Raw genomic sequence first — 442196 nt, forward strand, 5'->3', positions numbered from 1 at the left:
CTCGTCGAGAACCTCGAAGACGGTCGGGCCGCCGGTCTGTCGAACGCTGACAACTTCGCCGTCAATCCGCGCCGCATCGCCGACGGCGTCGGTGAGGGTACCGATCTCGACGCGCTCGCGCTCGTCGTCGAGGTCGTCGTCCTCGGCGGATTCGTCAGCGCCGGATTCGTTCTCACCCTCGTCAGCGTCGGATTCGTCGCCCTCGTCGGTTTCGTCAGCGCCGCCTTCGTCGTCAGCTTCGTCAGCCTTAGCGACCTCGTCAGCCTCAGCGGAGACGTCCCCGTCGCCCTCGTCGGGCTCGGCAGCCTCATCGACATCGGCTGATTCGTCGTCGCTCGCGTCCGCTGTTTCATCGTCGGCCACGTCGAGTTCGTCCGGCTCCGCGTCGGCTTCCGCGTCTGACTCCTCGCCGCCCTCCTCAGGAAGGTGCTCGGTGTCGCCGTCCTGCACGAGCACGCCGCGGAACTCGCGGTCGGCCTGCCGGATCGACCACGCGAGGTCGATGTTCCCGTTGTCACGAACGCCTTTCACCTGCACGAACACCTCGTCGCCCGGCTCCCAGCCGAGGCTATCGAGCCGTCGGTCGAGCTCCGACCGGTGGAGGAGCCCGGTCACTCCCGGCGAGAGGTCGATGAACACGCCGAATTCGGCGTAGCCGTCGACGACGCCGCGGTAGAATCGGTTCGGAACGAGCTGCTTCGGGGAGTCGCCTCGGAAGTCGAACACAACGTCCTCTTGGTGTGGATCGCAGATGCGACCGCCACCGTCGATGTCGACGCCACAAATGATACAGGATCCCATTTGAGTACACCGAGAGTCTCGGGCTTAAAACGGTTGTCGAAAGCCTCGCGGGAGCAAACGGCCGACTACGGGTGCCCCGGCGGGCGCCTCCCGTGACCGCCCACAGCGTCACCCGATCAGGGTCCGAACCGCGGCGAAGACGCGGTAGCCGACGCCGTACCCGAGAAGAGCGGGCGGAACCCCGGCGACGAGCGTACGAAGCAGAGTCGTTCCGTGGACGATACGGAAGCCGATCAGCAGTAGTACCGCTGCGTAGGCGCCGCAGACGACCCGCAGTTCAGGGATCGGCGGTCCCGCCAGCGCCATCGGTGAACTGGCGTACGCGACCACCTGCACCGTCTCGCTCACGCCGCCCCGGTCGCGCAGCGCGATCCCGTCATCGAACTCGACGCTGGCGAGGATCACCGACAGTGTCGCGACCGCCGCGGTCAGGTGGAGCCCCACCGGCGCGACCAACACGACCACGAGGAGGAACAGAATCGCCGCAGAGACGGGAACGGACACGACGATTTCGGGGACGACCCCCGGCTCCGAGACGATCCAGCCGAGCGCGTAGGCGGCGGCGACGGCGACGGCGAACGTCAGCGCCGGGGCCTGATCGCCGGGCGCCACGCCGTTCGCGAAAAGGCGACGCGGCCGGACGAGCGCCTCGATCCACGCCCGAGCGAGCGCACGGGGCCCGCGCGCTCGCCCGCCTTCTGGATCCGCGATCCACGATGTCACGAGCGCCCTTCGGACGGGTGGGATAACGGGGTTCCGGTTCGTGTCGTCCCCCGGAACACACCCGGAGTAGCCCGCCGTTATCTCGTCTGATAGACGGCGCGTAAAGCCTTATACCGCCCCTCGCGGAGGGGAACGCGAATGTGCGCGTTCCGGAACGACGAACGGGGGTTCACCCCGATAGCCGGCTCGGGGATGCTCGTCGGCATCGTCGTGGTGCTGTTAGCGCTCGTCGGCGCCGCGGTCTTCGGGCTGATCGACGGCGTTGCGCCCCCGGACGCGGAGTTCGAGGTCGAGACGGAGGGGACAGACCTCGTGGTCGTCGCGGCCGGTCCCGAACCAGTTCCGGCCGAAGAGCTGTACGTCCGCGGCGAGGACCCGGACGAGGCGGTGCAGTTCGGCGCGTGGCCCGGCGACGGCGTCGTGCAGCCGGGCGATCGGGTGACCGTACCCAACGCCACCGGGAACGAGAATCTCGAGGTCGTCTGGGAACCCGTCGCGTTCGACACGTACGAGACGCTCGGTACGTACAACGGCGAAGACTCGGCGATTGAGGGTAGCTCCGGCCGGGACCCACTTGGCGCGACCGGCGTTTGAAACCGCTCGGCAGGCGCTACTCCACCGACACCCACTCCCCGCGCTCGTCGGCGCGTTCGACCGCGTCGAGGAGTTTTTGCACCTTGTACCCCTGTTCGAACGACGGCTCGAACTCGCCGCCCTCGGCGACCGCCGAGAGGAACTCGTAGTTCTCGTGGACGAACGTGTGCTCCCAGCCGATGACGTGACCCGGCGGCCACCAGTGGTCGACGTACGGGTCGGTCTCGTCGGTGACGAGCACTGTCTGGTACCCGCGGTCGTCCTCCCGGAGCACCTCCAGCTCGTTGAGCCGCTCCAAGGAGAACTTCAAGCTCCCCTTCGAGCCGTGGATTTCGATCGCGTGGTCGTTCTTGTGGCCCTCCGCGAATCGGGTCGCCTCGAAGCTCCCCATCGCGCCCGACTCGTAGGCGACCTGCGCGGTGTAGGCGTCGTCGACGGTCACGTCGCGATACTCCTCGACGTCGCCAGCCTCGTCGTAGACGGGCCGCTCGTCGACGAACGTCTGGAGGTGGCCCGAGACGCGATCGATCTCGCCGACCTCGTCGCCGACGAGGAAGTCCGCGAGGTCGAGCGTGTGCGCGCCGAGGTCGCCGAGCGCGCCGGAGCCCGCCGTGTCGGCGTCCATCCGCCACGCCCACGGCGCCTCGGGGTCGACCAGCCAGTCTTGGAGGTACCGCCCACGAACTTGTCGGATCTCGCCGAGTTCGCCGTCTTCGATCAGCCCCTTCGCGTACCGGATCGCGGGGATGAACCGATAGTTGAACGCGGTGCCGGCGGGCACGTCGGCGTCGGCCGCGGCGTCGCGCATCGCCGCGGCCTCGTCGAGGGTCGGCGCGAGGGGCTTCTCACAGAGAACCGGAACGCCCGCTTCGAGGGCCGCGATCGACGGCTCCGCGTGAACGTGGTTCGGGCCGAGGTTGTAGAACACGTCCACCTCGTCGAGCGAGTCCTCCCAGTCGGTCGCGGTGTGCGAGAATCCGAACCGCTCCGCGGCGTCCGCGAGCGCCTCCTCGTCGCGCCCGACGAGGGTGTGCCGCTCGATGTCGGGCGCGTCTGGGAAGAACATCGGGAGTCGCGCGAGCGCGTTCGCGTGCGCCTTGCCCATGAAGCGGTACCCCAGTACGCCGATTCGTAGTGGTTGCTGTGTCATTGGTTTATCCTCCGCTTACTCCGCCCAGTAGGCGTCGCCCGGTTGCGTCTCGAAGACGGCGCGGTCGAGCACGTCGACCGCCTTCTCTAACCCCTCCCGCGAGGAGGTCAGCGAGTCCTCGTGTTCGATCGACAGCGCGCCCTCGTACCCGACCATCCGGAGCGTCGAGACGACGTCCTTCCAGTGGCTCTCGTCGTGGCCGTAACCGATCGAACGGAACAGCCACGAGCGATCGCTCTCGTCGGTGTAGCTCGTCGTGTCGAGTACGCCCTTCACGCGCGCGTTCGCGTCGTACACCTTGGTGTCCTTCGCGTGGAAGTGGTGGATCGCGTCGTGGTCGCCCAAAAATCGGATCGCCTCGATCACGTCGATCCCCTGCCAGTAGAGGTGCGAGGGGTCGAAGTTGGCGCCGATCCGCTCGTTCGTGGCCTCCCGGAGCGCGAGCATGCCGGTCGGCTCGTACACGAGCATGTTCGGGTGCATCTCGATGGCGACATCCACCCCGTGGTGGTCTGCGTGTTTCGCCAGATCCGTCCAGTACGGGATCGCGACCTCGTCCCATTGATACTCGTGGGCGTCGGCGTGTTCGCTCGGCCACGGCGCCGTGATCCAGTTCGGCGTCGAGTCGCCCGGCGCGCCGGCAGGAAGGCCGGAGAAACAGGTGACCGTGCCCACGTCCAGCTGGTCGGCAAGCTCGATCGCCTCGCGGAGCTCTCGGTCGGCCGCCGCGGCGCGCTCCTCGTCGGGGTGGAGGGGGTTGTTGTGGGTCGCGAGCGCGGAGATCCGGAGGCCGTGTTCGTCGAGTAGCTCCCGAAGCTCCGCCTGCGCCGCGTCGTCGTCGAGTATCGCCTCGCGGTCGACGTGGTCCTCGCTGGGCCACCCGCCGACGCCGAGTTCGACGGCGTCGACGCCGATATCGTCGAGGTACGCGACCGCGTCGTCGATCGATTCGCCGCCTAAGGGGACGGTTAGCACACCGATGTCCATGGACGAACGTATTACAACAACCCGAATAAATATTCGGGAAATTCTATTTGAGCGGGCAGCGCGTCGGATCGTCGAGTTCGATGCGTCCGGTTCGAACTGGCCTCACCCGCGCAGGCGACCGTTTCGCCCGTCGTCGCGCCCGTCGAACCACATGAGGTTTTAACGGGTGGAGCGTGTATGGCGGGTATGGGAATCCTCTCGCGCGCCTCCTACGTCATCCGCTCGAAGCTGAACGCTCTCCTCAATCGGACCGAGGACCCGACGGAGTCACTCGACTACTCGTACGAACAGATGCGCGACGAGCTCCAGGACGTCAAGCAGGGGATCGCCGATCTCACGACCCAGAAGAAGCGACTGGAGATTCAAAAGCGCAAGCTCGACGAGAACGTCGAGAAGCACAACCGACAGGCCCGCGAGGCGGTCCAGCAGGACCGCGACGACCTCGCGCGGAAGGCCCTCGAGAAGAAGAAATCGAAGATGACGCAGATCGAGGAGCTCGAAGGACAGATCGCGAAGTTAAACGACACGCAAGAGCAGCTCGTCGAGAAGAAGAACAAGCTCCAGAACCGCATCGAGGAGTTCCGCACGAAGAAGGAGAGCATGAAGGCCCGCTACCAGGCCGCGGAGGCGTCCTCGCGCGTCTCGGAGGCGATGACCGGCGTCGGCGACGAGATGGAGGACGTGAGCCGCTCCATCGAGCGCGCCGAGGAACGCACCGAGGATATGGAGGCGCGCGCTGAGGCGATGGACGAGCTGGAGGACTCCGGCGCCTTCGAGGACGCGCTCTCGGACAAGGACAGCATCGACCGGGAGCTGGATAGCCTCTCGACGAACAGCGAGGTCGACGCCGAGCTGGAGACGCTGAAAGGCGAACTCGGCAAGGGCGAGCCCGCGAGCGACGACGCCGGGGAAAGCACCGACGAGGAGATCGACACCGAACTGGCGGACATCGAGTCGGAGATCGACAGTGACGATCTCGAGGCCGACCTCGATGGGGACGACGACGCCGACGAGGAGGTCGACGTGGAGTTAGAGGAGTCCGAGGTCGACGCCGACGAACAGCGGAACTGACGCGCTACTGCTCCGCGCTCGGGCGGGCGCCGGTCCCCGCCCGCTCCTGGTCCCCGAGCCGGATCTCGCCGCCTCCCATTTCGATCCCGTCGTACTGGTCCTCGGCGAGCAGCAGCGACCCGTCGAGGTCGGCGTAGTCGAGTAGGGGCGCGAGCTGCGCGGCCGCAGCGATCGAGGCGTTCGACTCGATCATGCAGCCGCACATCACTTCCAGCCCGTGAGCGCGCGCGGCGGCGATCATCCGTTTCGCCTCCAGCAGGCCGCCGGTCTTCATCAGCTTCAGGTTCGCGATGTCACACCGGTCGGCGATCGCGGGGATGTCGGAGAGCGTCACGCAGGACTCGTCGGCGGCGACGGGGAGCGCCGACCGCTCGTAGACGAACCGGAGCCCCTCCGGGTCCTCGGCGGGCACCGGTTGCTCGACGAATTCCACGTCGCGATCGGCGAGCCACTCGCACTTCCGGACCGCCTCGCGGGGCGTCCACGCCTCGTTCGCGTCGACCCGGAGCCGGGCGTCGGGCGCGGCCTCGCGGACCGCGTCGATCAGCTCGCGGTCTCGGTCGGTCCCGAGCTTGATCTTGAGGATCGGGTAGCCGGCATCGACCGCGGCCTCGGCCTTCTCACGGACGCGCTCCGTCTCGTCGAGTCCGATCGTGTAGGAGGTCGCGGGCGCGGCCGTGGGGTCGAGCCCCCAGAGACGGTGGAGGGGGACGCCGAGCCGCTTCGCGGCGAGGTCGTGGACCGCGATCGAGACGGCGGCGCGGGCGGCGGGGTTGCCGTTGACGACGGCCGCCAGTTCGGCCTCGATCTCGTGGAGCGCGTGGGGGTCGCCGACGCGCTCGACGGCGTCGAGCAGATCCGGGAGCACGGCCTCGACGGTGTCCGCGGTCTCGCCGTAGTGAGCCGAGGGAGCCGCGCCGCCGACGCCGGTCATTCCGGCCTCGTCCGCGATCTTCACGATCACGTTCTCGGCGTCCGTCTGGGTGCCCCTGAAGATCGTGAACGGGTTCTCCAAGGGAAGCGAGACCCGCTCGAACTCCGTTTCGAGGGTCATTCGTCGGCGACCCCTCCATCGGCGGCCGCGGTCCCCTCACCGAGCCCCGCCTCGACGATCCCGTCCACGATCCGGCCGGCGCCGTCCCGGACCGGGTCGGCGGCTGGGACGCCGGCCTCGTCGCCGAAGTCGGTGACTGCCTCCGCGGCGGCCGCGTCGTCGTCGACGTCTTTGGTGTTGAGCGCGCCGGCGACGATACTCGCCTCGTTGACGGGCGCCGCGAGCCCCTCGTAGAGGTCGACGTAGTCGGCCAGCGGCGGGAGCGAGAACGACTCGTAGCCGTGGACGGCCTCGCGGCCCGCGGCGTGACAGAGCACCAGCCCGTCAGCCATCGAGCCGTGGAGGATGCCGCAGGTGACCGCCGAGTAGGCGGGGTGGATGATGCTGCCCTGCCCCTCGACGACGAGGAGGTCGTGGTCGTCGCCGACCTCGACGAGCATGTCCTCAACCGCGCCGGCGGTGAAGTCGGAGACGACGCGGTCGATCGGGTTCCCCCACCCGGCGATCATGATCCCGGTCTGGCCGGTCGGGACGAACGCGGCGTCGATCCCGCGCTCGCGGGCGGCTGCGACGATCTCCAGCGAGGCGGTCATCTTCCCGACCGAGCAGTCGGTGCCGACAGTGAGCACCACGTCGGCGTCCACGTCGCCGGAGGCGCCCGTCGCGACCGTGAGATCGTCGTCGGGCTCGCGCACGTCGACGAGGTCGACGCCGTGTTCATCGGCCAGCGCGACGAGCTCCTCGTCCCCGTTTAAGAAGTAGTGGAGCCCGCTCACCACGTCGCAGCCGGCCTCGATCGCGGCCTCCACGTCGGACCGCCACGACTCGTCGAAGCCGCCGCCGATCGGCGCGATCCCGATATATAAGGCGTCCACGTCGCCGTCGGCGGCCGCGTACGCGTCCGCGAACGACTCGACGATCGGCGCGTCCGCCACGTCGGGGACGTGGTCGTGAACCCGGTCGCCGGCGCGGTCGCGGTCGAGCACGGCGCGAACGTCTTGGTCGCCGTAGCGCATCACACCGAGGGCAGTCTTCGCGCGGTCGGGGAACTTCTCGTGGGCAAGGATGACGATCCGGTCGTCGCTCATGGTGGGTCGCTCGCCCCGGAAAGGCTTAAAAGGGTCGAGCCGCGGTCGGATCGTCGATTCGTCGCGTCGGCGATAGCCTCGGCTCAGTCGAGGTCGAGCGCAACGTCTGACTGCAGCCCGGCCGCCTTCACCGTGTTGTACAGGAGCATCGCGCGCGTCATCGGGCCGACGCCGCCGGGGACGGGCGTGATCGCGCCAGCGGCCTCCTTCGCCGACTCGTACTCCACGTCGCCGACGAGCGCGTACCCCTTCTCGGTGTCCGCGTCGACCCGGTTAATCCCCACGTCTATCACGGTCGCGCCCTCCTTGAGCATCGAGCCGTCGATGAACTCCGGGACGCCGACCGCGGCGATCACGATGTCTGCGGTCGCCAGCTTCCCTTCCAAGTCCCTCGTCCGCGAGTGGCAGACGGTCGTGGTCGCGTTGCCGATCGGCCCCTTCTGGATCAGGAGGTTCGCCATCGGCTTCCCGACGATATCCGACCGGCCGACGACGACCGCGTCGGCGCCCTCGGTCTCCACGTCGTACGCCGCCAGCAGCTTCTGGACGCCGTGGGGCGTGCAGGGTTTAAACCGGGCGTCGCCGGCGACGAGCCGCCCGACGTTCTCCGGGTGGAAACCGTCCACGTCCTTCACGGGGGCGATCTGCCGGAGCACGCGCCGCTTGTCGACGTGGTCGGGAACCGGCAGTTGGACTAAAATCCCGTGCACGTCCTCGCGCTCGTTGAGGTCGTCGATGGTCTCGTACAGCTCCTCGGCCGGCGCGTCGGCGTCGATCTCGACGTGAACGCTCTCGATGCCCACCTCCTCGCAGTCGCGCTGTTTCATCGAGACGTACGTCTCGCTCGCGGGATCGTCGCTCATCAGCACGGTGGCGAGCCCCGGCGTCACGCCCTCCTCTTCAAGCGTCTCGACATGTGCGGCCACGTCGTCGCGCACGTCGGCGGCGACCGCCTCGCCGTCGATGATCCGCGTCCCGTCGGCGTCCCCGTCGCTGGTCTCGGTCATATCGAAACCGACGGAGAGTGGATATAAAAACGACGCGGGATCGTGCCTAGATCCGACTTAAATATGGTCGAGATGTGCGAGAGTGTGGATCGATTTACGGTCTCGTCGGCGGCGATCCGGGACAGAACGGTCCGCTACTCCGGAAACAGCTCCTCCTCGCGTTCGACGGCGTCGATGGCGGCGACCTCCTCGGGCGTTAACTCGATCTCGGCGGCCGCCAAGTTCGCGCGGAGGTGACCCTCGCTCGACGCCTTCGGGATCGTCACGACCGGTTCTTTCGCGGTCGCCCACGCGATCGCGACCGCCTCGGGCGTCGCGTCGTGGGCCTCTGCGACCTCGACCACGGCGTCGATCTCGCTCACTCGACCGCCCGCCAACGGCGAGTAGGCGACGACCGTGTACCCGTGCTCGCGGGCGTGCTCCAGAAGTTCCGGCCGGTAGAACAGGGGGTGTAGCTCCGTCTGGTGGGCCGCGAGCGGCGCGTCGAGGGTGTCGATCGCGCGGTCGAGCTGGTCGACCTCGAAGTTGGAGACGCCGACCTCGCGCACGACCTCCTCGTCGACGAGCCGGTCGAGCGCGGGGAGGGTCTCCACCGGGTCGTACGCTCCCCGTGGGCGGTGGACGTACAGGAGATCGAGCGTCTCCACGCCGAGCAGGTCGGCGCTCTCGCGGGCGGTCGGACCCACGTCGGCGGCGCCGAGGTCGTCGACCCACAGCTTCGTGGCGACCGTGACCTCGTCCCGGTCCACGTCGCTCGCGGCAAGCCCCTCGGCGAGCCCGTCACCGACGACCGCCTCGTTGCCGTAGATCCGGGCGGTGTCGAGGTGGCGGTAGCCGAGCGAGAGTGCGGTCGCGACCGGCTCCGGGTCGTCGATTCCCATCGTTCCGAGGCCGACGGACGGAAGGTGCATGCCGGCCTTTCGGACCGACCGACGCAAAAACCGATCGGCTCGACGATCGAGCGCCTCTGCCCGGTTCAGATTTTCTCGTCGGTGTCGACCGGCGTCCGCCCGCAGATGCTCACGAGGTCGTGGAGGTCGTCGATCTCATAGGTGGGCTGACAGGAGAGCTCGGTCGAGCGTCGGTGCGGACGCCGGACGAACGCGGAGTCGATCCCGGCGTTGTCGGCGGCGAGCACGTCCGACTCGTTGTCGCCGACGAAAATCGCGGTCTCGGCGCCGAGGTCTTCGAGGGCGCGCTCGATGTAGTACGGCGACGGCTTCTTCCGCGAGAGGCTGGCGATGGAGGGCTCACGGCCGTATGCGACCTCGAACCGCCCGGAGAGCCCGAAGTGGTCGAGGACCGCGTCGACGGTTGCCTGCTGGTTCGAGGAGACGACCCCGAGCGAGGCGTCGAGATGGCGGAGCGCGTCGACATCGTCGTAGGGGGTCTTCCGCCCCTTCCGAGCCGCGTCGACCTGCGCGGCCGCGGCGGTCTCGTCGCGAACCCGCCAGAACTCGACCGGGTCGAGCCCGTAGCGCTCGCAGATATCCGTCAGAGTAGCGGGGTCGACGCCGATGGCGATGTCGTCGACGTGGGCCAGATCCGGGTCCTCGATGCCGAGGCTCACGAAGGCGTCCCAGGCGGCCTCCCTGAGGGTGTCGAACGGAGTCCGACCGACGAGGACTCCGTCCTTATCGAGGACGACGGCGTCGTACACGCCCTCCTCTCCGTCGGTAACCGGCAAAAGCCTTTCACCGGCTGGCGGAGTCCCAGCGACCGCCACCGCCCCCGCACTTTCAATACCCGGCGCGTCCAACCTACAGATTGGACCATGAACATTGTTGATATTGCGGTGCCGGAGTACGTCGAGGTCGACGTCAGTGAGCGACTCGCTAAGGTCCGGTCCATCTTCGAGCGCGAGAACCCGAAGGGGATCATCGTCACCGAGGACGGCGAGTACGCGGGCGTAGTGGGAGAAAAACAGCTCATGCGCTCCCGGATGGAGGACGACACCAAGGTGTCGGCCGTGATGAAATCGGCCCCGTCGGTCGACCGCCACGAGGACCTCCGTGAGACCGCCCGGCTGCTCGTCGAGGGCGACGTGAAGATCGCACCGGTCTACGAGGGCGAGAAGCTCTACGGGATCGTCACCGTCGACCAGATCCTCGAGGCCGTCCTCGACAGCCTCGACGCGATCACCGTCGGCCAGATCGCAACCGAGGACGTGATCGGAATCAACGAGAAGGACACCGTCGGGAGCGCGATCAACCGCCTTCGCGAGAACGGGATCTCCCGGCTCCCCGCCCTCGACGAGGACGGCCACCTCGTCGGCGTCGTCACCACCAACGACATCGTCGAGTTCGTCGTTCGCGATCAGGAGCGACAGGGCAGCGGCGACCGCGCTGGCGACATCGACCGGATGCTCGATATCCCCGTTTACGACATCATGTCGAGCCCCGTCGTCACCGCGACCGCCGACGAGACCGCGGAGGCCGTCGTCGAACGCATGTTCGACAACAACGTCTCCGGGCTGGTGGTCACGCCGAAGGGAGCTGACACCATCGCGGGCATGGTGACGAAAACCGACGTGTTGCGCGCGCTCACGTTCACCGAGCAGGACTCGATGGACGTACAGATCACCAACGTCGCCCTGCTGGACACGACCTCTCGTGAGCACATCGTCGAATCCATCGAGCAGGTCGCGAGCAAGTACGCGGATATGCACGTCATCCACGCGCACGTCCGGCTCCACGCCCACAAGGAGAAACTCCGCGGCACCCCCCTGATCCAGTGTCAGATCCGCCTCCGCACCAACGAGGGACAGGTCGGCGGCTCCGGCGAGGGATACGGCGCCGAACACGCCTTCCACGTCGCGCTCGACAAGCTGGAGCGCAACGTTCTCGAAATCAAGGGCGTCAACGCCGACGAGGAGTACCGCGGCCAGCTCCTCCGCAAGCTCGGCGAGCTGTAAGCCGGTAGCCCGTCTGACGCGACGGGCGCTCGCATCGTTGCCTTCGACCGACTCTGGGCGTCTCGCCGCGGCGGTTTCCGCTTCCGTCTCCGCTTTTGCGCGCGTTTCGCCTCCGTTCTCGCCCTCTCGACGCGGCTCGATGTTCGACTATTACTCGCGACCGCCGCGTCCCCCGCGCCGCCCGACGAGGAACGCCGCCCCGAAAATCGCGAGGACGCCGATCGCGGGACCGAAGCCGGGCGTTCCGTCGGCCGACTCGTCTTCGTCGCTGGTGTCGTCGCCTCCGGACTCCCCGTCGGTCGCCACGCCAGATTCGGTATCGATCCCGTCGTCTTCCGCGTTGTTCTCATCATCGCCGTCCGCTAACTCACCGTCGACCGGATCGTCTTCGCCGTCTGTCGGGTCGTCGGTCGCGTTCGTCGGGTCGTCGGTCGCGTTCGTCGGGTCGTCGGTCTCGTTCGTTGGATCGTCGGTCGCGTTTTCGGGCTCGTCAGGGTCCTCCGTGCTCGGCGGTGGCGCGGGACCGGCGCCTGCTGTGCCGCCGCCACCGCCTGCTGTGCCGCCGCCGTCGGATTCGGCGTCATCGCTGCTGACTGCAACGAACGTGAGTGTCTTTTCGCTGTCGGGAGTCGTGGCGGTTACGGCGTATGTCCCGGTCGCTGCACTCGATCCGAGCGACACAGAGACCGATTCCGACTCGGTATCGCCGACCGCAACGTCGCCGATCACCACGGGATTGGGACTCACGGAGCCGCTCCGATTCAGCGTGACGTCCACGGACGCGTCGTCGGTAACGCGCCCGTCGTTTCGCACTGTGAGCCCGAAGCCGCCGCTCGATCCCTGTTCGATTTCGTCATCTCCCGAGAGTTGGGTGATAACGAACGCGCCACGAGGAGACAGCGAGACGTTCAGCTCTCGAGTGTCGTTCGCGGTGAACGTGAGCGTCTGACTCTTCTGTGCGTATCCGTCCGCGGAGACAGTTATCTCCCGCTCGCCGCGTTCGAGAGCGTCGAGCGCGTAGGTTCCGTTCGCGTCGGTCGTGGCCGTCCGTTCCCCGTCTACCGTGATCGTCGCGTCCGGGATCGCCTCGCTGTCGGTCGCGTTCGTCACCATCCCGGAGAGAGACCCTCGCTGTGGGATTAGTGCGAAGCTCTCGCTTGCCGTCGCGTTCGGCGAAACCGCGATGTCGGCTACCGTCTGGGTATCGAAGTCCGGCGCGTCCGCGGTGGCGTTGTAGGTGCCGGGACGGAGATCGACGGAATAGGTCCCGTCGCTGGCCGCGTCGACGGCCGCGACCGCTCCGCCCGTCTCGTCCGTGACCGTCACGGTCGCGTTCGACGGGAGATCGAGTCCGTCACTCGCGCCAACGACGCCGCTCAGCGTGCCGTTCCGGAGCGCGAGCGAGATGTTCGCGGTCGCGGTGTCCCCCGACCCGGCCAGGGCCACCGTCTGATCCGCCGGGGCGTACGTCGCGTTGCTCGCGATGACGGTGAGATCCGTAGCCGGAACGTCGATCGCGTAGGTGCCCTCAGATCCCGTTATCGTCGTTCCTACCACTTCTGTACCGTTCTTCACAACCACGTCGATCTCGGCGAGGGACGCGTTCGTCTCCGCGTCGGTGACGGTACCGCTGATCGTCCCGACGGCCTCCGCGATCCGGATCGACGCCGAGGCGTCGTCCTCGGGGGAGACGACCGTCACGGTCGTCTCGCCGGTCCCGAACCCGCTCGGCACGGTTCCGCTGAGCGAAACCGTCGTCGTGTTTCCGGGGCCGAGCGAGACGTTCTCCGCGCCGAGGGCGCTGGCGTTGCTCGCATTCCCGGGGTCGACGAGGCGGAGTTCGACGGTGCGGTTATCGCCGGCCACCTCGCCGTCGTTCGTCACGTTCACCGTGGTGGTAAGCGGTCCACCGCGTTCGACGGTTTCGGGCGTGGTGAGATCCGTAACCGTGTACGAGGGAGGTTCACGGACAGTAATTGTCGACGCTTGACTCGAATCCTCAGTGTAGACGCCGTGCGAGTATTCGTCCGGATCGGTCTCATGGGGGACGACGTAGGTGAACGAGACGGTCGTCGCTTCGCCGGGATCGAGAGAGACGGTTGTGTCGTTACCGACGGTTCCGTTAAATTGGTACTCGACAGTTCCGGTTCCCGGTCCGCCACCAGTGTTGGTGACCGTTGCGGAGGCTTCAACCGTCGCACCGGGGTCCGTTTCTTTGGGGCCATCAAACTCAGTCACCGTGAACTCGTCGCTCGTGACCGAAGAGACGGCTTCGAATCCGTCCACAATTCCGGCCCCGTAGCGGTCGTCGGGATCGGCCGCGTTCGACGGGTGGTTCGCGGTATTACGGAGCGTGTCGTAGAGCTTGTCGTCAGAAACATCGCCCGACGACGCCGACAGCATCAACGCCGCGACGCCGCTGACGTGCGGTGCGGCCATGGAGGTGCCGTCCTTTCGGATGTAGGTACCGCCCGGTTCCGCCGAGTATACGCTCACGCCTGGCGCCGACACGTCCGGAACCACGTACTCGTCGGGCCAGTCCGCGGGGGCATCACTTCCCCACGCGCTTGACGTGTTGATCGTCTCTCCGCTGGAGAAGTCGGCGACGCCGCGGCTGTCGTTGACCGCTCCGACCGCGAGCGAGTCGTAGACGTTCCCGGGAGAACTCGACGTTCCTTGACCGATGTTCCCGGCCGAAACGACCGCGATCTTCCCGGCACTGCGAGTGTTCCGAACCGGTTCGATGAAGTATGGTAAGTGCCCGTCCGCACCGAGGCTCATCTGAAGCACGTCGACGTCCGGATCCTGCGTCGCGTGTTCCATTCCCGCGACGACGCGGACGAACGTCGCGTTGGTCCCGTCGTCGTCGAACACCTTGATCCCGTGGAGCGACGCGTTCGGTGCGACGCCGATTGCGGTCCCACTCGCGTTTCCGCCCGCGACGGTTCCGGCGACGTGAGTTCCGTGCCCGTCTCCGTCCGACGCATCGGACACGTCGTCGCTCACCAGATTCCCGTCCGCGTCGTACTCCGCCCACCCGCTCACCGTTAGGTCAGGATGGTCCGGGTCAATTCCCGTGTCGATCACGGCGACGGTCGCGCCCTTCCCGCGGGTCCCGAACGTCTCCCAGACCTCCGGCGCGCGCACCATCTCGACGCCGTAGGTGGCGTCGGTGTCGGTCGAAGCGGTCGAGACGTCCTCGGGAGTAGGCGCGGGCGGTAGACCGGAGGTCCCGATCGCCTGCGAACCACCGTCGCCGGGAGTCGTCGTTGTTGCCGAGTCGAGTTCGACTTCGAAGTTCTCGTGGACGCCCTCGACGCCCGGCACATCAACGAGCCGATCCAGCGGGACGCGGTCGGTGTCGACCGTGACGAGCATCGCGTTCGCGAGCCAGAAGCTTCGTTCGACCGTGACCGCGGACCGTCCCTCAGCGAACGATTCGAAGTCGGCCTGCGCGCTCGCGGCGTTCGTTTTGAGGTCGTTCGTCGAGAGCGTCGACGACCCCTTCGAATACCCCACTTCGCCGTCATCGGTTCCGATCCGAGTGCCGCCCGCGAACCGCACCACGAGCTTGACGGTGCCGTTCGCCGAGCGCAGGTCGGAGGCGATCACATCGCCGTCGGCCGTCGAAACGGAACCGACCGCGGCGGGATCGGTTCTGCCGGAATCAACCGCCTCAGTGCTGCTCGTAACCAAACCGCCAGCGACCGCACCGGGTGCGACGGCGGCCACGATCAGACAGGCGACAAGAACGAGCGTGGCGGCAGTCGCGGTAGAAAAGGGAGACGAGGGGATCACTACCAATCACGTCGGCGCGACCCCCATAACTCTTCACGTCATGTGCGACGCTTCTCACATCACGCGCGACGCTTACGTCTCGGCGCTCTCAGCCAGCCCGTCGGCGACGATCTGAAAGGTGGCGGTGTCGCCCGCGGGCTTCGAGCGATGCTTCTCCAGCGTCACCCGTCGGTTCCCGCCGCGGAACCGGTCGACACGGACGATCGCGCCGGTCCAGTGGTTGAGAGTGTTACCGCCGAGCGCGCGGTCGCGATCGCTGTCGGGATCGGTGAACACTTGATTCGTGATGACGACGGCGATGTCGTGTCGCCGGGCCAGAGACAGGAGGTGCGTCACCTGCTTTGCGACCTTCCGGAGTGACTCTCCGCCCTCGGTGTCGCCGGCGCGCTCCAGTCGGTAAAAGCCGGTCGCGGAGTCCAACACGATCAGCTCGATCTCCTCAGCGAGCTCCTCGGCGTCGCGGACGGCCTCGCGTTGGTCATCGAAGTCGTACGCCTCGGAGATCACCAGCCGCGAGGCGATTTCTTCGACCGTCTCGTCGACGTCAGGGCGATTGGCCCGGCCCGCGGCCATCTGCTCGAATCGGTCGATGGAGAGCCCCTCGGTGTCGATGTAGAGGGCGCGGTCGCCGCCGGCCGCGACCTCGACGGCCGCCGCGAGCGCGAGGTTCGTCTTGCCGGCCGCTGGCGGGCCGTACACCTGCGTGACGACCCCGCGCTCGAACCCCCCGCCCAACAGGTCGTCGACCGGCCGACAGCCGGTCGGGATCGGATCGCTCACTGACGAGGGCTTCGCTCGCGCTCGTATTTAAACGGTCGATTGCGGCGGAGATGGGTCGATACCCGTCGCTCGTTAGAGGAACAGCCGTCGCTCGTCGGTGTATTATAAGTGTGAAAGAACGGAGATGGCGTCGATCACGTTGAACGACGCCGAGATCCGGTATTGCGTGCGGACGCGTTGTCCGCGATAGTATCGTTAGTTGCGCGTCAGGTTCGTCGCTCGGGGTCCCTTGGGGGACGACTCGATGTCGAATTCCACTTCCTGACCCTCCTCGAGGTCCGGGCCGCCGACGTCTTCCATGTGGAAGAACACGTCTTCGTCGTCGTCGAGGTCGCCGTCGTCAGTCGAGATGAAACCGTAGCCGCCAGTGTCGTTGAAGAAATCAACCTTACCGTTTGCCATTGCAAACAAACATACCGCCCGTTCGGGGATAACCCTTGCGAGGGTCACGGTACCACGACCTCCTTGAGACAGGCTCACGTCCGCACGAAAACACGCTCGCTCGCCTGTGTTCAGCGCGTGCGATCAGCCGCGGGGTTCATTTATGGGCAACCACGTACGTCAGGTAACGACATGGATCGCCGCCACTTCCTCCGCTCGTTCGCCGCCACCGGCGTCGCTGCCGGCACGACCGCTACGGCCGGCTGTGCCGGAGTTCTCGGCAACTCCGGTGCCGAAGGGACGGTCCTCGGCCCGCCGGAACAGACCCGGGGCGACCCCGTCCACCCGATCCACGGCGACGAGATGCCCGAGTTCACTGTGCCGGACCCGATCACGGGGGAAGAGATATCGACCGAACAGTTCGAGGGCGAACGCGCGTTCCTGTGGACTTCGTTTTACACCAACTGCCCCGACGGCGTCTGTCCAGCGCTGATCCTCCGACTCCGCCGGGCGCAGGAGTACGCTGCCGAAAAGGGATTCGGCGACGAGGCGGCGTTCCTCCCGCTCACCTTCGACCCAGAGCGCGACACGTCCCAAGTCCTCCACGAATACGCCGGTCAGCAGGGCGTCGATCTAGACGCCGGCAACTGGCACTTCCTCCGTCCCGAGAGCTACGAGGCGGGCAAGGAACTGATGATGGACAGCTTCGGCCTGAAGATCGAGAAGACCGACGGCGAACGGTACGAGAACTTGGAGTACGCGTTCCCGCACTACGGCCTGATCTTGCTCGTTAATAAGCAGGGGATCGTCGAGCGGTCGTACCCGCGAGGCCCGAGTACGGACATCGAAGCGCTCGTGGACGATTTCGAACGGGTGGTCACTGCGTGAGGCGTCGCGACCTCCTCGCCGGGCTCGCGAGCGTCGGCGCCCTCGGCGGAGCGGGCGCCGTCGCGACGGGGCGCGTTCCCGACGCGATCGGCGGAGACGAGCTCGGCGGCAGCGAGGCCGACGGTGACAGAGCGGAGCCGATCGAGCCGGTGACGCTCGACACAGTCGAGGCGCCCGGAAGTCGGGACGGAGAGGTGACGCTTCCGATGCCTGACCGCCCGACATTCGTCGACTTCTTCGGAACGTGGTGTCCCCCCTGCGAAGAGCAGATGCCGGCTCTCGCGGAGGCCCACGATCGGATCGGCGACGAGGTGCTGTTCGTCTCGGTGACGACAGAGGACGTCGGCGGCGCGGTTACCGAGGAGACGGTCGCCAACTGGTGGCGCGAGAACGACGGCGACTGGCTCGTCGCGGCCGATGTCACCGCCGAACTCGCGGCCCGTCTCAACGTTGGTGGCTACCCGAGCGCTCGCGCCATCGACGCGTCGGGACGCGTCCGGTGGGCCACCTCCGGGACGCACACCACCGAGGAGTTCGTCGACGGCATCGAGCGAGCCCTCGACCGATGACAAGACGAGGCGACCGATGACCGACATCTCGCTCGCGACCAACGTCCCGTTCGCCGTGACCGCGGGCGTCGCGACGTTCTTCTCGCCGTGCGCGTACCCGCTCTTGCCGGGGTACGTCGGGTTCTACGTGAACTCCGTCGACGCCGATTCTGCGTCGGTCCTTGGGGCGGGAGCCCGAGGGCTTGCGGCCGCGGTCGGTGTGCTGGCGACGTTCGCGCTGCTCGCTGGCGCCACCGTCCGGATCGGCTACTCGACGCTGGCAAACATCACCGTCTTCGAGACGCTCGTCGGCGGATTGCTCATCGTTTTCGGGCTACTCGTGGTCTTCGGGCGCACCCCGTCGATCTCGGTGCCGCTACCGAAGCGACGCACCGGCGTATTCGGATTCGGCCTATTCGGCGCGGGATACGCACTGGCCGGCGCCGGCTGCGTGGCGCCGGTGTTTCTCGGCGTCGTGGCCCGGGCAATTGCGCTCCCGTCCGAGACCGCAGTAATCCTATTGGCCGTCTATGCCGGTACTGTCGCGGTCCTCATGGCCGCGACGACCGTCGCGACGGGCGTGGGGCTCATCAGCAACGCCAACCGGGTGATGGCCCACGCCGGTACGCTGAAGCGGCTCGCGGGCGCAGTGATGATCGTCGCGGGCGTCGGACAGCTGTACCTCTCGCTCGTCGTCTACTGATCGCTCGCGGCCGGTGACGGTCGGTGCGGGGACCTCCGTGTCTTGCTGTCCTTCTTTCGCTCAGATCGCGAATGGCAGAGAAGGATATCCGTGTCGGCGTTCTGAGTAGGAGCATGTATTCCACACGGCGGCGGTATCTCCGCGGTATCGGCGGCGGGTCGGCGCTCCTCGTCGGCGGCGCCGGGTGTCTCGGTCGCGGCTCACCGAACGGCGACGATAACGGGACGCGTCCTTCGGGGACGGGCGGCCCCGGTATCACTGTCGTCTCGGTCGACGGCACCGACGACTCCCCTGTCGTTCCCTCCGTCGAGATCGTCCGCGAGGCCGCGACGGAGTCGTCGCCCCCGCGGCTCCGGACGACCCTCGAGAACACCGGCGATGAGCCCGTAACCGTCGGCGAAGGGCGAGCGGTCCACCTCGAGTACGTGACCGACGATTCAGGGGCGCTCGTGTTCCTCCCGAGCGACGGGGAGTTCCCGGCCGAGCCGGGCTGTTGGCGACTCACCGACGGCGTCGCCGTCACCGAGGAGTATCGCACGTTCGAGATCGACGCCGGCGCGTCGAGCCGCCGATCGGTCGACCTCTACGCGACTCCCGGCGAGGACGCCTGCCTCCCGGTCGGGGAGTACCGGTTCGAAACCCCCATCTCGATCGGCGAGCCGGGCTCGGAAACGGGCCCGTCTGACCGGTGGGGCCTGACAATCCTTCTGGAGTGAACGAGCTGCCGGCGTCGCGAGAGTACCTCGACGGCCGTCCGGCACCAAGATTCATATTCGATAGCGAGGAACAGGTCCGTAGCCGAACCTACGGGTTCGGTCCCCGCATATGAATCTCGATCAGTTCACCGCCGAGAACGCACCGACAGCGAGCGACGAGACGTTTCAACGCGAGAACAGCTACACCTTGGACGTCGACGTCGACGGCACCGTGATGGCGAAGGCCGGATCGATGGTCGCGTACACGGGCGACATTTCGTTCACCGGAAAGGCCTCGGCAGAGGGAGGAATTACGGGCTTCCTCAAGGAGGCCGCCACCGGCGAGGGAACGCCGATTATGAGCGTCGAGGGCGAGGGTCACGTCTACTTCGCAGACGACGGCAAGAAGGTACAGGTCGTCGAGCTCGGCGCTGGCGAGTCGATCACGGTCAACGGCGAGGACGTGCTCGCGTTCGAGGAGTCGCTCTCCTACGAGATCAGCACCATCGACAGCCTCGCTGGGGCGTTCGCGGGCGGCTTCAGCAACGTCTACCTCGAAGGGCCGGGCTACGTGGCGCTCACTACCCACGGCGATCCGATCGTCTTGGAGCCGCCGGTCGCGACCGACCCGAGCGCGACCGTCGCGTGGGGCGGTACCTCCCCGAACGTGGAAGTCAATCGGAGCCTCTCGGACATGATCGGTCAGGAGTCGGGCGAGCGCTACCAGATGCGCTTCGAGGGTCCCGACGGCTTCGTCGTGGTCCAGCCGCGCGAAGAGCACGTCTAACCAGCGACCGCCCCACGTTTCTTATTTCTTCTCGCGCCGCGCGTCACCGCACCGGTGAACCGCCGGCTATCTTTTTGGCTCGGCACTCCGAGCTTCCGATCGATGGACGAGCGCGCCGAGCACGACGGGCCGCCGGACGCGGCGGCCCCCCCCGGTACCCCAGACGATCGCAGACTCACCGACGCGACCGGGGTCATCTGGAAGACCGACACCGCGACCGTCACCGGTGCCGAGGCCCTTTGCACGGTCGAGACCGATCGACTCGCGGCAGCCGGCGTCGACGGGGATGATCAGCGACTACCCGACGGTCAAAACCGGTGAAACGGGAAAATCGATCTTTATCGCGCCGCCAGCCAGTCCGCGAAGTCGCCGGTGAGGAAGTCGACGTAGTCGACGATTCCGAGGTACAGCGAGACGAGCACGACGATCACGATCGGGATCCGGACCGCCCAGATCCACGCGTCGTCGAGGCCGCCGATGTCGGCGATGCCCTTCCGGAGCTCGTCGCGAGCGACGTCCGGGATAACCCAGCCGACGAACAGCGCGAGCAGCAGCGAACCGAGGACGAGCAGGATGCCGTCAGCGAGCAGGTCGTACAGGTTGAGGAACATCAGATCGATGGTGACCGGAACCCCGAGGAGGAAGACCGCGGTCCCGAGCGCGACCGATGCCGGTACCCGAGAGACGCCGAGCTCGTCGATCAGGTACGAGACGAGCATCTCCAAGATGCTGATCGCCGACGAGAGCGCGGCAATTCCGACCATCCCGAAGAAAACGACGCCGAGGATCCGACCACCAGGGATACCGGCGAACGCCGCGGTGAGGCTCACGAAAATCGCGCCGGGACCGCCCGTGCCCGGTTCGATCCCGACCGAAAAGAGGATGGGGAAGACGACGAAGCCGACGAGGACCGCGACGAGCGTGTCGAGCGCGGCGATGATACCGGCGTCGGCCGCCAGGTTCCGATCCTCACCGAGGTAGGAGGCGTAGGTGATCATTACGCCCATCCCGACCGAGAGGGTGAAGAACGCCTGCCCGGCGGCGGCCGGCAGGATCTCCGTCCAGTTCGCCGCGATCGTCCCGAAGTCGGGCGAGAGGTAGTAGCTGTACGCCGCGCTCGCGCCGTCGAGCGTGAACCCGTACGCGGCCAGCCCGAGAAGCAGCACCACGATCACGGGGACCATGACCTTCACGCTCAGCTCGATGCCGCGCCTGACGCCGGCGGCGATGATGCCGATGACGAGCAGCATGAACACGGCGTGGAACAGAAGCGTGTCGAGGCCGGTCGAGACCGTCCCGAACAGCGCGTTCGCCTCGGCCGGATCGGTGAGCGTGAATCCCTCGGTGATGCCGATGAGGGTGTACCGGAGGAACCAGCCCGCGACGACGCTGTAGTACGACAGGATGATGAAGCCGGTGACGACGAACAGCCAGCCGGCGTACGACCACGCCCCGCTACCCAGCTCCCGCAGCGCGCCCACGGGATTCCGGTCGGTCCGACGGCCGATGACGAACTCGACGAGGATCGCCGGGAACCCGATGAGCGCGACGAACGCCAGATAGGTGATCAGAAACGACGATCCGCCGTACTGGCCGGTGATGAAGGGGAACCGCCAGATGTTCCCCAGTCCGACTGCGCTGCCGACCGCGGCGAGGATGAACCCCGTCCGCGTTGCCCATGTCTCGCGTGCCATTTGTGTGCAGGATCGAAACCCCGGACCCCCTAAAAACGTGTCTCTCCGCCGCTCTTCCCACTAATCATCAAACATGATCAATCGGTCAACGGATGCGGCAGAAGGAGCGGTTCGGCGCGCGTGTCCCCTTTGAGGCAGGCGTGTCGACGCCGCATCGGGGACCGTGAATTTAATAGCCGGACGGCGACCTCACGGGATATGGAACGCGTAGACGTCGCGATCGTGGGTGGCGGTCCGGCCGGATCCGCCGCAGCGCACGCGGCCGCGACCGACGGCGCCGACGCGCTCGTGCTCGAAAAGGGGGTTCCCCGTGCCGACCGCGACCGGCTCGGTCCGGATTCGACCGATGCCGCTGGCATCCTCGACTACTGGGTCGACATCATGGGGATCCACCCCGACGAGTTCGACGACGGGATCGTCCAGCGCGAGCTGAACCGCGCGGAGTTCCGCGGTCCGGACGAGTCGGCGACGCTCACAAGCACCGGAATCGACTCCTCGTACGACAAGTTCGGCTACACCTTCCACCGCGCCCGCTTCGACGACTGGCTCCGCGACCGCGCTGAAGACGCCGGCGCCGAGTACCGCGCGGGCGTGTCGGTCCGCGGCGTCGACACCGACCCCGCTGTCTCGCCCGAAAGCGACGACCCCCGACACGTCGTCGAACTCGCCTCCGGCGACACGGTCGGCGCGGACTTCGTCGTACTCGCCGACGGCCCCCAGCGCACGGTGACGAACAAGGTTCTCGACGAGTACCTCCCCGCGGACGCGGCCGCCTCCGACCGGCTCGCCTCGCGGACGGCGAACCACATCGCGTATCAGGAGTACCGGCGCGTCCCCGAGGAGGTGTACGAGGAGGTGAACGACGCCATCGTCTTCTGGTGGGGCGTGATGCCCGGCGAGACCGCGTACCCGTGGATCTTCCCGAACGCCGACCGGGTCTGTCGGATCGGTCTGACGATGCCGATCGGGCTCGATATCGACGACTTCGACCGCGACGCGTACGCGCTGCTCGACGCCGACGACGAGTCGATCCCGCGGGGCAGCGAGTACGTTCGACGCCTCTTAGAGTGGCAGTACGGCGACGAGTACGATATCGAGGAGGACTTCCCCATCGTCGAGGACGCGGGCAAGCGGAACGGGACCGAGACGTACCCGATCTCCTCGACGCGCCCCATCGACTCGCCGACCGAGGTCGGGATCGCCGTCACTGGCGGCGCGATGGGAACCACCTCAGCCTTTCACGAGGGCGGCGACCACGTCGCGGTCCACACCGGCGCACTCGCGGGCGAACTCGCCGCCGCGGGCGACATGGCTCCCTACAACCGGCGATGGAAGGAGTCGATCGGGGACGAGATCGTCCGGAACGTGACGATGGCGGACATGGTCGCCGACTACGGCCCCGACGACTGGAACCGGATCATCGGCGCCGCCGACGCCATGCTGGCGGCCGATGCCGGTGACGGGCTCCTCGCGCAGCCGTACCGCTCCGGCTGGGAGTCGGTGAAGCTCTTGGCGGGCTACAAGTGGAACAAGCACCGCGTCAAGAAGGACTACGTCGGTATCGACGAGAGCGAGTACGTCTACTGAGGCGGTTCGTTTTCTGCGGTCGCCCGCGATGGTCGTCCGCGGCGGTCTACCGAATGACCGGTGCGGACAGCTCTCGCGGCTCCGTCGCGACTCCCTCGATGTCGACCGGTTCAACCTCGTGTGTCGGCCACTGCCCGGTCTTCGTCAGCGTCTCGGTCCGGTCGGGCGCCACGAGGTGGGTGTCCTCGCTTTTGGCTCCCTGTACGGTGGGGTTCCACGCGTAGCCCATGGGCCACCGAACCGGCTCGTTGCTCTCGGGTGTCGCGATCCACTCGCGGCCCGCAAAGCCCGCCGCGCCGCCCTGGTGGTGCTCGCGCCACTCTCCGGCGAAGCCGACGGCGTCGTACGCTGTTCGGATCGTATCGAACACGTCGCCGGCGGTGTCCGGGCCATCGGAGCCCGTTAGCTCTCCGGCCGCGGCGGCCTCGGTCGCGGCGAGCGCGGTTGCCTCGACGCGCGCGGCCGCGCGATGGCGCTCCTCTAGCCAGTCGGGGGCGTCGAACGCGACGGTTCGGGTGAGCGAGGCGTAGAGGCCGGCCCGCTCGGCGGTGACGGACACGAGCGCGTAGTCGCCGAGCGTCGCGTCACTCGGGGTGTAGTGGCGGTAGCGCTGGGCGCGCTCAGCGCCGCCGACGAGCACGACCGGGGTGTCGACGTCGCGGGACGCGAGCGAGATGTCGATGCCGGCGGCCACTTCGTACTCCGGGTCCTCAGGTTCGAGGTTGCGGCAGACGGTCTCGACGGCGGCGGCGGCCTCCCGACCGAGTTCGCGGTAGCGCTCGACATCATCGTCGGTGAGGGGCTGCCGAAGCCGGCTCCCGTCGACGCGCTCGAAGCCCGGTACGTCGAAGTCGGCGGCCGCTGGCGCGGGAGAGCGCTCAGTGACCGCCTCAGCCAGCGAGTTCGCGTGCCACGGGAACGACTCGACGGCGACGGCGTCGGGGAGCTCCTCGTCGGCGAGGCGGTCCGCCTCGATGTCGTCTGTGATCACCCGGAGATCGCCGTCGTAGCCGGCGGCCCCGACCCCGAAGTCGGCGTCGGCGTCGACGACGTTGTCGCCGCCGGTGAGCCACGCGAACCCGTTCGGCTTGGCGAACCAGACCGCTTCGAGCCCGCGCTCGTCGAGATACGCGTCGAGCCTCTCGGTGCGGGCGGCGAGATCGACCATACCCGATGATTCTCACCGAGCCAGTAAAACCGGTCGGAACCCGGCCGGCTCGTGAGGAAGTGGAGAGGAATCGGACCGATGAATCGACCGACCGTACCCCCGCGTCGGCGACCGAAACGAAAGGTTCAATTACGTCCCCCGGATACGAAGAAATGCGTCAGTAAGCCCCTGCGGGTTGGTAGTCTAGTCCGGTTATGACACCTCCTTGACATGGAGGAGGCCGGCAGTTCAAATCTGCCCCAACCCACTTGCGCTGCGCGCGTTTCTCAAGGAGACTGTCCCCGCGCCGTGCCGGGGTTTGTTCCTTCCAGCGTTCTCAATTGAACTGCGGAGCAACGCTTCACGTCTCACCACAGGGCCGTACAGCGATTCACTCTCAAGGAGACACGGAAGTGATAATAAACTGCCGGTAACTGCACATTGAGGGTGATTACAGACGATCTCCTCACAGCCAACTGACCACATTCAACAAGGCGTATCCGGAGTGTATTCTTTTATATACCAGATCATCTCTGTATTTCATAACCCCGCCGCCATACAGCGATTCTCGCAACATAACTTAGTGGCGCGGTTGTTGTTGTGTAGACGTGTGAAGAGTCGAGTCATACTGAGAGTAGAGGAGAAGGTGACGAAACGTGTGAATGCTAACCCCGATTCACTGATATTAAAACGGTAGACTGAGATGGCATAGCATGGAAGAACATTGGATGTGGTATCTTACCGGCATGGTTGATAGTGTCGGAGTTTTCAGCGGAAAAATCAAAAAAGACGACGAGTTCTCAATAGGATACAGATTCACTCCGACGCTCTCAATCTCTCGAAATGAAAAGAAAGAGGTAGTGTTGGGAATGGTTGACGAGTATTGTGAGGATCACGGAGTGATATACCGGACAGAAAATCGGACAAATGGAAGTTCGCAGATAATCATCTACCAACCCGAGTCGATAAAGCGGTTCATTGAGCCGATATTCTCTGGCCTAATTCAACAGCAAGATGAAGCTGAGATCATGCTCGATGAAATCCTCCCGATGGTAGAAGACGGAAAGCACACTACCAAACGGGGAATGTTCGAGATTGCTGGACACCTCGATACGCTACGAGAAAGTGTTTTCCGAGGTAAAAAGGGAAAGTACACTCAGGGATACTTCGGACACGAATGGCAAGAAGAGTTGTTCTAACTGCTCAGAAGACGACTCTCGACCAACTCAGCGGCTTCCCTGTGAGGGTCAGAGCCAAGTGTTCAGCAAGTTTGTGGACTTATCATTACGATGGGACGCGCTCTGTTGACGGATCGAGAGCGGGAACTCATTGAGGGGGAGAGTGAGTCGGATGACGACCTTCGGTATCAGGCTATCTCTCGCATTCGTCGCAAGATCGAGGGCGAGATGACGACCGACGTGGAGATTCTACGAGAGCATCATCCCGATCTCTACGAGGAACTTCGAGAGGTCGTGTGTGGTCCGGAGTGAACCAGCGCATTGAAGTGGAGAAGAGCTACCCGACTCAATGCAATAATATCCACCAGTTAGAACACTGACCGGCATACGCGATCGCACACTAAGTAGCTCCGTCTGCGGGTTTTCCGGCTGAGTGTCTGATTTTTCGCTTTTGTTTACGAACTATCGCTCAATTACAGTGTACCTGCCGAACGTAAGATTAACCTATACATTTCAGCAATTTCTTCACATTGAGTCGAAAGGTTATATTCACTCGAAATCATCCAGCACACCATCGAAGACCTCCGAAGCGAGGGCGACGAGAAGGCCGCTAACAAAGCCGAGAAGAAACTTCTTCCCTCATAGCCCCCATTCCTCTCGGAAGTAGTCGGCGTCGTATTTGGAGCTTTGACGTGGCTGTATCGGATACTCTGCTAATCCATCAACAACCTCCATTGCCTCAATGAATTTTTCCTCGGACTTAGGACTCCCATTTTCAAATAGCGGAAGCACTTGATCGAGGAAATACTCAGCTCGATCTCGTTGTTGAATGAAGCCGTCGACAATGGGATCGAGGAATTTTCGAATGTCTTCTCCGTTTTGAATTTCAAGTCGGTTTGATTTTTCGAACTCTTTTATCTGGTATGTTATTGTTGTATTTTCTAAGTATTCATCAATCATTCCGAAGACCGATTTCACGTCCGTCGGTCGGCTGAAATAGAATTTCGGAAGTAGAATATACCCAACGTTATTTCGATTGTCTTTCTGGACATTGATTGTCATTGTAGCTGACGTATCAACCGCTCCAGTAAGATACCATAACCAATGTTCTTCCACACTAACCAGCTTTTATTTAGATATATAAACACTGGTAATTCTCTGGTTCTAACTCTTAGATGCGATATTCGACAGGTGTAGAGTAACCTGAACCAGAGAGCATGGAGGGTCGTGAAAGCCACCAGCTTCCCTCTCACGCGATTCTATGACGTACCACCGAGCAATCATCGCGGAATGAATCTGCTACCTGAGTGGCTTGTTGCTCCTTCCAAGGAACAGTACATTGAGCCGGAGGAGTTCCTTCCCACTCAATGCGTTGGAATATCGAACGAGTAACCGAACGAATTGTCATACTACATTTCGGGAGTCTCTTGCGGGGACGAATCCCACCTCAAAGTATGGTTTTTCCAAAGCCTTCCTATACTACATTATACCCTGCCTTCGGAAACTACTCAGCAAATTCCACGTGTCCGTACTTCTGCGCTTCCTCCAAACGAACATTCGAGAAATGAAACGCACCACCACGGCCCGCAGTCCGTTTATCGAGATACCCCTGTTCGGCAAGTGTCTTGAGGTGTTTTCGGGTGGAGTTCTTGGAGATGGTCACACACTCAGCTACCTTTCCGACCTTCCACTCCAAAGCCTTCCAGTCATCGAAGTTTCGGATTGTCTCAATCACCTGCTTCATTCCGTTCTTATGGGTAATCCACGAGTCAACGGTAGCGAAACGCTTCTTGGCCTCTACCCACTCCGGAAGTGCCGACGTGTGGACGTACACAGTTGCCCCCTTTTCTCCGTGTTCCTCGGTACGTCCGAATCGCATAGCTGCTTGGAGAACCTTGTTCTGGATCTCTGCTTCCATCGCACGATTCCCGAAGGGCCCATAGTCGGTATTTTTGCCTTCAGTTCCTTCCTGTCGCTCTACGGAAATATTGGCCAGCGCGCCCCACTTCTCGATTACGTCGTCGCCCGGATGGGGATTTCCGAGAATAACGCCGACCCTTGTCGTCCCGAGGGTGTTGATACCCTTCAGACCGCCATAGTTCTCTGTCTGCGTGACCAATGAGTTCAGCCCATGATTTTCGTACTGATTGAGGCCCTTCTTAGAGGTGATAACCCCGGGGTTTCTGCCTTCAACTTCTGCGATCTTTTCCACAACGGGTATATCGACGGTGGGGGACACTCCCTCTCCACCCTGATAGGCGTTCCAGTTGTCTGTGGTCTGGACGAGATTAAGTCCGAGGACACTCTCAAGATATAGCTGCTTCTGGTCGTCATCGAGAAGAGGAATCCGCTCAATATCTGCTCCCATTACGAGTTCCCACAGTTCGATGACTGGCGTTCCATCGAGGACAACAACGCTCTCCGCTCCTTCGAAGTTCGGAGGCAAGAGGAACGACCATTGGTGATCGGTATTTCGAGCAGCTACTTTTCCACGCCCGAGGTCAGCAAATTGCCATCGGTTATCCAGACGCTCCTTCTCAAGATTCGCCCGTGTCATCAACGGGGCGAGAGCGTGTGCTGACGAGTTCGAATTTCGAAGAACGTGGGCAGCGTCATAGTCAGACCAAACGTCCTCTTTCCACGCTTCGACTTCGTCCTGAAACTCTGACTGCCGTTCAAGCAATTCAGCGTAGTCGTGAAACGGTAGGCGGTCTTCCTGTTGGAGATATGCCGTGACAGCTGGTGGGACGTGTCCTGTGAACTCCTGTACGAACGCGTCACCCGGGAACTCGTCGACCGCTACGTACCGTTCATCAGTCCAGTCGGTCTGGTAGGCATGGAGATAGTGGCCAAGGAGAACATCGTAAGCATCTGTATCGATATTGAGCTTCTGGATATAGGGACATTCCCCATCGTGCTGGCAAGCCAGATTACTACTGACCAACTTGCTTGCCTGCTGGTGAATCCTCTCTCCCCTGATCCCCTGCCGATACAATCCGAGAAGTTCCTTTGTGCGCTCATCCGCAGGTTCTCCATCGTCGTCAAGTGATACACTCTCACAGTCTCGGTGGAACGAAGGTAGGCGCTTTACTGAGAGATTCAGTTCGGCACACCAGTTCTCATACTCGTTCAAGAGGTCGTGGTGGGGAGCCAAAATCGTCATTTGATTATCCGTTTCTGCCCCCCATTGGAGAACTCCGTAACTCTTGCCCGAGGCAGGAAGTGCCTCAATGAGCGCAATCTCCGAGGTAGAGAATCCCTGCTGGATCACGTCGTCACGGTGGGATCGAACACGCTCTTTGGTCAGTTCTTCCGTCAGTTCAGCCGGTGTAGATGATTCTGTGGACATATCTGTTGAAAGGAAGTACGAAACGCGAGACAAACTCATATCCTCAATGTGTCAAGCACTCCGAAAGAAATCCGGGAGTTGCGACTCGTAAGTTGGGAGTCCCGCGAGAATCTGCCTTCACTTTATGGACAACGTCCAGTGGTAAATAAGTACCCAAATTCGTGTACTGCGTCGATGTAACCGGCAAACTGAGTGAAGAAATAGAGGGTGGTGTTGGGCGCTCGAACCCCCAGGGTTTGTGCCGAGGATGATGATTAAAAAACGGCTTCGCTACTCCATCCCGAACTCCTCGCGGCGAAGTTCCCGCTTTTCGCTTTCCGTCCGGGCATCGTAATGCTTCTCCAGCGTCTTCACGGAGACGTTCATCCTATCGGAGAGGAGTTCCTTTGTGTGGCCATCGTTGAGCCATGCTGTGATCGCGGACCGACGAATTGCGTGAGGAGGAACCGAACCAGGACACCGTGCGGCTGCGTCCCGTCGCTGCGCGGCTTCGCAACTATCTGGATCCCTATCGTGGGGGCACCTGCCCGCGTACACGCAGGGGCGCGTCATGGAGTTAATGTGGCCACGTATGTTCGACCGAACAGGACGACCTTGTTCCGTCGTGATTAGTGGTTCCCGTCCGTGGTCATCGGTTATGTCGTGCCTGTACATTTCGACGTAGTCGTCGATCACGTCACACACCCATTCATGGAGATTCACTTCACGTTCGGCTCCGTACTTGTTCTTGAGCGGTGTACCAGTCTCCGCACGGTGTTCCACCTCAATGAACTGTTTCTCTGAATGGTAATCTCCAAGATCGACCGCTCGGAGAGTTCCCACACGGAACCCGGTGTCCCACAGGAGCGAGAATACCGTGTGTTTCAACGTCCCATATTCGTACTTTTGGAGGTATTGGAGGATCTGTGCGGACGTCTCCGAGTCGATCATCGTGTCCCGAGAGTCATCTTCGGGAACCGGCATCAAGATGTTCTCCGCGAGGTCTTCAACCAGACTGCGTGATTCACACCACCGGAGGAAGACGCGAAGGACAGTCATCTGATTGTAGAGTGTGACTTTGTTGATACCATCCTCGTCCCGGCGATGGATTTTGAAGTCGGAGATGTGGAACCCGTCAAGTTCGTTGACGTAGTCCAGACCTTCGGCCTCACACCACTCAATGAACTGTGACAGCAGGGATGAGTGGTTGTAATAGGTGGACTCAGAAATGTCCGCCCGGCGTTCGTTTAGGTACCGTTCTACTGCGCGTTCGGGTTCGATTTGTCGGGTCATCAGTGTTTCCGAATCGCCCGACCCTGTGTGGTACGTGCGCGGCGTTATACCGCAGATCTTGAATCCGCGGGAGCGCCGAATCTGCCGCAGGCAGACGTGAGAGGCGCTGAGGAGGCCGGCGGTTCAAATCCGCCCCAACCCACTTCTACTTGCGCTTTAATCCACTAGAGGCCGGTATTCGTGACGGGAAATAGTACTACTGCCCAACTGATATTGCAACGACCCCAACGAAGTTGTCGCTCTGGGAGACGCCGACAGCACCGCGGAGTAGGCGGCAATTTCTCTCTACAGAGCGATTTGATGGGACCTACCACGTGCTCACTGACCGGTGAGAGGTGATACCACTAACTCTGAAGATTATCGGCTCAAGGCCGATCTATTCGGAATTCGCGTCACACGAATCGCAAGACGATGCTACTGCCGAGTAGGCTTGACCAACCGAAATAACGGGGATCGAGTCCGACCGAGACCGACGCAGTATGGTCGGAACAAGACCTGTTTCTCAGAGTGGCTGTCGGCTCCAATGGGGACAAACGACCGCTGGTACCACAGACGGAGGCGCTACGTCTGCTCCGCCGTGGTCCCTTTCGCTACTCCGTCAGGACGAGGTGTTGGTGTCGTCGTCGGGAGTGTCTGTGCCGTTGTCGGGAGTGTCTGTGCCGTTGTCGGGAGTGTCTGTGCCGTTGTCGGGAGTGTCTGTGCCGTTGTCGGGAGTGTCTGTGCCGTTGTCGGGAGTGTCAGTTCCGTTGTCAGGGGTGTCGGAACCGCTCTCCTCACCGCTGCTTTCCTCCTCACCGTTTTCTTCGTCCTCCTCGTCGTCAGGCGCTTCCATGCCAACGATGTACGGAGCAACGATTTCCTCGACTTCCGATCGGGAGCGCGGCGCGTCGATCACATTCGGGAAGTTCGTATCGCCGTTAAGCGTCCGCAGGTACGAGGCGTGGCGGGCCTCGACGCTGTGGATCCCGAGCGCCGGGACGAGGACGGCATCGTTCTCAATGTAGGGTGCGGCACCGGCGTACGCGGAGACACCGACATCCTCGATCTGTGCGGCCATTTCGAGGAACATCATTGGATCCTCTACCGTCTCCCCGAAGTCGAACTCCGGCTCCTCAACCGGCTCGCCGCCGAGTTCCTCGACCGCCGCCCCGAGGGCCTCGGCGTGGGCCTCCTCGTGAGCCTGTATCGTCTCGAGCTCTCCGAACATCCCATCGCGGAGCGGGTCGCCCTCGCTGAGGGTGTTCATGAAGGCCTCCTCACCGATGTTTTCCAGCCCTTGCGTGTAGAAGCTCGCTTCGAGGAGTTCGAGCGTTCGAGCGTAGTTGAGGATGTCGACGTCGTCCTCGAACTCGTTTTCGACCGGCTCTTCGACCGGCTCGCCGCCGTCTTCGCCGTTTCCGCCGTCTTCCTCATCGTCCATCTGGGCAGCTCCGGACCCAACGAACGCGCCTCCGAGTGCGAGACCGCCGAGCGCACCGGCCGATCCGGCCATGAACTGTCGCCGCGTGTTGATTCCCGCACTATCCGCCAATCGTTCGCCGTCGTCTTCGTTCGGATTCACCACACCCCACCGTAGGACGGGTCGGTCCTTTGTTATATATCTGGTATTATTGTTCCATCCGGCTTACAAACGCGAGCATGATACATTACTGAGTCGGACGAAATTTCGAGCGCACCTACGCAATCTCTCGGTATTCCGGACACGCTGGGAGTAATTCCGTCGTACGTGGCTTATCGGTCCGTATATGATTTATCATTTGATATTTTCGGTTCGGTGGAGCTAATTGACTCTCGCGCCGTCGAGAACGTGCGCGGTAGGCCGCCACGCATGAGTGCGACGGACGGCGTCGATACGCAACAGGTCCTGGCAGCGCTTCACCGCTCTCCCTACTGAAGCCCCCGACGTCGGAGTTCATCCGCGGAAGGTACAAGGCGCTCGTCGCCCAACAGTGTGGTATGTCATCACCGCTCGCAGACGAGCCAGTTGAGCCGGCCGACGAGGGAGCCGAACCGCTCACCGACGACGAGTACGCCGAGTATCTCGCCGAACTCGGTCCGGTGTGGGAGGTCGTCGACGACCACCACCTCGAAGCGACCTACGAGTTCGACGACTTCGCGGACGCGCTGGCGTTCACGAACGAGATTGGCGAACTCGCCGAGGCAGAGGGGCATCACCCCGATCTCCACCTCTCGTGGGGCGAGGTCGGCGTCGAGATGTGGAGCCACGACATCGGCGGGCTCCACGAGTCCGATTTCGTGATGGCCGCGCGGATGGATCGTATCTACGATGGGGACGGCGGCGACTGAGCCGGGATCGATCGGGATACGGTCGCCGAGTTGTTGCCGAGTAGTCGCCGAGTCGTTGCCGAGTAGTCGCCGAGTGGTCATCAAGCGACCGTCGATAGGCCGGGGCGGCAACGAACGGTTTTAAACCCCTCCCGGCGGAAGTGGGAGTAATGAGTGCGAACGTCTTCCTGGTCCCGATCGACCCGGAGAACTTCGATCGAACGGTTCAGTCTGCGGTCGACCTCACTGAGTACGACGACCGCCCGGACCCTCTCGCCGACCTCGACGAAGTCCGTCTGTGGGCCGTCGACGACGACAGCGGGAACGGCTCGACGTTCGAGCGGATGGAAGAAGGCGACCTCCTCCTCTTCTACCACGACGGTGAGTACCTCGCCACCGGTCGCGTCGGGACGGCCTTCGAGGACGAGGACCGCTGGGTCTCCAGCACGTTCTGGACCGCGTTCCCGACGACCCGCGTGTACACAATCACCGACTTCACGGCCGCTTCCGCCCCGAAGCGCGCGGTCAACACCATCTTCGACTACTCCGCGTCGTACACTCCCGGGTTCATGCGCGTCGCCGACAGTCGGGTGAACGCCGAACTCTCCTCGATCGAATCCGCGATCGAGCACTACACGAAGCGCAACGCCTGAGCGCGCCGCCACCACTTTTCCGAGTTCCGTCCGTTCTCCCGTTAGACCGCGTCGATCAGCATCTCGTAGGCGGGGCCGTAGCGCTCCGTGACGCGCTCCGGGTCGCCGCGTTCGTCGCCGGATAAGGCCGGTAGATCCACTGTCGCGAGCGGCTCGATCATCTCCGTTACGGTTCCGGTATGCTCCTCCATCGTCCCTTCGCGCGGGCTGCCGGACGCGACCGCGCGCGCCTTCGCGTATCGGTCGCCGGCATAGATTCGCGCGCGACCCGGATCGACGACCGCCACCGCGTCGGGCTTGACCGGTCCATCGCGCGGGAGCGGCCCGGCAATGTCCGCGTACGACTCGACGACGACGGGCACCGACGCCGCCGCGACCCGCGCTGCGAGGCGGTCGAACGCCGGGAGGTAGTCGGCCGCCATCACGTCGTTGAACGCCGCTACGTCGTCGACCCGAGTTGCCTCCGCGAGCGGGAATCGGTCGGCGAGACCGTCGGGAAGCAGTCCCGCGGCCTCGGCCGCCCCGTTGACGACGAACCGGGAGCCGCCCTCGGTCGTCACCCGGTCGCAGAGGAACGTCCGGTCCGTGTCACCCAGCATGCCGGTTCGGTCGGGTGTCGGCCGCCAGAGCCGGTGAACGGGATTTATCGACTCCGGAGTGATCGCCTCGGGACGGCTCCGCTCCCCAACGCTCGCCAGCGATCGCGTGCTCGCGGCCGCGAGGCGTCTCGCGTCTTTCCCGTAGAGCCGCCCCGAATCGCTTGCGATCCGGTAGTCGTCGTGGTCGTACCAGTAGTCGTTGCCGGCGCGGGGTTTGACGCCGACCGCGTCGCCGGCGCGGGCAGCGAGGTCTGCCACCAGCCCGGTCGAGAACGTCGTCTTGCCGGCGTCAACGCGAGCACCGCCGGCGACGAGGATCACTAAGGCGTCTGGTCGGTCCGGGCTCACGCTCCGTCTTGCAGGTCGGTGTCCCCTTCTCCTGCTCCCTTTTCACCGTCGATCGCGTGCGGCGCGACCCCGTAGTAGCCGGGACCGTCCTCCGCCAGCGGCTCCGCGATCACGAGGTCCTCGGCGTGAGTCATCACCCAGGGAATCGCCCAGTCGATCAGTACGGCCTCGGTGTCGGGGTCGATCTCGGCGTCCGGATCTAACTCCTGCAGCAGCCGGGCGATCTCCGGGATCGTGTACATCTGATCGGACTCGAACAGCTCTGCGGGTTCGTAGAAGTCACACGGGTACGTCGCGTCGAACGTCGACTTCGGCTCGGGCATGGGCGTGGCTACGGCGTCGCGTTCATAAACGCTGCCGATACGGGTGACAGAGAGCCATTCCTCGCACTGAGAGGTGGCACCAAAGCTCGGCGGTCGATCATCCGAAAAAATCTCGGGGTTCCGACGCGCGCGTCGCGGCGCGTCCGAGCGTGGAGCGTTACTCGAACAGCTCGACGGCCTGCTCGTAGCGGGTCGCGGGCTCGTTCCAGTCGACGACCTCGAAGAAGTTGTCGACGAACTCGCCACGAGCCGGGCCGTAGTCGTGGTAGTAGGAGTGCTCCCACACGTCCAGCGCCAGAATCGGGTGACCGCCCCAGATCGCGCCCTGGTCGTGCTTGTCGACCACGACGTTCCGCAGCTGGTTCGAGAATGTGTCGTACACTAAGAGCGCCCAGCCGGACGCGGCGGACGCCGCCGCCTCGAACTCGCCCTTCCAGGCGTCGTACGAGCCGAAGTCCTCCGCGATCCGGTCGGCCAGCGCGCCATCGGGCTCGTCGCCGCCCTCCGGGCTCATGTTCTGCCAGAACAGGTCGTGCAGGATGTGACCCGACGAGTTGTGGGTCACGTTCCGGATCGCCCCGCCCGACGACGAGAAGTCGTGCTCTTCGCGGTTCGCTTCGAGCGTCTCCTCGGCCGAGTTCCACCCGTTCACGTACCCTTGATGGTGCGTGTCGTGATGCCATTCCAGCACCTGCTCCGAAAGGTGCGGTTCCAACGCGTCGTAATCGTACGGCAGCGGATCAAGTTCGTAGCTCATCGTTGTATCACCTGTCACCAACATGTTCCGGAAACCTGTTAAAGATAATGCGCCACATGATATCACACGTCACCTGACACGACGGATCTCGAACGCCCGGATATCGAACGCTCGGCTCGCGGTTCACATCGGCGCGGGATCGGAGAGGTGAGCCGATCGGTCTCGGTGCCGTTCCGAGATGTGACTCAAAGGGGTTTCTCGGTGTGTGCGAGACGCACGCGGCGCCGAGTGCGCCGCGCGCTGACGGTGGGACTGGGATTCGAACCCAGGAAGCCGTGAGGCTACCGGTTTTCAAGACCGGCGCAATAGGCCGCTCTGCCATCCCACCGCACCCGGACCGTTGGGAGCGTCCGACTAAGTGGTGTCGGTGTCGGTCGGGCTTGTCGCGTCGGGCGCCCGAAGCCGGTAGTGGATCGCGAACACGACGAGCGCGGCCAAGACCGGCGGTACGACGCCCGCGACCTGCGGGAGCCCGTAGAGGGCGCCGACGACGACCGACTCGGTCGGATCGCGGAGTTCCGCCGGCGCGGAGATGACCATCCCGACGTACAGCGAGATGAGGAACAGGAACCCGCCGTACGCGAGCTTTCGGTCGTAGCCCGCCTTCACGGGGTCGCCGCGGCGGTGCCGACGAGCGACGAACAGCAGGGGAGCGAGCAGCGGCGCGACCGCAGCAAACCCGGCGATCACGTACAGCGACCGCGAGAACAGGAACGTCCCGCTCTGCACCTCCGCGGTCTCGGCCATCCAGACGACGAGCGCGAGAGTGACCACCGTCGCGATCAGCCCGGCCGCGAGCGCCCCGATCACGCCGTACACGCGCATCGTCCACGACTCCGTCTCGCGGATCGCATAAGGGATCGCGCCGAACACCCCGCGGTAGCTGTCTGCCATCGCCGGCGCTACGGCCGAGGGCGAATTAAACCCCTCGTCGCCGGTCGCGACCGCCCCAAGAACGTGGTCGACACCTACAACGTCAGCGGCCGCTGGTTTTTATACACCCCGCAGAGACCGACCAATGTGGGACTGTACGACACGTACCTCGCCGTCCGCCACCGGCTCCACGACGGCGACCCGCCCGAACACGTCGCGATCGTCATCACCGAACGCGACCTCCTCGCTAACGGCGCGTTCGACACCCTTTCGGCGGCGCTTGGGTGGGCCTTCGAGTACGGCGCAGAGCGCGTCACCGTCTCAGTATCTGTGCTCGACGCGGCCGTCGTCTCGACGCTCGTCCGCGAGCTCCGACGGATCGACGCCCCTCGACGGGTCGTCGTTCGAGGACCGGAGGACGAAGTGCTCGATGGCGGCGTGGTTGACGGCGGCGTAGTCGCCGGCAGCGTGGTCGACGGCGGCATTGTTGACGACGGCGTAGTTGACGACAGCGCGTCCGAGTCCGAAACCGCTCCCGGAGACGAGTCCGGAACCGACTCCGAACGGCGACGGCGCAACAGGAGATCGGACGCCGAGGGACAGCGCGACGGACGACTGGACGACGCACCGATCCGGATCACGGTCGGGCTCGGCGGGAAAGCCGAGTTCGCGGCCGCAGTCCGGGAGCTCGCAGTCGACGTGGACGCCGGCGACCTCGATCCGGAATCGATCGACCCCGCCGACGTCTCGGACCGGCTGGTGTTCCCCGAAGAGCCCGATCTCGTGATCAAAACCGGCGCCGAGCGGCTCTCGGACTTCGCCATCTGGCAGTCGGTGTACGCCGAACTCTACTTTACCGATGTGAACTGGCGGGACTTCAGAAAGCGGGACTACCTCCGGGCGGTGCTTGACTTTCAGGATCGACAGCGGCGGTTCGGTCGGTAGGCGGTCTCGATCTTGCGGCTTACCAGACGAACTGGAACAGGAGCGTGAACGTGACGAGCGCCCCGACCGTCGAGAGGAGCGGGACGACGTTCTGCATCAGCACGACGCGTGCGCTCGTGCCCGGGTTGAACAGATCCGACGCCGAGGGGATGTCCGACGGGTCGCCCTCGCCGATCGGTCCCGTCTCGTCGGCCTTCAGCGCGCCGACGGAGACTTTCGGCTCCTTCTCGCCGCTAATTCCCTGTTTGACCGTCACTGTTCGTGTCGCGCGCCCCCAGCCGAGGCCGACGATCGACATCGTCGCGATGATGACGAACGACGCCGGAATCCCCACCGCCGAGAGGCTGATGACGATTCCGGAGGAGACGCAGGCGACGACGATCGCCGCGGTCAGCGGGAGGTCGGTGATGTCGTTGCCGAGCGTGTCGAGCGTCCGGCGCGCGATCGTGAAGGCTCCGACAGCGACGGCGGCACTCCCGAGGAGGATCATCGGTGTCATCTCGACGTTGTCGAGCGCGACGAGCGGTGCGATCGCGTTCGCGATGTTCGATGTCCCCGAGGAGAAGGCCATCAGACAGCCGATCGCGATGACGACGAACCCGCCGACGAACTCGCGGCGCGTCGTGTTCGGTCCCGGGACCGGTTTGGGGATAATCCCAGACCGGTCGAACACGAACAGCGAGCCTTCGGTGCTTTCGATCGCCACCCAGCTGTCGATCGCGGGGTAGAAGTATCGGCCGACGACGCCGGAGACCCAGAACCCGATGATCGGCGCGACGATCCACCAGATAGCGATTTCGCCCATCACGGCCCGGTCAAGGGTACCCGTCGCCAGTCCAAGTCCGGCGATGGCGCCGACCGCCGTCATCGACGTCGATGCGGGCACGCCGGCGAAGTTGCCGACGAAGAGCGCGCCTCCGATAAAGAAGAGGACGACGATGCTCGTCTCCAGCGTGAACACGTTTCCGCCGGTGACGAGGTCCTCGCCGAGCGTCGTCACGACGCGCTGGCCCAACGTCCCCGCGCCGATGAAGAAGAACACCGACATCAGTGCAGCGGCCCCGGACTTGGAGAGCACATCTGCACCGACCGCCGGCCCGAACGCCGGCCCCGTCGTCGCACCACCGATGTTGTACCCGACAAACGCTGCGACCACGAACCCGACGAGAAGTAAGGCCTCAACCATATATCTGTTATAACAATACACGGCGGGTTAAGCGAACAGGTTTCCGCGCCCCGATAGGCGCACGGACGATCCGATCGATCGGCGGAGCCGGAAGAGCCGTTTAAAAGCTCGACACGGATCGCGTCGCCAGCGAGTCGGATCCGGGAGTATTTGTCTCGCGGTGGCCTCCGATCGGTCATGCGAACGCTCGTCTTCGACGGTCGGACCGGTGCCGCCGGCGACATGATTTGCGCCGCGCTGATTGCGGCCGGCGCCGACCCCGACGCCCTTGCGCCTGTGACCGATCGGCTCCCGGTCCGGTACGAGATCGGCGAGACGACCAAAAACGGGATCCGGGCGACGACCGTCGACGTGCTTCTCGACGGCGACGACGACGATCACGATCACACTCACGGTGACGGTCACAGCCACGGCCACAGCCACAACCACGGCGACGGTGACGGCCACGACCATGCTCATGAGCACGGTCATTCCCATGAGCATGATCACTCTCACGATCACTCTCACGATCACTCTCACGATCACACCCACGATCACACCCACGATCACGCCGAGTCCGAACACGCCGAGGGTGCCGGCGTCCACCGCACCTACCCCGAAGTCGTCGCGCTCGTCGAGTCGATGGATCTCCTCGAATCCGTCGAGTCGCTCGCGCTCGACGCTTTCGAGCGGCTCGGTCGCGCGGAGGCGTCGGTCCACGGCACCGAACTCGACGAGACCCACTTCCACGAGGTCGGCGCGGACGATGCCATCGCCGACGTGGTCGGCGCGGCGCTCCTCTTAGACGATCTCGACCCCGAGCGGGTCGTAACGACCCCAGTCGCGACGGGCGGCGGCGAGGTCGAGATGAGCCACGGCGTCTACCCGGTCCCCGCGCCGGCGACAACCGAGGTCGCGGCTGGCGCCGATTTCTCGGTAGTCGGCGGGCCGATCGACCGCGAACTCCTCACGCCCACGGGCGCCGCGATCCTCGCCGCGGTCGCCGAGGGCGCCGACGCGATCCCCGACCTCGACGTCGACGCCACTGGCTACGGGGCGGGCGACGCGACCTTCGAGAACCACCCGAACGTGCTCCGGGTGCTGGTCGGCGAGGGACGCGATCTGGAGGTAGGCGGGCGCGATCACGGCGACGCTCCCCACCACACAGACGACCACCAAACCGACGACCACCACACCCACGGCCTCGTCCACGACGACATCGCCGTCCTCGAAACAAACCTCGACGACGCCGATCCCGAGGTACTCGGCGGGCTCCAAGAGACACTCTCGCGCGCCGGCGCCCGCGACGTGACGATCGTTCCGACGACGATGAAGAAATCGCGGCCGGGCCACCTCGTGAAAGTGATCTGCAAGCCCGAAGACGCCGAGGCGATCGCGGAGCGGCTCGCCCGCGAGACGGGGACTCTCGGCGTCCGCCACTCCGGCGCGAGCCACCGGTGGATCGCCGAGCGCGACTTCGAGACGGTAACGCTCTCGATCGACGGCGGCGACCACGAGGTGACGGTGAAGGTCGCTTCGACCGCCGACGGTGACGTCTACGACGTGAGCGCCGAATACGACGACGCTGCCGAGGTCGCCGAGACGACTGGGCTCCCGATCCGGGACGTGCTCCGTCAGGCGGAGCGAGAGGTTCGCGATCGGCTCGACGAGGAGTAGACGCTGATCGGGACGACCCCGGTCACCCCGGCGGTTCGACTCGCTCGACGCACTCCGGCTCGACGCCGAATCCATCGGCCAGCCGGTCGGCAACGCAATCGGCGACGCGCTCGGCGGGTCGGTCCGCGTCCGGGACTGAGAGGGTCGCGACCGCCTCGACGATCGTGTCGTTGAGCCCGGGCTGGAGGCCGGCGATCGACAGGTCCTCGACGTCGACGCCGTCGACTCGCTCCAGTTGCGTGCGGACCCCGGCGACGAGGTCACCGGCGGCGGCCTGCGAGACGCGCACCGTTACGGTCGCTTCCACGGTCTGCGTGTGGATGGCTGCTGCCATAGCCCCTCGCCGCGAGTCGAACGCGGCGCGGACCGGTCCGCGGCCTCGAACGCGAGTCCGCCGTTGGCGGACCCGACGCTCGCGAGGGGCACGGTCACGCCCGGCGGTTGGCGGGCGACACAGCGACGGCTGGAGAAGTCGGGATGCGGTCCGTCCCGCGGGGAACTCCCCAGCCGACGCGCGTCACGCGGTCGGGCGGACGGACCGTGTCTCCGGAGTCCCGTAGCCGTTCCAGCCGAGGAGCGCGCCGCTGACGAGAGCGGCGGACGCCGAGTCGACGGAACGGAAGCGGGTCATGCGTGGACTCCGGCGGCGCGAAAACGCCGTTACCGTTCAATCTGTTGGGTAGTTATTAAATCTATGGCGACCATGTGAAACGATACCGAACATCTTACAGATGGGAGGCAACCGATCGAGCCGCGACCGCGAATCCCGCGTAGATGACCCATATCGCCCGGTTCCGGCGAGGGCGAGACGACAGGCCTATGACGAACGCCCGACCAGTTGCGCGTAAGCAGCCACCGTTATGATCGAGCGAATCCACACGTCGGACGTCGAACCGGACGCGGACGAGGTCGCCATCGCCGGCCACGTCCACGAGATCCGCGATCTGGGAGGCCTCGTCTTCCTCATCGTGCGCGACCGCGAGGGACTCATCCAGATCGTCTTCAAAGAGGAGCGCGAGCCGGAGCTGTTCGAGGCCGTTCAGGACGCCGGCGCCGAGGACGTCGTCCGCGTCGTCGGGAAGCCGCTGGAGAGCGACCAGGCGCCCGGCGGCGTCGAAATCGCGCCCACCGAATACGAAGTCATCGACGAGGCCGACTCCCCGCTCCCGCTCGAGATCTCGAAGGACATCGAGGTCGACCTCTCGACCCGGCTCGACAACCGTGCGCTCGACCTCCGGAAGCCGGAGACGCTCGCGGTGTTCACGCTTCGCTCGAAGCTGATGACGGCGATGGAGGAGTGGTTCGACGACGAGGGGTTCGTCGACATCAAGACCCCGCTCATCTCGAAGGGCGGCGCCGAGGGCGGCGCCGAGCTGTTCCCGATCCTCTACTACAATCAGGACGCGTTCCTGTCGCAGAGCCCCCAGCTGTACAAGCAGATGCTGATGGCGTCGGGCTACGAGGCCGTCTACGAGACGGGTACCGCGTTCCGCGCGGAGGACTTCGCGACCTCCCGACACGTCTCCGAGATCGCGATGTTCGACGTGGAGCTCGCGTACATCGACGACCACCACGACGTGATGGACGTACAAGAGAAGTCGCTGCGCCACGCGCTCCGCGCGGTCGCCGAGAACGCCGAGCGCGAGCTCGACCTGCTCGACGTCGACCTCGACGTGCCCGAGGACGACTTCCCCCGGATCACCTTCGACGAGGCGCTCGACCTCCTCGAAACCGAGTTCGGGCACTTCCCGGACGACCCGACCGACCTCGACACGAAAGGCGAGAAGCTGCTCGGCCAGCACTTCGAAGAGCAGGGCCACCCCGCGTTCTTCGTCGTCGGCTACCCCGACGAGAAGTTCTACTACATGCAGGACGTCGAGGGCGACGACATCGCCTCGCGGAAGTTCGACCTCATCTATAAGGGTCAGGAGCTCTCCTCGGGCGGACAGCGCGAGCACGACGCCGACCGCATGGTCGAGGTCATGGAGGAGGAGGGCGTCGAGACCGCCAACTTCGAGTTCTACATCGAGGCGCTCAGCTTCGGCACCCCGCCCCACGGCGGCTACGGACTCGGGATCGACCGACTCGTCCAGAAGGTCGCCGACCTCGACAACATCAAGGAAGCGATCATGTTCCCGCGCGACCCGAACCGGCTGGAGCCCTAACCGGACCAACAGCAGGCGAGCCGGTTCACCTCGCGAATCGGGTTCACCTCGTGAATCGGTCCGCCGCGTGCGCAGAATCTCTTTCCTGATGTGGTCTGCGGCCGACGACGCAGTCGCAGCCGTCCGATCTGTTCTTTTATAAGTAATTCTTGACATCGACGGAACGGCGCCGTCGAGCCGTCTACCGGCATTTAAACCGAGTAAAATCGGGTGCAACTCGGCTGAACGGCTTGGGGTATTAAAGGTTACAGCGGTCCGAGAGGGAACCGTCATGAACGCGATCCGAACGACACTGATCGTGGCGCTGGCCACGGTGGTACTGATCGGGACCGGCGCGGCCGCCGGTGCCGTCGCGGCGGCCCCCGGACCGGACGACGCTCCGGGAGACGCGGGACCGCCGAGCGACCTGCCGGATCAGGTTCCGGACTTCGTCGGCGATATTCTGAATAACGTGAACGACTTCCTCTCCGGCGGCGTCGACGACCTCGGCGAGACCGTGAGCGACATCGCCGGCGACGGCGCCGGTGCGGGCGACGAGGCCAGTGAGAACGACGGCTCCGGTGTGAGCGATGGGGAGGAAGCGTAACGTGACGGACCGCACGCCCGACTTCGACGCGCTTGACCGGCGAACCTACCTGCAAGCGACCGGCGCCGCCGCGCTTGGTGCGGCCGGGCTCGCCGGCTGCGTCGGCCGCGCGACCGGAACGCTCGCGACACAAGTCACCGACCAGCCCGCCGACATTGCCGACTTCGCGTCCCTCGTAGTTACGATCGAGGGGATCTGGCTCGGCCCCGAAGGCGCCGAGAGCGGTGCGGACGGGAACGTGACCGACGACGGGAACGCGACCGACGGTGACGACGCCGACGGCAACGAGACCGACGGCGGGAACCAGACCGACGGCAACGAGACAGACGGCGACGAGGACGACAGTACCGAACCCGCCGGCCGTGAGTACTACGAGTTCGACGAGCCACAGGAGGCCGACCTCGTCCAGCTACAGAACGGGGAGACGCAGCTGATCGACGAGCGCGAGCTTTCGGTCGGTACGTACCGGTTCCTCCAGTTGAACGTCTCGAACGTCGACGGCACGCTCGCCGAGGGCGGCGAGGCTGAGGTCGACCGCCCGGGGAACGCGCCGCTGACGTTCAACGCGGAGTTCGACGTTCGCGAGAACACTCGAACGGTGTTCACCGCCGACTTCGCTCCGGTCCGTCGCGGGAACGGACGGTACCTCCTGCGACCGGTTCCGAGCGGGATCGAGGTCGACTACGAAGAGACGGACGGCGACGGAAGCGACGATAGCGGCAACGAGACGGAGTAGCCGGCGACGCGTCGCGTTCCCCTCGGTCCCCCGTTGAAGCCGCGGTCCGGCTGTGGTCAACTGCGGTCCGACTGCAGTTCGACCGCGGCTTCGGGGTTAGGGCTGGGAGCAGTCCCGGGATTCGGGGACCAGGGGAATGCACGCTCGCATCGGTCTCCTGTCGGAGGCACACGACCCGTTCGATCGTCCCGCCGCGGTTCAACTCGGCGGGACGCTCGGGTTTCGTTCGGCGCAACGGCGTGAAACGGCGCCTGCCGCGCCGAAGCCGATCACGCGGTCGGCGACGCGCGATCTCTTATAAATGTCCGATACAACGGTCCGGCGAGCAGCAGCGTTCCGAGACCGGCCATCGCGACCAGCACGGTCGGATCGATCGAGGCAGTGCCGCCGTTCGCGAGTCGGTCGACGGAGACACCGATCGCGACGCCGACGATCGCCCACGGGAGTTCCCCGAGCGCCGTACCGAAAAGTAGCGACCGGAGCCGGATCCCGGACCCGCCGGCGGCGAGCGAGACGGCGTCCGAGGGGACCGGCAGCAGACGGGTCGCGGTGACGGCCCGAACGCCGCCGGTGGCGTCGGCCAGCCGCTCGCCCGCGCCGCAGAGCCGGTCGGCGATCTGCGAGCCATCGCGGGCCCGAACGCGCCCGGCGCGAGCGAGCCAGTACGGTGGAAGCGCGGTCGCGACCATCGCGGCGACGCCGATCGGAACCCCGGCCCACCCGTACCCGAAACCGGCGACGACGGCGAGTAGCGTCGTCGGCCACGCGAGGAGCGGCCTGATCGCCGTCAGCGCGATCAGCGCGGCGCCGAACCGGACCGGGTCGTCGGCGAGCCACGTCAGCGGCCCGAGAACGGCGTCGGGGGAGACGACCCACGCGACCGCCGAGAGCGCGGCCAGCGCGACGCCCGCGAGCACGTACCCGGCGACACCGGTTCGGCGATTCACGAGCGGTCGTGCTCCCTCGGGCAATAAACGCTTTGTGGAGCGCTCCGGCTATTTAAGTACCTTTGTCGCCCAGCGGTCTACGACAGTTTCTCGAGCGCCGCGAAGAAATCCGACGGTGGCCCCGCGATCCGCATCGGCGGGGTCGTTCGCTCGACGGTTACCTCGGTCGGGGCGGGAAGGGTCGTCACGTTTCGCCCGTCGCTGGCGACGACGACTTCGTCGACGCCCTCGACCGCCACGGTCACGGTCGCGTCGGCGTCGACCACGATCGGGGGCATCCCCTCCTCGGCGACCATCTCGTTGACGACGAGGCCGCTCACCGCGGGGTGGACGAGTGGCCCCCCCTCCGAGAGGTTGTACGCGGTCGAGCCGGTCGGCGTCGCGACGAGAACCCCGTCGGCGTGTCCGCCGGCGTACCGGCTCCCGTCGACGCGGACCTCGTAGTCGATTCCGGCGCCCGGGCCGCGTCGGGCGCCCTGGATCACGACCTCGTTGGCGGCGGGAACGGAGGTCCACTCGTCGGTCCGGGCGGCGAGCCGCGGCGCCTCTCGCACGTTCATCTCGCCGCGGTCGAACGCCTCGACCTCGGAGACGACGGCCTCCTCGGCAGCCTCTGGGGGGACGGCGTTGAGGAAGCCGACCTCTCCGAGGTTGACCCCGACGATCGGGGTGTCGCCGGCGTTGCGCGCGACGAAGAGGAACGTCCCGTCGCCGCCGACCGCGACTGCGAGGTCGCAGTCCGCGAGGGCGTCGACCTCGCGACCGGCCGCCGGCTCGCCGAGCGCATCGGCGGTCTCCGCGTCGAGCCAGACGGACGCCCCGGCGCCGGCGACCGCGTCGCGCAGCTCGTCGGCGACGGCGACCGCGCGCTCGCTTCCCTTCCGCGCCACGATTCCAACCTGCATGCGCCACCGATTCTCGTCGCCGGACAAAAGGATGCGGACATCGGGCCGCGGTTCCGGAAAGTTTCAAGCCGTCCCCCCGCCTTGCCAGAACTATGCCGACCCCTCACGGCCGACTGGAACCATGAGCGACGAGGACGACTGGTTCGAGCGCGCGTTGCGGGACAGCGACGCGGACAGCGATGCGGCCGAGGGCGACGAGGACGACGAGACCGGCGAAAGCAACGAGGACGACGAGACCGCCAACGGAGACGAACCTCCGGCCCGCGAAGCGTCCGATCCCGGGGGAGGCGACGACCGCGCGGACGAGCGCGGAAGCGACCCGTTCGGCGGAATCCGGAACGGCGAGCGGGATCCGTCGCGAGAGGCCGGGGACGACGTCGATGAGGACAACTTCGCCGGAGACGTATTCGGCAGTACCGAGTCTGAGAGTGACTCGCCGAAAAGCGACCTGCCGGAGGGAGACGATCCGTTCGGCGGCGAGTCGTTTGGCGGCGACGACCCGTTCGGTGGCGGATCGTTCGGCGAGGAGGACCCGTTTGGCGACGAGTCAGCGAATGACGGTACCCCCGATCCGACCGGTTCTGGAGGGGGATTCGGCGGCGGGTTGTTCGGGGACGACGATCCCTTTGACGGCGGGTCAGCGGGCAGCGGATCAGCGGGCGGCGGGTCAGCGGGCAGTAAGTCCACTGACAGCGGATCGGCAGACCCCTTCGGCGGGTATCGGGGGAACGCCGCAGGCGACTCCAGTGGGCCGAACGATGTCGGATTCGGTGAGTTCGACGGCGGAGAGGGTGGCGGTGCGTCGCCGGGGTTCGACGTCGATCCCGACGAGTTCGAGTCGTCGATCGAACGCACCGACATCGGAATCGAGGGGCTCGACGAGATGATCCTCGGCGGGGTCCCGCGTCGCTCGCTGTTGTCGGTCATCGGCGGTGCCGGGACCGGGAAGACGACGTTCGCGCTCCAATTCCTTAACGAGGCGCTCGAATCCGACCGGAAGGGAGTGTACATCACCCTCGAACAGACCCGCGAGTCGATCCTCTCGACGGCCGAGGAGAAGGGGTGGTCGTTCCGCGAGCACGCCGAGGCGGACCGGCTCGCGGTGGTCGCCATCGACCCGATCGAGATGGCGAACTCGCTGGCGTCGATCCGGAATGACCTCACGCGACTCATCGCCGAGTTCGACGCCGACCGGCTGGTGCTCGACTCCGTCTCGCTGCTGGAGATGATGTACGACCACCCGGCGAAGCGCCGCTCGGAGGTGTTCGGGTTCACCCGCTCGTTAAAAGAGGCCGGCGTCACCACCCTGCTTACCTCGGAGGCGAACGAGAAGAACCCCTACGCCTCCCGCCACGGGATCGTCGAGTACCTCACCGACGCGGTGTTCGTGCTCCAGTACATCCGCGGTACCGACTTCCGCGAGATGCGCCTCGCCGTCGAGATCCAGAAAATCCGCGACGCGAACCACTCTCGGCAGTCGAAGCCGTACGAGATCACCGACACCGGGATATCGGTGTACGGACAGGCGAACATCTTCTGACGAACGCTCTCAGGCAGGGCAGAGTGGATTCACACGACTGTGTTGAATCGCCATACGGCGTTCGAAATCACTGTTTCACGAACCGTTTGATGTTGTAGACTGCACACATCAGAGCGATCTCTCGGAACTCACAGAAATTGTGTCTGATGAACAGAATTCAACAGCGCCAGACTGGTTTGACATCCTCCCCGCGCTGAAGCGCGAGGATTCCCACGGCACCGCACCGCTGGGTTGGGATGGTTACGGTTTGTAGCTACCACATTGGGCGGCTACTGGCTGTGCCAATCAGCCGTTACTCCTATCCCGGCATGGGATTCGGAGATACTTTCGTTGACTGCACCCGATTCCGACACAGAAGGGGTGCCTTCTGCTTGGAACCGTCGAATCCCGATATTGTCCGATTGATTGGGCGGGCAGGCCGCCTCGGTTTATCGTTAAGACAACAAGCGGCTAATTAAATCCTTGCAATGTTGGATTCATCCCCGCGCTGAAGCGCGAGGCTTTCTCCTTGATTCTCCGTAACGCGGGTCTACCGGTCTCACGTTCCGGATATGGTCTTTATAACTATATTCACAAGAGAAATATACGCAAATGGAATGGAACGAGGTCACGTAACTGACGACGACGAGGGCAAAGCAGTAGTCGATTCTCACGGTGAAAAGATCGGTATGATAACGGAGGTCAAATCCGGGACCGCGTACGTGAATGCGGACCCCGGGCTCGCTGACACCATCCGCTCGAAACTCGGCTGGTCCGACGCCGACCAAGACGACTATCCGCTTGAGAAGGACCGCATACACACAGTAACCGACGACGAAGTTCGACTCAAAGACTAGTCTTAGGATAAACCTTCCAGCAGAGTACAGACTACTTTTTCAATTCTCTTGGCATACCTGTGGCTCGCGGTATTGCTCGCCACAGGTATGCACCGTCCGGGAGTCACGCGAGCGAAGCGAGCGTGACAACGGATGGTGCACGAACGAAGTGAGTGCACCGTCCGGGAATTGAACCGAAATCAGACGTGCTCGCTCACTGCGCTCGCTGCGCGCGACTGATAGGGTTCAATTCTCTTGGTATACCTGTGGCTCGCGGTATTGCTCGCCACAGGTATGCACCGTCCGGGAGTCACGCGAGCGAAGCGAGCGTGACAACGGACGGTGCACGAACGAAGTGAGTGCACCGTCCGGGAATTGAACCCGGGCTATTAGCTTGGGAAGCTAATGTCCTACCACTGGACCAACGGTGCTCACTCGAACATCTCTAACCGTCCCACTTCAACGTAGCGTTTCCGGTGCCGGGAGCCTCACACTTAACCCGTCGCCGGCGGAGTCGTCTCCATGCACTCGGAGCCGAACGAGACGAACGCGGCGGTCGATCCGGCTGCCGTCGAGCGCGTCCGCGAGCGACGCACCGAACTCGCACCGGCGCTCGGCCGGACGTGGACCGACGGTGACCCGTGGCGCTTCCTCACCGACCTCACCGCGATCGGGAGCCGGATGGCCGGTAGCGAGGGCGAGCGCCGGGCCGCCGAGATCGTCGCCGACGCGTTCGAGCGGGCGGGGCTCTCCGCGGTCGAGACGCGCCCGTTCGAGATGGCGGCGTGGGAGCGCGGGAGCGCGACGCTCCGCGTGACGGCGCCCGGACGCGACGGCGCGGCGGCGACCCGCGAGTTCGAGGCGCTCGCGCTGCCGTACTCGCCGGGCGGGAGTGTCACTGGGGAGCTCGTGGACGTGGGGTACGGCACTCCCGCCGAGATCGACGAGCGGGAGGTTGAGGGCCGGATCGCAGTCGCGTCGACGACGACCCCGGAGGGCGGTCGGTTCGTCCACCGGATGGAGAAGTTCGGGTACGCGCTCGACGCGGGCGCGGTCGGCTTCGTCTTCGTCAACCACCTCGACGGCCAGCTTCCCCCCACCGGATCCCTGACCTTCGGCGAGGAGGCCGAGGCCGTCGCCGTCGGCGTCTCGAAGGAGACCGGCGCGTGGCTCCGGGAGTACGCGGCCGGAGGGGACGGCGGGGTCGCCGCCGAATCGAGCCCCGCTGCGCAGGCCGAGCTGTCGGTGACGGCGACGACCGAGCCGGGCGAGAGCCGGAACGTAGTCGGTCACGCGGGACCGGACACCGACGAGCGGCTCCTCCTGCTCGCGCACTACGACGCCCACGACATCGCGGAGGGCGCGCTCGATAACGGTTGCGGGATCGCGACCGTCGCGACCGCCGCGGGAATCCTGACCGAGGCGGACCTCCCGCTCGGCGTCGACGTGGTCGCGGTCGGGGCGGAGGAGGTGGGGCTCCTCGGTTCGGAGCAGTTGGCAGAGCGGCTCGACCTCGACCGGGTGAAGGGAGTGATCAACGTCGACGGCGCGGGGCGGTTCCGCGACCTCGTGGCGCTGGCGCACGCCTCCGAGACGGCTGCGTCGGTCGCCGAGGCGGTGTCGACGGCGACGAACCAGCCGATCGCTGTGGACGCGGAGCCGCACCCGTTCTCCGACCAGTGGCCGTTCGTCCGGCGCGGGGTGCCGGCGATCCAGCTACACAGCGACTCCGGCGATCGGGGACGCGGCTGGGGACACACCCACGCCGACACCCGCGACAAGGTCGACGACCGAAATGTTCGGGAACACGCGATGCTCATCGCCCTGCTCGTCGCCGAGTTCGCAGCCCCCGAGCGCGACGCGCCCCGCCTCGACCGCGACGACCTGATCGCGGCGTTCCGGGACGCCGACTTCGAGACGGGCATGCGCGCGGCCGACCTCTGGCCGGCCGGCTGGGAGTAGCGCGGGAGCAGACCGCGTAGTTCACGATTGGTCCGTCCCCGCGATCCGGTCCCGGATCGCACCCGTCGCCGCGGCGGCGTGTCGGGCGTCGCGGTACCGTTCTCCGAAGGCGACCCGCGCGCTCTCGGCCGCCTCGGGGTCGACCTCGAACGCGACGCCCTCGTACGACACGTCCCAGAGCACCAGCGGTTCGGGCGGTGCGGGACCGATCCCAAACTCGCCGGAGATCGGTTCGGAAGCGAGCAGGCGGTCGATCAAGGAGGGGTCTGCCGTGCCGCGACCGACCGCGCGGACCGCGGCGACGAGCCGGCGCACGAGCGCCCGCGGGAACCCTCCGGCGGACACTTCGACGACAAGGATGTCTCCCTCCCGAGTCGCGGTCGTGGTCAGATCACGGACGGTTCCCGTCTCGTCGCTCGTCAGGTTGTGGAAGTCCTGTTCGCCCGAGAGCCGTGCGAGCGCGTCGCGGACGCGGCCGTCGTCGACGGCGTGGTCGTGATCGGTCTCTTCGACGCGAGCAGGCGCGTACAGGTGGTAGCGGTAGGTCCGTCTGACCGCGTCGTGGGTGGCGTGGAATCCGGCCGGTACGTCGGCGGCCGCCCATACCCGCACCGAGCCGGGGAGGTGCCCGTTGAACGCTCGCGGCGTGAGCCAGTCGGGTGCTTCGAACGCGACCGTCTGCGCGACCGCGGAGACGCCGGCATCCGTCCGCCCCGCGGCGGCGTATCCCGGCGGCGTCGCGTGCGTCGGCCCGTCGCCGCGGTCGAGGATCCCATGTTTGGCGAGCGCCCGAAGGAGGGTTCCTTCGACGGTCGTCGCGTGGGGCTGGCGCTGGAAGCCGGCGTACTCGCGGCCGTCGTACGCGACTCGGAACGCGCGCGTCGCCGCCGAGGCGTCGGTCACTCCGTGTCGGGATCGTCGCCCGCGTCCTCGGTATCACTCCCGTCCTCGGTATCACTCCCGTCCTCGGCGTCCTCCGCCTCCTCCTCCCGGTCGACCATCGGCACGGTGACAACGGGAACGGGGGAGACGCGCACAACCTTTTCGGTGACGCTGCCGAGCAGGACGCGCTGGAGACCGGTGCGGGTGTGGCTCGGCATCACGACGATATCGGCGCCCACGTCGCTGATCGCGTTCTCGATGACGTTGATGGGCTCGCCGCGGACGACGTTGCCGATCACGTCGACGCCGGCCGCCTCAAGCTCTGCCGTCACGGTCTCGACTCGTTTTTCGGCCGCGTCCTCAACGCGCTCGGCGAACGCGCCGACTCGGGGGCCGCGCAGCGTCTGCGCGACCGTGTCGATCGCGGAGACGACGTGGACGGTCGCGTCGTATCTCTCCGCGAGGCTCTTCGCGTGCGGGATCGCGTCGTTTCCTTTCCCGCCCGGCGCCACGGGGAGGAGGATGTCGTCGTACATACGGGACGGTCCGATCGCCGGGTGCAAAACGGTACCGACCGTCGTGGCGGGGGGGAAACGGTATCGGTCGTCGCGGTAAGAGGCGCCGGCCGCCGAGACGACGGCGCTACACTCCGAGCGCGTCAAGCAGGTCGAAGCCGACGCCGGCGTAGCCGACGAGCTTGAACCCCAGATAGATCCCGACGATCGCCACCACGCCCGGCAGTTCGGGCGGAGCGGGGATCGGAACGCGGAGGAAGGCGAACAGCGCGCCGACCGCGAGGCCGACGACGAGCGCCGCGATCGTCACCACGGGCGTGGAACTCATGTCGCCGATTCGGCGGCCTCGATTCATAAGGGCGACGTTCTGTGCCGGTTCAGACAACTGTCACCTCGCCGCCGCCGATCGACCGCCTAGAGCGCGGATGGGCAGGGTTTTCAGACGGGCGCTCCTCCGCAGAGACATGGCACGAGAGGTTTCCAATCCCGACAACCCGCAGGTGACGCTTCACACGAACCACGGCGACGTCGTCGTCGAGCTGTTCGCCGACCGCGCGCCGAAGACGGTCGAGAACTTCCTCGGACTGGCGCGTCACGACCCCGCCGCCGACGCGGATCCCGCCCGTGACACGAACACGTGGGAGGACCCCGAAAGCGGCGAGGTCCGAGGCGACTCGCTGTACGAGGGGAACGTCTTCCACCGCGTCATCGAGGACTTCATGATTCAGGGCGGCGACCCGCAAGAGAGCGGCCGCGGCGGCCCCGGCTACCAGTTCGACGACGAGTTCCACGACGATCTGACTCACGACGGTCCGGGAATCCTCTCCATGGCGAACTCCGGCCCGAACACGAACGGCTCGCAGTTCTTCATCACGCTGGACGCCACGCCGCACCTCGACGGCAAACACGCCGTCTTCGGGCAGGTCATCGACGGGATGGACGTGGTCGAGGAGATCGGTGCCGTTCCCACCGACCGCCGCGACGAGCCCCGCGACACCGTCGAGATCGAGCAGATCACGGTCGAGGAGTAAGTCTGCGTCAGCGGCACCATTTATAAGTAACCCGGACACGGGTCCGATTTTTCGACGGCACCGGACGATCGCGTAGTGGTCGCTGACGGCGGGCGGCGAACGACCCGGGAGGGCCGGCTACGCTTATAAGTGGTTGCTGGCAGATCGACGACGAACATCGCCAAAACCCCAGCCGCGCTTGGCTACCCCTTTGAGTCCTATCCCGCACAGCACCGCAACCGCACCTCACACCTCCCCAACCTCGTCGGTGATCCTCCGCTTCGCTCCGGACCACCGACTCCAGCGAGAATCGGAGATTCTCTGGCAGCCGGCGCTACGCGCCGGCGACCTCGCGCGGGCTGCTCGCGACCGTCGAGGGCGGCCGCTCGCAGGCACACGCCACCGCACGTCGTATTTATAAATCCTCTCAGTCTCACCACACCGGCGCGAGCAACAGCGCGACTGTGATCGAGATGAACAGGAGCTTCAGGGCGGTGTTGACGGCGATCACCTTCGTGCCGAATTCGGCGCCCCAGATCCCGTACTGGAAGGGGATCGAGCGACGGAACGTGGAGACGGCGAACGAGAGGATACCGCCGATGAGCAGGCTCGCGACCGCGGTCCGAAGGGTGAAGATCCCCTCGGCGGTGCCGGCCAGCGTCACGGCACCGGCGGTCGTATCGAGGGTGTAGACGGCGATCACGGGGACCGCGGCGCCCGGGAGTCCTAAGAGTCCGGTGATCGGCTCCGCGACGCTCGTCAGGGCCTCGACGTCGTAGTGGGTGACGAACGCGATCACGAGGGTGTAGACGACCGCGAGCCGCGGGACGGTCCGGCGGAGCGTCGACCACGACTTCGTCGCGGCCTCCCGAACGCGCTCCCGGCTCGTGCGCTCGTCGGCGTCGGGACCGGTCGCGTCGACCTCGGCGAGCGCGGAGCGGTCCACGTTGCGCTCGGACAGCAGAACGCCGCCCGCGAGGACGCCCGTGACGGTGATCGCCAGCGCGATCCCGGCGCGCGCGGAGACGTAGATAACTCCTGTCTCCACGCCCAGAATCGGGATCAACACCGGGATGTAGTAGGTAAACACGTGCTGGACGAACCCGAAGAACGTGTTGATGGTCACGGCGACGAGCGTCGCCCGGTCGTCGAGCAGGCCGGACTCGCGGTACTCGGCGAGCGTGGCGTACCCCGCCGTCGTCGACGCCGCAGTCGTGAGGATCGCGGTGCCGACCTCGTCGGGGAGGTTCGCGGGTCGGGTGAGCCACCCAGCGAGTCCGGCGACGTACCGGATCAGCCCGAACGCGACCGCGACGTTGGCGGCGAAGACGCCGACCGCGATGAACGCCGCGATGCGCGCGAGCCGCGGGGCCACCTCAGTGAGCAGGGCGACGAGTTCGGCGGCGACCGATTGCACTACCGCCCCTACTCGGTCGGCGACCTAATGCGCATCGGAAGGCGTGAACTGGCGGGCCGGCTCCCCGCCGCCGACGCGCCGCGCGGGGCTTATGGGACCCCCGGCCGAACGCCCGATAATGGCACCCGCCGAAGACGACATCTCGATCGAGGAGAAGCGCGTGTACGCCGGGACGGCGGGCCGCACCGACGCGTACGTCGCCACCGAGAGCGGCGTCGTCCGGGTGGCGCTGTCGGCCGACAAGATCGGCGCGTTCGACATGGTCGCCCGCGAGCCCGCCCGCGACGCGGCGGTCCTTCCGCGGCGAGACGCCCCGGACCTGCTCGGCGTCGCGACCCCGGACGGGCTCCAGGTCGCGCCCGTCGGCGACGACCTCGCGTTCGAGCCCGTCGACGTCGACCCGGTCGGCTCGAAATCGCTTGTCGCCGTCGGCGTCCACGACGACGCGTTCCTCGTCGCGGGCGAGGACGGCGAGATCAATGGGATCGAGTTCGGTGACGAAGAGTCAGATCCGACGGCGACCTCGATCGGGACCGTCTCCGACCCGCGCGCAGTCGACGGCCCCCTCGTCGCGGCCGCGGACGGGGTCTATCGAGTCTCAGGCGACGGTTCCGAACTCGTCTCGGTCGGCCTCGACGACGCCCGCGACGTGGCCGGATCCGGAATGCCCCTCGCGGCGACCGCCGCGGGCGTCTACTGGCTGGGCAACGGCTGGATGACGGCGCTGGAGGGCGACGCGACCGCAGTCGCCGCCGACGGTGACGGCCACGCGATGGCGGTCGTCGACGGCGACCTGTTCGTCCACGCGGACGACGACACCGAGTGGGACGCCGGGGCGTGGACCGCGGCGGACCTCCCGGTCGACGAGGTACCGGTCGCGCTCGGTTACGGTCCCGGCGTGTCGGTCGCGGTCACCGACGCTGGCACCCTCTGTGTCGACGCCGGTGACGGCTGGCGGCACCAGGTCGTTGGCGTGCGGGGGGTCGCGGGCGTCGCACTCGCGGTCGTGGAGTGACGAAATACGAAGTAGCGCCTCAGTTTGATTTATAAGTGGATAACGGCAGACCAGCGGTGAAAACCACCCAAACCCGGGCCGCTCAGCTGTACGCTGGCGGAGTCATTTATAAGCGGTCGATCGACACGAACACCACTAAAGCCCCAGCCGCGAGGTGGGCGCACGCTCGCTGCGGTCCTCACTCGGTCGCTCACTTCATTCGCTCCCTCGTTGCGGTCCTTGCTTCGCCTGCGCCCGCCTCGCGGCTGCCCCTTTGAGCCCCACCCCGCACCGCACAGCACCGCAGCCTCACACCTCCCCAGCCTCGTCGCTGGCACCCTCCGCTTCGCTCCGGGGGCCAGCGACTCCCTCGCGGCCTCCTCGCGGCCGCCCTCGGCGGCCGCTCGGAGGCGCGCCACCGCATTGTTCACTTATAAACAAACGACCCGCCTCCAGTCCGGGCGCCCGCTCTACGCGCTCGGGAGTTCGATCGCCTCGCCGTCGACGTAGACAGTCGGGTTTCGGAGGATTCCGTCGAGGTGGACGGGCGCGTCGGTCTCGCCACCGATCCCGGCGTTGTCGCCGATCGCGATGTGAACCGTGCCGCCCGCCTTCTCGTCTAAGAGGACGGAGCCGACCAGCTCGTCGACGCCGACGTTGGTCCCGATCCCCAGCTCTGCGAGGTTGTACGCGGCGTCCCCGACCGACTCCGCGGCGGTTTCGAGCTCTTCGCGGACCGCGTCGTCGCTGACGGACGTGACGAGCCCGTCCTCGACCTCGAACGTGAGAGTTTGGTCCTCGTCGAGCAGGCCGTAGGGCATCATCGTCCCGTCGACGACGTACGTGCCGGTCGCGGTCTCGGGCGAAATAAAGACCTCACCGGCCGGCAGATTCGAGAAGTCGCCCGGCTCGTGAACCATCCCGGTGTCGGCGAGCCACTCGCGGTCGCCGATCCCGAACGTGATGTCGGTGCCCGCGGGCGAGGTCACCCGGACCTCGTCGGCGTCGGCGACCTGCGCGAGCACGTCGTCGCAGGCGGCGTCGATCGCGGCGTAGTCGGCGTCGAGCCCGGTGGTGAACACGTCCTCCGTGATCCCGGGAAGGGTCGCGCCGCGCGCTCCGGCGTCGCATGCGGCCCCACGGGCGCGGGTGTGGCTCAGGCTCTTCGTCGTCGGCGCGAGGAAGGCGTCGCTCTCGGCCATCGCGGCCGCGACCGGCGCGGGCGGCTCGGTCCCGTGCTGGTCGGCCGGCGGATACCGGAGGATCGTCGCATCGTCAGTGATGGCGCTCACGGCCTCGTAGAGCGCCTCACCGATGGGCGCTCGCTTGTCGTCGGTGACGACGACGACGGATTCCCCTGGGGCGACGCGCAAGCACTGCTCGACGGCGGTCTCGGCCGCTTTCGCAAGATCGCTCGACATACCCGTCGATCCGCGACGCCGGGCGTTAGTCCTTCCCATCGCTGGCTAATTTACTCTATTTCGAAATCCAGTTCCATACTCAGCACGCGCGAATTAACCGACTGATTACTCTCGACGTAGTTAATTTCTCATTAAATCTCTCGAAAACATTATACTGCTCGCCGAGCGACTGGGATCCATGATACGCGTGGGCGTCAACGGGTACGGGACGATCGGGAAACGCGTCGCGGACGCGGTCGCGGCCCAACCGGATATGGAACTCGTCGGCGTAACGAAGACGAGTCCGGATTACGGCGCCGAGGTCGCGCTCCGGCGCGGATACGACCTGTACGCCGCGATCGACGACCGGGCCGCCGCGTTCGAGGACGCTGGGCTCGCGATCGCCGGGAGCCTCGGCGATCTGCTCGACGCCGTCGACGTGATCGTCGACTGCACGCCCGCCGGAATCGGGGAGCGCAATCGACCGATCTACGAGGCCCACGACACACCCGCGATCTATCAGGGCGGCGAGGACGCCGCGATCGCGGACGCCTCCTTCAACGCCCGCGCCAGCGGGGCGATCGGCGACGCCGGCTCGCTCCGCGTCGTCTCCTGTAACACGACCGGGCTCTCGCGGCTCCTCGCCCCGCTCGACGAGGCGTACGGCATCGAGAAGGCCCGCGTGACCCTCGTTCGGCGGGGCGGCGACCCGAGCGAGACCGATCGTGGTCCGATAAACGACGTAGTGCCGGACCCGGCGACGGTCCCCTCTCACCACGGTCCCGACGTGAACGCGATCCTCCCAGATGTCGACATCGACACGGCCGCGCTGAAGGCGCCGGTCACCGGCATGCACACTCACAGTGTCAACGTCACGCTCGAACGGGAGCCGACCACGGCGGAGGTGCGGGAACTGCTCCGCGAGGAGACGCGGCTGTTCCTGATCCCCGAGCGCGCCGGTATCGACGGCGCTGGGGCCCTGAAAGACTACGCGTCCGATCTCGGGCGGGACCGCGGCGACCTCTGGGAGAACTGCATCTGGGAGGAGTCGATAAGCGTCGAGGGGCGGGACCTATACCTGTTCCAGAACGTCCACCAGGAGGCGGACGTGGTGCCCGAGAACGTCGACGCGATCCGCGCGCTGGCGACCGATATCTCCCGAGAGGAGTCGGTGGCGCGGACGAACGAGGCACTCGGCGTCGGGCTCGACAGCCTGTTGTCCAAGGACGGAGCTACCCGCGATCAGGTCGCTGCAGACGACTGATCGAAGAGTTCGGTGTCTGTGTCCGCCTCACTCTGCGGGGGTCGTCACGAGGAACGTGCGCCCGCCGCGGCGTTCGAGGTGGACCTCGCTGTCCTGTACGCGGTTCAGCCGCGCACGATCGGCGATCCGGTTGGTCCGACATTCGGTGACATCGACGCGGGTCGGCGTCGCGTACCGCGGTCGGTCGTGGCTCGTCGCGCTCATACGTTCAGGGAGGACCGGAGCGCCGGTATAAGCGAGCCATCCGCGGAGTGAAAGTGAAAGTAAAGGTGTTACCGGTGTGAGCGGGGAGACGTACCCGAACGACGCGACCGACACTACGCGACGCGACCGTTCCCGAACGACGCTGCCTACCGCCGGAGTCCCGCCTCCTCGTCACCCTCGACGAACCGCACGGTGAAGTAGTCGTAGTCGCCGTAAGCAGCGTCGAGCGCGCCCAACCACCAGTTCCAGCGCTCGACCAGTGAGGAACCGTCCGGCGCGTCGCCGAGGTGATCGATCACCCCGGGCACTGTGAGGGCGTGTCCCCGATCTCGGGAGGGCTGCCCCGAGTCGGCGAGGTCGCGGGCCGCTCGGGCGACCGCCCGCCGTTCGGCCTCGGTCCCGCCGAACTCCGCCGCAAGAGCCTTCTCCAGACGCTGTCGGTCCATGGGCGAACCTACGAGACCTGAGTATATTAGTCGCGTGGTGGGGGGTGGCACGTCCGGTGTCGACGACGCGCCGGACCCTCGTCTTCGACCGGGATCAGAGCCGGGCCGCGAGTGCGAGAAAGAGGAGGCTGAACGGTGCCGTTAAGAGCGTCAACAGCACCCCGGCCGCACCCTCACCGGCTGCGAGGGCCATCGCGAGGCCGACGACGAGCGAGGATGAGCCCACGATCGCAAGGATGACGCGCTCCGGGACGCTGGCTCGGTCCGGCCCGTCGCTCCGCGCGAGCGTCGTATCCAGTCCCCGCTCGACGTCGTCGGCGAGGTGGGTTGGAACGAACAGCCACGGTGTCGAGCGGTACCACGCGTTCCCTCGGTACGCGAGCAGGAACACGGTCGTCCACGGGAGGTCGATCCGGCGCGTCCGGATCACGGACCCGAGGTCGTCCGAGCGCGTCCGGTCGTGGCTCCGGTAGGTCCGATCGATCGTCTCGGCGGCTGGGTCAAGCCGCAGGTCCGTCCCGCGCGATCTCGCGATCACCGGGAAGAGCGTGGCGAACCCGACGAGCAGCGGGGCGAACCCCGAGAACAGCGATAGCGCGGCCGAGAACGGACCGGGACCGATCGCCGCCGCGATGCCCGCGAGCACGGCTCCAGCCCCGGCGAGGGTCCAGCCGAGACGGAATTGCGAGGGGTCGAACGAGTAGTTGCCGAACTGCGACCGCAGCTCTCGGCGTCGCTCCGGGGAGGTCAGGTCGTACGCTACGAGCCAGTAGAGCAGCGACATCGGCCCGCCGACGAGGAGGATGACGAGTACCACCCACATCGACGCCGGCGGCCCGCCACCGCCGAGCAGCGAGAGGCCGACACCGGCAGCGACGAACAGCAGCGTCGCAAGGACGAGCACGCCCACGGTCACGCTCGCGCCGAACGCCAGCGACCGCAGGCGCTCGAACCGAACCGGTCCCCACTCGATGGGCTCCGTGTCGGGATCGGTGTCGGGGCCAAGGAGAGCGACGGAATCGACCTCGGAATCCGCGTCGCACTCTCGGTCGGCCGGCGACTGCGTCCCGTCGATCGAGGCGCTGGAGTCGGAGGGCATAGCCGGTCGTTTGACCGGTGACGGCTTAAATTTCGGTCGCCGCATCGGTCGGAAAACGGGTGTCAGCCGCTCCGATCGGGGTCGCGTCCGCGTATTTAAAATGAGAACAGACGCGGCGGCGAGTATTTACCCCGCGACCGGGAACAGAAGGGTATGACTGACTGGCGCGCCGTCGGCTACGGGTTCATCGTGATGTTGATCGCCGGGCTGCTCGCGACGTTCGCCCCAATCGTCGGCCACATCGGCGCGGGGCTAATCGGGGGGTTCGTCGCCGGCTACGTCGCCGGCGGCGGGCTGCTCTCGGGGACGTGGCACGGCCTGCTCGCGGGATCGGTGAGCGGGATCGTCGTCACCCTCATTCTGGCCGCGTTCGGCGGGCTCGTGGGACTTGCTGGCGGTCCCATCGGTAGCCTGCTGGGCGGCGCGGGCGTGCTGGTTGCCGGGCTGTTCCTGACGCTCCTGTTCGCGATCGACTCGGCGCTCGCGGGCGCGATCGGCGGCGTACTCGGCGACTGAGTCGCTTTCTTCGAGATCACTCGGGCCGGCGGAGTCGGTAGGTGTTGCCTGCTGTCGGCGCGCGCCTGTGAGCGAGCCGAAGGCTCGCGAACGGCACCGTGCGAGGGAGTCGGAGCGGCGCTTATAAGCGCCGCTCCGACGAGGCTGGGGGGGGGGGGCGTGAGGCTGCGGGGTGGTGTGGGGTGGGGTGGGATTCAAAGCCCCAGCCGGCGAGGACGAAGCTCGGCGCAGTAAGCACCGCAGCGAAGGAGTGTCAGCGACTGAGCGAGGCGCACAACAAGCCGCGCGAGTCGTCGCCGGCTGGAGATTTGGAGGTGTTCACCGCCGATCTGCTAACAGCCATTTATAAGCGAACTGCTAGAGCGCTGGAGGAGTTAACTCCCAGATCGAGGTCATCTATTTATAAAGAATATCGACCGAGTACGCTCTACGCGCTCTCGACCGCGTCGAGGACGGCGTCGTAGTCCGGCTCGTTCGTCGGGTCGTCGGAGACCCAGTCGTAGACGATCTCGCCGTCGTCGTCGATCACGAACACCGCCCGATTGGCGACTCCGTAGAGGCCGAGGTCGGCGATGTCTATCTCCAGCCCGTACGCTCGGATCGCGTCGCCGGCCGTGTCGCTCACGAGGTCGAACTCGATCCCGTGCTTCTCGCGGAACGCGCCCTGCGAGAACGGGGAATCGGCGCTGACGCCGAGCAGCGTCCCGCCGGCGTCCTCGAACTCGGCGACGCGCTCCTGAAACGCCACCATCTCGCTCGTGCAGGGGGGCGTGAACGCGCCCGGGAAGAACGCGAGCACGACCGGCCCGTCGCCGATGTGATCGTCGAGGTCGAACGATTCGTGGTCGCTCGTGCCGACCGTCGCGGTGAACGTGGGTGCGGCGTCGCCTGTGGATACCATCGTCATGTAATACGAGCGACTTGTCCAAAAGGCTTGTCGCGCTCACGTTCGGGACCGGGATCCGTTTTGGTCGTTGACCCCGCAGATCGCCCGGGAGCCGAGCTACTCCCGATCGAGGTACTCCTGTTGGATCGCGACGACCTCGGCGGAGTCCTCGCAGGCGGCGTACCGCCGGAGCGGTTCCTCGTTGAGTTCGAGGAACGTCTCGCCCCACGTGAACTTCGCCATAATCCGTTCGGCGTGGTCAAGCTCGCCGAGGATCGCGAGCGCGGCCGCGAACGCCTCGACGGTGGTGAGCTGCATCGGACGCCCGAAGTTCACGGGGTTGGCGGCGACGAGGTACGGGAGCGCGCGATGCTCGCCGGGGAGGCTGAACATCTTCTCGCCCGCTGACTCCCACGAGCAGTCGAGCGCGACGAGCGCGTTCTCGTTGGCGAGGTCGGCGTCGGCGGGTGACAGCGCGCGCTCGGCGTGGGGGTTGAGCACGATTCCGTAGGGCGTGTCGCGGTCGGAGCGGTGCAGTTCGGCGAGATCGAACCGCGCGAGCTTCCGGGCCGTACACTTGTCGGGGTCGTCGTCGCCCTCGTACCGAACGTGGAGGTCCACGAGTACGAGATTGGTGGGTTTGTTTATAAGCCGTGCGGAGCGTCAGGGGATGTCGGCAACGTTACGGGCGATCGGTGACACGTGATCGACGACTCCGCGGTGAACACTCACAAAGCCCCAGCCGCGCTCGGCTGCCCCTTTGAGTCCCACCCCGACCGCACAGCACCGCAACCTCACACCTCCCCAACCTCGCCGCTCGCTCGGGGCTCTCTTCGGTCGCCCACATCGCTCGCGGCGTCCCTCGCGCGGCGCTCTCTTCGGTCGCCCACATCGCTCGCGGCGTCCCTCGCGCGGCGCTCTCTTCGGTCGCCCACATCGCTCGCGGCGTCCCTCGCGCGGCGCTCTCTTCGGTCGCCCACATCGCTCGCGGCGTCCCTCGCGCGGCGCTCTCTTCGGTCGCCCACATCGCTCGCGGCGTCCCTCGCGCGGCGCTCCTCGTGGCCTGTCGGCCACTCGGAGGCGCGCGCCACCGCAGTTCGGTTTATAATCGATCGTCGCCACAACTCGTGCCGAACCCACTTCCCACCCCCAAAACCTGATACCGTCAAACCGGCCCGGTACCGGCGGGGTTTTTCCTCGTCGCCACCCACCGGTTCGTATGGAGCTGTTCGCCGTTCCGGGCCTCCCGGAGATCCGGGACGGAGACGATCTGGCGGCCATGATCGACGAGCGCGTCGACCTCCGCGAGGGCGACGTGGTCGTCGTCGCCAGCACGGTCGTCTCCAAGGCGGAGGGGCGGACCTTCGACCTCTCGGACTTCCCGGCGAGCGAGCGCGCGGAGGCGGTCGCCGACCGGCTCGCCGAAATCGCCGGCGAGGAGAAGGACCCGCGCTTCGCGCAGGCCGTCATCGAGGAGTCGACGGAGCTGATCATGGAGGCGCCGTTCCTCCTCACTGCGACCCGCTTCGGCCACATCGGCGTCAACGCCGGAATCGACCAGTCGAACGTCCCCGACGGCGACCTACTGCTGCTCCCGGAGCGCCCCTCCGAGAGCGCGGCGCGCATTCGCGAGGGGATCGCGGCCGACCGCGTCGTCGTCAGCGACACCTGCGGGCGCCCGTTCAGACACGGCCAGCGCGGGGTCGCGATCGGCTGGGCCGGGCTCCCGGCCAGCCGCGACTGGCGCGGCGAGCGCGACCGCGACGGCCGCGAGATGGGCGTCACCGTCCAGAACGTGATCGACGAACTCGCGTCGGCCGCCAACCTCGTCGCCGGCGAGGGCGACGGCGGCACCCCGGTCGTCGTCGTCCGCGACTGGGAATTCGGCGACCACGACGGCTCGGACAACCACTTCCGCGAGGTCGAGGGCGACTTCGTGCGGCAGGCCCTCCGGCAGTGGACATTCGACGACTAACCATGCTCGGTATCGAACTCACCCCCGAACACGACCTGCACCGCCTCGTCGACCTCGGCGTCCGCGCCGAGGCAGCCGGCTACGACGCCGTCTACTCGACGTGTCACTACAACAACCGCGACCCGTGGGCGTTCCTCTCGCAGCTGGCGACCGCCACGGACTCGGTCCGGCTTGGCCCGGGCGTCGCCAACCCCTACGAGACCCACCCGGTGACGCTCGCCTCGCGAGTCGCCACCCTCGACGAGCTGTCGGAGGGCCGCGCCGTCTTCGGGCTCGGCCCGGGCGACCCCTCGACGCTCCGGAACCTCGGGCTCGAAGACGAGCGCGGGCTCCGCCCCGTCTTAGAGGCGTTCAAGACCGCCCAGAAGCTCTGGGCCGGCGAGCGCGTCGACCACGAGGGCACCTTCGACGCCGCGGGCGCCGGACTCAACTACGAGCCCCCGCAGGGCGCCGACATTCCGGTCCACGTCGGCGGCGAGGGCCCGCACATGTGCCGGATGGCCGCGAAACACGCCGACGGGCTGCTGTTCAACGGCTCGCATCCGAAGGACCTCGCGTGGGCTCGCGAGCAGGCCGACGACGGGCTTGCCGATCGACCTGACCATCGCGGCGACTTCGATCTGATCGCCTACGCCGCGGTCTCGGTCGCCGAAGACGAGGCGGCGGCCCGCGAAGCCGCCCGCCCGCCGGTCGCGTTCATCGCCGGGGGCGCGGCGCCGCCCGTCTTGAAGCGTCACGGCATCGACCCGGCCGCCGCCAGCGAGGTCGGCGACCGCGTCTCGGCCGGCGAGTTCTCCGCGGCCTTCGAGCGCGTGACCCCCGAGATGATCGACGCGTTCTGCATGGCGGGCACCCCCGAGATCGTCCGCGAGCGCGCCGCCGCCGTCGCCGAGCACGCCGACGGCCTCGTGGTCGGGTCGCCGCTCGGCCCGGACCTGGAAGGCGCGGTCGACCTCGCGGCCGAGGCCGTCGACGGCCTCTTTTAAATCGCTCGCGAGGTTCTCGCGGATCGAGAATCGGGAATCGCCCCTGATAACTCCGGGGTGAGCTTCATAACCCGCTTGCGTCGAGTTCCGTGCATGTCGACGACACGACAGCGACGCCCGGGTCTCCGCGGGCGGTACGAAGACCTTCTGTGGGGCATGATGGACCGCCTCGGGATCTCCGAATCGATAGAGCGCAAGGTCGTCACGGCCGTCGGGATTCAGTTTCTCGTCACGGTCGGGATCTTCCTCGTGCCGTTTCTGGTCTCCGGGACGCTCTCGTACGTCCTCTCCGGTGCCCTGTTTCTCGGCGCCGTCCTCGCGATCTACAACACGCTGCTCATCGTGCGGCGCGACTTTGTCGCCCCGCTCCGACAGCTGGAGACTGGCGCCGACGCGATCGCTTCGGGCGAGGTTGACGCAGTCGACGCGGTCGGTGCGAAAGACGCCTCCGGCATCGCGCTGGCCGGCAGCGACCAGCCCGACGAGATCGGGAGCCTCGTGAACTCGTTCGCCGAGGTCGAGCGCTACCTCGGGACCGTCTCCGCGCAGGCGGAGTCGCTGGCGGCACAGGAGTTCGACGACCCCGCGCTCGACGAGGATGTACCGGGCGCGTTCGGCGATTCGCTCGACGAGATGGCCGCGAACCTCGAAGCGTACACGACGGAGCTCGAGTCGCTCGTCGACGCCTTCGGCGACGCGGCGGGACGCGCGCGTGACGGCGACCTGACCGCGACGATCGACGACGGAGCGCTGGCGACCGACGAGGATCGGTACGTCGAGCTTGTCGGGAACTACAACCGGCTCGTGACCACGCTCGGCGGGACGGTCGGGGAGGTCGCGTCGTTCACCGGCGACGTCGCGGACGCGAGCGGTGACGTGCGCGCGAGCATGGACGAGGTCGACGACGCCAGCGAGGAGGTCGCACGCTCGGTCCAGGAGATAAGCAACGGCGCCGCCGAACAGACCGAGGAGTTGGAGTCGGTCTCCGGCGAGATGAGCACGCTCTCGGCGACCGTCGAGGAGATCGCGGCGTCGGCCGACGACGCGGCCGCGACGGCCCGAAACGCGGCGGAGCGAGGGCAAGCCGGCCGCGAGGAAGCGGCCGAGGCGATCGAGGAACTGGAGGCGCTCGAAGCCAGCATCGCCGAGACGGCGACGGCGGTCGAAGACCTCGTCGACCGGGTCGGCGAGATCGACGAGATTGCCTCCGTGATCGACGGGATCGCCGAGGAGACGAACCTGCTCGCGTTAAACGCCTCCATCGAAGCGGCACGGGCCGAGGGCTCCGGCGACGGGTTCGCGGTCGTCGCCGACGAGGTGAAGGCGCTCGCCGAGGAGACCCGCGAGGAGGCCGCCGAAATCTCCGGGCGCATCGACGAGGTGCAGGCGGCGTCCGCGGAGACCGCCGCCGACGTGGACGAGATGGAGTCGCAGGTGTCGGACGGCGTCGACACGATCGAGTCCACGCTCCGGGAGTTTGAGGAAGTCGTCGAGGACGTGACGACCGTCGACGAGACGGTTCAGGAGATAAGCGAGGCGACCGACGACCAGGCGCGGACGACGCAGGAGGTCGTCGACATGGTCGACGACATCGCCTCGGTCAGCCGGCAGACAGCGACGGAGGCGGAGACCGCTGCCGCCGCGGCCGAGGAACAGACCGCAACGGTGTCCGAGGTCACTCGCCGGGTCCACGCGCTCTCGGACCAGTCGGACGAGCTGCTCGCGACGCTCGACGAGTTCGACGTTCCCGAGAGCGATGAGGACTACGCGTCCCCGTCCGGGGTGAAACATCCCGGAGCACCGGCTGCGGGCGCGGACGACGACTGAAGAACGGACCGATATCGTGAAGCGCTACTCCGTCGGACCGCGACCGCCGAGTGAGGGGAGCGTCACGCCGATCTCCTGTAAGAGGGCACCGACCACCGCGTAGCCGAATGCGGCCATCGCGCCCCCGAGCAGGATCTGCCCGACGACGACGAGGAGCGCCGAGATCGGATCGCCGGCACCGAGGATCAGGTCGTTCAAGAACAGGTCCACGAATCGTCCCACGTCCCCGACGAGCCGGGAGACGACATCGATGAGCGCCATCATGGCCGCGAGTTGGACCGGGGGGTACTTGGGTGTTGAGTTCGCGGCCGTCTCTCAAAACTGGTACAGCGGACTGCGACCGGCGGCCACCGATTTCGATAACCGAACGGCTTACACCCGACCGACACGGACCTGTTCGTCATGAACGCCCTGACGGACCTGTTCGCCGAGAACACGCTGTTGTGGGTCCTCACGGGGGTCCTCGCGTACTCCGCGGCCGCGATGTGGCTTCGGAACCGCGGGGCCCTCCCCGACTCTGTCCGCGTCTCCGGACCTGTATTGACCCTCCGCACCCTCCGTGGTCGAGCGTTCCTCGACCGGCTCGCCGCGCCGAAGCGTCTCTGGCGGGCCGTCGCGAACCTCGGACTCGGCGGTGCGCTCGTCGCGATGGTGGGATCGTTCATCCTCATCCTCTCATCGGCGCTCTCGGCGATTCGCACCGTCCAGCCCTCCGCGATCCAACAGCCGCAGAACTTCCTCATTATCCCCGGCGTGAACGACTTCCTCCCCCTGTCGGTCGCACCCGAGATCGTCGCCGGGCTCGCGGTCGCGATGGTCGTCCACGAGGGGGCACACGGCCTGCTGTGCCGCGTCGAGGGGATCGACATCGAGTCGATGGGGCTCGTCTTCTTCACGTTCCTCCCCGTCGGCGCCTTCGTCGAGCCGAACGAGGAGGCGACCCAGGAGGTCTCCCGCGGCGCCCGTGCCCGGATGTTCGCCGCCGGCGTCACCGCGAACACGGTCCTCACGGTCCTCGTCTTCGCGCTGCTTTTCGGTCCGGTCGTCGGCGCCATCGCGCCGGCGCCCGGCTACGCCGTTGGCGAGGTGACCCCCGAGTCGCCGGCCGCAGCGGCCGATATCGCGCACGGCGACCGGTTGGTCGCGGTCGCGGGGACGCCGGTCGACACCGCGGACGAGTTCGAGGCCGCGATCGCCGACGCCGGCGAGACGGTGAGCGTCACGGCCGACGACGGTGACGGAGAGCGGACCGTCGAGGTTGAGCGCCGGCTCCACGTGATCGGGTCCGCAGGTGGGAACCCGCTCGGCGTGACGATCGAGTCGGAGCCGGTGGCGATCACGTCCGTCAACGGCGAGTCCGTGGCGACCGAGCAACAGTTCCTCGACGCCGTCGGCGACGCCGAGCGCGCGACGGTGACCGTCGACGCCGACGGCGCGGCCAACGCCACGATCGATTCCGAGACGACCGAGATCCCGATCGGTGCGTACGCCCTCGGCGTGCAGGAGGACGGGCCGCTTCACGCCGAGGGTGCGCCCCTCGGTGAGCCGCTGACGATCGTCTCGATCGACGGGGAGCGCGTCCGGAATAACGACGAGCTCTCGGCAGTGCTCGGCGAGCGCGAGCCCGGAACGACCGCCGAGGTCGTCGCGTACGACGCCGACGACGAGCGCGTCAGCTACGACGTTGAGCTCGACTCGCACCCGAACCGCGACGGCGGGTTCATCGGCGTGGGCGTCTTCCCCGGCTCCAGCGGACTCGCGCTCGACGACTTCGGCGTCTCGGAGTACCCGGCCGGCGCGTACCTCGAACTGCTCGGCGGCGACGGCGGCGAGGGTGCGACCAACGGGCTCGCGCTCACCGGGCTCACGGACTCCCCGCTCGGGCTCGTGTTCGCCTCGCTCATCCTCCCGCTCGGCAGCCTGTTCGGGCTCCCGTTCAACTTCGCGGGATTCACCGGCGAGATGACCAACTTCTACGTGGTTGAGGGCGCGTTCGCCGCCTTCGGCGGCGGGACGTTCCTGCTCGCGAACCTCCTCTTCTGGACCGGGTGGATCAACATCCAGCTCGCGCTGTTCAACTGCCTGCCGGCGTTCCCGCTCGACGGGGGCCGCATCCTTCGGATGGTCGCCGAGGCGGTGGTCAGCCGGGTCCCGATCTCCGACCGGCATGCCGCGGTCCGAACGATCACAGTCTCCTCCGGGCTCGTGATGCTCGCCGGGCTGATCATGATGATCTTCGGCAACCAGATCCTCGGGGCGCTCGGGCTGCTCTAGTCCGGCGTCGAAGATCGAGTGAGCCCCTCGCGACCTTCGACGAATGGGAAACGCGTTTCTCTGTGGGGCGAAAGCGTAACCCATGAGCCACTCACGCACCGTCGAAATCGAGGGCCACATCATCGACAGCGGGACGATGCAGCGCTGTTTCGGCGCGGTGATGGATCTCGGCGGCTCCTTCGACGTCGAGCAGTTCGACGTGGGAAAACACGAAGATGTGGAGTCGTACTGCCGGATGGCGGTGTCGGCCGACGACCCGGAGACGCTCCAAGCGATCCTCCACGAGCTCCACCAGAACGGCGCGGTGCTGGAGAACCCGACCGACGTGGAACTCGTGGCGGCGCCCGCGGACAAAGTCGTCCCGCCGAACTTCTACTCCACCACAAACCACCCGACAGAGGTGCTGTACGACGGCGAGTGGATCGACGTCGAGCGGATCGAGATGGACTGCGCGCTGATCGTGGAACCCGACGGCGGTCCGGATGGGGATCCCCGAGCGTACACGAAGGTGCTCAACGCGGTCGAGGAGGATGATCTCGTCGCGACCGACCAGTCCGGAATCCGCGTGAACCCTCCCGAGCGCCCGCGCAGCGGGGGCGGCGCGTTCGGCTTCATGCAGGGCGGCGTCTCCTCTGAGCGCCCCTCGGAGTCGACGATCCGAGAGGTCGCCGAGGAGCTCCGCGAGGTGACCGAGGCCGGCGGGAACGTGATGGTCGTCGCCGGCCCCGCGGTGATCCACTCGGGAGCGGGCGACGCGCTCGCCGAGCTGGTCGAGGCAGGCTACGTCGACGCGCTCTCGGCGGGCAACGGCTTCGCCACCCACGACCTCGAGCGCTCGCTGTACGGCACCTCGCTCGGGATGGACGTGGAGACGCTCGAACACCCGCGGAAGGGCCACAAACACCACATCTGGACCATCTCGGAGATCATCCGCGCGGGCGGGATCGAAGCCGCCGTCGAGGACGGGATCATCGGCGAGGGCGTGATGTACCAGTGCGTGCAAAACGATGTCGACACCGTGCTTGCGGGCTCGATCCGCGACGACGGCCCGCTTCCGGACACGATCACCGACGCGGTCGAGGCGCAGAACGCGATCCGCGATCAGGCCCACGACGCCGACATCGTGTTGATGCTCGCGACGCTGCTCCACTCCGTCGCGGTCGGGAACTGCCTCCCGTCGACGACCAAGACCGTCTGCGTCGACATCAACCCCGCTACCGTCACCCAGCTGCTCGACCGCGGCTCGGCGCAGGCGGTCGGGATGGTCACCGACATCGGGACGTTCGTCCCCACGCTCGCGGAGTTCGTGCTGGAAGGGGAGGAGGCGGGAGCGAACGACGAGGCGGCGATCACCGAGGACTCAGACGCGTGACCGCCGCCCTCCGGCCGTACGATCCCGAAACCGACGCCGACGCGCTGTACGAGATGAAGACCGCCTTCGAGCGCGGGCTTGGCGAGTCGACCGGCGGGGACGAGAAGGCCGCCGCCTACGAGGGGAAGCTTACCGACGACTACCGCGAGTCGTGGCTCGCGTGGGTGGATCGGTGCGTCTCTGACGACGAGCGGTGCGTGACCGTCGCGGTCGAGGAGGAGGAGGGCAACGACCCGAACCTCGTCGGCTACGTCTTCGTGCTCCCCGAGCGCCTCGCGATGATCTGGGATGCAGCCGTGATCAACGAGCTCTACGTCGTGCCTGAGTCTCGCGGAACCGGCGTCGCCGACGAGCTGATGGGCGCCGCCGTCGCGCTCGCCGGCGATCAGGACCTCCCGCTCGACCGGATCGTGCTCGACGTCGACCCCGCGAACGAGCGGGCCCAGCGGTTCTACGACCGTCACGGCTTCGAGCAGTGGGGCGAGATGGTGGCGCGTTCGCTCGACGGCTGAGTCTTCTAAGCCGCCGATCGGCGCCCGAATCTTCTGAACCCGGGAACCCCGGACAGGAGTTATGTGGGTGCCGGTACCATCTCCACGTATGAGCTATCTTGTTGCAACCGACGGATCGACCGAGAGCGACAAAGCCATCCGGTACGCCGCGCGGCAGGCGGTCGCGTTCTACGAGACGCTGGTGATCGCCCACGTGTTAACGCCCGACTCGGAGCTCATCGATGGGACGCTCATCCTCCCGGGCGAGGAGGCCGCCGTCGAGGCTGGCGAGGATATTCTCTCGAACGCCCGACGGCTCGCCGACGAGGCGGTCGGCGACGAGTCGATCGACATCGAGACGCAGTTGCTCACCGGACGGCCAGCCGATGCAATCACCGGGTACGCCCGTGAACAGCCGGTCGACGCCATCTACGTCGGCCACCGCGGGCTGAGCGAGGAGCGCGAGCAGGTCGTCGGCAGCGTCGCGAAGAGCGTCGTCGACAAGGCCAACGTGCCCGTGACGGTGATCCGGTAGCGCCGACGAATTCCCGGTGCGTCCGAGACGACGGCAATGACCACCCATACCGTACCTTCAAAACCGGTTGGACGCGTAACACGAGTCGATGACGGATGATGTACTCGTCACGGCGGATTGGGTGGAATCGAACCTCGACGCGTTCCAGGACGACGACTCGGACCTCCGGCTCGTCGAGATCAACAACCCGACCGTCACCGACGAGTCGGAGTATACGCCCTACGAAGAGGGCCACATCCCGGGCGCGCTGAACTTCGAGTGGGACGAGGTCTTCACCGATGAGACGGAGCGCGACATCGTCTCGAAGGCGGACTTCGCCGAGCGAAACGGCGCGGCCGGCATCGACGCCGACACGACGGTCGTGGTGTACGGCGGCGGTCGCGTCCCGAACTGGTTCGCGCTGTTCGGCTACTGGATCTACACGTACTACGGCCACGACGACGTGCGCGTGATCGACGGCGGGAAGGGGTACTGGGTCGACAACGACTACCCGCTCTCCACCGAGGCGCCCGACTTCACGTCCCGCGAGTACGAGGCCCGCGGTCCCTTCGAGAGCGTCCGCGCGTACAAGGACGACATCGACAAGGCGATCGAGGAGGGGATTCCGATGGTCGACGTGCGCTCGCCCGAGGAGTTCTCCGGCGAGGTCATCGCCCCCGAGGGGCTCAACGAGACGGCCCAGCGCGGCGGCCACATCCCCGGCGCGAGCAACGTCCCGATCGGGACCACCCTGAACGAGGACGGCACGTTCAAGAGCGCCGACGAGCTCCGCGAGCTGTACGCGGACGCCGGCGTCGACGGCGACGAGTCGACGATCACCTACTGCCGCGTCGGCGAGCGCTCGTCGATCGAGTGGTTCCTGCTCCACGAGCTGCTCGGCTACGACGACGTTCGCAACTACGACGGCTCGTGGACCGAGTGGGGGAACCTCGTCGGAGCGCCGATCGAGACCGGCGAGTAAGCGGCGTTCGCGTCCGCGCCACCGCACCATCATTTATAAGAGATCATCTCGGCCGCTCGCAACTGTTTATATACCGTATCGTCGCCACCAGCGTGCGATACCCACTCCCGTCATCGATCGCTGCTGTTCCCGCAGTGACCGCGACCGGATCGGAATGTGTCCCTGCCGAGAATTTCGACAGCGCCACGGGTTCCGGTCGCAGGAAGTCAGCGCTCCGCTAGTCGTCCAGCGAGGCGACCGCGGTCCGCTCCGCGCCGATCCGGCGGTCGAGGAAGTCGTCGAGCAGTTCCAGCGACCGGATCTTCTGGTCGATGTCGCCGGAACCGTGGCCCTCCTCGCCGAGCTCCTCGTACTCGTAGTCGACGCCCTCCTCGAAGCCGGCGTCGTCGAGCGCGTCCCGAAGAATTCTGGCCTGCGAGACCGGCACCCGCGGATCGTTCACGCCGTGGACGATCAGGAGGGGCGCGTCGAGGTTCTCGACGTGGGTCACGGGACTGCGCTCGCGGTAGAGCGCCTCGTTCTCGTCTGGCTCGCCGAGGTTCTTCACCATCAGCTCCGTCCGGAAGTGCGGCATCGTGTTCTCGTACATGTCGAACAGATCGCTCACGCCGACCCACGCGATCCCAGCGGCGTACAGGTCGGGGTACTGGACCATCTGCCAGTTTGCCGAGTAGCCGCCGTAGGAGCCGCCGTAGACGGCGACGCGATCCTCGTCGAGCCAATCGTATTCGTTGAGGACGTGCTCGACGCCGGTCGCCACGTCGCCCTGCTCGGCGCCGCCCCAGTCGTCGTACAACTCCTCGACGAACTCGCGGCCGCGCCCGGTGGAGCCGCGGTAGTTCACTTGCAGCACCGAGTAGCCGCGCGCGAGCAGGAACTGCACCCGGTAGCTGAACTGCCGACTGTCGCGGTGTCGTGGGCCGCCGTGCGGATTCACGATAAGCGGCGAGGGGCGGCGGCCGGAGTCGAACAGCAGTCCCTCGATCTCGAACTCCTCGTAGGGGGCGTGATCGACTGCCCGCGCCGGGGTCTCCGGAACGCCGTCGGAGACGAACGAGACCGTCTCGGGCTCGACGAAGTCGTCGGGCGCGAACGGGCCGTACTCGGCGTCGAGAACCGTCTCCGTCGCGTCGCTCGCGAGGTCGTACGCGACCAGCTCCGGCCGCCGGCTCGACGTGGTCCGGTACGCCAGCAGGCGGTCGTCGGCCAGTCGACCCTCAGTCACGTTGGCGACGCCGGCCGGGAAGTCGAGCTCGCGCGCCTCACCCGTCTCGACGTCGTAGATTACGGGCACCGTCACGGCCCCGCGCGTCCGGCTCGCGACGAATTGGTCGCCGGCCTCCAGGAAGTGGCTCGGCGACTCCTCGAACTCGTCGCCGCCGAACCAGGTCACGTCGGCGGCGCCGGAGACGTCCCCACTCAGGTCGACGATCCCGCTGCGATTCAGATCCTCGGTGTTGTCGCTCACGAGGAGTCGGTCGCCGTCCGGCCCCCAGTCGATCGGGGCCGCCTCCGCGCCCACGTCGCCGATATCGAGGTTCCGTGGGTTCGACCCGTCGGCGTCGGCGACGTACACGTCGAGGTTCTCGTAGGCGTCGGTCTCGTTGGTCGCGTACGCGATCCGGTCGCCGTCGGGCGCCAGTTCGCCGGCGGCGACGGCGCGCTCGTAGTCGGTGAGTTTCGTCGTCTCGTCGCTCTGCAGATCGTGGCGATAGAGGTTCATCTGCCCGTCGCGACTGGAGCCGAGCAGGAGCGTCTCGCCGTCCTCGCTCACGCTGTGGAGACGGAGCTGGCCGTCCATCTCGACGATCGGCTCGCTCTCGCCGTCAAGCGACATCGCCCACACGTCGTGTTGTTCGTCGCCGTCCTCGTCCCGATGGTAAAAGAGCCGGTCGCCCGACGGATCCCACTCGAACCCGGCGCGGACCGAGCGCGGGACCTCGCCGTCGCTCAGCTGCTCTCGGTTCCCGTCGCGCGGATCGAGGAGGTGGAGCTCGTTTCGGCCGGTCACGTCGTAGTAGAGGGCTACCGTCTCGCCGTCGGGGGACACCCGCGGGCTCGCGATCGTCGGGAGAGAGGCGAGTTCGCGGAGCACGTCGGCGTCGTCAGTGTCAGACATCCGATCGCAAACGGCGAGCGTATCACCTTTAAGGTTTCCCGGCCGTGCAAACGTATTTACGGTTATGTGTTGTATTGTGGTGTGTGCAACAGAACGTCGGTGCGACGGACAAGCGCGTTAGAACCGCCCTCGGAGCGGTTTTCGGGATCGCCTCGATCGGGACCCTCAGCGGTGCTGTGTCGCTCCCCGAGATCGCCGCGCCCGTGCTCGGTGTCGCCTCCCTCCTCATGCTCGGCACCGCTGCGACCGGCGTCTGCGGGCTCTACGCGCTGCTCGGCGTCGACACGTGTCCGGTGTCGGCGGTCGATTCGCGGTAGGTCGGTCCAGTCGAGCGGTTATTTATAAGTGGCCGTGGCTGTCGTCGTCGGCTCTTTATAATTCGTCGTCGACTCGTTATCAATCGTCGTCCGACGCGGCGTACGTCTCCAGCGCGGTGAGACGCCCGTCCGCGACGGAAAAAACGTCCACGAACGCGAACACCTCGTCGCCGTCGGCGTCGAGCAGCCGGCCGTGGACGGCGACGCCGGGACCATCGGGGTACACCGCGTCGACGGCGTGGCTCGTGTCCGTCATCGGGCGCTCGTCGCGCATGAACGCGACGAAGCGGCCGCGGCCCTCGAAAGTGCGGTCCGGGCGTCGCTGGACGAACTCGGGGGCGAGCAACGTAGCGAGCCGGTCGTAGTCGCCGGTATCGAGCGCGTCGTAGTACGCGCGGACGAGCCGCGCGGGATCGTCGGTCGGAGGTGTCGTCACGCCGCGAGCGCCTCGAACTCCTCGGCCGAGGTGCGGGTCCCCTTCGAGAGGACAGCGTCGCCGGCCCGGAGGGTGGTGTCGATGTCGTGACCGACGAGCCACCCCTCGTCGGGCCGGCGGATCGCGATGACGCTCGTCGAGATATCAGTCGCGGGGATTCCGTTCTCGATCCGGGTGCCGTCGAGGTTGCTCCCCTCGACGATCACGGTCCGGGTGATGATCTCGTCGGACTCTTGGACCGCCATCTCCACGACGGGGTGGACGCCGATGTCGCGCATGACGCCCTCGGTAATCTCCAGGGCGGCGTCGGAGATCTCTTCGGTCGCGACACCGAGGTGTATCAGCCCGCGCAGCGACACGGGGTCGTCGGCCTCCTGGGCGGCCCGGAGGGTCCACGCTTCGAACCGCGACTGGAGCGCGTCGACCTCGATCTCCAGGTTCGACACCTCTTCGGCGAGCGCCTCGTTGTCGAAGAGGACAGAGCCGTACGCCAGATCGACCGCCAGCTCCGAGAGATTCTTCATCAACACGATGGAATCGACCGCGCGCTCTAAGTCGTTGATGGCGGGCTCCGGTGGCTCGTTCGGGTCGAACGGGTCGCCAGTCAGCGTCGGATGGACATCGACGACCCCCGTTTCGGGCCCGCGGAGGAGCGTCACGTCGCCGACCTCGATCTGGGTCTTCGGGCCGGGGTTGAAGATCCAGTCGTCCTCGCGCCGGATCGCGATGACGCGTACGCCCGTCTTCGACTCGAGGTCGATGTCCTTCAGCGTCCGCCCCGCATACGCGGAGTCGGCCGACACGGTGCCGCGGACAAGCGTCTCGACGCCCTCGGTGAGCGCGCCGCGCATCGCGTCGGGGAGGCCGATCTCCTCGGTGACGATCTTGGCGATGTCGCCGGCGGCGTCGGAGATCTTGTCGGCCGCGCCGACCACACCGAGTACCGGCGCCAGCGTCTCGGCCTCGTCCGGGCTCCGGGCCGCGAGCATGAGGCTCATGCGCGCGCGCATCTGGAGCACGTCCATTCGGTGTTCGAGTTCGACGACCTCGTGGGCGATCGTCGGGCTCCCGTGGAGGACCGCGGAGTACGACAGGTCGATCAGCAGCTCGGCGGTGTCTTTCATCTCCACGAGCAGGTCCTTCACGCTCGTCGGCTCGTACCGGACCCGCAGCGGTCCGTCCCGCCCGTCGAATCGTCCCATGCGATCACCGTCTCCGGCTCCGAGTAAAAGGCTTGTCACGGACCGGCTGTCGAACGCCGTAACACGGCGTTTCAGACCGCTTCGCCGGCGACGTAGGCGACCGAACTCGCTTCCGGAGCCTCGCTCTCACCCGCCTCACCCGCCTCGATCTCCTCGGCGAGGTCGACGAGCGCGAGCCACCGGAGGAGCCGATCGGCGCGCTCGCGCCACGTCGCCTCCCAGTTCGGGTCGCGGGCGCGGTCGTGCCGCGGGACCGACTCTCGGGTCGCCGCAAACAGTCCTTCGGGGGTAAGCGGGTCCGCGGGCGAGGCGTCTCTCAGGGCGGTAAGCGCCTCGGGAACGAGAAGCACACCGTCGCGGAGCCCCTCTCGGACGCGCTCCGGGGTCGGCTCGGCGTCGGTCCTGACGAATCCTCGGGATGTCTCCCGGGCCAGTCCGAGCGCGCGCAGGAACGCCAGCCAGTCGTTCGCGGTCTGGCGGTCGGAGAGCCCTCGGCGCTCGCGGAGCCGGGCACAGCAGTCGTCAGTGCTTCCCGGGACGAGCGGCACCGCCCGCTGGAACGCGCGGAGGTCATCGAGCGAGTCGGGGGGTTCGGGGACCGGCTTGAGACGCATCGTGGGGACCGCCTCAGCGGTAGCCGAACGACTCCGCGAGCAGCTCCTCGTCCGTCTCGCCGACCGTGTAGACGGGGCCGTCGACGACGTCGACGGTGACCTTCGCGGGCGCGAAGACGCGCTCGTCGACCTCGTAGAAGTCCCAGTCGGCGTCCTCGAACACCTCGACGAAGGGCGTCCCGTACTCCTCGCGGGCGGTCGAGACGATCTGGTCGAAGCGGTCGTCGTCTCGCGCGACCTGCAGGTGAACCTCCCCACCGTAGGCTAAGGCGTCGTTCGTCCGCCCCATCGCCAGATCCTCGTCGCGGGTGGCCGGGGCCATCGGTGCGGCGCCGGAGGCGTGGAGCACGTCGGTCGGCTCGTAGCCGAGCTCAAGCAGGCGGAAGACGGCGAGCTCCGCGGCGCGAGCCGCAGTCGCGACCGAGCCCGCGGTGGAGCCGGTCGCGTAGGCCGGCAGGAACACGCCCTCGGCCTCGACCTCGGCGAGGTCGGCGACGTGTTCGGCGACCTCCTCGGTCGGAAGCGTCGTCGACTCAACGGTGAGCGTCGCGAACTCGGAGGAGTCGTAGTAGCCGACGCGCTCGAACTCGGCCTCCTGTCCGACGAGCGCCCGGGCCGGCCCCGAGCCGAGTCCTTCGAAGCCGGAGTCGAAGGCGAGTTCCCAGCCGGCCTTCTGCGAGCAGAGCAGCGCGATCGCTGGGTGGTCGGTCGACAGCTCGACGTACTGACGCGGCGCCCCTGCGACCTCGCCCATGCGGGTGCGGAGATTCGCGAGCCCAGCGGTCTGGATCTCGGCGAGCAGCAGTCCCGCCTCGACGCCGCCCGCGGCGTCGATTCCGAAATCGACGACGGTGGCGCCGTTGTCCAGCTCGTAGCCGACGACGTCGAGCTCGCCGGCGAAGTCGAGCGCCTCGTCGACGAGCTCGATCGCGGTCCGGTTGATGCTTTCCATGCCCGACCGTTCTCGCTCCCGCAGTAAGTGGTTTGTCAGTCGTCGTCGTCAGCGTCTCAGTTACCGTCGCCGGCGGCGACCGGCTCGACGTGGAACACGTACCCCTCGTACGCGTCGTCCAGGTTCATCGGGGATTCGACGGCGGTGTGGTCCACACAGAGGAACGCCGTCGCCTCCACGGCGCCCGCCCCGGTTTCCTCCTGGTACCGCTCGGTGACAGAGAACGCCACGGGCTCGGAACAGCCCCGGCGGTGGCACTCGGTCGGCGGATCGGGGGTCGGCTCCAGTTCGTCGCCGCGTTCTCGGGCCTCCGAGATGTCTCGCTGTATCTGTCGGCGCTCCGCGTCGCGTGCCTGTTTGTCGCGCCCGGATTTGGTGTCCGCCATACGTCTCCCGTCGCGCTTCAGCCGCATAATGCTACGGCTGATTTTGACGAATGGCTCGGCTGACGCTCGCGGAAAGTTGGAGCCAATTCTCGCTTCCGATCCTACCAGAAGCCGCCGCCTGAGCCGCCTCCGCCCCCGTCAGGCCCCGGCGGACCACTCGGTCCGCGCGGCCCGCTCGGACGTGGATCGGGGTCGATCTCCACCAGTTCCGACTCGGCGCGCGGGTCGATCTCGCGGCCCTCCTCGTAGCGCACGAAGGAGAGGTAAAAGGGCTCGCCGCAGCTGGGGGCGTCGCGCGGTTCACCACTCGTTTCGCCCTCGTCACTCGTCTCGCTCACGTCCGGCCCGCGCACGCCGTCGTGCGGGTCCCAGTCGACCCCGTCACTCTCGCCGCAGACGAATCGGACGCCGTCGGCGTCGTCGCCCTCGAACGGCTCCGTCGGGTCGACGTACGTCCACCCTTCGAGGGGGTACGGCGTCACCGACTTGTCCGCGAGGTAGCCGTCGCGTTCCAGCTCGACGAGGGTCCCGCAGTGCGGACAGTAGTAGGTGACCGGATAGCTCATGTGGATCGTACGGTCGTTGTTTATAAAGGATCGTCGGCGGGTGAGGGAATGGAAGAGGTCCGGTCAGTGAAAGCCGCGGTCCACGTCGTCTTCGTCGATCAGGTCCTCCAGCTCGGACGAGAGAAGCTCCTCGGCCTCCTCGAAGGTGTCCGAGAGCTCGTCGAGCTCGTCCGGGCGGCCGTCGAACTCGTAGTCCATCGGGCCGAACGCCGGCGAGTCGATCGCCTCCATCACGTCCTCGAACAGGTGATCGGGGCTCGTAGGCGCCTCCGCGTGCACCTTCAGCGTCTCGCGGAGTCGGGTCGCGGCGTCCTCGGCCGCCGCCTCGTCCTCGGGCGGCGACCGCACCGCGAACCGTCCGGCCGACTCCTCGTTCGGGAGCAGGGGATCGAGCTCGTCGTCGACCCGGCGGGCGATCTTCGCGCCCACGCCGCGGAGGTCGCGGGGGTTCTTCGCGTACGTCTTCAGGTGGTAGACGCCGACGCTCGGGTGGCCGAAGTAGAGGTCCTCACCGAGCCCCTCGCGTCTGGAGCCAGCGACCGCGCGCCAGCCGTCGGGGTCGGTCGAGTCGCTTGCGACATCGGCGAGGATGTCGTCCCAGTCTCGCACGCGCATGTCGACGGATCCTTATAAGTGAGCGCGCTTGAGCGTGTCGGTGAGCGTCGATCGCCTCAGTCGTCGGCCGTGCGATACTCCGCGAAGAACAGCCACAGCGCGACCGCCAACAGTCCGACGCTGAAGATGCCGTTGACCGCGCCGAGGACGAGGAACGCGCGTCCGCCGAGGACCCAGACGACGCCGAGCGCGATGACGTGGACGACGCCGACGAGGTACACCGCCGGACTCCAGAACCGGGTGAAAAAGAGGCCGACACCGAAGACGAAGCTCCCGGCGACCGCGAGGAAGTGCGGCATCCCGGTCAGCGTCCAGACGTAGAGATTGATCCCGGCGATCCCGACCGAACACAACAGGCCGAGCCAGTAGAGCGCTCCCCACGATCCGACCTCGTCGACGCGGAACAGGGGCGCGGAACCGGTGTCGGTCATGGGGAATACACTCAGAGCATCGTCAAAACCGTTGTGCCGGGAGCGAGCCGACGCTGCCCCAGAACACGCGAGGTACAACAAGACCCGAAAACGGAACGTATCGAATCCCTCGCGGAACAGGCCCCACAGCATGAGACCGGCGACGTGGACGCTCACGGCGCTGTCTGCGAGCGCGACGATCCCCACCGACAGCGTTTTTCGAGGTCGCCGCCGATGACGGCCGTGAACGTTCGGGGGCCGATCCTCTCCGTCGGAGAGACACGCACGGTGTCGACGTCGTACGGCGATCGCGAGCTCCGGGAGCTCCGGATCCGGCCCGACCGCGGCGCCGGCGACGCGGTCGACGTGACGCTGTGGGGCAAGTGGACCGAGACCGCCGAGCACGCCGAACCGGGCATGGAACTGCTGGTCACCGACGCCGAGGAAGACGAGTTCGGCGGCGAGACGGGCTACGCGACCACGGGCGACTCGTGGGTCGTGCTCGAACCCGACTTCCTCGTCGACGTGACCGGGATCCGGTCGTGGGTGCAGTGCCCGCGGATGTACTATTTAAACAAGCTCTCCGGGATTCCGCTGAACTACCCGGTCGTCAAAGGGACCGTCGTCCACGAGGTGTTCGGCGACCTGCTGCGCGGGATGGAGTTAGAGGACTCCGTCGTCGACCGCGTTGAGGAGGCGGGCCTCGAACTCGGTCTGCTGGGCTACGAGCCCGAGGAGGTCGCCGACGAGGTGCGCCGGAACGCCGCCGCGATCGAGGGGTGGCTCTCGCAGGGCACGCTGACCGACGAGGACACGTGGCGGTCGGAGTTCACCCTCATCTCGCCGACGTTCGGCTTAAAAGGACGCGCCGACGCGCTCCGGCGCGGGACCCCCGTCGAGCTGAAGACCGGGAAAAACACCAAGCGGGAGCCGCGCTTCCACGACAAGATCCAGGCGGCCTGCTACGCGCTCATGCTTGAGGAGCGCGGCGTCGATCCCGATATCGGCACGTTGCTGTACACGAAGAATACCGCGCTCGATCGCAACGAGGAATCGGGCAATCTCGCGCCCGCCAAGGAGTTTTCCGTGGGTCAGGGCCTCTTGCAGTTCGTCGTCCGCGAGCGCAACGCCCTCGCGGCGATGGAGTGGCGCGCGCTCAACGACCGCGGCGAGCGCCCCACCGTCCCGACGGGGTACGAGGCCGACGCGAAGTGTCAGTACTGCTTCGAGCAGGACACCTGCATGGTCGTTTCCGGCCGGCTCGATCAGGAGTCGAAGGCGGGGTCGGTCGGCACGCCGGTCCCCAACGAGGAACGCGACTACTTCGACCGGTTTTACGTCGCCTTAGAGGAGGAGCGGCGTGAGACCCACGCCGAGTACCGGAAGCTGTGGGAGCAGACCCCAGAGGAGCGCGCCGCGGACGACCGCGCGCTGATCGATCTGGAACCGGTCTCACAGACCGAGATCGACGACGCTCGGTGGGAGCTCCGCGCTCGCAAGCCGGGCGACGCCGTCTCGAAGCTCCGCGAGGGCGACGTGGCACTTGCGAGCGACGGCGACCCCGTGACCGGCCACGGCGAACTCGGCCGCATCACCGCGCTGAGTGAGGACGAGGTCGTCGTCGAGACCGACGAGCCGGTCGAGCTCCGGCGGCTCGACGTGTACCCCTCCGAGATCTCCGTCGACCGCTCGCTCACCGCGCTCCACGACGCGATCTTAAAAGGGAGCGAGGCGCGCAAGGACGTGCTGTTCGGCCGGCGCGAGCCGGAGTTCCGGGATGCTGCTGACCGCCCCGCCGACGCCCCCGAGGCCTACATCGACAACAACGCATCCCAGAACGAGGCCGTCTCACTCGCCGTCGACGCCGAGGACGGCGCACTGATCCACGGGCCGCCGGGCACCGGGAAGACGTACACCATCGCTCGGACGATCCGCGCGCTCGTCGAAGAGGGGAACCGGGTGTTGCTCTCGGCGTTCACCAACCGGGCGGTCGACAACGCCTTGGAGGCCCTGCGCGATCAGGGCTTTGACGAGGTGCTCCGTGTCGGGAGCGAAACCGGCGTCCGCGACGACATGCAGGACGTGCGGCTCGTCCAGCGCGGCGACCCCAACGCGAAGGCCGCCGAACTGCGGGACGCACCGGTCGTCGCCGCCACCACCGCGGCCTGCGGCTCTCGCGTCCTCCGCGAGTGCGAGTTCGACGTGGCCCTCGTCGACGAGGCCTCACAGCTCACGGAGCCGGGCACCCACGCCGCGATCAACCGTGCGGACCGGTTCGTCCTCGTCGGCGACCACGAACAGCTCCCCCCGGTCGTGCGCGCGGAGAACGACCTCCAGACCTCTCTCTTCCAGCGGCTCATCGAGGAGTACCCCGACGCGAGCGTCATGCTCGACCGCCAGTACCGGATGAGCCAGCGCATCCAGGCGTTCGCCTCCGCGGAGTTCTACGACGGCGCGCTCCGCCCCGCGACCCCCGAAGTCGCGGGCCAGACCCTCCGCGACCTCGGCGTCGACCCCGCCGACCTCCCCGACGGGCTCGCGGGCGGCGTCGACTTCGACGACCCGGACGGGACCCGCGACGGGAACCGGAACGTTCGGGAGGCCGAGCGCGTCGCCGAGATCGTCGACGCCTACGTCGCCGCCGGCGTCGATCCGGACGACATCGGCGTCATCGCCCCGTTCCGAGCGCAGGTCGCCGAGATCGGTCGGCGGACCGCGGTCACCGTCGATACCGTCGATCGCTTCCAGGGCTCCTCGAAGGAGGTGATCGTCGTCTCGCTGGTCGCGACCGGCGATCTCGACGGCCCGATCTTCGAGGACCACCGCCGGATGAACGTCGCGCTCACGCGGGCGAAAAAGCAACTGACGCTGGTCGGCGACGACGATGCGCTCGCCTCGGAGCCGTTCTACGCGCGTATGCTGGAGTGGGCGCAGCGGTGAGGGGGCCGGTGGCTCGACCCCCTACTCCACGTCCGCGTCGGGGTCCGTATCGGTCACGATCCCCGGCTCCTTGCTCGCGATCACGACGATCCGATCGGTGAGGTCCTCGATCGTGTTCGCCAGTTCGTCCAACAGGATCGCGAGCTCTCGGTAGACGAGCGGCTGGTCGATGTCGGTGTCGGCGAAGGCGGTCTCGATGGCGTCGTTGCGGAGGTCGTCGCACTCGCTTTCCAGATCGCGGATCGCCTCGATGCCTTCGGTGAGCGTCTCGGTGGCGTCGCTCCGCGCAAGCCCGCGGACGAACCTTTCGACCACGTCGCCGAGGACCGCGGTCATCTTGGTGATCCGATCGGCCATCTCGCGCATGTCGCGGAAGGAGTCGGTGTCCGCGTCCGGCCGCATCATGGCCACCTCCTGAACGATCCGTTCGGTGTGGTTCGGGACCACGTCGAGCTCCTTATAAAAGTCGAGCAGCGCGGACTCGTTGAAGTTGATCCGGGTGTTCAACAGGCCAATGTCGTCCGGGCCGGCGTTGGTGATGACGCCCGTGATCTCCCTGACTTGGTCGTCGCACTCGCTTTCGAGGGCGGCAATTTCGTCGACCGTCTCGCGGTACGGGCCGCCGCTCGCGTACTCGTCGAAGGCCTGCGGGAGGAGGGCGACGCAGTCGTCGATCCGATCGAGGTACGTGGCGGTCTGGGCCTCGAGTCGTTCCCCGAAGTCGGCGTCGGTGGACATGTGCTGACCCACGCACGTTGGGGCTAAAGAGGTTCCCTCGCGTTTCGTCGATCGTGAGGGTTCGGGCGTTCTCTCCGGTGTCTGCAGTCGCATAGCTGCGCCCGGCTACAGCCCGTCGACCGTGTCGAGCGCCGCCTCGATATCGGGAACGTCGAACCACTCGCGATCGGTGTACGCGTTCGTCCCGGCCGCGTACAGCTCGGAGACCGCGTCAACGACCGCCTGCGGCAGCGGTTCGGGGTCGCGCTCGCAGAGTTCGCGCCAGTCGTCGATGTCGCGGTCGGCGACCGCCGTTTTTGCCTCTGTCACGGCCTCGACCCACGCGGGGTCGTTCGCCTTGTACCACTGGCGGACGACCTCCTTCGAGATCCCCCGTCCCCCGTAGGAAAAACGATTCTCGTCGAACGTGCCGACCACGTCGGCGACGCGGAGTTCGCCGTCCGTGTACAGGCACTCGATCTTTCCGTCCTCGTGGACGAAGCCGGCCGCCTCGGCGCGCTCGGTGACGACCCGGTTCACGTCGCGCGCGAGCGATTCGAGAGCGTCGATGTCGGCTCTGCCGGCGATCTGATCGGCCTCGGCGCGGGTCAGGTAGCGGTCCTGCTGTTCGTACTTCGTCGAGAACTCCACGACCGGCTCGGGGAGGTCGACCGGCCCGTCGGGCCACTCGTCGGCGTCGATATCGGGGTCCGCGTCGAGCCCGAAATCGGCGGGGTCGGCGCGCCGCCGCAGGCTGGACCCGACCGGGACCCGGTTCCGGAAGACGACCTCCAGCGGGACGAGGTAGTTCTCCCCGCCCGCGGCGTGGAAGGCGTCGTAGTCGTAGCCGGCCTCGGGGTCCTCGTAGGGAAGGTCGGGAACCTGCGTCAGGTCGATGGCCATCTCCGTCGGCGGGGCGGTCGCGTCGGCGAGCGGGACGATCCCGGTCTCACCCTCCTCGCCCGCGTCAACGTCCCGGCCGGGATCCGCGACGCCCCGGTAGTGGGTCGGGATGCCCTCGTCTTCCAGCAGTTCGAAGTTGAACGCGCCCATCGCACAGAGGCTCGCGCCCTTGCGCGGGATCGCGTCCGGCATCTGCCCCCAGTCGAACACCGAGTAGGCGTCGGTGAAGACGAACCGACCCCGGCCGAGCGAGTCGGCGGTCGCGGGCTCGTCGACGCGGAACTCCTTGACGCTCGTCATACTGCACCCGGCGACCGCCTCCCCCATGAATCTTTCACTTACGTGGTCACCTCTATCCGGTTTTGACGGGAACGATCCACGGTCGTGGCTATACTCGTCGGAAGGCCTGCCGTCGAGGAGGACGGCCCCGACTAGCCCGCATCGAAAGGACCACGCCGCTCGCGGGCGCACCGCCGGTATGCACGATGCGCGCGAGGTCGTCGTCCTCCGGTACGGCCACCGGCCGGGCCGCGACGACCGCATGACGACGCACGTTGGGCTCACGGCCCGAGCGCTCGGCGCCGACCGGGTGATCTTCCCAGACAACGCCGGGCAGTCGGCGGAGACGGTGCGAGACATCACCGACCGGTTCGGCGGCCCGTTCGCGGTCGAACTGCGCGACGACCAGAAGGCGATCGTCCGGAACTTCGAGGGCGTCGTCGTCCATCTCACGATGTACGGCGAGCGCGTCCAAGACGTGGAGGGAGACGTTCGCGAGTCGATCCAAGGGGGCGACGGCCTCCTGATCGTCGTCGGCGGCGAGAAGGTGCCGTGGGCGCTGTACGAGCGCGCCGACTTCAACGTGGGCGTGACGAACCAGCCGCACTCCGAGGTCGCCGGGCTCGCCGTGTTCCTCGACCGGCTGTTCGAGGGGACGGAGCTGGACCGCGAGTGGGAAGACGCCGACCGGCGGGTGATGCCGGAGGCGACCGGCAAGACGGTGATCGACGCCGACGAAGAGCGCAGCGACGGGGACTGATCCGGATCGGGGCGTACCATCCTCCGGTGGTACCGGCGTCGCACCGCTCGTCACCGTCGGCGAAACCGGTCGCTCAGCAGTCCTCGCTCTCGCGGTCGACACCGCGGCGCTGGCGCTCCCGGTCGTCGTCGACGACCTCGGGCGTGCCGCTCAGAATTCCTCGCATCCCCGACATCGGCTCGCCGACCTTGAGCCCGTGGCTGGTGATCTGGAACTCGCGGATGGTCCGCTCGAAGTCGCTCGTTCGCTTTTTCAACACGCCGATCGCCTTCCGCATCTCGCCGTGAACCTCCAGGTGGCGGAGGAAGACGATGTTGTCCGCGAGGTAGCTGATGTTCTCCATCGTCGCCTGAAACTCTCCCGTGACGTTCCGCGTCTCGTCGACGAAGATCGCCGTCACGCCCGCGTTCTTGAGATATCGGCCGAGCGCGTGCATCTGCTGGAGCATCATCCCCTCCTCGCCGCGCAGCGTCAGCCGGTACCCGGCGATCCCGTCGATCATGACGATGTCCGCGCCGCGCTCTTCGACCTCCTCGCGGACCATCCGCCCGAACTCCTGTGGGGACCGCTCTAACGCCTCCACCTCGTTCACCTGGAGGGTCCCTTTCTCCATCATCTCGTCCACCGGGATGTTTACCGCGCGCGACCGAGTGAGGAACGTCCCCTTGTTCTCCTCGAAGAGATAGATGACGGAGCGTTCCCCCCGACCCGCGGCCTCCTTCATGAACTGGGTGCTCAGGGTTGTCTTCCCCACGCCGGTCGGCCCGCTCACGACCGTGACGGTCCCCCGTTCGATCCCGCCGTGGAGCAGCTCGTCGAACTCCGGGATCCCCGAGGAGATCTGCTCGAACGTGGCGTCCTCGTCGCGCTTTCCGGGCTGGAGCGCGGGGTACACCTCGATGCCCGAGTCGGTGACCCGGTAGGCGTGCTCCCCGCTCTGGGTCGCCGATCCGCGGAACTTCGGGACGCGGACCGTCTTGCCGTACTCCGCCGCGTCCAGCCGGATCGTCCCGTCCGTGATGAACTCGAGATCGTCCGTCGGCAGCGATTCGGTGTTCTGGACGGTGAAGAGCACCGTCGCCTCCCGGTCTTTCAGGAAGCGCATGAACCCGACCACCTGCTTCCGGAACTGGTAGTCGTCGGACAACAGGAAGCGGAGCTGGGTCAGCGGGTCGACGACGACGCGGTCGGGGTCGACCGCGGTCACGCCCGCGACGATCTTGTCGGTCAGCGGCTCCCGCTCGACCTCGGCGGGCGCGAACACCTCGTACGAGTCGTCCTCGACGAACACGTCCGCGCTCGGGCTGAGATCGAGGAACTCGATGGCGTCGGTGTCGAAGCCGAGCGCCGCCGCGTTCGCCTTCAGGTCGCGGAGATCCTCCTCGAGGTTGATGAAGAGCACCGTCTCCCCCTCGTCGACGCCCTGCTGGAGGAAATGGAAGCTCAGGATCGTCTTTCCGCTGCCGGCCTGACCGCGGACCATGTAGCTCCGCTCCGGGACGAGCCCCCCCGACAGAACTTCGTCGAGTCCCCGGATGCCGGTCGAAGCGCGACCGGCAAGTGGTGTTGACATACGACTCACACCGCGTCCTAGATCATTATAAATGGGTAACTCTTAGTGGTCGCGCGGTCGTCTTACAGGAAGCATGGCCTCAGACTCCGAGGGGACCGACGACGACCTCCCTTCCGGAAGATCGTCCGACTCGGACGACGAGGCCCGCGTTCTGCTTTTCATGCGGTCGGGTCGCGATCGCGAGCTGGTGGCCGAAGCCATCGGCGACCGGTTCCGCGTCGAGGTGACGACGGACGCGGCTGCGCTCGAATCGACGTTCGACTGCTGCGTCTTCGGCACCGGCGAGTTCGACCGGGTCGCCGGAGCGATCGAGCCGCGGCGGGAGCGCGCGGCGCCCGCCTTCCTCCCGTTCGTGCTGCTCGCGGGCGACGACGCGTCGCCGGCGGCGGCGGAGGCCGCGTGGGACCACGCCGACGACGTCGTCGAACTCCCGGTGCGAAAGCGGGCGCTCCGCACCCGGATCGGGAACCTCGTCGAGCGGCGACACACCTCCCTCCGGCTCGCGGCTCGCGAACGGAAACTCGCCGACACGGTCGACGACCTCCGACTCAAAGAGCGCGCGATGAACGAGGCACCGGTCGGCATCACGATCGCGGAGTCCGGCGACGACGGGAACCCGATCGTGTACGCGAGGGGTTCGAGGCGCTCACCGGTTACGGCTCGGAGGTGTTAGGCCGGGACTGCCGGTTCCTGCAGGGCGAGGGGACGAACCCGGAGACCCGGGCGACGCTCCGCGAGGCCATCGACGACGAGCGGCCGGCGTCGGTCGACATCCTGAACTACCGGTGCAACGGCCAGCAGTTCTGGAACCGGCTCACGGTCGCCCCGATCAGCGACGCGGACGGGGAGGTCACTCACTACGTCGGCTTCCAGACGGACATCACGGACCGGAAAATCCGCGAGCGGCGGTTGGAGGTAATGAACCGCGTCCTCGATCACAACCTCCGGAACAAGATGAACCTCCTCGCCGGGTACGCGGACCTGTTGCGGAGCGACCTCGACGACCCGGACGCGCTCAAATCGGTCGAAGTGATCGCCGAGACGACCGACGACCTGATGCGGATCGCGACGGCGGCCCGGAAGATCGACCACACGCTCTCGGCCCCCTCGCCGGCGGCGACGAGCGCCGGGCTGCGCGGCGGGATCTCGCAACTCGCGAGCCGGATGCGCGATCGGTACCCCGCGGCGACGATCACCCTCTCACTCCCCGAGGACGACTCGCTCGACACGACGGTCGTCGGGCTGCCGACGGCGATCGAGGAGGGAGTGGAGAACGCGATCAAACACAACGACAGCCCGAACCCCGCCGTGGACGTTCGCGTCGAGCGACGATCGCCGGAGTGGCTCGCGGTCGAGATCACCGACAACGGTCCCGGCATTCCCGACCACGAGACCCGAGTCCTCGACCGCGGTGAGACGCCGTTAACTCACGCGGACCGACTGGGTATCTGGCTGATCTACTGGGTCGTGAGCAAGGCCGGCGGCGAGTTCTCGGTCGACACGTCCGCCGAGGGGACCACGCTCCGACTGGTCGTGCCCGCGAACCCCTGATCTCTCGGCGGCGACCGCCTCCGTGCTCACAGCGCCCGTTTCGACCGGATCCGTGCGAGCCGCGTTCGCGCCTCCTGCCGGCTCGTCCCTCGCACTCGACCAGTCTCGGCGTCCGCCATCGAGATGAGCGAAAGCCGGTCGAGGAGCGGCGGCCAGTCGGCGGCACCCGCGGCGTCGCTGGCGAACGCAACCGCGTTTCCGAGTCCCTCGCGCTCGGCGGTCCCGACCCGCGCGACCGTCCCGTCCGCGTCCCGACGCCCGCCCGCGACGTAGAGCCGGTCGCCGACGGTCGCCGGGACCCACGCCGGCAGAAGCAGTATCCAGAGCGCAACGCCGACAACCGCGTACGCCCACGACGGGATCCGGTCGCGCTCCGGCTCGTACCCGTGGATTCGATTGACGCGACGGTCCGCCGCCGTCCGGTCGCCGCGGTGCCCGACGAGCAGGGTCGCCAGAAGCGCCACCGTCTCGACCGCTGCGAGCGCCGGGAGCAGCGCGGTCGCGACGAGCGCTTCCCGAGTCCGGAGCCGGACGAGCGCGTGCCGGAGCGCCGCGTCCCGGTCGGCCTCCGGCAGCGAGAGGAGCCGCGTCGAGACGACGAGCCGCGAGCCGCGGTGGCCGTCGGCGACGGCAACGTTGGCGGCGTCGGCGCGGACGACCGTCACTTTGGGAGCGTCGACGCCGACCTCGTCCGCGAGCGTCGCCACGCGGTCGGCGACGAAGTCGGCGGGGCGGTTATCCAATTCGGCCTCGGGGAGCCGGGCGATCCGGCGGTCGACCACGATCGGACCGAGGAGCGCGGAGCCGCCGAGTCCGACGACGACGGCGGCGATAATCCCCCCGAGAACGCCCGGGCCGGCGACGCCGAGGCCGGCGGGTCCGAGGAGCGCGGCGGCGGGGACCAGCGGGACGGCGGCGAGCAGGACGGGGACGGCGAGAAGCGCAAGCACGCCGACGGCCCGGCGGACACGCGTTCCGCCCGTCGGAGATTCGGCTCCGTCGGACTCCTCCGAGCCGTCTCGCTGGTCGCCGCCGCCGGTCGATGCCATACGACCGTGTCGTGTCACAGGCGGGGTAAAGCTTTGCCGGAGGCAATCGACGGCGTTAGGTTACTGTTTTTCAGGCAGTGAGACGGTCAGTACGGGGACGTCTGCGACACGGACGATTTTCTCGGTGACGCTCCCGAGGAGGTACCGTTCTAGGCCGGTTCGGCCGTGCGTCCCCATCACGATGAGGTCGATATCGCGTTCTTCCGCGTAGTCCAAGATGGCTCGGGCAGGTGTCCCACTCAGAATCGATGCCTCCACAGATCGCAGACCCGCGTCTTCGGCTCGATGAATGACGTCGTCGACGGCTTGTTGCCCTGCTTCCTCTAATGCAGTTAGCACCTCAGCACTACCGAACTCTCCCGAGACGGCGGTGAGATCGACGACGTGAATGACATGCATCGCTGCATCGGTCGCCTCTGCGATAGTTATCCCGTGATTCGCAGCAACGTTCGCCGCGTCGCTGCCGTCCGTCGGAACGAGGACCGTCTCGAAGTCGGAATCGAGCGTGGTGTCCTCGTGGACGGTAAGGACGGGCACCGGCGAGGTGCGAAGCGTCCGCTCGGTTACGCTGCCGAGGACGAGACGATTCAACCCTGTTCGTCCGTGCGTCCCCATCACGATGAGATCTACGTCGTGGTCTCTCGCGTAGTCGATGATCGTCTGGTGGACCGGGTCAGCGGTTTCTATGACGTGAGTCGTCGCTGAAACGCCGACGTCAGCCGCCTGATTCCTGAGTGTCGCTAGCGTCTTCTCCCCGCGTTGAGTTCCTTCCTCAGCAACTTCCGATTCAACGTCAGCCGGAGGCTCGTCCAGTTCAACGACGGTAATCGCGTGGAGCGAGGCGTCGAAGCGTTGTGCGAGGTCAAGCGCTGTTTCAGTTGCTGTTCCCGCAGCAGCGCTCCCGTCTGTCGGAACCAAGATCTCGTTGTACATGCTTCGCTCTTCGGGTTGATACACTGTAAAGTCGATCTCGACCGTATCTACGGATCAATTGCGGTTGACGAAAAGATGCTCCGCCTTCACGGCCAGCAGTCCCGGCTGTACGGCGCAGTCGATCCGTATACGAACGAGGTCCTTCGCGTGAGCCTCTATCCGACCGCAACGAAACAGACGACACGATGGTTGCTGACCGAGCTACACCAGCGCTACCAGCTTGATGACGCGGAGTTTCTCGTCGATAACGCAGACAATCTTGGTCGCGTTCTCGCTGAAGATGGCTATCGATTCCAAGCGCTCGCGGTCGGGAGCGACAGCGGGACGCCGCGGCGCGGAAAAGGGGATCGGACTCGGCAAGGGCGGACAACCGCAACTGCGGTCAGCGGTGACCGTTTCTTCCGGAGCTTTTAACCCGGTTCTCTACCAGATCCACGTAATGGCTTTTGAGGATCTACTGAACGACCCCGTCATCCAGAAGTACCTCCACGAGCTGGTGGGGCCGACGGGGATGCCGGTCGCGGCCGCACCGCCCGACGGTGAGGTCACCGATGAAGAGCTGGCGGAGGAGCTCGGGTTGGAGCTCAACGACGTCCGACGCGCGCTGTTCATCCTGTACGAGAACGACCTCGCCACCTACCGTCGGGTGCGCGATGAGGACTCGGGGTGGCTCACGTACCTCTGGACGTTCCACTACGACAACATCCCGGAGAATCTCGAAGAGGAGATGTACCGCCTGCTCGACGCCTTAGAGGAGCGCGAGGAGTACGAGCGCACCCACGAGTTTTACCTCTGTGAGGTGTGTTCGATCCGCTTCGAGTTCGGCGAGGCAATGGACTTCGGCTTCGAGTGCCCCGAGTGCGGCTCTCCGGTCGAGGCGATGGACAACGACCGGCTCCGCGAGGCGATGGGGCAGCGCGTCGAGAAGCTCCGTAACGAGCTCAACGTGGACGTGACGGGCTAATGGTCGTTCTCGCAACCAAGTGCTACGTCGAGGGTGACGCCCGCGACCGCGCACTCGACGGCATGAACTCGCTGGTCGCCAACGACATCGGCGAGCTCGACGTCGACTGGCAGGTCGGCGTCCGCGACGACGACTTCGTGCAGGTGGACGTGAGCGGCGAGGACGCCGAAGTCGCTCGCAACGTCCTCGCGGAGACGTGGGGCGAGATCGTCGCCCACGACGACGGACTGGAGGCCGGCGAGGAGTACGTCGGTACCCTGGAGTCGTGGGACGACGACGGGTTCGTCCTCGACGCCGGCGTCGACGTGCAGATTCCGGCCGACGAGATCGGCCTCGGCAGAGGGTCGCCCGAGCAGGTCGTCGAGCGATTCGGACTGGTCCAGCACCTCTCCGTGCGGTTCGTCTACGGCGGCGACGTCGGCGACCCGGACGCCGAGCCGAGCCGGCTGTCGGACGCCGAGCGCGACCGCCTGTACGACTGGCAGCGCGGGGACGGTCGTCTCAACGTTAACTCGGCGACTCGCGGCGAGGTCCGCGCGACCGTGAACCGTGCGGGTCACGCGCAGGACATCATCACCGTCGAGCGACTCGGGCTCTTAGAACAGAGCGTCGTCTGTACCGAGGACACCGACCCGCCGGGGCTGTTGGCCTCGATCGGCTCGTATCTCCCGGCGGAGATGCGCTGCGTCGTGTAATCTGTGAACCGACGCTTCGCTCTCGCTCTCGCGGTCGTCGCGCTGCTCGTCGTCAGCGCCGGGTGTCTCACCTACATCAACGACGGCGGCGAGGTCGCGAACGAGACACTCGACGCCGAGCCGCCACAGGCGTACGACTTCGCGACCGACCGCGACACGGCGATCAACCTGTCGACTGGGACGCGGTACACCGCGGTGTACAACGTCTCCGGCGTCGACGAGATACGGTTCTACCGGCAGACCCCGTACACGGGCGATCAGCCCTTCGAGTTCGAGGCGTTCCGGTATCAGTACCCCGACGGCGAGGTGGTTAACGGGAGCGAGTTCCGCGCCCGCGGCGGCGAGATCGATCGCACCCCCGACGAGACGTGGGTCCGGTTCGACGACGAGATGGACGGCGGACGAATGGCCATCTCGGCGTCCGGGTCGCCCCGTCGATTCACCACGCTCACCTACATCGAGGGATCGTACGTGGTGACGCTCCCGCCCGGGTTCAGCACCGACATGCCGATCGTCGGGCACGTGTCGCCGCGCGGTTACGAGATCGAGACGATCGACGGCCGCGATCAGATCACGTGGGATTCCGTCACCAGCGGGTCGGTCGTGGTCCAATCGTACCGCGAGACCGATCTGCTCGTCTTCGGGGTGATCCTCGTGATCGCCGCGATCGCCGCCGTCATCGGGACGGTCTACTTCCGGCGACAGCTGGAGGAGCTTCGCGAGCGACGCCGGCAGATGGGTCTCGGCGTGTACGAAGACGACGAGGACGACGAATAGCTCCCCCTTCCGTCGGCAACTTTGCTTTCGGACTGGCGCCCTTTTTCAGTGCGCGACGCCTTGTGCGGGTATGGACGCCGCAATTGTCACCGTCGGGGACGAACTCCTCGTCGGTGATACCGAGAACACGAACGCGACGTGGCTTTGCGGCCGGCTCGCCGACCGCGGCGTGACGGTCCGCCGGGTAACGGTCGTCCCCGACGAGGTCGCCGAGATCGCGCGCGTCGTCAACGAATACTACGCCGAGTACGACGCCGTGCTCGTCACCGGCGGGCTCGGACCGACGCACGACGACGTGACGATGGAGGCGGTCGCGGCCGCGTTCGGGCGCGACCTCGTCGCCAACGATCAGGCCGCGGACTGGCTCGCGGAGCGTGGGTACAGCGCGGACGATCTGGTCGCCGAAACGACCCACCTCCCGGCCGACTGTCGACCGCTCGCCAATGAGGCGGGCGTCGCGCCCGGCGCCGTCGTCGAGTCAGTCTACGTTCTCCCCGGTGTTCCGGCGGAGATGGAGGCGATGTTCGAGTCGGTCGTCGAGGAGTTCGAAGGGACCCCAACCCACACCGTCGTCGTCGACGTCGACGAGCCGGAAAGCGAGTTGCTAGAGCGATTCACGGAGCTACAGGAGACGTTCGACGTGACTGTCGGATCGTACCCCGGTGAGAGCGTACGGGTGAAGATCACGGCGGCGGCCGCCGACGAGGCGGAGCGCGCCGCCGAGTGGGTTCGAGAGCGGTCGGAGCTGGTCGATTCGGAGAACTGAGGACTGAGACGCAGACTTACCGGTATAAGTACGCGAGCCACAGCGCGGTGATCACGAGGCTCGCGACGAGCACGGCGGTCGCGGTCGCGTCGATCGGGAGCGGCTCGACTGGGGCGGCTTCGAGGATCATGGTTCGCGCTTGTTCTGGGGGCGCCTTAATCTTGATCTTCCCGCGGCGAGACGCCTCCCGCTTAAGGGCTCGCCGCCGAAGGACCGGACATGCACGTCGGATTCGTGGTGAACCCGGTCGCCGGGATGGGCGGCCGCGTCGGGCTCAAGGGCACCGACGGGAAGGTGGCGGAGGCGGTCGCGCGCGGCGCCGAGCCGCGAGCGCCGGACCGGGCGCGGCGGGCGCTGGAGCGGCTCGCGGCGGTCGCGCCCGAGGCGCGTATCTCGACCGCCGCCGACCCCATGGGCGAGCGGCTGGTCCGCGAGGCCGGCTTCGAGCCGATCCGCGTGGTCGACCCGTTCGACGGCGCGACGCCCGACCCCACGGAGACGACGGCCGACCACACCGCGCGCGTCGTCGAGGCGTTCGTCGCCGGCGACGACCCGGTGGACCTCGTCCTGTTCGTCGGCGGCGACGGCACGGCGACGGACGTGGCGACGGTGTTGGAACGGACCGGAGCCGAGATCCCGATGCTCGGCGTCCCAGCCGGCGTGAAGGTGTACTCGTCCGTGTTCGCCGTCTCGCCCGAGGACGCCGCGGCGGTCGCGGCGACCTTCTCCCGCACCGAGCGCCGCGAGGTGATGGACATCGACGAGGACGCCTACCGCGAGGGGGAGGTTCACCCGGAACTCCGAGCCGTCGCGCGCGTCCCGGTCGCCGAGGACCTCCAGTCGTCGAAACAGACCGCGAGCGGGACCGTCGAGTCGCTCGCCGAGGGCGTCGCCGACGACATCCGCGAGCGGGAGGGCGAGGGCGTCACCTTCGTGCTCGGCCCGGGGTCGACGGTCGGCGCGATCAAGGAGGAGCTCGGGTTCGAGCCGTCGCCGATCGGCGTCGACGTGTGGCGCGACGGGGCGGTTATCGTCCGGGACGGCACCGAGTCGGAGATCCTCGACGCGCTCGGCGAGGAGAACGTGATCGTCGTCTCGCCGATCGGGGGACAGGGATTCGTCTTCGGCCGCGGAAACCCGCAGCTGTCGCCGGCGGTGATCCGGCGGTGCGACCTCCGGATCGTCGCCTCGCGGACGAAACTCGACGACGTGCGGGCGCTCCGGGTCGATACCGACGATCCCGACCTCGACGCGGAGCTCGCCGGGTGGGTGCGCGTCCGCGTCGGCAAGTTCGAGACGCGGATGATGAAAATCGCTTAAACCGGCCCGTCGCCGTCCGCGAAGAGGAAGTACACCTCGCCGAGTACGACCGCCGCGACCGCCGCGAGCGGGACGACGAGGACGCTCCCCGCGCCGAGCGCGTACAGCGCGCCGCCGAGAAGCACGCCGGCGACGAGGACGGCAAGCCGCGTGACGAGCATCCGCATCGGTTCGGAAAGGGAGTCGAGCACAGGTGATACTGGTGTCGAACGATGAAAAATCGACGGCCCGGTAAGCTCCGCAGAGACGGCGAAAACGCACCCATGCGACGGCGTTTTAAATACGGACGCCGTATCGTGCTATATGATGACACAGATCGCCGAATCTCCCGAGGTATGTGGAAGAATCGGCGGGACCGGCACGGGCAACAAGCTTATTCCCGAACCGGGTGCAGTTACTGACAACCCCCGCGAGGAATCATGAACGAAGTCCAACTCGAAGTGGCGAAAGCGTACCCGAACGACTCGGGTCGCGGCATCGCCCGACTCGACCCCGATACGCTGTTGCACCTCAAGCTCTCGCCCGGCGACATCATCGAGATCGAGGGCGCGGAGACGACCGCCGCCAAGGTCTGGCGCGCCGACCGCCAGGACTGGAACACGGACACGGTCCGCGTCGACGGCTTCACCCGTCAGAACGCCGACGTGGGCATCGGCGAGCGCGTGACGATCCGGAAGGCGGAGGCCGAAAAAGCCGAGAAGCTCGTCTTGGCTCCGCCCGAGGAGGCGTCCGTCCAGTTCGGCTCCGACGCCGCTGGCATGGTGAAACGCCAGATCCTCAAGCGGCCGGTCGTCGAGCGCGACATCGTTCCCGTGATGTCGTCGACGAACCACCCGTTCATGCGATCGCCCGGACAGGCGATCCCGCTAATCGCGGTCGACACCGAGCCCGACGGCGTCTGTCTGATCACCGAGGACACCGAAGTCGAACTGCGCGAGGAGCCGATCTCCGGGTTCGAGAAGACCGGCAGCGGTATCACCTACGAGGATATCGGCGGGCTCCAGTCGGAGATCCAGCGCGTCCGCGAGATGGTCGAGCTGCCGATGAAACACCCGCAGATCTTCTCGAAGCTCGGGATCGAGCCGCCGCAGGGCGTCCTCCTGCACGGCCCGCCGGGCACGGGGAAGACCCTGCTCGCGAAGGCGGTCGCCAACGAGACGAGCGCGTCGTTCTTCTCGATCGCCGGCCCGGAGATCATCTCGAAGTACTACGGCGAGTCCGAACAGCAGCTCCGAGAGATCTTCGAGGACGCGAAAGAGGAGAGCCCGAGCATCATCTTCATCGACGAGCTCGACTCGATCGCGCCGAAGCGCGAGGACGTGACCGGCGAGGTTGAGCGCCGCGTCGTCGCGCAGCTGTTGACGATGATGGACGGCCTCGAAACGCGCGGACAGGTGGTCGTCATCGGCGCGACGAACCGCGTCGACAGCGTCGATCCCGCACTCCGGCGCCCCGGGCGCTTCGACCGCGAGATAGAGATCGGCGTCCCCGACGAGGTGGGTCGCAAGGAGATCCTCCAGATCCACACCCGCGGGATGCCGCTCTCGGACGACGTCTCTCTCGATCACCTCGCCGACGAGACGCACGGGTTCGTCGGCGCCGACATCGAGAGCCTCACGAAGGAGGCCGCGATGAAGGCGCTTCGGCGGTACCTCCCCGAGATCGACTTAGACGACGAGGAGGTCCCGCCGAGCCTCATCGACCGGATGATCGTCAAGCGCGACGACTTCGGTGCCGCGTTAAATGAGGTGGAGCCCTCCGCGATGCGCGAGGTCCTCGTCGAGCTCCCGAAGATATCGTGGGACGACGTCGGTGGGCTCAGTGAGGCCCAACAGCAGGTTCAAGAATCCGTAGAGTGGCCGCTCAGCTCGCCGGAGAAGTTCGACCGGATGGGCGTCGACCCCCCGAAGGGCGTGCTGCTGTACGGCCCGCCCGGCACCGGGAAGACGCTGATGGCGAAGGCGGTCGCCAACGAGACGAACGCGAACTTCATCTCGGTCAGGGGGCCACAGCTGCTCTCGAAGTGGGTCGGCGAGTCGGAGAAGGCGATCCGGCAGACCTTCCGGAAGGCCCGGCAGGTGAGCCCGACCATCATCTTCTTCGACGAGCTGGACAGCCTCGCGCCTTCGCGCGGGCAGGAGATGGGGAACAACGTCTCCGAGCGCGTCGTCAACCAGCTGCTGACGGAGCTCGACGGGTTAGAGGAGATGGGCGACGTGATGGTGATCGGCGCCACCAACCGTCCCGACATGATCGACCCCGCGCTGCTGCGCTCCGGCCGGTTCGACCGGCTCGTCATGATCGGACAGCCCGACCAGGAGGGCCGCGAGCGGATCCTCGAGATCCACACGCAGGACACGCCGCTCGCACCCGACGTGACCCTCCGCGAGATCGCCGAAATCACCGACGGCTACGTCGGCTCCGATCTGGAGGGCATCGCCCGCGAGGCCGCCATCGAGGCGCTGCGCGACGACGACGACGCCGAGGAGGTCGAGATGAAGCACTTCCGGCGCGCGCTGGAGTCGGTGCGCCCCACGATCAACGACGACATCCTCGCGTACTACGAGGAGGTCGAAGAGCAGTTCAAGGGCGGCAGCGGCAACGCGATCCGCGACACCGGCGGCAAGATCGGGTTCCAATAACGCTCTCCGCGTCCTCACTGCGAATCACGTTCCGCGCCTTTTAACCCCAACATCGACCAATAACGGATATGTCCCAGCCGCGCGTCCCGGGCGACGACGAGAACACGCTAGAGCTGCCCTGCGGGCAGACGATGGTGGCCGGCGAGCTGGATCTGGGGATGCGTGAGTTCAAGTGCGATTGCGGCGAGACGCACGCGGTCGTGATGGACGTGCATCCCCCGGAGCGGTTCCTCCCGGACTTTCTGGTCGAGGTGCTCCGCGAGGCGATCGAGACCACGAGCGAGGAGATGCCGGAGTTCGACACGCCGCATCTGCTTGGGGTCGTCTTAGAGGAGTTTCCGGAGGCGGTCGTCGCGTACGACGCCAGCGAGAACGCCGACGTGGGGTACGCGATGGCGTGGGTGACTGAGTTCGACTCGCGCCGACTCCACGAGATCGTCGTCGAGCTCGTCGTCGAGCTGATGGAACACGCCGTGAGCCACGCCGACGACGACGAGGCGCTCTCGGCGTTCGAGCAAGAAATGGTCGAGTTCGACGTGGCGGAGTTCGTCGATCAGTATCGCGCTGAGCGCGACCTTGAGGCCGAAGACCCGTACGCCTGAGCGCGAGGCCGACCGCGATCTCGGGTTTGGGGGTCTCGGATCCTTTTAAAACGCCGTCCACGATCGGTGGATCAAACCCCGATAACGACCGCTACAGCTATTGTGTCAGACTATTGTCTGACTCCCGTCTCACTGAACCCTATATGTTCGGAGACCGTAGGCAAGACGTATGAGCGCCGCTGAATACGACCGGTACGACTGGATCCGCGGCGTGCTCGCCGCGGCCGACAAGCCGCTGACGGCGCGGGAGATCCTCGCACTCGCCGGGAAATGCGAGGAGATCGACAGCCCGCACCGCATCGCCACCGTGTTGGGGCGGTGGGCCGAGCGCGGCGAGGTCGAGGTCATTGCGGATCGGCCGTATCGATACCGGCTGGAGGCCTGAGCGGGAGGACCCACGATCAGTCCGGTCCGAACCGGAGCGCCTTCTCCTCCGGGTCGAGCGTCGCGACCGCGCCGAGCGGGAGCGGGAACGAGGGATCGGTGTGGCCGAAGTCGTAGCCGAAGCCAGCGACGGCGTCGGGCACGTATCGTCCAAGCTCCCGAGTGACGACGTTCTCTAGCTCGGCGGGGTACTCATCGGGGTCCGGATCCCACTCTAGCGGCGGTGCGTTGGTCCGCGGGCGACCGACGAGCACGCCGTCGAACCGCTCTAACAGCCCGCGCTCACCCATCGCGCGAAGCGTGTAGCCGACCTCGCGCGGCGGCGGTACGTCCTCCGAGGTCTCCAGCGCGAGGACGGCCCCGTCGAGTCGGTCGGGCGCCGGGAGGTAGCGGTCCGTCTGGAGGTGCCACTTCACGATCGCGAACGTCCCGCCCCACACCCGACCGCGGACCGGTTCGGCGGAGTCTCCCTCCGGCCCCACCCACATCGTCGGGCCGGGGGTATCGTCCCACTCGCGGGGCTCGCGAGCCTCGAAGTCGAACCAGTCGTCGGTCCACTCGTCGGCGGGCACGATCCGGCCGAGCGACTCCTCAAACAGCGCGCGACGGAGGTACCGCTCGGTGTAGGTGTGGAGATCGGCGTCGCAGACGAGGTCCGGGTGGACGCCGAGCCCGTAGCTGACGATCCCGCGGTTCCAGAGGAACAGCCGGAGGTTGTCGTTGTCGCTGTAGCCGAAAAAGCGGGTCGGGCTCGCCGCGAGCGCGTCCCCGTCGAGGTGTCGCAGGACCCGAATCTGGTCGTCGCCGCCGGTGTACGCCATCACGGCGCCGATTTCGGGATCCGCAAAGGCGTCCTCGATGTCGGCCGCGCGCGCCGCGGGCGACGCCGGCTCGTCGCGGTCGGGATCCGCCGTCGGGAACACCCGCGTCTCGACGCCGAGCCCGGCGAGTCGTTCGCGACCGATCTGGAGCTTCGTCGCGTCGGGGGGCCGAGAGGGAGCCACGATCGCGAGCGCTTGGTCGTCGCCGAGCGGCGGGGGCGTGGTGAACGCCATACTGACGGGCTGCGTCAGGCATCCTGATAAACCGTCGGCATGCTTGGTACCGACGCTCATGCGATATGGGACGACATACCTTGCGAAAATCGCAAACTTGCTGCGAGATTCGTATTCTATCGCCGACCTTATTACGATGAACGTATTCCGTCCGCGTAATGAGCGAGGACCGGACGATACTACTCATCGGCAGCGGACCGATCCAGATCGGACAGGCGGCCGAGTTCGACTACTCCGGGGCACAGGCGTGCCGCGCCCTTCAGGAGGAGGGCGCTCGCGTCGTCCTGGTGAACTCGAACCCGGCGACGATCATGACCGACCCCGAGACCGCAGACCGGGTGTACATCGAGCCGATCACGCCCGAGGCGATCTCGGAAGTCATCCGGATCGAGGAGCCCGACGGCGTCATCGCCGGACTCGGCGGCCAGACCGGGCTCAACGTCACCGCCGAACTCGCGGAGGAGGGAATTTTGGAGGAGTACGACGTCGAGGTGATGGGGACGCCGCTCGACACCATCTACGCGACGGAGGACCGCGACCTGTTCCGCCAGCGGATGGAGGGTCTGGGCCAGCCGGTTCCCGCCTCGACGACCATCTCGCTCGACGAGGGCGAGTCGGTCACCGACTTCGACGAGGAGGCCTTCCGCGGGCGCGTGCAGGCCGCCGTCGACGAGGTCGGCGGGCTCCCCGTTATCGCCCGGACGACGTACACCCTCGGCGGCTCCGGCTCCGGCGTCGTCGACGACTTCGAGGAACTGGTCGAACGCGTCCGCAAGGGGCTCCGCCTCTCGCGGAACAGCGAGGTGCTCATCACCGAGTCCATCGCTGGCTGGGTCGAACTGGAGTACGAAGTGATGCGGGACGCCGACGACTCCTGTATCATCATCTGCAACATGGAGAACATCGACCCGATGGGGATCCACACCGGGGAGTCGACGGTCGTCACCCCCTCGCAGGTGATTCCCGACGACGGGCATCAGGAGATGCGCGACGCCGCGCTTGAAGTAATTCGGGATCTGGGCATTCAGGGCGGGTGTAACATCCAGTTCGCGTGGCACGACGACGGGACGCCGGGCGGCGAGTACCGCGTGGTGGAAGTGAACCCGCGCGTCTCCCGCTCCTCCGCGCTCGCGTCGAAGGCGACCGGCTACCCGATCGCTCGCGTCACCGCGAAGGTCGCGCTGGGCAAGCGGCTCCCCGAGATCGACAACGAGATCACCGGCGAGACCACTGCCGCCTTCGAGCCCGCCATCGACTACGTAGTGACGAAGGTGCCACGCTGGCCCATCGACAAGTTCGACGACGTGGATTTCGAACTCGGCACCGCGATGAAGTCCACGGGCGAGGCGATGGCGATCGGCCGGAACTTCGAGGAGAGCCTGCTGAAGTCGCTCCGCTCCTCCGAGTACGACCCCGCCGTCGATTGGCCCGCGATCGACGACGAGACCCTTGAGACCGAGTACCTCGAACGCCCCACGCCGGACCGCCCGTACGCGATCTTCGAGGCGTTCGACCGCGGCTACACCGTCGCGGACGTCGAGGACCTGACCGGGATCAAGCCGTGGTACCTCGAGCGGTTCAAGCGCGTCAGCGACTCCGCGCAGGCCGCGCAGAACGGCGAGTTCGCACAGGCGGCCACCGCGGGCCACACCAACGCCGACATCGCGGCCCTCGACGGCGGCGTCGACGTCGAGACCGTGGAGGAGGACGTTCCCGGCCGGACGTACAAACAGGTCGACACCTGTGCCGGCGAGTTCGCCGCCGAGACCCCGTACTACTACTCCGCCCGTCAGTCCGAGTTCAACCGGGGACCGCTGAAGGGCGACGCCGCGGCCGGCGAGCTCGTCGTCGACAAGAGCGTCGACAGCGTGGTCGTCGTCGGCGGCGGGCCGATCCGGATCGGGCAGGGCGTCGAGTTCGACTACTGCTCGGTCCACGCGATTCAGGCGCTTCGCGAGCTCGGTATCGAGGCGCACGTCGTCAACAACAACCCCGAGACCGTCTCGACCGACTACGACACCTCCGACGGGTTGTTCTTCGACCCGATCACCGCCGAGGAGGTCGCCGACGTGGTCGAGGCGACCGGCGCCGACGGCGTGATGGTTCAGTTCGGCGGACAGACGTCGGTCAACATCGGCGAACCGCTCGAAGCGGAACTCCAGCGCCGCGGGCTTGACTGCGAGATAATGGGCACGAGCGTCGAGGCGATGGACTTAGCGGAGGACCGCGACCGGTTCAACGTCCTGATGGACGAGATGGGGATCGCCCAGCCGAAGGGCGGCACCGCGACGAGCGAGAGTGAGGCGCTCGAACTCGCTCACGATCTCGGGTACCCCGTCCTCGTGCGCCCCTCCTACGTGCTGGGCGGGCGTGCGATGCGGGTCGTCGAGGACGACGCGGAACTCGAAGAGTACATCGAGGAGGCGGTCCGGGTCTCACCCGACAAGCCGATCTTAGTCGACCAGTTCCTCGACGACGCGGTCGAACTGGACGTCGACGCCGTAGCGGACGGGGATGACGTGCTGCTCGGCGGCGTGATGGAGCACGTCGAGAGCGCGGGCGTCCACTCGGGCGACTCCGCCTGTATGATTCCGCCGCGCTCGCTGGGCGAGGAGACGCTGGCTCGGGTCCGCGAGGTCACCGAGGACATCGCCCGCGCGCTCGACACCGTCGGCCTGCTCAACGTCCAGCTCGCGGTAACGGGCGTCGGCGACGACGACGCCGAAAGCGAGGTGTACGTGCTGGAGGCGAACCCGCGCTCCTCGCGGACGGTCCCGTTCGTCTCGAAGTCGACGGGCGTCCCCATCGCGAAGCTGGCTGCGAAGGTGATGACCGACGACCTGACGCTCGCCGACCTCGACGTCGACGAGCAGATCCCCGAACACCGCAGCGTGAAGGAGGTCGTCCTCCCGTTCGACCGCCTGCCGGGATCGGACCCGCGGCTCGGCCCGGAGATGAAGTCGACCGGCGAAGTGATGGGGACGGCCCGCTCGTTCGGGAAGGCGTACGACAAGGCGCAGGACTCGACGAACAAGCCGATCCCCGAGTCCGGTACCGCCGTCGTCGACCTCTCGGCCGACGAGTTCCCGGACCCGGACACCGAGGCCGGCGAGTCCCTCGTCGCGGGGTACGCCGAGCACTTCGAGCTGAGCGAGGCGACGGACCTGATCGAGGCCGCGAAGCGCGGCGAGATCGACCTCATCGTCTCCCGGCAGCGCGAGCTGCTCGAAGTGGCGGTCGAAGAGGAGATCACCTACTTCTCGACGCACGCCTCCGCGAAGGCGGCGCTCGAAGCTATCGACCACAAGGGCGACGACCTCGACGTGATGGCCGTCTCCGACCGGCCGAAGCGCGTCGAGAACTGGGGCGCCGCAGAGTAGACGGCGGCTCGACCTCCGGGCTCTCGACCTCGGACACTGTTTATAAGCGCCCTCGGGATCGCGGCGATCGTTTATAAGCGATACGCGACCTGCGCTCGGCTATTTATAAGGCTTCTAGCGTTCCGCGGTCCACGTCCTCGGCGGCCATCGGCTCGCCGCCGTACTCCTCGACGAACGACTCCACGTCTTCTTCCTCGCCGAACGAGATCAACTCTGGCCCCATCGCACCGACAACCTCGCTGCGCGCGACGACGGTGAGATCGATCATCCGGGAGAACGCCTCGCGCTCGACGTGCGAGGAGAACATCGTGTCGGATCCCTCCTGAAACACCTCCTGATCGACGAGCGAGTAGTCGGTGAGGAACGCCGCCCGGACGGTTCGTCCCGCGTCCTCGGCGTCGAACCGGTAGGTGTACGTGCAGGTGCTGCTGCAGAACTGTCCCGGCCGCCCGCCCTCCGGCTCGTCGTCCTCGAAGTGGATCTGTCCGACCGGACCGGGGTGGTCCGCAATGATCATGCCGCACTGGTCGCAGGCCCGCTCGCCGTCGAGCGAGACGGGAGTGATCGACGCGCTCTCGTCGCCCAGACAGCCGGCGGCGGCGAGCGAGAGACCCGCGCCGACCCCGGCCAGCAGGCGTCGACGCGACACCGACAGTGGTTCGGTTTCGGTCATCAGCGGATATTCGAAGACGACCGTCTTAGGCCCTCGGGACCGATTCAGACGCCTGTTCGAGGAACGAACCAGATCCGCTAAACCCTCCGCGATCGAAGGTCCTCCGTGACGCGTTTCGATCCCTACGGCGACCTGCCTCGCGCGCTCCGAATCGCGCTCGTCGCGCTCCTCCTCGTTGCCGCCGTCGCGACGGCCGGGGCGTTCGCCGCCGACCCCGAGGCGACCGCGCCCTCGCCGGCCGCCTACGACGACGTGGTCGAACTCGGGCTCTCCTCGGAAACGGACGCGCTGATGGCGGGGTCGGCGAGGGTGCCGCGGACGCAGGTCTTCTACTCGCAGCTCCAGTACGTCGTCGGGTACAACGGCGTCGAATCGTTCGCGGCGACGCTGGACGACGGTCGAACCGAACGCCAGTTCGGCTACCCGATCGCCGCCTACGTCGAGACGTTCGACGGCGCCCGACCGGGGACGATCGAGACCGGGCTGTTCGCAGCCGAGTCCGCCGGCGAGTGGACGCCGGCGGCGGAGGCGACCTACGTCGTCGGGAGCGACGCCCGGAGCCCGGCGGGCGAGACGGTCGTCCCGTTCCGCGAACGGGGTGCCGCCGAGGCGTTCGCCGCCGACCACGGCGGACGAGCGGTCGACTGGGAGACGGTCCGAAGCCGGTCGTTCGATACGGACTCCGCGGCGACGGTGCGCGCGATGGCCCCCGAGCGCTGGGCCGGAGCAGACGGCCGGATCGCGGCCGCCGAGCGCCGCGCCGACAGACCGGTCTCGGTCGTCGTCGGGGAGGACGCGCCGACGATCGAGGCGGCGGTCGCGGCCGCGCCGGCGAACACGACCGTCGTCGTCCCGCCGGGGACCTACGAGGAGACTCTGACGGTGAACGAGTCGGTCACGATCGCCGGTGAAGACGCACAGATCAGCGGTGACGGCGACGGGTCGGTGATCACGGTGCGGGCGCCGGACGTGGCGCTCACCGGACTCGCGGTCGACGGGAGCGGAGGACAGACCCGCGATCCGGAGGCGGCGCGCGAGGGTCGCGCAGACGACGGTGGGGTCAACGGTTCGGACGACGGCGAGGTGTGGGACACCAACATCCAACTCGGCTACGGTCACGGCGATGCCGGGATCCGCGCGATCGGCGCACCGGGACTCGTCGTCGACGACGTGACGGTCGAGGCGAACGCGAGCGGGCTGCTCCTCCGGGAGGGCTCTCACGCGGTCGTCCGCGACCTCCGAGTCGACGGGGCGGATAGCTGGCAGGACGGCTTCATGGGAATCGCGGGGATGGGGTCGCGAGTGACGGTGACCGACAGCGCGTTCGAGGGCGGCCGCGACGGGATCTACCTCCACCGTGCCGACGGCTCGGTCGTCCGGAACTCCACGTTCACCGACAATCGGTACGGGACGCACCTCATGTACACGGGCGACGCGCTGATCGCCGACAACGCGTTCCGCAACGAGCTGTTCGGCGGGATCACGGTGATGACCCGTCCCTCGGGCAACGCGATCGTCGGCAACGACGTGCGGAACTCCAGCGCGGGGGTGCAGGCGTCTGGTACCCGGACGTACGTCGGGTACAACACGCTCGTCGGCAACGAACTCGGCTTCTCGACCAGCTCGCGCGGGTCGCTGTACGAGCGCAACGTGGCCGCGAACAACGAGCTGGGCGCACGAGCGACCACGGTCGTCCCGTCGAGCCGGATCGTCGCGAACGACTTCGTCGGCAACGCGGACCACGCGACCGCCGGGGCGGGCGCGCTCCGGGTCTGGGCCGACGGCGACCGCGGGAACTACTGGGAGGGGGCAAACGTCGGGGTCCACGAGCCCGGCGAGCGAGCGTACCGCCCGACCGCCCCGGTCGACGCTGCCCTCCACCGCGAGGTCGCCGCGGTCGCCGTGCGCGAGTCGCCCGCGGTCGCCCTCCTCGACCGACTCCGGGGGACCGTTCCCGGGGCGCGCTCGGGGAGCATCATCGATCCGGCGCCGGCGGCGGAGCCGTACTCGCCGGACCGGATCGACGCCGCGCTCGACCCGGACGCGGGACCGGTCCGTGCCGACTGGCGCGCCGAACTGGGCGACGGTAGCGGAGAGAGCGACGAGGACGCAGCAATGAACGCACACGATCGGAACGCGACGAGCGGGGGTATCGGGCCGAGACCGCAGCGATCTGACCGGACGACGGTGCCGACTGTCGAGGGAGCGACCGCCTCGATTCGGGGTGTCAGCGATGCCTGACGAGACCGTCGCCGCCCTGTCGGATGTCACCCGGACGTACGGCGGCGTGCCGGTACTCGACTCGGTGTCGCTTACGGTCGAACCGGGTCTCACCGCCGTGATCGGCCCGAACGGATCTGGAAAGTCGACCCTCCTCGGAGTGCTCGTCGGCGCGACGGCGCCGACAGCGGGTGAGGTCCGCCACCCCGGCGCGACCGGGCCGAAGCCGATCGGGTACCTCCCGCAGCGGGTGCCATTCCGCGAGGGGTTCACGGCCCGCGAGACGCTCGCGTTCTACGCGCGCCTCGTCGGCGACGACCCGGACGCGGCGCTCGACCGGGTCGGGCTCGGCGACGCCGGCGATCGGCGCGTCGAGGCGCTCTCGGGCGGCATGCGTCGCCTGCTCGGCATCGCGCAGGCGGTCCTCGGCGACCCCTCGCTCGTGGTCCTCGACGAGCCGGCGAGCGGTCTCGACCCGGGGATGCGCGAGCGCGCGTTCCGCGCGGCCGCCGATCAGGCCGACGGCGACACCGCGGTCGTGGTTTCCTCGCACGCGCTCGACCTCGTCGACGACCACGCCGACCGCGTCGTGGTCCTCCGTCGCGGGGAGGTCGCCGCCGAAGGACCCCTCGACCGGCTGCTCGACGAGCACGGCGTCGCCAACGCGAGTGAGCTGTACCGCGTCGTGATTGGGGAACTGGGTGCGCCGGCAGGAGATGAAGGCGAGGGGCCCGACGACGAGGACGAGAGCGACGGAGAGAGTGACGACGGTGACGATGAGGGCGAAAGCGACGGTGACGATGAGGGCGAAAGCGACGGCGACGATGAGGGCGAAAGCGACGGTGACGATGAGGGCGAAAGCGACGGTGACGATGAGGGCGAAAGCGACGGTGACGATGAGGGCGAAAGCGACGGTGACGATGAGGGCGAAAGCGACGGCGACGAACCGGAGCCGACGGTCCACGTCACGGGGGTGTCGGACCGATGAGCGGCCCCCTCACCGGCGTCGCGACCGTGTTCCGACGCGAACTCGCGACGGTGGTCCGAACTCCGGGCTACGGCGTGCTGGCGGTCGGACTGCTCGTCGCCGTCGGCGGCCTCCTCGCGGCGGGCGGCGGGGGCGCCACCGGGTTCGTGCCGGCGGTCGTCGACCTGCTCCTCCCGACCGAGGCACTCGTCCCGCTCGTCGGGGTGGTGTTGGGGTACCGCGCGCTGCTCTCCGACGGCGCGAGCGGGGAACTCGCGGTGATCCGGACGTACCCGGTTCGGGTCAGCGAGTACGTCGCCGGGGTGTTACTGGCGCGGACGGTTGCGCTCGTCGCCGTGGTGGGCGTTCCGTACGCGGTAGTCGGTGCCGGGGTCTGGCTGACCGTCGCGCCGGACACGGGGATCTTCGCGACTCACGCCGGGATCGACTCGCCGGTGTTGTACCTCCGGTTCCTCGCGTTCGTCCTCCTGTTGGGCGCGGCGTACGTGTCGCTCGCGGCCGCCGTCTCGGCGCTCGCCGCGAGTCGTCGGAGCGCGATCGCGCTCGGGGTCCTCGCGCTGGTCGCGGGCGTGCTCGGCGGTGACCTCCTTCTGCTCCGCTCGCTCGGCGGTGGGGCATCGCCAGCGACGATCTCCGGATCGCTCGCGCTGGCGCCGAACGGGGCGTTTCGCGGGCTCGTCTTCGAACACGTGATCGGCGTCGCCTTCGCGCCGGAGGGTGGGTTCGTCTCGACGAACCGCGCGGTCGGATCGCTGGTCGGCTGGGCGCTTCTCGGCGCTGGCCTCGCGGGCGCGGCGCTGGCGTACGGCCGCCGCGTCGACGCGCTTCTCGAACGCGTCCGGAGCAGAATCGCCGGCTGAGAGAGCCCGTGAATTGGATAGTCGTCGGTCAGTCCGAGGCCGCGTCGTCGCTCACCGTTCCCGGGGCGTAGGCGTACACCGCGTAGAGGACGACCGCGGCGATCAGGAAGTCGAGGCTGTGTTCGAGGAAGTGATGGACCGGCATGGGCACGACGCCGAGGACGGTGCCCGCGCCCACGATCGATCGGGTGAGGAGAGCGCCGACGGCGACGCTTATAAGGGCGTACTGCGCGCTCCGGCGGCGGCGGTACGCGACGACGCTCACGAGAAAGAGCAGTCCCGTGCCGACGCCGGCGACGAACACGGTGGCGAGCAGCGGTAGCGACCCCTCTACGCCCCACCCTCCGGCGGCTACGGTCGCGGGAATCGGAATCACGCTGTCGAGTCGTACTGCGGCGAGCGACAAGAATACACTCCCCGTCCGCTCCCGCGCTGAGGGAACGCCCGCGCCCCTTTTAAATGCCGATCCGGTAGGTCACGACGAACACCCATGCCGGACACCAGAGCCCGGATCCGCCGACACGTCCGCGAGACGCCGGGCGTCCACTTCAACCGGGTGGGCCGCGACCTCGACATCGCCACCGGACAGGCGCAGTACCACCTCCGTCGGCTCGTCCGCGACGGCGAGATCGCGGTCGAGCGGATCGGCGGACGCGCCCACTACTTCGACCCGGCCTTCGACCCGTGGGAGCGGCGGACCGTCGCCTTCCTCCGGCGGGAGACCGCCCGCGAGATCCTCGTTCGGCTCCACGCCGACGGCCCGACTCGGTCGACGACGCTCGCGGACGAGCTCGACCTCGCACGCAGCACCGTCTCCTGGCACGTCTCGAACCTGGTCGAGAGCGGGATCGTCGAGAAGTCCGACGAGCGACCCATGCACCTCTCGCTCGCGTTCCCCGAGCGGACCGCGACGCTCTTCGACGAGGTGTCGCCGTCGCTCCCGGACCGGATCGTCGACCGGTTCGTTCGGACCGTCGACAGCCTGTTCGAGTGAGGGAGTTGCCCCCGCTCGCGGACTCCTCCTCTCGCCGTCGCGTTCGTCGATCGCACCAGATCCGTTAGGGCCGCCCCCGGCCACCGATCGACCATGCGCGAACTCGGGGCCGGCGTCGACTCGCTGGCCCGTCAGACACTCGTCCCCGCGACGGCGACGTGTGAGCCAACCGGGACGATCCACTCCGCCGAACCGCTGAGTCTCGGCGTGTTCCTGCTCGTCGGGCTCCTCGGCGGCGCCCACTGTCTCGGAATGTGCGGGCCGCTGGTCTCGACGTACGCGGACCGGATGCGATCCGACGCCGCCGCCGACGGTAACGGCGGTAACGGCGGCCCAGAGAGGACCGCACGAGCCGGCGGAAGCGACGATCTCACCGTGCGACAGGTGCGCCAACACGCGCTGTTCAACCTCGGACGAACGGCGAGCTACGCCGCGATCGGCGGGCTGTTCGGCCTCGCGGGGAGCCTCGCGTTCGTCACCGGCCGGACGGTGACGACGGTCGCCGACGACGTCCACGCGCTCACGGGATTGGTCGTCGGTGCGGTCGTCATCGCGATCGGCGTGCGGTACGCCCTCCGACTGGAGCTCCAGCGTATTCCGGTTCCCGGGATCGAAGCCGCCTCGGGGGTCGTCACCGGCCGGATCGTCCCCCGAATTGATGCGTGGGTCGGCAACTGGCGGATCGTCGGGCTCGGCGCCGCGCACGGGCTCTTACCGTGTCCCTTGCTGTACCCGGCGTTCCTGTACGCGTTCGTGCAGGGCAGCGCGCTCGGCGGCGCGGCCGCGCTCGCCGCGCTCGGGCTCGGTACCGTGCCGGCGCTGTTCCTCTTCGGAACCGTGTTCGGGTCCGTGAGCGTCGACACGCGGATGCGACTCCACCGCGCGCTGGGTGTCGCCTTCGTCGCGCTCGGGTACATCCCGCTTCAGCACGGCCTCGCGACGCTCGGCGTCCCGCTGCCGCACCCGCCGATCCCGTACTACTCGCCGTTATAAGCATCCGGATACTCCGGTTGTGAGGAGCCGTTCGACGCCCGCACCAGACCGGTTATGCGCCCGCGGGCCGTCGTTTGTGGCATGAAACGCCGGGCGCTGCTCGGAGGGATCGGCACGGCGACGATCGGCGCAGCCGCCGGATGCACGTCCGCGCTCGGCGGTGGGCCGGAGGGCGTCGTGCTCGATCCGCAGGAGGACCAGATCGCGGACAGCGAGGACCTCGCGTATCCCGCGTACGGCCAGTCGCTGCCGCCGTTCGAACTGCGGGACCCGATCGCCGGGATCACCATCGACAGCGAGGCCATCAATCGGACCGCGATCGTGACCGGGATCTTCACCTTCTGTCCCGCGGAGTGCGGGATCCTCCTCCGACGGCTCGTCGGGGTGCAACGCCGCGTCGCCGACGCGGGACTGACCGACGAGACGCTGTTCCTCCCGATCACGTTCGACCCCGAGCGCGACGACGAGGCGGCGCTGCGCGACAACGCCGAGTCGATCGGCGCGGACCTCGAATCGGGCAACTGGCACTACCTCCGCCCGGAGAGCCCGGAGCGAGCGAAAGCCGTCGTGGAAGACCGGCTCGGAATCGGGTTTGAGCGGACGACAGAGAGCGATCGGGTGCGGGGGTACGACTTCACGCACGTCGTCGTCACCCTGCTCGTCAACCCCGACGGGGTCGTCGAGCGCGCCTACCGGGGCGAACGGATCGACCGCGACCGCGTCGCCGGCGACATCGAGGCGGTCGCCGAGGCGTTCGACGGCGAGTGAGTCGAGAAGGGAACGCACAGTTGCTGGGGGAACGCACAGCCACCGGGGGAACGCACATGACGACCGAGCGCGTACGTCCCCGACAGTGAACATCGACATTCTGCTGTACGACGGGTTCGACGAGTTGGACGGGATCGGACCGTACGAGGTGTTCGACTACGCGTTAGGCTACGCCGCGGAGAGGGCGAGCGACGGTGCGGACGACGGCGGGACCGACGTCACCGAGCGACCGGGCCGCGTCCGATACGTCACTCTCGACGAGCGCGAGTGGGTGACCGCAAGCCACGGGACGCGGGTCGGCGTCGACGGCGTCCTTCCGGGGCCGAACGCCGACGAGGCGTCCGACCTGCTCGTCGTCCCCGGCGGCGGCTGGACCGCGCGCGACGAGGACGCGAGCGCGTGGGCGGAGGCACAGAAGGGCGACGTGCCGCGCGCGCTCGGCGAGTACCACGCCGCCGGTGTTCGGACCGCGGCGGTCTGTACCGGTGCGATGCTGCTCGCGGAGGCCGGCGTCACCGACGGGCGGCGCGCGGTCACCCACGCTTCGGCGATCGACGAGCTCCGCGAGTCGGGCGCCGCGGTCGTGGACACGCGCGTCGTCGACGACGGCGACCTGCTCACCGCGGGTGGGGTGACCTCCGGGATCGACCTCGCGCTCTATCTCGTCGAACAGGAGTTCGGCGAGGAGATAGCCGACCGCGTCGCGACCGTCATCGAGTACGAGCGTCGGTACGAGGTCGCCGGTGGGGAGGTGCGCAGCGAGGAATGAGAGAGTCGGAGCAGAGCGCGGCGAGAGCGAGGTCGTCGGGACGAATCGCGGCGTTCAACCGGTCGAGACCGGTCAGTTGCCAGCGCCGTCTTCGGGTAGGGGCGCGGTGTCCTCGGCGCCCTCACCGGCCTCGTTGGTCGTGGTGTCGCCAACGCCGTTGACCGTGATCACGGTGCAGTCGAGCTCGTCGCGAAGGTACGTGTCGATGTCGGGGTCGGAGAGGAGCTTCTGGACCATACGTCGCCAGCGTCCGGCCTGCTTCGAGCCGATGACGACCACGTCGGCGCCCTCGGCGACGATCTCCTCCAAGATGGTCTCCTCGACGAGGAACCCCCGGCGGACGACGTACCGCGCGCGGTCCAGCCGGCCGATTCGCTGTTCGACGGCGCGTTTCAGGTCGCCTCGGGAGACGCCGCCGGAGTTCTGGTACAGATCAACGTGGAGGACCGTAAGATCGGCATCCCGATCCTCGGCGACTTTCGCCGCCTCTCGCAGCGTCGCCTCGGAGTGCGACGACGGCGGGAACCGGACTGGAACCACAACGAGAGTCATGTCTCTACTATTGCATGCGGGGGATAAATACGCTATCGGTGCGAATAATCGAGTTGAGAATTGGGGCCTCTTCTTCACGCGACGGGAGCACCTGCGATCGCTGCGAACTGCTCCGGATCGAACCGGATGCCACCGACGGTGTCGACCCACGGGAGCCGTCCCAGCCGCTGGGCGCGCCCGTGCGAAAGGCGAACAATGGCGAATCCCGACTGATGGTGGAGCACGAGCCGACCCGACGTCCCCACCAGTCCAAGCAGGCCGGTAACGAACGCGTCGTGGTCGACCGCGTCTCGCCGCTTCATGAAGAAGAACCCCTCCGTCTTGGGGTCCGGTCCGGCGACCTCGATGGACGCGCCGAACCGCTCCGCGATGGTCATCGGCCCGCCGCCATCTGCGTCGCCTGTTCGATCCACCTTTCGGCCCTGTTCGTCGACGCTTGCGTTATCTTGGCGACGGTGTCCGGATCGAGCGCCGCCAGTTGTGAGACGTTGCGAACGCCCTTTTCACGGAGTCGGCTCGCGTACGTCGGGCCGATTCCGGACACCGCTTCGAGCGCAATCGACTCGCCGTGGCCGCCGAGCCGTTTCTGGAGTGCGACGATCTGTTCGACCGGAAGCGACAGTTCAGCGGCGATCTTCTCGGGATCCAATTTAATCAGAGAGTCGAGATCGGTGACGCCGGCGCGGCGGAGCCGTTCGACGACCGCCGCGCCGTTCTCGGGGTCGACGTCGACGATTGCCCGCCTGAACGCTTCCATGCGGGCTCGCTCGTCGTCGGCCTCGGGCTTCTTCGACTGGCTGGTGTCGTCGGCTTCGGGATCCTCTGACTGTCCGGTGTCGTCACTCTCGCTTCCCGCGTCGGCGTCAGATTCTGGAACCGGTTCCGCGGTCGGCTCGTTCGGCGTGTCCGGCTCGTTCGGTGTGTCCGGCTCGCTTTCCGGCGCCTCGGAAAGCACAAGATCGACCGGCGATCCGGGCTCGGTGACGGCGTAGGGCTCGGGGAACTGCTCGATGACGGTCCCCGGTGCAGTCTCCGGGTCGGTAGCGCGCTCGACCGTTCCGACAGCGAGGTTGGCCGCGGCGAGCCGGCGCGCCGCGACCTCGTGCGGCTGGCCCCGAAGATCCGGTACGTCAGTGTACGTCGGCCCGGCGTCCTCCGTCTCACCGCGCGGTGCGCGTAGCCGGAACGAGACCTCGCTGAGGTTCGCGGACACCGACGACTCGTCCAGCGACGGCAGATGCATCCGAATCCCCTCGTCGGTCTGAATCACGTTCGTCTTGAGCGTGAAGTCGACGTCGTCGACGCGGTAGCGCTCGCTCGCCAGATCGTCGTCGGCCTCTTGGAGCGCCGCACCGAGGTTCGCGAAGACCTGCTTCGGCTCCAACGCCGGCCGCTGTGCTTCCAGCTCTCCGACACGCTCTCGAAGCTCCTCGCGCTGCGCTTCCACCTTCGAGAGCTGGCGTTCGAGGGCGTTCCGCTCGCTTCGAACGTCCAGCACGTCTGTCTGCAGGCGAACGATCGACTCCTGTTGATCGGTGATCACCCGTTCGACCGCCGCCCGCTCGACCGTCTCGAACTTGCCAACGTCGATCTGGGGGATCTCCTCTAGCTGAAACGTCTCGGCGTAGCGAGTCGTGTCGGCATCGAAGGCGTACCGATCGCTCATGGGTTGCGAGACTCCGGTGGGACGGGAGCGATGCGGAGTCGCACTTCGCTGGCGATCTCGGCGTCTATATCGTACTCGTTCGCGGCGCGGTGATTCAGCGGGACGGCGCTCACGACCGGCTTGTAGGCACGGACCTCGTTGGTCTCCGGATCGCGGATCTCCTGCCCCTCGATCGACAGCGTCATCTCTAGGTCCGCTTCGACGTCGGCGAACCGGAGCCACGACGCGTCGAGGTCGTACGCGAGGCTTCCGTCCTCGATATCGCGGTCGATCGCACGCTGGACCTCCATCGAGCGGCGGTCCAGCTCCTCTTGGCCCTCGGCGACCGAGAACGCGACCGTCCGGATGAACTCCTTGAGCGGTCGCGCGAGCCACTCGTCAGTTGGCATGCTCGCCTCCGTCGCTGGCGGGGCTCGTCTCGCTCGCGTCTTCCGGTCCGACCGCGGCCGGCATCGGGGTCGGTTCGAGCCGCGCCGCGAGCCGAGCGTTCGCGCCGGCCTCGCGGTCGAACGTTCGCCGGTCGATCACGGACTGCGTGCCCGCTCGGAGGTCGAACGCCCGATCCGCGTGCTTGTCCTCCGGTCGGTCGTGTTCGGACTGGTCGCGTTCCGCGACACTCACATCCACCTCGACCTCGATGGTCGCGTCGCTGAATCGGTATCGGGCGGGCGTGAGCCCGAGTTCGAGCAGGGATCGGCGCTCCGTCGCCGCGGTGTCCGTCGTGACTGTCCCGTCCGACTCGATGGTACGAGTCAGCGTCGGGACGACATCGATCTCGGTCTCCGCGAGCGACGTGAGCGTCTCCGCGGCGTGCGCGTCGAGCGCGGTCTGGGCGTCAGCGACGCCCGCGGCCAGCAGGTAGACGAGGTCGTCGAACGGGACAGCCGCGACCGGTTGGGTCGGTCGAGCGGGGGCGGTACTGCGCGGTGGTAGGTGATGTGCTCGTAGTGGCATGGGTCTCACTGTTGCCGCTCTCCGTCCGCCGTGTGGACGGGTGCGAAAACGCACGCGTGGAGTAGCGGCGGGGTCGATCACTCCTCGTTGTCTTCGGGCTGTCGCTGGTCGATCGTCTCGACTTCGGGGAAGAGGTAGGGCGGTTCCGGAACCGGGACCATCGTGGTCTTCAGTTTGCTCGTTCCGTGGACCTCCTTGCCGAACTTCCGGTTGTGGCTCACGTCGGTCTGGATGCTCCCGCCCCACAGTCCGAATCCGGCGTGCGCCTCGGCGCTCACGTCGATGTCGGTCTCTCGTTCCGTGGTCGTCTTGATGTCCATCTCGACCTCGATGACGGCCTCCGAGAACTGGTAGAAGGTCGGGAACAACCCGGCCTGCAGCAGCGAGACGTCGATCGGGGTCGCGGAGGAGTAGGTGACCTCGCCCTCCGAATCGATCGTCCGCGTGATCGCCGGGACGACCTCGATCTCCGTCTCGGCGAGGACCTTCGCGACCTCGACCGAGTTCATGTCCAACTGGTTCTGTGCGTCCGCGATACCCTGACCCATGCTCGCGATCATCTCAGGGAACGGTACGTCGAGTAGCTCTTGCCCTACGGACATTCTTAATTAATTAACGTAATAGATATTAAATACGTATGTCAGAAGTTGGAGAGCATGTTGCCGGTTTTGAGATGATCGGGTGTCCGCCAGCGATCGTCGAAAGCCCACCCTACTCGGTTACGAGAGGCTATCTGAGAATGTAATGGGACCTTACTTCGGTTCGGTGAGTCAAAAGCAACTAAATCTAATCTCATTCTGATCGACGTCTCTCCAACCCTCTGAATAGAGGAAAGATGTAAGCCTTCCGCGCAACATACACGCGGTGTATGTCCCTGCTCGAAGCGTATCGCGCGGATCTACGAGAGCTAGTCGCCGCCCTCGACGATCGCGGGATCTTCCGACCGGGCGAGCGTGAGGCGTGGGACGAGGGGATCGACGACGCCGACGACGTGAGCGAGCTGCTGATGACTGCGGAGGCGCTGCACAAAGCGATACTCGATCGCGAGGGCGTCGACGAGGTCGTTAGTGAGCATACGAAGGAGCGGACGCGGGCGTTTGTATGACTCCTCAGATCGCTTCTAAATTAGTTCGTGCTAGAGGTTTTTGATCTCTTTCTCCATATTTTATAACTACCATACAACCCGGCAAGAAGTAGGAGGATGAGCCAGTAAACACCGAGTCTGCTGAAGAATGGTTTGCGTACTTCCAACATCATCTCTTCAGTTTGACGATGTGTGGCCATCTCGTCATATTGAGAATTGAAAATTTGAGCTTCAGCATCAAACGTAACAGTTCGTGGATCCAATCCTGAATCTGCAATGAATCTCCCACCAAGTATCGATATCTCCGCCACTTTGGACTCTCCCGGTGCAAGATCAAAATGAATTTCTGACAACTCTCCATGAAGAACGTAATTCGTCCTTGCGTTAACTGTTAGATCCCCTCTGAGATCGTTCTCGCTCGGGTTGGTTATTTTCACCCTCAGATGCATATCGTCCCTCTGTGAAATGACACTGTCAGCCAATTCATATTCAATGTTAAGCGGCAAACCCGGGTTGTAATCGTAACTTACGTCGCCATTATCCGGATTTTCATTCATTGCCACATAATCAACAGAATATTCCTCAGTGACTGTTTGACCTGCGGGAAGAACTTGTCCGGCAGCTACGAAGGTGAAAACCAAAAAAATGGTACAAGCTGCCAAAACGACACCTATGAGCGCCTCAGCATCATCATCATATCCATTTGAACTCCCAGATGTAGAAGGACTTTTCCCGCCTACTCCATGACCGTGTATATTTTGATGACAGGACTTACAGACTGTCTTCAGATTACGGTATCTATGAGATCCCCCTTTTGAAATTGGTTTCTTATGATGAGCATGAAGCTCTGTGTTACCACGTTTGCCACCCAGCGAACCACACTTTTGGCATCGATAACTGTCGCGTTTATATACCTTTTTCCGGCGAGAATTCCAATCTGAGGGGTACCGATCTCCCATTCATAGTACCCAAAACATACTGTCTATTTAAGAACAGTGTCACCATACTTAGATGCAAAAACACCGTTATGACTGCTCTAAGGACCCAAAATATACAATATAAACATACTATATTTATTCTATAATCTTTATTGCTGAAAAGATATCTCCCTTCCACACCTGATCGAGCGGCGTCGGGAAGCCGGCCATATACTCGATCACGTCGTCGAGCGCGACCAGCAAGCCGATGAACGCGAAGCCGGCGCCGATCGCCGGGTAGTAGGGCCAGATCGACGCGAACCCGAACAGCGCCAGCGCCACGACGACGTAGAAGTGGTTCGGCGCAAGCGCGTCCCTCACGATCAACACCCGCTCGCTATCGCTCACGAGTATGAAGAACCAGTCCGCCTTCCCCGAATTGAACTCGCCGAGACAGTCGGGGCGTGCGGCTCGCTTCGCTCGCCGGTCCGGGCTGTGACTCGTCTGCTCAATTCGGGCCGGTTAGACGTTTGACTGCTCACGTTGTTCGCAGCAGAAGTCCGCCCTCCCCGAATTGAACGGGGGACAAGTCGATCTACAGTCGACTGCTCTACCAGGCTGAGCTAAGGGCGGTTACCGTATTCTACCCGCTGGATCCGACTTAAGGGTTCCCTTTCAAACGCGGTGTGATCCGCTGTACCGCGGACAGCTTGGGACCCCTCACCGCACCCACCGCGCGCGGTTTTTAAGTCGCTCGCGGCGGCAGCGCGGGGGTATGGCCGACGGCGACGATCGACAGGCGACGTTCGGGTCGGACGAAAGCTTGGAGATCGACACGACACCGAGGACTTGAATCGGGTGACGACCGCGCTCCGCAAGAACCCGATTCCGCTCTTGATCGCGGACCACCGTATCGCGGGCGGACCGTACGCAACGACTCAGGAGGTTCGGGGGGCCGTACGGCGCGTCGAGGGGATCTGAGGCGACTAATAAAAGCCACCATCGGGTGGCCCGGTCACTCGGACGTTCTCCCGTCAGTTACGGCCGCGGCGCGGGCCGTTCCACCGACCGAGGAACTCGCCGCCGATGTTCATCGACTCGATCGGCTGGGGCGCTCGGTCGTACTCGTAGATCAGGTAATCGACGTCGGCGGCCGCCCGCGCGACGTTGGCAACGGCTTTCATGTTGACGTCGCCCTCGTCGATCTCGACGAAGCCACCGTCCTCCATGTTCTTCATGTGGATGGAACTGATCTTGTCTTTGTACCGGCTGATGTACTCGGTGGGGTTCGCGCCGCCGGTCTCGACCCAGCCGACGTCGAGCTGCAGGTGCACGTGGTCTTCGACCGCCTCCGCGAAGACGTCGTAGCCGGTCTCGTCGGCGTCGTCGAGCTGCTGGAACTCGTGATTGTGGTTGTGATAACCGAACTCGAGTCCGTGATCGGCCATGTGGTCCGCGGCCGTGTTGACATCGTGGGCTAGGTCGAGGACGCTCGACTCGGTGCTCCACGTGTCGGGGCCGATGTACGGCTCGATGAGGGCGGGTTCGCCGTACTGGAGGTATCGTTCGGCGACGGCCTCAGGATCGTCGAGCGTCTCGTCGAGTCCCTGGTGGGCACTACTCATCCCCACGCCAGTCTCGTCGATCGCGTCGGTGATCGCGTCGACATCCGAGTCGTCGCTGATCGTGAACGGTTCGAAGTAGTCGTAGCCCGCTGCCTCCATCTCGTAGATCAGCTCCGCCGTCGAGAGGCCCGACTGGGTAAAGGAATAGAACTGAGCGGATGTCGGAACCGACTCCGCCGCGGATCCGGAATTGGCCTGATCCGGACGGGCCTGTACGCTCCCCATCCCGGCGGCACCGAGTCCGAGCGCACCGATCCCCCGGAGCACGTTCCGGCGCCCAGTCGAGAGTGTTTCATTTGCGAGACGATCTCCGTCTGTCGTTCGATTATCATGTGACATACCGTTTACCTCTTGCCGCACCATCTGCCCGGCCGTTCCGGATGGTGCAAGTTGTCATGTGCCAGTATTGATATATAAATCATTATATTTATATCATTATATTTATGTTAAGAGTCTCATACTCGATGACACACCGATCTGCAAAGGAGCGTCCGAACCCCACATATCGACCGCCTAAGCGGTTGTGGACGACCGGTGTGACCGGCAGACGCCGCGCGGGGTTTTTAAGTCGCTCGCGGCGGGAGCGGAGGTATGGCCGACGGCGACGATCGACAGGCGACGTTCGGGTCGGATGGGAGCTTGGAGACCGACACGACGCCGGACGCGACCGGCGACAACGACTTCGGCGAGGCGAAGGAGCCGAACGAGACCGACGGCGGGTACAGCCGGTACGTCGTCTCCAGCCTCCTCCAGAAGGCGGTGCGCCGCTCCGACGAGGAGATCGCCGCGTGGGCCGCGTGGGAGCTGGCCCGCTCCGGCTACGCCTGGAACCTCTGGGACCGCCTGAACCTCTACGTCGTCGAAGACCTCCGGGCTGGCAGCGACGTGGCCCTCACGATCGAGCGCTACGAGGAGCTGGCCACCGAGCGCTGGGAGCCCGCCGAGTGGAAGGGTCGACTCTGTGCGATCCACGCCGCGCTGGCGGCCGCCCGCGCGCGCTCGACCCGCGAGGCCTCGAACGCCGACGCGTACTTCTCCGCCGTCGCCGAGGTGCGCGCCGAGGCGCACGAGCGCGACGAGGAGCCTGCTCACGACTTCCCCGTCGGCGACCTCGAACCGGAAGGACAGTTCGACGCCATCTTCGACGGCCACACCGGTGAGGGCGCGCGGCGCGACCGCGGAACGCACTTCTTCAAGACCCACGGCGCCCGAGTCGGGCCGGAGGGTGAAGACGACCAGAGCGCCCGCTGGGAGCGCCTCGCATTGCTGTTAGACGACGAGACCGACTACTCGCCGGCCGACCTCGACCGCGCGCTCGAACCGGTGGACCCCGAAGACCCGTGGGGCGAGCCGGCGACGGAGTCCGGACGGGACTACACCGACGAGACGACTGGTGCGGACACCGACACCGAGACGACTGAGGGCGACGCGGACACAGCCCCCCACGACGACGACGATTCCGATCGGAGCGGTTCGCTCTCCGACTTCTCTGAGTAGCCTCGGGGCGCTCACCCCGGCGTCACCTCACTGCCTATCCGATCCTCGAACCGCCAGCAGCGCGGCCGCAACGAGCGCGACGAGCACGACGCGAGCGCCCTCGATCGTGGGCAGCCCCGACGCACGGGCGGCGGGGTGGAGAGCCGTCGTTCGTCGACGATGTGTCGATACCCGCTTTCGCTAGCCCTTATCAGCGTCCCTCCCGTAATGTTGCTCATGGTGAACGTAGCAATCGTCGGCGGCGGACCGGCCGGGCTCAGCGCGGGACTGTTCACGGGCAAAAATGGGCTCGACACGGTCTTGTTCGACACGGACGGGACGTGGATGCACAAGGCACACCTGTTCAACTACCCCGGAATCGGCTCGGTCGGCGGCAGTGAGTTCCTCGCGACCGCTCGTCAGCAGGCTGACGACTTCGGGGTCGACCGCTATCAGGGCGAGGAGGTCACCGCGGTCGAGGCGGCCGGCGACGGCTTCGTCGTGACCACCGAGGCGGACGAGTACGAGGCCGATTACGTCGTGCTGGCGACAGGCGCGAGCCGCGACCTCGCCGAGTCGCTCGGCTGTGAGTTCGACGGCGACCTCGTCGACGTCGGCGTCTCGATGGAAACGAGCGTCGAGGGCGCGTACGCGACGGGCGCGATGGTCCGCGCCGAGGAGTGGCAGGCGGTCATCTCGGCCGGCGACGGCGCCGCCGCGGCCCTCCACATCCTCTCGAACGAGAAGGGCGAGCACTACCACGACTTCGACGTGCCCGACACCGCGACCTCGGTGTTCGGCGGCCTGATCGACGACGAGTAAGCGCCTGACTGCGGCTTTTCTACCGCTTTCGCCGCCGGTTCACGACTCGTACTCGGCCCAGACGTACCGCGTCCCGTAGCTCCGGTAGGGTCGCCACGCGTCCCCGATATTGCGCATCTCCGCGCGGGTCAGCTCCGCGCCGTCGTTGTACACCTGCTCGATCCCCTTCCGCACCGCGAGGTCGCCAAGCGGGAGCACGTCCTCGCGGCCCAGCGCGAAGATGAGGTACATCCGGGCGGTCCACTCGCCGACGCCGCGTATCTCGGTGAGCGCGGCCACGACCGCCTCGTCGCTCGCGTCCCCGAACCCCTCGCGCGTGAGGTCGCGGTCGCCGTCGCGGAACGCCGCAGCGGCCTCGCGCAGGTACTCGACTTTGGTGCCGCTGAGGCCGGCCTCGCGCAGAGCCACCTCGTCGGCGGCGAGCACGTCGTCGGGTGTCGGAGCGCCGCCGAGCACGTCCACGAACCGCTCGTGGATGGCCGCGGCGGAGGCGGTCGAGAGCTGCTGGTTCACGATGGAGGTACAGAGGCGCGCGAACTCGTCGGCAGCGGGCTCGATCGTAAGCCGGCCGTGCCGGTCGATTAGCCGCGCCATGGTCGAGTCCTCGCGCAGGGTCGCCGCGACTCGCTCGTTCATCGGAGAGCGATTGGGACCGGAGACGGGAGTCAGTTTCTCCTGTGAGACGCACGTCGATAAACTTACGGCTCGTTTTTCGTTTGGAAGATGGAAACGTTCAACCATGACGGTTCCGACCCCTTTGGTATGCAGCTCGAAGACGTCCAGCGTGTAACGGTTCTCGGCGCCGGAAACATGGGCCACGGCATCGCGGAGGTGGCCGCGCTCGCCGGCTACGACGTGGCGCTGCGGGACATCGAAGAGGAGTTCGTACAGGGTGGCTACGACCAGATCGAGTGGTCGCTCGGCAAGCTCGCCGAGAAAGACCGGATTGGCGAAGATGAGGCAGACGCCGCGCTCGACCGCGTGGAGGCCTTCGTCGACCTCGAAGACTCGCTCGCCGACGCCGACGTGGTGGTCGAAGTCGTCCCTGAGAAGATGGCGATCAAAAAGGACGTGTACGACGAAGTCGTCGAGTACGCGCCCGAGGAGGCCGTCTTCGTCACCAACACCTCCAGCCTCTCGATCACTGAACTCTCCGAGGTCACTGACCGGCCCGAGCGCTTCTGCGGCATGCACTTTTTCAACCCGCCGGTGCGGATGGACTTGGTCGAGGTCATCTCCGGGAAACACACCTCCGAAGACACCCTCGAACTGATCGAGGGGCTTGCGGAGTCGATGGGAAAAACTCCGGTCCGCGTCCGGAAGGACAGCCCCGGGTTCATCGTCAACCGCATCCTCGTCCCCCTGATGAACGAGGCCGCGTGGATCGTCGAGTCCGGCGACGCGACGATCGAGACGGTCGACTCCACGACGAAGTTCGACATGGGGCTCCCGATGGGCTCGTTCGAGCTCGCGGACCAGGTCGGTATCGACGTGGGGTACCACGTCCTCGAATATATGCACGAGGTGCTCGGCGAGGCGTACCGACCCTGCCCACTGCTCGTCGAGAAGGTCGAAGCCGAAGAGCTGGGGAAGAAGACCGGCTCGGGGTTCTACGACTACGAGAACGGCGGCGCGGAGATCCCCACGGACGCGATCGACGCCGATGTCCGCAAACGCCTGCTCGCGGTGATGGCCAACGAGGTCGCCGGACTCGCCGGCAACGACGTGGCCGACGCGCCCGCGATCGATCGTGCCGTGATGCTCGGCGCCGGATTCCCGGACGGTCCCGCAAAGCTCGCCGATAGCGAGGGGCTCGCCGAACTCGTCGACGTCCTCGACGACCTTCACGAGGAGACGGGCGAGAAGCGCTACGAGGCGACCGACTTCCTCCGCGAGGCCGCCGAGGCGGGGAGCTTCCACGGTGACGAGAGCGCCGACACCGACGGAGAGACCGACGGCGACGCACTCGCCGCTTACGACACCCTCAACGTCGCCGTCGAGGACCGCATCGGCCACGTCGAGATCGACCGCCCGCATCGGATGAACACGATCAGCGGCGAGCTACTCGACGAGCTTTCCGACGCCATCGACCGCCTCGACGCCGACGACGATGTGCGGGCGATCCTGCTCTCCGGAGCCGGCGACCGCGCGTTCTCCGCGGGCGCCGACGTGCAGAGCATGGCGGCCGGCGGCGCAGACCCGATCACCGCGGTCGAACTCTCGCGGCAGGGCCAGCAGACGTTCGGCAAGCTCGAAGAGTCGGACAAGCCGGTCGTCGCCGCCATCGACGGTTACTGTCTCGGCGGCGGGATGGAGCTCGCGACCGCGACGGATCTCCGGGTCGCCTCCGAGCGCTCGGAGCTCGGCCAGCCGGAGCACAACCTCGGGCTGCTCCCGGGGTGGGGCGGCACCCAGCGGCTCGCCCGCATCGTCGGCGAGGGGCGCGCGAAGGAGATCATCTTCACCGCCGACCGCTACGAGGCGGAGACGCTGGCGGACTACGGCTTCATCAACGAAGTCGTCCCCGACGACGAGCTCGACGAGCGCGCGCGAGAGCTGGTCGAGTCGCTCGCCGCCGGCCCGCCGATCGCACAGAAGTACACGAAACGCGCGATGCACGCCGGTCGCACCGACGGCGAGGCCGGCCTCGAAGTGGAGGCGATGGGCTTCGGCCACGTGATGAACACCGACGACCTCATGGAGGGCGTCACGGCGTTCATGGGCGACGGCGAGCCCGAGTTCGAAGGGAAGTAAGGAAGTAAGGAAGTAAGGAAGTAAGGAAATAGCGGTCCCCGGCGATTTACTCCTCCAACCGCGCCGCGAAGAACGTCCAGTTCGCGTCGTCGCCCTCGGCGAGCGAGTCGTCGGTCCTCCATTCTCGTTCGACGGTAAATCCGGCGTTTCGGAGATGGTCTCGGGTCGCCTCGACGCCCGCGATGTGCCACTGCATCTCGACGCCCGTGTCGAGCCAGTCCGGGTTCGTCCCGCTCCACTCGTCCGGCCCCTCCGAGCAGAGCAGCCGCCCGCCGTCAGCGAGGACGCGAGCAAACTCGTCGACGGCTTCTTGATGTTGCTCGCGCGGGACGTGGATCAGCGAGTGGTACGCGGTCACCGCGTCGAAGGACCCGTTGCGGAAGGGGAGCCCCACCATGTCTCCTTGCGCGAGCGCCACGTCGGGGACGTTCTCGGCGGCCAGCTCCAGTTGCGAACGCGAGATGTCGGTCCCGACGGCGGTCGCCGCCGAGTCCAGATCTCGAAGCACCGGCGTCCCCTGTCCGCAACCGGCGTCGAGGACGCGCGCCGATTCGGAAACCCCGTCGAGAAACCGAGAGAGGACTTCTCGCCCGTGACCGTCTTCGTTCCGGTCCGCGGCGTACGCCTCCGCGAGTTCGTCGTAGCCGCGGCGCACGGCGTCCTTGTCGACCATGCGGAGAGATACCGGGGCTCCACTATTCAAACTGCGGGAAAGACGGGCACGGCCGCCGGAGCCGTCGTCTTAGACGTACCCTTCCTCGACGAGCAGCTCGCCGTTGAGCAGCGAGGCGCCCGCCGCGCCGCGGATCGTGTTGTGCGCGAGGCAGTTGTACTTCATGCCGGCGTTCGTCGCCTGCACGCCGCCGGCGACGATGCCCATCCCGCCCGCGTACGTGCGGTCGAGGCGGGGCTGGGGGCGCTCCGGCTCGTCCTCGCCGAACACCTTGATGAGCTGGTCGGGCGAGCTGGGGAGCGCGGCGGCGCCCTCGAACGAGCGCATTGCCTCGCGGAGGTCAGCGGGCGACGGGTCCTCGGCGAACTCGGCGAAGACGTTCTCAAGATGACCGTCGAGCGTCGGGATCCGGTTACAGGAGGCGGCCACGTCGGCGCCGTGGAGGTGGACCTCCGCGCCGTCGAATTCGCCGAGAAGCTTGCGCGACTCCGTCTCCATCTTCTCCTCCTCGCCGCCGATGTGCGGGATGGCGTTGTCGATGATCTCCATCGAGGTAACGCCGGAGTAGCCGGCGCCGGAGACCGCCTGCAGGGTCGAGACCCGGACGCTCTCCAAGCCGAACTCGTCGATCGCTGCGAGGGTGGGGACCATCGTGATCGTCGAGCAGTTCGGGTTCTTCACGAGGGCGCCGTCCCAGCCGCGCTCGTCGCGCTGGACCTCGATCAGGTCGAGGTGACCGGGGTTGATCTCGGGGATCGTCAGCGGCACGTCGGCCGCCATGCGATCGTTCGATGAGTTCGAGGAGACGACGTATCCCTCCTCCAAGAACGCGGGCTCGACCTCGCTCGCGACACCCGAGGGGAGCGACGAGAAGAGGAGGTCCACGTCGGCGTCCGCGATTCCCGCGGGCGTCGTCTCCGTGACCTCCATCTCGGCGACGTCGTCCGGGATGGGTGTGTCCACGCGCCACTTGGCGGCCTCGCGGTAGGTCTTGCCCGCGCTGTCCGCGCTGGCGGTGACCGCGGCGAGGTCAAAGGTCGGGTGGTCGTCGAGCAACTGGATGAACCGCTGTCCCACGGCGCCGGTGGCGCCAAGGATGCCGACTCGTACTGACATTGCGCGTGGGTCAGTCACAGGGACGTAAGTGCGTTCGGATACGCGCCGATTCCGCCGGTCGAAGGCGCGGTGTGAGGTGCTCACGTCCGGATATCGGACCGTTAGATCGTCGCCGATCGCGGGCTTCACGCAACGAACAGTCGGCGTCGGTCGAGCGCCCCAGCGATCGTGTCGGGATCGAGGCCGATCCCGGTAGATCGGTCAGTTCTCGGTCGTGGTGAGGTATTATATACTCCGGCGTGTCAATAAGTAGCAATGACCAACTTCGGAGTACTGTCCATCGCTCCGCCGCTGCTCGCTATCGCGCTGGCGATCGTCACCCGCAAGGCGATCCTCTCGCTGTTCCTCGGCATCTGGTCGGGGGCGGTGATCTACACGGGCGGGCTCGGAATCGTCCAGACGTTCGACTGGATCGTCGCGGCGATCGTCGCTGACGATGGGTTTCAGGCGACAATTCTCGTGTTCACGCTGCTGCTCGGCTCCGGCGTGGCGATGGTGTGGAACCTCGGCGGAACCTACGCCATCCGCGACTGGGCGATCGAACGCCTCGACACGCAGCGCAAGGCGGGACTGGCGGCATGGGTTCTCGGGGTGATCCTCTTTTTCGACGACTACGCCAACACCGCTATCGTCGGCTCGGCGATGAAGGACGTCTCCGACCAGCTCCGGATCTCCCGCGAGAAGCTCTCGTACATCGTTGACTCCACCGCCGCGCCCGTCGCCACGCTGGGTATCTCCTCGTGGGTCGCGTTCCAGCTGTCGCTGATCGAGGAGGGGTACTCGGAGGCAGGCGTCGCCGAGGCGAACAGGCCCAGCACCTTCGAGGTGTTCCTGTCTTCGATCCCGTTCAACATGTACGCGATCCTCGCGATCGCGATGGTCGCCATCGTGGTGCTGTGGGGTCGCGACTACGGGGAGATGCTGACGGCCGAACACCGGTCGTGGACGACCGGGAAGGTCACCCGTGACGAGGCGGCGCCGATGCAGGACGTAGCCGGCGAACTGGGCGAGCCGCCGGCGTCGACGCCGCGGCTGATCAACTTCTTCGCGCCGGTCGCCGTCCTGATCGCCGTCACGGTCGCGACCGCGTTCTGGTCGGGCGGCTTCGCGCCGACGGGCTTTCTGTCCGATCTCCTCGCGACCGAGTTCGGGAACGCGGGCGACCGCCTGTGGAGCGCGGTCATCGGGGCCGACTTCGCGACCGCGCTGATGATCGGTGCGTTCGGCATGGTGCTGTCCGGGTTCGTACTCGGGAAGGTCTACCGGATCTTCGGGTTCGGCGAGGCGACGGAGTACACGGTCGACGGGTTCGGGATCATGCTCACCGCGGTGTCAATCCTCGTGCTCGCGTGGGGGATCGGCGAGGTCATCTCCGCGCTGGGGACGGGCCAGTACGTTGCCGAGGCGACGGTCGGGACGGTCCCCGCAGCCGTCCTCCCAGCGCTCGTGATGGTCGTCGCCGGCTTCATCGCCTTCTCGACGGGGACCTCTTGGGGAACGATGGGAATCATGACGCCCATCGCGGTCCCCATCGCCTGGGAGATCACCGGGGGCGGCGCGGAGGGCCACACCCTCGTCGCGGTCATGGTCGGCGTTATCTTCTCGGGGGCGATCTTCGGGGACCACAGCTCTCCCATCTCCGACACGACGGTGCTGTCTGCGACGTTCACCGGCGCGGACCTCATCGACCACGTCCGCACCCAGATCTACTACGCAGCCACCGTCGGGCTGGTCTCGGTGGCGCTGCTGCTCGTGTGGGGATTCGTCGGAATTTCGCCGTTCGTGTTGCTCCCGATCGGCGTCCTGACGCTCGTCGCGCTCGTGTATCTCCTCTCCGAGTTCGACGCCCGCCGCCGCGGGATCGATCCCGTGTCGGTCTCGGAGCCGCAGGTAGACGACGGCGACGGCGTGATCGTGGGCGGGGTCGAGCAGGACGATTGAACGGCCTGCGACCCGTCTCATCGACACAGCGCGCGCAGCGGTCCTTTTAAACCCGGCGGGCGGCTATCTGCAGACGCGCGCCCTCAGTCCCCGCCCGAGTACTCCCCGATGGGAGCGATGACAGTGCGGAGAACCCAGGCGCGTCACATGTGGTCGCTGACGCGACCCGCCCGTCGCCGCGCAGGCGATCGCCCGCCACGAGGGTTTCCCGGTTGACGCGGCACGCCGCCGGAGATGAGACCGGTCGTTAGTGTCGCGGGCGACATTTCGAATACCACAGATACGTCTCTCGATCATCGCCGATACATACCCCGAGAATTCCGCACCTCCGGTACGAGAGCTACTCCCGTGAGTGTCAGCAATCGGCATGGGGTATTAGGCTTGGACCGGACGTAGAAACGAACAATGACAGCGAGAACTGAAACCGCGGCGGTCGTCGTCGTCGGCTGCGGTCCCGGTGGCGCAGTCCTCGCGTACCTCCTAGCCCGGAGCGGGATTGACGTCGCGCTCGTTGAGCGTGCCGCCACGTTCGAGCGTGAATACCGAGGATTTGGCTGGAATCCCGGTGTGGTTCGTCTGTTCGACGAGATGGACCTCCTTGACGATGTGCTTGCTCTGGCTCACGAGACGGTCACAGAGGGTTCGTTCTCGCTGTACGGCGAGGAGAGTACGGTTCTCGACTTCGATCTGCTCGATACCGACTATCCGTATGCGCTGCTGATGGAGCAGCCAGCGCTGCTCGACTGTCTCGTCGACCGCGCCAACTCCTCCGACAACTTCACGTTTCACCCTGCGACTACCGTCACGGACATCTGTACGAACACCGCAGATGGAATTCGGGGGGTAACAGCCCGAGACCGAGACGCCGACGAGGATGTCGAGTTCAAAACGCAGTGCGTTGTCGGAGCCGATGGTCGCTACTCGACAGTTCGCGCCAGCGCCGGCATCGATCCAGGGCTGTTCGAGTCGCCGATCGATCTCGTGTGGTTCAAGCTCCCTCGCGGCGCTATCAATGCGACGACGCAGGGTCGAATCGACCGCAACGGTGTCCTCCTATACTTCGGTCTGGGTGGCGGCGATCTCCAAATTGGATACCTCATCCGAAGCGGTGAGTGGCCCTCGATCAGGCAAGCGGGGTTCGACGCGTTCCGGGAGCGGGTCGCAGAGATCGACCCGCGAGTCGGCTCAACCATGGCTGTGCAGTTGGATGGGTTTCGTGATACCAGTCTCCTCGACGTTGCTCCGGGAATCGCGGACAGTTGGAGTCGGGACGGGCTTCTTCTCATCGGTGACGCCGCGCACACTGCAAGTCCCATCGGTGCACAGGGAAACCCGCTCGCCGTCGAGGACGCCGTCGTCGCGCACAGTCTTCTCGTCGAGAAACTCACTGGCACGGACGGAATTCTCGAACGCAAAACCCTCCACGAATTCGAGGTTCGACGACGTGCGCACGTCGAACAGGTTATTTCGCTCCAGCGGCGCGCCGCGACCAATCTCGCGTACTGGCTCGAGTACGGTCGCTATGTCCCTCCACGCCTCGTTCGTGGGATGACGAAGGCGGCCAGGGTGATTGTCCCTCGTTCGAGGTCGGTGCGGAACACGATCGAAACGTTCGCACTCGGTCAACGTTCGGTTTCGGTCGACCGATCTCACTTCATTGACTAACCCGTGTCGAACGGGCTGTTGTCTGAGGCCTCGGAGCAGTCAGGATCGTCGACGAACAGTTTCAGACGCCTCCGCGCAACTCACGAACGGCGTCGACGAATCGATATCTGGAGCGTCTTCGACGGCGAACTCCGCGAGCGCGTCGAGGGCGAGTGACTAACTGACTCGGCAACGAAAAGACCGTCACGAGCGATAACCCACTCAACAACCTCGACCGCCGCATTCTGCATCTGTTGCAGATAGACGCTCGCGGAGCCTCCGACACGAACATCGCGGAGGAGACGGACGTAACCGGGACGACCATCCACAACCGAATCGAGCAACTGGAGGAGAAGGGCATTATCACCGGCTACAATCCGGAAATCGACTACGAGCAGGCGGGGTATCCGATGCAAGTGTTGTTCATCTGCTCGACGGACCTCTCCCGCCGGTCGGAGATGGCGGAGAAAGCTCTCGAAGTTCGGGGTGTCGTCAACGTCCGGGAGATGCTGTCCGGCGAGGAGAACCTCCACATCGAGGTCGTCGCCGAATCGACATCCGAGATTGAGGAGAGTACCGACCAGTTAGACGAGCTCGGCCTGCGAATCGTGAGTAGCAACATTCTGGCAGAAGAACACATTCAGCCGTGGAACCACTTCCATCAGGAGTTCGCCGGCGAGGACGCCGATGCGCCCGAGGAGATCGGTTCGTCCGAAGAATAGCCGCTCGCCGAACTGACGGCAGTAGTTGGAGTATCGAACTCATCCCCGCGCTCTCCAGTTTCCTGACCTTCCCTTCTTGGAGAAGTCAAGCAAACGCCCGACTTCGCCCGATATTATCAATTGTGTAGAATTATATTAAAAAAGACATCAAGTCGGTTCGGCCCAAACGGCAGGTAATGGCGCAAACGCCCACAGCGAGTTTGGACGAGACATTCGACGCGTTGACACATTCTCATCGACGCTACGTGTTGTACTACCTGCGAACGCACTCCGGGGCAGCCACCATCGATACCCTCTCAGCGATGCTCGCCAACGAACTAGAAGGTCCATCCGCGACGCCTGGTACCGACACGACCGAACACATTGAGGTCGACCTCCATCACACGCACCTCCCGAAACTCGTCGATGCTGGCCTCATCACGTTCGCCCGAGATAGGCAATCGATTGAACTCGACGGCATAAATGGTCACGACCAGTTCATCGACCAAGCGGCACGTGTCGACGGCTATGTACCGCCCACCGCGGGCGATTAAGAACAGTGTCTCGATCACATCCATACCGTCCGCGACGCCGAACGAGAGCGATACTATGACCAAAACTCACGACGACGAAATCGTTCACCGGGAATTGAACACTGACAGAGAGGAGCCGGCTGTTGCGGTAGCGGAAATTGTGGCTGAGCTTGAAGGAAAGCACGCAGACGAATTGACAACGACGTACGCCTGCATCGACGGGATGATCTCGGAGTTGTATTCGAATCCGCCGTCACCAGAGGCAGATGACGGTCGAATTCACGTACAGCGGCTACCGCATTACCATCGAACAGAGCGGCACCGCGGAGTTCGTCAAAGTTACGTAACCGCTGTCGGCCGAATCCCAGACCACGGTAGTGTATCCACGCTCGATTGAACGAGGCCATCGGTCAACTCACACCTTCGGCGACCGGCTGTTTCATTCTCTGCTGTGTCTGAAGAACAGGATTTCAATAGGGCCTAGAGATTGTATCCGACGAATCGCATGACCGCACCGACCCCCTGTGATGAATCAGACCAAACTCTCTCGTAGAGCGGGTTCTTTATAAACAATCGTACGCCGTCTGTTGGATTCGGAGCGTGCAAGAGATCAGTGCACCAGTCGGCGTCGACGACGGCCGCCTACTCGCCGATATCATCGAACGACACGATATCCACCACAGAGAGCGACTCGGTACGAGAGAGCAACAACGACATAAACACGACCTGCGTACCGATCGATAAGCGATTGGCACTCTACCACCTGATCGCTTTGGAAAACAAACTGAGGGTGTACCACCATCTCTGTTCAGGCCAGTCTGATATCGGTCAGACAGAAGGACTCACCGCTACGAATACATGACTACTAACTGTTATTTATGTGGCCGAGAGGTTCAATCACCCACATTGGAGACTGTTGATGAACGGTCATTCTGTTCGAGCGGGTGCCACGATGTGTACACGACGCTCGGAGATGCCGATTCTCCCGGTGTAACCCGTACATCAACTGAGAACGAGGTCGACCAAGAGGAAGACGCGGCTCCTCCCGATCAGCATCGTTCTCGGACGTTCCTCCGGATCGACGGCATGTATTCCGCGACGTGCGAGGCGTATCTCGAATCGCTCGCCGAGGATCGAGAGGGGGTGCTCGATGCTGAGGCGAGTTACGTCACGGAGACGATCCGAGTTGAACACGACCCAGACACTGTTTCGAAGGAATCGCTGCGTGACGTGTTGAGCACGCTTGGGTACACGGCATACCTCCGTGAAGATGCCTCATCAGATGGGGCTGAGGCTGGTGGCACGACGCGCCGCGCACGGGAGATGGGCGGCATTCGCAAGCGTCGAGACGACCAGCTTTTGGGAATGCGATACTCGGTTGGGTTCCTCTTCGGTGCGTTTCTGCTCGTGCCGTACGTCGCAATTCTGTATCCCGCGCACCTCGCGTCGATATTCGACTGGCAAGCGCTCGAAATATTTGAGGGCGCGTTCCAGCTGGACAGTCAGGGAGCGTTCGTCTTCCTCCGGCTGTATTTCGTGATGACCGGGATCATTCTCGTCTTCACCGGTCTCCCGGTGCTGCGTGGCGCATATATTAGTCTCAAAATGCGGCGCCCGAATACCGACCTGTTGGTCGCGATCACCGCGGTTAGCGCGTACGCGTACAGTACGGCCGCCGTCGTCCTCGGGCAAAATGACATTTTCTACGATCTCGCAATCGTCGTCACGGCCGCGGTCACCGCGATGGTGTTCTACGAGTCGTCGATCAAACAGCGTGCACTTAATCGCCTGACCGAGCTCACGATATCACAGGTTGAGCACGCACGGACGTACGACTCCGACGGAAAGACGCAGGAGGTTCGCGTTGCGGATCTCACTTCGGGCGATATTGTACTCGTTCGACAGGGCGAACGAGTGCCGGTTGACGGAGAACTGGTCGAAGACAGCTGTACCGTCGACGAAGCGATCGTCACGGGCGAGTCGCTTCCGGTGCTAAAACGCGCCGGCGACGAGATCATTGGGGGATCGATCGTCACTGACGGCGCGGCCTTGGTTCGTGTCGGCCCGGACGTGACGAGTAGTATCGATCGGATAACGACCGCCGTCTGGGACCTTCAGAGCGCGACTCACGGTGTCCAACGCCACGCCGACCAACTCGCGTCGTACGCGGTGCTTCTCGTGGTCGGAGCCGCCGTTGCGATCGGCGGTGCTGGTGTGATCGCGTTCGGCATGGGCATCCCGGACGCGGTCCTCCTCGCGCTATTGATTCTCCTCGCCGGATCGCCGTGGGCTCTCGGACTCGCGACGCCGCTCTCGGTAGCGAAGAGCCTCGAAAGTGCGCTCCGTCGAGGGATCATTATCTTCGACGAGACAGTCTTCGAGCGTCTCAGAGACGTCGACATCGTCGTCTTCGACAAGACGGGGACCCTCACGACCGGAGAGATGGAGGTGATCGAAGCGGACGCGCCTGCGGACCTCCTTGACGCCGTCGCAGCGCTCGAACAACGGGCGTCACACCCCGCTGCAAACGCCATCACGACGGCTTTCGCTGACGAGAATGCGCCCCGCGGTCTCGACGATCAGTCGGACTCAGAGGGTAACGGCAACCACACGGAGAACACCCACCGGGTAACCAAGTTCACGAATCACCGGTCCGGTATCGAGGGGACGATCGACGGAACCTCGTATCTCGTCGGAAATCTCGATCTCTTCGCGGAACGAGGATGGACCGTGGACGACGATATCCGGTCCCGCGTCGCCGACGCTCGGGGCTTCGGTCAGCTCCCGGTGATCGTCGGTCGCGACGGGACAACAGAGGGACTGATCGTTGTGGGCGATGAGCCTCGGGACGGCTGGGACGACACGATCTCTCGGCTCGGTGCGCGAGACGCGGATATCGTTGTCCTGACTGGCGACGACGAGGAAGCGACGGACTTCTTCAAGCAGCACGAGGACGTGACGCACGTCTTCGCGACGGTCCCGCCGGAAGGAAAGACGGCGACGATCCGGCGACTCAAATCAGATGGTCAGGTCGCGATGGTCGGGGACGGCACCAACGACGCTCCGGCGCTCGCGGCCGCCGACCTCGGCATTTCGCTGGGCGGCGGCACGGCGTTAGCTGCCGACGCCGCCGATCTCGCGATCGTCGACAACGACATTCGCTCCGTCGAAACCGCCTTCGACCTTGCGGGTGCGGCTCGTCGTCGCGTGAAACAGAACAACCTCCTCGCGTTCTCCTACAACGGAATCGCGCTCTTGGCATTGGCCGTCGGGTTCTTCAATCCGCTGTCAGCAGCCATCGCAGTCATTGCCGGCGGCGGTCTCGTCGCTGTGAACGCTCGGCGGAAGTTGCTCCGGTAGTACGTCACGAGACCCAAACCGAGAACAGGGTTGAGTCGCTCTGGTGAAGTCCTCAAAAAGCGATCACTGCTCAAATTATGCTCGTCCTTGGTGAGACAGCAGCCACGCGGCTGGCTCGAAACATCGGCTGAAATTGTACGTGCCGTTGCCGAGCAAGCCTCGCTTATCGCGTCTCAGAATGGAGATCTATCTTTGACCGACTGGAACGCGAGTCGCCCAAGCAACTGGGCGGGACCACGCTTCGGCAGGTCGCGGGTGATGTTCAACGTACTCGGCGGCTCGCTCCCCCCAATTCCCAGTTCCCAGTCCGTCTCCAACTCGAAGCGGTCGATAGCGGTCTCGACGCGGTCGCGCACTGCGTCGGCGTCCATCGTCTTCACGTTGCCATCATGCATCAGCACGTCGCCGTCGACGATAACGACCCCCACGTCAGCGGGCGTCGCGTTATTAACGACCTGTGCCGGAATGTTGGTCAACGGCGTGAACTTGGGTTGTTCGACGTCGAGCAGGATAATGTCGGCTCGCTTGCCGGGTTCGAGACTGCCGATTTCGTCGCCGACGCCGACAGAGCCGGCGACGATCGCGCCAGCGACAAGCGGGGCGATCGCGTCAGCGTTCTGTGCGAAGCCGCGTTCGTGGGACAGGCCAGCGGCGGCGACGGCGGTCGCGCCGATGCCCTTCACGAAGGTGCGGCGCCCCACACGAGAGCCAGACCGAGCAGGAGCATCGTCAGCGCCCACGCGATCCCGAGCAGCAGGGCGGTCAGAGGCGTTACAGCTAGTCGGTGTGTCATGGTTTGAACTCATAAGATGAGGTTCGAGGGAGGGTTACCGAACAGCGACGCCCCAGGCGACGACTGTCGCGAGGAAGGCGACGATCGGGCCGAGGTTACTGCTCGTGTTGATCAGGTCGGCGAGCTGGGGAACATACTGGTAGCCGGCGATGATGATCGGGCCGAGGGCGATCGCGACCTGTTCCCACTGCTCGTACGATTCGAACTGTTTGGTCTCACTACTCGCGAAGGCGATCGCGTACGCGGCCAGCGAGATGAACGTGGCGTGTTCCGCGGTGAGCGTGTAGTCGATCCACGTCAGCATCACCTCGGAAATCCCCCCGAACTGGTAGAGTCCGGCGAGGATGAACACGACCGACAGCAGCGCGGGAAGCGTCCGCAGGTGGGTGTAGTCCGAGAGCGCGTCGCCCATCGAGTTCGAGTAGGACGACGCCATCAGTCACCACCCGGGAACGCGACCATCGTCGGGTTGTAGTCGTGCGTCGAGCCGTCGTCGCGTTCCAGCGTCACCTCATCGGTGTCCATCGCGACCCAGATCTGTTCACCGACCTCGATGCTGTCGGACGCAGCTGCGCGCTTCACCTCGTCTTTCGCGAAGTACCGCACGACTCCGCGACTTTCGTCCTTGATCTTCAGACGGTACCAGGGCCCGTACTCTCCTTCCCCTTCGGTGAGATCGAGAACGAGTCCCTCCAGCACGTCGCCGGGACCGAGTTCAACGGTCGGCACGTCGCTGTCGGGGTCTTCGCTTTCAAACTGTTCGTAACCGTCAGGCGGCGTCGGTCTTTCAGTCGACATCTCCAACTGTTAGTGGAAGAAGGAGTACCGTATAGTATCAGCCTAGGCTCGGTGAAAGTATTTGGACAGCAGCCACTATCCTAATTCATCAACCACTATCTTGTTTTATACAAAATAAAGAACTACAGATCGGGAAGGTAGGTTGAAGCAGAAATTAGATCACCTGAGGCAATAAATACACAAATCAATACATAATTCGAGGATCATTTCTGATTTCAACAATAATGAAGAGAGCAATGGTACTCAAATTCTTCAGAGTCTAAGTATTGAGTGAATACCCTATATTTTGCGTAAGTAAAAGTATGTGTAAGTGCTGAGGTGAGATCTTCGAGCTGATTGAGTGTATTAACGACCTCTTCAAAACTCATTTCTTTTTCTATACTAGGGTCTGAATCATTCCTGTCATAAATTACAACATTATTCTCATCAACGTCTATTTTCATACTAGAATGCGCATGACCGTGACGAATCTGAGGTTCGATTGCTAATCTTAGGAATGAACAATCTGTCCCAGATAATTTCTCTCTGATTTTACCCAAACTGGTTAACTCATTTCTATTTATTTCTGGGTCGATTGACACCAATAGATCCTTCAAAAGTGGTTTGATACTTTCTGATATAGAAGCATATTCACCTGCTATTTCTCTCATTCCCATTTCTGGACCCATCTCACCAAGGTGTGACTCACCGTCCAAACCCAGCAGCTCGATGGTCGGTCCATCTACATTAATATCATCCTCAGCTACTCTACGGGCCCTTTCGCGATGGTGCTTGATATTTGAGCCTACCTGTTCTCCGGAATGAATTAGATCGTTCTCACAGTAACGCAGCCACCGATTTATGCCTAAATCTGGTGGAGTCGACATATATCTTGAGTTGAATACTTTTAATATCGCCTTCACGTAGCTGCTATATCTCAAAGTATTATTGGCATTTTCTTTGTATTCCTCTGTCAATTCGCCAATTTGACTTGTTCGTTTGTTTGCGATAACTCTCGCTACATATGTGTTATTTACAATATAATCTGCGTGATTATTACTAAAATTACAATCGATTATACACTCTACGCCTTCTATTGGATCGAATCCCTCCGGCATTCCCGCAGACTCGTTATTCACCCGTTTTACAGCCTTCTCGTATGGATTATCATTGGTTGTCTCAAACAGTTCCAGATTCTTTGAAAACGACTCCTTATTCCCTACCGGATATTCTCTCACATCAACATATTTGTACTTTCCATTCTCATTTATTTCAACCATAAAATACAATATATCTAAAAATTCTTGATCACTACCGCCCACCTTCAGATCACCGTCGTCCGTGTTGAAAATACAATAGCCGCTTGTATCGTCAATATTGAGGTCAACAACCTCGTAGTCCTCTCCAAAATACAGATACTTGAACTGTTTATGCGGCGGTAGATCCCCGTTTGGATTACTAGACATTAATTCGTAAAGTACCAGTAGTCCAAGAGAATATCAAACTTAACTTGTTACTGAATCGGCTGGCATGAGTTTCAGAATCATGGTGGCACGATCATCTCTCACTCGGGTGAACCATACACCGGCGTCGCTCATCTCGCCCTGACGAGGGATTGGAGACTTGGTAGTCCTCAACAATCGTTACTTCCCGAACGAGTCGAGAGGGTGCTGCCTGAACGCCACAAAATAGTCACTTTCTGTATAATTTGACGGTCAGTCTCGGCTGCTCCCACGAAGTAGATCGAGGAAGTTCCAATTCACCGCTTTGGACAGACGATGTTACCCGGATTTCGACGGTATCTGCCGAAAGCTGTCGCTCACCGCCAACTGACAGGCCGTGGGCTGACCCCGGTCAGCCCGCGGCCGTTGCCTGTGATGCTGGCACTCCAACCCCGTTCGCTTTGATCTTCCACCGGCGGCGTAACTCCTCTTCCAGCTCATGACGAATCCAGTCACAGAACGTCTTGAACGTGAACTCCTCGGGCAGGTCGCGCCCGCCCCGCCGTGGGCGGGCGACGACCGCCCACCGTAGCACCAGCCACAGGTTCTCCAGCAATGCCGCGACCAACATGATGGCAAACCGCACGACGGGATCACGCGTCGTCGTGATCCCGCGTGCTTGCCGAAGTAAGCGATAGGTCGTTTCGATGCCTGAACGCTTCCTGTAGCGGTGTTCGACCTGCTTCGCTGAGCGATCAGTAACGCCACACGCCACGTAGCCACGAACGACCTCGCCGTGCTTGCCTCGATCTCCGTTCTGGTAGGAGACAGCGACCGCGAGCGGGAAGCGCAGTTCCCGCTCGCTGTCCTTGTACATGCGATAGGTCGTCATGTACGACTTGTGAGTTTCGAGTTTGTCCTTCATGCGCTCGCCCTTCTTGGGCACGTGAACGACCGTTGGGGCGATATCACGAGCGCGGCGGATGACGCGCTCGTTGTAGAATCCGCTGTCGGCAAGCAAGAGATCGATCTCGAAGGGATAGTTTTCGACGCGGGCGAGCACGCGCTCGACCGCGTCAGCCTCATCTTCGTCACTGCGGACGTAAGTCATCGCCAGCGTCACCGGCTTCCCGTTCGAGACGACGTACGCCGTGCAGTAGCGGTGGCAGGTCGTAGTCCCGTCCTTAGGAGCCATCGAACAGAGTTCGCCTTTCTCAGCATGGTGCTCGCCGTGGTAGGGATTGTCGATGAAGTCGATGGAGACGGTTCTCGACCGGTCAGGGTCGAAAATCGTCATGGCGAGCCGTGCGAGCAGAAGGTTGGCAACGACCTCAAGCCACTGACGGTTGAGTGTGTGGAGCCACCTCAAGACAGTGTCGTCACACGGCGTTCCCTCGGTATCGTTGCAGGTGTCCCAAATCGAGTTCTGGTTAGTGCAGGCTCAGTACTTCACAAAGCCGCTTAGTTAGAACGTCTGCTTGCTGAAGGTGTGTCTAAAACCAAACAAGCAGACGGTGAGATCCACGAGGACCAGCTTCTTAACTTTCTCGTCAACCGCCTTGACGAGGAAGTTTCGCTCTCGTTAGCCAATAACGCTGAAATCACTGCTGAAGACATCTATGAGGTCCTCGTCGGCGCTTGCGCCGACGGGACCTCTGTCTCTACGCTCTGTGCGTCGAGCCAGAACTCACCCGCTGGGAACACGGTCCTCTACCATCTTCGGACGAAGTTCGAGCCGGAACGGCTCGAACGAGTCGCTAACACGCTCCTGCGAAAGGATCTCGATGAATTGCTCCCCGAACAGGTGGAGGTCTGCGCAGACCTCCACCTGCGGCCCTACTACGGTGACGAAGACGACACAGACGGCCTCTATCACTCGGTAGCGAAGCGTGGAACCACTGCGTTCCACGCCTATGCCACACTCTACGCGCGTGTGAAGAACAAACGCTACACGCTGGCGGTACGCCGTCTCAAAGACGGCGATACCGCAAGTAGTGTCCTCGCTGAGTTCTTCGGTGTCCTCGACGGCCTTGACGCCGGGGTCAAGGCCGTCTACCTTGATCGCGGATTCTACGACAGTAAGTGTCTCACGCTGCTTCAGGCGCACAATTACGCGTACGTGATCCCGATCATCCGGTGGGGTGAGGCGATTCAGCAAGAGCTCTCGGAAGGATGGAGTCGCGTCATTCAGCATGATCTGACGGGGAAACTCGACGGTCACAGCTGGACCGTCGATTTTCCCGTCTACATCGACTGTACGTACCTAAATGGGAAGTATGACGAGAACGGTGTGGCGCGTCACGGCTACGCCGCTGACGCGCCGTTCATCGACTCACCACGGGACGCTCGATACCACTACTCGAAACGCTTCGGTATCGAGTCAAGCTATCGCTTGTTTGAGCAAGCGATAGCGACAACGACAACGCGAGATCCAACGGTACGGCTGCTGTACGTGGTGGTGAGTCTCCTCTTACAGAACGTCTGGCGGTACCTTCACTACGAGTATGTGGCGACGCCCCGCCGAGGCGGGCGTCGCCTCTGGTGGTGGCCGTACAAGGAGTTCGTCAATATGATTCGACGAGCTGCGTGGACGGCCCTCGCGGTGCGTCGGGCCGTCCCCGCGAATCGGCCACCTGACGACCGATTCCACCGCTAACCACCGACCGAGCAAGCCAGCGGAGTGAGTGGCGACGCTGTCGCGTCGGCGGCTGACCGCCGCCGACAGCGACAGCTCTCCGTCGATCCGTCCGTAATTCTCTCGTCGAGACCGTCAGTACAACCGCTTCGACACAGAACTCAGGCCGCAGAAACAGCTAGCCGAGGATGCTTTGTGAGGTACTGAGGCTAGGATGACGACGAGCCAGATGTCGCCGGGGTCGAGGGGGCTCCCCTCGACACCCGGCAACGGGAGTGGCGTAATGACCTCTTCCGCTACGTCTTTGACATCCGACGCCGAAAGGTACTCGTCTGGATCAGGTATGGTGAACACATCCAGATCCAGACACTTTCTTGTGGTTAATTTAGCGATTCAATTCAGCTGATTACGCTGCTTGGGAAGTACCGACAATAAGGAAACGTTCGACAACTCTAGGATCGGTTATACCATCCTCGACAAATCTGGCGGCGATCATTTTCTGGTTGTGACTCGCAACTTCAGTCCGAGCATCGCGGTATATCTCTCCCTCACTGAGGTCGTTTCCAAGCCGAGTGTTTTGGATAATGTTCTTAATCGGTGATTCTAGAGACACCATGTCGACACCACCACCTCCGGGCTGGTGTTCGTTGCCGTCGGCGTCGACGATCGCTTTCAGCTCGTAGCCGAACTGTGGTTCACGTCGGCGTCGATCGACGGACTCGAACTCGGGTTGTTCGGTTCCGTTCAGTATCTCGCCGACGAACTCCTTGTACGACGGGTCGATGTTCAGATGCGCCAGGAGTGAGGGGAGCGATACGTCTCGACCATGAACGTCGAGGTAGTCGAGAACACGCTCGCGGATGAGCGCTTTTCGAGGGGACTCACCATAAGACCACGCGCTATCGGCGCTCGGCCACCTGTCGGCAAGCGATCGACCCGGCTCAGTCTCCGGCGGCGAGGTCACCGCGTCAGCTGCCCATCGAAGATCGTCGTCGAGCGCGGTCTCTCGTTCAGGCGGCCCATCGAGACGGTCTTGTTCGATAGTCCAGGGCGACCCGCAGCACGAGCAAACCACGTCGGCACCGTGGCCGTCGTCCCATCGGACGCGCTCGCCGTGCGAGTCGACTTGTCCCGATTCTCAGTACCTCACAAAGCATCCTCGGCTAGCTGTTTCTGCGGCCTGAGTTCTGTGTCGAAGCGGTTGTACTGACGGTCTCGACGAGAGAATTACGGACGGATCGACGGAGAGCTGTCGCTGTCGGCGGCGGTCAGCCGCCGACGCGACAGCGTCGCCACTCACTCCGCTGGCTTGCTCGGTCGGTGGTTAGCGGTGGAATCGGTCGTCAGGTGGCCGATTCGCGGGGACGGCCCGACGCACCGCGAGGGCCGTCCACGCAGCTCGTCGAATCATATTGACGAACTCCTTGTACGGCCACCACCAGAGGCGACGCCCGCCTCGGCGGGGCGTCGCCACATACTCGTAGTGAAGGTACCGCCAGACGTTCTGTAAGAGGAGACTCACCACCACGTACAGCAGCCGTACCGTTGGATCTCGTGTTGTCGTTGTCGCTATCGCTTGCTCAAACAAGCGATAGCTTGACTCGATACCGAAGCGTTTCGAGTAGTGGTATCGAGCGTCCCGTGGTGAGTCGATGAACGGCGCGTCAGCGGCGTAGCCGTGACGCGCCACACCGTTCTCGTCATACTTCCCATTTAGGTACGTACAGTCGATGTAGACGGGAAAATCGACGGTCCAGCTGTGACCGTCGAGTTTCCCCGTCAGATCATGCTGAATGACGCGACTCCATCCTTCCGAGAGCTCTTGCTGAATCGCCTCACCCCACCGGATGATCGGGATCACGTACGCGTAATTGTGCGCCTGAAGCAGCGTGAGACACTTACTGTCGTAGAATCCGCGATCAAGGTAGACGGCCTTGACCCCGGCGTCAAGGCCGTCGAGGACACCGAAGAACTCAGCGAGGACACTACTTGCGGTATCGCCGTCTTTGAGACGGCGTACCGCCAGCGTGTAGCGTTTGTTCTTCACACGCGCGTAGAGTGTGGCATAGGCGTGGAACGCAGTGGTTCCACGCTTCGCTACCGAGTGATAGAGGCCGTCTGTGTCGTCTTCGTCACCGTAGTAGGGCCGCAGGTGGAGGTCTGCGCAGACCTCCACCTGTTCGGGGAGCAATTCATCGAGATCCTTTCGCAGGAGCGTGTTAGCGACTCGTTCGAGCCGTTCCGGCTCGAACTTCGTCCGAAGATGGTAGAGGACCGTGTTCCCAGCGGGTGAGTTCTGGCTCGACGCACAGAGCGTAGAGACAGAGGTCCCGTCGGCGCAAGCGCCGACGAGGACCTCATAGATGTCTTCAGCAGTGATTTCAGCGTTATTGGCTAACGAGAGCGAAACTTCCTCGTCAAGGCGGTTGACGAGAAAGTTAAGAAGCTGGTCCTCGTGGATCTCACCGTCTGCTTGTTTGGTTTTAGACACACCTTCAGCAAGCAGACGTTCTAACTAAGCGGCTTTGTGAAGTACTGATTCTTCGTTTTCCGCGCGCTGTTCGCACCGATCAGCGCGGATCGCCTGATTCACGGTTTGGGACCGAGAGGTTCGTCTCCGAGCTGCCGACCAGTAGACGGCACCCCATGCGATATACTCGATCGGCTTGTCGAGCAGGTCCTCGGTGTAGCCACCCATGTACGCCGCGAGGTAGGATCCAAGGTTCCCGACGTCTGCGTTCATCGAGATGCAGCCGTTGTCTTCGTGGAGATAGTCGTCGATCGCGTCGTAGTTGTGCGCCGACCAGCCGGCCGGGTCACACACTTCGAGGTGTTTGTCGATCACTCGCTCGAACTCGGAAGCGACGGGTCGGAGATCGTCGAAGCGACCGCCGTCGAAGTAGACGCCAACGTGAATATGAGTGTAACAGGCATTGAGGCCGGCGTCTTCGTCGGATTTCGAGGCGGCTCCCATTCCGTGCGGTTCCGCTTGGAGCCAGTAGCCCCACTGGTCGGGGTCGAGGTCGAGGTGATACTCCATCACGTTGCGGAGGGTATCGCGAACGCCGCCGTAGCTGAAGGCGTCGTGAATCGCGTCCATCTGGTCGCCCGGGGGTCACGAAGGGTATCCCCCATGCCGACGCTGGTGCTCCGTTACCCGGGGTGATCTGTGCAGGTTTGACCTTCTACCGGACCTGCCGTCGTCGATTCGGAGGCTGACCGTTTATATGGCCTCACAGTGCCGCCAAGGCGATCAGGTTCCCGGCGACGACCAGACCCAGTTGGATGGGCAACGGGATTTGGGTCCGCAGTGTTTCGCTGCAACGCGCAATGCCGACGAAGCTGACGGTAGCGAGGCCCACGAGCGCCCCGCTGAGTGGACTGAGCATGAGTGAGAGTAGGACTGTCAAATTAAACAGTATCGCCCCCAGCACGCAGTCCGGCGCCGATTCGTTGTCCAGGAGCGTCAAGAGCGGGATTCGTGCTGAATGTCTCCGGGCCGCTACCTACTTCGCACTCCGACGCGTATTGGCTCTTGCAAATCGACCGAAGGCGTCGGGTGAAAGCAGTTGCGTGTTCAACTCAATCGTCAGGATAGCGAGGGTATTTATAAGCATCCCTACGCCGTCTATTGGATTCGAAACGAGCCGCGAAGGAATGGGCGCTGCAGGATTTGAACCCGCGACAGCTTGGTCCGAAGCCAAGCACTCTATCCAGACTGAGCTAAGCGCCCGTACGCCTCGATACTTCGGTGAGGATGTTAAGTCCCGCGATTTGAAATCGGTTCGAACCGTATCGAGTCGACGGCAGCGATTCCCGCGCCACGGGCGATCAAAAAGAATATTATCGGGACCGGGCATGGTTTCCGTAGTAGATGTGTCCTGGTCGCACGGCGTCACAGCCGAACGAGTGGCGCGAGCCGGTCTCGTCGTCGCTGAGGTACGTCCATGTATGACCTGAGGCCACACTTCGACGAGGAGGTCGAACCCGGAACAAACCTCCTTCTCACTGGACCCCCGCTCACCGGCAAGCGGTCGCTCATGATGGACGTGTTGGCGGCCGGGACCGAGCGCGGCGACGGCGCGATCGTCGTCACCACGAAGGACGGCGCCGAGCGCGTCCTGAAAGACTACCAGAAGCGGACCGCCTACGAGGGGAAGCCGGTCGCCGTCGTCGACTGCGTCACTCGACAGCAGGGCGTCAACGACGTCCGCGAGTCCGACCGGATCAAGTACGCCTCCTCGCCCGTGGACATGACGGGCATCGGGATCAAGCTCTCGGAGTTCCTGCAGGCGTTCGGCGATCGGGGGATCGAGCAAAACCGCGTGATGGTCCATTCGCTGTCCACGCTGTTGATGTACTCGGATCTCCAGACCGTGTTCCGATTCCTCCACGTGTTCACGGGACGGATCCAGAGCGTGAACGGCCTCGGGCTGTTCAGTATCGACTCGACCTCTCACGACGAGCAGGCGATGAACACGCTCAAACAACTCTTCGACGGCGTCATCACGGTTCCCGAGGACGAGGAGCCGAAAATTCGGCTGGCTTGAGATCGCCGGCTGGCCTGAGCCGTCGGGCGTTTTAATCCGCGTGACCGCGTACGCACGGCTATGCCTATCACCGACGACGAGGGACTCGACCGACTGCTCGACGCCGACACCGTCGCCGTGATCGGCTGTTCGACGACGCCCGGGAAGGCCGCCCACGACGTGCCGGCGTACCTCCAGCGACACGGGTACCGCGTGATTCCGGTGAACCCCTTCGCCGACGAGGTGCTCGGCGAGCCGGCGTACGACGAACTCGCCGACGTGGAGGCCGACGTGGACCTCGTGAACGTGTTCCGCCCGAGCGAGGAGATCCCGGAGATCCTCGGCGCGGTTCGCGAGCGACACGCGGAGCGCGGTGACGCGGGCGCGGCGTGGATCCAACTGGGGATCAGCCACGACGAGGCGGCCGCGGACGCGGAGTCAGACGGGATCGAGGTCGTTCAGGACCGCTGTATGAAGGTCGAACACAAGCGGCTACGCGGGTAGTCGGCCTCGGTTATCCCGCCTCTCCGACCTCTGCCTCTTCTCGCCTCTCCCGCGGGACCTACCCTACCCTTCCCACTCCTCGAAGGACCGGTACACGCCCTTCGAGAGGTACCGCTCCGAGGAGTCCGGAAACGCGGTGGCGACCGTGTCGTACGGGGCGTCTATCTCGCCGTCGCGAATCGCCCGAGCGACTCGCTTGGCCGCGATCGCGTTCGCGGCCGCGGAGGAGGCGACGAGCTGTCCCTCCTCGGCCGCGAGCCGCCCCATCTCCTCGTGGACCTCACGGTCGGGGACGGCCTGGATGTCGTCGACGAGGGCCGGGTCGAACAGCTCGTTGGTGTCGATGTCGTGGGTGCCGATCCCCTCCGTCTTGTACTCCTCGTGGGCGACCTCCTCGCCGAGGAACTCGCGGTACGCGGAGCCGGCGGGCTCCACGGCGACGACGTAGGTATCGGGGTCGCGCTCGCGGAAGTAGCGAGCCATCCCCATCAGCGTCCCGCCGGTGCCGCAGCCGGCGACCACGGCGCCCACCTCCCCGTCGAGCGCCTCGTCGATCTCGGGGGCGGTCGTCTCGTAGTGGGCCTCGGCGTTGAGCGGGTTCGAGAACTGCTGGGGGACGACCGCGTCGTCGAGCTCGTCGGCGATCTCGTGGGCACGGTCGATGGCGAACCCCATTCCGTCCTCGCTCGGGGTGTTGACCACCTCCGCGCCGAGCGCGCGCATGAGCTGCTGTTTCTCCACCGAGAATCGCTCTGGAACGACGAACACCGCGTTCAGCCCTAACTGCTTGGCCGCGACCGCGAGCCCGATCCCGGTGTTGCCCGCGGTCGGCTCGACGACGGTGCCACCCTCCCCCACGTCGCCGCGTTCGAGCATGCGTTCGAGCATGTACTTCCCGATGCGGTCCTTGATGCTCGCACCGGGGTTGAACGACTCCAACTTCGCGTACACCGGCACCGCGTCCGGGGAGTCGTGTACCCGAACGAGCGGCGTCTCCCCGATCGTCTCCAACACCGACGACAGGGGCTCCCGATGGGTCGTCATGTTGCCGCAATCGTTGCCGGCTCCTTTGTGTGTTTCCATGGCTGCGTCGGCCTCCCCTTGTCGCCGTTTGCGGTGATTATTGCCGGGACTCTCGACGCGTCGTTTCCGAATTCGTCGTCGGGTGCCGGGGATCGAACAAACTTATGCCCCTCGTCCGGTTCCGAAGAGGTATGAGCGAGACCGATGCGCAGGCCGACGTGACGGTCGTCCTTCCGGACGGAGCAGAGCTCGACGTGCCGGCGGGGGCGACAGTCGAAGACGTTGCCTTCGAGATCGGCCCCGGGCTCGGTCGCGACACGGTCGCGGGGAAGATCGACGGCGAACTCGTCGAAAAGTACGCGACGGTCCACGACGGCGCACGGATCGAGATCGTCACGGATCAGTCCGACGAGTACCTCACGGTGTTGCGCCACTCCGCCGCCCACGTGTTCGCGCAGGCCCTCCAGCGGCTCCATCCCGAAGCGACGCTCACGATCGGCCCCCCGACCGACGAGGGGTTCTACTACGACGTGACCGACGTCGACCTCGACGAGGACGACCTCGACGCCATCGAGGAGGAGATGGACGAGATCATCGCGGCCGACTACGACATTGAGCGCGAGGTCCGGTCCCGTGAGGAGGCCAAAGAGATCTACGCCGACAACGAGTACAAACTGCAGATACTCGACGAGGAAGCCGACGACGAGGAGGTCACCTTCTACGTGCAGGACGACTGGCAGGACCTCTGTCAGGGCCCCCACGTCGAGTCGACGGGCGAGATCGGGGCGACGACCCTCTTGGAGGTCTCGGCGGCCTACTGGCGCGGTGACGAGGACAACGACACGCTGACGCGCGTGTACGGGACGGCGTTCGCCTCTGAATCGGATCTGAAAGAGCATCTCGAACTGCGCGAGGAGGCGTTAGAGCGCGACCACCGGAAGATCGGACAGGAGATGAACCTCTTCTCGATCCCGACGGTGACCGGTCCCGGCCTCCCGCTGTACCACCCGCCGGGCAAGACCGTGCTCCGTGAACTCTCGAACTTCGCGAACGAGCTCAACCGCGAGAACGGCTACGAGGAGGTCGAGACCCCGCACGTGTTCCGGACGGAGCTGTGGAAGAAGTCCGGCCACTACGAGAACTACAAAGACGACATGTTCCTCCTCGACGTCAACGACGAGGAGTACGGGCTCAAGCCGATGAACTGTCCGGGCCACGCGACCATCTTCGACCAGCAGTCGTGGTCGTACCGCGACCTGCCGCAGCGCTACTTCGAGAACGGGAAGGTGTACCGGAAAGAGCAGCGCGGCGAGCTCTCCGGGCTCTCGCGCGTCTGGTCGTTCACCATCGACGACGGGCACCTGTTCGTCCGGCCCGACCAGATCCGTCAGGAGATCGAGTCGGTCATCGAGATGATCTTCGAGGTCGTCGAGACGCTGGATCTGGACGTCGAGGTCGCGCTGGCGACCCGCCCCGACAAATCCGTCGGCGGCGACGAGATCTGGGAGTCCGCGGAAGAGCAGCTCCGCGACGTGCTCGAATCGGGCGGCTACGAGTACGACGTCGAGCCCGGCGACGGCGCCTTCTACGGCCCGAAGATCGACTTCGGCTTTGAGGACGCGCTGGGTCGCGTCTGGGACGGCCCCACCGTCCAGCTCGACTTCAACATGCCCGACCGGTTCGACCTGACCTACACGGGCGAGGACAACGAAGACCACCAGCCGGTGATGATCCACCGCGCGCTGTACGGGAGCTACGAGCGCTTCTTCATGGTGCTCATCGAGCACTTCGACGGCGACTTCCCGCTGTGGCTCGCGCCCGAACAGGTCCGCATCCTCCCCGTCTCCGACGAGACGCTCGGCTACGCCCACCGCGTGAAAAACGAACTGGAGGACGCCGGCTTCCGCGTCGAGGTCGAGGACCGCGACTGGACGGTCGGTCGCAAGATCCGCGCCGGTCACGACGACCGGCTCCCGTACATGGTCATCGTCGGCGAGGACGAGCAGGAGGCGGGCACCGTCTCGGTCCGTGACCGCTTCGAGAACCAACGCGGCGATGTCGACCTCGACGCGTTCGTCGACCACCTCGTCGCCGAGCGCGACGAGAAGCGTACTGAGCCGGAGTTCGTCGACGCGGAGTGAGCGCCCGGGAGGCCAGACTCTCCGTTCCGGCGCTCGTTTTTCGTCGTATTTTTGACGCTGCTCTGGGTAGGTTGTCATATGAGCGACGCATCTGCGCTGACCAAGCAAGAGGACGACGCACCAGACGTAGGGGAGCTGACGCCACCGGACCGGACGCTGATGGGACCGGGGCCGAGCGACGTCCATCCCCGCGTGCTCAAGGGAATGAGCACGCCGCTCGTCGGCCACCTCGACCCCTCGTTCGTCGAGATCATGGACGAGGTTCAGGAGCTGCTGCGCTACACGTTCCGGACGGACAACCAGTGGACGATTCCGGTCTCGGGAACGGGATCGGCGTCGATGGAAGCGGCCATCGGCAACCTCGTCGAGCCGGGCGACACGATGTTAGTCCCGACGAACGGCTACTTCGGCGGGCGGATGAAGTCGATGGCCGAGCGCGCGGGCGGCGAGGTTGTCGAGGTATCGGCGCCGTGGGGCGAACCCCTCGACCCGGTCGATGTTGAGCGCGCGTTCGACGAACACCAGCCGGACGTGTTCGGGTTCGTTCACGCGGAGACCTCGACCGGGGTCCTCCAGCCGAACGTCCCCGAACTGACCGACATCGCGCACGACCACGACGCGCTCGTGATCGCCGACTCCGTCACCTCGCTGGGCGGCGTCGAGCTGCGCGTCGACGAGTGGGACATCGACGTGGCCTACTCCGGCCCGCAGAAGTGCCTCTCGTGTCCGCCCGGTGCGAGCCCGCTCACGCTCAACGACCGCGCGATGGACAAGGTGCTCGGCCGCGAGGAGCGGCCCCGCTCGTGGTACCTCGACCTCTCGCTTTTGGAGGGGTACTGGGGCGACGACCGCTCGTACCATCACACTGCGCCGATCTCCAACGTGTACGCGCTTCGCGAGGCGCTCCGCCTCGTCGCCGAGGAGGGGATCGAAGCGCGCTGGGCGCGCCATCGCGCCGTCGCCGGCGATCTGAAGGCGGGTCTTCAGGATCTGGGCCTCGAGATGAACGCCCCCGACGAGTACTGGCTCCCGAGCCTGAACGCGGTGCGAGTCCCTGACGGGATCGACGACGGCGCCGTCATCGACCACCTCCTCGAGGAGTACGATCTGGAGATCGCGTCCGGACTGGGCGATCTGGAGGGCGATATCTGGCGGATCGGCTGTATGGGCTACTCGGCCCGCCCGAAAAACGTCGAGTACGTCCTCGCGGCGCTGGAGGACGCGCTGGGCCAGCAGGGGTTCTAAGGGGTCGGGAACGACCCAAGCGCGATCGCTGGCCGACCGCCGAGAGATTTTTGTGTGTGCATCTCTCCCCTCGGTAGGGGTATGAACGATCTACGAACCGGATTGAGCTACGGGGACGTGCTGCTCGTCCCGCAGCGATCGCCGGTCGACAGTCGGAGCGATGTGGATCTCTCGACGCGGCTCACGCCGAGCGTCGAACTAGCGTCGCCGCTCGTCTCGGCGGCGATGGACACCGTCACGGAGGCGGAACTGGCGATCGAACTCGCGCGCGCCGGCGGGATGGGTGTGCTTCACCGCTTCCTCACTGTCGACGAGCAGGCGACGCAGGTTGAACAGGTAGCCGCGACCGGCTCGCCGGTCGCCGCCGCGGTGGGAATCAACGAGGACTACATTGCTCGGAGCGCCGCACTAGCCGCGGCCGGCGTGGACGCGCTCGTCGTCGACGTCGCGCACGGACACCTCGAACGGACTATCACGGCGGTCGAGACCATCGCCGACGAGTTCCCGGACGTCGATATCGTCGCGGGCAACGTCGCGACGCCCGCGGGCGTCGAAGATCTTGCGGCCGCCGGCGCCGACTGCGTGAAGGTCGGCATCGGCCCGGGCTCGCACTGTACCACGCGGAAGGTCGCCGGGGCGGGCGTCCCGCAGCTCACCGCCGTCGACGACTGCGCGACCGCGGCCGAGGAACTGGACGTGACGATCTGTGCCGACGGCGGGATCCGCACCTCCGGCGATGCGGTGAAGGCGCTGATGGCGGGTGCCGACACCGTGATGCTCGGGAGCCTCTTTGCCGGCACCGAAGAGGCGCCCGGCGCGGTCGTCAAGGTCGACGGGACGCAGTACAAGCGGTCGCGCGGGATGGCGACGACCGCCGCCGCCGAGGACCGCGACGACAAGGGGGCAGATGTGGGCGCCGACGAGGGCGTCGAGGCGTTGACGCCGTATAAGGGGCCGGTGGCGATCGTCGCCGAGGAGTTCTGTCAGGGGATTCGCTCGGGGCTGTCGTACTGTGGCGGCCACACGATCGAACGCGCTCGCGACCGGGCAGAATTCATCCGCGTCGCACCCGGCGCGAAGGAGCGCGAGGGGTTCCACACCGACGACGACTGGGAGGGGATCAGCGTGGACAGCGAGACGAAGCGAGTCTCCGACTCGGACGGCGAAACGGCGGCCGAAAGCGGCGACTGACTACAGAGCGGGAGCCGAAAGGCGGATTCGCCTCGACGACAGGCCCGCGGCTGCGAGCGTGTGACTGTGTGTCGATCCCACGGGGCGCTTTTGACGCCGTCAGGACACCCTCTGCGCATGCCTGACGCCTTCGGACGCGCGATCCGCGATCATCACCGTGGTGACCGGACTACCCCTCTCCGACAGGGCGACGGCGAGGAGACGCGTGAACACCCGATCGGGGCGTTCTACTTCGACGCGTTCGACGCCGAGAGCAACGCGGGTTCGTGGCTCACATCGCGGCTTTCGGGCCCGCTCGTCGACCTCGGAGCGGGGGCGGGCCGGCACGCGCTGCGGTTTCAAGGGCGGTTCGAGACAGTTGCGGTCGAGACCAGCCCAGCACTCGTCGAGGCGATGCGCGACCGCGGCGTCGTGGATGTCCGCGAGGGCGACATGTTCGCCCTCCGAGACGCGTTCGAGCGGGATCGGTTCGCGTCGGCGCTCGCGATCGGCACGCAGATCGGACTGGCGGGCTCGATGCGAGGGCTCTCGGCATTTCTCGGCGACCTCGCGTTCGTGACGACGCCCGGCGCGACGGCCGTGATCGATTCTTACGACCCGGATCACCCCGGAGCCGCTGACCTCCTCGGGTACCGCGAGGACCCGACGCCGGGGCTCGCGCATCGCGTCATGTGGTTCGCGTACGACGGGGAGACGGACCCGACGCTCCATTTCAGGCTGTTCGCCCCCGACCGGCTCCGCGAAGCGGCGATCGGGACGGGATGGGAGGTCGAGGCGGTGGACCGCGAGGGGACCGGAGACGGGCCCCACTACCGGGCCGCGCTCCGGAAGCGGTAGGGGTGCGGAGCGGGCTCCGGATCGAGGGATCGCCCGCCCTACCACGCCGTCAGCGCCGCGCGGCCGTGGTCGTGCGCGAGGATCGCGAGGAACGCGAGGACGCCGGTGATCGCGAACGCGCCGCCGACGTAGAAGACGGACGCCATGTTCACCTCGATCATCAGCCAGCCGGCGATGAGCGGTCCCGCCACCGAGCCCGGCCGCCAGACGAGTTCGCGGATGCCGAAGCTGGAGGCGACCCCGCCGTCGTCGGTCCCCTCGTCCGCGAACAGCGCCATACTGGCCGGCTCACGGAAGGAGTCGGCGATACCGAGCAGTCCCGAGAAGGCGACGAGCGGCAGGTACGCGGCCGGCAGTTCGCCCAGAATCGGGAGCGTCACCCCGGCTCCGAGCGCGGTTCCGATGACGGCCGAGAACGGGATCGCCATCGCGATCAGCCCGTAGGCGCCGCCGCCGGCGAAGACGAACAGGGACCGACCGTAGTCGTCCGAGAGACGACCGGTGAACAGCTGGCCGACCATGTTGGTCGCCTTCTCGGCGGTGACGGTGACCCCGATGGCGATGCCGGTGACGCCGAGGCCGCCCGCGGCCATCTCCGTGCTGACGTAGATCGGGACCCACGTCCGCACCATCGTCACGGCGAAGGCGTACTGGGCGCGGAAGCTCGTCATCGTGAGGATCCGCCGGTTCACAGCGAGATCCGAGAAGGGGAAGCCCTCGACGCGAGTGTCGTCGTCGTCGAGGACGAGCCACGTGATGACCCACGCGGCGACCATCAGCAACGCGATGATCATGAAGATGGGATCGAAGCCGACCGCGTCGTATATCGCTCCGGCCGACAGCGACCCGACGATGGACGCTGCGAAGGAGGCGGCGTTGGCCTTGCCAATCTTGTCGGCGCGCGTCCCGACATCCGCGATCTGTCCGACCAGCGACAGCGTCATCAGCCCCGCACCGGTGACCACGAGTCCCTGCAGGGCGCGGACGAGGATGAACGAGGCGGAGGAGTCGACGAGCGGGAACAGCGCGTAGACGCCGGCACCGATCGCGAGTACGCCCAGCAGGACGGTTCGCTTGTCGAACCGGTCGCCGGCCCACGCCAGCGGCACCACGGCAACCGTCTGCGCGAGGGTGAATCCCGTGGTGTACATCCCGATGATGAGTCCGGCCGAGATAGACACGCCGAGGACCGTCGTCGCCTGCGGGTCGAGCGTGTTGATGTACGTCCCCAACAGGGTGATGAGCGTGATGAAGCCGAACCCCTCAGCGAAGCGCGTGAGATAGAGCGCCCAGAACTGCGATCGCTTTGCCCCGTTGCCTGCGTCCGCGTTGCTCACACCGGATCGGTGCGCACCGGTTCAAAAGGGGTTTCGGTTCGAAGTGTGCGCCGGATCGGATCGAGTTGGAGCCGCCGTCGGACTTATGAATCATCCGGGCGGACACATGGGCATGGGCGATCAAGCCTGCGACCGCCGGTTCTGTCCGGAGTGTGACCTCGCGGTGTCGTGTGCCGATGAGGTCTGTCCGGAGTGCGGTGCGCGGATCGAAGGCGTCGACGTCTGAGTACAGGGTGCGGATCGGGAACGTCCCGTCGAGCATCGTCTACTCATATAGCTGCGCGAGTTGCTTCGCTCGTCACGAAGTGCTCCTCGCAGAGGCAGTTCGAGGGCAATTGTAAACTACAAGAAGACGATTCTTCGCTCCGCTCGCGCTGTAACGTCTCTCCTTCAACAGAGTTCGTCGGCGCTGAGCGCATCTGCTCGCGGTCGTCGCTCCGCATCCCTCGATTTGACATCCTCCCCGCGCTGAAGCGCGAGGATTCCCACGGCACCGCACCGCTGGGTTGGGATGGTTACGGTTTGTAGCGACCACATTGGGCGGCTACTGGCTGTGCCAATCAGCCGTTACTCCTATCCCGGCATGGGATTCGGAGATACTTTTGTTGACTGCACCCGATTCCGACACAGAAGGGGTGCCTTCTGCTTGGAACCGTCGAATCCCGATATTGTCCGATTGATTGGGCGGGCAGGCCGCCTCGGTTTATCGTTAAGACAACAAGCGGCTAATTAAATCCTTGCAATGTCGGATTCATCCCCGCGCTGAAGCGCGAGGCTTTCTCCTTGATTCTCCGTAAGGCTATCTTAATCTCCCTTGAGTGTACATTACAATGACTTTCGGTCGGCTTGAGTGCCCATGTCCAGCCGCAAGGGTACCGTCATCTGGGTCTGTACTGTGGTGATCCTTGTCGTGCTAACCCTCTCAGGTATCGGTATCGGAGCCTCAACTGCTGCGGACAGCGCCGAGTTTCAGGTAGTGGATGCCGCTCTCGAGGAGGGAGACGATGTCATCGATACCAGGGACGTTGAGGCTGGACCAAACGAGATAAAAATCATCGAGTCGATCGAACCGTTCGCGGCGGGAACTCACGATTTCAGCGTTACCAACGTGTCGATAGCAACACTCATCGGCCTGGATCCTGGCTCTCCCGGTCAGGTGTCAGACTCGGATGAGGACGATGAGGAGGACGAGGAAGAGGACAATGAGGAGGACGAGGATGAGGACGAGGAAGAGGACAATGAGGAGGACGAGGATGAGGACGAGGAAGAGGACAATGAGGAGGACGAGGATGAGGACGAGGAAGAGGACAATGAGGAGGACGAGGATGAGGACGAGGAAGAGGACAATGAGGAGGACGAGGAAGAGGACAATGAGGAGGACGAGGAAGAGGACAATGAGGAGGACGAGGAAGAGGACAATGAGGAGGACGAGGAAGAGGACAATGAGGAGGACGAGGATGAGACCGACTCGGATGAAGCGGAGCTCGACCCTCCCGGTCAGCAACCCAATCCTCCCGGTCAGCAACCCAATCCTCCCGGTCAGCAACCCAATCCTCCCGGTCAGCAACCCAATCCTCCCGGTCAGCAACCCAATCCTCCCGGTCAGCAACCCAATCCTCCCGGTCAGCAACCCAATCCTCCCGGTCAGCAACCCAATCCTCCCGGTCAGCAACCCAATCCTCCCGGTCAGCAACCCAATCCTCCCGGTCAAGATCTTGATTCGGATGAGCCAGACTCTGAGGAGACCGAATCTGAGGAGGAGGAGGATGATGAGGAAGAGGACGAGGAGGAGGAGGATGATGAGGAGGAGGATGATGAGGAGGAGGATGATGAGGAGGAGGATGATGAGGAGGAGGATGAGGACGAGGAGGATGAGGACGAGGAGGACGAGGATGAGGAAGAGGACGAGGAGACTGACTCTGAGGAGACGGAGTCCGACTCTAGTACAGAGACGGGCTCTCCAGAGACGGAGACCGACTCCAGCGATACGGAAACAGACACTACCGAGACTGAGACAAACTCTTCCAGCACTGAGCCTGAATCGAGTCCGGAGACCGACTCTCCCGGGACAGATCCCGACTCGAACGGAAACACCAACTCCGATGGCGGAGGCGGGCCGTCCGGATCTTCTGGATCCTCGGGGTCCACTGATTCGTCAGGCTCATCCCGCTCGTCAGGCTCGGCCACGGCGGGCGACGAGGAGCCGACCGTGGTTCGGTCGGAGTCGAACGAGTCGATCACCGTCGAGATCGACGGCGCAACCGGCGAGCGCTACGATATCGCAGTGAACCTCGCTGGCCCGTCGAACTCGGATCCCGCCGTGTCGGTGACCTCGGTCGCGGTGGATCCGGCCGGTGACCGAGCGGCGTTCGAAACGACGATCGGGCGGCCGACGGCCGAGCCGAGCGGTCGCGATCCCGTCCCCCACGGAGTAGCGTTAGGGCACATTGAGTTCGATTCGACGCTCGATGCGGACGGCACGAGCGCGGCGACGCTCCAATTCGACATCGACGAGGAGACGATTCCGGGTGGGCTGGGGCCAGAGAACGTTGCAGTGCTTCGGTACGCCGACGGCGCGTGGACGACGGAGAACGTCGGCCACGACGTTGAGGGGGACACCCACACGGTGACACTCTCGTACGCGACGCCCGTGGCCGTCGTCGCGCTCGAACCCGGACGCGTCGAGGTCGTCGAGAGTGTCGTGCCGGCGGATCAGGTTCGGGTGGGCCACGAGACGGCGCTCCGGGCAACGGTCGAGAACCCCGGTGACCGCCCGACAACCCGAAACCTCACTGTCAGTATGAATGGCGAGTCCGTTGCCGAACGGGAGGTGGCACTCGACCCCGGTGAGAATGCGACCGTCCAGATCAGGTTCCGACCACGCGAGAGCGGAACGGTGTCGCTCGAGGGGAACGAGGTCGGCGCGATCACGCTGTTCGATGACGACGATGGCGCGACGTCGACTGACGCCGAAACAAACGAGGACATTCCCGGATTTGGCGTGATCGTCGCGGTGCTCGCGCTCCTCGTGACAGCGTTCGGTGCCCGGGTTCGACGGTCGTGACTACCGCTGCGGCTCTGTTGAACCCATCAGCAACTGAAGAGTTTGAAGACAGGTGACTGAGAGAAGGGTACGCGAGAGCGACTGTTGGTTCCGCTATCTGTCCGAATTTCGTCGAAACAAGACCGCGAGAGAGATTGTTACCCCCGGAAACGTAATTGCCCACAAGGCGGCGATCCAAATCAACGGGTGGTAGTAGATTTGAAGTGCGAGGAACGGGAGGAGGAGGCCATTTGCAATCATGAACCATCGAACGGTTCGTTCGATACCCTTGCCGGTGAACGCAAACGCTGCAAACAGCGTAGCGAGACTCATGAAACTGTAGCCGAGGATGTCAACGGAATACAGGAACGAATCGAAGGGAACGAACAGGAACGGCTGGAGTGAGATACTATCCACATCTCCCTGAAGCAGGCGGGGCACGACGAACGTGAGTTGGACGTAGTAGTTGATGCTGATCAACACGGCATAGATGGTTGCAAATACGAGACCGATGTGGCTCCAAATCTTTCGTTCCTCGGACGTGTTGTAGTGGACGCTGACCATCAGGATCGCGAACGCTGTTCCGAGGAACAACGACGGGGTGAGCAGTACGATGAGACCGAACGGGGTGCTGGAACTCTCCGGGCCGCCAGCCGACCCTAAGAGTCCAAGCCATTCGCCGACCTGTGCTACGATGTAGGTGACGCTGAACAGGGTAGCGAAGATCGCTGCCCAAAAACCAATCCTACGGACTGTTCTTGAACTTGAGTCGATATTCTCCATAACAGTCGATGAGATGCGGTATATCTGAATATAGTTGGCTGGTGATTGTCGATTCTGTGGAGTCACAGTTGCTAGCTACGCGCCCTGTATGCAGCACGGATCCGAATCCGATGATGTATGAGGTGACTGAGATCGACTACTGGCCCTAATGCGTAGGTAGAGGTAGTTCAGCCGCTAACAGTCTGACTTGGTATCCGTCCTTCAAAAAGCGGGCCGGGCGCGATTTGAACACGCGACCGACGGATTAAGAGTCCGTCGCTCTCCCTAACTGAGCTACCGGCCCTCATCCAATCGTATCCGTGTCGACGTAAAAGGCCTTTTCATTCGACGGCGAGCGACTCGTGTTGCTCGACCGAAAAATCGGTGGAAGGAACCGTGGAACCCGTGATCGTGGCGGCAGTCCCCGTGGGAAACCATTATCTCGAGGCGATCGACAACCGACGCTCGCTCACGGGGGTTGCGCTCGTCGCTGCCGCAGTGTGCTGTCGGTGCCCGGAATGGTGCTGCTCCCGGTCAGCGCCGGGTTCGGGATCGCGGGCGTCGACATCGCGCTCTACTCGGTCACGAACGAGCTCGTTGCTCGCGTCGTCGGCGCAGCGATGCTCGTCGTCGGTCTCGTCCGGAACCGGCGGCGCGCGGACGGCGGGACGGCTGACCCGACGACTGCAGAGGAGTCGCCCGACGCCGTGACGCAGTAAGGTCGCGCTCACCGTCCGCCCCGATCGGCGTTCGTCTCTCCCGATTCACTTCTCGCTCGGTTCCCTTCTCCCGTCCCGCGAGGAGAGCGCACTCGTTAAGTGTCGTCCCGCGGAAATCACGGGCAATGAGTAGTGGGGTATCCGGATCGGCGAGAACGCGATACGCGATCCTCGGTTGCGGGAGCGTCGGGCACGCCGTCGCGGAGGACCTGACCGGCCGCGGCAAGGACGTGCTCATCCTCGATCGCGACGAGAGCCGGGTCGAGGCGCTCCGCGACCAAGACCTCAACGCCCGCGTGCAGGATATCGCCGACCCGGACGTGGTCGAGGCGATCGACGACCGGGACATCGTGTTGATCTTGGCGAGTGACGTCGAGGCGAACAAGGCGGCCGTCTCGGCGGTGCGCGACACCGGTGGCGACCACTACGTCGTCGTCCGCGCCTCGGACCCCGTCAGCGAAGACGAACTGCGCGAGCGCGGCGCCGACGTGGTGATAAACCCCTCGACGGTGATCGCCGACAGCGCGCTCCAGTCACTGGAGACCGGCGAGCTGGAGTACATGGCGCGTCAGCTCGCGGAGATTATCGAGGACGGGGATGGGCGGATGGCGATCTTGACCCACGACAACCCGGAGCCGGACTCAATCGCGTCGGCGACCGCGCTGCAGGCCATCGCCGGCGCGTTCGGCGTCGAGGCGGACATCCTCTACACCGGAGACGTCGGCCACCAGGAGAACCGCGCGTTCGTCAACCTCCTTGGGATCGACCTAGTGGCCCGCTCGGAGGCACCCGACCTCTCGGAGTACGGGACGGTCGCTGCAGTCGACCTCGCAAAGTCGGCCGAGGACAGCTTCGACTTCGAGACCGATATCGACATTTATCTCGATCACCTCGAAGCCGACGTCCCCTTCGACGCCCGGTTCGTCGACGTACGGACCAACGTCTCCTCGACCTCGACGATCCTCACGAAGTACCTCCAAGAGTTCGACCAGTCGCCGACGGAGGCGGTTGCGACCGCCCTCCTCTACGGGATCCGCGCCGAGACGCTCGACTTCAAGCGGGACACGACACCCGCGGACCTGACCGCCGCCGCGTATCTCCACCCGTTCGCGAACCACGACACGCTCGAACAGGTGGAGTCGCCGTCGATGAGCCCCGAGACGCTGGACGTACTCGCGGAGGCGATCCAGAACCGCGAGGTACAGGGGAGCCACCTGTTCTCGACGGCCGGGTTCATCCGCGATCGTGAGGCGCTCGCGCAGGCGGCCCAACATCTCCTCAACTTAGAGGGGATCACGACGACCGCCGTCTTGGGAATCGCTGACGACACGATCTACCTCGCGGCTCGCTCGAAGGATATCCGGCTGAATATCGGTAACGTCCTCGACGAGGCATTTTCCGAGATGGGCGACGCCGCCGGTCACTCAACACAGGGCTCGTTAGAGATTCCGCTCGGCATCTTTACCGGGATCGAGTCGAGCGGCGACAACCGAGACACCCTGCTCAACCTCACCGAGGAGGCCGTCCGCCGAAAGCTGTTCGACGCGCTCGGCGTCGAGGGCGGGAGCGAGAGCGGGAACACCTCGTGAGACCGCCAGAGCGATTTTCTTCTTCCGGTCCGTAACGGGAGCCGACTGCGGTTCCCACTATGTACGTCCCCGAGGACCCGCCCGAAACCTGTCCCGCCTGTGGCGATCCGTACGCGTCGGTGTCGCGACACGATGGTGGGTTCGTCGTCAACCTCCTCGACAACGAGCGGTATCGACGAGTGTGCTTCTATCCGGTCAACGCGGACGCCAATGCGAACGCCGACGCGGACATCGACGCTGACGCCGCATTCGACTGTTTCCACCACACGCATCGGCAGACCGGTAGCTCTGCGGGGGAGTAGCGGACGAGAAAACCGGCGCCGATCCTGCGAGCGACGACCGGGCTTAGAAGTCGTCGCCTTCGGTGATCGAGGTGTGCGAGCCGATCAGCGCGCCGGACAGGTCCACTCCCTCCAGCGTGGCGCCCTCGTCGATCACGGAGTTGCGGATCTCCGAGTCAGTGATCGTTACGTTCGGGAAGACGACGGCGCGTTCGAGCGTCGAGTCGGTGACGGTGGCGCCCGACATGACGTGGACCACGTCGCCGAGATCGGAGTTCTCGACGATCGCGTCGTCGGCAACGAGCGTTCCACCGTCGAGCGCGTACTCCACCGCGTCGAGGTAGCTGTCGGCGGTGCCGATGTCGAACCACGCGCCGTCGAAGGTGTACGCGTGGACCGCGCCGCGCTTCTGGAGCCACTGGAGGAACCACCCCGGCTCGTCGGGGTTGTTGCCGTCTTCAAGGTACGTCGAGAGGTCGGGCAGCGTCTCCGCGGGGAACGCGTAACACGCGATGGAGACGAGCGTCGTCTTCGGGTCGTCGGGCTTCTCCTGGAAGTCGATGACCTCGTCGCCGTCGAGATCGACGAGCCCGTAGGACTTGGCGCGCTCGCGGTCCCCCACGTCGTAGGCGGCCAGCGTCGGCGTTCCCTTACTCTCGAAGAAGTCGGCGAAGTCGCTCAGATCGAAGCTGATCATGTTGTCGCCGGCGACGACGATGAGATCGTCGTCGACGTTCTCGCGCTCGACCAGCTGGGCGAGCGCCCCGACGACGCCGAACTTCTCGTCTTCCTCGACGGTCTCCTCGACCGAGAGGGTGGGCTTCTTGAACGGGCTATCGGTGAGATAGTCGGCGAACGCGTCGGCGAAGCGCTCGTTCGTCGAGACGAACACCTCGTCGATGCGGTCATCAGCCTCGAAATCCTCGAAGATCTCGTCGATGACGGTGTTCTCGCCGACCGGGAGGAACATCTTCGGTCGGGTCTCGGTGATCGGCCAGAGTCTCGTCGCGTAACCCCCAGCGAGTACGACAGCTTTCATATCCCGCCCGTCTCACCCCGGTGGCATACTTCTTTTGCTCTTGTCAACAGTCAAAAATCCGGGCGGGAGGGCGGTCGCGGTGATCTCGGATGGCGGATGCGGTCCTACTCGCTCAGTCGGTCGGTGTCGATGGTGACGCCGGGCGGCGTGACGACGAGGAAGCCGCGGAAATGCATCAGCTCGCCGCCCATATCCTTGACCTCGCGTGCGAACCCCGCGGCGAGTTCGTTGAGGTCGCCGTCGACGGACAACACGAGGGTGTTGCCGTAGTCGATGCTGCGGACCCACTCGTCGGGGTCGGTCGTCCCGTCGAGGACGCCGAGGACGACATCGCCGGCGGCCGCGAACGCCTCGTCCATCTGCTCTTCGGCGTCGCGCAGGTCGAGGTCCCAGTCGCTCATACCACAGGGTTGCGAGGCGGCGGCAAAAACGTTCGGACGCGAGAGTTCGCTGCCAGTCGCGGAGCCATTAAGTGCGCGCCGACCCCAGCAGGCGTCATGGAACGCACGCGGCGGTCCCTGCTCGCAGGTACGATGTCGATCGGCGTCGTCGGCGCGGCGGGGTGTCTCGGCGGTGGAAGCGATGGGAACGACGGGGGAAATGACGGCGGGAACGACGGCTCCGACAGCAGCGGTGTCGACCTCGATCTTGGCCAGTACGATTGCGATCTGACCGAACCGGAGAACCCGGACCTCGACTACCGGCCGGTCATCGTCGACCCGGAGGCCGACGTCGTCGTGCAGGCGTTCGAGGACTTCACCTGCGGTCACTGCGCCACCTACAAGCTGGAGCACTTCCCGACGATCCGCGAGGAGTACATCGATCCCGGCGAGGTGCGCTACGAACACTGGGACTTCCCGATCCCCGTCAACGAGACGTGGGCAGTCCCCGTCGCCAGCGCGGCTCGCGGGGTCGGCGCGCGGCAGGGCGCCGAGGCGTTCTTCTCGTTCGCCTCGACGGCCTACGAGTCACAAGGGAACTACAGCGGGGAGGCGATCGGTGCCGCCGCGGAGGCCGCTGGCGCGGATCCCTGCGCCGCCATCGCCGACGCGCAGTTCTCGGCCTACGAGGAGGCGTCGATGAGCGACCGGAGCGAAGGCGAGTCGATGGGCCTCGCGGGGACGCCGACAATCTTCGTGAACGGCGAGGCGGTCGCCGATTACCAGGCGGAGACGATCGCGGCGGCGATCGACGAGGCGCTGTAGCACGGTTGCGCCGCCTCGTGTTTCGACACTCCCGAGCGTCGGTCTTTTGAGCGTTCGGCACGTTTTATAAGTAGATGACGGAGGACGACCATGGCGAGCGGCGACGGCTGGGCGCCGTCGTGCTCGCCGTGTTGATCTCGCAGGTACTCTTGTACCCCGGGGTTCCGAACCTGGTGGTCGCGCTCGGGGCGCCCGCGGGTATCGACGCCGGGATGTGGTTCCTCGTCGCGGAGTTCGGTGCGTTCGTTACTTTCGCGGTCGTCTGGGGCGCCGCGAGCGACGCGCTCGGTCGACGGGCACCGCTGATCGTCGCCGGCGCGCTCGGAGGCGCGGCCTCGTACATCGCGCTCGCCGCAGTCCCCGAGTTCGAATTCGGCTTCCGGGCGGCGCTCGCGGTCCGGGTCGTCGGCGGCGCGCTCACCATCGGCGCCTTCTCGCTGGCGATCACTTCGCTGATGGACCTCCGCGGCGGCAACGGGCGCAACATGGGAACCGCCGGGGTCGCTATCGGGCTTGGCGCGGCGGTCGGCTCGGTCGTCGGCGGTGCGCTCGCCGACCTGAACGCCTTTTACCCCGTCTATGCCGGCGCCGCGGTGCTCGCGGGGGCAGGGCTACTCGCGGCTACCGTCGACGACAAGGTCGTCACCGATCGGCCGGCCGACGCGAGCGGCGCCCAGAACGACGTGGGCTTCCGCGACGTGCTCGCTCAGGCGCGGACGACCCACGGGCTCTTCGTCCCACTCGCGTTCGGTTTCGTCGACCGACTCACGGCCGGGTTCTTCGCGCTCGTCGGAGTTTACTACTTCCAGGACCCCGAGACGTTCGGCCTCTCGGCGGGGGCGGCGGGAGCGACGCTCGCGCTCTTCTTCGTCCCCTTCGCGGTGCTGCAGGCCCCGTTCGGCTCGCTTTCGGACCGAGTGGGGCGCTTCCTCCCCGTCGTGCTCGGGTCGATCGCGTACGGGATCGTCACTATCGGCGTCGGTGTGGCGCCGGTCTACCCCGTCGCCGCCGCACTCATGGTGCTTGTCGGTGTCTGCGGCGCGCTGATGGCGCCGGCGACGATGGCGCTCGTCACGGATCTGGTCGAGCCCGAGGCCCGCGGCGCGGCGATGGGACTGTTCAACGTGTTCGGCTCGCTCGGGTTCCTCGCCGGCTTCCTCATCGGCGGGAGCGCCACCGATCTGTTCGGCTACACGCCCGCGTTCCTCGCGGTCGGCGGGCTCGAACTCGCCATCGCGCTGGCGCTGTTCCCGGCCGTGAGATCGATCGCGCCGGGCGACGGTCTCCTCGGACTCGGCGGCGGGACTGGGCGGTCGCCCTCGGAGTGACTCTCCCTCCACCCGACATGAGATGGTGCGGCCGCCCGAGTCGAGCCCTTTTAAGGCGCCCGTCCCTTCCGTACGGACGACAGATGGACATCCTCGTGGTGGGCGCGGGCGAGATCGGCCGCTGGATCGCCGACACCGTGTTGGCCGACGAGTCGCCGATCGACGCGACCGTGGCGTTCACGGACCGCGATCCCGCAGTCGCTGACGACGCGGCCGCCGGACGTGACGCAGAGGCGATCCCGGTCGATAGCGACACCACCCACGACGCGGTGTGTCTCGCGGTGCCGATGTCGGCGGTCCCAGCCGCCGTCGAGGCATACGCGTCCCGCGCAGAGCGGGCGATCCTCGACGTCTCCGGAGAGATGACCGACGCGATCGCGGCGATGCGCGAACACGCGCCGGACCGCGAGCGCGCGAGCTACCACCCGCTGTTCGCGCCGCCGCGCGTCCCCGGCAACGTCGCCGCGGTCGTCGACGAGGGCGGCCCGGTCGTCGAGGAGATTACCGCCGCGATCGAGGCCGGCGGCAACGAGGTGTTCGAGACGACGCCCGCTGAACACGACGAGGCGATGGAGACGGTGCAGGCCGGCGCACACGCGGCCGTGCTCGCGTGGCGGCTCGCGGGCGACGACGTGCGCGAGGAGTTCCACACTCCCGTCTCGGCCGCGCTCGACGAGGTCGCCGACACCGTTACCGAGGGGTCGCCCGAGGTGTACGCCGAGATCCAGCGCGCCTTCGACGGTGCCGACGACGTGGCCGCGGCGGCCCGCGAGATCGCCGATTCCGACTCGGAGGCGTTCGCGGCCCTCTACGAGCGCGCCCGCGGCGACCGCGAGGGACGGGAGCGACACGAGTGACGCGACCGCAACCGACGACGCCACGACTGCGACCGACGACACCACGACCGCAACCGACGACGCCGCGACTGAGACGAGAACCAACATGATAGACAGAGAGGCCGTCCGGAACAACGCCAACTACCTGCGCAACGTCAGACCGATCGACCCCGAGGAGATCGCGGAGTACATCGAGGGAAGCCCCCACCCGGCGGTCGTCCGCGAGACCCTCCGCGAGGAGGCGTTCGACCTCCGGCTCCGCGAGCGCGAGGACGGCGCTTTCGAGCCCGTTTCCGAGGAGCCCGTCCCGGCGCCCGGCTGGGCGCCGACGGCACTGCCCGAGAACTACTCGTTCGCCTTAGAAGACCTGCTCGTCCGCGAGTTCGGCGCGAACTGGCACCGCGAGGAGTCGGGAGACAAACTGCGCGAGGCGGTGCGTCGGCTGAAGGACGACTACCTCTACGGCAACGACGTGGCGTACGACCGGGTCGCGGCGCTCGGCTACGCGATCTACCACCTGCCCGCCTACTACGCGACGATCGGCTACGTCCTCGACGACCTCACCGAGAACGGGCTGCTCGACCGGACCCTCCGCGTCCTCGACGTGGGTGCGGGTGTCGGCGGTCCCGCGCTCGGACTCCACGACTACCTCCCCGATGACGCCGTCGTCGACTACCACGCCGTCGAGCCGAGCGCAGCCGCCGACGTGCTCGACCGGATGCTCGACGAGACGGGGCGGAACTTCCGGCCGACGATCCACGAGGAGACGGCGGAGTCCTTCTTTGGGATCGACGGCGGGGCAAAAAGCGGTGACAACGACCCCGACGAGTTCGATCTGGTCGTGTTCGGGAACGTCCTCTCGGAGCTGGACGACCCGGTCGCAGTCGTCGAGGCGGCGCTCGGGCGGCTCGCGGACGACGGGAGCGTCGTCGCGTTCGCGCCCGCCGACCGCAACACCGCCATGGGACTCCGAGAGGTGGAGCGCGCGGTCGCGACCCCCGAGACCGGCGTCGAGACGTACTCGCCCACGCTCCGGCTCTGGCCGGACGCGACCCCCTCGGACGGTGGGTGGTCATTCGACGTGGCCGACGACCTCGATATCCCGCCGTTCCAGCGCCGGCTCGACGAGACCGCCGAGCGCGGCTCGACTGACGAGCCGGGCGAGTTCGTCAACGTCGACGTCCAGTTTGCGTACGCGATTCTCCGCCCGGACGGAAAACGACGGGTGGACGTGCAGGCGAACGACGGTCGCTGTGCGCGCATGGCCGACTCGGAGGAGCACGTCACCGACCGTGTGAACTACCTCGCCGTGAAGCTGAGTCACGACCTCAGCGACGGCGACAACGCCCTCTACCGCGTCGGTGACGGCTCGCAGACGGTGGATCACTACCTCGTCTGCACACGCGAGACCGTCCTCAACGACGACCTTCGAACCGCCGACTACGGCTCGGTCGTCTTCGTCGAGAACGGGCTCGTGCTCTGGAACGACGACGAGGGCGCGTACAACGTGGTCGTCGACGACGAGACGGTCGTCGATCTGGTTGCGCCCTGAGGGGGCCGCGAACATCACCGGGACGGCCACACTGCAACGAGGAAGCGGACGACGAGCAGTGCTGGACCGCCGGGAAGGTCGACTTGGAGGACAGAGGGCATTTAAATCCTGTTCAGACAACAGGAACAAAAAGATTGCTTCGAACGCGCACGTTGTGGTCTCACCTCTACTGCTAATTCGGGCTGTACCAATGTGCATACTTATAAGCACTATATCATTCAAAGGCAAGCAATGACGCTTGAGCTTACGGAGATGTTTATCCAAGTCGTCGGGACATCCCCGGTGATACAGGCACTCGCTGGGGGTATCATCATTGCCCTAATGAATCTCTTCGGTGCGTCGCTCATTCTCGTCTGGCGAGATCCGTCTGAACGGGCCCTCAATGGTCTGCTTGGATTCGCGGCCGGTGTAATGCTCGCAGCAGCCTTTACCAGCCTCATAATCCCTGGTATCGAAGAGTATTCTGGAGGGAACCCGGTTCCGACGCTTATCGGTGTGGGGATCGGCGCACTATTTCTCGATCGGGCGGACGCACTGGTTCCCCACGCACACTATCTTCTGACTGGCGCTCGTCGAACGGACGCAGCGAAACCGAAGGAGACGCTCCCAGTCACTGACCAGCGGTTGGCCGGCGTCGTCCTGTTCATTTTAGCCATCACGCTGCATAACATCCCTGAAGGGTTAGCCGTTGGTGTCGGGTTCGGCGCAGCCGGGGGAAATCCGGCACAGCTCGGAAGCGCGCTGTCGTTGATGGTTGCGATCGGTCTCCAAAATATTCCTGAGGGATTGGCTGTGTCTGTGGCAGCGGTAAACGCCGGCCTCGACCGTCGGCTGTACGCTGCAATCGCCGGTATCCGGGCCGGAGCCGTCGAGATCCCATTAGCGGTGCTGGGGGCTGTCGCCGTGGCGACAATCGAGCCGCTATTGCCATACGCAATGGGGTTCGCCGCTGGGGCGATGTTGTTCGTCATCTCTGACGAAATCATCCCTGAGACCCACAGGAGTGGGTACGAACGCACAGCGACGCTCGGACTCATGGCGGGCGTCATCATTATGCTGTACTTGGATATCGCGTTAGCTAGTTGATCGCTCCTTCTGGGGCTGCTTGTGCTGAACTCTACCTTGTGTCGGAGACGCCAACTGTGTCAGATAGCGGGTGTTTCAGCCGACCGGTTCGATCAGCTCCGGCGCGTCGACGGCGGGAGAGTTCACCCGCGTCGACACCGGGTGCGCGGTTAGCTCGTCGGCCGGATACGGGTCCAGTAGCGCGGCGGCCTCGTCGGGGGCACCGCGGAGCCACGTCGCCTCCTCGTCCGGTTCCAAGATCACCGCCATCCGGTGGTGGAGGTCGGCGACGAGATCGTTCGGCTCGGTCGTCACGATTGTGAACGTCTCTATGGGTCCGCCGCCGTCGTCTGAATCGTCGTCCTCGCCCGCCCCGCCGCCGAACGCTCCGAGTCCCGTCTGCGTCGTCTCCGGTTCGGGCGGCTCCCACCGCTCGTAGAGCCCCGCCATCGCGAACAGTCGATCGTCCTCGAAGGCGACGCGGTAGGGGGTTGTTCCGCCGCCGCCGCGGTTCACGTCACTGTCGGGACCGCCCCCATCGACCCACTCGTAGAACCCGTCCGCGGGGACGAGACACCGCCGCCGCTCGAAGGCGTCGGCGAAACTCCGCTTCTCGCTGACCGTCTCCGCGCGGGCGTTGATCAGGTCGAACGACTCGTCGGCCCACGAGGGGGTCAGTCCCCATTCCATCCGCGTCGCGACGGTCGGGTCCTCGTCAGCGATCACCGGGAGGTCCTGCCCGGGCGCGCAGTTGTACCTCGGCTCGACGCCCGCGAAGTCGGCGTCGAATCGGGCTTCGAGGTCGGTAGCGGGAGTAAAGAGGGTGTAGCGGCCGCACATGGATACGGTCGGTTGGGGCCAGTGATACTTAAACGCCGCTCGGGCGGAATTGGCCGCGGGACACGCCGCCGCCTCCCGTCGGGTTTTTGCCCGCGCGTCGCCGCGGTCAGGTATGCGCATCGAGAACAGCTTCATCCCGGTCGAAGGGGTCGGCGAGACGACGGAGCGTCGGATCTGGCGCGAGGGCGTCACCACGTGGGAGTCGTTCGACCCCGCCGTCGACGTCGCGGGCGTCGGCTCGACCACTGCCGACCGGATCGAGTCGTTCATCGCCGAGGCGCTGACGCACCTCGACGACGGCGACTCCGCTTACTTCGACCGCACCTTCCCCAGCGGGGAGCGCTGGCGGCTCTACGAGAACTTCCGCGAGGAGACCTGCTTTTTCGACATCGAGACGACCGGCCTCGACGAACACCGCGATCGGGTGACGACGGTGAGCTTCCACCGGGACGGGGAGACGACCACGCTCGTCGCCGGCGAGGATCTCACCGCGGAGCGGCTCCGCGAGCAGTTCGCCGACGCCAGCCTGCTCGCGACGTTCAACGGCGCCCGGTTCGATGTTCCCTTCCTCGAGACCGCCTTCGACATCGAGATCGACACGCCCCACCTCGATCTCATGTACCCCTGCAAGCGGATCGGACTCTCTGGAGGGCTGAAGCCGATCGAGAAGGAAATCGGGATCGAGCGCGACCGCCCGGACCTCTCGGGCCGGGACGCCGTCCGGCTCTGGCGCGAGTACGAACGCGGCGACGACGACGCGCTCGATACCTTGGTCTCGTACAACCGCGAGGACACGAAGAACCTCCGGACCCTCGCAGACACCGTCACCGAGACGCTCCACGAGGACGTGTTCGTCGGCGAAACTGTTGAGCGGTAGTCTCGGTCGGCATCCACTTATAAATATCCGCTTATAAACGTCTCCGGCTACGTCGCTTCCGCGTCCACGTCTGGTTCCTCGGTGTCGGGGCTCTCGACATCTGACCCTCCGGAGTCTGATTCTTCGACGCCGGACTCGTCGGAGTCCGACTCCTCGCCGTCCGCGGAGTCGTCGCCGTCGGACGTCCCGTCCTCGTCGGATAGTTCGTCGGCGTCTGTCTCGCCGATCTCGTCGGCATCGCCCTCGTCTTCGCCGGCATCATCGCTCTCAGTCTCGCCCTCACCTTCGTCGCCATCGCCGGTTTCTTGAACGAGTTTCATCTCGCCGCGAGCGCGGAGGGTGCCGTCGATCTCGGCGCCGTCGTGAACGACGAGATCGCCGGCGGAGACGTCGCCGAGCACGCGGGCGCCGGCTTCGACCGTGACGGTTCCGCCGCGAGTAGTGACGTCGCCGTGGATCGTCGTGTCCGCGCCGACTGTGATCCCCTCTCGGGCGCGCAGGGAGCCGAACACCTCGTTGCGCTCGCCGACGCGGATCGACTCCGCGCGGAGGTTGCCGTGGAGCCGACAGTCGTCGCCGACGCTCGCGGGCGTCGAAACGCGCCACGCGTCGTCGGAAATCTCGGCGCTACGCGGGACCAGCAGGGGGTCACGCACGTCTTCGCCGTCGGCGAGCGCCTCCGCCAGGTTGTCGGCCGCGTCGGTCTCGCCGAGCCGCAGGAGCTGAGAGAGGACGATGAAGTAGAAGACGAGGGTGGGGACGGGGTTGCGGATGACGATCCACCCGTTCGCCTCGAACCCCTCCTCGATCGTCACGTCGTCGCCGATGTCGAGGTCGCCGGAGACCATCAGTCGACCGGTGACGGTCACCCGCTCGCCGAGGTACGCGTCCTCGCCGACGAGGACGTTGCCGTCGACGGAACACCACGTGTCGAGCCGGCAGTCGCCCTCGGCCTCGATGTCGTTTTCGACGCTCACACGCTCGCCGAGCGCGACGTTGCGCCCGCGGAGCCCGAACTCCACGGTCGACTGGCTGCCGACGAGCACGTCGCCGTCGGTGACGAGGTCGTGCTCCTCGACGGTCGTCCCGGATGGGACGGCGAGCTCCTCTATCGGACCGCCTCCCCTCAGCGACACACCGAGAGAACTCTCTCCGTCCGTATAAACCGTGTGGGGTCGTCCGACGCTCGTCGGACGGACGCGAGCGCTTCGTTGTCGTCGCGCTCGTACCGCCAGCGCCATCGAGTGTGCGACCCGTTGCCGAACCGTCGCGGTGTCACTACCCTTTTGAGGCCGGCGCTGAAGGGTTATACATGGGATTTGGATCGTACGACGAGAGCGAGCAGAAAGACCAGGACGTAGACACCGATGACGACAACGCCGTGAATGTCCACGAAAACGACCACGACGGCGAGGTCACCATCGAGGGCGGCGCGTCGACCGACGACCTCGTCGGGCGCCTCTCGGAGATGAAAGACGACGAAGACGACGAGTAAGTCATCTGTCGTTGAACGCGGAAGCGCAGTTTTTCCGGTAGATCGCCGCCGTGTCACGCCCCTTTTACCCGGTCGCGGCCTACCCAGCCCCATGAGTACCGATCTGACGTTCACCGACGACGGCGTCGACGTCGTCTACGAGGGCACCGAGTTCGAACTTGAAAAAGACCTGATCGAGGAGGCGACGGGCAAGGGGTACCGCGACGTCACCGACCACGAAGTGTTACAGATCGTGGCCAAAGAGCCCGCCCTCGACGGCGAGCCGGTGCGGATCGGCGACGTGCTGTAGGTCGCCGTGTCCGAGCCGCGGGATCTGTGACGGATCCGAGGGGAGTGCGACCGACTCGGTGTCGATACGGTACGATTTTACGAGTCCGTAGGGTTGAGCAAGTATGAATCCGAGAGACGCCGTCTCAGCGCTCGTCGGCTCGAAGATCAGGGTCGCGCTCCTCGCGGTGCTCGTCCTCGGTGGGGCCATCGGCGGGGGCTTCGCCGCCGGGGCACTCGGCGTGCCGAGCGTCGCCGCCATCGACAACACCTTCGGCGACGTGACCAACGAGACCACGGCGATCGAAACGGATCTGGTCGTTTCGAACCCGAACCCCGCGGGATCGGGCTCGACGACGTCTCGGTGAACTACACGGTCTCGATGAACGATATCCAGATGGCGCAGGGCGGCCGGGAGGGTGTGCGCGTCGGCACCGGGAACTCCACGCTGGGACTCGAAACGCAGCTGCGGAACGAGGAGATTCCGCCGTGGTGGGTGAGCCACGTCCGCAACGGCGAGCGCACGACTCTCGACATCGATGCGACCGCGACCTCGGGCCGGCTCGGACGGAGCGTGGACTTCTCGCGGAGCCGCGAGATCCAGACGGATCTGCTCGGCGCCTTCAACTCCGACGAGACGCGACCGGTGAACGCCGACAGCCCGCTGACGAGCGATCCCGTCCTCTACGTCAACGAAACGCGGGGCGAGTGGGGGAGCGTCAGCGAGTCGGAGACGCCGATCGAGATGGCGTTTACGGTGTACAACCCGAACATCGAGCCCTACGTGGTGACGGAGATCGGCTACGACATCACGATGAACGGGGTGGAGATGGGGTCGGGCCAGACCGATGAGGGATACAGCATCCCCTCGTACAGCACCGAGACGGTCGAGTTCACGACGGCGCTCCAGAACCGACACCTCGACGACTGGTGGGTCACCCACCTCGACGAAGAGGTCCGCGGGCACCAGGTGACCGGACTCCGGATCGAGTTTTACGCCGTGATCGAGTTCCCGACCGGCGAGGAGGCCACCATTCCGCTGGATGCGCTCACCTACGAGGAGACGATCGAGACGGAAATCTTCGACGAGGGTAACGACGTGCGAAACGCCAGCGAGTCGTCGGAGGACGGGTCAGACGACGGCGGTGACGGAGACGACGGCGGCGAGACTTCGGACGGAACAACCAACGGCGGCAACACGACCGACGGCGGAAACGAAACGGACGACGGCAACACCACCGAAAACGGAACCGATGACGGGACGGAGAACGGAACCGACGACGGCGACGACGGGGTTTTGCCGTTATAATACGTCGCCCAGTGCGTCCATCGCCTCGTCGACCCGACTGATCCGTGCGTTGTGTCCCATGTGACCGATCCGCAGGATGTCGTCCGCCAGCTCTCCGAGCCCGGTCGCGACGAGCACGTCGCGCTCCTCGCGGAGCCGACGCTGCAGCTCCTCGGCCCGTCCGGGCACGTGAAACGCGGTCACCGTCGGCGAGCTTCGCTCCGGGGCCGGGTACGGCTCCAGCCCCAGTTCCGCGCCGCGCTCGCGACACCGCGTCGCGGCCGCCCGGTGTCGCTCCCGAACCGCATCGAGTCCCTCCTCTACGAGCAGCCCGAGCGCCGCGTCGAGCGCCACGACCTCGGTCGTAAGGTGGGTGTACGGGAACCCCTCTGCAGTGTCTCGCCACGGGAGGAAATTTGTGTACAGCGAATGCGGGTCCCGCTCCTCCATCGCCGCCCACGCGCGGTCGCTGATCGCGGCGGTAGTGAGCCCCGGCGGCGCGCTGAAGCACTTCTGAGAGGCGCCGAGACAGACGTCGATCCGTCCTGTCGGCACCCGGACGCCGCCGAGCGACGAGACGGCGTCGACGACGGTGAGGATCTCCTCGTCGGCCTCATCGAGGAGGTCGAGCGCGGGCCCGAGGTCGTTGAGCGTCCCTGTCGGCGTTTCGCAGTGAACCATCGTCGCGAGGTCGAACTCGCGGTCGTCGTCCGCGAGGACCGACTCCAACTCCGCGAGCGGGAGGGAGTCGTCGTAGTCTGCCGAAACCAACGTCGCCTCGCCGCCGTAGTCCGCGACGAAGTCGGCGAAACCGTCGCCGTAGAGGCCATTCGAGAGACACAGCACCTCGGTCCCGGGCTCGACCAGCGAGGCGATCGCGGCCTCGAGTCCCAGGATTCCCTCGCCGCCGGGGACGACGATGTCGCGTGTCGACGCCGCGGAATCACCCCCAGTGTCACCGTCCGAATCGACTCCGTACACCGTCGCCAGCCGGTCGGTCAATCGGTTGTAGATCCCGTGGAATGCGGGGTCCACGTCGGGGTTTATGAGTTCGCGGCTCATCGTGTCGCGGACAGAGGCGGGGACCGCGGTGGGTCCCGGCGTCATGAGCATACGCCGTCACCGGGTTCCACCGGTATAAGCGCGCCGTCGTCGATCGCTCCTGTCGACCTCCCGTCGTGGTCACGAGTAGCGTGCTTCGAACTGCCACCCTGCCGATACGTTAATAGGGTTCTGTCGCTTCGGTTGGGCCATAATGATGCTCCCAACCCACGTGCTCGGCGGGATGCTGCTCGCCGCGCCGCTGGTGCGCGTGGCCCCGGAACTAGCTCCGATCGGATTCGTTGCCGGGTTCCTCGGCGGGCTCTTCCCGGATCTGGATATGTACGTCGGCCACCGCAAGACCCTCCACTTCCCTGTGTACTACAGCGCGTTCGCGGCGCTCGCTCTCTTCGCGGCCCTGGCGGTACCGTCGGCGGCGACCGTCGGCGCCGCCCTGTTCCTTCTCGGCGCGGCCGTCCACAGCGTCGCCGACATGTACGGCGGCGGACTGGAGCTGCGGCCGTGGGAGGGGAACTCCGACCGCGCCGTGTACGACCACTACCGCGGGACCTGGATCGCCCCGCGACAGCTCGTGCGGTACGACGGCGCAGTCGAGGACCTCGCGCTGTCGATCGGGCTGTCGCTTCCCCTCCTCTACCTGCTCAACGGCCTGTTTCAGCAGGTCGTGCTCGGCACGCTCGTCGTCGCCGCCGTGTACACGATGACCCGGCGCCATCTCGCGGAGCTTGCGGCCTGGATCACCCCCTACGCTCCGGACGCCCTGTTGCCGTTCCTCCCGGACCGGTACCACGACGACGATCCGAAGCAGTAGCGACGACAACAACCAGACGCAGTAGAATAGTCAATGTTCCTCACAACCACTTGGCCGATCGCCAGCGACGGCGATCTCGGATCAATCGATCCTCGCTGGCTCACACCATGTCTGTGGTTCGTTTACACTGATCTACCTTCATCATCTGGTGGTTTGTTACTCACCGGCGGGGTCCAGCCACAGAACAAGATAACCTATACAGAAGTTATAGGTAGTGCCGCGTTCCTCATGCAGATATAGTATTGTGTACTACGCCCAAAGCTGTTATATCCCACCGACTGCTACGGACAGGTATATGACCGAAATCGGACTGCGGGAGTCGTCGAGCGCGAGCCCGTCGAGCACGGAGGGGAAGCGATGACCGGGACAGAGCTTCTGCCCGGTGCGTCGCCCACGGTGGCAGCGCTCGCCGTGCTCGGCCTGGTAGTCCTCGAAGCCGGGCTGTTGTATGCGGGATACGGGGTCCTCGAAGACCGGCTCGGTCCGGTCATCTTCAGACAGATCGCCCGGAGATAGATGTTCGGGCTACTCGGACTGACTCCTGGTCTCTTCGCGCTCTTCGTCGTCTTCGGCTTCATGGTCGGGGTGTTCTTCGGGTTCTTCGGGATGGGCGGATCGTTCCTCGTGACCCCCGCGCTGCTCATCCTCGGATACCCTGCCCCGGTCGCGATCGGGAGTTCGATGACGTTCGTGTTCGGGACCGCCGTGATTGCGACGCTGAAACACCACGACACCGGGCAGGTAGACTACCGGCTCGGCGCGCTGATGTTCGTCGGGATCGCTCTCGGGATCGAGGGCGGCAGCCGGCTGGTGTTCGGGCTGGAGGCGCTCGGTATCGCGGAGGCGGTCGTCGGGATCGCGTACATCTTCGTGCTCGCGGCCATCGGCCTCCTCTTCACGCGGAGCGCGTTGAACGGCGACGATGAGGGCGACGACGAAGCCGGCGACGGCGACGCAAGCGATGAGAGCGGAGGGTCGAACGGAGACGACGATATCCCCGCGATCGCCCAGAAAGTCCAGTCGTACAACATCCCGCCGATGATGACGCTGGCGGACGGACAGAAAGCCTCGTTGTGGACAATCTCCGGCGTCAGCGCCGGCGTGGGAGTGATTTCCGGGTTCCTCGGCGTCGGCGGCGGGTTCGTCCGGATGCCCGCGATCTATTACGTGATCGGCACCTCGCTCGCGGCCGCGGTCGGGACGAGCCTGTTCACCGGGCTACTCTCCGGGGGCGTCGGGGCGTTCACTTACGGGCGTGCCGGCGTAATCGATCTGGGGATCGTCACTGCGCTGTTGCTGGGGAGCGCGCTCGGTGCCCGGATCGGCTCCGGGGCGACTGCATATGTGAACGAGGACGATGTGACCATCTACTTCGGGATCATGCTGCTCATCGCGAGCATCGCCGTCGCGCTCGGCGAAGCGGCAGCGTGGCTCTCGATGCCCGTGCTCGACCAGATCAGCTTCGTCCTGCTCGTCGGCTCCGCGCTGTTCGTCTGCGCGACCATCCTCTACCACGGCGCCCTCGCGGTGCGGCGCGAGCGCGGCACGCCGCCGTCTGCGTGAGCGTCGCTTCCGATTCCTCGCAGTGAAGTCGTCCCCTCAGTCGAGTCCCTCGATCGCGCGCGCCGCGTCGAGCACTTCGTCGTGGAGATTCCCGTTCGAGACGACGAGCCCGGTTGAGTCGTGTCGCCAGCGGTTCCCCTCGATATCCGTCGCTTTCCCCCCGGCCTGCCGAACCATGAACACGCCGGCGACGGAGTCCCACGGGTTCGCCCGCAGGTTCGAGATGGTCCCCTCCAGTCCGCCCGCGGCGACCGTCGGCAACACGATCTGTGCGGCGCCGAACCGGCGCAGGTCGCTGAATCGCCGAACGATCGCCTCGCAGGCGGCGGCGTACTCGTCACGGGAGTCGAAGTCCCACCACAGCGTCGGGTCCACCGTGGCCCGCCGTGGATTAGACACGTCACTGACGCACATCGACTCTCCGTTGCGGTACGCGCCGTCCGTGTCGGCGGTGTACACGTCGCCCAACGCGGGCGCGACGGTGGCCGCGGCGACCGGTTCGCCGTCGACGACGGCCGCGACCGCGGTCCCCCAGACGCGGATGTCTCGGACGTAGTTGCTGGTGCCGTCGATCGGGTCGATCACCCACGCGGCGCCCGTCTCGGGGACCGTCTTGCGCTCGTCCTCCTCTTCGCCCACGATCGCGTCGTCCGGGAACGTCTCGCGGATCGACTCGATCACGGTGCGCTGGGCCGCACGGTCCGCCTCCGTCACCACGTCGTCCTCGCCTTTGGTCTCGACGTCGATGTCGCTCCGGAAGCGATCGTTCGCAACCCGCGCGCCGGCCCGCGCCGCGCGCTCGGCGACGGCGGCGCGCTCGTCTGTGTCAGCCATAGGCACGCTCCGAACGCCGAACGCGTATAAACGTCGATCCCGAGAGCGCCGGGGTCCGAATAATTAACTCAATTCCGAATCCGAGTACATTTAAGTGGGATCGCGACAGATGAGCGTGTATGCACCCAGAGGAAGCGGTCCGCCAGCTTGAATACGCTATCGACGCCTCGCTCGACGAGACCGGACAGCGCACGGCCGCCGGCTACCGCCCCACCTTCGAGCGCGTCGCCGACCACGCCGACGGGAGTGCCGTATACGCGCTCGCCGGCAAACTGGCCGACGAGGTCGTCGGGGGTGACCGGCCGACGCCGGCTGAGGCGAACGAGACCGCGGAGCGCGTGCTCGACGACCGGGCGTACACCGACGGCGGAGCGTAGGGCCGATCCCCGCCTGTTCGGCGGACGCCGTCGATCCTTTTCCTCTTAAATCCGATCGCTCGCCCAACGGCCGATCTGCCACAGGCGGACTCCCCAGTACCCAACGGGGAGGCGATCGCGACCCGCAAAATCGATGACCCGATCCCGCTCCGCCGGCTGCCGACCGAGACCGTTGATCTCGCGTGTGATGCGGTCGTCTGACGCAGTCTACAGCTCCACCCGCTCTCCCAGTTCGGGCGCGCTCGCGTCGAACCCGTCCCCGCGTAAGTCCGCCGCGAACGCCTCACAGCGATCACCGTGATTCACGAGCACCCGCGACCCCCGGTAGGACTCCAAGAACGCCTCCAACCCCCCGCGGTCGGCGTGCGCTGAGAAGTCGAACGACTCCACTCGAGCGCTGACGGGACGCACCGTCCCGTTTATCGCCAGCCGGCCGCGCTCCTGCAGCTCTCGGCCGGGCGTCCCCTCGACCTGATACCCTGTCAGCGTCACCGTGTTCGTCGGATTCGACCGAATCTCCGGGAGGTACGAGTGGACCGGACCGCCGGCGAGCATTCCGGAGGTAGTGATTATCAGCGCGTTGTCGCCGGCGATCCGTTTGCGCTGGCCGTCGCGACCGGTCACGAAGCGCGCGGCGCCCGTCGCCCGGCGGAGCGCCTCCGGATCGCGCAGGAACTCGGGATGCCGGCGGACCAGCCGCGTCACCTCGACGCCCATTCCGTCGACGTAGGGGGTCAGGTCGTTGGCCTCGGCGACGAGCATGAGCTCCTGGGTCCGCCCGATCGCGAACGCGGGCGCGACCACGGTGCCGCCCTCCCAGAGCGTCGTCCGCACGCGCTCGACCCATCGGTCCTCGACGACGCGGCGGTCCTCGTGGGTCACGTCAGCGTAGGTCGACTCGCAGATCACCACGTCCGCGTCGGGCCGATCGGTCGTGCCCGACACCAGTCGCTGGTCGTCGGTGTGGAAGTCGCCGGTGTAGAGGAGACGGGTATTACCGTCATCCACGAGTACGTGCGCCGATCCGGGGATGTGGCCGGCGTTGAACAGCGTGACCTCGTACGCGGTCCCGCCCGCCTCGACGACGAACGGCTCCGCGTAGGTGTGGCGCTCCTCGACCTCGCCGAGTCGCGCGACGTGCTCCTCCGAGAAGGGGCAGAGAGGGCTGTTGCCGTGGAGCTTCAGGGTGTCGCGCGCCAGCACTCGCGCGATCGCTGCGGTCGGCGGCGTCCAGTGGATTGTGGGGCGTCGGTCCCCTTTTAAGAGAGCCGGCACCGCGCCGACGTGGTCAAGGTGGCCGTGCGAGACCACCACCGCGTCGGGTTCGGGGTCGCGGAGGGGGTACTGCGGCGGGTCCGCGGTCAGCAGGCCGTAGTCGATGAGGAGCGCGTCGTCGACGAGGACTGCGCTCCGACCCACCTCACGGGCACCGCCGAGAAACTCGACCTCCATCGCTGGGAGCTACTTGCCCGCGGCGTTAGTGTTCGTCGGTCCCGATGTCGGCAATACGCGCCGGCGAACGCGTCGCACGCGCCGTCAGCGCCGGCGAGCTTCGGGAGACGGGCTCAGTCGAGCCGTTCCGCGGCGTCCCGCTGAACCAGCGGGTCCGCGTTCTCGGCGGGAAGGGTCACGACATCCTCGTTTGCGAGGTCGTACTCCCGCTCGTCGACTCCGAATATCGCCCCCACGTCGCGGGTGATCCTGACCGTGGCGCGGTCGGAGGAGTCGGCGGCGTCTGCAGTGTCTGCGGTCGCTTCGTCGTCGCTCTCGGCTGGGTCGTCGCTCGCGTCCGTGCCCGGTGTTCCCGGCGGGGCGGGCTCCGGCGGAACCGGTGTCGGACCGTCGCCAGCGGACGCGTCGTCAGCGGTTGCGTTACCGTCTGCTGGCGAACCGTCGGTCGCCCGTGACTCGCCGTCAGTCGTGACATCGGTCGTGGCGTCGAGGGCGTCGGCCACCTCGTCGTCCGAACTGCCCATGGCGCCCGCGAGCGCGTCGGCGCTCTCCCCGGTCCCGGGGGCTTCGTCGTCTTCGCCAGACGGCGTTTCGGCCGGGGGCTCGGGATCCGGCGCGGGCGGGGCCGAGTCTGCGGTGGCGCTCTCGTCCGTCGACGGGGGCGCGTTCGTCGCATCTCCCAGCGGTGTCGCGTCGTCCGTCGGTACGGCGTCAGTCGACGCCGGAGGTGCCTCGCCGGCGAGCACGTCGAGCACGCGGGACTTGTTCTCGCTGATCCGGTCGACGAGGTCGTCGAACAGCTGTCGTTCCTCCGTGGTCATGCCGTCGGCGTCGACCGGCATGTCCGCCGCCGCGAACGACGCGAGCTTGACGACCTTGCCGACGCGACGCTCGTACAGCGCCTCCGCAACCTCCTCGGCGGTCTCGACCTCGTCCGACATCCGCCGCACGTCGTCGTCGGAGAACGGCTTTGCGACCTGCTCGGCGCGGCGGTCGCGGGCCGCGCGCAGGTCGGCGACGTAGGCGGCCACGTCGTCGTAAAAGGAGTCCCGCAGGTGCTGGAGGCTGTCCTTGCGGCGTTCCTTCGCTTGGGCCGATCTGAGCTCGTCGAGTTTCATCGTTCGGGGGCTTTCCGCGCCTCGCCGCGGGCCATCAGGAAGACCCCCGCGAACTCGGGCACGGTGTTTCTACCGGGTTCAACTCTAACGCGCTCACCGTTTAATTCTACCGTCCGATCGACATCGGTCTCGATCCGGATCTCGCGGCCGACGAACCGGTCGGGAACGGCGTCCCGGAGCGGATCGAAGGCGTCCAGATCGTCGCGATCGATCGGCGTGACGACGAGTCCAGATCCGCCGTGAAGCGTCCTTGGAAGTCGGATGAGCCGCCGCGTGTCGGTGGTGACTGGCTCGTCGATCGGTGCGGTGTCGGTCGCGGTCACGCGCGCAGCGAGCGCGGAGACGAGGCGGCGAACGCCGGGGCCCCCGGCCTCTACGTTGCCCTCGCGGACCGCGGTGGGGTTGCGGTCGAAGGCCCCGAGGATCGTCTCCGCACGTCCCTCGCCGATCCCGTCGAGTTCCATCAGTCGCTCGCGGGCGTCCTCGGCGTCCATCTCGCGGAGGTCGTCGGCGTACTCGATCAGGGCCTCGTGGACTCGCGCGCCCCAGCCGCCCTCGGTGCGGAGGACGCGCTTGGTCGTGCCGCGCTCGGAGACCGTCCGGATCAGGCCCTCTGTGTCGAGGTCGATCGCGCGGACGTAGTCGACGACCTCGCGGCGCGCCTCGCTGTCCAGCTCTCGCACGCTCTCGTCGCGAACGTGGACGTGGTACCCGCGTCCGCCGGAGAAGACGACGGTGAGGTCGTCGAACGAGAAGTCATCTTCGAGGAAGTCGAGGAGTCGCAGGAGCGCCTGCTTGCACTCGGCGAGCATCTCGGGGTAGGAGGTTGCGTCCGGGTCGACGCCAGGGAGGTGGTCGGCGTCGAGGTCGAAGACGAGGTCGGCGGAGCGCCACCCCTTCTGCGACATCGTCGACGCGCCGGGATCGTCGTAGCGGGCGGCCGAGAAGTACGCGTGACGGGGCGCGTTGTCCGCGAAGAACGTGTCCACGTCGCCCAGATCGTACAGCGACTGATGCCGGAGCATCGTCGTGCCCGACCCGGGGGTCCACGGGATGTGGCCCCACTCGCGGAGGTTCGCGTCCGGCGGGAGCGCCGGCGAGGCCCGGCGGTAGTAGTCGCCGAACCGACCCTTGAGGTACTCGCGCGTCCGGTCGTCCATCGTCTCATCGAGTACCGGCGGTCGACGTATCAACGTATCGTTCGCCGGCGAGCGCGCGGACCGAGCAATCGACCCGTCAGTCCGGATCGCTTTTATTGTCGCCTTCCGAGAAGCGTGATCGTATGACCTCGGGAACGGCGATCGTTCAGGTCGGGGTCGTCGTCATCGCCGTCCTCGGGCTGTGGATCGGCGCTCGCGCGCTCGTCGACGCGACCGTTCGAGTGGCGCGGCGGTTCGGCGTCGGCGAGCTCACGATCGGACTGACGATCGTCGCGATGGGGACCTCGACGCCCGAGCTCGTCGTGACGGTCGACGCGGCGCTTGCGGGGCTCGGCGAGATCGGCGTCGGCAACATCATCGGCTCTAACGCCTACAACCTCGCGTTCATCCTCGGCGCGGTGTCGCTGCTGCGGGTCATTCCCGTCGAGCGGTCGCTGGTCCACCGCGACGGCGCCGCGCTGGTGCTCTCGACGCTCGTCGGTGCCGCCGCTCTCTTCGATCGGACGGTGACCGGCGTCGAGGGCGCCCTCCTCGCGGGGCTGTTCGTCGCGTACACCGCCTACCTCGTCCGCGATGAGCGCACGGCGCGCTCGATCGACACCGAGTACGCGGACTCGCGGGTCACGGGAGCGATTCCGGACGGTCTCTCGGAGCGCGGCCGCGACGCGCTGCTGCTCGTCGGAGGGCTGGCCCTCGTCTTGGTCAGCGGGCACTTCATGGTCGAGGCGGCGTCAACGCTCGCGCGATCGGCCGGGGTCTCGGACTGGGCGATCGGCGGGACGATCGTCGCGGCGGGGACGTCGACGCCGGAACTCGCCGTGTCTCTCGTCGCGATGCGACGGGGTCACGTCGGGATGTCCGTGGGAAACGTCGTCGGGAGCAACGTGTTCAACGTGCTCGGAATTATGGGGATCGCGGCCTTCCTCCGGCCGCTCGCGGTCGGCGGCGCGGCAATCGAGACGGTCCTCTGGCTGACAGTCGTCACGGTCGTCATGGTCGTCGCGCTGTGGTCCGGACGGCGGCTCTCCCGCACTGAGGGCGCCCTCTTCGTCTGCTCCGAGGTGAGTCGGTGGACGCTGGGACTGTTGCGCATCTTCGGCTGAGCCGGGCCGCGGCGGGTGCGATCGGCGCCCTCGCGACCCCAGCCGTCGGAGAGACATCCGAACCGTTATCGGTTGTGGCGTGGACGGTATAGCCGTTGTACGATGGATACCGTCTTTCTCGCGCACGTTTCCGTCTTCGCGCTCTCGGCGCTCGCATGCTTCGCGGCCGTCCCTCGTGCTATGGACGTCGGACACCCCGAAACCCGCGAAGGGCTGGTTGGCCTCCTCCTCACGGTCGCCGTCTGGTCGAGTGGGTACGTCGGGTACCTCGTCGCGCCGGGCGAGTCGCTCAAACTGGCGTTTTACATCGTCGGATTCGTCTTCGCGCTGCTCGCGGTCGGCGCGTGGCTCTACTTCTGTGCCGCTTACACCGGCCGCTCCCCGCGTCACGCACCCTACAGGTGGCTTGTCGTCGGCGTGTTCGCGGCGATAAGTCTGCTGAAGGTCACCAACCCGCTCCACGAGCTCTACTTCACGACGGCGTGGGTCACCGAGCCGTTTCCGCACCTCGCGATCCGGCACGAGCTGCTCTACTGGGCGGTCCTCGGGCTCTCGTACGCCATCATCGCGGTCGGCTTCTTCATGTTGATCGAACAGTTCTACTACGCCGGCGCCGACAGTCGACCGCTCGTCGCGCTGATCTCCATCACGGCGATTCCGACGGTCGCGACCGTCTTCGGCGGAGAGCTGTCGTGGCTCCTCCCGTTGATGTACGAGCCGCCCGGTGTGTCGCTTTTCGCCGTCGGTACGCTGTTCGTCTACCTCCGGCGATTCGAGGCGATCCGGTTCGCGGCCGAGAGCAACGACGCGACGATTTTCCTCGATAAGTCCAGGCGAATCCGCGATTACAACCGGGCCGCGCGCCTGCTGTTCCCGTCGCTCCACGGAGCGATCGGCGAGCCCCTCGACGCCGTGCTCCCGCGACTCGCCGTCGGCAGTGATGCAGACGGAGTTATCGCGGTGGAGGGTGTGACGCTGGACGAGGACGACGCGTCGATCCAGACGCAGGAGCCGACCCGGAGCCCCCGGTTCTTCCACATCTCCCGAAACGAATTCACCACCGGCGGCGTGACATTTGGCGAGCTGCTCACGATCGATGACGTCACCGATCGGGAGCGGTACCGGATCCAGCTAGAGGAGCGGACCGAACAGCTGGAGGCGCTGAACCGGGTGGTCCGCCACGACATCCGCAACGACATGGCCGTGATCCACGGCTGGAGCGAGACCCTCCGCGACCACGTCGACAAGGAGGGACAGGATGCGCTCGACCGCGTGCTCCGGAAGTCCACGCACGTCATCGAGCTCACCGAGACGGCCCGTGACTTCGTCGATTCGCTCACCGGAGACGCTGTGCTCGAAGCGAAGCCGACCGATCTGGGGGACGTGTTGACGACCGAGATACAGGCCGCGCGGGACTCCTTCCCGAATGCGACGTTCCGCGTGCCCGCGGACCCGCCCCGGGATACCGTGCTCGCGAACGAGATGCTCGCGTCGGTGTTCCGGAACCTCCTGAACAACGCTGTCCAGCACAACGACACCGACGCCCCGGAGGTGACGGTCACCTGCGAGGAGACCGACGATCGGATCCGCGTCCGGGTCGCCGATAACGGGCCCGGCGTTCCCGACGCGGAGAAAGACGAGATATTCGGCAAAGGCGAGAAGGGTCTCGACAGCGCCGGCTCCGGGATCGGACTCTACCTCGTGTCCGTCCTGACCCGGCAGTTCGGAGGCGACGTGTGGGTCGAGGACAACGAGCCGCGCGGCGCCGTCTTCGTCGTCGAGCTCTTGAGAGCCGAGGGCAACGCGGCCGACGACCAGCCAGCGGAGTCCGTCGAATCGACGGGTTCGGCCGCGCCGCCGGATCGATGACGCTGACCGGGACAACCGTAGTCTGACGTATGAGGATGGTGGCGCCGGTTTCGGCGCAAGTCACAACCTCCTGCTCGGTGAACGAGACTGTATGTCCACGAACGCCGACGCCAGTCTCACCCTCGTCCGCAACGCCACGGTCCTCGCGACCGTGGGCGAGACGACTTTCCTCGTCGATCCGCTGTTCGCGCCGCAGGGCGCGTTGCCGCCGATCGATGACACACCGAACGACCGCGCGAACCCCCTCGTGCCGATGCCAGACGTCGACAGGTCGCACGACGCGGTGATCGTTACCCACCGCCACCCCGATCACTTCGACGACGCGGCGAAGGCGGAGTTGGATCCGGACGTCCCGCTGTTTTGCCAGCCCACCGAGGCCGACGCGTTCGTCGACGAGGGGTTCACCGACGTGCGGCCCGTCGAGGACGCGGCGTCGTTCGCGGGGGTCACCCTCCACCGGACGCCCGGCCGTCACGGCCACGGGGAACGGGCCGAGCGGATGGGACCGGTCTCCGGGTTCGTCCTCGAAGGCGACGAGACGCTGTACCTCGCCGGCGACACGGTCTGGTACGAGCCGGTCGCGGAGACACTGGCCCGGTTCGAGCCCGACGCGGTCGTCCTCAACGGCGGCGCGGCGCGGTTCAACGAGGGGGAGCCGATCACCATGGGCGTCGACGACGTCGCCGCCGTCCGCGAGGCCACCGACGCCGCGATCGCCGTGGTCCACATGGAGGCGATCAACCACTGTCTGCTCTCGCGCGAGGAGTTACGGTCGGAGACAGAGGACGTGCTGGTCCCGGAAGACGGGGAAGAGATCGAACTGTAGTCGTGCTACTGCGCCAAAAGCGTCGTTCTCGCGCCGCTCTTTGGTCGTCGGTCGTCGCGGAAAAGGTCCGGGTGCGAGAATCGAACCCGCGTCTCAGCCTCCACAAGGCTGAAGGATAGTCCACTACCCTAACCCGGACACGCGTCGATATCTATCTCGCTTTGATAAATAACCGTTACGACTCCCGGACGGGCGTGTGGTGTGGTGTCGTCTGGTAGCCGAGATCGCTAACCGACGCGTCGACCGCCCCGACGACCACGCCGCTTTTACTCCCAGCCGGCGTATCTGCGGGCAACCGTGGCGTTCACCGACAAGATCTACGTGAAGAACCACCGGCAACTCGCCTCCCAACTGGAGACGAACATCCCGAAAGGGGCCTTCGCCGGCGCGACCCTCGACATGCTGTTTACCGGCGACGGGCTCTCGAAGCTCGACTCGACGACGCAGGACCGAATCTTGGACTTCGCGGAGGACTTCCTCGACTGCGACTGTCAGGCGAACCCCTACTGCGGCTGCGCGGAGGAGAAGTTCATGCGATACGTGTTGGAGCTTCGGGCTGAGGGACTCGGCCCGCAGGCGATCGTGGACGTGATGAGCGACGACTACATGGTGTACGCGTACACCGGCGACGTGCTCTCGTTCCTCGACAACTCGGTGCGGCAGCTGGAGGCGGTCGAGACCCTCTCCGACGTCGAGGGCAACGAGGAAATGTCGGAGCGAGCGAGGCGAGCGAAGCGGGAACTGTCGGGGTGAGGAGCGTTCGTCGTCGCTGTTTGTGATGTGTGCGACGTTTTCGGAGCGTCGATCGTCCATTTATAAGTAATCGTCGCCGTCGGCGGGTCGGTGACGAGCGTCGTTGGTGTTCCGGTCGATCATTTATAACTAGTTGATCGTGGACCGACAGTGAATTCTTCCAAAGCCCCAGCCGCTCGCTTATAAGTGGTTGACAGCGGATCAGTGACGAACACTTCCAAAGCCCCAGCCGCGAGGACGGCGCACGCTCGCTGCGGCCCTCAGTCGCTCACTGCGTTCGCTCCTTGCGGTCCTTACGTCACCTGCGCCGTCCTCGCGGCTGCCCCTTTGGGTCCCACCCCCACCGCAACCACACCTCACACCTCCCCAGCCTCGTCGGTCGCCCGTCGCTTCGCTCGGGCGACCGACTCCCTCGCGCGTGCGGCTCGCGGGTCGATGGCCCGCTCGCCGGCACGCGCCACCCCACGTCTGTTTATAAGTGTCGCCGCCGAGAGCCGAGTGACTGACTTCCCACCCGCGTGGAGCGGTCGAACGGTCTAAGTGCGCTCGCACCCGAACTCGGCCAATGAGTCTTCGGCCCGCGTGGCTGACCTTCAGGCGATACGCGGCGACGACGACCGGGATGACGCTGGTGTTGTTCGCGCTCGGCGTCTACACCGCGGCGACCGGCTCGGGACTGGCGTGTCAGGCCCAGTGGCCGCTCTGCTCCGACCAGTTCATCCCCGAGATGACGATCAACCCGGACTTCATCGAGTGGTTCCACCGCGTGTGGGCGATGGTCACCGGGTTCCTCATCATCGGCGTCGCCGGCTGGACGTGGTTCGGGGATCGAGATCGCCGAACCCGTCTGGCAGCGACGCTCGCGGTCGCGATCCTTCCGCTGCAGATCACGGTCGGCGCGCTCACCGTCACCCTCGGCGGGCTCGTTCCCGGCGGGTACACGGTCTCGACGCACGCCGCCCACCTGATCGTCGCGCTGGCGATCTTCACGCTGCTCGGGTTAGCGACGATCTGGGGCGGCGGCCGCGGCTCCCCGCGACTGCTCCGGGCCGCGATCGGGGTCGCCGCGGTCGGGATCGTCGCTAGCGCGGTGTTCTCCCGGGCGGTTCCCTTCGTCACCTACTCACCGGGCGCGCAGGCGGGCTTCTACGTGACCGGACTCGCCGGCCACCTCGGGCTCGTGGCGGCCATCGCGTACGCCACGGAGGCCGTCCGAACCGGCTACGCGGGACTCGACCGCTCGACCGCGAAGACCGTTCGCCTGCTCGCCGCCGGGTCGATGGCCGCGCTGGTCGGAACCCTGCTGTTGGGCCGCGATCTGGTGTTGTACACCGCGTTCTGGCAGCGGCTCAACCTCGTCGCGCTCGGCGTCGCCGCCACGCTCGCGATCGGTGCCGCGTGGACCGTCAGAGGCCTCGGCTCGGAGGGGACGACGGCGGACCCCGTCCGCGGCGACTGACCGCGTCGACTCCGCACCGACCCACTGGCTCACCCGCTCAGCGGATCACTCGGGTGAGAACCAGCCGGAGACGGGCACGACGCCCCGTCCGACTGCGACCCCCGCACGAGGAGGAAAGGTTGAAATCAGTTCCCGTTCACCCACAGGTATGTCATACCGCACGGAGACGGACATAAGCCGTCGGACGTACCTGAAGCTGACCGGCGGGGCCAGCGCCGTCGGGCTGACCGGCGTCGCCGGCTGTCTCGGCGACGGGGGGGACAGTACCACGATCACTCCGGGCACCGCACCCGGCTTCCCGCCGTTCGAGATGCAAGAAGACGGCGAGCTGGTCGGCTTCGACATCGATCTGCTGGAGGCCGTCGTGGACGAGACTGAGTACGAACTGGGCGAGTGGGCCACCTTCGAGTTCGACTCGCTCATCCCCGCGCTCACGCAGAACGAGGAGATCGACGTGATCGCCGCCGCGATGACGATCACCGAGGACCGCCAGGAGACGATCGCCTTCTCTGACCCCTACTGGGAGTCGGATCAGGCGATCCTCGTGCGCGAAGGCGGCGACTTCCAGCCGTCGGCGTGGGAGGACTTCGAGGGCGTCAGTGTCGGCGCGCAGTCCGGGACGACCGGCGCCGATCAGGTCCAGTCGAACCTCGTCGATCCCGGGCTCGTCGCCGAGGACGACTACCGCACGTACGGAAGCTACGTCCTCGCGGTCGAGGACCTCGAAAACGAGAACATCGACGCCGTCGTCATCGACCTCCCGGTCGCGGAGACGTTCGCGGCCAACCGCGACGTAGAAATCGCGTTTATCGAAGAGACCGGCGAGCAGTTCGGGTTCGGCCTCCGGCAGGGCGAGTCGGAGTTCCAGTCGGCGCTGAACGACGGGCTCGCGACCGTCCGCGACGACGGGACGTACAGCGAGATCACGAACACCTGGTTCGGACAGGAGTAGGATGTCGGACCCGGCGACGCTCGCGCTCGCGGCGGTCGACAGCCTCGGCGCCGCGGGAGCGCCGTCGGCCGCGCCGGGCCAGCCGCTCATCGACTTCGTCTCGCGGCTCGTCGGCGAGGCCGCGGACTGGGAGTTCGTCTTCAGCAACGCCGACTACCTCGGCGTCGGCGCCCTGTTGACGATTGGGCTCACGGCCGCATCGATACTCCTCGGGTTCGTCGTTGGCTTTCCGGCCGGCGCGGTCGAGGTGTACGGCGACGGCCCCCTCAAACGGGTCGTCAGCGCGGCCGGGATCGTGCTCCGCGGGACACCGATCGTCGTGATCCTCATCGTGATGTACTTCGTCGTCGGCGTCCCGCAGATCAACCTCGGTGTCGCCTCGATCTCCTCGGCGATGACGGCCGGAATCTTGGGGCTCGGCCTACGCAGCGCCGCGTACCAGTCGCAGATCTTCCGGGCGACCTTATCGAGCGTCGACGACGGCCAGCTTGAGGCCGGGCGCTCGATCGGGCTCTCGCGATTCGAGGCGGTTCGATACGTCGTCGTTCCGCAGGCTCTGCGCCGGTCGATCCCGGGCTTTCAAAACGAGTTTACGATCGTGTTGAAAGATACGAGCATCGTATTCGCAATCGGGCTCGCGGAGCTGCTGACTCGGGGATACGACCTGTTCTCGGAGCAGACGACCGCAGTGCTCGAAGTCATCTTGTTCATCAGTGCAATCTACTTCGTCCTCACGTTCACGACGAACCGCGCGCTTGACCGCCTCGGCGACTACTACGCAATTCCGGAGGGGGAGTCGGCGTGAGTGATGACAACTTCCTTCGCGTGGCGGACGTCTCGAAGTGGTACGGCGAAGAGCAGGTGCTCCGCGATGTTTCCTTCGAGATGGACCGGGGCGATGTGACTGTCCTGATCGGTCCCTCTGGCTCCGGGAAGTCGACCATGCTGCGCTGTGTCAACCGACTTGCGGAGGCGCAGGAGGGGTCGATCCTGCTGGACGGCGAGGAGGTACTCTCACCGGATCTCGACGTCAACGATCTCCGCCGCGAGGTCGGGATGGTGTTCCAGGGGTTCAACCTGTTCGCGCACCTCACCGCGGTCGGCAACGTCGCGCTCGGCCCGCGCCGCGTGCTCGGGCTCTCGGAGACGGAGGCCCGCGACCGCGCTGAGGCCCAACTCGAACGCGTCGGGCTCGGCGAGCAGCTCGACTCCTACCCCGCGGAGCTGTCCGGGGGCCAACAGCAGCGCGTCGGCATCGCCCGCGCGCTGGCCATGGAGCCGAAGCTGATGTTATTCGACGAGCCGACGAGCGCGCTCGACCCGGAGCTCATCGGCGAGGTGTTAGAGGTGATGCACGGGCTCGTCGACGAAGGGATGACGATGCTCGTGGTCACCCACGAGATGAGCTTCGCCCGGGAAGTCGCCGACGAGATCGTGTTCCTGGACGACGGCCACGTGGTTGAACGCGGGCCGCCCGAACAGCTGTTCGATCACCCCGAGGAGGAGCGGACCGGCCGGTTCCTCGAACGGATCGCGAGTCACGACTGATGGCGAGCGCGACGAGACCCGCGACGGTCCGGGAACGCGTGGCCGACTCCGACCGCTCGGTCGGCCGACTCCTCCTCGTCACGGCCGGCGCGCTGTTCTGGGGCTGGCTCGTCGTGAGCTGGGTCAATCGGTGGCTCGGCGGAGTCATTGTGCCGATCGGCCAACCACTCGTTCCGCCGGGGGCCGTCGAGACGGCTCTCGGATCGATTCCGGGGATCGCCGCGTACGCGGCCGACGCCGCCTTCGTCGTCGAGATGACCCCCGCTCTGTCGCGCGGGACGTGGCTCACGGTCGTGATCACCGCGATGAGCCTTGTTCTCGGATTCTTCATCGCGGTTCCGCTGGCGGTAACCCGTGTGTACGGTCGGTTCTCGGCGTGGCTCTCGCTGGCGTACACGGAGCTGTTACGCGGCACTCCACTCTTGGCGCAGCTGTTCGTGCTCTACTACGGGCTCAACCTTGCGAGCTACGTGCCCGGTTCAGTCTCCGGCGTGTTCGCGCGGGACGTGGTCTGGGTGGCGATCCTCGGGTTCACGCTCAACGGGGCCGCCTATCAGGCCGAGTACATCCGAGGCGCCTTAGAGAGCGTCGAGGAGGGGCAGATCACCGCCGGCCGTGCGATCGGGCTGTCGAAGGTGGAGACGATATACTACGTCGTGCTCCCGCAGGGACTCCGGTACGCGATCCCATCGTGGACCAACGAGTTCGTCTACCTGATCAAGTACTCGTCGCTTGCGGCCTTCATCACGGTCCCCGAGCTGTACTACCGGGCCGACCAGATCGCTTCCGAGACGTTCCGCTACACGCTCATCTTCGTTGTGACTGGACTGACGTACCTCGCGTTGGTTCTCACCGCCTCGAAGCTGATGGAGCGCGTCGAGGAGAGGGTGGCAATTCCGGGGCTCGGCACCGAGAGCCAGGAGTGAGCGGCGTTATCTCCCAAAGTCCGTAACGACCTCGACGCCCCGCGCATCGTACTCGCCCATCGCGGCGAGCCGTTCTGAGACCTCCGAGAGCGCCAGCTCCTCGCTCACCAGCGCGGCGGGGTCCACGTCGGTCGCCTCGACGAGCGCGAACAGGTCGTCGTAGCTGGTCGGGGGCATCCCGCGCGAGCCGACGAACGACACCTCCCAGCGAGTCATCCAGTCGGTCGGCAGCGACACCTCACCGCGCTCCGCCTCCGTGGTCAGTCCCACCTGCACGTGGGTCCCGCGGGGGCGAACGGACCGGACCGAGTTGCGGCACGTCTCGGCGATACCGAGCGCGTCCACAGAAACGTCCGCCCCGCCGTCGGTGAGGTTTCGAACCCGGTCCGGAACCGTCTCCTCGTCGAGGTCGTTCGGATTCACAGTCTCGTCGGCCCCCAAATCGCGAGCGAGCGAGAGGGCGTCGTCGTCGACATCGACCGCGACGATCCGTGCCCCGAGCGCGTCGCCCAGTTGGACTGCCGAGAGCCCGACGCCGCCGCAACCGTGGACGGCCAGCCACTCGCCGCCGTCGAGTCCAGCCCGCTCCGCGAGGGCGTGATACGCGGTCATGTACCGGCAGCCGAGCGCGGCCGCGGCGGTCGCGTCGAGCCACGGCGGGCGCTCGACGAGGTTGTAGTCGGCGTCCGGGACGGCGACGCGCTCGGCGAACGCGCCGGGCGCCTCGGGCTCGAAGCCGAGCGCTCGCCCGTCGTCACAGACGTTCCCGTGTCCCTGCCGACAGCGCGGACAGGTGCCGTCGCCGAGCGAGAACGGAACGACGACGCGGTCGCCCGGCGCGAACCGGTCGACGGAGTCGCCGACGGTAACCACTTCGCCGGCGGGCTCGTGGCCGAGCACCTGTCCGCGGGGGACGCGATCGTCGGCCCACTCGCCGTGGCCCGCCCACGCGTGCCAGTCGCTCCGGCAGACGCCACAGGCCGTCACGCGGACCACGGCGCCGTCCGGGCCGGGTTCCGGGTCGGGAACCTCGTGGATGTCCAGCGGTTCGCCGTACTCGCGGAGGATCGCCGCGCGCATACCACCACCACGATCCGACGTCGATTAAAACTGCGTTCCGCTCTCGGCCGGCATCTGCGTTACTTGGATCCGCCGCCTTGCAGTGTCTGAGGCGCGACCCAAACACATATTGTATGTGGCATATCTGTGGAGAAAATTTGCCGGCCAACTTTGTTTTCAGCCACACACTGCTCTTTTAACGGGTTTAGAACGCATATTATGTCTCTGAATTAACTAGAATATTGGTAATAGGATTGATTTTTGAGAAAGATTTATTATTCTACAGTAAGGTGTGGCAGGTGTGACGCAGCCGATGGACCGTCGGCCGGGAGTCGCGTATCGACGACCGGACGGCGACCCGACCCAATTTACCGTCGAGGCCGCGGGTGAGTCGCGTCTCAACACCGACGCGCTGCCGCAGACTGACTGGCTCCGAGTCGTCGAACCAGACGACAGAGACCGGCTTCGCGACGCGCTCGACGGGGACGCGGTCGACGTGACGTATCGGCTCACGGTCGACGGCGAGTCCGCGTGGGTCCACGAGCGCGGCGCGCGCGACGAGAGCGGTGATATCGTCGGCTACCTCTTCTCTGCCGACGATCGGGTCGAGCGTCGTAAACAGCTCGAACAGCAGCGAGAGCGGCTAGAAGAGTTCGCTAGCGTGGTCTCTCACGACCTGCGGAATCCGCTCTCCGTCGCCGTCGGAAACATCGAACTGGCCCGGGAGTTCGACGGCGAGGAGGTCGACGAGCGGTTGGACCGCGCGCACGACGCGCTCGACTGGATGGACGACCTCATCTCGGATGTCCTCGCGCTCGCCCGCGAGGGCCGATCGGTCGAGGAGACTGCAACCACCGATCTCCGGAGTGTCGTGGATCAGGCCTGGCGGACGGTCGGCGCCCCCGAAGGCGTCGTCCTCGCCGTCGACGAGCCCCTGCCGCCCGTCGAGTGCGATCGGAGCCGGCTCCGACAGGCGTTAGAGAACCTCTTTCGGAACGCGATCGAACACGGGACGCCGGAAACGCTCTCCGTCGATCCCGTCGAACAGAACGCCGGTAGATCGACCGACAACATCGATCCCGAGACGTTCGGCGGAGGTATCTCCGAATCCGGGATCGTCGATTTCGAGAGTGCGGCCGACTCCGACCCGTTGCTCCGGGTCTTCGTGGGGCGGCTACCGAACGGATTCTACGTCGCCGACGACGGCACGGGGATCGACCCGTCAGAGCGCGACGCCGTGTTCGATCCGGGCCACTCGACCGAGAGGGACGGGACGGGATTCGGGCTCTCCATCGTCGAACGCATTGCGGAGGCCCACGGCTGGGAAGTTTCGGTCACCGAGAGCCGTACGGGCGGCGCTCGTTTCGAGTTCACCGGCGTCGACCTCGTTGACGCCGAGGAAACCGACACCGTTGGCACCGTGCCAAGCGAGTGATATTTATACCGTAACGAGCGCTGCGCCGCAGTGACTACCAGATAGTCCGTCCGTCGCTCCCGTTCACACGAAATCGCTCAGTCCTGCCTGCCCGTCGTCATCGTCGTCGTTCCCGTCGTTAGCATCGCTTCCGTCGCCGTCGGTTGTCCCGTCCGCGTCCCCGTCGTCGCCGGAACTGCTCGCTGTACCGCTCGCATTCGTCGTCTCGCCGTCCGACGCTCCGAGGTCGTCCGCTGCGTGGCGGCCGCCGGCGAAGGCGCCCTCGGCGTGGTCCTCCATCCGCTCCTCGCGGAGCGCCTGCGCGTCTTCGGCGATCGACGCCACCTTGTTCGTCGATTCGCCGGAGCCGGTGACGAAGGCGATTCCCGCCTCGTCGAGGTCGTAGGCGGCCGCCATCGCGACCGTCAGCTCGCGGGGCTTGCAGTGGTGGGTGACCGCCTCCAGAAACGGGAGCACCTCGCGACGCGCGGTTGCGACGCTGCACCCGCTCTTGGCAGCGATCTGCCCGACCACCTCGTCCGCGGTCGCGTCGGAAGGGCTCCAGAACTGCGGGCGGCCGTAGCGCGTCCACCCGCCCTTGGTCCCGTCGCGGGCGGCGGCGACGCCCGCGGCCGCGTTGTCGGTGGCGTAGCGCCAGTACGAGTAGTTCTGGGTGGCCCGGACGCGCCCCAGCCACACGTCGGCGTTCGCGAGGAAGTCGTACGCGCGCACCACCTCGCTCGGGTCGTACACGTCCAAGACGTTGTTCTCGATCCACTTCGTCAGGTCGTCGGGCGTCTCGTCGACGGCGTACGCCGACTGAAGCGCCTCCTCCGCCGATTCCTCTTTGAGGACCGCATCGAGGTACGGGAACAGCCCGAGCGCCTTGTCGCGGTCGCCGGTGACCACGTCCTCGACCGCGATCGAATCGCGCCCCTCCGTGGCGGCCTGCAGGTCGTTGATCGCGCCACGGAGGTCGCCACGGTTTCGCTCCGCGATCCGTTCGAGCGCGTCCGACTCGAACTCGATCCCCTCCTTGCGACAGATGTCGCGGAGGACGGGGACGATGGAGCGCGCGGAGACATCGCGGAACTCGATCTCCTGTGTGGCGTTCCGGAGCCCGCGCGCCATGTCGTAGTAGTCGTTGGCGATGAGGACGATGGGCTGACCCGACTCCTTGACCAGCTCCGTGATTGCGCTCGCGCCCCCGCGGTCGTAGTTGCCGTGGATGTTGTCGGCCTCATCCAGAATCACGAGCTGGCGGGAGGCCGTGTCGCCGCCGGCCGCGCCGCCGCCCGCCGCGCTCCCGCCGAGGGTGGCGTTGCGCGCGGCCCGCCCCGCGAAGCGCTCGATGACGTCGGCGGTGCGCTGATCGGAGGCGTTCAGCTCGACCGTCTCCCACCCCATGTCGTTCGCGAGCGCGTGGGCCGCGCTCGTCTTCCCGACGCCCGGGCTCCCGTGGAGGACGACGGCCTCGTGGTGATCGTCCCACGAGCGCGCCCAGTCCGCGAACGCGTCGCGGGCCTTGTCGTTGCCGCGGACCTCCGAGAGCGTGCTCGGGCGGTACTTTTCCGTCCAATCGGCCATTACCGGAGCAAGGAGCGAGCCGCGTTTAGTGATTGCGGAGCAGCGTCCGTCGCGGCCACTCGGCGATCCGGCCGTGCGCGCCTGCGACTCGGTCGTCGAGGCGCCCCGACCTGTCACCACCTTCGACCTCAGTCGGCCGCGATGACCGCCTCGTCGTCGTCAAGCGCGGGACGACCGACCAAGCGGTCGAACGAGAGCGGGCCGGACCCGAGCGTGAAGACGGCCGACGCCATTCCGAACAGCGCGACGTGGGCGAGGACGGGGTCGTCCGGGAGCCCGAACAACGTCGCCGTGAACAGCACGAACGAGAGCGCGGCCGCGCCGCGGGTGAAGAACCCGGCGATCAGCGCCAGCCCCACCGCTATTTCGGTCACACCGGCGCCGACGACCCACAGCCCCGGGTCGACGGGGACGACCGACGTGAGATCGTACTTCTCGACGACGAGCAACGCCCGGCCGGGGTCCGCGAGCTTCTCTATGAGCCCGAGGTACACGAACGTGATTCCCATTCCGACTCGGAGAATCGTCGGGACATACCGGCGTAGTGGGGCCGTTGGCGCGTCGAAAAACGACTTCAGGTGGTGGACGGGATCGATCCGACCGTAGTACGACCCCGGCGTACTCGCGACCGCCAGCAGCATGTCGTCGGCGCTCGGCCGACCGCTGCCGAGGATCACGAGCGCGACTAACACCGGGACGTACTCCATCGCGATGACGACGGCGGGGTCGGCCGCGAGGAGGACCCACGCGTACATTATTAGTCCAACTGTCGCGGCGATCCGCGTCGCGAGCCCGAAGAGGATGAAGAAACCGATCCCGATGAACAGTACTCGGAGGACCGGGCTCGATCCGGTGTCGAACGCGAGCGTCGGCGCGAAGAGGTATCCCTGAAACCCGGCGCCGACGAGGGGAAGCCCGATGGCGAGTCGCAGCATCCACGGGACGAGGTCCCCGTAGCCGACGAGCTTCTCGCGGAGGATGACCACGTCGGTGATCGTCGGTCGTACCCAGAGATACGCGGCGAGCCCGGCGATCGCGACGAGGCCGCTCCCCGCGAACACCGCGGCGTTCAGCGGCTCCGACAGCACCTCGACGGTGAACGTCACCGCGTCGATCGGGTCTCCCGTGTCTTCGGTGACGTAATCGACGTGAGCCGCGACCGGTCGCGCGACGAGCGTCGCGAACAGGGCGAGCGCGGCAACGGCGACCGGTCGGGAACGAACGGACATACTCCTTCTACGAGCCGAACGTACCTAACGGTGTTTCCTCATGGACGTTCGGGAGCGACCCTGAAACGGTCGATCCCTCCATCTGTGTATGACTGGCAGATTAGCTAGGCAGGTCTCCGCATATCAGATCGCCGTAAGGCAGCTACGCTGCCCGGTGTCACACTGTTTCCGTAAAATTCGTATGGGACCGCTGAGAGTCGAACTCAGGTCATACGGACCCCATCCGCATAGGATACCACTACCCCACGGTCCCTGTCTGCATCCGAAAAGATGAGAGTCCGGTAATTAAGGACTTCGTTTCATTCGTCGGCCACCGACCGCGACGACCTCAGACGAGGACGCGCTCCAGCGACACGACGACTCCCGACTCGGCGTCGGGGTCGCCGACCAGTCGCCCGAGACAGACCGCGGCGCCGTCAGGGGTGTGGCAGGCGACGAGCGGGGGGTCGCGATCGGTGTCGTCCCCGTCGTCTCCCTCCCCGCCTTCCGACACCGAGTCCACGTCGATGACGCCGGGGGCGTAGACGGGCGCGCCGGTGGCCACATTGCGCGCGGCGGAGGGAGCGATCGTCACCGACGGGAGATGGACCAGCGCGTCCTCGGCGGGGCGGACGACCTCGCGGAGGAACGCGTCGTCGCCCTCCTCGGCCCACGTGAGCCCGTCGACGAGGTCCTGTAAGGGGTGCAGGTCGCGGTCGTCGAACGGGTCGGTGGCGGTGCGGCGGAGATGGCCCATGTGCGCGCCGACGCCCGTCGCGAGGCCGATGTCGTGACACAGCTTCCGGATGTACGTCCCGGACTCACACCGGATCCGGAGGAGCGCCTGTCGGTCGTCGACCTCCAGCACGTCGAGATCGTAGATCGTACGGGTTCGGAGCCGGCGGGTCACCGCGCTCTTGCGCGGCGGCTTCTGGTAGATCTCCGCCTCGAATTCGGCGACCACGTCGCGGAAGTCCGCGGGAGGCGACCCGTGAAGCTCCAGCACCGAGACGTACTCCTTGCTTCCCTCCAAGAAGACCTGTGCGGCCCGGGTCGCGTCGCCGGTCAGCGTCGGGAGACAGCCGGTGACCTTGGGGTCGAGCGTCCCCGCGTGCGCGACCCCGTGGATCGGGGACCCGTCCGGATCCAGCGTCGCCAGCGTCTCGTTGATCGCGTCGCGCACCCACGCGGAGAGCTGGTGGGAGGAGGGACCGGCGGGCTTGTCGACGTTGACGACGCCGAACCGGAGCAGTTCCGGGACGGAGCGCTGGTCCGGCGGGGATCTGAGGGGGTCGACGGCGTCACCGTCGGCATCCGCGTCGGCGTCCCGCCCGGTGTCCGCCCCCGTGTTCGCATCGGTATCGTCTGAGTGTCGGGTCATGCGGGTATGGTTGGTTCGGCGGTCAGAAGTCGTAGCTCACGCCCTCGATCGGCGCCTTCCCCTCGTCGGTCGCGGGGTCGTACGCGTCGATGGTCGCGACGAGGACGTCGATGAACCGCTCCGGTCCCCATCGGGCGGTGTTGTACGCGGCGTCGTAGATCGAGAGGTCGCCGATGTCGATGTCGTAGTACTCGCGGTACCGCTTCTTCTCGGAGGCCTCGCGGCGCTCGGTCTCCGCTTTCGCGCGGTCGACGGGCTTCTCCTCTCGTTCGGCGATGCGCTCGGCGCGGGTCGACACGGGAGCGTCGAACCAGAACCGGAAGTCGGCATGGTCCGCGGAGAGCCACCCGGCGAGCCGCGACTCCAACACGAGGTCGTCGCGGGTCGTGGCGATCTCGTGGAGTCGACGGTCCAAATCTCGGTCGATCTGGGGGTCCTCCTCCGCGAACTCGTTGAACTCGACGGGCGTCATGTCGCGTTCGGCGGCCATCTCGCGGAAGATATCGCCGCCGGACACGTGATCGAGGCCAAGTCGATCGGCGAGTCCTGCAGCGTTCGTGCTCTTCCCGCTTCCCGGCGGGCCGGAGACGGTGATCAACATATCGCTACTGCGCGGGTGTCGTTCAAAACGGTTGTCGTTCGGCGCGCGGGCAGTGAAGAGCATCAGCAAGACGCCGCCGAACACGGAGCAATCTTACTGATCTCGGGTCGCCGCAGTCATCGACCAGACTGCGACTGCGCCGAGCAGAACAGCCGGGATGAGCGGTAAAGCGAGGTACGTCGCGAAAAACGAGAACCCGAGCGCCCCCGCCGCGTACGGGTATACGTAGATAATCCCGGGAATAACGAGGACGCACGTGAAAAGCACCGCCGTCAGCGCCCATCCCTTTCGCCCGAAGCCGTCGGCCTCGGGTTCGGACACCGAAACGGCCGGATCAGCGCCGTCACTCCCGCCGCCCTCGCTCGGCACGTGGACGTAGCCGCCGTCCGTGCTCTCTCTGGCGTCGCCGTCGGCTTCAGAGCTCACTATCGGGCTTTACGACCACTTTGCCAAAGCCCTCACGGTTCTCGATCATCTCGTGTGCACGCGCGGCCTCGCTCATCGGAAGTGTGTCGCGGATGTGCGGCTCGAAGGTACCGTCCCAGACGAGCTCCAGCACGTCGTCGACCTCGCCGGGGGTCGCCATCGTCGACCCGATTACGGACAGCTGGTTCCAGAAGATCCGGTTGAGCCCGGCGTCGGGATTCGGACCGGTGGTCGCGCCGCAGGTGACGAGCCGACCGCCCTTCGCCATCGACTTCAGCGAGTCGGGGTAGGTGGCTTCGCCGATGTGGTCGACGACGACATCGACGCCGCGCCGACCGGTCAGCTCGGCGATCTCGTCGGCGAAGTCGTTCGTCTCGTAGTCGATGACGTGGTCGGCGCCGCACTCCTCGGCGTGCGAGAGCTTCTCCTCGGTGGAGGCGGTCGCGAACACCTCACAGCCCGCGTGGTCGGCGATCTGCACCGCGGCGTGGCCGACGCCGCCGGAGGCACCCAAGACGAGGACCTTCTCGCCGGCCTCGATGTCGGCGCGGGTCTGGAGCATCCGCCACGCGGTCTGGAAGACGAGGGAGGCGGAGCCGGCAACCTCCCAGTCAACGTTCGAGGGGACCGGGACGAGGTTCTCGGCGGGGACGGCCGCGAGTTCGGAGTGGACGCCTCGAACGTGCTCCCCAATAATGTGGAACGACGGGCAGAGCGATTCTTCACCATGTCGACAGAACTCACACTCGCCACAGGAGACGCCGGCGCTCACGGCGACGTGGTCGCCGGGCTCAAACCGCGTCACGCCCTCGCCGACTGCCTCGACGACGCCGGCCGCGTCACTGCCGGGAATGTGGGGCATCTCCAAGTCGATTCCGGGCATCCCGCGACGCGTCCAGATGTCGAGGTGGTTCAGCGCGCCCGCCTTAACGTCGACAAGGACTTCGCCGCGGTCGGGCTCGGGATCCGGGAAATCGCCGTACTCGATCACGTCGCGGTCGCCGTGGGCGTCGAACTGGACGGCCTTCATGCCCGGACCCATCCGCGGCACCCACTAAACAGTACGCCAAACGGCTCTCCCTGCTCGTTTCTGGTTGGGCCGTCGTTTCCGATCGGTGAGAACCGACGAGGCCTGCGCTCCGAGGCGTGTGACGCCTCCACAGTCTCCGGTGCTTTCGTGATGTTTAAGTACTGAAGGCGGGACCATACGGATGCACGAACTGCAGGGGCGCCGGGTCCCGAGTCCACGAGGGCGATGATACGACGCGAGTTGCGGTAGCCAAGCCTGGCCCAAGGCGCAGGGTTGCTAACTCTGTGGCGTCACTGCCTCCGGGGTTCGAATCCCCGCCGCAACGCTCGAACGGACCGAGTACCGCCGGATTCGCGCCGGTAGGACTCACCACAACCAACACATGAGCACGGAAGAATCACAGGACGACTCACCGGAGGAGGAGGAAGACCTCCAGTACTTCGTCCGGATCGGGGGCGCTGACCTCGACGGGACGAAGACGGTCGAGCGAAGCCTGTCCGAACTCGACGGCATCGGCACGCGCACGGCGCGGCTGGTCGCCGAGAAGGCCGACGTGGACCGAAACGCCACGTTCGGGCTCCTCGACGAGGATGACCTCGACGCGGTGGTTGACATCGCCGAGAACCTCGAAGACCACGTCCCGTCGTGGATGACGAACAGACAGAACGACTTCTACTCCGGAGAGACGACGCACCTCGTCGGCACCGACGTCAGCGAGAAGCGTCGCCACGACATCAACCGGATGAAGATCATCGAATCGTATAAAGGCGTTCGCCACAAGCGCGGCCAGAAGGTACGCGGCCAGCGCACGAAGTCCACGGGACGGTCCGAGGGCACCATTGGCGTCAACGTCGAGGAGATCCGCGAGGAGATGGCGGAAGAAGAAGCAGCGGGTGACGAGGAATGAGCACCGGGAAAAACACCAAGGGCTACGAGACGCCGAACCACCCGTACCAGGGCGAGCGCATCGCCGAGGAGTCCGATCTCCTCTCACGGTACGGTCTGAAGAACAAAGAGGAGTTCTGGCGCGCTCAGTCCGAGCTGCGTAGCATGCGCCGCGAGGCGCGTCGCCTGCTCGGCGAGGCCCAGGGTGACGTCGACGTCGCTCAGGAGGCCGGCGCAGAGTTCGTCGCACGGCTCCGCCGGATCGGTATCCTCGGCGACAACGACGATATCTCCGCGGTCCTCTCACTGGACGTGACCGACCTGCTCGAGCGCCGTCTCCAGACGGTCGCCTACCGACAGGGGTTCGCGTCCTCGACTCAGCAGGCCCGACAGTTCATCGTTCACGGCCACATCACCGTCGACGGCGCCCGCGTCACGCGCCCGTCGGTGAAGGTCGACGTGGACGACGAAGGCGCAATCGCCTTCGACGAGAACAGCCCGCTCGCGGACGATCTCCACCCCGAGCGCGCGGAGTCACAGGAGTAACCCACCATGAGTGAATCCGAGGACGGAAAGTGGGGCATCGCCCACGTGTACGCGTCGTTCAACAACACGCTCATCACGGTCACCGACGAGACGGGCGCCGAGACGATCGCCAAATCGTCCGGCGGCACCGTGGTGAAGCAGAACCGCGACGAGGCGTCGCCGTACGCCGCCATGCAGATGGCGGAAGTCGTCGCCGAGCGCGTCAAGGACGCCGGCTTAGAGGGCGTGCACGTTCGCGTGCGCGGTCCCGGCGGCAACCTCAACAAGTCCACCGGTCCCGGTGCGCAGGCGACGATCCGCGCGCTCTCGCGTGCGGGCGTCGAGATCGGTCGGATCGAAGACGTCACGCCCATCCCGCACGACGGGACGAAGGCGCCAAAGAACAAGCGAGTCTGACATGACGGAAGACGACTTCGACGTCCAGTACGTCGAACGGGACGATCGCAGCGCGCGGGTGCTGATCCGCGGGCTCACCCCGGCGTTCGCGAACGGCATCCGCCGCGCGATGATCGCCGACGTCCCGACGTTCTCGATAGACACCGTCAGGTTCGTCGAGAACTCCTCCGTCATGTTCGACGAGATGATCGGGCTTCGACTGGGGCTCATTCCCCTGAAGACGCCGCTCGACGACTTCGAGGTCGGCGACGAGGTCACTCTCGCGCTCGACGTCGAGGGTCCGGCGACGGCGTACTCCGGCGACATCGAGAGCGCGGACCCGCTCGTCGAGGTCGCCGACGACAATATCCCGATCATCGAGCTGAAGGAGGGACAGCGACTGGAGTTCGAGGCCGACGCAGTGCTCGACACCGGTAAGGAGCACGCCAAACATCAGGGCGGCGTCTCCGTCGGCTACCGCCACCTCCAGCGCGTCTCGGTCGAGGGCGACCTCGGCGAGTTCGACGACGACGAGCCGCGGATCCTCCGCGGGGTTATCGAGACACCCGACGGGGAAATCGAACTTACCGACGAGTTCGACAACGATCTCTCGGAGCGGTTCCCCGGGAAAGAAGTCAGCGTCGAGGATGTCCCCGGCGCGTTCGTGTTCCACATCGAGACGGACGGTTCGTTCAGCGTCGAGGAACTGCTGCTCCGCGCCATCGACTCCATCGAGGAGCGCGCGGACGAACTACAGACGAAAGTCGCGGTCTAACGTAATGACGGACCTTCAAACCACACACACGGCGCTCGCCCCTGCACGAAGCTGCGGCGCCGCATTCCGATCCGACGTGGCGTCGGATCGGCCCGGATCCGAGTCGGGTCGTCCCGACGACGGGACCGAAAGTGGTTTGAAGGGAGCCGGATTACGCAGGAGTGCACGCAGGGATAGCCAAGTCAGGCCAACGGCGCAGCGTTCAGGGCGCTGTCCTGTAGAGGTCCGCAGGTTCAAATCCTGCTCCCTGCACTCCGTTTTCACTAACTCTCCACTTCAGGAGGGACAGCTATGAGTAGCAAGACGAATCCGAAACTACAGAACCTCATCGCCGATCTGAAGTCGGTCTCGCGCGATTCCGGTGCCAACGTATGGCAGGACATCGCCGCCCGACTGGAGAAGCCACGGCGCACGCACGCTGAGGTCAACCTGGGCCGCATCGAACGGTACGCTCAGGAAGACGAGACGGTCGTCGTCCCCGGCAAGGTGCTGGGCAGCGGTGTGCTCGAAAAGAACGTCACCGTCGCCGCCGTCGACTTCTCGGGCACTGCCCGCACGAAGATCGACCAGGCCGGCGAAGCGGTGTCGCTTGAACAGTTCGTTGAACAAAATCCCGAAGAGAGCAACGTCCGGGTGATTCGATGAGTCTCGCAAAGATCGACGCGGACGTCGTCGTCGACGCCCGGGACTGCATCCTCGGTCGCGTCTCGTCGAAGGTCGCCCAGCGCGTCCTTGACGGCGAGACGGTCGCCGTCGTCAACGCCGAGCGCGCGGTCATCACCGGTAACGAGGAGGCGACGATGGAGACGTACCACACTCGCGCGGAGCTCGGCTCCGACAGCGGGCCGTACTACCCCAAGCGCCCCGACCGAATCTTCAAGCGTGCCATCCGCGGCATGCTACCGTACAAGACGGAGGACGGCCGCGAGGCACTCTCGAACGTCCGCGTCTACGTGGGCAACCCCTACGAGCGCGACGAGGACGCCGAGACCGTCGTTCTCGACGGCACCTCGCTCGACCGCCTCTCGAACATCAAATTCACGACGCTCGGGGACATCTCCGAGTCTCTGGGAGCCAACGTCACATGGTAACTAACACCTCAGGCAAGAAGAAGACGGCCGTCGCCCGCGCCACCGTGCGCGACGGCGAGGGCCGCGTTCGCATCAACTCCCAGCCAGTCGAGCTGGTCGAACCGGAGCAGGCGCGACTCAAGATGCTGGAGCCGTTCCGCATCGCGGGCGAAGAGCTCCGCGCAGACGTCGACATCGAGGTCAACGTCGAGGGCGGCGGCTTCAGCGGCCAGGCCGACGCGACGCGGACCGCCATCGCGCGCGGTCTCGTCCAGCACCTCAGCGACGCCGAGCTGCGCGACGCGTACATGAACTTCGACCGCACCCTGCTGGTCAACGACGTCCGCCAGTCCGAACCCAAGAAGTGGGGCGGACCCGGCGCGCGTGCCCGCTACCAGAAGTCCTACCGCTGAGGTGATTCAGTCATGATGATTCCCGTCCGGTGTTTCACGTGCGGCAACGTCGTGGGTGAACACTGGGAGGAGTTCAAAGAGCGCGCCCGCGAGGGCGACGAGGACCCCGGCAAGGTGCTCGACGAGCTCGGCGTTGACCGGCACTGCTGTCGCCGGATGATGGTCAGCCACCGTGACCTCGTCGACGTCGTTTCGCCGTACCAGTAATCCATGTCAGAACAGCGATACAATCGATACGAGAAGGCACGAATCCTCGGCGCGCGAGCGCTGCAGGTGTCCTACGGGGCGCCCGTGCTGATCGACACGGATCAAACGGAGCCTATCCTCGTCGCCGCCGAGGAGTACGACGCGGGGGCGCTCCCCTTCACCGTCCGGAGGGAGTCCAACTGATGACCCGAATTACCGGCATTTCGCTGCGTCGCGTGCTCGACTCGCGCGGCAACCCCACCGTCGAGGCCGACGTGCTCACCGAGTCCGGCGGCTTCGGCCGCGGGGCAGCGCCCAGCGGGGCCTCGACCGGCGAGTACGAAGCGATCGAACTCCCGGCCAACGAATCCATCGCGAAGGCCCGCGAGCACGCGGTTCCACGCCTCGAAGGCGTCTATGCGGGCGACCAGCGCGCCGTCGACAACGCACTGCGCGCCGCCGACGGGACGGATGACTTCTCCGCGATCGGCGCCAACAGCGCGGTCGCGATCTCGATGGCGGCCGCGAAGGCCGCCGCCGACGTGCTCGGTGCGCCGCTGTACCAGCACCTCGGGGGCGCGTTCCGCGGTGAGAATTTTCCGATTCCGCTCGGCAACGTCGTCGGCGGCGGAGAGCACGCCAAGGAGGCGACTCACATCCAGGAGTTCCTCGCGGCACCCGTCGGCGCACCGAGCGTCTCGGAGGCCGTCTTCGCGAACGCCGCGGTCCACGCGGCAGTCGCGGACGTGCTCGACGAGCGCGGCGTGCCGGCTGCGAAGGGCGACGAGGGCGCGTGGGCGCCCCCGATCTCGGACGCGGACGCGTTCGAGGTCGTCGACGAGGCGGTCGACCGCGTCGAGGAGGACGTGGGCTTCGAGATCCGCTTCGGCCTCGATATGGCCGCCGCCGAGCTGTACGACGACGACCAGGAGGCGTACGTCTACGGCGAGGAGACGAAGTCGACCGACGAGCAGATCGACTACGTCGCCGACCTCGTCGACGAGTACGACCTCGCGTACGTCGAGGACCCGCTCGACGAGAACGACTACGAGGCGTTCGCGGAGCTGACCGACCGGGTCGGCGACCGGACGATGATCTGCGGCGACGACCTGTTCGTCACCAACGTCGAGCGGCTCCAGGAAGGGATCGACACGGGCGCGGCCAACAGCATCCTGATCAAGCCGAACCAGATCGGGACGCTGTCGGACACGTTCGACGCTATCGAACTCGCCGCTCGCAACGGGTACGAGACGATCATTTCCCACCGCTCGGGCGAGACGGAGGACACGACCATCGCACACCTCGCCGTGGCGACCGATGCCGGGTTCATCAAGACCGGCACGGTCGGCGGCGAGCGCACCGCCAAGCTGAACGAACTGGTCCGCATCGCGGACGACGCGGTATGACGGGCTCACACCACGCATGACGGAAGACAACGACGCGGTCGAACTCGACGACGACGCGGAGACCGAGGCGGTCGACGCGGCGGTCGAGGAGGAGGCCGACACGACCGAGGAACCGACCGCCGACGCGGCTGCCGAGGAGGCACCCGCCGACGCCGAACCCGACGCGACGGAAGACGCGGGCGACGACGCCGACGAGGAGGAAGACGCCTCCCCGTTCGACGACGACGTCATGCCCGATGACGACGTCGACCTGCTGATCCCGGTCGAGGACTACCTCTCTGCCGGTGTCCACATCGGGACCCAGCAGAAGACGAAGGATATGGAGCGGTTTATCCACCGCGTCCGCGACGATGGCCTGTACGTACTCGACGTGAGTACGACGGACCAGCGGATCCGCACAGCCGCGGACTTCCTCAAGAACTACAACCCTGAGCAAATCCTCGTCACGTCCTCGCGGCAGTACGGTCGGTTCCCGGCCGAGAAGTTCGCGGACGCCATCGGCGCCCGCGCCCGCACGGGACGCTTTATCCCCGGCACGCTGACGAACCCCGACTACGCCGGCTACATCGAGCCGGATGTCGTCGTGGTCACGGACCCGATCGGGGACGCACAGGCCGTCAAGGAGGCCATCACTGTCGGCATCCCGGTCATCGCGATGTGCGACTCCAACAACCAGCTATCGAACGTCGATCTGGTTATCCCGACGAACAACAAGGGTCGACGCGCGCTGTCGGTCGTCTACTGGCTGCTCGCCAACGAGACGCTCGACCGCCGCGGCGCCGACACTGTGTTCGCCCTCGACGACTTCGAGGACGAACTGTAAGTCGGTTTTCGACGTCGAGTTCGACTTTTTGTGAACGCTCCGAGTTGTGCCCGAGCGGCGGCGCTCGTACGACCCCCAGAGCAAAAAGAGCGATCGTGGCCGCCGTTTACAGGAGATCGATCGTGAGCGGGTAGCTCCAGACCTCGCCCTCGGCCGCCTTCACCGCGGCAATGACGATGAACACCATATTGAGGAGTCCGAGCAGGGGGAGCAGCAAGATCCCGATCCCGACGATGATCAGAACACCAGCGACGATCGAGTAGATCGTAAACCAGATCTGCCAGTTTATCGCCGCGCGCGCGTTCGCCTTCACGAACTCGTCGTCGGTGACGAGAAAGACCACGAGCGGGCCGATCAGCCACGTGAACAGCGCGAGGATGTGCGTTATCGCCGCCAGGGTGGTGTTGTCATCGGATCCGCCGGCACCGACGCTTGTTGTTGTGGATGCCATGGGTACGGGATCTCGAGCCGGATATTTAGGTGTTGTCGCGGTCGGTGCTCTCCGCCTCTCTCGTCGCCGATTTCCCGTCTTCCGCCGCGGGAACGTCATGGGTCCACCGCGGCTCGATCTCCCGGTTCGCGAGCACAACCCGATCACCGGTGTCTGTGTCGATCCGGGTCTTTCGGAGTTCGATCGCAGCGACTGTCCCGGTCACGCCCTTCGCTTCGACGCGGTACCCCGGGTTGAAGTCGGGGTCGCGGAGGAGGTACACGCCCGCCACGGTATCTTCGATCATCTCGGAGAGTGCGTACGAGATACCTAACGCGATGAAGCCGACAGCGGTGCCCAGACTCGCCGCGATGTCGCCCATGCCGACGACCTTCAGGAACGTCAGTGCAACGCCGAACCAGAGGAAGATCGCCGCGAGCGTGGCGATGAGATCGCCCACGAGCTCTCGGTCACCGACGTATATCCGATCGATCGAAGACCGGACGAGCGTGAGGACGATTCGCACCGTCGCGTACGCCAACGCGAGGAAGACTAGCCCCGAGAGCAGTCGCGGTATCGCGACCGCCAGGCTCTCGATAAAGTTCGTGAGCGACCGTGTCAAAAGCGACGGGAGCGTCGTCATAGCGCGCACGACAGCGGCCGGCGGTGAAAAGGTGACGGGGTCGGAGGGCCTTGCCGTTCCACAACGACCCTCGTCCACGACGGCCCGGCAAGCGCAACGCCTGTAAGCACGCGGAGAGAGTGGATTCGTATGACCGTCTGTGAAGCGCCGGGGAAGGTGTACCTCTTCGGCGAACACGCCGTCGTCTACGGCGAACCCGCCGTGCCGGCGGCGATCGAGCGACGCGCCACGGTGACCGCCGAGCCCCGCTCAGACGACCACGTCCGCGTCGAGGCCGAGGACCTCTCGCTCAACGGGTTCACCGTCGAGTACGCCGGCGGTACCGGCGACCGGCCCGACGTGGACGTGCCGGCCCCGCTGGTCGAGGCCGCGATGGGTTACGTCGACGCCGCGGTCCGGCAGGCCCGGGACGCGGCTGACGCGCCCGACGCCGGCTTCGACATCACCGTCGAGAGCGACATCCCGCTCGGCGCCGGACTCGGATCGTCGGCCGCCGTCGTGGTCGCGGGGATCGATGCCGCGACGCGCGCGCTCGGCGAACCGCTGGACCGCCGCGAGCTGGCCGACCGCGCGTACCACGCGGAGTACGAGGTGCAGGACGGACAGGCCTCTCGGGCCGACACGTTCTGCTCGACGATGGGCGGGGCGGTCCGCATCGAGGGCGACGACTGCGAGCCGATAGAGGCGCCGAACCTTCCGTTCGTCGTCGGTTTCGACGGCGGCGCCGGCGACACCGGCGAACTCGTCGCCGGCGTCGGCGAACTCCGCGAGGAGTACGGATTCGCCGCCGACACCGTCGAGTCGATCGGCGACGTGGTGCGGACCGGCGAGAAGCTGCTCGCCGACGCCGTTTCGGAGGCCGATCCGTCGCCGGAGCTGCTCGCTGAGCTCGGGGAGCTCATGGACTTCAATCACGGGCTGCTCTCCGCGCTGGGCGTCTCCGCGCGTTCGCTCGACGCGATGGTGTGGGCCGCCCGCGATGCTGGCGCCCACGGCGCGAAGCTCACCGGCGCGGGCGGCGGCGGCTGCATCGTTGCGCTCGACGCGAGCGACGCGAGCGAGACCGCGCTCTCCTTCACGCACGGGTGCGAGGAGGCGTTCCGCGCGGAGCTCGCGACCGAGGGTGTCCGGGTGGTGGAGCCGTGAGCGCGGATCGCGGGGCGTCTGGGACGGAGCGGACAGATGACGCCTCGGCACCCCCGGTCGTGCTCAAGCTCGGCGGGAGCCTGATCACGGACAAGAACCGCCCGGAGACGCTCGACGACGCGGCGCTCGCCGCGGCCTGCGACGCGGTTGCGAGTGCGCTCGCTGACGGCGCGGTCGATCGGCTCGTCGTCGTCCACGGCGGCGGGAGCTTCGGTCACCACCACGCCAGCGAACACGGCGTCTCGACGACGGCGGGGACCGCCGACGCCGGCGCAGTGATGGACATCCACAGCGCGATGACGGAGCTGAACCGCGCCGTCCTCAACCGGCTCCACGAGCGGGACGTGCCCGCGGTGCCGGTTCACCCACTGTCGCTTTCGGCTCGCCTCGAAGGCCCCGACGGCGACCTCGACCTGCCGCTCTCCTCGACGGCGACGCTGCTCGGCGAGGGGTTCGTTCCCGTGCTCCACGGCGACGGCGTCGCGACCGCGGGGGCCGGCGTCACCGTCGTCTCCGGAGACGAGCTTGTCGTCGAGCTTGCGGTCGGGCTCGGCGCTCGACGAGTCGGGGTCTGCTCCACGGTGCCGGGCGTTCTCGACAGTGATGGCGAGGTGATCCCGTCCATCGATTCGTTCGAGGCGGTCGCCGACGCGCTCGGCGCGAGCGACGCGACCGATGTCTCGGGCGGAATGGCCGCGAAAGTGCGGGAACTATTGGCGCTTGACGCGCCGGCGCACGTGTTCGGCGCCGCGGGACTGGAGCCGTTCCTGCGCGGCGAGGATGCCGGAACGCGGATCGACTGACCGGGAAGCCGGCGGATCAGGGTCGTTCGAGGCCCGTACAGAACCCTTATTCGACCCACGACCCTCCCTCCGGACATGAACGAAGCGGACGTACGGGAGCGGCTCGTGGACGTGCGGGACCCCGACCTCGGCGACGACATCGTCTCGCTCGGGCTGGTGAACGACGTCGAGGTGGACGACGATGAGATCCGCATCTCGCTCGCGCTCGGTGCCCCGTTTTCGCCGCACGAATCGGCGATCGCCGACGATGTCCGAGCGGCGCTTGCCGACACCGGGCTCGACGTGGAGCTGTCGGCGTCGATCCCGGACGATCTGGAGCCGGACGAGCAGGTGCTCCCCGGGGTGAAGAACGTAATCGCGGTCGCCTCAGGGAAGGGCGGCGTCGGCAAGTCGACGATGGCCGTCAACATTGCGGCCGGGCTCTCGGCGCTTGGCGCGCGCGTCGGGTTGTTCGACGCCGACGTGTACGGGCCGAACGTCCCGCGGATGGTGTCGGCGGAGGAGCGCCCGCAGACCGACGGCGAGACGATCGTCCCGCCCGAGCGCTTCGGCGTGAAACTGATGAGTATGGACTTTCTCACCGGCGAGGACGACCCCGTCATCTGGCGGGGACCGATGGTCCACAAGATAATCACCCAGCTCGTCGAGGACGTGGAGTGGGGCGAGCTCGACTACCTCGTAATGGACCTGCCGCCGGGGACCGGCGACACCCAGCTCACGATCCTCCAGACGCTCCCGCTGACGGGCGCCGTGATCGTCACCACGCCGCAGGAGGTTGCGCTCGACGACGCGGTGAAGGGCCTCCGGATGTTCGGTAAACACGACACGAACGTGCTCGGGATCGCCGAGAACATGGCGGGCTTCCGGTGTCCGGACTGCGGCGGCTTCCACGAGATATTTGGCTCCGGCGGCGGGAAAGCGTTGGCGCAGGAACACGATCTTCCCTTCTTGGGCGGTGTCCCGCTCGACCCCGCGGTCCGGACCGGCGGCGACGACGGCGAGCCGGTCGTCTTAGAGGAGGGTGAGACCGCGGACGCGTTCCGGGTGATCGTGGAGAACGTCGCGAACAACGCCGGAGTCGTGCGCCGTCGCGGGGTGAGCGAGGGGCGATGAGCGGGGAGCGAAGCGAGTCGGACGGCGGGGAGGGAGCGGGTAGTGAAGGCGACGAGCCTGACGCCCTCGACGCCGCCGGCATCGATCCAGTCGTACCCGAGTCGGCCGCTGACGCGGCGGACGAGGCGTTCGCCGAGGATGACGAGGTCCGCGCGTTCCTCCGCGAGATAGCCGGGGACGTGTGGGGTGACAGCTCCGAGAGCAAGCAGCTCTCGGCGATCCTCTACCGCGTGTCGGACCTCTACGACCCCGACGAGCAGACCTCTCCCGAGGAGATCTATCTGAACGTCCGGCACATCATGCGGATCAAAGCGCAGGGCGGGATCGAGCGGTAATACGGGATCGTTTCTGCCAGCAGTGTGGCGAACCACTCCAAAGCCCCACCCCGACCGCACCGCAGCCTCACACTCCCCAACCTCGCGGTTCGCGCTCTTCGAGCGCTCACCGCGTCCAGCGAGAATCGAAGATTCTCTGGCAGCCGGCGCGTAGCGCCGGCGACCTCGCACGCGTTCCTCGTGGCCGCCGATGGCGGCCACTCGGAGGCGCGCGCCACCGCAGTTTGTTTATAAACCGGTGAGTCTGATTTCGGTGTCGATCGGTGAGTCACACCGCCTCTTCTAACACTGTCTCGTCGCCGTGGCGGACTTCGACGCGTTCCGGAACGGCCGCCTCCGTGAATTCGACGGCGATATCGTAGGGATGCGTTTGGCCGATATCGGAGCACGGGCCGCCGTCCCAGTCGGGATCGTCCTGGGTGGTCAGCCGGAGCAGTAGGCGGTCGGCGTCGAGGTCGGCCTCGATCAGGTCGACGCGGTAACAGTCCCGCGAGCCGTCGAGCAGCCGTCCCCTGACGGTGACGCGCGGCGGAGGGTTACCTCGGCGCCGTCGACGGTTTCGGGAATCTCGCCCCACAGCGGGGTCGGACAGCCGGCGAGCGAAGCGGTCGAGACGGCGCCGCGGTCGCGAGGAGGGCTCTGCGGCGCATGGTGGAGAGCCGCCCGGCGGCCGAGTAAACTTTGTGACGGGTGGTATCTCACCGATCGATCGTTTCATACTGATAGCACGTCTCACGGTAACACACATGAGTGACGACCGGATTCCCGTGACCGTTCTCAGCGGGTACCTCGGCGCCGGGAAGACGACGATGGTGAACCACCTGCTCGCGAACCCCGGCGACAGGCGGATCGCCGTCATCCTGAACGACATGGGCGAGGTGAACGTCGACGCCGAGCTGGTCGCGCGAGAGAACGATGAGGAGGGGATCGTCGACCTCTCGAACGGCTGCATCTGCTGTCGGCTGCAGGACGACCTGCTGAGCGAGGCCGCGACGCTCGCGGAGTCCCGCGAGTTCGACTACCTCCTCGTGGAGTCGTCGGGCATCTCCGAGCCGATCCCGATCGCGCGGGCGTTCACGGAGGGGACCGAGGACTCCGATATCGACCCGACCGAGCGCTTCCGGCTCGACACGATGGTCACCGTCCTCGACACCTACGGCTTCTGGAAGGAGTTCGACGCCGGTGAGAACCTGCCGGGCGACGGGGAGTCGACCGAGGACCGCCCCCTCGCGGACGTGCTCGTCGAGGGGATCGAGTTCTGCGACGTGCTCGTGATGAACAAGACGGATATGGTTCCCGACGACGTGCTCGATGAGATCGAGTCGGTCGCCGAGCGGCTCGGCCCGCGGGCGAAGCGGATCCGGACGAGCTACTCCGAGGTCAACCCTGACGAGGTGCTCGACACCGGACGGTTCGACTTCGAGACGGCCACGCGGTCGCCGGGGTGGAAGCGCGAGATTGCGGAAAGCGAGGGCGAACACGGTCACGAGCCAGCAGCCGGCCAGCACGAACACGATCACGCCGAGGGCGCCGCCGCGGCCCACGGCGTCGACTCGTTCGTCTACCGCTCGGCCGACGCCCTCGATCCCGAGTCGTTCGCGAACTGGCTCCACGACTGGGACGGCGCGATTGTGCGGGCGAAGGGTGTCGCCAACGTCGCGGGGACGGACGAGGTCATCGGCGTGAGTCAGGCCGGTCCCTCGGTGCAGGCGGGACCGATCGGCGAGTGGGGGCCCGACGACGACCGCCGCACGCGACTCGTGTTCATCGGCAGCGAGATGGACGAAGCGCGGATCCGCGGAGAGCTCGACGAACTGGCGGCGTCGAACCCTGAATCGGTCGAGAACGCGGACGCGTTCCCGCTCTGAATCGGCTCGGTCGACCGGTCCGAGTCAGATTCCCAGTTCCGCCTGCAGGTCGTCCCAGTCCTCGTGGAATCCGTGGGTGGACTCCGTCTCGGCGCCGACCGCCGACTGGTAGATGTCGTCGTACTTCAGCAGCTCACCCCAGCCGTCGTGGAACGCCCAGTTGCAGTACTTACACATACGGGCTGCAACGCGCGGGACGGACATACCGGTTTCGGCGGTACAGGCGCGAGTGGGCGTCTCGAGGTCGTCGACGGGTCCGATCCTCCGCGGGCGCCGACAGAGTGAACTCCGCTCGTGACGTACGAGACCCATCAACCGCGGATCGGTCGTGGCGAGACACTCATGGTTACATACAGGCGCGGCGGACACGTTCAGAGCGGCGACGATGCGGTCGAGCGGGGCTGCGACCACTGCGGCTGGCACTGTGTCGCCGATGGGTATCCCGAGCTGATCGGGCGGTACCAGTCTCACCTCCGAGACGAACACCCGAAGGCGTGGCTCCGGACCTGACCGTCGGAGCGGGTCGAAAAAGTCGGAACAGCGAGGATGAAGGCGTAACGCGGCCACTCAGGGTTCGAGCAGGACCTTCGTGACGCCCTCCTCGCGGGCGTCGAACGCCTCGTACATCTCCGGCGCCTCGTCGAGGTTGACGCGGTGGGAGACGACCCAACTCGGGTCGGCGCGCCCCTCGATGATCATGTCGCGGAGGTAGCGGTTGTACGACTTGACGTTACACTGGCCCGTACCGCACTTGAGTCCCTTCTCGAAGAACTTCCCGAAGTCGATTCCGAGTCGCCCCTGCGCGGCCATGTCGTCCGGTGCGCCCGGGTCCTCCGGCACGTACAGGCCGGGGATACCGAGCTCGCCGGTCGGACGGACCACGCGAATGAGGCTGTTGATCACGACCGCCGGATTCTCCTTGGCTGGGTCGTACGAGTAGTCCTCGGATTCGGTGTCGACGTCCTCGGGGTCGGTCGCCTGATACCCGACCGCGTCGACGCCCTTGTCGACCATCCCGCCGTGTTCCTCGATGATCTGGTCGACCGGGTCGCCCTCGGAGAAGTCGATGGCGGTGGCGTCGCAGTTCTCCTCGGCCAGTTCCAGCCGGCTCGGGACCTGGTCGACGACGTATATCTCTGCCGCGCCCTTGATCTTCGCGCTGTACGCCGCCATCAGTCCGACCGGGCCGGCCCCGAAGATGGCCACCGACTCGCCCGGCTGGAGGTTCGCCAGTTCCGTGCCGTGCCAGCCGGTCGGGAAGATGTCCGCGAGCAGTGAGAACGCGTCCTCGTGCTCGTCGCCCTCCGGGAGTTTCAGGGCGTTGTGGTCGGCGTACGGCACGCGAAGCTTCTCCGCCTGTCCGCCCGGATACGGCCCCATGGCGACGTAGCCGTAGGCGCCGCCCGCGAAGCCGGGGTTGACGTTGGTACAGAAACCGGTGTATCCCTCTTCGCAGTTCTGACAGAACCCACAGGAGACGTTAAACGGCATCACAACCCGGTCACCTTCCTCTAGCGTCGAGACGGCCTCACCGACTTCGCTCACGATCCCCATATTCTCGTGGCCGAACACGATTCCCTCCTCGGCCGCGGTTCGCCCCTCGTACATGTGGAGGTCGGAGCCACAGATACACGACGTCGTGATGTCGATCACGACGTCGTTCGGGTGTTCGATCTCCGGGTCATCTACCTCTTCGATAGCCACGTCGTACGGGCCTTGGTATACAACAGCTCTCATGGTTCGATCCATGTAAATGATGGACGCCCAGTATTCTAAACGTTTTTACATTATATTATACTGTTAATAAATTGAGTTACAATTCAATCACACGTCTCTCGTCAGGGACGCCTCGTCGATAACGAGAACGGAGCAGACGGAATCGCCGGCTGAGTCGTCGTCCAACGCGACCGATCCGTCGAGGGCATCGACGTCACTGGAGGTGTCGACGCCGTCGCGGGTCGAGACGGAGGCGGTCCGACTTTCCGTAATGACTATCCCCGGTCCCGATGAATCGGGAGGTATGGACTGGCCACACGACCCCGATGGCGAACAGGGGAGCGAGGGCAGGCGGCAGTACGGGCACGCGGTGCTCGCGAAGAAGATCAACGAGGAGGAGGACTTCCCGCTGTCGGCCGCCGACTACGTCGAGCAGTACGGCGACCACCCGATCCGGATCGACTACGAGACGGTCGTCTCCGTCGAGGAGATCTTCGGGGGCGTCGAGAAAGAGGAATTCGGGGACTTCGTCGAGTTCCACCAGGAACTCGGGCGCGCGATGCGCGAGAACGGCTACTGGTTCTACGAGGGTGCTGAGCAGTTCGTCGACGGTAGCGCGTAAGCGGGTTCTGTTCTCTCACCGCGCGGCTTCGACTGACCTCACTCACCGGCTCTCGCCGGTTATCTCTTCTCGATTCTGGATCTCGATCCGGCCTTCGATCCGGGGGTCGATCCCGTGTTCACGGGCGTAATCTGCGAGCACCTCGTACTGGATGTCGGCCTCGTCGACCCGGTGGCGCTGCGCGAGCGTCGGGAACTCGTGGTCGGAGTGGAGCAGGTACTCCGAGACGGCGACGGTGTAGTGTGCCTCGGGGTCGATCGGCTCGCCGCCGACAGTGGCCTCCAGAAGTCGCTCGCCGTCGGCGTCCCAGACGACCCGCGCGTTCGAGACGTGGCCGTGCCACCAGTCATCCTTTCCGAAGTCCACGTCCGGCGCAGCCATCTCGCGGAGCACGTCGCGCAGCTCCGCGCCGGTGACGGACGCGAGCGCCACGGGCTCCTCGAACGGAATGAGGCTGATCAGATCGGCCTTCGTCACGTCGCCGACCCACGGGTCGCCCTGTCGGAGGCCGCCCGCGTTCGACAGCCCCACGTCGGCGTCGAGTGCCCAGCAGAACGCGTCCGCGGCGAAGTTTCCGACGCGGCACTCTCCACCGTGGACGACCTCACCGGTCCGCTCGATCGGCTCGTCGACGCGATCGACGACCTCGTCGAGGTCGGCGGCAGCCATCCGCTCTTCGAGGGCAGCTTCGAGCCCGGCGATCGGCTCGACGCCGTCAGGCTCGTGGAGGGTCGCGGTGGGGACGGCGTCCTCGCCGTCGTCCCTCTCCCCGGCGTCCCCCGCCCCGCCGAGGTCGACCTCGACGACGGTCTCGCCGTTGACTCCGGGGCGGACCAGCAGGGTGTCGGCCACGCACTCGTTGCGCGGGCTGTGGATGTGACCGCCGAGGATCACATCCACGTCCAGTTCGCGGGCGAGGTCGTCGTCGCCCGCGCCGAGGTGCGAGAGGACGACGGCGTGATCGAGGCCGTCGCCGTTCTCGGCGACCTCGGCGCGCATCTCGGCGAGCGCGTCACTCGCGGCGGCGACGGGGTCGTCGAACGTGAGGTCGGCGGCCATCGGGTTTAGAGAGTCGGTCGCGGGGTCGGTGACGCCGACGAACCCGATAGTCGTTACTTCCCGAACGAGTCGAGAGGGTGCTGCCTGAACGCCACAAAATAGTCACTTTCTGTATAATTTGACGGTCAGTCTCGGCTGCTCCCACGAAGTAGATCGAGGAAGTTCCAATTCACCGCTTTGGACAGACGATGTTACCCGGATTTCGACGGTATCTGCCGAAAGCTGTCGCTCACCGCCAACTGACAGGCCGTGGGCTGACCCCGGTCAGCCCGCGGCCGTTGCCTGTGATGCTGGCACTCCAACCCCGTTCGCTTTGATCTTCCACCGGCGGCGTAACTCCTCTTCCAGCTCATGACGAATCCAGTCACAGAACGTCTTGAACGTGAACTCCTCGGGCAGGTCGCGCCCGCCCCGCCGTGGGCGGGCGACGACCGCCCACCGTAGCACCAGCCACAGGTTCTCCAGCAATGCCGCGACCAACATGATGGCAAACCGCACGACGGGATCACGCGTCGTCGTGATCCCGCGTGCTTGCCGAAGTAAGCGATAGGTCGTTTCGATGCCTGAACGCTTCCTGTAGCGGTGTTCGACCTGCTTCGCTGAGCGATCAGTAACGCCACACGCCACGTAGCCACGAACGACCTCGCCGTGCTTGCCTCGATCTCCGTTCTGGTAGGAGACAGCGACCGCGAGCGGGAAGCGCAGTTCCCGCTCGCTGTCCTTGTACATGCGATAGGTCGTCATGTACGACTTGTGAGTTTCGAGTTTGTCCTTCATGCGCTCGCCCTTCTTGGGCACGTGAACGACCGTTGGGGCGATATCACGAGCGCGGCGGATGACGCGCTCGTTGTAGAATCCGCTGTCGGCAAGCAAGAGATCGATCTCGAAGGGATAGTTTTCGACGCGGGCGAGCACGCGCTCGACCGCGTCAGCCTCATCTTCGTCACTGCGGACGTAAGTCATCGCCAGCGTCACCGGCTTCCCGTTCGAGACGACGTACGCCGTGCAGTAGCGGTGGCAGGTCGTAGTCCCGTCCTTAGGAGCCATCGAACAGAGTTCGCCTTTCTCAGCATGGTGCTCGCCGTGGTAGGGATTGTCGATGAAGTCGATGGAGACGGTTCTCGACCGGTCAGGGTCGAAAATCGTCATGGCGAGCCGTGCGAGCAGAAGGTTGGCAACGACCTCAAGCCACTGACGGTTGAGTGTGTGGAGCCACCTCAAGACAGTGTCGTCACACGGCGTTCCCTCGGTATCGTTGCAGGTGTCCCAAATCGAGTTCTGGTTAGTGCAGGCTAGGATGACGACGAGCCAGATGTCGCCGGGGTCGAGGGGGCTCCCCTCGACACCCGGCAACGGGAGTGGCGTAATGACCTCTTCCGCTACGTCTTTGACATCCGACGCCGAAAGGTACTCGTCTGGATCAGGTATGGTGAACACATCCAGATCCAGACACTTTCTTGTGGTTAATTTAGCGATTCAATTCAGCTGATTACGCTGCTTGGGAAGTACCGATAGTTGCGCCGTCGATCCGGCGAACCGTCCACGGGACGACACCCTCGTCGCGGCCGAACGGGTCGCCGTTCTCGTCGCGGACGTTCGCGGAGACGAACGTCGCGGTCGCGTCGTCGACGAGCTCGCGAAGGGGATCCGGTCCGTAGTCGAACTCGTGGTTGCCGAACGTGTCGAGGAGGGTGTCGGTCGCGGCGTAGAAGTCGAGGACCTGCCGGCCGGTCGCGACCAGCGAGAGGACGCCCGGGGCGGTGGTGTCGCCGGTGGCGACGACGGCAGCGTCGGGGCCCGACAGCTCTCGGATCCGGCCGGCGAGGCGGGCCGCTCGCTCGGGGGCGTCGAAGACGTTCTCGATATCGGAGTAGTGAACGAGACGGACCATTCGATATGAGTGAGGAAGAGCGAGCGACGCTTAAAAAGCGCGGAGTTCGGGCAGTACTCTGGCGTCGAGACGCTGCGCAGCCGCTCGGGAGAACCGCTGCGAACGCCGTGGCTAAAGCGGGTCCTTCCCCGTGAGCCCCGCTCGCACACGCGCAGGTCATTGAAAGCGCTTTTATGGATGTCCGGACTAGGTCGCTTCACAGCCTCTGTGGGGTTGATGATGTGCCGTTCCGATAGGGACCGACCACGGGACGGACACGCGAGCCCGCACGGAGGATAGGTGAACAACATATGCCCGTTTACGTAGACTACGAAACCCCAGCCGACCTCGCCGAGCGATCGCTTGAGGCGCTCGAGGTCGCCCGAGACACCGGTACCGTGAAGAAAGGAACCAACGAGACCACGAAGGCCGTCGAGCGCGGCAACGCCGACCTCGTCATCGTCGCCGAGGACGTCTCTCCCGAAGAGATCGTGATGCACCTCCCCGAGCTTGCCGAGGAGAAGGGCATCCCGGTCGTCTTCGTCGACACGCAGGATGAAGTCGGCCACGCCGCCGGCCTCGAAGTCGGCTCGGCCGCCGCCGCCGTCATCGACGCCGGTGACGCCGACGACGACGTCGAGGATATCGGCGAGAAGGTCGCGGAGCTCCGATAACCACCCATGAGCGCAGAAGAGGGCACCGGCGACTCGACGACCGCGGAGGTCATCGAGGTCGTCGGCAAGACCGGGATGCACGGCGAGGCCATGCAGGTCAAGTGCCGCATCCAGGAAGGATCGAACCAGGGCCGGATCATCACCCGGAACGTCCTGGGCCCCGTCCGCATGGGCGACGTGCTCCAGCTCCGGGAGACCCAGCGCGATGCCGACTCCATCGGAGGGCGATAACGAATGGTTGAGACACGCACCTGCGACTACACCGGCGAAGAAATCGAGCCCGGCACGGGCACGATGTACGTGAAGACGAACGGACAGATCCTCCACTTCGTCGACTCGAAGGCGGAGAAGAACTACTTCCTCGGCCGCGAGGCGCGCGACCTCGAGTGGACCGAGGAAGGGCGCAATCAGGGTGGCGAGTAGATGAGCCACCACGACGAGCGCACTTTCGTGATGGTCAAGCCCGACGGCGTGCAGCGCGGCCTCATCGGCGAGATCGTCTCCCGCTTCGAGGAGCGCGGGCTGAAGCTCGTCGGCGGCAAGTTCATGCAGATCGACGAGGACCTCGCTCACCAGCATTACGGTGAACACGAGGGCAAGCCGTTCTTCGACGGCCTCGTCGACTTCATCACCTCCGCCCCCGTCTTCGCGATGGTGTGGGAGGGCGCAGACGCGACCCGACAGGTCCGATCGATGGTCGGCGAGACCGACCCCGCCGAGTCCGCCCCGGGCACGATCCGCGGCGACTTCGGCTTAGACCTCGGCCAGAACGTGATCCACGCGTCGGACCACGAGGACGAGGGCGCCAACGAGCGCGAGATCGACCTGTTCTTCGACGAGGAGGAACTCGTCGACTACGGCCTCGACACCGCGGCGTGGGTGTACGAGGACGAGCAGCACTGAACGGCGACGGCGCTTTTCACTTTGTTCGATGCCGCTTTTCCGTGAGCGGTAGCTATTCCGACACACCTCGTTTCCGGTGAAATCACATCTGAAATTCGGCGACTGCAGCGGGAAGCCAGCGTATTCCGAGTGATAAACCCGCCTGCAATGAGCCTCGACGCCTCAGTCGGACAGCGCAACGATCCGCCCGTCCTCGGCGACGATGAGTACCTCGGCGCTTCCGTCGCCGGTCACGTCCGCGAACAGCGGCCCCCCGTACACGACGGCGGTACCGATATTGCCGCGGGCGATCGCCTCGCCCTTCTGGTTCAGTGCGAGCACGCCTCCATCCCGATTCACCACGACCGGGCCCGGAGAGCCGTCGCCGGTCACGTCCGCGACACCGGGAGCGTTTACCCGCGTATCGCCGCCGTACTGCTGTTTCCAGACGACTTCTCCGTCGAGCAGGTCGACCGCCCAGATGCTGCCGCTCCCGCCGACGTGGACGCGACCGGGGTCTGCGTCGCCGACGGCGACGGGTAGATCCTGTAGCCCGACCTCGTAACGGGTTCCGCCGTCGGAAACGTCGATCGTCTCTAGGTTGCCGTTCGCGCCGCCGAGCGCGAGCACCGGGCCGCTGCGCGTGTCGGCCGCGCTCCAGCTCAGGGGCGTGACCGACGGGGTCGTCGTCCACCGGGCCTCGCCGGTCGCGTCGAGCAGGCTGATCGAGCGATCGCCGTCGGCCGCGGTCGCGACCGCGAGCCCGCGGGCGGTGTCGGCTCCGTCGTCCGCGCTGCCGTTAGCGTCACCGCCGAAGTCGACGGCCAGCGGCCGACGATTCACCGGCGCGTCGAGGTCTGTCTCGAACACCGTCTCGCCGGCGGCGTCGACGGCTCGGACTCGTCCGTCGGTCGTGACCGCGGCGATCTCGGCGTCGCCATCGCCGTCGAGGTCACCGATCGCTGGCCGGAGCCCGCCCGGTCCGCCGAGGTCGACGGCGAGCCGCTCGGTTCCGTCAGCCGGGTTGAGGACGATGAGCGATCCCGATTCGGTCGTGAACGCAACCACCTCGTCGCCGCCGAGTTGGCCGGCGACTAGCCCGCTCGTCGCGGGGGGATCGGTGCCGTCGTCGGCAGTATCGCTCCCGCCGACAGCCGTCTTCCACTCCACGCCGCCGCCCACGGCGGTGGCGCGTATCGTTCGATTCCCGTCCTCGACCGTCGACTGGATGACGAGCGAGTCCCCGTCCATGGTGGCGACGACCGCACCGCTGCCGTCGTCGCCGGCGACGGGCTCGGATTCCCAGACGACCTCGGCGTCGATCGTGGCGTCATCGACGCCGACGAACGCGAAGAGCGCGACGCCGACGCCGGTCGCGCCGCCGGCCAACAGGATCAGACTCGCGAACAGAACGCGGCGGTCCATTACCGATCGGTTCGGTCGGCGGCGTGATACCCCTGTCGGATGCGACGGTGGGGACCTACAGCGTGACGGCGGGAGAGACTACAGCAACGTCGCGACGCGATTTGCGTGCTCCGAGCCGACCCGATCACGGAGGGTGTCAAGGTCGCGCTCGCCGTCGACGTTCACGAGGTAGACCGCGCCGTCCGGCCCCCCGTACGCGCCGTGGAAGTCGTAGACGAAGCCGTACACCTCGGCGTCGGCCGCCTCCTCGGTCTCTCGGGCGATCGCCACCTGCTCGTGGACGTTGTACTCGACGAGGCGGTTCCGGACGCTGGGGCCGTCCTCGCCGTCCCCTTCGTCGGCGGTTTCGTCGCTGTCGCCGTCCCCGTCGAGCGCGTCGAGGCCCGCCTCGACGATCGGAACGAGGTCCTCAACGTCGGCCCTGATGCCGGGTTCTGCGGGGAGTTCGCCGGTCCGAGCTGCCGAGAGGGCGGCGCCAACCGCGCCGCACCCGGTGTGTCCGACGACTACGAGCACGTCCGTGTTGGTGTGAGCGAGCGGGTACGCGACGCTGCCGTCGAGCACGCGCTCGCCGTCGACGCGGTCGCTCACGCGGTTCCCGATGTTGCCGGCGGTAAAGAGGTACCCCGGGCGATCGACCGCCCACATGCCTTCCTGGGACACGCGGGAGTCCGAACAGCAGACCGAGACGACTGGGGGCTGCTGGCCGTCGCGCTGGGCGTCGAGGTCAGCAGCGGCGGCGGAAGCGACGTGCTCGTCGTTGCGATCGAGGAGTTCGATCAGGAGGTCTCGGCTCATACGCATCGACTCGTGCCCGAGTTTGAAAAGTGAGACGGACGGGGCGAGAATCGGAGCCGAGGCGAGGACCGGAGTCAGGGCAAGAACCGGAGCGAGGGGAGGAGAAACGGACCGTTCGAGGCCGTTCAGGCAACCAGTCCGACGATCTGTACCAGGAATCCGACGACGAAGACGGCGAGGAGGACGATCGTCGCCACCACCACCGCGGGCGAGAGCATCTCGTCGTCCTGATCGAGCACGAGCGACTCCATGTCTTTCATGCGAAACCCGTCGTCGCGACGGGGTTTGAACGCTTCGCTCGGCGGAGCGCCCGATCCGAACGGGGCGCCGATGGAGGGCGAAATCGCCGAACCGCCGCGCTCGGTGGGGCGGCTCCCGGCGGCGAGTGAGTGAGGCAACTGAGCGCTGACGACGGCCGTCGGGTCATGCGATCCTGAGCCGCCTCCGACTCGTGCCAACGTCCAACACACGAGACACGCGCACACGTATCTCCCATCACTTATACGCGTGACCGTCATACTGACTGTATGAGCGAAGAATCCGGGCGTCGGAACCTCCGAATGCCCAACGACGACGAAGTGTTCGCCGTGGTGACGGAACACCTCGGCGGAAACCACGTGCGGCTGCGCTGCGTTGACGGCAAGACGCGAATGGGCCGGATCCCCGGCCGCATGAAGTACCGGACGTGGATCAGCGAGGGCGACGTGGTCCTCGCGGAGCCGTGGGCCTGGCAAGACGAGAAGGCGAACGTCGAGTGGCGGTACGACGACGACGACGCGGACCAGCTCCGACGCGAAGGCCACATTCAGTAACGCCGCGACGCGACGCCGCAGACCGGCTCGGCGGTGTAGCGCACAAGATATTTAAAACAGAGCGAGCGACTGCGTTGGCTATTTATAAACAGCAGCGGCGATCGTGAGTCGGCTCGGTCCCCGTTCGGCCGGATCATTCTGTCGGTCCGATCGTTGTGCCGGCCGACCCGTTCCATCGACCCGATCGCTGAGTCCCGCTCTGTTATCGACTGAACTCGATCGCTGCGCCCTGTCCGAAGCCGACACAGAGGGTCGCAAGGCCGCGGTCGGCGTCGCGCTTCTGCATCTCGTGGATCAGGGTGACGGGGAGTCGCGCGCCGGAGGCGCCGAGCGGGTGGCCGATGGCGATGGCGCCGCCGTTGACGTTGTACTGCTCCTCGTCGATTCCGAGTTCGCGGCGGGAGTACTCACACTGGGAGGCGAACGCCTCGTTGAGCTCGACGAGGTCGTAGTCGTCGATGGTCCGACCGGCGCGGTCAAGCAGGCCGCGCGTCGCGGGCACCGGGCCGATCCCCATCACGGTGGGGTCGACGCCGGCGACGTTGTTCGTGCCGACCTCCGCGAGCACGTCGAGCCCGTGGTCTTCTGCGAACGCCTTGCTCGTGACGAGCGTCAGCGACGCGCCGTCCGAGATCTGCGAGGAGTTCCCCGCGGTCACCGTGCCGTCCCCCGTGAACGCCGGCGAGAGGCCGGAGAGCTTCTCGGCGGTCGTGTCCGGGCGGATCCCTTCGTCTTCGTCGATCAGGCCGTCGTCGGTCTCCACGGGGACGATCTCGTCGTCGAAGCGTCCCGACTCCGTCGCCTCGGCGGCACGCTGGTGGCTCCGGGCGGCGTACTCGTCTTGGGCCTCGCGGCTCACCTCGTACTCCTCGGCGACCTTCTCGGCGGTCATTCCCATCTGGAGCTGAAAGACGTTGTACTGCTCCGACAACTCGGGGTGGAGGTGTTCGTAGGAGTCGCCGTCCATCGGGACGCGACTCATATTCTCGACGCCGCCGGCGATGATGCAGTCGCGGTTCCCGGCCGCGATGGCGTCCGCTGCCGAGATGATCGCCTGCATCGAGGAGGCGCACCAGCGGTTGATCGAGGTCGCCGGTACCGATTCACCGAGGTCAGAGAGGAGCGCGATGACGCGGGCGACGTTGTTGTCCTGTTCGGTCCGCTGCTGGGCGACCCCCCACATCAGGTCGTCGACGTGGTCGCCGGTCAGCCCGGTCTCCGCGAGCGTGTGGTCGATGAGGCGCGTCGAAAGATCCTCGCTGCGGACGTCCGCGTAGACGCCCCCGTCGCGTCCCTGCGGCGTTCGGTAGGCTGCGGCGATAACCGGAGTGGTCTCGTCTGTCATGAACGATCACTGGCCGGTCGGGCACTTAAAACGGCGTGGAACCCGGGTGAATCTGACCGAAGTTTATCATTTATTCCGCGAGGAGGCTCTCGCCGGTCATCTCTGTGGGTCGATCGAGGCCGATCAGGTCCACGAGTGTCGGGGCGATGTCACACAGCGACCCCCCGTTTCGGATCTCGCACCCGCCGTCGTCGCTGTCGGGGGTCAAGTAGACGAACGGAACCGGGTTGAAGGTGTGAGCGGTGTGGGGGTTTTCGAGAGTCCCCATATCGTCAGCGTTGCCGTGGTCGGCCGTCACGACCGCGTGGCCGCCCGCGTCGGCGACCGCGTCGAGGAGGCGATGGAGCTGTGCGTCGACCGCCTCGACCGCCTCGACCGCGGCGTCGAAGTCGCCGGTGTGACCCACCATGTCGGGGTTGGCGTAGTTGAGGACCATCAGGTCTGGGTCCTCTTCAGTGATGATCCCGACCGCCTCGTCCGTAAGCTCCGGCGCGGACATCTCCGGCTGGAGGTCGTACGTCGGCACGTCCGGACTTTCGACGATCTCGCGCCGCTCGCCGGGGAACTCCACCTCGCGGCCGCCGTTGAGGAAGTACGTCACGTGCGGGTACTTCTCCGACTCGGCGATCCGGAGTTGGGTGAGTCCCGCCTCGGAGACGACCTCGCCGATGGTGTTCGCGGGCATCTGGGGCGGGAACGCCACCGGGAACGCGAACGTCTCGTCGTACTCGGTCATCGTGGTCATCCGGATCCCCGGCTGGTCGAGGTCGAACGTCCAGTCGGGACGCGTGTCGGTGAGCATCCGGACCAGTTGCCGGGCGCGATCGGCCCTGAAGTTGAAGAAGACGACCGCGTCGCCGTCGGCGAGGGCGGGGGCGCCGGCGACCAGCGTCGGCTCGATGAACTCGTCCGTCTCGCCGCGAGCGTGGGCCTCGGTCGCGGCCTCGACCGCCGTCTCGGCCTCGTGGAGCGCCTCGCGCTCGACGATGGCGTCGTACGCCTTCTTCGTCCGCTCCCAGTTCTCGTCGCGGTCCATCGCGTGATAGCGTCCCGTCACGGTCGCGACGTGACCGGTCCCGCGCTCGTCGGCCTTCGCCGTCACGTCCGCGAGGAATCGGTCGGCGATCTCCGGGGCGGTATCGCGGCCGTCGGTGAACGCGTGGCTCGTCGCTGGCACCCCGGCGTCGGCGGCGGCGTCGATCAGCGCGAGCAGGTGCTCGACGTCCGAGTGGACGCCGCCGTCGGAGACGAGCCCCATGAAGTGGACCCGCCCCCCGGTCGAGGCGGCGTGATCGAGCGCGCCCGCGATGGCGTCGTTATCAGACAGCGATCCCTCCGCGAGCGCGTCGGAGATCCGGGTGTACGCCTGCTTGACGACCCGTCCCGCGCCGATGTTCAGGTGGCCGACCTCGGAGTTTCCCATCTGGCCCTCCGGAAGCCCCACGCGCCGGCCGTGGACGACGAGTCGACCGTTCGCGCCGCGCTCGGTCGCGGTGTCGAACGTCGGCGTGTCGGCCGCCGCGACCGCGTCGCGTCCCGCCGGCCGACCTGAGGGGTCGACCGTCTCGCCGTCCTCACCGTCGCCCGCTCCACCGCCGAGACCCCATCCGTCGAGAATGATGAGCGCCGTTTCCATACCACTTGTTCCCGGCGGCGGGGTAACTACCCTTCGCTCCGGTCGACCATCCAGGGGCGAGAGACGAAGAAGCGGAGAGAACGACCGCCCGCGGGAGGGCGATTGGTCCGTCACAGGTGAGTCAGCCTTTTCCGTCTCCGACGCTAACCATACGTTAATGGACTCCGCGGTACTGCTTGATCTCCTTGGGAACGAGAACCGGCGACGCATCCTCCGGCTGCTCGCCACCAAGCCCTGTTACGTCACGGAGATCTCGGAGTACCTCGACGTGAGCCCGAAAGCGGTGATCGACCACCTGCGAAAGTTGGACGAGGCCGGTCTCGTCGAGTCGACCACCGACGACCAGCGCCGCAAGTACTTCCGTATCGCTCAGAGCCTCCGACTGGAGGTAAGTGTCTCTCCGTACGGCTTCGGCGCGAAGAGCGCCTATCCCGCGAAGAACAGCTTCGACATGGCGTCACGGTGTCAGCATCTTTCGATAGAGATCCCCGACGACTCCGGGTCGTCGAGCGATTTGGCCGACCTCGCCGGCGAGTACGGCCGGCTCCAGGACCTCGACCGCGAACTCTCGCTGGCCCAGCGGTGGGTACAAGGGCGCGTCGAGGACACCCTGGCGGAGATCGACGAACGTCTCGGCACCGAGTCGGACAGCCGCTTTTTCGCGGCGGTGCTCGACGCGCTGGTCGAGACCGACGGCACACCCGCGGCGGTCGCCAACGAGGTCGGCGCCCGCGAGGAGACGGTGGCGGACGCCCTCCACCAGCTCGCCGACGTGGGGGTCGTCGCCCGCGACGGCTCCGCTGACGTGGATCACTACCGCATTCGGTAGCAGTCGGCGATTGTCTCCGGAGGAGAACTGTTCCCCGGATGAACATGGATTCCCGCACGACCGGCCGCTTTCGGAACCTTTTGGCGCGCTCCCGGGAGAGGTCGGTGCGTGAGCCGAACACGGAACCTCTCGCTATTCCTTATCCTCGCCGCGGTGTGGGGATCGGCGTTCATGGCGATCAAAGCCGGGCTGACGTACTTTCCGCCGGTGTTGTTCGCCGCGCTCAGGTACGACGTTGCCGGCGTCGTCATGCTCGCGTACGCGGCGTACGTCGTCGACGATCCGATCCCGCGGGGACGCGACGAGTGGACCACCGTCGCCGTCGGCGCGACGCTGATCATCGCTGCCTACCACGCGTTCCTCTTCATCGGCGAGAGCGACCCGGCTGTGACAAGCGCGGTCGCGGCCGTGATCGTGAGCCTCTCGCCCGTTCTGACGACCGTCTTCGCGCGTGCCTTCCTCCCCTCGGAGCGGCTGACGCTGGTCGGCGTGGTGGGACTCCTCGTCGGGCTCGCGGGCGCGGTCGTGCTGGCCGCGCCGGACCCGAGCAATCTCACCGGCGGCGGCACGGTCGCGAAGCTGCTCGTCCTGCTGGCGGCCGCGTCGTTCGCGCTCGGCTCGGTGCTCACGCGGGCGTCCGACGACGACCTCCCGATCGAGACGATGGAGGCGTGGTCGATGCTGCTGGGTGCCCTCCTGATGCATCTACTGTCGCTTGCGCTCGGCGAGTCGGTCGCCGACGTGACGTGGAGCACGGAGGCAATGCTCGCGCTCGGATACCTCTCGATCGTTGCCAGCGGGCTCGGATTCCTCATCTACTTCGATCTCCTCGACCGGCTCGGTCCGATCGAGATCAACCTCGTCTCGTACGTCGCGCCGGTGTTCGCCGCGGTCTCCGGGTGGCTATTCTTGAACGAGGCGATCACATCGAACACCGTCGCCGGCTTCCTGATCATCTGCGTCGGCTTCGCGCTGGTAAAGCGGGCGGCGTTCAGAGACGCGCTCCGCGAGTACGGCGTCGTCGGGTGAGAACGCAGAGACATACGAGAGACGATAACGCGACGCACGCTCGGCGTGGTTTTTATACGCACCCGCGAGACGAGCGGGTATGTTCCCCGAGACGATCGAGACGGACCGGCTACGATTAGAACCCCGATGGCCCGAGAACGTCGATCTCGACGACTGCTACCGGATCTGCGCGTCGGATCCCGGCATCGACGAGGTCACCGAGTACGTGACGTGGGACCCCCACGAGACCAAAAAGGAGACGCTGGAGTTCCTCGAACGCGGCCGCGAACGGTGGGAGGATAACGAGGCGGCGAGCTACGTCATCCGCCCCCGTGAGGGCGAGGACGGCGCCGGCGAGATCGCCGGCTTCGGCGGCTTCAGTGTCGACTGGGAGAAACGGACCGCAGTCCTCGGCACGTGGCTCCGAAAGCGGTTCTGGGGCCGCGGCTACTCCGGTGAGCGCGCCGCGGCGCTCGTTGAAGTCGCCTTTGAGAACCTCGATCTCGATCTCGTCGCCGTTAGCCACCTCCCCGAAAACGCGCAGTCACAGCGGGCGATCGAGAAGTACGTCGACCGACTCGGCGGCCGCCGAGAGGGGTTGTTACGGAATCACATCACCGATCTCGACGGCAGCGTCCACGACGAGGTCCGGTACTCGATCTCGCAGGCGGAGTGGCGCGAGGCGACTCAGTAGTCGGAAAACAGGTGAGAACGACCGAGATGGCGATCGGGTAGCCGAACGGGTTCAGTGCTTGAGCTCACCGACCCAACAAACACTTACGACCGCCGAAACGACTCCGGGCACATGTCTGTCCCCGACCAATCGAACCGAACGCGCGGAATTGTCGGCGGTGCGGCGGCTGGCGCCGTCGCGTACGTTCTCGGCTATCTGGTCGTGTACGTGACACAGGGCGACCGGATCGCGGAGGGGCTGTCGGGAGTCAACTTCTTCACCGAGCTGTTCGGCGGCGACCCGATCTCGACGTGGCAGGCCGCCGGCTGGCTGTTCTATAACGCACACTTCGTCGACACCATGTCGCCCGGGGTGTTCGGCGGTGCGCAGTCGACGAACCTCATCATGGAGGCGGACGGCGGTTCGCTACTCTTCATCCTCCCGCCGCTCCTGCTCCTCGTCGCCGGTGTCGTCGCCGGGCGGGCTGCCGGCGCGTCCGACCCGGCCGAGGGGGCGCAGGCCGGCGCGTTCGTCCTCACCGGGTACCTCCCGCTCGCGGTGATCGGGGCGTTCCTGTTCCGGTACACCGTGGGCGACGGGAGCGTGGCGCCCGACCTCATCACCGCCGTGCTGCTCGCCGGCGCCGTCTATCCGGCCGTTTTCGGCGCGATCGGTGGAGCCGCCTCGTCGCTGCTGAGCGACTGAGTCGGCGAACGGCCACCCCGTCCCGATGGCGCGCCTCGGAGAATTCTCAGTAGTCGATGTCCTCGGGGTCGACTCGGTCGCCGTACTCCCGCACGGGATCGACGGGGCGCCCCTCGTCCGTCTCGGGCGCGACGTAGTCGATGAACGCCTCGACATCCGGCTCTCGGATGCGGACCTCGACGTTGACCTCGCCGAGCTCGTCCGGCTCACCGACCGCGAAGTTGACGACGCCCTCGAACGCCGCCTGCTTTTTCAGCGAGAAGTCGAACCCCTCGTCGGTGCTGTTCTGCAGGAACACCCGCCGGGCCGTGTCGAGGATCTCCTGTTCGTGGAGCACGTCGGAGAAGGCGTCGAGGGTGTGTCCCTCAGCGACCAGTCGGCCGTCCTCGTGGATCGGCTCCGCGTCCGGGAACACGTTCCTGATCGCGTCGGCGACCCGGTCGGTCACCTCGGTGTCGCGGACGGGGGCCTCGATGCGCACGTCGATGCTGTAGATCACGAGCCGTCACCTCCGGCGTTCGGGGTCGCGGGATCTGCGTCGGCTACCTCGTCGGCGTTCCCCTCGCCTTCCGCGACGCCGAGCACCTCCCGGACGCGTCCCCGGAACGCCGCCAGCGTCCCGGTGTTGTCGATCTCGACATCGGCCCGTTCGAGCGTTTCGCCGAGGCCGAGTTCGATCTCGCGGGCGTCGCGCTCGCGGAGGGCCTCCAGATCGGAGTCGGACTCGTCGCGGCCGCGGTCGTCGAGCCGCTCGGCGCGGATCTCGAAGGGAGCGCGGACCGCCACGAGCGTGAAGTCGTCGCCGAACGCCTCCCGGAAGCGCTCCAGTTCGACGGTCGAGCGGAGCCCGTCGACGAGCACGGTGTCGCGCTCGCCGTCGGCCGCCGCCTCCCGGATCAGCGGGAGCGTCCGGGTGGCGATCGCGTCGTCGCCCTCCTCCTCGCGGAGGGTGCCGGCCATTCGCCCGTGGTGTTCGGCCGGGTCGAGCCCGCGGCGGCGGCACTCGGCGCGGATCACGTCGCCCATGACGACGACCGGGATCCCCACCTCTTCGGCCACGTTCGCCGCCTCCCCCTTCCCGCTGCCGGGGAGGCCGACGGTTCCGATAACGTTCATTAGCGGCGAGTAGTCCCGTGTCGGACTTAGGTCTGCTGTTGGGGCGTGGGTGTCGACGTCGGCGCGAACCGTCGGCGTTTTTTATACGAGGCGGTTGAGATTGGAGTGAGGGCACATAGCTCAGCCCGGATAGAGCGTCGGACTTCTAATCCGACGGTCGTGGGTTCGAATCCCACTGTGCCCGTATCAGCGAGGAGCGCAGCGGCGAGCGAACCGGCACAGTGGGATTCGAACCCAATCAGTTGCGCGCAGCGAGCGAAGCGAGCGAGCACGTCTGATTCTGGTTCGAATCCCGTCGTGCACGTTCTTTCCTGTGGTCACTCACGGGCACGACTGTCAAGCGGGGGGGAAGGGAAAGGTCGACATTTTTAAAGACTCCAGAAAATCTGTTTCATTACCGACTGGCCGGTCGACGCGGACAAGCGAATGAATCAGCTGTTCGGCCGGACCTATTCGTGTTCGACCTCGACTGGCCCGAGCTGCTGGAGGAACTTCGCGATCGTGGTTCGGGTAGCTCCGATCATTCAAATTACTTCTAGAACAAAAACAATTGTAGTCAAAAAAGACAGTGTATATCCGATAAAAGCTACAAGGCCAGAGATGATGTACAGAATGCCATGAAAACCATATTTCTGTGTGAATGGAGGCCCAATAATGATGAAATGGTATAGTCTCTCTTTTCCCAATTCAAGATTTTTCCACGAAGTATGGACTAATTTGTTAACTATATATATGCTTCCTGCTAACACATAAAATGAGCAAAACGATATTATCCAAAATGGATCTTGCGTGAGATCTGCGAAAACAAGTAACATGGACGGCACTAGTAGAGCGAGCGCTAACAACAGTCTCTCATAGGATTTTGACATATAAAGCCCCATCTTACCTAACAAGTTTGAATTGAACTTCAGATCAGATCGAACTTTGTCGTTATACGTGGTGTTCACACCGTATTGAACATCCTCTATATCATCTCTACTAACAAGCGGAAGTCTGGTGGAATAGGACTTTTCAGCCCCAAGTAACGAATTTAATCTAGGCATTGTTAGAACATCAATTGCCCATGCAATAGAATCAAGAAGAAAAATAGCCGATAACATAATAACGAACAAACTCAACGGGGTTCCGAGATCTGCTAAATTTGCAATGTTATCTCCTAAATAAATTGGGCTCTGATTCTCAACAGATTGCAGATAATTAGTTACTCTATTGAATACGCCTTCTGAAGTGAACGTTATTATAATAGCAGATGCAGCGATCAGCAGTTGGATCAATCTTTCTGCGCGTCTTTGTGTATGAAAGTATGTTTCGATCTGTCTATCTAAGTATGAATTTAGATGATCGCCATCAATATCTTCTGTTTGAACTTGATCTTTACTCATGGGTTATATATCTGGATTGTTCGGTAACTTCTCTGCATACAGGTCACCACGCAAATACGCTAGCCTCAACGAGTATCTCATACATATTTCTATTTTTATTGTAGGAAAAACTAACGCATATTTAGCTAGCTTCCGGCAATACTGTTCAATATATTTTGTACCGGAATCTAACTGCTGGAGCTCCGACTCTGTTGCCGTCGTTGATGGAGATCCACAGAATTCTTTAGTAAGATGTTTTGGGATGCGATCGTCGAAGGTGCTGTTCGATCGAGAACTACCAAGATCCAAGGAGGCGGGAGGAAACTCGACTTCGCTGCGCCCTTCAATCCGCCGTACTCGGCGTCCCCAGATACTTCTCGTTGAGCTCGTACTCGCCGTCGTCGTTCTCGATCAGGTACTCGCCGTAGTAGGGGACGCGATTAGCCACCACTGCCTCGAACGTCTCGGCGATCTCGTCGCGGGTCATCTCCCCCATCGACCGGAGGTCATCGTTGCGGTTGAGACAGCCCTTTAAGTATCCCTCGTGGGTGACGCGGACGCGGCCGCAGTTGGCACAGAAGTTCTCGTTCTCGACGGGATCGACGATTTCGACCATGCCGCCGGTGTCGTCGTCGCTGTCCTCGCCCACGAAGTACCGCTTCCGGTCGTGCATCTCGCGACGCTCGACGCGGTCCGCCTTCTCGGCGAGCCAGTCGTGAACGCGCTCGATGTCGACGTTCCACTCCGGCTTCCCGGTCAGCTCCGGCATGTACTGGATGAGCTGGAGCTGGAGCCCCTCGTTGTCGGCGACGTGCTCGACCATCTCCTCGACGTAGCCCGCGGTGTGCGTGAACACGACCATGTTGAGCTTCACGGGGTCGAGCCCGGCGTCGACGGCGGCTTTGACCCCCTCCAGCACGCGCTCGTAGGCGCCGGATTTGGTGACCTCCGCGAAGTCGTCCGGGTCGAGCGCGTCCTGCGAGACGTTCACGCGATCGAGCCCGGCCGCCTTCAGGTCCTCGGCGCGCCCGGGGAGGAAGGTCCCGTTCGTCGTCAGCGACACCTCCATCGAGTCGGGCGTGCGCTCGACGATCTCTTCGAGGTCCTGTCGGAGCATGGGCTCGCCGCCCGTGAACTTCACCGAGTCGACGCCGTACCCCTCGACGACTTCCAGAAAGCGGACCACGTCGTCGGCGGTCATCTCGTCGTCGCTCGGCTCCATCGGCCCCCGCGTGTCGCCTAACCCCTCGTTGTGACAGTAGACGCAGTCGAAGTTACACCGGTCGGTAAGCGAGATTCGCACCCCTGTCACCTCCCGTCCGAAGTCGTCCGCGAGTGGGCCGGTCATGTCCGAACGAAGCCACCGCGTTCGCTTAAATATCCGGGTAGATCGTGAGTCCGCGTAACGTGGAGCGGTTACGTCCCGTCCGCCTCGGCCGCCTCGTCCGCCTCATCCGTCTCGTCCGCCTCGTCCGCCTCGTCCGCCTCGTTCGCCTCGCCCGCACCGGCAGCCGAACCGTCACCCGCGGACCCGGATCGCTCGGCGATCGCGACCCGGAGCCCGTCGCTGGCGACCTCGACGTCGCCGTCGAACCCCGCGTCCCGGACGCTTTGTGCCATCTCGCGCTCGCGACCCCCGGTGTGCGGGTACAGGTGCGAGAGCAGCAGCGTGTCGATATCGGTGCCCGCGAGCGACTCCCCCAGTTGCGTGGGGTTCGGGTGGTTCGACACGTCGGTCCCGTCCGGGAACGAGCAGTCGTGGACCAGCAGGTCGCTCCCGTCGGCGAACGACGCCATGCCCGCGAACGCCTCCGTGTCCCCCGAGAGCGTGAGCGGCCCGTTCGCGGGGTCGAAATCGGCGCTCGGCGGCGAGAACCGGTAGGCGAACCCGTCCATCGAGTGGCGCGTCTCGCGGGCGGTCACGTCGAACCCGGCCGCCGCGAAGGGCCGGGCCGCCGACACCTCGCGGACCGCCAGATCGATCCGCCCGTCGAGGTACTCGTGAACGTCGAGCAGCCCGTCGAGCAGCGATTTGGTTCCGGCCGGGCCGACGACCTCCAGATGCTCCTCGCCGGCGAGCCATCGGGCCTTCATCAGTGGGAGCAGCGCCGCGACGTGGTCGAGGTGGTGATGCGTCAAGAGAACGGTCGAGACTCCCTCGTAGCCGGTCTCGGTGCCGGCCAGCCGCTGGAGGACGCCGCTGCCACAGTCGACGAGGAGGGAACGGTCGCCGTCGTCGAGGAGGTAGCCCGCCTGCACGCGGTCCGGGACCGGCATCGCGCTGCCGGATCCGAGGACGGTGAGTTCCATGCCGAGTGTCCGTGCGCCCAGCCACCTAACTCGGTCGGACCACGGGGCGCGTCTCGTCCGGGCGCCGCGCGTCCGGATCGACGCCCCCGCCGCCCCCGCCGCGACTAACGCGTCGCAGTCCCCGAGATTCCCGACCTGATAATCGGGGAAGAGGGTTCATAAATCGGATCCGGATATCGCGGGCGTGAGCAGTCAGGGAACCCACCGCGACGACGAACTCGGCATCGACGACGACACGCGTGCGACCGTCGACGGCGAGGAACTGCTGAACAACCTCGAAATCAACGCCGCAGAGATCGAACGACGGAAGCGGCACAGCCGGTTTGACGAGCGGGACGCCGCGCGGCTCTCGTCGATCGCGGACGACGTCGACGCGGTCGCGGACGACATCGTCGACGAGTTCTACGACCACATCGACTCCGATCCGGAGGTCCGGGCGGTACTCGACCGGTCGTCGCTCCCCATGTCGGCGCTCGTCGCCGGCCAGCGACGGTATCTCACCGGGGTAGTGGGCGGCGACTACGGCCGAGACTACTTCGCCGACCGAGCGCGAGTGGGGCGACTCCACGACCTGCTCGGGCTCGAACCCGACGCCTACCTCGGGCAGTACGCGGTGTACTACGAGCGGCTCTTCGATGTGCTGGCGGAGCGGGCCGTCGACGGGAACGGTGAGAACAGAAACAGCGAGGGCGGAGCGACCGATGACACCGCCGAGGCGGTCGAACAGTTCCGAGATGAAGCGCTGTCGGTGCTCAAGGCGTTCCTCCTCGACCAACAGCTCGCGATCGACACGTACGTCGACTCGTACGTCACGGAGGCGGAACGCGAGGCCCGTCGCCAGCGGGAGCTCTCGCGGCGCGTCGCCGAACAGATCGGCGAGCCGGCGGCGGCGCTCCGCGAAACCACCGCGGAAGTCGCCGAGGAGAGCGACCGGATCGACGAGCTCGCCGGCCGACAGTCGGACCGGATGGACGACCTCTCGCGAGAGGCCAACGAGATGACCGCGACCGTTGAGGAGGTCGCCGCCACTGCCGACGAGGTGGCCGCGACCAGCGACGACGCCGCCGGTCTAGCTGCCGAGGGCGTCGATGCCGCCAGCGACGCGACGGAGACGATGGAAGAGGTCCGCGAGGCCACCGAGGCCGTCCGCGAGGAGATGGCCGATCTCCAGGAGCAGGTCGACGAGATCCGGGGCGTCACCGACGTGATCGGCGACGTGGCGGACCAGACGAACCTGCTCGCGCTGAACGCCTCTATCGAGGCTGCCCGTGCGGGTGAGGCCGGCTCCGGCTTCGCGGTCGTCGCCGACGAGGTGAAGTCGCTCGCGCAGGACGCCAGCGACCACGCCGCAGACATTGAGGATACGGTCGAAGAGGTGGCCGACAGCGGCGAGGCGACGCTCGACGAGCTCGAACGCGTCGCGGACCGAGTCGCGGACGGAACCGAGCAGGTCGACGAAACGGTAACGCGGTTAGAAGCGATCGAGAGCGCGGTCGTCGACGCCTCCGATGGGATCGCCGAGGTGTCGGACGCGATGGACTCACAGGCGACCTCCGTCGAGGAGGTGGCGGCCATGGTCGACGACTCGACCGAGTCGGCGGAGACGGTCGCTAACAGTGCGAGCGAGATCGCCGCCACGACGGATCGACAGCGCGAGCGCGTCGACGAGATCGCCGACTCGGCGGCGGAGCTCACGGAGTAGACCGTCAAATCAGGGCCGCGGCCCGACCACCGAACGCCTACTTGATCAGGAACACCGGCACGCTCGCGTCGTCGGCCACGCGGTCGGAGACGCTGCCGAGCGACCGGATCCGCTCGCGCGGCGACTTCCCCTCGGGGCTCATCACGATCACGTCGATCCCGTGCTCGTCGGCGTAGTCAACGATCTCGGTGTCCGGCGTTCCCTCTATCACGTGAGTCTCGACGTCGACGCCCGCCTCGGCGGCGCGATCGGCGACCGCGGCGACTGCATCCTCGCCCTGCGACTCGAGGTCGGCGACGACCTCGTCGTGAAGCTCGCCGGAACTCGCGGTGGCGATACGTCGGTCGACGACGTACAGCGCGTGGATCGTCGCGTCGTGGTCGGTCGCCAGTCGGATGGCGTGATCGAGCGCGCGGTTGACCGCCTCGCTTCCGTCGGTCGGCACCAGCAGGTCGTCGTACATGGGCGACTGTTCGATCCGGTGGCAAATAACGGTACGCCCGCTCGGTCGCTCGGTGGGAACGCGGCCGGGTGATCTAGCACCCGTGTTCGGCGGCGTGGCAACTCCTCTCGCGCAAGCGAACGGTTTTTGCATCGACCGACTGGAGGGGACGTATGGACGAGGACACCCCCCGCACGGACGGCGGGACCGAGCGCGCGGAACCGACCGAAGACGTCGCGCTCGACCCGTGGGGGTCGGCGTCGGTCGGCGACTACGCGGACCTGTTCGAGGAGTTCGGCATCGAGGCGTTCGACGACGTCGCCGAGAGCGTGGCGGACCCGCACTACCTGATGCGTCGCGGCGTCATCTTCGGGCACCGCGAGTACGACGCGGTCGCCGAGGCGATGGCCAACGACGAGCCGTTCGCCGCGCTCTCCGGGTTTATGCCCACCGGCGACCCCCACATCGGCCACAAGCTCGTGTTCGACGAGATCATCTGGCACCAACAGCAGGGCGGCGACGCGTTCGGGCTGATCGCCGATCTGGAGGCTCACTCCGCCCGCGGAATGTCGTGGGACGAGATCGACGAGCACGCGCGCAACTACCTCCTGAGTCTCCTCGCGCTCGGCTTCGACGCCGAGGAGGGAGAGCTGTACCGCCAGTCCGACAACCGCGAGGTACAGGATCTGGGGTTCGAACTCGGGTCGAAGGCGAACTTCTCGGAGTTCGAGGCGATCTACGGCTTCGACGGCGAGACCAACATCTCGCACATGCAGAGCGTGATCACCCAGACCGCGGACATCCTCTACCCGCAGCTCGTCGACGAGCCGAAACCCACCGTGATCCCGGTCGGGCCGGACCAGGACCCGCACGTCCGACTGACCCGCGACCTGGCGACCCGCGTGCGTTACTTCAAGGTGACCGAGGCGTTCGCCTCCTTCGAGCTGAACGACGACGAGCGACAGCTCGTGCGGGCCGCCTACGACGCGCTCGCGGCCGGCGACGAGAGCGACGGGGACGCCGAGGTCGACGTGCGCTGCGGGGACGCCGCCGAGTGGCTCGCCGACTACGAGCCGCCGGAAACCGACTCGGAGGCTACTGACCTCGTCGCCGCCAAGTCGACCGCCCTCGACAAGCTCCGGGCGGGCGGCAAGGAGCCGCTCCGCCCCCGCGTGCGCTTCTTCGACCGCAACGCCACCGAGGAGGCGTTCGAGGCGCTGATCGAGGCCGTCGACGGCGAGAAGCGCGTCTTCGAGGGCCACGTCGACGCGTTCGATCTCACCCGTGAGGAGGCCGAGGCGCTGGCGCGCGACGTCGAGATCGACCACGACGGATTCGGCTTCCGCCAGCCCTCCTCGATCTACCACCGATTCATGACCGGGCTCACCGGCGGGAAGATGTCCTCGTCGGTCCCGGCGAGCCACATTTCGCTTTTGGACGACCCCGAGGACGGCTACGACAAGGTCCGGGCGGCGACGACCGGGGGCCGCGACACCGCCGCCGAGCAGCGCGAACTGGGCGGCGAGGCCGACGAGTGTCCCGTTTACGAGCTGTACGCCTACCTGCTCGCGGGCGACGACGACGAGCTGACGAAGACCGTCTACTCCGAGTGCGTCAACGGCGAGCGCCTCTGTGGCGGCTGCAAGGAACAGGCCGCCGAGCTAATGTCGGAGTTCCTCGAAGACCATCAGGAGAAGCGCGCGGAGGCCGAGGAGCTCCTCGACGACCTCGACATCGACCTCGACTCCGACCGGCGCGGGACGGGCGGCGAGCACTGAAGCGGCGATCGAGCGCGACAACCGAGCGCGAGTCCCTCACAGCTCGCTTTTTAAGTACGCGCCGAGCATCCCGCCGACCGCGCTCAGCGCGACGGTGTACCCGACCGCGAGCGCCACGATCACGGCCACGAAGAGGAAGCCGCCGACCGCGATCCCGAGGTCCCCCGTAAACGGGAGGAACAGGAGTGCAATCGCTAAGAACGCGGCAACCGGGAGGGAGGCGATTCCGCCCGAGAGCGCGCCGACCCGAAGCCCGTTTTCGGTGTCGCCGCCGTCGAGGTAAGCCGCGAGTGCGCCGCCGAGGACCGGCGAGATACCGGTAAACGAGAGCCCGATCGTCGCGACTGCGCCGATAACCGCGTTGAGGAGGGTGTTGTCGGTGTTCATGCTTGGGCATCTCCCGCAGTCGAGATACATCTTGTGGGCGTCATGCACCTCGCTACGCCGCGCTCCCGCCGACGGCGACCGCCCGAGCCGATAGTTTATGACGCGGGCGGTGTCTCTCATAAGTATGACCGAGCAGGAGGCGATCCACGTCGCAGACGTCAGTGAGGGGATCGGCGGCGACGCGACGGCGGAGCCGGGCTCGCCGGTAGAGCTTCCGGTCGTCGACGTGCTCACCGGCCGATCGTTTATTACGGGAAAAAGCGGATCCGGCAAGAGCAACACGGCGTCCGTCGTCATCGAGAACCTCCTCGATAACGGCTTCCCCGTGATGATCGTGGACACGGACGGGGAGTATTACGGCCTTAAGGAAGAGTACGAAATTCTGCACGCCGGCGCCGACGACGAGTGCGACATCGTCGTCTCACCCGAACACGCCGAGAAGCTCGCCAATCTCGCCTTAGAGCAGAACGTTCCGATCATCCTCGACGTCTCGGGCTACCTCGAAGAAGACACCGCCAACGAGCTCCTCTTGGAGGTCGTTAAACAGCTGTTCGCGAAGGAGAAGCGCCTCAAGAAGCCGTTCCTGCTCGTCGTCGAGGAGTGTCACGAGTACATCCCGGAGGGCGGCGGGATGGACGAGACGGGGAAGATGCTGATCAAGGTGGGCAAGCGCGGCCGGAAACACGGCCTCGGCATCGTCGGGATCAGCCAGCGCCCGGCCGACGTCAAAAAGGACTTCATCACCCAGTGCGACTGGCTCTGCTGGCACCGGCTCACCTGGGACAACGACACGAAGGTCGTGGGACGCATCCTCGGCTCGAAGTACGCGAGCGCCGTCGAGGATCTGGGCGACGGCGAGGCCTTCCTGATGACCGACTGGGACGAGTCGATCCGCCGGATCCAGTTCCACCGCAAGCAGACGTTCGACGCGGGCGCGACGCCCGGGCTCGACGACTTCGAGCGCCCGGAGCTCAAGTCGGTCTCCAGCGATCTCGTCGGGGAGCTCCAGTCCATCTCCGACGAGGAGGAGCGTCGCGAGTCCGAGATCGCCGACCTCAAACAGGATCTCGACAAACGGGACCAGCGCATCCAGGAGCTCGAACGCGAGCTAGAGGACGCCCGCGACCTGAGCAACATGGCCGACCAGTTCGCGCAGGCGCTTCTCGGGAAGGCCGAAGCGCCGTACCGCGGCGGAAACGGCCCGTCCGTGGCCGCCGGCGGAGAGGGAACGACTGGCGACGACGGCGACCAGTCCGTGCTCAAGTCGTACGACGAGGCGGTCGCCGCGACCGAGAGAAGCGAGGACGCCGACGGAGACGCCGATGTCGACACAGACACCACCGCGGGCAACCGCGACACAGCCCCGAACGACACCGACTCCGACGCCCCGGCCGACGACTCCCCGACCGGCGAGACCCCAACCGACGACTCGAGCGACGGCGCCCCCGTCGATGACGTCGATCCGGTCACGCGCGCCGACGTGGCCGAGAGCGCGCTCCGGTTCGACGACGCGGTCGAGCTCGGCACCCGCGAGGCCGTTATCGAGGAGCTTCGGAGTCGGATCGAGGCACTTCCGGAGCTCTCACAGGGGATGCTCCGACACTACCGACGCGAGGGCGTCAGCGACCCCGTCGCCGCCCACATCGACGCCGGCGGCGACGGCGACTCCGGCCACGCGTACAGCCGTCACCGCCCCATCCGACGGGCGGGGGTCATTCGTCACGCCGGTCGAGGCCACTACGCCTACGCCGTCCCCGACCTGATCCGCGAGGCGTACGCCGACCGACTCGACGAGGAGAGCGTCCGTGAGATCGTCCGCGCGGTCGAGACCGCCTTCGTCCCGCCGGCCGAGCGGAGCTACCCGCCGGACGCCGATCCGGCCGAGGTCGGCGTCGGAAACGGGTCGGCAGAGACCGATTTGGACGGTGAGGTCGTTTCGCCCGGCGAAGGTGACGACAGCGACGGAAGCGCGTCGGAAACCGAGGCGAGTGCGGATCAGCCGACGAGCCACCTGAGCGACGCCGCACGGAAGATCGCGGAGCGCGGGCACACCGTCGACGAGTAATCGGTCGGGAAGAGAAACCGGTCGGGAAGAGAAACCGGTCGGGAAGAGAAACCGATCGCAGGAGAGACCGATCAGTACGGAACCGACAGATACTCGCTCGGCACCGCGTTCCGCGCGGTCACCTGCGGGTCGACCACTTGACTTATTTCGAGGCCGCCGACGAGACTGGAGAACAGGTACGCCTCCGTCCGGGAGAAGCCGTGTTCGTGTGCCAGTAGCCGGACGACATCGCGATTCGCGAGTTCGACGGCTTCCTCCATCGTCTCGGCGCTCGCGATCGTTTTGACTGCGTCGCCGGTGTCGACAAGAGGGCGATCGAGCGAGATCTCCGGATCCTCGATCACCGAGAGGGTCACGTCGATCTCGGTGCCGATCTCGGCGCCCGTGCCGCACATCTCGCCGTCGGCCATCGCGGCCTTCGAGTCGCCCATCGCGAGCATCGCGCCCTCCTGGAACACCGGGAAGTACGCGGTCGTCCCAGTCGTCATGTCGGTCGTGTCGAGGTTGCCGCCGTGGTCGTCCGGGGTGAGCGTCGAGACCGATCCCTCCGCGGTGGCGACCCCGATCGTCCCGATCACGGGCTCGATCGGCACGTCGATCCCCTCGAAGTCGATCTGCTCACTCGCTCCCTCGGCGTCCACTTCGGTGATCCGCGTCGCCGGGTGTTCGATCTCGGGATCGTCCTGCAGAAGGCCGAACCCGGGGGCGGTGAGAACGCGCCCTCGGTCTTCGGTGACGCGCACGTCCTCGATCTCGACCGCGAGCACGTCGCCCGGGCTCGCCCCCTCGACCGCGATCGGCCCGGTCGCGGCGTTCACCTCCTCGGGGATGGCGTCGAGGCGGTCGTCGTCGGTCTGGATCGCTCCATTCAGGCTGTCGATCGTCTCGATCGTGAGCGACTCGCCGTCGGCCGCCTCGTAGACGGGCTCCATCGTCGGCGCGAACTCGTAGACGTGACCGTCGCGAGAGGATGTCAGTGCTCGTGACATATCGACTCCAACTCGGAATCACGGAGACAAAAATCCCCCACAGGCCCTCTATCTGAGGAACACAGCGGAGTGTGCCATCTCTGTTACTGTCACTGATCTACGTACTAAATATGTTTCACGTTAGATCAACTTTACAAGTCAACATCACCCATGAGTAATAATGATTCATTCTCGGAAGCTATCCCATGTGCTTCTTCTCGTGGGTGTCGTCGTTCTCGCCGGCTGCGCGGGTGCATCTCTCGGTGACCCGATATCCGCCGATGCAACACCGAATAGCGGGTCGGATATCACAGCGGCCAACGGCTCTCTCGAAGTTCACTACATCAACGTCGGGCAATCCGTGAGTACGCTCGTTATCGAACCCGACGGCGAGACGATGCTCGTCGACACGGGCCACTACAACGACGACGGGAAATACGTACTCGAGTATCTCCGACGACACGACATCACACGGATCGACCACCTCGTGAGCTCGCACAACGACGCGGATCACATCGGTGGGAATGCGGCGATCATCGACTATTACGAGACAGAGGCTGGCGGGATCGGTGCCGTCTACGATCCGGGGCTCGCGGCGAGTACACTGACGTACGGTGAGTATCTTGATGCCGTCGAGGCACACGAGGTGACGCTGTACGAAACGCGAGAGGGCGATTCCGTCTCCTTCGGTAAGACCACCGTCGACGTGCTCGGTCCCCCGGAGCCGTATCTCGAGAACGAAGCTCGCAACGAGAACAGTATCGTTCTCAAACTCACGCACGGCGAGACGAGTTTCATGCTGTCCGGTGACGCCGAGGACGACCAAGAGGCGTATCTCGTCGACACGTACGGTGCGCGGCTCCAGTCGACGGTGCTGAAAGCGGGTCACCACGGGTCGAGCAGTTCCTCGAGCGGAGCGTTTCTCGATGCGGTTGGCCCGCGCGTTGCGGTCATCTCGAGCGCCTACGATTCGCAGTACGGGCACCCACACGAGGAGGTCCTCCAGCGTTTCACCGACCGGTCAGTGTCGACGTATTGGACGGCGACACACGGTGATATCGTCTTCGTCAGCGATGGCACGAATATCTCGGTACGAACACAGCGGGATGCGCCGACGGAACCGCAGTCGCTCCGCGACGGCGATCCAATCGAGCCCGGGACGCCTGGCGATGTCGTGGAACGGGCCCAGATCGGTAGTGGTGGAGCCGTCGCTGTTACCGACGGCGGAGACACCACGGATGACTCAGCCGGTAGCGATGACGAGACGGCCACCGATTCGAACGGGACGCTCGCGATCGCGACGATCAACGCGGACGCGGCGGGTGACGACCGCGAGACCCTCAACGACGAGTACATAGTCTTCGAGAACGAGGGGACGGAGACGCTCGATCTGTCGGGGTGGACCGTCGAGGACGAGGTCGGGAAACGCTACGCGATGCCGGACGGCGTGACACTCGCTCCCGACGAGACGCTGACACTCAGAACGGGGAGTGGAACCGACACGGAACGGGAACTCTACTGGGGCTCCGACTCGCCGATTTGGAACAACGCCGGCGACACCGTGATCGTCACAAACACTACCGGGGACCGCGTTCTTGAGGAGTCGTACGAATGACTGAGATCGATCTCGCTGACGGTGCGTACACGGCGGTTGTGGACACGGTCGAAGACGGGCTTGCGACCGTCTTCTTCGAGCGTGACGGCGATGACGTGGGCAACGCCGTCCTCGACGCCGATCGACTCCCGAGTGAGGGGCGGCATGCGGATGCGATCTTGGACGTACGGATCGAGGACGGATCGATCGCGGCCGCGACCTACGATCCCGAACGGACTTCGACCCGGGCCGACGCCGCCCAAGACCGGTTCGACCGGCTGTCTAAACGGCCGCCAAAAGACGACCCGGAGTAATCCGCCACTTCACGGGAGCCGCGTCTGATGACGTGGAGTTCACAGCTGGAGCCGAGCTCGCAAAAAGCGTGAACTGAGCATCGGCACCAATCAGCGAGGCTCCCGCTGCTCCACCTTGTTCAGGTAGCTGAAATCCACCATGGATTCTTGTGGAAAATAGGGATATTATGGATTCAAGGGAGCCGTTATCAGTCGTTACAGACTTTGAAACGCAACTGTATATAAAGAAACGACGATAGTGAATATGAGGCCCTTGTTGAATCCATCAATTGGTGATGGGTTTCAACAGCCGTGCTGCATACGCTGCGTATATCTTGGACAGTGTCAGATCAATACAATCGGCTCTCTCACAGGACGGATGACAGAACAAACATTGGAGATGGGTGCTAACTCGCGTTCGTCGCATAGAATAGCGGCCAGCCGAAGTCCCATTCGAGGGTACCTCAGTTAGTAGTCGTCGCAGACCACTGCAAGCATTTGCATATACCATGCCATTCGCAGTAGTGTGTCCCGGTGGGAATCCGATCGTCGTCTCAATTCGAGATATCGGCCCGACGCAGGAGCTGGGCGTTGACCGCGACGACTATCGTGCTCGCGGACATCAAAACAGCCCCGACGGCGGGCGAAAGCAGGACACCGATGGGTGCGAGTAGGCCAGCGGCGAGCGGGAGTGCGATGACGTTGTACCCGGCTGCCCAGACGATGTTCTCCTGCATCTTCCGGTAGCTCTTCCGACTGAGGCGGACGAGGCTGGCCACGTCCCGCGGGTCGTTCTCCACGAGGACAACGTCAGCCGACTCAACAGCCACGTCGGTACCCGACCCGATGGCAATGCCGACGTCCGCACGGGTTAACGCGGGCGCGTCGTTCACGCCGTCCCCGACCATCGCGACGAGGGTTCCGCCCTCCTGTAACTCAACAATCTTCTCGTCCTTATCCGCGGGCAACACCTCGGCGAAGTACGTGTCGATGCCGAGTTCTTCCGAGACGGCCCGGGCGACGTCTTCGGAGTCACCGGTTAACATCGCCACCTCGACACCCATCTGATGGAGTGCCTCGATAGCCTCAAAGCTCTCCTCTCGAACCACGTCCGCGAGTGCCACCGCAGCTACCGCCTCCTCTTCGCGGAGGAGGTAGACGACACCCTGTCCCCGAGAGCCAGCGCGCTCCGCGAACGCGTCGATTTCTCCCGGTATCTCGACGCCCAGGTGCCGGATCAGGTTCGGGCCACCGACGTGAACCGACTCTCGTTTGGTCTCACCCGTTCCCGAGGTGACGGCGGTCGTGTCGACTGTCGCCCGGACGCCACGGCCCTCAAGCGCCTCGAACCCAGTTGCGTCCGGGACGGTGAGGCCACGTTCTTCGACCTCGGACAGAATCGCCTCGCCAATCATATGCTCGGAGTCGGTCTCGACGGCGGCCATCAGCGTCAGCGCCTCGTTCTCGGTCAGCGTCCCGGTCGTAGTTACATCGACGATCCCCTGCTCGCCCTTCGTCAGCGTCCCGGTCTTGTCGAAGACGACCACGTCGAGGTTACGGGCCTCCTCCATCGCTATGCGATCGCGGATAAGCATCCCGTTGCTGGCCGCCATCGATGTGTTGATGGCGACGACGAGCGGCACAGCGAGTCCGAGCGCGTGCGGACAGGCGATAACCAGCACTGTCACGACGCGTTCAACCACCGGGAATCCGAACCCGACCGCAGCCGTCCACGCGACGGCGGTGACAGTCGCCACCGTGAGCGCCGCGTAGAACAGCCAGCCGGCGGCCCGATCGGCGAGCACCTGCGTCCGGGACTTACTCCGCTGGGCCTCATCGACCAGCCGCATGATGCCCGAGAGAGCAGTCGCGTCGCCGGTTGCGGTCACCCGGACGCGAAGGCTTCCGTCTCGGTTTGTCGTCCCGCCGATGACCTCGTCACCGGGCTCCTTCGAGACGGGTTTGGACTCGCCGGTGAGCATCGACTCGTTGACGTTCGACTCCCCTTCCTCGACGACGCCGTCGGCTGGCACGTTCGCCCCGGGGCGAACAAGTACGAGGTCATCCTGCTGAAGTTCGGCGACCGGAACCGTCTCCGGCTCACCACCGTCTGTGAGCCGTTCGGCGGTGTCTGGCATCAGGTCGGCGAGGTGGTCGAGTGCTCCCGATGCACGGCGGACGCTCCGCATCTCGACCCAGTGGCCGAGCAGGAAGATGACGATGAGTGTGACGAGTTCCCAGAAGAACGGCTCGCCGACCCCGAACGCCACGGCCCCGATGCTGTAGACGAACGCGACAGTAATCGCCAGCGAGATCAGTAGCATCATCCCTGGCTCCCGGTTGTGAGCCTCGACGGCCCCCATCCGGAGGAACGGTACGCCCCCGTACCCGAATACGAGGAGCCCGAAGGCGGGCGCGATGAATTCGCTCCCAGTGAAGCCTATTGCGGCGAAGCCGAGCCACGACTGTAACGTAGTGCTGTAGTAGAGGACGGGCACTGCAAGGGCGAGACACACGAAGAACCGTCGTCTGAACATCGCCTCGTGCCCCGAGTGGTCGACCATTGAACCGTGGTCGTGGTCTGCGCTGCCGTGGTCGTTCTGACTGTGGCCGGCGTGATGGTTGTAATCGGGGGATTCGGCGCGATCATCGGTTTCGTCCGTCGCGCGGCGGTCGCTTTCGGTCTCGTAGCACGCGCAGACCCGACACCCAGGGCACGCTCGATCGGTGGGGCGCTCGGCGGGGGCGTGCTGATGATGCGCCGCGTGGTCGTCGTCCATCGGCCTCACTCCGAACGATCGAGGCGTTCTCGCCGTTGTTCGAATTCCTCCTCGGAGAGGTCTCCCCGTGCATAGGTGAGGCGCAGTTCTTCGAGTGCGGCGTCCGTATCATTGCTATTGGGAGGGTTAAACACTCTATACAGGAGGTATCCTCCACCAAGAAATATCACAAGCGGAACGATCCACATCACAAGCCACATCCACGATGCGCCTGCCCCATTCCACATCCCGCCGTCCCACATGTGTCCACTACCCCACATCGTCATCATCGGCCATGCGAACACCATCATCAAAACTGGAAGGAGTATCACGATGGCGACAACGAGCACGAGGAGTCGGTCAAATCCGTCACTCTGGGCCATGCATAGCGTTGGCGGACTGGAGTGATAAGTCCAGCACATGATGGCAGTGAATTGGGAAGTGTACGCTCTGTATTCAGCAAACCTCGTCTGACAGAAAGTAAGTAGTTCTCAGAGGCTGTACTGAATACAGGGCGCGAATACAGCACGGATGGTTCTCCGAATCGGGCTAACTCAGTTCGGTGGTTACAGGGTATGAGGAACTATGGTGGTGTAGTGAGGTTTGATCGGGTCGTCTTAAGCTGTTGTGCCATAAATTCACTAACAATTAACAGTCAGTTCCCTCAGCACCCAACTGCTGTAGATGATAAATACGGAATAAACGCAGGCTGTCTCTAGTTACTCATTTTTTTGTGTTTCATTCCCGTGGCCACTGATATCACGGAAAGCGGAGAAATATAAACTACTATACCATTCCCGCTGTCTCGAAAAATGGTGCCGTCTTCGGATTAGTGTCCGTGGCCGAGCGCTTCGTTACACATCGTGTTGAGTTCCGAGATCTTCTTCGTGACGCTCTCGGGCTTGTCCTGTGGCGGCTCCTCGAGCGCAGGTTGGCCGTGAGCGTCCGGTTCTCCGACGATGATGCTACCAATCATTCCGACCGTTTCGTGGGGCGTGCAGTAGTAGTGGTAGACCCCTTCAGTCTCGAAGGTGTGTTCGAACGTTGCGCCTGCCTCCGAGAGGAGGCTGCTGTCCCACGACGCGGCTCCGTCGGGGACGAGCTGTGGTTGATCGTTGTCTGGGTGGTAGGCCGTGGCAGAGTGGCTCCCACTTTCGTTGTGGAAGGTCACCGTGCCGCCGACCTCGACTCGGGCCACGTGAGGGTCGAAGTGGTACGTCCCGTCCGTCGTGATCATGTTCACCTGTGCTGTTTCCGTCGGGGCACCAATCTCCTCATCATGATGGCTGTCTTCGCCGTGACCCTCTTCTTCGTCGTCGTGGCTCTCTTCTTCCTCGCTGTGTTCGTCCTCGGAGTCGTCGTGGCTCTCCGTCTCGTTGTGACCATCCGAGTCAGAGTGTTCTTCCGTCGATTCTGACCCGCCATCACTCTCTGCCTGGCCACCCGAACAGCCAGCGAGACCAATGGCCGCCGCGGTACCAGATAGGCTGAGCATCCGTCGCCGGGTGTACAGAGATTCGTTTGTCATGGGATCAGTCACCTTGCACTTGAGGATACGCTTGCTGGGATAATGGGCGGGTCGCTGTTTTGCGCGCGACGCAAAACGATTCCCTCTTTAAGTATCTTGGAGTATTCATGAACTATTGCGAGGAACATCCGTGTCCACACAGGAACGCTCTGACGAACTCTTGGAGCTCCTCGGCCAAGAACGAGTCCGGCAGATTCTGGCCGCGACGAGTCAGGAATCTAGGTCTGCGAAGGAACTCAGCACAGAGTGTGATGTCGCGCTCTCAACCATCTATCGCCGAGTTGAGGACATGATTACCAACGACTTGCTCGTCGAGCAGACACGGATCGAATCAGATGGGAGCCACCACAGCGTCTACGAGGCGAAGGTCGACCATCTCGACGTCGATATCGACGATGGAACCATCGACGTGAGCGTCCATGTGCGGGAGAACGCTTCCGAGCGGTTCTCGCGCATCTGGAGCGAAATCAGGGAGAGTTGACATAACCATGCACATCGAACTCGTCATCGCGAAACTCATCACGGTTGGACTGGGGCTGTTGATAACGTACAAGGCCTACAAGGGGTATCGAACGTACGGCAGCGAGCCGATGCTGTACGTCGCTATCGGGTTCCTCTTTATTAGTATCGGCTCTGTCATTGAGGGTGTCCTGTTCGATGTGGTGGGCTTGTCGATATTCCTCTCTGGAACCATCCAGACTGCTATCGTCGCATTCGGGATGCTCGTCATTCTGTACTCGCTGTACGGTCAACTGCCACAACAAGCGAACGAAGGGGAGTCTCCATGACTGGCCACTGGGAACTTGCATTGATCGCTGTTCGCGTCCTGCTCCTTGGCGTCGGTCTCGCGACCACCGCAATCAGTTTCCGGGCCTACAGGCAGCAACAGACCCGATACCTCCGCGACGCAACGCTCGGGTTTGGGTTTATTACACTCGGCGTACTCATCGAGGGATTCCTCTACCAGTTCACTGGGTTGACGCTCACTCAAGTCCACGTCGCCGAATCCGTGTGTCTCGTCTTCGGTCTCGGTATCCTTCTTCGATCGTTCCTCGATTAACTAGACAAGCGGCGGTTACGATGGGCAGGTACCGTTGATGCCAACGCACGATGAATGATTCCAACGTACTAACTACAGCTTTCGAATGAAGCACGCGATTCGTGTTCTCTACTGGACTACTGAACGCCGATCATCGATAGGCATCGATCGAGTATCAAATTCCAGCAGTACACTGCCTTGTGGACGAAATAATCGAGGATGCCCCACTCGTCGGACGGTTCCGTTTGAATTAGTGTTCGTGGCACCGACGCGTCTATACTCTCGTTCACCGATCCGGGAACGAAAGAGCAACTGCCGGAAGAAGATTTTGTAATTCGAACCGCAGTAGAGGCCCTGAAACGCCCGAATTCGGCTACCGGCTCTCTCGTTGTTCAACTTTGTTCAACTCGATCAACAGCCGGAAGATCGCTTTCACGAGGTTGGCGTCGACGTCGAACCGCTCGGCGTTTGCGCCGGCGCGCTCCATTACCTGTTCCTCCTGCCCCTCGTCGGTCGTCGGGAGGTCGCGCTCCTCCTTCACGGCCGCCACCGTGTCGGCGACGTAGGTCCGTCGGGCGATCAGTTCCACGATCTCGCGGTCGATGTCTTCGATCTCGCGTCGCAGTTCGTCGAGGCTTCGGTCCTCGGAGTTCGGTGTGTCACTCATTGGTAGGTTTGGGGTCAGTCGATAGTGTGCTCACTCGACGGCCGCACCGTCGTTTCTGGTGGTCGTTCGCCGCAGGGTTCCGGGACGGTTGCTCCACGCGTCGGCGACCGCGTCGAGGTCGGTCTCGGGGTCGTCGGGGTCCGCGACGGCGACGACGCTCGGACCGGTCCCCGACAGCGACACTCCGGTGGCGTGGGGCATCGCCTCGACCGCGGGGTCGGCGTCGAAGCCGAGCGCGGCGGAGAACGCGAGTCCGTTAACGGTCATCGCCTCGGCGTACCGGCCGTCGAGCGCGAGGTCGGCGACGAGATCCGCCATCGGCGCGACGGCCTCACAGCGGGTCACATCCGCGTCCGCGCTGTAGGCGCGCTCGGGAGGCGTCCACACGAGAACGTCCCAGTCGACGGTCTCGCGCGACCGTAGCTCGTCGGCGTCGTTGTCGGTAACGGTGACGCCGCCGAGCATCGAAGCGGTCGCGTCGTCGAACGCGCCCGTGACCGTGACGCCCGCCTCGCGGGCCGCTCGGACCCCGAGTCGGCAGGCGTCGAGGCGGGTGACGTCGACGGACGGGTCCGCATCGTCGTCTCCAACCGCCAGCCCGAGCGCGTCACAGGTCGCGAGCACGGTCGCATTGGCGGCCGCGCTGGAGCTTTTGAGTCCCGCTGCGAGGGGCACGTCGCTGTCGGTCCGGACGGTGCCGCCCTCGCCGTCGCCCCAGCGCTCGGTCGCGAGCGCGACGCAGTGCTCGATCAGGGCGGTGTCACCGTCGGGGTCCTCGGCGATCGTCCCGCGCACGCCGTCGGCGTCCGGGTTGAGCGTCACCGTCGCGCGGGTCTCGACGTCGATGCCGAAGGCGGCGCCGGTGCCCGTCGCGAGCGCGTTCAACACGGTGCCGGCGCCGAGCGCCGCTGCCCGTCCCTCCATGTACTCACGGCTCGCGAGCGCGGACAAAGAGGTAGCGATCACGGCGAGTCTCTCGGGGCGGTCGGGGGCGGCGCGGCGTGGACCGCCGGATCGGCCTCTCCCTCAGACCGGCTCCGCGCGCCGGAGCGCGGCGTCAACCTCGTACCAGTCCGGATCCGGTCGTGCGCGAGTCTCCCGACTTCGGAACGTGATCGAGGCGTCGAAGCGTCGGGTCCCGCCGGCGAATCGATCGTCGGACGAGAACCGTTCGGTGACGTAGTCGTAGCCGACCGCCTCGCGCTCGATGGAGTTCGGGCGCGTCGCGTACGCGTCGACGCGGAGTTCGACCGTACCGTACGTGAACCGTCCGGCGTTCTCGACGGTGAGCTGCGCCTCCACCGTCGTCTCATAGCCGTCGTCGGTCACGCTGAGCACGTCGACGTTCGTAACCACGAGACCGGAGCCGTCGGGGCCGACCTCATCCGGGGAGTCCCCATCGTCCGCCTGCTCGGCGGCGGACTTTTCGTCCTCCGAGAGGGATTCGCGTTCGCCGTCATCTCCGTTTTCGCTCTCGGAGTCGCTCGCGTCGTCGCTCGCAGAGGTCTCCGTCCCGTCTCCGGAGCCGCCGGCGTCCTCGCTCGACTCCACGAGACAGCCGGCGAGCAGTCCGGGAACCGCAGCGGCCAACAGTCGTCGACGGCGGAGCGAGGGCGTCATGGTCACTCCGTCACCAATCCAAGGACGCCGGTCACCGCGCCGACGACGGCAGCGACGACCGCGGTCGTGAGTATCGATCCGAACGCGTCCGCGATCCCGTGAGCCTGCGTCGCCGCCTCGCCTTGCGACGCGACGACGAGGACGACGACGACCAGCCCGTACGCCAACGCGCCGAGCCCGCCTCCGATCCCGCAGGTCGCGGCTGCCTCTCTCGCGTCGTACGCCCGCGACCCGACGAGGAGGCCGAGGACGCCTGCGAGCAGAGGCGCAATGACCAAGGCGGCGGCGGTGATGGCGAGGTACGACTGCGCGACGAACACCGGGCCGAACCGCGCGGTCTCGCCGGTGGCCGCCGCGGCGAGCGCGGTCTCCGCCCACCCGGTGGTCGCGGCGGCGACGAGCCCGACGCCGGCGCCGACGACCGCGAACACCGCCGCCGTGAGACCGACTCCGTTTCCGTTCATCAGACGACCGCCCACCCGTTCGCCAGTTGTCCCTGCCAGCCGGTGCGTTCCTCCCACGCGTCACCCGAGAACCCGGCCGCGACCACGAACTCGCCGGCCTGCACGACGTAGCCGTACTGGACGCCGGCGTGCTCGCCGAACCCGTACCGCTCCCCCTCCGCTTCGTGGTGGTAGAGGCGGTGCCAACGGGTCGGGCCCTGATATATCGGTGCTTGGTCCTCGCCGTCTTCTCCGTCACCCTCGTCGCTTCCGCTCTCCCCGCCGCCCTCGCTTCCTCCCTCCCCCGTCGCGTCCCCGGAGAAATCGGATCCGGCCGCGGTGGCGTCGGGGTCGATCGGCGCGCGCCCTTCAGTCGAGGCGGCAGCGACCGCCTCGTCGAGCCGATCGTTCGCGGTCGACGCGTCCGGATACCGCTGCACGTACAGGGGGACGCCCTCAAGTTCGTGTGCCCACCCCTCGAACGTCCGACTCGGTCGGTTGCCGGCGGCGGGGCGGGTCGCAAACGCGACGAACAGCTCCTCGGTCCGGTCCTCGGAGCGCGGTATCGGTCCGAGGCGCGCGCGCAGTTCCTCGCGGCGGGCCGCCTCGAACGCGTTCCCGTATATCCGCGGGATCTGGTTCCGATCATGCTCCTCGTCGTCGTACGGCTCGTGCGCAAACGCCGAGAATCCACGACTCGCGAGGCCGAGTTCCACGAACGCCTCGCCGCGGACACGCCGTCGCTCGGCGTCGTCGTCCGGGAGCGGGTACAACAGGCGGTTCAAAAGCCGATTGTGGATCGGCTCGCGGGAGAACGCCTCGTCGACGTAGGTGGCGGTGCCGACGGCGGCGAAGCCGCGGCGCATCCGCGAGAGCTCCTCTAAGAAGCGGTCGACATCGCCGCGGGGGGCGAACGTCCGGAGCTTCTCGACGTGCCGCTCCGTGCGCGAGACGATCCGGAATCGGGGGTGGAACTGCGGCTCTAGCGCGTCGGCGGCGGTGTCGGCGGCCGTGCGCCCGGCTTCGTCGAGTCGGTCAGCCATCTCGACCGTCACCGCGTCGTTCTCGTCGACCGCGTCCCGCACATCGTCGATCTCGGCGACGACCTCCCGGATCGCGTCCCGATACGTCGCGACCGCCGACGGGTACTCGGTCGCGAACCACACCGCGTCGTCGACCACGTTCCGGGTCGCCGTCGCGAGCGCCTCGTTCGCGACCGGTTCGGGGTCGTCGCCGTCGACCTGCTCGTCGCCGGCGGTCTCGCCATCGCCGCCACCGTCGTCGCCGCCGTCCGCGTTCGGAGGGTCTTCCGCGGCCGCGTCGGGGTACTCGACGCCCTCGACGCCGAGACACCCGGAGAGCCCGACGACTGCGGCGGCGCCGACGCCCAACAGGCCCCGTCGCGTCCGTTGCATGAACTACCCTCCCGGCGGAGGGGCCTTAAAGGTGCCATCCCCGATTCTCGCGACTGAGGCCGGACGGCGGCGGGGGCTGTGGCGAGGGCGCCGACGGCGACCACGACGCCTCCGCCGACCACCGAGCGCGCCCCTTTTGAGGCGCGCGCACCGAACGACGTGTATGTCTGCACCTTCACGCAGCGACGTTCCCCCCACGTCGATCGGGATCGACCTCCGCGAGGAGGGCGTCGTCATCGAGTACCTCGACGGGCGAACCACCCTCTACCGCGGCGTTCCCGACGCCGTCGAGGGCTCGGTGACGGCCGGCCCGGGCAAGGAGACGCACGTGCTCGTCACCGACCCGACGGAGACGGAGGGCGTGATGACGTACGTCAACGACTACAACACCGACGACGAGATTTTGGAGGACTCCGGCGTCGGTCGCGTCATCGTCGAGGACGGCGAGCGCGACGAGGTGTTCCCCGGCGTGATCGTCGGGCGGACCGGCCAGCGCAACGAGGTGATCGCCGATCCCGAGATCGCCGGCGGTCGCGTGTTCGTCTTCGTCGAGGACGGCTGGACGGAGGGGAGCTACGAGATCGTCGAGGCGCCGGAAGACGGGCTCGACGCGCACCGGTGACCGCGATGCGGACGCTGACCCCGACGACGATGCCGATGTCGGCAGATCCACCCCGATGAGCCTCGCGAAACCTTGGCGCGACCTCGACCGCTCGACGGTCCGGAGCGCGCCGAGCCGCTACGCGCTGTACGAGCTGGGCGACGCGGAGGGGGACACGGTCGGGTTCGGGACGGGGGTCCTCCGTGACGAGTTGAAGGAGGCCCTGGCGTACCGAGACGCTGACAAGGTGCGGTGGGAGGTCGCCGACTCGACCGAGCACGCGGAGCGACTGCTCGCGGAGCACGTCGAGGAGTAGTCGGGAGGCCGCTCGGATTGCCGAGACGAGCCGCACTCACCGAGAGCGACCGACAGACGAAAGTCCCGCGGTCGCCGAGGGATCCGTATGAGCGACGAGGCGGACGCCGACGACGAGGTGCTGCGCGCGAGCGACATCGGCGGCGAGGGACCCCCGATCGAGGAGAAGCCGTACAAGATCGTCTTCGAGGCGAACAAGTGCTTCGGGGCGGGCAAGTGCGCCGAGGTCGGCGACAACTGGGTGATGGACGTGCAAAGCGGGATGGCGAAGCCGCGGTCGTACTACATCGGCGAGGACGAACTGGACGAGAACATTCGAGCCGCCGAGGTGTGTCCCGCGAAGAAGGAGCGCGGCGTGATCCACGTCGTCGACCGCCGGACCGACGAGGAGATCGCGCCGGACCCGCACGGCGACGGGACGCTCTCGGTGGACTGGTAGGGGGCAGGGCGCTCGGGGAACCCGAGCCGCGCTGGGCGCCGCCGCGGCATCCGAAAGGGGTTTGACCCCGCCGCCGGTATCCGAATCCGCGCGGGGGTGGCTGAGCCTGGCCAAAAGCGGCGGACTTAAGATCCGCTCCTGTAGAGGTTCGAGGGTTCGAATCCCTTCCCCCGCATTCCTGTCGCAGTTCGCACAGTAACACGGTTTGGCTGTCCAATACACCCTGAATCGCGTAATTCAGGATTCTCACCTAGCCGTAGGAGAACTACATATACATCGAGTACATTCCGAATGAGATATGGAACGAATCGAACGATACAAGCGAACAGTCTGGGAGCGGCATTCGAACCCAAAAAGCGGATGGAGTCGCGTACTCGTGCTCCCTGTACTCCTCTATGCGGTGTCTGATCGAAATTGGAAACTCGGAATGGCTGCCGTTGCGTTCACGCTCGTCAATCCGGTATTGTTCTCGCCTCCGGAGGATACCGATGCGTGGATGACTCGGGTCGTACTTGCCGAAGAGTGGTGGGTCGAAGAGCAAGAGCAGCGCGTCTTGGGACTCACGTATCCGAACCTTCTCAACCTTCTCAACATCCCTTTGACGGGATACGCGTTCGCTTCCGTCTACCGGAAAAAACCGGTTCGAGCGGCGCTTAGCGGGATGGGTTCAATGATACTGAAGTTCTGGTACGTTGGATCTCTCGTTCGCAGATACGATGCAGAGCAATCAGCGTGACCGTCCGAGTTCAGCACGCACCCTCACCGACAAACTGTTTCGGCGGCTTCGCCGACGCCACTACCTCGTTCTTTATAAGTGATTGTCGCGGTCGCTCACGGCTATTTAAATAGCGTATCGCCGTCGACGCTGACCCGACCGCCCTTAACAGGAGCAGTAGTAGTCGCGGTCGACGAACTCCGTCTCGAACAACTTCGCGGCCGGCGCGGGGTCGGACGGGCGGTAGATCCCCGTCGTTAGGTTCCCCTCGCGCTCGAAGTCGCCGGCGACGAGCCGCCGCCAGTCGGCGGTCGACAGCTGGTCCCAGAACACGTCGTCGCCCGCGAGCAGCGCGAGGTAGTCGCGGAGGTACACCCACCGCGTCGGCTCGACGCCCGACGACTCGTACTCGGCGTCGGTGACGGCGGCGTACGCCGCCATCGGGAGGTTCGCGCCCGCGGCGACCGGCATCCCGATCCACTTCCACGGTCGGGTGTTGACGTCGAGCAGGAGGAACTCCTCGCGCTCGTCGTCGTACACGAACTCCGCCTCGCTGATCCCGTGGTAGCCGGCGTCGTCGAGCACCGCCAGCGCGCGCGCCTCGATCGCCGGCTCGTCGGCCGTCTCCACCAGACAGGAGGTACCGAACTGCTGCGGGAATCGCACCGCGGCGTTGCCGACGACCGCGAGCGCGTCCCCGACGCCCGAGGGCGGGACGTACGACGCGAGCGAGTGGTCTCGACCGGTGGCGATGTCGACGCGTTTCTGCGCCATCACGGCGATCTCCTCCTCGCGGGCGGCCGCGACCGCGTCCGCGAACTCCTTGCGGTCGGCGACCTCCAGTACGTTGGTGCCGAACGCCTCCTCGAAGTCGCGTTTGAGCTCCGGTTTCACCACGAGCGGGAACCCGAGCGCCTCGGCGGCCTCGTCGAGGGTGGCGTCGGCGTCCGGCGTGCCCGTCGCCGCCTCCGCCGTCTCCGTGAGCCGGTACGTCTCCGGGTACGGAACGCCGAGCGTCTCGCAGGTCGCGTACAGCTCGGACTTGTTCAACACGTCGTCGAGCGTGTCGATCCCGGCGAAGGGGAGCCGGACACCCTCGGGATCCGCCCGCGCGTACGCCAGCGCCCACTCGTCCATGCAGCCGAACGCGACCGCCTCGCGGCCGATCGCGTCGACGATCGCCTCCACGTCCTCGCGGAACCCGTCGAGGTCGTCGAGCGGGTACGTCACCGCGCCCGCGAAGTCGACCGCATCCGAGGGTGGTGCGAGCCCGTCGTGGCGGAGCGCGTCGTCGTCTCCGGGGCGGTCGAGCGCGATCACGGGCACGTCGTGGGCGTCGAGCGCGCGGGCGACGCCGAGTCCGGTCACGTGTGCGTTGCTGACGAGGGCCGGCGGTCGGTCGAAGGAGGCGTCCGCGAGCGCATCGATCAGCGCCTCTGTCGAGCGAAACTGCGCTGCCATACCCGTCATGGTCGGTCCGGGTACAAAGGCGCACCAGTACCGGCCCGGCGTGCCACTACCGGTGACGCGGGCGGCCACCACTACCGATGATACGGTCTCCGACACAATCGGGACGGACCGACGAACCGCCGACTTCCCCGACGCAACGCGCTTTTACTCGTGTGTCGCCTCCGATCCGGTATGAGCGAGCGCGAGAGCAAATCCGAAGACGGAGGCGAGATCGGCGGTGACGGCGAGGGCGAGGGAGTGACCGGTGACGGCGAGGGAGTGACCGGTGACGGCGAGGGAGTGACCGGTGACGGCGAGGGAGCGATCGGCGGCGGCGGCGACCTCCCCGACCGCGTCCGCCGCGCGTTCGCGGACCACGGCTCCTTCGAGCCCGTGGACGAGGGCGTTTGGGTTGCGGAGACGACCCCCTTCGACGCCGAGGTGCGCGCCGAGCCCGCCGCGGACGGCCGGATCCACTTTGTAGTGACCGTCCGGGTGCCGACCCTCTCCGCGACGGCGGCCGACGAGGTCGCCGACGTGGTCGAGGAGGGGTGGATCGAGACGTTCGAACTCCGCGTCGTCGACGTGGGCGGAGTCACTCGCGGTGACCACGAGTTCGACCCCACTGTCGCGGTCGCCGCCGACGAGATTACGGTCGATTTCGAGCTGACTGAGATCAACGAGCGGCGCGGCGTCGACGACGCCGGGGCGCTGATCAACTTCGTCGAGGGGACCTACGTGCAGGGGGTCATCCCCGGCTACGAGTACACCGAGCCGCTCGACGGGCTGCTCTCCGCGGCGCGCCAACAGGGCAACAGCGGCGGCGGGTTCTAGGCCGATAGGGGCAAATGCCGCGAGCCCCTTGGTCAAATATGCTCGCGCTGTTCGGGTTCGTCAGCCTTCTCGCCCTCGTGGCCTTTCACACGCTGATCGCCGGGGTGGCGACCCGCTTTTTCCGGCTCCGGCTGAACACCTCGTGGGGGGCGATCGTGTACACGCTCGTGTTGACTCCGATGTTGCTCCTGATCTCGATGCTGGTGTTCACCGGCGTCCTCAACGTCGGCACTGGCATCAATCTCGGCAGCCCGACGCTCGTCGTCGGGCTGCTCGTCGCACTTCCCGTCGTGCTCGGGGCGGCGATCGACTATCTCTACGTTCCGCCTCCGGACGACGTCGAACTGCCGGACACGAACTGACGACGGCATCGAAGACGGCGACGCTGCGACCGCTTCACCTCTGCGCTCGTCGACGGACTACTCGCCCAGCAACTCCGACAGAACCTCCTCGACCCGCGCGATGACCGCCTCCGGCGACTGCGAGGCGTCGATGCGGACGAACCGGTCCGGCTCGGCGTCGATCAGTCGCTCGTAGTTTTTCCGGACCGCAGCGAGGTAGCCGTCCTGCTCGAATTTGTTCGTCCGGCCTGCGCGCTCGGCTGCCTCGCGGGCGTCCAGATCGAGGTAGATCGTCGCATCCGGCGGCCGCGAGAAGGCGGCGTGGATTCCCTTTATATACTCTAGTGGGCGGTCGATGTCGACATCGCTGGCGGCGAGCGTCGCCGCCTGATAGGCGAACCGGGAGTCGGAGTAGCGGTCGGAGATCACGAGGTCGCCGTCGGCGAGGGCGGGCTCGATCGTTCCCGAGAGGTGGTCCGCGTGGTCGGCCGTCAACAGGAATAGCTCCGCGAGCGGGTCGGCGTCGTCGGCCGCGATCGACCGGTCGACCGCCTCGCCATACCAGCTGTCGGTGGGCTCGCGGGTGAACGTCGCGTCGGGGTAGACGTCGTGGAGCGCCTCCCAGACGGTGGTCTTTCCGCTGCCGTCGAGCCCCTCCAGCGTGATCAGCATGGTCGCGCTCCGGCGCGGCAAGGAATAAACGGCGCGGGTTCCGACGAGACCCTTTTTAGTGGCTCCGCGTCGAACCGCCGGCATGGTCGACGATATCCATCACACCAGTCACATCCGTCACACCCGCCACGCCCGCGGACCGCGGAGGCACCGATGATAGATATCGCGATCTCCGCCACTCGGGTCGTCGCGGCGCTCGTGTTGGTCGTGTTGAACGGCTTCTTCGTCGCCTCCGAGTTCGCCTTCGTCCGCGTCCGCTCCACCTCGGTCGAGCAGCTGGTCGAGGAGGGGCGCCCCGGCTCGGGAGCGCTGCAGGACGTGATGGGGAGCCTCGACGACTACCTCGCGGCGACGCAGCTCGGGATCACGCTCGCCTCGCTCGGGCTCGGGTGGGTCGGCGAGCCCGCGATTGTGGCGCTGATCGAGCCGGCGCTCGGACCGCTGCTCCCCCCGAACCTCGTCCACATCGTCGCGTTCGCGATCGGGTTCAGCATCATCACGTTCCTCCACGTCGTGTTCGGTGAGCTGGCGCCGAAGACGATCGCCATCGCGCAGGCCGAGCGGGTCGCGATGATGTTGGCGCCCCCGATGAAGCTCTCCTACTACCTGTTCTCGCCCGGCATCGTCGTGTTCAACGGGGCGGCTAACGCCTTCACGCGCATGCTCGGCGTCCCGCCGGCCTCGGAGACGGACGAGACGATGAAGGAGCGCGAGATCCGCCGCGTGCTCGCGCGCTCCGGCGAGGCCGGTCACGTCGCAGACGTCGAAGTCGAGATGATCGACGCCGTCTTCGAACTCGACGACACCGTGGTCCGGGAGGCGATGGTCCCCCGACCGGACGTGACGAGCATCCCGGCCGGCGCGGACCTCGCCGCGATCCGCACGACCGTACTCGACGCGGGTCACACCCGGTACCCGGTAGTAGCGGCTGACGACGCAGACCGCGTGGTCGGCTTCGTTGACGCGAAAGACGTGTTGCGCGCGGGTGAAGCGGGTGACGAGTCGGTCACGGCTGCCGATCTCGCACGCGACCTCGTGATCGTTCCGGAGACCACGTCGCTGAGCGATCTGCTCGTGCAGTTCCGCGATGAACGCCGTCAGATGGCCGCCGTCGTCGACGAGTGGGGCGCCTTCGAGGGGATAGTCACCGTCGAAGACACGGTCGAGACGCTCGTCGGCGACCTCCGCGACGGCTTCGACGCCGCGGGCGGCGACCACGCGGTTCGGAAGACCGGGGCGGGGGCCTACGAGGCCGACGGGTCGGTCTCGCTATCCGTCGTCAACGACGCGCTCGGCACCGACTTCGACGGCGACGGGTTCGAGACGCTCGGCGGACTCGTGCTCGATCGACTCGGTCGCACCTCGGAAACCGGGGATACGATCGCGGCCGGCGACTACCTCTTCGAGGTCACGGCGGTCGACGGCGCCCGCATCTCGACAGTCCGGATCGAGGAGGTCGACGAAGGCGACGAAGTCGACGGCGAGGACGAGGTCGACGGAGCCGGTGACGGGGCCGATGACGAATCCGGCGGGGCGGACGGCGCCTGACGCCGGCCGATTATCCTGGCCTGTTCCCCGCGAGGGCGAACCGCCGCGGACCTTTTTACCGCACGCCGCGACCATAGGAGCATGTTCGATCGCATCCTGTTCCCGACCGACGGCAGCGACGGGGCGAGCGCCGCGTTCGATCACGTCCTCGATATCGCGGCCGATCACGGCGCGACCGTCCACGTTCTCAACGTCGCCGACACGACCCACGACAGCGTCACACGGATCGACGGCGAGATTGTCGACGTACTCGAACGCGAGGGCGAGGAGATCGTCGAGGCGGTCGCGGACCGCGCTGCCGACCGGGGAATCGAGACGGTGACCAAGGTGCTTCAGGGCGGCGTCGCCGAGACAATCGCCACGTACGCCGGGGAGCACGAGATGGACCTCGTCGCCATGCCGACTCGCGGTCGAACGGGATTCGACCGCCTGCTCCTCGGGAGCACCACCGAGCGCGTCGTCCGAGAATCGACGGTGCCGGTGCTCAGTATCCGACCGGACGGAGAGACGGCGCGGTACCCCTACCGGAACGTTCTCGTGCCCACCGACGGGAGCGAGCGCGCCGCCGACGCCCTCGACCGGGCGCTGACGCTCGCCAAGCGCGCGGACGCGACGGTCCACGTCCTCACCGTCGTCGACGTCGCGACCGTCGGGGGCGAGGGGTACTCGGGCGTGGACGCGCTGGTGGAGGGTGCCGAGGAGACGGTCATGGAAGCGGCGGCGACCGCCGAGGAAGCGGGTGTCGATTCGGTCGAGGCAGTCGAGGTCGGGTCGTCTGCAACGCGCGGGATCCAGTCGTACATCGACGAGAACGACATTGATCTGGTCGTCATGGGGACGCAGGGACGAACCGGAGTCAAGCGGTACCTCCTCGGGAGCGTCGCCGAGCGCACCGTCCGCACGTCTCCGGTACCGGTGTTGACGGTTTCCGACCCGGGCGACGAGGCGGGTGACGAAACGGGCGACGAAGACTGACTCGGGCATCGATCTCCCGCTTCGCGGCTCCGCCGATTCCCACTCCTCGTCATCGCGGCGTCTGACGCCGCGGTAGGTTTACGGGCGTTCCGTCCGACGTATCGTGTATGAAAGTGTTGGTAGCCGGCGGAACCGGGTTCATCGGGTCGTACCTCTGCCGCGCGCTCGCAGACGGGGGTCACGAGGTGACTGCCCTCTCCAGGTCGCCGAGCGATACCCCCGAGGGGGTCGCGTCCGCGACGGGCGACGTTACCGACTACGACTCGATCGCCAGCGCGGTCGAGGGGCAAGACGCGGTGGTGAACCTGGTCGCGCTCTCGCCGCTGTTCGAGCCGAAGGGCGGGAACGTCATGCACGACCGGATCCACCGCAAAGGCACAGAGAACCTCGTTCGGGCCGCCGAGGAGGGCGGCGCCGAGCGGTTCCTCCAGTTAAGCGCGCTCGGCGCCGACCCCGACGGCGACACCGCCTACATCCGCGCGAAGGGACAAGCCGAGGAGATCGTCCGCGAGAGCGGCCTCGGCTGGACGATCTTCCGCCCCTCCGTCGTCTTCGGCGAGGGCGGCGAGTTCGTCTCCTTTACCAAGCGGCTGAAGGGGATGTTCGCGCCGGGTCTGCCTCTGTACCCGCTTCCCGGCGGCGGGAAGACCCGCTTCCAGCCGATCCACGTCGAGGACCTCGTCTCGATGCTGGTCGCGGCGCTGGAAGAGGACGAGCACGTCGGCGAGACCTACGAGATCGGCGGTCCAGAGACGTTGACGCTCAGGCAGGTGACCGACCTCGTGTACGAGGCCGAAAAGAAGGGAGTCACGATCATTCCCCTGCCGATGCCGCTCGCCCGGATCGGGCTCACAGTCCTTGGCGCCGTCCCGGGGTTCCCGATGGGCGCTGACCAGTACCGGTCGTTGAAGTTCGACAACACGACCGCACACAACGACGTCGAGGCGTTCGGCGTCGACCCTGCCGAGCTGACCACGCTCGGAGAACACCTCGGGGTGGTGTGATGGCGGCGACGATCGAGGTGTCGCGGGCCCGATCCGGGGGACGTCGACGCCCCGCGACCTCCGACTCGACCGCTGATCAGAGCGCCAACCGGTCGATCGTGTCAACGAGCCGAATATCACGGGTAATAACAGCAACCGAAGGTTTAAATACGCGATCACGTTCTGTTCATTTCAAACGCGGAGGGAGCACACGATGAAACTTGCAATGATCGGATTCGGACAGGCGGGGGGAAAAGTCGTCGACAAATTCCTGGAGTACGACAAGCGGACGGGCTCGGAGATCGTCCGCGCGGCCGCGGCCGTCAACACGGCCAAAGCCGATCTCATGGGCCTCGAGCACATCGCTGAGAACCAGCGCGTGCTCATCGGTCAGTCCCGGGTGAAGGGCCACGGGGTCGGCGCTGACAACGAACTCGGCGCGGAGATCGCCGAGGAGGACATCGACGAGGTACAGGGCGCCATCGACTCGATCCCGGTCCACGAGGTCGACGCGTTCCTCGTCGTCTCCGGGCTCGGCGGCGGCACCGGCTCCGGGGGCGCGCCTGTGCTCGCGAAACACCTCAAGCGGATCTACACCGAGCCGGTCTACGGGCTCGGTATCCTGCCGGGTAGCGACGAGGGGGGCATTTACACCCTGAACGCGGCCCGCTCGTTCCAGACGTTCGTCCGCGAGGTGGACAACCTGATGGTGTTCGACAACGACGCCTGGCGGAAGACCGGCGAGTCCGTCCAGGGCGGCTACGAGGAGATCAACGAGGAGATCGTTCGACGGTTCGGCATCCTGTTCGGCGCCGGCGAGATCCAGCAGGGCCAGGAGGTCGCCGAGAGCGTCGTCGACTCCTCGGAGATCATCAACACGCTCTCCGGCGGCGGCGTCTCCACGGTCGGCTACGCCGAGGAGGAGGTCGAAGAGCGCACCTCGGGCGGGCTGCTCTCCCGGCTTCGCAACGACGACGGGGAAGACCAACTCGACAGCGCACACACCACGAACCGGATCACCAGCCTCGTCCGGAAGGCGGCGCTGGGCCGGCTCACGCTCCCCTGTGAGATCGAGGGAGCCGAGCGCGCCCTGCTCGTGCTTGCGGGGCCGCCGGAGTACCTCAACCGGAAAGGTATCGAGCGCGGGCGGAAGTGGCTCGAAGAGCAGACCGGCTCGATGGAGGTCCGCGGGGGGGACTACCCGTACCGCGGCGCCGGCTTCGTCGCGACCGTGATCCTGCTCGCGGGCGTCACCAACGTCCCGCGGATCAAGGAGCTCCAGCAGGTCGCCATCGAGGCGCAGGACAACCTCGACGAGATCCGCGACGAGAGCGAGGAGAACCTCGACGAACTCGTCAGCGACGACAGCGACGAACTCGAATCGCTGTTCTGAGGAGACCCTCCTGATGGAGGTCATTGTTCCGTTTTCGACAGAGCGCCCCAAGTCGCGACTCTCCGCCGTCCTCACACCCGACGAGCGCGCCGCGTTCGCGCGGACGATGCTGCAAGACGTACTCGCCGCGATCGACGCGGCCGACGGCGAGCCGCGAATATTGGCGACCGGCGCGGTCGGTATCGATCTCCCCTCCCCGGTGGAAATCGACGACCGCCCCCTGACCGACGCGGTCAACGCGGCGATCGACGCCCGTCTCGGAAACGACGGCGCAGAGCGCGTCGCGGTCGTCATGGCCGACCTCGCGCTCGCGACGCCGAACGCCCTGCGGGAGCTGTTCGCGGCCGGACGCGAGGCCGAGGTCGCGATCGCCCCCGGCCGCGGCGGCGGAACGAACGCGTTCGTCGCCGGCCACCCGGCGTTCCGGGTCGACTACCACGGTGCTTCCTACCTCGATCACCGGCGTATCGCCGACGAGATCGGCGCGGGCGTGCGGGTCGTCGACTCCCACCGGCTCGCGACCGACGTGGACGAGCCGGCCGACCTCGCGGAGCTGCTGATCCACGCCGAGGCGGACGGCGACGGCGGGAGGGCGGCGCGGTGGCTCCGCGACGCCGGCTTCGCGCTCGACACGACGGACGGGCGGGTCGGCGTCAGGCGGGAGTGAGGCCGGTTTCCCGCGGGGTCGACCTCCCGGCGACGCCCTCGGATCCGCGACCGCGATCCTTTTTGAGTCGCGACCGAGAGAGACGAACGTGTTCGCAGCCGCCGAGGAGTACGGGATCGAGATCGAGCCCGACCCCGAACGGGTCGAGCGACTGCTCTCGATCACCCCCGCCGACGTCGAGCCCGCCGACCGGCTCACCTTCGCGCGGAACGTCTTCGTCCCGCTGACGACCGCCTGCCGGTACACCTGCACGTACTGCACCTACTACGACGTGCCCGGCGAGGCGTCGTTGCTGTCTCCCGAGGAGGTCCGGCAGCGGTGTCGCGTCGGGGCCGACGCCGGCTGCACGGAGGCGCTGTTCACCTTCGGCGACGAGCCCGACGACCGGTACACAGCGGTCCACGATCAGCTCGACGAGTGGGGATACGACTCGATTCTGGAGTACCTCTACCGTGCCTGCGAGATCGCGTTAGAGGAGGGACTGCTCCCGCATTCGAACCCCGGTGATCTCACGGAGGCGGCGTTTGCGGACCTCCGCGAGGTGAACGCCTCGATGGGCGTCATGCTGGAGACGACCGCCGACGTCGACGCCCACAGCGGCGGTCGCCGGAAGACCCCGGGCCAGCGGCTCAACACGATCCGCGCCGCGGGCCGGCAGGGTGTGCCCTTCACCACCGGCATCCTCCTCGGTATCGGCGAGGACTGGCGCGACCGCGCGGAGAGCCTGCTCGCGATCCGGGAGATCCACGAGCGACACGGCCACGTCCAAGAGGTGATCGTGCAGAACGTCGTCCCGAACGAGCGATCGGACTTCGAAAAGCCCGATCTGGCGACGATGCGCCGGGTCGTCGCGATGGCGCGGGCCGCGCTCCCCCCCGAAGTGTCGGTCCAAGTGCCGCCGAACCTCTCGCCCGCGGCCGACCTCGTCGACTGCGGGATCGACGACCTCGGCGGCGTCTCCCCCGTCACCGACGACTACGTCAACCCGGACTACGCGTGGCCCGACCTCGACGGCCTCCGGACGGTCGCCGACGCGGGCGGGATGCCGCTTCGCGAGCGCCTCCCGACCTACGCCCGATTCCTCCCCGACGGGCTCAGGCCCTCGGACACGGAGCCTGCCGCGCCTCCGGCCGGCCGCGACGCGTGGATCCCGCCGGCGGTCCGCGACCGGATGCGCGCGGACGACCCGCACGGGCGACGGCTCCGTGGCGTCGCGCGTGGCGACGGCCCGCTCGCGGTCCGTGGGGATTGAGTGTGAGAGAGCACGGATAAACAACTGCGCTGCCAGTAGCTTCTTTAAATACTAATCCAAATGAGAGAGTGATGCTATCACTACAGTTCGGCGGTGTCGGGTTGAGCGCGGCCCTGACGGGGATCCTGTTCTCCGTGGCGCTGTTCCTCGTCGGATTCGTCGGCGTGCTGCTGCTGGGGAAGTTCGTGTTCGTACCGGCGGTCATGCGGGTATTGGGGTCGCGCGGGTTCGACGAGGCCGTTCGCAGTCTCGGCTCGAGCGTGGCGAACGCCGTCGTGTGGGTGGCGGCGATCGCCATCGGATTCACGATGGCCGGCTACAGCGCGTTCCTCTCGGCGTTCGCCGTCTTCGGCGGCGCCATCGCGCTCGCCGTCGGCTTCGCCGCACAGGACCTGCTCGGGAACTTCGTCGCCGGGATCTTTATCCTGAAGGACAAGCCGTTCGAGGTCGGCGACTGGATCGAGTGGGACGGGAACGCGGGCCGCGTCGAGGACATCGACCTGCGGGTCTCTCGCGTCCGAACCTTCGATAACGAGCGGATCACGGTGCCGAACGGCGACCTCGCGAACAACGCGGTCACGAATCCGGTCGCCTACGAGACGCTTCGCCAGAAGTTCGTGTTCGGCATCGGCTACGAGGACGACATCGCCGAAGCCACCGACATCATCGTCGAGAAGGCCGAGGCGCACGCGGAGATCCTCGACGACCCCGCGCCCTCGGTTCGGGTGGTCGAACTGGGCGACTCCGCCGTAGGCCTGCAGTCGCGCTGGTGGATCGGCGAGCCCGGCCGGGGGGACTTCGTCCGCGTGCGCTCCGAGTACGTCACCGACGTGAAGGAGGCGTTCGACGAGGCCGGCATCGACATGCCGTACGTCCACCGGCAGCTCACCGGTAGCGTCGAAGTCATCGAGTCGGTCGCCGACGACGAGTAACGCGAGCGTTGGTCGCGTTTTACTTTTAAACCCCAGCGGTGACGGCGAGGTCACTTATAAATGACACCCGATCTCCCGCCTACCGCGTCGCCGCCTTCCACTCCCGGAGCCCGAGCCGCTCGCCGTTCAGGTCCTCGGCGGGCGCCTCGGTGGCGGCCCAGACGAACAGCGGCGCGACGCTCTCGGGGTCGCGGGCGCGCTCCTTCCCGGTGAGGTCGGTCGCGACGAGCCCGGGGTCGACGACGCCGACGGTCGCCGAGAGGTCGGCCGCGAACCCGCGCGCGACCGCCTCGGCGGCCGCCTTCGAGACGGCGTACGCGCCCATCCCCGACCGCGACTCGTGGGCGACGCCGCCCGACGGGACGACGACTCGCGCGTCGTCGGCGAGGTGCGGGACCGCCTCCGCGATCGTCGCGAAGACGCCGCGGGCGTTGGTCCGCATCGTGTCGTCGTAGTCGGCGTAGCTCGTCTCGTCGGTCGGGCTCTCGCCCGGCCCGCCGTGGAAGACGGCCGCGTTCGCGAACACCACGTCTATCGGGCCGGCCTCTCGGGCGACCTTCTCGAAGAACCGCTCCAAGTCGAATTCGTCGCGCACGTCGACGCGGGCGCCCCACGCGGTGCCGGCGTCCTCGCTCCCGCTCTCTCCTTCGCCTTCGTCTCTGCCCCCGTCCTCGTCTCCGCTCTCGTTCAGCGCCGCGACTGTCTGATCAACCGCGTCGCCGTCGCGTCCGGAGACGGCGACGAACGCCCCCTCGTCGACGAACGCCTCGGCGACCGCCCGCCCGATCCCGCTCGTTGCGCCGGTGATCGCGACCGTGGGCTCCATATGGCGATCGGTTGGGTCGTCGCCAACTTAGGCGTACCCACTCGGGGCGCTTCTCGACCGATACGTCTCGGTCGGCACTTCCCGTCTCCACCGGCGCCGTCTCCGCAATTCCCGCCAATATCTTCTCAACCGTCTGGCCGGTATTTATACCGTCGCCGACCCTACGACCGAGCATGGACGTGGCCCCGGACATCGACGCCGTGGCCGGCGAGTCCGTCGTCGTGATCGGCGGCGGATTCGGCGGCCTCTCGACCGCCTGTTACCTCGCTGACGCCGGCGCGGATGTGACCCTCTTGGAGAAGAACGAACAGCTCGGCGGGCGCGCGAGCCGGCTGGAGGCCGACGGCTTCCGGTTCGACATGGGGCCGTCGTGGTACCTCATGCCCGACGTGTTCGAACGGTTCTTCGGCCACTTCGGACGCGAACCGTCGGAGTTCTACGAACTGGAGCGACTCGATCCCCACTACCGGGTGTTCTGGAAGGACGGCGACAAGGTCGACGTGCTCCCCGACCGCGAGGCGAACAAGGCCCTCTTCGAGGAGTACGAGCCCGGTGCGGGCGAGGCGTTCGAAGCGTATCTGGAGGAGTCCGAACGCACCTACGAGATCGGGATGGAACACTTCGTGTACGAGGACCGTCCGCGGCTCCGCGACTACGTCGACAAGGACGTGCTCCGGTACTCGTGGGGGCTCTCGCTTCTCGGCAAGATGCAGGGACACGTCGAGGACTACTTCGACCACCCGAAGCTCCAGCAGCTGATGCAGTACACCCTCGTCTTCCTCGGTGGCTCCCCGACGAACACCCCCGCGCTGTACAACCTGATGAGCCACGTCGACTACAACATGGGCGTCTACTACCCCGAAGGCGGGATCGGCGCCGTCGTCGACGGCATCGTCGAACTCGGCGAGGACCTCGGCGTCGAGTTCGTCACCGACGCCGAGGTGACGGCCATCGAGGGACGCCGCGGGGGCTTCGCGCTCGACACCGCCGACGGCGAGCGCTACCTCACGGATCTGGTCGTCTCCGACGCCGACTACGCCCACACCGAACAGGAGCTGCTCCCGAAACACAAGCGCCAGTACAGCGACGAGTACTGGGAGTCGCGGACGTACGCGCCCTCCGCGTTCCTGCTGTACCTCGGCGTCGAGGGCGACGTGCCGAACCTCGAACACCACACGCTGGTGTTGCCGACGGGGTGGAACCACCACTTCGAGCAGATATTCGACGACCCAGCGTGGCCCGATGACCCCGCTTACTACCTCTGTGCGCCCTCCGAGACCGACGACACGGTCGCGCCAGAGGGACACAGCAACCTGTTCGCCTTGGTCCCCATCGCGCCCGGGCTGGAGGACACTCCCGAACTGCGCGAAGAGTACCGCGACCTCGTGTTGGACGACATCGCCGAGAACACCGACACGGAGCTGCGCGACCGGATCGTCTTCGAGGAGACGTTCTGCGTCGACGACTTCGCGGACCGGTACAACAGCTACCAGGGAAGCGCGCTCGGGCTGGCACACACCCTGCGACAGACTTCGCTGCTTCGCCCGCCCCACCGGTCCGACGCGCTCGACGGGCTCTACTTCACGGGGTCGACGACGACCCCCGGTATCGGTGTCCCGATGTGTCTCATCAGCGGACAGCTGACCGCCGAGGAGCTGTCGAAGACGGCGTGATCGGAGCCGTGAGCGACACCGTAACCGGCCCCGATCAACGCTCGATCCCCGACCTCCTCCAGTACCTGCTAGTGCTGTCGCGGCCGCGGTTCTGGCTGTATCTCGCCGGTCCCGTCGCCGTCGGCGTCACCTACGGAATTGCCGACGTGAGCGAGCTGTTCACGCCGGTCACTGTCGGGCTTGCGGCGTACTTCCTCGTGCCGGCGAACGTCTTCCTCTACGGCGTCAACGACGCCTTCGACGCCGATATCGACGAGCTGAACCCGAAGAAAGAGGGTCGCGAGGCGCGCTGGCGGGGCGACCGACTCGTCGCACTCGCGGTGGTCGTCTCCGGCGCGCTCGGGGTCGCCGTATTCGCGATCACACCGCGAGTCGCATGGCCGTACCTCGCCGGCTTCCTGCTTCTCGGTGCCGGCTACAGCGCCCCGCCAGTGCGGTTCAAGACGACGCCGTTCCTCGACTCCGTCTCGAACGGATTGTACATCTTACCGGGTGCGGCCGCGTACGCTGCCGTGTCCGGGACGCACCCACCGATCGCGGCGCTCGCGGGCGCATGGCTCTGGGCGATGGGGATGCACACCTTCTCTGCGATCCCCGACATCGAGCCGGACCGCGCCGCCGGGATCCGGACGACGGCGACGCTTCTGGGTGAGGGGCGGACCTACGCGTACTGCGTCGCCTGTTGGGTCGCCGCCGCGGTCGCGTTCGCCGCGGTCGACATCCGGCTCGGCGTGCTGCTCGGCGTGTACCCCGTCTTCGCGGCGTGGGTCGCCCGGTCGTCGATCGCAGTCGACCGCGCGTACTGGTGGTTCCCGGCGCTGAACACCGCCGTCGGCACCCTGCTGGCGATGGGGGGACTCTGGCGCGTCTACCCCGTCACGGAGGCCCTCGCGTGAGCGACCCCGCCGAATCCGCCGCAACGTCGGGACGACTCGGCGCGCTCCGCGCCCGACTTCCCGACACGCGCCGCGAGGCGGAGCGTCTGCTCGACAGAATCGTCCGCGAGAACCGGTTTACGATTGCCGTGCTGTTCCCCCTCGTCGGTGCGATCGCACTCGTCGGCAGCGCGGAGGGGTGGGTGCCCGAGCCGCTCGCGTTTAACCCGTGGTTCGTGCTGTTCGGTGTGCTGGTGATGCGGTCGCCGCTCGTCGTCGGGGTGTTGCCCGCGCTCGACCGCCGCGCGGTCGGGTGGCTCGGGGTGCTCGTCGCGTACACCTACGCGATCGAGCTGTTCGGCGTCGCCACCGGGTGGCCCTACGGCACCTTCGAGTACACCGTGAGCCTCGGGCCGATGCTCGGCGGGGTGCCGCTGGCGCTCCCCGTCTTTTTCATTCCGCTCGTGGTGAACGCCTACCTGCTCTGTCTGCTGCTTCTCGGCCCGCGGGCGTCGAACGGGTGGCTCCGGCTCGCGACCGTGATCGCCGCGGTGGTCGCGATGGATGTGGTGCTCGACCCCGGCGCCGTCGCGCTCGGCTTTTGGAGCTTCGGCGGCGGCGCCTTCTTCGGTGTTCCCCTCTCGAACTACGCCGGCTGGGTGTTGTCGGCGACGGTCGCGGTGGTCACGCTCGACCGCGCGTTCGAACTTGGGGCGCTCGGCGATCGACTGCGCGACTGCGAATTCATGCTCGACGACATGGTGAGCTTCGTGATCCTCTGGGGCGGAATCAACCTCTGGTACGGGAATCTACTCCCCGCCGCCGTCGCGGTCGCATTCGGCGTCGGGCTCGTCCGCGCCGACCGATTCGATGCGACCCTGTTCACGCAGTGGCGGTGAGGTCGACCGACTCGCGACTCCTTATATACGCCCCACCATTCCGGTACGTATGAGCGTTTGCGTCACGGACCATCGAGCGGAGGAGACCGAATGAGCGGGCTCGCGATCGAGTACGGCACCCATGATCGGGTCCGGGAGATCGTCGATCGGCTGACCTACTGCGCCGAACACGTCAGCGTCGCGTTCGACGGCTGGGACGAGCCGCACGTCAAGGGGCCGGGGCTCTACTTCGCGGTCGTCGCCGACCGCGGCTACGGCGCGTACGCCGACCCAATGGGCGACAACCGGTGGCCCCGAAAGAGCTGTACCACGGTGTTCGACGAGGACGCGTTCGTCGACGCCGTCGAGACGGTGAGCGTCAAGCGGGACGGCGGGATCGTCGTCGCGGTCGACGGCGAGATAGAGGCACAGATGGTGCGGTTCCGCGACCTTGGCACCCGGAGCGGCGAGTCCACCCTCGTCGACGACGTGAGCTACGAGCCGTGGATGGGGTCGCGGCATATGAGCGCGATCGAGACCTCAGTCCGGCCGGAGGTCGTAGCGACCGTGACGCTGAGCGAGGAGACCGGCCGGGTGAGCGTGTTCCGCAACGGCGACGCGGAGTCGATGGAGCGCAACGAGCTCGGCGGGGTGTGGCGCGTAGAGTAGCCGGTTCGGTCTCTTTCGACGTAGTCTGTCCGTGTCGGCAGAACAGCCGGGACAAGTGTTTCGCACCGGTGGAAAAATGTAGGTGTGACAACGTAGGTAGAGGAGTGAACCTTCGCCACCCGCTCGTGGCCGTCGCTCTGACGCTCGTCTTGACGGTCCCGTGGGTCGGACTGTTCATTTCGTACGGGGGATACGGAACAGTCCACCCGGGAGAGAACGTGACGCCGCTGGCGGCGGTCGTCGTGGCAGGGGTCGCGATTCTCGGAGCAGCGTTTCTGCTCGCGTGGGCGGCCGAGACCGCGGAGAAAGACGTTCCGCAGGGATTCGCCATCGCGGTTCTCGCCGTGCTTGCGGTCGCCCCGGAGTACGCGGTCGACGCGCTGTACGCGTGGCAGGCGGGCGCCGGATCGGCCGCGGCCGGAAATCTCGCGATCGCGAACATGACCGGTGCGAACCGTATCCTCATCGGGCTCGGGTGGTCTGGTATCGCGCTGTTTACGATCTATCGCGCCAAGACCACGCGTGATTCCGCAGTCGAACGCCGCCCAGGGTTCCTCACCGACGCGGTCACGCTCAACCGCGACCTCGCGACGGAGATCACGTTCCTCCTCGCCGCCACGGCGTACGCGTTTCTGATCCCGCTGCGAGGCGGGATCGGCCCGATCGACTCCATCGTGCTGGTCGGGCTGTTCGTGCTGTACATTGCCATCGTCATCCGAGGAGACGTCGAGGAGTCAGACCGACACGTCGGCGTTCCCGCCTACTTTCAAGCGTACCCGAAAGTGCCGCGGATCGCCGTCATTCTGTTCGGCTTCCTCTTCTCGGGCGCGATCATCTTCACCGCGGTTCACCCCTTCGCAGAGGGGCTCGAACAGTTGGGGCTCCAGTACGGCATCCCGGAGTTCTTCATGATCCAGTGGCTCGCGCCGCTGGCCTCGGAGAGCCCGGAGTTGATCGTCGTCGCGTACCTCGTGAACAAAGCTCGCTCGACGGCCGGGTTCAACACGCTCATCTCCTCAAAGCTCAACCAGTGGACCCTGCTCATCGGAACGCTCGCGATCGTGTACTCGATCTCGGCCGGCGCCGTCGGCACCCTCTCGTTCGACGCCAAGCAGGCCGCGGAGATCTGGATCACCGCGGCACAGAGCTTCTTCGCCATCGCGATCATCGTGAACTTCGAGATCAACGTGCGCGAGGCGGTCGTCCTGCTCGTGCTGTTCAGTTCGCAGGTCCTCACGGAGTTCTACGTCATCCGAACGTACGCTGAGCCGGCCGCGACCGAGGTGAGCATGACGGTGTTGTACGCGTACACCGCGGTCTACGCCGTCATCGGTGTCGCGCTGTTCGTCAAGCGTCGGAAGAGCGCCAGCAAACTCGTTCGGCGTGCGATTTCGACGGCGCGGACCGCGTTGTGACGGCGCCGGTGGTATTCCTTCGGAGGGCCGATCGCCTCAGTCGTCGTCGTTGAGAACTCCCTCGGCGACGGCCATGTCGTCGACGCTCGGGTCGTCAGCGGAACGCCGCAGGACGAACCGCTTGCGAATCAGGTCCGCGAAGTAGATCACGGTTCCCAAGATGAGCAGGCTGTCGCCCGGGAGCCGCGCCCAGAACAGCGTCTGGACGAGCGGCCCCTCGTAGAACGCGAGGCTGCGCGCCGCGGCGTAGCCCTCCGTGAACGCGACCTCCAGTTGGAGGAACCCGACGGGGAGCACCGAGACGAACACCATCAGTGCGAGCCCGACGTTCCAACACCAGAACGACGCTCGGAGCCACGAGCCGTCCCAGCGCTCGGGGTCGATCGACAGCTGGAGCATGTACGCCACCATCCCGAGCGCGAGGAAGCCGAACGCGCCGAACATCGCGGCGTGGGCGTGCCCCACAGTGAGGTAGGTGCCGTGCTCGTAGTAGTTGATCAGCGGGAGGTTGATGAAGAAGCCGAGCACCCCGGCGCCGACGAAGTTCCACACCCCGCTGGCGACGATGAACATGAAGGGGAGTGTGTAGGGGAACCCGCCGGATTCGGTCATCGCTCGGTACTGCCCGATCGCCTCGTAGAGGATGAAGATCAGCGGGAGCAGCTCCAGCGTCGAGAAGATGCTCCCGATCGGGACCCAGTAGTCGGGCATCCCGATCCACCAGTAGTGGTGCGAGACGCCGATGACACCGGTCCCCATCACGAGCAGGGCCTGCAGCATCACGGCCTTCTCGGCGCTGCGCCGCGACAGGAGGTTCATCGAGACGAGCGTGAGTCCGATGATCGCGACGATGAAGAACTCGAAGGCGCCCTCGACCCACATGTGGACGACCCACCACCGCCAGAATTCCGTGACGGCCATGTTCGTCGACGGCGTGAACATGAAACCGGCGACGAACAGCAAGGTGATCGAGCCGCCCGCGTAGAGGATCATGTGCGCGAGCCCGTACACCGGCTCGCGGTCGAGCAGCGGCTTGAGCCCGCGGATCGCGAGGATCGCCCAGAGCACGAAGCCGACGAGTAGGCCGCCCTGCCACACTTTCCCGACTTCGAGGTACTCTAACCCCTCGTTACCGAGGAGCCACCACAGCTGGCCATCGAAGTAGCCGTTCGCGCCGAGCCAGATGCCGCCCATCCCGCCGACGACGACGGTCACCAGCGCGCCGAGCAGGACGTTGACGTACCGCGCCTGATTCCTCGGCTCATGGCCGGTGAGAAGCGGCGGGAGGAACAGCCCGGCGCCGAGCCACGTCGACGCGATCCAGAGTATTCCGAGATCGATGTGCCACGTCTTCGCGATCGAGAAGGGGAGCACCTGCAGGATGTGGATCCCGAAGAGTTCCTCGATCCCGAAGAATCCGGCCCGTTCGATGTAGAAGTGCGCCAGTAACCCTCCCAACAGCACCTGCGCTACGAACAGCCCGGCGGCGATCGGGATGAACCGGAGCGCCGCGCGCTGGCTCGGGAAGATGCTCACGTCGCCCGGCTCCGGCACGGCGATCCCCTCCGCCGACGGCTCCGGAAGCTTCACCGACTTGTACAGGAGGATCCCCGCCCCCGCCGCGGCGACGAGCAGCACCATGGCGATCACGCTCCACGTCATCGCAGCGCCGGTGGCGTCGTTGCCGGCGGCCGGCGAGTAAGGCCACTCGTTCGTGTAGGAGTTGCCGCCGTCGGGCCGATCGGTGTGAGAGAACCACGCCGTCCACAGTGCGAAGTCGGCGAAGTCCTCGGCCTCCTCCGTCGACTCGATCATCCCGACCGGAACGCCCCGATCGCGGTCGCCCTCGTGGTAGCGCTCGACGTACGTCTCGCGCACCTGCTCGTGGGCGTACGCTTCCGCGGCGGAGTACTGGACGGTGTCGCTCCCGTCGTGCGCGCCGTCGAGGTCGTCGCGGACCGTCTGGTCGACCGCCGCGCGCTCGGAGGAGCTGAGCGAGTCGTAGCCGGCGCCGTACTCCTCCTGCGCGTAGTACTCGCGCATGTGCTCGGTCTTCAGATCGAGCGTTTCGGCGGTGTAGTCCTCGCCGTAGTACGCGCCGTTACCGAGTATCGACCCGTGGTTCATCAGCCCGTACTGCTGGAACGCCGCCTTCCCGTCTTGCACCGTCTCCCCGGTGGCGATCGTCTCGCCGTCGGGACCGACGACCTCCTCGGGAATCGGCGGCGCCTCCTGGTACGCGAACCACGCCCCGGCGCCCATTACGACCAGATTCAACAGGAACGCCGCGACGATGACCTTCGCGATCGTCTTGCGTGTGAGTTCCATCGGGTGGTCGTACCCTCCACACGGACTATCAGTTTGGCGGCAACATGTTCGGACGGCGTTCCCAGCAACTGACAGCGCAAGTCACCGTCGCGGGCGCTACGGCCCGATGTCGACGGTGCGAACCGACGGCACGAACATGTTCGTACGGTGGCTTACCGGGAAACACCGCATACGAATGGGTATGCCAACGACCCGCGAGGCGACGACGTCAGAGTCCGCGAGCGCGTCCGAAACGACGACCGAAACCACCGTCACGGTGCGTTGCACCGGTCACGTCCGGACGGAGCTCGGGAAGTACGAGTTCGAGTACACGTTCGAGGGAGACACCCTCAGGGAGTTCCTCGACGAGCTGTTCGTAGAGTACCCGGAGCTCCAGGAGATGCTGATCGCGGAAAGCGAGGAAGAGTCGACCCACAGCGGCTGGGCGCCGACGCCGGAGGAGCTACCGGGGACGTGGACGAAGAACCCGGTCGGCGAGCAGACGATCGCGTACGCCCGGATCCTCGTGAACGGTCACTTCAACGAGAACGAGAAGGGGTTCGACACCGAGCTGGAGGAGGGCGACCGGGTCGCGCTGGTGTACCCGTTCATGTTCTGCTGTTAGCCGGGGGTGTCGGGGAGTTCGGCTCCGCTGCCGCCGTCGCTCGTTCACCGGAGGCCGACCTGCGAGAGGCCGACCTGCGAGAGACCGACCTGCGAGAGACCGACCTGCGAGAGACCGACCTGCAAGAGACCGACCTGCGAGAGACCGACTAGGCTTCGTAGCCCGCCATCTCCATCACGGAGGCGAACTGCTCTGAGTCCATCGCGCTCTCGTACACCATCCCGCCGATCATGCCGCCGGGGTAGCTGTCGCCGTTCATCGCGTGGTTCACCTTGTGACAGTGGAGCGCGTAGACACCCGGGTCGGCGTCGGCGGTGAACTCGATCGTCTTCCGCTCGGCGGGTGCGATGGGGATCACGTCCTCACGGTGCCTGGCGGCCTCGGGGATGACGCCGCCATCCTTCTCGACCACGGTGAAGCCGTGGTTGTGGTTGTGCATCGCGTGTGACTCGTAGCCGGCGTTGACGAAGTGGATCCGCACCTGATCGCCCTCCTCGACGATCAAGGGGGAGCCCTGTTCGGGGTGGAATGTGTACGGCGCGGAACGACCGTTCACGGTGAAGGCGTCGGGGTTGCGGTCGCGGTGGCTGAAGTCCACGTCGCCGCCAGCCGTCGAGGCGGACAGGCGAGTGTCCCAGTCTTTGATCGTCATGAACGCCTCCTTGTCGGGGGCTTCGTACCCCTCCGGGTCGACGCGAAGGATCCCGTACATCCCCATATCGAGATGGTTCTGCGTCTGGTAGTGGCAGTGGTAAAAGTGGGTGCCCGGCTGGTTCGCGTCAATCTCGTAGGTATACTCCTCGCCGGGCGCGACCTGCTGGCCCGTCGTCGTCGGGACGCCGTCGTCCATCCAGTCCTTGCTGAGCCCGTGGACGTGGAAGGTGTGCGGGCGGTTGTGCGCCGAGTTGTCGTAGGTGATCTCCAGTTGGGTTCCCTCGGTTACCCGGAGCAACGGGCCGGGGACGCTCGGATCCGTGTCCGGCGTCTGCCACGCCCAGACCTCGGGGAGCTCCCACGGACCGCCCTGCGTGTCCTCGCCGAGCAGCTGGTGGCGACACGGGGTCGTGGACACCGTGATCTGCCCGTCCCGCTCGTCGAGGTCGATCGTCGTTCGCGGGGACGTGTACGGGTGATCCGTCTCCACGCCCGTAGAGTCGCTTCCTGACCACTCCTCGACCTGCTGTTGGACCGTCTCGTCGGTGACCGCGTTCTCCGCGCCCTCCCCGGCATCCGCTCGCGGAGCGCCACACCCCGCGAGCCCGACGGTGCCGAGTGCGGCGGCCGCCGAGAGGAAGCCGCGTCTGGAAGCGATGCGTCGCCCGGTGTCGTCGCCGTCTCTCGTCATACCCGAACATGGACGGGACTGACATATAAGCGAGGTAGCGGATACACAAACCCTGAGAACGCCGTCGATTGACGTGAGATTTATATATCCGAAAGGCATTGCGAACGCCTCACATTCCCGCGGTCCAGATCGACGAGGCGTGTGTCTCAGGGGCGATCGGTAACTACTCTTGCGTCTCCGACTGTCCGGCTTGGGTCGGGCTGCGCCGAATCCCCCAGAGGTACCGGTAGATCGGGTACACGTACTCCTCGATCGGGCCCTGTACCCCGCGCGGACTCGAGTATACGAGCACCGGAACTCCGCTTCCCTGCGCGAGTTTGATCACGTTGTCGGGAGTGCTCCCGAAGACGCGGCGTCGGAGGCGGCGGGTCCGGGTAGCTCCGATGATGAGGATACCGCCGTTTTCGCGGGCCCGATCGACCAGCCCGTCGGCGATCGTCTGAGCGGTAGTGTTGTGGATCTGGACCGACGACGCGTTCGGGAGCCCGGAGACCGTCGCCTCCGTGTTCTCGGGGCGGCCCTCGCCGCCTTCCGGGGTGATGTTGATCACGTGGATCTCCGCGTCTCGCTCGCCCATCCGGTCGATGAGCGAGAGCAGGTCCATGTGGTGGGGTCCGCCGCCGGCCCCGATGTTGACCACGTCAAGGGCGTCCGGATCCAGCACGCCGCTCGCGAACAGCACGCCGCACGGGGCCTTGTACTCGACGTGTTCAGCGATCTCGGTGTGCTCCTCGGGGTAGCCCATCAACACGAGGTTCGACTCCTTATCCCGGGCCGTCTGGACGATGTCGAACCCGACGTCCCGACAGGTGTGTCCTTCGACCGCGTACGACACGTCGAGGTCCTCGGCCGCCAGCAGCTCCTGAATGCGCGTGATCCGGCCGCGGGTGATCTCCTCGACCGCCTCGTACGGCGTCTGTTCGGGGATCTGAGTGACCGTCAACACGTCGACGAACGGCTCGCCCTCCTGATACTCGGCCATCGCAGCCGCCAGCCGCGCGTACCGGACGGCCCGATCCGGCCGCGCAACCGGAACGAGAATACGGAACGAATCCTCGCCCGGCGTCTCGGCGGTGCCGCCGGACGCGTCGGCAGTGACGTCGGTCTCCGCGACGTCGGCTACGGTGGTGTCGGCCTCCGCGACCGCTCTTTCTGCCTCAACCTGGCTGGCCGACGTGGTGGACGGTACGACCTCCTCGTACAGCTCGTCCATGTCCGGTTTGCCGCCCCAGATCAAGTACGCCGCGAGCATCCCGACGATGAGGCAGACACCGACGACGACGCCCTTGACCGGGAGGTTGGTGATGAGCGCGACGTTCGCGATCACCCCGATGATCGGGACCAGCGGGACGCCCGGCACCCGGAACCCGCGCTCGATGTCCGGGTACCGGCGCCGGGAGTAGATGAGCGCGATGTTCACCACGGAGAGCGGCAACAGCAGGTTCAGCGTCGCGAATCCGGTGAGCGTCGTCAGCCCCAGATTCGTGAAGGTGATCGGCCCGAGCGCCGGCAGCGCCACCGTGAGATCGAACGGGATCACGCCGCCTTCCGCCGGGAAGAGTCCGATGAACACGACGATGAGGGCGACGATCACCCCCGTCGCGGAGGCCACGCTCCAGAACGGGGTGCCGTACTGCCGGTGGATCCGCGAGAACGGCCGCGGCGCCTGCCCCTGCCGGCCCATCAGCGACCCGATCCCGCTGGCCGCGAGGATGCTCGCGTTCGAGGCGCTCACCATGCTGAATATCGCGCCGGCGACGATAAGCGATCGTCCCGCGGGGCCGAGGAAGCCGGCGGCGACGCGACCCATAGCGGTCTCGCCCTCCTCGGCGATGACTTCGGCCGGGACCGGTGAGTTCACCATCGACACGATGACGAACGCGTAGAGGATCGTCACCGTGAGGATGCTCGCGGCGATCGCGAGCGGCACCGTCCGGCGGGGCTCGATGATCTCTCCGGCGCTCGCGGCGATCGCGGAGAAGCCGAAGAAGGTGATGAACGCCAGCGCGGCGATCGAGACGATCCCGACCGGGTCGCCGGTAAAGCCGGCGGCGAAATTACCGGCGGCGACGGCCGGTCCACGGAACGCGACGGCGCCGCCGATGAACGCCAGGAGGACGGCCACCTTCGCGCCCGTCACGAACAGCTGGAAGGTCCCGCTCTCCTCGGTCCCTCTGGCGTTGAGGACCCCGAGCAGCAGGGCCGCGAGCACGCCGGAGCTCCCGTGAGGGAGGACGTGGAGCGACTCCGGGAGGATGAACCGGACGACCCACTCGTCCATCGTCGCGAGGTAGAAGGCGGTCGTTCCGGTGTACCCCAAGAACAGCATCGCGCCGACGACGTACACCAGCGTGTCGTGCTCGAAAGTGCGCGAGGAGAACAGATAGCCGCCGCCGTTCTCGGAGTAGATCGACGCGAACTCGGAGTACGACGCCGCGGTCAGGCTCGCAACGATCGCCGCGAGGACGAAGGCGATCACGGCGCTGCTCCCGATCTCGGCGACCGCCGTGCCCGACAGCGAGAAGATCCCCGCCGCGATCATCGTCCCCAACCCGATCGCGAAGGCGATTTTGAAGTCGAGCGTCCGGGTGTGCTCTACCATTGTAACCCGATCCGAAATGAGACCACCAAAAACTGTTGGTCGGTTACCTGTTGCCGGGGATTTCTGTTGAATCCGAACGTGCGCGAGATTTATTGGTCTCCCCTGCGACCCCGAGGCCATGCGCATCGGTATCGTCTCCGACACCCACGACGACCTCGCCGCCGTCGAGGCGGCCGTCACGCTGTTCGAACGCGAGGGCGTCGACGCCGTCGTCCACTGCGGCGACTTCGTCGCGCCCTTCTCCGTGACCCCGTTCGACGTCGGGGGCGATTCCGACGCCGGCTTCGACTTCTACGCCGCCCGCGGCAACAACGACGGAGAGTGGGCGGTCCAGTCGACCGTCGAGTCGTTCGGCACGTACCTCGGCGAGGCGGGGACGCTCTCGTTCGGGGACGAGGAGAACGCCGTCGACATCGCCGTCACCCACGGCACGAGCGCGGTCGTCGTCGACGCCCTCGTCGACTGCGGCGACTACGACTACGTGTTCCACGGTCACACCCACGCGCACGACGCCGAGGAGCGCGACGGGACGGTGCGGGTGAATCCCGGCGGACTCCCCATCCCCGTCGACGGCGCGGACGACGCCTTCCGCGTCGCGGTCCTCGACATTGGAGCGGACGCCGGCGGGGCGAGCGGGGCCAACGCGGTGATGCACCACGTCCTCGACGCCTGACCGCTCTCGCGGCGGTGGGCGTTGATCCCGCATCCCGAGTGTTATCGCCGTCCGTGGGTCCGTACGCGCATGCGACACGTCCATGGATCCCTCCTCACGATCGACTTGACGGACCGGACGGCGTCGACGACCCCCATCGACGACTGGCTCGATCTGGGCGCTCGGATCGTCGAGTTAGAGCGTGTGTTCAACAACGCCCGCGGCTTCGATCGGTGCGACCTCGGTGGCGACGAAGGCGGCAGCAGCGGAGGGGACGGAAACGGTGCCGGCGGTTCGAGAAGCGAAAATGCGTCCGCAGACGACTAATCGCGGCAGAAGGGAGCCGACGCCTCAGTTGTCCGTGTTGGAGTCGGAGTCGCCGAGATCGGGACTCTCTGCGCCCACTTCCGAGTCGGCGTCGACGGTCTCGACTCCGCGGAACTCGAACCGCGCACCGCCCCCCTCGGCGTCGACGAGGGCGACGGTCCACCCGTGCGCGTCGGCCACCTCGGCGACGATCTTGAGGCCGAACCCCGTCCCCTCCGGGTCGGTCGAGACGCCGGCGTTGAACACCCCGTCGCGGCGGTCCCCGGAGATTCCGGGGCCATCGTCTTCGACGTAGAAGCCGTCACCGTCGGCGAGGGAGCCGACCTTGACGTGGACCGATTCGCCGGCGTGAGCGACCGCGTTGGCGAACAGGTTCTCCAGAGCCTGCCGCAGCCGACTCCGGTCGGCGCGGAGCCGGAGGTCGTCGCCGACAACGAGGTCGGCGGCAGCGGTGTCGACGCTGTCCCAGCACTCCTCCGCCAGCGTGGCGAGCGACACCGCTTCGGTCTCGTCGATGGCGGACCCCTGTCGCGCGAGGGTGAGCATATCCTCCACGAGCGCCTCCATCCGATCGAGCGAGCGGGCGACAGTGTCGATCTCGGCTAAGTCCTCGTGCTGTTCTCGAAAACGCTCGCGGATCAGGTCGAGGTTCCCCGTCGCGACGTTGAGCGGGCTCCGGAGGTCATGGGAGACGAGGCTGGCAAACTCTTCCAGCCGATCGCGCTCGCGGGCGATCTCTTGTTCCCGGACCCGGAGCTGGCGCTCCCGCTCGATCCGAACGAACACCATCGTAACGGTGGCGGCCCAGAGGCGCGCGACGGCGAGGTCGGACTCGTCGAACGCGTCCGGATCCGTGTCTCCGACGTTGATGAGTCCGTATCGGCCAAGCGGGAGGATCAGCTCGCTGCGGATCGTCGAATCCGGGTTGTGCCGCTCCGTGTCGGCGTGCGTGTCTGACACGTACACCGGATCGCCGGACTCGAACGCCTCCCACGAGATGCTCGATGCGTCGGGGCCGAACGTCGGGTGGTCGCCGACCAGATCGTCGGCCGCGTCGGTCCAGACGATCGGATCGAGGATGTCACGATCCTCGTCGTACAGCCAAATCGCCGCGATCGGGTGGCCGAGCACCTCTTCGACGTACTCGACCGCTGCCTCCGCGGCGAACTCCCGGTCGGTCGTCTTCAGCAGATCCTGTGTCGCCTCGTGGAGCGCCTCCAGCGTCCGCGTCCGGCGGTGGAGCTCGGCCTGCTCTGCGCGCTCCTCCCTGACATCGACGATCGTTGCGACCAGGTACGTCTCGCCGTCGTGTTCGAACGGGCCGAGGCTGAGCGTCACGGGCACTTCGGTCCCGTCCGCGCGTCGTGCGCACAGGTCCAGGCTCGCCGCCATCGAGCGGGGTTCGGGGTCGACGACGTAGCGGTGGAGCTCCTCGCCGGCCGCATCTCCGTGGGGATCGTACAGCAGCGTCTCGAAATGGGTCCCCTCCACCTCCATGGGCGTGTATCCGAGGATCTCCTCGACCCGCTCGTTGCCGGCCCGGACGACGCCGTCGCTGTCAACGATCACGACCGCGTCTGGAATGCCGTCGAGGGCCTCCGGGAATCGTTCCATCGCTACTCCTCGGCCGGCTCGTGGACGTGCCCGCACTCGGGACACCGGACTTCCTCGCCTCGAAGGTCCGCGGAGGAGGCGCGCACCTCGCGCATCACCTCGCTGATCCGATCTTCCGCTTCGAGCTCGTCGGCGACCGCGAGATCGACCCCCTCGACCTCCAAGAGGAACTTCGCGACCTCCGTCACCTCGTACATCATCTCGTCTAAGTCCTCGGCGGTGAAGAAGCCGGACATCGCCCCGTAGAGGAACGTCGCGCCCGCCTTCGTCACCTTCTCCTCGAAGGAGTACCGCGCCTGATTGACCGCCTGCGGCGTGTACGTGTCGGTCATAAACGGGACCAGCTCAGGGAGGTTCTCGCCGATCTTCGTCATCTCGACGCCCGTTTCGGTGCGGAAGTCAGCACAGAGCCGCGCGATCGCCCACTCCCGGGCCGTGATGTACGTCCGGTCGCGGAGGAACTCGTTGACGCGCTCGTAGCGGGCGCCGTCCATCTTCTTGAACCGCTCGTACTTGCGGACCTCGGGCGGGACCTGTTCGGCGTTCCCGTCGCCGTTGCTCGCGGCGTCCCCGGTATCGCCGTCGCTCACAGCGCTCTCGTCGCCGTCGAGGGCACCGCTCTCGTCGGCGCCCGACCGGGACTCGTTGGCCGGCTCCGACGGCTCCGACGGCTCCGCCGTAGTGTCTGTAGTCCCGTCGGCGGCGTCCGATCCCTTGTCCGACGCGGGATCGGTTGATTCGTTCATGTTGTGGGTAACCTAACCGCTGAATAAAAGGGTTGTCGGTGGGCGTCGAGACCGGGGAGGGCCGGAATCAGTCCAATATCGGAGATCCATTTTTGTACCGGGGTGCGGACGTGAGACGTATGAAGGTGCTTTGCGGAATCGGCGGCAGCGACGACTCGTTTCGCGCGCTTGACCGGACCGTCGAGCGGGCGGCGGTCGCGAACGACGACCTCACCGTCGCGGTGGTCGACAACGAGGATTCGTCGGTCGCTCCGGATGACGTGATGGAACGCGCTCAGGAGGCGGTCGATGACGCCGGGATCGATGCCGATGTCAGGCGGGTCGGGGGTGACCCCGGAAGCCGGCTCGTGGAGATCGCCGAGACAGAGGGATTTGAGGAGATCGTTCTCGGTGGAGGTCACACGAGCCCGATGGGGAAGATCACGATTGGGTCGATCGCCGAGTTTGTCCTGTTGAACGCCAAGACCTCCGTCACGCTGGTCAGATGAGCGACCGAGGATACCCCGAGGCGGTGGCCAACGAGTTCTCCACTCCCCCCACAGCGTTCACGGACCGAGAAGGACGCACCATCGAGGTCCGTCCCTACGAGAACACCGACGAGGGGTACGAGGCGCTCGTCGAGATGTACGACGCCTTCGATCCCGCCGACCGGGCACAGGGGATCCCGCCGGGCGGCGAAAAGCGCATCCGCGAGTGGCTGGACGCGATCCTCGGCGACGACTGCCTCAACGTGATCGCGTGGTGCGGCGACGAGATCGCCGGCCATGCGACGCTGGTGCCCGACGACGAGGCCTACGAGCTGGCGATCTTCGTCCATCAGGAGTACCAGCGCGCCGGTATCGGCACACACCTGATCCGCGGGCTGCTCGGCTACGGGCAGGCAGAGGGCATTCAGAAGGTGTGGCTCACCGTCGAGCGCTGGAACCGTGCGGCCGTCTCGCTGTACAAGAAGATCGGTTTCGAGACCTCCAACGCCGAGAGCTTCGAACTGGAGATGGGGCTCCGGCTGAACCCGGACGGGGACGGAGACGGAAACGCAGGTGGAGACGGAGACGAGGACGAGGACGACCAGTAGCGTCGGTGGAGATCACCTGCAGCGCCACAGAGGGTGGTCTGGGTCGTTCCGGAGAACCGTGTAGTGTTGGCCGGGATCTTCAAGCCTTTACGTGCGGCGGGCGAGCGCTCCGGTATGAGTCATCGAATCCTTCTGCTGGGGGCGCCGGGCGCCGGAAAGGGAACGCAGAGCGCGAAGCTCGCCGACGAGTACGACGTCGAGCACGTCACCACGGGCGACGCGCTCCGCGCGAACAAGGACATGGAGACCGAGTACGGGACGCCCCGATCGTTCATGGAGGCGGGGGAGCTCGTCCCGGACCCGGTCGTCAACGAGATCGTCAAGGCCGCGCTGGCGGACGCCGACGGGTTCGTGCTCGACGGCTACCCGCGCAACCTCGACCAGGCGGAGTACCTCTCGGAGATCACGGATCTCGACGCCGTGATCTTCCTCGACGTCGACGAGGAAGTGCTCGTCGACCGACTCACCGGTCGCCGTGTCTGCGACGACTGCGGCGCGAACTTTCACGTCGACTTCCAGCCGCCCGAGGAGGCGGGCGTCTGTGACGAGTGCGGCGGCGAGCTGATCCAGCGCGACGACGACACCGAGGAGACCGCCCGCGAGCGACTCGAAGTGTTCTACGAGAACACCGAACCCGTGATCGATCACTTCCGTGACGAGGGCGACCTCGTCGAGGTCGACGGCGAGGCGACGCCCGACGAGGTCTTCGAGCGCATCCGGGACGTTCTCGACGAGTAACGGTCGGGCTGTCGATCGGTCTCGCGGCGACCGCCGGACTGTCGATCAGTATTGCGGCGACCGCCGCGTCGCCAGCGATCCTGCAAGGTTCTTAACCGTCGACCGACAACCGAGCGGTAATGAGCAAGGTCGAACGGAGAGTCCGCTCGCTGGTCCGCGAGGACGGCGAGATGCGAGACGCCGTCGAGGTCATCCTCGACAGCGCCACTGACGGCGAGGTCCAGTGGATCGACGTCCGCGACGAGATCACGAGCGGCCAGTGGGGCCGGCTCATCGAAAAGGAGATCCTCGTCGACGGCGACACCGGCTTCGCGCTGGCGGACCGCGACGCCATCGCGGCGGGACTAGAGGACGACGATGACGGCGATCTGACCAGCAGCGACGTCGACACCCCCGAGACGACCACGTGGTCCAAATGGGACAAGATCGCCGGCATCGCGACGCTGGGTGCCTTCGTCGGGTACGCGGTCAACCCGGTGCGCAACGCGATTGCGGGCGCCTTCGACCTCGTGTTGGGGCCGCTCCTCAACGTCGTTCCCTTCTACGTCGTGGTCATGGTGATCGCGCTTGCGACGGGGCTGTACTCGACGCTGCTGCGCGCGGGCCTCATGGATATGGACAAGATGAGCGCGTACCAAGACCGGATGAAGGACATCCAGGACCGCCGTAAAGATGCCAAGGAGCGCGACGATCAGGAGGCACTCGACGCCATTCAAGAGGAGCAGATGGAGGCGATGGGCGACCAGCTCGGAATGTTCAAAGAGCAGTTCCGCCCGATGGTGTGGATCATGTTCCTCACGATCCCGGCGTTCCTCTGGATGTTCTGGGTAATCGGCTACCGCGGCTCCACCGCCGCGTACCCCGACGTCGCCGCTCAGGAACTTATCGTTCCGCTCGCCGGTACCGTCACGTGGGACACGGGAATCGTCGGCCCGATCCAGATGTGGATCGTCTGGTACTTCCTGTGTTCGATGGCGTTCACCCAGCTCGTCCAGAAGAGCCTCAACATCGAGATGTCGCCGTCGTCGTCGTAGCTCGCTCGCTTCGACGTTTTTCGGCTGCGCCGTCCTATTCTTCCGTGCCAACGGCTCTGTTAAATCCTCACCGAGAGAGATATTCTGAGTCCGGAGTAGTCAGTACAGACACAGCGGCGATCGATAGCGGGAGCGGGTGAATCAGATCGGTTGTTCGGTTGTTTATAAGTGAGAAGCGGTGTCGCTGTCGGCTGTTTATAAGCGATCGACATCCTCCGCGGCAGAGACCTCCAAAGTCCCAGTCGCCGACGGCGAAGCCGCCGGCTGCCCCTTTAAGCCCCACCCAGCCGCACCGCAACCACAGCCCCTCACCTCCCCAGCCTCGCGGTTCGCGCTCTCCGAGCGCTCACCGCGTCCAGCGAGAATCGAAGATTCTCTGGCAGCCGGCGCGTAGTGCCGGCGACCTCGCACGCGCTCCTTGTGGCCTGTCGGCCACTCGGAGGCGCGCGCCACCGCCCGTTTTTATAGCGACCGTCGCCGCTATTCACGTGCATTTAAATATTGTATCGCTACCGACGAACTGCAACACCTACTCCCGTAGCCGATCAAGATTCTCACCGACCCCGGGCGTACGCCTCGAACTCCTCGCCGAAGACGAGGAAGTAGCCGGTCCCGGCGACGCCGATCACGGCGGCGACGGTGAAGGCGACCTCCGGACTGACGAAGTCCCAGAGGTAGCCGCCGATCGCGGCGCTCGGGATGACGATCGTGTTTCGCAGCAGGTAGTAGGTCCCGGTGACCCGGCCGCCGGCGCCCTGTTCGGCGGGACCGACGATGAGCGCCTTATGCGAAGGGAGGCCGGCGAACCGGAGCCCGGAGAACGCGAAGACGAGGACCAGCGCCCACTGGATCGAGACGAACGGCGAGAGGAGGTCGGGACCGAAGACGAGGACGAGAGGGAACACGCCGTACACGAAAAAGCCGAGCGCGACGATCGGCTTGAGCCCGACCCGCTCGGCCAGCTTCGCCGCGGGGACCATCGTGATCAGCGCGACGACCATCTCGACGCCCAGCAGGTAGCCGAAAAAGGCCTGCGGCGAGAGGTCCACGGCGTAGGAAATCCCGCCGACCGCGACCGTCCTCTCTAGTCCCACCGAGAAGATCCGCGTGACGACGAGCACGAAGAAGACGTACACCATCCCGTTCGCGAAGCGGACGAGAGTGTCGCCGATCAGCAGCGGCCGGAGCGGGTCGGGCATCTCGCGGAGGTCCGTCCGGATCCGGGAGACGCCCTCGAACCGCCCGCCACCGACGGCGTCCCCGCTCGCGTCGTACAGGACGTGTTGCACGAGCGTCCCGACGACGCCGAAGACGACCGCCACCGCGAGCACGTACCGAAAGCTCACGGTGAACGCCGGATGGAGGTCGATGAGAATCGCCGCGAGGACGGGACCGATCAGGAGCGCGGTGCGTCGGAACGTCTCCGTGCTCGCGAACCCGGCCGCCAGCCGGGACGGGTCCGTCGCCTGCTTGACCACGGCGAAGGTCGCGCCGAGGCCGAACGACTTCCACGCCTGCGCGAGCACGAGCCCGACGAAGATCCAGATCCACGGTTCGATCGTCACGCCCGCGACCGTGACCGCCCCGACGTTCGGGGCGATCAGCCAGACGACGAAGCCGACGGTCGAAACGAGTCCGAAGGCCGTCAGCGCGTACCGCGACCCGATGCGGTCGGATATCGCGCCGCCCGGATACGGGTACACCGCGGAGATGACGTTGCCGAAGGTCCCGAACAACCCGACGACGAACCCGGACGCCCCGAGCGCCACCATGTACTCCGGGAGGAACCGGCTCGTCATCTGGAACCCGAGGCTGAACGCGAACATCGACAGCGAGACCACCAGCACGTCACGCTCTAAGGCGAAGAACTGACGGAACGTCTCTAGCGGGCCCGTTTCCTCCGGGTCGGCGATCGCTTGGTCCTTGCTCATCGTGAGGGGATCGACGCCGCGACCTTCGTGTCCGTGTGTTCCTCACGCCGGCAAATAAGTTCTCACCCGATCGCCGCCCCAAGGTTTACTCTCGGCTCGTCACAGGTACGAGCATGCACGCCGACGAGATCGATCCGCAGGCGAAGGCGGCGATCGAGCGCCAAGAGCGGTTCCCGCTGCCGCACAGCCCGTGGGGGCTGAAGCTCGCGCGGCTGCTCACGGGGCCGGCGATGTGGATTCAGAACCGCAACCCGCCCGCAGTCGGGAAGACCGTGGACGGGGCGGTCCCCGGGCCAGCGGGAGACCTCGATGTCCGGCTGTATCTACCGGACGACGACGGCCCGTTTCCCACGGTCGTGTTTTTCCACGGCGGCGGGTTCGTGCTGGGGAGCATCGAGACCCACGACTGGCTCTGCCGCCATCTCACGCGGGACAGCGGCTGTGCCGTCCTCTCGGTCGACTACCGGCTCGCGCCCGAACATCCCTTCCCCGCGGCAGTCGCGGACGCATACGCGGCGGTGGAGTGGGCGGCCGCCAACCCGGACACGATCGACGGGACCGGGAGAGTCGCGGTCGCCGGCGACTCAGCGGGCGGCGCGCTCGCCGCCGTCGCCGCGCTCATGGCTGCCGAGCGCGACGGCCCCGAGATCGCGTATCAGGCGCTGTTGTACCCCGGCGTCGGCGTCGAGGCCGATCAGCCATCTATCGAGGAGCACGCCGGTATCGTCCTCGACGAGGCGGACTTGGAGTGGTTCACGGAGTGTTACTACGACCACGAGATCCACGAGCGTAACCCGTACGCCGACCCGACGAACGCGGGCGACGTGTCCGGCGTCGCTCCCGCCACGGTCGTCACCGCCGGGTTCGACCCGCTGCGCGACGGCGGGAGAGCGTACGCCGAACAGCTGGTTCGAGACGGGGTGGCCACGCGCTACGAGAACTACGCGGACCAGGTGCACGGGTTCATGACGCTCCGCGACGTGGATCGGGCGACGGAGGCCATCGCTGACGTGGCCGACGATCTCGCCGACGCGCTCCGGGCGGATTGATGGGACAGTAACGGAGACGGCCGACCGTCTCCGGGGCGAGTGTACTTCGATTCTATTTATAAACCGCCGGCCGCGACGAACTCGCGGATCACCGCTGCCTCGGCCTTCCGCACCAGTTCGCCGGCCGTGCTCGTCGAGCAGTCGAGGGCCGCGGCGACGTCTTCGACGGCCCCGTCGCGGGGTATCTCGTAATACCCCGCCGCGACTGCCGCCTCCAACGCGTCTCGCTGCCGATCGGTGAGCCGCGACGGCGACGCCGTCCGCTCGAACTCGTGGACCTGCTCGATGGCAACGTCGCCGAGGTCGGTGAGCGCCTCGTGGAACGCGCCGAGCGCCGCCGCTTCTCCGACCGCCTCGAACCGCACGTCGCCCGTGTCCAGAAAGACGACCGGCGGGAGAAAGACCACGTGTGCGGCCGCGATCGCGTCAAGCACCGCCGGCGCGAACTCGTAGCCGTCCTGTCGGAGGAACGCGTACGTCCCGTCCCCGTCTTCGACGAGTTCCTTCTCCACGAGCGAGTCGACGACCCGAACGACCGACGCCGTCGCGTCTGCGTCCGCGTCACACCAGAACAGCGTCGTCGCGTCCGCAGTGGGACTCCACGTCAACAGCTCGGCACGGGTCACCGGCCCGGGCTCGATGACCCGACGGTGAAGCGGATGCACGAGCCGCTCCGGGTACGCCGCCGCGAACTGGACGCGTTTCATTCTCTCGCCGCGGATTTCGGGCGTCGACGATTTAAATGCCGGTTTCGGTCGCCGTCTTCCGTCGCGCAGGTGACGAGGAGTCGTTCAGAATCTCGGGGACGGAGCGAAGCAGCGTCTGGAGATGGTCTGCACCGTCGAGCACCGCTAGCCGGGCGGTCGGTAGCTCCGCCTCGAACCGTCGAACGGCAGCGATCGGGACGTTCGCGTCGTCGCCGCCGTGCCAGAACCGAACCGCCGCGTCGATCGCTTCGAAGTCGACGTTCCAATCGGCCGCGATCTGTCGGAACTCGGTGACTGCGCCGCTGCGGTTGCGGGCAAGCGCTTCGAGGAAGTCCGCCCGGACGATCTCCGCCGCGTGGTCGGACACGGCGTCGGTCGGATCGCCGGTAGTGTACTGGGCGACGACGAACGAGGGGTCGCGGCGCTGTGCCACCCACCGCTGGGCGCGGAACAGCGCGGCGAGCACCGAGGGCGCCGTCGATCCGATCCAGTTCAACACTCGCTGTGTCGTGGGACGCTCGCGAGCGTACTCCGGCGGGGTCGCGCCGGCGACCACGTCCAGTCGATCGATCCGACTCGGCAGCGCCGCCGCGGCCGCGAACGCGTACGGGGCGCCGCCCGAGAACGCGACGAGACGCGCAGTGTCGATCCCGGCGTGGTCGAGTACGGTGCGGACGACTCGCCCGCCGTCCCGTATCGATCGGTCGGACCAGGGGTCGGATCGACCGTATCCGGGACGGTCCGGTGCGAGTATACGGACATCAGTGTCCCGCGCCGTCGACTCGAACAGCTCCGCGAGCCGGCGCGAACCCGGCGTCCCGTGGAGAAACACCATCGGAGAGCCGTTTTCCGCCCCGTACTCCGCGTACGCGAGCCGTCGGTCGCCCGTTTCCTCGACCGTCGCGAACTGTACGTCGTCTCTCGTCGACGGTCGGTCCGGCGCGGGAGCGGTCTGTGTCATCATTGTGTCGAAAGACGGGGCCTCGCCGTGAGGAACTGGTGCCGGATCCATCCGGCAGTTTTTGAATAAACGAATCGATCGGTGCCACGACATCTCGCAGAACCCCAACGCTTTCGTTCAGACTCGCTGTCAGGTACGGCATGCGACGCCGTCGATTCCTCGCGAGCGGAACCGCCTTCCTCTCCGTCGCCCTCGCCGGCTGCGGCCACCCCTCCGTCATCCTCGATCTGAACGAGGCGACCGCAGACGACATCGCCGACGAGGTGTCGATGACGGCCGATCCCGGCTCGGAAGAGTACGAGCTCGTCACGTCGGCGCTCGAAAACGGGTCGGCCACCCGTCGCGGACGGTACGAGCTGTTCGAACCCACCGACACCGTTCGGGTCGACGAGGCCGTCTACGAGGTCACGGAGACGCGGATCGCGAGCAGCGAGGTGACGGTGTACGAGGTGCTCATCGATTTCGATCCGGCGGACACGACACCGGAACTGGGCGAAATCGCGTTCGACGATCTCCCGGAGGTGGACCGCGAGCGCCTCGAACCGATCGTCTCCGAGACGGACCCGCCCCAGCAGGACGGCTACGACCTCGGCGTTGGCTACGGAAGTGCCGCGGAGGTCGGCAACGAATCGGTGTTCGTGCCGGAGCGGCGGTACGACGTGCTCGTTCACGACGGAGATCGGTACCGGGTCGCAGTCGATTCGCACACCGCGTCGGAGGCCGAGTACCGGTACGAGGCGACCGAGGTGGCGCCCGACGTGGAAACGTTCGCCGACCACGTCCGAGAGCGGTACCTGTTCGTGCTCGCTGGGCTCTCGGACGCCGAGCGCGAGGTCGTCGAGGAGTCGATCGACGGCGCGTACTTCGAGGACGACGACGCCTTCCGATCGGTGATCGATCGGATCCGAGCGCACGACGGGATCCGGGTGGACGACTTCTACGGGACGTGGCTGCTGGAGTACGAGGGCGCGGAGTACCTCGCCTACGTCGAGTGGTAGCTCGTCGTGAACGACGCTCGGAACGCACCGACTTTACCCGGTGGCGGATCAATCGGAGGCCGATGAACGAGACGACGCGCGAGGCGGTTCGAACGCAAGCGCGATCGCACCGGGCACGGCTGCTTTCGGTCCTGCGCGTGCAGTACCCCGACGCGCTCGCCGACCGCGGGTATCGCCTCATTCACCCGACGACCGGAGATCCCTACGCCGGAGACCGGCGGCACCTCATCGCGACCTGCCGATCGGTCGCCAACTTCGCGGTCGGCGCGCTCGCCGACGGCCCCGACTGGTGTCTCGACGCCGCCGAGCACGGCCTGCAATTCCTCCGGGAGGCGCACCGCGCCGACGACGGGGGGTATCACCTCGTCGTCGACGCGGAGGGCGAGCCGGTGGATCGGACGCGGTCGGCGTACGGCCACGCGTTCGTTCTACTGGCGTACGCCCGCGCGGTCGACGCCGGGATCGAGGGCGCCGAGCGCGACCTCGACGCGACCCGAGAGCTGATCGACGACCGGTTCCGCGACGACCGGGGACTCCTCCGGAGCGACTGCGACGCCGACTGGACCGAGCGAGAGCCGTACCGCGGCCAGAACGCGAACATGCACGCCTGCGAGGCGTTCCTCGCCGCCTACGAGGCGACGGACGAGGCGAGATACCTCGACCGCGCGCGTCACATCGCCGAGGCGATCACGGTCGACCTCGCCGCCGAGACCGACGGTCTGCTGTGGGAGCACTACACCGCCGACTGGGAGCACGACTTCGCGTACAACGTGGACGAGCCGCGCCACCAGTTCCGGCCGCCGGGGTACCAGCCGGGCCACCACGCGGAGTGGGCGAAGCTCCTCGCGCTGCTCGACCGGTACGAGGGCGAGGAGGGTGAGGATGGAGAGAGTGAGGATCCAGCCGCGACCATCGACTGGTACACCCGCGCCCGCGAACTGTTCGACGCCGCAGTCGACCGCGGCTGGTCGGAGAACGGATTCGTGTACACCCACGCGGCCGACGGGTCGCCGATCGTCGCCGATCGATACGGGTGGGCGCTCGCGGAGGCGATCGGCGCGTCCGCGGCACTGGCCGAGCGTGCGGCGGCTCGCGGCGACGCCGACGAGGCCGATCGGCTCCGGAACTGGCATCGGCGGTTCCTCGTTCGGACCGACCTGTTCCGCGGCCCGGCGGGCGTCTGGTACGAGAAGCGCCTGCCCGCGGACGCCGACGGCGACCTCGTCGCACAGGACCCGCCCGGCGTCGAACCCGACTACCACCCGGCCGGCGCGTTCTTCGAGGGGTGGCGCTCCGCGCGGGGAGAGCTGTCTGACGGGTGAGGCGGCGCTTCCCCGCTGTGAGCTAGCGAACGTTCACGGCCAGTCGGGGTCGATCCCGACGAGGTCGGCGCTGACGCTCCAGAGCCGCTCGCGCGTCTCGGAGTCGACCGTGTCGTCCGCGGGCGTCATTTCTTCCTCGCCGACGTAGCGACCGGTTCGCTCGGCGTACTCCGGTGACGCGACGAGTCGTACGAGGCGGTCGGCCGCGGCTCGGCGCGTCGTCCCGACGCCGGGCAGGAGCCCCGCGATGCGGACCGCGAGCCGGGTTCGGAGCGCGGCGTCGCGGAACAGGTTCGTCGAGGGGACGAACCCCGGATGGAGGCAGTTCGCCGTGACTCCCGCTGCCTCCGGGATCCGATCGGCGAGTTCGAGCGTGAACGCGACGTTCGCGAGCTTCGATCGGGCGTACGCCTCCAAGGGGTCGTAGCCGTCGGCGAACTGGAGGTCGTCGAAGTCGAGCGTCGCACGCCGATGGAGGTCGGAGGCGGTGACGACGACCCGGGCGGGCGCCGAGCCGGCGAGCTGGTCGAACAGCTCGCGGGTGAGGAGGTACGGCGCGAGGTGGTTCACGGCCAGCGTGAGTTCGATCCCGTCTGCGGTCTCCGTCCGCGACCTCACCGAGAGCCCGGCGTTGTGCGCGAGAACGTCGAGCCGATCGTACGATTCGCGGAGTTCGGCGGCCAGATCGCGAACCGCCGACTGGGTCGCCAGATCGGCGCGGTGAAACCGGATCGTCCCGGCCGCCGCGTCGCTCTCGGCGGCGAGCGCCTCGCCACGCTCCCGATTCCGCCCGACTGCGGCGACGGTGGCTCCGCGTTCGGCCAGCGTCACGGCCGCACGACGGCCGATACCGCTGGTCGCGCCCGTGAGGGCGATCACGCGGTCGGAAAGGTCGTTCGATGACACGGGTTGTTCGGTGATCGCGTGCGAACGGGTTAGCGGTGTCGACGTTCAACACGCCGCGGCGAGTCGACCCTTAAAGCGTCGTCGCGATGTGGCGGTCGATCCGATCGACGAGTTTCGGGCGGAACGTCCAGAACCCGTCCCACACGTTCGGCTCGTCTTCGAGGGCGACGAGCGCGACGGAGCGGGCGGCGTCCGCTCCCGGCGGCGGGTTGAAGACGACGAACCACGATCGCCGGTACGGGGACGACCGGCCTTCGTGTACCGTCACCGGGAGCGACACCCCGGGGTCCGCGTCGCCGACTCCGTAGACGTGGACGTCGACGCCGCTGTTACCGAGGGTCTCGTACACCTCGCGGGTTCCGCGTTCGTCCTGCAGTCGGGAGAGGCGCTGGAAGGACGCACGGAGCGTCCCGCCGCCCGCCTCGGCCGCGATCCGCTCGATGACGCGGGAGACGACGATCAACAGCAGCTTCTCCTTGTTCGAGTGAGGGTAGCCGCGGAGCCGGAAGGGCACCTCGTCGAGACCGGAAAGCACGTCGGGGAGCGTGACCTCGTTGAGGTCGATCGCGCCGGTCTTGTACAGGTCGGAGTTGATGAGCAGCACCGATTCGAGCAGCTCGTCGAGCGTTGACCGAGCGATCACCTCTCCGTCCTCGACGAGGAGGACGATGTCCGTGTCGGCGTCCGGGAGGTCGCGCTCGCGGATCGCGACCGACTGGTCCTCAAGCAGGGAGTCGAGCAGGTTCCGAACCGGCTCCGGCTCGGACCGGTTGACGACCACGAGCGACCGACTTGGGGCGTCGATCTCGTCGAAGAACCCGCGAAACGACTCGGTCATCGGCGGACACCCGGCGCGGATCGCCGATCCGGCGAGACGCGATGCTCTGACGAGACGCGACGCTCTGACGAGACGCGACGCTCCGATGATACGTTCGTCGTCGCCATCGCCGTGCTCCCCATCTCTGCTCTCTTTCCGGCGGTGTGCGTCGTCGACATCGTGGATCCGTGAGTGGTTCGCGTGAAGGTGGTGGCGCCGAGTGAAATAACTCCCGCACCGGGGTCGGCCGTCACTCGCTGCCCCAGTCGCGTCGCACCGGCGTCTCACTGGCGTCGACGTTCGCCAGCAGCCACGCCGCCGCCTCGTCGAGCGCGTCTTCGTCGGTCGCAGTCACCTTCAGTCGGTTGTGCTCCGCCTCGCGGTCGGGGTAACAGCCGATGGCGACATCGAACTGTTCGCCTGCCGCCTCCAGCGCGGGGACGATGTCCGACTCCGGCTCGACGGTGTAGAGGAACCGCGACCGGCGATCGCCAGCGAACTCGTCGGCGACGGACGCGAACATCGCCTTCAGCTCCTCGGGGATCCCAGGCATGACGTAGACGCCCTCGACGACGCAGCCCGGCGCGAGTCCGGAGTCATTTAAAAGTGGGCGGCTTCCTTCCGGGACCGCGGCCTCTGCTTCGACATCCACGTTGACGTCGCTGTCGGGGAGCCGCTCGCGGATCTCGGCCAGCCGCCGCTCGACCGCCTCGCGCGTCAGGTCGGTCGGAACCAGTTCGCGATCGAATGCGTCGGCGACCGCCTCCAGCGTCACGTCGTCCGGGGTCCCACCGAGCCCGCCCGTGACGATCACGGCGTCAAATGCGTCGGCGTACGCCCGGACGCATTCCGCGATGACGGCGCGGTCGTCCGGCACGGAGAGGATCCGTTTCACGGCGACGCCGCGGTCGCTCAGCTCCGCGGCGAGCCAGTTGGCGTTCGTGTTCACCGTGTCGCCCGCGAGCAGTTCGTCGCCGACCGTGATCAGCGCGACCTCCATCGCCCGATCGTAGGGGCGGCGCACGGATGTGCGTTTCCCGTCGGACACGACGCGCGACTCGTCTCCGGAGTCCTATTGAGTGCTCCACACCGGTCTTGCGCGACTCGTATCGCTATTATAAGCGTTTACGTGAGCGATAAGCGACCGATGCGGTATGGCAACGACGACCGAGCCGGCGGACGGGAGCCCGGACCTGCTGGACGACGCGCGGGAGGCGCTCCGGACCGAGCACCGGCGCGTCGGCGACGAATACGGGGCGTTCCGCGCCTTCCTCGGGCGCGTCGCGTCCGTCCCGTCGGAGCCGATTCGGACCGACGGCGGCGCGGGACCGATCGCGGGCAGTGGCGGTTCAATCGGAGTCGCCAGGGGAGCCAGCGCGGTCGGAACCGCCGGCTCCTCCAGCGCGGGGCCGCCGGCGGGGTCGGGACTCGTCGCGGTCAGGGACGCGTACCAGGAGACAGTGATGTCCGTCCCGCACTACGAGATCGAGTACGACGACACCTACCAGCGGAGCGTCGCCGAGGAGTGCGGCCCCGAACTGGCGTACGCGCTCACTCGCGGGTCGCGGTTCCACGCCGAGTGTAAGCGATCCCTGATCGACAGAGTCGAGACCGCTATCGAGGAACGCGAGCGATTCGTCGAGACGATCCGATCGGAGACGGAGTCGGTCGAGCGGGCCGCCTCCCGACTCGCCCCGATCCAGAGTGAGGTCGCGTCGACCGCCCGGACGGATTTCACCGAGGACGGATTCGGGACGCTTGACGCCTATCGCGCCCGGGCCGAGGCGCTGATCGGCGACTGCGATCGGATCGCCACGCGCCGCCAGCGAGAACTCGCGTGCTACGAGCGCGACCTCGCGATCGACGGTGATCTCGACGTTCCCACGTACCTGTATCAGGACCTCGACGCGACGTACCCCGTCTTGGCGACGGTCGGAACCGTCGGCGACCGGCTCGACGACCTGAAGCGCCGGATCGAGCGAGCGATGGCCCACGCGAGCTGATCGGGTAGGCGAGCTAGTCGGCCGCAGCCGTCGCGTCCGCCTCAAGCCCCGACCCGCTCGGCGGTCGGAGCAGGAGCGCCGCCAGCCCCGCGGCGATCGCCAGCCCGCCCCCGAGCGCGAACGTCGGGATCCAGCCGGCCGTCGCGACGAGGTAGCCGGTCACGGTGCCGGCGAAGACCCCGCCGCCGACCTTCGCGGTGTAGAGGACCGCGTAGTTGCCGGAGGAGTTTTGCGAGCCGTAGTAGTCGGCGATCACCGACGGGAAGTAGACGAACAGCGGCGAGGAGAAGAACATCGCCGCCATCACCAGCGCGACGAACGCGACCCCGGCCTCCGCTCGCCCGGCGCCGATAAGCGCGAGCCGGAACACACCGGCGAGCACGAACGAGGCGGCCATCACCTTCTTGCGGTCGAAGCGGTCGGACGCCTCCCCGAGAATCATCCGCGAGACGCCGGCAGCGACGGGTAAGAGGGTCGCCGACGCGGTCGCGACGACCGCCGCCAGCCCGAACTGCTCGGCGAAGCGCACGACGTTGGCGATGACGATCAGGTCGGCCCCGGCCATCGCGACGAACATCGCGTACAGCAGCCAGAACTGCCACGTCGAGAGCATCTCGCGGGTCGTGTACGCGCGACCGCGGAGCGACGCCGCGAGGTTGTCGCTTCGGTCTCCGCCTTCCGCTCCGTCTCCGTCCTCCTCCAGCCCTAGCCAGTCGTCCGGCGGGTCCCGGAGGAGGTACGCGCCGACGAGCGTCACGACGAGGATGGCGACCCCGACGTTCCGCAGTACGTCGCCGTAGGCGGCGGCGGTGGCGTTCGCGCGGACGTACGGGACCACGAGCGCGCTCCCGCCCGCGAACGCCATCGTTCCGACGCCGGTGGTGAGTCCCGTCCGGTCCGGGAACCACTTGACCGCGGTGTTGACCGCGACCGTGTACACGATCCCCACGCCGATCGCGCCGAGCGAGTACAGCAGGTACAGCTGCCAGAGCGTCGTCGCGTACGCGAGTCCGACGTACCCGCCGCCGGCGAGCAGGGCGGCGAGGAACGTGAGCGCGCCCGGACCGCGGCTGTCGCGCCACTTCCCGGCGGGGAACTGCGAGAGCGACTGGAAGACGACGTAAAAGGAAAACACCGCGCCGAGCGCCGGCAGGGCGAGGTCGAGGCTCTCGGCCAGCGGCTGTTCGATCGACGACCAGACGTACTGGTAGGGGCTCACCGCCGCCATCATCCCCGCGGCGGCGACGATCTGCCACCAGCGCGAGAAGCCGAGGATCTCGGCGGCTCGCCCGGCGTAGTCGACGCCGTCGTCGGCGCCGTCGTCGACTCCGGAGTCGTCCGACTCCGAGGCGTCGTCGGGGTCAGTCGCTCCGTCACCGTCGTCAGCCATCGTCACCGTCCGTCCCGCGTCCGGTCGTGTCGTGGGTCATGGGAGTGTGGGAGACCGGTCCGTCCCGCCCACCGGACCGGCTGTTCGTGTTCGCACGCTGTCGGCACGCGGAAATAAAACGCCCCGTCGGGGAGGTTCTTGCCCCCTCGTCGGCGGGAGTTCGGCGTTCGCGTTTCCGCGTTCGCGGTCTCGGGTCGATGCCGGAGTCGCTCACCGGTTGCTGGCAGAGTTGCCCCCTCGACTAAAGTGACCCCGAGCAACCGATTAAGTGACTGCGTCCCCTCCACGTGACCGTGACACACATCGGCATCGTCGGCGCGGGAGCGGGGGCGGCGGCGGCGGCGTTCACCGTCGACGGCGCGGTCCCGGACGCGGACGTGACGGTCTTCGAGAAGTCCGGCGGGCTCTGTGGCCGCGCGGCGACCCGCCGGCACGGCGAGTTGACGTACGACTACGGCGCGAACTACCTGAAGGCCGACGACGACCGCGTGGTCGAGCTGATCACGGAGACGCTCGACAGCGAGGGGCTCGTCGATATCGCGGAACCGATCTACGTCTTCGACGCCGACGGCGAGGTCTCACCGGGCCGCGACGCGGACGAGCACAAGTGGAGCTACCGGCAGGGGCTCACGCAGATCGCGAAGCGGCTGTTCGCCCGAACCGACGCGACGGTGCACCGCCGGACGCGGATCGAGACGGTCCGCCGGGTCGGCGATCGGTGGGAGGTCGACGACGCGAGCGGCGTGACGCGGGGACCGTTCGACGCCCTCCTGTTGAATCCGCCGGCGCCACAGACCGCCGACCTCCTCCGAAGTGCGGAGTGGGACTCTCCCGTCCGCGAGGCGCTCGTCGACGCGGTCGGCGACGTGGCGTACCGCACCGTCTGGACCGCGGTCCTGCACTACCCGTTCCCGCTCGACGTGCCCTACTACGGGCTCGTCAACACCGACAAGGCGCACGCGGTCGGGTGGCTCTCCCGCGACGAGTGCAAGTCCGGCCACGTCCCCGACGGTGAGACGCTACTCATCGTGCAGGCGAACCACGAGTGGTCGGTCGAGCACTACGACGCAGACCCGGCCGAAAACGTCGCGATGCTGGCGGAACACGCCGCCGATATCGTCGGCGACGACCGACTGGCGGACCCAGCGTGGACGGATTACCAGGGGTGGCGGTACGCGCAGCCGGAGACGGGCGTCGATCGCGGCCCGCTCGACTCCGCCTGTCAAGAGGGGCTGTACCTCCTCGGCGACTGGGTCGCCGGGGAGGCCAGAGTCCACGCCGCGCTCGCGAACGGCCTCGACGTCGGCGAGCGGGTCGCAGACGGGGTCTGAATCGCGGTCGGGTGCAGAAGAGAGAAAGCGAGGTTTGTCGGGCGACAATCGGTTCGACGGGTAGTTCGACTGGTCGCGTTGTCAGCCCCGGATAAAGCGGTACTCGACGGTGCCCAGCCCGGGGAAGCTGACGCGGCCGACCGCGTCACGGTCGACGCGGCGAACGAGCGAGCGCGCCAGAATCGCGAGGGCGACGACGCCGGTCAGGACGACGAGCGAGACGACCGGGTACGAGGCCGCGAGAACGCCGAAGGCGATCAGCGCGAGGAACGCGAACGAAGCACAGATGCTGCCGTCGGGCGCGACGTTGGGTCCCGGCGAGCGACCGGCGGCTGGGGGTCCGTATTTCATTGATTGCATGGATACGCGTACATCCCCCGCCGATAAAAACCTTTCATATTGCAAATATGTTCTGAGAATAGGTGACACACCACACATAGCTAAACGGTCTAAAACGGTTGTCAATGCGGAGTAACTGTTGGCATGGTAGTCGTTCGTACACTCGTAATAGATCTATCAAATATCGCTTCACTCGGCGGGAGAGGGGACACCAGAAGCCACCGAAACACGGTGTTCAGATCGGCGATGAATCGACGGAGACCGGCGATCGGAGGATTTCTCTCGTTCGCTCGCTTCCGTCCGATCATGACCCGCACACCGGCGTCCGCCGGACGAGGGAACGCCCCCTTCTGGGCGACAGTCGCCGTCGCCGCGCTGTACCTGCCGGCATCGATCGCCGCTCGCGCGCTGGTCGATCCGGTGTACGCCGCCGGACGGCGGGGCGTGCCCCCGGCGGTCGCCGACGCGGCGGGCACCCTGCCCGCGACGCTCGTCGCCGGAGCGCTGTGGCTTCTGGTCGCCGGCGGGTTCCTGTACGCCTTCGCCGCGGAGCTCGACGCGATGCGGACCCGGACCGCGTGGTCGCCGCCGGCTAAGGGGTACCTGATCCTCGCGGCCGGCTCCCTGTTGGCGCACCCGGTCACGGGGACCCCCCTTCTGTTCCTGCTCGTCCCCGGATACACGCTTCATCGCGGACTGCGAGTCCGTTAGCGGGGCGGGATCAGCGCCCACGGCCCGTACTTTTATTCCGACGCGATTCGTGATGTAGATACGAACAGGCACTGTCAATGGCACACGAGACCCCTTCTGAACGAACGGAGACGGTCGCAACGCCGGAGCGCCGCCGAGTCATCGCCGGACTCGCGGACGGAACGGTCGAGACGGTCGCGGACCTGCAGGTCCGTGGGCGGGCGGACGAGATCGCTGCCAAACTCCGCGAGACCCACCTCCCCGCTCTGGAGGAGGCCGGGTACATCGAGTGGAACCGAGAGGAAGGGACGATCAACCCCGGGCCGAACTTCGAGGAGGCGGGCGACCACGTCGCCGACCTCCCGGATCCGGACGGCGAACCGGCCGACGACTGAGTCCGCCGGCGGGCGGTTGTCTCGCCCGGAGGGCCGTCGTGGCCGGCGAGGGCGCCGTCCTGGGTCGATTGCTCGCCCGTGACGTTTATAAACCGCGGCGGGCGAGCCCAGACATCCTATGGCCGAGCCGATTCTGAAGTGGGCCGGCGGGAAGCGGCAGCTCCTCGACGAGCTGTACGCCCGGTTCCCCGCGACGTACGGCCGTTACCACGAGCCGTTTGTCGGCGGCGGTGCGGTGTTCTTTGACCTCGAACCGACTGACGCGACGGTCAACGACGCGAATCCGCGGCTGGTGAACTTCTACGAGCGGGTGCGCGATGAGCCCGAAGCGCTGATCGAGCGGCTGGAATCGTTCGACGACCCCGACGCCGACCCGGGCCCCGCCCTCCCGTACGCCGAGGAGACCGCCCGCGATCGCGACGTGGAGAGCTACTACTACCAGCAGCGTGCGCGGTTCAACAGGCGCCCGTACGAGGGCGAATTCGATTCACTGGAGGAGGCCGCACTCCTGTTGTACCTCAATCGAACCTGCTACAACGGGCTCTACCGCGAGAACGCCGACGGCGGGTTCAACGTTCCCGTGGGCCGGTACGCGAACCCCGACTGGGTCCAGCGTGACCGGATCCGGCGAGCGAGCGACGCGCTCACGGACGCGACGATCCGGAACGACGACTTCGCGTACGTCCTCGACGCCGCGGAGCCGGGCGATCTGGTCTATTTCGATCCCCCCTACGAGCCGATGAGCGCGACCGCGAGCTTCAACGAGTACAGCGCCGAGGGGTTCGACCGCGACGACCAGCGCCGGCTGCTCGACGTGGCGGCCGAGCTCGACGAGGCCGGCGTGCGGGTCGTCCTCTCGAACAGCGGCGTGATGTACGAGCCGTACGCGGAGGCGGGCTTCTCCGTCGATATCGAGGGCGCGACCCGGGCGATCAACAGCGACGCGGGGAACCGCGACGAGGTCGACGAGATCGTCGCGACCAACGTCCCCCCGTCCGAGCGCCGCGCCGACGGACAGCGCGACCTCGCGGAGTTCTGAAGGGCGGCGTCCTCGACTGCCTGTCCGGGCGCCAGCCCGATTCGCTCGGCGGCGACCACAGAGGGCTGGCTTTTTGCCCTCCCCCGCCGACGACTCGCGTATGACCGATCTCGACATCGACCTCGTCCTCGTGTCCGTGGACGGCAGCGAGGAGTCCCACGAGGCGGTCGACTACGCGATCGCCGTCGCCGCCGAGTACGACGCGAGCGTCCACGCCTTATACGTGCTCGACGAGGACGTGGTCCGCGCGATCGACCACGGCGTGGTCGACGAGGGCGACGTGGCCGACGACACCGAGGCGTTCACCGACTCCGTGGTGCGGCGCGCCGAGGCGGCCGGCATCGCCCACAGCAACTCCATCGCCTACGGGTTCTCCACGAAGGTGAAGACGGTTCACCCCGGCAGCGTCGTCCTCGACACCGCCGAGGAGCTGGAGTCGGACTTCATCGTCGTCCCGCGCGAGCCCGTCTCCGGCGACCCCGGCGAGGTGCTCGGGAAGGCCGCCGAGTACGTCCTCCTGTACGCCAGCCAGCCCGTGCTGTCCGTGTGATGGTCGGCGATCTTCCCTTCCTTCCGGCGGGAACTACCCTCCCGCCCGCGCCGTACCTCCTCGTCGTCCTGCTCGCGACCGGCGGGGTCGTCGCCGCGCTCCGCCGGCGACGACCGCGGGTCACCGGTCGCCGCGTGCTCGCGCTCGCTCCGTGGATGGCGCTCGGCTCGGCGGCCCACGTCCTCTACGTCGTCGACGCGCTCCCGCCCCTCCTCTCACCCTTCGCCGGCTCGCCGACCGTCTATCTCACGGTGGGGTCGCTGGCGGGCGCGGCGTGGCTCGTCGCCGACGCCACCCGCCCGGACCGGGTGCCGGCGGTCCTCGCGGTCGCCGGCACGCTCCTCCTCGCCCCGGTCGTCGCGGTCGCGGTCTCGACCGGGCTCTCGCCGGAGGGCGCGCGCTGGTCAACGATCGCACTCGTGCTTACGATCCCGATCGCCGGCGCCGTCTGGGTCGGTCTGACGCGACTTCGACCCGAAACTGCGATCACCGGCGGTGTCGGCGCCCTCGCCGTGTTCGCGCACGCGCTCGACGGCGTTTCGACCGCGGTCGGGACGACCCACCTCGGATTCGGCGAACGCACGCCGGTCTCGCGGATCCTGCTTGAGATCGGCGGGCTCCCGTCGCTGCCGGTGGTCGGCGAGGGGTGGCTGTTCCTGCTCGTGAAGCTCGCGGTCGCGAGCGCCGTCGTCTGGCTCTTCGCGGGGTACATCCGGGAGACGCCCGGCGAGGGCTACCTCCTGCTCGGCTTCGTGGCCGCCGTCGGGCTCGGCCCCGCGGCTCACAACCTGCTGCTGTTCGCCGTGGCGGCGTAACGGACCGGAACCCACGGACACCGTTTCTCCCCGGCGTCACAAGACGGAGATCGCAAACGCGACGGCGACACCAGCCAATATGACTGCCTGTACGAACGGGCCGGCGAAGACACCGATCACCGCGTAGACTGACTGTCGGACGGCGACACGCGGCTCGGCGCCGTTCTCATAGAGGCTACCGAGAAACACGGTTCCACCCACTCCGACGACGAGACCGATCGGGCCCATCACGAACAGCAACACGATGCCAACCAGCGTGCCGACGGCGACGGTCCGCGTCGATGCGCCACCGAGCTTTCCGGAGAGCATTCCTGACAACAGTTCCACCGCGGAGGCCAGAAGCGAGACGAGAACGAGTGCGAGCAGGACGGTGAGGCTCGGCTCGGTGAAGCCGGTGGTGTACGTGTAGCCGATAACGGTCAGTGCTGCGAGGACGCCGCTTGGCACGAACGGGACGAACGAACTGGCGGTCCACACGACGAGCAGCACGATCGCTATTTCAGCCGCGGAGAAAACCATACAGCAGTATCGTCACGCGAGTTCAAAACGGTTCATCTCGAACGAGCTTTTCAGCGGTCGTCGCAGACGCTCGATAGCCCGACAGCTCGTCGGAAGTGATCGAAACGGGAGAGTACGAAATCGAATCGACCGTCGCGCTCAGCCTTCTTCTTCGACGACTTCCGGGTCCTCGATGGCCGACTGCAGCGAGTCGAGCCCGTTGACCCATTCGGAGACGAGCCCGTACTCCAGCTCCTCGACGAGGTCGATGTCGAGAGCCTCGCCGTCGATAATTCGAGTCCCGGCCTGCACGACGTAGCCGAGCGCGGCGTCGAGGTCGTCGTTGGCCTCGGCGTCGGCGGCCGCGTGCACGAACTCGCTCACGTCGCCCTCGACGACGCCGCCGACGACGTACTCCTCGGCCGCGTAGAAGACGGGAACGAGCGAGGTCTGGACGCCGTCGATCAGCATGACCTTGTCCTCGTCGTCGAACTCCACGTCGGCGAGCACGATGTCGCGGACGGTCCGGATCTCCTCGACGGCGCGGTCCTCGTCGATGCGCTCGTCGTCGAGCGCCGCGAGCACCTTCACGACCGCGATCGCGGCGTCGTCTTGGAGGTTCAACAGGAGCCGCGCGGAGTCCTCGTTTTCGGGGTCTAAATCCTCCTCTTCGAGCCTGTCGAGCCAGTTCTGCCAGCGTTCGTCGGTATAGAACGTTTCAACGGCGTCGTCGTCGGTCATGTACCCTACGTCGCCCGGACTACTCAAATGCCTTTCCTATCGATCGCCGAGCGAGAGGGCGTCTCACCCGCCCGATGCCGGGATTCAGGTATCACGATTGAGCGTCGACTCGGTGTCGATCTCGTACACGGCGCGGGGTGTCTCGACATGAGCGCGCCGGACCGCGTCGTCGTATCCCGCTTCCAGCAGCCAGCGGACACGGCGCGGGACTGTCTTCGGACCGAGCACCATCCCCGGCTTTTCGGGGTCGTCGACGTAGTCGGTCTCCATCAGGAAGGGCTCGCCCGACTCGGCGGCGCGTTCGAGCCGGTCCTTCTCGCTCATCACGCTCGGGGTGAGTCCCGCGAGTCGCCCCTCGGCGTAATGTTTTACCACGCGCGTGGGATCGAGTCCCACCTCCTCAGCGGCGGCGGCCAGATCGGTGAGGTCCTCGCTGGCCTCGGTGTGGAGCTGGACGGCGCAGTCGAGGGCGGCACCGAGCTCGAACGCGCGCCGCGTCACGGCGTTCGACGCCGCCCAGACCGCGTCGCTCACGTCGTAATGCGGGCGCCCCGACTTCAGCGCCAGTGCATCGCCGTCGGCGACGAACTCGCTTGCGACCTCGATCCCGCCCTGCATCAGGTCGCGGGCGTCCTCGGGCGAGAACCCCCGATCGTCGACGAGCCGACTTATCAGGCCGGGATGAACGCCGAGGACGGGCCACGCGCGCCCCGGAAGCACCTCGTTTGCGGCCGCGACCGCGTCGAGCGTCTCCTCGAAGACGGGCCGGAAGTCGGTCGGCTCGTCGGGCTCGACGCCGAGGTGCCACGACGGCTTGTTTACTACGAGCAGATGGGTCCCGCCGAGCCGGACGAAGTCCTTGACGGCGTCGACCCCGCGACCGTGACGCGGATCGAGGTGGAGATGATTGTCGAGCACCGGCGTGTCGAGGTCGTCGGTCATGTACAGAGAAGGGGCCGGACGACGCTTATAAACAACGGCCGCGGGTCTCAGAGAGCGATTCGAAAGGGATTACCCGGACCTCATAGTCACGGGGATACCGGGAACCGTGAGGATCCGCTCGTCACTCGATTTCGATCTCGGTTCGCTCACCCGAGGACCGAGTCGAGCGGTCGTAATCCGTCGTGAGATCTTCCAACACCAGTTTGAAATTGCGCTTGTTGGCCTTCCAGACGATATCAAAGGCATCACCGACGATTGGGATTGTTCCCACGGCCACATCCAAGGAGATATTCGCGATCATTCTGAGCAGCGTTGTGTAGGACACACCGAGACGGGCCGACTCAACCACGATGTACAGCGAGACTCCGCCGCTGAGTACGTCTCCTGCCCCTGGGAGAATACCGAGCACTGGATCGATACCGATACGATAGCCGATTCCCGGAACGCGGATGCCCTCATCGAGAACGTACGCCACGAGTTGTATACGCTTGACCGCTGCCCGGTCAACCGACTTCGGTAGGTGCTCTATCCGTTCGTTGAACTCGGTCAGAAACTCGCTTTTCTGTCCTCCCGTCATAGATTACGTATAGTTTCCTGCCAGATAACCTTGATGTCCCCAATAGCGGCTACGTTCCGGAGCCGTCCCCATCACCGTCGCGGCCGGTAACTTTCCGAATGCACGAGGAGCCGAAGGGGCCGAGTTCGCCGGCGTCCAGCTTCACGAAGTGGCCGGTCGTGATCGTCGTCCCGCAGCGACGGCACTCGAACTCCCCTTCGCGCTGGACCACCTGACGCTCGTAGTTCACGTACGTCCCGCCGCGCTGGACCCGAAGGCGGGCGTTCTCGCGCTCGATGACGCCGCGCTTCTCGGCGGCGTCGAGGATATCGCGGGTGAGCGAGGGGCTCGTCGTCACCGTCTCGATCCGGTCGATCGCGTCCGGCAGCGCCAGCTCCTCGTGTTCGAGATGAGCCAGCAGCTCGACGCCGAGCTCCAGCTTTTCCTCGCGCGAGGGCGGATCGCTCACGCCCGGCGAAACGACGCGGACCGTCTTAAGTCGGCCGGGAGGGAGCCGGAACAGCACCCAGAATCGGCGAGTGCGCCCCGCGATGTAGTAAGACAGTTACCACGGGGGACGCTGGAGACCGTATGGACGTACTCGAGGTCGCGGCGCGGGCGACCGGGACGGGGCCGGTGTGCGACGCGTGTCTCGGCCGGCTCGTCGCCGACCGGAGCTTCGGGCTGTCGAACGCCGAGCGCGGGTCGGCGCTGCGGACCAGTCTTGCGCTCCGCGACGACGAGGACTACGAGCCGGTCGAGACGGCAGACTGCTGGGTGTGTGAGGGGCGCTGCACCGAGTTCGACGAATGGGCCGAGCGGGCCGCCGAGGCGGTTGAGGACGTGGAGTTCGCCACCTACAACGTCGGCACCCGTCCCCCGCCGCTGATCGAGGAGAACGAGGCGCTGCTCCGCGAGGAAGCCGGGCTCGACGACGACGCGGGCGAGCCGTTCAAGTCGGAGTTCAACCGCGAAGTCGGGAAGCGGTTCGGCCGGCTCACGGAGACGGAGGTGTCGTTCGACCGCCCGGACGTGCAGTTCACGATCGACCTCGCCGAAGACGAGATCGACGCGAAGGTGAACTCCACGTTTGTGTACGGCCGGTATCGAAAACTGGAACGGGACATCCCGCAGACCGAGTGGCCCTGCCGCGAGTGCAAGGGCTCGGGGCGACAGGGCGCGGACCCCTGTGATCACTGTGGCGGCTCCGGCTACCTCTACGACGACAGCGTCGAGGAGTACACCGCGCCCGTCGTCGAGGACGTGATGGACGGCACCGAGGCGACGTTCCACGGCGCGGGCCGGGAGGACGTGGACGCCTTGATGCTCGGAACCGGGCGCCCGTTCGTGATCGAAGTCGAGGAGCCGCGCCGCCGCCGGGTCGACACCGATCGCCTGCAGGCCGACATCAACGCCTTCGCCGACGGCGCCGTGGAGGTCGAGGGGCTCCGGCTCGCGACCTACGACATGGTCGAACGCGTGAAGGAACACGACGCTGCGAAGCGCTACCGCGCCGAGGTAGCCTTCGACGCCGACGTGGACGCCGACGCCCTCGCGGCCGCGGTCGAAGAGCTTGAGGGGACGACTGTCGAGCAGTACACCCCGAACCGGGTCGACCACCGCCGGGCGAGCATCACCCGCGAGCGCGACGTGTACGAGGCGACCGCCGAACTCGACGACGCCCGCCACGCGATCGTGGAGATTCACGGCGAAGGTGGGCTCTACATCAAAGAGCTGATCTCCGGCGACGAGGGCCGGACGGAGCCGAGCCTCGCAGGCCTGCTCGGCGTCGGCGCCGAGGTCACCGCGCTCGACGTGGTCGCCGTCGAGGGCGAAGACGAGCCGTTCGAGCGCGAGGAGTTCTTCCGGGAGTGACGGTCCGGGAGTGACGGCGCCGACCTCGGGCGCGGGACCAACGGGATTTATCAGACGTACGTCTGACGATAGGGCATGAACGGGAGCGACGCCGACAACGGAGGCGGCGGAGCGACGGACTCGGGCACCGACGGGGAACCGAGTTCTGGAGAGGGGGGTACTGAAACACCGCTATCCGACGGTTCGGGCGTCGACACCGCTGGCGAGGAGCCCCCACACGTCGGCGAACCCATCATCGAACCGGCCGTGGCGGAGGCGGCCGCGGCGGCGTCGACTGCGGCCGATGCGACGCTCGAAGGGGCCGACCGCGCGACGCGCCCGGACCGCGTCTCCTCGGTCCTCGTCGCTGTCGGCCCCGGACCGCACTCGGGGGCGACCGTCGACGTGGCGCGGGAGATTGCGGACGCGACCGACGCGTGGCTCGAACTCTTCCACGTCGTCCCCTCGGACGCCGCGCTTGCGGACGGGTCGGCGGGGGCGGACAGAAGCGACGCCGAGAACGATATCGAGACCACAGAGTCCGGAGACGGCGAGCGTGACGACTACGCCACAGCCGGTGAGCGACTGCTCGACGCTGCTCGCGACCGCCTCGGTGGGTTCGACCGAGTCGATCGCTGGCTCGTCGAGGACCGGTCGGCCGCGGGTGCGATCGTCGAACAGTCCCCCTACTACGACCTCGTGGTCGTCGGCGCCCCCACGACCGGCACCGTCGGCCGATTCGTGTTCGGCTCCACGACCGACACCGTGGTCGACGACGCCGAGGTTCCCGTGGTCGTCGTCGAGGCGGACGGCTCAACTGCACTCAACGCGGAGTAGGACGTTCAGTCGGTCGGCTCCCGTTTTCTCCCCCTGTTCTCGCTGCATGCTACCAATTCTTGATCCGGCGACAGCGTTATACCGATGTACATACTTGTACATTACAACGCGAAACACTACATCGGTGTACACAATGAATATCAACGACACGGTCGAACGCGTGACGGACGGGGCGGACCTGACGGTCGACGAGGCGCGCGAGGCCGCGCGGCTCGTCTTCGAGGAGGCAACTGAGGCGCAGATCGGCGCCTTGCTCGCCGCGCTCCGCGCGAAGGGGGAGACCGAGGCGGAGATCGCGGGGTTCGCACAGGGGATGCGCGACGCCGCCCGGACGATCGAGCCCGACCGGGAGCCGCTCGTCGACACTTGCGGGACCGGCGGCGACGACTACGACACAATCAACGTCTCGACGACCGCCGCGATCGTCGCGGCGGGCGCGGGCGTCCCGATCGCCAAGCACGGCAACTACTCGGTGTCCTCCTCGTCGGGAAGCGCCGACGTGCTGGAGGTCGCGGGCGCCGACGTGGAGGCCGAGCCGCCGGCGGTCGAGGAAGCGATCGAGACCGACGGGATCGGGTTCATGCTCGCGCCCGTCTTCCACCCGGCGATGAAGGCCGTCATCGGCCCGCGCAAGGAACTCGGGATGCGGACGATCTTCAACGTGCTCGGCCCGCTTACCAACCCCGCCGGCGCCGACGCGCAGGTACTCGGCGTGTACGACCCCGACCTCGTCGGGACGATCGCGCGGTCGCTCGCGCACATGCCCGTCGAACACGCCTTGGTCGTCCACGGCGCGGGGATGGACGAGATCGGGATCCACGACGAGACGGTCGCCGCCGAGGTCGACGGCGACGAGGTGCGGGAGTTCACGATCGCACCCGAGGATCTGGGCCTCGATCGCGCCCCGATCGAGGCGGTTTCTGGCGGGACGCCAGAGGAGAACGCGGCCGACCTCCGCGGGATCGTCGACGGCTCCGTCACCGGTCCCAAGCGCGACCTCATTCTGGCGAACGCGGGCGCGGCAATCTACGTCGCCGGCGAGACCGACACGCTCGCGGCGGGCGTCGAGCGCGCGGCCGAGGCGATCGACTCCGGCGCGGCCGCGACGAAGTTCGCTGCGCTTTGTGGTGACGACGAGGCAGTCGAGGGCGACGGCGAGGCGGCCTCTACCGACTCCGCGGCCGCCTCGACGACCGCCGGCCCGGAGGACGACGACTGATGGCGCGGGTGAAGATCTGCGGGCTGACGCGGGGAGCCGACCTCCGCGCCGCGATCGACGCCGGCGCCGACGCGGTGGGCGTCATCTCCGAGGTCCCGGTCGACTCCCCCCGCGAGGTCGACCCGGCGACGGCGGCGGAGCTACTCGCGGATGTACCGCCGTTCGTCACCGCGACGCTCGTCACGATGCCCGACTCCGCCGAGCGCGCGGTCGAGCTCCTACGGACGATCTGTCCGGACGCCATCCAGCTTCACGGCGAGTGGACGCCCGACGAGATCCGGTTCATCCGCGCGGAGACGGAGCGGAAGGTGTTACTCGCGGTCGACGCCGACGACCCGGCGCGGGCCGAGGAGTTCGATCGGGTCGCCGACGCGCTCGTGATCGACTCGACCGACGACTCCGGCGCGGGCGGCACCGGCGAGACCCACGACTGGGAACGAGCCGGCGACCTCGCCGACCGACTCACCTCGCCGGTGGTCCTCGCCGGCGGACTCACGGCCGACAACGTCGCCGAAGCGGTTCGCGCCGCCGATCCGTTCGCGGTCGACGTGGCCTCGGGCGTCGAACTCACCGACGGGCGAAAGGACCACAACGCGGTGGCCCGCTTCGTGGCGAACGCGGGGCGGGAGATGGAGTTGGCATGACCGAGTCGGCGACTCCGATCGATCGCTCGAAGGCCGAGTTCGTCGACCTCGCGGCCGACGCCGAGAAGCCGGCCGTGGTCCGCGCGTCCGCGTCGCTCGACGCCGACGTGACCCCGCTGGCGGCGTACGCGACGCTGGTCGGCGAGGGTCCGTACGGGTTCCTCTTGGAGTCCGGCGAGAAGGTCGCCTCCAGCGACCCCGACGGCGCGTTCACCGCCGACGGCGACGTCGACAAACACGCCCGGTACTCGTTCGTCGGCTACGACCCCGAGGCGATCGTCTCGGTCCACCCGGACCGGACGGACGTGACTCGGCTCGGCCCGGCGGCGGAGTTCGTCGGAGACGAGTCTGACGGCGATCTGGGTCCCGACGCCGGCGACGCGATCGATCGAATCCGGGCGGCGTTCCCGGACGTGAGCCTGCGCGGCTTCCCGGATACCGACCGACAGATCCTCTCGGGCGGCTTCGTCGGCTTCCTCGCGTACGAGGCCGTCTACGACCTCTGGTTGGAGGAGGTCGGCGTCAAGCGCCCCGAGACCGAGTTCCCGGACGCCGAGTTCGCGCTGACGACCCGGACCGTCGTTTTCGACGATAAGGAGGGGACCGTCGAACTCGTTTTCACCCCGATCGTCGGCGTCGACGACGACCCCGCGACCGTCTACGACGACCTCGTCGCTGAGGCGGAGCGGGTCGGCGCCGAGCTCCGGGACGCGTCCCCGCCGACGCCCGACGGGATCCGCGTGACCGACGAGTCCGCCGACCCCCGAGAGGCGTACGAGGAGGCGGTGCGGACCGCCAAACGGCACGTCCTTGACGGCGATATTTATCAGGGCGTGATCTCGCGGAGCCGCGAGCTCCGCGGCGAGGTCGACTCGCTCGGGCTGTACGCGGCACTGCGCGAGGTGAACCCCTCGCCGTACATGTACGTGCTGCGCCACGACGACCGCAGTATCGTCGGCGCGAGCCCCGAGACGCTGGTGTCGGTGCAAGGCGACCGTATCGTCTCGAACCCGATCGCGGGCACCTGTCCCCGGGGGGAGAGCCCGGTCGAGGACCGTCGGCTCGCCGGCGAGATGCTTGCGGACGGGAAGGAGCGCGCTGAACACACGATGCTCGTCGACCTCGCGCGCAACGACGTGCGGCGCGTCTCGGAGCCGGGCTCGATCCGCGTCGAGGAGTTCATGAACGTGTTGAAGTACAGTCACGTCCAGCACATCGAGTCGACCGTGACGGGGACGCTGGCGGGCGACGCCGACGCCTTCGACGCGACGCGCGCGACGTTCCCCGCGGGCACGCTCACCGGTGCGCCGAAAGTGCGCGCGATGGAGATCATCGAGGAGTTGGAGACGACCCCGCGGGAGGCGTACGGCGGCGGCGTCGGCTACTACGCGTGGACCGGCGACGCCGACTTCGCCATCGTGATCCGGACGGCGACGCTCGACGAGTCGCCGCCGGACGCGAGCGGTCCGGACGAGACCGCGGTGACCGTCCGCGCCGGTGCCGGGCTCGTCGCCGACTCCGACCCGGCCGCCGAGTACGAGGAGACCGAACAGAAGATGGACGGCGTGTTGACCGCGATCGACCGGATCCGGGAGGGCGGTGATGGCGACTCCCTCTCCTCCGACGACACCCTCCCCGCCGGCACGGAGGTCGACGAATGAAGGTCGTCGTCGTCGACAACTTCGACTCGTTCACGTACAACCTCGTCGAGTACATCTCTGACCAGCCGCTCGACGGCGAAGAGATTGCTGTCGAGGTGTTCAAGAACACGGCGTCGCTGGTGGAGATCCGGGACGCCGATCCGGACGCGATTCTCATCAGCCCCGGTCCCGGCCACCCGAAGAACGAGCGCGACGTGGGCGTGACGATGCCGGTGTTGCGCGACCTGTCTCCAGAGATTCCCACGCTCGGCGTCTGTCTCGGTCTCGAAGCCGCCGTCTACGAGTATGGGGGGACGGTCGGCCACGCGCCAGAGCCCATCCACGGGAAGGCGTTCCCCGTCGATCACGACGGTGAGGGCGTGTTCGTCGGGCTCGATCAGGGGTTCCGCGCCGGGCGCTACCACTCGCTGGCCGCCACCGAGGTCTCCGACGACTTCTCGGTGACCGCCACCACCGACCACGAGGGCGAGGAGATCGTGATGGGGATCCGCCACCGCGACCACCCGATCGAAGCGGTGCAGTTCCACCCCGAAAGCGTGTTGACCGCGGTCGGCCACGATCTGATCCGGAACTTCCTCGCCTCCGTTTAAAAGGGGCTTCGAGGGTCAGGCCGCTGTTACTCCGCGTCGTCGGTTTCTGTGTCGTCGGTCTCCACGTCGTCTCCCTCCTTCGTCCCGTTACCTCCTATCTCTCCCTCGACGTCGTCTCCGGCCTCCTCCGCGTCCTCCACGCCCCGTCCCGCGAGCCCGACGAGGTGGCCGATCTCGGGGAGGATCACCTCGTCGACGCCGATCCGGACCGCGTTCTCAGAGCCGGGCAGACAGAAGACGGGCGTGGCGGAGACGACCCCCGCGATCGCTCGCGAGCCGATCGTACGAGTCCCGATCTCCTCGTAGGAGAGCCGGCGGAACAGCTCGCCGAAGCCGGGGAGCGTCTTGGCGAACAGCCCTTTCACGGCCTCGGGAGTCACGTCGTCGGGCGTCACCCCCGTTCCGCCGGTGGTCACGACCGCGTCCGTGTCCTTCCGGCGCGCGAGCCGGTCGACGGTCCCCTGCACGCTGTCGTACTCGTCGGGGATCAGTTCGCGGACGACGGTCTCGTGGTCGGCGTCCTCGAACGCGGCGACGACGTGGTCGCCGGAGGGGTCCTCGTCGAGTGACCGCGAGGACGATACCGTGACGACCGCGATCGCGACCGAATCGGCGTCGTGGTCGTGGTGGTCGTGGTCGTCGTGAGTGGCGTCATGCTGGCCGTCGTGAGTGGCGTCATGCTGGCCGTTGTGATCGGACTCGTCGTGATGGTCGTGATCGTGACCGTCGCCGGCGTCGCTCATAGCCGATCGTTCGACGGGGACGGTCAAAACATCCGGCGGTATCGGCGGTCAGCGGAAGGCCGTGCGGTCAGCGATCCGGTTGCCTACGGCCAGTCGTCGCGCGACGACTTCTCGGGCGCCTCCTCCTCGTCCGGCTTGTCCGTCGCGAGGATCCACCCCGCGGCGTCGGCCGCGTCCTCGACGTGGAGGAACTCCCAGCCGGTTGCCTCGGCGAGCGCCTCGTCTTCCTCGTCGACGCCGACGAACACGTGTCGATCCGTGTCGAACTGCTGGGCGATGTTCTCTAAGCTCTCCTCGACGCCGCGCGGCCCCGAGAAGAAATCTTGGCGCACGCGGTGCTTACGGGTGAAGTTCGTGACGACGTAGGTCGGCTTCTCGCTGACGACGCCGACGTACTCCGTCCACTGCCGGGCGTTGTTGAACACGTCGTTGGGGTCCGCGAGGGCCTTCAACGCCTTCAGCTCGAACGCCAGCGTCATGTCGGTAGATCCGCCACTGTCCATGGATCGATGTTCTCGCGGCGGGCGAAAACAACTTCGCTTCTGGGCCATTCTCACCGTCTGCAAAGCGAGTGTCGGCGGTCAAGCGATCGTTGGCGGTCAACTCAGCGCGCGCGAACCTTGTAGTAATCGGTGAACTTCACCACGTCGCCGTCGTCGAGGTCCTCGGTCTCCGGTGCTGTTCGCGGCCGCCCGGCGATTTCGCTGACGGCCACCTGCGTCTCCTCGTCGAGCTCGTCGTAGTGGCGGACTCGCGCGTCCGCCGGGATCGTACCGGTGCGGCGGAGCCGCATGCGCCTGTTCGTCTCCCGAAGTGACATACGTTACCGTATAACACGGTAGATCGTGATAAATCTGTCGCCGACGCGGTGCGGACCGCAGCGAGACGCGCGATCTACCCCACGATCCATTCCGCCCGTCACCGATCCGATCGGGGGAGCGTGACCGTCACGACCGTCCCGCGGGGCGTCGCGTCGCGGACCGCCGCGTCGCCGCCCGACTGCTGGACCACCCAGTAGACGAGCCAGAGGCCGAGCCCGCTGCCGTGGTACAGGGCGTCGACGGCCTCGCCGGTCTCTAACACGTCTCGGTTCATCCCGGTTAGCCCCGGTCCGTCGTCCGTGATGGTGACCGTGACCGTATCCTCAGCCGCGGTGACCGTGATCTCGACGGTCGGCGACTCGCGGTCGTGGTGGACGATCGCGTTCCGGACCAGTTCGTCTATCGCCCAGTCGATCCATGTTGTCGCCGACGCGTGGACTGTCCCGTCCGGAGTCGACACGGTCACCGATGCCTCGGGGAACGCGTCGGCGATCTCGGCCGCGACCGCCTCGACCGCTCGTGCGACGTCGACCGGCTCGGTCTCCGGTGGATCGCTCAACACCTCGGTGATCTGGTGGACCTTCTCGCTCGTCGACAGCAGTGCCTCGGCCCGCGCGGCGATGTCGGCGGCGCCCGCTGCGACCGAGTCGACGTCTCCGGCTGCCGCACCCTCGTCCGCGGCTGCCTCACGCTCTCCCGCTGTGTCGGCTATCTGCTGCGCCCGGCCGCGGACGACGGTCATCGCGTTCCGGAGGTTGTGCTGGAGGACGCGGTCTACGACCCGAAGCTGGTGCGCGCGATTCTCGCTGTCCGTCACGTCGCGGAGGACTCCGACGACGCCGACGACGCGGTTGTCTTCCTTATCCGGCCCTTCCAGCGGGTAGTACAGCACGTCGAACATTCGTGTCCCGCGGACGGGATGCCTCCGCATCGCGCGGTACTCCACTGACTGCCCTGCGAGTGCTCGAGTCATCTGCCGCCGCACGTCCGGATAGCTGTCGTCACCGACGGCATCGGCCAGTGTGAGCCCGGTGATGTCCGCGTCGCCGATCCCGTGGTACGTCCGGTACTGCTCGTTCGCGAACAGAAACCGCTCGTCGCGGTCGACCGCGGCGATCAGATCCGTCGCGCCGTCGACTGCGCGCTCGTATAGCTCCAGGTCGGCCTCCCGTTCCTTGATCTCGGTGACGTCCCGACAGATCGCAAACGTCCCCGCGAGCGCCTCGGCGCCGTCGTAGTACGGGTACCGCCGGGTGCTGAACGTCGCGTCGCGACCGCTCCGCTCGAACGACGGCGACACCTCGTACTCGACCGGCTCCTCCGTCCGGAGCACCTCCTGTCGTCGCTCGTCGATCTCCGCGGCCGTTTCGGTGTCCATGAACGCGGTCTCGTCGTCGTCGTACAGTTCCTCGCGGGAGGTACCGGCGAACTCGCTCACCGCCTCGTTGAGCAGTTCGAACTCGCCGTCGCGGTTCTGCAACATGATGGGGTCGTCGAGCCGCTCGACGATGTCGCGGTACTGTTTCAGCTTCCCCTCGGCCGCCTTCCGCTCCGTCACGTCGGTCTGGATGGCGACGAACCGGGACACCGTCCCGGCGTCGTCGAATACGGGCGCGATCGTCTGGTGAGCGTGGTAGTGAGTCCCGTCTTTCCGGCGGTCGACGATCTCCTCTTCCCACACCTCGCCGGCGCAGAGCGTCTCCCACAGTGACACGAAGTACTCGTCGGACATCTCACCGGAGTTGAGCACCGCCGGCGTCTCCCCGATCACCTGCTCGGGCTCGTAGCCGGTGTGGCGAGTAAACGCCGGGTTGACGTACTCGATCGTCCCGTCGGTGTCGGTGACGTAGATCGCGTGTCCCGCGTGTTCGACGAGATTCCGAAACGTCCGGAACTCGCGGTCACGGTCACCGCTGCTTCGCTCGCGGAACACGCCGGTGTACACGGGTTTGCCGTCGACATCGTGTGCATGGAACCGCACCGAGAAAGTGCGCGTCTCCCCGTCGGCCGCCGCCAGCGGCACCGAAACGTCGCCCGCGTCGTCGAGCCGCGCCGGCTCGACGAGCCGATCGCGGAGCGAGGCCGCTCGTCGGTTGGTGGTCGCATCCGGGATCAGCTCCGCGAGCCGACGGTCCGCGAGAGACGCTGCGTCGCGGCCGAGGGCGTCCTCGGCGGCGGGGTTGGCGTAGACGATCGCGCCGGCATCGTCGATCGAGACGATCGGATCCCTGCTCTCCTCGACGACAGACGAGAAGAACCCGCCGTCCGGCGGCGAGGGCTCGTCGTCGTTTCCGCGAGACATATAAAAACGGGTACAGCGTCGAGGGGGAAAAACCTACTGACCGGCGCGTCGGTCGGAAGCCGGCTACTGCTGTTCGGTCGCGGCCGCGAGGTCGTCGACGGAGAAGCCGGGCTCCATCAGGAGGTCCCGCTGGTCGCTCACGTCGCGGCCCTCGCGCATGAGCTGTTTGAACGCCGACTGCGGCGAGAGGTCGCCGATGAGCACGCCGCCGACGACTTTCCCGTCTTTGAGAGCCACGCGGCGCCACTCGCCCTCGGCGGTGGTCGCCTCGATAGAGTCGTCGCCGAGCGTCGGATGGCCGAAGGAGAGGAACGGGAAGTCGAAGTGAGTGATCGAGTACGAGGAGACCCACTCGAACTCCTCGCTGCCGTACTCGAGCATGTTGCGAGCGGCGATCGTTCCCTGTTGCTTGGCCGACCCCCACGAGCCGTTCTTCGCCTGCTCGCCGAGGACCAGGTCGTTGAACGTGGTGATGTCGCCGGCCGCGAACACGTTGTCGACGTTGGTGCGCATGAACTCGTCGACGACGATGCCGTTCTCCGTCTCCAGCGACGTGTCCTCGACCAGTTCGGTGTTGAAGTTCAGGCCGATGGCGACGCCGGCGAAGTCGCACTCGTAGCGATCGCCGTTCGGGTCGACCGCGGCCTCGACGTGACCGTCTTCGTCGACCTCGAAGTGGTCGACGCCGGAGCCGAAGACGGGCTCGACGCCGCGTTCGCGCATCGCGTCGTGCATGATCTCCGCGCCTTCCTCGGAGAGCGCGTAGCGCCACCAGGAGTCGCCGCGCATCAGGTACTTCGCCTCGACGTCCTGCGCGCCGCAGATGGCCGCAAAGTCGATGCCTAAGAGTCCCGCGCCGACGATGACCGCTCGGTCCGCGTCCTCGACGCTCTGTTTGATCTTGCGGGCGTCCTGGAACGTCCAGAAGTGGTGGATTCCGTCGGCGTCGGCGTTGCCGACCGGGAGCTGCTGGGGGGTGCCGCCGACCGCGAGCAGGAGGGTGTCGTACTCGAACGTGTCTCCCTCGTGGGTGTGGATCGCGTCGTTCTCGATGTCGATGTCGACGACGACCGTGTTGAGCCGGAGGTCGACATCGTGATCGTCGTACCACGATTCCTGATGGATCGAGATCGGGGCCTCGGGGAGCTTCCCCTTCGCGTACTCTTTGATCAGGATCCGGTTGTAGAGGGACTCACCCTCGTCCGTGAGAACCGTGATCTCGGCGTCGGGCGCTTCCTCGCGGAGCGTCTCGGCCGCGGACGCACCCGCGATACCATCACCGATGATCACGTACGAATCGCTCATACGCGAGGGTTCGGATTCATGGTTAATGTGGGTTGTCATCCACGCCCGGATCCGTGCGAATACCCCGCAAAGCCGGCTCGACGGGCTGATCGACGGCTCCCGGACAGCGAGTCTCTCGGCACGAACCACTCGACGCGGAGCCAGACCTCGTCAATGGTCGGCACCCGCGGGCTCGGCGGGGAACTTCTTCTCGCCCGCTTCGATCGCCACATCCAGCCAGTTTTCCATCGGGATGAGCGGGCACTCGTACGCGTGGTTGTACGCGCACGTCGGGTTGTACGCGACGTTACAGTCTACCACCCACTCGCCGTCGACGCGGTCACGGTCGGGCTCCAAATCGAGGTACCGCCCCGCGCCGTACGTCGTCTCGCCGCTCGTCTCGTCGCGGAAGGGCACCCAGAAGCGGTCGGCGCCGTCGGTGGGGCGATACGCCTGCAGCGTTACGGTCTCGCCGTCGATTTCGAGCCGAAACTCCCCCCAGCGACGGTACGTCTGCTCGCCGTCGGCGGTCGTCTCAACGGTCACGGTCTCCTTCTCGTCGTGTTCGTGAAGCGGGACGACGAACCGGTACGCCGGGTCCGGGTCGAAGTACGCCAGTCCGGGGAAGGCGTCGCCTCGCATCGACGCCGGGAGCGGGGACCGCGCGGAGTCGCGAAAGTGCTCGTGTTTCGCCCGCCGCTGTGCCTCGATCTGTGCGGCCCAGTCGTCATCGGGGGTCGTCTCGGTCATACGTTTATATTGGGCGTTTTGTGCAATAACGATTTCGTCGGGAGAGATCGGTGCCACTGGAACACCGAGAAGCGATCGCCTCGCCACAGATTCAAGGCCGTCGCCTCCCAACGAAGCCCATGAAGATCCGGCAGAACATCCGTCACTGGGCGGCCAAAAAGGCGTTGACGACGCCGGTCGTCGGCGACGTGGCGAACGACAAGCTCGTCGACCTCCACACGAGCATCTTCCTCAACAAGGCCGACGAGGACCGGCGCGAGGAGCGACGCGCCCACCTCGACAGCTTCTTCGACGCGACGATGGATACCTACGTCGCTGCCCTAGAGGCCGGTTTCCCGGAGGCGGAGGCCCGCGAGATCACCCACGTGCAGGCCAACTTCGACTTCTTCAACCACGGGTGGACGGAGATGATGGAGATCCCGGGCGACGAGCTGGAGCCGCACTACCGCCGGTACGAGTCCTTCTTCGGCGACCACGGGATCACGATCGACGACCCGCTCGGCGAGTTCCGGCCCGCGGAGGGCATCGTCGAGGCCACCGAGACCCCCGAGAAACTTGAGACGCCGGAGTACGAGAACGCGCTGGCCGGCTTCGCCGACGACGTGTACGTCGAGACCGACGACGGGGAGACAGTCGTCGGCGGCGAGACTGAGGAGCCAGAAGAGGTCGACCCGTCCGCTGCGCCCGGACTCGACGAGGACGAGGCGAGCGCCTAACGGGATCGGGGGCAGGGAGCCGAGAGTATCCGAAACCGCCGCCCACGTTTATACGTCGGCAGCGTGATTCGCCGACATGAACCGCGGGCAATCGTTTCTCCTTCTCCTCATCGGATCGGTCGCGCTCCTCACGCTTTTCGTCATCAGACCGTTTATCGAGTACGTCATCGCCTCCGCGATCCTCGCGTACGTTCTCTTCCCGTTCCACGTGCGGCTCTCGCGGGGGCTTCAAGAGGGACTCTCCAACCGATTCCGCGAGTCGCTTGCGCGTCAGTTGGGGTACATGCTGTCCGCGCTCTTCTTGATCGTCTCGTCGATCGTCGCCGTCATCCTGCCGCTCGCGTACATCTCTTGGGTGTTCGTCCGCGACCTCACGGAGATCGCCCGGGGGAACTCCGATATCGACGTCGAGGCCATCGAGACGGAGCTTGCGGCGCTCACAGGCGAACAGATTGAAGTCGGCGAGGTTCTCACAACCGTCGGACAGGTGCTCGCCAACACGCTGTTCGGCGGACTGGGCGGGATCGTCACCACCGCGCTCCGCGCGTCGGTCGGACTCTCGCTGGCGCTATTTCTGGTTTACTACACCCTGCTCGACGGGCCGGCGTTCGTTCGGTGGCTCCGTCAGACGAGCCCGCTTCCGGCGGATGTCACGTCCGACCTCGTCGATCGGGTCGACGCGATGACCCGCGGGGTCGTGATCGGTCACATCGTCGTGGCGCTGTTGCAGGCGCTGGTCGCGGGACTCGGCCTCTGGGCGGCGGGGATCCCGAACGTCGTCTTCTGGACGTTCGTGATGGCGGTGTTGGCGCTGGTGCCGCTAGTCGGAGCGTTCTTCGTCTGGGGGCCCGCAGCGGCGTACCTCGTCGCGATCGACCAGGTGACGGCCGGAGTGTTCCTCGCGATATACGGGGTCCTCGTCATCGCGATGGTGGACAACTACGCGCGCCCGATCGTTATCGACCAGCAGGCGCACCTGAATCCGGCGGTGATCCTCCTCGGGGTGTTCGGCGGGATCTACTCCATCGGATTCACCGGACTGTTCGTCGGTCCCATCGTCATCGGGGTACTCGCGGCCACGCTGGAGACGTTCCGGGAGGATTACGACCTTATCTAACGGTGTGCGGGTCGTATCGCACATATTCGAGCGACGCGCGGAGGTCGTTTTAAATCGCTTGCGCTCGTATCTCGTTTCATGTCCACCTCCGTCGGCGCGCGTCTCCCGGACTGGCGCGACGCCCTGCTCGTCGTCGCCGCCGCGGTCGCGGTCAACCTGATCGGCGCGGTCGGCGTCCCCTTCACCGCCACCGAGAGCGCGTGGTTCGCCGGCCTCGACCTGCCCGCCTACTACCCGCCGAGTTGGGCGTTCGGCGTCGTCTGGCCGATTCTGTACGCGCTGATCGGCGCCGCAGCCGCACTCGTCTACCTCGGCGGCCGCGAGGGGCGCGAGGGACGCGCTGACGGGTCAACACGGATCGCCCGCGACGCCCGAATCGCGCTCGGGCTGTTCGGCGCCCAGCTCGCCGTCAACGTCGCGTGGTCGCCCGTCTTCTGGGGGCTCGAACGCGCGGACCTCGGGCTCGTCGTCCTCGGACTCCTGCTCCCGCTCGTCGTCGCGACGATCGTCGCGTTCGACCGGGTCGACCGCCGGGCGGCCCTCCTGCTCGTCCCGTACCTCGCGTGGGTCTGCTTCGCGACCGCGCTCAACTACGGGATCTGGGCGCTAAACTAGCGGACCGGCTACTCCTTGCGCTCTCCGCTCTCTCCGCTCTCTCCGCGCTCCCCCAGTCGCGCTGCGATGAACTCCCGTTCCGCCGGATCGAGGTCACGGTCGCCGTCGCGGAAGGCGCGCAGTCCCGCCCGGTACCGGCCTCCGCTCGCGTCGTCCCCTGCGGCCGGCTCGCCCGCCGACCGCTCCAGTACCAGCTCGGCGATCCCGGTGTTCTCGCCCGTGTACGCGAAGCCGCATTTATAAAGCGCCGCGTAGGCGAACGAATTGTTGACCGCGATCTTCACCCGGTCGTACCCGTCGGCCGCGAGTCGAGCGACCGTGCGATCGATGAGTCGCGGGCCGAGCCCCTCAGCGCGGCGCGCGACGTGGACGGTGACGTATCGGAGGCGACAGCAGTCGGGGTCGGTTCGGTCCGACGAGAAGGAGATCGCCGCGACAACGTCGTCGTCGAACTCGCTCGCCTCGACGGTCGGGGGCAGAGGCTCGTCCGGTTCCCACTCCGGGACCGCCGGCGAGCCGTCCGAGGTCCGCAACACCGCCTTGCCCGGCGCGCCGACGACGAACTTCCCGGCGTAGGCGAACGCCCGGTAGTCGAGCCGCAGCGTCGTCCCCGAGTCCGGGCCGCCGACGAGCGCGTACTCCATGGCGACCGCTACGGCTCGTCCGTATAAATGAACGGGGGCTCGCCGCGAACGCCTTTTAAGTGTCTCCGCCGCCGATCGCCACCATGTACGGCCTCGGCGACGTTCGCTTCTTCGACCGGATCGCCCCGCTGTACGACCGCGTCATGCCGCCGGCCGACGGCGAGACGCTGGCCGCGGGACTCGACCACGCGACGCGACCGATCGACCGACTGCTCGACATCGGCGGCGGCTCCGGGCGCGCGGCGGCCGCGCTGACCGGTCCCGATATCACCGTCGTCGACGCCTCGCTCGGGATGCTGGCGCGCGCTCGGGAGCACCGCGGGCTCTCGGGCGTCGCCGGCGACGCGGGGCGGCTTCCGTTCCGCGACGGATCGGTCGACGCCGCAATGGTCGTCGACGCGTTTCACCACCTGCCCGATCAGGCGGCCGCGATCGGGGAAGCTGCGCGTGTGATCGCCCCTGGCGGCGCGCTCGTGATCCGGGAGTTCGACCCGACGAACCCGCTCGGCAGAGTCCTCGTCGCGAGCGAGCACGCGATCGGGATGGAGTCGCGGTTCCGTTCCCCAGACGATCTCGCCGCCGCGCTCGCCGACGCCGGGTTCGATCCGCGGGTCGTCGACCGCGGCTTCGGCTACACGGTCGTGGGCGTGCGGGAGTGAGGGTGAGAGTCGGTGAGAAATCCGGCCTCGCAAGTCTGGCCGGTGACGGGGACGTCGACGGGGTTGTCGTCGGAGCCGACGGTAACACGAACCTCCACTAACAGGGTTATCGTGGTCCCGCCGCAACCCGCGATCGAATGGACGACAGACCCACGCGGACCTCCAGACGATCGGTATTGGCCTCGGCAGGCGCGGCGCTCGCGGCGACGGCCGGCTGTCTCGGCTCGACCGACAGCGACGACGAACAGCCGTCGGCGTACACGACGCCCGCGGCCGCCGAGTTCGACGGCGTCGTCGACAGCCAGTGGCTCGAATCGAACCTCGACGACGTGCACCTGCTCGACGCCCGCGACGAGGAGGCGTTCAGCGAGGGGCGGATCCCCGGCGCGTACCACTTCCCGGATTCCGAGATGCTGGACAGCTACGCCGAGGAGACCTCCGACGGGTTCGAGGTCTCCCCCGAGGCGATCGCGTGGACGCTCTCGGAAGCGGGGATCGAGCCCGACGACGACGTGGTGGTGTACGGCGCGGAGTCGAACCTCTGGGAGACGTACGCCATCTACACGCTCAACGCGCTCGGCCACGAGGGGCAGGTCAGCCTGCTCGACGGCGGGTTCACCGTCTGGGACGCAGCCGGCGGCGAGACCGTCTCTGAGGCCCCCGAGGCGCAGGAAGCCACCTACGAGCCCGAACTGGACACCGGCGTGGTGGCGACGCGGGAGTTCGTCGCCGACAACGTCGACGAGGACGGCGCCGCGATCCCGATCCTCGACATGCGCTCGCCCGAGGAGTACTGGGGCGTCGACGAGCGCGGCGACCTCAGCCGGTTCGGCCACGTCACCGGCGCGACCAACCTCAACTTCGTCCAGAGCATCGACGACGAGGCCGGTCGGCTCCGCTCTCCCGAGGAGTTGGAGACGCTGTGGATCGACGACGCCGGTATCTCGCCCGACGAGACGGCGGTCGCCTACTGTCAGACCGCGATCCGGGCGTCGGTCGGCTGGTTCGTCCTCGATCAGCTCGGCTGGGAGGACGTGCGCAACTACGAGGGGAGCTGGGCCGACTGGGGAACGCTCTCGGAGGATAACGGCTACTACTACACCAGCGGCGAGGACACCGGGACAGTCGTCGACACGTTCGCGTAAATGGTCTTCGTCGGCGCTGTTGGAGTCCTACCCTTCAGGTATACTGTGGAATGAGACAGGGTAACTACCCCCGATGTTTTCCTAGTCGGAATTCCAATAGTAGGGCGGATGGCTGCCTACGAAATCGGGCTACTGATCATTGGCTTTGCGATCTTGGGGGCAGCCATTCTGCCACGGTTGCTCGAACACCGCCCGCTGTCGTTTCCGATTATATACGTCACATTCGGGCTCCTCCTGTTCACGGTTATTCCTGGCACTCCATCTCTGAACCCGGTCGAGAGCTCCTACGTGACCGAGCGGCTCACCGAACTCGTCGTGATCATCTCACTTATGGGAGCCGGGTTAAAGATCGACCGCCCGTTTTCCCTCAAGACGTGGTCCGCGGCGTGGCGGCTGATTCTCATTGCACTCCCGATCACTGCTGGGGTAATGGCAGTCCTCGCGTGGGGGATCATCGGTCTGTTGCCAGCCACGGCCATCTTACTCGGGGCCGTGATCGCGCCGACCGATCCGGTGCTCGCATCAGGCGTCGGGTCGGGCGCACCGCTGACGGAACTCGAAGAAGAACAGGACCCGAGACAGCGGTGGGGGACGGTTCGATTTTCACTCACTGCGGAGGCCGGCTTCAACGACGGGTTAGCCTTTCCGCTTACGAATCTGGCTATTGCGGCAGCCGGGGCGGCGCTTGTAGAGGGAGCGTCCTGGTCATGGCTGGTTGACTGGGTTCTCGTTGATGTCCTCTATAAGATCGCGGCGGGGGTTGTCCTCGGCTATGTGATCGGAAATCTCATGGGCCGGTTTCTGTTTCGGTTACCCACGACTGAGAGTGTCGCCGAGATAATGGGGGGCGGTCAGGAGGTAATGGCAGGGATCGAAGCGCTGGCCACAACGCTGATCGCGTACAGCGTGACCGAACTCCTGGGCGGGTATGGTTTCATTGCTGTCTTCGTGGGTGCACTGACACTCAGACACTTCGAGTGGGAACACGACTACTACGTGGAGCTTCATGATTTCGCCGTCGTCGTCGAACGGCTTCTCATGGCGACGGTTCTCGTACTGTTCGGAGGGGCTATCGCCGGGGGATTGTTAGGAGCCTTAACGTGGACTGAAGCACTGATTGGGATGATCCTCCTCCTGGTAGTTCGGCCAGTGGCCGGGATTCTCAGCTTTATCGGAACGGCTGCTTCCTGGCCGGAGCGGGCCGTGATCGGGTTTTTCGGTATTCGAGGCATCGGCTCGTTCTATTACCTCTCCCACGCCTTGGCGGAGTCGTCGTTTCAGGAGATAGAGCTCCTCATCGCGGCAGAACAGCTCTGGGCTTTCGTCGGATTCGTCGTCCTAATGTCGATCATCCTGCACGGGATGAGTGCAAACCCGGTCATGAACGCCCTCAATCGACGGCAGCAGCGTCAGGAGAATTAGGAGGGGTCCGATCGATGACGGGAGTGGATGAATCGGTGCAGTTGATCGATTGCTTATAAGTGAGAGTGAGTTGTTGCTGGCGGCTGTTCATAAGTCTCTGACAGAACGGTGAACATCTCCAAAGCCCCAGCCGCGAGGAGGTCGCACGCTCGCTGTCGTTCGAAAGGCGCAAAGCGACTTTCGCGATGTCGTCAGAATCCGCCGGATTCTGACTGCTAGCCGGAAATTGAAAATTTCCGGCGACGACGAGAGCATCCGGCGTCTCGAACCACGCGCCTCACTCGGTCGCTACCACTCTCCTCGTTGCGGTGTCGCCGGCGCCCTCCTCGCGAGCCTACGGCCAGCTCGCAGGCACGCCGAGCGAGAGCAAAGCTCTCGCTTGCAGCCGGCGGCAAAGCCGCCGGCGACGCCACCGCCGTGCTATTTCTAAGCGATCGTCGCAGTCGCTCACGACCATTTAAATGCCATCCCGCTGCGGACACGAACTGTTTTGATGTCTCTCCGCGTACGTCCACTATTGAGGTGTGTTAACGTGAAACAATATGATGTGGAGTCGCCGATCGTCGACATCGCGTATCTCGCGCGGTCCGAACATCGTATCTCAACGCTCGTCGCACTGACGGAGCGCCCCCGGAGCCGCTCCGAGCTCTGCGAGTTGACCGGGGTTTCGTCTTCCACGATGCGCCGGACACTGGACGAATTCAACGACCGGCTCTGGATCCGCAAAGACGGGTATCAGTACGCGGCGACGCGACTGGGGGAGGCGATCGCATCCGGAATGGAAGACCTGATCGAGCGGGTTGAAACCGAGCGAGAGCTGCGTTCTGTCTGGCAATGGCTCCCCGACGCGATCAGCGAGTTTCCGTTCGAGACGTGGTCGGAACTGACCGTAACCGTCGCCGAACCCGATGCGCCGTATCGTCCGGTGGGACGATTCGAGTCGCTCCTCCGGGAGACGACCACCGTACGGTTCCTTCGTCCGGAAGTCGCGCTGATGGATCTGTGCTTCGACCTGCTCTACCAACTGATCGGCGAGGGCGTGGACGTGACGTTGATCGACCGTCCGGAGTGTCACCGATACTTTCTGTCGACGTATCCGGATCGTAGCTCCGAGATGATTCAACAGGACAATTTCACGGTATTAGAGCACAACGACCTGCCTTCGTACGGAACCGGGCTGCTCGATGAACGCATTACGATCAGTTGTTACGAGCGGGATAGCGGAACGGTGCACGCATTGATCGATACCGACGCGCCGGCGGTCCGCGAGTGGGCGGAGTCTCTCTACGAAAGCCACAGGGCAGATGCACGTCACGTCGAACCACAAAAGAGCGCCGAGTGAGGGTTGTAGCGACGTACGTAACGTGGTCAGACTCGATGAGCACCGAATTGCAGTTGTTGATTCGTTTGCAGTGGCTGCAAGAACGTCACGAATTGCCGAATTTTCACAAAATAGCTACAATACACGCGGCTTCGTAACTCTACTTAGCCGGGAAGAGATACAATCGCTTCTCTGACCGGGGAAGGAGACCAGACCATGACTGCCGAACGACAACTATCGCACGGTATCGACCTCGAAACACTCGACGGGTTCGCCGCACACGCCGCAGAGAATCCCCAAGCCGTCCGGCTTGGCCTCGGGGCGTCTGCGACCTACGAGGGGACAGCCGCGCACAGCCTGGCGAAAGTCGATAGCTACGAGCTTGGGGATGAGACGATCGCCCGCGAAACGCGTGAATACACGATTCCCTACGGCGCCTGGAAGGAAGTACTGGATGCGGGTGGGTGGGTCGGTGGGATCGACCGGCTCGAACCGGTAGAAGCCGCGCTGTCGGCACTGGCTGCCTGTATCAACGTCGGAATCAGCATCAACGCCGCCGCCAACGGCGTGGATATCGACCATCTCCAGACGCGTGTCCGGACCGATTTCGATCCAGCGGTTCTCTTCGGTCTCGAGGAACTCAAGGAGGCCGACTCGGTCTTCGAGAACCTCACCGCCGAGATCGAGATAGACGGCGACAATCTCGATCAGGATCTGATCGACGAATGGGCACGGCGAGCACCCGTCTACACGTTCGTCTCCCTCGCTCAGGACGTCGATATGAGCGTCAACACGCCTGCGGAGATGGTGAGCGACGACTGACTAGGAGAGTGACAAATAAGAGAACCCAATCACCCGGCCCGCCCAGCTGGTGGATCTCGCCGATTGATCCGCCGAACGAACCTTTTTTGACCGAAACCGTGAGAAAACGTATCTCCCTACGGAGGGGATTTGCAGAGCTGCTTAGTCGTGCGAGTGGCTGTGCGCGCCGTGGTCGTGGGCGGTGTCGTCGCCCTCGTCGTCGTGGGTGTGGTCCTGCCCGTCGGGGTCCGTCTCGCCGAGCACCTCCGCGCCCTCGCCGTCGATCATGTCCATATTCTTGAGGTTGTCACGCTCCTCGAAGTCCTCGACGGCCTCCATCACGTCCTGCTGCGTGATCGTCATCCGGTCTTCCGTGAGCGCACCGAGGACCGCCTCGCGCAGCACCATCCGGAGGTCCGAGCCCGTGAGCCCGGTCGTTCGGTCGGCGACCTCCTCGGGGTCGAAGTCGGCGATCTGCATCTCGCGGGTGACGACCCGGAGGATGTCCGCGCGCATGTCACGGTCCGGCTTGGGGAAGTTGACGATCTCGTCGAAGCGGCGCCACGCGGCCGCGTCGAGTTGGTCCGGGTGGTTGGTCGCGCCGATCAAGAGGACCTCGTCGCGCACGAGCGACACCTCGTCGATCGACTTGAGGAGGGTGTTGACCGCGCGCTTCAGGGCGGCGTGCTCGTCGGAGCGCCGGGTCTTCGCCACCGAGTCGAACTCGTCGATGAAGAGGATACACGGCGAGAGCCGCTTTGCGACCTCGAAGGTCTTCTCGACGTTCTTGGCCGTCTCGCCGAGGTACTGGCTCGTGATCATCGACATTTTCACCTCGACGAGCGGGATACCGAGCTCGTGCGCGAGCGCCCGCGAGACGGTTGTCTTCCCGGTCCCCGGCGGACCGACGAACAGCAGCTTCCCGATCTCGCGAAGCCCGATGCTCGCGAGGTACTCGCGGTGTTCGATCGCTTTCACGATCTTCTGTATCTCGCCCTCTTGATCGCCCGTGAGCACGAGGTCAGCGAGCGTCGTCTCGATCTCCTCGGGCGCGCGGACGTTGACGAGGTCGAGCATCTCCCCGTCCTCGTCCTCGTCGAAGTACTCCTCCAGGAGGGCGTCGATCCAGACGCGATCGGCTTGGATCGGTCGGACGCTGTCGCGCGCCTCCTCGTGGGTCACGGGCGCGTCGAGGTCGTCAGACGCCTCCAGCGCGGCGACGACCGTCGGATTGGCGGCGATTCGCTCGTCGTCGGCGTGGTCGCGATACCACTCCAGCGCCATCGCCGGCTGGGTCAGGGATATCTCGCCGGAGAATTCCGTCCGCTGGGTAAAGAGCAGGTCGGAAACGGCGTCCCACGGGTGCTCAACGCCCGTTGCGGTGCGGGTTGTCTCGCTCGTCGCCTTGAGCGGCCGCTCGACGCCGCCCGGGGCGTCGTCGGCGGCGTCATCCGACCAGAACACCTGTCGGAAGCGCGGCGGCAGGTCGTTCTCGTCGAGGTCGCGGTTCTCGGTGTAGAGGTGCGTCGTCAACACGAACTCGACGACGTCGAGCGCCGGGTCACTCATCCGCGCGAAGTAGCCGCGGGACGCGGTTAAGCGCGTCGAACCGCGGGCGCGAACGGTGGCGGCGAAGGGAGCCGACATACCGATTCACACCGATCACACGGGCGCCGTATCGAACGCTTATTAGCCCTGGTGATCGACCTATCTCGCATGAGCTCCGAGGACGCGGCCGCCACCGGTGATTCCGCCGGTCAGGCCGACGCGGACCACGAGAACGCGCTCCAGGACGTGATCGCCGTCGACCCCGAGGACGTCGAACAGGGGACGGTGAACCGGCTCGACGCCCACACCGGCGACGGGATCCGCCACCGGGCGTTCACCTGTCTCGTGTACGACACCGAGGGCCGGATCCTGCTGGCCCAGCGCGCGCCCACCAAGCGACTCTGGGACGCTCACTGGGACGGAACGGTCGCCTCCCATCCGGTCGAGGGGCAGTCGCAGAAGGACGCGACCGAACAGCGCCTTGAAGAGGAGCTGGGGATCACCCCTGAGCAGTACGACGACCTTCGGGTGACGGACAAGTTCGAGTACAAGCGCTACTACCCCAACGAGGGCGTCGAGTGGGAGGTCTGCTCGGTGCTGAAGGTGACCTTGGACGACACCTCGCTCGACCCCGACGAGGAGGAGATCGGCGGTATGCTGTGGGCCGACTACGAGCACCTCCACGAGAACCCGTCGCTGTACAGGCAGCTCCGCCTGTGCCCGTGGTTCGAGATCGCGATGCGGCGCGACTTCTCCTGAGCGAGCGGATCGACCCTCCTGAGACTGCAACCGAAGCGGCGACTTGAAGGCGCGCGGGCGACTTCCTCCGATATGACTGTCGTCGCCGTGCTTGCGAAGCCGCCCCGCGAGGGGCTCGTCGCGACCGGGCTCGCGGAGTCGACGCCGCTGTCGGCCGCCGAAGCCGCCGACCTGTACGAGGCGCTGTTCCGCGACGCCGTCCTCGCGGTCGACCGCTCCGGCGGTGAACTCCTCGTCAACTACCCGGTCAACGACGACCTCCCCGCCGAGTACCGCACCGACGCCGCTCCCGAGGCCGAGCTTCGAACCCTCGTCGCCGACACCCTCGGCGGCACCGAGGAGGTCCGGTTCGAGCGGCAGGTCGGATCGTCGTTCGGCGCGCGCGCTGGGAACACCGTTACCCACCTGCTCCGCGAGGAGAACGCCGACTCGGTCGCGATCGTCACCCCGCAGGCGCCGATGCTCTCGCGGACCGTGATCGACTCGGCCGCGATGAAGCTCCGGACGAACGAGGTCGTGCTCGGCCCATCCACCCGCGGACGCACCTACTACGCCGGGTTCACCGCGCCGATCGACTTCGACGGCGCCTTCGAGGCCCCGAACCTCCCGACGCTCGCGGCGCGCGGCCGCGACGCCGACCTCGACGTGGAGTTCCTGGAGTCGTCGCCGTCGATGGTCGACGGCGACGACCTCCTCGACGCCGTTCCCCTGCTTCGCGCCCGGTTCGCCGCCCAGCGCGTCGTTCCCGACTACACCGCCGCGTTCGTCCACGAGCACGGCCTCGATGTGGTCGTCGAGGACGGGGACGCGCGGATCGTCCGAGACTGACGCGGCTCGAAACCCCGATCAGCGCGCCTCGAAACCCGGAAAAGGCTCGGTCACCTACAACTGACAATGACCGATGAGAAGGAGAGCACGTTCCTCGTCACGCACGTCGAGAGCGACTCCGCGGTGCTGAAAGACGTCCACGACGGGCAGGTGCACACGCTGAGCTCGAACCCCGGGCTCACGGTCGACGATGCCTTGGAGGCGACTGTCGCACCCGATCCGCCGATGGAGGTCACGTATCAGATTGTCGAGATTATGGAGCAGCGAGCTCTCTCGATAGCGGAAAGCGAAGAGCCCCCGACGGTCCACGAGCGCGAGCTCGCGACCGAGACGGAGACCGGCGAGCTCGCCCGCGAGGAACGCGCGGGCGTCGGCGAGATCCACGTGTTGACGCCGCCCGAAGAAGACACCGCGGACGCGGTTTCGGACGTGATCGACGACCGCGAGGCGACGCTCTCGCGGGCGGCTCGGCTCGGCGTGAACCGCGTCGAGGTCCGGTCGGAGCCGGGCGTGGTCAGCGTGCGGTATATGCCCTAAGCGCGTCCCGAGACGGAAAGAGCGGTTATTCTCGGTCGCCGGTTACACACGACGGTCCCGCCGCGCTCTGGACGCGCCAGCCGCCGTCGACGTCGCCGGACCGTGTCTCGTAGTCGACCGCGGTCGCGTCGGTCACGACTGCCGTGTCGACCGCGTCACCGTCGACCTCGATCCGCTCAGCGCGGAACGGTACGTCGAGGCTGTCACCGCAACAGCCGACGTCGACGAACTCCTCGCGGGTATCCCCGACGGCGACGCGATCAAGGACCCGAGCGAAGTAGCCGCGGTAGCGGTCCGTCTCGACCTGATCGCGTCCCCAGTCGCTGAGCCCCTCCGGGTACGAGAGAACGACGCGGGTGGCGTTCGACTCCATACGCTTCGGTACGGCGTCCGGGAGCTAATCGGTTGCGGCGCGACGCGTCGCCTCGCACCTGACCGATGGTGAGAGCGGTCGTGCGTGGGAGATCCGACGGAGACGAAGTCGTAGATGAGTAAGAAGGCTTATTCGCGCCCGCGAAGGAAGCGGTATTTATGGTAGCGATCGAGGTACCGGAGGTCAACTATACCGAGTACTCGAACCGGCAGCTCGTGGCGATTCCGCTCGCGGTCCTCGTTCTCGCACTCGCGATCATCGGCGGGTGGTACCTGGTCACGGGAGCGCCGGCGAATCTCGGGTTGGAGTTCACGGGCGGCGTGGAGCTCCGGATCGCCGACGACGGCGGCGACGTAGAACAGCAGATCGAGACCGCGTTCGAGCGGCAACCCGACTCGGTCCGGTCGATCCCCGCGGACGACGTGTACGTGGTGACGTTCCGGGCGGCCGACGAGGATCCCGGCGGCCTGGCCGACGACCTGTCCGCACAGGCCGACGAGGCGGGGCTGTCCACGAGCGCGATCGATCAAGTGTCCCCCAGCTTCGCGTCCGACACGGCCCGAACCGCGGTGTTCGGCGTTGCGCTCGCCTTCCTCGGAATGAGCGTGCTCGTGTTCGCGCTGTTCCGGACGTTCGTCCCGTCGCTCGCGGTCGTCGCGTCTGCGTTCTCCGACCTGATGGTCCCCATCGCGGTGATGAATCTCCTCGGGATCCAGATGACGCTCGGAACGATCGCGGCGCTCCTGATGATCATCGGTTACAGCGTCGACTCCGACATTCTGTTGAACAACTCCGTACTGCGCCGGACCGGCGACTTCTACGAGTCGGTGAACCGTGCGATGCGGACCGGAGTGACGATGACGCTCACGTCGATGGCGGCGATGATCGTCATGGCTGTCGTCGCGGCGCTGTTCGGGGTCGATCTCCTCCGGAACATCGGAATCATCCTCTCTGTCGGGCTTTGTGCTGACCTAATGAACACGTATCTGCTGAACGTCTCGCTGCTTCGCTGGTACAAATTCGAGGGGGTGAAACAGTAATGCTCGAACCCATCAAGAACAACTGGCAAATATTGCTCTTGGTCGTCGTCGTACTCGGCGCGACGGTAGCGCTTTTCGCGCCGCAGTTCGGTCCCCAGACCGCCCCGGGCGAGAACGTCTCCGAGGCCCAACAGGGCATCACGAACCTCCAGTACGGACTCGATCTGGCGGGCGGGACGCGAGTCCGCGCACCACTCGTCGGCTACACCGCCACCGAGGTCGACTTCGGCGGTGATCAACCGGATGACGTCGCTCGCGCAATCGCAGACGAACTTGAGAACGCCTCGGCAAGCGATATCACTGCGGTGCCTGCGGAGAGCGCGGTCGATGTCACAGAGACATCAGTCACCGAAGCGCAGTTCCGGGCGGCGATGGACGCCTCGGGATACGCCTACGAGGACGTTCGCTCCGGCGTGACTCAGGAGACTCGCGATGTCGCACAGCGGGTCATCGAGGACAAGATCGACGAGACCGGGCTCTCTGGCGGAACGGTCCAGCAGGTCCAGTCGCTCACCGGCGAGTACTTCATCCTCGTCGAGGTGCCCGGAGAGAACCGAAGCAGCGTAACCAGCCTGCTCGAAGAACGCGGGACCGTCCAGATCGACATCGCGTACCCGACCGAAAACGGGACCGCTGTCGAAGAGGAGGTGCTGACGCAAGACGACTTCGCGGAGCTTGGATCGGCTGCCCAGAACGATCGGGGCACCGGCGCCTACGTGCCGGTGACGGTCCGGAACACCGCCCCGGAGGGCGAGCAGTCGCCCGCCCATAGCTTCCAGCAGGCGGTCGCGGACCGCGGGTTCGCCGCGGCGTACAACTCCAACCAGGACCGGTGCGACTACAGCGAGAACCCGGACGACGTGAGCAATCCGTGCCTCCTGCTCACCGTCGACGGCGAGGTCGTCAACTCCTTCGGGATGGACCCGGACCTCGCGGACAGCATGGCGAGCGGCTCGTGGGCCACCGATGGCGGCTTCCGGCTCACAACGGGTGAGTTCAGCGAGGCCGAGCGAATCGCCATCAATCTGCGTGCCGGCGCGCTCCCGGCCGACCTCGACATCAGCGGACAGGGGACCTCGCGGTCCATCTCGGCGGCACAGGGGGAGAACTACAAGAACTACTCGCTGGTGACCGGAATTCTCGCGGTGTTCGCGGTTGCCGGCATGGTGTTCCTCCGCTACCGCGAGCCCGCGGTGGCGCTGCCGATGATCGTCACGGCGCTCGCTGAGGTGTACGCGCTGCTCGGCTTCGCCGCGCTGTTGAGCTACCCCGTCGAGTTGGCTGTGATCGCCGGCTTCATCGCTGTCGTCGGGACGGGAGTCGACGACCTCGTGATCATCGCCGACGAGGTGATGAGCGAGGGCGAGGTCAACTCCCGAAAGGTGTTCGACTCCCGGTTCCGCCGCGCCTTCTGGGTGATCGGCGCGGCCGCGGCGACCACGATCATCGCGATGTCACCCCTGATGGTGCTGTCACTCGGGGACCTGTCCGGGTTCGCGATCTTTACCATCCTCGGGGTCCTGATCGGCGTGTTGATCACCCGCCCCGCGTACGGTGACATCTTGCGTCGCCTGCTGACGGTCCGGTGAAGATCGAAGCGTCCAGATCCAAGTAACGACCTTCCGCGCTCGTCTCGCCGAACGCGGAAGCGGTTACCCACCGCGAGCAACTTGAATACGTGATTCACGACGCACCGCACGCAATGGCTCCGGCGCGCGCCGCTCCGGAGCCACGGTCGTCGCGGGCGCGGAACCATGAGGAGGAACGGGTGTGACCGCCTACGCCGAGATCGTCGTCGTCGCGTTCGTCGCCCAGCTCGCGGTGCTGCCGGGCGAGAAGGTGCAGTTCATGATCGCCGCGCTGTCGACGCGGTACGACCCGAAAGTCGTCGTCGCCGCCGCGGGCTCGGCGTTCGCCGGCTGGACGGCGATCGAGATCGCCTTCGGCCAAGCCCTGCAGTCGGCGCTTCCCGGCGTCGTGCTCGACGCCGTGACCGCGGTGCTGTTCTTCGTCTTCGCGTACCTGCTGTACCGGTCGATGCCGAACCGGGAGTCGGGACAGATCGCCTCGGACGGTGACGGCGACCCGGAGGCGGTCGATTCGGACCCGGAGCCCAGCGACGCGACCCTCGCCGCGCTGGAGTCGGTGACGCTTCCCGGACCGCTCGACCGCTACGCCGGATCGTTCGGCGGCTTCCTGCCGATATTCGTGCTCACCGCCACCGGCGAGTTCGGCGACAAGACCCAGCTGGTGACGATCGGACTGGCCGTCCAGTACGGCGCGACCTCCGCCATCTGGCTGGGCGAGATGCTGGCGATCATCCCGATCAGCCTCGCGAACGCGTACTTCTTCCACACCTTCGCCCACCGGTTCGACATGCGGCGGGCGCACCTCGGGTCCGCGGTGCTGTTCGCCTTCTTCGGTGCCGACACCGTGCTCTCCATCGCCGCCGGATTCTCCGTCTGGGAGACGTTCATGGAGACCGTGAGCGCGGCGGCGTCTGGGCTGTTCTAGGACTTCCCGGGTTCCATTAAAACTCGTCCAACCCGGACTGCTCGGCGGCCGCCAACACGTCGTCGCAGGTCGCCCACGAGCGCCGCGCGCAGCCGGGCACGTTCCCGTGGTCGTTGACGTACGCCCGGAGGAAGTTTCGCGTCGCCGGATCGCTCGGATAGCCGCTTCCGAGCCCGTCGTACGCGGGGTAATCGGCGTCGATATCCGCCATCCGCTCGTCGCGAGCCACCTTCGCGACGACGCTCGCGGCGCCGACCATCGGGTCGTCTTCGTCGGCGCCGTGGGCGGCCGACACGTCGACTTCAGGATGTTCGGTATCGGTGGTATCGGAGTCTGGATCGGCCACGGACTCGCCGAGCCGACGGGCGAATCGCGCCTCGCTGGTGTCGCCGGCGTCGGCGACGACACGGATCGGCTCGTCGAGGTCGACGGCGACAACCCCATGCAGCGCGGCCCGAACCGCCCGTGCTTGTCCGCGCACCGTGAGCGTGTTCATGTCGGTGTCTGGACGGTCGATCTCGGCGGGTTCGACGAACGCGACGCCGACAGCGACGGCGTCGGTTGCGCGGATCTCGGCATCGATCGACTCGCGGCGCGAGGGGGCGATTCGCTTCGAGTCGTCCACATCGGCCGGGAGAGCTACCGGGTCGGCGAGCACCGCCGCGGCGACCATTGGTCCGAGTACGGGGCCCTTGCCGGCCTCGTCGACGCCGAGGTACACGCGTCGCTCCTCGTCTCGAACGGGTAAATAGGTTCAGAAAGCGGTCGGCCGCGTGTCGAACGGGACCGTTCAGTCGATGAGGACCGCGTTGACCTGTCCGGTCTGGCCGGGTCGAGAGGAGACGCGAGCGCGGCCCGCGGACGTCTCGATAATGGCGCCCTTGGTGATGATGTTTCGGCGGGCGTAGTTGACGTTCGAGGGGTTGTCGACGACGTTCTCGATCTCGGCTTCGCTGACGGCGTCGCCGTCGGCGACCTGCGCGACGTTCGTCGAGAGCGCGCGGACCTTCTTCTCGTTGCCGCGAGAGTCGATGTACTGGACTCGCGTCTCACCGACGGTCGTCTCGGCCGGCTCGCGGCCGAGCTGGTGGCGCTTCTTGTTCGAGGCGTGCTTGAGTCGGCCGCCGGTCCGCTTGCGCGTGGAGCGTCCCTGGTCTTTCATACAGGTACGAACAGCCAGCGAATACTTGAAGCGTTCGACTCGTGCCGGCGTCGAGGCCGCCGAGACCGGCGACAAGGCGGCCCGGACGCCCCGACGCGCCGCCACGCGATCGGTCAGGTGAATCGGCCTTCGAACGCCCGAATCCCCTCGTCGGTGCCGACGACGACGAGCTCGTCGTCCGGCTCGATCCGCGTGTCGGGGCCGATTTCGGTCACGGTCTCGTCGTCTCGCTCGATCGCGATGACGGTACAGCCGGTCGCCTCGCGGACGTTCGCCCGGCCGATCGTCCGTCCGGTAAGCCGCGGTACGCGGCTTCTGACGACCTCAATCTGCTGGTTGAGCGAGAGCACGTCGCGACCCTCGATGACGGTCGAGGCGGACATCCGTCCGGTGACGGTCGCAAGGGAGAGCACGTAGTCGGCGCCTGCCCGGTGCATCTTCCGGACGCTCGCGGCTTCCTCGACGCGGGCGAGCACCTGCGTGTTCGGCGCCAGATCGCGAACCACGAGTGTCGTAAACTCCGTCGTGGTGTCGTCCGGTAGCGCGAGTACGACCGTCTGTGCCGCCTCGACGCCGGCGGCGCGCAGCGTCTCCGGATCGGTCGCGTCGCCGACTACGTCGACGCCCTCGGCGTCCTCTCGGTCGACGACCGTGACGGGCAGGTCGGCGTCTGCGACCGCCTCGGCAACGGTTCGGCCGACCTGTCCGTACCCGATGACCACGGTCTCGCCCGCGCCGAACCGTCGCGTGGCGGAGTTCGTCAGCTCGACGAGCCGCTCCAGCTGATCCGACCGACCGGAGACGAGCAGGACTGTCCCGGCCGACAGCGTCGCGTTCGGCGGCGGCGCCGCGTCAAACTCGCCGTTAAACCACGCGCCGATCACGTTGACGCCGGCGCGTTCGCCGATCCTGCTCTCGGCCAGCGTCGAGCCGGCGAGCGAGCTCCCGTGCGGGACCGACACCTCCGCGAGTTGGAGGGAGTCGCCGATCGCGACCGCCTCGCCGAGGTCTGTCTGCAGCGCGGTCGTCACCTTCGCGGCGAGGCTCTCGCCGAGTAGCGACCGCGGCGAGAGGACCTCGTCAGCGCCGGCGAGCCGGTGGTACCGCTCGCGTTCCGGGTCCTCGACGACGCTGATAACGCGCACCTCCGGCGACAGCTCTTTGGCGGCGAGCACGATACTCGCGTCGACCTGGTCGGAGACATCCGTCACCAGCGCCCGCGCGTCGGGCAGGTTCGCGGCCGCCAACCCCTCCGTCGACTCCGGATCCGCGCGGATCACTGTCCGGCCCGCCTCGTAGAGACGCACCGCCCGGTCGGCGTCCGGTTCGACGATCGCGTAGGGGATCTCGTGGGAGTCGAACTCCTCGATGAGCGCCGCCGACCGCGAGGTGTCCGAACAGACGACGACGTGGCCGGACAGGTCCTCATCCAGCGACCGGGGGACGGTCGTCGAGAAGGCTTCCTCTAGGAGGGGCGTCACCACGACCGGCAGCGCGCCGATCAGAAGCACCATGCCGACGAGGTCCATCACCGCGATGAACGCGTTTAGCTGCTGGCTCTCCCACGGCGAATCTCCGCCGAATCCGGTGGTCGTGAACATCTCGATCGAGAAGCGCAGCGCCTCGATCATCGTGCGCGGATCCCCCTCGTACACCCGCATCCCGTAGCGATAGACGACCGCGGTGAAAATCAGCACGAAGAGGACGAAGGCGGAGTACCCCCCGACCCGCCGCTTCCACGAGTCCATTTCCTCCGGATACGACACCCGCACACAAAAACCGGGCGCGTTTCGCGGTGTCGCAAGCGGAAGTTTGATGCTTTAAGGTCCGCCGGTCGAACGATGACGTATGGCGCGGGACCTGTCGCGCGAGGAAGATCCACCGTCGGTCGACGACGTGCTGGACGCCCTGGCAGACGCCGATGCACGGCGGATCGTGTCTGCGCTCTCCGAGCCGAAGACGGCCAGCGACATCTCGGAGGAGTGTGACATCCCCCTGTCGACGACGTACCGGAAGCTGGAACTGCTCACCGAGGCCTCCCTGCTGTCGGAGTCGACGGACATTCGCCGCGACGGGCAACACACGACCCGTTACTCGATCTCGTTTGAGACGGTTACCGTCTCGCTCGACGAGGAGAACGACGAGGAGAACGACCGCGAGTTTGAGATCGAGTTCACGCGCCCGGATCGCACCCGGGACGAACGGCTGGCCGACCTGTGGTCGGAACTTCGGGAAGAAACATGACTACCCACATCAATCTGCTCATCATCGTCGCAAAGACCGCCATCCTGGTGCTCGGTGGCAGCATCACCTACTACGCGCTCCGGGCGTACGGTCGGACCGGCGACCCCTCGCTGCGCGCGCTCGGTATCGGCTTCGGCGTCGTCACTATCGGGGCGCTGATCGGCGGCGTCTCCCACCAGATTATCGGATCGAGTCTGGCCGTCGGGATCGCGATCGACAGCCTGCTGACGGCGGTCGGGTTCGGCGTCATCGTCTACTCGCTGACGGTCGAGTGAGGTGGGCGAGGCGACCGCGTTCCCGTCGCGCTTCCGATCCGCTATCGACGTTCGACGAAACCCGATTTCGGTAGTCTTTTGCGGCGCTCTGCCTTCGGATCGCGTCATGAGCGACGCACGCGAGGAGCTCTCCCGCCGGATCGCCGGCGAGATAACGCTCAGCGACGACCCCGGAGCGACTCTCCGAAAGTGGCGGACTGACTTCGACGTCTCCCAGACGGAGCTGGCCGACCAGCTCGATGTCTCCTCGTCGGTCGTCTCGGACTACGAGAGCGGACGCCGCGAGAGCCCGGGTATCGGCGTCGTCCGGCGGACGGTCGATGGGCTCTTGGACATCGACGAGCGACGCGGCGGCGGGCGGCTCCGACAGTACGCGCGCGTCCTCTCTGCCGGGTTCGAGAGCGACATCGTCCACGACCTCCGCGAGTACTCGACGGCAGTCCCCCTCGAAGAGTTCTACGAGGCGATGGGCGCGACGGAGATCGTGCGCGGCGAGCAGGACCACGTCAACGGCCACACCGTCATCAACTCGATCGAGGCGATCACCCGTCTCTCGAGCGAGGAGTTCTACCGGTTGTACGGCCAGTCGACGAATCGCGCGCTCGTGTTCACCAACGTCACCCGCGGCGAGTCGCCGCTGGTCGCGCTGCGGGTCGTGAGTCCGACGCCGAACGCGGTCGTGCTCCACGGGATCGAGGACGGCGACCTGTGGGACCACGCCGCCGACCTCGCCCGTGTCGACGGGTTCTCGCTGGCGATCTCGACCCGCGATCTCGACGACTGTCTGGCCGACCTGCAGGCGCTGTGAGGCGGTCGCCGCGGCTTTGAGGCAGTCGTCGCGGGCGAGTCGCCTTCGCCGGGCGATCGCACCCGGACCGCGACCCTGAAACCCCCGGCGACCCTCGCTGCGGACATGAGCGACGACTACGCCGAGCGGCTCCGCGCGAACCGCCGCGAGAAGGACGAGTTCTTCGCCGAGCACCCGCAGTCGCCGATCCCACCCGAACACCGCGAGGGGTTCGCCGGGCTCGATTACTTCGAGCCAAACCCCGACTATCGGGTCGAAGCGACGGTCACCGTTCACGACGACCCCGAACCCGTCGAGATGGAGACCACCGCGAGCAACCCGGTGCGGTACCTCCGGATCGTCACCTTCGCGTTCGAAGTTGGTGGCGACGAGCACACCCTCGCGGGCTACCGACAGGAGGGCGACGACGGCGCCATTTTCGTCCCCTTCCGCGACAAGACAACCGGTCAGCAGACGTACCACAACGGGCGGTACATGGAGTTGGAGCCGGACGGCGAACTCGCCGACGGCGACGCGGTGACGATCGACTTTAACCTCGCGTACTGCCCCTTCTGCGCGTACAGCGAGACGTTCTCCTGCCCGCTCCCGCCCGAAGAGAACTGGCTTGAGATCGTCGTCCCCGCGGGCGAGAAGACGCCCGACATCGAGTAACTGGTGGCCAGTGAGTGGCCGGCGACGGCGCCCAGACAATCACGGCCCCGCACGACACCGAATCGGTCGATCGACCGACCTCACTCCGCTGCGTTCGGCTGTCCGACGGGCTCCGGGGCGTCACCGGCTTCGATCGCTCGCCGAGTCGATTCATCGATCTCGACGAGGTGACACAGCGGATTCCCGGGGTAAACGACCGGGTTCTCTAGGAGGCCGATCAGCAGGCCGGTGAAGGGTGCTTCGACCACGACCTCGTCTTTCTTGAACGGGTTGGTGATCGTCGCGATCCGCTGGCCCTCGTGAACGAGTGAGCCGCTCTCGAAGTGGGTGTCGACGATCCCGCCGGAGTCTGCCCGGAGCCACGTCTTCTCGCCCGTACCGGCGACGATCGTCCGCCAGCCGGGCCAACGCACCGTATCGGTATCTAAGAGGCTGTACTCGGCGAAGACGGAGCGTACCCCCGCGAGCGCGTCGTCGATAAGCGGGCGCTGGAACCGGTGCGCCTCGCCCATCTCGATCGTGATCGTGGGAATCCCGTCGGCGGTCGCCTCGCCGCGGAGGGTGCCGCTCGGTCCGTCGCTGTCGATGACCACCTTCGAGCCGAAGGCCAACGCGAGGCGGTGAACGCCGTCGTCGGTCATGTCGCCGCGGACGTGGAGCATGTTCGTTCGACCGCGGGTGGAAGTGTGGAAGTCGAGCCCGAAATCACAGGGCGCGATGAAGTTCGAGTAGATCTGATTCGCCATCCGCTTCGAGCTGGTCGAGCCGGCCTTCCCGGGGAACGACCGATTCAGGTCGCGGTCGTAGACGGGGAGGTAGCGCTGTTGGGCGAGGAACCCCGGAACGTTGAGCACTGGGAGACAGACGAGGGTGCCAGCGAGCTTCGAGAGGTCCCACTCGTGGGCGACCTCGCGGACGACCTCGATACCGTTGAGCTCGTCGCCGTGGGCGGCCGCCATGAGGAACGCTGTCGGCCCGTCGCGCTCGCCGTTGACGATCGTCACGGGGATCCGAACCGGGTCGCCGAGGTACGTCTCGCTGATGCCGTAGCGGATGTTCTGCGTCTCGCCCGGCGGTACCGCGCCGCCGTTGTACGTGAACACCCGTTCGTCGCTCATGTCAGACTGGAGCACGGCGGAGAGTATATATATGGCGACCCGGCGGCCGCCGGTGGTGATCGGTCGACCTTTTACGGACGACTGCGCAGGGGGATCCATGAGTTCGGACCCGGTACGGGTGGGAGTACTGTCGCTGCACAACAGCAAGGAGACGAAGGCGATCTGCAACGCCGTCGAGGATCTGGGCCACGAGCCGGTGTGGCTCCGCGAGGAGAACGCGGCGATAAGCGTGGAAGACGGCGACGTGTCGGTGGAGCCCGCCGTCGACATCATCGCGAACCGGCTGCTGTTGTCGAACACGGATCAGCCCGCGGAGCTGCTCGGGCTGGCGACGACGTTCGAGCGCATCAGGCCGATGTTGAACGAGCCGAACGCCGTGCTCGCGTCAATCCACAAGTTCGCCACGGCGGCGACGCTCGCCGACTGGAACATCCGCGTGCCGGACGCGCTGCTCGCGCTGTCGAACGACCGGCTCAACGAGGGGCGCGAGCGCTTCGGCGAGGTCGGAGTTTATAAGACGGCGATCGGCACGCACGGCGGCGGAACGTGGAAGGTCGACCTCACCGAGCGCGTGAACCCGAAGGTGGGGAACCGGCAGGCGTTCCTCCAGAAGCTCATCGACCGCGATGACGAGGAACACCGCGACCTGCGCGTGTACATCGTCGGCGACGAGATCATCGGCTCGATGTACCGCTACGCGCCCGAGGGCGACTGGCGGACCAACGTCGCGCTCGGCGGCGCCGTCGAGGACGCGACCGACGACATGCCCGACGAAGCGGCGGAGACAGCGCTGTACTCGGCCGACGTGATGGACCTCGACTACGCCGGCGTCGACCTCGTCGAGGGGTACGACGGCTGGTACGTCCTCGAAGTGAACCCGACGGCCGGGTTTAAAGGGCTGTTCGAGGCGACCGGCACGAGCCCCGCCCCGTACATCGCGAAGCTCGCGATCGAGGCGGTCGACGGCGAGGTCGACGACGACGATGTCGAGCGCATCGCGGCGACGCTCGACGACTCGCGACCCGCCTGTGCCCCGCTCCCGAAAACGAACAGCTCCGAGCAGCCCGACATCGGGTATATCGAGGAGGTCGTCGTCACCGGCACCTCCGGGTCGACGCAGGCGCTCGCGAAGTCGGACACGGGCGCGACCCGAACCAGCATCGACACACAGCTCGCCGCCGAGATCGGCGCCGGGCCGATCAAGAGCATGACGCGCGTAAAATCCGGCAGCATGAAGGGCGGGAAGGCCCGCCCCGTCGTCGACCTCGTGATCGGTATCGGCGGGAACCAGCACACCGTCACCGCCAGCGTCGAGGACCGCGGCCACATGGACTATCTTTAATCAGCGAGAGAATCCCGCCGTTCACGGCGGGCGTGAATCGCGTCCGTTCCGTGACGCAACCGCCGCCAGTGGCACGGCCGGAACCCCCACCGAAACCGCTAAGTCGTCCGCAAACGTGTGTTTCGATAGGGTTACGCCACATCCCATTGCGAACGAGCGCGGGATGTGGGCCGCACTCCACCCATGTTTGCGGCGCGCGGGAAGCCCGGTTGATGGCCTTTGGCCGACAAGGTGTGAACCGTGCCGACACAGAACCGCGAGGTTCGACCGATTGGGTGAGAGCGGTCGGTTGAAAATCGACCGCGATGACACGCTTTCGGATGGGAGCGCCCGTGACAGCGCCACAAGACGCTCCCGGCCGAGGGTCGAAACCCGCCCCATCGACGCCGGGAGAGCCAGTCTTGAAACCGAACCGGACGACCGGGTTCCCCGCTGTGGAAGGGAAGCCCCGCCGTTTACGGCGGGCGAGGATGTCACCCGCTTCTCCTCGGCCGCGACATCCTCACCGACTACCGCGTCGACGTCCGCCGTCGTGCCGACACCGACGAGGCGGAGCGCGACGAGGCGGGCGAAATCTTGGAAGAAGAGTAGCGAGACGTCGTCGCCCGTCGAATGGCGGGCTCAGGCGGACGAGACGATGACGAGCCCCACGAACAGCAGCTCGACGCCAACAGCCGACCCGTCGATGGGGGTGTCTTCGGCTGGCAGCGCTCCGAGTCAGCCGAAGACGCCGCTTCTCGGCCGCCTCGGGAGGATCGGTCGGACATTCGGATCGCCCTTGTCGGCGCCGCACAGTAAGCGCGCGGCCCATGGAGCGGCGAAAGGGGAAGGCGAGCCCGGGCGAACACCGACGGATCGCGCCGAAGCCCGAGCGAGCGTCGGCGGTCACAGCCGGTCCAAGACACAGCGGTAGCGTCGGATCCCGAATAACGCTTTTGTACTTCCGGGTCGGACCGACGCGTATGAACAAGGGAACGGTGTCCGTGCCGGACGAGCAGTACGAGCGGCTCGCGGCGCTCGCGGCCGCCCGCGGCGTGAGCCCCGAGACGCAGCTGGCCCGACTCATCGACGACGCCTACGAGGGCCTCGATGGCGACGCGGATCCGGCCGGAACCCTCCCGCTCGGCGTCTGCGCCGATAACGAGGAAGCGGACGACGGCAGTGAGTAGCGGGCGCTCTCTGCCGATCACTTCCACTCCTGCTCACTTCCACTCCTCGGAGCGGTCGGTCGACTGCAGTTCTCCCTTCGCCTGCCGCGGACGCGTTCGGAGGGAGAGCCCGAGCACGACGATATAAAAACAGGCGACGCCAGCCAGAATGATCAGTCCCGGAATCGCGCCGACGGACGCGGTGGCAACGACGCCGCTCTCCGGCGGTGTGAACACCGTGAGGCGGACAATCCACGCCGCGATGAGGACGGTGAAGAGCGGGGTGTACACCCGTCGGAGCCGACGAGAGACCGCCTCGACGGCCGGCGTCTTGATCGTCGGCTTGCGGAGGTCGGTGCTCAGGAGCCCCCGCCAGTTCGACTGCTCGACGCCCTCGGGGTCGAGCGCGTTCGCGAACACGTTCTCCTCCAAGATCCGAACACGGGACCGCCACACGTCGTATATTCGGTACCGCCGGGCCTCGATGCTGAGGAAGACGGTGAGCATTACGAGCCCGATGAGCAGCACGTAGTGCGGGCGCGATTCGTTCGAGAACGTCCACGTGAGCAGCGACGCCGTCAGCACCACCGCCCAGTTCGTGGTTCGGTCGATGCGCGTGCGCCACGAGGCTGCCCGTCCGAGCTCCCCGCGGTAGGTGTGGGCCATAAGCGAGAGTAGCTCTGACCGGTCCCCTGCGGCTTCCGCGGCGACCTCGCGCTCCTCGCGCGATTCGGGATCGAAGTCCGCGGACGGGTCCGACATACGCTCCGTACCGCCTCCGAAGTAGTAAAACCCAGCATGGAACCGGTGCGATCCCAATAGAAGCGTCGGAGTCGGCGAAGAGTCGCGCGCTTAGGCCGGGTCTTCCTTCGTTACTTCAACCTCGACGCCGCTTGGGTCGACGCCAATTCTGGCGAACTGGGTTCGGACGTGTTCTTTCGCCGCAGACAGAGCCTGATCGCGGGTGTCGAACCCGCGCGGCATCGGTTCCTCGAACGCGACTCGGATCTCCTCGCCGTCGACAAGCAGGGCGGACCCGCCGCTTTCGACCTCGTAGAAAGAGTCGCACACCCAGACGTACGGGGCGTCCTCGTCGGGGGCGCCCTTGTAGGCGGGGGGTTCCTCACCGCGCTCGAACACCGTCCCGGTGAGCTCCGTCCCGCCGCCGCTGCCGCGAACGAGTATCATATCGCCGATACGGTCCGGAGACTCAAAAGGGGCCCGCGAGGCACCTTCGAGCTTCAAAAAGTCGGAGAGGACGCATCCCCGCTGGACGACGAGGGGGAAACGCTTTCGGGGTGGGAGGCGGTGGGTCTGCCATGACGCTGGAGGATTTCACCGAGTTCGGCGACGACGAGGGCGATGGCGGGGGAGACGCCGCCGCCGATCCTGCGACCGCTGGACGCGGCGGAACCGAGCGCGACGGCGAGGACGCAACCGACGGCGCCGACAAGAATTCGATCGACGGTGATGGCGAGGACGCAACCGACGGCGGGTTCGCCGCGTACGACGTGGAGCCGACCGGCGAGGACGTCGGGCTCGGCGTCGTCTCCGTCTCGCAGGGGCTCCGGGTCGCGGAGGACGCGGACGAGACGACGCTGAAAGCGTTCGTCACGGCGGGGAACCGCGAGGCGGTCCGGCTCGGAAAGTACCTCCTGGTCCCGTACCCGGACGGCGAGCGGCTGTTCTGCCGGATCACCGGGTTGGAGTACGCACAGGAGTTCCGGTCGGACGACGCCACCGAGATCCACGCTCGCCGGCAGATGCGTCGCGACGACTTCGCCGAGCGCGACTACAAGTTCATGGCCGAGCTGGAGCCGATGTCGGTCGTCTACGGGACCGGCGACGACATGAAACGCCGGATGACCGACCGGGTGCCGAAGCCGGGCGCAATCGTCGAGGAGGCCTCCGACGACGCCGAGATCAAGACCGGACTGAAGATTCCCGAGGACGGCGTCTTCCTCGGACACCTCTCCGTCGGCGGCGAGAAGGTGCGGACGGCGGCCGAGCCGCCCACCGTCGACTACCGCGTGAAGGACGACTACGCCGACGGCGACCCGCTCGCGTTCCGGCACACCCTCGTCGCCGGCGGGACCGGGTCGGGGAAGACCCACGCCTCCAAGAACGTCCTCCGGCAGTACCTCGATGCGGACCGCACCTACCCGACCGGCGACGGGAGGGAGTCGCGGATGGCGGTCGTCCAGTTCGATCCGCAAGACGAGTACGCGCAGATGCACGACGACAACCCGGACCTCGACGCCGATTTCGCCCGCCGGCTGGATCGGGAGGGGATCGCGTACGGCGGCCACGACGACACCGTCGCACTGGTGCCACGGGCCGCGAACGCGACGTATCCCGGCGAAGGCCACCGCGCCGAGCGCGTGGAGTTCACGATCCCCTTCTCGCTGGCGCAGGACATGCCGTGGCTCGTCGCCGGCTCCGGGCTCAACGAGAACCAGTACCCCGCCCTGTTGACCCTGCTGAACCGCTTCTTCCGCGATTACGGCGACTCGGGGACCTACAGCCAGTTCCTCTCGTACCTCGACGACCCGGCGCTGAAAGAGGAGCTCGACGAGAGCGGTCGGATCCACGAGGCGACGTTCGACGCCGTCAAGCGGCGGGTCCGCGGCGTCCCCGGCGGCGTCTTCGATCAGGACGCGAAGCCGATCACGGAGTTAGACCACACCCTCGTCCGACCGGGTGGTCTCTCCGTAGTTCCCACGTATCACCTCCCGACCTCCCGACAGAAGGAAATCGTCGTACTCGCGGTCGCGGGGCTGCTCGTCGACGACAAGCTCTCGAACGATCCGGACAGCGACCGGATCGAGGAGACCCCCCTCCTCATCGGAATGGACGAGGCGCACAACTTCCTTGCCGACGCCGACACCGTGCAGGCCCAGAAGGTCGTCCAGAAGTTTACGGAGGCGGCCAAGCAGGGACGCAAGGAGCGGCTCGGACTCTTCCTGATCACGCAGGACCCGCAAGACGTGGCCGAGTCCGTCTTCAAACAGATCAACACCAAGGTCGTCTTGAACCTCGGCGACGAGGACGCGATCTCAAGCGTCAACATCCCCTCGAACCTCGCCGGCAAGGTCCCGTACATGGAGAAGGGACAGATGGTGGTCTACTCGCCGGACAACTCTGAGCCCGTCGAGCTGATCGGGCTCTCGAAGTGCGTGACACGGCACGGGGATTGAGCGACGCATCCGGACCGGAATCGGATTGCGGTCGCGTCGGAGTCGCCGCCGCCCTTTTTACGCCGAGCGAGCGAAGCGCGCACATGGCCAAACGGATCCTCGTTGCGGTCGACGGATCGACGGAGGCACGGGACGCGCTGGCGTTCGCGGCGTCGGAATGGCCCGACGCCGAACTGACGGCGCTGCACGTTATCAACCCCGCCGACTCGGCGACGGGCGCGGATGGCGGGTTCCCGGGTGCCGCCGACCAGTGGTACGACAGCGCCAAACAGCGCGGCGAGCGGATCCTGACCGAGGCGACCGCGGCGGTCGACCGCGACATCGAGACGAGATTGGAGGTCGGTCGGCCGACAGCGACGATACTCGGCGTGGCGGGCGGCGAGAAGCGGGTCGGCGACGACGACGACCCGGGCGAGCCGTTCGACCACGTCGTGTTAGCGAGTCAGGGTCGGACCGGACTCTCCCGAGTCCTACTCGGAAGCGTCGCCGAGGGCGTGGTCCGTCGCTCCGAGGTGCCCGTCACCGTCGTTCGGTGAGGCCGCCCGAGTCGATCACTCTTCCGCGGACTCCGCCTCGGTCACCTCGCCGACGATCGTCCACCCCTCCTCGTCGGGGCCCGACCGCCCGAGTAGCACGGACTCGTAGTCGTCCGAGGTGATGAGCCGGAACTCGGCGTCGCCGTCGGCGTCGGTGCGGATCCCCTCGCCGCGGAACTCCCGCTGGAAGAACTCGGTCGAGGAGAACTCGAAGACGCCGGCGTCGTCGCCGTCGATCGCGAGCCGAACGGGCCGGGGTTGGATGTTGTGGATGCGCTTGGCGATCGGATTGAGGTCGGGCATATGGGAACGTCCACGGGATTCGGAAATAAAAGCGCCGTCCGAGCTGTCCGCATCGTTCGTGTCATTCACGCTGTCCGCATCGTTCGAGCGGAATCGACAACTGCGTCTCCCGGGTGAAACGACCGTACGAGGTTAATACGTCTTAGCGCGTTGTTACGTGGGATCATCCATGATATCTGAATCGCTCAACTACCTCCGCGACGGCGACGACGCCATCGTGACAGTGGCAATCGGCGGAGTACTGCTGCTCGCGAGCCCGCTCCTGATCCCCTCGTTCCTCGTACTCGGATACCTCATGCGCGTCATCCGGCAGACGGCCGACGGCGACGACGAGCCGCCGGTCTTCGAAGCGTGGAGTGATCTCCTCGTCGAGGGGCTGAAGGCGTTCGTCGTCACGTTCGTCTATTCGTTGCTGCCGCTCGCGATCCTCGCGGTCGCCGCCGTGTTCGGTATCGGCGCGGTCGTCGTCGGGTCCGGTGACGGCACCGGCGGCGTCCTCGGCGGCCTGATCGGCGGACTGTTGGCGCTGCTGCTCGTCGTCGTCGCACTCGCCGTCTCGCTCGCCGGCGTCTACGTGACTCCGGCCGCGCTGGCCGCGGTCGCCGATTCGGGACGCGTCGGCGACGGCTTCGCGGTCGGCACGCTCTGGGGCGTCGTCACGAAGCGGGCGTACGCTGTCGGCTGGCTCACTGCCGTCGCGGTGGTGTTCGCCGGCTCGTTAGCGATCGGCGTGTTCTCTATCGTCCCGATTCTCGGAACGATCGCCGGGGTCTTCGTCCAGTTCTACGCGATCGTCGCCGCGGCAGCCATCATCGGCTGGACGTGGACCGACGTGCGGCCGGTCGCGACGGACGTTGCGGAGCCCGACCCCGTGAATCGGCCCGCCGTGTGAGTCGTCGGGTTGGTGAGACTCATCGATATTCGGCGGCGACGAAACAGATAGCGTGAAAAAGCCGCGACTGCGAGCGGGAGCGGAAGTTACTCGTCGAGAACGTCGTCGTAGTCGCCGGCGTCGACGCGGTCGTCGAACGTCCGGGCGTCCTCGCCCTCGATGGTGACGCCGAGGGAGGCGCAGGTACCGCCGACCTCCTTGGCGGCGTTTTTCACGTCGTACGCGAGCAGGTCGGTCGACTTCTGCTCGGCGACCTTCTTCACCTGTTCGATCGACATGTCCGCGACGAAGTCCACCTGGGGCTCGCCGGAGCCGGTCTCGAAGCCGGCCTCGTCTTTGATCAGTTCGGCCGTCGGCGGGACGCCGACCTCGATCGTGAAGGAGCCGTCGTCGTCGTACTCGACGGTGACGGGCACTTCCATGCCGTCGAACGCGGCGGTCTCGTCGTTGATCTGCGCCACAACGTCCTGAACGTCTACCGGCGTCGGCCCGAGCTCGGGACCGAGCGGCGGGCCAGGGGTGGCCTGCCCGCCGGGGACGAGCGCTTCGATAGTTCCAGCCATATCCGTATGAACCCGGTGGCGACTTTTAACGGTTGTTCTTTCGGGCAGGGGGAGCCAGCGGTTCGCACACTTCCGATATCGACCGCGGTGCGGGGATCGGTTCGTGTGTCTGGACGAGTCGGCTTGAAGCGCGTTTATAAATGCACCCAGTGATGATCGCTTTGACTTATAAATCGCAGTGGCGGACGGTCGGTGACTAACCGTTGACTACGGCTCCGTGGGGGGCGACCCCTCGCCCGGGTCCGTCTCGCCCGCGGTGCGTCCGGGAAGGAACGTCCCGGTCTCTCGGCGGACGCCAACGAGGAGCGCTGCGCCCGCGGCGAGCGGGAGGATCGCGCAGGCGGCGTAGATGGGCGCGAAGCCGACCGACTCGATCAGCGGGAGCGACACCATCGGGCCGAGGCCGCCGCCGACGTCGCCGAGGACGTTGTTCGTCCCCGAGGCCCGACCCATCCGCTCGTCGGGGGTCAGGTCCGCGAGCAGGGCCATCATCGGGCCGCTCGTCCCGCCCTGTCCGGCGCCGATGAAGATGCAGGCGAGTCCGAGTGAGACCACCGATTCGGCCCGGGCGAGCAGCAGGAACCCGACGAACGAGACCACGAGGAACGTCAGCAGTATCGGCGTCCGGGAGTCACGAGTGTCCGAGATCCGCCCGCCGACGAGCATGAAGAACGCGGCCGAGAGGACCGTACCGGCCATGAACAGCCCGGAGGTCCCCTGCGGGGCGAGCCCCAACAGGGAGATGTCGTTTGCGCCGAGGAACAACACGAGCGTGGAGAACAGCGCGCCGATGTACGCGAACATCAGCCCGAAGTTGACCAGCCCGACGGTCACGGCGGGGACGGCGGTGTCGATATCCCACGGCTTGATCGAATCCCCGGAGCGATCGCCCGTGACGTGCGTCTCCGGGACGTAGCGGTATGCGACGACGCTGGCGGTGAGCGCGAACGCGGCGGCGACGGAGAAGGCGGCGATGTTGCCCGCGATCGCGGAGACGACGCCGCCAAGCACGAGCCCCGCTGGGAACCCCATCGTGATCCCGCCGCGGACGACGCCCATATTCGTCCCCCGCGAGCCGCTGTCGGAGAGGTCGGCGGCGATGGTGTAGGCCGTCGCGAACACCGCCGCGGAGCCGAACCCCCAGAGAATGCGCGCGAGCAGGAACCACGTCTCGGGCGCGACGACGATCGCGATCGGGGTGAACCACTGCTCCGCGCCGACGACCAGCGGACCGGCCGCAAACGTCGGTAGCGACGCCGCGATCGGGCGGAGCGACTCGGCGGGCGGCATCGCGAGCGCAACGACGTATCCGAGGGTGGCGACGCCCTCGACGAACAGCCCGGCGACGAACGGTTTACGCGTTCCGTACCGGTCGACTAAGGCGCCGGCGGGCGCGTTCGCGACGAGGCGCACCCACCGGTTCGCGGAGAGGATCACGCCGACCATGAACGCCGAGATGCCGAGCACCGCGCCGAGGTTCGGGAGGATTGGGAAGACGACACCGCCGCCAAAGCCGACGAAAAAGGTGCTGGCGATCACCGCGAGCAACACGGTCGGCGGCCGGTCGATCCCGAGCAGTCCCACTTCAGTCACCTCCTCTCGTCGCGACAGCGGTGGGAAGAATCATCGCCCGGCACCTCGGGCCGCCCGTCATTCGTTTTCATCCTCGTCGACCGGCGTCATTGCCGCGATTCCCGCTTCGAGCGATGGTCGCTCCACGCCCTCGGCGAGCAGCGGTTCGACGATCCGACGGAGGGTCGCCTCCGCGACGGCCCGCGTGTACGTCGGCTCGGGACGGTCGACGGCGTCGAGGGTTCCGGTTCCGGACGCGTCGCCGCCGGATGTGCCTCCGGACGCGCTACCGCCGGTCCCGTTCCGACCGGAATCGTCCGTATCCGACCGGTCACCGTTCATACCGGGACTCCCCGCTGCGTTCGCGCCCCGGCTCAGCGTGATCTGTCGCGTCCGCGCCCCGTCGAGGGTCGCGACCAGCAGCGCCGCGGTCTCCTCGACGTCGACGTCGCGGAAGACGCCCTCTTCGATGCCCGATTCGAGGATGTCGACGACGGTGCCGCGGAGCAGCCGATCACTCCGGACGAGCTGTTCGCGGATCGGCTGGTTGAACGGCCCCTGCGTGCGGAGTTCGAGGAGAGCGATGTGGAACGCCTCGCGGTCGATCGCCTCGGGCTCGAAAACGAACCACCCGATAAATCCCGAGAGCCGCTCTACCGGGGGGTCGTCCGCGTGGGCCGCGATCCGCCGCTCCGAGTCACTGATGACGTGATCGAGGAAGGCGACGAGCAGATCCTCTTTCGTGTCGTAGTGGTAATGGAGCAAGGACTTGCTCTTCGAGCACTCGTCGGCGATATCCTGCATCGTCACGTCGGCGTAGCCGTGGGCGCGGAGCGCGCGATAGACCCCGTCCATGATCTCGTCGGCCGCGCCCGGCTGCTCACTCATTGACTGACCGGTCAGTCAGCCACCAGTAAATCCCTATCGGTCGGAGAACAATCGGCCGCTACGCCGGATAACGCAGTCGCTCGGAGGCGTAGAACAGTCGAAAAGCCGATACAACCTGAACGTCGTCGCCGGAGTTACAGGCGAGTGACGTTCGTCGCGCGCGGACCCTTCTCGGCCTCCTCGATGTCGAACTCGACTTCCTGACCCTCCTCGAGGTCCGGGCCGCCGACGTCCTCCATGTGGAAGAACACGTCCTCGTCCGCGTCGTCACTCTCAATAAACCCGTAGCCGCCAGTGTCGTTGAAGAAGTCAACCTTCCCTTTCGCCATTGCACCTGTATAGTGGAACGGATCGCATAAAAGGCTTCCGCGAGGGCACAACCGTGCGAACTACCCGCACGAACGAGCCTTACAGGACATCTTATACGCACGTTACAAGAGTCCTAATCGGCTCTTCGTTCGAGTCGGAAACTGGTGACAAAAATTTAAGATGTCACCGACGGCTCCGGGTGGTGAGTCCCCGAAGACTCCGCCACGTTAGTAACTACTATACGACCCCGGTGCGGAACCGTTAGGTATGAGTCAGTCGTACAATCGAGGCCTCATCGAGGACTTCAGCCGCTGGCGGGAGTTCCAAGCGGGGATGTGGGCCTGGATCTTTCATAAGTTCACGGGGTGGGTGCTCATCGGCTACTTGTTCACTCACATCGCCGTGTTGAGTACCGCGATCCCGGCAGCCGACGGCGCGACGATGCTTTTCCAGGGATCGGAGACGGACGTGTTCACGGGGACAATCGTCAGTCTCGAAGGGCTGCTGCTGGTGCGCATCCTGGAGGTCGGCCTGCTCGCGGTCGCCGTCTTCCACATGCTCAACGGCACTCGGCTCCTCCTCGTCGACCTCGGCGTCGGGCTGGAGGCACAAGACAAGAGCTTCTACGCGTCGCTAATCCTGACCGGAGCGATCACTGTCGCGTCGATTCCGACGTTCATCGCGGGGGCGTTCTAAGATGGCAGAGCGTTACTCCTCGTTCAACTCCGGCGGTCGGATGTGGCTGCTCCAGCGCGTCACGGCGGCGTTCCTACTGATCGTGCTGGCGTTCCACTTCTTCCTGCTCCACTTCGTCCACCACGCGGACGAGGTCACGCTCGCGGCCAGCTCGGCGCGGATGGAGCAGCTGAGCTACTACTCGCTAATGGTGCTGTTCCTCGTAACGGCGACGTTCCACGGGGTCAACGGCGTATACAACGCCCTCATCAACCAGGGGCTGACCGGCACCAAACGCACGGTCGTCAAGTGGACGCTCGTAGCCGCGAGCGTCGTGCTGCTGTTCCAGGGGATTCGGACGGCGAACGCGTGGGCGGGCGGCTTCCCACTGCTCTGAACTATGAGTACGCAGACACCGACACAGACTGAGGAATCGACCGAAACCGACGCCGAGACCGAGGTGCCCTCGAAGGGCGACGAGCGTCGAGAAGAAAAGCGACGACGCGCCGCCGAGGAGCGCACGCGTCGGCAGGCCGAGGAGGCCGAGAAGGCCGCCGCCGATGAGGAGACGGTCGAGCTGAAGGTGTTCCGGTACGACCCCGAGATCGAGGGGAAACAGGAGCCCCGGTTCGACACGTTCCACGTCCCGTTCACGAAGGGGATGACCGTCCTCGACGCGCTGATGTACTCGCGGGACACGTACGACTCGTCGCTTACGTTCCGGCACTCCTGCCGGCAGGCCGTCTGCGGCTCGGACGCGATGTTCGTCAACGGCGGGCAGAAGCTGGCGTGTAAGACCCAGATAGCCGATCTCGAACAGCCGATCCGCGTCGAGCCGCTCCCGCACGCCGAGGTCGAGAAGGATCTCGTCGTCGACTTGGAGCACTTCTACGACCAGATGGAGGCCGTCGAGCCGTACTTCCAGACGAACGAGTACCCCGACGGGGAACTGGAAGAACAGCGCCAGACGCGGGAGAACCGCGAGAAGATCAAGATGTCGACCCGGTGTATCTGGTGTAGCGCGTGTATGTCTTCGTGTAACATCGCCGCCGGCGACAACGAGTACCTCGGCCCCGCCGCGATCAACAAGGCATACCGGTTCGCGATGGACGAACGCGAGGGCGAGGAGATCAAACAGAAGCGGCTGGAGATCATCGAACAGGAGCACGGCGTCTGGCGGTGCCAGACCCAGTTCTCCTGTACGGAGGTGTGTCCGAAGGACATCCCCCTCACCGAGCACATCCAGGAGCTGAAACGCGAGGCCGTCAAGAACAACCTGAAGTTCTGGTGAGCGTGGTGGACACGCTCAAGGGACTCCAAATCTAACGAGATACCATACAACAATGCACGAACACGACGTTATCGTTGTCGGCGCCGGGGGGGCGGGACTCCGGGCGGCGATCGCGGCACAGGAAGCGGGGGCCGACGTGGCCATCGTCTCGAAGCTCCACCCGGTCAGATCGCACACGGGCGCGGCCGAGGGCGGCATCAACGCGGCACTGCGCGACGCCGACTCATGGGAGGACCACGCATACGACACGATGAAGGGGTCCGACTACCTCGGTGACGCGCCGGCGGTCGAGGCCCTCTGTCGGGAGAGTCCGGAAGAGGTCATCCGGCTCGAACACTGGGGAATGCCCTTCTCCCGCGAGGACGACGGACGCGTCTCCCAGCGACCGTTCGGCGGGCTCTCCTTCCCCCGGACCACGTACGCCGGCGCGGAGACCGGCCACCAGATGCTCCACACGATGTACGAGCAGGTGGTCAAACGCGGGATCACGGTATACGACGAGTGGCACGTGATGGAACTCGCCGTCACCGACGAGGACGACCCGGCCGACCGGACCTGCCACGGCGTCGTCGCCTACGACATTCAGAGCGGCGAGATCAGCGGCTTTAGCGCCAAGAACGGTGTCATTCTCGCGACCGGCGGGATGGGACAGGTGTTCGATCACACCACGAACGCGGTCGCAAACACCGGCGACGGCGTCGCGATGGCGTACCGCGCGGGCGTCCCGATGGAAGACATGGAGTTCATCCAGTTCCATCCGACGACGCTCCCGTCGACGGGCGTCCTCATCTCCGAGGGTGTCCGCGGTGAGGGCGGTATCCTCTACAACAGTGAGGGCGAGCGCTTCATGTTCGAGCACGGCTACGCGAACAACGACGGCGAGCTCGCTTCCCGTGACGTGGTCTCCCGCGCCGAGCTGACCGAGGTCAACGAGGGGCGCGGGATCGAAGACGAGTACGTCCACCTCGACATGCGGCACTTGGGCGAGGAGCGCATTCTCGACCGGCTGGAGAACATCCTCCACCTCGCGGAAGACTTCGAGGGCGCAGACGGGCTCACGGAGCCGATGCCGGTCAAGCCCGGTCAGCACTACGCGATGGGCGGCATCGAGACGAACGAGTTCGGCGAGACCGTCATCGGCGGCCTTTACGCCGCCGGTGAGTGCGCCTGCGCGTCGGTCCACGGCGCGAACCGTCTCGGCGGCAACGCCCTGCCTGAGCTCATCGTCTTCGGGAAGCGCGCCGGGCGTCACGCGGCCGGCGAGGAGATGGGCGAGGCCGAGGTCACGACCGGCAAGGACGGCGAGTGGGAGCCCGCCGACTACGAGTTCGAGGTCGAGGTCGGCGAGACCGGCGGGCAGGATCCCGCCGCGGCCGACGGCGGCGCGGTGGCGACGGACCCCGATGGCGTGCTCGAAGCGGAAGTTGAGAGCGCCAAAGACCGCGTTGAGGAACTGCTCTCGCGGAAGGGTCGCAACCACGCCGAGACCCGCTCGAAGGTCCAGCAGACGATGACCGCGAACGTCAACGTGTTCCGCGAGGAGGGTCGGCTCGAGGAGACGCTTAGCGACCTCCACGAGGCGCGAGAGACGTACAAAGATGTCGCCGTCTCGGACCCGTCCCGGACGTTCAACACCGACCTCATCCACACGATGGAGACCCGGAACATCCTCGACATTGCCGAGGCGCTGACGATGGGCGCGCTCGCGCGACGGGAGTTCCGCGGCGCTCACTGGCGCAAAGAGCGCCAGGAGCGCGACGACGAGAACTGGCTGAAACACACGCTCGTCTCGTGGAACGACGGCGAGCCGGAGCTGTGGTACAAGCCGACGATCCTCGAAGGAGAGAACAAGACGTACGAACCGAAGACCCGCTCGTACTGAACCGCGATTCAGACACGATCAATCCGGATCGTTCACGGTCTCCTATCCGTCGTCGGTCGAAAGCCGACAACGGTACCGCGAGCGTGACGACGACAACGCCACCGACATCGATCGCGTTCTAACGCATTTTCGGCGCGTTTGGCCTTCTATCTCCCGCTTGCTGACTTTCGACGATCGTTGAATAGGGGGTTTATTATCGTCGAAGTCAATGGATCGAACAAGATGTTAGAGACAGAGACCGCACCCACCGCGGCGCCGGCCCTGCCGCCGGAGCTGCAGTCTCCCCGCGCGAAGCTCGTGTACCTGTATCTGACGACGAACGGCGACGCGACCGTCTCGGAGATGGGCGATTCGCTGGGCATGAAGAAGCTCTCGCTGTACAGCATTCTGAAAACCCTCCGGAAGGAGGGCATGGTCGACTGCGACGGTACCACCTACGCGCTGAACTAACGGTCCGTCTCGTTCGTTCTCGTTCGTTCTCGTTCGTTCTCGTCCGTCCCCGATCCCGCCAGCGGAGCGTTTACCAGCCCGCGGGACGCAGTGCATCCGTGGACGCGAACCAGAAAGAGCTCCGGAACCCGTTCGGGATGGACACTGACTGTGAGAACTGTCCCGAGCTGTGCGGCCCCCGCGACCGGGTCGTTCACGGTTACGGCGACGTGGGTGGTGAGTTTCTCGTCGTCGGTACGCGGCCGAGTGCGACCGCCGAGGCCAACGGTATCCCCTTCACCGGTGCGGGCGCCGGGGAGCGAGTGCAGTCGATCTTCGCCGACCTCGGGTTCGTCCGGTCGGCGCCGGACGCGACGGAGCCCGACGTGCAGAACATCTTCTTTACGAACCTAACGCGGTGTCGCCACCCCAAGCGCGAGCCGACCGACCGAGAGGTCGAGACCTGCGAGCCGTTCCTCAACGCGGAGATTCGGATGATTAATCCGCAGATCATCGTCCCCGTGGGCGAGCGACCGCTCCGCGAGCTCGCGGTCGCGTACACCACCCGGCGTCCGGACTCCTTCGATATCGACGCCGAACACGCGACGACGATCCGGGGCCGCGGCTTCGAGCTGGTGCCGATGAAGGAGCCGTCAGAGATGACCGACACCGAGGCCGACGCGTTCCGGGAACACATGCGCGAGAACGTGTTGAGTCGGGATTACCGGCAGACGAAGGGACGACAGAGTCGCTGAGCGCACCCGTCTCGCGGCCGGAGAGGTAGGGAGTCAGCGCGTCAAGCGGACGAGTCGTCGAGTTCTTCTACGTCGTCAATCGAATCGCCGAGGAGGTCGGTCGTCGCGTCCTCACTGTCCGCGCCGAACGCGCAGTCAATGAGAATGTGGCCGCCCAGCGTCGCGGGCGAGATTACCTGGTCCGCGCCGGCCCGGCGGAGCTTGTTGACGTTCTCTCGCTGGGTTACCGCAGCGACGATCCGCACGTCGGGGTTGAGTTGTCTGGCGGTGAGGATCGCGAGCGCATCCCGCGCATCGTCGTTCGTTGCGACGACGACCGCCCGGGCGCCCTGAATATTCACCCGTTCGAGCGGGTCGACGTCGCTCGGGTCCGCGGTGAATACGGGCACGTCGCGTTCGCTCAGTCGCCTCGCAGCGGTCTCGTCGGTGGTCACGACCGCGTACTTGGTCCCGTCGCGGGCGTCGAGTTCTTCGAGGATCGGTTCGGTCAGGTCCCCGTAGCCGAGCACGAGGACATGGTCGTCGAGGAGGTCGATCTGTTTATCGGTCATTTTTCCAAGCGCCTTGGAGAGCTGCGCCTCGATAGCCGGGGTGAGAATAACCCCGAGCGCCACCGCGAACGCGGCGACGTTCATCACGAGCGAGGAGAGCACGAACAACTGCGCGATGTCGGCGGCCGCGCCGGCCACCGGAGTCACGTCTCCGTAGCCGACCGTGGAGGCGGTGACGACGGTGAAGTAGAACGCGTCGACGATGGTCTCGACCCCGTTGAACTGGTCGCGGAGCGCGTACGTGCCGATCGTCCCGTACGAGATTGCGGTCACGAGCGCCGCGCCCGCAGCGAGTTGGGTCGGCGACGGCGAGAACGGCCTGTCGAATCGACCGCGATTGTACGCGAGTGCGGGCATCGACACGATCGACAACGCCACCAGCGGGAACGACAGCACCGACGCCTGCATCAGCCCCTGAATCGCGGTCAGCGGGAGTAGGACCGCCGTGGAGTACCAACCGACGCGGTAGCCGTTCCGCAGCGCGAAGCTGCTCCCGAGCATCGAGAAACCGGTTATCGTCCCAGTGAACCCGACGGTCTGGCGGACGACCGCGGGCACGTACAGGGACAGCGGACCGTCGACGCCGAGCCCCCCGATCTGGGCGAGACCGGCGAGGATCGACAGTATCGCGACCGCGAACGTCAGGAGGATCGACGCCCGCACGGTCACCCAATCACGGGTCAGCTCCATGGGATTCCGTCGCCGACGGCGGACTTAAACCCCGCGAGCGAGCGACGGAACTGGCGGCGTTTCCGTCGTCGACGGCGTCACCGGCGTCGGTACTCGCGACGCCCTCTCCGTCGACACACGTTTAACTGCGCCGCCGGTTGGAGGGCGTATGTCGCTACCCGTCGAGATCGTCTTCGGGATCTACCTCGGCATCATCACCGGGATCGTTCCCGCGCTGGTGGCCGGGGTACTCGGGTTCGTCTTTAAGTACGTGACCGACGTGACCATCCCCGGGCTCGGGGTGGTCGTCCTCGCGCTCGCGATCGCCGGTATCAACGGGGGGCTGCTCGCCCTCAATGACGAAACGATCCGGTCGTCGGAGCGTGCACCGGCGATCCTCACGGCGATCATCGTTGTGTTGATGATCTCTCTGTACGCCCACGCGCAGGGGGACCGACTCGGCGCCAGCGTCCCGAAGCGGATCTCGCTCAAACAGCTCCGGAACCGAACCCTCTCGACCGACGTGATCGAGCTTGTCGGCGGCCGAGGACGAGTCTCCGTCGAGGTGACTGGCGAGGTGAACGACATGGAGGGATACCCGCCGCTGCCGACCGAGACGCGCCGGTCGATCCTCGATGGCGACTGGACGTTCCCGGCTGACCTCCCGCTCGCGGAGCTCGAAGAGCGGTTCGCGGAGCGGTTACAGACCGAACTCGATCTGGCCGACGTGACGGTCCGGATCGACGAGCAGGCGCGTGCGACGGTGGCCGCCGCGCCGCCGACGGGAGCGCTCTCGAAGCGGGTTCCGGTCGGGAAGCGTGCGGTGTCGGTATCGGCACTCGTGCCGACCGGGATCGCCCGCGGCGACGTCGTCCGCGTGGTGACACCAGACCTCGACATTGAGGGAGCCGTGCTCGCCGCCCGATCGAGCGGAAAGCCGGAAGCGGGGGCCGCCGTGGCGCCTGCTCCCGCGTCTGCTGCCAGCGACGAGCCGGAGCCCGACGACGACCTCCGGACCGACGGCGGAGAGGAGACCGTCGCCTCCCTCCCGGCGGCGACCGCACCCACGACGACCGGCGGAGAGGGGCGGGTGACGGTTGCCGTCGACCGCTCGGAGGCGACGGCGCTCCTGCGCGCCGACCGGGGGCGCGTGCTGGTGCTGTCGCGGGGAACTCGCCGCGAGTACGAGCTCACGGCGCTGTTACGGCGGACCGGCAAGCGGTTCCGGAAGGTCTCGGTCGTCGCCGGTGGGCCGTTGGACGGGCACACTATCGGCGAGGCCGAGATCCGCGAGGCGTACGACGTGGCTGTCCTCGCGGCGCGCCACGAATCGTGGACGATCGCGCCCGGCGGGTCGCAGTCGCTGTCGGCGGGCGACGATCTGTTCGTCGTCGGGAGTCGCGACGCGCTCGACCGCTTCGTGGAGGTGGCCGCGTGATTCACGCCCTCGCCGAAACGGTTGGTGCAGACGCGGCCGTGGGCGTTGTCCGCCCTGTCACCGCCGTCGTCGCCGTCGGCTTTGCGCGGCCGCGGCAGGCGGTGGTCACCCTCGCCACGTTCGCCGTCCTCGCCGTCCTCGTCGCGGGGAGTGCGGCGCTGGCCTACCGCTGGTACTTTCGCGCGGAGATCCCCGAAGGGGTGACCGGTCTGCTGGGCGTCGCCGTCGTCGCGCTGTACCTCAACACGACCTCGTTGGGATCGATTGCGGCCGGCGACAGCCCGACACTTCTGGCGCCCGAGACCGTGTTCTTCAACGTGGTATCGCTGGGCGTCGCAGTGGTGATGGCGCCCGTCGGGAGATACGTTGGCGACCGACTTGCAGTCGATGTGTTCGCACTCTCCGGAGCCAAACAGCTCGAAGGCGAGTTGAGTGGCGTCGTGCGCGCGGTGGGACGGTTCACGGCGGTGACGCTCCCGTCGGTCGGCGAGATCGGCGACATGGACACGTACGACCCCGTCTCGCCGGAGAAGAAGGCGGAACTCGCCGAGACGACCCTCCTCTTCCCGCGGAAGCTCTCGGTGGAGGACCTCCGCGAGCGGCTCGTCGCCCGGCTCAAAGAGGAGTACGGCGTGGGCTACGTCGACATCGACCTCGGCACCGACGGGACGGTCGAGTACTTCGCGGTCGGCTCCCGCGCTGCCGGACTTGGCCCGACGCTCGCCCCGGGATCGGCGGCGATCGCGGTGGCTGCGGATCCGCCGAACAACGCCACCGCCGGCGACACGGTCCAGCTGTGGCGGGACGATCCCGAGCCGAAACACGTCGCAACCGGGGAACTACGCGGGGTCGCCGCCGACGCCGTCACCGTCGCGCTCGACGAGTCGGACGCCGAACGCCTGACCGACGAGGGCGGATACCGGATCGTGACGCTCCCAGCGGAGCCGCAGGCGGACCGCGAGTTCGCCTCCCTGCTGCGGAACGCGGACGAGACGATGGCATCGGTGGCCGTCGGGGCGGGGAGCGACCTCGACGGGAGCACCGTCGGCGACGTCGACACCGTCGTCGCCGCGGTCCGGCCGGCCGAGGGTTCCGTCCAGCCGATCCCGCCGCGCGCGTACACGTTCGGTGCCGGCGACCTCGTGTACCTCGTCGGTCGCCCGGACGCGATCCGCCGGTTCGAGGCGGCTGCCGCGGGAGGAGTCCGGACGGCGTCTGCGGACGGGGGAGATAGCGGGAGCGTCGACAGCGAGATCGGTGATAGCGACACCGACAACACTGACGAGACCGACAACACCGACGAGACCGACAACACCGACAAGACCGAGGCCCCCGAAAATTCGGACCGGGCGCAACGCTCTTGAGTCGCCCGCGCGGGGATCTGCGTATGGAGTGGAAGCTGTTCGCCGACCTCGCAGAGATCGCCGGCGGGCGCGAAATCGACGTGGCGGCAGAGCCGGGCGACACGGTCGGCGACGCGCTCGACGCGCTGTTGGAGGCTCACCCGGACCTTCGCGATCGGGTGCTCGACGACGGCGAGGTCGCGAACCACATTAACGTTCTCCGGAACGGTCAGAACGTCCGCCAGAACGGCGGGATGGACACGACGCTCGAAGCCGGCGACGAGCTGGCGCTGTTCCCGCCCGTGAGCGGGGGCGCCGTCGGGCGGTAGATCGGTCGACAGATCGGTCGTTTCAAACGGTCGCGCGCCGCACCTCTCGCTATGAGCGACAGCGACGACGGGGGCGACCCGCCGCACGAGGAGTTCCACGAGGACCCGGTCGGACACACCCGCGCGACGGCCGGGATGACCGTCGGGGAGCTGGTCGAGGGGTACGGCGACGCGGGGATCGGCGCAGCGTCGGTCAACGAGGCGGGCGACGTGCTCGCAGAGATGTTCGCGAACGACGACTGCACCGTGTTCCTCTCGCTGGCGGGCGCGATGGTGCCCGCGGGGATGCGCCGGATCGTCTCCGATCTCATCCGAGACGGCTACGTCGACGCGCTGGTGACGACGGGCGCGAACCTCACCCACGACGCCATCGAGGCCATCGGCGGGAAACACCACCACGGTCGGACCCACGACCCCGAGAAGAGTCTCCGCGAGCACGACGAGGGGCTCCGCGACGAGGGCGTCGACCGCATCTACAACGTCTACCTCCCGCAGGAGCATTTCGCGGCCTTCGAGGGTCACCTGCGCGAGGAGGTGTTCCCGGCGCTCGAAGCCGATCCGGACGACGACGGAAACGGCGCCGTCGGCATCGCAGATCTCACACGCGAGCTCGGACGCGCCAACGCCGCGGTTAACGAACGCGACGACGTGGCCGAGGACGCCGGCGTCGCCGCCGCGGCCTACGAGTGCGATGTGCCCGTCTACTGTCCCGCCGTGCAGGATTCCGTGCTCGGGTTACAGGCGTGGATGTACGCCCAGACTGCCGACTTCACGCTCGACGCCTTAGACGACATGACGGAACTGACCGACCTCGCGTTCGACGCCGACGACGCCGGCTGCCTGCTTGTCGGCGGCGGCGTCCCGAAGAACTTCACGCTCCAGACGATGCTCGTCACGCCCCGCGCCTACGACTACGCCGTTCAGATCACGATGGACCCGGAGGCGACCGGCGGGCTCTCCGGTGCCACCTTAGAGGAGGCTCGGTCGTGGGGGAAACTGGAGAAGGACGCGCGCAACGCCTCCGTCTACGGCGACGCGACCGTTATGCTGCCGATGCTTATTGCTGCCGCCCGCGAGCGCGTGGAGTAGCACTCCGAAAGCGACGAATCCGTGACGGCGACGTTTACTTATAAATGCGATTCACGTTCATTCCCCTTCGACGCGCAGTCAGGGGAGCTAAACCGCTCGGGGCCGTACCGTGGCGTATATGCAGTTCTGTGACGACTGCGGCTCGATGATGGTCTCTCGCGACGGGGAGATGGTGTGTCAGAACGACGACTGCGGCGCCACCACCGAGCGCGACGAGGCGCTCGCCGCCGAGTTCGAGTCGACGACCGAGCAGACCGGCGACGAGGTGATCGAGACGGAGGAAGGCGCGAACTTCGAGGGGAAGCCGACCGCTAAGGACATCGTCTGTGACAAGTGCGGCCACGGCGAGGCGTGGTACACGATCAAACAGACCGGCGCCGCCGACGAGCCCCCGACGCGCTTTTTCAAGTGCAAGGAGTGCGGCCACCGCTGGCGCGGGTACAACTGACCGGCCCTGTTGGACTCCTGTTTTCAGTGCATTTTTGCCGGAAACAGCCGGCCGCTAAAAATCGCGTACTGACCGCTGGGAGTTCTATCACTTCAAGCCGGTCAGTGATAGACACTGTCCGAAGGGAGATTTTCGTCTCACTTGGACTCATGGGGGGGAATGTTTAACCACTGTCTCTGTCGAACTGATTGACATGGCTCGAACCCCCATCAGTGGAGGACCTTGAGCGTGGCGGGAGCTGTCTTCTGGGCGCTCGTTGCGCTGGCGACACTCACCAGCCTCGCCACGGCGTGGGCGCTCGGTGCCAACAGCAACTCGCCGCCGTTTGCCCCGGCGATCGGTGCCAACGCCATCTCCACGATGCGAGCGGCCTTCCTCATCGGCATCCTCGCTGCGCTCGGCGCGCTCACTCAGGGCGGAGCGATTTCCGAGACGGTTGGGGCGGGACTCATCAACGGCGTCCAAATAACGTCGCTGGCGGCGACGGCGGGACTGCTGACCGCGACCGGATTCATGGCCTTCGGCGTCTACACCGGCTATCCCGTCCCGGCCGCGTTTGCGACGACGGGGGCGATGGTCGGCGTCGGGCTCTCGCTCGGCGGCGACCCCGCCATCGACACCTACCGCCGCATCGCGCTCTTTTGGGCGCTCGTCCCCCCCGTTTCGGGCGGGCTCGCCTATCTCACTGCCACTATCCTCCGACGCGACGACATCCCGGAGACGATCGGCGTCCCGTTGCTTGCGGCAGTCGTCGGCGGTATCATCGCCAACGTCCAACTGGGCGTTATCCCCTCGCCGCCCGAGGCGAGCCAAAGTTCCATCGCAGAGTTCATTGCGCGACAGGTCGAGTTGCCGACGGTCGCCGATGTCGATCCCGTAGTGGTTCTCGTCACGCTCGCGGCCGCCGCGGCGTGGTTTCTGCTGATTCGCCGGCGGACCAATGCCTCGGTCGAGGGGGGCATCCGGACGTTCCTCATCGTCCTCGGGAGCGTCGTCGCCTTCTCCAGCGGCGGCAGTCAGGTCGGGTTGGCGACCGGCCCGCTTGAGAACCTCTACGGGGCCGAACTCGGACTACCCAGTATCGTCCTGCTCGCGCTCGGCGCAACCGGCATTCTCGCGGGTGCGTGGATGGGGGCGCCCAAACTGCTCCAAGCGACTTCCCGTGAGTACGCACAGTTGGGTGTCAGGCGCTCTATCGCCGCGCTGGTTCCCGGGTTCATCATCGCACAACTGGCCATCGCGCTCGGGATTCCGATCTCGTTCAACAACATCATCATCTCCGGCGTCATCGGCGGTGGGCTCGCTGGCGGCTCAGCGGGCGTGTCTCGTCGGAAGATCGGCGTTACCCTCGTATTCTGGCTCATCACGCTCGGTGCCTCTATCGGGATCGGATTCGGACTCTACAAGGTCTTTGCCGCGGTGCTCGGCGGGTGAGGTGATCTGGATCAGCGGACGACAGTCACGGTTGCTGGATGTCAACGAGGATGGCACGTCCCTTTCAGAAACCGTCTCGAAAACGACCGTCTGAGCGATGAGCAACGCGAGTGCATTGAGAACGGTAACGAGGCCGCCGAAGTCTATGGATGGTATGCCGACGAGTGTCTCGGCGAATCTGAGATGGAGGACCTCACCAGAACCGACTGACCGCCGTTTATAAACTGTCCTCTAGTCGCGGCCCGAAAAACGCCCCCACTTCCTCCCCCACATCACCTGCCCGCCCGACGAAGAAGTGGTCGGACTCGAATCCGATCGTCTCGATTCCCAACTCCTTGGCCCGCTCCACCACGGGCTCCCAGTCGGCCGTCGAGTCGCGGGTCGCGTACAGGATCCGCGTTGGCACGCTGAGATCGATAAGATCGTCGAGGACCGCAACTGCGTCCACGTCGGGGTTCAGTCGCGCGGTCGGCGCGAGCGCGCAGACCCCGGCGAGTCCGGGGCGGGACGCCGCCGTGACGAGCGCGACCGTCCCCCCGAACGAGAAGCCGAACAGCCCGACGCGCTCGTACCGCTCGACCGCCCAGCCGACCGTGTTGTCGGCGTCAGTGCTCTCGCCGTATCCTTCGTCCCAGTCACCGTAGTCGAACCGAAGGCAGTCGATCCCCCGATCGGTCAGCGCGTTGCTGACGGCGGTCAGGCGCTCGTCGCCGCGGTGGCCGCGCTGTTGGGGGTGCGGCGGGCAGGCGACGACGACCGCGTCGGCCCGGGACCCGTTCCCGGTGGCGTCGCCACCGCCGTCGCTCGCGGCGGTGTCGAGGGTGGCGCGCACGTCGCGGCCGCCGGGAATGAGAACGGTTTCGCTCACGAGTTACAAGGGGGTCGCCGCGTCAGGGAACCTGCGTCACGCGATCGACGTTGTCGAGTTCGGCGAGGTCGTCCGCGAGCGCCTCCTGATCGACGTTCGCCTCGTAGTAGAAGACGAGGTCGAAGGTGCCGTCGCGGAGGAGCTGCTGGCACTCCCAGACGAACGCCTCGTCGTCGAGGGTCAGTCCTTGGAACTGGTTCGACGAGAAGTTCGTGTCGTCGTTGCCGGCCTCGATGTACGACTCGCCCTTCCCGGCGTGATCGGCGATGACCTCGTTGATCGCGACCGTGAGCTCGTGCATCTCCAAGTCCTCCTGCCCGCCGAGCGTCGTGTGGACGATACAGCCGGCGAGTTCGATGTCGCCCGGCTCCAGTAAGGCCTTCGTCCGCGTGTAGAGGTCGGCGTCGACGGTCTCGCTCATGGCCACTCATTCCCGCTCCCGCGATAAACGGGTAACGGTTCCCAATCGCTTTCTCACGCTCTGGAACTCACCGCCGCAGAGAGACGACGACCTCGCTCGCTCCGTCGTCCGCCGAACGCCCTTCGTCCGCCCCTGCGCGCTCTTCGATCGCCACGAGCCCGTCGTCCGCGAGGTCGTCGACGAGCCCGCGCAGCCACTCTCGGCCGTGCTCGCCGTCGGGCGAATAGTCGACTCGGACGCGGGGGCCGAGATCGTCGAGCGCCAGCTCGTCGTACTCGCCGAGGAGTCGGACGATCCGACCTCGGAACTGCCGACGACTTCCCTCGAAGCTCGGCTGCTCGGGCACGTCGGGCGCGGTGAAGTCGCCGGTTTCGTAGGCGTGACACCATCTCCGCCACGGACAGCCGGCCTCGTCACACCGCGGGGTCGTCCCGCAGGCGACGCCACCGAGCTCCATGATCGCGTTGTTCCAGATACGGGACTCGCCGTCGGGCATCACGTCCGATGCGACCTGCGCGAACGCCGCGTCGTCGTCCGGGACCGCGAACGCGCGGTGGAGCACCCGCTTCACGTTGGTGTCGACGACGGCGTCGCCGTTGTCGAACGCGAACGACGCCACCGCGTTCGCGGTGTACGGGCCGACGCCCATCAGCTCCTGTAGTTCCTCGGGCGTCTCCGGGAACGTCCCGCCGTACTCCCCTTCTACCTGTCCGGCGGCCTCGTGGAGGTACTTCGCGCGGTTGTTGTAGCCGAGCGAGTGGTCGGACCAGAACGCGACCACGCCGCCGCGGTCGGCCTCGGCCAACTCCTCGGTCGTCGGCCACTCCTCGACGAAGTCCTCCCACGCGGGGACGACTCGGTCGAGCTGTGTCTGCTGGCTCATCACCTCGCTGACGAGGATCTCGTAGGGGTCCTCTGTGCGTCGCCACGGGAACTCGCGGTGGTCCGCCTCGTACCAGTCGACGAGTGCATCGCGGACCGCATCGAGATCGGCCGGCAGCTCGGGGGCGTCGCCGTCGACGCCGGCCCCCGCTACGGCGGTCGCGTCCGAGTCGGTCATTACCCTCGGTCCGGTCGGCGGCGGTTTATCGATGCTGGTCCTCGCCGGGGTGCCGGTCCGTGCCGATATCGACCGGTTCCATCGAGCGCGGGTCGCGGTCGGGACCCGGGTACTCCCCCCCGACGGCCTCCGGATACAGCCTCGCTGGCGAGAACACGGTCGCGAACGCGCGCGGCTCCCGAACGCTCACCGGCATCCGATTTCGGAGTCCGGCCGCGGCCTGCGGACCCGTAAGCGACGGATCGAGGCTCACGACCTGCATCGCTCCGCCGCGGTACGCCGACGCCAGCGCCGGGTGGTCGGCCGCGGGTTGCGCCACTGGCTCGCGCCACGCCTCGACTGCTCCGCGCCAGTCGGCCGCCAGCCCGTCGTCCGCGAGCGAGGCGACCACGGCCTCGGCGTCGTCGAGGAGCGGGTCGCTGGCGACCAAAGTCGTCCACGCGTGCGAGCGTAGCGCGTCGAGCGCCTCGCGAGCCGGCCCGCCGACGAGGAGGTCGGCTGCGAGCACATCTGCGTCGGCGACGACACGGGCCGGACTCGGATCTCGGTCGACGGGGGGAAGGTCGTCGGTGTCGGAGACGTCGGAAGCGACCTCGGTAGTGGTGCCGGAGTCGTCCCCAGACGCCGATCGACGCTCGACGAGCGCCGCGTTCACCGCCTCGGCGCTCACGTCGTACTCAGCCGCCCGCTCGAAGAGATCGGCAAACGTCGTGGTCATACAGAGGGTGTCGGCAGCCACGGGTATCGGGTTTGCGGCCGGCGGTCCTCTTGGTGAATACACACTCTGCGTTGCGACGCGGCGGCGGATCCGAGATACGCATCCAACTCGAACGGGCGTCTCTGCCCGTCGAATACGACGCCGCCTCTCGAATCACACCGTGTACTTATCTCACTGGGTACGGTATCATACTACATGAACGTCGGTGGAATCGGCCGAGAAGCGGTTATCGAAGCGTAATGACCGAGAGAACGAGCGGGACGGCGTCCGAAGAGGCGAACGAGGGCGAGAAAGCGGAGGGAGGCGAAGATACCGACGACGGCGACACGGCCGACACGATGCGCGTTCGCGCCGGTGATAGCCGGGTGAAGCTCTGGCTGCTGTTGCGTGCGAACCGGCTCGTCGTCGCGGGAGTCTTAACACTCGTCGTCTTCGTCGCGTTCGTCACCGTGGCGGCCGCGTTCTCCCCGTCTCTCGCTGAGAAGATCGGGTCGGGCGATCCGATCGATACGCTGTTCTCGACGATGATCGCGGCGATCGTCACCGGAACGACGCTCGTCGTCACAATCGGTCAGGTCGTGCTCACGCAGGAGAACGGCCCGCTCGGAGACCAGCAGGAGCGCATGAACGACACGCTCACCGTTCGAGACTCTATCGCGGAACTGACCGGCTCCCCGGTGCCCACGGACCCCGCCGCGTTCCTCGATGCGATCCTCGTCGCCGCGTCGGAGCGCAGCCGGGCCCTCCGCGAGTCGGTTCGGGAGCGCGACGGCGACCGGTCGGACCGGATCGCCATCCGAGAGGACGTCGACGACCTCGCCGCGAATATCATCGAAAACGCCGACGGCGTGCGCGACAGTCTGGACGGTGCGGAGTTCGGCTCCTTCGACGTGGTGTTCGCGGCCATCGACTTCGACTACAGCCCGAAGATCGGCCAGATCGAGCGCGTCGACGACGACCACGACGACGCGTTCACCGACGACGAGCGCGCTCTGCTCAAGGAGCTGAAGGAGTCGCTGTCGCTGTTCGGTCCCGCCCGCGAACACATCAAGACGCTGTACTTCCAGTGGACGCTGATCGACCTCTCGCGGCAGATCCTCTACGCCGCGGTGCCCGCGTTGGTCGTCGCGGGGCTCATGCTCGCGGTCGTCGACGCCGGGACGTTCCCCGGGAGCACCCGCGGGGTCGACCACGTGACGCTCGTCGTCGGGGCTGCGTTCGCGGTCACGCTCCTCCCTTTCTTGCTTTTCGTCTCCTACGTGCTCCGCGTACTCACCCTCGCGAAGCGCACGCTCGCCATCGGGCCGTTGGTGCTGCGGGACTCGAAATGAATCAGCGCTCCTGTCGACGGCTCCGTCGCCCTCCTCTCGCGGTTCCGCCTCCGGAACGCCCTTGCGTTCACCCCGATCAGTAGGACGTGAACATGAACCACCGAACGCTCGGGAACGTCGGCGAGGTCAGCGAGGTCGGCTACGGCGCGTGGCAGATCGGGAGCGACTGGGGCGACGTGACCGAGTCCGAGGCGGTCGCAGCGGTCGAGGCCGCCCGCGACGCCGGAATCGATTTCTTCGACACCGCAGATGTGTACGGCGACGGGCGCTCGGAGCGCATCCTCGGCGACGTGCTCGAAGACGACATCGACGCCGAGGAGGTGACGGTCGCCACGAAGGCCGGTCGCCGGCTCAACCCCCACGTCCCCGACGAGTATAACGAGACGAACCTCCGGCGGTTCGTGAACCGATCGCGCGAGAACCTCGGGATGGAGACGCTGGATCTGGTCCAGCTTCACTGCCCGCCGACGGATGTGTACTACCAGCCGGAGACGTTCGACGCGCTCGCGGCCCTCGCCGACGAGGGAAAGATCGCGAACTACGGCGTCAGCGTTGAACGCGTCGAGGAGGGACTGAAAGCGATCGAGTACCCTGGCGTCGAGACGGTCCAGATCATCTTCAACCCCTTCCGCCAGCGTCCCGCGAAGCTGTTCCTCGACGAGGCCGCCGCCCGCGACGTGGGCGTGATCTGTCGGGTGCCGCTCGCCTCCGGCCTCCTGACCGGCGCGCTCTCGCGGGACACCGACTTCGCCGAGGACGACCACCGCAACTACAACCGCGAGGGCGACGCGTTCGACGTGGGCGAGACGTTCGCCGGCGTCCCCTACGAGGTCGGCCTCGACGCCGCCGACGCGCTCGCCGAGCGGGTCGACGCCGTCGCCGACGACCCGACCGACGCGACCGGCAACGACCTCTCGCTCCCGCAGCTCTCGCTGCGCTGGCTCCTCGACCACGACGCCGTCTCGGCGGTCATTCCGGGGTCGACAACGCCGGAGCACATTCGGTCGAACGCGGCCGCGAGCGACCTCGTGCCGCTCGGCGAGGCCGACCGCGAGGCCGTCGCTGACGTGTACGACGAGTTCGTCCGCGAGCACGTCCACCAGCGCTGGTAGCGGCTCAGACCGGCGGCGGAACGAGTCGCTTTTCTCCCGACCCGAGTCATGTCGAGTCGATACGTGAACGACGGACTCGGTGCCGGTGGCGACGGCGAGCGCGAGGCGGCGAGCGACGACGACAGCGTCCCCGACGCCGAGCGCGAGGCGCTCCTGACGATCGCGGGCGGAGCCGTGATCACCGCCGGCGGTGTCTCCGGCCAGCGCGCGCTCACGGCCGTGACGGAGTTCGCGCTCGCTCGCGGACTCGGCCCGGCCGCCTACGGCGTGTACGCACTGGCGTGGCGGATCGCCCAGTTGCTCTCGCGGCTCGTCACGTTCGGGAGCGTGCCGGCGCTCCAGCGCTACCTCCCCGAGTACGCGGACGACCCCGACCGACAGGGGGTCGTCGCCGGGCTCGCGTACGCCACGACGCTCGGATTCGGTGCCGCCATCGCCGCCGGAATCTGGGTGGCAGCACCGCGGATCAACGCGCTCACCGTCGAGGCCCCCGCGTTCCCGCCGACGATGCGCGCGTTCGGCTTCCTCGTCGGATCGCTCGGCGTCGTGATGGTCGCGTCGGCGATCTTCCGCGCGGTCGGGTCCGCGCGCGGCGAGATCGCCTTCAACAAACTCCTCCGCCCGGGCGTCCGGCTCGTGGGCGCGCTTACGGCGCTGGCGCTCGGCTACTCGGTCGTCGGCGTCGCCGGCGGCATCGTCGTCGCGACCGCGCTGCTCGCGGCCGTCGCCGCGCCCCTCTCCGCGCGGGTGACCGGGATCGTCCCGTCGCTGCGGGGAGTCCGTGGGGAGGCGGGGCGGTTCTACAACCACGCGGCGCCGGTCGCGATGAGCAGCCTCGGGAAGGTGTTCCAGAACCGCGTTGACGTGTTGCTCGTCGGAGCGCTGTTGACGGCGACCGCCGCGGGCGTGTACAACGTCGTCCTCGTGTTGATCGCGATCGCGTGGATCCCCCTCATCGCGTTCAACCAACTGCTGCCGCCGGTCGCCTCGGATCTGTACGCCGACGATCGGATCGAAACGCTCAACGCGGTGTACACGTCGGTGACCCGTCAGATCGTCACGAGCGTGATCCCGATCCTCGCCGTGCTCGTGGTGTACGGCCGGGAGCTACTCGGGCTGTTCGGCGAGCCGTACGTCGCAGGGTACGCCCCCCTCGTCGTCTACCTCGGCGGGGTGTTCGTCGGCAGCGCGGTGGGCGCGACCGGCTGGCTCCTGATGATGACCGACCACCAGTACGCCCGGATGGCGCTCGACTGGCTGCTCGCCGTCCTCAACGTCGCCTTAACGTACGCATTCGTGGTCCGGTATGGGCTCGTCGGCGCCGCGCTCGGCACCTCGCTCGCGATCGCGGTGCAAAACGCGATTCAGGTCATCCTGTTGCGCCGCTTCGAGGGGCTGTGGCCGTTCGACCGCACCTACCTCACCCCGCTGGTGGCCGGCGGCGTGACGTTCCTCGCGATGCGAGCAATTCGGGAGGTTGCCCCCGGGCGAGCCGCGGTCGTCGTCGGGGCCGCGGGCGGGCTCGTGGTCTACGCGGGCACGCTACACGTCCTCGGCGTTGATCCCCGAGACCGGCTCGTCGCACGAGAGCTTGCGGGGCGGTACCGTGGGGCCCTCGCCGAGTGGCTCGGTCGGTAAGCTGCGCGCCAATCGGTGGTCGGCGACCGGCTACGCCTCGGAGTCGGCGAGAAGCCGATCGAGATAGCCGTCGAGCGCAGCCCGCGTCTCCGCGACCGGGAACCGCTCGTACGTTGAGAGCCGGAGGGTCCGAACGCCGGTCAGAAGCGAGACGAGGACCTCTGCTTCGGTGTCGGGATTCACGTCGGTGGCGAACGCGCCCGACTCGATACCGCGCCGGAGCACGTCGGCGATGTCAGACTTGAGGGCGTCGTCGACCACCGCGTACTGCTGCCGGAACCGCTCGTTGTGGGGCGTCTCGCTGCGAAGTTCCAACAGCGCCACCTGCACGCGGTACTCGCCCTCGTCGAGCGACTCGGGGACGAGCTGGTCGACGAGCGCACGGAGCTGCGCCTCCGGGTCGTCGATCTCGACTTCGATCTCACGTCGGAATCGATCGGTAGCGAACCCGAGGAAAGACGCGATCAGGTCGTCTTTTCCGTCGTAGTGGTAGTAGAGTAGGGACTTGCTTTTGGGGAACTCGTCGGCGATCCCCTGTATCGTGAGGTCGCTGTACCCCTGCTCGATCAGCGCTCGGTAGGTTGCGCGCATGATCTCCGCTTTGAGGGGGTCGTCCGTCTCGGTGTCAGCGTCTCCGGTGGCTCCGCTTCCGGCGACGACGACCCCGCCGTTCCCGGCGTCATCGGCGTCGACCACGTTACAGACTCACCTTGCAACACGCGTTGAGGGGGTGCATTTATCCGGTCTGGTCGCTCCCCCGTCGTTAAGACTGCGGATCGCGTCCCGGCGTCTCACCGAACTGCGTTCCGGTGTCTCCCTCCCGGAACGGCGACACTTTATGCGGACCGCATAAAGTGAGCGTATGGAAACGATCGACCGCGGGTCAGCGAGCTCGGCCCGCGTCGCGATCGTCGGCGGGATCCACGGCGACGAACCCGCCGGCGAGCGAATTGTCAGGCGACTCGCCGACGAACTCGACGAGGAGGGGAAAGGGTCAGGCGACGAGGAGGGCGGCGACGGCATCATTCGACTGATCGTCGCTAACGAGCCGGCGCTAGCAGCGGGGACGCGGTACACCGACACGGATCTGAACCGCGCGTTCCCGGGAGATACCGACAGCGACGAGTACGAGCGCGCGCTCGCGCCGCGGCTCGCAGCCGAACTGGAGGGGATGGACGCGGTACTCGCGCTCCACACCTCTCACAGCGCGCCGCCGCCCTTTGCGATCTACAGCGATCTCACACCGTCGACGCGCCGGAGCGTGACGGCGATGCCCGTCGACTACGTCGTCGATGCAAGCGGGCTCCGCGGGACGACGCTGGACTCCACCATCCCGCACACCGTCTCGATCGAGGTCGGTCGACAGGGCAGCGAGGAGGCGGTCGCGTTCGGCTACGAGGCGTGTCTGGCGTTCCTCCGGGCGCACGGCGCGATCGACGACGAACCGCCGACGTTCACCGAGAAGACGGTCGTCGCGGGCGACGAGGAGGTGCCGAAGGGAGGCGGCGAGCCCACGGTCCACTTCGCCAACTTCGAGGAGATTCCCGCAGGCTCGGTGTTCGCCGAGGACGACGTGTACATCCACCGCGTCGAGGAGGAGGGTGTGGTCCCGATTCTCGCGAGCGAAGAGGGGTACGAGGAAATATTCGGGATCTACGGCCGGGTGACAGGGACGCTGGAGCCGCCGGAGTCAGTGAGAGCGGCAGACGATTCGGAAGGAGAGGTCAGCGAAACGAAGACGGAGTAGCCCGAGTTCACTTCGCGGTCGGCGTCACGTCGCCGACAGCGTCCATCACCTGCATCGCAGCGCTCGCGGCCAGTCCGCGGGCGACCTCGTCGGTGTCGGCGTCGGCGATGCCGGCCTCCAGCTCGTCGGGGTCCGGCGTGAACCCGGCCGAGACGGGGTGACCGGCCGGTGGGTTGACGGCGACGGTCGCCTGCGGCCCGTTCGTGCCGACCGACAGCTCGGAGCCGACCGCGTAGCTGTTCGGGAGATACGATTCGGTTCGCGAGACGATTCCGGCGACCGCGCGCCGGAGGCGTCGTTCTTGATCCGGAGAGAGGTCGACGGCCGCGGGCTCGCCCGCGTTCGTCACACCCGGTGCCCCGGCATACGGGTTATTGCCGTTCATCGAAGACACGTTTGATACACGGAGCCCACTCAAAAAGGCGTCGGCGGGGGCGATCCGGGAGGGATCGATCGGAGTCTCCCCCTACAGGATCGGCTCGGACTCGCCGTACGCGGCGATGACGACTGCCGTCGTGAACCGGTCGGGGGTCGCGGCCGCCGTCTCGACGTGGACCTCACGATCCGGCAGCTCCCAGTCGCGGAGGTCGCTTCCCGCGTCGAGTCCCGCCTCGATCCGCTCGCGTACGTCGTCGGGGTCCTCGCCGGTGACCTCGTAGAAGAGGCCGGGACCCGGGCCGGTGGCCCAGCCGAGTCCGGCGGCCACGTCCGGGCGGCGGCGCGGCGCCCGCTTCGACTCGGCGTCCTCCGCGCCGGCGCGGCCGCCCTCCCGGAAGTCGACCGCGTCGTCGGGGCCGACCGTTCGGCGCGCCTCGACGACCGTGAGTTGGTTGCCGGCGGGACCGAGATCCGGCGCCGCTTCGACTGCCTCGACCGTCGCCTCCGCGGGGACGACTGAGGAGACCGCGACGAGGTTGTAGTTGTGGAGGTTCGCGTCCGCGAGCGCGGCGTCGTAGGAGGCCATCGCCGTGTCGGCGACGCCGACGCCGCCGGCGACGTGGATGGTGTTCATCGGCTGAGAGTCGACGGCGCGGGAGGTAAGGGGTTACGAACTGGGGCGCTGCCGACGACGGCACAAAAGCTGAATATAAAAGGGAGTGGTGGCGCGCGCCTCGCGGCTGGTGCTTTGGAAGCGTACCCCGTTGATCTACCGTCAGAAACCCTGCAGAACTCAAAACCGCCCGCCGATCGGAACGTCTAGTACTGGTAGTTGATGACCTGCTCTTCGGTCTTCTCGGCGTCCTGCAACTTCTCGCGCGCCTGCTCGAAGTCCGCTTGCGTGACCTCGGTGCGACCGTCGCGGATCGCGAACATCCCGGCCTCGGTCGCCAGCGAGGCGATGTCGGCGCCGCTGTATCCCTCTAGGTCGGCCGCGACCTCGCTCACGTCCGTCCCTTCGGCGACGTTCATGTCCTGCGTGTGGATCTCCAAAATGCGCGCGCGACCCTCGGCGTTCGGCTCCGGCACCTCGATGAGGCGGTCAAAGCGCCCCGGACGCAAGATCGCCTCGTCGAGCATGTCGAAGCGGTTCGTGGCGGCCATGATCCGGACCTCGCCGCGGTCGTCAAAGCCGTCCATCTCGGAGAGCAACTGCATCATCGTGCGCTGAACCTCGGCGTCGCCCGACGTCTTCGAGTCCGTCCGCTTGGCGGCGACGGCGTCAATCTCGTCGATGAAGATGACAGCGGGCTCGCGTTCGCCAGCGAGCTCGAACAGGTCACGGACGAGTCGGGCGCCCTCGCCGATGAACTTCCTGACCAGTTCGGAGCCGGCCATCTTGATGAAGGTGGCGTCGGACTCGTTGGCGACCGCCTTCGCCAGCATCGTCTTCCCAGTCCCCGGCGGGCCGTGCAGGAGGACACCGCTCGGCGGATCGACGCCGACCGCCTCGAACTGCTCGGGGTCTTCGAGCGGGTCCTCGACGGCCTCGCGGACCTCGCGGATCTGGTCGTCGATGCCGCCGATGTCGTCGTAGGTGACGTCCGGGGACTCGGTGACCTCCATCGCCTGCGCCCGGGAGTCGGTCTCGTCGTCGAGCACCTGCTGGACCGCGAAGGAATCGTTGTTCGCGACGCGGTCGCCGGGCCGGAGGTCGGACTCAAGCGTCGTGGACGCCTGCGTCAGCACCTCCTGGTTGTTGCCGTGCTGTTTGATGACTACTCCGTCATCGGTGATCTCCTCGACGGAGGCGATGTACAGCGAGGTGGTCTTCAGCACCTCGTTTTCGCGTTTCAGCCCGTCCACGTCCGACTTGAGTTCGCCGCGCCGGTCCTGCGCGTCATCAAGTCGGTCCTCGAGCTCATCGTTCACCTGCAGTATCCGCCGGTAGTGCTGGCGGATCGCCTCGAGCCGCTCCGTCTCGCTCATCTCCGGATCGAGTTCCAGACGAGGACGGTCGGGCAGTGAGGGGCTATGAGACATTCGTTGGTGCCGATTAGGAAGCGCGCGTAAATGTGCCTTTGGGTCACGGCGGTCTCCCAATTCGATCGTGCGACCGATCCGGCCGTGTGAGGCGGTCCCTCCGAGCGAACGGGAGCCGGATCGATCGTCTCGGGAGGTAGATATCACTCACGATAACTATGGGTCAACGTTTTAACCGATCACGCGTGTAACTCGCGTCATGAGCGCACGAACAGCAATCGGTCACGCCGGTCCGCGACTCCGAGCGGGTGATCGGCAGACCGCAGTCCTCCGATCATGAGTGACGCCGAGGCGCAGCCCACGGTCCTTGCGGTCGACGACGAGCCCGACCTCGCCGAGCTGTACCGGGTGTACCTCGACGCGACCTACGACGTGCGGATCGCCACCGGCGGCGAGGAAGCCCTCTCGATGATGGACGAGTCGGTCGACGTGGTCCTCTTAGATCGACGGATGCCCGAGATGTCGGGCCACGAGGTGCTCGAGGCGATCCGCGGGGAAGGGTACGACGCGCGGATCGCGATGCTGACCGCGGTCGAGCCGGATGTCGATATCGTCGACATGCCGTTCGACGACTACAAGACGAAGCCCGTTTCGAAGGAGGACCTGCTCGCGCTCGTGGAGGTACTGCTCCACCGTGCGGAGTTCGACGAGCACAGCCAGGAGTTCTTCGCGCTGGCGTCGAAGAAGGCTGCGCTGGAGGCCGCCGATACGACGAACACCGACGAGTACGAGGAGCTCATCGACCGGATGGAGGCGGTTCGGGACCGCGTCGACGACACCCTCGACCACCTCTCCGCGCGGGACGCCTTCGCCGAGATTCCCGGCGGAATTCCGTAGCGGCCTTCGAACGCACCTACTCGATCGCTAACTCCCCGTCGCCCTCCCCGCCGTCGCCACCGTCATCGTCACCGTCACCCTCCTCGTCCCACTCCAATTCGAACTCGACGCTGAGCTCGCCCGGTCCGTTGTCCGGCCCCTCGCGCTCGGCTTTCACCTCGAACGTCGGCCGTGCGGGCGGGTCCATCGTCACCGACTGCTCGCCTTTCTGCAGGGTGATCGCGTTGTCGGACTCCAGCGAGTCCGCGACGGTCCGGAGATACGCGGCGATCTCGGCGCGGCTCCGGCGGCTCTCCGACTCGAAGAGGACTTCTTCAGGCATGACCGTGAGTACGCGCGGTGAGAACATAAAATCCCCCACAGAACGAGATTGTCGGCCCGATCAGACGACAAAATCCGCCATCGCCGCCGAAGCAGTTAGAACCCGTCCTCGAAGACGAACGTCCCGTTGCGCTGGACAACCTCGCCGTCGACTTCGATGACGGAGTCCTCGCTCATGTCGACGATCATGTCGACGTGCTCGGCGGACTCGTTGACCTCGTTGCCTTCGCCGACCGTCTCCGGGTACGCGGAACCGACCGCCATGTGGACGGTGTCGCCCATCTTCTCGTCGAACAGCATGTTGTAGGTGAACCGGTCGATCTGGCGGTTCATCCCGATGCCGAGTTCCCCGAGATGCCGAGATCCCTCGTCGGTGTCGAGGATCCCCGTCAGCAGGTCCTCGTTGCGTTCGGCGGAGTGGGAGACGACCTCTCCGTCCTCGAACCGGAGCCGGACCCCCTCGATCTCGCGGCCGTAGCGATAGAGTGGTAGATCGAAGTGAACCTCGCCGTCGACGCCGTCGCGCACGGGCGCGGTGAACACTTCACCGCCGGGAAGGTTGGCCTCGCCGTAGTCGTTAAGCGTGGAGTTACCCGACAGGTCCATCGTCAGGTCGGTCTCCTCACCGGATGTGATCCGGACCTCGTCGGCGGTATCGAGGATCTCGACCATGTTCGACTGGAACTCGCGCTGTTCGTCCCAGTCGAGCGAGACGGCGTCCCACACGAAGTTCTCGTACGCCTCGGTGCTCATTCCGGCGAGCTGGGCGTGGCTCGCGGTCGGGTACTGCGTGAGACACCACGTCTTCGAGAGCCGCGTCCGCTTGACGTCCTCCATCGCCCGGTTGTAGGCCGCGTTGGTCTCCGGGTCGATGTCGGCGTCCTCGGTGGCGTTCGAGCCGCCGCGCGCGATGATGAACACGTCGGCCTCCTCGTAGAGCGCGCGTCGGTGGCTCGGCTCGGTGAAGTCGTCCGATGAGCGCTTGAAGGCGCGCTGGGCGCGCTTCGAGTAGTTGAGGTAGACGGGGTTGGCACCGCGATCCCCGCAGATCTCGTGGAGGGCGACCGCGAGGTCCTCGGCCTCCTTCGGCATCTGGATGACCACGTCGTCGCCCGACTGGATGTCGGTGGAGTGGTCGGCGATGATCTCCGCGTGTTCGCGAACGCGTGCGTCCATGTGCAGGCGTTTCGCGGCCGAGGAATTACGGCTTTTCCTTCCGGCGGCACGCGTGGGGGAGCCGGCTGTTCCGCAGTCGTGGGGGAGCCGACGACACAACGGGTTTGACGCCCCGCCTCGTACAGTCGGACATGTCCCGGCTCGCGTTCCGCGCGGCCGCAGCCGTCGTCGGCGTCGCGCTGCTCGCGGTGTATCTGGCCGCGGCCGCGTTCGTCGCCGACGCGCTGCTGTTTCTCTGGGCCACACGCCCCGACCTCCCCGTTCTCCTCGCGCTGCTCGCCGTCGTCGCGGTCGGCTCGGCGTACCTCAGCTACTGGATCGGGACCGCACAGGTCCTCGCGAGTCTGGAGGGCGACCGACTGCCCCGCGAGCGCGCGCCCGACCTCCACCATCGGATCGACGCACTCGCGGCTCGGATGGCTGTCGACCGCCCGGCGCTGTACGTCACCGACGCCCGGGCGCCGAACGCGTTCGCGGTCGGCGGCGGATCGGGCGGCGGGGCCCTCGTGATGGACCGGTCGCTGTTCCGGATCCTCTCGGCGCGCGAGGTGGAGGCAATCGTCGCGCACGAACTGGCGCACCTCGAAACGAACGACGGGCTCGCGCTCGCGATGGCCGACGGGATCGGGCGTGCAGTCGTCGGGTTCACCACGGTGCTTGCGCTGCCGGCACTCCTTGCACTCTCTGGGCTCGCCGCCGCCTCGGCGTGGATCCGGGGGCGCCCCGGTGACCGGTCAGGTCCCTTCGCGTGGCTCCACCGCGCGCTCACGAACGGACTGTTCGCCGGCTTCGTACTCGCGACTCTCCTCGCCCGGTCGCGGTCGCGCAAGCGGGAGTTTGCGGCCGACGACCGTGCGGCTGAGGTGACCGGAGACCCCATCGCGCTTGCACGGGCGCTCCGGCGGATCGAGCGAGCCGCGGAGCCGTCGTGGCCCTTCACACCGCTGTCCACGTACAAACGGACCGAGAACCCGGCTGAGCGCTGGCTGTCGACGCACCCCTCGATCGAGGAGCGCGTCGAGCGCCTACGGCGGCGGGCGGCGGCACAGGAGTCGACCCGCCGAATCCCTATTGGGCCGTCGAGAGGGGGTCGACGCCGGTGAGTTGGTGATTGAGGGGACTACGTGCAGGAGGCCTACAGCCCGTACTGCTCCCGTGTCGCGTCGCCGAGCCCCCGCTCGTCGAGCAGGTCCAGCGGCGCCAGCATATCGAGCTGGACGACGCCGGGGAGTCGACCGATCTGGACGCCGCCGGTGAAGGTACACCGAGCGCGGATCTCGCCCTCGCTCATGTCGAGGAGTTTCCCGGCGCGGTCGAAGGCGTTCTGCGTGGCGTCGTTGACGGTGGCGCCGGAGCCGACGACCTGAATCGGGGCCATGTCGTCCTCGACGTCGACGCCGTGTTCTGCGCCGAGGTTCTGGCCGGACTCGCGCTCCGCGTCAGTGTAGGGCTTGCTGATGAAGGGCAGATCCTCCTCGTTCGGGAGCAGCACGGGACCATCGATATCGAGGCCCTCGATCACCTCTACGTCCATCGTGACGGTGCCGCTCACGTCGGTCGTGTGGAGGGAGAGCTCGCCGTCGCCCTGGTTCGCGTGGAGGTCGCCGACGTACACCCCGCCGCCGTCGATCTCGACGGGGCAGATCAGCGTGGCACCCGCACGGACCTCGGAGATGTCCATGTGGCCGTCGGTGCGCTTTTCGAGATCTGCCTCGGTCTCGACGCCGTAGTCGTGGTCGGCGCCGATGAGACTCTGGCCGAAGTCGCCCGCGTTGTGCGAATCGGGCATCGTCACCGACGGCGTCGTTCCGATGTTCCCGATGAAGGGTCGGAGGCGACCGAGCGTGCCGGGCATCCCGTCCGGCTCGTACAGCAGGATCGGGTGTTGCCGGGCGTTCTCGGGGATGTCCATCACGCGCTCGGCGTCGAGCGCGAGCTCGTGAGCGCCCTCCTTGTCGAGGGTGACGCCGACCGCGTTCTCGTGGTCGAACGCGACGGTGTACCCGTACTCGAAGCCGAACGAGGAGGCGTTAGCGCCGCACTCGGCACAGCGGATCGCGTCTTCGCCCGTGCCCTCGACGATGGAGTCGGGCCACGTCGTCCCGCACTCGGGACAGCGGTGGTCGACGAAGGGATCGTCGCCGAACGCACCCTCGCGCTCGGCCATCGAGCCCGTGCTGGTGGCCATGCTTGTCACCTCGACGTCGCGGATGTGGATCGCGATCGCGTCGCCGACCTCGGCGCCCTCGACGCGGATCGGGCGGGTCACCTCGTGGCCGCCGCGGAACGACGGCGTGACCATCGGCCCCCAGCACCCCGGCGGCGTGTACGTCTCCACCCTTCCGCCGTCAGCGACTGTGCCGGCCCACTCCTGATCGGGACCGACCAGCCCGAGCGTGTACTGGTCGACGTACAGCTCCTCTTGAACGCCTTGTTGTGACATACCACGTCGTGATTGGTGGGTCGCGGGAATAACGCTACTGCTCGCGGAAGCGTTCGATCGGTGTGGCGAGGTAGCGGGGTGGTGGGGTGTCGGGGTGACGGGGTGGCAGGGTGGCGGGTGGCGGAGTGGTGTGAGGACAGGATGACGGGCGGCAGGTGTCGGACGGCGGGCTCCCGCGATCGCTTGCGTCCGTTTATAAGCGCGTCCCGCCAAACGCTCACCCATGCAGACCCACATCGTGCCGGTCGGCTTCGATTACGACCGCATGATCGCCCCGCTCATCCGGGACCAGTTCGACGTCGACCGGGTGATCCTCTTGGAGGGGACGGTCGGCAGCGAGGCCAACGTCGAGTACTCGCGCAACATCGCGCGCAAGCTCGAACAGGACTTTCGGAACCTGCTCGGCGCCGAGACCGTTCGGGAGCAACTGGACGACGTGTACGACTACGACGCCGCCTTCGAGCGCGCCTTCGATCTGATAAATGCGGAACTCGATCGGGACGAGGGAGTCGATGATTCCGACGAGCGCGAAGTGTGGGTGAACCTCTGTTCGATGCCGCGGCCCGTCTCCTTCGCGTTCGCGACCGCGGCCCACTCGATCATGGTCGAGCGGCAGGACGACCGCGACCGCATCCACACCTACTACACCGCCCCGGAGAAGTACTTAGAGACCGAACTCGCCGAGGAGCTCCGGGCGAACCGCGACCTCCTGCGGGAGTTGGTCGAGGACGACGCGGTAGCCGACGATCGCGTCGGCGACGACCGCATCGCCGAACAGCTTGCCACCACCACCGACCTGCTCGCGGAGTTCGACGAGCGCGGCACCACCATCGGCGCGAAGCGCATCGGGGACAGCCACGTGATCGAGCTTCCGGTCGCCTCCTTCCAGAACGTCAAGCCGTTCGAGGAGCTCGTGTTGTTCACCCTCGGCGAGCACGGCGAGTTCGAGTCGGTCTCCGAACTGGCCGAGACGCTCGCCGCCGACCTCAACGAGCAGTACACCGACTCGTTCCGCTCGAAGGTGATATACAACGTCGATCGGCTCGGCCCCGGGGGCAAGGGGTACATCGAGCGCGAAGAACACGGGAAGTCCTACCGAACCACTCTCTCGCGGATCGGCGAACTGTGGGTCCGGGCGCACGCCGGCGAGGATCGGGAGTTGGCGTAGGACGTGTCGGATCTCGGAAGGGCGGTTAGCTGTTTATAAGTGGCTTCTGGCAGTGGATCGACGGCGAAGGCCTCCAAAGCCCCAACCGCTCGGCGATACGTGATCGACGACTCCGCGGTGAACAGCTTCAAAGCCCCAGCCGCGAGGACGAAGGCGGCCCCTTTGAGTCCCACCCGACCGCACAGCACCGCGGCCTCACGCCTCCCCAGCCTCGTCGCTCGCTTCGCTCGCGACTCCCTCGCGCGTGCTCCTCGGCCGCGAGGCAGCCTCGGCGGCACGCGCCACCGCGACTGATTTATCAGTGCCGTGACCGGCCCGTTTTTATTCGTGGGACGGGGAGACACACGCGATGAATCCGGCGCGGGACCCCGACGCGACAGACCGCGACGCCGCCGACCTCGACGACGACTTCGGCTTCGCCGAGCCGGCGACCGACCAGTCGTTCGAGAACGCGCTCGCGAAGGCCCGCGACGGCGACCGCCTCTCAATCGACGACGCGACCGAACTGCTCGCGACCGGCACGGACACCGAGGGGGTCGACCCCGTCCGCAAAGAGCGGGTCCTCGAACTCGCCGACCGCCGGCGCCATGAGGAGGTCGGCGACGAGATCACGTTCGTCGCCAACCTCAACAACAACGTCACGACCGCCTGCAACACGGGCTGTCTGTTCTGCAACTTCAAGGACTCGGCGCACGCCTTCGAGGCCGACAGCGACGCCGACCACGTTGGCTTCACGAAGACGCCCGCCGAGTCCCGCGCGATCGTCGAAGACGCCCTCGACATGGGCGTCTACGAGGTGTGCTCGGTGTCCGGGCTCCACCCCGCGCTCGCGCTGAACGAGGAGCACCACGAGATCCTTCAATCCTACGACGACCCGGAAAGCGAGGTGAACTACAAACCGCCCGAGGAGTACGCCACGGATCCGGGCACCTACGTCGAGCAGATCGAGGCGATGTCGGTCGGCGGGATCCACCTGCACTCGATGACGCCCGAGGAGGCGTACCACGCCGCCCGCGGCACCGACTGGGACTACGAGACGGTCTACCGCGAACTCGCTGCGGCCGGACTCGACTCCGCTCCCGGCACCGCCGCGGAGATCCTCGTCGACGAGGTCCGCGACGTGATCTGCCCCGGGAAGATCCGCACCGACGACTGGGTCGCGGCCATGGAGGGCGCGATGGCGGCCGGCCTCGATGTCACCTCAACGATGATGTACGGTCACGTCGAGACGGTCGAACACCGCGCGAAACACCTCGGAGTGATCCGCGATCTACAGGACCGCACCGGCCGGATTACGGAGTTCGTCCCCCTCTCCTTTATCCACCAGAACACGCCCCTCTACCGCCACGGCGTTGTCGACTCCGGCCCCTCTCACGACGAGGACGAACTCGTGGTGGCGGTCGCGCGCCTCTTCTTGGACAACGTCGATCACGTGCAGGCCTCGTGGGTGAAGTCGGGCGACGCGCACGGACTGAAACTGCTCAACTGCGGCGCCGACGACTTCATGGGCACCATCCTCTCCGAGGAGATCACCAAACGCGCCGGCGGCGAGTACGGGGAGTTCCGCTCGTTCGACGACTACGTCGACATGATCACGGCGATCGGCCGCACGCCGGTCGAGCGCTCGACCGACTACCGCACCCGCCGGCGGATCGATCCCGACGACAATCCTCACGGACCGCGGCTCGGTCCTCGCGCCGACGGCACGCCGATGCTCTCGGACTCGTCGTCCGGCGGGTCCGGTAAGTCTGGCGCGTCTGGCGCGTCCGACGGGGAGTCGTCGGGCGCCGACGACTGAGCGCGGAACCGCGAGAAGAAGCGACGCCTACCGCCCGAGGTCCGCGTGCGCGGAGGAGAGGTGTCTGGAGCCGAGCGCCGCGAGCAGCGAGAGCTCGCCGGCGAGCGCGCCCACCGCGATCGCCTCCGCGAGCGCGTCGCCGTTGCTCCCGGCGGGGTCGCCGCCGCCGCGGACGCCGAGGATGTCCAGCCCTGCCGCCTGCGTCGGGAGCCCCGTCCCGCCGCCGACGGTCCCGACCTCGAGGCTCGCGAGCGACACGGAGAGGTACAGGTCGCCCTCGGGCGTCGTCTCCGCGGTCGTGATCGCGTTCGCCCCCTCGACGACCTGGGCCTCGTCCTGCCCGGTCGCGAGGAACATCGCCGCGACCGCGTTGGCGACGTGGGCGTTGAAGCCGAGCCCGCCCGCCTTCGCGGAGCCGACGAGGTTCTTCCGGGTGTTGATCTCCGCGATCGACTCCGGCGTCGTGTGGAGCCGCTCCTCGACGACCTCGCGGGGAACCTCCACGTCGGCGGCCACGGAGCGTCCGCGCCCCTCGACCGCGTTGATCGCGGCCGGCTTCTTGTCCGAACAGAGGTTCCCCGAGAGCGCGACGAGCGAGGCGTCCGTTTCGGCCTCGATCTCGTCGCAGGCCTCGCGGGTCGCGATGGTGACCATGTTCATCCCCATCGCGTCTTTCGTGTCGTAGCGGAACCGCAGGTAGACGTTGTTACCGACGACGTAGGGCGTCACGTCGAGCAGCTCGCCGTGGCTCGTCGTCGACTCGGCCGCCTCTCGAAGAACCCCCTCGTTGTCGCGGACCCACGAGACGAGCGCCTCCGCCTCGGCCACGTCGGCCACGCGGAAGATCGGCGCTCGGGTCATCCCGCTCTTCGTCACGCGCGCGGTCGCCCCGCCGGCGTCGTTGACGACAGAGCAGCCGCGGTTGATGGATGCGACGAGCGCGCCCTCCGTGGTCGCCATCGGGAGGTAGCGCTCGCCCGAGAGCGCGCCGCCGTCGACCGCGACGGGGCCGGCGACGCCCATCGGCACCTGCACCGCGCCGACCATGTTCTCGATGTTCGACCCGTGGGCGTCGGCCGCGTCGAACGCGTACTCGCCGAGCGCGTCGACGTCGGCGTCAGCAGTCTCGCTAACGAGGCGACGCCGGGCGGCCGCAGCGGTGTTGGCGTCGGCGTGCGCTTCGAGTTCGTGGAAGCGAATCTCGCCCTCGCTGACGCGGTCGGCGAGCGACGCGGGTGTGGGTTCGGTCATGGCCGGGGTTCCTCGCGGCGCGCGCTAATGACTATCGGTTTTGCAGGCGCTTCGGGGGCCGCGGGCTATCCTCAGAACTTCCCGACTACCGCCCGACGATCCCGGAGAGCCGCTCGCGGAGCGACTCGCCGCCGAGCTTGAGGTAGTAGGCGTCGCCACCGTCCTCGTAGTAGTCGTCGATCCGGCGGACGACCTCGAAGCCGAGGTGTTCGTAGAAGCCGAGCGCCCCGGTGTTGGTCGTGCGGGCGTGGCAGGTGACTGATCGGTGTTCCTGGGCCACGTCGGCGATGAGGCGCTCGGCGTGACCGCGCCCCCGGTGATCGGGGTGGACAGCCAGAAAGAGGATGTAGCCGTCGCGGCGCACGGAGGCGAACGCGACGATCTCGTCGTTCTCGACCAGTAGGTGCGTCGTGGACCGACGGTAGGCGTCGACGAAGAACCCCCGCCGCTGTCGGAGGACGCCCTCCTCGGATCGGATCCGCTCTTTGAGCTCCCACGCCTCGGCGACGTGGTCGGTCTCGCCGGGCGGTTCCGTCCGCTTCTCCACGTTGACGCTCACTGCACGTGGCTAACACGCCAGCGGGATATAACTCCACCGCCACCGGGGACGGTTGCGCTCGGCGGGCGAGGGGACGCAAGTCGAGCGAACGGTCCCGAGTGCTGCGACCCAACGACGGAAAGGTTTTGTTGCGCTCGGTCGTGGGTGTGCGGTAATGGACCCGCCGCCAACGGGCCGGAAGCGGCTCCGTCACGCGTTCCTCGCTGGCGTCTCCGTCACCGCCCCCTCTGCCATCACTCTCGCGGCGCTCGGCGTGGTGTTTAACGCGGTTTATGACCACCTGCACGCATTCTCGTCGGAGATCCTCCCGGTGTTGCAACCGGTGACGCTCCCGGTCGGCCGCGAGATCGCCACCGAGATCGATATCCCTCCGAGCGATAGAGGTGACGACTGATGAGCTACACCCTCCGCGAGCACACGGCCGACATCGCGGTCGAGGCGACCGCGCCCACCCTCGCGGCGCTGTTCGAGTCGGTCGGCGACGGCCTCACCGCCGCGAGCTGCGAGACGATCGCCGAGGGCGGGGATCGGTTCGAGTTCACCGTGACCGCCGAAAGCCGCGAGGCGCTCCTCTTCGACTACCTCGACCAGCTGATCTACGAACGCGACGTGCGGCTCGTCCTCCCCGCCGATCACCGGTGTACGATCGCGGAATCTGATGATCCCGAATCTGATGACTCCGAATCGAACGACGAAGCGATGTGGACGGTCGAGGTAACGGCCCGCGGCGTCCCCCTCGACGCCGTCGCCGCCCGGGAGATCAAGGCTGTCACCTACTCCGAGATGGTCCTCGATCGTCGGGGCGGCGAGTGGTACGCGTACGTCGTTTTCGACGTGTGACGAGCGTACACGTCCGAAAAACGAATGCTCGTGGAAACCATTATCACCGAAGAGACCCTTGTTGGCACATGTCACAGTCTGGTTGGGACGACACAGATGCGGGAGCCGAAACGGGTGCGGACGGTCCTGCGGAACGGGAACCGAGCGGGACAGAAGAGCGGCAACCGGAGGCGACTGCAAGGGGGAGCCCCGAGGCGGTCGGCCGACACTGGCTTGCGGGCGCCGTAAGTGGGCTGATCGCCGGCGTGGCCATGGGTATCGTGTTGCACGGAGCGTTGGGGCTCATGCCGACGATCGGCGCCCTGATCGGCATCGAAACGGTCATCGCCGGCTGGGCGGTCCACCTGTTCAACAGCGCGGCGTTCGGGACGCTGTTCGTCGCCATCTTCGATCGCGCGTTCTTCGACGACCTGCGCACGGACGTCGGGGGCTATCTCTCGCTCGGCGTCATCCACTCGGCGCTGCTCGGCATGATCACCGGCGGACTGCTGTTGCCGGTCGCACTCGCGATCGAGGGCGCGACCTCGCTGCCGGTGCCGACGCTCCCGGTACCGGGGCTCACGGCGACCCTCGAGTTCGGCGCGGTCATCGCCGTCGCACACCTGCTGTACGGGCTCGTACTCGGGCGGATCTTCGCCGCGTTCACGCTCGTCGACGCCGAGATCGGATGGCTGCCGATCGACCCGGTCGACCGGTAGCGGTCGCGGGGATACCCGCCCGAACCTGCGCTCGCTGACGCAACGCCCTTGCCCCCCCGCGACGAACGCCGGGTATGACCACGCGCGAGTTCGACGGGATCCGACTGGAGAAAGTGCGGGAGCACGTCTGGGAGATCCCCCGCGAGGGCGACATGAACGTCCCCGCGCGGGTGCTCGCCAGCGAGAGCCTGCTAGCGGAGATCGGCGAGGACAAAACCCTCCAACAGCTAAAAAACGCCACGCACCTGCCCGGAATGGTCGAGCCCGCCCTCTGTATGCCCGACGGCCATCAGGGGTACGGGTTCCCGGTCGGCGGCGTCGGCGCGATCGACGCCCGAACCGGCTGTATCTCGCCCGGAGCGGTCGGCTATGACATAAATTGCGGCGTCAGAATGGTGAAAACTAATCTTACCTACGACGACGTGCGCGGCCGCGAGCCGGAACTCGTCAACGCGCTTTTCGAGGCGATCCCCTCCGGGCTCGGCGGCGGCGGCGTCATCGAGGGCGACGCCGACGCGATCGAGGGCGCCCTAGAACGGGGCGTCGAGTGGGCCGTCGAAGAGGGGTACGGAATCGAAAGCGACCTCGCGCGCTGTGAGGACGAGGGGCGACGGCCCGACGCCCGCCCCGAGTACGTCTCCCAGAAGGCGATGGACCGAGGACGCAACCAGATGGGGTCGCTCGGCTCGGGGAACCACTTCCTCGAGGTGCAGCGCGTCACGGACGTGTTCCGCGAGGAGGTCGCCGACGAGTACGGGCTCGAAGAAGACGGAATCGTCGTGTTGATCCACTGCGGGAGCCGCGGACTCGGCCACCAGACTTGCAACGACTACCTCCGGCAGATCGAGAAGAAACACGGCGACCTGCTCGCCGAGCTGCCCGACAAAGAGCTCGCGGCCGCGCCCGCCGGCTCCGAGCTGGCAGACGAGTACTACGGTGCGATGGGCGCGTGCATCAACTTCGCATGGGTGAACCGCCAGCTGATCACCCACCAAGCCCGCAAAACGTTCGGCGAGGTGTTCGACGCCGACCCGATCGAGGACCTCGAGATGGAACTGCTGTACGACGTGGCACACAACATCGCCAAGAAGGAGACCCACGAGGTCGGCGTCGACGCCGACGGACTGCCCGCGGTCGGCGACGAGGCGGTCGACCGTGCGGATCGGGAGCTGTACGTCCACCGCAAGGGCGCGACCCGCGCGTTCCCGGCCGGCCACGAGGACGTACCCGAAGTCTACCGCGACGTGGGCCAGCCCGTGATCATCCCCGGCAGCATGGGCGCCGGGTCGTACGTGCTCCGCGGCGGCGACGAGTCGATGGGCGTCTCCTTCGGCTCCACCGCCCACGGCGCCGGCCGGCTGATGAGCCGGACGCAGGCGAAACAGGAGTTCTGGGGCGAGGACGTGCAAGACGACCTCGAAGACGGCCAGCAGATCTACGTGAAAGCGCGGTCCGGCGCTACCATCGCCGAGGAGGCGCCGGGCGTGTACAAGGACATCGACGAGGTGATCCGCGTCAGCGACGAACTCGGCATCGGCGACAAGGTCGCGCGGACGTTCCCCGTCTGTAACATCAAGGGGTGACGGGCCGCCGACGACGATTTCCTCCGTCTCCCACTCCTTATCACCCATACCGCGCCCACTCCGCGTCGAGATGTCGAGCCACTCGCGGGACGCCGACGGGCAACGGGAGCTAACCAGACGGTCGGTCCTCGGCGGGGTCGCCGCCGCCGCGGGCGCAGCGATCACCGGAGCCGGAACGCTCGTCGCATCCAGCCGGCCAGCGGCCGCGATCGACGGTGACCCCGCGGCCTTCGAGGCGGGCGACGCTCCGACGGTCACCAGCAACGACGGACGGATCGAGTCCGTCTACCTCTCACCGACACTGAACGTGTCGTGGACCGACTTCTCCGAGCGCGTCGAGCGCGTGACGCTCACGCTCGCCGTGGGGAGCGATGCCGGCGTCGACAAGGTGTACCGGGAGACCCTCACGGCGGCCGATCCCGGGGCGACGCCCGGCGATGTCGCGTCGGTCGGCGGCTCCGATGGCGCACAGTCTGAAGCGCCGCCCGATTTCGACACGATCGACGGCAGCCTCACCGTGCGGTTCGAGCGCGCTGACGCAACTGCCCGGGGCGACGCGGTGACGAGCGAGACGCTCTCCGCGACTGATCTATCCGGCGGCGAGACGGACACGACGACGCTGGACGTAGTATTCCGCGCGGATGTCGCCGGCGGCGGCGACGAAGCGACCGTCGTGCGCACGACGACCGTCGACCTGACCGTCGAAAATCCAGCGGGCGATGCGACGGCAGGTGGATCGGTCGGGGTCGACGCCGCCTGAGAAGCGACGCCGCCTGAGAAGTGGCACCACCTGACGGAACGACGCCGACTCCCCCGCCCGGTCAGCGCTCCCGCTTCGCCTCCCGACCGAGGTGTTCTTCGACGGCCTCGACCTTCCGCGCGGCGGTCGTGTCCTCGGTCCGCTTGTCGTCGATTTTTAAGACCGTGGAGACGCGGTCGCCGTCGACGGCGTCGTGAGCGGCCGCGGCCGCCGCGAACAGCGTCTCGGCGTCGTCGGCCTCGATCACGGTTCCCATCGGGTTCGTCTCGTAGCTCACGTCGAAGTCGTCGAGCGCGGCGACGGCCTTCGCGACCTCGCCGGACATACTCCCCTCGATCACCGGTGCGACACTCAACAGCGCGATGGCGGTCATACCTGTGTGTCCGGCCTGCGAACACTTAAAAACGGAGCGCGGCGCGGCGGCCTCGTCGCTTGTCGCCGCCCGCCCCTCAGTCGAGCGCGTCCCGCAAGAAGGAAAGCTGATGACCAACTGCCGGCTCGAAGTCCTCGCCGAACGGGGAGAAGTGGTCCGCGGGCATGGTGACGACGGTCCCGCGCGACAGCGTCTCGCCCGCGTCGACGACCGCCTCGCTGTCGACGATGGCGTCGTGGGTGCCGGCCAGAAGCAGTGTCGGCGCTCGGATCTCGTCGAGCTGTTCGACCGGGCGATAGCTCGCCACCCGCAGCAGGGACCGCGCGGGCGTCTCGTTGCGCCACGTCGACTCCCGGTCGACCAGATCGAGGTACTTCCGCTTCGTCCCCGGCTCCGTGATCGCGGCCAACTCCTCGGTGGTACCAACGATCGGGACGGTCCGCCCGCGACCGACCCGGTGGCCGAGCAGGTCGCGGACGCCCGCGACCCCGGAGCGCGCGAGGTACTTCACGCCTCGGCGCCGGGCGATCGCTCGCCCGTCGAGCATCGGGACCGCGCCGATCACGGCGTCGACGTCGCGCCGCTCCGCCGCGAGCGTGAGGACGTGTGCAGCCGACAGCGACGCGCCCCAGAGGACCAGCTCGCGACCGATCGCGTCGACTCGTTGGACGCGGTCGATCGCGGCCGCGTAATCCGCGCGCTGGCCGGCGGGATCGACGACCTGCGAGTCGCCGTCTGAGGCCCCGAACTCGCGGTAATCGAAGAGGAACGCCGCGTAGCCGGCGTCGGCAAACCGCTCCGCCACCGCCGGGTAGCCGAAGCTCCGCTCCGCGCCGAGCCCCGGTGCCATCACGACGACTGGCGAGTCCTCATCGTCGCCGCCGGGGAGATACAGCGTGCCGCGACAGGTGTCGCCGTCGGCGTCGAACGCGAGCTCGCGGGTGGCGAACCGCTCGCGCGGCGGCCGGTCGAGCCGCCGCTGGGCACGGTTCACCGGGTCTCTGCGGGTCACGCTTCGTCTCCGAGTTGGGGCGGTTCATCCGTGTGTGTCAGCGTCTCCAGCACGCGCGTCGAGAACTCGGTCTCGCTGATCTCGTACGCGATCAGCTCCTCAAACCACGCCGCCTCCGCGTGCCACGTCCCGAGCACGTCTCCCGGGGAGCGGACCACGGTCCCCTCGACCCGAACGGGATCCCACGCGTCGGCCTTGGCACGGTCGATAAGCGCGTTGAGCGCGCGTCCGATCTCGCCGCGGTGCACCTCGCGGCCGGGAAACGCCGTCATGTACGTGAGCTCCAGCGGGTCGTGGCCCTCAACGGCCTCGACGCTGATCCCGTAGCTGCGGAGCGTCGGCTCCACCTCGGTCGTTCGTTCGTCGCCGGTCATACGCGATCCACGTCCGGGCGAGATAAATCGGTACCGGCGTCCGGGCGGCGGGGTCGCTCAATACGTGAGTAACGAGTCGTTCCGAAAGCCGCGGACGGGGGGAAAGGCCGCCACGATAGACGGCCGGGATCGGTTCTGTCAGAGGCACACGATTGTCCCGCGCGGCCGGCCAGTAGTACTCTGTGAAATTATATGAATTTATGGGACGGTTTCCGAACGGTGATCGGCCAAGCCGAAAACGGCTCGCTGCTCCCGATCGGCTCGTCGGATCCGGGCACCCTTTATCAGTGTCGCGTGACAGGATCCGGTATGCTCCGGGGGACGGTAACCGCATTAACGCGCTCGGCCGACGCAGCCGGCGTCCTCGTCGTCGGCGGCCTCCTGACGCTGCTGACATGGGTCGTCACCCCGATCTGGGTCGGTGGCGCGCTGCTTTTTCCCCCGCTCGTCCTGCTCGCGCCGCTGGCGCTCGCCCCCGCGTTCGTTGCTCGCGGCTACTTCGTTCGCGTCCTCACTGCCGGGATCGCAACCGGGAACGCCGACGGCGCACCACCCTTCGTCGCGTGGAACGAGCTCTACCGAAACGGCCTCAAGTCCGCGCTTTTGAGTGCCGTCCTCCTCGCGCCGCTCGTGCTTGGGGCCGCGCTCGCAGCGCTCGCGATCGGCGCTCTCGGGAACGGGCTCGTCGATCTCGCGTCCGTCGCCGAGCCGGTCCGAGCGGCCCTCGGAGGCGGGGGCGTGGCGGCCGTCGGCGCGGTCGCGGGCGGGCTCGTCGGGACGGTCGCCGCGGCGTATCTCCTCGCGTTCGCGTACGTCAGGCCGGCGGCGCTCGCGGCGTTCGCCGCGTCCGGACGCCTCCGCGACGGCCTTCACCCGCGCCGCGTCGGCCGTGTCGCTGGCTCCGGCACGTACGCCACCGCGTGGCTGGTGGCGGCCGCAACGCTGGGCGCTGGCTACACGCTGGCTGGCCCGTTCGTCCCGCTCGTAGTCGGCGTCGCGCTCGTCTTCGTCGTCCACGTCGCCGCGCACGGTCTGTACGGGCGGGGTGCGGCGACGGCGCTGGAAGTGGTCGATGCGGGCGACGAAGACGGAGTGACCGATCCGACCGCGGCGGAAGCGGTCCGCGTCGATCGATCGGACGGCCCCGAACGCCCCCCGACTCCCGAGGTGCCGCCGATGGTGCAGACGGGGCGGTCAGTTCCGCTCGGGAGGACAGGGGTCCGTGAGACAGGAGCCGGTGGGACGAGGGCTGGCAGGGCGCGCGTCGACGACTCGGTGCCCGACGGGCCCGGTGGCGCCGTTGGGGCCGACGGTGGATTCGACTGGAACGCGCCCGACGGGAAGTCGGTCGATCGGGATGGAGTCAGCCCTGACGACACCGCCAGCGGTGAGTTCGAGTGGGATGTCGACGTCGACGACCGAGAAGACAAGAATTGATACGCGGCCGGGGCGACGTTCGGGCATGCGCATCAGCGACCGGGGCTACGGCGAGGAGGGCCGGGAACGGCTCACCCTCGTCCCCGAGAACGTCGACGACCTCTGGCACCTCGCGCACGTCCTCGAACCCGGGGACCTCGTCGAGGGCGACACCACCCGCCGGATCCAGCGAAACGACGACCAGATGCGGGACACCGGCGGCCAGCGCGAACACCTCTTCGTGACGCTACAGGTCGACGAGGTGGAGTTCGCCCGGTTCGCCAACCGGCTGCGCGTGTCGGGCGTCATCGTCGGCTGCTCGCGTGAGGACCAGCTCAACGCCCACCACACGATCAACGTCGAGGAGCACGACGAGATAACGGTGGAAAAGCACTTCAAGCCGGACCAGACCGAGCGGCTGGAGGAGGCGACCGAGGCCGCCGAGAATCCCGACGTGGCCATCGCGACCGTCGAGGAGGGGGCCGCCTACGTCCACACGGTCCAGCAGTACGGCACCGAGGAGTACGCCTCGTTCACGAAGCCGACCGGGAAGGGCGACTACTCTCGGCCGCGCGAGGAGCTGTTCGCCGAACTGGGCGAGGCGCTCGCGCATCTCGACGCCGACGCGGTGATCCTCGCTGGTCCGGGGTTCACGAAGCAGGACGCGCTCGACTACATCACCGAGGAGTACCGCGATCTGGCCGATCGGATCACCACCGTCGACACCTCCGCCGCGGGCGATCGGGGCGTCCACGAGGTGCTCAAGCGCGGCGCGGTCGACGAGGTGCAGAAGGAGACCCGGATCTCCAAGGAGGCGACGCTCATCGACGACCTCACCGCCGAGATCGCGCAGGGCGCGAAGGCGACCTACGGCCCCGAGGATGTGGCCGAGGCCGCCGAGTTCGGCGCGATCGAGACCCTGCTCGTCGTCGACGACCGCCTCCGCACCGAGCGACAGGGCGAGGGCGACTGGTCGATCGACGTCAACGAGGTGATCGAGTCTGTCGAACAGCAGGGCGGCGACGTGGTCGTCTTCTCCTCGGAGTTCGCCCCCGGCGAACAGCTCTCGAACCTCGGTGGGATCGCCGCGATCTTGCGCTATCGACTGCAGTAGGGAGTACAGTTCCAGACGCCGCTTCGTCTGAAACGGCTGGTCGCTGAGAGGCTCGAAGTGATCACACGACTTCGAGAACTCAGCGTGAACACCACAGTTCAGAAATCGATGTTATCCTGCTGTTCCTGCACAAGTCGTTGACAGCCGACAACTAATGAGTCGGGGATACTGGCTGCCATCGAGTGGAGTGCGTCGAGAACCACTGCTACTTCATCGAACTGTGGGCCACGAGAGGCGACCAGCGGATCTGTCTCCCACGTAATGAAACCCATCTCCGCTAACATCGGCAGATGGGCGTGGTAGAGTTCGACACATAGCACATCTGGATCAGGCGGACAGTTAGGCATCGCGGCGCTTTCGGGTAAGGGAACCGGCTGATCCGGCGGAGCGTCCAAAAGAGAGACAAGAAGCTGACGGCGTGGTTCGGCCGAGAGCGATTTGAACACCGTATCCCAGTTCTCACTGACCTGTCCACCGTTTTCATAATTTTTCATTGTCATTTCATTGCCAGTAGTTCCTCCGTAGAGACATATAAATGTTAACGGAGTAACAACTGGGTAAACGTATTATTGGGGAGATCATGCGAATGAGTGACTATGCGCCGGCGACAGGGCGAGAGCGAAGCTCCCGCTTGCAACCGGCGCGCAGAGCCGGTGACGAGGCTTTGGCGGTGTTCGTCGTCGATCCGGCGTCAACCACTTATAAACGATCGACCAACACGGATACGAGTCTCCCGAAGCGACCCTGCCGCCAGTTCACTTCCCAGTAGTTCACTTCCCAGTAAGCGCCTCGCTCGCGGGCGCGAAGTCGATCGTCTGTCCCCGCCCGTCCTCGCTTGCTCGCTTATAAAGCATGTGCGCGGCCGCGACCGTCTCGATACCGGTCCCGCCCGAGTCGAAGACGGTCACCTCGTCGTCGCTCGTCCGGCCCGGATGCTCGCCGGCGACGACCTCGCCCAGATCGGCGGCGACGTGGTCCTCGTCGATCAGCCCCGCCTCGATCGCCGCGAGGAACGACCCGGCGTCCTGCGCCGCCCGCGCCCGGATATCGGGGACGTACGTCGCCCGCGCGATCAGCTCGGGCGGCAGCTCGTTCTTCTTCGGGTGATACTGCCCCATTGCCGTTACGTGGGTACCGGGCTCGACATCGGCGTCGTCGATCACGGGCTCGCTCGCGGTCGTCGCGGTGATCACCACGTCGGCGCCGTCAAGGGCCTCGCTCGCGCTCGCGACCGCCGACACGTCGGCGTCGAGCCGGTCGTCGAACTCCTCGGCGAACGCCTCGCGGTTCTCCGCGGTCGGGGAGAACACCCGAACGGCCTCGAAGTCGCGCACGGTCGCGGTCGTCGCGAGCTGGCCGCGGGCCTGCGCGCCGCTCCCGATCACGGCGATCTCGGTCGCGTCAGCGCGAGCGAGCGCGTCCACCGCGACCGCGCCCGCAGCACCCGTTTTAAACGGGTTCATCGACGCGCCGTCGAGTAGCGCGAGCGGCTCGCCCGACTCGGCGTCGAACAACGGCGTCATGAACCACGCGTCGCCCGCGCCGAAGCCGGCGGAGTAGGTGTACCCGCCCATCGCGCCGGTCTCCGGAAGCACCGCGGCGTAGGTGGTGAGCATTCCCGGCGGCTCGCGGTTGAGCAGTTTCGTCCGCGGCTCCGCGGGCGCGCCTTCGCCGATCTGGCGGTAGGCGTCGCGAACGACCGCGACGTAGTCGGCCGGTTCGGCGAGGTCGTCGACATCGGCGCTTGTCAGGAACAGGGTGTCGGTCATACCGACCCGGTCGGGCGCGAGGGACTAAACCGTACAGGGAATCGGGCGCGAACGAGGGGAGGAAAACGATGAGACGCAGAGACCGACGGCCTACCGGAACCGGAAGTACAGCGCGCGCCAGCCGCCGAGCACGACCGATCCGAGGACGAGCATGACCGCCGCGAACGTCAGGGCGGCGCTGCCGCGGAAGACGAAGTGGCGGAGCGCCAGCCCGACGACCGCGGCCGGGATCCACGACCGGATGGCCAGCGGAACCGACGACTTCGCGGTCTCGACCGCGCCGGCCGAGTACGCGCCGATCAGGGGCGCGACGAGGATCCACCCGATCAGGAACGGCGCGTACACTTCGAGCAGGTACAGGGGGTTCGCGGACAGGAACTCGACGGTGCTGTGGTTGAGTGCGCCGATCGTCAACAGCACGATCAGTGCGATCAGGTCGCCGATCGCGAGGGGTACGGCGTCGCGGTCGAGGCGTGTTGCGAGGAACGACGAGTCAGCCATATCAACTCGTCAGAGTCCCCCCCACTTTGTACGTACGGATTCGGTCCGTTGGCCGAAATCGGCCGGCGGCGACGAAGCCGTCAACTCCGCCGACCGCAGCAAACTCACTCGTACAGCGGGTGCTCGTCGCACAGCTCGACGACGCGCTCGCCGACCTCGTAGATCACGTCGTCGCTGTCTACGTTGTCGACGACGCGGTGGATGAGGTCGCCGACCTCCTCCATTACGTCCGCGTCGAAGCCGCGAGTGGTGACTCCGGCGGTCCCGACGCGAATCCCCGAGGGATTGAACGGCGAGCGGGTCTCGCCGGGGACCGTGTTCCCGTTAAGAACGATGTTCGCGGCCGCGAGCGCATCCGCGGCGTCGCCGCCGGGCAGGTCCGGGTGCGAGTCCCGGAGGTCGACTAACACGAGGTGGTTGTCGGTGCCGCCGGAGACGAGGGAGAACCCGTGGTCCTGCAGCGTCTCGGCGAGTACCTCGGCGTTGTCGACCACGTTCTGCGCGTACTCGTCGAACGAGGGATCGAGCGCCTCCTTGAACCCCACCGCCTTGCCGGCGATGTTGTGCATGAGCGGCCCGCCCTGCCCGCCGGGGAACACCGCCTTGTCGATGTCGTCCGCGAACTCCTCGTCGCACATCACGATCCCGCCGCGACCGGCCCGGATCGTCTTGTGCGTCGAGCCGGTGACGAAGTCGGCGACGCCGACCGGCGAGGGGTGGACGCCCGCGGCGACGAGCCCGGTGATGTGGGCGATGTCGGCGAGGTGGTAGGCGTCGACGGCGTCGGCGGCCGCCTGAATCTCCTCCCAGTCGACCGTGCGCGGATACGCGGAGTAGCCGGAGACGACGATGTCCGGCTCGAACTCCTCGGCGGCCTCGCGGAGCCCCTCGTAGTCGATGTAGCCGGTGTCGGCGTCGACCTCGTACTGCTCGACCTCGTAGATCTGCCCGGTGAAGTTCGCGGGGTGGCCGTGCGAGAGGTGGCCGCCGTGGTTCAGATCGAGCGAGAGGATCTTGTCGCCGGGATCGAGTACGGCGTAGTAGACCGCCTGGTTCGCCTGCGTTCCGGAGTGCGGCTGGACGTTGACGTGGTCGGCGCCCCACAGCTCTTTCGCGCGATCGATCGCGAGCGTCTCGACCTCGTCGGCGTACTCGCAGCCGGCGTAGTAGCGCTCGCCCGGATACCCCTCCGCGTACTTGTTCGTGAGGACGCTCCCCTGCGCCTCCAGTACCGCCTCACTGACGTGGTTCTCGCTGGCGATCATCGCGAGCGTCTGCTCCTGCCTGTCTCGCTCCCCGGCCAGCGCGTCGGCGACCTCGGGATCGACCTCCCGGACGTGCTCGTGGTCCATGTAGGAACCCCCGTTCGATCGCACATTAATCCTTGCGTCACGTCGGTGGTCCCGTATCTCACTTCGGCGACGATCGGTGCAAAGATCGAATCCGCCATTTTCGAGGGTTTCGACGGCTAAAGACACGTTGTTCACTCTCCGAATCCCGTTAATATTAAATACGCAACTGGCTTTTATCCGGAGAGATAAATGGTGTCGAATTTACTGGAGGCAGACGTCGAAAATGTCCTCGACGCGGCGTTCGCGGGGGACGATCAAGAGCTGTTCGTCGTCGACCCCTCTGCGGAGACGATAGTGTCGCTGGTCGAGGCGGCAATCGATCGCGACGACCTACCGGAGATGTCGATGCTCGTCGACGAACGGACGCTGAAGGATGTGATGGAGGACTTCCTCGTCGCGTCGAAGGCGGCCGACCTCGTCGCTGACGGTGTACTCGACCTCCGGCTGCTCGGCGAGACAGTCGACAACGCGCTGTTCGTCTCCCCGTCGCGAGTCGTCGTGCTCGTGAGCACCGACGACCGCGTCGCCGCGCTTGCCTCGGACGACGACGAGTTCGTCGCCGAGGTGTTCGAGACCCACAGCGACGCCTTCGCGGACGCCGAGACGTACGGTCTCCGAACCCCCGCGATCAGTCGCGTCCGGGAGACGATGGCAGCCGAGATCGGCGAGGCGACCCGCGAGGACTTCGACGCCGTGCTCGCCGCGATGGACTCCGCCCGTGGCGCCGACGGCGAGGTCGACGAAGTGACCGTCGCACTGCTCGTCGCCGCGAAGAACGACGTGCTCCTGTACGACATCTCGAAGTGGGGCGAGGACGTGGGGATCGCCTCGAAGGCGACGTTCTCCCGCACGAAGACCCGCCTCGAAGACCTCGGGATCATCGACACGGAGAAGGTCCCGATCGACGTCGGCCGCCCCCGCCTCCGGCTCAAGCTCGGCGACGAGCGCCTCAACGGCCTCGACGCCGCCGAGCTCGCCGCCGAAGTTGCGGAGATGATGGCCTAACCGGCCGAAGATCCGAAACCCGTTCTCGTCCGTCCCGCCCCGTTCTGTCCCGATACCGTCACCCGCGGCTTTTTTTCGGTCCTTCGCCTCGGAAGTGACATGGATATCGGACTTGTCGGTGACGGCCCCGCGGTCGAGGCCGTCTCGGCCGCGCTCGGCGACGTCGACGTGAACGTGATGCCCGTCGAAGTGGGGCTGCTCGACGGGTTCGACCTCGCGGTCGTGGTCGACACCGCCGGATCGGAGACGTTCGCCGCCGCCAACGAGCACCTGGACCGCTGGGTCGCAATCGAGGTCGGCGGACTCGGCGGCGTCCCCCTGGAGCCTGTCGACGCCGCGGTGACCGCCTTCGACGAGACCTGCTACGACTGCCTCCGGCGACGCGTCGCCAGCGGCGGAGCCGAGCCCGCCGACGCGCCGGCCGGCCGCCGGTCGGCCGTGCGCTACGCCGGCGCGCTGGCCGGGCGCCGCGTCATCCAACTGCTCGCCGGCGACCCGGTCGCCGACACGGTCGTCGAGGTACCGGGTGCCGAGCGCACCCTCCTCCCGGTTCCCGGCTGTGACTGCGGCGCCGACCCGGGCGACGCGCTGCCCCGCGAGCATCAGGAGCGATCGCTATCGGACGCGATCGACCGCGCGGAGCGGGCGGTCGATCCCCGAATTGGTCTGCTCTCGGAGGTGGGCGAACAGGAGTCGTTCCCCGTGCCGTACTACGTCGCGCGGGTCGCCGACACGACGCCCTTCTCCGACGCGCGGGCGGCCGAGTTCGGCGGCGGCGTCGACGCCGGGTGGGACGCCGCGTTCATGAAGGCGCTCGGCGAGGGGTTAGAGCGGTACGCCGCCGGAGTCTACCGCGGGGCGTCGTTCACGCGCGCGCCGGCCGCGAACGTCCCGAATCCCGTGGCGCCCGACGCGTTCGTCCGTCCCGAGAGCGCGGAGCCGTACGCCCGCGACGACCGACTTCCGTGGGTGACCGGCGAGCATCTCGGAACCGGGGAGGTCGCGAGTCTGCCGGCGGAGTTCGTCCACTTCCCGCCGCCGGAGAACCGGTATCGGCCCGCGATCACGACCGGGCTCGGCCTCGGAAACTCCGGACCGCACGCGGCGCTGTCGGGACTCTACGAGGCGATCGAGCGCGACGCGACGATGACAAGTTGGTACTCGACGGCCGACCCGCTCGGAATCGAGGTCGACGACGAGGGGTTCGCGGAACTGGAGAAACGCGCCCGCACCGAGTCGCTGTCGGTGACCCCGCTCCTCGTCACGACCGACATCGACGTGCCCGTCGTCGCGGTCGGCGTGCATCGCGAGGGCGACTGGCCCCGCTTCGCGGCGGGGTCGGGCGCCGACCTCGATCCCGCCGCCGCGGCCCGGAGCGCGCTCGCGGAGGCGCTCCAGAACTGGACCGAACTCCGGTCGATGGGTCCCGACGCGGCCGCAAAGCAGGGTGCGGCGATCGGTCGCCACGCCGACTTCCCGGCGGAGACGCGGGCGTTCTTCGACGCGGACGCGACGGTCCCCGCCGAATCGCTCGGCGAGCCGGAGCTGTCGGGAGGCGACGAGCTAGCCGCCGTCGTCGACCGCGCCGAGGCGGTCGGACTGGAGCCGTACGTCGCGCGGACGACGACCCGAGACCTCGCCGCGCTCGGCTTCGAGGCGGTCCGCGTGCTCGTTCCCGGCGCGCAGCCGCTGTTCACCGGCGACCCGTTCTTCGGCGACCGCGCCCGCGACGTGCCCCGATCGATGGGGTTCGAGCCCGACTTGGAGAAGGCGTACCACCCGTTCCCCTGAGACGGTCCAGCACGCTCCCGCGTTTGCCCCATCCCCCCGGTTTAAGCCGCTCCCAACCCCTCACTCGCCCATGGACGTACTCCCAGACGCGGACGTCGAGGCGGTGGAGGCGGTCGACGGCGTGTTCCTCACGCAGGGCGCCGCCGGCGACGAGACGAGCATCCAGCGGTTCGTCATCGACCCGGGCGCCGAAGTCCCCGAGCACGACCACCCCCACGAGCAGGTCGGCGTGATCACCGAGGGGACAATCACCTTCGTCGTCGACGGCGAGGACCGCGTGGTTGAAGCCGGAGACACGTATGTGATTCCGGGCAGCGAGCCGCACGCGGCGCGCAACGACGGCGACGAGGAAGTCGTCGGCTACGACATCTTCTCGCCGCCGCGGGCGAACCCGGACTGGCAGGAGTGAGTCGGGGGCGCGTCGTCGACGATGGATCGATGAGCGGGCGTCGGCGTAATTATTTATAAATAGATATGCGGTGGCGCGTGCCTCCGAGCGCCCTATGGGCGCGAGTAGGGAGAGACCGAAGGTCTCTCTGACAGCCGGCGGCGAAGCCGCCAGCGAGAGCACGCGCGAGGCTGGGGAGGGGTGAGGCTGCGGTTGCGGTGCGGGGCAGGGCTGGGACTCAAAGGGGTAGTCGCGAGTCGTCGCAGCTGGAGCTTTGGAAGCGGTCACCGACGATCCGTCGTTAACCGCTTATAAGCGATCGGCTGGGGATTTGAAGGCGTTCACCGTCGATCTGTAGCCAGCCATTTATAAACGATCACGCCGATCGCAACACGCCAATCCACGATCTGCATTCGGGGGCAATGCCCGCCACAGTCACGCACCCTTTATCAGTCCGTCCCGAACCACGACGCAACCATGGCACGCGTGAGCGCCGGGGCGCGGCTCCACTTCGGCTTCTGTAACCTCAGCCTCTCGCACGAGCGGCTGTACGGCGCCCTCGGGCTCGGGCTCGCGGAACCTCGCGTCGTCGTCGACGCGGAGCCAGATTCGGAGATAACCGTCGCTGTCGAGACGCCCACAACTGATTCAGCCACCCGCAACGACATCCGCGAGTACGCCACCACCGCCACCGACCTGCTCGGCGTCGATGGCGCCCAAATCACGGTCCACGAGACGCTCCCGCGCCACGCCGGACTCGGGAGCGGCACCCAGCTGGCCGCGGCGACGCTCGCAGCGGTCGCGGCCGCCCACGGGAAGGACCCCCGCGTCCGCGAGCGCGCCCCGGCGCTCGGCCGCGGCGGGCGCTCGGGCGTCGGCGTCGCGACCTTCGAGGCGGGCGGGTTCGTGCTCGACGCGGGCCACCCCACCGCACGGTTCACCACCGACCGCCCCGCCGACGGCGAGTGGACCGTGCCGCCGGTGGCCGCCCGCCACGCCGTCCCCGACGACTGGCGGTTCCTGCTCGTGCGCCCCGACGCCGACCCAGGCCGGAGCGGTGACGCCGAGGACGACGCGATGCGGACCGCGGTCGAGCGGGCGGAACCCGGGCTCGCAGACCGGATCGGCGGGATCGTCACCCGGCGCGTGCTCCCCGCGATCGCGACCGGGAACGCCGAGCGCTTCGGCGCCGCAGTCGCGGAGATCGGCCGGCTCAACGGTGCGTGGTACGCCGACGAACAGGGCGGGGTCTACCGCCCGCCGGTCGGCGACGTGGTCGCATCGCTGTCGGACGCCGCGGCCGTGTTCGGCGCCGGGCAGTCGTCGTGGGGGCCGACCGTATACGGAATCACGGACGCCGCGAACGCGACTGCGGCCGCGAGCGCGGGCGAGCGCGCCCTCGACGAGGCGGGCGTTGACGGGTCGGTCTCGGTCGTCGAGGCGGCCAACGGCGGGGCGCGGGTGACGGGGCGGGAGTGAGGCGAGCGGGGACCGCGAACGAGCAACAACACTAAGGGGAGCGGCGTTCCCATACGGGACATGCCGAGTCTTCCGTTCGGCGTCGCCCGGCTCGACTCGATCCTCGAGGGCGGGGCGCCGCCGGGGAACGTCGTGTTGCTCGCGGGCGAGTCCGGCGCCGGCGCGCGCGAGTTCCTGTACACCAGCGCGGCGATGAACGCCCTCGGACACGCCGACGCGGAGCTGTTCGACCTTTACTACGGCGACCTCCCCGCCGACGCGGCACTCCCGGATGAGGTTCACTACCTCTCTTTTACCGCCGACACGGGCGCACTCACCCGCGAGATGGGATACACGATGGCCGACGAGATCGTCGACGCCGCGATCGACGGGATCGAGTTCCGGGACCTCTCGCCGGAGTATTTCCAGCTCAGCCCGATCCCGCGCGACTGGTACGAAGACGAGACGGCGTCGATCACGGAGCTGGGCGACCGCGGCGAGTACGAGGACGTGCTCACCGCGTTCGGCGACTACCTGTCGGCACACGCCGACGACAGCCTCGTCTGTATCGACTCCGTGACCGATCTCGTCTCGATGGTCGACGACGACACCGAGTGGAGCGACGTGGCGATGGTGATGAAGGGGCTCAAGAAGGCGGCCTACGAGTGGGGCGGGCTCACCCTCGTGTTGGTGAACACCGACTCGATCACCGACCGCGAGTTCGGCGCGCTGATGGACGCGGCGGGCGGCACCCTCCAGTTCACGTGGGAGAGCGGCGGCTCGCAGCGCGCCAGAACAATGTTCGTCCGCGAGTTCCGCGGCGTGCTCTCCCGGCTGGAGTCCGAGAACATCGTCCGCTTCGAGACCGAGATCCACGAGGGCGGCTTCGACATCAGCGACGTGCGCAAGATCCGGTGAGCGGCCCCCGAGTATCGATCCGGAGAATGACGCGACAGATTACTTAAGTCTGCTCCCTAAACGGAGCGTAGATGACGAGGGACCCTCGATGAGTGACCTCGATCCGACCGACGCGGGCGACAGCGCCGCGGCGGCCGCCGAGGCTACCGACGCCGAGGTTGCGGAGGCCGCGGAAGCCGCGGTCGAGGCCGCCGCCGGTGAGGCCGACGTCGACCGCGAGGAACTCCTCAAACGCGCCATCGTCGCGCTCGCGGACTCTGAGGGGATCGACGTCCCGGACGCCGAAGAGGTGGCGGCGATCGAGTCGCGGCTCGACGACCTCGACGCCGAAGTCGACGAGAAGGTCGAGGACCTCCGAGAGCGCTTCGTGGAGCTGTACCGCGATCTGGAGTCGAAGGCGCCCGCCGACCACGCCCACGAGGAGACGGCCGAGCGGCTGGACGCGATCGCGGCCGACCTCGACGCAGTCGCCGATCGTCTCGACGAACTGGAGGCCGAGGCGGCCGCGACGGCGACCGTCGGCGAGGCGGTCGAGGAGACGATCGACGCCCTCGACAATCGGATCGCTCGCGTCGAGTCCCGGACCGACGATATCGACGAGCTGGACGCCCGGACCGAGGGGCTCGACGACCTCGAAGCCCGAGTGAACGATCTGGAGGCGCTCGACGCCCGCGTCGACGACCTCGACGAGATCGAAGAGAAGCTCTCGCGGGTCGCGAGCGCGGTCGTCAGAGTTCGCCGGCGGCTGGAGGCGGCTGAGCGCGACCGCTCCGACCGCGAACGCCTCGACGCCCTGACCGCCGCCGCGAACCGCGAGGGGATCCGAAAGGCCAACTGCACTGACTGCCGCGAAACCGTCGACATCGGGCTGTTAACGACGCCGGAGTGCCCCCACTGCGGCCGCCGGTTCGCGAAGCTAGAGCCGAACCCCGGCTTCCTCGGTACCTCGCGGCTGGTCGTCGAAGACCGCCCGGTGCTCGACGGCGACGTGAGCGAGACCCCACCCGGCGCCGCGAGCAGTGCGGGCGACGGATCGGGAGCCGAGGACGGAAGCAGCGTGAGCACCCGTGACGCCGATGGAGGCGGTCGACTGTGACCGAGGACGAGGCGGACGCGGTCGAAGACCAGACGGACACGGTCGAAGACGAGGCGGACGTGCTGTTCGACGACGAGTCGGTCGACGATACCGACGTGGTCGACGATATCGACGATCCGTTCGCCCAGTTGGACGAGGACGCGCCCGACTCTCGTTCCGCCGCGGATGCGAGTCGGGCGGGAGCAAACGACCCCTTCGATGAACTCGGCCCGGCAACGGGCGAGACCGACGCGGCCCTCGACGAGGCATTCGAGCGGATGGACGTCGGCGACCTTACGGAGGAGGACATCTGGAAATCGCTCGACGAGGACGCAGAGGGTGGGTTCGGCTCGGTCGGCGAGTTCGGCGGCGCGGTTTCGGAGACGAACACGACAGGGTCCGATCCCGGAGGGAGGGTCGGCGCCGGAGAAAGATTCGCCGACGCCGGCGTCGAGCGCGTAATCTCGAAGCGGACGTACTGCCAGCAGTGTCCACACTTCTCGGCACCGCCGGCAGTCGCTTGTGGTCACGAGGGAACGACTATCGTCGAGTCGGTCGGGTTCGACGAGTTCCGGGTTCGGAACTGTCCGATGGTCGACGACGACGACCCGACATTCGACGCGACTCGCGGAGAATAAGAACAGTACGACAATCTGACAAGAGGAGCGTCGAATTCGGACCGGGAGCGCTCACCACGAACCTCGGGGTCGCGTTCCTCCTCGGGATCACCGCGTACCTCGCGTGGGAGCGAGTCCGAGCGCGCAGCGAGGGAGTCGATCGCTTATAAACACCGATCGCGCCGTCACGGACGAGGAGACACACCGCTCCCGAACCGCGCTGCCGAGAGAGATAATTATATGCAATTAGTTTTTTCAGACCGGAGCGAGTGATCCGAATCAATGAGCGAGTACACGACGGTTTCGCTGCGCAAGGAGTTCGTCGCGGACGTCGAGGAGTACATCGAGGATGAGCCGTTTGGATCGGTCAAGGAGTTCGTGAAACACTTGGTCGTCCAAGAGATGGAGTCGGACGACGAGATCAGCGAGGGGGAGGCTCGTCGGATCGGTCAGAAACTCCGAGATCTGGGGTATATGGAGTGAGCGGGATGGCCGGGGAACGTGCCGTCGGTCTGCCCGATCGGCTCTCGCGGGCGGACCTGATCCTCGCGTGCATGCCGCTTTTGTTCGCAGCCGGCTACATCCTCGGAGCGGCGGCGTTCGACGCGTGGCCGGCCGCCACCGCGATCGCAGCGATCGCGGGCTGTCTGCCGATGATCGACGGGCTGTTCCGAAATCCGCCGTGACCGAATGAGCGGGATACGACGCGGGAGAGACGCCGGCGCGACCGTCACCGATCGATATCTACCAACCCGTCGCCCTCCGACCCGACGCCCTCCAGCCCGACAGCCTCCGCGAGCAGCGCGTGCGACGCCAGCGAATCCTCGTGATCGGGGACCGTGTGCTGAATCATCACCTCGTCGGCGCCGATCCGGTCAGCGAGCTGTTCGAGCAGTCCCTCGATCGTCTCCGGGCTCCCGGAGATCGCTCGCGGCCATTCGTCGGGATCGAGCGTCGCGGGCGTCGGCTCGGGAACGCCGCCGAGTTCCGCGATCGACTCCTCGACGGAGGGAATTGTCCCCACCACGCCGCGCTGCATCCGCTTGAAGGTCGCTTCCGCTGGCGCGCGGCGCCGCGCCGCGGCCGCGTCCGTCTCACCGGCGACCGCGTTGACCGCGACCATCCCGTACGGCTCATCGGGACCGTCTCCGAGTTCGGCGGGCTCGAACTGCTCGCGGTAGGCCGCGAAGGCGCGCTCGGCGAACCCGGGTCGGATGAACGCAGCGAAACAGAACCGGGCGCCGAGCTTGCCGGCGATCGCCGCGCTCGCCGGGCTGGAGCCGAGCACCCACGGGACCGGCGGGGCCGCACCGGAGCGCGGGACCGTCAGGTCGGCGTACGGGTGATCATCGGGGAAGGCGTCGTACAGATGGTTCACGACCGCACGGATACGTTCCTCGTGGTCCTCGTCCGGGTTCTCGACGCGTCGGTCCGTGCCGAGCGCCCGGTCTGACGCGGGCGAGCCGTTGGCCCGACCGAGGCCGGCGTCGATCCGTCCCGGCGCGAGCCCGTCGAGCGTGCCGAACGCCTCCGCGACCTTGTACGGGCTGTAGTGGTTGAGCAGGACGGCACCGGTGCCGAGCCGGATCGAGTCTGTCGCGCCCGCGAGACGACCGAGCAGGACCTCGGGAGTCGTCCCGGCCAGGTGATCGCCCATGCCGTGATGCTCGGCGACCCAGAACCGCGAGTAGCCGAGCCGCTCGGCCTGCTCCGCGGCTGTCACCGTGTTCGCGTACGCGTCGGCGGCGGTCCCGCCCGCCGGGACCGGCGAGAGATCGACGATCGAGAGATCCATACTCGCCGTCGGCGATCCCGGGCGTTAACGGTTGGGCTCCCGGCGGTCGCGTCGGGGGACCAAAGAAGCCAGAAAGTGTCAGAAAGAGGCCGGAGGGAACCCGCAAGAAACGCCGACGCGAGAGCTAGGGAAACGAGAACCGAAAGCGCCGAAAGAGAGAGCGCGCGGTCGTCAGTTGTCGCCGGACTTCGACTGCCAGGCGTAGCCGCGGCGGGAGGCCGAGTCGCCGAAGCCGCACGAGGAGCAGCGCTCCTTCTTGACGTGGTAGGATTTCTCGCCGCAGCGGCGGCACTTCACGTGAACCGTCTTGTTCTTTTTCCCTTGAGAGGGCGTTCCGGAGCCGGTCATGCTTTGATGGTGACGACGTTATCGCCGCGTATAATCGTTGTGTCTTCGATTGCGACGGCGAACTCGCCGTCGAGATCGTCGTCGACGCGATCGTCTACGTCGGTCTCGGGCTCGATGACGATGTTCATGTGCTGGTCGTAGCCGGCGAGGATGCCGTAGTAGGTCGTCCCGTCCTTCAGGTGAACCGTCACCGGCTCCTCGAGCGACGCTTCGAGCACGTCGAGGGGTCGTCCACTCATTGTCCATATCGCCGCCCGTCGCACTAATAAAAATATCGGGACGCTGAGGGAGATCGACGGTGAGCCACGGTCGGATCACGGCGCGGTTCATCGCGCCGAGTGCGCGTGGCAACAATAATTGCGTTGACAGCGCGTGACGATTCCACCGCGAGATGCATCCGCACGAGCCGTACCGGACGATCGCGGGAGACGCACTCGAACCCGGGTGTTTTTAAGACGCGCTGCTGTACTTCCGATCACCACACTCCCGCGGGACACGGTGAGCCGACGACGGCTCGGCCGTAGCGGGGCCTCAACGACGCGCGGACAAACGTAGCGCTGACGGCTCCTTGCGGGGTTTCAGTGATGGACGCCCACCACGGCGTTCGACACCACAAATCATGGAAATCGAAATTGCGACACTCGGCGGTTACGAAGAGGTCGGTCGGCAGATGACGGCGGTCCGAGCGGGCGAGGACATCGTCATCTTCGACATGGGCCTGAACCTCAGTAAGGTCCTCATCCACGACAACGTGGAGACCGAGAGCATGCACAGCCTCGACCTGATCGACATGGGCGCGATCCCGGACGACCGCGTCATGAGCGAGCTGGAGGGCGACGTCCAGGCGATCGTCCCCACCCACGGTCACCTCGACCACATCGCGGGCATCCCGAAGCTCGCGCACCGGTACGACGCACCCATCGTCGGCTCCCCGTACACGATCGAGCTGGTCAAACAGCAGATCGCCGACGAGGGGAAGTTCCAGGTCGACAACGACCTCGTGAAGATGAAGGCGGGCGGCACGATGGCCATCGGCGACTCCGAGCAGGTCGAGATGGAGTTCGTCAACGTCACTCACTCGATCATCGACGCGATCAACCCGGTCCTCCACACGCCCGAAGGCGCCGTCGTTTACGGGCTCGACAAGCGACTGGACCACACGCCCGTCATCGGCGACCCGATCGACATGGACCGGTTCCGCGAGATCGGTCGGCAGGATGAGGGCGTCCTCTGTTACATCGAGGACTGTACGAACGCCGGCAGAAAAGGCCGGACGCCCTCCGAGTCGTACGCGAAAAAACACGTCGAGGACACGCTCACCTCGATGGAGGACTACTCGGGCGGGATCGTCGCCACGACGTTCTCCTCCCACATCGCCCGCGTGAAGACCCTCGTCGAGTACGCCCGCGAGATCGGCCGCCAGCCGGTCCTACTCGGGCGCTCGATGGAGAAGTACTCCGGGACGGCCGAACGACTCGACTTCGTCGACTTCCAGGGCGATGTCGGCATGTACGGCCACCGGAAGTCGGTCGACCGCGCGTTCAAGCGCATCATGAAGGAGGGGAAGGGGAACTTCCTCCCCATCGTGACGGGCCACCAGGGCGAGCCGCGCGCAATGCTCACCCGTATGGGTCGCGGCGAGACCCCGTACGAAATCGAGAACGGCGACAAGGTCGTCTTCAGCGCGAGCATCATTCCGGAGCCGACCAACGAGGGGCAGCGCTACCAGAGCGAACAGCTTCTCCGGATGCAGGGCGCGCGCCTCTACGACGACATCCACGTCTCCGGGCATCTCCGCGAGGAGGGTCACTACGAGATGCTGGACGCGCTCCAGCCCCAGCACCTCATTCCGGCCCACCAGACGCTGAAGGGCCGTTCGCCGTACGTCGACCTCGCGACCTCGCAGGGGTACAAGCTCGGACGTGACGTGCACGTCACGCAGAACGGGAGCGTTATCCAACTCGCCGAATGACGAGCGAGACGAAGGAGGCGCGGGTGCTGGAGGCCATCCGCGAGCGGCGTGAGCTCGTCAACGCCGCTATCGACGAGGAGTTGCCGGTACAGCACCCGGAGCGGCTCTACGAGGCGACGCGGTACATCCTCGAAGCCGGCGGAAAGCGGCTCCGTCCGACGGTGACGACGCTGGCCGCGGAGGCGGTGACCGGCACCGACCCGCTGAGCGCGGACTTCCGCGAGTTCGCGGCCCTCGACGGCAACACCGTCGACGTGATGCGCGCCGCAGTCGCGATCGAGGTGATCCAGTCGTTCACGCTGATCCACGACGACATCATGGACGAGGACGACCTCCGACGGGGCGTCCCGGCCGTCCACGAGCAGTACGACATCTCGACCGCCATTCTCGCCGGCGACACGCTCTACTCGAAGGCGTTCGAGTTCATGACGGAGACCGGCTCGGACCCCGCCAACGGACTGGAGGCGATGCGGATGCTCGCGACCACCTGCACGGAGATCTGCGAGGGACAGTCGCTCGACGTCTCCTTCGAGTCGCGCGACGACATCCTTCCGGAGGAGTACCTAGAGATGGTCGAGCTGAAGACCGCCGTCCTCTACGGGGCGTCAGCCGCGACGCCCGCCGTCCTGCTCGGCGCGGACGACGAGGTCGTCGACGCCCTCTACCAGTACGGGATCGACTCGGGGCGCGCGTTCCAGATCCAAGACGACGTACTCGATCTGACGGTCGCCTCCGAAGAGCTGGGCAAACAGCGCGGCTCCGACCTCGTCGAGGGGAAGGAGACGCTGATCACCCTCCACGCCCGCCAACAGGGCGTCGACGTCGACGGGCTGGTCGACGCCGACACTCCCGCGGAGGTGACGGAAGAGGCCATCGAGGACGCGGTGGCTGCCTTAGAGGAGGTTGGCTCGATCGCGTACGCCCGCGAGACAGCCGAGGACCTGACGAGACGGTCGAAAGAACACCTCGAGATTCTCCCCGAGAGCGGGTCCCGCGAGCTGTTGGCGGATCTGGCAGACTACCTGATCGTCCGCGGCTACTGAGCGGAAACGAACACCGCTATACTTTCGGAACCACTCTCTCTGTTCGTGTCCAGGCACCGAAATATCGTTCTGTTCTTCACGCTCGCGCTGCTTTGGGGCGCCTCCTTCGTCGCCATCGAGGTCGGGCTCGACTACTACCCGCCCGTGCTGTACGCCGCCTATCGGTTCGATCTGGCGGCGCTGATTCTCGTGTCGTACGTCCTTGTGACGGAGGCCGATTCGCTCCCGCGGACCCGCGGTGATCTGGCCGCGATCGGGTTCAGCGGCGGACTCTCTGTCGCCGCTAACAACTCCCTGCTGTTCGTCGGTCAGCAGTACACGACGAGCGGGATCGCCTCGATCACCTACAGCCTCGTTCCCATCGCGACCGCGGCAGTCGCGGCCGCCTGGATCGGCGGCTCCGATCTCGACGCGCGCGGTGGGCTCGGCGTAGTGTTGGCTTTCATCGGCGTCGGGCTCGTCGCCCAGCCGGACCCCGCGAACCTCGCCGGTGGCGTCACGATCGGCGTCGGACTCATCTCGATCGGGGTAATCGCGGTCGCGGTCGGCAGCGTCGGGCTCCGCACCGTGGAGACGACCTTCTCCAACGTTGCGCTCACCGGGTGGGCGATGCTGTTCGGCGCGCTGCTGATCCACGGATTCAGCCTCGGGCTCGGCGAGCCCCAGCGGCTCCCGTCGACCGCGCTCCCGGCGCTCGGCGCGCTGCTGTTCCTCGGCGTGCTGGCCTCGGCGGTCGCGTACGTCATCTACTTCACGCTACTCGACCGTCTGGGCCCCTTCGAGATCAACCTCGTCTCGTACGTCGTCCCCGTAGTAGCGACGGTGACGGGCGCAGTCCTGCTCGCCGAACCCGTGACGGCGCTGACGATCGCCGGCTTCGCCGTCATCGTCGTGGGGTTCGGTCTCCTCAAGCGGCACGCGATCGCCGACGAGGTACCGCGGCTTCTCTCCCGGATCGGCGGGCTGTTCTAGAAACGTAGTCGAGGCGAGCGGCGTATCAGCCGTCCAGTACGTCGATGTCGTCGAGGATCTCGACCGCGTGGTTCTCGGGGGAAACGCCCTCGTAGGCGAGCGCGATCGTCCCGTCTGCGTCGATCACGTACGTGTTCCGGAACACACCGTCGAAAGTGTTACCGAACATCTGTTTTTCGCCGTACGAGTCGTAGGCGCTCGCGACCTCGCCGTCGGGGTCGGAAAGCAGCGTGAACGGCAGGTCGTACTCCTCGGCGAACGGTTCGAGGTCGCCGACGGAGTCGTCGCTGATCCCGACGACCGCGACGTCGGCGCCCTCAAAGGCGTCCCACTCGTCGCGGAAGCTACAGGCCTCGGTCGTACATCCCGGCGTGTCGGCGCGGGGGTAGAAGTAGACGACCGTGTAGCGCGCCGCGGCGGGGTCGACAGTGACGGCGTCGCCGTGCTGGTCGGACAGTGCGATCGCGGGTGCGGGATCGCCCGGTTCGAGCATACGTTCCGTGGTTTCGCCGCGGTATTAGGACATTCGGTCCGGTTCCTTTTTACCCGGCACAGTCATGCACCCGGTATCGATGGTGTGGCAACCGACGCCGTACACGGTTCCGCTGCTCGTGGCAGCGCTCGCGTCGTTCTCTTTCGCCGTGTACGCTGTCCGGAACCGGTCGCGGGGAGAGATACCGCTCGTACGGAGCTTCGTTGGTGTCACGGTCAGTAGCGGGGTCTGGTCGCTGGCGTACGCGGCGCAGCTGTCGGCGACGACGCTCGAAGCGACCCTGCTGTGGAACCGCCTCGTCTGGGTCGGAGTCGCAGCGCTCACCGTCGCCTGGCCCGTGTTCGTGTTCGTCTACGTCGACTGGACGGCGTGGATTCGACCGCGCCGCATCGCCCTGCTGTGTCTCGTCCCCGCGACCGCCGTCGGCGGCATCTTCGTCGTCGGCGCCGACCCGATTTTTTACACGTCTCCGTCGCTGTCCGATACGAACGGGTTCCTCGTGATGGAGTACCTGCCGACGCCCGCGCTCTTGGGGTTCATGACGTACGCTTACGCCGTGAACCTGTTTACCTTCGCCGTGCTCGGCTACGCCGCGCTCGCCCGCGACGGCGTGTTCCGTCGGCAGGCCGCGCTGCTGCTCGCCGCCGGTGTCGCACCGATGACCGTCGGCGTCATCGGGATCTGGGGGCTGATCGGCCCCCGGTTCGTCGACCTCACGCCGGTCACGTTCGCGGCCACCTCCGGTCTGCTCGGCTGGGTCGTATTCCGCTACCGGCTCCTCGACCTCTCGCCCATCGCTCGCGACGCGGTGTTCGCAAACCTTTCCGATGGTATCGTAGTCGTCGACGACGCCGGTCGCGTCGTCGACCTGAACCGGCCGGCTCGTCGACTGTTCCCGTCCGCGGCGATCGGCTGCGGCGTCGACGAGGCGTTCGAGCGCGCCCCGGCGGTCACGGATCTCGTGTCGCGCGACGGGACTGTCGACGGGGCCGGGTCGCGTGGCACCCCCGGAGCGGACCCGGACGACGATCTCCGGGTGACCGTCGACGGTGGGTCAGATCCCCGCTTTCTGACGGTCGCCGCCCACTCGATCGCCGGGGGCGGGTCCGGGGCCGGGGTCGAATCCGAGTTCGAGAGCCCGCCCGAATTCGGGTCCACCTCCGCGGCGGGCGGAACCGTCCTCCTGTTTCGCGATGTCACCGAGCGCGAGACGCTCCAGCGCCGTTACCGGGCGCTCATCGAGAAGTCACCGAACATCATCGCCGTCTGCGGAACCGACGGCCTGCTCCGGTACGTGAGCCCGTCGATAGAGCGTCTGCTTGGCCACTCGCCTGCGGAGATCGAGGGGCGGCCCGTGATCGACTTGGTCCACCCCGACGACCGTCGGGAGGCGCAACGCGCGTTCGAGTGCGCGTTCGAGACCGGCGAGCCGCAGGCGATCGACCACCGGATAGCCCACGCAGACGGAAACTGGCGCCAGTTCGACACGAGGGTCGAGCGCCTGTTCGAGGACACCGAAGAGGTGGTGATAACCGCCACCGATGTGACCGAGATCCGACGGTCCGAACAGCGGCTACAGGTCCTCAATCGGGTTCTCAGACACGATCTGAAGAACGACACGAACGTTATCGGCGGATACGCGAACCTCCTCCGAAACCATGTCGACGAGGAGGGCGACGACTACCTCGACATCATCGATCGGAAGGTCGAGACGCTGACACACCTCAGCGACCAAGCCCGCGAGATCGACGTCGCGCTCCACAGGGACGGCGCGCGGGCGGAGATCGACCTGTCGGAACTGGTCACGCGACTCTGCGAGTCGCTCGAGTCGTCGTTCCCGCGGGCGACGGTGACGGTGTCGACGCCCGGCGCGGCCGTGGTGTGTGCCGACGAGCTGTTGGAGTCCGCGGTCCGGAACGTGTTGGAGAACGCGGTCGTCCACAACGACGGGGACCAACCGATCGTCGAGGTGGCCGTCGATCCGGACGGCGAGGGGTACCGCATCGCCGTCGCGGACAACGGCCCCGGGATCCCCGCGGTCGAGCGGAGCGTGTTCTCGGAGGCCCGCGAGACGGCGCTCGAACACGCGAGCGGGCTGGGGCTCTGGCTCGTCCACTGGATCGTCACCGAGTCCGGCGGCGAACTGGAGATCCACACGCGAGAGCCGACGGGAACGCTGATCACGATGTGGCTTCCGACGGCAAACGGAGAGGCGGCGAAGGCTAGGGAGGCGGTGGCCAATGGCGAGGCAGCGGCCGACGCCGAGGCGGCGTCGGCGAGCAGCGATCCGAGCCCCGACCCCGCGCCGTGACTCCGTGCCCTGACGCTGTGAGGGTCCGCGGCGCCCCTCCGCAACCTCTTTGCGGTCGGTCGCCGAACCCGGAGACATGAGCCACGGATCCCTAGACGACGACGCGGTCGAGAGCTACCGGGAGGCGGGTGCGGTGTTGGTCGAGGCGATGAACGAGGCCCGCGAGATGGTCGAGCCGGGGCGGACACACCTCGAGGTCGCGGAGTGGACGGAGGACTTCATCCGCGAGCAGGACGCGGGGCTCGCGTTCCCCGTCAACATCAGCGTCGATCCCGAGGCCTCTCACGCCACCCCGAGTCGCGACGACGACACCGAGTTCGGCGAGGAGATGGTGTGTCTCGACGTCGGCGTCCACGTCGACGGCTACATCGCCGACGCCGCGGTCACGGTGGACCACACGGGGACCCCCGAGCTGGTCGAGGCCGCCGAGATGGCGCTCGAGGCCGCGGTCGACGAGGCCGGGCCGGGTGTCGAGGTCGGCGTCGTCGGGCAGGCGATCGAGGACGTGATCCGCGGGTACGGCTACACGCCCGTCCTGAATCTCTCCGGACACGGCGTCGAGCGCTACGACGCGCACACGGGGCCGACGGTCCCGAACCGCGGCGTCGATCGGTCGGTCGAACTGGAGCCCGGACAGGCGGTTGCGATCGAGCCGTTCGCCACCGACGGCCGCGGGAAGGTCGGCGAGGGGACCGAGGAGGAGATTTTCGAGCGACAGGGGTCGGGGAGCGTCCGCGACCGCCGCGCGCGACAGGCCCTCGACGAGATCGAGGCGTTCGACGACCTCCCGTTCGCGGCGCGGTGGCTGGAAGGCGACCGCGTAGAGATGGCACTGCGCCGGCTGAAGCAGGCGAACGCGGTGAAGGGATACCCCGTCCTGAAGGAGGCCGACGACGCGCTCGTCAGTCAGGCGGAACACACCCTGCTCGTCACCGACGACGGCGTCGAGATCACGACCGCCGGCATCCACGACTTCGACGGCTGATGGACCGGATCTACGCGCCGTGGCGGATCGAGTGGGTCGAGCGCGACGCGGACCCCATCGAGGGCTGTCCGTTCTGCGTCCTGCCGGAGCGCGAGGACGCCCGCGACGCGCGCGTTGTCGCCCGCAGCGAGCGCAACTACGTCCTGTTGAACAACGCGCCGTACAATCCGGGGCACGCGATGGTGATCCCCCGCGAACACCGCGAGGACCCCACCGACCTCGACGACGCGACCCTGCTCGATCACGCGAAACTGAAGGCGGCGACGCTCGCAGCGATGCGCCGCGACGTGGACCCCGACGGAGTCAACACCGGGCAGAACCTCGGCGCCTCGGCGGCCGGCGGCTCGATCGACCACCTCCACACCCACGTGGTCCCGCGGTGGAACGGCGACACGAACTTCATGCCGGTGACGGGCGACACGAAGGTGATCGTGGAGGCGATCGATCGCACCTACGAACACCTCCACGCCGGGTTCGCCGCCGGCGACGACGTGGTCGATCCGGGCGACGTTGAGGCCGGTGATGCGGTCAAACTCGACTTCGACGTCTGAAGCGACGGCTCTGTTGAATCATCTGCGGGTGATAGCTTTGCACCTTCTATCGCTCAGTACAGGAGAACGATGTAACACGACAGACTGTACTCTGTCGCTCTCTGATAGAGACGGGGTGTGAGAGACAGAGCAGTAGTCCACCATCCATTCCGAAAACGGACTCATCTAACCGATTGGTCCTTGCTCAGCGATCGGTCGAAATCTTCTCAAGAGCACTACCCCATTGCTCACTGATTCCACCGATAAAGGACTCCGATAATTGACCTTGGAGACGGATCGACGTTACCTCGCTGATAGCTCACTCCCGCACGTAAACAGAAAGCGTAGTGATCGCCGATTTGTCCGCGTTAAATTCATAGACGTCGCAGAACTGGACGTCGACCGATTCCCCCTCCACGGTTCCGACTTTTCGTCCTTGGACCACGGACGCCTCCGGAACGTGGATGCGGCGGCTCACTTTGTGTTCGGACTCCTGGGGTGGCTGCTCGTCGACTTTAAATGCCAGAAAACCTTCGATTCCTTTCACGTTGCGGACGGGGTGTTCGTGTACAATATCCGGCGCGAAGGCGTCTCGTAGCAACTCTTTGTCCTCGTGATCCATACCATTCAAGTAGGAGTCGATTAGCTGGTCACGGTTGCTCTCATTCATACGATAGCAACCTCTGGAGGTGAACGGATAGCTCCTATGATCTGTCACATCAATTAGGGGTGGTCTCTTCGTCAATATTCACTGTATTTACCAAAATGATTCAGAAATAAACCGTGATTAACAGATAGTTAGCAGTCAGTACGCACCTTTCAGCGACCAGTTGTTTCAGGCAATAATGTATCTGACAAAGAGGATTTCTACAGAGCCCCTCGTTTGAAACGATTTGTCGCCGAAGCGTGCTTCTCGATCGATGTCGGGAGTGGTGAAGTCGATCGGTGGCAGCAATACCGTATGTAAACAGTCGTGAGCGACAGCGACGATCGCTTATAAACAACCGGCGCGGTGGCGTCGCCGGCGCTACGCGCCGGCTGCCAGAGAATCTTCGATTCTCGCTGGACGTGGTGAGCGCTCGAAGAGCGCGAACCGCGAGGCTGGAGAGGTGTGAGGCTGCGGTTGTGCGGCTTTGACGGTGTTCACCGCGGAGTCGTCGATCACTTATAAATAGCTCGCCGGATTCCGGCCGATTCCCCGTCTCTCCTCGGTGTGCGTCAGTACACAAGCTCGCCCGAGATGAACTTCCGGGTGCGCTCGTCGGACGGGTTCTCGAAGATCCGCTCCGTCGGGCCGACCTCCGTGATCCCGTCGTCGAGCAGGACGGCGACGCGGTCCGCGACGCGCTCCGCCTGATGCATGTCGTGGGTCGCCACGACGACGCCGATGCCCCGGGTTTGGGCCTCGTCGATCGCCTCCTCGATGACGGCCGTGTTCCGCGGGTCGAGGTCGGAGGTGGGCTCGTCCAACAGGAGCACGTCCGGGTCGTACGCCAGCGCGCGAGCGAACGACACGCGCTGGGCCTCTCCGCCCGACAGCGAGTCGGCGTGTTGAGTCGTCTTGTCGGTCAGCCCGACGACATCGAGCGACTCGCGAACCGCGTCGGGAGTCTCGGCGAGCCCCAGCGTCGCGGCGATCCGGTCGGCCCACGGGCTCCGAACCCGGAGCCCGTATTCGACGTTGCGGCCCACCGAGGCGTCGAAGAGGCTCGCCTCCTGAAAGACCATTCCGACCCGCCGCCGCAGGGCGAGTCGGTCCGACTCCTCGACGGTCCACGCGTCCGTGCCGCCGAGGTCGACGGTCCCCGCGTCGGGTTCGAGCGAGAGCGCGAGCGTCCGAAGCAGCGTCGTTTTGCCGACGCCGGAAGGACCGATGACGCCGAGGACCTCGCCGGCGTCGATCTCGATGGAGAGGTCGTCGAACACCCGCTCGCCGCCGAACGACTGCGAGACGCCGGTCGCCCGGAGCATCAGCGGTTCACCCCCCCGTCGCCGAAGTGAATGACCACGGCGTTGACGGTCAACACGAGCGCGACGAGGACCGCGCCGAGGATCATCGCCGTCTCGTACTGGCCTTGACGCGCCTCCAGTTGGATGGCAGTGGTCAGCGTCCGGGTCTTCGAAATCCCGTCCGCGCTCGTGATGTTGCCGCCGACGATGAGCACGGAGCCGACCTCGCTGACGGCCCGACCGAAGCCGGCCAAGATTGCGGTGGCGATCCCGTACCGCGCCTCCTTCAGGACGACGAGGGCCGCGTCGAGGCGCGTGCCGCCGAGCGCGCGCGCGGCGTCGCGGACGCCGTCGTCAACCCCGGAGACGGCCGCGAGGCTGATCGCCGTGATCGGCGGCGTCGCGAGTACGAACTGCGACATGATCATCGCCTCTCTGGTGAAGACGAGCTCAAGCGACCCGAGCGGTCCCTGATTCGAGACCGCGAACAGGACCAAGAGGCCGACGACCACGCTGGGAAACCCCATTCCCGTGTTGACGACGGACTTCACGACCCGCTTGCCCGGGAACTCGGAGAACCCGACTACGACGGCGACGGGAACGCTGAACAGTGTGCTCAGCGCCACGGCGGTGACGCTCACGTACAGCGAGACGTAGATGATGCTCCAGACGTAGCCGTCCCTGAACGGGAGATCGAGGAGGGGAGAGAGCAGCTGTGCGACTGGTTCGATCGGCACGCTCACTCGTCAGACGAGTCGCTACTCCAACCTTCCGGAACGTACTGCTGGAAGTCGGGATTCTCCGAGATCGCCTCGGGGAAGAACAGCTGTTCGCCGTTCATCTGGTACTCGGAGATCGCGTCTTGGGTGCTGGGGCTGGTGATCCACCCGATGTACGCCATCGCGAGGTCGTAGTTGACGTTGTCGTGGACACCGGGGTTGACCGCCATGACTCCGTAGGGATTCGCGAGGATCTCCGGGCCGTTCTCGATGGGACCCTGCACCAGAACGACGAGGTCGATCTCCGAGCGCTGCGAGATGAACGTTCCGCGGTCCGAGAGCGTGTAGGCGCCCTGCTGGGTGGCGATGTTCAGCGCTTCGCCCATCCCGCTGCCGGTCTCCTGGTACCAGTCGCCGCCGGGCTCGGTGCCGGCCGCCTCCCAGAGGTTGCGCTCCTTGGTGTGGGTGCCGGAGTTGTCCCCGCGGGAGACGAACGACGCCTCCCTATCGGCGATCGTCGTGAGCGCCTCCGTCGCCGAGCCCATCCCCTGAATCCCTGCCGGGTCGCTTTCCGGGCCGACGATGACGAAGTCGTTGAACATGAGGTCGCGGCGGTTCACGCCGTACCCGTTGCGCATGAATTCGTCTTCGAGCCCTCGGGCGTGGACCATCACCACGTCGGCGTCGCCGTCGCGAGCCGACTGTAGGGCCGCGCCCGTTCCCTGCGCGACCGCGTCGACGCTTACGCCGTACAGCTTCTCGAAGTCGGCGTGGATCGCGTCGAGCAGGCCCGTGTCGTAGGTGCTCGTCGTCGTCGTGAGCGTCAGGGTCTCCCCGGCGACGGCGGGCCGGTCGTCGTCCTCGTCGCTACTCCCCTCGCTGCCGCCGGCCCCCCCGCAGCCGGCGGTGCTCGCGACTGCGCCCGTACCGAGTGCGGCGACGAATCGCCGTCGATGTATCGTCATAGATACACCGATGGACCGATACCAAATATAGCTTCTGCACGCGAATAACCGCGATCGGTTACTGTCCCCCACGGAGCGGAATCCGGGCAGTCGCTCACCCCGGGATCGGCGTCCGATCGCGTCCGGAACGAGGAGCGTGGCTACCCGTGACCGGTTACGTCGCCGTCGCAGTCGCCGAGTTCGGTCGGGGAGGGAAAACGCCAACACCCCCCGAGCCGACGCCTTCGGTATGGACGAACGCGCGGACGGAAGCGCCGCGGACGGGAGCACAGCGGCCGGGACGGGCCGCGGCCGAGCCGCGCTCATCGAGGGCGACGCCGAGTTCGACGGTCGCGACGCCGCGCTCCTCCGAGCGGTCCACGAGGCCGGATCGGTTGCGGGTGCGGCCTCCGAGCTGGGGCGCTCACGGGCTCGCGCGCTCTTGCGGATCGAGGCGCTCGAAGGTGCCTTCGGTACCCTCGTCGAGCGACGGCGCGGGGGGTCCGGCGGAGGCGGTAGTCGGCTGACGGGGGCCGGCCGCGACCTCCTCGACCGGTACGACCGCCTGCAAGCGGTGCTGGCCGCGACAGCCAACGTCCCCGAGACGGTGCTAGACGGGACAGTCGCGCGCGTCGACGGCGAACTGGCAGAGGTGGACACCGCGGTCGGCACAGTTCGCGGGCTCCACGACGACGCCGCAGTCGGCGACGCCGTGCAGGTGCGGATCGGCGCAGACGCGGTGACGATTTATAAGGAAAGCCAGCGAGTCGATCCGGATTCGACGAGCGCCCGGAACCGCTTGCGCGGCGAGGTCGTCGAGATCGTGGCGGGCAAAACGGTGTCGACGGTTCGGGTTGAGGTGGGCGAGGTGGTCTTCCGGGTGTTGATCACGGCGGAGAGCTCGGCACGGTTGGACTTGGACGCGGGCGACGACGTGGCGATCCGGTGGAAAGCGACCGCGACGCGGGTCGTCAGCCAGTCTGCGGCGTCGGGACGCGAGTAGGAAGATCGCGGCGGAGGCGTTCGTGTCAGCGCAAGTGATTTAACTACAGAACGCCATTATAAATTATGAACGAAGCATCCGAAGCGGCAACGAACCGGACCTCGGCCGGGATGAACCTCGGCGACCTCGGACCCGCCGCGCTGGCGTCCATGGGCTCCGTCGCCCTCGCGCTGTACTTCTACTACGTTCGCGGCGACAAGCAGCGCGGCCAGTTCATCGGCCTGTGGCCGAGTACCATACTCGCCCTCGCCACCTATCTTCAACTAGAGCAGATCAAGCAAACGCTCGCGGACCACGACGACTGAGATTAGCAACGAACTGCGGCATCTTTTCGCCCGAGTACGCCGATAATCCTCGATTCACTTCCCCCAGAAGGGGTCCCGCTTCCGCTTGGTCTCCAAGTACGCCGCGAGCGCCTCGCGCTCGTCGGCCGTGATCTCCTCTTTTAACTCCTGTTCGAGGATCTTCGCGTGTTTTTCGGGGATTTCGGTCCAGAGAGTGTCGCCCTCCTCGATGTCGCGCCCGACGGTCGGGCCGTCGATGGCGATACTCACGCGCTCGCCGGCGCGCGCCTCGTCGACGTCGTCGCCCTGCTTTTGAATGCCGGAGAGCTGGCCGACGCGCTCGAACTCGTTACCCTCGAAGTATCCGACGTTGCGGTTGTTCTGAACCGTGCCGGAGATGACCTCGACGCCGACGACCGCGGGGTCGTTCTGGCGGAACGTGTGGTCGGGGAGGATGCGGAACCGCGAGGGGCGGACGACCTTGTCCAGCACCGTCTCCTGCTGGGCGCGCTGTTTCTCCTCGACGTACGTTTCGTAGTCTTCGATCAGCTGGTAGATGACCTCGTCGGTGAACAGCTTCACGTCGGCGTTCTCAAGCTCCGTCTCGGCGTTCGCGAGCAGATCGACGTTGAACCCGAGGATGGCCTTGTGCTCGTCTTGGTTCGCGGTCTCGGCCACGGCGATGTCGCGGGGCGCGATGTCGCCGACCTCAGCGCGCAGGATGGGGACCTCCGCCTCGCGGAGCGCGTTCGCCATCGCCTCTAAGGATCCGAGCGTGTCCGCCTTGACGACGACGCCGTTCTCGGCGGTTTCCACCTCGATCTCCGCGAGCTCGGCTTTCACCTCCTCGACGACCTCCTCGACCGGGCGGTCGCGGACGACCCGAACCGGCGCGCCCGCCATCGCCCGATCGAGGTCGGGCGCAGCGATCTTTACCCCGGCAGCGGCGCCGACCTCCGCCACCTTCTCGAACTTCTTCTCCGTGCGGATCTCTTCGAGGGGACGCGGCTGCAGCAGCGCCCGGATCTCGGTGACGATCGGCTCGTCTTGCCCGCCGACGACGATCTGGTCGCCGTTGCGCACCACGCCGTCGTACACGACCGTGTCGATGGTGGCGCCGAAGCCGCGCTCGTCTTTTACCTCTAGGACCGTCCCCTCGCCGGGACCTTGCACGTCGATCGCCATCTCCTCTTTCATGAACCGCTGTGAGAGACCCATCAGGACCGTGAGCAGGTCGGGGACGCCCTCGCCCGTGATCGCCGAGAGGGGGACGACGCCGATGTTCTTCTGGAAGTCCTGCACGCGCCAGTACAAGTCGGCGGAGAAGCCGGCGTCCGAGAGCTGGCCGATGATCTCGTAGAGGTTCTCGTTGAGCATCGACTCGGCGCGCTCCGACTGCGCCTCCAGGCTCCGCTGTATCGGCTGGCCGTCTTGCGGGTTCCATCCCGGCGTCGTGTCCACCTTGTTGGCGGCGACGACGAAGGGTGTCCCGGTGCGTCTGAGGATGTCGATCGCCTCCTCCGTCTGCGGCTGGAACCCGTCGTTAACGTCGACAACGAGCACCGCGATGTCGGCGAGCGCACCGCCGCGGGCGCGCAGCGTCGAGAAAGAGTGGTGGCCGGGCGTGTCGATAAAGAGAAGCCCCGGCAGGTCGAAGTCGGTCGGATCGATGAGTTCGCCCGCCATCTCGGAGATGGTGTCGAGCGGGATGTCAGTCGCCCCGATGTGCTGCGTGATCGCGCCGGCTTCGCCCTCGCTGACGGCGGAGCCGCGGATCGTGTCGAGCAGGCTGGTCTTGCCGTGATCGACGTGGCCCAGCACGGCGACGATCGGCGTCCGAAGAGTGTCCGCGTTTGTGTGGTCGGTCATCAGTGATCGCCCCGAAAAGGTCGGTTATCTTCCGTTCGACCCGGACGTCAGTTAAGCCTTTCAAAACGCGCCCGACCGGGGTCCGGGGGCAGCGGCGGCGGCGGTCTCTGAGAGAACCGATCCGGGGACCGTTGCGTCCGTCGCCCGTCCGACGCCCCCGTGGAGTTTAAGACCGTTGCCCGGGACCGTGCGAACATGGTCGATATCCTCGCGGAGAACCTCTCCGGGAAGGCGGTGATGAGCGCGGACGGAACGGAGCTTGGGGACCTATACAACATCACGATGGACCTCAAGTCGGGCGAGCTGTCCGACCTGCTTGTGAGCCCCCACGAGCACCTCAGCCCGGAGCGATCGGGCTTCGACGTCGACGAAATGGGCCATCTGAAGGTGCCAGTCGCGAACGTACAGGCGGTGAAAGACTACATCGTCGTCGCCCGCTAATGGAAGTTCTCGACACCTCGGCGTTTATTCACGAGTACACCACCGACGACACTGTCGTCTCGGTGCCCGAAGTGCACGAAGAGCTCACCGGCGAGGGAGCGCTCCGCTTCGACGCGATGGAGGGCTCCGGCATGACGATCCACGTCCCGGCCCCCGAAGTCCTCGACAACGTGCGGCGCGCTGCGCGCGGGTCCGGCGACGCCGCGGAGCTGTCCGACACCGACACCCGGCTGATCGCGACCGCGCTTGAGCTGAGCGCGACGCTCGTCACCGACGACTACGCGATGCAAAACGTCGCCGAGCGACTCGACATCTCCGTCGAAGCGATTGCACGCGACGGGATCACGGAGGAGCGCGAATGGCGGTTCCAGTGCGTCGGCTGCAACCGGACCTTCGACGAGAACAAAGAGCGGTGTCCGATCTGCGGAAGCGACCTGACGCGGAAGAACCCGGCGTAACGCGGGACTGTCCGCTTTTCTCGCCGTTCTTTGCGACTCCTTAGTCCGCCGACTCCGGCTCTGCGTCGCGTTCTCCGGTCGGAGTTTGGCCCGCGTTCTCGGTTGCGGTTTCGGGCGGGGATCCGTCTTCAGACCTATCCTCGACCGCGTCCTCGTCGTCGCCCGGGAGTGCGGCAGCGAGCGCGTCGGCGTCGAGCGGGAGCCGGTCGCGGAGTCGCCCCGCCACCGCGTGCGCCTCGGCGATTTCCACCTCGGCGACCGCCCGAACGAGCGCGACCGCCCGCTCCGCCCGGGCCTGCCGCCACGACTCCTCGCGCGACTGGTACGTGCGGATGGCACGGAGAAACTCCACCTCCGAGAACTCCGGCCAGTACGGCGCACAGAAGTAGACGGCCGCCTCGTTGCCGTTGGCGTGCCACGGGAGGAAGTTCGAGGTGCGCTCGTCGCCGCCGGTCCGGACGATCAGGTCGACGTCGCGGACCGGTCGATCGTACAGCCGCTCCTCGACGGTTTCGACGTCGACATCGGTCGGGTCGAGGTCGCCCGCATCGACGTCGCGTGCGATCGCCGTCGCCGCGTCGAGCAGTTCGGTGCGGCCACCGTACGCCAGCGCGACGTTCAGCGTGAACCGGTCGTTGTCGGCGGTGCGGCGCTCTGCGTAGTCCACCGCGTCGCGCACGCGCTCCGGGAGGCGGTCGACATCGCCGATTGCGCGAACGCGGACTCCCTGCTCATGGACGCGGTCGGCGTCGGCGAAGTCGCGGAGCTTGGTCTCCAACAGGTCGAACAGCGGCTCCAACTCCTCGTCCGGGCGCTCGAAGTTCTCGGTCGAGAAGGCGTACAGCGTCAGCTCTGCGACGCCCAAATCCGCGCACCAGTCGAGGACGCGCTCGGTGGTAGCGGCGCCGGCCCGGTGGCCGTCGGGCGCGTTGTCGCCGCGCTCCCGGGCGTACCGCCGATTTCCGTCCTGGATGATCGCGACGTGTGTCGGTACGTCCTCGATCTCTCGATGGAGGTGCCGGCGGTACGCGCGCTCGGTAAGCACGCGGAGACGATTCAACATACATGCGGACCGACACGACCGAGGGGTATGTACTTTTATGCTCTGACGGATCGAGATGTCCCCGATGAACGCCGCCTACGTCTTCCGCGTCGAGTTCCGTCTCGATCCCGAGGGCGCTACCATCGCTCCGGATCGGTTCGAGACGACGATGGAACTGCCCGCCAACGAGCCCGGTACCGACGGCTGGCTCTTCTTCCGCGACCGGCTCTGGCGCGGCGAGATCGGCGACGAACCGTCGTTCCGGCGGCTGGCGAGCGACCGTCTCGGTGTCGAGGTCGTCGCCGCCAACTTCCGAGAACTCCGTACCGACGAGGCGTTCCTCGACGCGCTGCAGTCGGCGATCGCGGCCGACCTCGACCGGTTCAACGCCGATTCGGTCGACGAGGTCCTGCACAAATACCTCGGCTCGTCGGTCCACGTGCGGGAGGAGTGACGTTCCGCATGCTACAGTCTCCCTCGCGACCCCACAACGCACTTACCAGTCGGCCGCCTACTGACGGCCCCATGGCCGTCGCCGACTACGATTTCCACCTGTTCGACCTTGACGGGACCCTCGTCGACGCGGAGTGGTCGTACACCCGGGGCGTCTTCGACCGCGTCAGCGACCGGCTCGGCCGCCCCTTTTCCGACCGGGAGGCGTACGTCCTCTGGCACGGGCTCGGGGGCGCCCGCGGCGACACCCTCCGCGATCTCGGAATCGACCCCGACGCGTTCTGGCCCGCGTTCCACGCCGAGGAGGATCCCGACGCCCGCGCGGAGGCGACGTACCTCCACGACGACGCAGCCCGACTGCTCGACCGCGTCGACGACACCGGCGGCCCGACCGGGCTCGTCACCCACTGCCAGCGGTTCCTCGCCGAGCCCGTGCTCGACCGACTTGACCTCAGCGACCGGTTCGACGCGGTGGTCTGCTGTACCGACGAGACGGGCTGGAAACCCGATCCGGACCCCATCGAACTGGCGATGACGGACCTCGACGTCAACCCACAGAGCGACCGCGGCTACTACGTCGGCGACGGCGAAAGCGACGTGAGCGCCGCGTGGAACGCGGGGCTCGACGCGGTCCACGTCGAGCGCGTGGGCCACGAGGACCGCGGGCGATGCGTGCTCGGCGACCGGCGCGTCAGCCGGCTCGACGAGCTCTTGGCCGGCGGCTGAATCCGCGAGCGCCGGAGCGGGGCGACCGGCGCGCGCAACCGGCTCGCCGCCCGCGACCGAAACGGTCGTGAGGCACCGGGCGGAACCGGGCGTATGACGAAGTGGCTCCACAGCGGCCGCCGCCGCGACCTCTGCGCGCTGCTGTACGACGCCGGCGAGCTGCGGGCGCAGTCGCTGAAGAGCCGGCTCGAATCACACTACGACGAGCGGATCGATCCCCGGTCGTTCTACGCTACGCTCACCTCGCTCGTGGAATCGGGATTCCTCGACCGGCGGACCGAGGGGCTCGCCGACGTGTACGCGCTTACCGACGCTGGCGAGCGCGCCCTCCTCGACCACTACGCGTGGCTCTCGGATCGGATCGATGGTGGGTCACCCGACGATCTACCGGTCGACGGCGACGACGGCGACGACGGCGACGCCGGCGACGACAGCGACGACAGCGACGGTGGCCGTCCAAACCTCAAGGATTAACAAGATTGCGGCGTTCAGTTAATATATGACCGTTGTCAGCGTCTCGATGCCGGAGGAGCTGTTGGAGCGGATCGACAAATTCTCGGACGAACACGGCTACACCGGGCGCAGCGAGGTGGTCCGCGAGGCCTCCCGGAACCTCCTCGGCGAGTTCGAGGACGCGAAACTGGAGGACAGAGACCTGATGGCGGTGGTGACGGTGCTTTTCGACTACGAGACCACGAGCGTCGAAGAGCGGATGATGCGGCTCCGCCACGAACACGAGGGGCTCGTGGCCTCCAACTTCCATAGCCACGTCGGCTCGCGGTACTGCATGGAGCTATTCGTGCTCGAAGGGCGGTTGGAAGATATCTCGACGTTCGTGGGGAAGATTCGCGCGACGAAGGACACGCTCACGGTCGACTACAGCGTGACGCCGGTCGACGAGTTCGGCGCCGACAGCGACCTCGCGGCGACGGGAAGCGACGGGACCGGAGACGGAGAGGCTAACCGCGCGGGCGGCCACGCCCACGACGACTGAGGAGAACTGTCGCCGTTTCTTTTCAACTGCCTCCGCGACCGGCGGTTCCGTCTGCGAGCACACCGAGGAACGGCACCGTGAACCCCACGACGTAGCCGGCGAGATGTGCGAACACGTTGCTGCCGAACGGGACGAGCACCAGCGATCCGATCACGCCGGCGGCCGCGACGCTCGCGCCGGTGACGTACAGGAGTTCGCGTTCCGGCCCCAGATCGAGTCCCGCCACTTGCGGGCGCCCGACCGCGGTGTACAGCCCGGCCGCGGCGAGGACCGCTCCGACCGCGAACAGCGACCCCACGGCGGGCAGCGGCGGGAAGTAACCGGCGCCGCTCGGCGCGAGGTACGCGAGCGCGAGCGACGCGAAGGCGACGACGACCGACCAGCGCGGGTCGACGCCGGCGGGCGTCTCGCTTCGAACCCGATCGCATTCCGCCGCGAGCGCGGCGAACCAGACGGCGACGAGGTAGCCGAGGAGCGCGCTGTTCACGTCGGAGAAGCCGGCGGTCAGCGCGTCGGTCACGCCGCCGAGCGTGACGATGGTCGCCCACGCGGAGACCAGCGGGACGACCGCGAGGTAGACCACAACCGATCTGAGGAGCCGTCGACGCCAGCCGGCGACGATCGAGAGGGGGTACGCGACCGCGACGAGCAGCCAGTAGTTGACGACGTTGTCGACGAGGTGGACCGGGTCCGTATGAACGAAGCTCGACGCGAATGCGGTCCACAGCGCCCACCGGCTCTCAAACACCCCTTCAGTCGCCAGCGAGAGCTGCCACGCGTCGGTCCCCGGCATGAGGCTCACGGCGACGAGCAGCGTCGGTAGCGGGACGGTGATCAGGAAGAGATCCCTTGGAGGGGTCGACCGGACGGCCGCGCGGACGCTGGCGAGGAGCCCGCGGAGCGTTGGCGAATTTCCCTCGCGATCCCCCGCTGCGCTCATCGGTTACGGCGTCGCCGGGCGGACGGTTTCCAGCGCCGCCGCGAAGTCGTCAGCGGTGATCCCGACCTCGTCGGCGTGATCGTTGGCGGCCTCACCGTGCTCGTCCGCGACGCGCTCGATGGCGATCAGGGCGGCCTCCCGGCACAGCGAGGCGATCTCAGCGCCGGAGTACCCCTCGGTCTCGTCGGCGAGGTGCTCTAAGTCGACGCCCTCGACGAGGGGCTTCGTGCGGGTGTGTACGTCGAGGATCTTCCGGCGCGCCTCGCGGTCGGGCTCGGGCACCTCGATGTGCGTCTCTAACCGTCCGGGCCGGAGCAGCGCTGGATCGAGTGCGTTCCGCCGGTTCGTCGCCGCGAGCACGACGAGGTTCGGGTTGTCGCTCGCGCGGTCGAGTTCCGTGAGCAGCTGGGAGACCACCCGCTCGCCGACGCCCGAACTGTCCCCGCCAGCGGCGTCGCGATCGGCGGCGATCGCGTCGATCTCGTCGAAGAAAATGATCACAGGCGCCGCCTGCCGCGCGCGATCGAACAGGTCACGGACCGCCTTCTCGGACTCGCCGACGTACCGGTCGAGCAGCTCCGGGCCGGCCACCTGAATGAAGTTCACGCCGCTCTCGCCCGCGATCCCCCGAGCGAGGAGAGTCTTTCCCGTTCCGGGCGGTCCGTGGAGCAGGATCCCCGTCGGCGGGTCGGCGTCGGCGGCCTCGAAGAGGGGGCCGTACGTCAACGGCCACGTGACGGCTCGTTCTAGCTTCTCCTTCGCTTCCGGGAGCCCGCCGACATCCGTAAAGTCGGTGGTCGGCTGCTCGGCGACGTACTCGCGCATCGCACTCGGTTCGACGGCGGCGTGGGCGGCCTCGAAGTCCGCCTTCCCGACCGTCACGTCGTCGAGTGCCGCAGCGTCCGATTCGCGGGCGCGCCGCAGGGCGGTCATCGCCGCCTCCTGCGTGAGCCCCTCGATGTCGGCCCCGACGAACCCGTGGGTCCGGGCCGCGATGCGGTCCAAGTCCACGTCGTCCGCGAGGGGCATCCGACGCGTGTGGACGTCGAGGATCTGGCGACGGCCGGCCTCACCGGGAACCCCGATCTCGATCTCGCGGTCGAACCGACCGCCCCGTCTGAGGGCGGGGTCGAGGGTGTCGACGCGATTGGTCGCGCCGATGACGATCACGTCGCCGCGGGCGTCGAGCCCGTCCATCAGCGAGAGCAACTGGCCGACGACGCGGTTCTCCACGTCGCCGCCGTCGTCGCGCTTGCCCGCGATCGAGTCGATCTCGTCGAAGAAGATGATCGCGGGGGCCTCCTCGCTGGCCCGCTCGAACACGTCCCGTAAGCGCTCCTCCGACTCGCCTTTGTACTTCGACATGATCTCCGGGCCGTCGACGGTGATGAACGTCGCGTCGACCTCGTTGGCGACGGCGCGGGCGATCAACGTCTTCCCGGTCCCCGGCGGGCCGTGGAGCAGGACGCCCTTCGGCGGGTCGATCCCGAGCCGGGTGAACACGCCGGGCTCCGAGAGCGGGAGCTCGATCGTCTCGCGGACTAACTCCAGTTCCTCGTCGAGCCCGCCGATGTCCTCGTAGGTCGCGCCCGCGGTGTGTTCCGCCGGGGGTTCGGTGCCGCCGGGCGGGCGGGCGTCGGTTCCGGAGGTGTCGGTGCCGGCGGTGTCGGTGCTGGCGGTGTCGGTGCCGATGGATCTGTCGGACGAGGGACCGCTCCCCGTCGAAGATCCGGAGGCAGTCCGGCGATCCCGCCCCGCGCCCGCGTCGGAGCGCGACGCGTCCTCGTCCCCGTATCTCACCGACACGTCGGTCCGGCTCGTGACGCGCACCGTGCCCGCCGGGTCCGTCTCGGCGACGACGAATCGAATCCCGCCGAGCCGCTCAACGTGGACCGCCTCGCCCTCGGTGACGGGACGGTCGCGGAGGTCGCGGGCGAGCGCGCGCTCGACCACCTCGCGGCTCACGTCCACGTCGGCGAGCTCCGCGGGCGCGGCGAGCACGATGCGGTCGGCGTCCTCGACGTCGACGGCGGCGACGGTGACGGCGTCGCCGACCTTCACGCCGGCGTTCGCGCGAGTGTCCGCGTCGATGAGGACGGATCCTTCTGGGGCGTCCGCGCCGCCGGGCCACACCTTCGCGACCGCGGTGCGCTCACCGCGGATCTCGACGGTGTCGCCGCTGAGGAGGCCGAGCCGCTTTCGGGAGGATTCGGGGAGCCGGGCGATGCCCCGGCCCGCGTCCCGCTTCTCGGCGGCACGCACCGTGAGCCGGAGGCCGGCGGTGTCGTTCATACGCTCCGTTCCGGCCACTCGCCCTTTACCCTTACCCGCCATCGGGGGCGCTCGCGCTGCCGCAGAGCCCGCGATCCGTCCGCCGCCGACCGCAACCCCCTTACCCCGGCCGAACCCGTCGATGGATATGCAACCGACAGGGCACCTGCGCGGCGACGCGGTCCACGTCGCCGGCGACGCCCGCCAGCGGTTCCACGACTCCAACGGCTACGGCCGTCCGCTCGGCGGCAACGAGATCGCGCTCTCGCGGGTCGAGACCGCTCACCTGCTGTTCCGGGGCGACCTCTCGGGAGTCTCCCTCACCCCCGACGCCGACCCCGTCGGCTTCGAGCGCTTCTTCGTCGAGTCCGCGGCCGCCGCCGACCGCTTCGCGGTACGCTACCTCGTTTACGCCGACCTGCGCGACCGCGGCTTCTACCTCTCGCCCGCCCGCGAGCCGTGGCCCGGCGGCGACGTCGACGCGCCCGACGCGGTCGACTTCGTCGCCTACGAGCGCGGTTCGACGCCCGACACGGGGGACGTGAAGTACCCCGTACAGGTCGTCGGCGAGCGCGAGTCGCTGCCGGCGGCCGGGCTCGCGGGACGCACCCTCGCCGTCGTCGACGAGGAGTCCGACATCACGTACTTCGCGGCGACGCGCGGGGAGATCGCGGGTGCGACCGACTACGAGCCCCCGGACCAGCTCGACGGCGTCCTGCTCTCCGACCGCGTCGTCGTCTGGGACGCCCCCGAAGGGCTCTACGAGCGCGGCTTCTACGGCCAGCCGCTCACCGGCCGCGCCGCGGCGGTCGAGGGCGCGGTCCAGCTATCCTTAGTCGAGGCCGCGTCGCTCGCCGCCGACGGCGTCCTCTCGCTGTCGACGTCGGTGGGGACGGCGGGCGAATCCCCCAGCGAGGGCGCCGCAGAGACGGACGGTCCCGTCGCCGCAGTCGTCGCCCGCGGCCGCGACGTGGAGGGCGAGCGGTTCGACCGCCGGCTCGCCGTTTATAAGCGCCTCCGCGCGGCCGACGCCGTGCCGAAGACCGGCTTCAAGTTCGGCGCAGACTTCCGGACGTACCTCGACGTGGAGACGGTCGAGGACCTGCCGCACTCCGAGCACCTCGTGCGCGTCGTCGAGGGCGACCACCGATTCTCCCCGCGCGAGCTCTCGCTCGACGTGCGGCTCGCGGGCGGCGTCCGCAAGGAGATGGTGTTCGCGCTGACGATGGTGGAGGGTGACGGTAGCGGCGCCGGTGGCGACGGCGGCGACGACGAGACCGCCGAGAACGGCGCGGTCCGCGACGCCGACGTGGAGTGGCTCTCGATCGGGCGACTGACGCCCTGAGCGGGCGCCGGATCGACCAGCCGGTACCGCCGTCTCGGGACGAACGGAAGGATTTTTTCCGAACGTGACCCTCTCGACACCTATGAGCCAGCCCTCCGGGTTCGAATCGGAGTCGAGCGCGTACGACATCTCCACGGTCAACCTCGACGACGATCGCTACGAGGTGACACAGTCGGTGGTCCGGAACAAGTATGCCGTCCGCGACAGCGCCGGCAACGTCGTCTTGCGCGGGAAACAGAAGATGTTCAAGCTGAAAGAGGAGTTCCCGTTCGTCACCGGCGACGACGACGACGCGTTCTCGGTGAAGGCGGGCGGGATCATGGACATCGCCGGGAACTACGCCATCACCGACGCGGGCACCGGCGAGGAGGTCGTCGTTCTCGATGAGGACTACTCGTTGCTCGCGGAAAACTGGACGATCCGCGACCCAGACACGGGGGAGGCGCTGGCGACCATTCGCTCGAAGAATAAACTGTTCTCTGCGCTCCGCCACCTCGTCTCCGTTGCGAACCTCGTTCCGAACAAGTACGAGATATTCGACGCCGACGGCGACCACGTCGGCGACATCGAGGGGAAGTTCTCGCTGCGCGACGCCTACACGGTCACTATCGACGACGCGAGCGACGTGCCGAAGGAGGCGGTAATCGCCTCCGCGTGCGTCCTCGACGCCTTAGAGAACCAGTAGCGACGCGTGTGGTTTTCGTCGGGAACGGCGACACGATTTTTAGTCCAAGTGGTGTATACACGAATGCGAAGTGCGTCGCCGTTCCGTTCCCCGAGGATCTAGCGGAACCAGTCGAGGGGGTCGCAGATGAGGCACAAAAAATCGCTTCGGCGATATTTAAACGAGATGAGAACAGGGAACCCCTTACACGAGACGGTCGTCGATCTGTATCTCGACGGTACTGTCGCGTTCGACACGCTCGTTGAAATCGTCGGCCATCAGGATGCGGAGGTCGTTCGCGCCTCGAAGAAACTCCTCGACGACGGAGAGACTCTCGCCGATGAACTTGCGGACTTGTAGATTGGTTTTCACGGCCGAAAGCAGGAGTGTTCATCCAGTCGGTCTGTCAACGACACAATCTCGATCTGCCTGACCTCGGAGGATTCACACCCCTCATCCGCCCGAAGGCGACTCCGACCCGTCTACTCCCCGCCGAGCTTCGTCTCGCCGACCGCGTCGTGACCCTCGATCACCTCTGTGCCGCCCATGTACGGGCGCAGCGCCTCGGGGACGGTGACGGTGCCGTCGTCGTTCTGGTAGTACTCCAAGATCGCGACGACGATCCGCGGGACGGCGAGCCCCGAACCGTTCAGGGTGTGGAGGAACTCCGCGGACTCGTGGTGCTCCTCGCGGTACCGGATCCCGGCACGGCGCGCCTGGAATTCCTCGAAGTTCGAGACGGAGGAGACCTCCAGCCAGCGGCCGCCCTCTGCGGGGCCCTCGTCCATGTCGTCGGCCGGCGCCCAGACTTCAAGGTCGTACTTCTTCGCCTGCGTGAACCCCAGATCGCCGGTACACATCTCCAGGATGCGGTAGGGAAGTTCGAGGCGGCGAAGCACCTCCTCGGCCTCATCGACGAGGCCCTCGAAGCGCTCGTGGCTCTCCTCGGGCCGGACGAAGTTCACCATCTCCACCTTGTTGAACTGGTGGACGCGGACGATCCCGCGCGTTTCGGTGCCGTGCTCACCCGCCTCCTGCCGGAAGTTCGGCGTGTACGCCTGGTACTTGAGCGGGAGGTCCTCGCCGAGCAGGATCTCGTCGCGGTGGAGGTTCGTGACGGGCACCTCCGCGGTCGGGAGCAGCCAGAGGTCGTCGTCGTCGTACGCGTCCTCGTTGGTCCCCTCGATCCGGTAGGCGTCCTCGGTGAACTTCGGGAGCTGGCCGGTGCCGCGCATCGACGTGGAGTTGACCGCGATCGGCGGGAACACGTCACGGTAATCCTGCTCGCGATGCACGTCGAGCATGAACTGGATCAGCGCATGCTCCAGCCGGGCGCCGTCGCCCTTCGCGACGTAGAAGCCGCCGCCGGCGACTTTCGCGCCGCGCTCGAAGTCGAGGATCTCCAGCTCCTCGCCCAGATCGTAGTGGGGCTCCACGTTGTCGGGAACCTCGCGCAGGTCGTCGAACCCCTCGCGGCGTCGCTCGACGTTCTCCGACTCGTCGGCCCCGACCGGCACCGACTCGTGGGGGATCTGGGGGAGTTCGAGCAGGGACTCCTCCAGTTCGGCCTCCAGCTCGTCGGCGCGCTCTTCGATCTCCTGCAGCTCCGACTTGACCTCCTGTGAGCGCTCGATCGCCTCTTGGGCCGCCTCCTCCTCGCCGGCCTGTTTCAGCTCGCCGATCGTCGAGGAGACCTCGTTGCGCTCGTGGCGCAAATCGTCGCCACGGCTCTTCAGCTCCCGCCACTCCTCGTCAACGTCGAGTATCCGGTCGAGGTCCACGTCGACGCCCTTGTTGTCGAGCGCCTCGCGAACGACCTCGGGGTTCTCCCGGACGAACTGTCGAGACAGCATTTATCAACAATTCCGCGGGACGGCCCAAAACCGTATCGGAGCGTTGGCAGCGTCTCATCCGAACTATCCGGGTGATCCATCGGTATTTGACGCCATTCCCACATTCGGTCAGCGAGCAGTCGCTAGCGGTCCGCTGTTCCATCCGATGTCGCGTCTGAAAAAGTATCAACGGGATCTACAGCGGTTGTGGTGGTCGGTCGGGAGCTTAAAGGATGAACGTGACGACGGCGAGCACGACGAAGATGATGACGAGCCACTTCGCGATACTCATACTGATTCCGGCGACGCCGCTGGCGCCGAGGACCGCCGCGACTAACGCGAGGACGAGGAAGAGAACCGCCAGTCCGATCAGGTCCCCACCGAACTGTAGGGGCGTAGCCATGACTTCGCTTTGAATCGCCTGTGTTAGGCTCATACTCACCAATCGATCCCTACCCACTTAGTTAAGAGAGCCGTATCGGCCGATGGTGAGCGTTAACGCGTTAGATCGGTGATTGTCGGCCGTGCGGTTCGTCGATGTCGGTCAGGGGAGTATCGCGAAGCTCGCGAACAGCATGAGCAGCGCGAGGCCGGCGACGACGACCCCCATCACGCGCATCATCAGGAGCCGCGTCCCGCTCGGTTCGATCCGTCGTGTCGCGCCGTCGGGACCACGCATCTGCCACTGGGTCATCCGACGCGGGAACGCCGCCATCGCCAGCGCGCCGGCGGCGACGAGGAGGGGGACGGCGACGAAAAACAGCCGGAGGGGTGCGGGAAACATATCCGGCCGTACGTCGCGCGGATTAACAAAACCTTACGGTGCTGAGCGTCCCCGCCGAACCCCGCGACGGTCCCGAGCGAACGTCGCCGTCAGTACCCGCCGGGCAGCGCCATACCGATCGCGAGTGCGACGAGGGGCACGGCGGCGACGAGCGCGTACGCCAGTCCGGCGGCGAGGAGGCTCCCCCACGTCCCGGGGCCGTACCCCGTCGGGTCCCAGTCGGTCCCGAGCCGCGGGAGGCCGATCACGGCGACCGCCGGAGCGACGAGTCCGACACCGATCCCGCCGAACAGCGCCGTGACGAGGAACCCCTCGCTCCAAGCGGGGCCTGCCTCGCCGGCGAGCGTGACGGTGAGGACGACGCCGGTGAGGTACGGGACCGAGAGCGCGATCGAGACGCCGACGTACGAGGTCAGGAGCCGCCCGTTCGGGGGGAGCGCGCGGAACAGTTCCCGGAGGCGCTCGGCGGCGAGAAACGGGGCGCACAGTCCCGCGGCGACGAGGCCGGGAAAGAGGAACAGCGCGAGCGTCCACAGCCAGCCGACGACCGAGTCCACGACGGCCGGGGCGGACGCGATAGTGGAGAGCGAGGGGAAGGGGAGGGCCATACTCGAACGGATTTCGCGCCCGACAAACGCTTTGTGGTCGTCCGGGCGTCGCCCGCGCCACGCTTCGACGGCTCCCCGCGGTGACCGCGTCGCACGAACCACCACGGTTTAAGCGGCGCACCGCGAGCGCGTACCCATGCTCATCACGGGTGCGGAGCTGGCCGACGGGCGGGTCCGCGACGTTCGGATCCGAGACGGGACCATCGACGCGGTCGAACCGACGAACGCGGGACTCGACGCCGACACCGGCGAGCGCGTCGTCGACGCGCGGGGACGCCACCTTCTCCCCGGCGCCGTCGACGTCCACGTCCACTTCCGCGAGCCGGGCGCGAGCCACAAGGAGACGTGGACCTCGGGCTCGCGGGGCGCGGCCGCGGGCGGCGTGACGACGGTCGTCGACCAGCCGAACACCTCACCCCCGACCGTCGACGGCGACGCCTTCGACGAGAAGGCCGCCCTCGCCGCCGACTCGCTCGTCGACTACGGGATCAACGGCGGCGTCACCGCCGACTGGGACCCCGAGAGCCTCTTCGAGCGCCCCCTGTTCGCGCTCGGCGAGGTGTTCCTCGCGGATTCGACCGGCGACATGGGGATCGCACTGGACCTGTTCGAGGAGGCGCTCGCCGAGGCCGCCGCCCGCGACGTTCCGGTCACGGTCCACGCGGAGGACGAGACCCTGTTCGATGAGAGTGCGCTCGACGGCGACCTCGGGGGGGTCGGCACCGCCGCGAACGCCGACGCGTGGTCGGCCTACCGAACCGCCGAAGCGGAGACTGCGGCGATCGAGCGCGCCCTCGACGCCGGCGCAGAGAGCGACGCGCAGGTGCATATCGCGCACACGTCGACGCCCGAGGGGATCGACGCCGTGAGCGATACCGACGCAACCTGTGAGGTGACGCCGCACCACCTCTTCCTGTCGCGCGAGGACGCGGGGCGGCTCGGCACCTTCGGGCGCATGAACCCGCCGCTCCGCTCGGAGGAGCGGCGCGCGGCCGTCTTCGAGCGGCTCCGCGACGGCGACGTCGACGTGGTCGCCACCGACCACGCGCCCCACACGGTCGCGGAGAAGCGACAGAGGCTCGTCGACGCGCCCAGCGGCGTTCCGGGCGTAGAGACCCTCTATCCGCTTCTCTTGGAGTCCGTCCGCAAGGGGAACCTCTCGTTGGAGCGCGTTCGCGACGTGGTCGCCGCCAACCCGGCGTCGATCTTCGAGATCGAGGGGAAAGGGCGGATCGAACCCGGCGCCGACGCCGATCTCGTCGTGGTCGATCTGACGAACCCCCGCGAGATCGAGGCCGGCGCGCTCCACGGCGCGTCCGGCTGGACGCCCTTTGAGGGGTTACAGGGCGTCTTCCCGGAGCTGACGACGGTCCGTGGCAAGATCGCCTACGAGCGCGATCCGGTCACCGGCGCGGAGTCGTTCGGCGAGACAGTCGGTCGAAACGTGCGAGAGTCGTAAGGAGTCCCTGGAATCGCGTGCCACGATGCGAATCAGGGTCGCGATCGTGGCCGCACTCGGCGTGCACGGCGGCCGCACTCCCGACACTATTTAATACGGGCATCTTGTAGTTCGGGCCGTAATGTCGGAAGTCTGCTCGACGTGCGGACTGCCCCAGGAACTCTGCGTCTGCGAGGACGTCGCGAAAGAGTCCCAGCAGATCAGCATCCGCATCGACGAGCGCAGGTACGGTAAGGAGGTAACGGTCATCGAAGGATTCGACCCGAAAGACGTGGACATGAGCTCCCTCTCGTCGGATCTCAAGTCGAAGTTCGCCTGCGGCGGCACCGTCGAGGACGGCGCCATCGAGCTGCAGGGGAACCACTCGGGTCGCGTGGAGGATTTCCTCCGCGATAAGGGCTTCAACGTCGCGTGACCGTCACCTAACCGTCCGCCGTCGAGCGGTTCGCGGTTTTCGTTTTGCGGATTTTTAAGCGGCCTCGTTCGGTGAGCGACCGCGTCGTCGACGACGACGATATCGTCGACCGCCTTTTTAAATGAGCAGCGCAGCGCGACCGACGACGAAGGCGACGGCCGCGAGGAACGTGCCGTACTTGAACCGCTGTTGTGCCGCCGTCGGGTCGGTAAACGCCTCGTAGCAGGCGTACAGCATGACCGCGTCGGCGACCGCGACGAGGAGGAGGTAGGCGCCGCCGAACGTCCCGGAGAGGTACGGAAACGGACTGGCGGCGACGGCGACGACGAGCGAGCCGGTCGCGACCCACAGCGACCGGCGCTCGCCGATCGCGACCGGGAGAGTGTGAAGCCCCTCCTCCCGGTCGCCGACCACGTCCTCGACGTCTTTGATCACCTCGCGGGCGAACGTCGAGAGGCCCGCGAGCAGCGCGAGCACGACGACCGCCTCGGGGCGGCCGACGGCAGCGCCGCCGAACAGGAACGTCGATCCCACGAGGTACGAGACGAGAGCGTTGCCGAGCCCCGGCGTCCCCTTAAAAATCGTCGTGTAGGTGACGAGGGCGGCGAGGTTGACACCGGCGATGGCGAGCGCCAGCCGCGGGAGCGCCAGCGCGAGCGCGACGGCGGCCGCGAACCAAACGCCGGAGATTCCGAGCGCACGCCGCGGCGAGACCGCGCCGCGTGGGATCGGGCGGTCGGGCTGGTTGATCGCGTCGATCTCCCGGTCGAAGTAGTCGTTGATGGCGTTGCCGGCGGCGACCGCGAACGCGGTGGTGACCGCGGCGATCGCCGCCGGAGCGAGCGCGTCGCTGGCGCCGGCGACGAACGCGCCGGTTCCGGTGAGCACCGCGGCGGCGATGCAGTTACCCGGGCGTGCCAGTTCGAAGACTCCGCGTGCTGTCTCGCGCACGTCGTCTCGGTCCACCGCGGCGTGGCACATAAACGGCGCGGGATCCGACGACGGCGCCGCGGAAGCAGCTCCGCCCCTTCGCGCCGGAGCCGCCACCTGTCGCGCGCGTTCTCGGACACTGGGGATCCGGCGAGCGCTGAAGCCGCCGGCCGACCAAGCGGCTCCATGGCCGAAGCCGCAGAGGACGGGCGCCGACTCCGCGTCGACCTCGACATCGATCCGAGCGACGACTGGGAGTGTCCCATCGTCTCCGAGACTCCCGACGCGAGCGCCGTGGCCGTCAACGCGGTGGGTCACGAGTGCACCGTCGACGTGCAGCCGACCGGCGACGACGGGCTCGTGCGCGCTCGCGGCGAGGTCTCCGACGACTGCCTCTGTCGGATCTTCCAAGGGTTCGGCTGCGTCCCGCACGTCCGGCGGGTCGAAGACGGGACGATGCTCGTGACCACCTACGTCGACGACCGAGAGACGGTCCGCGACGTGGTCGGTGCGCTCAGGGAGGCCCTCGATCACGTCAGACTGGTCCGACTCGCGGTCGTCGAGGGGCCGGAGGCGACCGAGCAGGTGACCTTCGACCTCTCCGCGCTCACCCCGAAACAGCGGGAGGGGCTCGAACTCGCGGTGGTCCGCGGCTACTTCGACAACGACCGAAACGTGGAGCTCGGCGATCTGGCCGCCGAGATAGAGATTAGCAAGTCCGCGCTCTCACAGCGGCTCCGGGCCGCTCAAGCGAAGCTCGTCACCGACGTGTTCGACGAGGTCGAGTGAGAAGTACGGCACTGCGGGAGAATCGTCCGACGAGCGCGATTGGGCGCCGACGGCGACCAGCCCGACCGGTAGCTCATAGGGATCATCGTAGCCAACCGGATGTTTCGTGGCATTCGAGGTCCCGCATCTATCGATCAGCTATTGTGAATCTATGGGCTACTACGATGATCCCTATCAGTCCGCGTCGGCGGCCGGCCCGCCTCGAATCCGACTCATTGCGGCCTCCCCGTCGCGTTCGGCCTCGGTGAGGTAGCACTTCGGGTCGGGCGCGAACGGGTCGTCGTGGGCCGCCAGCGCGCGCAGCCGCGAGCCGCCGCGGCAGACGCTCTGGTACGCGCAGTCGGCGCACTTCCCCGAGAGGTGATCTTCGCGCTCGCGGAGCGCCCCGAGAAGCGGGTTCGACTTGTCCGACCAGATCGCGCCGAACGATCGGTCTCTGACGTTCCCGGGCGAGTATCCCTGCCAGAACTGCGTAAGGTGAACGTTACCGACGGGGTCCACGTCGGCGACGCGCTCGCCGGTCGGGTCGCCGCCGTTGCGTTCGAGGTACCGGTAGATTCGTTGTGCGCGATCGGTCCCCATCTCGCGGTCGGCGTACTCGACGAGGTGGCCCGCGTCGGCGTAGTTGCCGACGAGCAGCGTCTCGATCTCCTCGCCCGACTCGTGGTACTCGCGGGTGAGGTCACACAGGTCGGTGACCGCTTTCCGGGTCGCCTCGGGGCTCAGATCCACGTCGGAGATGTCGGCGCCGCGCCCGCCGTAGTCGAGGTGGTAGAAGCAGAACCGGTCGACGCCCACGTCGACGAGCAGGTCGACGACGCCCGCGAGGTCCTCGACATTGTGCTCGGTGATCGTGTACCGGAGCCCGGTCTTGAGCCCCACGTCGAGACACGCCTCGATCCCCCGGACCGCGGCGTCGAACGCGCCCTCTTCGCCCCGAATGCGGTCGTTGCGCTCGGGGAGACCGTCGACCGAGACGCCCGCGTACTTGAGCCCCGCCTGCTTCAACTCGCGGGCACGGTCGCGAGTCAGGAGGGTCCCGTTCGTCGAGAGCACGGGACGGACGCCGCTGTCGGCGGCGTGTGCAATCAGTTCCAGGAGGTCCTCGCGGACGAGCGGCTCCCCGCCGGAGAACAGGAGCACCGGCACCCCGAACTCGGCGAGGTCGTCGATGAGCGCCTTCCCCTCCGCGGTCGACAGCTCGTTCGGCGCTTCCTCCTGATCGGCCGCGGCGTAGCAGTGCTCGCAGTAGAGGTTACACCGCTTCGTGGTGTTCCAGACGACGACCGGGCGTTGCTGTTTGTCGTCCGTGATCTGGGGTTTTTTCGACCCGTCGGCCGCGTCGTATCGGAGCCCGTCGCTTTCGGCGTCGAGCCCACAGAGGAGCTTGCTGACGGAGATCATCGCGACCCCTCCGTGTCGTCGACGGGCGCCCCGCCACACGAGACGGTCGGCGTCCCCTCCGTCTCCTCGTAGACGCGCGGCTCGTCGGCGTCGGGATTCTCGTCACCGGCTGCCTCGCCGCTCTCCTCGTCCGCGAGCGACCCGGCAGAGTACCGGTGCGTCTCGTCGGCGGGACACACCCATACGTCGCGGGCGTACCACGCGAAGAGCTTGCTCGCCTCCCCGTGGGCGGCGTCGGGCGTCGGCGCGGTGACGGTGCCGACGTGGCGGAGCGGGTCCGCTTCCCTCTCGCGGACGAACACCTCGAAGCGACGACCGTCTGCGGAGCGCATTCCATCCGATCCGCCGGTTCGGTCCGTCTTCTCGACCATACCCGGCGTACACATGCCCCACCGAACCCGGTTTCGAGGGTTCTCACGGCCGCGAAACGCGCCCGAACACGTTCGGACGCCGCACGGATAAATCGCGTTTCGGTATATCAAATCGAATACGCGTGGTGGAGTCGGGCCGAACGGCGCGCATAGATCCGGCGGCGGGTCGGGCCGCGCGTTAATATCCGCCGGGCGCCTATCGCCCGGTATGCGCGAACTCGTCTTCGCTCTGGAGTACGAGCCGGGGCGCAACAGGGTGGCCGACGCGTTGGCCGACCACCCCGGCTCCCGGGTCCGATCACTGTCGGTACACGCCACCGACGACCACCTTTGGCGCGTCGACCACGCCACCGGCACCCCGGCCGCGCTCGACGACATCGAGGCCGCGTTCCTCGACGGTGACTACTACGCCGACTGCCTCGCGACCGAGCACTGCGGCGCGACCCAGACCACCCGCGTCCTCGATCACACCGACGACACGCTGGTGTTGTACACCGACTGGGAGCCCACGCCCGTCTGCGCGTCCGTGCCACACATCGCGCGCGACCACCTCGGGGAGAGCGTGCTGTTCGAGACACGCCACGAAGGGCGCCACTACACCTGGCGGCTCATTCACTCCGGCGAAGGAGACGTGGGCGAGTTCTTCGACGCACTCCGGGCCGCCGTCGGCGACGCCGCCCGCACCGAACTGCTCAAGACGGCGAGTGCGTCGGGCGCAGCCGGTGGGTCGGGAACGAGCGGGGACGAAGTGGGGCTCTCTCCCGAGCAGGAGGCCGCGATCAGGGCCGCCGTCGAACACGGCTACTACGAGTCCCCGCGCGAGGTCGACGTCGGCGAACTCGCCGACCACCTCGACGTGCCGCGATCGACGCTCACCTACCGACTCCGCCGGGCCGAGGAGCGTCTCGCGAAGGCGCACGTGGTCGACGAGCGGGTTGTCGACGCCTCGCCGGCCTCGAAATGAGGCGGCGGGGATCGGCGTTGCCGGGGGCGTCCCAATCTGCAGGTGTTGGAATATTCCAACGAAGGCTTATCGAGATACGACCCCTTTCTCCGCGTAATGAGAGACGGCTCGAACGGCAGCGAAGAGACGGCCGGCAGCGAGACGACCGGCGGGGCGGCCGGCGCAGACGGGAGGCGACGAGAGCTGACCGTCAGCCTCGCGGTCCCCGAGATGGACTGCCCCTCTTGTGCCGGCAAGGTCGACAACGCGATTGGGCGTCTCGACGGCGTGACCAACGCCGCGCTCAATCCGACCGCCGGGACGGCGACGGTGACCTACGACCCCGATGTCATCGATGAAGACGACGTGGTCGCAGCCATCGAGGGCGCCGGCTACGAGGTCACGGGCGGGCGGTCGGGCAGCGACGAGAGCGGCGACGACACCGAGGGAGGCACCGACGCCGACACGGAATCCGGCGGGGTCGCCGTCGCGCCCCCCGCCGAGGTCTGGACGACGGCGCGCGCGAAGAAGACGTGGCTTGGCGCGGGACTCGTAACGCTCGGACTTCTGTTCGAGTTCATTCTGACCGCACAGAACCCCGAAGTAGCGAGTGTGCTCGGCGTCCCGTTCACGCTCGCCGACGCTCTGTTCCTCGGCGCGGTCGCGGCGAGCGGGCTCCCCGTCATCCGCGGGGGGTACTACTCGGCGCGGAACCGGAGCCTCGACATCGACCTGCTGATGGGAACGGCGATCATCGCGGCGACGGGGATCGGCTACTTCGTCGAGGCCGCCACGCTGGCGGTGCTTTTCAGCATCGCCGAGCTGTTGGAAGATTACGCGATGGACCGGGCTCGCGACTCCCTGCGCGAGCTAATGGAGCTGTCGCCGGACGAGGCCACCGTGAAACGCGAGAATGCGGAGACGACGATCCCGGCCGATGACGTAGCGGTCGGCGAGACCGTGATCGTCCGTCCGGGCGAGAAGGTCCCGCTCGACGGAACGGTTATCGAGGGTGAGAGCGCGGTCGACGAGTCGCCGATAACCGGCGAGAGCGTGCCCGTCGACAAGGTTTCCGGAGACGAAGTGTTCGCGGGCGCGATCAACGAGGAGGGGTATTTGGAGATCGAAGTAACCTCGACTGCAGGCGACTCGACGCTCGCGCGCGTCATCGAGATGGTGCAGGGTGCACAGGCCAAGAAGACCGATACCGAGCGGTTCGTCGACCGATTCGCTGGGTACTACACGCCGGTTGTGGTCGTGCTAGCGGTCCTGACGGCCGCGATCCCGCCGCTGGTCATCGCGGAGCCGATCGCCGTCGAGGTCGCCGGCTACGGGATCACGTTCGCCGCGGACTGGGGGACGTGGTTCGTCCGCGGGCTCACGCTGCTGGTGATCGCGTGTCCCTGCGCGTTCGTCATCTCGACGCCCGTCTCGGTCGTCTCCGGGATCACGAGCGCGGCGAAAAACGGCGTCCTGATCAAGGGCGGGAACCACCTCGAAGCGATGGGTGAGGTCGACGCCGTCGCGCTCGACAAGACCGGCACGCTCACCAAGGGCAAACTCACGGTCACCGACCTCGTACCGCTCGGCGACGCCGACGAGGCGACGCTGCTACGGCGGGCCGCGGCGCTGGAGCGGCGGAGCGAGCACCCGATCGCGAGTGCGATCCTCGACCGCGCCGACCGGACAGGCGTGACCGACCACCCCGAGCCGGCGGCGTTCGAGAGCCTGACGGGGAAGGGGATCCGCGCCGAGATAGACGGCGAGACGTACTACGCCGGGAAGCCCGCGCTGTTCGAGGACCTCGGGTTCGACCTGTCGCGGGCACGGGCGGAGACCGACGGCGGGGTCGTCACCGAGGGCGACGACGCCGACCCGCCGGCGGGCGACATCGGTCCCAGAGAGTTCGCCGAGGGGACCCTCGCCGCGCTGGAACGGGAGGGGAAAACGGTGGTGCTCGTCGGGACGGCGACACAGCTAACGGGAGCCATTGCCATCGCCGACGAGGTTCGACGCGACTCGAAGCGGGCGGTCGAGCGCCTTCGGGAACTGGGCGTGAAGCGCGTCGTGATGCTGACCGGCGACAACGAGGGGACCGCGCGGGCGATCGCCGAGCAGACCGGGGTCGACGAGTACCGCGCCGAGCTGCTGCCCGAAGAGAAGGTCGAGGCGGTCCGAGCGCTGCAGGCCGAATACGGCGATGTGGCGATGGTCGGCGACGGGATCAACGACGCGCCGGCGCTGGCCGCGGCAGAGGTCGGCGTCGCGATGGGCGCCGCGGGAACGGACACGGCCTTGGAGACCGCGGACATCGCACTGATGGGCGACGACGTGGCGAAGCTCCCGTACCTGTACGCGCTCTCGCACACCGCCAACGGCGTCATCCGTCAGAACGTCTGGGCGAGCCTCGGCGTGAAGGCCCTGCTCGCGCTGGGCGTGCCGCTGGGACTGGTGAGCGTCGCGGTCGCGGTCGTCGTCGGCGACATGGGGATGAGCCTCGGTGTCACCGGCAACGCGATGCGCCTCTCCGGTATTGAGCCGGAGTCCTTCGAGTAGTCGAGAGGTTCGGATCTACGACCCGCAACGTTCGAACAAACATGAACAATTATTAAGGATGCGCGTCTCGGGGAAGACGTGCCACCCGTAGTACACTGCTGACCCAGGCTCGGAATCGGAGGCTGCGGTCGGTCCCGAGGGTCCGAGTACGCGCGAGACGAGCATCGAGACGGAAACGACGGCGTCGACCGACGAAGCGTCGGTCGACCGCGCGACGAGCGACGACCTGCCGACTGCGGCCGAGGCGGTCGCACGCTCTGCGGCGACGTTCGACGCGACGGATACGGGCCAGATTCCGAACGGAACCGGCCGATGGAACGCGTACACGGGGTCGTGTCACGGCAGCGAGTGACCGGCCTCGTCCCGGCTTTTTAAATCGACGAGTAGCGCGTCTGAACTGTCGACAGTCCGCTGGAAGCCGTCCCGAATACCCAGTTCCCGAAAACGGTGCGGCCGGTTTGTAAGGCCGGAGCGCCTACGGTCGGTCATGTGCCCACACGAACGCGGTGAGGACCCGGGCGCGGCGTCGCGGACCGCGGTACGGCTGTGCGGGCTCGCGGACGGGACGGTGGTGTGTGACGCACTCGACAGGGCCCTCGAACGCGTCGAAGAAGAGTTTCTGTGCGCCAGCGGCGAGCGCTGGGGCGGCGTCTGGCGCGGGATTCCCGTGGCGGCGCTGCTCGACCGGCCGGACGTGGACGTCGATCCGGCGGCGACCCACGTCCGCGTCGCCGCCGACGAGTACGCCGTCTGCGTGCCAATCCGGACCGCGCTCGGCGGTGTACTCGCCGTCGAACGCGAGGGTGAGCCCCTGCCGCCGGCCCGCCGTCCGCGGTTTGTCGCCCCCGTCGACGCCGGGCGGACGGTACGGGGAGTCCGCGAACTCCGGTTCCTGCGACTCGGCCCGGGAGAGGAGCCGCGAGACTACGAAGAGCTCGGGTACTGACGGCGACGGTCCGGACCCGACCCTTTTAGGCGACGAACCGACTACGAGCCACCGGCCGATGACGATGCACCGCTCCGAGCCGCCTCGGCACCGGCGATGACGAGCCCTATGAGTGCCGAGGCCGGCGTTCCGTCCACACGTCCGAGGAGAGACGAGTACACGCCGGAGAACCACGCCTGCCGTTCTCACGGTATCCGACTCCTACCGTCGTTAGCAGCCGACTAGTGATTACCACACCCCGACTTAGTCGACTCAATCGGAGTGACGCCAGTATTTTCGACCAGATCACAGATACAGGAGCCGATCCCGACTCTTCCGGGACCCGTCCCCGGAACCCGGTCACCCGGCTGGTTCGGTGGGTGCTCCTGTCCGGAGATCGACGAGTGCTCGCACTCGTCACGGAGATCGTCATCCTGGTGGCGCTGCTGACGGTCGGAACCGTCTGGGAGTTCGAGATGGAACGGCTCGTCACCGAGACGCGAGCGGTCCAGACCCTGTTCAACACGCTGCTCGGCGGGATCATCCTGTTCGTCTCGGTCGTCCTCTCGATCAATACCGCAGCCCTCGCCCAGGAGTTCGCTCCTCTCCAGGTCAAACTGGCCAGCATCGAGGACTCCATCGATTTCCAGATCGAACTGGAGGAACTCGTGGAGGACGGCATCAGTCCGGCCGGGCTACAGCCGTTTCTCCAGTACGTTATCGAGGCGATCCATTCCGAAACCGAATCGCTCCGGACCACTGATGGCTCGACGACCGACGAGCGGGCGCGGGCGAATCTGCTTACCTTCGCCGACGATATCGACACACGATTGTCCCAGATAGAGAGGCGCATCCGGCAAAGCGACCCTCGAGTGTCGATCCTCCTGTTGAGCACGCTCGATTACCCCTACGCCCGCCACATCAACGTGACCCGCCGCCTGAAAGCCACCCACGGGGACGTACTCACGGAATCGGATCACGAGTCGCTCGCGACACTGCTCCGGATACTCACGATCCTCGCGTCCGGTCGAGAGTACTTCACGACGCTGTATTTCAAGCGGGAGCTCCGGAACCTATCGAGCGCCCTCCTCCTTCTCTCGCTCCCGGTCATCGTCTTCACGTCGTACGTTCTGCTCGCGATGGACACCGGACTCTTCCCGCAAACGACGCTCCCGGGAGTCGGATCGAGACTCCTCTATGTCAACCTCGCGTTCGTTATCGCGCTTTCCCCGTACGTGCTTCTCAGTTCGTACATGCTTCGCATGCTTACCGTCTCGAAACACTCCCTCGAATCGACGGTGTTCACCCTCAAGGCCGATGTCGGACTGGAGTTCGATCAGTAGTCCACCCGGCCGATAGCCAGTTGAATAATCTCGATGGGTATCGGCCGCAGTGGCCGATCTAATCGTGGCGAATTCAGCGAACGGCGTCAACCGTGAGCGAGTAGGGTAGGTAGTGGCAGTTCACATGTCTCCTCCGGTTCCACCTTCTTCGCCGGTTTCCGTTTCGCCGTTCCCATCTCCACCGTTCCCATCTTCCTCAGTGGTTCCGCCGTTCTCGTCCTGTCCATCCTCTCCTCCACCATCGCCTTCTCCACTGCCTCCATCTTCTTCGCCGTTCTCCTCTTCGCCGTTCTCAGTCTCGCCGTTCTCCTCTTCGCCGTTCTCCTCTTCGCCGTTCTCCTCTTCGCCGTTCTCCTCTTCGCCGTTCTCCTCCTCGCCGTTCTCAGTCTCGCCGTTCTCCTCCTCGCCGTTCTCAGTCTCACCGTTCTCCTCCTCCCCATTCTCTTCCTCTCCATTCTCCTCCCCATTCTCTTCCTCTCCATTCTCCTCCCCATTCTCTTCCTCTCCATTCTCCTCCCCATTCTCTTCCTCTCCATTCTCCTCCCCATTCTCTTCCTCTCCATTCTCATCATCGTCGTCACCGTCCGCCGCTTCGACCGTCAATATCCCCGTTGCGGAGTCGTCGTCGGTGGAAACGACGTACTCGTATTCGCCGGGATCGAGGTCGTCGGTTTCGATCCCTCTGACGCGGAGCGTTCTCGATTCTCCACTATCGAGCACCACTTCTTGGTCGTTGATCAGTTCGCCGTCGAGACGGAGTTCGACCGTCTGCGTGTCAGTCGCCTCGCCGACGTTTTCGATCGTCGCGGAGAGGCCGAACTGCTCCCCTTGGGTGACGGTTTGTTCTTCCGGATCGAGGGTGACCATGAACCCGGACTCTTCGACTGCTTCGACCGTCAATATCCCCGTTGCGGAGTCGTCGTCGGTGGAAACGACGTACTCGTATTCGCCGGGATCGAGGTCGTCGGTTTCGATCCCTCTGACGCGGAGCGTTCTCGATTCTCCACTATCGAGCACCACTTCTTGGTCGTTGATCAGTTCGCCGTCGAAACGGAGTTCGACCGTCTGCGTGTCAGCCACTTGGCCGACGTTTTCGATCGTTGCGGAGAGGCCGAACTGCTCCCCTTGGGTGACGGTTTGTTCTTCCGGATCGAGGGTGACCATGAACCCGGACTCTTCGGCCGCTTCGACGGTCAGTGTCCCCGTTTCGGAGTCGTCCTCGGTGAATACACCGTGTTCGTACTCGTCGGGTTCGAGTGTTCTCGTGTCGATCTCCTCGAAGGTGATCCGTCTCGACTCGCGTCCGTCGAGTTCTAACCGTCGCTCGGCAACGGTTTCGTCGTCGATCCGAAATTCGACCGTCTGTGTATCGGAAATGTCGCCGACGTTTTGTATGCTTGCAGAGACATCGATCAGATCTCCACGAGTGACGGTCACATCCTCCGGGTCCAGATTGGAGACTCTGAACTCCGCCGGTCGCAGGACGGTGAGCGTCCCCGTCTCCGAATCGTCTTCGGAGAAGACACCGTATTCGTACTCGTCTGGGCCGAGATCGTCGATGTCGATATTTTCGAATCGAACCCTCTCCGACGAACGGCAGGCTAACTCCAATTCGCGCTCTGCAACCACCTCGTCGTCGATACGAAGTTCGACGGTTTGGGTATCGGTGATGTCGCCGACGTTTCGAATCCGCGCAGACACGTCTATCTCCCTGCTGCGGGCTACTTCGGTATCTTTCGGATCCAGTCCGGAGACAGTGAACTCCGCCGGCACCGGTTCGAGTTGGGTTTCTTGGCCGAAGTCGAATCCGCGGATCTGTCCGCGAATCTCTCCGCCCGGATTGTCGACCGTATGTACGTTGACGTAGTACGCTCCCGGATCGTTCAAGATGGCTTCGACGAGTTCGGGATCGTCGACGACTGTCCCTTCGATCAGCGGGACATCCGAACGGGTGGTAAGCGGATCTCCGTTACCGCCCCCGTCTACGTCCCCGGTGTATTCGAGAAGCGGTGCCACAACCGGTCCATCCTCCCCTCGCTCGCCCTCGTGGATGTGCGCCTGCGTGACGCATTCGATATCCTCGAGTACGAGATCGACCATGAGTGTCCCCGCTTCGCCCGGCATCAGGTTTGCGCAACCACCCGCATCGGTTTCGACGTCAGCTTGAGACCCCGACAGGACGGCGACGTGTGCTTCCCAGCTATCCGCTGGGGGCCACTCTTCGGATCCGTCATCTGTTTGCGCTCGCACTTGGCCGCTGGCTTCCGAGCCGAGTGCGCTGAGACCCGCACCCGCTGCAAGCCCTCCCATTACTGTTCGGCGTCGATACGTGCGTCTCCTTACGGACGGTTCAGTCGGCTCATTCGGTTCCTTAGACATCGCACTCGACGTACGTAGATCAATTGTTTAGCTATATTGCGATTATTTGAAATAATATGTAATTTCACAAAACTCGAGCTGGCATCGACAACGTCGGTGCACAAGGTCGGTGAATAAGCCGATCCAAGCGGCTCACGTTTGGCGTTTTCGCGTCATCGCTGGATCAGTTTGCTGACGGGCCTACCGTTAATTGATCTCAGCTTATTCCACCCACACCTGTCTCCCGCTCGTCAACGTGCAAACGACGATAACGGAGTTTTCTCGCGATGTTTGGGTAGCCGGACAAATTTGCCTCGCTGTCGATGGTGTCGTCGTCGACGCTCGAACTGTCTGTCGTGAGATCTCGTACCGACGTGTAGACGGCGTCCCCGTTGTCCTCGGGCCCCGACGACCTCATGCGCTGAGGGGAACGCCGTAGTCAGTCATCGGGGACGCTCAGAGCAGGAGCGAGATCACAGCCAACACCAGGAAGATGATGACGAGCCACTTCGCGACGGTCATCGAGAGTCCGGCGACCCCGCGTGCACCGAGGACTGCTGCGACGATTGCGATAATGAAAAACAACACCGCCAGCTCGAGGAAGTCGCCCGAGAACTGGAGCGGCATCGAGAGTTCGATCCCCGACAACAGCTGATGATCGACCGACGGCAGGGTGATACCGTCCATACCGGTAATGGGAGGGCCACCCGATTAGTTATAAAGTTCCAAAATCAGTAAGAGCGGCTTACTCTCCGACTGAGCGGATGAGAGCGAGCCCGAGTTCACGAGGTCTCGGCGGCGATACTGAGCGATATCGCACGAAAAAGACGGCTCGTGAGGGCACGGCGACCCGGAACGATGAGGGAACAATCCGTTATTGATATCGCGAATATTGGTTTATGAATGCGCCGCGGCGACATTTAGACGAACTGATCGACGACCGTCAGAGAGTCCGATCGGTTCGGTTCTCTCCGAAATCGTCACTGCTCGATGGTTCGTGTATCCCGTTGGGGCGTCCCCGTGCTGCTCAAAGAGGAGCGTCGATGGCGGCGGTCGCGCGCTCGATCCCCGCGAGCACCTTTTGGGTCGACCACTGCGACCGCCGAATCGTCGTATCCCGCTTGGTCGTCGCTCACGAGCGTATCCCGGACCTCCCCGAGCGACGAGACGACCGCGGCAAGTCCCGCGTACCTGAGCACGACGGCGTCGACCAAGATCCTCGGGAGATCCACCGTTCGGCAGGCTTTCGGCGCTCGTCTTCTCGTTTGTCGTCTCGCCCGGTCATCTGATCCCGTGATCTGATGAGACGATATGTATTATATATTACCTATTATCAACTATCTCCCCCTCGAACACCGGTACTGTCTAGGGGGACGTTTAACCGGGGGCCGGC

At 66.4% G+C, this 442196-nt stretch carries 459 protein-coding genes, 12 tRNA genes and 11 pseudogenes (1 of these 482 only partly in view); 266 read left to right on the forward strand and 216 right to left on the reverse strand.

Features of this window, described 5'->3' with window-relative positions; all coding sequences use genetic code 11:
• Positions 1-801 carry the 5' end (the start) of a DHH family phosphoesterase gene (locus HLAC_RS08025; RefSeq protein WP_015910340.1) on the reverse strand. Its footprint begins 1377 nt before the window's first position, so only the first 801 of its 2178 coding nucleotides appear in the window; its start codon is at positions 799-801; its stop codon lies off the left edge, out of view.
• A gap of 108 nt (positions 802-909) precedes the next feature.
• The gene (locus HLAC_RS08030) at positions 910-1524 is read right to left on the reverse strand and encodes a YIP1 family protein (protein WP_015910341.1); all 615 of its coding nucleotides are present in this window, start codon (positions 1522-1524) and stop codon (positions 910-912) included.
• 138 nt (positions 1525-1662) lie between these two features.
• Here HLAC_RS08030 and HLAC_RS08035 point away from each other — a divergent pair, with 138 nt between their 5' ends.
• On the forward strand, positions 1663-2118 hold the full coding sequence (locus HLAC_RS08035) for a type IV pilin domain-containing protein (RefSeq protein ID WP_015910342.1): 456 nt from the start codon (positions 1663-1665) through the stop codon (positions 2116-2118).
• A gap of 16 nt (positions 2119-2134) precedes the next feature.
• On the opposite strand, the gene HLAC_RS08040 is transcribed toward HLAC_RS08035, so the two are convergent.
• Both HLAC_RS08040 and HLAC_RS08045 read right to left on the reverse strand, forming a co-directional pair.
• Positions 2135-3268: a Gfo/Idh/MocA family protein gene (locus HLAC_RS08040; RefSeq protein WP_015910343.1), complete on the reverse strand. Its 1134-nt coding sequence runs from the start codon at positions 3266-3268 to the stop codon at positions 2135-2137.
• Between the two features lie 15 nt (positions 3269-3283).
• On the reverse strand, positions 3284-4255 hold the full coding sequence (locus tag HLAC_RS08045; RefSeq protein ID WP_015910344.1) for a sugar phosphate isomerase/epimerase family protein: 972 nt from the start codon (positions 4253-4255) through the stop codon (positions 3284-3286).
• Between the two features lie 186 nt (positions 4256-4441).
• On the opposite strand from HLAC_RS08045, the gene HLAC_RS08050 reads away from it, so the two are divergent.
• On the forward strand, positions 4442-5326 hold the full coding sequence (locus HLAC_RS08050) for a PspA/IM30 family protein (protein ID WP_049933413.1): 885 nt from the start codon (positions 4442-4444) through the stop codon (positions 5324-5326).
• Between the two features lie 4 nt (positions 5327-5330).
• Here the strand turns inward: HLAC_RS08050 and HLAC_RS08055 are convergent, their stop codons facing one another.
• The 5 genes from HLAC_RS08055 to HLAC_RS08075 form a co-directional block, all read right to left on the reverse strand.
• A complete protein-coding gene (locus tag HLAC_RS08055; protein ID WP_015910346.1) occupies positions 5331-6380 on the reverse strand; it encodes a dipeptide epimerase in 1050 nt (349 codons plus the stop codon).
• Entirely contained in the window at positions 6377-7468 is a 1092-nt protein-coding gene (locus tag HLAC_RS08060) for an N-acetyltransferase DgcN family protein (RefSeq protein WP_015910347.1), read from the reverse strand. The genes HLAC_RS08055 and HLAC_RS08060 overlap by 4 nt, the downstream gene beginning before the upstream one ends.
• An 83-nt stretch (positions 7469-7551) precedes the next feature.
• Positions 7552-8475, reverse strand: coding sequence for a bifunctional methylenetetrahydrofolate dehydrogenase/methenyltetrahydrofolate cyclohydrolase (locus HLAC_RS08065; protein WP_015910348.1), 924 nt, complete (start codon positions 8473-8475; stop codon positions 7552-7554).
• A 134-nt stretch (positions 8476-8609) separates the two neighbouring features.
• On the reverse strand, positions 8610-9386 hold the full coding sequence (locus HLAC_RS08070) for an aldo/keto reductase (RefSeq protein WP_015910349.1): 777 nt from the start codon (positions 9384-9386) through the stop codon (positions 8610-8612).
• Positions 9387-9451: 65 nt separating this feature from the next.
• Positions 9452-10135: an HAD family hydrolase gene (locus HLAC_RS08075; RefSeq protein WP_015910350.1), complete on the reverse strand. Its 684-nt coding sequence runs from the start codon at positions 10133-10135 to the stop codon at positions 9452-9454.
• Between the two features lie 114 nt (positions 10136-10249).
• On the opposite strand from HLAC_RS08075, the gene HLAC_RS08080 reads away from it, so the two are divergent.
• The gene (locus HLAC_RS08080; RefSeq protein WP_015910351.1) at positions 10250-11389 is read left to right on the forward strand and encodes a CBS domain-containing protein; all 1140 of its coding nucleotides are present in this window, start codon (positions 10250-10252) and stop codon (positions 11387-11389) included.
• 150 nt (positions 11390-11539) lie between these two features.
• On the opposite strand, the gene HLAC_RS08085 is transcribed toward HLAC_RS08080, so the two are convergent.
• The 3 genes from HLAC_RS08085 to HLAC_RS08095 form a co-directional block, all read right to left on the reverse strand.
• Positions 11540-15187 (reverse strand): S8 family serine peptidase, encoded by a 3648-nt coding sequence (locus HLAC_RS08085; protein WP_015910352.1) that lies wholly within the window; start codon positions 15185-15187, stop codon positions 11540-11542.
• 72 nt (positions 15188-15259) lie between these two features.
• A complete protein-coding gene (gene radB, locus HLAC_RS08090; protein ID WP_015910353.1) occupies positions 15260-15967 on the reverse strand; it encodes a DNA repair and recombination protein RadB in 708 nt (235 codons plus the stop codon).
• Positions 15968-16162: 195 nt separating this feature from the next.
• Positions 16163-16369 (reverse strand): cold-shock protein, encoded by a 207-nt coding sequence (locus tag HLAC_RS08095; protein WP_004046191.1) that lies wholly within the window; start codon positions 16367-16369, stop codon positions 16163-16165.
• A 171-nt stretch (positions 16370-16540) separates the two neighbouring features.
• On the opposite strand from HLAC_RS08095, the gene HLAC_RS08100 reads away from it, so the two are divergent.
• The 6 genes from HLAC_RS08100 (at position 16541) to HLAC_RS19415 (ending at position 20290) form a co-directional block, all read left to right on the forward strand.
• Positions 16541-17236 carry an SCO family protein gene (locus HLAC_RS08100; protein ID WP_015910354.1) on the forward strand — a complete coding sequence of 232 codons (696 nt, stop codon included), beginning with the start codon at positions 16541-16543 and terminating at the stop codon, positions 17234-17236.
• A complete protein-coding gene (locus HLAC_RS08105) occupies positions 17233-17805 on the forward strand; it encodes a TlpA family protein disulfide reductase (protein ID WP_015910355.1) in 573 nt (190 codons plus the stop codon). Before HLAC_RS08100 ends, HLAC_RS08105 begins: the two co-directional genes overlap by 4 nt.
• A gap of 16 nt (positions 17806-17821) precedes the next feature.
• On the forward strand, positions 17822-18487 hold the full coding sequence (locus tag HLAC_RS08110; protein WP_015910356.1) for a cytochrome c biogenesis CcdA family protein: 666 nt from the start codon (positions 17822-17824) through the stop codon (positions 18485-18487).
• A 113-nt stretch (positions 18488-18600) separates the two neighbouring features.
• Positions 18601-19203 (forward strand): hypothetical protein, encoded by a 603-nt coding sequence (locus HLAC_RS08115; RefSeq protein ID WP_049933418.1) that lies wholly within the window; start codon positions 18601-18603, stop codon positions 19201-19203.
• Positions 19204-19312: 109 nt separating this feature from the next.
• Positions 19313-19969, forward strand: coding sequence for an AIM24 family protein (locus tag HLAC_RS08120; protein WP_015910358.1), 657 nt, complete (start codon positions 19313-19315; stop codon positions 19967-19969).
• Positions 19970-20071: 102 nt separating this feature from the next.
• Positions 20072-20290 carry a hypothetical protein gene (locus HLAC_RS19415; RefSeq protein ID WP_015910359.1) on the forward strand — a complete coding sequence of 73 codons (219 nt, stop codon included), beginning with the start codon at positions 20072-20074 and terminating at the stop codon, positions 20288-20290.
• A 17-nt stretch (positions 20291-20307) separates the two neighbouring features.
• Here HLAC_RS19415 and HLAC_RS08130 read toward each other — a convergent pair whose 3' ends face one another.
• The gene (locus tag HLAC_RS08130; protein WP_015910360.1) at positions 20308-21663 is read right to left on the reverse strand and encodes a sodium-dependent transporter; all 1356 of its coding nucleotides are present in this window, start codon (positions 21661-21663) and stop codon (positions 20308-20310) included.
• 198 nt (positions 21664-21861) lie between these two features.
• Between HLAC_RS08130 and HLAC_RS08135 the strand changes: the two genes are divergently transcribed.
• Positions 21862-23250 carry an NAD(P)/FAD-dependent oxidoreductase gene (locus HLAC_RS08135; RefSeq protein ID WP_015910361.1) on the forward strand — a complete coding sequence of 463 codons (1389 nt, stop codon included), beginning with the start codon at positions 21862-21864 and terminating at the stop codon, positions 23248-23250.
• 46 nt (positions 23251-23296) lie between these two features.
• Here the strand turns inward: HLAC_RS08135 and HLAC_RS08140 are convergent, their stop codons facing one another.
• Positions 23297-24418, reverse strand: coding sequence for a M24 family metallopeptidase (locus HLAC_RS08140; protein WP_015910362.1), 1122 nt, complete (start codon positions 24416-24418; stop codon positions 23297-23299).
• A 172-nt stretch (positions 24419-24590) separates the two neighbouring features.
• On the opposite strand from HLAC_RS08140, the gene HLAC_RS08145 reads away from it, so the two are divergent.
• The 3 genes from HLAC_RS08145 to HLAC_RS08155 all read left to right on the forward strand — a co-directional run bounded on the left by HLAC_RS08145 (position 24591) and on the right by HLAC_RS08155 (position 25887).
• Positions 24591-24665 (forward strand) — tRNA-Val (locus tag HLAC_RS08145).
• Between the two features lie 445 nt (positions 24666-25110).
• A complete protein-coding gene (locus HLAC_RS08150; protein WP_015910363.1) occupies positions 25111-25596 on the forward strand; it encodes an LAGLIDADG family homing endonuclease in 486 nt (161 codons plus the stop codon).
• A 90-nt stretch (positions 25597-25686) separates the two neighbouring features.
• Positions 25687-25887: a hypothetical protein gene (locus HLAC_RS08155; protein ID WP_015910364.1), complete on the forward strand. Its 201-nt coding sequence runs from the start codon at positions 25687-25689 to the stop codon at positions 25885-25887.
• 327 nt (positions 25888-26214) lie between these two features.
• On the opposite strand, the gene HLAC_RS08160 is transcribed toward HLAC_RS08155, so the two are convergent.
• The 4 genes from HLAC_RS08160 to HLAC_RS08175 all read right to left on the reverse strand — a co-directional run bounded on the left by HLAC_RS08160 (position 26215) and on the right by HLAC_RS08175 (position 31760).
• On the reverse strand, positions 26215-26691 hold the full coding sequence (locus HLAC_RS08160; RefSeq protein WP_015910365.1) for a hypothetical protein: 477 nt from the start codon (positions 26689-26691) through the stop codon (positions 26215-26217).
• A gap of 388 nt (positions 26692-27079) precedes the next feature.
• The gene (locus HLAC_RS08165; protein WP_015910366.1) at positions 27080-28924 is read right to left on the reverse strand and encodes a helix-turn-helix transcriptional regulator; all 1845 of its coding nucleotides are present in this window, start codon (positions 28922-28924) and stop codon (positions 27080-27082) included.
• Positions 28925-29194: 270 nt separating this feature from the next.
• Positions 29195-30196, reverse strand: a complete 1002-nt coding sequence (locus HLAC_RS08170; RefSeq protein WP_015910367.1) for a tyrosine-type recombinase/integrase — start codon at positions 30194-30196, stop codon at positions 29195-29197.
• Positions 30197-30794: 598 nt separating this feature from the next.
• A complete protein-coding gene (locus HLAC_RS08175) occupies positions 30795-31760 on the reverse strand; it encodes a ferritin-like domain-containing protein (RefSeq protein WP_049933422.1) in 966 nt (321 codons plus the stop codon).
• A 392-nt stretch (positions 31761-32152) separates the two neighbouring features.
• Here HLAC_RS08175 and HLAC_RS08180 point away from each other — a divergent pair, with 392 nt between their 5' ends.
• Complete coding sequence (locus HLAC_RS08180) at positions 32153-32503, forward strand: 4a-hydroxytetrahydrobiopterin dehydratase (RefSeq protein WP_015910369.1); 351 nt, start codon at positions 32153-32155, stop codon at positions 32501-32503.
• A 149-nt stretch (positions 32504-32652) separates the two neighbouring features.
• A complete protein-coding gene (locus tag HLAC_RS08185) occupies positions 32653-33135 on the forward strand; it encodes a hypothetical protein (protein ID WP_015910370.1) in 483 nt (160 codons plus the stop codon).
• A 41-nt stretch (positions 33136-33176) separates the two neighbouring features.
• Here HLAC_RS08185 and HLAC_RS08190 read toward each other — a convergent pair whose 3' ends face one another.
• The 5 genes from HLAC_RS08190 to HLAC_RS08210 form a co-directional block, all read right to left on the reverse strand.
• Complete coding sequence (locus tag HLAC_RS08190) at positions 33177-34082, reverse strand: ATPase (protein ID WP_015910371.1); 906 nt, start codon at positions 34080-34082, stop codon at positions 33177-33179.
• The gene (locus HLAC_RS08195) at positions 34079-34405 is read right to left on the reverse strand and encodes a DUF5827 family protein (protein WP_015910372.1); all 327 of its coding nucleotides are present in this window, start codon (positions 34403-34405) and stop codon (positions 34079-34081) included. Before HLAC_RS08195 ends, HLAC_RS08190 begins: the two co-directional genes overlap by 4 nt.
• Positions 34406-34562: 157 nt before the next feature.
• The gene (gene sod, locus HLAC_RS08200) at positions 34563-35162 is read right to left on the reverse strand and encodes a superoxide dismutase (protein ID WP_015910373.1); all 600 of its coding nucleotides are present in this window, start codon (positions 35160-35162) and stop codon (positions 34563-34565) included.
• A gap of 244 nt (positions 35163-35406) precedes the next feature.
• Positions 35407-35490 (reverse strand) — tRNA-Ser (locus HLAC_RS08205).
• Between the two features lie 26 nt (positions 35491-35516).
• Positions 35517-36056: a DUF8056 family protein gene (locus tag HLAC_RS08210; RefSeq protein ID WP_015910374.1), complete on the reverse strand. Its 540-nt coding sequence runs from the start codon at positions 36054-36056 to the stop codon at positions 35517-35519.
• 126 nt (positions 36057-36182) lie between these two features.
• Here HLAC_RS08210 and HLAC_RS08215 point away from each other — a divergent pair, with 126 nt between their 5' ends.
• Positions 36183-36980: an undecaprenyl diphosphate synthase family protein gene (locus HLAC_RS08215; RefSeq protein ID WP_049933425.1), complete on the forward strand. Its 798-nt coding sequence runs from the start codon at positions 36183-36185 to the stop codon at positions 36978-36980.
• A gap of 19 nt (positions 36981-36999) precedes the next feature.
• Here HLAC_RS08215 and HLAC_RS08220 read toward each other — a convergent pair whose 3' ends face one another.
• The gene (locus HLAC_RS08220; RefSeq protein WP_015910376.1) at positions 37000-38166 is read right to left on the reverse strand and encodes an inorganic phosphate transporter; all 1167 of its coding nucleotides are present in this window, start codon (positions 38164-38166) and stop codon (positions 37000-37002) included.
• A 177-nt stretch (positions 38167-38343) separates the two neighbouring features.
• On the opposite strand from HLAC_RS08220, the gene larC reads away from it, so the two are divergent.
• Complete coding sequence (gene larC, locus HLAC_RS08225; RefSeq protein ID WP_015910377.1) at positions 38344-39822, forward strand: nickel pincer cofactor biosynthesis protein LarC; 1479 nt, start codon at positions 38344-38346, stop codon at positions 39820-39822.
• A gap of 22 nt (positions 39823-39844) precedes the next feature.
• Here the strand turns inward: larC and HLAC_RS08230 are convergent, their stop codons facing one another.
• Positions 39845-40156, reverse strand: coding sequence for a hypothetical protein (locus HLAC_RS08230; protein WP_015910378.1), 312 nt, complete (start codon positions 40154-40156; stop codon positions 39845-39847).
• Positions 40157-40682: 526 nt separating this feature from the next.
• On the opposite strand from HLAC_RS08230, the gene aspS reads away from it, so the two are divergent.
• From aspS to HLAC_RS08245, 3 genes are all read left to right on the forward strand, one after another.
• Positions 40683-41987, forward strand: coding sequence for an aspartate--tRNA(Asn) ligase (aspS, locus tag HLAC_RS08235; protein WP_015910380.1), 1305 nt, complete (start codon positions 40683-40685; stop codon positions 41985-41987).
• A gap of 271 nt (positions 41988-42258) precedes the next feature.
• A complete protein-coding gene (locus tag HLAC_RS08240) occupies positions 42259-42573 on the forward strand; it encodes a hypothetical protein (RefSeq protein WP_015910381.1) in 315 nt (104 codons plus the stop codon).
• Between the two features lies 1 nt (position 42574).
• Positions 42575-43309 carry a DUF4382 domain-containing protein gene (locus tag HLAC_RS08245; protein WP_049933428.1) on the forward strand — a complete coding sequence of 245 codons (735 nt, stop codon included), beginning with the start codon at positions 42575-42577 and terminating at the stop codon, positions 43307-43309.
• A gap of 269 nt (positions 43310-43578) precedes the next feature.
• On the opposite strand, the gene HLAC_RS08250 is transcribed toward HLAC_RS08245, so the two are convergent.
• Together HLAC_RS08250 and HLAC_RS08255 are read right to left on the reverse strand one after the other, a co-directional pair.
• The gene (locus HLAC_RS08250) at positions 43579-44256 is read right to left on the reverse strand and encodes a TVP38/TMEM64 family protein (RefSeq protein WP_015910383.1); all 678 of its coding nucleotides are present in this window, start codon (positions 44254-44256) and stop codon (positions 43579-43581) included.
• 77 nt (positions 44257-44333) lie between these two features.
• Complete coding sequence (locus tag HLAC_RS08255; protein ID WP_015910384.1) at positions 44334-45161, reverse strand: NAD(+)/NADH kinase; 828 nt, start codon at positions 45159-45161, stop codon at positions 44334-44336.
• A gap of 121 nt (positions 45162-45282) precedes the next feature.
• Here HLAC_RS08255 and HLAC_RS08260 point away from each other — a divergent pair, with 121 nt between their 5' ends.
• Together HLAC_RS08260 and HLAC_RS08265 are read left to right on the forward strand one after the other, a co-directional pair.
• The gene (locus tag HLAC_RS08260; protein ID WP_015910385.1) at positions 45283-46701 is read left to right on the forward strand and encodes a KaiC domain-containing protein; all 1419 of its coding nucleotides are present in this window, start codon (positions 45283-45285) and stop codon (positions 46699-46701) included.
• A gap of 596 nt (positions 46702-47297) precedes the next feature.
• Positions 47298-47537, forward strand: coding sequence for a hypothetical protein (locus tag HLAC_RS08265; protein ID WP_049933430.1), 240 nt, complete (start codon positions 47298-47300; stop codon positions 47535-47537).
• 339 nt (positions 47538-47876) lie between these two features.
• Here the strand turns inward: HLAC_RS08265 and HLAC_RS08270 are convergent.
• Positions 47877-47947, reverse strand: a tRNA-Gly gene (locus tag HLAC_RS08270).
• A gap of 91 nt (positions 47948-48038) precedes the next feature.
• On the opposite strand from HLAC_RS08270, the gene HLAC_RS08275 reads away from it, so the two are divergent.
• Positions 48039-49478 carry a M28 family metallopeptidase gene (locus tag HLAC_RS08275; RefSeq protein ID WP_015910387.1) on the forward strand — a complete coding sequence of 480 codons (1440 nt, stop codon included), beginning with the start codon at positions 48039-48041 and terminating at the stop codon, positions 49476-49478.
• A gap of 21 nt (positions 49479-49499) precedes the next feature.
• On the opposite strand, the gene truA is transcribed toward HLAC_RS08275, so the two are convergent.
• The 3 genes from truA to HLAC_RS08290 form a co-directional block, all read right to left on the reverse strand.
• The gene (gene truA / locus HLAC_RS08280; protein ID WP_015910388.1) at positions 49500-50381 is read right to left on the reverse strand and encodes a tRNA pseudouridine(38-40) synthase TruA; all 882 of its coding nucleotides are present in this window, start codon (positions 50379-50381) and stop codon (positions 49500-49502) included.
• Complete coding sequence (locus HLAC_RS08285; RefSeq protein ID WP_015910389.1) at positions 50378-50896, reverse strand: universal stress protein; 519 nt, start codon at positions 50894-50896, stop codon at positions 50378-50380. Before HLAC_RS08285 ends, truA begins: the two co-directional genes overlap by 4 nt.
• Positions 50897-51002: 106 nt before the next feature.
• On the reverse strand, positions 51003-51203 hold the full coding sequence (locus HLAC_RS08290; protein WP_015910390.1) for a XapX domain-containing protein: 201 nt from the start codon (positions 51201-51203) through the stop codon (positions 51003-51005).
• Between the two features lie 136 nt (positions 51204-51339).
• Between HLAC_RS08290 and HLAC_RS08295 the strand changes: the two genes are divergently transcribed.
• Positions 51340-51906 (forward strand): peptidylprolyl isomerase, encoded by a 567-nt coding sequence (locus HLAC_RS08295; RefSeq protein ID WP_049933432.1) that lies wholly within the window; start codon positions 51340-51342, stop codon positions 51904-51906.
• Positions 51907-52318: 412 nt separating this feature from the next.
• On the opposite strand, the gene HLAC_RS08300 is transcribed toward HLAC_RS08295, so the two are convergent.
• A complete protein-coding gene (locus HLAC_RS08300; RefSeq protein WP_015910392.1) occupies positions 52319-53302 on the reverse strand; it encodes a nucleoside recognition protein in 984 nt (327 codons plus the stop codon).
• Between the two features lie 118 nt (positions 53303-53420).
• Here HLAC_RS08300 and HLAC_RS08305 point away from each other — a divergent pair, with 118 nt between their 5' ends.
• Positions 53421-54317 (forward strand): HVO_0234 family beta-propeller protein, encoded by an 897-nt coding sequence (locus HLAC_RS08305; RefSeq protein ID WP_015910393.1) that lies wholly within the window; start codon positions 53421-53423, stop codon positions 54315-54317.
• Positions 54318-54766: 449 nt separating this feature from the next.
• Here the strand turns inward: HLAC_RS08305 and HLAC_RS08310 are convergent, their stop codons facing one another.
• A complete protein-coding gene (locus HLAC_RS08310) occupies positions 54767-55717 on the reverse strand; it encodes an aminopeptidase (RefSeq protein ID WP_015910394.1) in 951 nt (316 codons plus the stop codon).
• 178 nt (positions 55718-55895) lie between these two features.
• Between HLAC_RS08310 and HLAC_RS08315 the strand changes: the two genes are divergently transcribed.
• Positions 55896-56960 carry a type II glyceraldehyde-3-phosphate dehydrogenase gene (locus HLAC_RS08315; protein ID WP_015910395.1) on the forward strand — a complete coding sequence of 355 codons (1065 nt, stop codon included), beginning with the start codon at positions 55896-55898 and terminating at the stop codon, positions 56958-56960.
• 27 nt (positions 56961-56987) lie between these two features.
• Here the strand turns inward: HLAC_RS08315 and HLAC_RS19255 are convergent, their stop codons facing one another.
• The 3 genes from HLAC_RS19255 to HLAC_RS08325 all read right to left on the reverse strand — a co-directional run bounded on the left by HLAC_RS19255 (position 56988) and on the right by HLAC_RS08325 (position 58709).
• Complete coding sequence (locus HLAC_RS19255; protein ID WP_015910396.1) at positions 56988-57164, reverse strand: hypothetical protein; 177 nt, start codon at positions 57162-57164, stop codon at positions 56988-56990.
• Positions 57165-57310: 146 nt separating this feature from the next.
• Positions 57311-57610, reverse strand: a complete 300-nt coding sequence (locus HLAC_RS08320) for a WNWW family protein (RefSeq protein ID WP_015910397.1) — start codon at positions 57608-57610, stop codon at positions 57311-57313.
• 94 nt (positions 57611-57704) lie between these two features.
• Positions 57705-58709, reverse strand: a complete 1005-nt coding sequence (locus HLAC_RS08325) for a hypothetical protein (RefSeq protein WP_015910398.1) — start codon at positions 58707-58709, stop codon at positions 57705-57707.
• 153 nt (positions 58710-58862) lie between these two features.
• Here HLAC_RS08325 and HLAC_RS08330 point away from each other — a divergent pair, with 153 nt between their 5' ends.
• Entirely contained in the window at positions 58863-59225 is a 363-nt protein-coding gene (locus HLAC_RS08330; protein WP_015910399.1) for a DUF5518 domain-containing protein, read from the forward strand.
• Between the two features lie 427 nt (positions 59226-59652).
• Here the strand turns inward: HLAC_RS08330 and HLAC_RS08335 are convergent, their stop codons facing one another.
• The 3 genes from HLAC_RS08335 to HLAC_RS08345 all read right to left on the reverse strand — a co-directional run bounded on the left by HLAC_RS08335 (position 59653) and on the right by HLAC_RS08345 (position 61202).
• Positions 59653-60126: a redoxin domain-containing protein gene (locus HLAC_RS08335; protein WP_049933706.1), complete on the reverse strand. Its 474-nt coding sequence runs from the start codon at positions 60124-60126 to the stop codon at positions 59653-59655.
• A gap of 102 nt (positions 60127-60228) precedes the next feature.
• Positions 60229-60732: a DUF367 family protein gene (locus HLAC_RS08340; RefSeq protein WP_015910401.1), complete on the reverse strand. Its 504-nt coding sequence runs from the start codon at positions 60730-60732 to the stop codon at positions 60229-60231.
• Positions 60733-60905: 173 nt separating this feature from the next.
• Positions 60906-61202, reverse strand: a complete 297-nt coding sequence (locus HLAC_RS08345; RefSeq protein ID WP_049933436.1) for a hypothetical protein — start codon at positions 61200-61202, stop codon at positions 60906-60908.
• A 128-nt stretch (positions 61203-61330) separates the two neighbouring features.
• Here HLAC_RS08345 and HLAC_RS08350 point away from each other — a divergent pair, with 128 nt between their 5' ends.
• From HLAC_RS08350 to HLAC_RS08360, 3 genes are all read left to right on the forward strand, one after another.
• Entirely contained in the window at positions 61331-62086 is a 756-nt protein-coding gene (locus HLAC_RS08350; protein WP_015910402.1) for a coenzyme F420-0:L-glutamate ligase, read from the forward strand.
• A gap of 2 nt (positions 62087-62088) precedes the next feature.
• The gene (locus HLAC_RS08355; protein ID WP_015910403.1) at positions 62089-63072 is read left to right on the forward strand and encodes a 5,10-methylenetetrahydromethanopterin reductase; all 984 of its coding nucleotides are present in this window, start codon (positions 62089-62091) and stop codon (positions 63070-63072) included.
• Positions 63073-63231: 159 nt separating this feature from the next.
• A complete protein-coding gene (locus HLAC_RS08360; protein ID WP_049933708.1) occupies positions 63232-64899 on the forward strand; it encodes a methyl-accepting chemotaxis protein in 1668 nt (555 codons plus the stop codon).
• A 24-nt stretch (positions 64900-64923) separates the two neighbouring features.
• Here HLAC_RS08360 and HLAC_RS08365 read toward each other — a convergent pair whose 3' ends face one another.
• Positions 64924-65163: a DUF8024 family protein gene (locus HLAC_RS08365; RefSeq protein ID WP_015910405.1), complete on the reverse strand. Its 240-nt coding sequence runs from the start codon at positions 65161-65163 to the stop codon at positions 64924-64926.
• Between the two features lie 138 nt (positions 65164-65301).
• On the opposite strand from HLAC_RS08365, the gene HLAC_RS08370 reads away from it, so the two are divergent.
• From HLAC_RS08370 to HLAC_RS08390, 5 genes are all read left to right on the forward strand, one after another.
• Entirely contained in the window at positions 65302-67173 is a 1872-nt protein-coding gene (locus HLAC_RS08370; RefSeq protein ID WP_015910406.1) for a site-2 protease family protein, read from the forward strand.
• A gap of 82 nt (positions 67174-67255) precedes the next feature.
• On the forward strand, positions 67256-68545 hold the full coding sequence (locus HLAC_RS08375) for an ornithine cyclodeaminase, nickel-pincer nucleotide-dependent (protein ID WP_015910407.1): 1290 nt from the start codon (positions 67256-67258) through the stop codon (positions 68543-68545).
• A complete protein-coding gene (locus HLAC_RS08380) occupies positions 68542-69057 on the forward strand; it encodes a GNAT family N-acetyltransferase (RefSeq protein WP_015910408.1) in 516 nt (171 codons plus the stop codon). Before HLAC_RS08375 ends, HLAC_RS08380 begins: the two co-directional genes overlap by 4 nt.
• A gap of 88 nt (positions 69058-69145) precedes the next feature.
• On the forward strand, positions 69146-69571 hold the full coding sequence (locus HLAC_RS08385) for a universal stress protein (protein ID WP_015910409.1): 426 nt from the start codon (positions 69146-69148) through the stop codon (positions 69569-69571).
• Between the two features lie 88 nt (positions 69572-69659).
• Positions 69660-70532 carry a sulfurtransferase gene (locus HLAC_RS08390; RefSeq protein ID WP_015910410.1) on the forward strand — a complete coding sequence of 291 codons (873 nt, stop codon included), beginning with the start codon at positions 69660-69662 and terminating at the stop codon, positions 70530-70532.
• 217 nt (positions 70533-70749) lie between these two features.
• Here the strand turns inward: HLAC_RS08390 and HLAC_RS08395 are convergent, their stop codons facing one another.
• Positions 70750-72651 (reverse strand): S9 family peptidase, encoded by a 1902-nt coding sequence (locus HLAC_RS08395; RefSeq protein WP_015910411.1) that lies wholly within the window; start codon positions 72649-72651, stop codon positions 70750-70752.
• Between the two features lie 83 nt (positions 72652-72734).
• Here HLAC_RS08395 and HLAC_RS08400 point away from each other — a divergent pair, with 83 nt between their 5' ends.
• Positions 72735-72968: a YgaP family membrane protein gene (locus tag HLAC_RS08400; protein WP_015910412.1), complete on the forward strand. Its 234-nt coding sequence runs from the start codon at positions 72735-72737 to the stop codon at positions 72966-72968.
• A gap of 79 nt (positions 72969-73047) precedes the next feature.
• On the opposite strand, the gene HLAC_RS08405 is transcribed toward HLAC_RS08400, so the two are convergent.
• The 8 genes from HLAC_RS08405 to HLAC_RS08440 form a co-directional block, all read right to left on the reverse strand.
• A complete protein-coding gene (locus tag HLAC_RS08405; protein ID WP_015910413.1) occupies positions 73048-73404 on the reverse strand; it encodes a nuclear transport factor 2 family protein in 357 nt (118 codons plus the stop codon).
• Positions 73401-74606, reverse strand: a complete 1206-nt coding sequence (locus HLAC_RS08410; protein ID WP_015910414.1) for a potassium channel family protein — start codon at positions 74604-74606, stop codon at positions 73401-73403. Before HLAC_RS08410 ends, HLAC_RS08405 begins: the two co-directional genes overlap by 4 nt.
• Before the next feature lie 71 nt (positions 74607-74677).
• Positions 74678-75220, reverse strand: a complete 543-nt coding sequence (locus tag HLAC_RS08415) for a double winged helix-containing putative transcriptional regulator (protein ID WP_015910415.1) — start codon at positions 75218-75220, stop codon at positions 74678-74680.
• 13 nt (positions 75221-75233) lie between these two features.
• The gene (gene mch, locus HLAC_RS08420; protein WP_015910416.1) at positions 75234-76172 is read right to left on the reverse strand and encodes a methenyltetrahydromethanopterin cyclohydrolase; all 939 of its coding nucleotides are present in this window, start codon (positions 76170-76172) and stop codon (positions 75234-75236) included.
• A 56-nt stretch (positions 76173-76228) separates the two neighbouring features.
• Positions 76229-76558: a hypothetical protein gene (locus HLAC_RS08425; RefSeq protein WP_049933439.1), complete on the reverse strand. Its 330-nt coding sequence runs from the start codon at positions 76556-76558 to the stop codon at positions 76229-76231.
• 101 nt (positions 76559-76659) lie between these two features.
• The gene (locus HLAC_RS08430) at positions 76660-77124 is read right to left on the reverse strand and encodes a DUF7969 family protein (RefSeq protein ID WP_015910418.1); all 465 of its coding nucleotides are present in this window, start codon (positions 77122-77124) and stop codon (positions 76660-76662) included.
• A 63-nt stretch (positions 77125-77187) separates the two neighbouring features.
• Entirely contained in the window at positions 77188-77739 is a 552-nt protein-coding gene (locus HLAC_RS08435) for a hypothetical protein (RefSeq protein ID WP_015910419.1), read from the reverse strand.
• A 56-nt stretch (positions 77740-77795) separates the two neighbouring features.
• Complete coding sequence (locus HLAC_RS08440; protein WP_049933710.1) at positions 77796-78170, reverse strand: hypothetical protein; 375 nt, start codon at positions 78168-78170, stop codon at positions 77796-77798.
• Positions 78171-78392: 222 nt separating this feature from the next.
• Between HLAC_RS08440 and HLAC_RS08445 the strand changes: the two genes are divergently transcribed.
• Positions 78393-81089 (forward strand): AAA domain-containing protein, encoded by a 2697-nt coding sequence (locus HLAC_RS08445; protein ID WP_049933712.1) that lies wholly within the window; start codon positions 78393-78395, stop codon positions 81087-81089.
• A 21-nt stretch (positions 81090-81110) separates the two neighbouring features.
• Here the strand turns inward: HLAC_RS08445 and HLAC_RS08450 are convergent, their stop codons facing one another.
• Together HLAC_RS08450 and HLAC_RS08455 are read right to left on the reverse strand one after the other, a co-directional pair.
• Entirely contained in the window at positions 81111-81827 is a 717-nt protein-coding gene (locus tag HLAC_RS08450; RefSeq protein ID WP_015910422.1) for a DUF47 domain-containing protein, read from the reverse strand.
• A gap of 105 nt (positions 81828-81932) precedes the next feature.
• The gene (locus HLAC_RS08455; RefSeq protein ID WP_015910423.1) at positions 81933-83009 is read right to left on the reverse strand and encodes a phosphoribosylaminoimidazolesuccinocarboxamide synthase; all 1077 of its coding nucleotides are present in this window, start codon (positions 83007-83009) and stop codon (positions 81933-81935) included.
• Between the two features lie 178 nt (positions 83010-83187).
• On the opposite strand from HLAC_RS08455, the gene HLAC_RS08460 reads away from it, so the two are divergent.
• Positions 83188-83748: a tRNA (cytidine(56)-2'-O)-methyltransferase gene (locus tag HLAC_RS08460; RefSeq protein WP_015910424.1), complete on the forward strand. Its 561-nt coding sequence runs from the start codon at positions 83188-83190 to the stop codon at positions 83746-83748.
• Between the two features lie 73 nt (positions 83749-83821).
• Here the strand turns inward: HLAC_RS08460 and HLAC_RS08465 are convergent, their stop codons facing one another.
• Positions 83822-85321, reverse strand: coding sequence for an ATPase domain-containing protein (locus tag HLAC_RS08465; RefSeq protein ID WP_015910425.1), 1500 nt, complete (start codon positions 85319-85321; stop codon positions 83822-83824).
• Positions 85322-85394: 73 nt separating this feature from the next.
• On the opposite strand from HLAC_RS08465, the gene HLAC_RS19870 reads away from it, so the two are divergent.
• Both HLAC_RS19870 and HLAC_RS19875 read left to right on the forward strand, forming a co-directional pair.
• Positions 85395-85994 carry a hypothetical protein gene (locus HLAC_RS19870; protein ID WP_309242168.1) on the forward strand — a complete coding sequence of 200 codons (600 nt, stop codon included), beginning with the start codon at positions 85395-85397 and terminating at the stop codon, positions 85992-85994.
• Positions 85988-86872 (forward strand): PAS domain-containing protein, encoded by an 885-nt coding sequence (locus tag HLAC_RS19875; protein ID WP_015910426.1) that lies wholly within the window; start codon positions 85988-85990, stop codon positions 86870-86872. The genes HLAC_RS19870 and HLAC_RS19875 overlap by 7 nt, the downstream gene beginning before the upstream one ends.
• A gap of 26 nt (positions 86873-86898) precedes the next feature.
• On the opposite strand, the gene HLAC_RS08475 is transcribed toward HLAC_RS19875, so the two are convergent.
• Positions 86899-87921 (reverse strand): hypothetical protein, encoded by a 1023-nt coding sequence (locus HLAC_RS08475; protein WP_015910427.1) that lies wholly within the window; start codon positions 87919-87921, stop codon positions 86899-86901.
• Positions 87922-87981: 60 nt separating this feature from the next.
• Positions 87982-88854 carry a universal stress protein gene (locus HLAC_RS08480; protein ID WP_015910428.1) on the reverse strand — a complete coding sequence of 291 codons (873 nt, stop codon included), beginning with the start codon at positions 88852-88854 and terminating at the stop codon, positions 87982-87984.
• Positions 88855-88879: 25 nt separating this feature from the next.
• Here HLAC_RS08480 and HLAC_RS08485 point away from each other — a divergent pair.
• From HLAC_RS08485 to HLAC_RS08510, 6 genes and pseudogenes are all read left to right on the forward strand, one after another.
• Positions 88880-89187, forward strand: a pseudogene (locus tag HLAC_RS08485) (IS6 family transposase); the annotation flags it as partial.
• A 106-nt stretch (positions 89188-89293) separates the two neighbouring features.
• Positions 89294-89818 (forward strand): transcription factor, encoded by a 525-nt coding sequence (locus HLAC_RS08490; RefSeq protein ID WP_015910429.1) that lies wholly within the window; start codon positions 89294-89296, stop codon positions 89816-89818.
• Positions 89818-90513, forward strand: coding sequence for a DUF2110 family protein (locus HLAC_RS08495; RefSeq protein WP_015910430.1), 696 nt, complete (start codon positions 89818-89820; stop codon positions 90511-90513). The genes HLAC_RS08490 and HLAC_RS08495 overlap by 1 nt, the downstream gene beginning before the upstream one ends.
• A 3-nt stretch (positions 90514-90516) precedes the next feature.
• The gene (locus HLAC_RS08500; RefSeq protein WP_015910431.1) at positions 90517-91290 is read left to right on the forward strand and encodes a DUF5803 family protein; all 774 of its coding nucleotides are present in this window, start codon (positions 90517-90519) and stop codon (positions 91288-91290) included.
• Positions 91291-91360: 70 nt separating this feature from the next.
• A complete protein-coding gene (locus HLAC_RS08505; RefSeq protein ID WP_015910432.1) occupies positions 91361-92056 on the forward strand; it encodes a competence/damage-inducible protein A in 696 nt (231 codons plus the stop codon).
• A gap of 219 nt (positions 92057-92275) precedes the next feature.
• Complete coding sequence (locus HLAC_RS08510) at positions 92276-93376, forward strand: ATP-NAD kinase family protein (protein ID WP_015910434.1); 1101 nt, start codon at positions 92276-92278, stop codon at positions 93374-93376.
• Here the strand turns inward: HLAC_RS08510 and HLAC_RS08515 are convergent.
• Positions 93373-93567 carry a hypothetical protein gene (locus tag HLAC_RS08515; protein WP_049933442.1) on the reverse strand — a complete coding sequence of 65 codons (195 nt, stop codon included), beginning with the start codon at positions 93565-93567 and terminating at the stop codon, positions 93373-93375. The two genes, HLAC_RS08510 and HLAC_RS08515, sit on opposite strands and share 4 nt — an antisense overlap.
• A gap of 228 nt (positions 93568-93795) precedes the next feature.
• On the opposite strand from HLAC_RS08515, the gene HLAC_RS08520 reads away from it, so the two are divergent.
• The 3 genes from HLAC_RS08520 (at position 93796) to HLAC_RS08530 (ending at position 97005) form a co-directional block, all read left to right on the forward strand.
• Positions 93796-96018, forward strand: a complete 2223-nt coding sequence (locus HLAC_RS08520) for a CDC48 family AAA ATPase (RefSeq protein ID WP_015910437.1) — start codon at positions 93796-93798, stop codon at positions 96016-96018.
• 68 nt (positions 96019-96086) lie between these two features.
• The gene (locus HLAC_RS08525; RefSeq protein ID WP_015910438.1) at positions 96087-96620 is read left to right on the forward strand and encodes a DUF5815 family protein; all 534 of its coding nucleotides are present in this window, start codon (positions 96087-96089) and stop codon (positions 96618-96620) included.
• 169 nt (positions 96621-96789) lie between these two features.
• Positions 96790-97005, forward strand: coding sequence for a hypothetical protein (locus HLAC_RS08530; protein WP_015910439.1), 216 nt, complete (start codon positions 96790-96792; stop codon positions 97003-97005).
• Between the two features lie 16 nt (positions 97006-97021).
• Here HLAC_RS08530 and HLAC_RS08535 read toward each other — a convergent pair whose 3' ends face one another.
• The gene (locus HLAC_RS08535; protein ID WP_049933444.1) at positions 97022-98059 is read right to left on the reverse strand and encodes a S66 family peptidase; all 1038 of its coding nucleotides are present in this window, start codon (positions 98057-98059) and stop codon (positions 97022-97024) included.
• 158 nt (positions 98060-98217) lie between these two features.
• Between HLAC_RS08535 and carB the strand changes: the two genes are divergently transcribed.
• Positions 98218-101439, forward strand: coding sequence for a carbamoyl-phosphate synthase large subunit (gene carB / locus HLAC_RS08540; RefSeq protein WP_015910441.1), 3222 nt, complete (start codon positions 98218-98220; stop codon positions 101437-101439).
• Between the two features lie 103 nt (positions 101440-101542).
• On the opposite strand, the gene HLAC_RS08545 is transcribed toward carB, so the two are convergent.
• Positions 101543-102112: a nitrous oxide reductase accessory protein NosL gene (locus HLAC_RS08545; protein WP_015910442.1), complete on the reverse strand. Its 570-nt coding sequence runs from the start codon at positions 102110-102112 to the stop codon at positions 101543-101545.
• 105 nt (positions 102113-102217) lie between these two features.
• Here HLAC_RS08545 and HLAC_RS08550 point away from each other — a divergent pair, with 105 nt between their 5' ends.
• The 3 genes and pseudogenes from HLAC_RS08550 to HLAC_RS08560 all read left to right on the forward strand — a co-directional run bounded on the left by HLAC_RS08550 (position 102218) and on the right by HLAC_RS08560 (position 106180).
• Positions 102218-104353 carry a NosD domain-containing protein gene (locus HLAC_RS08550; RefSeq protein ID WP_015910443.1) on the forward strand — a complete coding sequence of 712 codons (2136 nt, stop codon included), beginning with the start codon at positions 102218-102220 and terminating at the stop codon, positions 104351-104353.
• Positions 104346-105110, forward strand: a pseudogene (locus HLAC_RS08555) (ABC transporter ATP-binding protein); the annotation flags it as partial. The gene HLAC_RS08550 and the pseudogene HLAC_RS08555, both read left to right, overlap by 8 nt.
• 206 nt (positions 105111-105316) lie before the next feature.
• Positions 105317-106180 carry an ABC transporter permease subunit gene (locus HLAC_RS08560; RefSeq protein WP_015910445.1) on the forward strand — a complete coding sequence of 288 codons (864 nt, stop codon included), beginning with the start codon at positions 105317-105319 and terminating at the stop codon, positions 106178-106180.
• A 28-nt stretch (positions 106181-106208) separates the two neighbouring features.
• Here the strand turns inward: HLAC_RS08560 and HLAC_RS08565 are convergent, their stop codons facing one another.
• A complete protein-coding gene (locus tag HLAC_RS08565; RefSeq protein ID WP_015910446.1) occupies positions 106209-106556 on the reverse strand; it encodes a DUF7471 family protein in 348 nt (115 codons plus the stop codon).
• A gap of 114 nt (positions 106557-106670) precedes the next feature.
• Between HLAC_RS08565 and HLAC_RS08570 the strand changes: the two genes are divergently transcribed.
• The 4 genes from HLAC_RS08570 to HLAC_RS08585 all read left to right on the forward strand — a co-directional run bounded on the left by HLAC_RS08570 (position 106671) and on the right by HLAC_RS08585 (position 109704).
• A complete protein-coding gene (locus tag HLAC_RS08570) occupies positions 106671-107174 on the forward strand; it encodes a winged helix-turn-helix transcriptional regulator (RefSeq protein ID WP_015910447.1) in 504 nt (167 codons plus the stop codon).
• 93 nt (positions 107175-107267) lie between these two features.
• Entirely contained in the window at positions 107268-108167 is a 900-nt protein-coding gene (locus tag HLAC_RS08575) for a sulfite exporter TauE/SafE family protein (protein WP_015910448.1), read from the forward strand.
• Positions 108168-108248: 81 nt separating this feature from the next.
• Positions 108249-108935: an SCO family protein gene (locus HLAC_RS08580; RefSeq protein WP_049933447.1), complete on the forward strand. Its 687-nt coding sequence runs from the start codon at positions 108249-108251 to the stop codon at positions 108933-108935.
• Positions 108936-109020: 85 nt separating this feature from the next.
• Entirely contained in the window at positions 109021-109704 is a 684-nt protein-coding gene (locus tag HLAC_RS08585; RefSeq protein WP_015910450.1) for a DJ-1/PfpI family protein, read from the forward strand.
• 72 nt (positions 109705-109776) lie between these two features.
• Here HLAC_RS08585 and HLAC_RS08590 read toward each other — a convergent pair whose 3' ends face one another.
• From HLAC_RS08590 to HLAC_RS08615, 6 genes are all read right to left on the reverse strand, one after another.
• Positions 109777-110256 (reverse strand): universal stress protein, encoded by a 480-nt coding sequence (locus HLAC_RS08590; protein WP_015910451.1) that lies wholly within the window; start codon positions 110254-110256, stop codon positions 109777-109779.
• A 74-nt stretch (positions 110257-110330) separates the two neighbouring features.
• The gene (locus HLAC_RS08595; protein ID WP_015910452.1) at positions 110331-110633 is read right to left on the reverse strand and encodes a hypothetical protein; all 303 of its coding nucleotides are present in this window, start codon (positions 110631-110633) and stop codon (positions 110331-110333) included.
• A complete protein-coding gene (locus tag HLAC_RS08600; RefSeq protein WP_015910453.1) occupies positions 110630-111922 on the reverse strand; it encodes a helix-hairpin-helix domain-containing protein in 1293 nt (430 codons plus the stop codon). Before HLAC_RS08600 ends, HLAC_RS08595 begins: the two co-directional genes overlap by 4 nt.
• Complete coding sequence (locus tag HLAC_RS08605; protein ID WP_015910454.1) at positions 111919-112311, reverse strand: hypothetical protein; 393 nt, start codon at positions 112309-112311, stop codon at positions 111919-111921. The genes HLAC_RS08600 and HLAC_RS08605 overlap by 4 nt, the downstream gene beginning before the upstream one ends.
• Positions 112301-112876, reverse strand: coding sequence for a hypothetical protein (locus HLAC_RS08610; RefSeq protein ID WP_015910455.1), 576 nt, complete (start codon positions 112874-112876; stop codon positions 112301-112303). Before HLAC_RS08610 ends, HLAC_RS08605 begins: the two co-directional genes overlap by 11 nt.
• Before the next feature lie 77 nt (positions 112877-112953).
• Complete coding sequence (locus HLAC_RS08615) at positions 112954-113478, reverse strand: hypothetical protein (RefSeq protein WP_015910456.1); 525 nt, start codon at positions 113476-113478, stop codon at positions 112954-112956.
• Between the two features lie 266 nt (positions 113479-113744).
• Between HLAC_RS08615 and HLAC_RS08620 the strand changes: the two genes are divergently transcribed.
• Positions 113745-113981 (forward strand): hypothetical protein, encoded by a 237-nt coding sequence (locus HLAC_RS08620; protein ID WP_015910457.1) that lies wholly within the window; start codon positions 113745-113747, stop codon positions 113979-113981.
• A 20-nt stretch (positions 113982-114001) separates the two neighbouring features.
• Here the strand turns inward: HLAC_RS08620 and HLAC_RS17790 are convergent, their stop codons facing one another.
• The 4 genes from HLAC_RS17790 to HLAC_RS08635 form a co-directional block, all read right to left on the reverse strand.
• Complete coding sequence (locus HLAC_RS17790) at positions 114002-114919, reverse strand: HNH endonuclease (protein ID WP_079892102.1); 918 nt, start codon at positions 114917-114919, stop codon at positions 114002-114004.
• A 114-nt stretch (positions 114920-115033) separates the two neighbouring features.
• Entirely contained in the window at positions 115034-115285 is a 252-nt protein-coding gene (locus HLAC_RS08625; protein WP_015910458.1) for a hypothetical protein, read from the reverse strand.
• Positions 115286-115436: 151 nt separating this feature from the next.
• A tRNA-Tyr gene (locus tag HLAC_RS08630) sits at positions 115437-115510 on the reverse strand.
• A 401-nt stretch (positions 115511-115911) separates the two neighbouring features.
• Positions 115912-116841 (reverse strand): sugar phosphate isomerase/epimerase family protein, encoded by a 930-nt coding sequence (locus tag HLAC_RS08635; protein WP_049933450.1) that lies wholly within the window; start codon positions 116839-116841, stop codon positions 115912-115914.
• A 252-nt stretch (positions 116842-117093) separates the two neighbouring features.
• Here HLAC_RS08635 and HLAC_RS08640 point away from each other — a divergent pair, with 252 nt between their 5' ends.
• Together HLAC_RS08640 and HLAC_RS08645 are read left to right on the forward strand one after the other, a co-directional pair.
• Positions 117094-117999 (forward strand): hypothetical protein, encoded by a 906-nt coding sequence (locus tag HLAC_RS08640; protein WP_015910460.1) that lies wholly within the window; start codon positions 117094-117096, stop codon positions 117997-117999.
• Positions 118000-118215: 216 nt separating this feature from the next.
• Positions 118216-118800 carry an NAD(P)/FAD-dependent oxidoreductase gene (locus tag HLAC_RS08645; protein WP_049933713.1) on the forward strand — a complete coding sequence of 195 codons (585 nt, stop codon included), beginning with the start codon at positions 118216-118218 and terminating at the stop codon, positions 118798-118800.
• A gap of 39 nt (positions 118801-118839) precedes the next feature.
• Here HLAC_RS08645 and HLAC_RS08650 read toward each other — a convergent pair whose 3' ends face one another.
• Entirely contained in the window at positions 118840-119436 is a 597-nt protein-coding gene (locus tag HLAC_RS08650; protein ID WP_015910462.1) for a DNA-3-methyladenine glycosylase family protein, read from the reverse strand.
• Positions 119437-119562: 126 nt separating this feature from the next.
• Between HLAC_RS08650 and HLAC_RS08655 the strand changes: the two genes are divergently transcribed.
• A complete protein-coding gene (locus tag HLAC_RS08655; RefSeq protein WP_015910463.1) occupies positions 119563-121554 on the forward strand; it encodes a 3-hydroxyacyl-CoA dehydrogenase/enoyl-CoA hydratase family protein in 1992 nt (663 codons plus the stop codon).
• Between the two features lie 46 nt (positions 121555-121600).
• Here HLAC_RS08655 and HLAC_RS08660 read toward each other — a convergent pair whose 3' ends face one another.
• A complete protein-coding gene (locus HLAC_RS08660; protein ID WP_015910464.1) occupies positions 121601-122227 on the reverse strand; it encodes a class I SAM-dependent methyltransferase in 627 nt (208 codons plus the stop codon).
• A 69-nt stretch (positions 122228-122296) separates the two neighbouring features.
• Complete coding sequence (gene asd / locus HLAC_RS08665) at positions 122297-123343, reverse strand: aspartate-semialdehyde dehydrogenase (RefSeq protein WP_015910465.1); 1047 nt, start codon at positions 123341-123343, stop codon at positions 122297-122299.
• A 255-nt stretch (positions 123344-123598) separates the two neighbouring features.
• Here asd and HLAC_RS08670 point away from each other — a divergent pair, with 255 nt between their 5' ends.
• The 6 genes and pseudogenes from HLAC_RS08670 (at position 123599) to HLAC_RS08695 (ending at position 131522) form a co-directional block, all read left to right on the forward strand.
• Complete coding sequence (locus HLAC_RS08670) at positions 123599-125284, forward strand: Na+/H+ antiporter NhaC family protein (protein ID WP_015910466.1); 1686 nt, start codon at positions 123599-123601, stop codon at positions 125282-125284.
• 405 nt (positions 125285-125689) lie between these two features.
• On the forward strand, positions 125690-126949 hold the full coding sequence (locus HLAC_RS08675; RefSeq protein WP_015910467.1) for an FAD-dependent oxidoreductase: 1260 nt from the start codon (positions 125690-125692) through the stop codon (positions 126947-126949).
• Positions 126950-127140: 191 nt separating this feature from the next.
• Positions 127141-127650, forward strand: a pseudogene (locus HLAC_RS08680) (Lrp/AsnC family transcriptional regulator); the annotation flags it as partial.
• Positions 127651-127826: 176 nt separating this feature from the next.
• Positions 127827-128183: a DUF7344 domain-containing protein gene (locus HLAC_RS17795; protein ID WP_015910469.1), complete on the forward strand. Its 357-nt coding sequence runs from the start codon at positions 127827-127829 to the stop codon at positions 128181-128183.
• A 55-nt stretch (positions 128184-128238) separates the two neighbouring features.
• Positions 128239-128509: pseudogene (locus HLAC_RS19965) on the forward strand (HalOD1 output domain-containing protein).
• A gap of 511 nt (positions 128510-129020) precedes the next feature.
• Positions 129021-131522, forward strand: coding sequence for a heavy metal translocating P-type ATPase (locus HLAC_RS08695; RefSeq protein ID WP_015910470.1), 2502 nt, complete (start codon positions 129021-129023; stop codon positions 131520-131522).
• Positions 131523-131695: 173 nt separating this feature from the next.
• On the opposite strand, the gene HLAC_RS19260 is transcribed toward HLAC_RS08695, so the two are convergent.
• The 5 genes and pseudogenes from HLAC_RS19260 to HLAC_RS08715 all read right to left on the reverse strand — a co-directional run.
• On the reverse strand, positions 131696-132205 hold the full coding sequence (locus HLAC_RS19260) for an amidohydrolase family protein (RefSeq protein WP_237583025.1): 510 nt from the start codon (positions 132203-132205) through the stop codon (positions 131696-131698).
• A gap of 144 nt (positions 132206-132349) precedes the next feature.
• Positions 132350-132751: a DUF8023 family protein gene (locus HLAC_RS08705; RefSeq protein WP_015910473.1), complete on the reverse strand. Its 402-nt coding sequence runs from the start codon at positions 132749-132751 to the stop codon at positions 132350-132352.
• Entirely contained in the window at positions 132751-133113 is a 363-nt protein-coding gene (locus tag HLAC_RS08710) for a hypothetical protein (protein ID WP_015910474.1), read from the reverse strand. Before HLAC_RS08710 ends, HLAC_RS08705 begins: the two co-directional genes overlap by 1 nt.
• A gap of 215 nt (positions 133114-133328) precedes the next feature.
• Positions 133329-134558, reverse strand: coding sequence for a hypothetical protein (locus HLAC_RS18775; RefSeq protein ID WP_015910475.1), 1230 nt, complete (start codon positions 134556-134558; stop codon positions 133329-133331).
• Between the two features lie 388 nt (positions 134559-134946).
• Positions 134947-135975: pseudogene (locus HLAC_RS08715) on the reverse strand (ISH3-like element ISHla8 family transposase); the annotation flags it as partial.
• A gap of 48 nt (positions 135976-136023) precedes the next feature.
• On the opposite strand from HLAC_RS08715, the gene HLAC_RS08720 reads away from it, so the two are divergent.
• Positions 136024-137190, forward strand: a complete 1167-nt coding sequence (locus HLAC_RS08720) for an ISH3-like element ISHla1 family transposase (protein WP_009486633.1) — start codon at positions 136024-136026, stop codon at positions 137188-137190.
• A gap of 153 nt (positions 137191-137343) precedes the next feature.
• Here HLAC_RS08720 and HLAC_RS18780 read toward each other — a convergent pair.
• The 5 genes and pseudogenes from HLAC_RS18780 to HLAC_RS08740 all read right to left on the reverse strand — a co-directional run.
• A pseudogene (locus tag HLAC_RS18780) lies at positions 137344-137523 on the reverse strand (ISH3 family transposase); the annotation flags it as partial.
• Positions 137524-137575: 52 nt separating this feature from the next.
• Complete coding sequence (locus tag HLAC_RS17800; RefSeq protein WP_241211131.1) at positions 137576-138133, reverse strand: hypothetical protein; 558 nt, start codon at positions 138131-138133, stop codon at positions 137576-137578.
• A gap of 360 nt (positions 138134-138493) precedes the next feature.
• Positions 138494-139660: an ISH3-like element ISHla1 family transposase gene (locus HLAC_RS08725; RefSeq protein WP_009486633.1), complete on the reverse strand. Its 1167-nt coding sequence runs from the start codon at positions 139658-139660 to the stop codon at positions 138494-138496.
• 24 nt (positions 139661-139684) lie between these two features.
• On the reverse strand, positions 139685-140269 hold the full coding sequence (locus HLAC_RS08730; RefSeq protein ID WP_049933461.1) for a hypothetical protein: 585 nt from the start codon (positions 140267-140269) through the stop codon (positions 139685-139687).
• A gap of 558 nt (positions 140270-140827) precedes the next feature.
• Positions 140828-140902, reverse strand: a tRNA-Arg gene (locus HLAC_RS08740).
• 214 nt (positions 140903-141116) lie between these two features.
• On the opposite strand from HLAC_RS08740, the gene HLAC_RS08745 reads away from it, so the two are divergent.
• Complete coding sequence (locus HLAC_RS08745; RefSeq protein ID WP_015910476.1) at positions 141117-141719, forward strand: RAD55 family ATPase; 603 nt, start codon at positions 141117-141119, stop codon at positions 141717-141719.
• 60 nt (positions 141720-141779) lie between these two features.
• Positions 141780-142202 carry a CoA-binding protein gene (locus HLAC_RS08750; RefSeq protein WP_015910477.1) on the forward strand — a complete coding sequence of 141 codons (423 nt, stop codon included), beginning with the start codon at positions 141780-141782 and terminating at the stop codon, positions 142200-142202.
• A 63-nt stretch (positions 142203-142265) separates the two neighbouring features.
• Here the strand turns inward: HLAC_RS08750 and HLAC_RS08755 are convergent, their stop codons facing one another.
• Positions 142266-143246, reverse strand: a complete 981-nt coding sequence (locus HLAC_RS08755) for a PLP-dependent cysteine synthase family protein (protein WP_015910478.1) — start codon at positions 143244-143246, stop codon at positions 142266-142268.
• A 143-nt stretch (positions 143247-143389) separates the two neighbouring features.
• Here HLAC_RS08755 and thrS point away from each other — a divergent pair, with 143 nt between their 5' ends.
• The 4 genes from thrS to HLAC_RS08775 all read left to right on the forward strand — a co-directional run bounded on the left by thrS (position 143390) and on the right by HLAC_RS08775 (position 148639).
• The gene (gene thrS / locus HLAC_RS08760; protein WP_170933354.1) at positions 143390-145366 is read left to right on the forward strand and encodes a threonine--tRNA ligase; all 1977 of its coding nucleotides are present in this window, start codon (positions 143390-143392) and stop codon (positions 145364-145366) included.
• 78 nt (positions 145367-145444) lie between these two features.
• A complete protein-coding gene (locus tag HLAC_RS08765; RefSeq protein WP_015910480.1) occupies positions 145445-146611 on the forward strand; it encodes a pyridoxal-phosphate-dependent aminotransferase family protein in 1167 nt (388 codons plus the stop codon).
• Between the two features lie 81 nt (positions 146612-146692).
• The gene (locus HLAC_RS08770) at positions 146693-147802 is read left to right on the forward strand and encodes a guanosine monophosphate reductase (RefSeq protein WP_015910481.1); all 1110 of its coding nucleotides are present in this window, start codon (positions 146693-146695) and stop codon (positions 147800-147802) included.
• Positions 147803-147919: 117 nt separating this feature from the next.
• Positions 147920-148639, forward strand: coding sequence for a class I SAM-dependent methyltransferase (locus HLAC_RS08775; protein ID WP_015910482.1), 720 nt, complete (start codon positions 147920-147922; stop codon positions 148637-148639).
• A gap of 38 nt (positions 148640-148677) precedes the next feature.
• Here the strand turns inward: HLAC_RS08775 and HLAC_RS08780 are convergent, their stop codons facing one another.
• Positions 148678-149976 carry an MFS transporter gene (locus tag HLAC_RS08780; RefSeq protein ID WP_015910483.1) on the reverse strand — a complete coding sequence of 433 codons (1299 nt, stop codon included), beginning with the start codon at positions 149974-149976 and terminating at the stop codon, positions 148678-148680.
• A 1156-nt stretch (positions 149977-151132) separates the two neighbouring features.
• On the opposite strand from HLAC_RS08780, the gene HLAC_RS19450 reads away from it, so the two are divergent.
• On the forward strand, positions 151133-153040 hold the full coding sequence (locus HLAC_RS19450; protein ID WP_241211132.1) for a PGF-CTERM sorting domain-containing protein: 1908 nt from the start codon (positions 151133-151135) through the stop codon (positions 153038-153040).
• A gap of 93 nt (positions 153041-153133) precedes the next feature.
• Here HLAC_RS19450 and HLAC_RS08790 read toward each other — a convergent pair whose 3' ends face one another.
• Together HLAC_RS08790 and HLAC_RS08795 are read right to left on the reverse strand one after the other, a co-directional pair.
• Complete coding sequence (locus HLAC_RS08790; RefSeq protein WP_015910486.1) at positions 153134-153802, reverse strand: hypothetical protein; 669 nt, start codon at positions 153800-153802, stop codon at positions 153134-153136.
• A gap of 209 nt (positions 153803-154011) precedes the next feature.
• Positions 154012-154085 (reverse strand) — tRNA-Lys (locus HLAC_RS08795).
• Between the two features lie 196 nt (positions 154086-154281).
• On the opposite strand from HLAC_RS08795, the gene HLAC_RS08800 reads away from it, so the two are divergent.
• From HLAC_RS08800 to HLAC_RS08810, 3 genes are all read left to right on the forward strand, one after another.
• Complete coding sequence (locus HLAC_RS08800; protein ID WP_237583022.1) at positions 154282-154500, forward strand: hypothetical protein; 219 nt, start codon at positions 154282-154284, stop codon at positions 154498-154500.
• Between the two features lie 125 nt (positions 154501-154625).
• Positions 154626-156089 (forward strand): DHH family phosphoesterase, encoded by a 1464-nt coding sequence (locus HLAC_RS08805; protein WP_015910488.1) that lies wholly within the window; start codon positions 154626-154628, stop codon positions 156087-156089.
• 59 nt (positions 156090-156148) lie between these two features.
• Positions 156149-156391, forward strand: a complete 243-nt coding sequence (locus tag HLAC_RS08810) for a DUF8145 family protein (RefSeq protein ID WP_015910489.1) — start codon at positions 156149-156151, stop codon at positions 156389-156391.
• A gap of 43 nt (positions 156392-156434) precedes the next feature.
• Here the strand turns inward: HLAC_RS08810 and HLAC_RS08815 are convergent, their stop codons facing one another.
• Together HLAC_RS08815 and HLAC_RS08820 are read right to left on the reverse strand one after the other, a co-directional pair.
• Positions 156435-157409 (reverse strand): nucleotidyltransferase family protein, encoded by a 975-nt coding sequence (locus tag HLAC_RS08815; protein WP_015910490.1) that lies wholly within the window; start codon positions 157407-157409, stop codon positions 156435-156437.
• A 107-nt stretch (positions 157410-157516) separates the two neighbouring features.
• A pseudogene (locus HLAC_RS08820) lies at positions 157517-157810 on the reverse strand (DUF5779 family protein); the annotation flags it as partial.
• 96 nt (positions 157811-157906) lie between these two features.
• On the opposite strand from HLAC_RS08820, the gene HLAC_RS08825 reads away from it, so the two are divergent.
• From HLAC_RS08825 to HLAC_RS08845, 5 genes are all read left to right on the forward strand, one after another.
• Entirely contained in the window at positions 157907-158614 is a 708-nt protein-coding gene (locus tag HLAC_RS08825; RefSeq protein ID WP_015910492.1) for a thioredoxin domain-containing protein, read from the forward strand.
• Between the two features lie 74 nt (positions 158615-158688).
• Positions 158689-159942, forward strand: a complete 1254-nt coding sequence (locus tag HLAC_RS08830) for an MFS transporter (RefSeq protein WP_015910493.1) — start codon at positions 158689-158691, stop codon at positions 159940-159942.
• 83 nt (positions 159943-160025) lie between these two features.
• On the forward strand, positions 160026-160799 hold the full coding sequence (locus HLAC_RS08835; RefSeq protein WP_015910494.1) for a prephenate dehydrogenase/arogenate dehydrogenase family protein: 774 nt from the start codon (positions 160026-160028) through the stop codon (positions 160797-160799).
• Between the two features lie 85 nt (positions 160800-160884).
• Positions 160885-162330, forward strand: coding sequence for a small ribosomal subunit Rsm22 family protein (locus HLAC_RS08840; RefSeq protein WP_015910495.1), 1446 nt, complete (start codon positions 160885-160887; stop codon positions 162328-162330).
• Positions 162331-162561: 231 nt separating this feature from the next.
• The gene (locus HLAC_RS08845; RefSeq protein WP_015910496.1) at positions 162562-163416 is read left to right on the forward strand and encodes a ZIP family metal transporter; all 855 of its coding nucleotides are present in this window, start codon (positions 162562-162564) and stop codon (positions 163414-163416) included.
• A gap of 75 nt (positions 163417-163491) precedes the next feature.
• Here HLAC_RS08845 and HLAC_RS08850 read toward each other — a convergent pair whose 3' ends face one another.
• Complete coding sequence (locus tag HLAC_RS08850) at positions 163492-164235, reverse strand: SOS response-associated peptidase (RefSeq protein ID WP_015910497.1); 744 nt, start codon at positions 164233-164235, stop codon at positions 163492-163494.
• A 112-nt stretch (positions 164236-164347) separates the two neighbouring features.
• Between HLAC_RS08850 and HLAC_RS08855 the strand changes: the two genes are divergently transcribed.
• The gene (locus tag HLAC_RS08855; RefSeq protein WP_015910498.1) at positions 164348-165112 is read left to right on the forward strand and encodes a ribonuclease H-like domain-containing protein; all 765 of its coding nucleotides are present in this window, start codon (positions 164348-164350) and stop codon (positions 165110-165112) included.
• Between the two features lie 47 nt (positions 165113-165159).
• Here the strand turns inward: HLAC_RS08855 and HLAC_RS08860 are convergent, their stop codons facing one another.
• Entirely contained in the window at positions 165160-166248 is a 1089-nt protein-coding gene (locus HLAC_RS08860) for a polymer-forming cytoskeletal protein (protein WP_015910499.1), read from the reverse strand.
• A gap of 176 nt (positions 166249-166424) precedes the next feature.
• Between HLAC_RS08860 and HLAC_RS08865 the strand changes: the two genes are divergently transcribed.
• The 3 genes and pseudogenes from HLAC_RS08865 (at position 166425) to HLAC_RS08875 (ending at position 168183) form a co-directional block, all read left to right on the forward strand.
• Entirely contained in the window at positions 166425-166607 is a 183-nt protein-coding gene (locus HLAC_RS08865; RefSeq protein WP_015910500.1) for a DUF5786 family protein, read from the forward strand.
• Positions 166608-166698: 91 nt separating this feature from the next.
• Positions 166699-166896, forward strand: coding sequence for a DUF5800 family protein (locus HLAC_RS08870; RefSeq protein ID WP_015910501.1), 198 nt, complete (start codon positions 166699-166701; stop codon positions 166894-166896).
• A gap of 103 nt (positions 166897-166999) precedes the next feature.
• Positions 167000-168183, forward strand: a pseudogene (locus tag HLAC_RS08875) (LEA/WHy family protein).
• Here the strand turns inward: HLAC_RS08875 and HLAC_RS08880 are convergent.
• Positions 168178-169275, reverse strand: coding sequence for a pyridoxal-phosphate-dependent aminotransferase family protein (locus tag HLAC_RS08880; protein ID WP_015910504.1), 1098 nt, complete (start codon positions 169273-169275; stop codon positions 168178-168180). The pseudogene HLAC_RS08875 and the gene HLAC_RS08880 overlap by 6 nt on opposite strands.
• Before the next feature lie 142 nt (positions 169276-169417).
• On the opposite strand from HLAC_RS08880, the gene HLAC_RS08885 reads away from it, so the two are divergent.
• The 3 genes from HLAC_RS08885 to HLAC_RS08890 all read left to right on the forward strand — a co-directional run bounded on the left by HLAC_RS08885 (position 169418) and on the right by HLAC_RS08890 (position 171598).
• The gene (locus tag HLAC_RS08885) at positions 169418-170035 is read left to right on the forward strand and encodes a membrane protein (protein WP_015910505.1); all 618 of its coding nucleotides are present in this window, start codon (positions 169418-169420) and stop codon (positions 170033-170035) included.
• A 357-nt stretch (positions 170036-170392) separates the two neighbouring features.
• A complete protein-coding gene (locus tag HLAC_RS19275; protein ID WP_015910507.1) occupies positions 170393-170551 on the forward strand; it encodes a DUF7512 family protein in 159 nt (52 codons plus the stop codon).
• Positions 170552-171598, forward strand: coding sequence for a sulfite exporter TauE/SafE family protein (locus HLAC_RS08890; RefSeq protein ID WP_015910508.1), 1047 nt, complete (start codon positions 170552-170554; stop codon positions 171596-171598).
• A gap of 36 nt (positions 171599-171634) precedes the next feature.
• Here HLAC_RS08890 and HLAC_RS08895 read toward each other — a convergent pair whose 3' ends face one another.
• Positions 171635-172432 carry an inositol monophosphatase family protein gene (locus HLAC_RS08895; protein ID WP_015910509.1) on the reverse strand — a complete coding sequence of 266 codons (798 nt, stop codon included), beginning with the start codon at positions 172430-172432 and terminating at the stop codon, positions 171635-171637.
• Between the two features lie 119 nt (positions 172433-172551).
• Between HLAC_RS08895 and HLAC_RS08900 the strand changes: the two genes are divergently transcribed.
• Positions 172552-172809 (forward strand): hypothetical protein, encoded by a 258-nt coding sequence (locus HLAC_RS08900; RefSeq protein WP_015910510.1) that lies wholly within the window; start codon positions 172552-172554, stop codon positions 172807-172809.
• Between the two features lie 207 nt (positions 172810-173016).
• On the opposite strand, the gene HLAC_RS08905 is transcribed toward HLAC_RS08900, so the two are convergent.
• The 3 genes from HLAC_RS08905 to priS all read right to left on the reverse strand — a co-directional run bounded on the left by HLAC_RS08905 (position 173017) and on the right by priS (position 176539).
• On the reverse strand, positions 173017-174261 hold the full coding sequence (locus tag HLAC_RS08905) for an MBL fold metallo-hydrolase (RefSeq protein ID WP_015910511.1): 1245 nt from the start codon (positions 174259-174261) through the stop codon (positions 173017-173019).
• A 113-nt stretch (positions 174262-174374) separates the two neighbouring features.
• Positions 174375-175379 carry a DNA replication complex subunit Gins51 gene (locus HLAC_RS08910; RefSeq protein WP_015910512.1) on the reverse strand — a complete coding sequence of 335 codons (1005 nt, stop codon included), beginning with the start codon at positions 175377-175379 and terminating at the stop codon, positions 174375-174377.
• Positions 175376-176539, reverse strand: a complete 1164-nt coding sequence (gene priS / locus HLAC_RS08915) for a DNA primase small subunit PriS (RefSeq protein ID WP_015910513.1) — start codon at positions 176537-176539, stop codon at positions 175376-175378. The genes HLAC_RS08910 and priS overlap by 4 nt, the downstream gene beginning before the upstream one ends.
• A gap of 122 nt (positions 176540-176661) precedes the next feature.
• Here priS and HLAC_RS08920 point away from each other — a divergent pair, with 122 nt between their 5' ends.
• The 3 genes from HLAC_RS08920 to HLAC_RS08930 all read left to right on the forward strand — a co-directional run bounded on the left by HLAC_RS08920 (position 176662) and on the right by HLAC_RS08930 (position 180337).
• Positions 176662-177642 (forward strand): calcium/sodium antiporter, encoded by a 981-nt coding sequence (locus tag HLAC_RS08920; protein WP_015910514.1) that lies wholly within the window; start codon positions 176662-176664, stop codon positions 177640-177642.
• A 102-nt stretch (positions 177643-177744) separates the two neighbouring features.
• Entirely contained in the window at positions 177745-179511 is a 1767-nt protein-coding gene (locus HLAC_RS08925) for an ATP-binding protein (RefSeq protein WP_015910515.1), read from the forward strand.
• Positions 179512-179602: 91 nt separating this feature from the next.
• On the forward strand, positions 179603-180337 hold the full coding sequence (locus HLAC_RS08930; RefSeq protein ID WP_015910516.1) for an MBL fold metallo-hydrolase: 735 nt from the start codon (positions 179603-179605) through the stop codon (positions 180335-180337).
• A 65-nt stretch (positions 180338-180402) separates the two neighbouring features.
• Here HLAC_RS08930 and HLAC_RS08935 read toward each other — a convergent pair.
• A tRNA-His gene (locus tag HLAC_RS08935) sits at positions 180403-180475 on the reverse strand.
• 159 nt (positions 180476-180634) lie between these two features.
• Here HLAC_RS08935 and HLAC_RS08940 point away from each other — a divergent pair.
• The 6 genes from HLAC_RS08940 to HLAC_RS08965 all read left to right on the forward strand — a co-directional run bounded on the left by HLAC_RS08940 (position 180635) and on the right by HLAC_RS08965 (position 185975).
• Positions 180635-181090 (forward strand): DUF5814 domain-containing protein, encoded by a 456-nt coding sequence (locus HLAC_RS08940; protein ID WP_015910517.1) that lies wholly within the window; start codon positions 180635-180637, stop codon positions 181088-181090.
• A gap of 622 nt (positions 181091-181712) precedes the next feature.
• Positions 181713-182549 (forward strand): COX15/CtaA family protein, encoded by an 837-nt coding sequence (locus HLAC_RS08945; RefSeq protein ID WP_049933714.1) that lies wholly within the window; start codon positions 181713-181715, stop codon positions 182547-182549.
• A gap of 148 nt (positions 182550-182697) precedes the next feature.
• Positions 182698-183501, forward strand: coding sequence for a basic amino acid ABC transporter substrate-binding protein (locus tag HLAC_RS08950; RefSeq protein ID WP_015910519.1), 804 nt, complete (start codon positions 182698-182700; stop codon positions 183499-183501).
• A 1-nt stretch (position 183502) separates the two neighbouring features.
• Positions 183503-184306, forward strand: a complete 804-nt coding sequence (locus HLAC_RS08955) for an amino acid ABC transporter permease (protein WP_015910520.1) — start codon at positions 183503-183505, stop codon at positions 184304-184306.
• Positions 184303-185049 carry an amino acid ABC transporter ATP-binding protein gene (locus HLAC_RS08960; RefSeq protein ID WP_015910521.1) on the forward strand — a complete coding sequence of 249 codons (747 nt, stop codon included), beginning with the start codon at positions 184303-184305 and terminating at the stop codon, positions 185047-185049. The genes HLAC_RS08955 and HLAC_RS08960 overlap by 4 nt, the downstream gene beginning before the upstream one ends.
• A complete protein-coding gene (locus HLAC_RS08965; RefSeq protein ID WP_015910522.1) occupies positions 185049-185975 on the forward strand; it encodes an amino acid ABC transporter permease in 927 nt (308 codons plus the stop codon). The genes HLAC_RS08960 and HLAC_RS08965 overlap by 1 nt, the downstream gene beginning before the upstream one ends.
• A 6-nt stretch (positions 185976-185981) precedes the next feature.
• Here the strand turns inward: HLAC_RS08965 and HLAC_RS08970 are convergent, their stop codons facing one another.
• Complete coding sequence (locus tag HLAC_RS08970) at positions 185982-187055, reverse strand: zinc-dependent alcohol dehydrogenase family protein (protein WP_015910523.1); 1074 nt, start codon at positions 187053-187055, stop codon at positions 185982-185984.
• Positions 187056-187347: 292 nt separating this feature from the next.
• Here HLAC_RS08970 and HLAC_RS08975 point away from each other — a divergent pair, with 292 nt between their 5' ends.
• Positions 187348-188469 carry a sensor histidine kinase gene (locus HLAC_RS08975; RefSeq protein ID WP_015910524.1) on the forward strand — a complete coding sequence of 374 codons (1122 nt, stop codon included), beginning with the start codon at positions 187348-187350 and terminating at the stop codon, positions 188467-188469.
• Positions 188470-188532: 63 nt separating this feature from the next.
• Here HLAC_RS08975 and HLAC_RS08980 read toward each other — a convergent pair whose 3' ends face one another.
• The 7 genes from HLAC_RS08980 to HLAC_RS09010 all read right to left on the reverse strand — a co-directional run bounded on the left by HLAC_RS08980 (position 188533) and on the right by HLAC_RS09010 (position 194681).
• A complete protein-coding gene (locus HLAC_RS08980) occupies positions 188533-190035 on the reverse strand; it encodes a replication factor C large subunit (protein ID WP_015910525.1) in 1503 nt (500 codons plus the stop codon).
• A gap of 128 nt (positions 190036-190163) precedes the next feature.
• Entirely contained in the window at positions 190164-191264 is a 1101-nt protein-coding gene (locus HLAC_RS08985) for a DoxX family protein (RefSeq protein ID WP_015910526.1), read from the reverse strand.
• A 182-nt stretch (positions 191265-191446) separates the two neighbouring features.
• Positions 191447-191517, reverse strand: a tRNA-Pro gene (locus HLAC_RS08990).
• 75 nt (positions 191518-191592) lie between these two features.
• The gene (locus HLAC_RS08995; RefSeq protein WP_015910527.1) at positions 191593-192624 is read right to left on the reverse strand and encodes an RNA-guided pseudouridylation complex pseudouridine synthase subunit Cbf5; all 1032 of its coding nucleotides are present in this window, start codon (positions 192622-192624) and stop codon (positions 191593-191595) included.
• A gap of 22 nt (positions 192625-192646) precedes the next feature.
• Entirely contained in the window at positions 192647-193225 is a 579-nt protein-coding gene (gene cmk / locus HLAC_RS09000; RefSeq protein ID WP_015910528.1) for a (d)CMP kinase, read from the reverse strand.
• 93 nt (positions 193226-193318) lie between these two features.
• Positions 193319-193651 (reverse strand): DUF7977 family protein, encoded by a 333-nt coding sequence (locus tag HLAC_RS09005; protein WP_015910529.1) that lies wholly within the window; start codon positions 193649-193651, stop codon positions 193319-193321.
• Positions 193641-194681, reverse strand: coding sequence for a zinc-binding dehydrogenase (locus tag HLAC_RS09010; RefSeq protein WP_049933715.1), 1041 nt, complete (start codon positions 194679-194681; stop codon positions 193641-193643). The genes HLAC_RS09005 and HLAC_RS09010 overlap by 11 nt, the downstream gene beginning before the upstream one ends.
• A gap of 239 nt (positions 194682-194920) precedes the next feature.
• On the opposite strand from HLAC_RS09010, the gene HLAC_RS09015 reads away from it, so the two are divergent.
• The 13 genes from HLAC_RS09015 to rpsB all read left to right on the forward strand — a co-directional run bounded on the left by HLAC_RS09015 (position 194921) and on the right by rpsB (position 201160).
• Positions 194921-195006: transfer RNA gene (locus HLAC_RS09015), tRNA-Ser, on the forward strand.
• 57 nt (positions 195007-195063) lie between these two features.
• Entirely contained in the window at positions 195064-195588 is a 525-nt protein-coding gene (locus tag HLAC_RS09020) for a 30S ribosomal protein S13 (protein WP_015910531.1), read from the forward strand.
• Positions 195585-196112 (forward strand): 30S ribosomal protein S4, encoded by a 528-nt coding sequence (locus HLAC_RS09025; protein ID WP_015910532.1) that lies wholly within the window; start codon positions 195585-195587, stop codon positions 196110-196112. The genes HLAC_RS09020 and HLAC_RS09025 overlap by 4 nt, the downstream gene beginning before the upstream one ends.
• Positions 196113-196118: 6 nt before the next feature.
• Positions 196119-196508: a 30S ribosomal protein S11 gene (locus tag HLAC_RS09030; protein ID WP_004046448.1), complete on the forward strand. Its 390-nt coding sequence runs from the start codon at positions 196119-196121 to the stop codon at positions 196506-196508.
• A 1-nt stretch (position 196509) separates the two neighbouring features.
• Positions 196510-197262 (forward strand): DNA-directed RNA polymerase subunit D, encoded by a 753-nt coding sequence (locus HLAC_RS09035; RefSeq protein ID WP_015910533.1) that lies wholly within the window; start codon positions 196510-196512, stop codon positions 197260-197262.
• Positions 197263-197429: 167 nt separating this feature from the next.
• Positions 197430-197514: transfer RNA gene (locus tag HLAC_RS09040), tRNA-Leu, on the forward strand.
• A gap of 39 nt (positions 197515-197553) precedes the next feature.
• A complete protein-coding gene (locus HLAC_RS09045) occupies positions 197554-197907 on the forward strand; it encodes a 50S ribosomal protein L18e (RefSeq protein ID WP_015910534.1) in 354 nt (117 codons plus the stop codon).
• The gene (locus tag HLAC_RS09050) at positions 197904-198353 is read left to right on the forward strand and encodes a 50S ribosomal protein L13 (protein WP_015910535.1); all 450 of its coding nucleotides are present in this window, start codon (positions 197904-197906) and stop codon (positions 198351-198353) included. The genes HLAC_RS09045 and HLAC_RS09050 overlap by 4 nt, the downstream gene beginning before the upstream one ends.
• Positions 198347-198745, forward strand: coding sequence for a 30S ribosomal protein S9 (locus tag HLAC_RS09055; protein ID WP_015910536.1), 399 nt, complete (start codon positions 198347-198349; stop codon positions 198743-198745). Before HLAC_RS09050 ends, HLAC_RS09055 begins: the two co-directional genes overlap by 7 nt.
• Positions 198746-198757: 12 nt before the next feature.
• Entirely contained in the window at positions 198758-198952 is a 195-nt protein-coding gene (locus HLAC_RS09060; RefSeq protein WP_015910537.1) for a DNA-directed RNA polymerase subunit N, read from the forward strand.
• A gap of 3 nt (positions 198953-198955) precedes the next feature.
• Complete coding sequence (locus HLAC_RS09065) at positions 198956-199135, forward strand: DNA-directed RNA polymerase subunit K (protein ID WP_004046454.1); 180 nt, start codon at positions 198956-198958, stop codon at positions 199133-199135.
• The gene (gene eno / locus HLAC_RS09070; RefSeq protein WP_015910538.1) at positions 199135-200337 is read left to right on the forward strand and encodes a phosphopyruvate hydratase; all 1203 of its coding nucleotides are present in this window, start codon (positions 199135-199137) and stop codon (positions 200335-200337) included. The genes HLAC_RS09065 and eno overlap by 1 nt, the downstream gene beginning before the upstream one ends.
• 16 nt (positions 200338-200353) lie before the next feature.
• Positions 200354-201160: a 30S ribosomal protein S2 gene (gene rpsB / locus HLAC_RS09075; RefSeq protein WP_015910539.1), complete on the forward strand. Its 807-nt coding sequence runs from the start codon at positions 200354-200356 to the stop codon at positions 201158-201160.
• A 106-nt stretch (positions 201161-201266) separates the two neighbouring features.
• On the opposite strand, the gene HLAC_RS09080 is transcribed toward rpsB, so the two are convergent.
• Entirely contained in the window at positions 201267-201611 is a 345-nt protein-coding gene (locus HLAC_RS09080) for a DUF4870 domain-containing protein (RefSeq protein WP_015910540.1), read from the reverse strand.
• Between the two features lie 25 nt (positions 201612-201636).
• Positions 201637-202233 (reverse strand): mechanosensitive ion channel domain-containing protein, encoded by a 597-nt coding sequence (locus HLAC_RS09085; RefSeq protein ID WP_015910541.1) that lies wholly within the window; start codon positions 202231-202233, stop codon positions 201637-201639.
• Positions 202234-202362: 129 nt separating this feature from the next.
• Between HLAC_RS09085 and mvk the strand changes: the two genes are divergently transcribed.
• The 4 genes from mvk (at position 202363) to HLAC_RS09105 (ending at position 205630) form a co-directional block, all read left to right on the forward strand.
• Positions 202363-203379, forward strand: coding sequence for a mevalonate kinase (gene mvk, locus HLAC_RS09090; RefSeq protein WP_015910542.1), 1017 nt, complete (start codon positions 202363-202365; stop codon positions 203377-203379).
• A complete protein-coding gene (locus tag HLAC_RS09095; RefSeq protein WP_015910543.1) occupies positions 203376-204182 on the forward strand; it encodes an isopentenyl phosphate kinase in 807 nt (268 codons plus the stop codon). Before mvk ends, HLAC_RS09095 begins: the two co-directional genes overlap by 4 nt.
• 75 nt (positions 204183-204257) lie before the next feature.
• A complete protein-coding gene (locus tag HLAC_RS09100) occupies positions 204258-205295 on the forward strand; it encodes an Mrp/NBP35 family ATP-binding protein (protein ID WP_015910544.1) in 1038 nt (345 codons plus the stop codon).
• Positions 205292-205630 (forward strand): DUF7976 family protein, encoded by a 339-nt coding sequence (locus HLAC_RS09105; RefSeq protein ID WP_015910545.1) that lies wholly within the window; start codon positions 205292-205294, stop codon positions 205628-205630. The genes HLAC_RS09100 and HLAC_RS09105 overlap by 4 nt, the downstream gene beginning before the upstream one ends.
• Before the next feature lie 268 nt (positions 205631-205898).
• Here HLAC_RS09105 and HLAC_RS09110 read toward each other — a convergent pair whose 3' ends face one another.
• Positions 205899-206207, reverse strand: coding sequence for a hypothetical protein (locus tag HLAC_RS09110; protein WP_015910546.1), 309 nt, complete (start codon positions 206205-206207; stop codon positions 205899-205901).
• A 169-nt stretch (positions 206208-206376) separates the two neighbouring features.
• On the opposite strand from HLAC_RS09110, the gene HLAC_RS09115 reads away from it, so the two are divergent.
• On the forward strand, positions 206377-207498 hold the full coding sequence (locus HLAC_RS09115) for a CobW family GTP-binding protein (protein ID WP_015910547.1): 1122 nt from the start codon (positions 206377-206379) through the stop codon (positions 207496-207498).
• A gap of 24 nt (positions 207499-207522) precedes the next feature.
• Here HLAC_RS09115 and HLAC_RS19280 read toward each other — a convergent pair whose 3' ends face one another.
• Positions 207523-207675 carry a hypothetical protein gene (locus tag HLAC_RS19280; protein ID WP_015910548.1) on the reverse strand — a complete coding sequence of 51 codons (153 nt, stop codon included), beginning with the start codon at positions 207673-207675 and terminating at the stop codon, positions 207523-207525.
• A 165-nt stretch (positions 207676-207840) separates the two neighbouring features.
• Here HLAC_RS19280 and HLAC_RS19285 point away from each other — a divergent pair, with 165 nt between their 5' ends.
• Positions 207841-208008 (forward strand): hypothetical protein, encoded by a 168-nt coding sequence (locus tag HLAC_RS19285; RefSeq protein ID WP_015910549.1) that lies wholly within the window; start codon positions 207841-207843, stop codon positions 208006-208008.
• A 57-nt stretch (positions 208009-208065) separates the two neighbouring features.
• Here HLAC_RS19285 and HLAC_RS09130 read toward each other — a convergent pair whose 3' ends face one another.
• The gene (locus tag HLAC_RS09130; RefSeq protein WP_015910550.1) at positions 208066-209235 is read right to left on the reverse strand and encodes a glutathione-independent formaldehyde dehydrogenase; all 1170 of its coding nucleotides are present in this window, start codon (positions 209233-209235) and stop codon (positions 208066-208068) included.
• Positions 209236-209518: 283 nt separating this feature from the next.
• Between HLAC_RS09130 and HLAC_RS09135 the strand changes: the two genes are divergently transcribed.
• On the forward strand, positions 209519-209836 hold the full coding sequence (locus tag HLAC_RS09135) for a DUF5785 family protein (RefSeq protein ID WP_015910551.1): 318 nt from the start codon (positions 209519-209521) through the stop codon (positions 209834-209836).
• Between the two features lie 42 nt (positions 209837-209878).
• Here HLAC_RS09135 and HLAC_RS09140 read toward each other — a convergent pair.
• The 3 genes and pseudogenes from HLAC_RS09140 to HLAC_RS09150 all read right to left on the reverse strand — a co-directional run.
• A pseudogene (locus HLAC_RS09140) lies at positions 209879-210958 on the reverse strand (bifunctional metallophosphatase/5'-nucleotidase); the annotation flags it as partial.
• 201 nt (positions 210959-211159) lie between these two features.
• Positions 211160-212332: an ISH3-like element ISHla8 family transposase gene (locus HLAC_RS09145; RefSeq protein ID WP_012659234.1), complete on the reverse strand. Its 1173-nt coding sequence runs from the start codon at positions 212330-212332 to the stop codon at positions 211160-211162.
• 70 nt (positions 212333-212402) lie between these two features.
• A pseudogene (locus HLAC_RS09150) lies at positions 212403-212786 on the reverse strand (metallophosphoesterase family protein); the annotation flags it as partial.
• Between the two features lie 290 nt (positions 212787-213076).
• On the opposite strand from HLAC_RS09150, the gene rpl7ae reads away from it, so the two are divergent.
• The 4 genes from rpl7ae to ndk are packed head-to-tail and all read left to right on the forward strand — an operon-like array spanning position 213077 to position 214342.
• On the forward strand, positions 213077-213439 hold the full coding sequence (rpl7ae, locus tag HLAC_RS09155; protein WP_004046475.1) for a 50S ribosomal protein L7Ae: 363 nt from the start codon (positions 213077-213079) through the stop codon (positions 213437-213439).
• Positions 213440-213445: 6 nt separating this feature from the next.
• Entirely contained in the window at positions 213446-213670 is a 225-nt protein-coding gene (locus HLAC_RS09160) for a 30S ribosomal protein S28e (RefSeq protein ID WP_004046478.1), read from the forward strand.
• Positions 213671-213673: 3 nt separating this feature from the next.
• The gene (locus tag HLAC_RS09165) at positions 213674-213862 is read left to right on the forward strand and encodes a 50S ribosomal protein L24e (RefSeq protein WP_008008468.1); all 189 of its coding nucleotides are present in this window, start codon (positions 213674-213676) and stop codon (positions 213860-213862) included.
• Entirely contained in the window at positions 213863-214342 is a 480-nt protein-coding gene (gene ndk, locus HLAC_RS09170) for a nucleoside-diphosphate kinase (protein WP_015910553.1), read from the forward strand. It begins immediately after the preceding gene.
• A 162-nt stretch (positions 214343-214504) separates the two neighbouring features.
• On the opposite strand, the gene HLAC_RS09175 is transcribed toward ndk, so the two are convergent.
• The 3 genes from HLAC_RS09175 to HLAC_RS19815 all read right to left on the reverse strand — a co-directional run bounded on the left by HLAC_RS09175 (position 214505) and on the right by HLAC_RS19815 (position 216804).
• Positions 214505-215746, reverse strand: a complete 1242-nt coding sequence (locus HLAC_RS09175) for a PQQ-binding-like beta-propeller repeat protein (protein ID WP_015910554.1) — start codon at positions 215744-215746, stop codon at positions 214505-214507.
• Positions 215747-215824: 78 nt separating this feature from the next.
• Entirely contained in the window at positions 215825-216544 is a 720-nt protein-coding gene (locus HLAC_RS09180; protein ID WP_015910555.1) for a carbonic anhydrase, read from the reverse strand.
• 125 nt (positions 216545-216669) lie between these two features.
• Positions 216670-216804: a hypothetical protein gene (locus HLAC_RS19815; protein ID WP_015910556.1), complete on the reverse strand. Its 135-nt coding sequence runs from the start codon at positions 216802-216804 to the stop codon at positions 216670-216672.
• A 267-nt stretch (positions 216805-217071) separates the two neighbouring features.
• Here HLAC_RS19815 and HLAC_RS09190 point away from each other — a divergent pair, with 267 nt between their 5' ends.
• Positions 217072-217356, forward strand: a complete 285-nt coding sequence (locus tag HLAC_RS09190) for a translation initiation factor eIF-1A (RefSeq protein WP_049933486.1) — start codon at positions 217072-217074, stop codon at positions 217354-217356.
• A gap of 202 nt (positions 217357-217558) precedes the next feature.
• Here the strand turns inward: HLAC_RS09190 and HLAC_RS09195 are convergent, their stop codons facing one another.
• Both HLAC_RS09195 and gpmI read right to left on the reverse strand, forming a co-directional pair.
• Entirely contained in the window at positions 217559-218701 is a 1143-nt protein-coding gene (locus HLAC_RS09195; RefSeq protein WP_015910558.1) for a thiolase family protein, read from the reverse strand.
• Between the two features lie 70 nt (positions 218702-218771).
• Complete coding sequence (gpmI, locus tag HLAC_RS09200; RefSeq protein ID WP_015910559.1) at positions 218772-220337, reverse strand: 2,3-bisphosphoglycerate-independent phosphoglycerate mutase; 1566 nt, start codon at positions 220335-220337, stop codon at positions 218772-218774.
• Between the two features lie 157 nt (positions 220338-220494).
• Here gpmI and HLAC_RS09205 point away from each other — a divergent pair, with 157 nt between their 5' ends.
• From HLAC_RS09205 to HLAC_RS09220, 4 genes are all read left to right on the forward strand, one after another.
• Positions 220495-221166 (forward strand): ArsR/SmtB family transcription factor, encoded by a 672-nt coding sequence (locus HLAC_RS09205; RefSeq protein WP_015910560.1) that lies wholly within the window; start codon positions 220495-220497, stop codon positions 221164-221166.
• Positions 221167-221274: 108 nt separating this feature from the next.
• The gene (locus HLAC_RS09210; protein WP_015910561.1) at positions 221275-222195 is read left to right on the forward strand and encodes a DMT family transporter; all 921 of its coding nucleotides are present in this window, start codon (positions 221275-221277) and stop codon (positions 222193-222195) included.
• Positions 222196-222274: 79 nt separating this feature from the next.
• The gene (locus HLAC_RS09215; RefSeq protein WP_015910562.1) at positions 222275-222868 is read left to right on the forward strand and encodes a GNAT family N-acetyltransferase; all 594 of its coding nucleotides are present in this window, start codon (positions 222275-222277) and stop codon (positions 222866-222868) included.
• A 111-nt stretch (positions 222869-222979) separates the two neighbouring features.
• On the forward strand, positions 222980-223552 hold the full coding sequence (locus HLAC_RS09220; RefSeq protein WP_049933488.1) for a DUF7978 family protein: 573 nt from the start codon (positions 222980-222982) through the stop codon (positions 223550-223552).
• A gap of 46 nt (positions 223553-223598) precedes the next feature.
• On the opposite strand, the gene HLAC_RS09225 is transcribed toward HLAC_RS09220, so the two are convergent.
• On the reverse strand, positions 223599-224051 hold the full coding sequence (locus HLAC_RS09225) for an RNA-binding domain-containing protein (RefSeq protein WP_015910564.1): 453 nt from the start codon (positions 224049-224051) through the stop codon (positions 223599-223601).
• Positions 224048-224668 (reverse strand): AAA family ATPase, encoded by a 621-nt coding sequence (locus HLAC_RS09230; RefSeq protein WP_015910565.1) that lies wholly within the window; start codon positions 224666-224668, stop codon positions 224048-224050. The genes HLAC_RS09225 and HLAC_RS09230 overlap by 4 nt, the downstream gene beginning before the upstream one ends.
• Before the next feature lie 109 nt (positions 224669-224777).
• Between HLAC_RS09230 and HLAC_RS09235 the strand changes: the two genes are divergently transcribed.
• Positions 224778-224852: transfer RNA gene (locus HLAC_RS09235), tRNA-Arg, on the forward strand.
• 340 nt (positions 224853-225192) lie between these two features.
• On the opposite strand, the gene HLAC_RS18790 is transcribed toward HLAC_RS09235, so the two are convergent.
• The 3 genes and pseudogenes from HLAC_RS18790 to HLAC_RS09245 form a co-directional block, all read right to left on the reverse strand.
• Entirely contained in the window at positions 225193-226050 is an 858-nt protein-coding gene (locus HLAC_RS18790; protein WP_015910566.1) for a hypothetical protein, read from the reverse strand.
• 322 nt (positions 226051-226372) lie between these two features.
• Positions 226373-227377, reverse strand: coding sequence for a GTP 3',8-cyclase MoaA (moaA, locus tag HLAC_RS09240; RefSeq protein WP_015910567.1), 1005 nt, complete (start codon positions 227375-227377; stop codon positions 226373-226375).
• 197 nt (positions 227378-227574) lie between these two features.
• Positions 227575-228339 (reverse strand): annotated as a pseudogene (locus HLAC_RS09245) (MBL fold metallo-hydrolase); the annotation flags it as partial.
• Positions 228340-228523: 184 nt separating this feature from the next.
• Here HLAC_RS09245 and HLAC_RS09250 point away from each other — a divergent pair.
• Entirely contained in the window at positions 228524-230041 is a 1518-nt protein-coding gene (locus tag HLAC_RS09250; RefSeq protein WP_015910569.1) for a globin-coupled sensor protein, read from the forward strand.
• Between the two features lie 37 nt (positions 230042-230078).
• On the opposite strand, the gene HLAC_RS09255 is transcribed toward HLAC_RS09250, so the two are convergent.
• Entirely contained in the window at positions 230079-230504 is a 426-nt protein-coding gene (locus HLAC_RS09255) for a universal stress protein (protein ID WP_015910570.1), read from the reverse strand.
• A gap of 152 nt (positions 230505-230656) precedes the next feature.
• Between HLAC_RS09255 and HLAC_RS09260 the strand changes: the two genes are divergently transcribed.
• Entirely contained in the window at positions 230657-232261 is a 1605-nt protein-coding gene (locus HLAC_RS09260; protein ID WP_015910571.1) for a tryptophan--tRNA ligase, read from the forward strand.
• Positions 232262-232297: 36 nt separating this feature from the next.
• Here HLAC_RS09260 and HLAC_RS09265 read toward each other — a convergent pair whose 3' ends face one another.
• A complete protein-coding gene (locus tag HLAC_RS09265; protein ID WP_015910572.1) occupies positions 232298-232648 on the reverse strand; it encodes a DUF5518 domain-containing protein in 351 nt (116 codons plus the stop codon).
• Between the two features lie 124 nt (positions 232649-232772).
• On the opposite strand from HLAC_RS09265, the gene HLAC_RS09270 reads away from it, so the two are divergent.
• Positions 232773-234713, forward strand: a complete 1941-nt coding sequence (locus HLAC_RS09270; RefSeq protein WP_049933491.1) for an ATP-binding protein — start codon at positions 232773-232775, stop codon at positions 234711-234713.
• 71 nt (positions 234714-234784) lie between these two features.
• Here HLAC_RS09270 and HLAC_RS09275 read toward each other — a convergent pair whose 3' ends face one another.
• Positions 234785-235702, reverse strand: coding sequence for an acetamidase/formamidase family protein (locus HLAC_RS09275; protein WP_015910574.1), 918 nt, complete (start codon positions 235700-235702; stop codon positions 234785-234787).
• 160 nt (positions 235703-235862) lie between these two features.
• Between HLAC_RS09275 and HLAC_RS09280 the strand changes: the two genes are divergently transcribed.
• Together HLAC_RS09280 and HLAC_RS09285 are read left to right on the forward strand one after the other, a co-directional pair.
• Positions 235863-237296, forward strand: coding sequence for a lamin tail domain-containing protein (locus tag HLAC_RS09280; protein WP_015910575.1), 1434 nt, complete (start codon positions 235863-235865; stop codon positions 237294-237296).
• Positions 237293-237589: a DUF3006 family protein gene (locus HLAC_RS09285; protein ID WP_015910576.1), complete on the forward strand. Its 297-nt coding sequence runs from the start codon at positions 237293-237295 to the stop codon at positions 237587-237589. The genes HLAC_RS09280 and HLAC_RS09285 overlap by 4 nt, the downstream gene beginning before the upstream one ends.
• 533 nt (positions 237590-238122) lie before the next feature.
• On the opposite strand, the gene HLAC_RS09290 is transcribed toward HLAC_RS09285, so the two are convergent.
• From HLAC_RS09290 to HLAC_RS09300, 3 genes are all read right to left on the reverse strand, one after another.
• Positions 238123-240348 (reverse strand): heavy metal translocating P-type ATPase, encoded by a 2226-nt coding sequence (locus HLAC_RS09290; protein ID WP_009762249.1) that lies wholly within the window; start codon positions 240346-240348, stop codon positions 238123-238125.
• Between the two features lie 5 nt (positions 240349-240353).
• Entirely contained in the window at positions 240354-240710 is a 357-nt protein-coding gene (locus HLAC_RS09295; RefSeq protein WP_009762250.1) for an SHOCT domain-containing protein, read from the reverse strand.
• A gap of 446 nt (positions 240711-241156) precedes the next feature.
• Entirely contained in the window at positions 241157-241855 is a 699-nt protein-coding gene (locus HLAC_RS09300; protein WP_049933493.1) for a cupredoxin domain-containing protein, read from the reverse strand.
• A 130-nt stretch (positions 241856-241985) separates the two neighbouring features.
• On the opposite strand from HLAC_RS09300, the gene HLAC_RS09305 reads away from it, so the two are divergent.
• From HLAC_RS09305 to HLAC_RS09315, 3 genes are read left to right on the forward strand one after another with little or no spacing between them, the layout of a single operon-like run.
• Positions 241986-242336 carry an ArsR/SmtB family transcription factor gene (locus tag HLAC_RS09305; protein WP_009762252.1) on the forward strand — a complete coding sequence of 117 codons (351 nt, stop codon included), beginning with the start codon at positions 241986-241988 and terminating at the stop codon, positions 242334-242336.
• A gap of 7 nt (positions 242337-242343) precedes the next feature.
• On the forward strand, positions 242344-242643 hold the full coding sequence (locus HLAC_RS09310) for a DUF7521 family protein (protein WP_009762253.1): 300 nt from the start codon (positions 242344-242346) through the stop codon (positions 242641-242643).
• Positions 242640-242915: a DUF7521 family protein gene (locus tag HLAC_RS09315; protein WP_009762254.1), complete on the forward strand. Its 276-nt coding sequence runs from the start codon at positions 242640-242642 to the stop codon at positions 242913-242915. The genes HLAC_RS09310 and HLAC_RS09315 overlap by 4 nt, the downstream gene beginning before the upstream one ends.
• Before the next feature lie 352 nt (positions 242916-243267).
• On the opposite strand, the gene HLAC_RS09320 is transcribed toward HLAC_RS09315, so the two are convergent.
• The 5 genes from HLAC_RS09320 to HLAC_RS09340 form a co-directional block, all read right to left on the reverse strand.
• Positions 243268-243561 (reverse strand): chorismate mutase, encoded by a 294-nt coding sequence (locus HLAC_RS09320; RefSeq protein ID WP_015910578.1) that lies wholly within the window; start codon positions 243559-243561, stop codon positions 243268-243270.
• 30 nt (positions 243562-243591) lie between these two features.
• The gene (locus tag HLAC_RS09325; RefSeq protein ID WP_015910579.1) at positions 243592-244485 is read right to left on the reverse strand and encodes a shikimate kinase; all 894 of its coding nucleotides are present in this window, start codon (positions 244483-244485) and stop codon (positions 243592-243594) included.
• A gap of 102 nt (positions 244486-244587) precedes the next feature.
• Positions 244588-245181, reverse strand: coding sequence for a hypothetical protein (locus HLAC_RS09330; protein ID WP_015910580.1), 594 nt, complete (start codon positions 245179-245181; stop codon positions 244588-244590).
• 2 nt (positions 245182-245183) lie between these two features.
• Positions 245184-245645 carry a hypothetical protein gene (locus tag HLAC_RS09335; protein ID WP_015910581.1) on the reverse strand — a complete coding sequence of 154 codons (462 nt, stop codon included), beginning with the start codon at positions 245643-245645 and terminating at the stop codon, positions 245184-245186.
• Positions 245645-247039 (reverse strand): hypothetical protein, encoded by a 1395-nt coding sequence (locus HLAC_RS09340; protein WP_015910582.1) that lies wholly within the window; start codon positions 247037-247039, stop codon positions 245645-245647. Before HLAC_RS09340 ends, HLAC_RS09335 begins: the two co-directional genes overlap by 1 nt.
• Before the next feature lie 163 nt (positions 247040-247202).
• Here HLAC_RS09340 and HLAC_RS09345 point away from each other — a divergent pair, with 163 nt between their 5' ends.
• The 5 genes from HLAC_RS09345 to HLAC_RS09365 all read left to right on the forward strand — a co-directional run bounded on the left by HLAC_RS09345 (position 247203) and on the right by HLAC_RS09365 (position 249130).
• A complete protein-coding gene (locus HLAC_RS09345; protein WP_015910583.1) occupies positions 247203-247661 on the forward strand; it encodes a DUF5796 family protein in 459 nt (152 codons plus the stop codon).
• Positions 247662-247716: 55 nt separating this feature from the next.
• Positions 247717-247956: a DUF7508 domain-containing protein gene (locus tag HLAC_RS09350; protein ID WP_015910584.1), complete on the forward strand. Its 240-nt coding sequence runs from the start codon at positions 247717-247719 to the stop codon at positions 247954-247956.
• An 87-nt stretch (positions 247957-248043) separates the two neighbouring features.
• Positions 248044-248394, forward strand: a complete 351-nt coding sequence (locus HLAC_RS09355; RefSeq protein WP_015910585.1) for a hypothetical protein — start codon at positions 248044-248046, stop codon at positions 248392-248394.
• Positions 248395-248484: 90 nt separating this feature from the next.
• A tRNA-Leu gene (locus tag HLAC_RS09360) sits at positions 248485-248569 on the forward strand.
• A 123-nt stretch (positions 248570-248692) separates the two neighbouring features.
• Positions 248693-249130 carry a DUF6653 family protein gene (locus HLAC_RS09365; RefSeq protein ID WP_049933494.1) on the forward strand — a complete coding sequence of 146 codons (438 nt, stop codon included), beginning with the start codon at positions 248693-248695 and terminating at the stop codon, positions 249128-249130.
• A 144-nt stretch (positions 249131-249274) separates the two neighbouring features.
• Here HLAC_RS09365 and HLAC_RS09370 read toward each other — a convergent pair whose 3' ends face one another.
• Positions 249275-250570, reverse strand: a complete 1296-nt coding sequence (locus tag HLAC_RS09370; RefSeq protein WP_049933495.1) for a carboxylate--amine ligase — start codon at positions 250568-250570, stop codon at positions 249275-249277.
• Positions 250571-250750: 180 nt separating this feature from the next.
• On the opposite strand from HLAC_RS09370, the gene HLAC_RS09375 reads away from it, so the two are divergent.
• Both HLAC_RS09375 and HLAC_RS09380 read left to right on the forward strand, forming a co-directional pair.
• Positions 250751-251392 (forward strand): DUF5813 family protein, encoded by a 642-nt coding sequence (locus tag HLAC_RS09375; protein ID WP_141104747.1) that lies wholly within the window; start codon positions 250751-250753, stop codon positions 251390-251392.
• A gap of 38 nt (positions 251393-251430) precedes the next feature.
• Positions 251431-251754, forward strand: coding sequence for a DUF7991 family protein (locus HLAC_RS09380; protein WP_015910590.1), 324 nt, complete (start codon positions 251431-251433; stop codon positions 251752-251754).
• 57 nt (positions 251755-251811) lie between these two features.
• Here HLAC_RS09380 and tmk read toward each other — a convergent pair whose 3' ends face one another.
• Positions 251812-252405 (reverse strand): dTMP kinase, encoded by a 594-nt coding sequence (gene tmk / locus HLAC_RS09385; RefSeq protein ID WP_015910591.1) that lies wholly within the window; start codon positions 252403-252405, stop codon positions 251812-251814.
• A gap of 153 nt (positions 252406-252558) precedes the next feature.
• Here tmk and HLAC_RS09390 point away from each other — a divergent pair, with 153 nt between their 5' ends.
• The 7 genes from HLAC_RS09390 (at position 252559) to HLAC_RS09420 (ending at position 260155) form a co-directional block, all read left to right on the forward strand.
• Positions 252559-253953 carry a hemolysin family protein gene (locus tag HLAC_RS09390; RefSeq protein WP_015910592.1) on the forward strand — a complete coding sequence of 465 codons (1395 nt, stop codon included), beginning with the start codon at positions 252559-252561 and terminating at the stop codon, positions 253951-253953.
• An 81-nt stretch (positions 253954-254034) separates the two neighbouring features.
• Complete coding sequence (locus HLAC_RS09395; RefSeq protein ID WP_015910593.1) at positions 254035-254928, forward strand: universal stress protein; 894 nt, start codon at positions 254035-254037, stop codon at positions 254926-254928.
• A gap of 107 nt (positions 254929-255035) precedes the next feature.
• Positions 255036-255932, forward strand: coding sequence for a complex I NDUFA9 subunit family protein (locus tag HLAC_RS09400; RefSeq protein ID WP_015910594.1), 897 nt, complete (start codon positions 255036-255038; stop codon positions 255930-255932).
• Positions 255933-256125: 193 nt separating this feature from the next.
• Positions 256126-257304, forward strand: coding sequence for a tubulin/FtsZ family protein (locus tag HLAC_RS09405; RefSeq protein ID WP_015910595.1), 1179 nt, complete (start codon positions 256126-256128; stop codon positions 257302-257304).
• Positions 257305-257317: 13 nt separating this feature from the next.
• Positions 257318-257971, forward strand: coding sequence for a 2-phospho-L-lactate guanylyltransferase (gene cofC, locus HLAC_RS09410; RefSeq protein ID WP_015910596.1), 654 nt, complete (start codon positions 257318-257320; stop codon positions 257969-257971).
• 88 nt (positions 257972-258059) lie between these two features.
• Positions 258060-259223, forward strand: coding sequence for a 7,8-didemethyl-8-hydroxy-5-deazariboflavin synthase subunit CofG (gene cofG, locus HLAC_RS09415; RefSeq protein WP_015910597.1), 1164 nt, complete (start codon positions 258060-258062; stop codon positions 259221-259223).
• Between the two features lie 71 nt (positions 259224-259294).
• The gene (locus HLAC_RS09420) at positions 259295-260155 is read left to right on the forward strand and encodes a mechanosensitive ion channel family protein (protein WP_015910598.1); all 861 of its coding nucleotides are present in this window, start codon (positions 259295-259297) and stop codon (positions 260153-260155) included.
• Between the two features lie 79 nt (positions 260156-260234).
• Here HLAC_RS09420 and HLAC_RS09425 read toward each other — a convergent pair whose 3' ends face one another.
• A complete protein-coding gene (locus HLAC_RS09425; RefSeq protein WP_015910599.1) occupies positions 260235-260981 on the reverse strand; it encodes an SDR family oxidoreductase in 747 nt (248 codons plus the stop codon).
• Positions 260982-261154: 173 nt separating this feature from the next.
• On the opposite strand from HLAC_RS09425, the gene HLAC_RS09430 reads away from it, so the two are divergent.
• The 5 genes from HLAC_RS09430 to HLAC_RS09450 all read left to right on the forward strand — a co-directional run bounded on the left by HLAC_RS09430 (position 261155) and on the right by HLAC_RS09450 (position 266491).
• Positions 261155-262654 carry a phytoene desaturase family protein gene (locus tag HLAC_RS09430; protein ID WP_015910600.1) on the forward strand — a complete coding sequence of 500 codons (1500 nt, stop codon included), beginning with the start codon at positions 261155-261157 and terminating at the stop codon, positions 262652-262654.
• Positions 262651-263550 (forward strand): prenyltransferase, encoded by a 900-nt coding sequence (locus tag HLAC_RS09435; RefSeq protein WP_015910601.1) that lies wholly within the window; start codon positions 262651-262653, stop codon positions 263548-263550. Before HLAC_RS09430 ends, HLAC_RS09435 begins: the two co-directional genes overlap by 4 nt.
• Entirely contained in the window at positions 263547-264428 is an 882-nt protein-coding gene (gene cruF / locus HLAC_RS09440) for a bisanhydrobacterioruberin hydratase (RefSeq protein WP_015910602.1), read from the forward strand. The genes HLAC_RS09435 and cruF overlap by 4 nt, the downstream gene beginning before the upstream one ends.
• 90 nt (positions 264429-264518) lie before the next feature.
• On the forward strand, positions 264519-265076 hold the full coding sequence (locus tag HLAC_RS09445; protein WP_015910603.1) for a diadenylate cyclase: 558 nt from the start codon (positions 264519-264521) through the stop codon (positions 265074-265076).
• A 104-nt stretch (positions 265077-265180) separates the two neighbouring features.
• Positions 265181-266491 (forward strand): sodium:calcium antiporter, encoded by a 1311-nt coding sequence (locus HLAC_RS09450; protein ID WP_015910604.1) that lies wholly within the window; start codon positions 265181-265183, stop codon positions 266489-266491.
• A 36-nt stretch (positions 266492-266527) separates the two neighbouring features.
• Here the strand turns inward: HLAC_RS09450 and HLAC_RS09455 are convergent, their stop codons facing one another.
• Positions 266528-268819, reverse strand: a complete 2292-nt coding sequence (locus HLAC_RS09455; protein ID WP_015910605.1) for a nitric-oxide reductase large subunit — start codon at positions 268817-268819, stop codon at positions 266528-266530.
• A gap of 181 nt (positions 268820-269000) precedes the next feature.
• Between HLAC_RS09455 and HLAC_RS09460 the strand changes: the two genes are divergently transcribed.
• Complete coding sequence (locus tag HLAC_RS09460; RefSeq protein WP_049933720.1) at positions 269001-269423, forward strand: MoaD/ThiS family protein; 423 nt, start codon at positions 269001-269003, stop codon at positions 269421-269423.
• A 59-nt stretch (positions 269424-269482) separates the two neighbouring features.
• Positions 269483-269575, forward strand: coding sequence for a pentapeptide repeat-containing protein (locus HLAC_RS19970; RefSeq protein WP_394296232.1), 93 nt, complete (start codon positions 269483-269485; stop codon positions 269573-269575).
• Here HLAC_RS19970 and HLAC_RS09465 read toward each other — a convergent pair.
• Positions 269572-270768 (reverse strand): multicopper oxidase domain-containing protein, encoded by a 1197-nt coding sequence (locus tag HLAC_RS09465; RefSeq protein WP_015910607.1) that lies wholly within the window; start codon positions 270766-270768, stop codon positions 269572-269574. The genes HLAC_RS19970 and HLAC_RS09465 overlap by 4 nt on opposite strands.
• Positions 270769-270931: 163 nt before the next feature.
• Positions 270932-273370 (reverse strand): amino acid permease, encoded by a 2439-nt coding sequence (locus HLAC_RS09470; protein WP_015910608.1) that lies wholly within the window; start codon positions 273368-273370, stop codon positions 270932-270934.
• Between the two features lie 118 nt (positions 273371-273488).
• Between HLAC_RS09470 and HLAC_RS09475 the strand changes: the two genes are divergently transcribed.
• Positions 273489-274043, forward strand: coding sequence for a metallophosphoesterase (locus HLAC_RS09475; RefSeq protein ID WP_015910609.1), 555 nt, complete (start codon positions 273489-273491; stop codon positions 274041-274043).
• A gap of 69 nt (positions 274044-274112) precedes the next feature.
• Complete coding sequence (locus tag HLAC_RS09480; protein ID WP_015910610.1) at positions 274113-274349, forward strand: hypothetical protein; 237 nt, start codon at positions 274113-274115, stop codon at positions 274347-274349.
• A 24-nt stretch (positions 274350-274373) separates the two neighbouring features.
• Here the strand turns inward: HLAC_RS09480 and HLAC_RS09485 are convergent, their stop codons facing one another.
• Together HLAC_RS09485 and HLAC_RS09490 are read right to left on the reverse strand one after the other, a co-directional pair.
• Positions 274374-275963 (reverse strand): PAS domain-containing sensor histidine kinase, encoded by a 1590-nt coding sequence (locus HLAC_RS09485; RefSeq protein ID WP_015910611.1) that lies wholly within the window; start codon positions 275961-275963, stop codon positions 274374-274376.
• 2 nt (positions 275964-275965) lie between these two features.
• Entirely contained in the window at positions 275966-276709 is a 744-nt protein-coding gene (locus HLAC_RS09490; RefSeq protein WP_015910612.1) for a DUF5806 family protein, read from the reverse strand.
• A gap of 119 nt (positions 276710-276828) precedes the next feature.
• On the opposite strand from HLAC_RS09490, the gene HLAC_RS09495 reads away from it, so the two are divergent.
• From HLAC_RS09495 to HLAC_RS09510, 4 genes are all read left to right on the forward strand, one after another.
• Positions 276829-277197 (forward strand): universal stress protein, encoded by a 369-nt coding sequence (locus HLAC_RS09495; protein WP_015910613.1) that lies wholly within the window; start codon positions 276829-276831, stop codon positions 277195-277197.
• Positions 277194-277784 (forward strand): GNAT family N-acetyltransferase, encoded by a 591-nt coding sequence (locus tag HLAC_RS09500; RefSeq protein WP_015910614.1) that lies wholly within the window; start codon positions 277194-277196, stop codon positions 277782-277784. The genes HLAC_RS09495 and HLAC_RS09500 overlap by 4 nt, the downstream gene beginning before the upstream one ends.
• Before the next feature lie 114 nt (positions 277785-277898).
• Positions 277899-278522 carry an adenylate kinase gene (locus HLAC_RS09505; RefSeq protein ID WP_015910615.1) on the forward strand — a complete coding sequence of 208 codons (624 nt, stop codon included), beginning with the start codon at positions 277899-277901 and terminating at the stop codon, positions 278520-278522.
• Between the two features lie 119 nt (positions 278523-278641).
• Complete coding sequence (locus HLAC_RS09510; RefSeq protein WP_015910616.1) at positions 278642-279556, forward strand: DUF106 domain-containing protein; 915 nt, start codon at positions 278642-278644, stop codon at positions 279554-279556.
• A 554-nt stretch (positions 279557-280110) separates the two neighbouring features.
• Here HLAC_RS09510 and HLAC_RS09515 read toward each other — a convergent pair.
• The gene (locus tag HLAC_RS09515) at positions 280111-281487 is read right to left on the reverse strand and encodes an MFS transporter (protein WP_015910617.1); all 1377 of its coding nucleotides are present in this window, start codon (positions 281485-281487) and stop codon (positions 280111-280113) included.
• A gap of 113 nt (positions 281488-281600) precedes the next feature.
• Between HLAC_RS09515 and HLAC_RS09520 the strand changes: the two genes are divergently transcribed.
• Complete coding sequence (locus HLAC_RS09520; protein WP_015910618.1) at positions 281601-282536, forward strand: alpha/beta hydrolase; 936 nt, start codon at positions 281601-281603, stop codon at positions 282534-282536.
• A 56-nt stretch (positions 282537-282592) separates the two neighbouring features.
• Here the strand turns inward: HLAC_RS09520 and HLAC_RS09525 are convergent, their stop codons facing one another.
• Together HLAC_RS09525 and HLAC_RS09530 are read right to left on the reverse strand one after the other, a co-directional pair.
• Positions 282593-283243 carry a helix-turn-helix domain-containing protein gene (locus HLAC_RS09525; protein WP_015910619.1) on the reverse strand — a complete coding sequence of 217 codons (651 nt, stop codon included), beginning with the start codon at positions 283241-283243 and terminating at the stop codon, positions 282593-282595.
• A gap of 31 nt (positions 283244-283274) precedes the next feature.
• Positions 283275-284207: an alpha/beta fold hydrolase gene (locus tag HLAC_RS09530; RefSeq protein WP_015910620.1), complete on the reverse strand. Its 933-nt coding sequence runs from the start codon at positions 284205-284207 to the stop codon at positions 283275-283277.
• Positions 284208-284344: 137 nt separating this feature from the next.
• Between HLAC_RS09530 and HLAC_RS09535 the strand changes: the two genes are divergently transcribed.
• Positions 284345-285202 carry a hypothetical protein gene (locus HLAC_RS09535; protein ID WP_015910621.1) on the forward strand — a complete coding sequence of 286 codons (858 nt, stop codon included), beginning with the start codon at positions 284345-284347 and terminating at the stop codon, positions 285200-285202.
• A 62-nt stretch (positions 285203-285264) separates the two neighbouring features.
• Complete coding sequence (locus HLAC_RS09540) at positions 285265-286524, forward strand: AGE family epimerase/isomerase (protein WP_015910622.1); 1260 nt, start codon at positions 285265-285267, stop codon at positions 286522-286524.
• Positions 286525-286557: 33 nt separating this feature from the next.
• Here the strand turns inward: HLAC_RS09540 and HLAC_RS09545 are convergent, their stop codons facing one another.
• The 3 genes from HLAC_RS09545 to HLAC_RS09555 all read right to left on the reverse strand — a co-directional run bounded on the left by HLAC_RS09545 (position 286558) and on the right by HLAC_RS09555 (position 289247).
• The gene (locus HLAC_RS09545) at positions 286558-287430 is read right to left on the reverse strand and encodes an SDR family NAD(P)-dependent oxidoreductase (protein ID WP_015910623.1); all 873 of its coding nucleotides are present in this window, start codon (positions 287428-287430) and stop codon (positions 286558-286560) included.
• 70 nt (positions 287431-287500) lie between these two features.
• Positions 287501-288268, reverse strand: coding sequence for a DICT sensory domain-containing protein (locus tag HLAC_RS09550; protein ID WP_015910624.1), 768 nt, complete (start codon positions 288266-288268; stop codon positions 287501-287503).
• Positions 288269-288497: 229 nt separating this feature from the next.
• Positions 288498-289247 carry a competence/damage-inducible protein A gene (locus HLAC_RS09555; RefSeq protein ID WP_015910625.1) on the reverse strand — a complete coding sequence of 250 codons (750 nt, stop codon included), beginning with the start codon at positions 289245-289247 and terminating at the stop codon, positions 288498-288500.
• 154 nt (positions 289248-289401) lie between these two features.
• Between HLAC_RS09555 and HLAC_RS09560 the strand changes: the two genes are divergently transcribed.
• On the forward strand, positions 289402-290250 hold the full coding sequence (locus tag HLAC_RS09560) for a DUF7260 family protein (RefSeq protein WP_015910626.1): 849 nt from the start codon (positions 289402-289404) through the stop codon (positions 290248-290250).
• A 13-nt stretch (positions 290251-290263) separates the two neighbouring features.
• On the opposite strand, the gene HLAC_RS09565 is transcribed toward HLAC_RS09560, so the two are convergent.
• A complete protein-coding gene (locus HLAC_RS09565; protein WP_015910627.1) occupies positions 290264-291640 on the reverse strand; it encodes an MFS transporter in 1377 nt (458 codons plus the stop codon).
• Positions 291641-291933: 293 nt separating this feature from the next.
• Between HLAC_RS09565 and HLAC_RS09570 the strand changes: the two genes are divergently transcribed.
• Complete coding sequence (locus HLAC_RS09570) at positions 291934-292971, forward strand: NAD(P)/FAD-dependent oxidoreductase (RefSeq protein WP_049933721.1); 1038 nt, start codon at positions 291934-291936, stop codon at positions 292969-292971.
• 81 nt (positions 292972-293052) lie between these two features.
• Here the strand turns inward: HLAC_RS09570 and HLAC_RS09575 are convergent, their stop codons facing one another.
• Positions 293053-293331: a hypothetical protein gene (locus tag HLAC_RS09575; RefSeq protein WP_237583021.1), complete on the reverse strand. Its 279-nt coding sequence runs from the start codon at positions 293329-293331 to the stop codon at positions 293053-293055.
• Between the two features lie 285 nt (positions 293332-293616).
• Here HLAC_RS09575 and HLAC_RS09580 point away from each other — a divergent pair, with 285 nt between their 5' ends.
• The 5 genes from HLAC_RS09580 to HLAC_RS09600 all read left to right on the forward strand — a co-directional run bounded on the left by HLAC_RS09580 (position 293617) and on the right by HLAC_RS09600 (position 296799).
• A complete protein-coding gene (locus tag HLAC_RS09580) occupies positions 293617-294021 on the forward strand; it encodes a hypothetical protein (RefSeq protein WP_015910630.1) in 405 nt (134 codons plus the stop codon).
• A gap of 77 nt (positions 294022-294098) precedes the next feature.
• Positions 294099-294395, forward strand: a complete 297-nt coding sequence (locus tag HLAC_RS09585) for a hypothetical protein (protein ID WP_015910631.1) — start codon at positions 294099-294101, stop codon at positions 294393-294395.
• Between the two features lie 118 nt (positions 294396-294513).
• Entirely contained in the window at positions 294514-295434 is a 921-nt protein-coding gene (locus HLAC_RS09590; RefSeq protein ID WP_015910632.1) for a DNA adenine methylase, read from the forward strand.
• A 100-nt stretch (positions 295435-295534) separates the two neighbouring features.
• Complete coding sequence (locus HLAC_RS09595; RefSeq protein ID WP_015910633.1) at positions 295535-295984, forward strand: universal stress protein; 450 nt, start codon at positions 295535-295537, stop codon at positions 295982-295984.
• Positions 295984-296799 (forward strand): DUF63 family protein, encoded by an 816-nt coding sequence (locus tag HLAC_RS09600; RefSeq protein WP_015910634.1) that lies wholly within the window; start codon positions 295984-295986, stop codon positions 296797-296799. Before HLAC_RS09595 ends, HLAC_RS09600 begins: the two co-directional genes overlap by 1 nt.
• 36 nt (positions 296800-296835) lie before the next feature.
• Here HLAC_RS09600 and HLAC_RS09605 read toward each other — a convergent pair whose 3' ends face one another.
• The 5 genes from HLAC_RS09605 to HLAC_RS09625 form a co-directional block, all read right to left on the reverse strand.
• A complete protein-coding gene (locus HLAC_RS09605) occupies positions 296836-297318 on the reverse strand; it encodes a DUF456 family protein (protein WP_015910635.1) in 483 nt (160 codons plus the stop codon).
• 138 nt (positions 297319-297456) lie between these two features.
• The gene (locus HLAC_RS09610; protein WP_015910636.1) at positions 297457-298038 is read right to left on the reverse strand and encodes a DUF2150 family protein; all 582 of its coding nucleotides are present in this window, start codon (positions 298036-298038) and stop codon (positions 297457-297459) included.
• A gap of 84 nt (positions 298039-298122) precedes the next feature.
• A complete protein-coding gene (locus HLAC_RS09615) occupies positions 298123-298980 on the reverse strand; it encodes a TatD family hydrolase (RefSeq protein WP_015910637.1) in 858 nt (285 codons plus the stop codon).
• Between the two features lie 121 nt (positions 298981-299101).
• Positions 299102-299557 carry a DUF4112 domain-containing protein gene (locus tag HLAC_RS09620; protein WP_015910638.1) on the reverse strand — a complete coding sequence of 152 codons (456 nt, stop codon included), beginning with the start codon at positions 299555-299557 and terminating at the stop codon, positions 299102-299104.
• A gap of 49 nt (positions 299558-299606) precedes the next feature.
• Positions 299607-300005 carry a DUF5830 family protein gene (locus HLAC_RS09625; RefSeq protein WP_049933723.1) on the reverse strand — a complete coding sequence of 133 codons (399 nt, stop codon included), beginning with the start codon at positions 300003-300005 and terminating at the stop codon, positions 299607-299609.
• A gap of 122 nt (positions 300006-300127) precedes the next feature.
• Here HLAC_RS09625 and HLAC_RS09630 point away from each other — a divergent pair, with 122 nt between their 5' ends.
• The 6 genes from HLAC_RS09630 to trpG all read left to right on the forward strand — a co-directional run bounded on the left by HLAC_RS09630 (position 300128) and on the right by trpG (position 306341).
• Entirely contained in the window at positions 300128-301411 is a 1284-nt protein-coding gene (locus HLAC_RS09630; RefSeq protein ID WP_015910640.1) for a tRNA pseudouridine(54/55) synthase Pus10, read from the forward strand.
• 75 nt (positions 301412-301486) lie between these two features.
• On the forward strand, positions 301487-302227 hold the full coding sequence (locus HLAC_RS09635; protein ID WP_015910641.1) for a universal stress protein: 741 nt from the start codon (positions 301487-301489) through the stop codon (positions 302225-302227).
• 133 nt (positions 302228-302360) lie between these two features.
• A complete protein-coding gene (trpD, locus tag HLAC_RS09640; RefSeq protein ID WP_015910642.1) occupies positions 302361-303446 on the forward strand; it encodes an anthranilate phosphoribosyltransferase in 1086 nt (361 codons plus the stop codon).
• Entirely contained in the window at positions 303446-304090 is a 645-nt protein-coding gene (locus tag HLAC_RS09645; protein WP_015910643.1) for a phosphoribosylanthranilate isomerase, read from the forward strand. The genes trpD and HLAC_RS09645 overlap by 1 nt, the downstream gene beginning before the upstream one ends.
• Positions 304087-305751 carry an anthranilate synthase component I gene (trpE, locus tag HLAC_RS09650; RefSeq protein ID WP_015910644.1) on the forward strand — a complete coding sequence of 555 codons (1665 nt, stop codon included), beginning with the start codon at positions 304087-304089 and terminating at the stop codon, positions 305749-305751. The genes HLAC_RS09645 and trpE overlap by 4 nt, the downstream gene beginning before the upstream one ends.
• Entirely contained in the window at positions 305748-306341 is a 594-nt protein-coding gene (gene trpG, locus HLAC_RS09655; RefSeq protein WP_015910645.1) for an anthranilate synthase component II, read from the forward strand. Before trpE ends, trpG begins: the two co-directional genes overlap by 4 nt.
• Positions 306342-306367: 26 nt before the next feature.
• Here trpG and HLAC_RS09660 read toward each other — a convergent pair whose 3' ends face one another.
• The 6 genes from HLAC_RS09660 to HLAC_RS09685 all read right to left on the reverse strand — a co-directional run bounded on the left by HLAC_RS09660 (position 306368) and on the right by HLAC_RS09685 (position 312241).
• The gene (locus tag HLAC_RS09660) at positions 306368-307084 is read right to left on the reverse strand and encodes a MogA/MoaB family molybdenum cofactor biosynthesis protein (RefSeq protein WP_015910646.1); all 717 of its coding nucleotides are present in this window, start codon (positions 307082-307084) and stop codon (positions 306368-306370) included.
• Positions 307085-307167: 83 nt separating this feature from the next.
• A complete protein-coding gene (locus HLAC_RS09665; protein WP_015910647.1) occupies positions 307168-307587 on the reverse strand; it encodes a DUF7124 domain-containing protein in 420 nt (139 codons plus the stop codon).
• 101 nt (positions 307588-307688) lie between these two features.
• Entirely contained in the window at positions 307689-307904 is a 216-nt protein-coding gene (locus HLAC_RS09670; RefSeq protein WP_015910648.1) for a DUF7979 domain-containing protein, read from the reverse strand.
• A 98-nt stretch (positions 307905-308002) separates the two neighbouring features.
• Complete coding sequence (locus HLAC_RS09675; RefSeq protein WP_015910649.1) at positions 308003-310207, reverse strand: PAS domain S-box protein; 2205 nt, start codon at positions 310205-310207, stop codon at positions 308003-308005.
• Between the two features lie 63 nt (positions 310208-310270).
• Positions 310271-311512, reverse strand: coding sequence for an NAD(P)/FAD-dependent oxidoreductase (locus HLAC_RS09680; RefSeq protein WP_015910650.1), 1242 nt, complete (start codon positions 311510-311512; stop codon positions 310271-310273).
• Positions 311513-311662: 150 nt separating this feature from the next.
• Positions 311663-312241 (reverse strand): DUF1684 domain-containing protein, encoded by a 579-nt coding sequence (locus HLAC_RS09685; protein WP_015910651.1) that lies wholly within the window; start codon positions 312239-312241, stop codon positions 311663-311665.
• Positions 312242-312360: 119 nt separating this feature from the next.
• Here HLAC_RS09685 and HLAC_RS09690 point away from each other — a divergent pair, with 119 nt between their 5' ends.
• From HLAC_RS09690 to HLAC_RS09700, 3 genes are all read left to right on the forward strand, one after another.
• Positions 312361-312957: a DUF6149 family protein gene (locus HLAC_RS09690; RefSeq protein ID WP_015910652.1), complete on the forward strand. Its 597-nt coding sequence runs from the start codon at positions 312361-312363 to the stop codon at positions 312955-312957.
• Between the two features lie 76 nt (positions 312958-313033).
• A complete protein-coding gene (locus HLAC_RS09695) occupies positions 313034-314074 on the forward strand; it encodes an AI-2E family transporter (protein ID WP_015910653.1) in 1041 nt (346 codons plus the stop codon).
• A gap of 78 nt (positions 314075-314152) precedes the next feature.
• The gene (locus HLAC_RS09700; RefSeq protein WP_015910654.1) at positions 314153-314689 is read left to right on the forward strand and encodes a TspO/MBR family protein; all 537 of its coding nucleotides are present in this window, start codon (positions 314153-314155) and stop codon (positions 314687-314689) included.
• An 8-nt stretch (positions 314690-314697) separates the two neighbouring features.
• Here the strand turns inward: HLAC_RS09700 and HLAC_RS09705 are convergent, their stop codons facing one another.
• Positions 314698-315333 carry a GNAT family N-acetyltransferase gene (locus HLAC_RS09705; protein WP_015910655.1) on the reverse strand — a complete coding sequence of 212 codons (636 nt, stop codon included), beginning with the start codon at positions 315331-315333 and terminating at the stop codon, positions 314698-314700.
• Between the two features lie 83 nt (positions 315334-315416).
• On the opposite strand from HLAC_RS09705, the gene HLAC_RS09710 reads away from it, so the two are divergent.
• The 5 genes from HLAC_RS09710 (at position 315417) to HLAC_RS09730 (ending at position 320702) form a co-directional block, all read left to right on the forward strand.
• On the forward strand, positions 315417-315992 hold the full coding sequence (locus HLAC_RS09710) for a class I SAM-dependent methyltransferase (protein WP_015910656.1): 576 nt from the start codon (positions 315417-315419) through the stop codon (positions 315990-315992).
• Between the two features lie 137 nt (positions 315993-316129).
• The gene (locus HLAC_RS09715) at positions 316130-317137 is read left to right on the forward strand and encodes a sulfurtransferase (RefSeq protein WP_015910657.1); all 1008 of its coding nucleotides are present in this window, start codon (positions 316130-316132) and stop codon (positions 317135-317137) included.
• A 108-nt stretch (positions 317138-317245) separates the two neighbouring features.
• Entirely contained in the window at positions 317246-318559 is a 1314-nt protein-coding gene (locus HLAC_RS09720) for a cation:proton antiporter (RefSeq protein WP_015910658.1), read from the forward strand.
• A 493-nt stretch (positions 318560-319052) separates the two neighbouring features.
• Positions 319053-319901 (forward strand): helix-turn-helix transcriptional regulator, encoded by an 849-nt coding sequence (locus HLAC_RS09725; protein WP_015910659.1) that lies wholly within the window; start codon positions 319053-319055, stop codon positions 319899-319901.
• Between the two features lie 195 nt (positions 319902-320096).
• Positions 320097-320702 carry an OsmC family protein gene (locus tag HLAC_RS09730; protein ID WP_015910660.1) on the forward strand — a complete coding sequence of 202 codons (606 nt, stop codon included), beginning with the start codon at positions 320097-320099 and terminating at the stop codon, positions 320700-320702.
• 141 nt (positions 320703-320843) lie between these two features.
• On the opposite strand, the gene HLAC_RS09735 is transcribed toward HLAC_RS09730, so the two are convergent.
• On the reverse strand, positions 320844-322250 hold the full coding sequence (locus tag HLAC_RS09735; RefSeq protein WP_015910661.1) for an ATP-binding protein: 1407 nt from the start codon (positions 322248-322250) through the stop codon (positions 320844-320846).
• Positions 322251-322397: 147 nt separating this feature from the next.
• Between HLAC_RS09735 and HLAC_RS09740 the strand changes: the two genes are divergently transcribed.
• From HLAC_RS09740 to HLAC_RS09750, 3 genes are all read left to right on the forward strand, one after another.
• Positions 322398-322988: an NUDIX hydrolase gene (locus HLAC_RS09740; RefSeq protein ID WP_015910662.1), complete on the forward strand. Its 591-nt coding sequence runs from the start codon at positions 322398-322400 to the stop codon at positions 322986-322988.
• A gap of 72 nt (positions 322989-323060) precedes the next feature.
• Complete coding sequence (locus HLAC_RS09745) at positions 323061-323816, forward strand: DUF2064 domain-containing protein (RefSeq protein ID WP_015910663.1); 756 nt, start codon at positions 323061-323063, stop codon at positions 323814-323816.
• Between the two features lie 66 nt (positions 323817-323882).
• Positions 323883-324353: a DUF5812 family protein gene (locus HLAC_RS09750; protein ID WP_015910664.1), complete on the forward strand. Its 471-nt coding sequence runs from the start codon at positions 323883-323885 to the stop codon at positions 324351-324353.
• A gap of 25 nt (positions 324354-324378) precedes the next feature.
• Here HLAC_RS09750 and HLAC_RS09755 read toward each other — a convergent pair whose 3' ends face one another.
• Positions 324379-324726: a DUF7968 family protein gene (locus tag HLAC_RS09755; protein WP_015910665.1), complete on the reverse strand. Its 348-nt coding sequence runs from the start codon at positions 324724-324726 to the stop codon at positions 324379-324381.
• Positions 324727-324884: 158 nt separating this feature from the next.
• Here HLAC_RS09755 and secF point away from each other — a divergent pair, with 158 nt between their 5' ends.
• The 3 genes from secF (at position 324885) to HLAC_RS09770 (ending at position 328280) form a co-directional block, all read left to right on the forward strand.
• The gene (gene secF / locus HLAC_RS09760) at positions 324885-325766 is read left to right on the forward strand and encodes a protein translocase subunit SecF (protein ID WP_015910666.1); all 882 of its coding nucleotides are present in this window, start codon (positions 324885-324887) and stop codon (positions 325764-325766) included.
• Positions 325766-327355, forward strand: coding sequence for a preprotein translocase subunit SecD (locus HLAC_RS09765; RefSeq protein ID WP_015910667.1), 1590 nt, complete (start codon positions 325766-325768; stop codon positions 327353-327355). Before secF ends, HLAC_RS09765 begins: the two co-directional genes overlap by 1 nt.
• A gap of 181 nt (positions 327356-327536) precedes the next feature.
• Complete coding sequence (locus HLAC_RS09770; RefSeq protein WP_015910668.1) at positions 327537-328280, forward strand: TMEM165/GDT1 family protein; 744 nt, start codon at positions 327537-327539, stop codon at positions 328278-328280.
• A 16-nt stretch (positions 328281-328296) separates the two neighbouring features.
• Here the strand turns inward: HLAC_RS09770 and rnhB are convergent, their stop codons facing one another.
• From rnhB to HLAC_RS09785, 3 genes are all read right to left on the reverse strand, one after another.
• A complete protein-coding gene (gene rnhB, locus HLAC_RS09775; protein ID WP_015910669.1) occupies positions 328297-329001 on the reverse strand; it encodes a ribonuclease HII in 705 nt (234 codons plus the stop codon).
• Positions 329002-329070: 69 nt separating this feature from the next.
• Complete coding sequence (locus HLAC_RS09780; protein ID WP_015910670.1) at positions 329071-329442, reverse strand: 30S ribosomal protein S8e; 372 nt, start codon at positions 329440-329442, stop codon at positions 329071-329073.
• Between the two features lie 113 nt (positions 329443-329555).
• Positions 329556-331190, reverse strand: a complete 1635-nt coding sequence (locus tag HLAC_RS09785) for a potassium channel family protein (RefSeq protein ID WP_015910671.1) — start codon at positions 331188-331190, stop codon at positions 329556-329558.
• 100 nt (positions 331191-331290) lie between these two features.
• On the opposite strand from HLAC_RS09785, the gene HLAC_RS09790 reads away from it, so the two are divergent.
• From HLAC_RS09790 to HLAC_RS09805, 4 genes are all read left to right on the forward strand, one after another.
• Entirely contained in the window at positions 331291-331686 is a 396-nt protein-coding gene (locus HLAC_RS09790) for an ArsR/SmtB family transcription factor (protein ID WP_015910672.1), read from the forward strand.
• A complete protein-coding gene (locus HLAC_RS09795; RefSeq protein ID WP_015910673.1) occupies positions 331683-331961 on the forward strand; it encodes a DUF7521 family protein in 279 nt (92 codons plus the stop codon). The genes HLAC_RS09790 and HLAC_RS09795 overlap by 4 nt, the downstream gene beginning before the upstream one ends.
• A gap of 106 nt (positions 331962-332067) precedes the next feature.
• Positions 332068-332769 carry a helix-turn-helix domain-containing protein gene (locus HLAC_RS09800; protein WP_015910674.1) on the forward strand — a complete coding sequence of 234 codons (702 nt, stop codon included), beginning with the start codon at positions 332068-332070 and terminating at the stop codon, positions 332767-332769.
• A gap of 105 nt (positions 332770-332874) precedes the next feature.
• Positions 332875-333420 carry a DUF1684 domain-containing protein gene (locus HLAC_RS09805; protein WP_015910675.1) on the forward strand — a complete coding sequence of 182 codons (546 nt, stop codon included), beginning with the start codon at positions 332875-332877 and terminating at the stop codon, positions 333418-333420.
• 80 nt (positions 333421-333500) lie between these two features.
• Here HLAC_RS09805 and HLAC_RS09810 read toward each other — a convergent pair whose 3' ends face one another.
• Entirely contained in the window at positions 333501-334538 is a 1038-nt protein-coding gene (locus tag HLAC_RS09810) for a succinylglutamate desuccinylase/aspartoacylase family protein (RefSeq protein ID WP_015910676.1), read from the reverse strand.
• A gap of 97 nt (positions 334539-334635) precedes the next feature.
• Between HLAC_RS09810 and HLAC_RS09815 the strand changes: the two genes are divergently transcribed.
• From HLAC_RS09815 to HLAC_RS09825, 3 genes are all read left to right on the forward strand, one after another.
• Positions 334636-335880 (forward strand): ATP-grasp domain-containing protein, encoded by a 1245-nt coding sequence (locus HLAC_RS09815; RefSeq protein WP_015910677.1) that lies wholly within the window; start codon positions 334636-334638, stop codon positions 335878-335880.
• Between the two features lie 612 nt (positions 335881-336492).
• Complete coding sequence (locus HLAC_RS09820; protein ID WP_049933512.1) at positions 336493-336678, forward strand: hypothetical protein; 186 nt, start codon at positions 336493-336495, stop codon at positions 336676-336678.
• Positions 336679-336842: 164 nt separating this feature from the next.
• The gene (locus HLAC_RS09825) at positions 336843-337049 is read left to right on the forward strand and encodes a hypothetical protein (RefSeq protein ID WP_015910679.1); all 207 of its coding nucleotides are present in this window, start codon (positions 336843-336845) and stop codon (positions 337047-337049) included.
• Positions 337050-337082: 33 nt separating this feature from the next.
• Here the strand turns inward: HLAC_RS09825 and HLAC_RS09830 are convergent, their stop codons facing one another.
• A complete protein-coding gene (locus HLAC_RS09830) occupies positions 337083-337790 on the reverse strand; it encodes a DUF2270 domain-containing protein (RefSeq protein ID WP_015910680.1) in 708 nt (235 codons plus the stop codon).
• Positions 337791-337880: 90 nt separating this feature from the next.
• A complete protein-coding gene (locus tag HLAC_RS09835; protein ID WP_015910681.1) occupies positions 337881-338216 on the reverse strand; it encodes a DUF7113 family protein in 336 nt (111 codons plus the stop codon).
• Between the two features lie 131 nt (positions 338217-338347).
• Between HLAC_RS09835 and HLAC_RS09840 the strand changes: the two genes are divergently transcribed.
• Together HLAC_RS09840 and HLAC_RS09845 are read left to right on the forward strand one after the other, a co-directional pair.
• Complete coding sequence (locus HLAC_RS09840; protein ID WP_015910682.1) at positions 338348-340225, forward strand: ATP-binding protein; 1878 nt, start codon at positions 338348-338350, stop codon at positions 340223-340225.
• An 83-nt stretch (positions 340226-340308) separates the two neighbouring features.
• Positions 340309-340761 (forward strand): universal stress protein, encoded by a 453-nt coding sequence (locus HLAC_RS09845; protein WP_015910683.1) that lies wholly within the window; start codon positions 340309-340311, stop codon positions 340759-340761.
• Between the two features lie 15 nt (positions 340762-340776).
• Here the strand turns inward: HLAC_RS09845 and HLAC_RS09850 are convergent, their stop codons facing one another.
• Entirely contained in the window at positions 340777-341064 is a 288-nt protein-coding gene (locus tag HLAC_RS09850) for a DUF8072 family protein (RefSeq protein ID WP_015910684.1), read from the reverse strand.
• A gap of 169 nt (positions 341065-341233) precedes the next feature.
• Here HLAC_RS09850 and HLAC_RS09855 point away from each other — a divergent pair, with 169 nt between their 5' ends.
• Positions 341234-341956 carry a DUF4013 domain-containing protein gene (locus tag HLAC_RS09855; protein ID WP_015910685.1) on the forward strand — a complete coding sequence of 241 codons (723 nt, stop codon included), beginning with the start codon at positions 341234-341236 and terminating at the stop codon, positions 341954-341956.
• Between the two features lie 86 nt (positions 341957-342042).
• Here the strand turns inward: HLAC_RS09855 and HLAC_RS09860 are convergent, their stop codons facing one another.
• From HLAC_RS09860 to HLAC_RS09875, 4 genes are all read right to left on the reverse strand, one after another.
• Positions 342043-342519: a 50S ribosomal protein L11 gene (locus HLAC_RS09860; protein ID WP_015910686.1), complete on the reverse strand. Its 477-nt coding sequence runs from the start codon at positions 342517-342519 to the stop codon at positions 342043-342045.
• 207 nt (positions 342520-342726) lie between these two features.
• The gene (locus HLAC_RS09865) at positions 342727-344103 is read right to left on the reverse strand and encodes an MFS transporter (protein ID WP_015910687.1); all 1377 of its coding nucleotides are present in this window, start codon (positions 344101-344103) and stop codon (positions 342727-342729) included.
• Between the two features lie 66 nt (positions 344104-344169).
• Positions 344170-344979, reverse strand: a complete 810-nt coding sequence (locus HLAC_RS09870) for a TetR/AcrR family transcriptional regulator (RefSeq protein ID WP_015910688.1) — start codon at positions 344977-344979, stop codon at positions 344170-344172.
• A 134-nt stretch (positions 344980-345113) separates the two neighbouring features.
• Positions 345114-345308 carry a cold-shock protein gene (locus tag HLAC_RS09875; protein ID WP_015910689.1) on the reverse strand — a complete coding sequence of 65 codons (195 nt, stop codon included), beginning with the start codon at positions 345306-345308 and terminating at the stop codon, positions 345114-345116.
• Between the two features lie 247 nt (positions 345309-345555).
• On the opposite strand from HLAC_RS09875, the gene sdhC reads away from it, so the two are divergent.
• The 6 genes from sdhC (at position 345556) to HLAC_RS09905 (ending at position 350320) form a co-directional block, all read left to right on the forward strand.
• A complete protein-coding gene (sdhC, locus tag HLAC_RS09880) occupies positions 345556-345984 on the forward strand; it encodes a succinate dehydrogenase, cytochrome b556 subunit (protein ID WP_015910690.1) in 429 nt (142 codons plus the stop codon).
• A 1-nt stretch (position 345985) separates the two neighbouring features.
• Entirely contained in the window at positions 345986-346360 is a 375-nt protein-coding gene (locus tag HLAC_RS09885; protein ID WP_015910691.1) for a succinate dehydrogenase/fumarate reductase transmembrane subunit, read from the forward strand.
• Positions 346361-346363: 3 nt separating this feature from the next.
• Positions 346364-347254 (forward strand): succinate dehydrogenase/fumarate reductase iron-sulfur subunit, encoded by an 891-nt coding sequence (locus HLAC_RS09890; RefSeq protein ID WP_015910692.1) that lies wholly within the window; start codon positions 346364-346366, stop codon positions 347252-347254.
• 52 nt (positions 347255-347306) lie between these two features.
• The gene (locus tag HLAC_RS09895; protein ID WP_015910693.1) at positions 347307-349136 is read left to right on the forward strand and encodes an FAD-binding protein; all 1830 of its coding nucleotides are present in this window, start codon (positions 347307-347309) and stop codon (positions 349134-349136) included.
• Positions 349137-349358: 222 nt separating this feature from the next.
• Positions 349359-349586 carry a TrmB family transcriptional regulator gene (locus tag HLAC_RS09900; RefSeq protein ID WP_015910694.1) on the forward strand — a complete coding sequence of 76 codons (228 nt, stop codon included), beginning with the start codon at positions 349359-349361 and terminating at the stop codon, positions 349584-349586.
• Between the two features lie 98 nt (positions 349587-349684).
• The gene (locus tag HLAC_RS09905; RefSeq protein WP_015910695.1) at positions 349685-350320 is read left to right on the forward strand and encodes a uracil-DNA glycosylase; all 636 of its coding nucleotides are present in this window, start codon (positions 349685-349687) and stop codon (positions 350318-350320) included.
• Between the two features lie 41 nt (positions 350321-350361).
• Here HLAC_RS09905 and HLAC_RS09910 read toward each other — a convergent pair whose 3' ends face one another.
• Entirely contained in the window at positions 350362-351561 is a 1200-nt protein-coding gene (locus HLAC_RS09910; protein WP_015910696.1) for an NAD-binding protein, read from the reverse strand.
• 148 nt (positions 351562-351709) lie between these two features.
• On the opposite strand from HLAC_RS09910, the gene HLAC_RS09915 reads away from it, so the two are divergent.
• The 6 genes from HLAC_RS09915 (at position 351710) to HLAC_RS09940 (ending at position 357621) form a co-directional block, all read left to right on the forward strand.
• Positions 351710-352978 carry a potassium channel family protein gene (locus tag HLAC_RS09915; protein ID WP_015910697.1) on the forward strand — a complete coding sequence of 423 codons (1269 nt, stop codon included), beginning with the start codon at positions 351710-351712 and terminating at the stop codon, positions 352976-352978.
• The gene (locus HLAC_RS09920) at positions 352975-354342 is read left to right on the forward strand and encodes a cation:proton antiporter regulatory subunit (RefSeq protein ID WP_015910698.1); all 1368 of its coding nucleotides are present in this window, start codon (positions 352975-352977) and stop codon (positions 354340-354342) included. Before HLAC_RS09915 ends, HLAC_RS09920 begins: the two co-directional genes overlap by 4 nt.
• 23 nt (positions 354343-354365) lie before the next feature.
• Positions 354366-354650 (forward strand): ubiquitin-like small modifier protein 1, encoded by a 285-nt coding sequence (locus HLAC_RS09925; protein ID WP_015910699.1) that lies wholly within the window; start codon positions 354366-354368, stop codon positions 354648-354650.
• Positions 354651-354701: 51 nt separating this feature from the next.
• Positions 354702-355739, forward strand: a complete 1038-nt coding sequence (locus tag HLAC_RS09930; RefSeq protein ID WP_015910700.1) for a deoxyhypusine synthase — start codon at positions 354702-354704, stop codon at positions 355737-355739.
• A gap of 118 nt (positions 355740-355857) precedes the next feature.
• The gene (locus HLAC_RS09935) at positions 355858-356187 is read left to right on the forward strand and encodes a transcription factor S (RefSeq protein ID WP_015910701.1); all 330 of its coding nucleotides are present in this window, start codon (positions 355858-355860) and stop codon (positions 356185-356187) included.
• A 228-nt stretch (positions 356188-356415) separates the two neighbouring features.
• Entirely contained in the window at positions 356416-357621 is a 1206-nt protein-coding gene (locus tag HLAC_RS09940) for an inorganic phosphate transporter (protein ID WP_015910702.1), read from the forward strand.
• 217 nt (positions 357622-357838) lie between these two features.
• On the opposite strand, the gene HLAC_RS09945 is transcribed toward HLAC_RS09940, so the two are convergent.
• From HLAC_RS09945 to HLAC_RS09960, 4 genes are all read right to left on the reverse strand, one after another.
• Positions 357839-358489: a CocE/NonD family hydrolase gene (locus HLAC_RS09945; RefSeq protein ID WP_015910703.1), complete on the reverse strand. Its 651-nt coding sequence runs from the start codon at positions 358487-358489 to the stop codon at positions 357839-357841.
• A gap of 22 nt (positions 358490-358511) precedes the next feature.
• Entirely contained in the window at positions 358512-358910 is a 399-nt protein-coding gene (locus tag HLAC_RS09950; protein ID WP_015910704.1) for a DUF5778 family protein, read from the reverse strand.
• Positions 358911-358977: 67 nt separating this feature from the next.
• Complete coding sequence (locus tag HLAC_RS09955; RefSeq protein WP_015910705.1) at positions 358978-359970, reverse strand: HhH-GPD family protein; 993 nt, start codon at positions 359968-359970, stop codon at positions 358978-358980.
• Positions 359971-359995: 25 nt separating this feature from the next.
• Positions 359996-360688, reverse strand: coding sequence for a DUF7384 family protein (locus HLAC_RS09960; protein WP_015910706.1), 693 nt, complete (start codon positions 360686-360688; stop codon positions 359996-359998).
• A gap of 239 nt (positions 360689-360927) precedes the next feature.
• Here HLAC_RS09960 and HLAC_RS09965 point away from each other — a divergent pair, with 239 nt between their 5' ends.
• The 3 genes from HLAC_RS09965 (at position 360928) to HLAC_RS09975 (ending at position 364769) form a co-directional block, all read left to right on the forward strand.
• A complete protein-coding gene (locus HLAC_RS09965) occupies positions 360928-362019 on the forward strand; it encodes a DUF7972 family membrane protein (protein WP_015910707.1) in 1092 nt (363 codons plus the stop codon).
• A gap of 92 nt (positions 362020-362111) precedes the next feature.
• On the forward strand, positions 362112-363131 hold the full coding sequence (locus tag HLAC_RS09970) for an aldo/keto reductase (RefSeq protein ID WP_015910708.1): 1020 nt from the start codon (positions 362112-362114) through the stop codon (positions 363129-363131).
• A 48-nt stretch (positions 363132-363179) separates the two neighbouring features.
• Positions 363180-364769 (forward strand): lipopolysaccharide biosynthesis protein, encoded by a 1590-nt coding sequence (locus HLAC_RS09975; RefSeq protein ID WP_015910709.1) that lies wholly within the window; start codon positions 363180-363182, stop codon positions 364767-364769.
• A gap of 30 nt (positions 364770-364799) precedes the next feature.
• On the opposite strand, the gene HLAC_RS09980 is transcribed toward HLAC_RS09975, so the two are convergent.
• Positions 364800-365465 carry a TetR/AcrR family transcriptional regulator gene (locus HLAC_RS09980; RefSeq protein WP_015910710.1) on the reverse strand — a complete coding sequence of 222 codons (666 nt, stop codon included), beginning with the start codon at positions 365463-365465 and terminating at the stop codon, positions 364800-364802.
• Between the two features lie 166 nt (positions 365466-365631).
• Between HLAC_RS09980 and HLAC_RS09985 the strand changes: the two genes are divergently transcribed.
• On the forward strand, positions 365632-366516 hold the full coding sequence (locus HLAC_RS09985; protein ID WP_015910711.1) for a M14 family metallopeptidase: 885 nt from the start codon (positions 365632-365634) through the stop codon (positions 366514-366516).
• Between the two features lie 7 nt (positions 366517-366523).
• On the opposite strand, the gene HLAC_RS09990 is transcribed toward HLAC_RS09985, so the two are convergent.
• The 3 genes from HLAC_RS09990 to pan2 all read right to left on the reverse strand — a co-directional run bounded on the left by HLAC_RS09990 (position 366524) and on the right by pan2 (position 368937).
• Positions 366524-366901 (reverse strand): DUF5811 family protein, encoded by a 378-nt coding sequence (locus HLAC_RS09990; protein ID WP_015910712.1) that lies wholly within the window; start codon positions 366899-366901, stop codon positions 366524-366526.
• Between the two features lie 81 nt (positions 366902-366982).
• Positions 366983-367528, reverse strand: coding sequence for a pyruvoyl-dependent arginine decarboxylase (locus HLAC_RS09995; RefSeq protein ID WP_015910713.1), 546 nt, complete (start codon positions 367526-367528; stop codon positions 366983-366985).
• Positions 367529-367713: 185 nt separating this feature from the next.
• On the reverse strand, positions 367714-368937 hold the full coding sequence (pan2, locus tag HLAC_RS10000) for a proteasome-activating nucleotidase Pan2 (RefSeq protein ID WP_015910714.1): 1224 nt from the start codon (positions 368935-368937) through the stop codon (positions 367714-367716).
• 276 nt (positions 368938-369213) lie between these two features.
• Between pan2 and HLAC_RS10005 the strand changes: the two genes are divergently transcribed.
• Positions 369214-369774 carry a response regulator gene (locus HLAC_RS10005; RefSeq protein WP_015910715.1) on the forward strand — a complete coding sequence of 187 codons (561 nt, stop codon included), beginning with the start codon at positions 369214-369216 and terminating at the stop codon, positions 369772-369774.
• A 16-nt stretch (positions 369775-369790) separates the two neighbouring features.
• Here the strand turns inward: HLAC_RS10005 and HLAC_RS10010 are convergent, their stop codons facing one another.
• Together HLAC_RS10010 and HLAC_RS10015 are read right to left on the reverse strand one after the other, a co-directional pair.
• Complete coding sequence (locus HLAC_RS10010) at positions 369791-370096, reverse strand: amphi-Trp domain-containing protein (RefSeq protein WP_049933728.1); 306 nt, start codon at positions 370094-370096, stop codon at positions 369791-369793.
• Between the two features lie 95 nt (positions 370097-370191).
• Positions 370192-371271, reverse strand: coding sequence for an aminopeptidase (locus tag HLAC_RS10015; RefSeq protein ID WP_015910717.1), 1080 nt, complete (start codon positions 371269-371271; stop codon positions 370192-370194).
• Between the two features lie 131 nt (positions 371272-371402).
• Here HLAC_RS10015 and HLAC_RS10020 point away from each other — a divergent pair, with 131 nt between their 5' ends.
• Positions 371403-372374 carry a M48 family metallopeptidase gene (locus HLAC_RS10020; RefSeq protein ID WP_015910718.1) on the forward strand — a complete coding sequence of 324 codons (972 nt, stop codon included), beginning with the start codon at positions 371403-371405 and terminating at the stop codon, positions 372372-372374.
• Positions 372375-372406: 32 nt separating this feature from the next.
• On the opposite strand, the gene HLAC_RS10025 is transcribed toward HLAC_RS10020, so the two are convergent.
• Positions 372407-373714 (reverse strand): acetamidase/formamidase family protein, encoded by a 1308-nt coding sequence (locus HLAC_RS10025; protein ID WP_015910719.1) that lies wholly within the window; start codon positions 373712-373714, stop codon positions 372407-372409.
• Positions 373715-373937: 223 nt separating this feature from the next.
• Here HLAC_RS10025 and HLAC_RS10030 point away from each other — a divergent pair, with 223 nt between their 5' ends.
• Positions 373938-374882: an HFX_2341 family transcriptional regulator gene (locus tag HLAC_RS10030; RefSeq protein ID WP_015910720.1), complete on the forward strand. Its 945-nt coding sequence runs from the start codon at positions 373938-373940 to the stop codon at positions 374880-374882.
• A gap of 349 nt (positions 374883-375231) precedes the next feature.
• The gene (cofH, locus tag HLAC_RS10035) at positions 375232-376680 is read left to right on the forward strand and encodes a 7,8-didemethyl-8-hydroxy-5-deazariboflavin synthase subunit CofH (protein ID WP_015910721.1); all 1449 of its coding nucleotides are present in this window, start codon (positions 375232-375234) and stop codon (positions 376678-376680) included.
• A gap of 27 nt (positions 376681-376707) precedes the next feature.
• Here cofH and hmgA read toward each other — a convergent pair whose 3' ends face one another.
• Positions 376708-377931, reverse strand: a complete 1224-nt coding sequence (hmgA, locus tag HLAC_RS10040; RefSeq protein WP_015910722.1) for a hydroxymethylglutaryl-CoA reductase (NADPH) — start codon at positions 377929-377931, stop codon at positions 376708-376710.
• 85 nt (positions 377932-378016) lie between these two features.
• Positions 378017-378490 (reverse strand): GNAT family N-acetyltransferase, encoded by a 474-nt coding sequence (locus HLAC_RS10045; protein ID WP_015910723.1) that lies wholly within the window; start codon positions 378488-378490, stop codon positions 378017-378019.
• A 154-nt stretch (positions 378491-378644) separates the two neighbouring features.
• Between HLAC_RS10045 and HLAC_RS10050 the strand changes: the two genes are divergently transcribed.
• The 5 genes from HLAC_RS10050 (at position 378645) to HLAC_RS10070 (ending at position 382371) form a co-directional block, all read left to right on the forward strand.
• Complete coding sequence (locus tag HLAC_RS10050; protein ID WP_015910724.1) at positions 378645-378884, forward strand: DUF502 domain-containing protein; 240 nt, start codon at positions 378645-378647, stop codon at positions 378882-378884.
• Positions 378884-379330: an archease gene (locus HLAC_RS10055; RefSeq protein ID WP_015910725.1), complete on the forward strand. Its 447-nt coding sequence runs from the start codon at positions 378884-378886 to the stop codon at positions 379328-379330. The genes HLAC_RS10050 and HLAC_RS10055 overlap by 1 nt, the downstream gene beginning before the upstream one ends.
• A gap of 68 nt (positions 379331-379398) precedes the next feature.
• Complete coding sequence (locus tag HLAC_RS10060) at positions 379399-380028, forward strand: hypothetical protein (protein WP_015910726.1); 630 nt, start codon at positions 379399-379401, stop codon at positions 380026-380028.
• Between the two features lie 74 nt (positions 380029-380102).
• The gene (locus HLAC_RS10065) at positions 380103-381611 is read left to right on the forward strand and encodes an RtcB family protein (protein WP_015910727.1); all 1509 of its coding nucleotides are present in this window, start codon (positions 380103-380105) and stop codon (positions 381609-381611) included.
• 70 nt (positions 381612-381681) lie between these two features.
• Entirely contained in the window at positions 381682-382371 is a 690-nt protein-coding gene (locus HLAC_RS10070; protein ID WP_015910728.1) for a hypothetical protein, read from the forward strand.
• Positions 382372-382432: 61 nt separating this feature from the next.
• Here HLAC_RS10070 and HLAC_RS10075 read toward each other — a convergent pair whose 3' ends face one another.
• From HLAC_RS10075 to HLAC_RS10085, 3 genes are all read right to left on the reverse strand, one after another.
• Complete coding sequence (locus HLAC_RS10075) at positions 382433-382744, reverse strand: MTH1187 family thiamine-binding protein (protein WP_015910729.1); 312 nt, start codon at positions 382742-382744, stop codon at positions 382433-382435.
• A 76-nt stretch (positions 382745-382820) separates the two neighbouring features.
• Entirely contained in the window at positions 382821-383756 is a 936-nt protein-coding gene (locus HLAC_RS10080; protein ID WP_015910730.1) for an alpha/beta hydrolase, read from the reverse strand.
• Positions 383753-384130 (reverse strand): DUF8159 domain-containing protein, encoded by a 378-nt coding sequence (locus HLAC_RS10085; RefSeq protein WP_015910731.1) that lies wholly within the window; start codon positions 384128-384130, stop codon positions 383753-383755. Before HLAC_RS10085 ends, HLAC_RS10080 begins: the two co-directional genes overlap by 4 nt.
• A 309-nt stretch (positions 384131-384439) precedes the next feature.
• Between HLAC_RS10085 and HLAC_RS10090 the strand changes: the two genes are divergently transcribed.
• The gene (locus tag HLAC_RS10090; protein ID WP_049933729.1) at positions 384440-385567 is read left to right on the forward strand and encodes a DUF4013 domain-containing protein; all 1128 of its coding nucleotides are present in this window, start codon (positions 384440-384442) and stop codon (positions 385565-385567) included.
• Between the two features lie 25 nt (positions 385568-385592).
• A complete protein-coding gene (locus HLAC_RS10095) occupies positions 385593-386660 on the forward strand; it encodes an mRNA surveillance protein pelota (RefSeq protein ID WP_015910733.1) in 1068 nt (355 codons plus the stop codon).
• A gap of 98 nt (positions 386661-386758) precedes the next feature.
• Here HLAC_RS10095 and HLAC_RS10100 read toward each other — a convergent pair whose 3' ends face one another.
• The 4 genes from HLAC_RS10100 to glyA form a co-directional block, all read right to left on the reverse strand.
• Positions 386759-387160, reverse strand: a complete 402-nt coding sequence (locus tag HLAC_RS10100; RefSeq protein ID WP_015910734.1) for a hypothetical protein — start codon at positions 387158-387160, stop codon at positions 386759-386761.
• A gap of 270 nt (positions 387161-387430) precedes the next feature.
• Positions 387431-388429 carry an ornithine cyclodeaminase family protein gene (locus tag HLAC_RS10105; RefSeq protein WP_015910735.1) on the reverse strand — a complete coding sequence of 333 codons (999 nt, stop codon included), beginning with the start codon at positions 388427-388429 and terminating at the stop codon, positions 387431-387433.
• 90 nt (positions 388430-388519) lie between these two features.
• Positions 388520-388930, reverse strand: coding sequence for a DUF3054 domain-containing protein (locus HLAC_RS10110; protein WP_015910736.1), 411 nt, complete (start codon positions 388928-388930; stop codon positions 388520-388522).
• Positions 388931-389034: 104 nt separating this feature from the next.
• Positions 389035-390282 (reverse strand): serine hydroxymethyltransferase, encoded by a 1248-nt coding sequence (gene glyA / locus HLAC_RS10115; protein WP_015910737.1) that lies wholly within the window; start codon positions 390280-390282, stop codon positions 389035-389037.
• A gap of 189 nt (positions 390283-390471) precedes the next feature.
• Here glyA and tbsP point away from each other — a divergent pair, with 189 nt between their 5' ends.
• The 9 genes from tbsP (at position 390472) to HLAC_RS10160 (ending at position 398220) form a co-directional block, all read left to right on the forward strand.
• On the forward strand, positions 390472-391287 hold the full coding sequence (gene tbsP / locus HLAC_RS10120) for a transcriptional regulator TbsP (RefSeq protein WP_015910738.1): 816 nt from the start codon (positions 390472-390474) through the stop codon (positions 391285-391287).
• A gap of 99 nt (positions 391288-391386) precedes the next feature.
• Positions 391387-393078 (forward strand): YcaO-like family protein, encoded by a 1692-nt coding sequence (locus HLAC_RS10125; protein ID WP_015910739.1) that lies wholly within the window; start codon positions 391387-391389, stop codon positions 393076-393078.
• Between the two features lie 70 nt (positions 393079-393148).
• Positions 393149-393487, forward strand: a complete 339-nt coding sequence (locus HLAC_RS10130) for a cupin domain-containing protein (RefSeq protein WP_015910740.1) — start codon at positions 393149-393151, stop codon at positions 393485-393487.
• Between the two features lie 456 nt (positions 393488-393943).
• Positions 393944-394945 carry a beta-ribofuranosylaminobenzene 5'-phosphate synthase family protein gene (locus HLAC_RS10135; protein ID WP_015910741.1) on the forward strand — a complete coding sequence of 334 codons (1002 nt, stop codon included), beginning with the start codon at positions 393944-393946 and terminating at the stop codon, positions 394943-394945.
• 60 nt (positions 394946-395005) lie between these two features.
• On the forward strand, positions 395006-395842 hold the full coding sequence (locus HLAC_RS10140) for an RAD55 family ATPase (RefSeq protein ID WP_015910742.1): 837 nt from the start codon (positions 395006-395008) through the stop codon (positions 395840-395842).
• An 88-nt stretch (positions 395843-395930) separates the two neighbouring features.
• Positions 395931-396938, forward strand: a complete 1008-nt coding sequence (locus HLAC_RS10145; protein WP_015910743.1) for a hypothetical protein — start codon at positions 395931-395933, stop codon at positions 396936-396938.
• On the forward strand, positions 396935-397555 hold the full coding sequence (locus tag HLAC_RS10150; RefSeq protein WP_015910744.1) for a DUF8135 domain-containing protein: 621 nt from the start codon (positions 396935-396937) through the stop codon (positions 397553-397555). The genes HLAC_RS10145 and HLAC_RS10150 overlap by 4 nt, the downstream gene beginning before the upstream one ends.
• Positions 397556-397816: 261 nt before the next feature.
• Positions 397817-398017 (forward strand): hypothetical protein, encoded by a 201-nt coding sequence (locus tag HLAC_RS10155; protein ID WP_015910745.1) that lies wholly within the window; start codon positions 397817-397819, stop codon positions 398015-398017.
• 5 nt (positions 398018-398022) lie between these two features.
• Positions 398023-398220 carry a DUF8015 family protein gene (locus HLAC_RS10160; RefSeq protein ID WP_015910746.1) on the forward strand — a complete coding sequence of 66 codons (198 nt, stop codon included), beginning with the start codon at positions 398023-398025 and terminating at the stop codon, positions 398218-398220.
• 44 nt (positions 398221-398264) lie between these two features.
• On the opposite strand, the gene HLAC_RS10165 is transcribed toward HLAC_RS10160, so the two are convergent.
• From HLAC_RS10165 to HLAC_RS10175, 3 genes are all read right to left on the reverse strand, one after another.
• Positions 398265-399329 carry an LLM class flavin-dependent oxidoreductase gene (locus tag HLAC_RS10165; RefSeq protein ID WP_015910747.1) on the reverse strand — a complete coding sequence of 355 codons (1065 nt, stop codon included), beginning with the start codon at positions 399327-399329 and terminating at the stop codon, positions 398265-398267.
• 171 nt (positions 399330-399500) lie between these two features.
• On the reverse strand, positions 399501-399677 hold the full coding sequence (locus HLAC_RS10170) for a 50S ribosomal protein L37e (protein WP_015910748.1): 177 nt from the start codon (positions 399675-399677) through the stop codon (positions 399501-399503).
• The gene (locus HLAC_RS10175) at positions 399674-399916 is read right to left on the reverse strand and encodes an LSM domain-containing protein (protein ID WP_015910749.1); all 243 of its coding nucleotides are present in this window, start codon (positions 399914-399916) and stop codon (positions 399674-399676) included. The genes HLAC_RS10170 and HLAC_RS10175 overlap by 4 nt, the downstream gene beginning before the upstream one ends.
• Before the next feature lie 380 nt (positions 399917-400296).
• Between HLAC_RS10175 and HLAC_RS10180 the strand changes: the two genes are divergently transcribed.
• The 3 genes from HLAC_RS10180 to HLAC_RS10190 are packed head-to-tail and all read left to right on the forward strand — an operon-like array spanning position 400297 to position 403664.
• On the forward strand, positions 400297-401649 hold the full coding sequence (locus HLAC_RS10180; RefSeq protein WP_015910750.1) for a ribonuclease J: 1353 nt from the start codon (positions 400297-400299) through the stop codon (positions 401647-401649).
• Positions 401646-402692, forward strand: coding sequence for a geranylfarnesyl diphosphate synthase (gene idsA3 / locus HLAC_RS10185; protein WP_015910751.1), 1047 nt, complete (start codon positions 401646-401648; stop codon positions 402690-402692). Before HLAC_RS10180 ends, idsA3 begins: the two co-directional genes overlap by 4 nt.
• A gap of 45 nt (positions 402693-402737) precedes the next feature.
• Entirely contained in the window at positions 402738-403664 is a 927-nt protein-coding gene (locus tag HLAC_RS10190; RefSeq protein ID WP_015910752.1) for a DMT family transporter, read from the forward strand.
• Between the two features lie 25 nt (positions 403665-403689).
• Here the strand turns inward: HLAC_RS10190 and HLAC_RS10195 are convergent, their stop codons facing one another.
• Entirely contained in the window at positions 403690-404157 is a 468-nt protein-coding gene (locus HLAC_RS10195; RefSeq protein WP_015910753.1) for a peroxiredoxin, read from the reverse strand.
• A gap of 79 nt (positions 404158-404236) precedes the next feature.
• Between HLAC_RS10195 and HLAC_RS10200 the strand changes: the two genes are divergently transcribed.
• From HLAC_RS10200 to HLAC_RS10210, 3 genes are all read left to right on the forward strand, one after another.
• Positions 404237-406468 carry a histidine kinase N-terminal 7TM domain-containing protein gene (locus tag HLAC_RS10200; RefSeq protein WP_049933519.1) on the forward strand — a complete coding sequence of 744 codons (2232 nt, stop codon included), beginning with the start codon at positions 404237-404239 and terminating at the stop codon, positions 406466-406468.
• 76 nt (positions 406469-406544) lie between these two features.
• Entirely contained in the window at positions 406545-407453 is a 909-nt protein-coding gene (gene map, locus HLAC_RS10205) for a type II methionyl aminopeptidase (RefSeq protein ID WP_015910755.1), read from the forward strand.
• Positions 407453-408004, forward strand: a complete 552-nt coding sequence (locus tag HLAC_RS10210) for an HIT family protein (protein ID WP_015910756.1) — start codon at positions 407453-407455, stop codon at positions 408002-408004. The genes map and HLAC_RS10210 overlap by 1 nt, the downstream gene beginning before the upstream one ends.
• Before the next feature lie 298 nt (positions 408005-408302).
• Here HLAC_RS10210 and HLAC_RS10215 read toward each other — a convergent pair whose 3' ends face one another.
• From HLAC_RS10215 to HLAC_RS10230, 4 genes are all read right to left on the reverse strand, one after another.
• A complete protein-coding gene (locus HLAC_RS10215) occupies positions 408303-408653 on the reverse strand; it encodes a nuclear transport factor 2 family protein (RefSeq protein ID WP_015910757.1) in 351 nt (116 codons plus the stop codon).
• Between the two features lie 548 nt (positions 408654-409201).
• Positions 409202-409954, reverse strand: coding sequence for an amino acid ABC transporter ATP-binding protein (locus tag HLAC_RS10220; RefSeq protein WP_015910758.1), 753 nt, complete (start codon positions 409952-409954; stop codon positions 409202-409204).
• Entirely contained in the window at positions 409954-410670 is a 717-nt protein-coding gene (locus HLAC_RS10225; RefSeq protein ID WP_015910759.1) for an ABC transporter permease, read from the reverse strand. The genes HLAC_RS10220 and HLAC_RS10225 overlap by 1 nt, the downstream gene beginning before the upstream one ends.
• Before the next feature lie 2 nt (positions 410671-410672).
• Positions 410673-411617, reverse strand: coding sequence for an ABC transporter substrate-binding protein (locus HLAC_RS10230; RefSeq protein ID WP_015910760.1), 945 nt, complete (start codon positions 411615-411617; stop codon positions 410673-410675).
• A gap of 229 nt (positions 411618-411846) precedes the next feature.
• Between HLAC_RS10230 and HLAC_RS10235 the strand changes: the two genes are divergently transcribed.
• Positions 411847-412599, forward strand: a complete 753-nt coding sequence (locus tag HLAC_RS10235; protein ID WP_015910761.1) for a TOBE domain-containing protein — start codon at positions 411847-411849, stop codon at positions 412597-412599.
• Between the two features lie 65 nt (positions 412600-412664).
• The gene (locus HLAC_RS10240; protein WP_015910762.1) at positions 412665-412904 is read left to right on the forward strand and encodes a hypothetical protein; all 240 of its coding nucleotides are present in this window, start codon (positions 412665-412667) and stop codon (positions 412902-412904) included.
• A 54-nt stretch (positions 412905-412958) separates the two neighbouring features.
• Here HLAC_RS10240 and infB read toward each other — a convergent pair whose 3' ends face one another.
• On the reverse strand, positions 412959-414752 hold the full coding sequence (gene infB, locus HLAC_RS10245) for a translation initiation factor IF-2 (protein ID WP_015910763.1): 1794 nt from the start codon (positions 414750-414752) through the stop codon (positions 412959-412961).
• Positions 414753-414947: 195 nt separating this feature from the next.
• On the opposite strand from infB, the gene HLAC_RS10250 reads away from it, so the two are divergent.
• Together HLAC_RS10250 and HLAC_RS10255 are read left to right on the forward strand one after the other, a co-directional pair.
• Entirely contained in the window at positions 414948-415193 is a 246-nt protein-coding gene (locus HLAC_RS10250) for a PRC-barrel domain-containing protein (protein ID WP_015910764.1), read from the forward strand.
• Positions 415193-415651: an NOB1 family endonuclease gene (locus tag HLAC_RS10255; protein ID WP_015910765.1), complete on the forward strand. Its 459-nt coding sequence runs from the start codon at positions 415193-415195 to the stop codon at positions 415649-415651. The genes HLAC_RS10250 and HLAC_RS10255 overlap by 1 nt, the downstream gene beginning before the upstream one ends.
• 40 nt (positions 415652-415691) lie before the next feature.
• Here HLAC_RS10255 and uppS read toward each other — a convergent pair whose 3' ends face one another.
• Positions 415692-416714 (reverse strand): polyprenyl diphosphate synthase, encoded by a 1023-nt coding sequence (gene uppS, locus HLAC_RS10260; RefSeq protein ID WP_015910766.1) that lies wholly within the window; start codon positions 416712-416714, stop codon positions 415692-415694.
• A gap of 64 nt (positions 416715-416778) precedes the next feature.
• On the opposite strand from uppS, the gene lwrS reads away from it, so the two are divergent.
• The 4 genes from lwrS to HLAC_RS10280 all read left to right on the forward strand — a co-directional run bounded on the left by lwrS (position 416779) and on the right by HLAC_RS10280 (position 418866).
• Positions 416779-417147, forward strand: coding sequence for an LWR-salt protein (gene lwrS / locus HLAC_RS10265; protein WP_049933731.1), 369 nt, complete (start codon positions 416779-416781; stop codon positions 417145-417147).
• Positions 417148-417218: 71 nt separating this feature from the next.
• Entirely contained in the window at positions 417219-417872 is a 654-nt protein-coding gene (locus HLAC_RS10270; RefSeq protein ID WP_015910768.1) for an HAD family hydrolase, read from the forward strand.
• A 93-nt stretch (positions 417873-417965) separates the two neighbouring features.
• Positions 417966-418346 (forward strand): PadR family transcriptional regulator, encoded by a 381-nt coding sequence (locus HLAC_RS10275; protein ID WP_015910769.1) that lies wholly within the window; start codon positions 417966-417968, stop codon positions 418344-418346.
• 25 nt (positions 418347-418371) lie between these two features.
• Positions 418372-418866 (forward strand): CopG family ribbon-helix-helix protein, encoded by a 495-nt coding sequence (locus HLAC_RS10280; RefSeq protein ID WP_015910770.1) that lies wholly within the window; start codon positions 418372-418374, stop codon positions 418864-418866.
• Positions 418867-418888: 22 nt separating this feature from the next.
• Here HLAC_RS10280 and HLAC_RS10285 read toward each other — a convergent pair whose 3' ends face one another.
• Both HLAC_RS10285 and HLAC_RS10290 read right to left on the reverse strand, forming a co-directional pair.
• The gene (locus HLAC_RS10285; RefSeq protein WP_015910771.1) at positions 418889-419806 is read right to left on the reverse strand and encodes a hypothetical protein; all 918 of its coding nucleotides are present in this window, start codon (positions 419804-419806) and stop codon (positions 418889-418891) included.
• A gap of 3 nt (positions 419807-419809) precedes the next feature.
• The gene (locus HLAC_RS10290) at positions 419810-422098 is read right to left on the reverse strand and encodes an AAA family ATPase (RefSeq protein ID WP_049933528.1); all 2289 of its coding nucleotides are present in this window, start codon (positions 422096-422098) and stop codon (positions 419810-419812) included.
• Positions 422099-422225: 127 nt separating this feature from the next.
• Between HLAC_RS10290 and endA the strand changes: the two genes are divergently transcribed.
• From endA to HLAC_RS19290, 3 genes are all read left to right on the forward strand, one after another.
• Positions 422226-423422 (forward strand): tRNA-intron lyase, encoded by a 1197-nt coding sequence (gene endA / locus HLAC_RS10295; RefSeq protein ID WP_049933530.1) that lies wholly within the window; start codon positions 422226-422228, stop codon positions 423420-423422.
• Positions 423423-423504: 82 nt separating this feature from the next.
• Positions 423505-424107 (forward strand): LURP-one-related family protein, encoded by a 603-nt coding sequence (locus HLAC_RS10300; RefSeq protein WP_015910774.1) that lies wholly within the window; start codon positions 423505-423507, stop codon positions 424105-424107.
• A 165-nt stretch (positions 424108-424272) separates the two neighbouring features.
• Positions 424273-424446 (forward strand): hypothetical protein, encoded by a 174-nt coding sequence (locus HLAC_RS19290; protein WP_169304928.1) that lies wholly within the window; start codon positions 424273-424275, stop codon positions 424444-424446.
• A 122-nt stretch (positions 424447-424568) separates the two neighbouring features.
• On the opposite strand, the gene serS is transcribed toward HLAC_RS19290, so the two are convergent.
• The 4 genes from serS to HLAC_RS10320 all read right to left on the reverse strand — a co-directional run bounded on the left by serS (position 424569) and on the right by HLAC_RS10320 (position 427310).
• A complete protein-coding gene (serS, locus tag HLAC_RS10305) occupies positions 424569-425939 on the reverse strand; it encodes a serine--tRNA ligase (protein WP_015910776.1) in 1371 nt (456 codons plus the stop codon).
• 205 nt (positions 425940-426144) lie between these two features.
• Positions 426145-426354, reverse strand: a complete 210-nt coding sequence (locus HLAC_RS10310; RefSeq protein ID WP_015910777.1) for a DUF1328 family protein — start codon at positions 426352-426354, stop codon at positions 426145-426147.
• A 108-nt stretch (positions 426355-426462) separates the two neighbouring features.
• Positions 426463-426702, reverse strand: coding sequence for a DUF6199 family natural product biosynthesis protein (locus HLAC_RS10315; protein ID WP_015910778.1), 240 nt, complete (start codon positions 426700-426702; stop codon positions 426463-426465).
• 89 nt (positions 426703-426791) lie between these two features.
• Positions 426792-427310, reverse strand: a complete 519-nt coding sequence (locus HLAC_RS10320; protein ID WP_015910779.1) for a DUF8162 family protein — start codon at positions 427308-427310, stop codon at positions 426792-426794.
• Positions 427311-427446: 136 nt separating this feature from the next.
• Between HLAC_RS10320 and HLAC_RS10325 the strand changes: the two genes are divergently transcribed.
• Positions 427447-428769, forward strand: a complete 1323-nt coding sequence (locus HLAC_RS10325) for a dihydroorotase (RefSeq protein WP_015910780.1) — start codon at positions 427447-427449, stop codon at positions 428767-428769.
• Between the two features lie 121 nt (positions 428770-428890).
• Complete coding sequence (gene yciH / locus HLAC_RS10330) at positions 428891-429184, forward strand: stress response translation initiation inhibitor YciH (RefSeq protein WP_004046732.1); 294 nt, start codon at positions 428891-428893, stop codon at positions 429182-429184.
• Positions 429185-429301: 117 nt separating this feature from the next.
• Here yciH and HLAC_RS10335 read toward each other — a convergent pair whose 3' ends face one another.
• Positions 429302-430165: a geranylgeranylglycerol-phosphate geranylgeranyltransferase gene (locus HLAC_RS10335; protein WP_015910781.1), complete on the reverse strand. Its 864-nt coding sequence runs from the start codon at positions 430163-430165 to the stop codon at positions 429302-429304.
• Between the two features lie 135 nt (positions 430166-430300).
• On the opposite strand from HLAC_RS10335, the gene HLAC_RS10340 reads away from it, so the two are divergent.
• On the forward strand, positions 430301-430903 hold the full coding sequence (locus tag HLAC_RS10340) for a helix-turn-helix domain-containing protein (protein ID WP_015910782.1): 603 nt from the start codon (positions 430301-430303) through the stop codon (positions 430901-430903).
• 174 nt (positions 430904-431077) lie between these two features.
• Here the strand turns inward: HLAC_RS10340 and HLAC_RS10345 are convergent, their stop codons facing one another.
• The gene (locus HLAC_RS10345; protein ID WP_015910783.1) at positions 431078-432307 is read right to left on the reverse strand and encodes a TIGR04347 family pseudo-SAM/SPASM protein; all 1230 of its coding nucleotides are present in this window, start codon (positions 432305-432307) and stop codon (positions 431078-431080) included.
• Positions 432304-432678, reverse strand: coding sequence for an Htur_1727 family rSAM-partnered candidate RiPP (locus tag HLAC_RS10350; RefSeq protein ID WP_015910784.1), 375 nt, complete (start codon positions 432676-432678; stop codon positions 432304-432306). Before HLAC_RS10350 ends, HLAC_RS10345 begins: the two co-directional genes overlap by 4 nt.
• A 208-nt stretch (positions 432679-432886) precedes the next feature.
• Here HLAC_RS10350 and HLAC_RS10355 point away from each other — a divergent pair, with 208 nt between their 5' ends.
• The 4 genes from HLAC_RS10355 to HLAC_RS10375 all read left to right on the forward strand — a co-directional run bounded on the left by HLAC_RS10355 (position 432887) and on the right by HLAC_RS10375 (position 438445).
• Positions 432887-433642, forward strand: a complete 756-nt coding sequence (locus HLAC_RS10355; RefSeq protein WP_015910785.1) for a helix-turn-helix domain-containing protein — start codon at positions 432887-432889, stop codon at positions 433640-433642.
• 96 nt (positions 433643-433738) lie between these two features.
• On the forward strand, positions 433739-436177 hold the full coding sequence (locus tag HLAC_RS10360) for a heavy metal translocating P-type ATPase (protein WP_015910786.1): 2439 nt from the start codon (positions 433739-433741) through the stop codon (positions 436175-436177).
• Positions 436178-436664: 487 nt separating this feature from the next.
• Positions 436665-437123 (forward strand): molybdopterin-dependent oxidoreductase, encoded by a 459-nt coding sequence (locus HLAC_RS10370; RefSeq protein WP_015910787.1) that lies wholly within the window; start codon positions 436665-436667, stop codon positions 437121-437123.
• Positions 437124-437407: 284 nt separating this feature from the next.
• Positions 437408-438445 (forward strand): DUF7972 family membrane protein, encoded by a 1038-nt coding sequence (locus tag HLAC_RS10375; protein WP_474120922.1) that lies wholly within the window; start codon positions 437408-437410, stop codon positions 438443-438445.
• Between the two features lie 120 nt (positions 438446-438565).
• On the opposite strand, the gene HLAC_RS10380 is transcribed toward HLAC_RS10375, so the two are convergent.
• From HLAC_RS10380 to HLAC_RS10390, 3 genes are all read right to left on the reverse strand, one after another.
• The gene (locus tag HLAC_RS10380) at positions 438566-440824 is read right to left on the reverse strand and encodes a CHRD domain-containing protein (protein WP_079892106.1); all 2259 of its coding nucleotides are present in this window, start codon (positions 440822-440824) and stop codon (positions 438566-438568) included.
• A 435-nt stretch (positions 440825-441259) separates the two neighbouring features.
• Positions 441260-441490 (reverse strand): DUF1328 domain-containing protein, encoded by a 231-nt coding sequence (locus HLAC_RS10385; RefSeq protein WP_015910791.1) that lies wholly within the window; start codon positions 441488-441490, stop codon positions 441260-441262.
• A gap of 293 nt (positions 441491-441783) precedes the next feature.
• On the reverse strand, positions 441784-442035 hold the full coding sequence (locus HLAC_RS10390; RefSeq protein WP_049933536.1) for a hypothetical protein: 252 nt from the start codon (positions 442033-442035) through the stop codon (positions 441784-441786).
• Positions 442036-442196: the final 161 nt, after the last annotated feature.

The sequence above is a fragment of the Halorubrum lacusprofundi ATCC 49239 genome (genome assembly GCF_000022205.1).
GTDB lineage: Archaea > Halobacteriota > Halobacteria > Halobacteriales > Haloferacaceae > Halorubrum > Halorubrum lacusprofundi.

Bases quoted from the DNA above. Each gene is read 5' to 3' on its own strand.
- HLAC_RS08035 (WP_015910342.1), top strand. From the start codon at position 1,663: ATGTGCGCGTTCCGGAACGACGAACGGGGGTTCACCCCGATAGCCGGC.
- HLAC_RS08040 (WP_015910343.1), bottom strand. From the start codon at position 3,268: ATGACACAGCAACCACTACGAATCGGCGTACTGGGGTACCGCTTCATG.
- HLAC_RS08045 (WP_015910344.1), bottom strand. From the start codon at position 4,255: ATGGACATCGGTGTGCTAACCGTCCCCTTAGGCGGCGAATCGATCGAC.
- HLAC_RS08050 (WP_049933413.1), top strand. From the start codon at position 4,442: ATGGGAATCCTCTCGCGCGCCTCCTACGTCATCCGCTCGAAGCTGAAC.
- HLAC_RS08055 (WP_015910346.1), bottom strand. From the start codon at position 6,380: ATGACCCTCGAAACGGAGTTCGAGCGGGTCTCGCTTCCCTTGGAGAAC.
- HLAC_RS08060 (WP_015910347.1), bottom strand. From the start codon at position 7,468: ATGAGCGACGACCGGATCGTCATCCTTGCCCACGAGAAGTTCCCCGAC.
- HLAC_RS08065 (WP_015910348.1), bottom strand. From the start codon at position 8,475: ATGACCGAGACCAGCGACGGGGACGCCGACGGGACGCGGATCATCGAC.
- HLAC_RS08070 (WP_015910349.1), bottom strand. From the start codon at position 9,386: ATGCACCTTCCGTCCGTCGGCCTCGGAACGATGGGAATCGACGACCCG.
- HLAC_RS08080 (WP_015910351.1), top strand. From the start codon at position 10,250: ATGAACATTGTTGATATTGCGGTGCCGGAGTACGTCGAGGTCGACGTC.
- HLAC_RS08095 (WP_004046191.1), bottom strand. From the start codon at position 16,369: ATGGCAAACGGTAAGGTTGATTTCTTCAACGACACTGGCGGCTACGGT.
- HLAC_RS08100 (WP_015910354.1), top strand. From the start codon at position 16,541: ATGGATCGCCGCCACTTCCTCCGCTCGTTCGCCGCCACCGGCGTCGCT.
- HLAC_RS08110 (WP_015910356.1), top strand. From the start codon at position 17,822: ATGACCGACATCTCGCTCGCGACCAACGTCCCGTTCGCCGTGACCGCG.
- HLAC_RS08115 (WP_049933418.1), top strand. From the start codon at position 18,601: ATGTATTCCACACGGCGGCGGTATCTCCGCGGTATCGGCGGCGGGTCG.
- HLAC_RS08120 (WP_015910358.1), top strand. From the start codon at position 19,313: ATGAATCTCGATCAGTTCACCGCCGAGAACGCACCGACAGCGAGCGAC.
- HLAC_RS19415 (WP_015910359.1), top strand. From the start codon at position 20,072: ATGGACGAGCGCGCCGAGCACGACGGGCCGCCGGACGCGGCGGCCCCC.
- HLAC_RS08130 (WP_015910360.1), bottom strand. From the start codon at position 21,663: ATGGCACGCGAGACATGGGCAACGCGGACGGGGTTCATCCTCGCCGCG.
- HLAC_RS08135 (WP_015910361.1), top strand. From the start codon at position 21,862: ATGGAACGCGTAGACGTCGCGATCGTGGGTGGCGGTCCGGCCGGATCC.
- HLAC_RS08140 (WP_015910362.1), bottom strand. From the start codon at position 24,418: ATGGTCGATCTCGCCGCCCGCACCGAGAGGCTCGACGCGTATCTCGAC.
- HLAC_RS08150 (WP_015910363.1), top strand. From the start codon at position 25,111: ATGGAAGAACATTGGATGTGGTATCTTACCGGCATGGTTGATAGTGTC.
- HLAC_RS08155 (WP_015910364.1), top strand. From the start codon at position 25,687: ATGGGACGCGCTCTGTTGACGGATCGAGAGCGGGAACTCATTGAGGGG.
- HLAC_RS08165 (WP_015910366.1), bottom strand. From the start codon at position 28,924: ATGTCCACAGAATCATCTACACCGGCTGAACTGACGGAAGAACTGACC.
- HLAC_RS08170 (WP_015910367.1), bottom strand. From the start codon at position 30,196: ATGACCCGACAAATCGAACCCGAACGCGCAGTAGAACGGTACCTAAAC.
- HLAC_RS08180 (WP_015910369.1), top strand. From the start codon at position 32,153: ATGTCATCACCGCTCGCAGACGAGCCAGTTGAGCCGGCCGACGAGGGA.
- HLAC_RS08185 (WP_015910370.1), top strand. From the start codon at position 32,653: ATGAGTGCGAACGTCTTCCTGGTCCCGATCGACCCGGAGAACTTCGAT.
- HLAC_RS08195 (WP_015910372.1), bottom strand. From the start codon at position 34,405: ATGCCCGAGCCGAAGTCGACGTTCGACGCGACGTACCCGTGTGACTTC.
- sod (WP_015910373.1), bottom strand. From the start codon at position 35,162: ATGAGCTACGAACTTGATCCGCTGCCGTACGATTACGACGCGTTGGAA.
- HLAC_RS08210 (WP_015910374.1), bottom strand. From the start codon at position 36,056: ATGGCAGACAGCTACCGCGGGGTGTTCGGCGCGATCCCTTATGCGATC.
- HLAC_RS08220 (WP_015910376.1), bottom strand. From the start codon at position 38,166: ATGGTTGAGGCCTTACTTCTCGTCGGGTTCGTGGTCGCAGCGTTTGTC.
- larC (WP_015910377.1), top strand. From the start codon at position 38,344: ATGCGAACGCTCGTCTTCGACGGTCGGACCGGTGCCGCCGGCGACATG.
- HLAC_RS08230 (WP_015910378.1), bottom strand. From the start codon at position 40,156: ATGGCAGCAGCCATCCACACGCAGACCGTGGAAGCGACCGTAACGGTG.
- aspS (WP_015910380.1), top strand. From the start codon at position 40,683: ATGATCGAGCGAATCCACACGTCGGACGTCGAACCGGACGCGGACGAG.
- HLAC_RS08240 (WP_015910381.1), top strand. From the start codon at position 42,259: ATGAACGCGATCCGAACGACACTGATCGTGGCGCTGGCCACGGTGGTA.
- HLAC_RS08255 (WP_015910384.1), bottom strand. From the start codon at position 45,161: ATGCAGGTTGGAATCGTGGCGCGGAAGGGAAGCGAGCGCGCGGTCGCC.
- HLAC_RS08260 (WP_015910385.1), top strand. From the start codon at position 45,283: ATGAGCGACGAGGACGACTGGTTCGAGCGCGCGTTGCGGGACAGCGAC.
- HLAC_RS08265 (WP_049933430.1), top strand. From the start codon at position 47,298: ATGGAACGAGGTCACGTAACTGACGACGACGAGGGCAAAGCAGTAGTC.
- HLAC_RS08275 (WP_015910387.1), top strand. From the start codon at position 48,039: ATGCACTCGGAGCCGAACGAGACGAACGCGGCGGTCGATCCGGCTGCC.
- HLAC_RS08285 (WP_015910389.1), bottom strand. From the start codon at position 50,896: ATGTACGACGACATCCTCCTCCCCGTGGCGCCGGGCGGGAAAGGAAAC.
- HLAC_RS08290 (WP_015910390.1), bottom strand. From the start codon at position 51,203: ATGAGTTCCACGCCCGTGGTGACGATCGCGGCGCTCGTCGTCGGCCTC.
- HLAC_RS08295 (WP_049933432.1), top strand. From the start codon at position 51,340: ATGGCACGAGAGGTTTCCAATCCCGACAACCCGCAGGTGACGCTTCAC.
- HLAC_RS08305 (WP_015910393.1), top strand. From the start codon at position 53,421: ATGGCACCCGCCGAAGACGACATCTCGATCGAGGAGAAGCGCGTGTAC.
- HLAC_RS08310 (WP_015910394.1), bottom strand. From the start codon at position 55,717: ATGTCGAGCGATCTTGCGAAAGCGGCCGAGACCGCCGTCGAGCAGTGC.
- HLAC_RS08315 (WP_015910395.1), top strand. From the start codon at position 55,896: ATGATACGCGTGGGCGTCAACGGGTACGGGACGATCGGGAAACGCGTC.
- HLAC_RS19255 (WP_015910396.1), bottom strand. From the start codon at position 57,164: ATGAGCGCGACGAGCCACGACCGACCGCGGTACGCGACGCCGACCCGC.
- HLAC_RS08320 (WP_015910397.1), bottom strand. From the start codon at position 57,610: ATGGACCGACAGCGTCTGGAGAAGGCTCTTGCGGCGGAGTTCGGCGGG.
- HLAC_RS08325 (WP_015910398.1), bottom strand. From the start codon at position 58,709: ATGCCCTCCGACTCCAGCGCCTCGATCGACGGGACGCAGTCGCCGGCC.
- HLAC_RS08330 (WP_015910399.1), top strand. From the start codon at position 58,863: ATGACTGACTGGCGCGCCGTCGGCTACGGGTTCATCGTGATGTTGATC.
- HLAC_RS08335 (WP_049933706.1), bottom strand. From the start codon at position 60,126: ATGGTATCCACAGGCGACGCCGCACCCACGTTCACCGCGACGGTCGGC.
- HLAC_RS08350 (WP_015910402.1), top strand. From the start codon at position 61,331: ATGGAGCTGTTCGCCGTTCCGGGCCTCCCGGAGATCCGGGACGGAGAC.
- HLAC_RS08355 (WP_015910403.1), top strand. From the start codon at position 62,089: ATGCTCGGTATCGAACTCACCCCCGAACACGACCTGCACCGCCTCGTC.
- HLAC_RS08360 (WP_049933708.1), top strand. From the start codon at position 63,232: ATGGACCGCCTCGGGATCTCCGAATCGATAGAGCGCAAGGTCGTCACG.
- HLAC_RS08365 (WP_015910405.1), bottom strand. From the start codon at position 65,163: ATGATGGCGCTCATCGATGTCGTCTCCCGGCTCGTCGGGGACGTGGGA.
- HLAC_RS08370 (WP_015910406.1), top strand. From the start codon at position 65,302: ATGAACGCCCTGACGGACCTGTTCGCCGAGAACACGCTGTTGTGGGTC.
- HLAC_RS08375 (WP_015910407.1), top strand. From the start codon at position 67,256: ATGAGCCACTCACGCACCGTCGAAATCGAGGGCCACATCATCGACAGC.
- HLAC_RS08385 (WP_015910409.1), top strand. From the start codon at position 69,146: ATGAGCTATCTTGTTGCAACCGACGGATCGACCGAGAGCGACAAAGCC.
- HLAC_RS08390 (WP_015910410.1), top strand. From the start codon at position 69,660: ATGACGGATGATGTACTCGTCACGGCGGATTGGGTGGAATCGAACCTC.
- HLAC_RS08395 (WP_015910411.1), bottom strand. From the start codon at position 72,651: ATGTCTGACACTGACGACGCCGACGTGCTCCGCGAACTCGCCTCTCTC.
- HLAC_RS08410 (WP_015910414.1), bottom strand. From the start codon at position 74,606: ATGGGACGATTCGACGGGCGGGACGGACCGCTGCGGGTCCGGTACGAG.
- HLAC_RS08415 (WP_015910415.1), bottom strand. From the start codon at position 75,220: ATGCGTCTCAAGCCGGTCCCCGAACCCCCCGACTCGCTCGATGACCTC.
- mch (WP_015910416.1), bottom strand. From the start codon at position 76,172: ATGGAAAGCATCAACCGGACCGCGATCGAGCTCGTCGACGAGGCGCTC.
- HLAC_RS08425 (WP_049933439.1), bottom strand. From the start codon at position 76,558: ATGGCGGACACCAAATCCGGGCGCGACAAACAGGCACGCGACGCGGAG.
- HLAC_RS08430 (WP_015910418.1), bottom strand. From the start codon at position 77,124: ATGAGCTATCCGGTCACCTACTACTGTCCGCACTGCGGGACCCTCGTC.
- HLAC_RS08435 (WP_015910419.1), bottom strand. From the start codon at position 77,739: ATGCGCGTGCGAGACTGGGACGACATCCTCGCCGATGTCGCAAGCGAC.
- HLAC_RS08440 (WP_049933710.1), bottom strand. From the start codon at position 78,170: ATGACCGACACCGGTTCCGCGCCCCTGTTCCGCGTCGACGAGGTCGGA.
- HLAC_RS08450 (WP_015910422.1), bottom strand. From the start codon at position 81,827: ATGTCCACCGACGCCGACTTCGGGGAACGACTCGAGGCCCAGACCGCC.
- HLAC_RS08455 (WP_015910423.1), bottom strand. From the start codon at position 83,009: ATGACGAGCGTCAAGGAGTTCCGCGTCGACGAGCCCGCGACCGCCGAC.
- HLAC_RS08460 (WP_015910424.1), top strand. From the start codon at position 83,188: ATGCACGATGCGCGCGAGGTCGTCGTCCTCCGGTACGGCCACCGGCCG.
- HLAC_RS08465 (WP_015910425.1), bottom strand. From the start codon at position 85,321: ATGTCAACACCACTTGCCGGTCGCGCTTCGACCGGCATCCGGGGACTC.
- HLAC_RS19870 (WP_309242168.1), top strand. From the start codon at position 85,395: ATGGCCTCAGACTCCGAGGGGACCGACGACGACCTCCCTTCCGGAAGA.
- HLAC_RS08475 (WP_015910427.1), bottom strand. From the start codon at position 87,921: ATGGCATCGACCGGCGGCGGCGACCAGCGAGACGGCTCGGAGGAGTCC.
- HLAC_RS08480 (WP_015910428.1), bottom strand. From the start codon at position 88,854: ATGTACAACGAGATCTTGGTTCCGACAGACGGGAGCGCTGCTGCGGGA.
- HLAC_RS08490 (WP_015910429.1), top strand. From the start codon at position 89,294: ATGGCTTTTGAGGATCTACTGAACGACCCCGTCATCCAGAAGTACCTC.
- HLAC_RS08495 (WP_015910430.1), top strand. From the start codon at position 89,818: ATGGTCGTTCTCGCAACCAAGTGCTACGTCGAGGGTGACGCCCGCGAC.
- HLAC_RS08505 (WP_015910432.1), top strand. From the start codon at position 91,361: ATGGACGCCGCAATTGTCACCGTCGGGGACGAACTCCTCGTCGGTGAT.
- HLAC_RS08510 (WP_015910434.1), top strand. From the start codon at position 92,276: ATGCACGTCGGATTCGTGGTGAACCCGGTCGCCGGGATGGGCGGCCGC.
- HLAC_RS08520 (WP_015910437.1), top strand. From the start codon at position 93,796: ATGAACGAAGTCCAACTCGAAGTGGCGAAAGCGTACCCGAACGACTCG.
- HLAC_RS08525 (WP_015910438.1), top strand. From the start codon at position 96,087: ATGTCCCAGCCGCGCGTCCCGGGCGACGACGAGAACACGCTAGAGCTG.
- HLAC_RS08530 (WP_015910439.1), top strand. From the start codon at position 96,790: ATGAGCGCCGCTGAATACGACCGGTACGACTGGATCCGCGGCGTGCTC.
- HLAC_RS08535 (WP_049933444.1), bottom strand. From the start codon at position 98,059: ATGGCGTTCACCACGCCCCCGCCGCTCGGCGACGACCAAGCGCTCGCG.
- carB (WP_015910441.1), top strand. From the start codon at position 98,218: ATGAGCGAGGACCGGACGATACTACTCATCGGCAGCGGACCGATCCAG.
- HLAC_RS08545 (WP_015910442.1), bottom strand. From the start codon at position 102,112: ATGACCGAAACCGAACCACTGTCGGTGTCGCGTCGACGCCTGCTGGCC.
- HLAC_RS08560 (WP_015910445.1), top strand. From the start codon at position 105,317: ATGAGCGGCCCCCTCACCGGCGTCGCGACCGTGTTCCGACGCGAACTC.
- HLAC_RS08570 (WP_015910447.1), top strand. From the start codon at position 106,671: ATGCCGGACACCAGAGCCCGGATCCGCCGACACGTCCGCGAGACGCCG.
- HLAC_RS08575 (WP_015910448.1), top strand. From the start codon at position 107,268: ATGCGCGAACTCGGGGCCGGCGTCGACTCGCTGGCCCGTCAGACACTC.
- HLAC_RS08580 (WP_049933447.1), top strand. From the start codon at position 108,249: ATGAAACGCCGGGCGCTGCTCGGAGGGATCGGCACGGCGACGATCGGC.
- HLAC_RS08590 (WP_015910451.1), bottom strand. From the start codon at position 110,256: ATGACTCTCGTTGTGGTTCCAGTCCGGTTCCCGCCGTCGTCGCACTCC.
- HLAC_RS08595 (WP_015910452.1), bottom strand. From the start codon at position 110,633: ATGACCATCGCGGAGCGGTTCGGCGCGTCCATCGAGGTCGCCGGACCG.
- HLAC_RS08600 (WP_015910453.1), bottom strand. From the start codon at position 111,922: ATGAGCGATCGGTACGCCTTCGATGCCGACACGACTCGCTACGCCGAG.
- HLAC_RS08605 (WP_015910454.1), bottom strand. From the start codon at position 112,311: ATGCCAACTGACGAGTGGCTCGCGCGACCGCTCAAGGAGTTCATCCGG.
- HLAC_RS08610 (WP_015910455.1), bottom strand. From the start codon at position 112,876: ATGCCACTACGAGCACATCACCTACCACCGCGCAGTACCGCCCCCGCT.
- HLAC_RS08615 (WP_015910456.1), bottom strand. From the start codon at position 113,478: ATGTCCGTAGGGCAAGAGCTACTCGACGTACCGTTCCCTGAGATGATC.
- HLAC_RS08620 (WP_015910457.1), top strand. From the start codon at position 113,745: ATGTCCCTGCTCGAAGCGTATCGCGCGGATCTACGAGAGCTAGTCGCC.
- HLAC_RS17790 (WP_079892102.1), bottom strand. From the start codon at position 114,919: ATGGGAGATCGGTACCCCTCAGATTGGAATTCTCGCCGGAAAAAGGTA.
- HLAC_RS08635 (WP_049933450.1), bottom strand. From the start codon at position 116,841: ATGTCACATGATAATCGAACGACAGACGGAGATCGTCTCGCAAATGAA.
- HLAC_RS08640 (WP_015910460.1), top strand. From the start codon at position 117,094: ATGGCCGACGGCGACGATCGACAGGCGACGTTCGGGTCGGATGGGAGC.
- HLAC_RS08645 (WP_049933713.1), top strand. From the start codon at position 118,216: ATGGTGAACGTAGCAATCGTCGGCGGCGGACCGGCCGGGCTCAGCGCG.
- HLAC_RS08650 (WP_015910462.1), bottom strand. From the start codon at position 119,436: ATGAACGAGCGAGTCGCGGCGACCCTGCGCGAGGACTCGACCATGGCG.
- HLAC_RS08655 (WP_015910463.1), top strand. From the start codon at position 119,563: ATGCAGCTCGAAGACGTCCAGCGTGTAACGGTTCTCGGCGCCGGAAAC.
- HLAC_RS08660 (WP_015910464.1), bottom strand. From the start codon at position 122,227: ATGGTCGACAAGGACGCCGTGCGCCGCGGCTACGACGAACTCGCGGAG.
- asd (WP_015910465.1), bottom strand. From the start codon at position 123,343: ATGTCAGTACGAGTCGGCATCCTTGGCGCCACCGGCGCCGTGGGACAG.
- HLAC_RS08670 (WP_015910466.1), top strand. From the start codon at position 123,599: ATGACCAACTTCGGAGTACTGTCCATCGCTCCGCCGCTGCTCGCTATC.
- HLAC_RS08675 (WP_015910467.1), top strand. From the start codon at position 125,690: ATGACAGCGAGAACTGAAACCGCGGCGGTCGTCGTCGTCGGCTGCGGT.
- HLAC_RS17795 (WP_015910469.1), top strand. From the start codon at position 127,827: ATGGCGCAAACGCCCACAGCGAGTTTGGACGAGACATTCGACGCGTTG.
- HLAC_RS08695 (WP_015910470.1), top strand. From the start codon at position 129,021: ATGACTACTAACTGTTATTTATGTGGCCGAGAGGTTCAATCACCCACA.
- HLAC_RS08705 (WP_015910473.1), bottom strand. From the start codon at position 132,751: ATGGCGTCGTCCTACTCGAACTCGATGGGCGACGCGCTCTCGGACTAC.
- HLAC_RS08710 (WP_015910474.1), bottom strand. From the start codon at position 133,113: ATGTCGACTGAAAGACCGACGCCGCCTGACGGTTACGAACAGTTTGAA.
- HLAC_RS18775 (WP_015910475.1), bottom strand. From the start codon at position 134,558: ATGTCTAGTAATCCAAACGGGGATCTACCGCCGCATAAACAGTTCAAG.
- HLAC_RS08730 (WP_049933461.1), bottom strand. From the start codon at position 140,269: ATGGACGCGATTCACGACGCCTTCAGCTACGGCGGCGTTCGCGATACC.
- HLAC_RS08745 (WP_015910476.1), top strand. From the start codon at position 141,117: ATGTATGACCTGAGGCCACACTTCGACGAGGAGGTCGAACCCGGAACA.
- HLAC_RS08750 (WP_015910477.1), top strand. From the start codon at position 141,780: ATGCCTATCACCGACGACGAGGGACTCGACCGACTGCTCGACGCCGAC.
- HLAC_RS08755 (WP_015910478.1), bottom strand. From the start codon at position 143,246: ATGACGACCCATCGGGAGCCCCTGTCGTCGGTGTTGGAGACGATCGGG.
- thrS (WP_170933354.1), top strand. From the start codon at position 143,390: ATGCCCCTCGTCCGGTTCCGAAGAGGTATGAGCGAGACCGATGCGCAG.
- HLAC_RS08765 (WP_015910480.1), top strand. From the start codon at position 145,445: ATGAGCGACGCATCTGCGCTGACCAAGCAAGAGGACGACGCACCAGAC.
- HLAC_RS08770 (WP_015910481.1), top strand. From the start codon at position 146,693: ATGAACGATCTACGAACCGGATTGAGCTACGGGGACGTGCTGCTCGTC.
- HLAC_RS08775 (WP_015910482.1), top strand. From the start codon at position 147,920: ATGCCTGACGCCTTCGGACGCGCGATCCGCGATCATCACCGTGGTGAC.
- HLAC_RS08790 (WP_015910486.1), bottom strand. From the start codon at position 153,802: ATGGAGAATATCGACTCAAGTTCAAGAACAGTCCGTAGGATTGGTTTT.
- HLAC_RS08805 (WP_015910488.1), top strand. From the start codon at position 154,626: ATGAGTAGTGGGGTATCCGGATCGGCGAGAACGCGATACGCGATCCTC.
- HLAC_RS08810 (WP_015910489.1), top strand. From the start codon at position 156,149: ATGTACGTCCCCGAGGACCCGCCCGAAACCTGTCCCGCCTGTGGCGAT.
- HLAC_RS08815 (WP_015910490.1), bottom strand. From the start codon at position 157,409: ATGAAAGCTGTCGTACTCGCTGGGGGTTACGCGACGAGACTCTGGCCG.
- HLAC_RS08825 (WP_015910492.1), top strand. From the start codon at position 157,907: ATGGAACGCACGCGGCGGTCCCTGCTCGCAGGTACGATGTCGATCGGC.
- HLAC_RS08830 (WP_015910493.1), top strand. From the start codon at position 158,689: ATGACGGAGGACGACCATGGCGAGCGGCGACGGCTGGGCGCCGTCGTG.
- HLAC_RS08835 (WP_015910494.1), top strand. From the start codon at position 160,026: ATGGACATCCTCGTGGTGGGCGCGGGCGAGATCGGCCGCTGGATCGCC.
- HLAC_RS08840 (WP_015910495.1), top strand. From the start codon at position 160,885: ATGATAGACAGAGAGGCCGTCCGGAACAACGCCAACTACCTGCGCAAC.
- HLAC_RS08845 (WP_015910496.1), top strand. From the start codon at position 162,562: ATGACGCTTGAGCTTACGGAGATGTTTATCCAAGTCGTCGGGACATCC.
- HLAC_RS08850 (WP_015910497.1), bottom strand. From the start codon at position 164,235: ATGTGCGGCCGCTACACCCTCTTTACTCCCGCTACCGACCTCGAAGCC.
- HLAC_RS08855 (WP_015910498.1), top strand. From the start codon at position 164,348: ATGCGCATCGAGAACAGCTTCATCCCGGTCGAAGGGGTCGGCGAGACG.
- HLAC_RS08865 (WP_015910500.1), top strand. From the start codon at position 166,425: ATGGGATTTGGATCGTACGACGAGAGCGAGCAGAAAGACCAGGACGTA.
- HLAC_RS08870 (WP_015910501.1), top strand. From the start codon at position 166,699: ATGAGTACCGATCTGACGTTCACCGACGACGGCGTCGACGTCGTCTAC.
- HLAC_RS08880 (WP_015910504.1), bottom strand. From the start codon at position 169,275: ATGCTCATGACGCCGGGACCCACCGCGGTCCCCGCCTCTGTCCGCGAC.
- HLAC_RS08885 (WP_015910505.1), top strand. From the start codon at position 169,418: ATGATGCTCCCAACCCACGTGCTCGGCGGGATGCTGCTCGCCGCGCCG.
- HLAC_RS19275 (WP_015910507.1), top strand. From the start codon at position 170,393: ATGACCGGGACAGAGCTTCTGCCCGGTGCGTCGCCCACGGTGGCAGCG.
- HLAC_RS08890 (WP_015910508.1), top strand. From the start codon at position 170,552: ATGTTCGGGCTACTCGGACTGACTCCTGGTCTCTTCGCGCTCTTCGTC.
- HLAC_RS08895 (WP_015910509.1), bottom strand. From the start codon at position 172,432: ATGGCTGACACAGACGAGCGCGCCGCCGTCGCCGAGCGCGCGGCGCGG.
- HLAC_RS08900 (WP_015910510.1), top strand. From the start codon at position 172,552: ATGCACCCAGAGGAAGCGGTCCGCCAGCTTGAATACGCTATCGACGCC.
- HLAC_RS08905 (WP_015910511.1), bottom strand. From the start codon at position 174,261: ATGGAGGTCGAGTTTCTCGGCGGTGCCCGTGAGGTGGGTCGGAGCGCA.
- HLAC_RS08910 (WP_015910512.1), bottom strand. From the start codon at position 175,379: ATGAAACTCGACGAGCTCAGATCGGCCCAAGCGAAGGAACGCCGCAAG.
- priS (WP_015910513.1), bottom strand. From the start codon at position 176,539: ATGGACGACCGGACGCGCGAGTACCTCAAGGGTCGGTTCGGCGACTAC.
- HLAC_RS08920 (WP_015910514.1), top strand. From the start codon at position 176,662: ATGACCTCGGGAACGGCGATCGTTCAGGTCGGGGTCGTCGTCATCGCC.
- HLAC_RS08925 (WP_015910515.1), top strand. From the start codon at position 177,745: ATGGATACCGTCTTTCTCGCGCACGTTTCCGTCTTCGCGCTCTCGGCG.
- HLAC_RS08930 (WP_015910516.1), top strand. From the start codon at position 179,603: ATGTCCACGAACGCCGACGCCAGTCTCACCCTCGTCCGCAACGCCACG.
- HLAC_RS08945 (WP_049933714.1), top strand. From the start codon at position 181,713: ATGACGCTGGTGTTGTTCGCGCTCGGCGTCTACACCGCGGCGACCGGC.
- HLAC_RS08950 (WP_015910519.1), top strand. From the start codon at position 182,698: ATGTCATACCGCACGGAGACGGACATAAGCCGTCGGACGTACCTGAAG.
- HLAC_RS08955 (WP_015910520.1), top strand. From the start codon at position 183,503: ATGTCGGACCCGGCGACGCTCGCGCTCGCGGCGGTCGACAGCCTCGGC.
- HLAC_RS08965 (WP_015910522.1), top strand. From the start codon at position 185,049: ATGGCGAGCGCGACGAGACCCGCGACGGTCCGGGAACGCGTGGCCGAC.
- HLAC_RS08970 (WP_015910523.1), bottom strand. From the start codon at position 187,055: ATGCGCGCGGCGATCCTCCGCGAGTACGGCGAACCGCTGGACATCCAC.
- HLAC_RS08975 (WP_015910524.1), top strand. From the start codon at position 187,348: ATGGACCGTCGGCCGGGAGTCGCGTATCGACGACCGGACGGCGACCCG.
- HLAC_RS08980 (WP_015910525.1), bottom strand. From the start codon at position 190,035: ATGGCCGATTGGACGGAAAAGTACCGCCCGAGCACGCTCTCGGAGGTC.
- HLAC_RS08985 (WP_015910526.1), bottom strand. From the start codon at position 191,264: ATGTCCGTTCGTTCCCGACCGGTCGCCGTTGCCGCGCTCGCCCTGTTC.
- HLAC_RS08995 (WP_015910527.1), bottom strand. From the start codon at position 192,624: ATGACCCGACACTCAGACGATACCGATGCGAACACGGGGGCGGACACC.
- cmk (WP_015910528.1), bottom strand. From the start codon at position 193,225: ATGTTGATCACCGTCTCCGGCCCGCCGGGAAGCGGGAAGAGCACGAAC.
- HLAC_RS09010 (WP_049933715.1), bottom strand. From the start codon at position 194,681: ATGAAGGCCGTCCAGTTCGACGCCCACGGCGACCGCGACGTGATCGAG.
- HLAC_RS09020 (WP_015910531.1), top strand. From the start codon at position 195,064: ATGAGCACGGAAGAATCACAGGACGACTCACCGGAGGAGGAGGAAGAC.
- HLAC_RS09025 (WP_015910532.1), top strand. From the start codon at position 195,585: ATGAGCACCGGGAAAAACACCAAGGGCTACGAGACGCCGAACCACCCG.
- HLAC_RS09030 (WP_004046448.1), top strand. From the start codon at position 196,119: ATGAGTGAATCCGAGGACGGAAAGTGGGGCATCGCCCACGTGTACGCG.
- HLAC_RS09035 (WP_015910533.1), top strand. From the start codon at position 196,510: ATGACGGAAGACGACTTCGACGTCCAGTACGTCGAACGGGACGATCGC.
- HLAC_RS09045 (WP_015910534.1), top strand. From the start codon at position 197,554: ATGAGTAGCAAGACGAATCCGAAACTACAGAACCTCATCGCCGATCTG.
- HLAC_RS09050 (WP_015910535.1), top strand. From the start codon at position 197,904: ATGAGTCTCGCAAAGATCGACGCGGACGTCGTCGTCGACGCCCGGGAC.
- HLAC_RS09055 (WP_015910536.1), top strand. From the start codon at position 198,347: ATGGTAACTAACACCTCAGGCAAGAAGAAGACGGCCGTCGCCCGCGCC.
- HLAC_RS09060 (WP_015910537.1), top strand. From the start codon at position 198,758: ATGATGATTCCCGTCCGGTGTTTCACGTGCGGCAACGTCGTGGGTGAA.
- HLAC_RS09065 (WP_004046454.1), top strand. From the start codon at position 198,956: ATGTCAGAACAGCGATACAATCGATACGAGAAGGCACGAATCCTCGGC.
- eno (WP_015910538.1), top strand. From the start codon at position 199,135: ATGACCCGAATTACCGGCATTTCGCTGCGTCGCGTGCTCGACTCGCGC.
- rpsB (WP_015910539.1), top strand. From the start codon at position 200,354: ATGACGGAAGACAACGACGCGGTCGAACTCGACGACGACGCGGAGACC.
- HLAC_RS09080 (WP_015910540.1), bottom strand. From the start codon at position 201,611: ATGGCATCCACAACAACAAGCGTCGGTGCCGGCGGATCCGATGACAAC.
- HLAC_RS09085 (WP_015910541.1), bottom strand. From the start codon at position 202,233: ATGACGACGCTCCCGTCGCTTTTGACACGGTCGCTCACGAACTTTATC.
- mvk (WP_015910542.1), top strand. From the start codon at position 202,363: ATGACCGTCTGTGAAGCGCCGGGGAAGGTGTACCTCTTCGGCGAACAC.
- HLAC_RS09100 (WP_015910544.1), top strand. From the start codon at position 204,258: ATGAACGAAGCGGACGTACGGGAGCGGCTCGTGGACGTGCGGGACCCC.
- HLAC_RS09105 (WP_015910545.1), top strand. From the start codon at position 205,292: ATGAGCGGGGAGCGAAGCGAGTCGGACGGCGGGGAGGGAGCGGGTAGT.
- HLAC_RS09115 (WP_015910547.1), top strand. From the start codon at position 206,377: ATGAGTGACGACCGGATTCCCGTGACCGTTCTCAGCGGGTACCTCGGC.
- HLAC_RS19280 (WP_015910548.1), bottom strand. From the start codon at position 207,675: ATGTGTAAGTACTGCAACTGGGCGTTCCACGACGGCTGGGGTGAGCTG.
- HLAC_RS19285 (WP_015910549.1), top strand. From the start codon at position 207,841: ATGGTTACATACAGGCGCGGCGGACACGTTCAGAGCGGCGACGATGCG.
- HLAC_RS09130 (WP_015910550.1), bottom strand. From the start codon at position 209,235: ATGAGAGCTGTTGTATACCAAGGCCCGTACGACGTGGCTATCGAAGAG.
- HLAC_RS09135 (WP_015910551.1), top strand. From the start codon at position 209,519: ATGGACTGGCCACACGACCCCGATGGCGAACAGGGGAGCGAGGGCAGG.
- rpl7ae (WP_004046475.1), top strand. From the start codon at position 213,077: ATGCCCGTTTACGTAGACTACGAAACCCCAGCCGACCTCGCCGAGCGA.
- HLAC_RS09160 (WP_004046478.1), top strand. From the start codon at position 213,446: ATGAGCGCAGAAGAGGGCACCGGCGACTCGACGACCGCGGAGGTCATC.
- HLAC_RS09165 (WP_008008468.1), top strand. From the start codon at position 213,674: ATGGTTGAGACACGCACCTGCGACTACACCGGCGAAGAAATCGAGCCC.
- ndk (WP_015910553.1), top strand. From the start codon at position 213,863: ATGAGCCACCACGACGAGCGCACTTTCGTGATGGTCAAGCCCGACGGC.
- HLAC_RS09175 (WP_015910554.1), bottom strand. From the start codon at position 215,746: ATGGACCGCCGCGTTCTGTTCGCGAGTCTGATCCTGTTGGCCGGCGGC.
- HLAC_RS09180 (WP_015910555.1), bottom strand. From the start codon at position 216,544: ATGAGCCGAGACCTCCTGATCGAACTCCTCGATCGCAACGACGAGCAC.
- HLAC_RS19815 (WP_015910556.1), bottom strand. From the start codon at position 216,804: ATGAAAGACATGGAGTCGCTCGTGCTCGATCAGGACGACGAGATGCTC.
- HLAC_RS09190 (WP_049933486.1), top strand. From the start codon at position 217,072: ATGAGCGAAGAATCCGGGCGTCGGAACCTCCGAATGCCCAACGACGAC.
- HLAC_RS09195 (WP_015910558.1), bottom strand. From the start codon at position 218,701: ATGACAGACGAGACCACTCCGGTTATCGCCGCAGCCTACCGAACGCCG.
- gpmI (WP_015910559.1), bottom strand. From the start codon at position 220,337: ATGGAAACGGCGCTCATCATTCTCGACGGATGGGGTCTCGGCGGTGGA.
- HLAC_RS09205 (WP_015910560.1), top strand. From the start codon at position 220,495: ATGGACTCCGCGGTACTGCTTGATCTCCTTGGGAACGAGAACCGGCGA.
- HLAC_RS09215 (WP_015910562.1), top strand. From the start codon at position 222,275: ATGTTCCCCGAGACGATCGAGACGGACCGGCTACGATTAGAACCCCGA.
- HLAC_RS09220 (WP_049933488.1), top strand. From the start codon at position 222,980: ATGTCTGTCCCCGACCAATCGAACCGAACGCGCGGAATTGTCGGCGGT.
- HLAC_RS09230 (WP_015910565.1), bottom strand. From the start codon at position 224,668: ATGAACGTTATCGGAACCGTCGGCCTCCCCGGCAGCGGGAAGGGGGAG.
- HLAC_RS18790 (WP_015910566.1), bottom strand. From the start codon at position 226,050: ATGAGTAAAGATCAAGTTCAAACAGAAGATATTGATGGCGATCATCTA.
- moaA (WP_015910567.1), bottom strand. From the start codon at position 227,377: ATGACCGGCCCACTCGCGGACGACTTCGGACGGGAGGTGACAGGGGTG.
- HLAC_RS09255 (WP_015910570.1), bottom strand. From the start codon at position 230,504: ATGTACGACGACCTGCTGGTGCCGACCGACGGAAGCGAGGCGGTCAAC.
- HLAC_RS09260 (WP_015910571.1), top strand. From the start codon at position 230,657: ATGGACGAGGACACCCCCCGCACGGACGGCGGGACCGAGCGCGCGGAA.
- HLAC_RS09265 (WP_015910572.1), bottom strand. From the start codon at position 232,648: ATGAACACCGACAACACCCTCCTCAACGCGGTTATCGGCGCAGTCGCG.
- HLAC_RS09270 (WP_049933491.1), top strand. From the start codon at position 232,773: ATGACCGAGCAGGAGGCGATCCACGTCGCAGACGTCAGTGAGGGGATC.
- HLAC_RS09275 (WP_015910574.1), bottom strand. From the start codon at position 235,702: ATGTCACGAGCACTGACATCCTCTCGCGACGGTCACGTCTACGAGTTC.
- HLAC_RS09280 (WP_015910575.1), top strand. From the start codon at position 235,863: ATGATTCATTCTCGGAAGCTATCCCATGTGCTTCTTCTCGTGGGTGTC.
- HLAC_RS09285 (WP_015910576.1), top strand. From the start codon at position 237,293: ATGACTGAGATCGATCTCGCTGACGGTGCGTACACGGCGGTTGTGGAC.
- HLAC_RS09290 (WP_009762249.1), bottom strand. From the start codon at position 240,348: ATGGACGACGACCACGCGGCGCATCATCAGCACGCCCCCGCCGAGCGC.
- HLAC_RS09295 (WP_009762250.1), bottom strand. From the start codon at position 240,710: ATGGCCCAGAGTGACGGATTTGACCGACTCCTCGTGCTCGTTGTCGCC.
- HLAC_RS09300 (WP_049933493.1), bottom strand. From the start codon at position 241,855: ATGACAAACGAATCTCTGTACACCCGGCGACGGATGCTCAGCCTATCT.
- HLAC_RS09310 (WP_009762253.1), top strand. From the start codon at position 242,344: ATGCACATCGAACTCGTCATCGCGAAACTCATCACGGTTGGACTGGGG.
- HLAC_RS09315 (WP_009762254.1), top strand. From the start codon at position 242,640: ATGACTGGCCACTGGGAACTTGCATTGATCGCTGTTCGCGTCCTGCTC.
- HLAC_RS09320 (WP_015910578.1), bottom strand. From the start codon at position 243,561: ATGAGTGACACACCGAACTCCGAGGACCGAAGCCTCGACGAACTGCGA.
- HLAC_RS09325 (WP_015910579.1), bottom strand. From the start codon at position 244,485: ATGGAGGGACGGGCAGCGGCGCTCGGCGCCGGCACCGTGTTGAACGCG.
- HLAC_RS09330 (WP_015910580.1), bottom strand. From the start codon at position 245,181: ATGACGCCCTCGCTCCGCCGTCGACGACTGTTGGCCGCTGCGGTTCCC.
- HLAC_RS09335 (WP_015910581.1), bottom strand. From the start codon at position 245,645: ATGAACGGAAACGGAGTCGGTCTCACGGCGGCGGTGTTCGCGGTCGTC.
- HLAC_RS09340 (WP_015910582.1), bottom strand. From the start codon at position 247,039: ATGCAACGGACGCGACGGGGCCTGTTGGGCGTCGGCGCCGCCGCAGTC.
- HLAC_RS09345 (WP_015910583.1), top strand. From the start codon at position 247,203: ATGTCTGCACCTTCACGCAGCGACGTTCCCCCCACGTCGATCGGGATC.
- HLAC_RS09350 (WP_015910584.1), top strand. From the start codon at position 247,717: ATGAGCCTCGCGAAACCTTGGCGCGACCTCGACCGCTCGACGGTCCGG.
- HLAC_RS09355 (WP_015910585.1), top strand. From the start codon at position 248,044: ATGAGCGACGAGGCGGACGCCGACGACGAGGTGCTGCGCGCGAGCGAC.
- HLAC_RS09365 (WP_049933494.1), top strand. From the start codon at position 248,693: ATGGAACGAATCGAACGATACAAGCGAACAGTCTGGGAGCGGCATTCG.
- HLAC_RS09370 (WP_049933495.1), bottom strand. From the start codon at position 250,570: ATGGCAGCGCAGTTTCGCTCGACAGAGGCGCTGATCGATGCGCTCGCG.
- HLAC_RS09375 (WP_141104747.1), top strand. From the start codon at position 250,751: ATGAGCGAGCGCGAGAGCAAATCCGAAGACGGAGGCGAGATCGGCGGT.
- HLAC_RS09380 (WP_015910590.1), top strand. From the start codon at position 251,431: ATGCTCGCGCTGTTCGGGTTCGTCAGCCTTCTCGCCCTCGTGGCCTTT.
- tmk (WP_015910591.1), bottom strand. From the start codon at position 252,405: ATGCTGATCACGCTGGAGGGGCTCGACGGCAGCGGAAAGACCACCGTC.
- HLAC_RS09390 (WP_015910592.1), top strand. From the start codon at position 252,559: ATGATAGATATCGCGATCTCCGCCACTCGGGTCGTCGCGGCGCTCGTG.
- HLAC_RS09395 (WP_015910593.1), top strand. From the start codon at position 254,035: ATGTTCGATCGCATCCTGTTCCCGACCGACGGCAGCGACGGGGCGAGC.
- HLAC_RS09400 (WP_015910594.1), top strand. From the start codon at position 255,036: ATGAAAGTGTTGGTAGCCGGCGGAACCGGGTTCATCGGGTCGTACCTC.
- HLAC_RS09405 (WP_015910595.1), top strand. From the start codon at position 256,126: ATGAAACTTGCAATGATCGGATTCGGACAGGCGGGGGGAAAAGTCGTC.
- cofC (WP_015910596.1), top strand. From the start codon at position 257,318: ATGGAGGTCATTGTTCCGTTTTCGACAGAGCGCCCCAAGTCGCGACTC.
- HLAC_RS09420 (WP_015910598.1), top strand. From the start codon at position 259,295: ATGCTATCACTACAGTTCGGCGGTGTCGGGTTGAGCGCGGCCCTGACG.
- HLAC_RS09425 (WP_015910599.1), bottom strand. From the start codon at position 260,981: ATGGAGCCCACGGTCGCGATCACCGGCGCAACGAGCGGGATCGGGCGG.
- HLAC_RS09430 (WP_015910600.1), top strand. From the start codon at position 261,155: ATGGACGTGGCCCCGGACATCGACGCCGTGGCCGGCGAGTCCGTCGTC.
- HLAC_RS09445 (WP_015910603.1), top strand. From the start codon at position 264,519: ATGAGCGGGCTCGCGATCGAGTACGGCACCCATGATCGGGTCCGGGAG.
- HLAC_RS09455 (WP_015910605.1), bottom strand. From the start codon at position 268,819: ATGGAACTCACACGCAAGACGATCGCGAAGGTCATCGTCGCGGCGTTC.
- HLAC_RS09460 (WP_049933720.1), top strand. From the start codon at position 269,001: ATGCCAACGACCCGCGAGGCGACGACGTCAGAGTCCGCGAGCGCGTCC.
- HLAC_RS09465 (WP_015910607.1), bottom strand. From the start codon at position 270,768: ATGACGAGAGACGGCGACGACACCGGGCGACGCATCGCTTCCAGACGC.
- HLAC_RS09470 (WP_015910608.1), bottom strand. From the start codon at position 273,370: ATGGTAGAGCACACCCGGACGCTCGACTTCAAAATCGCCTTCGCGATC.
- HLAC_RS09475 (WP_015910609.1), top strand. From the start codon at position 273,489: ATGCGCATCGGTATCGTCTCCGACACCCACGACGACCTCGCCGCCGTC.
- HLAC_RS09480 (WP_015910610.1), top strand. From the start codon at position 274,113: ATGCGACACGTCCATGGATCCCTCCTCACGATCGACTTGACGGACCGG.
- HLAC_RS09485 (WP_015910611.1), bottom strand. From the start codon at position 275,963: ATGGAACGATTCCCGGAGGCCCTCGACGGCATTCCAGACGCGGTCGTG.
- HLAC_RS09490 (WP_015910612.1), bottom strand. From the start codon at position 276,709: ATGAACGAATCAACCGATCCCGCGTCGGACAAGGGATCGGACGCCGCC.
- HLAC_RS09495 (WP_015910613.1), top strand. From the start codon at position 276,829: ATGAAGGTGCTTTGCGGAATCGGCGGCAGCGACGACTCGTTTCGCGCG.
- HLAC_RS09500 (WP_015910614.1), top strand. From the start codon at position 277,194: ATGAGCGACCGAGGATACCCCGAGGCGGTGGCCAACGAGTTCTCCACT.
- HLAC_RS09505 (WP_015910615.1), top strand. From the start codon at position 277,899: ATGAGTCATCGAATCCTTCTGCTGGGGGCGCCGGGCGCCGGAAAGGGA.
- HLAC_RS09510 (WP_015910616.1), top strand. From the start codon at position 278,642: ATGAGCAAGGTCGAACGGAGAGTCCGCTCGCTGGTCCGCGAGGACGGC.
- HLAC_RS09515 (WP_015910617.1), bottom strand. From the start codon at position 281,487: ATGAGCAAGGACCAAGCGATCGCCGACCCGGAGGAAACGGGCCCGCTA.
- HLAC_RS09520 (WP_015910618.1), top strand. From the start codon at position 281,601: ATGCACGCCGACGAGATCGATCCGCAGGCGAAGGCGGCGATCGAGCGC.
- HLAC_RS09525 (WP_015910619.1), bottom strand. From the start codon at position 283,243: ATGAAACGCGTCCAGTTCGCGGCGGCGTACCCGGAGCGGCTCGTGCAT.
- HLAC_RS09530 (WP_015910620.1), bottom strand. From the start codon at position 284,207: ATGATGACACAGACCGCTCCCGCGCCGGACCGACCGTCGACGAGAGAC.
- HLAC_RS09535 (WP_015910621.1), top strand. From the start codon at position 284,345: ATGCGACGCCGTCGATTCCTCGCGAGCGGAACCGCCTTCCTCTCCGTC.
- HLAC_RS09540 (WP_015910622.1), top strand. From the start codon at position 285,265: ATGAACGAGACGACGCGCGAGGCGGTTCGAACGCAAGCGCGATCGCAC.
- HLAC_RS09550 (WP_015910624.1), bottom strand. From the start codon at position 288,268: ATGACCGAGTCGTTTCGCGGGTTCTTCGACGAGATCGACGCCCCAAGT.
- HLAC_RS09555 (WP_015910625.1), bottom strand. From the start codon at position 289,247: ATGGAGGTCGCGCTGATCACGGTCGGCGACGAACTGCTCGCGGGCGAC.
- HLAC_RS09560 (WP_015910626.1), top strand. From the start codon at position 289,402: ATGGCAACGACGACCGAGCCGGCGGACGGGAGCCCGGACCTGCTGGAC.
- HLAC_RS09565 (WP_015910627.1), bottom strand. From the start codon at position 291,640: ATGGCTGACGACGGTGACGGAGCGACTGACCCCGACGACGCCTCGGAG.
- HLAC_RS09575 (WP_237583021.1), bottom strand. From the start codon at position 293,331: ATGCAATCAATGAAATACGGACCCCCAGCCGCCGGTCGCTCGCCGGGA.
- HLAC_RS09580 (WP_015910630.1), top strand. From the start codon at position 293,617: ATGACCCGCACACCGGCGTCCGCCGGACGAGGGAACGCCCCCTTCTGG.
- HLAC_RS09585 (WP_015910631.1), top strand. From the start codon at position 294,099: ATGGCACACGAGACCCCTTCTGAACGAACGGAGACGGTCGCAACGCCG.
- HLAC_RS09590 (WP_015910632.1), top strand. From the start codon at position 294,514: ATGGCCGAGCCGATTCTGAAGTGGGCCGGCGGGAAGCGGCAGCTCCTC.
- HLAC_RS09595 (WP_015910633.1), top strand. From the start codon at position 295,535: ATGACCGATCTCGACATCGACCTCGTCCTCGTGTCCGTGGACGGCAGC.
- HLAC_RS09600 (WP_015910634.1), top strand. From the start codon at position 295,984: ATGGTCGGCGATCTTCCCTTCCTTCCGGCGGGAACTACCCTCCCGCCC.
- HLAC_RS09605 (WP_015910635.1), bottom strand. From the start codon at position 297,318: ATGGTTTTCTCCGCGGCTGAAATAGCGATCGTGCTGCTCGTCGTGTGG.
- HLAC_RS09610 (WP_015910636.1), bottom strand. From the start codon at position 298,038: ATGACCGACGACGACGCCGTTGAAACGTTCTATACCGACGAACGCTGG.
- HLAC_RS09615 (WP_015910637.1), bottom strand. From the start codon at position 298,980: ATGACCGACGACCTCGACACGCCGGTGCTCGACAATCATCTCCACCTC.
- HLAC_RS09620 (WP_015910638.1), bottom strand. From the start codon at position 299,557: ATGACGGGAGGACAGAAAAGCGAGTTTCTGACCGAGTTCAACGAACGG.
- HLAC_RS09630 (WP_015910640.1), top strand. From the start codon at position 300,128: ATGGACGTACTCGAGGTCGCGGCGCGGGCGACCGGGACGGGGCCGGTG.
- HLAC_RS09635 (WP_015910641.1), top strand. From the start codon at position 301,487: ATGAACGGGAGCGACGCCGACAACGGAGGCGGCGGAGCGACGGACTCG.
- trpD (WP_015910642.1), top strand. From the start codon at position 302,361: ATGAATATCAACGACACGGTCGAACGCGTGACGGACGGGGCGGACCTG.
- HLAC_RS09645 (WP_015910643.1), top strand. From the start codon at position 303,446: ATGGCGCGGGTGAAGATCTGCGGGCTGACGCGGGGAGCCGACCTCCGC.
- trpE (WP_015910644.1), top strand. From the start codon at position 304,087: ATGACCGAGTCGGCGACTCCGATCGATCGCTCGAAGGCCGAGTTCGTC.
- trpG (WP_015910645.1), top strand. From the start codon at position 305,748: ATGAAGGTCGTCGTCGTCGACAACTTCGACTCGTTCACGTACAACCTC.
- HLAC_RS09660 (WP_015910646.1), bottom strand. From the start codon at position 307,084: ATGAGCGACGCCGGCGACGGTCACGATCACGACCATCACGACGAGTCC.
- HLAC_RS09665 (WP_015910647.1), bottom strand. From the start codon at position 307,587: ATGGACAGTGGCGGATCTACCGACATGACGCTGGCGTTCGAGCTGAAG.
- HLAC_RS09670 (WP_015910648.1), bottom strand. From the start codon at position 307,904: ATGTCACTTCGGGAGACGAACAGGCGCATGCGGCTCCGCCGCACCGGT.
- HLAC_RS09675 (WP_015910649.1), bottom strand. From the start codon at position 310,207: ATGTCTCGCGGAAACGACGACGAGCCCTCGCCGCCGGACGGCGGGTTC.
- HLAC_RS09680 (WP_015910650.1), bottom strand. From the start codon at position 311,512: ATGAGCGATTCGTACGTGATCATCGGTGATGGTATCGCGGGTGCGTCC.
- HLAC_RS09685 (WP_015910651.1), bottom strand. From the start codon at position 312,241: ATGACCGAGACGACCCCCGATGACGACTGGGCCGCACAGATCGAGGCA.
- HLAC_RS09690 (WP_015910652.1), top strand. From the start codon at position 312,361: ATGAAGATCCGGCAGAACATCCGTCACTGGGCGGCCAAAAAGGCGTTG.
- HLAC_RS09695 (WP_015910653.1), top strand. From the start codon at position 313,034: ATGAACCGCGGGCAATCGTTTCTCCTTCTCCTCATCGGATCGGTCGCG.
- HLAC_RS09700 (WP_015910654.1), top strand. From the start codon at position 314,153: ATGTCCACCTCCGTCGGCGCGCGTCTCCCGGACTGGCGCGACGCCCTG.
- HLAC_RS09705 (WP_015910655.1), bottom strand. From the start codon at position 315,333: ATGGAGTACGCGCTCGTCGGCGGCCCGGACTCGGGGACGACGCTGCGG.
- HLAC_RS09710 (WP_015910656.1), top strand. From the start codon at position 315,417: ATGTACGGCCTCGGCGACGTTCGCTTCTTCGACCGGATCGCCCCGCTG.
- HLAC_RS09715 (WP_015910657.1), top strand. From the start codon at position 316,130: ATGGACGACAGACCCACGCGGACCTCCAGACGATCGGTATTGGCCTCG.
- HLAC_RS09720 (WP_015910658.1), top strand. From the start codon at position 317,246: ATGGCTGCCTACGAAATCGGGCTACTGATCATTGGCTTTGCGATCTTG.
- HLAC_RS09725 (WP_015910659.1), top strand. From the start codon at position 319,053: ATGTCTCTCCGCGTACGTCCACTATTGAGGTGTGTTAACGTGAAACAA.
- HLAC_RS09730 (WP_015910660.1), top strand. From the start codon at position 320,097: ATGACTGCCGAACGACAACTATCGCACGGTATCGACCTCGAAACACTC.
- HLAC_RS09735 (WP_015910661.1), bottom strand. From the start codon at position 322,250: ATGAGTGACCCGGCGCTCGACGTCGTCGAGTTCGTGTTGACGACGCAC.
- HLAC_RS09740 (WP_015910662.1), top strand. From the start codon at position 322,398: ATGAGCTCCGAGGACGCGGCCGCCACCGGTGATTCCGCCGGTCAGGCC.
- HLAC_RS09745 (WP_015910663.1), top strand. From the start codon at position 323,061: ATGACTGTCGTCGCCGTGCTTGCGAAGCCGCCCCGCGAGGGGCTCGTC.
- HLAC_RS09750 (WP_015910664.1), top strand. From the start codon at position 323,883: ATGACCGATGAGAAGGAGAGCACGTTCCTCGTCACGCACGTCGAGAGC.
- HLAC_RS09755 (WP_015910665.1), bottom strand. From the start codon at position 324,726: ATGGAGTCGAACGCCACCCGCGTCGTTCTCTCGTACCCGGAGGGGCTC.
- secF (WP_015910666.1), top strand. From the start codon at position 324,885: ATGGTAGCGATCGAGGTACCGGAGGTCAACTATACCGAGTACTCGAAC.
- HLAC_RS09765 (WP_015910667.1), top strand. From the start codon at position 325,766: ATGCTCGAACCCATCAAGAACAACTGGCAAATATTGCTCTTGGTCGTC.
- HLAC_RS09780 (WP_015910670.1), bottom strand. From the start codon at position 329,442: ATGAAAGACCAGGGACGCTCCACGCGCAAGCGGACCGGCGGCCGACTC.
- HLAC_RS09785 (WP_015910671.1), bottom strand. From the start codon at position 331,190: ATGGACTCGTGGAAGCGGCGGGTCGGGGGGTACTCCGCCTTCGTCCTC.
- HLAC_RS09790 (WP_015910672.1), top strand. From the start codon at position 331,291: ATGGCGCGGGACCTGTCGCGCGAGGAAGATCCACCGTCGGTCGACGAC.
- HLAC_RS09795 (WP_015910673.1), top strand. From the start codon at position 331,683: ATGACTACCCACATCAATCTGCTCATCATCGTCGCAAAGACCGCCATC.
- HLAC_RS09800 (WP_015910674.1), top strand. From the start codon at position 332,068: ATGAGCGACGCACGCGAGGAGCTCTCCCGCCGGATCGCCGGCGAGATA.
- HLAC_RS09805 (WP_015910675.1), top strand. From the start codon at position 332,875: ATGAGCGACGACTACGCCGAGCGGCTCCGCGCGAACCGCCGCGAGAAG.
- HLAC_RS09810 (WP_015910676.1), bottom strand. From the start codon at position 334,538: ATGAGCGACGAACGGGTGTTCACGTACAACGGCGGCGCGGTACCGCCG.
- HLAC_RS09815 (WP_015910677.1), top strand. From the start codon at position 334,636: ATGAGTTCGGACCCGGTACGGGTGGGAGTACTGTCGCTGCACAACAGC.
- HLAC_RS09820 (WP_049933512.1), top strand. From the start codon at position 336,493: ATGGCGGGCTCAGGCGGACGAGACGATGACGAGCCCCACGAACAGCAG.
- HLAC_RS09825 (WP_015910679.1), top strand. From the start codon at position 336,843: ATGAACAAGGGAACGGTGTCCGTGCCGGACGAGCAGTACGAGCGGCTC.
- HLAC_RS09830 (WP_015910680.1), bottom strand. From the start codon at position 337,790: ATGTCGGACCCGTCCGCGGACTTCGATCCCGAATCGCGCGAGGAGCGC.
- HLAC_RS09835 (WP_015910681.1), bottom strand. From the start codon at position 338,216: ATGATACTCGTTCGCGGCAGCGGCGGCGGGACGGAGCTCACCGGGACG.
- HLAC_RS09840 (WP_015910682.1), top strand. From the start codon at position 338,348: ATGACGCTGGAGGATTTCACCGAGTTCGGCGACGACGAGGGCGATGGC.
- HLAC_RS09845 (WP_015910683.1), top strand. From the start codon at position 340,309: ATGGCCAAACGGATCCTCGTTGCGGTCGACGGATCGACGGAGGCACGG.
- HLAC_RS09850 (WP_015910684.1), bottom strand. From the start codon at position 341,064: ATGCCCGACCTCAATCCGATCGCCAAGCGCATCCACAACATCCAACCC.
- HLAC_RS09855 (WP_015910685.1), top strand. From the start codon at position 341,234: ATGATATCTGAATCGCTCAACTACCTCCGCGACGGCGACGACGCCATC.
- HLAC_RS09860 (WP_015910686.1), bottom strand. From the start codon at position 342,519: ATGGCTGGAACTATCGAAGCGCTCGTCCCCGGCGGGCAGGCCACCCCT.
- HLAC_RS09870 (WP_015910688.1), bottom strand. From the start codon at position 344,979: ATGAGTGAGCAGCCGGGCGCGGCCGACGAGATCATGGACGGGGTCTAT.
- HLAC_RS09875 (WP_015910689.1), bottom strand. From the start codon at position 345,308: ATGGCGAAAGGGAAGGTTGACTTCTTCAACGACACTGGCGGCTACGGG.
- sdhC (WP_015910690.1), top strand. From the start codon at position 345,556: ATGAGTCAGTCGTACAATCGAGGCCTCATCGAGGACTTCAGCCGCTGG.
- HLAC_RS09885 (WP_015910691.1), top strand. From the start codon at position 345,986: ATGGCAGAGCGTTACTCCTCGTTCAACTCCGGCGGTCGGATGTGGCTG.
- HLAC_RS09890 (WP_015910692.1), top strand. From the start codon at position 346,364: ATGAGTACGCAGACACCGACACAGACTGAGGAATCGACCGAAACCGAC.
- HLAC_RS09895 (WP_015910693.1), top strand. From the start codon at position 347,307: ATGCACGAACACGACGTTATCGTTGTCGGCGCCGGGGGGGCGGGACTC.
- HLAC_RS09900 (WP_015910694.1), top strand. From the start codon at position 349,359: ATGTTAGAGACAGAGACCGCACCCACCGCGGCGCCGGCCCTGCCGCCG.
- HLAC_RS09910 (WP_015910696.1), bottom strand. From the start codon at position 351,561: ATGGAGCTGACCCGTGATTGGGTGACCGTGCGGGCGTCGATCCTCCTG.
- HLAC_RS09915 (WP_015910697.1), top strand. From the start codon at position 351,710: ATGTCGCTACCCGTCGAGATCGTCTTCGGGATCTACCTCGGCATCATC.
- HLAC_RS09925 (WP_015910699.1), top strand. From the start codon at position 354,366: ATGGAGTGGAAGCTGTTCGCCGACCTCGCAGAGATCGCCGGCGGGCGC.
- HLAC_RS09930 (WP_015910700.1), top strand. From the start codon at position 354,702: ATGAGCGACAGCGACGACGGGGGCGACCCGCCGCACGAGGAGTTCCAC.
- HLAC_RS09935 (WP_015910701.1), top strand. From the start codon at position 355,858: ATGCAGTTCTGTGACGACTGCGGCTCGATGATGGTCTCTCGCGACGGG.
- HLAC_RS09950 (WP_015910704.1), bottom strand. From the start codon at position 358,910: ATGAGCGAGACCGTCGACGCCGACCTCTACACGCGGACGAAGGCCTTA.
- HLAC_RS09955 (WP_015910705.1), bottom strand. From the start codon at position 359,970: ATGACCGACTCGGACGCGACCGCCGTAGCGGGGGCCGGCGTCGACGGC.
- HLAC_RS09960 (WP_015910706.1), bottom strand. From the start codon at position 360,688: ATGACCACGACGTTTGCCGATCTCTTCGAGCGGGCGGCTGAGTACGAC.
- HLAC_RS09965 (WP_015910707.1), top strand. From the start codon at position 360,928: ATGACCGAGAGAACGAGCGGGACGGCGTCCGAAGAGGCGAACGAGGGC.
- HLAC_RS09970 (WP_015910708.1), top strand. From the start codon at position 362,112: ATGAACCACCGAACGCTCGGGAACGTCGGCGAGGTCAGCGAGGTCGGC.
- HLAC_RS09975 (WP_015910709.1), top strand. From the start codon at position 363,180: ATGTCGAGTCGATACGTGAACGACGGACTCGGTGCCGGTGGCGACGGC.
- HLAC_RS09985 (WP_015910711.1), top strand. From the start codon at position 365,632: ATGGAAACGATCGACCGCGGGTCAGCGAGCTCGGCCCGCGTCGCGATC.
- HLAC_RS09990 (WP_015910712.1), bottom strand. From the start codon at position 366,901: ATGAACGGCAATAACCCGTATGCCGGGGCACCGGGTGTGACGAACGCG.
- HLAC_RS09995 (WP_015910713.1), bottom strand. From the start codon at position 367,528: ATGAACACCATCCACGTCGCCGGCGGCGTCGGCGTCGCCGACACGGCG.
- pan2 (WP_015910714.1), bottom strand. From the start codon at position 368,937: ATGTCTCATAGCCCCTCACTGCCCGACCGTCCTCGTCTGGAACTCGAT.
- HLAC_RS10005 (WP_015910715.1), top strand. From the start codon at position 369,214: ATGAGTGACGCCGAGGCGCAGCCCACGGTCCTTGCGGTCGACGACGAG.
- HLAC_RS10010 (WP_049933728.1), bottom strand. From the start codon at position 370,096: ATGCCTGAAGAAGTCCTCTTCGAGTCGGAGAGCCGCCGGAGCCGCGCC.
- HLAC_RS10015 (WP_015910717.1), bottom strand. From the start codon at position 371,271: ATGGACGCACGCGTTCGCGAACACGCGGAGATCATCGCCGACCACTCC.
- HLAC_RS10020 (WP_015910718.1), top strand. From the start codon at position 371,403: ATGTCCCGGCTCGCGTTCCGCGCGGCCGCAGCCGTCGTCGGCGTCGCG.
- HLAC_RS10025 (WP_015910719.1), bottom strand. From the start codon at position 373,714: ATGTCACAACAAGGCGTTCAAGAGGAGCTGTACGTCGACCAGTACACG.
- HLAC_RS10030 (WP_015910720.1), top strand. From the start codon at position 373,938: ATGCAGACCCACATCGTGCCGGTCGGCTTCGATTACGACCGCATGATC.
- cofH (WP_015910721.1), top strand. From the start codon at position 375,232: ATGAATCCGGCGCGGGACCCCGACGCGACAGACCGCGACGCCGCCGAC.
- hmgA (WP_015910722.1), bottom strand. From the start codon at position 377,931: ATGACCGAACCCACACCCGCGTCGCTCGCCGACCGCGTCAGCGAGGGC.
- HLAC_RS10050 (WP_015910724.1), top strand. From the start codon at position 378,645: ATGGACCCGCCGCCAACGGGCCGGAAGCGGCTCCGTCACGCGTTCCTC.
- HLAC_RS10055 (WP_015910725.1), top strand. From the start codon at position 378,884: ATGAGCTACACCCTCCGCGAGCACACGGCCGACATCGCGGTCGAGGCG.
- HLAC_RS10060 (WP_015910726.1), top strand. From the start codon at position 379,399: ATGTCACAGTCTGGTTGGGACGACACAGATGCGGGAGCCGAAACGGGT.
- HLAC_RS10065 (WP_015910727.1), top strand. From the start codon at position 380,103: ATGACCACGCGCGAGTTCGACGGGATCCGACTGGAGAAAGTGCGGGAG.
- HLAC_RS10070 (WP_015910728.1), top strand. From the start codon at position 381,682: ATGTCGAGCCACTCGCGGGACGCCGACGGGCAACGGGAGCTAACCAGA.
- HLAC_RS10075 (WP_015910729.1), bottom strand. From the start codon at position 382,744: ATGACCGCCATCGCGCTGTTGAGTGTCGCACCGGTGATCGAGGGGAGT.
- HLAC_RS10085 (WP_015910731.1), bottom strand. From the start codon at position 384,130: ATGACCGGCGACGAACGAACGACCGAGGTGGAGCCGACGCTCCGCAGC.
- HLAC_RS10090 (WP_049933729.1), top strand. From the start codon at position 384,440: ATGCTCCGGGGGACGGTAACCGCATTAACGCGCTCGGCCGACGCAGCC.
- HLAC_RS10095 (WP_015910733.1), top strand. From the start codon at position 385,593: ATGCGCATCAGCGACCGGGGCTACGGCGAGGAGGGCCGGGAACGGCTC.
- HLAC_RS10100 (WP_015910734.1), bottom strand. From the start codon at position 387,160: ATGACAATGAAAAATTATGAAAACGGTGGACAGGTCAGTGAGAACTGG.
- HLAC_RS10105 (WP_015910735.1), bottom strand. From the start codon at position 388,429: ATGACCGACACCCTGTTCCTGACAAGCGCCGATGTCGACGACCTCGCC.
- HLAC_RS10110 (WP_015910736.1), bottom strand. From the start codon at position 388,930: ATGGCTGACTCGTCGTTCCTCGCAACACGCCTCGACCGCGACGCCGTA.
- glyA (WP_015910737.1), bottom strand. From the start codon at position 390,282: ATGGACCACGAGCACGTCCGGGAGGTCGATCCCGAGGTCGCCGACGCG.
- tbsP (WP_015910738.1), top strand. From the start codon at position 390,472: ATGGTGTCGAATTTACTGGAGGCAGACGTCGAAAATGTCCTCGACGCG.
- HLAC_RS10125 (WP_015910739.1), top strand. From the start codon at position 391,387: ATGGATATCGGACTTGTCGGTGACGGCCCCGCGGTCGAGGCCGTCTCG.
- HLAC_RS10130 (WP_015910740.1), top strand. From the start codon at position 393,149: ATGGACGTACTCCCAGACGCGGACGTCGAGGCGGTGGAGGCGGTCGAC.
- HLAC_RS10135 (WP_015910741.1), top strand. From the start codon at position 393,944: ATGGCACGCGTGAGCGCCGGGGCGCGGCTCCACTTCGGCTTCTGTAAC.
- HLAC_RS10140 (WP_015910742.1), top strand. From the start codon at position 395,006: ATGCCGAGTCTTCCGTTCGGCGTCGCCCGGCTCGACTCGATCCTCGAG.
- HLAC_RS10145 (WP_015910743.1), top strand. From the start codon at position 395,931: ATGAGTGACCTCGATCCGACCGACGCGGGCGACAGCGCCGCGGCGGCC.
- HLAC_RS10155 (WP_015910745.1), top strand. From the start codon at position 397,817: ATGAGCGAGTACACGACGGTTTCGCTGCGCAAGGAGTTCGTCGCGGAC.
- HLAC_RS10160 (WP_015910746.1), top strand. From the start codon at position 398,023: ATGGCCGGGGAACGTGCCGTCGGTCTGCCCGATCGGCTCTCGCGGGCG.
- HLAC_RS10165 (WP_015910747.1), bottom strand. From the start codon at position 399,329: ATGGATCTCTCGATCGTCGATCTCTCGCCGGTCCCGGCGGGCGGGACC.
- HLAC_RS10170 (WP_015910748.1), bottom strand. From the start codon at position 399,677: ATGACCGGCTCCGGAACGCCCTCTCAAGGGAAAAAGAACAAGACGGTT.
- HLAC_RS10175 (WP_015910749.1), bottom strand. From the start codon at position 399,916: ATGAGTGGACGACCCCTCGACGTGCTCGAAGCGTCGCTCGAGGAGCCG.
- HLAC_RS10180 (WP_015910750.1), top strand. From the start codon at position 400,297: ATGGAAATCGAAATTGCGACACTCGGCGGTTACGAAGAGGTCGGTCGG.
- idsA3 (WP_015910751.1), top strand. From the start codon at position 401,646: ATGACGAGCGAGACGAAGGAGGCGCGGGTGCTGGAGGCCATCCGCGAG.
- HLAC_RS10195 (WP_015910753.1), bottom strand. From the start codon at position 404,157: ATGCTCGAACCGGGCGATCCCGCACCCGCGATCGCACTGTCCGACCAG.
- HLAC_RS10200 (WP_049933519.1), top strand. From the start codon at position 404,237: ATGGTGTGGCAACCGACGCCGTACACGGTTCCGCTGCTCGTGGCAGCG.
- map (WP_015910755.1), top strand. From the start codon at position 406,545: ATGAGCCACGGATCCCTAGACGACGACGCGGTCGAGAGCTACCGGGAG.
- HLAC_RS10210 (WP_015910756.1), top strand. From the start codon at position 407,453: ATGGACCGGATCTACGCGCCGTGGCGGATCGAGTGGGTCGAGCGCGAC.
- HLAC_RS10215 (WP_015910757.1), bottom strand. From the start codon at position 408,653: ATGAATGAGAGCAACCGTGACCAGCTAATCGACTCCTACTTGAATGGT.
- HLAC_RS10220 (WP_015910758.1), bottom strand. From the start codon at position 409,954: ATGCTCCGGGCGACCGGCGTCTCGCAGTCGTTCGGCGGCGAGCGGGTG.
- HLAC_RS10230 (WP_015910760.1), bottom strand. From the start codon at position 411,617: ATGACGATACATCGACGGCGATTCGTCGCCGCACTCGGTACGGGCGCA.
- HLAC_RS10235 (WP_015910761.1), top strand. From the start codon at position 411,847: ATGGACGAACGCGCGGACGGAAGCGCCGCGGACGGGAGCACAGCGGCC.
- HLAC_RS10240 (WP_015910762.1), top strand. From the start codon at position 412,665: ATGAACGAAGCATCCGAAGCGGCAACGAACCGGACCTCGGCCGGGATG.
- infB (WP_015910763.1), bottom strand. From the start codon at position 414,752: ATGACCGACCACACAAACGCGGACACTCTTCGGACGCCGATCGTCGCC.
- HLAC_RS10250 (WP_015910764.1), top strand. From the start codon at position 414,948: ATGGTCGATATCCTCGCGGAGAACCTCTCCGGGAAGGCGGTGATGAGC.
- HLAC_RS10255 (WP_015910765.1), top strand. From the start codon at position 415,193: ATGGAAGTTCTCGACACCTCGGCGTTTATTCACGAGTACACCACCGAC.
- uppS (WP_015910766.1), bottom strand. From the start codon at position 416,714: ATGTTGAATCGTCTCCGCGTGCTTACCGAGCGCGCGTACCGCCGGCAC.
- lwrS (WP_049933731.1), top strand. From the start codon at position 416,779: ATGAACGCCGCCTACGTCTTCCGCGTCGAGTTCCGTCTCGATCCCGAG.
- HLAC_RS10270 (WP_015910768.1), top strand. From the start codon at position 417,219: ATGGCCGTCGCCGACTACGATTTCCACCTGTTCGACCTTGACGGGACC.
- HLAC_RS10275 (WP_015910769.1), top strand. From the start codon at position 417,966: ATGACGAAGTGGCTCCACAGCGGCCGCCGCCGCGACCTCTGCGCGCTG.
- HLAC_RS10280 (WP_015910770.1), top strand. From the start codon at position 418,372: ATGACCGTTGTCAGCGTCTCGATGCCGGAGGAGCTGTTGGAGCGGATC.
- HLAC_RS10285 (WP_015910771.1), bottom strand. From the start codon at position 419,806: ATGAGCGCAGCGGGGGATCGCGAGGGAAATTCGCCAACGCTCCGCGGG.
- HLAC_RS10290 (WP_049933528.1), bottom strand. From the start codon at position 422,098: ATGAACGACACCGCCGGCCTCCGGCTCACGGTGCGTGCCGCCGAGAAG.
- endA (WP_049933530.1), top strand. From the start codon at position 422,226: ATGCAACCGACAGGGCACCTGCGCGGCGACGCGGTCCACGTCGCCGGC.
- HLAC_RS10300 (WP_015910774.1), top strand. From the start codon at position 423,505: ATGAGCCAGCCCTCCGGGTTCGAATCGGAGTCGAGCGCGTACGACATC.
- HLAC_RS19290 (WP_169304928.1), top strand. From the start codon at position 424,273: ATGAGAACAGGGAACCCCTTACACGAGACGGTCGTCGATCTGTATCTC.
- serS (WP_015910776.1), bottom strand. From the start codon at position 425,939: ATGCTGTCTCGACAGTTCGTCCGGGAGAACCCCGAGGTCGTTCGCGAG.
- HLAC_RS10310 (WP_015910777.1), bottom strand. From the start codon at position 426,354: ATGAGCCTAACACAGGCGATTCAAAGCGAAGTCATGGCTACGCCCCTA.
- HLAC_RS10315 (WP_015910778.1), bottom strand. From the start codon at position 426,702: ATGTTTCCCGCACCCCTCCGGCTGTTTTTCGTCGCCGTCCCCCTCCTC.
- HLAC_RS10320 (WP_015910779.1), bottom strand. From the start codon at position 427,310: ATGGCCCTCCCCTTCCCCTCGCTCTCCACTATCGCGTCCGCCCCGGCC.
- HLAC_RS10325 (WP_015910780.1), top strand. From the start codon at position 427,447: ATGCTCATCACGGGTGCGGAGCTGGCCGACGGGCGGGTCCGCGACGTT.
- yciH (WP_004046732.1), top strand. From the start codon at position 428,891: ATGTCGGAAGTCTGCTCGACGTGCGGACTGCCCCAGGAACTCTGCGTC.
- HLAC_RS10335 (WP_015910781.1), bottom strand. From the start codon at position 430,165: ATGTGCCACGCCGCGGTGGACCGAGACGACGTGCGCGAGACAGCACGC.
- HLAC_RS10340 (WP_015910782.1), top strand. From the start codon at position 430,301: ATGGCCGAAGCCGCAGAGGACGGGCGCCGACTCCGCGTCGACCTCGAC.
- HLAC_RS10345 (WP_015910783.1), bottom strand. From the start codon at position 432,307: ATGATCTCCGTCAGCAAGCTCCTCTGTGGGCTCGACGCCGAAAGCGAC.
- HLAC_RS10350 (WP_015910784.1), bottom strand. From the start codon at position 432,678: ATGGTCGAGAAGACGGACCGAACCGGCGGATCGGATGGAATGCGCTCC.
- HLAC_RS10355 (WP_015910785.1), top strand. From the start codon at position 432,887: ATGCGCGAACTCGTCTTCGCTCTGGAGTACGAGCCGGGGCGCAACAGG.
- HLAC_RS10360 (WP_015910786.1), top strand. From the start codon at position 433,739: ATGAGAGACGGCTCGAACGGCAGCGAAGAGACGGCCGGCAGCGAGACG.
- HLAC_RS10370 (WP_015910787.1), top strand. From the start codon at position 436,665: ATGTGCCCACACGAACGCGGTGAGGACCCGGGCGCGGCGTCGCGGACC.
- HLAC_RS10380 (WP_079892106.1), bottom strand. From the start codon at position 440,824: ATGTCTAAGGAACCGAATGAGCCGACTGAACCGTCCGTAAGGAGACGC.
- HLAC_RS10385 (WP_015910791.1), bottom strand. From the start codon at position 441,490: ATGGACGGTATCACCCTGCCGTCGGTCGATCATCAGCTGTTGTCGGGG.